Origin of the sequence: Brachybacterium vulturis, from assembly GCF_002407185.1 — a bacterium.
Lineage (GTDB): Bacteria > Actinomycetota > Actinomycetes > Actinomycetales > Dermabacteraceae > Brachybacterium > Brachybacterium vulturis.
This window is the reverse complement of the sequence record NZ_CP023563.1, coordinates 1079634-1536485: the sequence shown is the minus strand read 5'-3', so window position 1 is coordinate 1536485 and position 456852 is coordinate 1079634. Positions and strand designations below refer to the sequence as shown.

Here is a 456852-nt window from a genome sequence, read left to right as displayed (position 1 = left end):
CCCGTACCGGTGCGGGGCCCGGCGACCAGTGGCGCCGAGCAGGTCTCGCAGCCGCCCACGCCCTACGACCCTGCCGTACGCAGCGGTGGTCAGCAGTTCGGGGCAGCGCCCCCGCCCCTCGGCGCGCCGTCGCCGACGGCTCCCGCGTCCGGGCGCCCGAGTTACGGACAGCCCGCGCAGAGCAGCCCCTCGCAGAGCGAGACACCCACCGCCCGCAGTCCTCGCCCGAACTACGGCAGGCCGGCGGGGCAGTCCGAGGATCCCTCGACGACTCCCCCGAGCGAGGATCCGCGCACCTCGGGACCCGATGGGCGTCCCGGAGGCGGCCCCGAGCACTGAGCCGCCCCTGCCGTCGACGCTCTGTGCCGTGCGCGACCGGCCGCCCGGAATGCGAGAAGGCCCCGCACCGATCATCTCGGTGCGGGGCCTTCTTCTGCGGTTCAGCTCTCGCGGAGCGAGCGCCTCACGGCTGCGGGGTCTCCCCCGCGGCGATCACTTGGTGATCTTGGTGACGCGGCCGGAGCCCACGGTGCGGCCACCCTCACGGATGGCGAAGCCGAGGCCCTCCTCCATGGCGATCGGCTGGATCAGCTCGACCGTCATCTCGGTGTTGTCGCCGGGCATGACCATCTCGGTGCCCTCGGGCAGCTCGATGACGCCGGTGACGTCGGTGGTCCGGAAGTAGAACTGCGGACGGTAGTTCGAGTAGAACGGGTTGTGACGGCCGCCCTCGTCCTTGGACAGGATGTAGACCTGCGCCTCGAAGTTGGTGTGCGGGGTGATGGTGCCGGGCTTGGCCACGACCTGGCCGCGCTCGACGTCCTCACGCTTGGTGCCACGCAGCAGCAGGCCGCAGTTCTCGCCGGCCCACGCCTCGTCCATCTGCTTGTGGAACATCTCGATGCCGGTGACGATCGTCTTCTGCGGCTTGCGGATGCCGAGGATCTCGACCTCCGAGTTGATCGACAGCTTGCCGCGGTCGACCTTGCCGGTGACGACGGTGCCACGACCCTGGATCGTGAAGACGTCCTCGATCGGCATCAGGAAGGCCTGGTCGAGATCGCGGACCGGGTCCGGGATGGACTCGTCCACGGCGTCCATGAGGTCCTCGACGGACTTGACCCACTTGGGATCGCCCTCGAGAGCCTTCAGCGCGGACACCTGGATGACCGGCGCCTCCTCGTCGAAGCCCTGAGCGGCCAGCATCTCGCGGACCTCCATCTCGACGAGCTCGAGGATCTCCTCGTCGTCGACCATGTCGGACTTGTTGAGCGCGGCGAGCAGGTAGGGGACGCCGACCTGCTTGGCCAGCAGCACGTGCTCGCGGGTCTGCGCCATCGGGCCGTCGGTGGCGGCGACCACGAGGATCGCACCGTCCATCTGAGCGGCGCCGGTGATCATGTTCTTCACGTAGTCGGCGTGACCGGGAGCGTCGACGTGCGCATAGTGGCGCTTGTCGGTCTCGTACTCGATGTGCGAGACGTTGATCGTGATGCCGCGCTGCTTCTCCTCGGGCGCGTTGTCGATCGTGTCGAAGTCACGGGCCTGGTTCAGGTCCGGGAACTTGTCGTACAGGACCTTCGAGATCGCAGCGCTCAGCGTGGTCTTGCCGTGGTCGACGTGACCGATGGTGCCGATGTTGACGTGCGGCTTGGTCCGCTCGAACTTGGCCTTCGCCATGATGGTGTCCTCCTAGGACTTCTAATCGTGGTACTTCTGGATCGGGATCGGATCCCGCCTCGGTGAGGCGGAGGCCGATGGGAACGGCGGGGGGAGCAGGAGAAGGAGCCTACCTGCTGCCCCCGACGCCTCACTCGCCCCGGGTCTTCGCGACGATCTCCTCAGCGATGCTGGAGGGGACCTCCGAGTAGCTGTCGAACTGCATCGTGTACATCGCGCGACCCTGGGTCTTGGACCGCAGGTCGCCGACGTACCCGAACATCTCGGACAGCGGGACGAGAGCACGGACGATCTTGACCCCGCTCGCGTCCTCCATCGACTGGACCTGACCTCGCCGGGAGTTCAGGTCGCCGATGACATCTCCCATGTACTCCTCCGGAGTACGGACCTCGACGTCCATGAGGGGCTCGAGGAGCACCGGCTGCGCCTTGCGCAGGGCCTCCTTGGCCGCCATGGAGCCGGCGATCTTGAAGGCCATCTCCGAGGAGTCGACGTCGTGGTAGGCGCCGTCCAGGAGGGCGACCTTGACGTTCACGACCGGGTAGCCGGCCATGATGCCGGACTCCAGGGCGCTCTGGATGCCCGCGTCCACGCTCGGGATGTACTCGCGCGGGATGCGACCGCCGGTGACCTTGTTCTCGAACTCGTAGAACACGCCCTCCTCGGCATCGGTCAGCGGGCCGAAGGTCAGCTGGACCTTCGCGAACTGGCCGGAGCCGCCGGTCTGCTTCTTGTGGGTGAAGTCGAACTTCTCCACCGTCCGCTTGATCGTCTCGCGGTAGGCCACCTGCGGCTTGCCGATGTTCGCCTCGACGTTGAACTCGCGACGCATGCGGTCCACGAGGATGTCGAGGTGCAGCTCGCCCATGCCCTTGATGACGGTCTGGCCGGACTCCTCGTCGAGCTCCACCTGGAAGGTCGGATCCTCCTTGGCGAGCTTCTGGATGGCCACACCCAGCTTCTCCTGGTCACCCTTGGTCTTCGGCTCGATGGCCACCGAGATGACCGGATCGGGGAAGCTCATGGACTCCAGCTGGATCGGGTTCGCCGAATCCGTCAGGGTGTCACCGGTGGTGGTGTCCTTCAGACCGATGAAGGCGTAGATGTGACCCGCGAAGGCCTCCTCCACCGGGTTCTCCTTGTTGGAGTGCATCTGGAACAGCTTGCCCACGCGCTCCTTCTTGCCGGTGGTGGCGTTCAGGATCTGATCGCCCTGCTTCACCTGGCCGGAGTAGACGCGCACGTAGGTCAGCGACCCGAAGAACGGGTGCGCGGCGACCTTGAAGGCGAGGCCCGAGAAGGGCTCGTCCCAGTCCGGCTTGCGGGTCAGGACCGTGTCCTCGTCGCCCGGCTTGTGGCCCTCCATCGGGGGCACGTCGAGCGGGGAGGGCAGGTAGTCGATGACGCCGTTCAGGACGGGCTGGACGCCCTTGTTCTTGAACGCGGTCCCGCAGAAGACCGGGTAGGCCTCGGAGGCGATGGTCATCGCGCGGATGCCGGTCTTGAGCTGCTCGACGGTGAGGTCGCCCTCCTCGAGGTAGGCCTCCATGAGCTCCTCGGAGCTCTCGGCGACGTCCTCGACGAGCTTGCTGCGGTACTCCTCGACGGTGTCCGCCAGCTCCTCGGGGATCGGGATCTCGCGCTGCCACTGGCCGAGCGAGGGATCACCCTTCTTGGAGTTGATCGCGGGCATGTCCTCCTCGAGCGTGTCCGGCCAGTCGTAGGCCTTCATCTCGACCAGGTCGACGATGCCGCGGAAGTCGTTCTCCGCGCCGATCGGGACCTGCATGACCAGCGGCTTCGCGCCGAGTCGATCGGTGATGGTGCCGACCGTGAAGAAGAAGTCGGCGCCCAGCTTGTCCATCTTGTTGACGAAGCAGATGCGCGGGACCTCGTACTTGTCGGCCTGGCGCCAGACGGTCTCCGACTGGGGCTCCACGCCCTCCTTGCCGTCGAACACCGCGACGGCACCGTCGAGCACGCGCAGCGAGCGCTCCACCTCGACGGTGAAGTCGACGTGGCCGGGGGTGTCGATGATGTTGATCTGGCTGTCGTGCCAGTAGCAGGTCGTCGCGGCGGACGTGATGGTGATGCCGCGCTCCTTCTCCTGCTCCATCCAGTCCATCGTGCCGGCGCCGTCGTGGGTCTCGCCCATCTTGTAGTTCACGCCGGTGTAGAAGAGGATGCGCTCGGTCGTGGTGGTCTTGCCGGCATCGATGTGCGCCATGATGCCGATGTTGCGGACCTTGTTCAGGTCGCTGAGCACTTCAAGTGCCACGGGCTTGTGCCTTTCTGGAGAACGGATGCTGGTGGAGCTGCCGAAGGACAGTCGGTGGAGTCCGCCCGGACGGGCGGACCCCACCATGGACTCACCAGCGGTAGTGAGCGAAGGCCCGGTTGGACTCGGCCATCTTGTGGGTGTCCTCGCGACGCTTGACAGCGGCACCGAGGCCGTTGGAGGCGTCCAGGATCTCGTTCATCAGACGCTCGGTCATGGTGTTCTCGCGGCGGGCGCGGGAGTAGCTGACCAGCCAGCGCAGCGCCAGCGTGGTGGAGCGGCCGGGCTTGACCTCGATCGGCACCTGGTAGGTCGCACCGCCGACGCGGCGGGAGCGGACCTCGAGCGACGGCCGGATGTTGTCCAGCGCCTTCTTCAGGGTGACGACCGGGTCCTGGCCGTTCTTCTCACGGGCGCCCTCGAGCGCGCCGTAGACGATGCCCTCGGCGACGGTCTTCTTGCCGTCCAGGAGGATCTTGTTGATGAGCTGCGTGACGATCGGCGATCCGAAGACCGGGTCGACGACGAGGTGGCGCTTGGGAGCGGGGCCCTTACGAGGCATTACTTCTTCTCCTTCTTCGCGCCGTAGAGGGAGCGCGCCTGCTGGCGGCCCTTGACGGACTGGGTGTCCAGGGCGCCGCGCACGATCTTGTAGCGCACGCCGGGCAGGTCCTTCACACGACCACCGCGGACGAGCACGATCGAGTGCTCCTGGAGGTTGTGGCCCTCTCCGGGGATGTAGGCGGTGACCTCGACGCCGGTCGAGAGCTTCACACGCGCGATCTTGCGCAGCGCGGAGTTCGGCTTCTTGGGGGTCTGGGTGTACACGCGCGTGCAGACACCGCGGCGCTGGGGCGAACCCTGGAGCGCGGGCGTCTTCGAGGAGGACGACCGGGCGTCCCTCCCCTTGCGCACCAACTGCTGAATAGTGGGCACTGCTTCTCTTCCTGTTCGGCCACCGGCGCTGTTCGCACCGGCAGATCGACAACTTCGACCGTTCTCACGGTCGGCGACCCGACGCGCCGCTCCCATGGCCCGGGAACTTCTGCGGATCGACCCGCCCGTCAGGTGATGGCACCTGCCGGGCGTCCTGGAGGACCGTGATCGGTGCCTGCGGGAGGAAGGCCGGGCATGGCCTCCGACCCGTATTCGGGCACGCCGCGAGGATCCGCTCCTCGCGGGGGACGTCCCCCGCGGCCCCGAAGGGTCCATGGGTCAGTCCCGGGTCACGACCAGAGGGCACTCCGGACGCGCCTGCAGTCTACTGAGCGGCGCACGATGCGGTCAAAGCTTCCCGACGGTTCAGACGCAGATCACATGACGCCACGTGACCGGCGAGTTGCGTCGCCGGCCCGACGGGCGTACCGACGCGACGAGCGCGCCGCGCAGTGCGCGACGCGCTCGAGCGCGATGGGGTGACCGTCAAGCCGGGAGAGCCCTGCTCAGCGGATCCCCAGCTGCGAGGTGCAGGACGGCCAGGCGCCCCAGCCCTGCCGGGCCTGGACGTTCTTGGCGATCTCGATCTGCGCGGAGCGGCTGGCATGGTGGGCGTTGTTCGCGTACTTGCCGCCGCCGAAGGCGATCCAGGTCGAGTGGGTGAACTGCAGGCCGCCGTAGAAGCCGTTGCCGGTGCTGATCGACCAGTTGCCGCCCGACTCGCACTGGGCCAGGCGATCCCAGACCCCGCCGGACGGCGCGGCCGGGGCGCTCGCCGAGCTGGAGCTGCTGGAGCTCGAGCTGCGGGAGTCGCGGTCGGAGCTGCGCGAGGACTTGCTGGAGGTGGAGCGCGGCTCGGGCTTGGGCTCGGGCGCGGGCTTCTCCTTGGTGCCTTCGGCGACGACCTCGGTGACCGGCTCGGTGAGGACGTCCTCAGAGACCAGCTCGGACTCGGTGACCTCGCCGTCGACGGTGGTCTCGGCGAAGACCTTCTCGACCGTGCCGGCCTTGCCCTCGGTGGTGGTCTTGGAGGTGCCCTCGTACAGGGAGTCGTCCTCGACGGTCTTCGTCTCGAACGGGATCTTCTCGGTCTCGGTGCGCTCGGTCTCGCGGACGCGCTGGACCGTGTAGGTGGCGCCGTCCTCGAGCAGGGTGTCGCGGGGGACGTCGGCGGTGTCGGTGTCCTCGATGTGTCCGAGGACCTTCTCCATCGCGTCCCCGACCGTCAGTGCGGTGACCTCGAAGGTGTCCTGGCCGTACTGGCCCACGAAGGTGACCATCTTGCGGGTGACGATCTCGACCTCGCCCTCGGTCTCGCCGAGGCTGGTCTCGGGGGCGGGGGTGATCGCCGCGCCCTCGGCCTCGTACTCGGCGTCCTCGAGGACATCGGCGACGGTGTCACCGGTGGTGAGCAGCTCCTGGGCGACGCCGTCCACGGTCACCGTGATCGGGGTGCGCTGGATGACCTGGATCTCCATGCCGTCGCTGACGACCGTCTCGAGGCCAGGCACCACCAGGTCGGTGTCCTTGACCTCGATGCCCTGCTCCGAGAGCAGGTTCGCGACGGTGGGCTGGGCGAAGGTGCGCACCGAGGACTGCTCGCCGTACACATTGATCTGGGCCTCGTTCGACATGGCGAAGGCGGTGCCGCCACCGCCGATGGCGACGACGCAGACGGTCGCCGCGCCGATGATCCACGGGGTCTTCTTCACTGGTCCACCTGTATCCTGCCGCGAGCCTGCGGCGTAGCGTGTCGTTCCCTGAGCCTCGGACCCCGCGGGGCGGGGCCTGCAGCTCCGGCACGCGCGCGCCACCTGTCAGGGGCGCAGCAGGAAAGCTTGCGTGGGAACTGCCAGGTGCCATGGTTTCGCGACTCGGGCGGTTCCGTAAGGGCCAGGGCGAGACCTTGAGGAAGGGCCCACGAGGGCTTTACCCTCCCGTGAACATCTGCGTCTGCCAGGTCACGTCCGAGACCCTTTTCGAGGCTCCGGGCGCGACCTGGCGCACAGCGGAACCGCTCCGAGCGTCAGCGGTCCCGGCCTCGGCACGGCCCCTCCCCCACGCAGAACGCCGCGGGGCGGCCCCACCGAAGTGGGACCGCCCCGCGGCGTGTGGTCGCTGCCTGCGCCTCAGGGCGGTGCAGCTCCCGCGCTCAGCGCGAGATCAGCGGAAGTCCGTGCGGAACGGGTCGGCGTAGTCGATGTCGTCGAGGTTGACGGCACCGGTCTGGCCGAAGCCGGAGAAGTCCAGCTCGTCGTAGCCGGGCACCTGGTACATCTGCGCCTTGGCCTCCTCGGTGGGCTCGACCGCGATGTGGCGGAACCGCGACAGGCCGGTGCCCGCCGGGATGAGCTTGCCGATGATGACGTTCTCCTTGAGCCCCATGAGCTGATCGCTCTTGCGGTTCAGGGCGGCCTCGGTGAGCACCCGGGTGGTCTCCTGGAAGGAGGCCGCCGAGAGCCACGACTCGGTCGCCAGCGACGCCTTGGTGATGCCCATCAGCTCGGGACGACCCGAGGCCGGCTGGCCGCCTTCGGAGAGGACCCGACGGTTCTCCCGCTCGAAGGTGACCCGCTCGGCGAAGTCGCCGGGCAGCAGACCGGTGTCGCCGGACTCGATGACCGTCACGCGACGCAGCATCTGGCGCACGATGACCTCGATGTGCTTGGCGTGGATGTCCACACCCTGGCTGATGTAGACCTTCTGCACCTCGTCCACCAGGTGCTGCTGCACCTTCCGCGGGCCGAGGATGCGCAGCACCTGCTTGGGGTCGACCGAGCCCTGCGTGAGCTGCTGGCCGACGTCGATGTGGTCGCCGTCGGCGATCCGCAGGGTCACGCGCTTGGAGACGGTGTAGGAGACCGGCTCCGAGCCGTCGTCCGGGGTGACCGTGATCCGACGCTGCTTGTCGTTCTCCTCGATCTCCGCGCGGCCGGCGAACTCCGAGATCGGCGCGAAGCCGGCCGGGGTGCGGGCCTCGAAGAGCTCCTGGATGCGGGGCAGGCCGTGCGTGATGTCGCCGTCGGCGCTGGCCACACCACCGGAGTGGAAGGTGCGCATGGTCAGCTGGGTGCCGGGCTCGCCGATCGACTGGGCCGCGACGATGCCGACGGCCTCGCCGATGTCGACCAGCTGGCCGGTCGCGAGCGACTTGCCGTAGCACTGGGCGCACGTGCCCACGGCCGAGTCGCAGGTCAGCACGGAGCGGATCTTCGCCTCGCGCACCCCGGCCTCGACCAGCTGCTCGATGAGCACGTCGCCGAGCTCGGTGCCGGCCGGCGCCGCCTCGGAGCCGTCGGCCCCGATGGCCGCGGTGGCCAGGACGCGCCCGTACACCGTGGACTCCGCGTGCTCGTGGGGGCGCAGCACGCCGCCCTCCTCGACCGCGATCGGCAGCACCAGCCCCTTGGTGGTCCCGCAGTCGTCCTCGCGGACGATGACGTCCTGCGAGACGTCGACCAGACGACGGGTCAGGTAGCCCGACTGAGCGGTCTTCAGTGCGGTGTCCGCCAGGCCCTTGCGGGAGCCGTGCGAGGCGATGAAGTACTCCAGGACCGAGAGCCCCTCCTTGTAGTTGGAGAGGATCGGGCGGGGGATGATCTCACCCTTGGGGTTGTTCACCAGACCACGCATACCGGCGATCTGACGGACCTGCATCCAGTTGCCTCGGGCACCCGAGTCCACCATCCGGTAGATGGTGTTGGTCTGGTCGAAGTTCTCCCGCATCGCCTGGTCGACCTCGTTGGTCGCCTCGGTCCAGATGTCGATGAGCTCCATGTTGCGCTCGTGCTCGGAGATCAGGCCCAGGTCACGGTTCTCCTGGATCTGGGCGTTCTTCTCCTCGTACTTCGCGATGATCTCCGGCTTGTTCGGCGGGGTCACCACGTCGGACAGCGCGAAGGACGCCCCCGAGCGGGTCGACCACGAGAAGCCGTAGGTCTTCAGCGCATCCAGCGACGCGGCGACCTGACCCTTGTCGTAGCGCTCGGCGAGAGCGTTGACGATGCCGCCCAGTCGCTTCTTGCCGACCTGGCCCTGCACGAACGGGAAGTCCACGGGCAGCGTCTCGTTGAAGTAGACGGTGCCGAGGGTGGTGCCCAGGATGATGGGATCGCCCTCGGTCCAGCCCTCGGGGGCCTCCCAGTCGCTCGGCGGGGTGATGTCCGTGAAACGGATCGACACCGGAGCGTTCAGGTGCAGCTCCCCGCGGTCGAAGGCCATGATGGCCTCGGCCTCGGAGGCGAACCGACGCCCTGCGCCCTCGCCGTCCTCGCGCACCGTGGTGAGGTGGTACAGACCGATGATCATGTCCTGTGCGGGCATGGTCACCGGCCGACCGTCGGACGGCTTGAGGATGTTGTTGCTGGACAGCATCAGGATGCGGGCCTCGGCCTGCGCCTCTGCGGACAGCGGCAGGTGCACGGCCATCTGGTCGCCGTCGAAGTCCGCGTTGAACGCGGCGCAGACCAGCGGGTGCAGATGGATGGCCTTGCCCTCCACCAGCTGCGGCTCGAACGCCTGGATGCCCAGACGGTGCAGGGTGGGCGCACGGTTCAGCAGCACCGGGTGCTCGGTGATGACCTCTTCGAGGACGTCCCACACCTCGGGGCGCGCACGCTCGACCATCCGCTTGGCGGCCTTGACGTTCTGGGCGTGGCTGAGCTCGACCAGACGCTTCATGACGAAGGGCTTGAACAGCTCCAGCGCCATGCCCTTGGGCAGACCGCACTGGTGCAGGTTCAGCTGCGGGCCGTTGACGATGACGGAGCGGGCGGAGTAGTCCACGCGCTTGCCCAGCAGGTTCTGACGGAAACGTCCCTGCTTGCCCTTGAGCATGTCCGAGAGCGACTTCAGCGGGCGGTTGCCCGGTCCGGTGACCGGGCGGCCGCGGCGGCCGTTGTCGAACAGCGAGTCGACCGACTCCTGCAGCATGCGCTTCTCGTTGTTCACGATGATCTCGGGCGCACCGAGATCCAGCAGCCGCTTGAGGCGGTTGTTGCGGTTGATCACGCGACGGTACAGGTCGTTGAGGTCGGAGGTCGCGAAGCGGCCACCGTCCAGCTGCACCATCGGACGCAGGTCCGGCGGGATCACCGGGACGGCCTCCAGCACCATGCCGACGGGCGAGTTGGTGGTGGTGAGGAACGCGGAGACGACCTTGAGGCGCTTGAGCGCGCGGGCCTTCTTCTGTCCCTTGCCGGTGGCGATGATCTCGCGCAGCAGCACGGACTCGGCCTCGAGGTCGAAGTCCAGGAGCCGGCGCTGGAGCGCCTCGGCGCCCATGCCGCCCTCGAAGTAGGTGCCGTAGCGCAGCTTCATCGCGCGGTAGAGCTGCTCGTCGCCCTCGAGGTCAGCGACCTTGAGGGTCTTGAAGCGCTCCCAGATGCGGGTGATGCGGTCGATCTCCGCGTCGTACTTCTTGCGGATCTGGGCCTGCTCGCGCTCGCCGGAGTCGCGGACCTTGCGCTTCGCGTCGGCCTTGGCGCCCTCCTCCTCGAGCTGGGTGAGGTCCTTCTCCGCAGAGAGCGCACGATCGTTGATCGCGGCGTCGCGCTCGTTCTCGAGCTCCTTGACCTCGAGGTCGAAGCGCGCCTGCAGATCGGGCATGTCATCGTGGCGGGCCTGCTCGTCCACGGCGGTGATCATGTACGCGGCGAAGTAGATGATCTTCTCGAGATCCTTCGGCGCGAGGTCCAGCAGGTAGCCGAGACGGCTCGGCACGCCCTTGAAGTACCAGATGTGGGTGACGGGAGCGGCGAGCTCCACGTGCCCCATGCGCTCACGGCGCACGGAGGACTTGGTGACCTCCACGCCGCAGCGCTCGCAGATGATGCCCTTGAAGCGCACGCGCTTGTACTTGCCGCAGTAGCACTCCCAGTCCCGGGTGGGGCCGAAGATGCGCTCGCAGAACAGGCCGTCCATCTCGGGCTTCAGGGTGCGGTAGTTGATGGTCTCCGGCTTCTTGACCTCGCCGTGGGACCAGCCGCGGATGTCATCGGCAGTGGCGAGGCCGATGCGCAGCTCGTCGAAGGTGTTGACGTCGATCACAGGTGTCCTTCTCTCGATCGGAAGAGTGGTGTCTGAGGGAACGGGGGTCGAGGGAGGGGCTCAGGGGCGGGAGCGGCGCGAGGCCGCTCCCGGCGGGCCCGAGCCCGCGTCCCTCAGACCTCTTCGATGGAGCCGACGCCCTCGTGGGGCCGGCGGGACAGGTCGATGCCGAGCTCCTCCGCGGCGCGGAAGACCTCCTCATCGCTCTCCTTGACGTCCTGGGCGGTGCCGTCGCTGGAGAGCACCTCGACGTTCAGGCACAGCGACTGCATCTCCTTGAGCAGCACGCGGAAGGACTCCGGGATGCCGGGCTCGGGGATGTTCTCGCCCTTGACGATGGCCTCGTAGACCTTCACGCGACCGGCGATGTCGTCGGACTTGATGGTCAACAGCTCCTGCAGGGCGTAGGCGGCGCCGTAGGCCTCGAGGGCCCACACCTCCATCTCGCCGAAGCGCTGGCCGCCGAACTGGGCCTTACCGCCCAGCGGCTGCTGCGTGATCATCGAGTACGGGCCCGTGGAGCGCGCGTGCAGCTTGTCGTCCACCAGGTGGTGGAGCTTCAGCATGTACATGTAGCCCACGGAGACCGGCTCCGGGAAGGGCTCGCCGGAGCGGCCGTCGAACAGACGCGCCTTGCCGTTCTCCTTGACCATCCGCTCGCCGTCCCGATTGGGGCGGTGGCGGGCGATCAGGCCGGTGACCTCGTCCGCGGTGAGACCGTCGAAGACGGGGACCGCGACCGGGGTGTCGGGCTCGCCGTGCAGCGCCGCGGCGGGCAGGTCCGCGGCCGCCGGATCGGACTCGTCCAGGTCCCAGCCGGCCTTGGCGACCCAGCCCAGGTGGGTCTCCATGACCTGGCCGATGTTCATCCGGCCGGGCACGCCCATCGGGTTGAGGATGATGTCGATCGGGGTGCCGTCCTCCAGGAACGGCATGTCCTCGACCGGCAGGATCTTCGCGATGACGCCCTTGTTGCCGTGACGGCCGGCGAGCTTGTCACCGTCGGTGATCTTGCGCTTCTGCGCCACGTAGATGCGGACCATCTCGTTGACGCCGGTGGGCAGGATGTCCCCGTCCTCGTCGTCGTTGAAGACCTGCACGCCGATGACGGTGCCGGTCTCGCCGTGCGGGACGCGCAGCGAGGTGTCGCGCACCTCGCGGGCCTTCTCGCCGAAGATGGCGCGCAGCAGGCGCTCCTCCGGGGTCAGCTCGGTCTCGCCCTTGGGGGTGACCTTGCCGACCAGGATGTCGCCCGGCTCGACCTCGGCGCCGATGCGGATGATGCCGCGCTCGTCGAGATCGGCCAGCACGTCGTCGCCGACGTTCGGGATGTCCCGGGTGATCTCCTCCTTGCCGAGCTTGGTGTCACGGGCGTCGACCTCGTGCTCCTCGATGTGGATCGAGGTGAGGACGTCGTCCTGGACCATCCGCGAGGACAGGATGATGCCGTCCTCGTAGTTGTGGCCCTCCCACGACATGAAGGCGACCAGCAGGTTCTTGCCGATGGACAGCTCACCCTGGTCGGTGGAGGGACCATCGGCCAGGATCGAGCCGGTCTCGACGCGGTCGCCCTCGTCGAAGAGCACGCGCTGGTTGTAGGAGTTGCCGGCGTTGGAGCGCTGGAACTTCCCGATCGGGTAGGTCTGACGAGTTCCGTCGTCGGCCATCACCACGATGAGGTCGGCGGAGAGCTCCTCGATGACACCGGCCTTCTGCGCGGTGATGACGTCACCGGCGTCGACCGCGGCACGACGCTCCATGCCGGTGCCGACCAGCGGCATCTCGGAACGGAGCAGCGGCACGGCCTGGCGCTGCATGTTCGAGCCCATCAGCGCGCGGTTCGCGTCGTCGTGCTCGAGGAAGGGGATCATCGCGGTGGCGACGGAGACCATCTGACGCGCGGAGACGTCCATGTAGTCCACGTCCGAGACGACGACCAGGTCGGGCTCGCCGCCGGGGAGGCGCACCAGGACCTCCTCGTCGAGGAAGCGTCCCTGCTCATCGATCTTCGCGTTCGCCTGGGCGATGATGTGACGATCCTCGTCATCGGCGGTGAGGTAGACGACCTCGTCCGTGACGTGGCCGCCCTCGACCTTGCGGTACGGGCTCTCGATGAAGCCGAAGGGGTTGATGCGGGCGAAGGTCGCCAGCGAGCCGATCAGACCGATGTTCGGACCCTCAGGGGTCTCGATCGGGCACATGCGGCCGTAGTGCGACGGATGAACGTCACGGACCTCCATGCCGGCGCGATCGCGGGAGAGGCCGCCCGGGCCCAGCGCCGAGAGGCGACGCTTGTGGGTCAGGCCCGACAGCGGGTTGTTCTGGTCCATGAACTGCGACAGCTGCGACGTCCCGAAGAACTCCTTGATCGCGGCCGTGACCGGACGGATGTTGATCAGCGTCAGCGGCGTGATCGCCTCGACGTCCTGCGTGGTCATGCGCTCGCGGACGACGCGCTCCATGCGGGACAGGCCGGTGCGGACCTGGTTCTGGATCAGCTCGCCCACCGCGCGGATGCGACGGTTGCCGAAGTGGTCGATGTCGTCCGTCTCGACGCGGACGTCCCGGCCGTCGGTGCTGGTGTACTCCGAGACGCCGTCGTGCAGCGCCACGATGTACTTGATCGCGGCGACGACGTCCTGCAGGCGCAGGGTCGACTCCGACAGGCTGCCCTCGAGACCGAGCTTCTTGCCGATCTTGTAGCGGCCGACCTTCGCGAGGTCGTAGCGCTTGGAGTTGAAGTAGAGGTTGTTCAGCATCGCCTCGCCCGCATCGCGCGTGGGCGGCTCGCCCGGACGCTGCTTGCGGTAGATGTCGATGAGCGCCTCGTCCTGGGACGCGATGCGGTCCTTCTCGAGCGTGGAGCGCATCGACTCGAACTCGCCGAACTCCTCGAGGATGTCGCTGTGCGACATGCCGAGCGCCTGCAGCAGGGTGGTGACGGACTGCTTGCGCTTGCGGTCGATGCGCACACCGACCTGATCGCGCTTGTCGACCTCGAACTCGAGCCACGCACCGCGGGAAGGGATGACCTTCGCGGAGAAGATGTGCTTGTCGGAGGTCTTGTCGATGGACTCCTCGAAGTACACGCCCGGGGAGCGGACCAGCTGCGAGACGACGACACGCTCGGTGCCGTTGATGATGAACGTGCCCTTGTCGGTCATGAGCGGGAACTCGCCCATGAAGACCGTCTGGGTCTTGATCTCACCGGTCTCGTTGTTCATGAACTCCGCGATGACGTACAGCGGAGCCGCGTAGGTGAGGTCCTTCTCCTTGCACTCGTCGACCGTGTACTTCGGGTCGTCGAAGGTGTGATCGCGGAACGACAGCGACATATTGCCGGCGAAGTCCTCGATCGGGGAGATCTCCTCGAGGATGTCCGCGAGACCGGAGGTCTGCGGGACGTCCTCGCGACCGGCGGCGGAGGCCTCGACGGCACGCTCCTGCCAGCGCTCGTTGCCGAGCAGCCAGTCGAATGAGGTGGTCTGCAGACTCAGCAGATCCGGAACCTCGATGGGGTCGCCGAGCTTCGCGAAGGTGACGCGAGGCGAGGCGGTACGAAGTGCGATGTCAGTGGTGCGATCGGTGCTCGAGGCAGCCAAGGGGGGTCCTTCCACAGGCCGATGACGGAATCCCAGGCGCGGTGAACGACCCATCAGGGCCAAGGAGCATGCACGATCAAGAACAGAGCGGCAGATCCGACGGGAGGCACACGGCGCAAGGAACGAGCATACACGACTACGCGGATGGACACAAGGCTCGCGACGGCGGCCAGTCCATCCGCGTCGGCCGCTATATGCCTGGCGCGGGTGTTCTCCCGGTGCTCTCCTGCCTGTCTGACTCGAGCGGCCCGGCGGGGACATCACATCGGGCACGTGCGGCAGGAACAGCTCCGTATGGGAAAAATGATGAAGGGAAATCCTCCAGGAGTCAAGCAGGCAGGCCCTCCCCCGGAGTGTCGCACCACGTCAGAGCCCGTCAGCTGCGTGCGCCGCGCTGCCTGGATCCCGGTCTGCGGGCATGCAGAAGGGCCGTCCCGCAGAGGCGGGACGGCCCTTCGTCAGCAGTGCGACCGCCGTCGGATCAGGCGCGCGCATCAGGCGCGCCGGAGATCACTTGACGGAAGCGGTCGCGCCGGCCTCCTCGAGCTTCACCTTGGCAGCCTCGGCGTCGTCCTTCTTGACGCCCTCGAGGACAGCCTTGGGAGCCTCGTCGACGAGCGCCTTGGCCTCCTTCAGACCGAGGGAGGTGAGGGCGCGCACCTCCTTGATGACGGCGATCTTCGCGGAACCGGCGGAGTCGAGGATGACGTCGAACTCGGTCTGCTCCTCCTCGGCCTCGGCCTCGCCACCGGCGGCGGCGCCACCGGCAGCGGCGACGGCCACGGGGGCGGCAGCGGTGACGTCGAAGACGTCCTCGAACTGCTTCACGAACTCGGAGAGCTCGATGAGGGACATTTCCTTGAAAGCTTCGATGAGCTCGTCGTTGCTGAGCTTAGCCATGGTGGCGTTCCTTCCTATGGGCGGGACCGGGGTCCCTGCGGTGTGAGACGGCGCATGCGCGCCAGGTCGTGCGGATCGCGCTTCCGGTGAAGGAGGCACGGGGGACAGCGCTGAGGCTGTGGGGGCGGAGAGCTGAGAGGCTCGGGCCCCTCAGGCCTCCTGCTTGGCCCGCAGCGCGTCCACGGTGCGTGCTGCCTTCGACAGCGGCGCCGCAAACGTGGCGGCGGCCTTGGACATCGACGCCTTCATGGCGCCGGCGGCCTTGGCCAGCAGGACCTCGCGGGACTCGAGGTCCGCGAGCTTCTGGACGTCCTCCTTCGAGAGCGCGGCGCCCTCGAAGAAACCGGACTTGATCACGAGCTGCTCGTGGGTCTTGGCGAAGTCACGCAGGGCCTTGGCGGGCCCCACCGGCTCCCCCTTGATGAACGCGATGGCGGTCGGACCGCTGAGCGTGCCATCCAGGGCGGTGATGCCGGCCTCGCGGGCGGCGATCTCCGTGAGCGTGTTCTTCACCACGGCGTAAGTGGTCTCGGAACCCAACGAGCGGCGAAGCTCCTTGAGATCCCCCACGCTGAGCCCGCGATACTCGGTGATGACAGCGGCATCGGACTCGCGGAACAGCTCCGCGATCTCCGAGACGGCATCCACCTTTTCGGGGTTAGCCATGGCCCTCCTTCCAGAGGTCTCTGGCCACCGGGTGAAGGCGTCCCAGGAACGGAAAAGGCCTCGACACGCAAGTGTCGAGGCCCCGATCGCACGAGTTCCCCCGCCCCGGAGGGCTCCGGCCGGGGCCGGACTGGGGCGACCGTGCGACGATCGCTTCTTCACCTGCGCAGGCCATCCCGGAGGGATTTCTTCGATCATCCTCGAGGTCGAGGACGACGACCGGCGGTCTTCGGTGCACCCAGACTAGACCACGCACGGGCGCCGACGCCACGCCGAGAGCGGCGTTCTGCGTCACATCCGGGCGGTGGACCGCCGCGCACGACGACGCCCCGCCCACCGTGGGGTGAGCGGGGCGCCATGGGTGCACCGTCGGGGTGACCGGAAGGCCGGGGATCAGGCCTCGTCGGTCTCCTCGAGGAGGTTGCGGGTGCGGTTCACGTCGACCGGGATGCCGGGGCCCATGGTGGTGGACACCGTGATCTTCTCGATGTAGCGACCCTTGGAGGCGGACGGCTTCAGACGCAGGATCTCGTCGAGCGCGGCGACGTAGTTCTCGGCCAGCTGCTGGTCGGAGAAGGAGACCTTCCCGACGATGTAGTGCAGGTTGGCCGCACGGTCGGTGCGGAACTCGATCTTGCCGCCCTTGATGTCGGACACGGCCTTGGTCACGTCCATGGTGACGGTGCCGGTCTTGGGGTTCGGCATGAGGCCGCGGGGGCCGAGCACGCGGCCCAGCTTGCCGACCTTGCCCATCAGGTTCGGCGTGGCCACGGCCGCATCGAAGTCGGTCCAGCCGCCGGCGACCTTCTCGATCAGATCGTCGTCGCCGACCTCGTCGGCGCCGGCCGCGAGCGCGGCCTCGGCCTGCGCACCGGTCGCGAAGACGATGACGCGGGCGGTCTTGCCGGTGCCGTTGGGCAGGTTGACGGTGCCGCGCACCATCTGGTCCGCCTTGCGGGGATCCACACCCAGGCGCATCGAGACCTCGACCGAGGCATCGAACTTGGCCGGGGAGGACTTCTGCGCCAGACGCAGCGCGTCCAGCGGGGTGTATGCGCGGCCCTCTTCGATCAGGGCTGCACCGTTCTTGTATGCCTTGCTACGGAAACCCATGTCCTCAGCCCTCCACCGTGATGCCCATGGAACGAGCGGTGCCCTCGACGATCTTCGCCGCGGCCTCCATGTCGTTCGCGTTCAGATCAGGCATCTTGGTCTCCGCGATCTCGCGGACCTGTGCCTGGGTGATCGTGCCGACCTTGTCGGTGTGCGGGACGGCGGAGCCCTTCTGGAGGCCGGCGGCCTTCTTGATGAGCTCTGCGGCCGGCGGGGTCTTCGTGATGAAGGTGAACGAGCGGTCCTCGTAGACCGTGATCTCGACCGGGATGATGTTGCCACGCTGATCGGCGGTGCGATCGTTGTAGGCCTTCACGAACTCCATCATGTTCACGCCGGCAGCGCCGAGCGCGGGACCCACGGGCGGCGCAGGTGTGGCCTGGCCGGCCTGGATCTGGAGCTTGATGACGCTCGCGATCTTCTTCTTGGGAGCCATTGCTCTTCCTTACTGTGGTGTGGTCCGGGCGGAGCTCATCACGCGCTCCTCCCACTGCAGGGCCCGTTCCCGCACGCGGCGGGGACAGGTCCGGGATGCGACGCTACCTGCACGTCGCGGCGGCGTCGACCGGGATCGGGGGTGATCCTGGTCGTACTCGCGCGGCCGGGCGGCCGCGCGCCGCTCAGATCTTGGCGACTCAGATCTTGGCGACCTGGTCGAACGCCAGCTCGACCGGGGTCTCGCGTCCGAAGATGGACACCAGGACCTGGAGCTTCTGGGACTCCGAGTGGATCTCGGAGATGGTGGCCGGCATGGTCTCGAAGGGACCGTCCATGACGGTGACGGACTCGCCGACCTGGAAATCGGGGACCTTCTGCGCGGCGGCGGCCTTGCCCGCACCGGCGCCCGAGGCCCGCTTCTTCTCCGGCAGGCCGACGGACGGCTCGAGCATGGAGAAGATCTCGTCGAAGCTCAGCGGCGTCGGGTCGGTCGCGTTGCCCACGAATCCGGTCACGCCGGGGGTGTCGCGCACGACTCGCCAGGACTCGGTGGTCAGATCCATGCGGACCAGCACGTACCCGGGCACGCGGACGCGGCGGACGATCTTCTTCTGGCCGTTCTTGACCTCGGTCGCATCCTCCATCGGGACCTGGGACTCGAAGATGTACTCCTCCATGTCCTGGGTCTCGGTGCGCGTGGCCAGCTGGGTCTTCACGCGGTTCTCGTGACCGGAGTAGGAGTGGATGACGTACCACTCGCCGGGGGCGGAGCGCAGGTGGCGCTTCAGCTGCACCAGCGGGTCCTCCTCCGCGGGCTCCTCGGCGGCGTCAGCGTCCTCACCCTCGGCGAACTCGCCCTCGGCGGCATCCTCGACCGCCTCCGCCTCGTCGGCGGTGCCCGCCTCGGAGTCCTCGGCGGCCGCGTCCTCCACGGCGGGCGCGGCCTCGTCGACCGGTGCGGCGGCGACCGCGGGCTCCTCGTCGTTCGTGGCGTCGTTCGTGCCCGCGGGCGCGTCGGCGCTCTGCGGCGCGGGGTCCACGGCGGAGGAGGAGAACGAGAGGGAGTCGTCGAGGTGCTCGTAGGACTCGTCGGGGGTAGAGGTCTGATCGCTCATCGGCGGGAACCTGCCTTCCTGGCGGCGTGGAACTGATCGGTCACGGTGCGGTGTGCGGGGCGGCGGGACGGCCCGCGGCTCACAGGTCGGGGACCGTGAAGGCGATCCTGGACAGCCAGCTGAACACGGCGTCGAGGCCGAAGATCAGCAGGATCATGAAGACGACGAACATCAGGACCGTGATCGAGTACAGGATCAGTTCCCGCCGCGTCGGGACGACGACCTTCCTCAGCTCCGCGATGACCTGGCGGATGAACAGACCGATCGCCAGGAACGGGTTCTTCGACCCGGAGCCCTGGGCGTCGGCACCGGTGGGCGTCGACGGGGCGTTCTGGCTGGAGTTCACTCTGGGCTGTCCGATCTCGTCGAGGTCATCCGCATCCGATCGGATGATCCCGACCGGACCGGCAGGGCAGACAGGGCTCGAACCTGCAACCTGCGGTTTTGGAGACCGCTGCGCTACCAATTGCGCCACTGCCCTTCATGAGGACCAGACCTCATGAGGTCATCTCCGCGCACCCTCGGGAGGACTCGCGATTCTGACCAGCGACCAGCATACAAGCCGCGGGGACCTCATGCGAATCGATCTGCGCCAGATCACAGGACGAGGAGACGCAGGCCACTCCCCCGCCGCTCTCCTCCCCCGTGGCCGGCGGGCGCCTCCGAGGTCCGTCCACCAGCGCGTCGGTCTGGCGGCGCGCGGCGGGCTCTGCCACGATAGTGGGGTGACCACCGACGATGCCAGCATCCCCGCGAACAGCCCGCAGTCCTCTCAGCACTCCTCCCCGCATGCCCGCATCTCGCAGCGGGTGGGGATGATCCAGCCCTCCGCGACGCTCGCGGTGGACGCCACGGCCAAGGCGCTCAAGGCCGCCGGCCGCCCCGTGATCGGCTTCGGCGCCGGCGAGCCCGACTTCCCCACCCCGGCGCACATCGTCGAGGCGGCGGTGGAGGCCGCGCAGGATCCGCGCAACCACCGCTACTCGGCCACCGGCGGCCTCCCGGAGCTCAAGCAGGCCCTGGCCGGGTCGTTCTCCGGCTCCACCGGCCTGGAGATCGATCCCGCGCAGGTTCTCGTGACCAACGGCGGCAAGCAGGCCGTCTTCCAGACCTTCGCGACCCTCCTGGACCCGGGTGACGAGGTCATCCTCCCCGCGCCCTACTGGACCACCTATCCCGAGGCGATCCGGCAGACCGGCGCCACCGAGGTGCCGGTGCTGGCCGGGGTCGAGCAGAACTACGTGCCCACCGTGGAGCAGCTCGAGGCGGCCCGCACCGATCGCACCCGCGCGCTGGTGCTGTGCTCCCCCTCGAACCCCACCGGCGTGGTGCTCACGCCCGAGCAGGTCGCCGAGATCGGTCGCTGGGCGCTCGAGCACGGGATCTGGGTGGTCACCGACGAGATCTACCAGTCGCTCACCTACGAGGGGATGCCGTTCACCTCGGTGCTGAAGGCGGTGCCGGAGCTGGCGGAGACCACGGTGCTGCTGGGCGGGGTGGCGAAGTCCTTCGCGATGACCGGCTGGCGCGTGGGCTGGATGGTGGGCCCGGTCGATGTCATCAAGGCGGCGACCAACCTGCAGTCCCACCTCACCTCGCATGTCAACAACATCGCGCAGCGGGCGGCGCTGGCCGCGCTGACCGGTCCGAAGGAGCCCGTCGAGGAGATGCGGGTGGCGTTCGACCGCCGGCGTCGGCTGATCGTCGAGAAGCTCTCCCAGGTGCCGGGCTTCACGGTCCCCACCCCCACCGGCGCGTTCTACGCCTTCCCGGACGTCTCCCAGGTGCTGGGCCGGACCCTCCGCGGCCGGGAGATCACCACCTCCACCGAGCTGGCCACCGTGATCCTCGAGGAGGCGGAGGTCGCCGCGGTGCCCGGTGAGGCCTTCGGCGCCCCGGGCCACCTGCGCTTCTCCTACGCCCTGGCCGACGACGACATCACCGACGGCATCGACCGGGTGATCGCGCTGCTGTCCGAGTGATGCTCCGCGCATGAGTGCGGTCGACGGCGCCCGCCGTGATCTCGCCTCGCTGCCGAAGGCGCACCTGCACCTGCACTTCACCGGGTCGATGCGCCCCGCCACGCTGTGGGAGCTGGCGGCGCAGCGGGGCATCCGGCTGCCGCGCTCCCTCACCGACGACGTCTCGCTGCAGGTCGAGCCGACGCGTCGCGGCTGGTTCCGCTTCCAGCGCCAGTACGACGCGGCGCGCGCCGTCGTCGATTCCGAGCAGGCGATGCGCCAGATCCTCCACGAGGCGGCGCTGGATGATGCGGCCGAGGGCTCGGGACGGCTCGAGCTGCAGGTGGATCCCACCAGCTATGCCCCGTTCGTGGGCGGGCTGACCCCGGCGATCGAGATCGTGCTGGACCAGGCCGCCCGCTCCGAGCAGGAGACCGGGGTGAGCATCGGGATGGTCATCGCCGCCTCCCGCACCCGCCATCCCCTGGACGCCCGCACGCTCGCCCGCCTGGCAGTGCGGCATGCGGGGCCGGTGGTCGGCTTCGGGCTCTCCAACGACGAGCGCCGCGGCACCACGGCCGAGTTCGCTCCGGCCTTCCGCATCGCGCGCGAGGCCGGGCTCCTGGCGGTCCCGCACGGCGGAGAGCTGCTGGGTCCCACCCATGTGCGGGACGTGGTGGAGCATCTGGGGCCGCACCGGCTGGGCCACGGGGTGCGGGCGGCCGAGGACCCGGCGCTGCTGGAGAGCGTGGTCTCCGCAGGGATCGGCCTCGAGGTGTGCCCGGCCTCCAACGCCTCGCTGGGGGTGGTGGAGCAGGCGGCCGACGTGCCGCTGCGGCGCCTCGTCGAGGCGGGCGCCCAGATCGCGCTGGGCGCCGATGACCCGCTGCTGTTCGGCGCGCGCCTGCTGGACCAGTACGAGACCGCGCGGGCGAGCGGCTTCGACGATGCCGAGCTGGCCGAGCTCGCCGCCTCCTCGATCAGGATCTCGGCCGCGCCCGACGCGGTGAAGGAGCGCCTGCTGGGCGGGGTGCGCCGCTGGCTCGCCGCCCCGGCTCCCGCCGACGGCGGTGCCAGCGCGCCGACGGCGGGACCTCAGCGGTCCTGACCGGCGCCCTCCGAGGGCAGGGCGAGGAAGAACTCCGGGGTCTCGAAGCCCTGGGCGGTGAAGTCCGCCGCGATCTCGGCGGCCACGGTCTGCGCCTGCGCGGCCTCGACCAGGGCGATGGTCGAGCCACCGAAGCCGCCGCCGGTCATCCGGGCGCCATGGGCGCCGGCCCGCCGGGCAGCCTCGACGGCGAGGTCGAGCGGGGGGACGGTCACCTCGTAGTCCTCGCGCAGGGAGTCGTGCGAGGCGTTCAGCAGCGCGCCGAGCTCCGCGACGTGCTCGCGCACGGTGCCGTCCGCGAGCAGTGAGTCGAACTCCCGGACCCGCTGGATCTCGGTGATCACGTGGCGCGCACGACGCCGCACCACCTCGTCGTCGATCCGGGCGAGCAGCTGGTCGAGCTGGGCGGGGTCGGCGTCGCGCAGGGTCGGCACGCCCAGAGCCGCGGCGGCGCGCTCGCTGTCGGCGCGGCGCGCGGTGTACTCGCCGTCGACGTGCGAGTGCTCGGCGCGGGTGTCCGTGATCAGCAGCGCGAGCCCCTGGGAGGCGAGGTCCCACGGCACCGGGCGGGTGGAGAAGTCGCGGCAGTCGAGGAAGAGCGCATGACCCTCCCGCGAGAGCACCGAGGCGGACTGGTCCAGGCCGCCCGTGGAGGCTCCCGCGAAGTCGGTCTCGGCGGTGATCGCGGCCCGCACCCGGTCCAGGGGCCCGGTGCCGAGGCTCAGCAGGTCCTCGATGGCCTCGGCGGCGGCGCACTCGAGCGCGGCGGAGCTGGAGAGCCCGGCGCCCAGCGGCACCTGACCGTCGATCATGATGTCCATGCCGCGGGTGGTCACGCCCGAGATGCGCGAGCTCAGCGCCCACAGCACCCCGGCCACGTAGGCGGGCCAGCCGGTGACGGTCTCCGGGGAGAGGGTTCGGGCGTCGATGTCCAGGACCGTCTCATCCTGGGCGGAGCGCAGGCGCAGACGATTGGTGGGCGTGCGCGCCGCCGCCGCGAAGCAGCGGTGGGAGATCGCCATCGGCAGGCACAGCCCGTCCTGGTAGTCGACGTGCTCACCGATGATGTTCACCCGGCCGGGCGCCGACCAGACCCCGTCGGGCGCATACCCGTAGGACTCCTCGAACAGCTGCGCGGCACGGTCCGCGGCCGCCGAGCGCTCGGGAGCTGCGGAGAGCTCCACCGAGGCCCGGTCGGTGCCGGGGGCGGCGCCCGCGGCAGCGACAGGGGCGGGGCGGGAAACGGGGCGGGTCATGGAGTTCCTTCCGGAGCGGTCTGTGGCCGGGACGCGACGGAAGCAGCCCCCGCCGGGCACGGCGTCCGAGAGTCTAACCGTCGTCTCGACAAGAGCACAGCACCGGCTCCCAGGGTCGACCGCTCCGGCGCTCCGTGTCAGGGCCGTACGGCGAGGCACGCCACCGAGGGGGCGGGGATCGGCTCCGCGGCGACGGTGAGCTCCTCTCCACGGCGCCGCAGCACATCGATGCGGTCCCCCTCCTGGGCGGCGACCAGCACCAGGTCGCCCAGCTGGGTGAAGTGGCGCGGGTGCGCACCCACCGCGACCTCGGTCACCAGCAGCGGACGCATCGCCGAGAGCGAGAGCAGCGAGACGGTGTCGGGCCCGCGATTGGCCACCACCAGTGCGGACTCGTCCGCGGTCAGCTCGAGGTGGGACGGGGCGTTGGCGCCGTCCCGACCGCTGGCGGGGATCATCGAGCGCACGCTCCACCGGTGCGCCGGGCCCTCCATCGCGGAGGGCAGCCCGCGCTGCGGGACGGTCCGGCTCCGGGCCGCCGTCGCGATCATGCCCGAGAGCTCGCAGGAGATGTGGAGCTGATCGGATTCGTGGTCCGCCACCAGGTGGCGGGGGCCGCTGCCGCGACTGAGCGGGATCTCCCCCGCGAGGTCGATCATCCCGGCGACGTCCTGGCGGTACAGCAGCACCCGGTCCAGTCCGAGGTCCGGGACGGCGAGCAGCGGGGTGCCCGGCAGCGCGACCACCTGGTGCGGGTGCGGGCCCCCCAGGCCGTGCTCCGTGCTGTTCTCGCCGCTGTCGCGGAGGTCCCGGTGGTCGTCCAGATCGATCTGCTCGATCGGGATCCCGGCCTCGTCCAGCCGCACGGTGGCCACCGTGCCCGCGCCGTACTGCGCGATGATCAGGGTGGAGGGCTCGGTGCCGCGGCTGAGGTGGCAGCCCCCGGTGCCGTCGACGGCGAGATCCCCGATGACCTCGGCCTCCCGACCGTCGGCCGAGACCCGCACGGCGACCACCAGGGTGGGATCACCCTCGAGCACCGCATGCAGCAGCGTCCCGTCCCGGCTCCAGAGCACGAAGGAGGGGTCGGGCAGGTCCACCTCCGCCAGACGCTCCACGGCCGGTGCGCCGGTGGCCGCGTCGATGGTCAGGCCCAGCAGCTCGATACCGGGCCCGCGACCGGTGCCGCTGCGGGAGTATCCGCCGGCGGCGATCAGTGCGGTGGTGGTCATGGTCACTCCTCGCGGTCGGGGCGCCGCCCGGTGCCGTCCTCGAGGTCCGAGGGCGGCTCGAGATCCTCGAGGAACGAGAGGTCGTCGAACATCGTGGAGGACAGCGCTGTCATCTCACCGGTCATCGTAGACGGCTCGATCACCGCCGCGCGGCGACGTCGCCGGATCCGGCCCGATCCCAGCGAGATCCGCCGCCGCCGCAGGGTGGTGAACGGTGAGGAGATCTCCGGGGTGTACGCGATCCCGCTGCGTCGGAAGTACGGCATCAGGCGCGAGGCCAGCAGCTGTCCCAGCACCACCCCGGCGGCGATCGCGACCGCGATCTCGGCCGCGCCCAGCATCTCCGCGACGCCGGCGCCGAGGTCGTCACCGACCCCCAGGAGCCCGCTGTAGATGCGGCTGCCCGGGACCAGCGGGATCACCCCGGCCATGACGAACGCGAGGGCGGGCGCCCGCAGCCGGTCCCCGAGGACGGTCGCCACCATCCCGGTGGCGAAGGCGGCGATGGCGGCGGCCACGGGGCGATCCAGCGACGCGCTGCTGAGCAGGTGGGCGATGATTCCGGAGCCGGAGGCCACCAGCGCGCCGAACAGCAGCAGCCGGGAGGGGACCTGGGTGCCGACGCCGTACCCGAGGCCCATGCCCAGGCCGGAGATCACCACCACGACCGCAGTGGTGAAGGTCAGCGGCATCGCGGCGCTGACGGAGACGTCGGCCCCGATCACGTCGGCCAGCAGCAGTCCCCCGCGCACCCCGGCGACCAGGCCCACGGTGAGCATCAGCGTCTCGAGCATGCGGCCCGCCGCGGTGACGTACCAGCCGGTGACGGCATCCTGGACCGCACTGATCGAGGAGAGGCCGGCCAGCTGCACGATGATGCAGGAGACGACGACGATCGAGGGACTGACGCTGTGGTCGATCAGGGCGACCAGCACGGCACCGCCCACCGCGACGAAGCCGCCCAGCACCTGGCTGTAGAACGGCGGGATGTTCCAGCGCGCCAGCAGCTCGCCGATCGCGATGAGCAGGCCTGCGGAGATCGTCGCGGCGATCACCACCAGACTGCCCGCACCGAAGAACAGCGCGGCGGCACCGCCCATCACGGCGAAGCCGGAGACCACCAGGGGGATCCGGTACCGCGGCTGGCGCTGCGGGATCGCAGCGGCCTGCCGACGCGCCTCGTCCAGCGGCAGCTCCCCGGAGAGATAGCCGTGGGAGACGTCCTCGAAGGCCGCCAGCCGGGCGAAGTCCTGCACCCGGTCGCTCGCGGAGCGCACCCTGGTGAAGGGGGTCGCGGACTCGTCCGCGAGATAGGAGATCGTCACCTCGTTGAACGTCACCTGGACGGAGACGTTGCGCAGACCGGAGGAGCTGGTCACCCGCAGCACGGTCGCTGTCACCTCGGAGGCGGCGGCACCGTTGGTGAGCAGTCCCTCGCCGATCCTCATGGCGAGGTCGAACACGGCATGGAGCCGGGTGGAATCGGTGGGCACGGATCGATCGTGCCACACCGGCCGGGGCCCGGAACACTCAGCGCGCCACCGCAGAGCGCACAGCGCGCGGCGCGGCGGCCGGGCGCGCGCTCAGAGGTTCGGCGAGGTGGAGAGCACGCCGAGGGAGATCGCGAGCACCAGCAGCACGGCGACGTCGAGGCCCCGGGAACGGACGGCCAGGGCGCCGACCGCTCTGACGGGCAGGACCGCCCGCAGCACGGCCAGGGTGCCCAGCAGCACGGCCAGCAGCAGCCCGGCCAGTGCGGCGGAGAACAGCACCCCGACCACGATGATCACGCCGAGCGCGCACAGGGCCAGGGTCAGCACCCCCTGGCGTCGCAGGGCCGCGGAGACGGTGAAGGGAGAACGTCGCTGCGGCACGCCGTCCATAGTACGGGCACCGCGGGGGCCTCCCCCAGCCGGTTCCCCGGTTAGGCTTGCCGTGGTCGGCAGCGCCGTCGACCTCAGAGCGACCTGGAGGACTCCTTCCCATGACCAGCCCCGGTTCGACGCCCGACCTCGCCACTCGCACGGAGCATGATCTGCTCGGCGACCGTGAGGTCCCCGCCGATGCCTATTACGGTGTGCAGACCCTGCGAGCGCAGGAGAACTTCCACATCACCGATGTCCCGGTGAGCCACTTCCCCCGCCTGATCGAGGCGCTCGCCCAGGTCAAGCGGGCCACGGCTCGGGCCAACCACGGTCTGGGGGCGCTCGACGACGAGCGCGCCGCCGCCATCGAGCAGGCCTGCGCGGAGATCGTCGACGGTGAGCTCCATGAGAACTTCGTGGTGGACGTGATCCAGGGCGGTGCCGGGACCAGCACCAACATGAACGCCAACGAGGTGATCGCCAACCGCGCGCTGGAGATCCTCGGCCATGAGAAGGGCGACTACCAGCACCTCCACCCCAACAATCACGTCAATCTGGCGCAGTCCACGAACGACGTGTATCCGACGTCGCTGCGGCTGGGGATCCTGCTGACCTTCCCGGCACTGGTGGAGTCGATGGATCACCTGATCACCACCCTGCGCGCCAAGGGCGCGGAGTACTCCCAGGTGCTGAAGATGGGCCGCACGCAGATGCAGGACGCGGTCCCGATGACGGTGGGTCAGGAGTTCAACGCCTGGGCCACCACCATCGAGGAGGACGTCGTGCGGCTCACCCGCACCGCCTCGGCGTTCCAGGAGATCAACCTCGGCGCGACCGCGATCGGCACCGGCATCACCACCGATCCCCGCTACGCGCAGCTCGCCACCAAGGAGCTCTCGGACCTGACCGGGATCGATTTCGTGGTCTCCGTCGATCTGGTCGAGGCCACCAGCGACACCGGTGCCTTCGTGACCTTCTCCGGGATCCTGCGCCGCATCGCGGTGAAGATCTCGAAGATCTGCAACGATCTGCGACTGCTGTCCTCGGGCCCCCGGGCCGGCTTCCACGAGATCAACCTCCCCGCGGTGCAGCCGGGCAGCTCGATCATGCCGGGCAAGGTGAACCCGGTGATCCCGGAGGTCGTCAACCAGGTCGCCTTCGAGGTGATCGGCAACGATCTCACCGTGGCCTTCGCGGCCGAGGGCGGGCAGCTGCAGCTGAACGCCTTCGAGCCGGTGATCGGTTTCAACATCCTCGAGTCCACGCGCATCATGACCCGCGCGATGAACACCCTCGCCGATCGCTGCATCGCCGGGATCACGCTCAACGAGGACGTCCTCGAGGACAACCTGCGCCGCTCGATCGGCGTGGTCACCGCGCTGGTGCCGGTGATCGGCTACGGCCCCGCGACGGATGTCGCGGCGACCGCCCTGGAGACCGGGCGTCCGGTCGCCGATCTCGTGCTGGAGCGGGGGCTGCTGGACCAGGCCCGGTTGACGTCGCTGCTGTCCCCGGCCTCGATGACCGCCCCGTATCGCGCCACCCCGACCGGCACCATGCCCGCTCTCTCCGAGGAGCAGATGGACTCCGGGGAGATCACGCGCCTGCCCGAGGATCCTGCGCAGAACCTCTGACCGCTCAGCACGACGCCGCGCTCCGTCCGGGACGGGGTGCGGCGTCGTGCTGTCCGCGGGGCGGGCACGGAGCCCGGCCCGAGGAGAGGCTCAGCTCACTCGTCGGCCTCCTCCATCTTGCCGCGCATCACCAGCTTGGGATCCGGCACGCCGACCACCTCGTGGTCCTTGTCGTCGTACTCGAACTGGGAGAGGAAGTAGCGCATGGCGTTCAGCCGGGCGCGCTTCTTGTCGTTGGAGCGGATGATCGTCCACGGTGCGTACTTCTTGTCCGTGCGGCGGAACATCTCCTCCTTGGCCTGCGTGTACGCCTCCCAGCGATCCAGGGACTCGAGGTCCATCGGGGACAGCTTCCAGCGCCGCACCGGATCCAGCTGACGGATCGCGAAGCGGGTGCGCTGCTCCTTCTGGGAGACGGAGAACCAGAACTTCGTCACGAAGATGCCGGAGTCCACGAGCATGCGCTCGAAGAAGGGCACCTGATTCATGAAGGTCTCGTACTCCTCGGGGGTCGCGAAGCCCATCACCCGCTCGACACCGGCCCGGTTGTACCAGGAGCGGTCGAACAGCACCATCTCGCCCTCGGTGGGCAGGTGCCGGATGTAGCGCTGGAAGTACCACTGCCCGCGCTCGCGGTCGCTGGGCTTGTTCAGCGCGACCACGCGGGCGGTGCGCGGGTTCAGGTGCTCGGTGAAGCGTTTGATGGTGCCGCCCTTGCCGGCCGCGTCCCGCCCCTCGAAGATGATGATCGACTTCTGGTCGTTGTCCTCGAGCCAGTACTGGTACTTCAGCAGTTCCACCTGCAGCTTGTACTTCTCCCGCTCGTACTCGTCCCGGTCCATGCGGGTGGAGTACGGATAGCCCTGCTGCCAGGTGTAGACCGGGTTGCCCTGCGGGTCGATGAGGTCCGGGTCCGGCGTATGACCGTCCTGGACCGAGTACCCCTCGTCGCGCAGATGCTCGATGTATTCGCGCAGGCTCTGGTTGTCAGGGATCTTCACGGTCGCTCCTTCGCACGCGGGGATGGACCAACTCTAGAGGTCCTGGATGACGGGACGGTGGACACCGGGGACTCCGGTGCCGGACCCGCGGTGCGCCCCGCCCCGTCAGCGGCGGGATCGGGGCGCACCGACCGACGGGTCGGGAGGCCGCGGCTCAGTGCGCGAAGTGCCGTGTCCCGGTGAGGTACATGGTCACGCCCGCGGCGCGGCAGGCCTCCAGCACCTCGTCGTCACGGATCGAACCGCCGGGCTGCACGATCGCGCGCACGCCCGCGTCCAGGAGGATCTGGGCTCCGTCGGCGAACGGGAAGAACGCATCCGAGGCGGCCACCGCGCCGCGAGCCCGTTCCGGGGCCTCCTCGGCCTCGCCGGGAGCGCCCAGGGTGTTGGCCCGCGTGACCGCCAGGCGGCACGAGTCCAGGCGGTTGACCTGGCCCATCCCGATGCCGACGGCCGCGGAGTCGTCCGCCAGCAGGATCGCGTTGGACTTCACCGCACGCACCGAGCGCCAGGCGAAGGCGAGGTCCGCCAGGGTCGCCTCATCGGCGGCCTCGCCCGCGGCGAGGGTCCACTGCGCGGGATCGTCGCCGTCGTCGGAGATCGTGTCGGGGTCCTGGATCAGCATCCCGCCCCAGATCTCGCGCAGCTCGGCGCCGCGGGAGTAGCGCCCGGGGAGGCGCAGGATCCGCAGGTTCTTCTTGGTGCGCAGCAGCTCGAGGGCCTCGTCCTCGAAGTCGGGCGCCAGGATGACTTCGGTGAACACGGGTTTGACCTGCTGGGCCATGGCGAGGGTGACCGTGCGGTTGGCGGCGATGACGCCGCCGTAGGCGGAGACCGGGTCGGTGCCGTGGGCGCGGGCGTGGGCGAGGGCGATGTCCTCGTCCTCACGGGCCACGGCGATGCCGCAGGGGTTGTTGTGCTTGACCACGGCGACGGCGGGGAGGGTGTGGTCGTGGGCGGCGCGCACGGCGGCATCGGCGTCGACGTAGTTGTTGTAGCTCATCTCCTTCCCGCCGAGCTGCTCGGCCCCGGCGAGGCCGGGGGCGGTCTCGTCGGTGACGGCCAGGCGCGCCCGCTGGTGCGGGTTCTCGCCGTAGCGGAGGGTGGCGGTGATGCCGAGCTCGGCGGCGTCGGCGTCGGAGAGGTCCAGGATGCTGACCTCCTGGTCGTCCTCGAGCTCGTCGTCCTCGAGCTCGTCCTCGGGTCCCGCGGCCTCCGCCTCGGCGGGACCGTCGAGCTGCTCGAGCATCCAGTCGCTGATCGCGTCGTCGTACTCCGCCGTGCGGGTGAACGCGATCGTCGCGAGCTGCTGGCGCTCGGCGAGGGTGAAGCCACCGGCCGCGGCGGCCTCGGCAGCGATCGCGTAGCCCTCCGGGTCGACGACCACGGCGAGGGAGGCGAAGTTCTTCGCCGCCGCGCGCACCATGGTGGGGCCGCCCACGTCGATCTTCTCGATGATCTCCTCGAAGCTGCCGCCTGCGGCGACGGTCTCGCTGAAGGGGTAGAGGTTCACGACCACCAGGTCGAAGGGGGCGATCTGGTGGGCCTTCAGCTGCTCCTGGTGGGCGGCCAGGCGCTGGTCGGCGAGGATCCCGCCGTGGATGCGCGGGTGGAGGGTCTTGACCCGGCCGTCGAGCATCTCGGGGAAGCCGGTGACGGTCTCCACGTCCGTGACCGCGATGCCGGCGTCACGGATCGTGCTGCCGGTGGAACCGGTGGAGACGATCTCGACCCCGTTCTCGGCGAGGGTGCGGGCCAGGTCGACGATGCCGGTCTTGTCGAAGACGGAGAGGAGGGCTCGGGTCAGGGGACGACGCTCTGCGGTGCTCACGTGGGGTGCTCCTGTTCGGATCTGCGTGCGGTGGGCACCCAGGCGGTCGATGCTCACTCGTGTCACTCCCCGGTGGTCCCCCACCTTCGCCAGTCGTGTGCAACCAGCATATCCGGGACCTGGCGGCGAGACCTCCTCAGGAGGCGGCGGCGAGACGCCGCACCACGTCCACCAGCAGCGGCTGCTCGACGGCCTTGATCCGTGCGTGGAGGGTCGCCTCGGTGTCCTCCTCGCGGACCTCGACCGCGGCCTGGGCGAGGATCCGCCCGGTGTCCACACCGGCATCGACCTCGATGACGCTGCAGCCGGTGATCCTCACCCCGTGGGCGAGGGCGTCCCGGACGCCGTGGGCGCCGGGGAAGGAGGGCAGCAGGGCAGGATGCGTGTTGACGATGCGACCGCCGAAGGCCTCCAGCAGCGCAGGGCCGACGAGCTTCATGAACCCGGCCAGCACCACCAGCTGCGGGCGATGGGCCGCGACCGCCTCGGCGAGGGCCGCGTCCCAGGCGGCCCGGTCGGCATGATCGGCCAGGGGCACCACCTCGGTGGGGAGGCCTGCGGCGCGGGCATGCTCGAGGCCGCTGGCGTCGCGATCGGCGAGCACCGCCACCACGGCATAGGGGCAGTCCTCGGCGCGCTCAGCGGCGAGGAGGGCGGCGAGGTTCGAGCCGGTGCCGGAGATGAGGACGACGACGGGGAAACGGGTCACCGCTCCAGCGTAGTCGGGCACAATGGACCCGATGAACAGCGACTCCCCCTCCGGCCCGTCCACGGACCGGGCAGCCCTCCGGTCACGACGACTGACCAGCGCCCTGACCCTGGCGATGCTGGCCTCCTGGCTGCTGATGCTCTCGCCGCTGCCCTACTCGCTGCTGTCCGGACTCGCCGGGCTGGTCGCCCTGGTCCTGCTGATCCTGCTGATCGTGCGGGCGTTCCGGGAGCGACGCTTCACGATGGCGGCGTTCGGCATCCTGCTCGGGGTGCCGGCCATGCTCCTGATCATCGGCGGGGCGGCGCTCGATCTCGCGTTCTACGGCCCGATGGCCGAGCTCGAGCAGTGCCGCTCCACCGCCATCACCGAGCAGGCCCGGACCGGGTGCACCTCGGCGGCGGAGGGCTCGATGGCCGACTGGGTCAGCGGTCTGTTCGGCGGCTGAGCCGGTTCCTCCGCCGCGCGGGGTCCGCGGGGGGTGCCTGCTCCTCGGCCGGGGCGTCCTCGGCCCGGTCCCGGTCCGGCTCGGCCGTCGGCAGCGCCCAGGCATCGACGTCGGGGTCCTCGTCCTCGGGGTCCTCGGGCTCGACGACGGACTGCACCGGGGCGTGACGCCGGGCGAAGCGCGCCAGCAGCGCGCTGCGTGCGGCTTCCGGGTCGTGCTCGTCGGCCCCGTCGTGCGCGCTGGGCGTCCCCCCGTCGTCATGCTCGCTGCGCTCGGCCGCCTCGACCCGTGCCCGTACGGAGCCGAGCGTGCTGCGGGTCCAGGGGATCAGCGGGGTCACCAGCACCCCGAGCACGAGCGCGGTGCTCGCCACGACGATGACGATCAGCGGCAGCGCCAGCGTGCTCATCTGCGGCCCCAGGTGCACCAGGCGGCCGTCCCCGATCCCGCCGGTGGACAGGCCGGCCAGCAGCAGGCACACGACGATCACGGAGAGCGGGTAGGCCGCCCAGGCGGTGATCTGCTCGCGCCGCTCGAGGTGGGCGACGTCCTGCACCAGCCGCACCGCGCCCAGCGCGACCGGGATCGCGGGCAGGATCATCAGCAGCCAGAGCGCGGCCGGGAAGTCCCCGGGGTCGGGGAGGGCGCCCAGCATCGGCAGCGCCGGGAGCACTCCGGTCTCGGCGCCGTCCAGCGAGATGCCGGTGGAGGTCCCCACCCCGACGGTGCCGCCGAGCAGCACCGTGAGCGCCCACACCGCCACCAGCGGGAGCAGGGCCAGCTGGATCAGGGTGAGCACGGTCCCGCCGACGATGCCGGGGGCGAGCCCCTCGAACAGCGCCGCCTGGGCGGGGACGGACAGCAGCAGCAGCACCACCACCAGCGCCATGCCGAGCCCGCACAATCCGGTCACCGCCAGCAGCACTGCCCGGGCGACGTCCCCATAGGGAGCGGGCAGCAGCTCGAGCACCCGCACCCCGGGCACGGTATCCGTCGGCTCCCGCCGCAGCGACCACAGCATGCCCAGGAGCCCGCCGGCCACCGCGACCATCAGCCCGGAGACCACCGCCGAGGTGAGCATGGGCGAGGTGTCCACGCTGCGGCCGATGCCGGCCAGCACGGCCAGCCCGACCGCGTACACCAGCGCATACATGCCCAGTGCGGAGCCGGCGTCGCGCAGCGCGCCGGTGCGCAGCACACCGTCGTCCCGCACGGGCCGCAGCGCTCGGCCCACTCGACGCATCGACAGCGCCGAGAGCAGCAGCAGCAGGATCAGCAGGCCGAAGGGGGTCATGGTCACGGGTCCGTCGATCACCCCGGTGTCCACCATGACGCCGCCGCCGTGGCCGAGCACGAGGATGCTCAGGCCGATCAGGATCGCGTCCAGCGCGGTCGCGCTCGAGGCGGTGCCGGCGACCTGGGCGGCGAGCGCGGGCACGACCACCACGGCCAGCGCGATGCCGAGCGAGGACAGAGCCCCGAGCACGCCCCGGACCAGGGGCGTCGCGATGCTGTCGACTGTGCTGCTCACGCGCGTGCTCCTAGGGGAAGAGTCTCGATGGGACGCGGAACCGGGGCGGCGCGTCCCGAGGGGCCGGGTCGCCGGTCCATGGTCGCACCTTCGCACCGCTCTCCTGCGCATCTGCGGCCGGGACACGGGTCACGCCCACGCGCCTCCAGGTGCCGCATAATGGCACGGATGTCTGCCTCCATCCTGCCCTCCGACGCCGCCGACGAGCCCCCGGTGGTCCTGCACGTCCGCACCCAGCGCATCGAGGAGGCGGTGGACCTGCTCGGGCACGTGCCCGCCGCGGTCAGCGGTGCGTGGCTGCGCCACGGGCAGGGGATGGTGGCGCTCGGGGAGGCATGGTCGGTGCGGGCCGACGGGCCGCACCGCTTCGCGGCCACCGGCGCCGCCTTCCGCGCCCTGGCCGCCCGCGCCCGCGTCGACGACGAGGTGCGGGTGCGCACCAGCGGTCTGATCGCGCTGGGCAGCTTCTCCTATGCCGACTCCTCGCCGCGCCCCTCGACGCTGATGGTGCCGCGGGCCCTGCTGGGCGTGCACGACGGCGAATCCTTCCTCACCGTGGTCGGGGTCGACGAGGAGCCGCTCCTGCCCACCAGCTGGCGGGACCTGTTCCCCTCCTCCCCGCTGCCCGCCGATGCCGTGGAGCCGCTCGAGGTCGAGGCCGATCACACGCCGGACGAGTACCAGGCCCTGGTGCAGGAGGCGGTCGCGCAGATCCGGGACGGTCACGCCGAGAAGGTCGTCCTCTCCGAGCGCACCGCGGTGCGCACCCCCGACCCGCTCTCCCCCGCCGTGATGCTCACCCGGCTGGCCCGTGCCTACCCCAGCACCTGGGTGTATCACCTGGAGGACGTGGTCGGTGCGAGCCCGGAGATGCTCGCCCAGACCGAGGACGGTCGGGTCTTCTCCCGGGTGCTGGCGGGCTCGCGCCCGGTGGCCGACGACGGGGAGCTGGACGAGGTGGATCGGCGCGCCTTCCGCAGCGACTCCAAGGAGCTGTCCGAGCATGCCTTCGCCGTGGACTCGGTGGTCGAGCGGCTGGCGGGCCTGGCCGCAGAGCTCGAGGTCTCCCCCGAGCCGTTCGTGCTGCGCCTGCCGGGTCTGGAGCATCTGGCCTCGGATGTCTCGGCGCGTCTGCGCAGCGGCACCACCAGCCTCGACGTCGCCTCGCGACTGCATCCCTCGGCCGCCGTCTCGGGCACGCCGCGGGAGCGGGCCGACGAGATCATCGCGCGTCTGGAGCCGCACGATCGCGGCGGCTACGCCTCACCGGTGGGATGGATGGATGCCGACGGGGACGGGCAGTGGGCGATCGCGCTGCGGATGGCGCACCTGGTCGCTGAGCGGACGGTCGTGCTGCAGGCCGGGGGCGGTCTGGTGGCCGCCTCGGATCCGGTCTCGGAGCATGCCGAGGCCCTCGCGAAGTGCCGGCCGATGCTGCGGGCGCTGCGCGGGGAGCACGGCGCCTGAGTCCTCACGGCGCCCTGCTCGACCGGGCCGGCGGCGCTCCAGCCTCAGGAGGAGCGCACGCCGAGAGTGATCTCGACGCTCTGCAGGGCACCGTCGCGCACCACCTCGAACTGGTGGGTGGAGCCGATCTCCAGTCCGCGCACCACCCCGGTCAGTGCCGCCGCCCCGCCGACGGGAGTGTCGTCGACGCCGATGATGAGATCACCCTTCTTCAGCGATGAGTCGGCGGCCGGGCTGTCCGGCTCGATGCTGATCACCTCGGCGCCGCTGTAGGTGGCCGCGCCGTCCGAGGCGGTGCCGTTGGTGCTGGTCACTCCCACGAAGGCATGCTCGGCGGTGCCGTCCTCCTGGAGCTGCTCGGCGATCATCGTGGCGGTGCTCGCCGGGATCGCGAAGCCGAGGCCGATGCTTCCGGCCTGGCCGGAGGCATTGGGGATGCTGGCGATCGCGGTGTTGATGCCGATCACCTGACCGGCCGCGTCCACCAACGGGCCGCCGGAGTTGCCGGGATTGATGGCGGCGTCGGTCTGCAGCGCCGAGGTGTAGGTGGCCTCCGCACCGTCGCCCTGCTCGCCGGAGGCGGTGACCGGCCGGTCCACGGCGGAGATGATGCCGGTGGTGACGGTGTTCTCGAGTCCCAGCGGGGTGCCGAGCGCCATCACCGGCTGGCCCACCTCGACCGTCGAGGAGTCCGCGAAGGTGGCGGGCTGCAGACCCTCCGGCGGCGATTCCATACGGATCACCGCGAGGTCCGTGGTGGGGTCGGTGCCGACGACGGAGGCCGGATAGCTGAGGCCGTCGCTGGTGCTGACCTGGATCTCCTGGGCGCCCTCGACGACGTGGTTGTTGGTGAGGATGGCGCCGTTGTCATCGAGGATCACCCCGGTGCCCTGGGCGGTGCCCGCCGAGGTGGCGACCTTGATCGCGACGGTGCTCGGGGAGACCTGATCGGCGACCGCGGCCCAGTTCGGGGCCTCCCCGGTGATCGCCGCCGCCGGCTGCGCCGCGGAGGTGGAGCCGGTCCCGGGCTGCGTCGAGACCTCCGGGTCCGGGTCCAGGAACTGGTCGTAGACGACGACGCCGCCGAGGGTCGCGCCGCTGGAGAGCATCATGCCGAGGACCACCAGGGCGCCGACCCCGCCCCAGCCGGGGCCGCGGCGGGGCGCGGCGGGGGGCGCGGTCGCCGGTGCGGGGGAGGTCCCGGCCGCGGGGGTCTGTGCGGCCGGGAACGGGGGCGGCGGGGTCGCAGCACCGTGGGCCGCGGTCGGTGTCGGTCCCGGGTGGTCGTGCCTCCGGGCGTCGCCGCTCGGGGTGTCATACCCCCAGGCGCCATCCCGGGGGGCGTCGTGGTCCGGCGCGTCGTGCCCGGGGGCGCTGCGGTCGGAGCTGCCGTACGGGTTCTCCTGCGGGCTGTGTGCGTCCTTCATGGGATCCATACCAGCACTCCTGTTCAAGAGTTCGTCGAATCTTCGCTGGACGTCGGCTGGACGACCAGCACGCGGAGACGGTCGGCAGGCACCGCGAGAGCCTCGGGGAGCAGTGCGGTCGTGACGCGGTGGGCCTCGGCCCCGAGGGCGGCCGCGGCCGCAGCGATGTCGGCACCGTGCGGAGTGGTGAAGAAGCGTCGCAGCAGGCCAGGGGGTGCGGCGGCATGCTCGAGCCCGGAGAAGATGCGACCGCCGCCATCGTCGACCACGACCACGTCCAGCACGGGGCGCTGCTCCTCCGGGCCGATCAGCAGGCCGGTGAGGTCGTGCAGGGCGGTGAGATCACCCACCAGCAGCCGGGCCCGGCCGGGCGCACCGTCCGCGCCGTCGGCGACCGCCGCCTCGCGCGCCAGGGCGATCCCGCCGGCCATCGCGGTGGTGCCGTCGATCCCGGCCAGGCCCCGGTTCGCGATGACCCGGGCGGCGGTGGGGCCGGCGTGCTGCTCGAGGTCGCGCACCAGGCTGGAGGAGCCGAGCACCAGCACATCGCCCGCGCCGGAGGACTCCCAGACGGCGAGCGCGGCACGCTGCTGCCAGCTGCTGGGCAGGGCCTCCGCGGCGGTCGCGGCTGCAGCGCGCCAGGCGGTGAGGTGCGTCCGCCGCTCCTGCGCGGGAACGGGCGTCTGCTCCTGGCCGACGGCGGTGGGGACCACGAGGCTCGCGCGGCGAGCGACATCGGCCCAGTCCAGCTGCCGATCGACCACGATCACCTCGACGTCCTCGGCACCCAGCAGGGCACCGACGACGGGACGGGAGAGGGTGGGGCGGCCGAGCACGATCGCCCGCTGCGGGCGCAGCGGATGGCCCGGCTCCGCCATCACCTCGCGCAACAGGGCGGGGTATCCGGGGATCAGGGTCTCGCCGTGGCGGGCACCGGAGCTGGGCTCGGCCAGCAGCGGCAGTCCGTGGTGGGCGGCGAGCTCGGCGGCGGCGGGTCCCGCGCCGTCCCCGGCGACCACCACGGTGCGCCCGTCCACCGGCACCGGCTGCGGCGGTGGGGGCGGTGAGCCGACCCGCCGGGTGAGCACGATCCGCTGCCGGGAGGTGCTCACGGGCTCCGCAGCGGTCTCCGTCGTCGGGCGCGGCACCAGCGGGTCGCGGAAGGAGAGGTTCAGGTGGACCGGGCCGGGATGCTCCCCGGTGGTCGCGGCCAGCGCCCGCGCCGCGGTGGAGACCGCGGTGCGCAGCTCGAGCGGGGTGGCTGCTCGGGCGGTGGGGGCGGGCAGGTCCACGGCCAGGCGCGCCAGGGACCGGAACATGCCGGCCTGGCGGGTGGTCTGGTTCGCGCCCACCTCGCGCAGCTCCGCAGGCCGATCCGCGGTGAGGACCAGCAGCGGGATCCGCGAGTGGTGGGCCTCCATCACCGCGGCGTGCAGGTGCGCGGTGGCGGTGCCGGAGGTGGTGACGACGGCGGCGGGACGGGCGGGATCGTGACGGCTCAGCCCCAGCGCGGTGAAGGCCGCGGCCCGCTCGTCGATGCGCACATGGGCGCGGATCCGCTCCCCCACCTCCTCGGCGGCCAGGGCGTACACCAGCGGCGCGGAGCGGGAGCCGGGTGCGAGGACCGCGTCCCGCAGCCCGAGCGCGGCCAGGGCGCTCCACAGCGCGACGGACTGGTCGACCGCGCCGGAGCCCGTGGGGCGGGGGGCCTGGATCCAGGCCGGCGGGATGATCGGGGCGGTTCGCTCATGCACCCTGCCAGCGTAGTGCGCCGGGGGGGGGCGGGCGGCTCAGAGCCGGTCGGTGCAGGCGGTGAGCCGTTCCTGCCAGCGGGCGGTGAGCTCGGGCCCCGCCGCGTGCCGCTCCAGCAGCTCCGGGGCCGGGTCCCGGCGGCCGACGGGCAGCATCCCGCCGCCGGCGTGCAGAGGCGGCGCGACGAGGTCGCCGGTGAGCAGGGGCGCGGTGCCGAGCCCGCACGCGTACGGCAGCTCGGCCAGGGCGGCGGCGAGCGCGATCCCGGCGCTGAGGCCCACGCTGGATTCGAGCGCGGAGGAGACCACCACCGGCAGCCCGGCCTGCTCGACCAGCTCCAGGCATCGCTGCACCCCGCCGAGCGGCTGCACCTTGATCACCAGCAGGTCGGCGGCCTCCGCCCGCACCACCCGCAGCGGGTCCTCGGCGCGGCGCACCGATTCGTCGGCGGCGATCGGGATGTCCAGCGCGCGTCGCACCGCCGCGAGGTCCTCGAGGGCGGCGCAGGGCTGCTCGGCGTATTCGAGGCCTCCGGCCGCCCGGTCCAGGACGGGCAGTGCCGTCAGCGCCTCCTCGCGGGTCCAGGCGGCGTTCGCATCGATGCGCAGGCGGGCGGCCGGGCCCATCGCGTCGCGCACCGCCTCCAGCCGGGAGGCGTCCTCGGCGATGCTCACGCCGGGGTCGGCGACCTTGACCTTCGCCGTCGTGGCACCGCCGACCCGTGCGAGGCGGTGGGCGAGCATCGGCGGCACCACCGGGATGGTGACGTTGACCGGGACCTCCGCGCGCAGCGGAGCGGGACGCTCGGTGGTGGCGTCGGCGAGGGCGGCGCGCAGCCAGGTCGCCGACTCCGCCGCGTCGTAGTCCCAGAAGGGCGAGAACTCGGCCCAGCCGGCGGGCCCGTGCAGCAGCAGCCCGTCACGCTCGGTGATCCGGCGGAACCGGGTGGTCATGGGGATCGACCAGGCACGTGCCTCGTCGATGCCCAGGTCGCGCAGGACGGAAGGGATCTGCATGCTCCCCAGGATAATGAGATGACGGGCCGGAGGCGAAGCGGACAGGATGTGCGCGTGACCTCAACGCACCGCCCCGCCACGCTGTCCGTCCCGAGCCTGCGCCCCGTGCGCGCCGGTGACGCCCCGGCCGTCCTGGACGCCCACCGCTCCGCCGCCGACATGGCCCGCCAGGGCACGGTGACCACGCTGGCGCAGGCCCGCGAGCAGGTGGCGTGGCTGCTGGCCGCAGACCGTCGGTCGACCGCGATCGTCGACGGTGCGGACACGCTCCTCGGCCTGGTGGCGCTCAGCATCGACGCCGAGAACCGCCTCGGCTGGTTCTTCTACTGGCTCCACGCCGCCCACCGCAGACGGGGCCTGGCCGCGCGGGCCGCTGCCGCGGTCGCCGCTCGGGCGCTGACCCCGTCGGCCGCCGGGGGCTGGGGTCTGGAGCGGCTCGAGCTCGGGCACCGGGTGAACAATCCGGCCTCCGGCGCTGTGGCCCGGGCCGCCGGCTTCGTGCACGAGGGCACCGAGCGCGGGAAGTTCCTCGTCGACGGCGACCGCGTGGACGTGCTCACCTTCGGACGGCTCGTCACGGATCCGTCGCCGGACACCGCCGGACTACCCTGGCAGTCATGACGACCGCACCCGTTCCGCTGCCCCGTCGGGTCTCCGACACCTTCGACCCGCACCGCTGGCGGGAGGTGCCCGCGGCCGAGCACGGCGGGCCCGCGCTGAGCGACATCACCTACCACCGGGCGGTGGAGCGGATCGAGTCCGCCGACGGCGAGCGCACGGAGCGGGACCTGCCCACGGTGCGGATCGCCTTCGACCGGCCCGAGGTGCGCAACGCCTTCCGGCCCCACACGGTCGACGAGCTCTACCGGGCGCTGGACCATGCCCGGCTGGACACCGGGGTGGGCGTCATCCTGCTCACCGGCAACGGCCCCTCCCCCAAGGACGGCGGCCATTCCTACTGCTCCGGCGGCGATCAGCGGATCCGGGGCCGGGCCGGCTACGAGTACTCCGCGGAGGAGGCGTACGGGGAGACCGCGCAGGTGCGCACCGGCTCCTCCGGACGGCTGCACGTCCTCGAGGTGCAGCGCCTGATGCGCACCATGGGCAAGGTGGTGATCTCCCTGGTCAACGGCTGGGCCGCCGGGGGCGGGCACTCCCTGCATGTGGTCAGCGACCTCTCGATCGCCTCCCGGGAGCACGCCCGCTTCATGCAGACCGACGCGAACGTCGGCTCCTTCGACGGCGGCTTCGGCTCCGCCTACCTCGCCAAGCAGGTGGGCCAGAAGCGGGCCCGGGAGATCTTCTTCCTCGCCGAGGAGTACTCCGCCCAGGACGCCTACGACTGGGGCGCCGTGAACCGGGTCGTCGACCACGCCCGGCTCGAGGACGTGGCGCTGGAGATGGCGGCCCGGATCGCCACCAAGTCCCCGCAGGCGATCCGGATGCTGAAGTTCGCCTTCAACCTGGCCGATGACGGGCTGATGGGCCAGCAGGTGTTCGCCGGGGAGGCCACGCGCCTGGCGTACATGACCGACGAGGCCGCCGAGGGCCGCGACGCCTTCCTCGAGAAGCGCGATCCCGACTGGTCCGCCTTCCCGCACCCGCAGGGCTGAGATGAGCGCCGATGCCTCACCCACCCCAGACCTGCCCTGGCTGGTCCCGCCGGTCTACGACGCCTCCGCCGCCTCGCTGACCGCCCACGCCGCGGCGATCGGCGAGATGATGGCCGGCCGCGCCCGGCTGTGGCTGGGCCCGTTCGACCCTCCCGCGCAGCTGCCCGCCGGCTTCGAGGACACGGCGCTGGTCGTCCCCACCTCCGGCTCGACCGGCACCGCCAAGGCGGTGGCCCTGTCCCGGCCGGCGCTGCTCGCCTCGCAGGACGCGACCGCACAGCTCCTCGCGGCCGACGGCACCGCACCGGAGACCGGCGGCCACGGCTTCTGGCTGCCACTGCTGCCCCCCACCCACATCGCCGGGGTGCAGGTGCTCGCCCGCGCCCACCGCACCGCCCAGGTGCTGGGCCTTGCCGCCCCCGCACTCCCGGACCCGCTGCCGGACCTGCGCGGCCACTTCGATTCCGATGCCTTCACCGAGCTCGCCGGTCCGGTCCTGGAGCAGGCCACCGGTGCCGGTCTGCCGGCGCTCACCTCGCTGGTGCCCACCCAGCTCACCCGCATCGTCACCGGGGCCACCGGGGCCGACGCCCGCGCCCGCGGGATGCTGAAGCGCTTCGCCGCCGTGCTGGTGGGTGGCGCCGCGACCAGCCCCGATGTGCTCGCCCGGGCCCGTGCCCAGAAGATCGCGGTGCGCACCACCTACGGCTCCTCGGAGACCGCGGGCGGCTGCGTCTACGACCGCGTCCCGCTGCCGGGGGTGGAGCTGGGCCTTGTCGACCCCGATGCCGCCGGCGCCGGACGGCTCCGGATCGCCTCCCCCACCCTGTCGCTGGGCTACCTCACGGCCGACGGTGGCACCGACGCCTCCCCGTTCGTCGGGGAGCCGCCCCGCAGCTTCCTCACCTCCGACCTCGCCGAGCTCGATGCCGGCGGGACGCTGACGGTGCTGGGCCGGGCCGATGACGTCATCAACACCGGCGGCCGCAAGGTCCTGCCCCAGGACGTGGAGCGGGCCATCGACCGCTCGCTGATGCTGCGCGGCATGATCCGGGCGAGCGTGGTGGTGGGGGTCGCGGATCCCGAGTGGGGCCAGCGTGTCGAGGCGCTGGTGACCCTCGAGGACGGGGTCCACCCGGACGAGGCGACCGCCCTCGTGCGTGCGGCCCTGCGCACCTCCGAGGTGCCCGCGCACATGGTTCCCAAGCGAGTGCACGTCCTCGAGCGGCTCCCGCTGCTGGGCATCGGGAAGGTGGATCGCGCCGCCGCCCGGCGCCTCGCCGCGGAGACCAGGATGTGATTCCTTGCCGGGCCCGGTTCCGGACTCTGACCGCGGCGTATCCTCGTCACGGCCGCTGAGCGGCGGCCGCGGTTCGCCCGCCGGATCCTCGAGGAGCACGATGGCCAGCCTGTCGCAGTGGGTGCAGGGCGCCCGACCCCGCACCCTCCCCGCCGCCCTGGCCCCCGTCGCCGCCGGCACGGGTGCTGCTGCGTGGCAGCTGGAGGCGCTCCACGGGGAGGTGGACTGGGCGCTGGTGGTCCCCCGGGCCCTGCTGGCCCTCGCGGTCTCCTTCTGCCTGCAGATCGGCGTGAACTACGCCAACGACTACTCCGACGGGATCCGCGGCACCGACGACGACCGGGTGGGGCCTTTCCGCCTCACCGGCTCCGGCGCGGCGCGGCCGGCGACCGTCAAGCGCGCGGCGATCGCCTCCCTCGCTATCGGCGGTCTGTGCGGGCTGGTGCTGATCGCGCTGGCCCAGATCTGGTGGACACTCGTGATCGGCGCCGCCGCGATCGCGGCCGCGTGGTTCTACACCGGCGGGAAGAAGCCCTACGGCTATCTGGGGCTCGGCGAGCTGTTCGTGTTCGTGTTCTTCGGCCTGGTGGCCGTGAACGGCACCGCCTTTGCGATCACGGGCGCACCCACCTGGGTGGCGCTGCTCGCCTCGGTGGCGATCGGCCTGCTGGCCGTCGCCCTGATGCTCACCAACAATCTGCGGGACATCCCCACCGATGCGCTCTCCGGCAAGCGGACCCTCGCCGTACGGCTGGGCGAGCGCGGCACCCGCGCCCTGTACTCGGCCGTGGTGCTGGCGCCCTTCGCGCTGATGGTGCCGGTGATGGTGGTGCAGTGGCCGGTCGCCCTGGTGGTGCTGGCGCTGCCGCTGGCGCTCTTCCCGGTGCGGACCGTGCTGCACGGCGCCGCGGGGCGCGAGCTGATCCCGGTGCTCGGGGCGACCGGGCGGCTGGAGCTGGTCTTCTCCCTGCTGCTGCTCAGCGGTCTTCTTCTCTGACCTCGTCCCGGTCACCGAGGTCCGGCAGGCCCGCCGGGTCCAGGCTCTCCGCGTCTCCGGCGGTCACGTCGCCCGTCGCGTCGGGACCGCCGGTCGGGTGGTTCCGGTCCTCGGTCGCGGTCTCGGCGTCGGCCTCGTCGAGCACCGCGTCCTCGTACTCGGCGTCCTCGTCGACATCGTCGGCGCGGCGCGCCGCCCGACGCTCGTCGGCCGCCTTCCAGCGCAGCGCCGCAGCATTCCGCAGCCGGTCCAGGAAGAGGATCGAGATCAGCATCGCGATCAGGGCTGCGAGCACACCGGCCAGCACCAGGCCGAGACCGACCAGGGTCAGCAGCCACCACAGCAGGACCCAGAGACCCAGACGGACGACGGCGTAGAGCAGGAACGGGCGCATGGGTCCAGGGTAGTTCTCCCGGCTGTGCCCTCTCGCCACGGTCGCTGCGCCGCAGCGGCAGCGGCGCAGCCTGCTCGGCACAGCGCCCACCCACCCGGCGATCAGCTGCGTTGCCTACACTTCGGCCATGGCCCGCGGCATCATCGCAGTTCTCTCCATCGCCCTGACCGTCTTCGCGCTCGCCGACTGCGTGCAGACCGAGGACGAGAAGATCAAAGGGTTGCCCAAATGGGCCTGGATCGTGCTGATCGTGCTGCTCCCGTGGGTGGGCCCGATCACCTGGCTGTTCGTCGGCAGGGCACGCACCCTCGGCGGCGAGCAGCCGCGCCGCAGTGGCCCGGTGGCTCCCGACGAGGACCCCGACTTCCTGCGCCGGCTCGACGAGGACATCCGTCGCGAGCGGCGGGAGCGCCGCGAGCAGGAACCCGGCGAGGGCGACGGAGCCTAGTCCTCCTCGCCGTCGCGCTCGTCGTCGCGGTCCTCGTCGTCGCGCTCGTCGTCCTCTTCCCGATCGTCGTCGTCGCGCTCGTCGTCCTCTTCCCGATCGTCCTCTTCCCGATCGTCGTCATCGTCGTCATGCTCACCGCCGCCTCGCACGAGTGTGAACTCGACACTGGCACCATGCTGGCCGGTGATCGTCACCACCGTATCTCCGCCGACCCTGTTCACGGCTGGTTGGTCGCCATCCTCGGAGTTCTCCAGGCGCCAGCGGCCGCGGAGAACCACCTCGGTCTCCGTCGAAATGCTCTCGTTATGCTGCCACCACCGGGTATACGGGCTCTCGTCGCCGACGTAGGTGTCTCCGTCGTACTGTTCCTCGTCCCTGCCCCGGTACAGGTGCAGGTCCGGGTCCGTCACGGAGAATGCGGTCGCCCTGCCCTTCGCGACAATACGGCTGAGCACCAGGGCCTGGCGACTGGTCGAACGCACGATCGAGCCCTTCACCAGCTCGGTATCGGGCTCGAAGATGGTGTGCGCCGTGACCCGAGATTCGGTATCGGTCACCACATGGGCAACCCGATTCCGCTGGTCGATCACAATGGGTCCGTGGTGGCCCTGCACCTGCTGCGCCAGCTCGGCGGTGCGCTGCTCGCCCCCGTGGACCAACAGCACGTACGCGTAGCCTGAGTCGTGCGGTGCAGTGCCGTGGTCGAGGTATCCCAGCGCGAAGACGCCGCTGCCTTCCCCACGACCGTCTTGGTTCGGTGTGGTCTGCTCGCCGGTGCCGTACGTCAACTCCGGACCCGCCATCACGACGTAACCGTTGCCCGCTGGGTCGGTGACCCAACCGGAACCGGATCGCACATCCTGAGGCTCCGCCATGACCTCCGGGGAGGCTTGGAACAACGTGGTGCGGGTGGGATTCTCGTGGTCGGTGTTGCGAACCCCCGAGCCGAGAGCGATCACCCGGTCGCCCACCATGAATGCGGAGATGCGTGCAGTATGCGTGGGGTCGTAGTCGGGGTGCTCCTTCACCTCCATGCCGAAGAGGCTCGCGTGGCCTGCCATCACACCCGCGCCGCCGAAGCGGGATTCGGTCAGCACCATGCTCTGGATCTCGCCGGTCAGATCCACCTCGAGTCGGTCGAAGGGGAGCGTCTTCGTGGTCGTACCCGGGATGAAGTTCCAGTCATACCCCGACGGCGTGATGCCGTTGTCGCCCTGGATATCGGACCAGGCGTCGTCGTCGGTATCCGTCAGTGCCGTGATCTGGCCATACGTCTGATAGCGCCCATAACGGTTGGCCAGCGGATAGATCTCTGCTGACCAGATGTAGCGGTTGTGCCCCCGCACGGAAACCTGCCACTCGTCCTGGCGGCTCAGTCCGAGTGCGCCGTAGGGCGAAGCCCAGTAGCCGTTCGGCGCAGCCGCCTCCTCGATGCCCTCGGCAGCGAACTGTTCGTCCATCTTCAGCATCCACGACGACGGGTTGTCCGCAGGAACGAGGCGGCGGAACATCGAAGCGTGGTATTCATCGATGCCCTCGCTGCCGTCCAGTGGGTTACGACCCAGTAGGGCGTGCAGATTCACCAGGCCGCGGACATTCATCCTGGTGTTCTGGTGACGGCCGGACAGGCTCAGCGGATAGTCCAGGGTGTTGGTCAGCAGCATCTGATGCCGCAATGCCGTCGTCAGCACCTCCTGCCCCGCCGCGCTCAGCGCGAAAGTGGTTCCAGCCACGTCGAGGAGCACAGGGATGCTGCCCGTGAGCCCGTCACGCCCGTAGAGGGTGTAGGGGCCGTTGTGGTGGTAGATGGAGCCGTCCACCTTGTATCCCCCGTCCAGGCCGGGACTGTAGGAGTGCGCGTGATCGATCCAACTATGGAAGGAGCGCAGCCGGCCCACCTTCTCCTCCCAGCTGTCCGCGGTGAAGCAGGTGGTCAGCAGCCCCTCCAGGAGTGTGTTGAGCACGTCAACCAGCCCGCTGCGGTGCCACTGTTCGTCGAAGTCGTAGGTGAGCCTGCCGGTGCCGACATACCATTCCAGGGCTGCGGAACAGCGCGGCCACAGGCCACGCTCGCGCAGCAGCGGCTCCATCAGCAGCAGCGCATCCACCCACGAGCGGATCCCGTAGCCCAGGTGGTGGATGGTTCCCTGCCCGGATCCGGCGGCCCACCCCTGGTCGAGCAGGTGCACCATCATCCGCAGCACCAGCTGTCCCGAGCGCCGTGCAGCAGCGTCGTCACCGTCGCGATGGGCGGTCTGCCAGGTCTGCGCGGTGCGCAGGCCCAGGTCGTCCCACAATGTCCGAAGTTTTGTGCCGTCGGAGATCTCGATGACGGCGGCACGGTAGTCGGGTGGGATCACCTCCAGTTGCTTGTCGTAGACGAAGGAGCCCACCGAGCCCGGGCGCAGCGCATCCCCGTCCGCATTCGGATCGGCCAGTTCGGGGATGCCGAACTTCTCGAACTTCTGCTCCAAGGCTTCCAGCGCTGCCGCCGAGTAATCGCGTTCATGCTGATGCCGCTGCAACAGCCGGTCGTAGACCTTCTGAGCGTCGTCGATCTCCTGAGAGCTGACATTGCCAGTGTCGAAGCCGGGTTCGGCCTGGAGCTGCCAGTAGGTGTGCAGTCCCAGCCAGTGGAAGTTCGGTTCGTTCCGCAGATCGGGGGCAACATCGGGGACCTGCAGGTCCGGCGTCACTCGATCCGGTCGAACCGACACATTGGGCGCGAGCTGATCGATCCAGATCGTGCCGGATTCATTCGGGGCCACGAGCCAGATGCGGTTCATGTCTTGGTGCGGATCACCTTCGAGGTCCCGGTCGTACCGCAGCCATACGGTGCGCCATCCGCTGAAGTCGAGGTGGACGTCCTTCCACGCATCGACTCGACTATCGCGCCCGAACTGCAGGCGCAACCGGCCATCGACGGCCGTCTCGTTGTAGAGCCACACGGCGAAGTGGTCGACCTCTGTGGGTTCCGCTGTACCGAGGTGAAGACGGTTCTGCACGCTCAGTCGTGCACCTGGCCGGTAGTCCCAGCGCAGCGAGTGTCGTCCCACTTTGGCATGCGCACCCGAAATCTCCATTGCACCGGCGGAGACGCTGAACGTGCTCGGCACCGTCGTCTCGAGCAAATAGATGGGCTTGTCCAGCCCGAGCAATTGCGTCTCGAGGACGGCCGCACTCACCGGTTCGGCCGGAGCCGCGCCGGCGATGGTCGTCGTGTACGGCGCGATCGCGGCCGTTCCCGCGAGGACTGCGGCTCCACGCAGTACACCTCGGCGCGAGAGCGCCATGCCCATCGCTTGCTTCTCGGCAGGGTGTGCGTGCGTGGTCGCGCCGCAACCGGACGAATCGGCTGCACGCCGGTTCGCAATTGGAAAATCAGTCATGGGGCAATAACTCCTTTGTTGTTGACTCAACCAGGACTTTAGAGAGTCACGAAGAGAGAATTAAAGACTCATTCCCACCGAACTGTTCGTCTGCCCCGCGCTCAACAGCAGGTCACCACCTGGAGCGCACCACAGGGCGCACTGTGGAAACGCAAGAATCTGCGCGATGAGCCAGCTGATCACGCGCTGAGGCGCTCCCGCGGCGGGCTCTCGACAAAGCTCATCAGCTCGTCGACGGCCATGATCTGCCGCTGGCGATCCTCTGCGGACCTGGGTAGGGGGAGACTCGCCGGTGCTGGGCACGCTGCCGGATGGCCTGTCCGTCGCCCGCAAAGGCCCCGGCCGGCCGCGGACGAGACCCGACATGCTGCGCGGCGACAAGGAGAGCTCATCTCGCGCGATCCGGCGGGGTCTGCGGCGTCGAGCCCTCAGGGCAGTGATCCCCGAGCCTCGTGAACAGCAGCAGCACCATCGAGATCGCGGCTCATCCGGTGGCCGCTCCGTCGCCTTCGACACCGAGGGGTATCGCGGCCGCAATGTGATCGACCGCGGCTGCAGCGACGTGGAGCAATGGAGCGGTCCGGCAACCCGCGACGACGACCTCGGCCTGACCGTGCGCGTCGGAGCCGGCCTCCGAGCCATCATCCGGTGGCTCCACCTGCTCTGGAGACAAGCCCTAGGGGTCTCCCGGGGCTCAGAGCCCCGAGTAGGAGTGCAGTCCGTTGATCACCGTGTTGACGATGGTGTAGTTGAAGACCACGGCCACGAAGCCGGCCAGGGCGAGCCCGGCGGCACGACTGCCGCGGAATCCGCCGGTCGCCCGGGCGTGGAGGTAGGCCGCGTAGATCACCCAGATGATGAAGGTCCACACCTCCTTGGGATCCCAGCCCCAGAAGCGGCCCCAGGCCTCACGGGCCCAGATCGCGCCGAAGATCAGGGTGAAGGTCCAGCACACGAACGCCACCGAGTGGATGCGGAAGCTCAGCGCCTCCAGCACCGTCGAGGACGGCAGGCGGTCCAGCACATGGCCGAAACGACCCCAGTGCTCGGGATGCTCCTGCCCCGCGGACGTCAGCTCCCCCAGGGCACGTTCGTGGCGAGCCTGCAGCAGCTGCATGCCGGCGACCACGGCGCCCAGGATCGACAGGGAGGTGGCGATGATGGCCACCCCGATGTGGATGTAGATCCAGTGCGAGTTCTGCAGGCTGGGGGTGAGGTTCGCGGCCGGCACGATCCAGAAGGTCTGCGCGAGCAGCAGCACCAGCAGCACGGGGCCGACCACGAAGGTGCCCAGCGCCCGCAGCTCCGCACGCTTGATGCTGAAGACGAGGAACGCGAGCATCACCACGGCGGTGCTGGTGGTCGCGAACTCGTACATGTTCGCCCACGGCACCCGCTGGGTGGCCAGGGCACGGGTCAGCACCCCCACCACGTGCAGCACGGTCGCGGCCCCGGTCAGGAGGAAGGCGAAGCGCTGTGCGCTCATGGTGCCCCTCCGGTGCCCGGGACCCTCGGAGGGAGGCAGGCTCCGGCCGTCAGCCCCGGCGGCCATGGCCCCGCCCTCTGCGCCTGCTCCCCCGCCGGCGGCGACCGTCGCGGTCTGGAGCGTGCGCGCGCCGGGCTGCCGCTCACGGGCGGCCAGGCGCGCATCGCTGCGGCGCTGCGAGGAGGACGCGAGATCGGCGCCGAAGCCGATCAGGGCGAGCACATAGAGGACGATCGTCACCACGAGGGCGAGGTTCGACACCTCCGCCAGCTGCTCATTGATCACTGTGCACTTCCTTCGGAGGGATGTTCCGCGGCCCGTCCGGGCCGTGCTTGGTGGGGGTCGTGCGGACCGTCCGAGGTCCCATCCTGCGCCTCCGTGAGCGAGGAGGCCAGGGCTCGGACGTCGTCCTCGAGCGCCGGGTCGTCGCTGCGGGCGAGCCCGGCCACCTCGAGCACGGTGCCGTCGACGCTCTCGCGCACCCGCACCCAGACGCGCCTTCGGGGCACGAAGAGGGAGAGGATCAGCCCGCCGACGGCGACCAGCGCGCTGAGCAGGATCCAGCGCTCGAAGGGGTTGTGGGCGATGTCGAAGGCGGCGTAGCGGCGCAGACCGTCGAAGCTGACGGTGGTCCCGTCCGGGAGCTCGAACTCCTGACCGGGGTAGAGGCGGATCAGCACCGGGGCACCGTCCTGGCCGACCACCGGGGTCAGGGTGGTGAGGTCGACCTCGTAGGCGTTCTGCGGGATGCCGGAGTCCAGTCCCAGATCGCCCTGGTGGACGGTCAGCGCGAGCTGGGGATCCAGCGCATCGGGGAACAGCGAGTGCGGGCCCTGCTCGTCGATGGTGCCGGTGGGCAGGAAGAAGCCGACCACCGCGGTCTGCTCGGGCCGGGCGTCGGGGGCCTTGATGACCACCTGCGAGGTGTAGCCCACATCCCCCATCGGCACCGTGATCACGGGCCCCTCGGCGACGACGTCCCCCTCGGGATCGGTCACCGTGATCGCGGGGGCGTACCCGTTGCCGAGCAGGTACATCGACGCGCCCTTGACGTGCAGCGGCTTGTTGACCTGCACGGTCCTGGAGATCTCCTGGCCGGGAGTGGTCACCTGGACGTCGGCCTCGAAGGAGCGCGGCTCCCCCACGCTCCCGCCCTCCCCGGGCTGGACGTAGGTGGCGCGGAAGTCCTCGAGGGTGAAGCGGAAGTCCGGCATCTCGGTCTCATCGAACCAGGCCCCGGACTCGAAGGAGTCGTACTGGGTCAGCGAGTTCGCGAAGCCCTCGCCCTCGATGACGGTGATCTGCCCGCGGTAGCTGGTCAGCTGGCCGCCGGCGATGCAGATCAGCACGCCCACCAGCGCGATGTGGAAGGCGAGGTTGCCGGACTCGCGCAGCAGTCCGCGCTCGGCGCTGACGGAGCGGGCGCCCGCCTCCTCACGGACCTCGGTGCGATAGCGCGAGCGGCGCAGGGAGCGGCGGGCGCGCTCGATGAGCGCATCGGCGTCGCCGTCGGCGCCGGCCAGCTCGACCCGGGTGTACCCGGTGAAGCGAGTCAGCCGGGAGGGGGTGCGCGGCGGTCTCGCCCGCAGCTGCTTCAGGTGCACGCCGACGCGCGGCACGATGCAGCCGATCAGCGAGATGAACAGCAGCAGGTAGATCGCGGAGAACCAGGGCGAGGAGAAGACGTCGAAGAACCCCAGGGCGTCCAGGATCTCGCCCCAGCGGCCGTTCTCCTCGAGGAACTGCTCGGTCAGCGCCGGATTCACGCTGCGCTGCGGGTACAGGGAACCGGGCACGGCCGCGATCGCGAGCAGCATCAGCAGGACCAGGGCGGTCTGCATGCTGGTCAGCTGCCGCCAGAGGAACAGCAGGGTGCCGCGCAGGCCGAGGGAAGGGGCGCTGGGCGGGCGCTTGCGATCGATCTCCGGTTTGCTGCTCCAGGCGCTGCTCTCCGCCGCCTCGCCCGCGTCCGCAGGAGTGCTCGTACGCTTCTCGGTCATCACACCACCGGCTCGAAGGTCGCGACCATGCCCTGCAGGTGACTCATCCAGGTCGCCCACACCCCGGTCATCAGCAGCACGCCGATCGCGATCAGCAGCGCCCCGGAGAGCAGGCCGATGGTGCGGCGGTGGGCGGAGAGCTTCTTGCTCAGGCCCAGCGCGCGCTCGAACAGCAGCGCGAACAGCACGAAGGGGATGCCCAGGCCCAGCGAGTACGCCAGCGAGAGGACCCCGCCGCGCAGCACCCCGCCGTCACCGCCGTCCAATGACAGCGCGAGGATCGCCGCGTAGGTGGGGCCGATGCAGGGGGTCCAGCTCAGGCCGAAGATCAGCCCCATCAGCGGGGCGCCGAGCAGGCCCGCGTCGGGCTTCTTCGAGGAGACCGGGCGGGTGACCGACACGCGGGGGAAGACCCCCATGAACACCAGGCCCATGAGGATCACCACGGCGCCGGCGATGCGGTTGATCCACAGCGCGTGCTCCTGGAGCAGATAGCCCAGCATCCCGGCGAAGCCGCCGAGGATCATGAACACGACGGCGAATCCGGCCACGAACAGCGCGCTGCCGGCCAGCATGCGCCCGGTGGCGGGCCGGGAGCGCTTCGCTCCCGGGGCGGTGGCGCTCTGGCCGGCGAGGCCGGAGACATACCCGAGGTACCCGGGCACCACGGGCAGCACGCAGGGCGAGAGGAAGGCCACCAGGCCGGCGGCCGCGGCGACGGCGAGCGCGGGCAGCAGGGAGCCGGACAGCGCCGTGGCCTGGAAGGCCGCTCCGAGGTCACCGGGGGTCATTCGGCGACCACCGCATCGATCATCGCGCGCAGCACGGAGGGATCGGCGGCGCCGGAGATCCGGGCCGCGACCCGGCCCTGCCGGTCGATGACCAGGGTGGAGGGCACCGCATTGGGGGCGACCTGTCCGCGCAGGGAGTACATGATCTCGGCGTCGGGGTCCGGCATCGAGGGGTAGGTGATCCCGTAGGTCTCCTCGAAGGCGGCCGCGGGCCCGGCGGAGTCGCGCACGTTGACCCCGATGAAGAACACGCCCTGGTCCTGGTACTCCTCATGGATGGCCTGCAGGTGCGGGGCCTCCTCGCGGCAGGGCGGGCAGGAGGCGTACCAGACGTTGAGCACGAGCACCTCGCCGCGATGCTCGAGGGAGGAGAACTCCTCCCCGTCGTAGGTGGTGCCGACGACCTCGAGCGGCTCGCCGCGATCTGCGGGCGGGATCTCGGTGGCCACGCCGTTGCCCGAGACGTACCCGGAGTCCCCGGAGCTGTAGCGGTCGCTGGTGTCGGTCCCGCAGGCGGCCAGCAGGAGGGCGGCGGAGAGTCCGCCGACGCCGCCGAGCAGCGCCCGACGGGTGGGTCGACCGGGCAGGGAACGGGCGCTCACGTCAGCGTGCCCCCGGTGGCGTCGACCGCCCCGGCGTAGAGCGCGGCGGCCGGCTCGGCGTAGTCCACGCCCGCCAGGTGGGGGCCGACGAACCGCAGGCTGGTGACCGAGCACAGTCCGCACTGCCGGCGGCGGGGATCGTGGAACAGGGGCTTGCCCTCGGCGCTGAGCCGGGTGACCCAGATCGGCAGCTGGTGCAGCACCAGCACCGCTTCCCGGCCCTCGGCCGCGGCGCGCGCGTCGTGGACGGCGGAGACCACGCGGGCGACCTGCTCGCGGTAGGGCTCACCCCAGGAGGGGCGGAACGGATTGGTGAACCAGCGCCAGTTGCGCGGGTCGCTGAGCTTCGCCTCGCCGTGGCCCATCCGCTGGCCCTCGAAGTGGTTGCCCGATTCGACCAGCCGCTGGTCGGTGACGATCTCGAGCCCGTGCGGGCCCGCGATCGGGGCGGCGGTCTGCTGGGCGCGCAGCAGCGGGGAGGAGCGCACCAGGGCGACGTCGGAGTCGGCGAGGTGGTCGCCGACCAGCGCGGCCATCTGCTCACCACGGTCGCTGAGTCGGTACCCGGGCAGGCGTCCGTACAGGATGCGCTCGGGGTTGTGCACCTCGCCGTGACGGACGAGGTGGACCGTGGTGGTGGTCATGGGGCGGTTCTCTCTCCTGCTCTGGCACTGCGGGCTCGGACACGAGCCGCCTCACGGTACCAATCCAACCTCCGCGTCAGCGGGGAGCGGCGACCTCCTGGTGAGCATCCGGACATGAGACGGCGACGGGGGCGTCCACGGCGAGGGTCTTGCCCAGGATCCGGCCCAGCTCGAGCAGATCGTCGTGGCCGATGACGTCCAGCAGCCGCTCACGCACGGAGCGCACGTGCGTGGGAGCGGCGCGCACCAGCATCGCCTCCCCGGCCTCGGTCAGCTGCGCCTGCCGACCGCGACCGTCGTCCGTGCAGCGCACCCGCTCCACCAGCCCGCGCCTCTCCATCCGGCCGATGGTGTGGGTGAGGCGGGAGCGGGAGTGGACGACCTGGTCGGCGAGCTCCGACATGCGCAGGAACCCGTTCTCCGCCTCGGACAGGCGCACCAGGATCTCGTACTCACCGAGGGTCAGGTCGATCTCCGGATCGGACTGCAGCGCCTCCCCGAAACGATCGGCGAGCAGGGTGGTGGCGTACAGGAAGGTGCGCCATGCCTCCTGCTCCGTGCTCGTCAGCCAGAGGTCCTCCGGCGTCGACGCCCTGTCCTCAGCACTTGACACTGTGTCATCCATCACGCTCTCCTCTGTCCTGGGGCTGATGCTTGCCATCATCGCCCAGTGTAGTTTACGTTTCAAGCATAAGCCCGGTGGTCGCCCCGCGTGCCACCCCGCCCCGATCATCTCAAGGAGACCTCTGATGAACGACCTCACCCCCGGCACCTGGACCCTCGACCCCGCCCACACCTCCGCGGCGTTCACCGTGCGCCACGCCGGCATCTCCAAGGCCCGCGGCCAGTTCCAGGACATCAGCGGAGTCCTCGAGGTCGGCGAGGCCGGAAAGAACCTCTCCTTCACCACCACCCTGAGGACCGAGTCGATCAACACCGCCCAGCCGGACCGCGACGACCATCTGCGCAGCAGCGACTTCTTCGACGCGGAGAACTTCCCGGAGATCCGCTTCGTCTCCACCGCGGTCGAGGGGGACGCCCTCACCGGTGACCTCACCATCCGCGACATCACCAGGTCGGTCGAGCTGGACTTCACCTACGAGGGTGCGGCCACCGATCCCTTCGGCGTCTACCGCGCGGGCTTCACCGGCGAGACCTCGATCTCCCGCAAGGAGTTCGGCCTCACCTGGAACGCGGCCCTCGAGGCCGGCGGCGTGATGGTCGGCGACGACGTCAAGATCCTCATCGAGGCCGAGTTCACCGCTCCCGTCTCCGCCTGAGCTCCGCTCCCCAGCGGTCGGCGCCGCACGATGGCCTCGCCACCGCCGATAGGGTTCGCCCCATGACCGCTCCGCGCATCCCCTCCCCCCGTGACCCGGACGCCCGCGTCCTCTACCTCACGCGCGAGGGCTGCCATCTGTGCGAGGAGGCCCTGCCGGTGGTGCGGGCCGAGGCCGACCGCGTCGGCTCCACCGTGGAGGTGCGGGACATCGACGAGGACGAGCGACTGCGCGCCGACTGGGACTACGACGTGCCGGTGATCATCGTGGACGGAGCGGTCCATGCGAAGTACCGCGTCGAGGCCCAGCAGCTGCGGACGGCGCTCGCGCGTCGGCCCTGGTGGCGCCGCCTGACCGGCCGCGCCTGACGCCCGGGACGGCCCTCGAGCGGCCCACGGGCGGCGCCCCCCGCGCCAGCGGACAGCCCCGTGACATGCATCGGCCCCCGCCAGTTGGCGGGGGCCGATGTGCGTCACGCAGCGATCACTTCTTGTTGCGACGCTGGTGGCGGGTCTTGCGAAGCAGCTTGCGGTGCTTCTTCTTGGACATGCGCTTGCGTCGCTTCTTGACGACAGAACCCATAGGTTGCCTCTGTTCTGCAGGCTCACGCCTGCGGGATGGTGCAGCGGATCAGGTATGCGCGGCCCGCGGAGACTGCACGGAACTCGTGCGGGCCCGACGCCACGGTCGACCAGCCATTCTACACTGCCATGCCGAACGCTCAGCCGTGCGCGAGTGCGAGATCTCTCGCAGCATTCCGGGCGAGGGCGAGCTCCTCGGACACCGCGGAGACCACGTGGTCCTCGGCCACCGCACGCACCCGGGCGGTCAGCACCCGGCGGGCCCGGGAGCGGTGCCAGGCCCCGATCAGTGCCGCGATCACCCCTCCGGCCAGGCCTATCAGCAGCCCGGCGGCGATCCCCAGCACCACCAGCACCGTGGGCAGCGGGATCGGGATCCACAGCTCCTGGACCATCGGCATCGGCGGCGGCGGCACACCGAGGAAGGCCAGCAGGGCGTTCAGCGCCAGCCAACCCAGCCCCACCACCCAGGTCAGCAGCGCCAGCCACTGCAGCACGTCCAGCACCGGCCACCACCAGGAGGTGGTCCTCGCGCGCAGATCGGCGCCGGCGACCGCCTGGTCGAGCGCATCCGGCAGCTGGTCCTGCCCGGACCGGGCGGCGGTGCGCACGGCGGCCCGCCAGGGATCGCTGCCCCCCTCGGAGGCGGCGTCGGCGAAACGGCGCACCCCGCCCGAGGCGCGGGCACGGGCGGCGGCATCCGGCTCCGGCAGCGAGGTGCGCTCCAGCCCCTCCCCGTCGCGGCCCCGACCGATGCCGAGGCGGCCCAGCGGGTCCGGGCGGACGCGGCGGACCCAGCGCAGCGGCGGCCAGCCCACCTTCCCGGCGGCGCGGAAGCGGTAGGAGGCGCCGACGGCGCGGGCCACCGGCTCCACCCGGGCGGCGGTGGCGAGGTCCTCGACCAGGGCATCGATGTCCGCGGGCGCGGGCTGCTCGGCCATGCCCGTCGGATCCGCCGCCTCCTGCAGGGACTCTGCGGCCCCGCGCACGTCGGCACGGTGCCGGGAGGCGATCGCCTCCCGACTGCGGGCGATCTGGAGCAGGTGCTCGCGCAGCTCCACGACCCCGTCGCCGGTGCTCGCGGAGGTGGCGAGCACGGGGGCCTGGTCGAGGCCGTCGGCATGGGCGAGGGCGGTCAGGGAGGCGAGCACCGGCTCCTGCTCGTCCTCGCGGATCAGGTCGATCTGATTGAGCACCAGCACGGTGACCGCGTCGTGCCCGGCGAAGGGGCGCACGAACTCCTGATGGATCACGGCATCGGCGTACTTCTGCGGATCGGTGACCCACACGATCACGTCGACCAGTCCGGTCATCCGTTCGGCGACGGTGCGATTGGCGCTCTCGACCGAGTCGAGGTCCGGCAGATCCAGCAGCACGATGCCCGGGGTGCCCGTGCCGGGACCGGCCTGGGCCGCCTCCCGGCGGGCGCGCCGGCCGGCCGGCGGCCGGGAGGCGGCCTCGATCAGCGCGGTGTCGGTGCCCTCGAGGTGGTGGCGCTGCTCGACCTCGAGCCAGTCCAGCAGGGCGTCGCTGCCCCGCTCCCCGACCACGGCGGCGACGGGCGCGGAGGTCGTGGGGCGGCGCACCGCGGCCCGGGTGATCTCGGCCCCGACCAGAGCATTGACCAGAGAGGACTTGCCGGAACCGGTGGCGCCGAACAGGCCGATGACGGTGTGCTCGGCCGAGAGCGCGCGGCGGCCGTCGATGCGGTCCAGCACGTCCCGCGAGGCCACGACGGCCCCGCCGGGGGCGACCCCCTCGAGCAGGGTGGTGGCGCGCTCGAGCGCCTCGATCCGTGCGGCCAGTGGGGCCGACCCCGTCGCGGAACGGCTCAGCAGCTCTCTCATACGTCCTCCCGGATGTCGCGGGCGAGCTGGGCGAGGGCCGCGGCGTCGGCGTGCAGCTGCGCCGCGGAGCCCTCCGCGGCGAGGGCGTCCAGCCGGTCGAGGAAGAGCTCGCAGCGTCCTGCGACCAGCGCATCGAGCCGGTCGGTGAGCCGCTTGCGGGCCAGGGCCGCCATGCGGCGCACGGCCTCGTCGCCGAAGATCGTCTCCAGCAGCTTCTGTCCGACGACGGCGGTCGCGGCACCGGCCCCGACCTCGAGACCGGTGGGCACGAAGGCGGTGGAGGCGAACACCACCACCATCAGGGCCACGCCCACCGCGTTGACGCCCAGCGAGAGCAGGCGGGCCTTCGTACGACGATCGGCGCCCTCGGCGCGGACCAGCTCCAGCACATCCCCCTGCCAGGCGCGGATCTCGGCGTTGACCTCCTCGCCATAGCCGTCGGGGAGGCGGGAGAGGTCCTGGCCCTCGGCGAGCTGTCGGCCGGCGGGGGCGGCCCGCCAGGCGGCGTCGGCCCGCTCTGCGCCACGGGCCGTCTCGTCGATGACCACGTGCACCAGGCCGGTGCCCAGCGCCTGCTCGGCGGCGATCGCCGGGGCGGGCTTCCCGCCGACCAGCTGGCCGAGGCGGTCACGGGCGCGGGTCACCAGGGACTCGACCCCGCGGAAGAATTCCCCGGTGCCCACCACGTCCTGCCAGCGGGCCAGCACCTCACCGCGCAGCAGCGAGCCGTCCCCGAGGGCGTCGTCGATCCGCTCCCGGGCCCCGGAGAAGGCGGTGACCGCCTGCTCGCGAAGGCGCTGTCGCTCGGCGTCCTGCAGGGCGGCGTGCTCGGCGATCCGGGTCGCGGAGCCGGCCAGGCCGTCGATCGCTCCGGCCAGGGTGCGGCGCGCGATCCGGCCGCGCCCCTCCCCGTCGGCGGCGAGGCGGGCGAAGTGCTGCTGCAGCTCGGTGACCACCGCGGGGGGCAGCATCCCCGCGGCGTCGAGCTCCGTCTCGGGGACCAGGAACAGCCGATCCACCTCCACCCCCTGTCGCTCGAGCATGCCGCGCAGATCGTCGGCGAGCTCCTCGGCGACGCCCTCGCGAGCGGGGATGCGGTTCATCACCACGTCCACGGTCACGTCGCGCTCGGCGGCGGTGCGCAGCACCTCCCAGGGCACGGCGTCCGCGTAGCGGTTGGCGGTGGTGACGAACAGCCACAGGTCCGCGGCCCGCAGCAGCTGCCGGGCCAGCTCCCGGTTCCCCACGGCGACGGAGTCGATGTCCGGGGCGTCCAGCAGCGCGAGGCCCTGCGGGATCCGCTCCTCGCCGTGCAGCTCGAGGGAGGTCGCCGGGTCGAGGTCGCCGGTGGTGTCCCCGCTGTGGGGCGCCTCGGGATCCCGCCGCTGGCCGGCATGGACGCGGGCGAGGCCGGGCAGGATCCGGGTGCCGGTGAACCAGGCCTCGTCGAGGGGATGGTGCAGCAGCACCGGGCGCCGCGTGGTGGGGCGGATCGCCCCGGAACGGCTCACGGGGTGGCCGACCATCGCGTTGACCAGGGTGGATTTGCCGGCGCCGGTGGAGCCGCCGATCACCACCAGCAGGGGGGCGTCCAGCGAGTCCAGGCGCGGGACCACGTGGTCGCCGAGCTGGGAGAGCGCCGCACCGGTCTCCTCCCGGGCCTGTTCGGCGCCCTCGACGGGCAGCGGCAGTTCGAGGGCGCGCAGATGCGCGGCGAACGCCTCGAGGACGGCGGTGGTCCCAGTCGTCATGTCTGCCCCTCGATCGATGCGCACGTGTCTCGTGCGTCATTGTGGCAGGAGGAGACGCAGGGGCCGGCGTGAACGGCCTCCGGGAGGATCAGTCCAGGTACGGATCCAGACCCCAGTCGGGGAAGACGGCCCGGCGCACCGCCTGGACCGCCCGATCCAGGGGGTCCCCCGGATCGAAGCCCCGCGACCAGTCCCCCGCCGCCACGGGATGCCCGTCGCCGAAGGTGAGGATCCCCGGTTCCGGGGAGAGACCGTGCTCCGCGCGGGCGGCCTCGGCCGCCGCGAGGAAGGCCTCCGGCAGCGGCGCCGTGGCCTCGATCGGCGCACCGGTGACGATCGCGACCAGATGCGCCCAGGAGCGCGGCACCACGTCGATCACCGCGTACCCGCCGCCGCCGAGAGCGAGCCAGCGGCCCCCGCAGACCTCGTCGGCCAGCTCCCGCATCAGCAGCATCACCTCGCGCTGCGCCTCGAGCGAGACCGAGAGGTCCGCCAGCGGGTCCAGGCGGTGGCTGTCCGCGCCGTGCTGGGTGACCAGCAGCGTGGGCCGCACCGCCCGCACCAGCGCGGGGACGGTGGCGCGGATCGCGCGCACCCACCCGTCGGCCGTGGTGCGCGAGGGCAGGGGCACGTTGATCGCGGTGCCCGGGGCGCCGGGACCCCCGGAGTCCTGGACGAAGCCGGTGCCGGGGAACAGCCGCTCCCCGGTCTCGTGGACGGAGAGCGTGATCGCGCGGGGCTCGTCCCACAGCATCCGCTCCACGCCGTCGCCGTGGTGCACGTCGACGTCGACGTACATCACCCGCTCCTCCCCCGCGTCCAGGGCGTGGCGGATCGCGACGGCCGCATCGTTGTAGACGCAGAAGCCGGAGGCCGACGACGACTTCGCGTGGTGCAGCCCGCCGGCGAAGTGCACCGCCCGCCGCACCCGGCCGGAGCGGATCGCCTCGAGGGCGCTCAGGGAGCCGCCGACGATCCTGGCCGAGGCGGTGTGCATCCCGGGGAACACCGGGACGTCATCACCGCCCAGACCGAAGCGGATCAGCTCGTCGAGCTCCTCCGCGCTCATCTCCTCGAGCGGCCGCGAGGCCCGGCGGACGGCGTCGATGTACGCGGGATCGTGCACCTGCGCGAGCTGCGCGTCGCTGGCGACGGGTGCCGACAGGATCTCCACGCCCGGCCGCTCCAGCAGGCCGGCGCTGCGGGCGAGCTCCCGGGTGAGGGCGAGGCGGATCGGAGCCATCGGATGGTAGGGCCCGAAGTCGTACTCGCACAGCGCGTCGTCCCACACGATCCCGGTGGGCACCGTCGGGGCGGCCCCGTCGACCGGACCGAGGGGGGCCGGGCCGGCGGGGGGCGAGGGCTGCGCAGCATCGGGCATGGTCGAAAGGGTACCCAGGCTTCCCGCGCTCCGCCCTCCGCGATCTCCGCCGTGTCCGTGAGCCGCGCGGGCACGGCCGACGAACCGCCGTAGACTGCCGCGCACCATGACCGCCGGTCACGGTCCACCGCACGAGGAGCAGCATGAGCACACCCGGCAGACGCGCCACCCGGCGGCGCACCCGGTCGTTCGGCGCCCCGAAGCAGCCGACCGCGGGGCGCCAGGTGCTGCATGCGCTCACCCGAGCCACCCCGGCGCGGATCGCGCTGGCCGTGTTCACGGGGATGATCGGGGCGTTCACCGCTCTGCTGTCGCTGCCCGCCGCGACCGCCGACGGGGTGCGCACCGACCTCACCGACGCCCTGTTCACCGCCGTCTCCGCGATCTGCGTGACCGGTCTGGTCACGGTCGAGACCGGCGTCCACTGGTCCGGCTTCGGCCTCACCGTGATCATGATCGCGATCAAGCTCGGCGGGCTCGGCCTGATGACCGTCGCCTCGCTGCTGAGCCTGTCGGTGATGCACCGCCTGGGGCTCGCCCAGCGCGTGATCACCGCCCAGGAGACCCGGGCCGAGCGGCTCGCCGAGGTCGGCGGGGTGCTGAGGATCATCCTCATCTCCTCGACCGTCTTCGAGCTCGCGACCTTCGTGGCGCTGACCCCCTACATGGTGATCACCGAGCACGGGATCGGGGCGTCGCTGTTCCTGGGCCTGTTCTACGCGATCAGCGCCTTCAACAACGCGGGCTTCGTGCCCGAGGCGGCCGGGACCGCGCAGTACGTCGGCGACCCCTTCTTCACCATCCCGATCGCGCTGGCCGTGTTCGTGGGGTCGCTGGGGTTCCCGGTGATCCTGGTGGTGGTGCGCAAGCTGCGCACGCCCCGGAGGTGGAGCGTGCATGCGAAGCTCACGCTGACCACCACCGTGCTGCTCTTCCTCATCGCCTTCTTCGGCTTCCTGGGCCTGGAGTGGTCGAATCCCGCGACGCTCGGCGACCGTTCGCTGGGCACGAAGCTGATCGGCGCCGGGTTCGCGGCGGTGATGCCCCGCTCGGGAGGCTTCTCCACGATCGACGTGGGCCAGATGACCGCCGAGTCCCGGGTGCTCACCGATCTGCTGATGTTCATCGGCGGCGGCTCCGGCTCCACCGCGGGTGGTATCCGCGTGACCACCTTCGCCCTACTGATGCTCGCGATCTGGGCGGAGATCCGCGGCAACCCGGATGTGGAGGTCTTCCACCGGCGCATCCCGGTCGAGACGATCCGCCAGGCCATCGGTGTGCTGGTCATGAGCGCCTCCGTGGTGTTCCTGGCGACCTTCCTGCTGCTGCGGATGACTCCGTACACGCTGGATCAGACCCTGTTCGAGACGCTGTCCGCCTTCGGCACCGTGGGGCTGTCCACCGGGATCACCACCTCCCTGCCGGACGAGGCGAAGTGGGTGCTGATCGTGTGCATGTACGTCGGGCGTCTGGGGCCGATGACCTTGGGCGCGGCGCTCGCCGTCCGCTCCCGGGTGCGGATGATCCAGCTCCCGTACGAGCGCCCGATCGTCGGCTGAGTACCGGCATCGCAGCATCGGGTCCGGCGAGCGAGGCTCTAGACTGTGCCCGCCCGGCTCGCGGAGCCCCGCGGGCCCGTTCCTGAGGAGCAGACATGCCACGCAGCGCGCGCGATGAGGGGGTGCTGGTGATCGGCCTGGGCCGCTTCGGCGCCTCGATCGCCCTCACGCTCGAGAAGCTGGGCACCCAGGTGCTCGCGATCGACCCCGATGAGGAGCTGGTCCAGAAGTACTCCGGCCAGCTCACGCATGTGGTGCGGGCCGACGCCTCCCAGCCCGAGGTGCTGGACCAGGTGGGCGCCGCCAACTTCTCGATCGCCGTGGTCGGGGTGGGCACCACCATCGAGGCGAGCGTGCTGATCGCGGCGAACCTCGTGGACCTGGGCAAGCCGGTGATCTGGGCGAAGGCGATCTCCGCCGCGCACGGCAGGATCCTGCAGCGCATCGGCTGCCACCACGTGGTCTACCCCGAGGCCGATGCCGGCAAGCGGGTCGCGCACCTGGTCAACGGGCGCCTGATGGACTTCATCGAGTTCGACGACGACTTCGCGATCGTGAAGATGCGCCCGCCGCACGAGGTGCACGGCAAGACGCTCGCGCAGTCCGACATCCGCCAGCAGTTCGGTGTGACCGTGGTGGGCGTGAAGTCGCCGGGCAAGGACTTCACCTATGCGGTGCCCGAGACGATGGTGGCCGCGCATGACCTGCTGATCGTCTCCGGGCGCACCGAGCTGATCGAGAAGTTCTCGCATCGCGCGTAGCCCCTCCCCGAGCGCATAGCCGCCTCCCCGCGGCGCCGCGGTGAGGGCGGTGGTCAGGTACGGGCGTGAGAGCGAGGACTGCGGCGCATATGGCATAGCCATCGCCCCCACACCCGTACTCGACCAGCCCGACCCAGCACCAGCCCGACCCGGCACCGGCCCGACCCAGCACCAGCCCGGCCCGGCACCGGCCCGGCACCGGCCGAGCGCTGGTCGCGGCGCGGACCGCTCAGCTCTGCGAGAGCTCCCGTGACCGCTCGGCGGCGGCGGACATCGTCGCGGCGAGGCCCGCGCGCACCCCCGCCCGCTCGAAGGCCGCGTAGCCCTCCGCCGTGGTCCCGCCGGGGCTGCACACCCCGGCCTTGGCGAGGGCCGGATGCGTGCCGGACTCCAGGAGCATCGTGGCCGCACCGCGGATCGTCTGCTGGACGAGGGAGTCGGCGAGATCGCGCTTCAGTCCCTGCCGCACCGCCTCCTCGGTCATCGCCTCGATGATCGCGAACACGAATCCGGCCAGCGAGCCGGCAGCGGCGATGAAGGCGTGCACCTGGTCCTCGGTGATGTCGACGACGACTCCCGCGCGGGAGAACAGGGCGTGGACCAGCGCATGCTGCGCGTCGGTGACGGCCGCGCCGCGCATGAGGCCGACCGCGCCCTCCCCCACCGAGATCGGGGTGTTGGGCATGGCCCGGAGAACGGCGCTCTGCGCGGGCAGGGCCTGCTGGAGCTGGGCGAGGGTGATGCCGGCGGCCAGGGAGATCACCAGGGCGTCGGAGGGCAGCTCCTCCCGGATCTCGGCGAGCAGGTCGAGGACCTGGTACGGCTTGACGCCGAGCACCACGACATCGGCGGCGGCGACGGCCGCCTCGCGCGTCCGGGCGGCGGTCGCGCCGAGCTCCTCGGCCGCGCGCTCGCTGCTGGCCGTGCTCGAGTTCGCGATCCGCAGGTCCTCGGCCCGCACCCCGGCCGCGAGCAGGGTGCGGACGACAGGACCGCCCATGTTCCCGGCTCCGATGACGGCCACCCGCACCCCGGCGAGGTCCGGTCCCGAGCCCGGCTCGGTGCCCGGTCCGGACGCCGGTGGGGTGGTCGCATCGGGGTTCTGCGCAGTGGTGTCAGCCATGCTCACCAGGGTACGGGAGCTGCGCTCAGCGGTGTGCGTCGTCGGTGCCGTCGGCCGCCGCCTGGTCGGGCGCCCGCCGTGCCTCCAGCAGCACCAGCAGCTGCACCGCGAGCACGCCGATCACCGCGACGGCCAGCAGCGAAAGCCACTGCGCTCCCGGCCCCTGCAGGCCTCCGGACGCGTCCTGCCAGGGCCACAGGCTGCGCAGCGCACCGATCATCACGCCGGCCAGCACCACCATCGTCCCGCGGTGGTGGCGCACCAGCAGGTGCCGCATCAGACGCACCATCACCACCAGGCCCACGAGCGCCCAGAGCCCGAACCAGGCGATGTACCCCAGGTCGCGCTCGTCGACGGCCTGCAGCGTGGGCTGGTAGAGCCCGAAGCTGAGCAGGAGGAACGAACCGGAGACACCCGGCAGCACGAGCGCGCACACCGCGATCGCGGCGGCGGGGGCGACGATCCACGGGCTCGGCTCGAGCGCGGTCACCGGCAGCGAGCTGAGCAGCAGTCCCCCGAGCGCACCGGCCCCGAAGCGGAGGAGCTCCGCCCGCCGCCACGCGCCGCCGGACAGCCGTACAGGCACCAGCACCGACCCCGCCACGAGGCCGAAGAACAGCGCGCGCATCGTCTGCGGATGCGTCTCGACCAGGCGCCCGATGGGCCCGGCGACGGTGAGCACCGCCGCGACCATCCCGATCAGCAGCGGGATCACCAGGCGCCAGGGGACGGCGACCAGCTCCTTCCGGGCGCCGGCGAGCCGGTCCGGGCCGGTGAGCAGGACCCGGGCCGCCGCTGCGGCGTGATGGCCGGCGCCGATCAGATCGTCGTAGATCCCGGTGACCAGTGCGACCGTGCCTCCGCTGACACCGGGCACGGTCTCCACGATGCCGATCAGCGCACCGCGCAGCAGAATGCCCAGCGGGTTGCGGCGCGGGAGCACCGGGGCACGGGAGGAGGTGGCAGCAGCGTCGGTCATGGCCCCAATCTACGGAGCACTCCCTGGAAGCCCGCTCGGCTCCCGTCCCGTGCGGGTCCGGCATGCGCGGTTCAGCCGCCGCGGCCCCAGTGCGGGGGCACGTCACCGGCGATGCGGGCGTCGTTGGACTCGTCGGTCCCGGGCTCCGGAGCGTCCTCCGCGACGCGATCGGGGAGGATCGGCCGACGGTCCTGCGCGGCGGTCCCGCCCCGCGGCGGGTCCTCGGACTCGTCCCAGGGGATCGGCTCACCGGTGATCGAGGAGATCACCACGCGGCGCCGCGGTCGGGAGGGGCCGGCGGTGCTCACTGCCGCTCCTGGTAGCGGCGGATGGCGCTGGAGACGGAGACGTCCAGCAGCACCGAGCGCTGCTCGAAGCCGAGGAAGCTGCGCACCTCGGTGGCCAGGTGCTCCTCGAGGCGGGCCCGGCCGTCGGAGCAGATGTACTCCACCACCGCGTCGAAGTCGTCGCTGGAGTAGAAGGACAGCGGGTGGCCGGCCGGGATCTGCGGTCTCGGCAGGCGGTGGCGGATGGTGCCCACGCCGGTCGGGGAGTCCGAGCTCTCCTCGGCCTGGACCAGGCGCAGCGCCCGGTCCACGGCGCGACGGATCCGCTCGGCCTCGCCATCGGGGTCGATGAACAGCGCCCACGACCACACCCGCTCCGTGGCCCAGCCCGCGGCCTCCAGACGCTCGGCCCGCAGCCGGTCGCGCTCGCGCTGGCTGGGGGTGTCGACGTAGTGCGACCCATCGGTGTCGACCGCCAGCAGCAGGCGGCCGGGCATGTCCGGATGGCCGAGCGCCAGCTCGATGCGGTCGCCGGACAGCCCGAAATCGCGCTCGACCAGCAGCCCGAGACGGAAGAGACGGTCGGCGAGGTCCTGCACCAGGGCGTCGGTCTCCAGGACGCGCGGCTCCCTGGGCTCCGGGGCGGCATCGACATCGGGGTCGTCGGCATCGGTGTCGTCGGCCGCGGTGCCGTCGGCCGGGGTGTCAGCGGCCACGGCCTGCTCGTCAACGGCCTGCTTGTCGGCGGCCGGTGCCTCGCCGTCCGGTGCCTCCTCGGCCGGTGCCTCCGCGCCGGCCGGGTCGGCGCTCTCCGGGGAACCGGCGGACCGCCGGGCCATCGCGGCCTCGATCGCGGCGTCCAGGTCCTCGTCGGACATCTCCGGATCGCCCCCGGTCTGCGGCTCCGCCTCGGTGGGCGCTGCCGGCGCTGCCGGCGCGGCCGGCTCCTGCGGGATCGCGGCGGCCGGCGAGAGACGCGCGTCCTGGAGCTCGGGCGGGGCGATCTCGTCCTCGCTGCCCGTGAGCGCGGCGACGTGCGGCACCACCGGGACGTCGGGACCCCCCTGGAGCACCCAGAGCATGGCGCGCAGGTCACGGGCGCCGTCGGAGCGCAGCCGGGCGTGGTCGAGGTCCTGCACCCCGATCGCGGAGACCACGGTGGTACGGCCGCGAGCGCGGGTGATCACGGTGGCCAGCGCCTTGCGCCCGCCGGCCTCGGAGAGCGGGCCGAAGCGGTGCAGCAGCCGCCCGTGCGGGGTCTTGCCGAAGCCGATCGAGACGATGATGTCATCACGCAGGACGGCGGTGGCCTGGTCCGCCGGCAGGACGGTGAAGACCTCCTTCGCCCCGGGATCGAAGTACTCGCGCAGCGCAGGGATCACCGAGACGGTGTTCATGATCCGCTCCATCAGACGGCGCGCATGGTCCTCGGTGAAGGTCAGCACCGCCAACGAGCGCTCCGGGCGGGTGCGGGCGTGCTCGATGACCAGATCGGTCACCCGGCGCAGCTCGGCCTCCGTGCTCTCGACGTACTCCATGCCCTCGGTGACCAGGCCCCGCCCGTTCTCGACCACGACCAGCCGGTCCTGCTCGGGCGCGACGGGGCTGGGGACGGCGATGACCTCGCCCGCCAGGGCGCGGCGCTGGGCGAATCCGCGCAGCCCTTCGGCGGCGGGGTGCGGATCCCGCAGGATCTCGGCGTGCGGAGCGATCTGCAGCATGTCGTCCAGCAGGCTCGGCGCGGAGTCCCCGCCGTACTCGAGCGGGTCACCGACCACGACGGTCTGCTCGCCGCGGACGATCGAGGGCAGGGCGGCGGCGGTGGGCAGGCGCCCGCCGTCAGCGACGATCACCACGTCGAAGTGCCGACCGCGCGGGATCACCTGCGGCACCAGGTAGGGGGAGGCGAGCCACGCCGGGCGGGCCGCGAACAGGATGTCCTCGTACTTCGCGGCGAGGTCCCGGATGGAGACCGTCGAGGACCGGGCGAGCTCCGCGATCGCGGAACGGGAGGTGTCCGGATAGGCCTTCATGGTCTCGACCCTGGTGCCATCGGCGGCAGCGTGCACCCGGGCGGAAGCGCGGGCGATGTGCTCCGCGTCCAGCCGCCGGAACCGCTCGGCGACCTGCGACAGCGAGGTCCCGTCGTACTGCGAGATGGTCGGCTCGGCACCCGCGATCAGCTCGAGGACGCTGCCCCACCAGGCCAGCTCGAGCTCGGCGCCGACCAGCTCCAGGTCGACGCGGCGGGCGCGGAGGTCCTCGACCAGCTCGCCGAGCCCGTCGAAGCTGAGCCGGCGCAGCAGCTCGGTGCGGCGCGGGAGGGTCTCCAGATCGCCGCGATCGGTGTGCAGGGCCTCGATGCGGTGGCCGAGCTCGCTCAGCTCGGTGCGGGTCAGGTCCGCGCCCGACGTCGTGCCGTCCAGCAGCACGGCGAGCTCGTCGAGCACCTTCTCCGAGCGGGCCGCAGCGCGATGGACGGCGTCGAGGTCGTCCGGCAGCGCGGGGCGCGACAGGGTCGGCGCCTCCTCGCGGGCACCCTGCTCCGGCTCCTCGCCGAGCGTCTCCCGCCGCCAGTCGTCGGCGACCCGCCGGGCCTCGGCGAGGTCCTGGTGCAGGTCCGGGGAGAGCGCTGCCGGGCGCTGCAGGGCGGCGGCGTCCTTGCGCAGGCGTCGACGCATGCCGAAGCCCATGGTCACACCGCGCTCCTCGCGCCAGCGCTTGTCCGCGGTGGCGGCGACGAGATCCGCCAGCGGGGCGGAGAACACCGCGGGCTGGAACGTGGTCAGCAGGCTGCGGACCCGGTCGAGCAGGGCGAGGCGGTCCTGCAGCTGGTGCAGGCTGGTGGGCTCGGTGAGGCCGAGCGCCCCACCGCTGCGGGCGCAGGCCCGGTGCAGCTGCGGCAGCACCACCTCGCGCAGCTCGGCGACGAGCTCCTGGGCGCGGGCGGCCTGGGTGTCGCTGCTGATGGGTGCGCCGTACCAGGCCGTCACCTCCGGCCCGCTGCTGAGCACCCCGACCTCGGCCGCTTCGCGCAGCGCCGCGGCGAAGCGGTCCCGATCGGTGCCGATCATCTGCGCGGCGACGTCGGCCCGCAGGCGCACCCGGGTGCACGGCGCCGGGTGCAGGCGCGTCAGTGCCGCCAGGGCCGAGATCGCATCGTGCGCGGAGGCGTCCCAGGGGTGCTGGAGGCGGTGCATCGCCTCGACGTGCCCCACCAGGATGTCGCGGCTCTCGCCGAGCTCCTCGGGGGCGGTGTCGTCGGGGCCCAGACCGTGGGAGCCGGCGCGGCGCAGGCTGCGCAGCAGGGCCGCGGAGGCGTTGCGCTGCAGGGACGGATCCGGTGAGAGGTCGAAGACGAGCTCGTCGAGGTCACGACGATTCGCGATCTCGACCAGCTGGGCCAGATTGCGCCGACGCTGGGAGACGATCAGGACGGAGCGGCCGCGGGCGTTGAGCTCCTCGGCGAGGTCGATCACGAGATCGAGGCTGGTGGTGCCCGGCGGGGTGGCGACGGCGAGGTCCTGACCGGCGAGCACCCGGGCCAGCACGGCGCGGTGGCCGGGGTCCACCGCGGAGACCAGCTCCTGCTCGGGGACCTCGGGCACCGCCTGCTCGGAGTCCTGACCGCGGACCACGGCCCGGGCGGTCTCGTCCCCGGCGAGCGCGGCCACCAGCGGGGAGGCCGACCAGTCGCCGCGATCGGCGTCCAGGTCCTCGGCGACGGAGCCGGCGGCGTCCATCAGGTTCCCGACCACCAGGGCGTGGAGCACGCGGAAGCCGGGCAGGGGCTGGCCGAGGGAGCGGAAGGCATCGAGCACCGGGTTGGGGTCGAAGCCGTGGGAGCCGTCGGTGGTGGCCAGCAGTGCCCGGGCGTCGACCGCGACCCCGGCCTCCCGCAGGGCGCGCAGCAGCACCGGGTTGAGGTCGGCGGTGGCGTCGACCTCGAGGTCGACGTCCTCGCGGGCGTTCCCGCGCAGACGCAGGGTGATCGGCCGGACCAGGACGGGGGCGTGGACCGGTGCGGAGCCGTCCTCGGGGTACCAGACGGCCTCGCCGATGCCGAGATGGCAGGTGGTCAGGCCCACCTCCTCCGCGTGACGCTCGGCGATCTCCCGGATCGAGCGGGCGTGGGCGCGGGCGTCGGCCAGCGCACCGACCTCGCGCACCAGCGAGGAGAGACGGGTGGGGCCGCGGCCGGCGAGCAGCTGGGCCAGGCCCGAGGGATGGGAGTGGGTCAGGTCCAGCACCACTCCTCCGGCCCGGATCTGGGTGAGGAAGGAGGGGGCGTGGACCCCGCCGGTGATCTGCTGGGACCAGCGGTCCAGCGCGTCGGCGACGCGGTCCTCCCGGCTCAGCGGGCGATGCTCGTGCGGCGTGGCCGGCAGATCGTCCTCGTCCTGACCGGGGGCGATCCCGGCACCGATCTCCTCGGCGTGCGGATCCAGGACCACCTCGTAGCCACCGGGCGCCCGTGCCGTCTCGGAGCCGGCGCGGGAGGCCCGGAGGGCGGTGTCGTCGTCGCGGCCCCCGGTGTCCTCGGCGGCGGTGCGCTGATCCGCGGTTGCTCGTGCGGCCCCGGCCCGGTCCTCACGGCGCTCGCTCGCCAGTCTCGACAGGGCGTCGTGACGAGGGGCCGCGTCCTCACCCGGACGCTCCGACCGCTTCTTCCCACGCAGGAAACTCCACATGGGCACCCACGCTACCGGCGCGCGGACCCCGGTCCGTGCAGGCGTGCCGCACGTCCCTGCCCGGCCTGCTCACATCTGCCGGGCACTGCGCCCGGCGCGGGAGCTCAGACCTCGTGCAGCCTCACCGAGGTCTCCTCGAGATGGGCGCGCAGCGCGTCCGGGACGGGACCGGCCATCACCAGGTCGGTGAGCACCGAGACCGGGCAGATGCCGGCGAGCGCGCGGTGGCCGATCTTGTCGGCGGTGGCGAGCCCCACCACCCGGCGGGAGTGGCCGATCATGATCCGGGTGACCCCGGCCTCAGCATCCGAGTTGCAGGTCAGCCCCGCATGGACATCGAGACCCACGGTGCCGACGAACATGGTGTCCAACCAGAGGTCGCGCATGGTGGCGGTGGCGAGCGGTCCGGTCAGCTCGAAGGAGTACGGCTCGGCGACACCGCCGAGGACGACGGTGCGCACGGACGGGCGCAGCACGGCTTCGGTGGCGATGTTCAGGGCCGCGCAGACGACGGTCAGCCCGGGAACGCCGTCCCGGACATCGAGATCCGGGCGGGCGACCGTGCGGCGTGCGGTCGCGGTGGTGCTGCGGCCACCGTTGAAGCCGATGATCTGCCCGGGCTCGACCATCGTGGCGGCCCGTTCGGCGACGCGCTCACGCTGCGCGGAGTCCTCGTCGGCACGGCGGGGAACGGTCGCCAGGGAATAGGCGACGTCGACCGCGACGATCCCGCCGTGGGTGCGCCGGGCGAGCTGGGCGCGCTCCATCTCCATGAAGTCGCGCCGCACGGTGGACTCGCTGACCTCCAGCTCTCGTGCGACATCGGCGACGCTGAGGCGCTTGGTCGAGGCGAGCAGGGTGAGCACGTGATCCCACCGAGCACTGCGATCCTTGGGCGCGGTGCGGACCCCGGGGACCACCGCCCCCTTTTCGTCAGTTCTTGGATTACGCAGATTCACGCAGTCAGTATTGCGCACTCTGTCATGAATCGGGGCGATTCCGCGCAAGAACCGTCAATATTCCGATTGTGCGGGGATCACAATTGAGACACGAGGCCACCTCGTCATACGTTGACCCCGTCGCTCCGGACACGGGGCGGTTCCGCGAACGGAAGGACATCCGCCATGGGTTTCGATGACGCGCTGAACAAGGCCAAGAACCTCGCCTCCGAGAACCCCGAGCAGGCCGAGCAGATGCTCGACGCCGCCGGTGAGCAGATCAAGGAGCGCACCCCGGACAATGTCGACGGTCAGGTCGACTCCGGCCTGGACGCCGCCCGCGACAAGTTCGGCCTCGACGGCGGCGAGGGCGAGGAGAACCAGGGCAGCTGAGCCCCGGTCCTCGCGACTGAGCAGGCAGGAGGCCCCCGACGCGATCGTCGGGGGCCTCCTGCCTGTCCCGGGCCCCGATACCGAGTCGGATCGGATCAGCCCCGGAGCGGTCAGTCGCGGCGGCGCATTATCACGAAGCCCACGACCACGACGGCGAGGACGATCACCGCGAGGCCGCCGAGCAGCACCGGCATCGACAGGCCGCCCTCCTGCTGGGACGACTCCGCCGCCTCCGCCGTGGGCTCGGACTCGCCCTGCGCTTCCACAGGACCGGTGGCGGTGGGAAGCTCCTGCGGGGATTCCTCCGCATCCTCCGCGCTCTCGCCGTCGCTCGGCGCCGCGGGAGCGTCCTCCTCCGGGGCCGGGCCCTGCTCGACGGTGAGGGTCAGGGTGCCCTCGATGGGGTGGCCGTCGCCCGAGACGACGCGCCACTGGATGTCGTAGGTGCCGGCCGCCAGCGGCTCGGGCAGGGTCGCGGTGGCAGTGGGGCCCTCGACGGTCGGGGTGATCTCGGCGACCTGCTCCCCGGACTCGTCGGAGACCCGCACCAGCGGGCTGACGTCGAGGATGTCGGAGGAGAAGGTGAAGACGACCGCCTCGGGGGACGTCTCCAGCGTGGAGCCGTCGGCCGGATCGGTGCTGAGCAGGGTGTCATGCGCCTGCGCGGGCGCCGGCAGCGCGAGCATCACGGCGCACAGCAGGGCGACGCACACGGCGAGCGCGGAGGTGGAACGGGCTGCGGGACGACTGATCACTGAGGTCACCCCAGCAGGCTACGCCAGCTCTCCGGGCACGGATCCGTGCCTCCGCTCACAGCCGGGGCAGCTCCACATGGTGGCGCAGCACCGGCAGCGCGGCACGCGCGGCCTCGACCTCCTCGAGGTCGAGGTCCACCAGCAGCAGCCCGGGCTCCCGGCCGAGTTCCTGGCGGATCCGGCCCAGCGGGCCGACGACGGCGCTGCGGCCGATCCCCCGGGCGGCTCCGCCGGAGTAGCCCGGAGGCGGCGACTGGTCCGTGGCGAGGACGACGGTGGTGGAGTCCAGGGCGCGGGCGCGCAGCAGCAGCTGGAGCTGTTCGCGCTTGCCGGGTCCGTCCTTCCAGGCCAGCGGGAGCAGGATCGCCTGGGCGCCGTGCCGGGCGAGCGCCGTGAACTGCTCCGGGAAGCGCACGTCGTAGCAGGTCGCCACCCCGAACCGGGTGCCGGCCAGATCGAAGGTGATCAGCTCATCGCCCGGCGCGACGGTGCGGGACTCATCCGCACCGAAGGCGTCGAAGAGGTGGATCTTGCGGTAGTCGAGGTGGGGGTCCCAGTTCGGGCCGCGCACGATCACGGTGTTGTGGACCCGGCCGTCGTCGGTGGGGGTGAAGGAACCGGCGACCACCACCACCCCATGGTCCTCGGCGAGCTCCTGGACCAGCTGGGCGAAGTCCTCATGGTGCGCGACGGCGGCCGCGCGCAGGTCCGTGCCGAAGGGGGTGAGGGTCGCCTCCGGCAGCAGCACCAGGTGGGCACCCTCCTCGGCCGCCTCGGCCACCGCCGTGCGCACCGTGTCGAGGGTGGCTGCCAGCTCCTCGGAGACCTCGATCTGGGCCAGCGCAATGCGCGGGCCGGCCACCCGCCGCACCTGCGCGAGGGCATCCGGGGTGTCGATGTCCGCGCCTTCCGCGCCGGTGGCCGGCAGCGTCACCAGCTCGTGATCGGCCAGCTGCGCGTACAGCCGGCGCAGGCTGAGATCGGCCCAGCCGCCGCCCGGGTGCTCGACCGCAGCCAGTGCCGCGCGCAGCCGCCCCAGCGGCCAGGCGGCGCCGAGGAACTGGAGGTGGCCGTCCTCGGCCTCCAGGGCGGTGACGCGCGAGCTCTCGGCGCTGGCGGCGGCGAGCGCCGCGAGGGTCTCGGGGCGCAGCATCGGCATGTCCCCGCCGAGCACCAGCACGGTCGCCTCGTCGGGCCCCTCGGAGAACTCGGCGACCCCCCGCTCGAGCGCGGCCAGCGGACCCGACCGCGGCGGGTCCTCGAGCACGAAGCGGGCGCCGTGGCGTGCGGCGAGCACGTCGCCGTCCTCGCCGCTGGGTCCCACCACGATGCGGCGGCCGACGGGCGCGGCGCGCAGCACCCGCTCCAGCGCGCTCGCGCCGGCGATCGGCAGACGGGTCTTGTCGGTGCCGCCGAGGCGCGAGGACGCACCCCCGGCCAGGATGATCGCGGCGACGGTGGCGGAGGTCTCGTGCAGCTGGCTGGACATACTGAGATCCTGCCACGGCGCGCTACCATGTTCGAGGCCCTTCGTCGCGGCATCGCGCGTCCGGGCCGCATCGCCCCCGTAGCTCAGGGGATAGAGCACCGCTCTCCTAAAGCGGGTGTCGCGCGTTCGAATCGCGCCGGGGGCACGAACTCGACCTGCACGTCCACGCATCCCTGCGCCGGCCGGCCCGGGTCCGCAGCGTCACCATCGGCCGCGGCCTGGCGACCCGCACCATCTCGATCTCACCCGGCCCGACGCCCGAACGTCACCGCGTGGGCGGCAGTCAGCTGGATCCAGCCCAGGTCTGTGAAGTCATGCCGCCTCAGCAGGTCGTCGTACGCGGTCCGGGGCAGCAGCTGGTCGTCGATCTGGGCCTCGAAGAACTGCACCCCCGACATCAGCCGACCCGGCACTGATCGCAGCCCCTCATCGGAGACCGGGAACGGGAAGTCCGAGATGACGAACCATCCGCCCGGCCGCAGGGCCGCGACGACGCGCTCGGCGATCCGGTCGTCCAGTCCCGCGTCGGCCACCGCGACCCGCGCCTGCTGGGTCCAGTGCGCACCCCCGTCGATGCCGACGACGCACGCGGAGGGGTAGGTGGTCGCCAGTCGGATCGCGCCCGCACCAGTACCGCATGCGGAGTCGAGGATGCGTCCGCCGGACTGCAGCGTCTCCTCCAGTCAGGGCACCTGCGGGAGCCCGGAGGCTATCAGGCGCGTGGGGAAGGGACGCCCCGTGCCCTCCACGGCCGTGATCCAGCGAGCCCGTCCGCAGTGGCACCGGGTGAGGTTCTGATGCCGCGCAGCAGACCCGACTCCATGCCGATCTGGATCACCCGGGTGGCCATGTATCCGGCCAGGTAGTTCAGCACGACGCCGCCCTGCTCGGGGACAGTGGGGCCGCAGTACCCTGCGTGGGGAGCCTGGTTCGAGGGGCTTGTTCTCGCGGTGGTCATGACCTTTCCTCGTATTCCTCATGCGTCGAGAACATCGCCCGCACGTGCTGGTAGAACTGGCGCATCTCCTCGACGGGGCCGACCTCGATGAACTCGGCCGGTTCCTCGGTCGTGGCCGTGTGACCCGGGGGCCAGTAGTAGACGCTCCCAGCGGTGGCCGTCTCGGTGCTGCCGTCCCCGTGCACCACGTTCAGCGCACCCGTGAGGACGATCCCCCAGTGGGGGCTCGGACAGCGGTCGTCGGGCAGGCCCTTCAGGAGCGGAGCCATATCGGCCCCCGCCGGGACGCGCACGTACCGGATGGACATCCCGCCCAGCTCCAGATAGCGGGTCTGCAAGTCGCCTTGGTCGATCTCCACGGGCATGTCGTCGAGGTGGATGGACATGATGCGCCTCCTTGGGTGCTGGTCCCCTCAGAATCCGCCCTGACCCGCGCCGTCCGATAGTTCGCGGTGTGTACCGGCCTGGTACAGGATGTGTACCTGGCGGGGTCCGGAGCGTGCGGGTAGTGTCGATCCCATCGGAGGAGGCGGGTCCCATGACGGGATATGGCCAGTTCTGTCCCATCGCGAAGACGATGGAGGTGCTCGACGAGCGGTGGACCGTGCTCGTCGTGCGAGAGCTGCTGTGCGGGAGCCACCACTTCAACGAGTTGCGCCGCGGTGTGCCCAAGATGTCGCCCGCGCTGCTCTCCAAACGACTTCGCAGCCTGGCCAAGGCGGGAATCGTGCTGCGCCTGGACGACGGCAACCGCACCCGCTACGAGCTGACTCCGGGCGGCAGAGCGCTGGCTCCGGTGATCAGTGCCCTGGGCGAGTGGGGAGTGCAATGGCGCAGCCAGCTCGGCGAGGAGGACTACGACCCCTCGCTGCTGATGTGGGACATGCACCGCAACCTCGACCATGACGCGATGCCCGACGGGCGGGTGGTGCTGGCCTTCCGGTTCCCCGACGTCGAACCCGCGCACCGGGAGTGGTGGATCATCGCCGAGAGCAGTGACCTGGTGGACGTGTGCGACGCCGATCCCGGCTTCCCGGTCACCGTCACAGTGGTCAGCGCTCTGCCGACCATGGTGCACGTGTGGCGCGGCGACCTTCGCTGGGCGACGGCCCTGCGCGACGGCGATCTGTGGCTGGAGGGGTCGGCCGAGGCTCAGCGGGTGCTCCCGCAGTGGCTCAGGCTCTCGCCCTTCGCAGCAGTGGCCAGGCAGGGCGACGTGGCCGTCATCGGCGACGGCTCCCGGTCGCCCCATACCTAGATCGACGTCGATCCGCTCCGGAAGGCGTTGACGAACAGCCGGTGGTCGGCGAGGGCGAACTTCGCGGGGTCCGCGGCGCCGGCTGCGGCCCCACCCCTCAGCTCGCGTGCGGGACGCCCCCGAGCCGGCTCGTGGTGGCCGCCGCCGCGTCGGCGCAGGCCGTGCGGAGCTCGGCACGCCGGGTGGCGTCCACCCGATAGCGGGGCGCGGCGATCATCATCGCTCCCACCAGGAGGCCACGATGGTCGCGGACGGCCGCGGCGACGCCCACCTCGTCGGGCACTGTGAGGCCGTCATTGACGGTGGTGCGCTCGTCGTCTTCGCGCGAGAGCTCCGCCAGTGCCTCCTCGCTCGTGTTCAGACGCTCCAGCAGCGCGGCACGGTCGCCGGCGGCGAGTTCCCTCACCAGGATCCGCACCGAGCTGGAGGCAAGGGTCTGGTACCGGGTTCCCAGCTCGACAGCGTGCTTGACAGCCCGCTTCGAGGGCACCTGCTCCACAGTCACCGCCGCCTCACCGTCCCACAGCAGCAGCGAACTGGTCTCCCCTGTCGCCTCGGTGACCTCGGCGAGAACCGGCGCGGCGGCGCGGCGGATGTCCAGATCGGACAGCAGCGATCCCGCGATGTGCAGCAGGCCGAGACTGAGACGGTACTTCTGGGAGTAGGGGTCGCGCTCGACCAGGCCCTCCGCCTCGAGGGTGGGCAGCATCCGAGAGACCGAGGACTTGTGCAGCCCGACCTGCTCGGCGATGTCGACCACGCCGAGAACCGGGTGCTGGGCCGTGAAGCAGCGCAGGATCGCCATCGCGGTCGCGACGGGGGACCCGCTGCGCACGGGGCTCTCGTTCCCGGTGGTGCTGACCATCGCCTCTGCTCTCCGTGTGACCTGCTGGATGTCCGTGGATCCTACGCGTCCGCCGCGCGACGGGCCTCGAGCGCCCGCCGAAAGGAGCCGAAGCCGCTCTGGTCGAAGGTCCCCGGAGGCCCCCAGATCACCACCACCCGCAGCGGTCCCTCGCCGGGGTTCGCGAGGTCGTGCGGGGTTCCCGCCGGGCTGCGGAGACTGTCGCCGGGGCCCAGCTCGAAGCTCTCGCCGTCCTGACGGATCCGGGCCCGGCCCTCCATGACCAGGTAGAGCTCCTCGAGGGGCGGGTCGTCGTGGGCGTGCATGCCCTCGCAGGCACCGGGCCCGAGCGTCCAGGTCTGGACGGCGGCCATGAGCTGCGAGTCACCCGCGAAGTGGTGCTCGACGCTCAGCGGCCCCCGCCCCTCGTGCATCGCGAACTCGACGGCGTACCGGCCTCGACGGTCGACGGGATCCATGGACTGCCTCCTGAGGTATCGCTGCCTCCGGGGACGACGGCGGGCCCGGCAGCTCGACCGGACTCCGCCGTCGTCCCTGCCCGGTCAGGCCGGGATGATGTTGTGCTCGGGGCCGAAGGGGAACTTCGTGATGTTCTCGACGCCGTCCTCGCCGACCACGAGGATGTCGTGCTCGCGGTAGCCGCCGGCACCGGGCTGCCCCTCGGGCACGGTGATCATCGGCTCCATCGAGACCACCATGCCGGGCTCGAGCACGGTGTCGATGTCCTCGCGCAGCTCGAGGCCCGCCTCACGGCCGTAGTAGTGGGACAGGACGCCGAAGGAGTGGCCGTAGCCGAAGGTGCGGTTGGGCAGCAGGCCGTAGCCGATGTAGATCTCGTTGAGCGCCGCGGCGATGTCCTTGCACACCGCTCCGGGCCTGATCAGCTCGAGGCCGGCGCGGTGCACCTCGACGTTGACGTTCCACATCCGCAGGGACTCCGCATCGGGCTCGCCGAAGAAGAGCGTGCGCTCCAGGGCCGTGTAGTAGCCGGTGGGCATCGGGAAGGCGTTCAGGGACAGGATGTCGTGCTCCTGGACCTCCCGGGTGGTGGCCCAGTTGTGGGCGCCGTCGGTGTTGATGCCGGACTGGAACCAGACCCAGGTGTCCCGGATCTCGCGGTGCGGGAAGGCCCGGGCGATCTCGTGGGTCATCGCCTGGGTGCCGGCCAGCGCCACCTCGAACTCCTTGACCCCGGCGTGGATCGCGTCCTTGATGGCCTGGCCGCCGATGTCGCCGATCCGGGCGCTCTCGCGGATCACGGCGATCTCCTCGTCGGACTTGAGCATCCGCTGGCGCATGGCGGCCTGGGAGACGTCCACCAGCGCCGCGCCGGGGAAGGTGTCCTGGAGCTGCTGGCGAGTGAGCTGCGGGACGGTGTCGTCCTCGATGCCCAGTCGCCCGGGGTTCCTCACGCCGCGCTGGGCGAGGGCCTGCTGGAGCGCGTAGTAGAAGTTGTCGCGCTGCCAGTCGGTGTAGACGAGGTTCTCGCCGTAGCTGGTGCGCCAGGGCATCCCGGCGTCGATGTTGGCGCTGATGGTGCAGGTGTCGTCGGCGGTGACGACCATGCCGTAGTTGCGACCGAAGTAGGTGAACAGGAAGTCCGAGTAGTACTTGATGCCCTGGTAGCTGGTGAGGATCACGGCGTCGAGGTCCTTCTCGGCCATGATCCGGCGCAGCCCGCCCAGCCGGCGCTCGAACTCGGCGTCGGAGAACGTCAGCTGCTGCTTCTCGCCGATGTGCAGGGTCTTCAGGCGCTCCAGCTCGGAGACGGAGCTCGCGGTGGCGGGGGTGGTGGTCATGGGGTGCTCCTATCGGGGTGCCGCCGGTGGGCGGCCATCGGGTGCGGTGGCGTCTTTGCCTCACAGCTCCTGAATTGCATTCAGCGCAACCGTGTTGCACTCATTGTGTGCCGTGCGGCGGGTCACGTCAAGAGGTGCCGAGCTCCCGGCGCAGATCCGTCGCGAGATCCTCGGTGACCTGCTCGAACAGGAGCTCCCCCTTGCGGGCATCGGAGCCGTCGGGGGCGGAGAGGCACCCGGTCTCCGGGGTGCGCTCGGCGACGACCGGCAGCCGATCGAAGCGCGGCAGGCTCGCCGCCGGATGGCTCACGGCGCGCTCCATGTCCACCAGCTCGGGGCGCAGGTGCAGCATCAGCGAGGTCTCCAGGACGCCGCCGTGCTCGATGTCCCAGCCGGGGAATCCGCCGGGGTACACCTCTGCCAGGGTCTCCTCGGAGACGAAGTCCCAGTAGGACAGCAGCAGCACCGACGGCGCCGCCCCTCCCCCGCCCCCGGCCGCCCGGACGTCGCCGAGCGCGAGATCCGCCGCCTCGTAGAGGAACTGGTAGTTCTCGAAGTGCCCGTTGAGCACGACCAGGTTCTCCACGCCCTGGGACAGGAAGCCCGCGAGCACGCAGCGCGCCTGCGCGATGAGGGCGGCGGCGTCCAGGCTGATGGTGCCGGGGAGGTGGTCGCCTCCGCCGGACTTCTGCTGGGACTTGTAGCCGTAGGCGAAGGGCTCGGCGACCTTCGCCCCGGTCCTGCCCGCCACCGCCTCGGCGATCGTCGTGGAGAGCAGGGCGTCGGTCCCCATCGGCAGATGGGGGCCGTGCTGCTCGAAGGCCCCGGCCGGCACGATCACGGTCGCCCCGCCCCGGGCCACCCAGTCGCGATAGCGGTGGGCATCCAGATGGGCCAGTCGGACCGGCTGCTGCGCTGCGGTGTCAGACACGCTCTTGCATCCTCTCGTCAGGGTTTTCTCGCATAGGGGCTCTGGGGCTCGGTGAGGGTGCCCGCTCCGACGCCGCGACGCGGGTCGGGGCGGGGGATCCCGTCGGAGTCGATGGTCTCGTCCTCCGCGCGATGGCCCGGATCGTTGATGTCCTTCTCCAGCTGGCGCACGGACTTGTTGCGGGAGCGCAGGCGGCGGACGAGGTTGATGATCATCAGCAGGATCACGAAGGAGAAGGGGAAGGCGCCGATGATGGTGCCGGTCTGGACGGTGTCGACGACGTTCACGCCGCCGAGCGCGAGCAGCAGGACCGCGACGGTGCCGATGCTGGCGACCAGGACCACCCGGAACAGGGGACCGGACTTCTTCGGGGCCGAGACGAACTCGGCGAGGGCGTAGGTGCCCGAGTCGAGGCTGGTGACGTAGTAGGTGGCCACCAGGATCGTCGCGATCACCAGCAGCGGGCCGCCGACCACGGGGATCATCTCGATCATCGAGAAGAGACCGGCGGAGGTGTTCTCGGCGACGTCGGCGGAGACGCTGCCGCCGGAGCGGTCGTCGTAGTAGATGCCGGCCGAGCCGATCACGGCCACCCAGACCATCACGATCAGGGTGGGGATGATCGTCACGCCCAGCACGAACTCGCGGATCGTCCGGCCGCGGGAGATGCGGGCGATGAATCCGGCCACGAAGGGCGAGAACGCGATCACCCAGCACCAGATGAAGACCGTCCAGATCCCGTTCCAGCTCTCCGACCAGTCCCCGAGCGGCGCGGCGGCGCCCTCCGCGCCGGTCCAGAAGCTCATCGGGATGAAGCTGGTGAAGAAGGACCCGAAGGTCTGGGAGAGGTTCGACAGGATGTACACGGTGGGGCCGAAGACGAACACCCCGATGACCAGCACGATGCTCAGCACCGAGTTCAGCTCGCTGATGCGCTTCATCCCCTTGTTCACGCCCAGGAACGCAGAGAGGGCGGTGAGCCCGCCGAGGACCACGATGACGACGAACCAGACGGTGGGGCCGGAGAGGATCCCGGTGAAGGAGGTGAGGCCGGAGCTGAACTGCATGGCGGCGAAGCCGAAGGAGGTCGCCAGGCCCAGCACGGTGGCGATGATCGCCAGCAGCTCGATCACGACACCGGCGGGCCGCTGGACGCGGACCGGGAGCAGGTCCACGGTCGCCTCACGGAAGGTGAGGGTCTTGCCGAGGTTGTGATGGGAGTAGGCCAGGCAGATGGCGACCACGCAGTACATGGCCCAGGCCGTCAGCCCCCAGTGGAAGTACGTCCACACGATGCCGGCCTGGCCGGGGTTGCCGGCCTCCTCGACCACCGGGGCGCCCTCGCGCAGCAGGATCGGCTCGGCGATCGACCAGAAGATCAGGCCGATCCCCTGGCCGCAGGCGAAGAGCATGGAGTACCAGGCGAACTTGCCGTGCTCGGGCCGGGCCTTGGGACCGCCCAGCCGGATCGAGCCCATCCGGCTGAGGCACAGCCAGGTGCACACGCCGAAGGCGAGCAGCGAATAGGCGACGAACCACCAGGTGAAGCCGCCGGTGACGAAGGTGCGCAGGCGGCCGATGACCGCGGCGGCGCCGTCCGGGTCCACGATCACCGCGATCACCGCGGCGAGGATCAGCAGCGGTGGCAGCACCATGATGATCCCGCGGTCCAGCGGCGGGATCAGCCGGCCCCGGAAGCGCGGGAGGACGACGGTGCTGCCGCGCTCGGCCTCGGAACCCTCCTCGGTGGCCGTGGCGGCGGGCCCGGTCTCGACCGACTCCCGGTCGCCGTCGGGCGGAGAGCTCTCGTGGTCTGTGGAATCGGATGTAGACATCTGGACGTCCTCCAACGGCGCTGTTGTGGGCTGGCGCCTCGGAGGGGACGGGACGCAGCTCTTTCCGACGAACTGTTGCATCATGGGCAACTTGGTTGCGGCACATCCTCGCAGTGACCGGCCTCACGGTCAACCCGTCGCCGGCCCCCCTGCACGATCGTCGACGACTCGGCCCCGGCCGAGGGGAGAGCGCCCGTCGGGATCCGGGCGCCCCGGCGCTCACTCGACCCGGCGCCTCTCCTCGATGCGTCGCGCGACAGCCATCTCGACCGCGGTGACCAGCACGTAGGTGACCGACGCCGCGAACGGGGCGAGCAGCCACGAGGCGGTCTCCGGGAGCAGGACGGCGAGTCCGGCCGCCACGCCCACGCCTCCCGCGATCGAGAACAGGTTCAACGAGGCCCCGAGAGCGATGACCGCGGTGTCCTCGTCCTCCAGGGAGCGCGTGAACGCGCGGGTCGCGACGGCTTCGATCAGGGCGAAGCTCGCGACGGCGCCCAGCAGGAAGAGCACGATGTGGGTGGGTCGCGGGCTGCCCTCGATGCTGCTGAGCATCGCCATGGTGCTGGTGATCATGACCGAGTAGCCGAAGGCGCCGGAGTTGTTCCGCAGCGACCTGCGCAGCTCGCGGACGTAGAGACCCGCCTGCGCGGTCGTGCCGGTCGTTCGTCTCGGCATCGCCGCATCTCCTCCGCTCCACGACCGCTCGCGCGCCCGGATGCCGTCCACGGCGTCACTGCAGATGACCCTGCCGCAGAACGGGGCGGCTGTCCAGCGGCGCCTCCGCCGGGGCGGCCGCGGCGCTCACATGGGCTCCTTGACCCCTCGTCGGATCAGCCACGCATTGACCGGGTAGCTGCACAGGAAGCCGATCACCATCGCGATCTGCATGAAGAACCAGTAGGCGGGGGTCGACGGCGGCGCATGCCCGCCGAGCCATAGCGGCAGCACGGCGAGCTGGACGATCGCCATGAACCCGATCATCCCGACCTGCCAGGCGGCGATCGATGCCGCGTCCGCCTTCAGCGCCGCGAGGAGCCCCTGGGCGAGACCCAGCTGGCGCATGGGGGCGATCGCGAAGTACTGCAGGACCACCCCGAAGGCGAAGGCCAGGACCGTGCCGACGATCCAGCCCCCGTAGACCTCGTGATGCAGCAGCGCGACCGGTACGAGCGCGGGGAACAGCGCCATCAGGACATCGGCGGCCAGGTCGCCCAGCGTGCAGCCCGCACCGCAGTGGTTGGTCCCGGTCGCGGTGGAGACGATCCGCGCGGCGCGGCCCCGCCCCTGCCCCTCGTGCTCCTGCTCCGAGGCCCGCGGGGACGAGCCCTCCCGCGCGAACCGGAGATAGAACGCCAGCCAGGCGACGCTGCCGAACAGCATCACCACCGGCCACACGACGTTCATCACGCCCATCTGCTGGGGTCTGCGCACGACGTCGACGGCGACCCAGCCGGCGCACATGATCGCGAGCGCGAGGGACACGATCGCGATGCCCGTGACCCAGGTCGGGATGTCGGCGTTCGTGAGCGGCGTGCTCATCTGCGCCTCCCCGGATCGGATCCTCTGGTTCCCCCGATCCTCTCGAGAACCGCCGCGCGATGGAAGCCCTCAGGGGACGCGGCGGGCCGCACCAGCGGGGATCAGGCGGCCTGACGCCGCAGGTCGTGGTGGGCGGTCTCGCGCGCGATGAGCACCGCGATCAGGGAGACCGCGGCCGCGGCCATGAGATACCACGCGGGGGCGATCGTGCTGCCGGTCATCCCGATCAGCAGCGTGGCGACGAACGGAGCCGTGCCGCCGAAGATCGCATTGGACAGGTTGAAGCTGACGGCGAAGCCGGAATACCGGACCTCGGTGGGGAACAGCTCGGCGAGGAAGCTGGGCAGCGTGCCGTCGTTGAGGGTGAGCATCGCGCCCAGCAGCACCTGCACCAGCAGGATCACCAGGAAGGAATCGGTCTCCAGCAGGAAGAACGCCGGCACGGTGAGCACGATGAAGCTCACCGAGGCGCTGATCAGCACCTTCCGCCGCCCGAAGCGGTCCGAGAGCAGGCCGGTGAGGAAGATGAAACCGATATAGGTGAACAGCGCGACCGTGGTGGCGATGTAGGCGCGGGTATCGCTCAGGCCGAGCTCGGTCGACATGTACACCGGCATGTAGCTGAGGATCATGTAGAAGCCGACGGCGTTGAGCAGGACCGCGCCGGAGGCGAGCAGCCCGGTGCGCCAGTAGGTGACCAGCAGCTGCTTGGTCGGCGCCTTCACGACGTCGTCGCCCTTCGCCAGGGCCTGGAACTCGGGGGTGTCCTCGAGCTTGTTCCGGATGTACCGGCCGATCAGGCCCATCGGCGCTGCGAGCAGGAACGGCAGGCGCCATCCCCACGACTCCATCTGGGGATCGGTCAGCGTCACGCTCAGCAGCGAGGCGATCAGCGAGCCGAGGAGGAGGCCCGAGGCGGTGGACGCCGGGACCACCGCGGCATACATGCCCCGTCGGCGCGGCGGTGCGTACTCCACGAGGAAGGCGGAGCTGCCGGCGTACTCACCGGCGGCGGAGAAGCCCTGCACGAGGCGCAGCACGAGCAGGAGCAGCGGGGCGAAGAACCCCACGGCCTGATACGAGGGCAGCAGGGCGATGAGGAAGGTCGCGCCGGACATGATCAGGATCGACCAGGCGAGCGCCGTCCGCCGACCGACCCGGTCCCCCAGGTTGCCCCAGAAGAAGCCGCCGATGGGACGGATGAGGAAGGAGATCGCGAACAGCGCGTAGGTGGACAGCAGGGCGACGCGCGGGTCGCTCTCCGGGAAGAAGACGACAGCGATCGTGGTGGCGAGATAGCCGTAGACGGCGTAGTCGAACCATTCGACGAAGTTGCCGATGAAGCTGGCGACGACCACCTTGCGTCGCGTCTGCGGGGTGACGCCGGTGCCGTCGTTGGCCCGCGAGCGCCCGCTCATGCTCTGGGATTCCGCGTCGGGGGAACCGTCGGCCGGGGTGGCTGCGTCCTGGGAAGCAGTGGACATCGTCGTCCGCCTCTCTATCGGTTGCCTTGTGTGCAACTGGGTTGCATAGAACCTAGGTGCGTACGGGACCGACGTCAAGGGATCGGCGGGACGAGTTCTCCGCGCCCACCGCCCGCCCACCGGGCCCAGCGGACCCGAGGACGCGGCGAATCCTCAGATGACCTGGCGGACCATCGCGTCGAAGTGGTGGATGTGAGCGAGGGTCAGCTCCTCGGCCCGGTCGGCATCGCCGGCGAGGATCGCCTCCAGCAGCGCGAGGTGCTCCCGGACGTGCGCGGACACGTCCGGGAGCCGGTCGACCATGACGCTCCAGATGCGGGTGGCGAGGTTGTCGAGCCGGATCAGGGAGTCCTCGAGGTGAGGATTGCCCGCGGCGCGGTAGATCAGGCGGTGCACGGCCAGATCCGCGGCCATCGCCTCGCGCCAGGGGGAGCCGTCCACCAGGCTCTCGACCCCCTCGTGCGCCTCGCGCAGCGCGTCCCGCACCTCGGGGTCGGCACGCAGGGCCGCCTTGCGCGCGGCGAGGGGCTCCAGCAGCTCACGCACCTCGGACACCGTCGCCAACTCGGTGATGTCCACCCCGGTCGCAAAGGTTCCGCGGCGCGGGTAGGAGACCACGAGCCGATCCACCTCGAGCCGCTTGATCGCCTCCCGCAGCGGAGTGCGGCCGACGTCGAGCTCCACGGCGAGGCGACTCTCCTGCAGGGGATCGCCCGGAGCGATGTCGAGCACGACCAGGCGATCCCGCAGCGTGCGGTACGCCCGCTCGGCGAGCGAGAGCGCGGGATCGGCATGCACGGGCAAGGAGGTCATCGCAGTCCTTCCTCAGGAGCGGACAATCGGGGACGAGAGGACGCCGCAGGGGTTGACGTCGCGCGAACCCCATCATACGGTGTGCTCGTAACTGATATATCAGTTGTTCATGACAGGTACTTCAGGAGTTGCAATGACGCAGACCACTGCCCCCACCGGGACCGTACCGGCCGAGCTGACCCGCACGCTCGCCGAGCTCGACCCCGAGATCGCCGGCCACATCGACGCCGAGCTGGCCCGCCAGCGCGGCGGCCTGGAGATGATCGCCTCCGAGAACCACACCGCCGCGGCCGTGATGCAGGCACAGGGCTCGGTGCTGACCAACAAGTACGCCGAGGGCTACCCCGGCAAGCGGTACTACGGCGGCTGCGAGCACGTCGACGCCATCGAGACGCTCGCGATCGAGCGGGCGAAGGCCCTGTTCGGTGCCGCGTTCGCGAACGTCCAGCCCCACTCCGGGGCCCAGGCCAACGCCTCGGTGATGCATGCGCTGATCCGGCCCGGGGACAAGGTCCTGGGCCTGGAGCTGGCGCACGGCGGCCACCTGACCCACGGCATGCGGATCAACTTCTCCGGGCGCCTCTACGACATCGCGGCCTACGGGGTGGACGAGACCACGCACCGCGTGGACATGGACGAGGTCGCACGCCTGGCGCGCGAGCACCGCCCCAAGCTGATCATCGCCGGCTGGTCCGCCTACCCGCGGCAGCTCGACTTCGCCCGATTCCGGGAGATCGCCGATGAGGTGGGCGCCTACCTGATGGTGGACATGGCGCACTTCGCCGGCCTGGTCGCCACCGGGCTGCACCCCTCCCCGGTCCCCCATGCGCACGTGGTCACCTCCACCACCCACAAGACCCTCGCCGGCCCCCGCGGCGGACTCATCCTCACCAACGAACCGGAGATCGCCAAGAAGGTGCGCTCGGCCGTCTTCCCCGGCCAGCAGGGCGGTCCGCTCGAGCACGTGATCGCCGGCAAGGCGGTGGCCTTCAAGATCGCCGCGACCGACGACTTCCGTGATCGCCAGCAGCGCACCCTCACCGGTGCCGCCCTCCTCGCCGAACGCCTCACCCGACCGGACGTCGCCGAGCACGGGATCACGGTGCTCACCGGCGGCACCGACGTGCACCTGGTGCTCGTGGACCTGCGCGACTCGCCGCTGAACGGGCAGCAGGGAGAGGATCTGCTGGCCGCCGTCGACATCACCGTCAACCGCAACGCGGTGCCCTTCGACCCGCGTCCGCCGATGGTCACCTCGGGGCTCCGCATCGGGACCCCCGCCCTCGCCAGCCGCGGATTCGACGACGACGACTTCCGTGAGGTCGCCGACCTCATCGCCGAGACCCTGATCGCCGGCGCCCGCGCCGCAGCCGATGAGGAGGCCTCCGTGGACGACGCGGTGCTGTCCGGCCTGCGCGACCGTGCCCGCGGCCTGGCCGCCGCCCACCCCCTGTACCCCGACCTCACCGAGATGGGAGCCTGACATGGCCGAGCTGCTTCCCGAGCACCCCGAGTTCCTGTGGCGCAACCCCGAGCCCGCCGCCGGCTACGACGTCGTCATCGTCGGCGGCGGCGGCCATGGCCTCGCCACCGCCTACTACCTGGCCAGCGTCCACGGGATCACCAATGTGGCGATCCTCGAGAAGGGCTGGCTGGCCGGCGGGAACATGGCCCGCAACACCACGATCATCCGCTCGAACTACCTCTGGGACGAGTCCGCCGGGATCTACGAGAAGGCCCTGAAGCTGTGGGAGGGATGGCCCGAGGAGCTCGAGTACGACTTCCTGTTCTCCCAGCGCGGCGTCATGAACCTCGCCCACACGCTGCAGGACGTGCGCGACTCCGAGCGGCGCGTGTACGCCAACCGGCTCAACGGGATCGACTCGCAGTGGCTGAGCCCGCAGGAGGCGCAGGAGGTCTGCCCGATCCTCAACGTCGCCGACGACATCCGCTACCCCGTCCTCGGTGGCACCTATCAGCCCCGCGCAGGCATCGCCAAGCACGATCATGTCGCCTGGGCGCTGGCCCGCAAGTGCGATGAGATGGGCGTGGACATCATCCAGAACTGCGAGGTCACCGGGTTCGTCAAGGACGGCGACCGGGTCGTCGGCGTGGAGACCAGCCGTGGGCGCATCAACGCGGGCAAGGTCGGGCTCGCCGCCGCCGGCAGCTCCTCCCTGCTGGCCGACATGGCGGGGTTCCGCCTGCCGATCCAGTCCCATCCGCTGCAGGCGCTGGTCTCGGAGCTGTTCGAGCCGGTCCACCCCACCGTGGTGATGTCCAACCACGTGCACGTGTACGTCTCCCAGGCGCACAAGGGCGAGCTGGTCATGGGGGCCGGGGTCGACACCTACAACGGGTACGGCCAGCGCGGCTCCTTCCACGTCATCGAGGAGCAGATGGCCGCCGCGGTCGAGCTGTTCCCGATCTTCGCCCGCGCGCACGTGCTGCGCACCTGGGGCGGGATCGTCGACACCACCCTGGACGCCTCCCCCATCATCTCCACCACGCCGATCGACGATCTCTTCGTCAACTGCGGCTGGGGCACCGGCGGGTTCAAGGCCACTCCGGCGGCGGGCATGACCTTCGCCCACACCATCGCCACCGGCTCGCCCCACCCCCTGAACGAGGCGTTCACGCTCGAGCGCTTCGAGACCGGCCATCTGATCGACGAGCACGGCGCCGCCGCCGTCGCCCACTGAGGAAGGAGCACCCGTGCTGCTCATCGACTGCCCCCACTGCGGACCCCGCAACGAGGTCGAGTACGCCTACGGCGGCCAGGCCCATGTGGCCCGGCCGGAGGACCCCTACGCGCTGGACGACCGCGAGTGGGCCGAGTACCTCTTCTACCGTGACAACCCCCGTGGCGACTACGCCGAGCGCTGGCACCACACCGGCGGCTGCCGGAAGTGGTTCAACGCCATCCGCGACACCGCCACCTACGAGTTCCGTGCCACCTATCCGGCCGGCTCCGCACGCCCCGCCACCGGGCCGGGCCCCACCTCGCACGAAGGAGTGCAGCCGTGACCACCACCCGCCTGGATCCCACCCGTGCCCCGGGGCACGGCATCGACCGTGACCGCGAGGTCACCTTCCGCGTCGACGGCACCGAGCTCACGGGCTATGAGGGCGACACCGTCGCCAGCGCCCTGCTCGCCGCCGGACGCCCGGGCTGCGGCCCCTCCCTCTACCTGAAGCGTCCGCGCGGCGTGCTCACCGCCGGTCTCGAGGAGCCCAATGCCCTGCTGCGGGTGCGTGGCACCCGTGCCGGGGAGGTCGACGAGTCGATGCTCCCGGCCACCACCGTCGGCGTCCGCGAGGGACTCGAGGCCGAGCACCTCCAGGGCATGGGCGTGCTCGACCCCCGCACCGACGAGGCGCTGTACGACCATCGGTACGTGCACACCGACGTGCTGGTCGTCGGTGCCGGACCGGCCGGTCTGGCCGCCGCCCGGGCGGCCGCCGCGAGCGGTGCCCGCACACTCCTGGTCGACGACCAGGCCCGCGCCGGGGGCTCCCTGCTCGGTGCCCGCTCCGCCACCATCGACGGCGGCGACGCGCTCACCTGGGTGGAGCAGACCATGCAGCGGCTGGCCGCCGCCGAGGAGTTCACCTACCTGCCGCGCACCATCGCCGTCGGCAGCTATGACAGCAACTTCGTGGTCGCGGTGCAGCATCGCACCGACCACCTGCCCGCCGCGGACCGCCCCGGCGTCTCCCGGCAGCGGGTCCACCACATCCGCGCCGCTCGGGTGGTGCTGGCCACCGGCACCCACGAGCGTCCGCTGGTGTTCGCCGACAACGACCGCCCCGGCATCATGCTCGCGGGCGCGGTGCGCACCTACCTCAACCGCTATGCGACCGCCTGCGGCTCCCGCACCGTCGTCGCGACCACGAACGACAGCGCCTACACCCTGGTCGAGGATCTGGTGCTGGCCGGTCTCGAGGTCGCCGCCGTGATCGACTCCCGACCCGAGCTCTCCGCGTCCGCGCAGGCCGTGCTCGATGCGACCGGGGTGCGGTCCATCCCCGGCGCCGCCGTGGTCGGGACCGCGGGCGACGGATCCGACGGCCACCTCAGCGCGGTCGACGTCCGCTCCCTCGACGCGGACGGCGCACCCCAGGGCGCGAGCGAGCGGATCGACGCCGATCTGCTGGCCGTCTCCGGCGGGTTCTCCCCGGTGGTGCACCTGCACAGCCAGCGCCAGGGCCGGCTCGACTGGGACGAGGGCCTCGCGGCCTGGCTGCCGGTGGACACCGTCCGCGGTCAGCAGATGGCCGGCGCGGCCACCGGTGCCTGGACCCTCGCCTCCACCCTGGCCGACGGCACCGCGGCGGGCATCCGGGCGGCGGAGGCCACCGGCTTCTCCTCCTCGCTTCCGGCCCCGGACGCTCCTCCCGCAGAGGTGGGCAGCGTCCGCCCGCTGTGGATGGTGGCGGGGCCCGAGGGCGGGCCGGAGGCCTGGACCACCCACTTCGTGGATCTGCAGCGCGATCAGACCGTCGCCGACGTGGCCCGCGCGATCGGCGCGGGGATGCACTCCGTCGAGCACGTCAAGCGCTATACCTCGATCTCCACCGCGAACGACCAGGGCAAGACCAGCGGCGTCAACGCCTCCGCCGTGATCGCGGCGCTGCTGGGGCACGAGGGCCCGGCCGAGGTGGGCAGCTCCGGGTTCCGCCCGCCATACGCCCCGGTCGGCTTCGCGGCGCTGGCGGGCAGGCGCCGCGGCGCGCTCTACGATGCGGCCCGGCTCACCGCCGTCCACCCCTGGCACGTCGCCCACGGCGCCGTGTTCGAGGACGTCGGCCAGTGGAAGCGCCCCTGGTTCTTCCCCCGACCCGGCGAGGACATGGACGCCGCCGTGCTGCGCGAATGCGCCGCGGTGCGCACGTCGGTCGGCTTCCTGGACGGCACCACGCTGGGGAAGATCGAGATCCGCGGGGCCGACGCCGCCGACTTCCTGGGCCGCGTCTACACCAACGGCTTCAAGAAGCTGGCCGTCGGCAAGGGCCGCTACGGGCTGATGTGCACCGAGGACGGCATGCTGTTCGACGACGGGGTGACGATGCGCCTGGCCGAGGACCACTTCTTCATGACCACCACCACCGGTGGCGCGGCGAAGGTGCTCGACTGGCTCGAGCAGTGGCACCAGACGGAGTGGCCCGAGCTCGACGTCACCTTCACCTCGGTCACCGAGCAGTGGACCACCATCGCGGTGGTCGGTCCGCGCTCCCGCGACGTGATCGCGAAGCTCGCTCCCGGACTGGATGTCAGCAATGACGCCTTCGGCTTCATGGAGTTCAAGGAGTCGACCCTGGCCTCCGGGATCCCGGCGCGGATCTGCCGCATCTCCTTCTCCGGGGAGCTCGCCTTCGAGATCAACGTCGAGGCGTTCTTTGGGCTCGCCGTGTGGGAGGCCGTCGCCGAGGCGGGGGCGGAGTTCGACATCACCCCCTACGGCACCGAGACGATGCACGTGCTGCGGGCCGAGAAGGGTCTGGTCATCGTCGGCCAGGACACCGACGGCACCGTCACCCCGCAGGACGCGGGCATGGCCTGGGCGGTCTCGAAGTTCAAGGACTTCCTGGGCAAGCGCTCCTTCCAGCGCCAGGACACCGCCCGCAGCGACCGCAAGCAGCTGGTGGGCCTGCTGCCGGTGGACCGCACCTCGAAGCTGCCGGAGGGGGTCCAGATCATCGAGGCCGACACCCCGGTCACCCCCGACCGCGGACCGGTGCCGATGATCGGCCAGGTCACCTCCTCGTACCGCTCCGCGGTGCTGGATCGGACCTTCGCCCTCGCCCTGATCGAGGACGGCCACCAGCGCATCGGCGACATCGTCCGCGCCCCGCTCGGCGACCAGTTGGTGGACGCCGAGATCACCTCCCATATCCTCTTTGACCCCGAAGGGAAGCGCCGTGATGGCTGATCGCACCCTGTCCCCGTACACCGCCGCACAGGCCGACCCGGTGCTGAGCACCGGCGAGGCCACCGCACTGCTGGCATCCCGCCCCGCGGACGAGCTGCGCCGCTCCCCCGTCGCCCACCTCGCCGAGGCGATGGCCGCCGCCGAGGTCACCGGCGAGCGCTCCGTCGCCCTGCGCGAGCTCCCGTTCACCGTCCAGATCGGGCTGCGCGCCGAGATCGGCTCCCCCTCGGCCCGGGCGCTGGAGAGCGAGCTGGGGCTCGAGCTCCCCCCGCACCACGGCAGCACCACCGGCGATGCCGACGGCCTCCACGTGCTCTGGCTCGCGCCGGACGACTTCCTCGCCGTCGACGTCTCCCGGGCCCAGCGCACCGGCGACGAGCAGCGGTGCGCCGCGGCGCTCGAGGGGAAGCCGGGGCTCGCCGTCGACCTCTCGGGCAACCGCACCGTCCTGGAGCTGAGCGGGCACAGCGCCCGTGAGGTGCTGGAGAAGAGCTGCCACGCGGACCTGCACCCGCGGGAGTTCACCATCGGCACCGCGATCGTCACCGCGCTCGGCACCGTCCCGGTGATCCTCCACCGCAGCGCCGAGGAGACCTTCCGGATCCTCCCGCGGGCCTCCTTCGCGGACTTCCTGGTGCGCTGGCTGCTGGACGGCATGGAGGAGTTCGGGAGCGAGGCGATCCCATGAGCCTGAGCGTGCTGGACCTGTTCTCCATCGGGCTGGGCCCGTCCTCGTCCCACACGGTCGGCCCCATGCGGGCCGCCCGCCGGTTCGCCCGCGAGCTGGGTGCACTGGACGAGGGCGGGACCCTGACCGGCACCGCGGGCGTGCGGGCCGAGTTCTACGGCTCGCTCGCGGCGACCGGGATCGGGCACGGCTCCGACACCGCGGTGGTGCTGGGCCTGGCGGGCCGGGACCCCGAGACGGTCGGTGCCCTGGAGGCACCGGAGGTGGTCCGCGAGGTCGAGGAGTCCGGGCGCCTCCCCCTGGACGGCAGCCACGACATCGACTTCGTGCGGGAGCGCGATGTGCTGCTGCACCAGGGCAGCTCGCTGCCCGGCCACCCCAACGGGATGCGCCTGAGCGCACTGGACGCCGAGGGGGAGGTGCTGGTCTCCCAGGAGTACTACTCCGTCGGCGGCGGGTTCGTGGTCACCGCCGACGAGCTGGACAATCCCGTGCCGGATGCTCCCCAGACCCCGGAGCCCTTCCCCTTCGCGGACGGCGCCGAGCTGCTGGAGCACTGTGCGACCACGGGCCTCTCGATCGCCGAGGTGATGCAGGCGAACGAGCGCACCCGGCACTCGGACGAGGAGGTCCGCACGGCGCTGCTGGACGTCTGGGACGTGATGCAGGAATGCGTGGAGAACGGCTGCACCCGCGGCGAGGAGTCACTGCCCGGACCGCTGCAGACGAAGCGACGGGCCCCGGCGCTGCGGCGCCGGCTGCGGGAGGCGGAGGCCGCGGGGCCGGGGCTCGGCGAGCACGGCACGCTCGCGGAGCTCGAGTGGGTGAACCTCTACGCTCTGGCCGTGAACGAGGAGAACGCCTCGGGCGGCCGCGTGGTCACCGCCCCGACCAACGGGGCGGCCGGGATCATCCCCGCGGTGCTCCACTACGCGATCCGCTTCCTGCACGGCGCCTCGGATCCCGCCGCCGTCCAGGAGCAGGTGCTCGAGTTCCTGCTCACCGCGGGCGCGGTGGGCATGCTGTTCAAGCGCAACGCCTCGATCTCCGGCGCGGATGTCGGCTGTCAGGGCGAGGTGGGCTCGGCCTGCTCGATGGCGGCGGCCGGGCTGTGCGCCGTTCTCGGCGGCACCCCGGCCCAGGTGGAGAACGCGGCCGAGATCGGTCTCGAGCACAACCTGGGGCTGACCTGCGACCCGATCGCCGGACTGGTGCAGATCCCCTGCATCGAGCGCAACGCCATCGCCTCGGTGAAGGCGATCAACGCGGCACGGCTCGCGCTGGCCGGGGACGGCAGCCACCGGGTCTCCCTCGACGACGCGATCCGCACGATGCGGGACACCGGGCGGGACATGATGGCGAAGTACAAGGAGACCTCGCTGGGCGGCCTGGCCGTGAACGTGGCGGTGAACGTCCCCGAGTGCTGACCGCCCCGGGTCACCCCGCCGCGTCCCGCAGCGCCTCGAGCCGAGCCGTCTCCTTCAGCGCGGTCCAGCGCCGACCCGAGTCGATCAGGCCCTGCTTCTTCCACCGGCTCATCACCCGCGAGACCGATTCCGGGGTGGAGCGGGCGAGCCCCGCAAGGTCCGCGCGGGACAGCGGCACCTCGAGCATTATCCCCTGGCTGCCGCGGTCCTCGCCGAGCTTGTCCGCCAGGCGCAGCAGGGTGCTCGCGACCCGCTGCTCGACGGTCGCGGAGCCGTGGGAGCCGACGTCGGCCTCCGCCCGCGTGAGGCGGGCCGCGACGTCGTCGAGGACCCGCAGGGCGATGCGCGGCTGCTCGGCCAGGACCGCACGGAACTCGTCCTGGCCGATGCGCAGCACACAGGTACCCACCAGCGCCGATGCGGTCTGGTGGTGGATGCTCTCGCCGAGCGTGCTCATGGCCCCGAACAGCTCACCGGGGACCAGCAGATCGGTGACGGTCCCGGTCCCACCGGCGGTGACCTGGGACAGCTTCACCCGGCCCTCGGCGACCACGTAGAGCGAATCCGCCTCCTCCCCCGCACGGAAGATCGGGGCCTCGGGGGCGTAGGACCGGGTGCTCATCCGCGCATCGATGCGGTCCAGCTCCTCCTCATCCAGTCCGCGGAAATAGGGCGCCCTGGACAGCACGTACCGCCGCACCGGCCGCGGGCACTCGTGCGGCAGCGTGATCTCCGTGAGCGGGATCGTGCGCCGGCCCTGCGACCCGGTCCCGGCGGGCGGCTGCGAGATGGTCATGGCTCGACTCTATCCCGCCTCATCACTCCTGTTCAGAGGTGATGAGCAGGCGATTGATCCCCGTCATGCCACCGCGACGCGGACCCTTCTAGGTTGAGAGCACATCGAGGGAGGGCCCCTCGAGGACCACACACCGGAAGGACGGCTCACCATGACCGCCACCCCCGCCACCATCACCCATTCCCTCTTCCGTACCAAGGGCTTCAGCTGCCCCTCCTGCGTCGCCAAGATCGAGAAGCGGGTGGGCCGGCTGGAGGGCGTCAGCAGCGTCAGCGTGAAGTTCGCCTCCGGCCGCGTCGAGGTCGACCACGACACCGCCGTGACCAGCACCGACGACATCGTCGATGCGATCGGCACGGCAGGCTACGAATCTGCGCTGTCGGCCCTGTGACCCCGGGTGGCCGGGCCCCGCGGGCCGGCCGCCTTCCCCGGATCCTGCTCCGCGTCCTGCGCCGCACCGACTTGAAAGGCACCACATCATGTCCGCTACGACCCGTTGGCTGCGCGGTCCGTGGGGTACCCCGATCATCTCGGGTCTGCTCATCGTCATCGCCGCGATCCTCTCTCTGTCCATCGGGGTGAACCCCTTCGGCGCCGGTCACCAGCACGGCCTCGGCCTCTCGCTGGACGGGCCTACCGCTCTGGTCGCCTCCGACCTGCTCATGGTCGCCGCGGCTCTGGTCGCCGGCATCCCGATCATCCTCAAGGCCGTGCGCGCACTGCTGGTCAAGGTCATCGCCATCGATCTGCTGGTCGCCATCGCCGCAGTGGGTGCGCTGATCATCGGCCAGTACTGGGAAGCAGCTGCAGTCACGTTCCTGTTCGCGATCGGCCACGCCCTCGAGGCCGGCACCATGAACCGCACCCGCTCCGCGCTCGCCGAGCTCGTGGCAGTCGCCCCCGACGTCGCCGTGGTGATACGGGAGGGCGAGCAGGTGGAGATCTCCGCCGCCCAGGTCCAGCCCGATGAGACGGTGCTGGTCAAGAACGGTGCGAAGGTCCCCGTGGACGGCATCGTCATCGGCGGCACCGGGGCCCTGGACGAGGCCTCCATCACCGGCGAGTCCATCCCCGTCGAGAAGTCCGCGGGCGACCAGGTCTTCGCCGGCACCATCTCCGGCGGCGGCTTCCTCCAGGTGCGCGCCACCGGCATCGGCGCGGACACCACCCTGGCCCGCATCATCCACCGCGTCGAGGAGGCCCAGGACGCCAAGGCCCGCACCCAGAGCTTCATGGAGAAGTTCTCCACCTGGTACACCCCCGGCATCATCCTGCTCGCACTGGTGGCCGGACTGGTCACCGGTGACGTCGTGCTGGCCCTGACCCTGCTGGTGATCGGCTGCCCCGGGGCGCTGGTCATCTCCATCCCCGTCGCGATCGTGGCCGGCATCGGACGCGGCGCCAGGGACGGCATCCTCATCAAGGGTGGCGAGTACCTCGAGACCAGCGCGAAGATCACCGCGGTGGCCCTGGACAAGACCGGCACCCTCACCGAGGGCCGGCCCACCCTCACCGACGTCACCGTCCTGGATCCTGCGATGGACCGTGCCGACGTGCTCGGCTGGGCTGCACGCGCCGAGGCCGGCTCCGAGCACCCGCTGGCACGTCCCCTCATCGACGCCGCCGCAGCCGAGGGTCTGCCCACCGGCGGTCTGCCCGAGCACACCCAGCCGGTCCCCGGCAAGGGCATCGTCGCCACCCTCGAGGGCCGGCGGGTCGCCGTCGGCAACCTGCCGCTGCTGGCGGCCGAGGACATCGTCGAGGACCGCGGCGCGGCCGCCGAGGTCGACCGGCTCGCCGGCCTCGGACGCACCCCGATGGTCGTCACCCTCGACGGCCGCGTGATCGGCGTGGTCGCAGTCGCCGACCGGCTCCACACCGATGCGAAGGAGATGATCTCCCGGCTCCATGCGACCGGGGTCAAGAAGGTCATCATGCTCACCGGTGACAACCATCGGGTGGCCGAGGCGGTCGCCGCCGAGGTCGGGGTGGACGAGGTCCGCGCCCAGCTGCTGCCCGAGGACAAGCTCGCCGTGGTCACGCAGCTGCAGAGCGAGGGCTTCACCGTGGCGATGGTCGGCGACGGCGTCAACGACGCCCCGGCGCTCGCCACCGCCGACATCGGCGTGGCGATGGGCGCGGCTGGTACCGGGGTCGCGATCGAGACGGCCGACATCGCCCTGATGAAGGACGATCTGCTGAAGCTCCCCGAGGCCATCGGCCTGGCCCGCAGCACCGTGGCCGTGATGCGCCAGAACATCGCGATCGCTCTGATCACGGTGGTGGCGCTGCTGGTCGGCGTGTTCGCGGGCGGCGTCACGATGGCGATCGGCATGCTGGTCCACGAAGGCTCCGTGCTGCTGGTGATCATCAACGCGATGCGGCTGCTGCGCCACCGTCGGCCTGCGGGCGGGGGCGGTGCCGCCGCAGGGCCCGCCGTCCGGGCACCACGGACAGCGCCGGAGGAGCAGACTGTCTGAACGGCACCCCCGCCCGCACGACACCGTCATCCGCGCCTCGACCGGAGGAGTCACCATGTCCACAGTCTTCGTCGTCACCGCCTACGGCGGCCCCGAGGGGCAGCAGCTCTCCGAGCGTGAGGCTCCTGCCCCGCGGGCCGGGGAGATCGCCATCGAGGTCCGGGCCGCCGGGGTGAATCCCGCCGACGGGAAGCGTCGCGAGGGCGCGTTCGGGACCGGCGGCCGGCTACCGCTGGCGATGGGGCTCGAGGCCTCCGGCGTCGTCACCGCCGTGGGCGAGGGCACCGAGGGCTTCGCGGTCGGGGACGCGGTGCTCGGCGCCCCCGCCCGCGGTCTCGGCGCCTTCGCCGAGCACACCGTGCTGACCGCCTCCCGATCCGTGGTGAAGCCCGCGGAGATCTCCTTCGCGGACGCCGCGACGCTCCCGGTCGCCGGCACCACCGCCTACGACCTCATCCACCAGCTCGGGCTCACGGCGGGGCAGGCGGTGCTGGTGCTCGGCGCGGGCGGCGGCGTGGGCCACCTGGCGCTGCAGGTGGCCGCAGCCCACGGGCTCACCGTGATCGGTGTGGCCTCGGAGTCCAAGCGTGTGCTGGTCGAGGCGACCGGCGCCGCCTTCGTGCCCTCCGGGGCCGGGGTCGCCGGTCGCGTCCGCGAGGCGGCGCCCGAGGGAGTCGACCTGCTGGCCGACCTCGTGGGCGGGGAGCCGCTGCGCGAGCTCGCCCCCGCGGCAACGAGCCCGGCGGCGATCGTTTCCGCGGCCGATGCCGAGACTGCCGCCGCCCTCGGCGGCGCCGGCCGGGAGCAGTCGGCGGGAGCGCTGGCGGCGGTCACCTCCCTCGTCCGGGACGGGCTCGTGGACCCGCACGTCACGGAGTCCGTCCCGCTGGTGCGGGCCGCCGAGGCGCTCGCCGCGGTGGAGGCCGGCCACTCCCGAGGGAAGACCGTGATCATCCCCTGACCTGCGCTCTGCGCCGCCCGCGCCTCCGGTAACGTGACGTGGATGACCTCCTCCGCAGCTGCACCGTTCACCGACTCCCCGGAGTTCACCACCTTCTCCGACTTCACCGACGTCGACGCCTTCCTGCGCATCCCGCGCCTGACCTCCGTGACCGCGAGCGAGGACGGACGGGTGGTCGCCGCGATCCAGCAGGCCGACGAGCCCGGCGCGAAGCTCGTCTCCTCGCTCTGGGAGCTGGATCCGGCCGGCCGGGAGCCCGCGCGCCGGCTGACCTTCTCCGCGAAGGGCGAGAGCTCCCCCCGCTTCGCCCCCGACGGCACGCTGCTGTTCAGCTCCGCCCGCCCGGATCCGGAGGGCGGTGCCGACGAGGAGGTCGCCGCGATCTGGCGCCTGCCCCGCACCGGCGAGGCGCAGGTGGTCGCCTCCGCCGCGGCGGGACTGTCCCTGCTCTCCGTCGCCGCGGACGGCACCATGCTCGCCGCCACCAGTGTGCTGCCCGGCAGCAGCCTCGAGGAGGATGCCGAGCGCCGGAAGACCCGCAAGGACGCGAAGCAGACCACCATCTGGCACACCGGGATGCCGATCCGGCAGTGGGACCACGAGATCGGCGACGAGAGCCGACGACTGGTGCTGGTCACCCCGGACGGGGACCTCACCGATCTGACCCCGGACGTCGGCACCGTGACCCTCCATGCCGCCTCCGCGGATCTCTCCCCGGACGGCTCGACGGTCGCGACCTCGTGGACGCAGCGGGTGCGCGGCGGCGAGACCCGCAGCTCGATCACTCTGATCGACACCGCGACCCTGCGCCGCAGCGTGCTGTGCGCGGCGGACGAGACCGCACAGTTCGGCTCCCCGCTGTTCTCCCGCGATGGCCGGCACCTGGCCGTGATCCGCTCGACCGCCTCCTCCCCCACCGACACCAGCTACAGCCGCCTGGAGATCCATCCGGTCGGCGGCGGCGACCCGGTCACCGCGCAGCTGGGCGATCTGAGCCTCACCGACCTCGAGTGGGCTCCGGACGGCACCCTGTTGGTCACCGGTGACCTGCACTCCTCCGGCGCGGTGCTGCGCGTCGACCCGGCGACCGGCGAGGCGACCGGGGTGGCGGCAGGGGGTGTGTTCTCCGCGCCGGCGCCGACCCCAGGAGGCGAGCTGTTCGCCTTGCGGTCCGATATCGCCGGCCCGCCCCGGCCGGTGCGGATCGAGGACGGCGCGGCGCTCCGTGAGCTGCCCGCCCCGGGCGCGGTCGATGCCCTGCCCGGCACCCTGGAATGGGTCGAGACGGACGTCGACGGGCTCACCGTGGGCGGCTGGCTGTGCCTTCCCACGGGGGCGTCGGCCGAGGAGCCGGCCCCGGTCATGCTGTGGATCCACGGCGGGCCGCACGGCTCCTACAACGCCTGGAGCTGGCGCTGGTGCCCGTGGCTCGCGGTCGAGCGCGGCTATGCGGTGCTGATGCCGGATCCCGCGATGTCCACCGGGTACGGGGACGCGGGGCTGAACCGGGGCTGGCCGCGCCGGCCGGACGTGGTCTTCCACGAGTGCGAGACCCTCCTGGACTCGGTGCTTCAGCGGGCCGAGCTCGACGCCTCGCGCACCGCGATGCTCGGCGCCTCCTTCGGCGGGTTCATGGCCAACTGGATCGCCGGGCACACCGAGCGCTTCGACGCGATCGTCACCCATGCGGGGCTGTGGGCGCTGGACCAGCAGCACCGCACCACCGACGCCGCCGCCTCGAAGATGCGGGTGCACCGCCACGAGGACGAGGACCCGGACTGGTACCGGGCCTTCTCCCCGCACCACGAGATCGATGCGATCACCACCCCGATGCTGGTCACCCACGGCAACCGGGACTTCCGGGTGCCGATCAGCGAGGCGCTGCGGCTGTGGTGGGACCTCGTGTCCACCTGGGACGGCGAGCCGCAGGACATGCCGCACCGCTTCCTGCAGCTGACCAGCGAGAACCACTGGGTGCTCACCCCGTCCAACGCCCTGGCCTGGAACCAGGCGGTGCTGGCCTTCTGCGACCAGCACGTCCTGGGCGCGGACCCGGTCCCGGAGGTCCTGCCCTGGTGAGCGCGGGTGTCCCCCACCCACCCCGGTCCGGCCCGGCCACCAGAATTCCGCCTCATGTGACGGTGGAACGGCGTACAGACGTTCCACCGTCATATGAGGCAGGAAACCGGTGGCTCAGGCCGGCGCTAGGCTGGTGGGGCCCACCCCTCGGCCCGCTCGCGGGCGCCCGATCGGACAGGATCCATGACTCCACGCACCCGTCGCCGCTTCGATGCCACCTGGCTGCCCTTCGGCATGATGATCGGCTTCACCGTGGGGATCGGGCTGGGTCTCGCGGTGATCAGCAACCTCTTCATCGGCGCACTGATCGGCTTCGCCGTCGGGACCGCCCTCGGCGTCGCCCTCGGGTTCCGTGACCCTCGGCGCTCTGGCGGCGCGGCGAACTCGGAGGATGAGGCCGATGACCGCTATCGCCGTGAGCACGGGGACCCGGGCCCGCAGCACCGCGACCGCGAATCGGGGCAGGATCACTGAGCTCGTGACGGGTGCGCGCATCTCCTGCACTTCTCATGACGACGATTTGACCCCCTCTTGACCCTTTGGCACGGTGTGGTGAGGACCGCATCGTGACCGGGTCCGCCGGGGAGGCACCGCCGTGCGCGGTGGGAGGGAAGGATCCATCATGAGGACCGCGAGCATCGCACGACGCACCCGTTCCGCCATGGCGCTCGTCGCCGGCGCCGCACTGCTGGGACTCACCGCCTGCGGGGCGGACACCGAGGAGACGCCGTCCGCCCCCGCCGCGAGCTCTGACGGCGGCGGGACGCAGGAGGCGGAGCCGGACCCCGTCAGCGAGGCGACATCGGACGGCACCGAGGACGCAGGCGGCGATGACCAGGACGCTCAGGGAGACCAGAGCGACGGCACGGACGCCGCTGAGGGTGCGGGCGAGCGCACGCGGATCATGCTGAGCACCGATCTGGGACTCGATGACACCAGCGGTGAGGGCGCCCTCGTGCTCGGCAGCGACGCCCTGGCGGCACTGCTCGCCGATCCCTTCGGCGGCACCGCCGACTGCGAGGCCGAGCTGGTGCTCGCACCGGGTGCCGCCCCCGTCCACTGCCTCGGCCCCGCGAGCATCGAGAGCACCGAGCCCACCCAGGAGTGGGTCGCCCACGTGGTCATGGTCCCCGCGGACTCCGGCTTCCAGGACGGCTCGAGCGTCGCGGTGCTCTTCTCCACCGGCACCGCACTGCCGGAGGAGGCGGAGGACCTGCTGGACGAGGACGTCACCCTGACCGGCCTGGGCTTCGGCTCCGTCTACGGGATGGACCCGCTCAGCGCTGAGGACGTCGCAGCGGGCACGCTGCAGACGCTGACCTCGGACAACTCCTATGTGCCGGTCGACAAGATGGCCGACTGGGAGGACGTCACCTGCGAGGACGGGCTCGACTTCGCGCAGTTCGAGACCGTGGACTGCGCAGCGACCACCGCCGACGGCACCACCTGGGACCTGGTGGTCGCGCCCGGCACCTACGTGGACAACGACCAGGGTCTGCTGGTCGGGATCGACCGCACCAGCGACGACTGATCCCTGACCAGATCGCCGGGCGCCGGGCACGGTCAGGTCCCTCACCAGCAGCGGCACGAGCACGCCGAGCACGGCTATCGTGTCAGGTGCGTCGGGCGGTCCCCGCCGACACCCCGGCCGGGACGACCCGGACGGCGGATCCTCCGGAGGACGGCCTCGCAGAAGGACCCTCCCGCCATGTCATCCCACTCCGCCGCACCCACCCCGAGCGACCGTGGCCCGGTCGCCGCGATCCTCACCCGCGGGGCGATCGTCCGCCTGCTCCTGGGCTGGGCCTCCGTGGGTGCGATCACCCTCGCCGCCCCGCTGCTGGCCGTCCCGCTCTCCTCCGCCGCGCTCGTCCTGGTGCTCGCCGCGATCGTGGCGGTGATCGTCGTGGCCGCCGGCGGCGTGGTCCAGCAGGCCGAGGCGCTCGCGCGCCGCCTCGGCGACCCCTACGGCACGCTCGTGCTCACCCTGTCGATCGTGGTGATCGAAGTGGTGCTGATCGCGGCGGTGATGCAGGGGCCCGGGGACCACGCGACCATCGCCCGGGACTCGGTGATGGCGGTCTCGATGATCATCATGAACCTGGTGCTCGGGCTGTGCCTGCTGGTGGGCGGGCTGCGCCACGGCTCGCTGGCTGCGCATCGCGTGGGCACCTCCGCCTACCTGGTGATGCTGGTGGCGCTCTCGGCCCTCGCCTTCGCGCTGCCGGCGACGCTCGGCGCGGGCGGCAGCTACGCCCCGGCGCAGGCGCTCGTGATCGCCGGCCTGACGGTGGCGCTGTACGCGGTCTTCCTCTGGCGGCAGACGGGCGCCCAGGCCGCTGAGTTCCAGGAGGTCACGGTCCCGGCGGCTGGGGCTCCCGGCGGCCGCGCGCCCGTGCCCGACGACGGCACCGCGCCCCCGCCCCTGCGCCAGCTCCTGGCCGTGCACCGCGCGGAGCTGCTGGCCCGCTCCGCACTGCTGATCGCGACGGTGCTGCCGATCGTGCTGCTCTCCCATCACATGGCTGACCTGCTCGACGACGCGTCGGCTCGGCTCGGCGCCCCGGCCGCGCTCGGCGGGGTGCTGATCGCCCTGATCGTGTTCACCCCGGAGTCGATCACGGCGGTGCGGGCAGCGCTGGCCGGCGAGGTCCAGCGGGTGGTGAACCTGTGCCACGGCGCGCTGGTCTCGACCCTCGCCCTGACCATCCCGACGGTGCTGGTGATCGGTCTGCTCACCGGCGCCCCGGTGGTGCTCGCGGCATCGCCGCCGAACCTGCTGCTGCTGGCCGCGACCCTCGCTGTCGCCGCCATCTCGGCGGCCGCACCGCGGATGACCGCGCTCCACGGGGCCGTGCATCTGCTGCTGTTCGGCGTCTACGCCCTCATGCTCTTTCGCTGACCGGCCCGTCCCGCGGCCGTCGCCGACTCGATCGCGGTATGGTCGCGGCGTGAGTGCGACGACGCTTCCCATCCCGACCGACGCCGGCGACCTGCCGGGGCTGCTCTGGCTGCCCGAGGACCTCGAGGAGCCGGTGCCCGGCCTGGTGGTGCTGCAGGAGATCTTCGGCCTGTCCGAGTACATGCAGCAGCGCTGCGCGGATCTCGCCGCGCTCGGCTATGCGGTGCTGGCGCCGCAACTGTTCGCCCGTCTGGACCCGCCGCTGGTGGGGATGGACGACTGGGACGACCTCGAGTCCTGGCTCGACGAGGGCGTGGCCCTGACCGGACAGCTGCCCTGGGAGCGCGCCGAGGCCGACGCCCTGGCGGCCCTGAACGCACTGCGCGCGCACGGCGCCGTGGACTCCGAGAAGGTGGGCCTGGTCGGCTTCTGCTACGGAGGCGGTCTCGCCGTCGCCGCGACCGCCGCCGCCGCTGCGGAGGAGCGCCCGCCCTCGGTGCTGGTCAGCTACTACGGATCCGCGCTGCCCACGCTCCTGGACCGGGCCGCGCGGGTCGAGGTGCCGAGCCTGCACCACTTCGGCACGGCCGACGCCTTCATCCCGCTGGAGCAGGTCATGGAGATCCATGCCGCCGTCACCGCCGACGGCACCCGCGAGCAGGTGCACTTCTGCCTGCACGAGGGCGCCGGTCACGCCTTCGACAACCCCCATCCCGGCCTCCACCACAACGAGGCCGCCGAGGCCGCCTGGCAGCAGACGGTCGGCTTCCTCGCGGAGATGCTGCCCACGCGCGGCTGAGCGGCGCCGGCGTCCGAGCGGCTCAGCCGGCCGAGCGAACACACCGGTTCAGCACCCAGGAGAGCCCTCCGTCACGTCCACAACCGCACGTGACCGAATAGTTATGTCCAGATTTTCGGACAGTCCGCGCCGCGGAGCTCTTCCCCCGTCGGCCGCTCGTCAGCCCAGCGCACAGCGTTTTCCCGCCTCACAGCCGCCATGACCTGCCCTCGCTGAGAGTCATAAGCCGAGGTCAGAATCGACACTTCCGGTGAGGGCGAGGTTTGCTGCCCACGAGCAGGAGGACGAAGATAGAACATCGGGTCGGTGCGACCCCGAGGAATCGGAACGCAGGGCCGAACCGATCCGCGCCCACCCGACGCCTACGGATGAAGGAGCCCCCGTGCCACCAGTCATCACCGCCGACGGCCTGTACAAGGTCTTCGGTCGACGACCCGCCCGAGGGGTCGAAGCCCTCCGGCAGGGAAAGACGCGCGTCGAGCTGCGCGACGAGGGGCTCACGGCCGCGGTGATCGACGCCAGCTTCAGTGTCGAGCCCGGCGAGAACTTCGTCGTCATGGGCCTGTCCGGCTCCGGGAAGTCCACGCTGATCCGCATGGTCAACGGACTGCTCCCCGCGAGCGCCGGCGAGCTGCGGATCGGTGACGACGTGCTCTCCAGCATGTCCCCGGCCAAGGTGCGCCAGGTGCGCCGCAAGCGCGTCTCCATGGTCTTCCAGCACTTCGCGCTGCTGCCCCATCGCACCGTCGGCGAGAACGCCGCCTATGGGCTCGAGATCAGCGGCCTGAACCGTTCGGAGCGGGAGAAGCGGGCCACCGAAGCGCTCGAGATGGTCGGTCTGAAGGGGTGGGGCGGTTACCGTCCCGACAGCCTCTCCGGTGGCATGAAACAGCGCGTGGGGCTGGCTCGCGCCCTGGCTGCAGGGACCGACATCATGCTCATGGACGAGGCGTTCTCCGCGCTGGACCCGCTGATCCGTCGCGACATGCAGGATCAGCTGATCGAGCTCCAGCAGAAGCTGGACAAGACTGTCCTGTTCATCACCCACGACCTCAACGAGGCCATGCGCATCGGTGACCGGATCGCCATGATGCGCGACGGCCGGATCGAGCAGATCGGCACCTCCGACGAGATCCTCAACGAGCCGGCCAACGATTACGTCGCCCGCTTCATCCAGGACGTCGACCGCTCCCGCGTCATGACGGCGGAGAACATCCTCGAGCGCCCCTCCGAGACCCTCGGCGAGGACCACGGCCCGCGCACCGCGCACCGCATGCTGCGCGAGACCCAGAACCCGTGGCTGGTCGCCCTGCACCGGGACCGCACGCCGCTCGGCGTCCTCTGGGAGGAGGACGTCGCCGAGGCTGTCCGCGCGGGTCGGGACGACCTGCCCTGGGTGCCCGGCCGCGAGATGCCGGTGGTCTCCTTTGACACGCCGATCGCCGACCTGTTCGCACCGTCCGCCCAGCACGTCAACCCGTTGATCGTGGTCGATGAGGACGGCAAGTTCCTCGGTGTGATCCCCCGGGTGACGCTGCTGACCGCCGCCGGGACGGGGCACGGCGAGAACGGCGAGACCGTGACGACCGTCAATTCACCCGACGCCGCCGGAGGCGATGCCCTGCCGGGCACGACCCACGACACCCTCGGAGGTGACCGATGAACCCCGAAGACGGCCTCGTGCCCCGCATCCCGATCGGCGACTGGGCGGAGAGCGGCATCGATTGGCTGAAGGCCAACCTCTCCTGGCTGTTCGACGCCTTCACTTGGCTGATGGAGTTCCTGGTCGGGAACCTCACCGAGGGGCTGCTGTTCCTGCCGGCGCTGGTGCTGATCCCGCTGCTCGCACTGCTCGCCTGGGTGGCGCGCTCCTGGCGCATGGGCATCGGCACCCTGGTGATGATGCTCGCGGTCCTGGCCATGGACCAGTGGACACCGATGCTCCAGACCATGGCGCTGGTGATCGTCGCGACCCTGTTCGCGGTGGTCATCGCCGTGCCGCTGGGCATCCTGGCCGCCATGAGCTCCTCAGTGAGCGCCATCGTGAAACCGATCATGGACTTCATGCAGACGATGCCCGCCTTCGTCTACCTGATCCCGGCGGTCACCTTCTTCTCGATCGGGCTGGTGCCCGGCATGTTCTCGACCATCATCTTCGCCCTGCCACCCGGGGTCCGGATGACGGAGCTCGGCATCCGGCAGGTCGACTCCGAGACCGTCGAGGCCGGAGAGTCCTTCGGCGCCACCCGCGGGCAGATCCTGCGCGGCATCCAGCTGCCCCTGGCCATCCCCACCATCATGGCGGGCGTCAACCAGGTGATCATGCTGGCCCTGTCGATGGCCGTGATCGCCGGCATGGCCGGGACCGAGGGCTCCGGCAAGCTGGTGGTCCAGGCGATCGCGACCCTGGACCTTCCGCTCGGCGTCGAGGCCGGTCTCGGCGTCGTCATCCTGGCGGTCTTCCTGGACCGCGTCACGGCGGCCCTGGGCAACCCCGGCGATTACAAGACCTCGCTGGTCGCCGTGCTGAAACGACGTCGCACGGCCACCACTTCCTGACCGCACCCGACACCAACGAACACCTCTGGAAAGGATGATCGATCATGACCAAGCGCAACTCGCTCTGGACCCCGAACTCCGTCTCCCGCCGCTCCGCCCTGGTGGGCGGCGCCGGCCTGCTGGGCCTCGGCCTGGCCGCCTGCGGCAGCGACGGCGGTGACGGCGGCGGAAGCGGCGGTGACAGCAACGGCGGTGGCGGGCCCGAGGGCAAGACCATCACCCTCGGCTACATCGCCTCCTGGACCGATGGCCTGTCCACCGCCTACCTGCTGGACAACCGCCTGACCGCAATGGGCTACACGGTCAAGCACCAGACCATCGCCGAGGCCGCCCTGCTCTACGCGGGTCTCGCCCAGGGGGACGTGAACATGTACCCCTCGGCCTGGCCCGAGGTCACCCACGCCGACTACATGGAGGAGTACGGCGACAACATCGAGGACCTGGTCGCCTACTACGAGGGGGCGAAGCTGAACTTCTCCGTCCCCGAGTACGTGGAGGACATCCAGTCGATCGCGGACCTGCAGGGCCAGGCCGACCGCTTCGACGGCAAGATCTATGGCATCGAGCCCGGTGCCGGCATCACCGGCGCCACCCAGGACAGCGTGATCCCCGGCTACGGCCTGGATGACTTCGAGCTGGTCACGTCCTCCACCCCGGCGATGCTCACCGAGCTGCAGAACAAGATCGATGCCGAGGAGGACATCGTCGTGACCCTGTGGTCCCCGTTCTGGGCCATGACCGCCTTCCCGGTCCGGGCGCTCGAGGATCCGGAGGGTCACTTCGGCGAGCCGGAGGCGCTGCACCACCTGGGCCACAAGGGCTTCTCCGAGGAGTTCCCCGAGGCCGCGGAGTGGATCTCGAAGATGAAGCTGTCCGACGAGGAGTTCGGCTCGCTCGAGGACATGGTCGTCAACCAGTTCGAGGACGGCCAGGAGGCCGAAGCGGTCGAGAAGTGGCTCGAGGAGAACCCCGACGTCCTGGCCCCGCTGCCGGGCGAGTGACCTCGGCGCGGACCCCCGCGCTCCGGCCGGCGGGCTGATGCCCGCCTCCGCCGTACAGGACGGGCCGACCACGATCATGTCGTGGTCGGCCCGTCCTTCGTGCGAGGCTCAGTGCGCGACGGAGACCTCGGTCCCGGCCTTCGCCGAGGCGTAGCAGGCGTCGAGGACCCGGGCGCGGCGCAGGGCGAGAGAACCGTCATGCGCCGCCGCGTCCCCGGAGGCGACGTGCTGCAGGAAGCTCGCGACCGCGGCGGCGTGATGGCCGTCCTCCCCGACCACGGGCTGCAGCTCCGCGGGCATGCCGGCGACCTCGGTCCACACGGTGATCTCCTGATGCGGGTGCGCAGGGTCGCCACCCCATTCGATGGTGGCTCCGCCATCGGCCCCGTAGAGGGTGACATAGCAGAGGTCGTGCGGGATCCACTGGGCCCAGCTGGACTCCAGCAGGAGGGTGCCTCCCCCGTCCAGGCGCAGGAAGGCGGTGGCGAGGTCCTCGACCTCGAAGGGGGCGCCCTCCTCGACCTGCGAGACGCCGAAGCCGGAGCCGCCGCGGCCCAGCGGCCCGAACTCCGCATGGGTGGAGGCGGAGGCGGCGGTCACCGCGGGCTCGCCCAGCAGGTGCAGGGCCATGTCGAGCATGTGGATGCCGATATCCATCAGCGCGCCGCCGCCGGAGCTCTCCGCCTTGGTGAACCACGTGCCGAGCCCCGGGATCCCCTGCCGACGGATCCATCCGGTCTTGGCGTAGTAGAGCTTCCCCAGCACGCCGGAGTCCACCACGTCCTTCAGCGCCGTGACGTCCCCGCGCTGGCGGTGGTTGAAGGACACATCCAGCACGCGGCCCGCCTGCTGCGCGGCGGCGACCATGCGAGCGGCGGCCTCGCCGGTCTGGGCCATGGGCTTCTCGGTGAGCACGTGCACACCGGCGCCGAGGGCATGGATCGCCATCGGCTCGTGCAGGAAGGTGGGGGTGGCGATCGAGACGACGTCGAGCTCGGCCTCGGCGATCATCTGCGTCCAGTCCCGGTAGCGGCCGGGCACGTCGTGCTCGGTGCCGAACCGCTCCAGCAGGTGCTCCTCCATCGCCGAGAGCGCGACGAGGTCGACGGCGGGGTCGGCGGCGTAGGCGGCCACATGCTGCTGGCCTGCCCAGCCCAGGCCGATCACTCCGGCGCGCAGTCGTCGCTGCCCGCCCTCCGGTGCTGCTGCGTTCATGATGCGTGGTCCCTTCCGATCGGAATGCTGTGCGGGATGGCTGATCGTGCGGTGGATTGTCGGGGTCGGGGGCCCAGAGGTGGCGGGATGACGGGGAGGCGTGGGGCCTCAGCCATCCGGCGCCAGCAATTCCAGCGGGTCCTCGCGCAGGCGGGCGAGGGCGAGCTCAATCGCCCCACGCACCACCACGTCCCGGCCCAGGGTGCTGGCGACCAGCTGCGGCAGGGGCGCGGCGGCGATTCCGGCCAGCTCGAGACGAGAGCGCTCCAGGACGGGCTCGATCGCCTCGGCGATCGCCCCGGCCACGACCACCCTCTCGACCCCGAGCAGGCTCGAGAGGATCGCGACGATGCGGGCCAGGCGCGCGGCGATCCGGTCCAGCACCTCCTGGGCGAGGGGATCGCCGTCGCGGGCGGCGGCGAAGACGTCGACGGCGCTGAGTGCCTCGACCGGGAGTGCCGCGAGAGCGGGAGAGGGCTGGCCGGCGGCGAGCGCTTCGAGCGTCCAGCGGCGGGCGAGCGCGGCGACACCATCGGCTCCACGGGAGTCGCCGAGCACGTCGTCCAGGAAGCGCATCTCGCCGGCGCCGCCGGCGGTTCCGCGCAGCAGTCGGCCGTCGACGATGAGCCCGGCGCCGAAGCGCTCCCCCATCAGCAGCGCCGCCACATGCTCGGTCCTGGCATGCGGTGCAGTGAGCGCATGCTCGGCGAGCACGGCGAGGTTCGCATCGTTCTCGACCTGCACCGCGCCGTCGAGGGCGCCGACGAGATCGGGGTTCATGGCGGGCCAGAAGGCTGAGTCGACCGACGGCGAACGACCGACGGAGTCCACCGGGGCGGGCACCCCGACCACCGTCAGCAGTCGTCGCCTCGTGCCGACTCCCGCCTGCTCGAGGACCAGGTCGACGAGGTCGCGCACGGCCTGGACACGGGACTCCGCCGCCGCAGCGCACTGGTCCTCGTCGCGCCCGTCGAGCTCGCCGTCGATCGCGCGCCGCGCAGCGGCGAGCTCCATCCCGCGCAGATCCACGGCCCGCGCCATGACTGTGTGCTGGCCCGCATCGACTCCGACGATGACGGCAGCCTCCGCGCGCAGAGCGTAGTGACGTGCGGGGCGGCCACGCTGCACGGCCCCCTCCACGCGCTCACCAGAGACCTCGTGCAGCCAGCCGGCCTGCTCGAGCTCGCCGCAGACGCCGAGCACGGTGGCGCGGGTCAGGCCGGTCGCCGCCATCGCGTCGGATGCGGTGAACTGGCGCGTCCCCAGAGCGTGCTGAAGCAGCGCCTGGCGGTTCGCCCGGCGCAGGAGCTGCGGGGAGCTTGCGCCGCGGTCCGGGACAGTTGACATGGCAGCCACCCACCTCCATACTTTCGATAGGCCGTAAATATAAGGCTTGATGTATCTATGGTCGCATCTATCCCGAGAGTCTGCACACTCTTCCGCGAAGGAGACGATGGTGTCATCCTCAACCGGCTTGTCCGGCCCCCTCACCCGACGAACGCTGCTGGCAGGCGTGGGCGGTGCCCTGGCGGCGACCGCCCTGACGTCCTGCGGTGACAGCGGCCCGTCCGAGCTGACGCTCTACCAGTCCAAGCCCGAGGCGATCTCGTACTTCAGCCGGCTCGCCGCGGAGTTCTCCAGGTCCCAGGACCGCTTCACGGTCCAGCACGACATCGCCACGAACCTCTCGGCGAGCTTCGTGCGCAACAACCCGCCGGACCTCGGCTGCCAGAACTACAACCTCGAGATGGGCCGCTTCATGGAGCGCGGCGCCCTCTCGGACCTCTCCGACCTCCCCGAGGCCGCGACCATCCGCGAGGACGTCGCCGAGCTCGCCGACTGGTACCCCACCTATGAGGGTCGCACGAGCGTGCTGCCCTATTCGGTCACCGCCGCCGCAGTCATCTACAACCGGCAGATCTTCGAGGAGCACGGGCTCGAGGTCCCCACCACCTGGGAGGAGCTCCTGAGCGTCTGCGAGACGCTGCAGGCCGCGGATGTCACCCCCATCTACGGGACCTTCCTCGATCCGTGGACGATCGCCCAGGGTCTGTTCGACTACACCGTCGGCGGGATGGTCGACGTGCGCAGCTTCTACGATCAGATGGACGAGATCGGCGAGGACGTCGGCCCTGGCTCCGAGGTCTCCTTTCAGAACACGCTGCTGGAGCCCGTCGAACGCATGTTGGAGCTGATCCCGTACCACAACGTCGATGCCCCCAGCCGGGCCTATGGCGACGGCAACACGGCGATGGCCCAGGGGAAGGCCGCGATGTACTTCCAGGGGCCTTGGGCCCTGGGGGAGATCGAGAAGGCCGGCACCGAGGTGGATCTCGGCACCTTCCCGCTGCCGGCGACCGCTGATCCGGCCGATCTGAGGGTCCGCGTGAACATCGACCTGTCGCTGTGGATCCCGGAGGCCGCGAACGAGCAGGAGGGGGCGCGGGAGCTGTTGCAGTTCCTCATGCAGCCCGACATCCAGAACTCGTACAACGACGCCTTCCTCGCCTTCGGCAGCACGAAGAATGCCCCTCCGGTCACCGACGACCGGATCGCCGAGATGCAGCAGTACTACGACGAGGGACGCTTCTACATGGGTGCCTCGCAGTTCATCCCCAACTCGATCCCGGCCCAGAACTACCTCCAGTCGATCGTCGGCGGCGCCGACGCCGAGCAGACCCTGGCGCGCATGGATGCCGACTGGGCCCGCCTGGCCTTCCGGGAGTGATCACAGATGACGTCTCAGCAAGGAGCCCCGATGTCGACGATGACACCATCGCCCGCTGTTCCCAGGAACGCCGAGAGCCGAACCCGCTCCCCGCTCGTCCACCACAAGCGGCGGATCGATCCCCTCTACTACCTGTTCCTGTTCCCCTCCCTAGCGCTGTTCAGCCTCGCGGTCACGCTGCCGGCGCTGCTGGGCTTCGGATACAGCTTCACGAACTCCATCGGCTTCGGTGACTGGGAGTTCATCGGCCTGCGCAACTATGTCGCGATGTTCCGCGACCAGGGGATCCTGGGGTCGTACACCTTCACGCTCGGCTTCTCGCTGATCACCGTGATCGTGGTGAACATCCTCGCCTTCGCGCTGGCCCTGGGCCTGACCTCGAAGATCCGCTTCACCTCCGCACTGCGCACGATCTTCGTGATCCCGATGGTCATCTCCGGCATCGTGATCGCCTTCGTGTTCCAGTACCTGTTCGCCAACACCGTGCCCGGCATCGGCCAGGCGATCGGCTCGGACGCGCTGTCCACCACGATCCTCGCCGATCCCGACTGGGCCTGGCTGTCGATCGTGATCGTCACCGCCTGGCAGTCGATCCCCGGCACGATGCTGATCTACATCGCCGGGCTGGTGACCATTCCCGCCGAGGTCTATGAGGCCGGTTCGATCGATGGTGCCACCGGCTGGCAGAGCATCCGGCACATCACCCTGCCGCTGGTCTCCGGGTTCATCGTCATCAACACGATCCTCGGCTTCAAGAACTACCTCAACGCCTACGACATCATCGTGGGCCTGACCGACGGCGGCCCGGGCGTGGCCACCCGATCCGTGGCGATGTCGATCTTCCGCGGGTTCGACGGCGGCGACTACGCCTACCAGATGGCGAACGCAATGGTCTTCTTCCTCATCTCGATCGCGCTCGCGCTCCTCCAGCTCCGCATCACTCGAGGAAGGACGGCATTCTGATGAGCACTGCGACTCCCGCCGTATCTGCGGCCCCTGCCGGCTCCCCCACCCTGGCGCCAACAGCTCGGCGTCGCCGCGGCCGGGTGGGACGCGAACGCATCAGCTGGACCACCACCATGCTGCTCATGGTGGGATCACTGGCCGTGCTCGTGCCGCTGTACATCACCGTGAACATGGCGCTGAAGACCACCGAGCAGGCGGTCGGCGGAAATGCCTTCGCTCTCCCGAACCCGTTCACGTTCTCGAGCTTCGTCGAGGCCTGGAACCTCACGAACTTCCCGCGCGGCTTCGCGATCTCGATCTTCATCACGGTGGTCGCCGTGGTCGGTGAGATCGTGATCTCGGCGCTCGCCGCCTACGCGATCGTACGCAACTGGGACCGACGAGCCTTCCGCTGGTCGTTCTTCTACCTGCTGGCGGCGATGTTCATCCCGTTCCCGGTGGTCGCGCTGCCGCAGATCCAGCTGACGGGCATGCTCGGACTGGACAATCCGCTGGGTGTCGCGATCCTGCACATCGCCTTCTCCCTGGCGTTCAACACGCTGCTGCTGACCGCATTCCTGCGCACCATCCCGCTCGAGCTCGAGGAGTCGATGCGGATGGACGGCGCCGGCACCTGGAAGGTGTTCTGGAAACTGATCCTGCCGCTGCTGGCGCCGATGTGCGCGACCGTGGGCATCTTCGCGTTCATCGCGTCGTGGAACGACTTCATGATGCCCTCGCTGATCATCTCGGACCCGACGCTGCAGACCATCCCGGTGCTGCAAAACATGTTCCAGACCCAGTTCAGCAACAGCTACAACGTCGCCTTCGCCTCCTACCTGATGGCGATGGCTCCGGCGATCATCGTCTACCTGTTCGCTCAGCGGTGGGTGATGTCCGGCCTTACCCAGGGCGCGATCAAGTAGTGCCCCGCGCGGTGCGGCCAGCGCTGTCGGCCGCCCTGCGTGCCTGCTGCCCGCATCGTCTCCACCCTCCGCACCCGCTCATGATCCTGCCCCTGAACCCGCACCAGCATGCGCACCCGCTCTCACGCCCACACCCGACAGAACCTGGAGGTTCCTCGACGTGACCACCGCTCCCCTGACCGCTCCCCCCGCCACGCGATCCGACGCCGACTGGTGGCGCCAGGCGGCCGTCTACCAGATCTATCCGCGCTCCTTCGCGGATGGCAACGGCGACGGCATCGGTGACCTGCGCGGCATCATCTCCCGCATCCCGTACCTCGCCGAACTCGGCGTGGACGCAGTGTGGCTGAGTCCCTTCTACCCCTCGGCGCTCGCCGACGGGGGCTACGACGTGGACCACTATCGCGACGTGGATCCGACGATCGGCACCCTCGAGGAGTTCGACGAGATGGTCACCGCCCTGCACGGGGTCGGGATCAAGCTCATCGTCGATGTGGTCCCCAACCACTCGTCGGACCGCCATGAGTGGTTCCGGGAGGCGCTGTCCGCCCCGAAGGGCTCCCCCGCCCGCGAGCGCTACATCTTCCGCGACGGCCGCGGCGAGCATGGCGAGGAGCCGCCTGCGGACTGGACCTCGATCTTCAGCGGCCCGGCCTGGACCCGGGTCCCCGACGGCCAGTGGTACCTGCACTCCTTCGCCACCGAGCAGCCGGACTTCAACTGGAAGCATCCTGAGGTGCACGAGGATTTCCTGCGCACTCTCAGGTTCTGGTCGGACCGGGGAGTGGACGGCTTCCGGATCGACGTGGCCCATGGGCTGTCGAAGGATCTCGGCGAGGTGCTCCCCAGCTCGGCGGAGCTGAAGGCGATGCCGAAGGACGGCACGCATCCGCTGTGGGACCGCGACGACGTGCATGAGATCTATGCCGAGTGGCGCGAGCTGTTCGACCAGTACGAGCCGCCGCGGATCGCGGTCGCGGAGGCCTGGGTGGAGACCCCGGAGCGCCGCGCGAAGTACGCGAGCCCCGAAGGGCTCGGCCAGGCGTTCAACTTCGACCTGATGGAGGCCGATTTCGATGCCGGGCACTTCCGCGACATCGTCGCCGACAATCTCGCCCAGTCCGCGGTGACCGGCTCCTCGACCACCTGGGTGTTCTCGAACCACGACGGGGTGCGTCATGCCACCCGGTACGGCCTGCCGCCGCGTGCCGGTCGCCCCGTGAAGCAGGGCGCCCAGTGGGTGGCCGCCGGCGGCCCGGAGGACGGCATCGACCGCGAGCTAGGGCTCCGCCGCGCCCGGGCGGCGACGATGCTCGAGCTGGCACTCCCCGGCAGCGCCTATCTGTACCAGGGCGAGGAGCTGGGCCTGCACGAGGTCGCCGAGATCCCGGATGAGCAGCGCCAGGATCCGGCGTTCTGGCGTACCACCGCCGGGGACCGTGGCTTCGACGGCCTGGGCCGTGACGGCTGCCGAGTCCCGCTGCCGTGGACCCGCTCGGGCTCCTCCTTCGGCTTCGGCGAGGGTGGGGCGCATCTGCCGCAGCCTGCCTGGTTCGCGGACTTCTCCGTCGAGGCGGAGGACGGCGCCGCCGGTTCGACGCTCGAGATGTACCGCGAGGCGCTGCGTCTGCGCGGAGAGCTGCAGGGCGAGGAGTCGCTCGAGTGGGACGAGGCGCTCAGCGGCGGTGACGTGCTCGCCTTCGAGCGTCCCGGCGGTTGGCTGAGCGTCACGAATTTCGGAGCGCAGCCGGTGGCGCTGCCCGTCGGCGAGGTGCTGTTGGCGAGCGGTGAACTCGAGGCTGCGGCCGACGGCACGTCGCAGCTGCCCGGTGCGACCACGGTGTGGCTGCGCCGGTCGGAGGCCTGAGCATAGCCCGCCTCCCACCGGTCGCGAGCGCCTCGGGGACCACCCTGCGGGATGCGCTTTCGGGGCGCTCTCGCCGTCCGACGGTTCGCACCGGTGCCTGTGCCCGAACCGATCTCCTCACCCCCCGTGCCTTCACCGGCTGCGGATCGGCGCCGGTGCGAGCTCCGGCTGGTGCGGCGGGGGTGACCGGCCCGTGCTGTGCGTCGAGCGGGATGCGGACGGTGAGCGAGGAGCTCGTCGCATCGCACGGTGCGGAGTCGCTGACACCCGTGATGACGTCGGCGGCGGCAGCGGTCTCCGCCGGGCCGGCGGGATCGGTCGCGGCCGCGGTGCCCGCTGCGGGGCCCGTCGGGCCCAGCGGGGACGGGGAGGTGACGCGGGTGATGCCGGAGGAGCCTGTCCATTCGACCAGGTGGCGCGAGGCCTCCGGGAGACGCCGGACGCCGGCGGTGTCGCTCTCCTTCGAGAGGTTGCAGTGCGCGCAGAGGCCCTGACCGTTGTCGATGCTCGTGGCGCCGCCCGCGGAGGCGGGGACGATGTGGTCGTGCTGGCGCACAGCGGCGTCGCAGAACGGTGCGCGGCAGATGAGGTCCCGCCAGTCGAGGAAGCGTGCCAGCGCGGGCGGGAAGGCCCTTGCTCGGGATTCGACGGCCACCAGCTCCCCTGAGGTGGGATGGGTGAACAGGCGGCGCATCACGGGACGGAGCGGTGGCCCATCCGGTCCGCAGCGGTCACCCTCGGCGGGGTCCGGCTCGGCGAGGGCGAGGCGAAGCTGTTCGCGCACCATCCCCACCGGGACCGAGCCATACCCCTCGATATGCGCGACGTCGCCGTGGTCCGGGGAGAGCAGGGAACGCTCGGTCATGATCAGTCCGATCTCCAGGAGCACCGGATCCATGCCTCCCCCACGACCGATCAGCGTGTCGACGAAGGCATCCGCCATCAGTGCGCCATGGCCCTGGCGTGCTCCCTCGGCACGGAGCCGCTCCGCTTCGAGGGAGAGGCGCTTGTGGACGAGCTTGGCCTCGAGCGCCGGGAGCTGGGCGCTCACTGTCGCCATGCCGTGCTGACCGGGAGTGAAGGTGACGTGGCGGCCTCGGCGGGCCCGGTGGTGGCGGGCGGCGGCTCCCTGTGGGTCGAGCTGCCCGATCGCGGACGCGACCTCGTCCCGCCACCGCTGGACACCGGCCCCGTCCAGACGGGGCATCTGCTCATGCAGGGTCTCGTCGAGCTGTCGACGCTGGAGGTCATCGAGAGGTTCCATCGCGGACGCCGCCGCGTAGGCCACCTGCGCCGTCACCTTGCCGGTGCCGAGCGCGCAGAGCATGCGCGGCATGGAGCGGACCATGCGCCGGGCGGACGCCAAGGAGCGCTCGGCGGCAGAGGGCGACCGCCGGGTCGTCAGGGAGTAGTCACGGCGGGTCCGACCGTCGGCCAGACGGTTGAGCCGGTCGTGCGAGGGGAGGAACTCGTCCTCGTGCGCGGCGTCGTCCCGCGCGGCGCGGATCTGATCGCGCCGGGTCGCCTCGGCCAGTGCCACCACGGCACGTGCCTCGAGCGCATCGAGCGAGCTGCGGGAGTCGTGGACCGTCTCGAGCAGCCGGTTGTACTCGTCCCGCGGCCTCTCCCCCGCCTCGAACATCTCCTCCGGGGCGGTGGCGATCGCGGTCAGCAGGAAGTCGACGTCGCCGAGCAGCTCCGCGAGCGCGCCCGGCCCGGCCGCATGGAGCGCAGCGAGGGTCTCCTCCGGAGTGGCGGAACGCCGCTCCGAGGAACCCTTCAGCTTCTGCATGAACATGCTGGCATCCTCTCTCGTCGCACCGACATTCGAAAGCCCGTAGCGCGAATGTGGAAAACCTTCTCGGGATTCTCGACACCGTGTCCTCGTCGGCACACGCGGCTCCGTGAACTGCACTCAGGCCCGACCTGCACAGTGCGCATAACTTCATCCATCCGGCCCTGAGTAGCGCCACACGAATGTGGATAAGAATGTGGATGGATGGGCACGGTGGAGGAACGGTCGCGCGTTTCCGACGTATTCCGGATCCTGCTCCACCTCCGCTCGGAGCGCGTCGGAGGTGCCCTCTCTTCGGCCCTCGCCCTTGCTCCTGCTGCCCCGCCGGTATCTGATGGTGGTACCTGCACACCCACCTCAGGAGGCTCCGATGGAGAAGCTCGACCGCAATGCCACGACCCGCGGCCCGGACTCGTCGTTCACCGGCGAGGTGCTCATGGAGGGGATCCGTGGCCCGCGGGACGGTTCCCGCGCCGCGATGAACCACGTGCACTTCGCGCCGGGCGCGCGCACGCATTGGCACTGGCACCCCGTCGGCCAGACCCTCTACGGCACCGGCGGCGTGGGGCTGGTCGTCACCCGCTCGGGCGAGGTCCTCACCCTCGAGCCCGGACGCACGGTGTGGATCCCGCCGCGCGAGGAGCACTGGCACGGCGCGCTCGACACCTCGCTGATGTCCCACCTCGCGGTGCAGGAGGCCGACGACGACGACGACGAGACCGTGATCTGGCTCGAACCGGTCAGCGACGAGGAGTTCTCCCGCGCGAACGAGGTGGCGCGCACGGCCTGACCCGCGGCGGGTGCGCGATGGATGCCGGCGCACACGGACTGCTCGCCAGCACCCGCCGTCACCTCAGCGCCTGCACCTCGGCGACCGCGGTGTAGAGGGCGCGGTGGGCGGGCCGCAGCGCCCGGTGCGCGGCGGCGGCCGCGGGGTCCGGTGCGATGCTCCGGCCGTCCGCTCGCGCGGCGAGCGGCATGATCCGATGCTCGAGGCCCAGCTCGTCGGCCGCAGCGAGCGCACAGCCGAGCAGTGCGGCATCGGCCCCGTCGACCGTGTGCACGGGGCGTCCGGTGACGTCGGCGATGATCCGCAACCAGGGCTGCGAGGCGGTTCCGCCGCCGGTGACGGCCAGGGGACGCGAGGTCGCGCCGTCGTCACCATGGGCGAGGGCGTGAGCGACCCCTTCGAGCATCGCCGCGTACAGGTCGATCGCGCGGGTCTGCGGGCCGATGCCGATCATGGCGCCGCGGAGGTCGGCGTCCCGCACGGGGTAGCGCTCGCCGAGGATCGAGGGCAGTGCGAGGAGACCCGTGGGTCCGCGGCCGTGCCGGTGCTCGCGCCCCTCGAGCAGGGCGTCGGCCGCACCGGGCGTCGCCCCGCCCAGCAGGGCCTCGCGCCCCCAGTCGGCCACGGCGCCCGCGGCGAGCAGGGCGGAGATCCGCAGCGTCGGCCCCGCGCCGTGGTCGCTCGCACCGTGGTCGCTACCACCGAGTGCGAGGTGGTGCGAGGTGCCCACCTGTGATGGCGGGGCAGCCGGCTGCACGACGGCGCGCCAGCCGCTGGTGCCCAGGTAGGCGTAGTCATCGCCCGGGGTGAGCCCGACGATCCCGAGGGTGGTCGCCCCGGCGTCGCCCGGCGCGAGGACCACGGGGAGCCCGGCCGGCAGACCCAGCAGTGCGGGGGCCGATGCCCCGGTGCGCCCGAGGATCTGGCCCGCCCGGTGGGTGAGCGCCGGCAGCAGGGGAGCCGCGAGGCCTGCGGCGCGCGCGACCGGGGCGGACCAGGTGCGCGTGCGGTGATCGAGCAGCCCGGTGGCGGCAGCCGTCGTCAGATCGCACCAGGCGCCGAGGCCCAGTCGGTGCACGAGATGGCCGGCCGGACCGAACACCACCTGCCGGACACGCCGCGCGAGCCCGGGATCCACGCGGTCCAGGCGCCGGAACATCGCCGCACAGCTGCTCGCGTCCTGCTGGTTGGCGGTGAGCGCGTCCCACGCGATGCCCTCGGCCGCGAGCTGGGCGCGCAGCTCCTCGGCCTCCGCTCCGGCGCGGGTGTCGCTGTACAGGATGGCGGGAGGCTCGCTCTCGCCCTCGGTCTCGAGCACCAGGTCCTGCATCTGCCCGGTCAGGCTCAGCGCCAGCAGGTCATCGCCGGCCGCTGGGGACGGGAGGATCTGGGCGATCGCGGTGCGGGCGGCACGTACCCAGTCGCCGGGGTCCTGCTCCGCTCCCCCGTCGGCCGTACGGCGCGTCGGATACTCGCTGCTCGCCTGCTCCCTGCTGTTGCCGTCCAGATCGATCAGCGCCGCCTTCGCAGCGGAGGTCCCGAGGTCCAGGCACAGCAGAGAGGGCATGGGGTGAGGATAGGCGGACACGCCCTGTCCTCGCCGCCTGGCATCCTCGACGCCATGAGCGCCACCCTGCAGATCACCATCGATGCCCATGACCCGCGCACTCTCTCGCTGTTCTGGAAGGAGGTGCTCGGATACGTGCACCCGGGCCCTCCCGGCACGGACCTCGCCCCGGGTGCTGATCCGCTCGCGGCGTGGGACGAGTTCCTCGAGGACCACGACGTGCCCGAGGAGCAGCGCAACAGCGCCTCCGCCCTCGAGGACCCCGACGGGAGGGGGCCGCGGCTCTACTTCCAGCGCGTCCCGGAGGACAAGGTCGTCAAGAACCGCGTCCATCTCGATGTGCGCACCGCATCCGAGCTGCGCGGCGAGGAGCGGATGACGGCGCTGGAGGCGGAGTGCGAGCGACTGGTCGCGCTCGGCGGCTCGCGTCTGGAGCTTCATGAGCCCGAGGCGCCGACCAGCATCGGGTTCCTCGTGATGGCCGATCCCGAGGGCAACGAGTTCTGCCTGGACTGATATGTAGGTGTTTCTGTCAAGGGGGCGGAGTGAAGCGGGGGCATCCACTGGCCGGTGGGTGCCCCCGCTTCGGCGTTCGCGGGGTGCTTCTCGGGTGCCGCGTGTCTGGTCGACGCGTGGTCAGTCTGATATGCGCGGGTCGGGTGCCGCATGACGCTGTTTTCGGTGGGAGGGGCGGAGCTTGTCTGAGCTCGAGCGTGGCCCTGTTGCCGGGGCTGCTCACAGTCCAAGCGCTGGTCTCCTCCTCACGCTGCGTCCCGAGAGGCTCTGGATCGCCCGTGAACGCGGTCTATAGGGTTATTCCTCCATGGTGGCCAGGGACCAGCACCAGCCGGCCAGTTCGCGGGCGATCGCGGTATTCGCGATGGCGTGGCGTTTGCGGCGCGCTTCCAGCACCATCCAGCGGTGATGGAGACGTCGGTTCCCGCGGTCGGCGCGTTCGGCGATCACGGCCGGGACCTTCGCCCAGTCCTGTCGCAGGGTCTTGCCGGGGTAGTAGCCGGGTTTGTGGTGCCAGGCCGACTCGATCAGGAACCGGCGGGCGTGGGAGTTGCCGGTCTTGGTGATCCCGCCCAGAGACCTCGTCTGTCCAGAGGAGTGCTCGGAGGGGACCAGTCCGAGGTAGGCCGCGATCGTCGAGCCGGTGAACCGGTCCCAGTCCCCGATCTCCACCGCCAGACCGAACGCGGTCAGAGTGGAGATCCCTCGCAGGCAGGCCAGGCGGTGGGTGATCTCGGTGAATTCGCTGTCCTCGGCCAGGTTCAAGATCGTTACATCAAGGCGATCGCGGCGGGCGAGAGTGTGGGTGACGGCGTCGTAGGCGTCATCGAACGCGGCCACGGTCCCGGAACCATATTCGGCCAAGTGGTCACGGCGGATGGCCCGCAGCCAGGCGTCATGCTCCCGGCCCCAGGTCGTCTTGCCGGGGAAGACGTGACCGCGGCGCAGCACCAGCTTCCCGAGCCGGTGCCGGGCACTCATCAAGTCGCGGCGGGCATCGTCCCGGGAACGGACCAGATCTCGGGCGGACTCCTCCGCGAGCGTGGGGACCCGCACCGCGACGATGTCATCGTTGCGCGCCAGACGGGCCAGCAGCATCGCATCGCGCCGATCGGTCTTGACTCGCTCACCCGTTGGTCGCAACAGCTTCGACGGGGCCGCGACCTGGACGGAATGTCCAGCATCGAGCAGGAACCGGGCAAGCGTGAAGCCGGTGGGGCCGGCCTCGTAGGTGATCCGCAAGGGACCGTGGCCACGGGCGAGGTCCTCGACGAACTCGCTGATAGCGACCAGATCATTCGGCAGGGACTTCTCGATCACCTCGCCGGTGGAGCAGTCGATCGCAGCGGCATTGACGCTACGGGCATGGACATCCAATCCCAGGCTTGTAGTCTCGGTGAACACCAGGGCCTCCTATGAATGTGTGCACCCCGGCCGCCCATCGACCAGGGTGATCCACGAGTCTTCATAGCGAGGCCCTGGGCCACAAGACCCAGCCGGTAACCCCGCCACCCTCATAGCGTCTGACGCATTCCGGACCGACGTCCTGACGCTGCCACCCGTCGATCCGGCGCGCTTCCTGGTGACGCTGGTGTGCCTGGTGTGCACCGTCCGCTCCTGGCGGCGGAAGATCAGCCTGGTGTGAGACGGCGGGGCGCATCCCCCTCGCCTACCCTGGGCCCCTGACGCCCCGCACCTCGAGGAGTACGACGATGTACCACGGAACATCCCTGCTCGACGCCCGCGTGCTCATCACCGGCGGCGCACGAGGACTCGGGCGGCAGCTGGCTCTGGAGGCAGCGCGGCGCGGGGCTGACGTGACGATCTGGGACCTCGACCTGTCGCGCGCCGAGGCCGTCGTGGCGGAGATCCGGGCCGTCGGCGCCACCGCCGTCACCGCGCGGGTGGACGTCACCGATCGGGAGCAGATCACCGCCGCCGCGCACCAGGCCGGGCCGCAGGACGTGGTGATCAACAACGCCGGGATCATCACCGGCAAGCGGCTCCTGGAGGCGAGCGACGAGGAGATCCGCCGCACCTTCGAGCTGAACACGCTCGCCCTGTTCTGGGTGACCCGGGCCTTCCTGCCGGGGATGCTCGAGCGCGACCGAGGCACGGTCGCCACCATCGCGAGCGCCGCGGGGCTGGCCGGCGTCGCCCGGCAGACGGATTACTCCGCGAGCAAGTGGGCCGCGATCGGCTTCACCGAGTCGCTCCGGGCCGAGCTGCGCGGGGACTCCTCGGGCGCAGGCACCTTCGTGATGTGCCCCTTCTTTATCGACACCGGAATGTTCGACGGGGTGACCACGAAGTTCCCCCGTCTGCTGCCGATCCTCAAGGAGCAGGAGGTGGCGCGCCAGGCCCTCTCCGCGATCGAGAGCGGGAAGGAGCAGATCATCACGCCCTGGCTCGCCCGGCTGCTCCCGGCGGCGCGCATCCTGCCGGTGCGGCTGTTCGACCGCGGACTGGACCTGCTGGGCATCAACCACACGATGGACGAGTTCGTGGGCCGTCACGACCCCGAGGCGCCGCAGCGTTGACCGACGGGCGCTCCCTCGAGCTGCTCGAGGAGAAGCTGGGGCGCACGCTGCAGCGCGCCGGTCTGCCGGGCTAGGCACCGGCCGAGGCGCGGCGCGCCCGCGCCGACCGTCGGAACCAGTTCACCAGCACCCCGGGCACGAATCGGTCCACGAACGGCGCACCGAACCGGGCGAGCACCTCCACCAGCAGTCCGATGAAGAACGCGACCAGCGGCAGCCACGGGGCGAGGCCGACGTTGACCGCGATGTCGCCTCCCATCCCCAGGTCTGCGCGCAGGCTGGTCCAGACCAGTGCGAGCAGGACGATCGAGCCTGCGAAGTAGGCGAACGGAAGCGCCACCCAGGACGCGGCCAGCGCAAGGATGTTCCCGGTCTCGATCTCGCGGTCCCGCTGCCACAGCAGGGAGACCACCGCCGGCATCAGCAGGGCGATCAGCACCAGGGGGATCCACGCGTACCAGGGCAGGTCGAAGAACCACAGGAACTCGTCGGTGCGCTCCATCCCGAAGTCCTCGACGCCGCCCTGCAGGTTCAGGTGCAGCGGCACGGCGAGCATCCCCAGCCCGGGCAGCAGCGCGAGGCCGTTCAGCCCCCACAGCGGGAGCGCGAGGAGCAGACCGAGCACGGAGCGCCCCTCCCCCTCGGCGATCATCGTGATCGCCCCGCCCACGGCCAGCAGGATCCAGACCGGGACAGCGAAGGCCAGGGCGTGGACGAGCACGAGCCGGGGCGCGGCGGCGAGATCCGCCACCAGCGACCACCAGGTGGGCTTCTCCATCCCTGCGATATGCCCCAGGAACAGCGGAAGCGCGATGAGCACCCAGGTGCCGAAGAACATGTCCACCCCGGCGGAGTGCATCGAGATCGACATGCCGAAGGATTCCTCCTCGACCGCGAACGCGGTGACGCGCGTGGCGATCACGGCGACGATCGCCACCGCGAGCCCGGAGATCCCGGACCAGAGCAGTGCACCGAGCACTCCGTTCGAGCCCCCGCGCCCGGTGCCCCAGCGGCGCTGGAGGAGGCGAGCGGCGAGGAAGGCGGTCGCCACCATCGCGACGGTGATCAGCAGCGGCATTCCCCGCCAGCTCATCGTGGCATTGCCCATGAAGCCCAGGTTCAGCTCGACCTCGTAGGAGCCGAAGGAGGCGAGGGAGACCAGCTGGAACGGAATGCCCACCAGTCCCACGATCCCTCGCCACCCGCCGGCCCCCGACGGGGAGGTCGGGTCGCCGCCCGGCGCCACGCCGCCCCCGGTCAGCTCCCCGGTGTCCAGGGTGAGCGCGGCGAGGACGGCCGAGACGATCACCAGCAGTGCGGCACCGAGAGCCACGAGGTAGGCCAGGGCACCCACCGCGAAGGTGGGGACGGGGTTGCCGATCCCGAACCGCCGCAGTGCGACGCCGACCTGGGAGGCGGACAGTGCCTGCACCCCCTGCGAGCCCGACGGCGCCCCCGATGCCGAGGGGGCGGACGTCGCCCAGGGCCCCGGCGCCGCTGGGTCGGGCGACGTGGGCGGCGCCGCTGGATCGCGGGGCGGGCCGGACGCCGGGCCCGAGTGGACGGAGCCATGAGATCCCGCGGAGGGCGCGGGCGGGAACGCGCTCGGCCCGTACGGCCCGGAATCGTGGCCCGGATATCCACTGTCGGGGTAGCTCTGGCTTCCCCTGTCACCGTAGGGATGGTTCGTCTCCGACATGTAGAACTCTGTGCCCTTCTCGCGTGGCCGGCCGTCGTGGGCGCGGTCGTGCACCCCGGCCCCGAGCCTAGCTGGCAGGGCGTTCACCGGGTCTCGGCAGGTTGCGCCGCTGTGCCCGGGTCCGGGAGGATCTCGTCGGCGGCGGTGGAGCCGCCCCCACGCCGACCCACCGGGAAGAGGACCGCATCGCCATGGACCTGAGCTTTCGACGGGCTGCGCCCGAGGACGTCCCGGCGGCGCAGGCGGCCTACCGGCAGATCATCGATCACCTCGCCCGGACGGCGGACTTCCCGCACTGGCACACCGAGGACCACCCGAGGCCCGCACAGGTCGCCGCCTGGATCGCGGCCGGAGAGCTCTACCTGGCGCACACGCCCGACGACACCGGCTCCGCCTCGCCGGCGGAGATCGCGGGCGTGGTCGTCCTGAACCACGCGACGGCGGGCGGCTACGACGACGCTGACTGGGCGATCGACGCCGCTCCCGAGGAGGTGCTGGTGGTCCATGTCCTCGGTGTCACCCCCGACCATCTCGGGCAGGGCGTCGCCCGATTCCTCATCGACTCGTCCCTGCAGGCCGCGCGGGAGCAGGGCTGCCGCACCCTCCGCCTGGACGCCTACGTCGAGAACCTGCCCGCCCGGACCCTGTACGCCCGCCACGGGTTCACCGACCTCGGTGTCCACACCTTGGACTACGACGGCACCGATCTGGAGCAGTTCCACCTGTTCGAACAGGTTCTCTGACCCGTCGGTCACCCTCTGCCGCCAGGGCTATCCGAAGTAGAGCGGGTGGTGCGCTGCGCATCCCGGGTTGAAGGCGGCGCCGCACTGCGGACACTGCGAGGCGCCGACGTAGTCGTCGATGCGCAGCTGGGTCCAGCACACGCCGCAGAGCACGGCGAGCTGCTGCCCTGATCCCGGCGGCCAGGGGCGCGAGGGATGATCGGCGGTCTCCTCATGGCACAGGTGGCAGGGGTAGTACCGCCGGCAGCAGGCGAAGCGGATCGCGATCACGTCCCGCGCCGTGCGGTAGTGGACGCAGCGGGTCTGCTCATCCACCGTCGGCCCGTGGACGACGGGCCTCATCGCACACCGCGTGCGGTCAGCGCGTCGCCGAGGGCGTCGGCATGCTTGAGGGCGACCACGAGGAACGGCATGGCGAAGTGCCGCAGGCTCTGCCGGCCGCCACGGGCGCGCTGCGCCTCGCGGACCTCGCGGGCGAGTGAGGCGAGGACGGGCAGCGTGTTCAGGGTGATCGCGAGCACGAGAGCCGCCCGCTGCGGGTCCAGACCCACCCGTTCCAGCGGTGCCAGTGCGCGCTCCAGGGCATCCAGCAGCTCGCTGACCGGGGTGGTCAGTGCCAGCAGACCGCTGATCACCACGGCGGCGGTGACTCGGGTCGTGTTCGTGAGCGCCTCCTCGGGCCCCAGGAAGATCAGCTGCCCGGCGGCGGTCACCAGGATGATCCACCGCACGGCCACGAGCTGCCGGCCGAGCACCCGCATCCCCGCTCCCGGCACTGCGTACACGGCGAGGCAGAGCGCCGCCATGATCAGGGCGCTGACCCAGCTCACCGGCAGGAAGCAGATCCCCAGCACGATGCTCATCAGCGCCAGGATCTTCGGCCCGGCGGGCAGGCGGTGCCAGGGGCCGTTCCCGGGCCGGTACAGGGTCAGCATCGCAGCTCCTGCTCGTAGGCGGCGATGATCTCCGCCGGTGCGCCCGTCCGCGCGACCGTGCCGTCCTGGACGAGGATCGCGGTCTCGCAGCGCCGGGCCAGGTCGAGGTCGTGCGTGACCAGCACCAGGCGGTGGGCGCCGTCGGCGAAGAGATGGTCGGCGACGCGCCGGGCGTTGCGGGCATCGAGGTAGGCGGTGGGTTCATCCGCGATCACCAGCTCAGGACTGCGCACGAAGGCGCCGCACAGGGCGAGCAGCTGCTTCTGCCCGCCGGAGAGATCATGCGCCGAGCGGTCCGCGAGCTCGCTCAGGCCGAAGCGCTCCAGGGCCTCCTGGACGCGGCGGGTCCTCTCCCCGCGGGGCAGTCTCGCCGAGCGCAGGGAGAAGGCGACGTCCTCGGCGACCGTCGGCATGATGATCTGGGCGTCCGGGTTGGCGAAGATGACGGCCACGCGACGTCGCAGCTGCGCCGCCGCCCGCGCCGGGTCCAGGCCGAGGACGCGGATGGTCCCGCTGGTGGCGGTGGCGAGGCCGCCGAGGAGCCGGGCGAGGGTCGATTTGCCGGAGCCGTTCTCGCCGATGACGGCGATGGTGCGTTCGTCGTGGGTGGCGGTGATGGAGTGCAGGACGTCCGTGTCGCCGAGGCGGACGTGCACGTCTGCGAGCTCGAGGGCGCTCATCGGATCACCTCCACGACGGCGGCGACACCCATCCCGCCGCCGATGGAGGCGGCCGTGATCCCGGTGGTCCCGGTCGGGGCGCCGGCCCGGATCAGCCGGCTGAACAGGCGGACCATGCTGATGGCGCCGCTGGCGCCCCAGGGGTGGCCGAGCGCGAGCGCGCCCCCGTCGGCGCAGACCCGCGCATCGTCCGCCGCCACGCCGAGCCGGTCGAGCACGGCGAGGGACTGCGCGGCGAAGGCCTCGACGATCTCGATCGCGGCGACGTCCTGGAGCCGCAGCTGCGCGCGGTCCAGCGCCGCGAGGATCGCCGGCGCGGCGCCGATCCCCGGCAGCGCCGGGTCGCAGCCGGTCACCGCATGAGCGCGGATCAGGAGCCCGGGCGCCGGACCGCGCACCGAACACGGGGCGAGGACCAGGGCGGCGGCACCGTCGCTGATCCGGGTCGCGGTGCCCGCGGTGACCGTGCCCTCCGGGAACAGGGCGGGCAGGCGTGCCAGCAGCGGCGCGGACACCCCGATCGCGTCATCGGCGCCGGCGGCGGCGAGGGGGACGAGCTCGGCCCCGAACCGCCCGGCGTCGCGGGCCGCCGCCGCCCGCCGGTGGCTGCGGGCGGCGTGCGCGTCCTGCCGCTGCCGGGAGATCGCGGCGGCCGCGGCGAGGGCGTCGGCGGCGCGCACCATGTCAGGATCGGGCCAGCCGTCCGGGGTGAACGGGGCCCGGTCGTACGCCGCGCCGCCGACGGAGCGGGTGGGGGCGGTCGAGGCGCTCTCGACACCGCCGGCGATCCGCGGGCGCCGGTCCCCGGCCTCGATCGCCTGCGCGGCGGCGATCACGGCGGCGAGGCCGCTGCCGCACTGCCGGTCCACGCTCATGCCGGGCACCTGGACGCCGAGTCCGGCGGCGAGGGCCGCCACCCGGGCCGGGTTGCCGCCCGGCCCCATGCAGTTGCCCAGCACCACATCGGCCACCTCGACGCCGGCGCCGGTGGCGGCTTCCGCATCCTCCAGGGCGGCGCGGATCACGGGCGCGGCGAGGTGCTCGAGCCTGAATCCGGCGAGGCCGCGGCTGCGGGTGCCGATCGGGGTGCGGCGGGCGGCGAGGACGACGGCTGTCTCAGACACGTCGCACCCCCTCCCCCGCCAGGGCACGGCGCAGCGCCTCGGCGCGGGCCGGCTTGCCGGAGGCGGTGCGGGGCAGGGTCCCGGTGAACCAGACGCGGGGCCGATGCGCGGTGGCGAAGCGGGCGCCGGCCATCGTGCGCAGCTCGCCCGCGCTCGGGCTCGGGGCGCCGGGGTCGAGCTCGACCAGTGCGGCGACGAGCGCGCCGATGCCCTCGGTCGGGATTCCGAAGACGGCACCGTCGGCGATCCCCGGCAGGTCACGGAGGCCGGCCTCGACCTCCTCGGGGATGACGGTGGCCGAGGCGGTGAGGATCGCGTCGTCTGCGCGGCCGCGGACGGTGAGCACCCCGGCGTCGAGCCGGCCGAGGTCGCCGACGCTCGCCCAGGCGCCGGCCGTGCGCAGCGGGCCCGCCTCGCCGAGGTAGCCGAGCGCCGTGAACGGCGAGCGGACCCAGATCGCCCCCTCGCGCACGTCGAGTTCCGTGCCGGGGAAGGCGCGCAGCCCCTCGCCCTCGTCCAGCGCGACGAAGGAGAGCTCGGCCGCGCCGTAGTAGGTGACCACCCGGATGCCGCGGGCGACCGCCTCCGCGCGCACCCGCTGATCGAGGTGGGAGCCGCCGACGAGCGCGACCCGCAGGCGCGGGTGGGTTCTCGCGTCCAGGAGCGAGCGCAGGGCCTGCGGGGTCCCGTGGAAGGCGGTGGCGTTCGCAGCCTCCGCATTGCCGGGCAGCACCGGCTGCGGCCCGCCCGCGTTCGCATGCGCGAGCGAGAACAGCGTCAGCGAGGAGGCCGGGGGCGCCGGCAGCAGGATCCGCTGCTCGGCGGCGTCTCCGCCCGGTGCGAGGATCGCGGAGACGGCGGCGAAGGACTCCGCCCAGGAGGCCGCCGTGCGCAGCACGATCCGCGGGGCACCGCTGCTCCCGGAGGTCAGCGTTGCCCAGGCCGCCTCCGCCGGCACCGGCCCGGCCGCCGCGAGCGCCCGCACCTGCGACCACTGGGCCGCGGGCCAGCGCTCGTCCCCGACCAGCGGGACGTCCCCGGCTGCGCGCACGGCGCTCAGGCGGTCCAGCAGGCCGTCCGGGGAGCCGTCGAGCAGGATGATCCGCCTGGTCATCGCATCGCTGCGGGGCGGGCAGTCGCTTCCTGCTCGGCGGGGGACGGGGCGGCCGGTGCGGTGGGGAGCCAAGTGCGGCGGAACGCGCGCGGGTAGGCCCGCAGGAGGGTGGTGACGACCGCGGTCGCGAGCACCGCCTTCAGCAGGTCGCCGGGGAGGAAGACCAGGCTGGCGAGCACGGTCTCCCCCACCGGCAGGCGGGTGACGAGGCTCTGCACCGGGATGCCGACGGCGTAGATCATGAGGATGCCGCCCACGATCATCGCCAGCGCCGTGCGCCAGAGGGCCGGCTTGCGGGCGGCGGAGTGCACGATCAGGCCGGTGAGGAAGGCTCCGGCGATCCAGCCGATCATGTACCCGGCCGAGGGGCCGACGAACACGCCGATGCCGCCGCGCCCTCCGGCCAGCAGCGGCAGCCCGGCCGCGACCAGGACCAGGAACACGGTCATCGACACGGCGCCCAGGCGCGGGCCGAGCACCGCTCCGGCCAGCATCACTCCGAAGGTCTGCGCGGTGATCGGCACACCGCCGAACACGCTGACGCTGCCCGGCAGGCCGAGCGCGGCGACGATCGCCGCGAACACCGCGACGCGGGCGATATCGGTCGCATCCAGCGACCACCGTCGTGCTGCAGGAGTGTGTGCCATTCCTCTACCCTTCACCTGAACGCTGTTCACCTGAACAACGTACACCTGAACAGTGTTCAGCACTACGGTGGGGTGATGGCCCTCCCAGAATCTCCGCGCCGGCGGAGCCGCGACGACGTCGCCGAGATGGCCCTGCACCTCCTGGACGAGTTCGGCCTGCCGGACCTCACGATGCGCCGCTTGGCGACCGCCCTCGGCGTCCAGCCCAGCGCCCTGTACTGGCATTTCCCGAACAAGCAGGCTCTCCTGGCTGCGGTCAGCGAGCGGATCCTCGCGCCGATGGCCGACATCCACCTCGAGGAGCTCCCGCTGCCCCGGGCGGCGTGCGTGCTGGGTGCGCGCATGCGCGAATGCCTGCTCGCCCACCGGGACGCCGCCGAGCTGGTGTCCAGCTCCCTCGCGCTCGGCCTCGTCGAACCGCCGGTGCGGCCGGCACTGCTGGAGGCCGCACGTCGCCACGGCGTCACCGATCAGCTGCCCGAGGTGGCCGCCGAGGTGGTCGTGCACTTCGTGCTCGGATTCGTCTTCCACGAGCAGCAGCGCCTGACCGCCGATTCCCTCGGCCTGCTCGAGCGATCATCCGCCTCGAACACCGACGGCGCCGGCTTCACGGGGGCGATGACGCTGATCGCCGACGGCCTGGACGTCTCGATGGCGCGGCAGGCGTAGAGCCGCGAGAGTGCAGGGTGGGCCCGGAGGGGATCGAACCCTCGACCCGCGGATTAAGAGTCCGTCAGGGCACGGGTAGCCAGCCAGGTTCTACCTGGTCAGAGCGCGCACACAGCCGAAGTGAGACCGTCAGACGCGATCGCGTTGCTGTCAGGGTTGCTGTCAGCTCGACCTCCGGTGTGGACTCCATCCCCCATCTGATCAACGCGCCACGACAGTTCAGCTCCGAGGTACCATCAAGCATGGGATCAGAGAAATTTGAGGGGCTTGAAGAGCAACTTAGCAAGGAACGCGAGAAGGTAGACGTATCTGCCGTAAGCTTTTCAGTTCGAGAACTTGTCCGGATGTACGAGAGTTCAGAACTGACGATCGCGCCGTCATACCAACGCAAGTATCGATGGACCCAGCCCGTCGCATCCCGATTCATCGAATCGGTTTTCATGGGATTGCCAATCCCGCCAATCTTCGTTGCCACAAACGACGATTTTCAATGGGAAGTTGTCGACGGACTGCAGCGCATCTCGACGCTAATTTTGTACCTCAGCAATGACCCCGACTCCCGCAACCGCGTGAGAGACAGTGGACCATTCAAGCTATCCGAACTTGAGACCCTATCTCAATTGAACTCATTCGGATACTCCGATCTCCCGCCCTCCATTCAGCGGTATTTCGCTCGTCAGCCGCTCCAGGTGGTCGCACTCACCGACAAGGCCGACAAATCGGTCCGCTTTGACCTTTTCGAGCGATTGAACTCAGGGGCCATTTCTCTCACACCACAAGAGGTTCGAACGGCCGTATATCGCGGCGAGTTCATCGAGTTTCTCGAGCAGCTTGCGGATGACAAGAACCTTAAGAGTCTACTCAAGCTCCAGCAGGCAAACCAGAACGACGGAACGGCGTCGGAGCAGGTGCTCAAATTCTTTGCATACAAGAATAATCAAGTAAACTTCAAAGGCAACGTCACCAACTTCTTGAATGACTACATGGAATCTGGTCAAAAGTCATTCAATTACACACAAGAGCGGCGCACCTTTGCCGCTGCAATGGAGTTCCTTTCCAGTACGCTCGACGGCCAGGCCTTCCTGCGAACGAACACAAGCATCACGCCGCTCGTTCAGTTTGAGGCCTGCGCAATTGCAGCGGGCAGGATCATTGATGGCGGCGGCAAGCCGATTGCCCCAGAGGTCGACTGGCTCAACGACGCGGAGCTCGTGAGCGCTAGCACCGGGGGCACTAACACGCGCTCCATGCTGAGGCGACGACTCAATCGAGCCGCAGTCCTCTTCGGGGCCGAGGAAACTAGTGATGGCGAGTGACGCTCTTGACCGAGCCGAAAGTGCCGCGCGAAGAATCGACGAATGGAAGACCCAACTTGCAAAATTGAGTACAAGCTCGCTGGCCGGGATCGAAGAGACTGACTTCCTCGGGCGCGAGTTACGTGCGGCCGCGGTCGTAGCAGCGATGGCGGAACTCGAATCGCTACTGCGAGCAATGCTAACCTCGGTATTTCATGGTGGTGTGGTCCCGACCGGCGGACGGCATAGAGAAAGGTGCTCCTGACCTGGAATGATACGGGGTGTTGAAGCTCGTATCGATCTGGCGGAAGGAGCACCTTTCAGGTGTCCCACCCTACCTTGTTCTTCTACCCCCGACCGCGAGTGGACATCGCCGAGGTCCCGGCGGTGTCGCATGCCGGCGCGGTGCTACTGACCGACACGATCGGTGCCACCGGCCTCGCCCGCTCGCTGCGCGAAGCACTGGATCCGTGGACGAAACCGCTGGCAGAGCACCACGCGGCGAAGGTCTTGCTGGACCTGGCGATGACTCTCGCGGTGGGCGGGGAGGTCGCCTCGGATACCGATCTGCTGCGGTGCGAGCCGGGAGTGTTCGGTGACGTCGCCTCGGCTCCGACGATCTCCCGCATACTCACCGCGCTCGCCCAGGACGCTCCTGCCGTGATCGAAGCGATCTCCCAGGCCCGCCGGGTTGCGCGAGAGCGGGCATGGGTCCTGGCCGGCGACCATTCCCCGGCTGCGGCGGCCAGCGCAAAGAAGCCGCTGGTCATCGACCTCGACGCCACCTTGATCACCGCCCACAGCGAGAAGGAGCAGGCCGCACCCAACTTCAAACGTGGCTACGGCTTTCACCCCCTGTGCGCGTTCCTGGACCACGGCAGCGACGGGACCGGGGAGCCGTTGGCGATCCAGCTCCGTCCCGGCAACGCCGGGTCCAACACGGCTGCCGATCACATCACCGTCACCCGTCAGGCTCTCGCTCAGCTGCCTGCGGGCCCGCTTGTCCGGGGTGGGCAGGGATCGAAGAAGGTCCTGATCCGCACCGATGGAGCCGGCGGCACCAAGGACTTCCTCCAGTGGCTGACCAGACGGCGGCTGGCTTACTCCGTCGGGTTCACCCTCCCCGCAAACACGCCTGACCTGCTGAAACGCATCGACGAGGCCGCGGCGTGGACCCCCGCCTATGACAGTGACGACGATGGCGTCCGCGATGGGGCATTCGTGGCGGAGCTGACCGGACTGCTGGACCTGACCGGCTGGCCTGCGGGGATGCGGGTGATCGTGCGGAAGGAGCGCCCCCACCCCGGAGCGCAGCTGCGGATCACCGACCACGAAGGAATGCGGATCACCGCGTTCGCGACCAACACCCCGCGCGGCCAGCTGCCGACCCTGGAGCTGAGACACCGTCGCCGAGCGCGCTGCGAAGATCGGATCCGTAACGCCAAGGACATGGGCCTTGAGAAGTTCCCGCTGCAGGGATTCGCGCAGAACCAGATCTGGTGCCAGATCATCCAGCTCGCCTCCGAGCTGGTCGCCTGGATGCAGACCATCGCGCTGACCAGTACTGATGCGAGGAAGTGGGAGCCCAAACGACTTCGCGCGCGGCTGTTCGAGGTCCCCGCGATCCTCGTGCGCCGTGCCCGGCGCAAGATCCTCCACCTCGCCCAGCACGCTCCCGAAGCCATTAAGGTCCTGACCGGCGTCAACCGGCTCCGCACCGCCGTCGCGCAGACCTGACCAGGCGGCTCCACCTGTCCCTACGGCCCCCAGCACCTTCTCGGGAGTGGAACCCGACCGCCCGCAACGGACACTGCGACAATCTGTCACACCCAGATGCCAGAATCAGCAGCTGAGCATCGGCAACGACGCCGACCGCCCCCGCTCACCAACCCGATGAAACATCGAGGCTAATAGCGATAGGTGCGCACATAAATGATTCGGGAACCGCAATATCGTCCCTAGTTCCATCGCTTCGCCCGCTAGCCGCAAATGACATCTTTGAGCGACTTCTATCGACCAGCAAGAAGAGTAAGTCCTGGGAATCCCGGCTTTCCATTACGCAGCTCGATGCTAGCAATGAATCGACGCGCTTCCCTGGGTCCGTAAGTAATGGTCCGCAGCCTCCCCTTGATGGCTCCACCATCCAGCCACGCCATCTTGCGCTAATCTGGAACGTCTTGGGGGTAAACTCAATTACGCACTCGGCCAGAGTGATTGCATCCTTAAAAAAATGCACGCAAATTCGAAATGACGTCGCGCATAGGAATGTCTCGATCTATGAGGTTTTTCAGGCTCCTGGAGTTACGGCGATGGATGTCGCAGGATACTTGTCTGACCTTTCTGTGCTGGCCCAAGATATCGGCCTCACGTGGGACAGCTACATTACCTCGCGCGCCTACATCAAGAATTGAAAGACAGAACTAGGATGCGGATTCGCCCTAGATAGGAAATTGACCGCGGCAGTTGAACTGGATGGGTGCGCGGCGCGGTGCTGCGGCCCGCAGCGCAGCGAGGACCGACAGCGCGACGCGCGCGTCACACAGCCCGGCAGCGGCGTAGCCGCTGCCTTGAAGGAGTATAGAAAGTTCTCACAGCACGCTGATCAGCTGGCCTGCGGGAGTGTAGGCAGAGCTTCGACGATCTCGATGGTCCGCACCGAGATGGTGACGACCTTCTCAAGGAGGTCAAGGATGTAGCGAGGATTGCCGTGCTCGATGGACCACTGGTTCGGGTCGTTGACGATGCCAGACGCCTTGTCGGTAGTGACTTCGTGCTGCCGCTTGATCCACTCGATCGCGCTGAGAGAGCCGAGCTGGTAGCGATAGGCGGTCTCCGGGATACCTTTCACTGTAATGCGGCCATTCAAAATGAGTGAATCCGGGGCGTCAGCAGCAGTATTCCCTGAAGGGAAACGCATCTTCTGCACCCGGTAGTAGTCTTCCTCGTCGCCAATGGGGGGTTGCTCCCCGCCCACAACTTCCAACGGGTAGGGCTCAGCATCTTCGTAATCCGCGTGGAGATTGAACAATTTGCGTCCGGCTTCGGCGAATGCCTGGAACGCTTCGCTGGGGACTTCGGGGATTCGCGGAAGCATTTGCTTAAGTTCGCCAGCGTAGCGCTCTCGATAGTCGATCGAATGGAGCAGTCCGTACACGAAGAAGTACACATCATCCTTGGAGACCAACTCTCCATGGCGCTCACGCACCATCGAGAGGACCTGGTCGGTGACGTTGTCAACGCGTCGGTAACCGTCCACTACATCACTATCAAGTCCCAGATCAAGCTCGTCGTCCGCGAGCGGCTCCCATGTAAAACGAGGGAAGAACTGACCGCTAGAGGAACCCCAAAGCGCCAGATCAGGAATTACTCTCGTGGCGAGCACAGAGAACTCCTTATTGGAGCCGGTTCCCGTCACATAGAACCCGTAATTGCAGTGATGCGAAGTGGGAAATATTTTTTTCATGCGATATGTGCGCTCAATAAGTCTCGCGTCGAACATGAGATTACGCTTCTGGAATGGCCGATATAGCGCCTCCACCATCATGTTATCGTGCCGAGAGAGTGCCTGATGGTTCGCGAGCTGCCTACGCAGGCCGTCTGACCAGGCGATCTTGGTGGAGTCAAAGGTCGGCCCGGCGCAGGCGGTCCGATCCGACTCGTACTGTTCGATGAGTGCCGAAACTTTGCTCAGAACGGCCCCAAATGAAGATCCGTAAAGCCAGTTATCCCGTGACGTTGAAACGCCGCGAGAGTGCTCTTCGAAAACCTTCGGGGTCGGATAAAGCCCTCGCTTGTCGCCAAGAATTGGGTAGCTTAAGTAATTCTCATCGCGCAGGTTGATCCAGTCGCCGTGTTTGTTGGGTTTGATCTGGTGCCAACGGACGGAGTCGAGGGTGTCGTTGTCGACGATGCCGAGCTTCTCTTCTTTGGTCAGATAGTCACCGATGTCGCGGTAATGAATGGTCACCGGCCCCGCTTGGCCCTTGGCACGTACGAGGAGGAAGATCGCGACGGTGTTACGGCTCCCGGAGCCGAAGACCTTGCCCCCTTCCTTGCGGCTGGTCTCACCTGTGGTGCGCTGGTTGCCGCGGAGGTTGAATACATAGATCGAAGTGAACTCGTCAGCGATGGCCTTGCGGACGCCAGCCGCGGTGTTGCCGTCAATCCAGCCACCGTTGGTGACGAAGCCGATGACCCCTTCATCACCGATGCGGTCGCTGGCCCAGCGGATGGCGCGCATGTAGGAGTCATAGAGGCTGTTCTTATTCGTCGCATCAGTTCGTGCCGCGAAGGTGTCGCGGATGCGCGAATCGAGGGTGGGGTACTTGACGTTGGCGTTGTCGTCATTGCCGGAGTTCTGCCCCACTGAGTAGGGCGGGTTGCCGACGATGACGCGGATATCGAGCGCCTTCTGGGCCTCCGCACGGGTGTTGTTCGTGGGGAACACGGTCTCGTCGGTGAGGTCGCCGTCCTCGGTGAGCTGGAATGTGTCCGTCAGGACGATCCCGTCGAACGGCTCGTAGGCCTCCACCTCTAGCTCTACACCGTCGGACGCTGCCTGGAGGTCGTGGAAGGTGGTTTCGATATTGATCGCAGCGATGTAGTAAGCGAGCAGCAGGATCTCGTTGGCGTGCAGCTCGCTCGCGTACTTCCGAGCGAGGTCCTCGGGCTTGATGAGACCTGACTGCAGTAGTCTGACGATGAAGGTGCCGGTACCCGTGAAGGGGTCCAGGACATGCACGTTCTCGTCGCTGATGGAGTGACCGAACTCCTGCTTCAGGACGTCGTCAACTGAGCGGAGGATGAAGTCGACGATCTCGATCGGTGTGTAGACCACGCCCATGGCGTCAGCGGTGCTGGGGAAGGCGTTCTTGAAGAAGGACTCGTAAAGCTCCGTGATGATCTTCTGTTTGCCCTCGGCGTTGTCGATCCCTGCAGCGCGTAAGCGGACGGATTCATAGAACGCCTCCAGAGAAGCAGCCTCAGCGTCGACATGCATCGCGGTCAGGGAGGCGACCATGCGATCCATGACCTGCGAGACCGGGTTCCGAGCGGTGAACGCGTACCCCTCGAAGAGCGCGTCGAACACGGGCTTGGTGATCATGTGCTGGGCCAGCATCTCGATCGCACTGTCCCGGCTGATCGACTCGTTAAGGTTCCTTCGCAGTGCATCGAGGAACACCTCGAACTGACGGGAAGCTGCCGTGCCGGGGTCGTCCACGAGGGCCGTGATGCGGGAGATGTGCGCGCTGGCGATAGCAGCGATGTCTTTGGCCCACTGGTCCCAGTAGGTGCGAGAGCCGACCTTCTTGACCATGCGCGCATAAATCGCGTTGCGCAGCTCGTCCATCTGCGAGAGCTTCAGGTCCAGGCTGCCCTGTGAGGGCTTCGTGCTGGACTCTGTACCGCTCTCGTCATTCTCGTCGCCAGGGAAGCCGACTCCGATGACGTCGACCTTGGAGTCTCGGGTCTTGTTGAGCTCGACCTTGTTGACCATGGCGTCGAACCGCTCGTCGTGAGCGCGCAGGGCCTGGAGCACGTCCCAGACGACCTGGAAGTTCTTGTTGTCATCCAACGCCTTCTCGGGCTCCACCCCGGCCGGGACCACTACCGGCAGGATGATGTAGCCGTACTTCTTGCCCTGCGCCAGGCGCATCACGCGGCCCACGGACTGCACGACATCCACGACAGACCGGCGTGGGTTCAGGAACATCACCGCGTCCAGCGAGGGCACGTCCACGCCCTCGGAGAGGCAACGGGCGTTGGAGAGCACTCGGCAGGAGTCCTCCTCGGTATCCTGCTTGAGCCAGTCCAGCATCTCGGTCCGCTCCATCGAGTTCATCGACCCGTCAACGTGCTTGGCCTCCACGCTGAGGACGTCCCCGGGGTCCTCGGCTTCATGGTTCTCGACGTAGGCGCTGACCACCTCAGTGAATTGCGAGGCGACACGCTTGGACGACTTGATATCTCTCGCGAAGGCGACCGCACGGCGCATCGGCTGGGCGTCCAGTCCGAAGGTGTGCTCGGCGTCGCCTCTCTTGGCGAGACCGTTCCAGCAGCCGATCAGCCTGGTCGCATCATCGAGGGTGAGCTCGCCGTCCTGGGCGAAGGCGTCCTGCATCGCCTCGTTCACGGTCTCCTGATTCACCGTGAGGATGAGGACCTTGTAGTCCGTCAGCATCCCCATCCCGACGGCGTCCCCGAAGCCGAGCCGGTAGAACTCCGGGCCGTAAACGTCTTCGTCATCCATCGACGCGAGCACGGCCTGGGCCTTGCCGGCCTTCGACTTGGAGGCATCGTCGTAGATCCGCGGAGTCGCGGTCATGTAGAGCCGCTTGTCAGCCTTGAGGTACTCCTCGTCGTGCACGCGCACGAAGGCTGACTCCTCGGTGCCGGCGAGCGTGGCGCCGGTGGTTCGGTGGGCTTCGTCGCACACCACCAGATCGAACGGCTCCAGTCCGGCGAGCTTCTGAGCCTGGGAGACCACATCGATAGACTGATAGGTCGCGAACACGACTCGCACCCCGTCGCCGTCCACGCGGGCTTCCTTCATCCGTTGCGCGAGTCGCTGGGGGTCCGTGGTCGCGGGGAGCGCGAGGTCGACGACAGAGATCTCCGCGGAGTCCTCCGTGGCCTTCTTGCCCCGCGATGCCTTCGCATCGGAGCAGACCGCCATTGCCGTGATGCCCAGCTCGGTGTTGTTGGACCACTCCCGCAACGCCTGAGACAGCAACGCGATCGAGGGAACGAGGAACAGCACACTGCCGCCCGCGCCGACGTACTCCTCGGTGAGTCGCAGTGAGGTGAACGTCTTACCCGTGCCGCAAGCCATGATCAGCCGGCCACGGTCAGAAATCTCGAAGCCCTCGACGACGTCGTCGATTGCCGTGCGCTGATATGGCCGTAGATCCGACGAGCCGGACAAGGACAGGACGGTCGGCGTCTCGGGGTTGAAGGTGGCCCAATCGACCCGGGACTGCTCGAAATCCTCGAGTCCCAGTCGACGCACCGGCACCGACTGCTCGCGGATCGTCTCCTCCGCGGTCGCGCCCCAGTGTGTCGTCGTGGACACCACCAGACGCTCCGTGAACCCGCCCCGCCCCGACGCCGCAAGGAATTTGTCCAGGTCCCCTTTGGAGACTCGGTGCGAGGGCGCGTAGAACTTGCACTGGATGGCCGTCAGCCCGCCATCGCGCCGCTCCGCCACCAGGTCGATCCCGGAGTCATGTCCCCACTTCTCGGGCCACTGATCCCACATCCATACCTTCGCGAACTGTGCTGACCACAGCGGATCGGTCTGCAGGAACGATGAGGTGAAGCGTTCGAACTGTGTGCCCTGGTCTGCGGTCGACGTTGCCCGGTTGTACAGATCGTCCAGGAGCTTCATCGGGGAGAGCGTGGCAGTCATGCTCCAAGTATCGGGCATATGCAGGCCGTTTAGTCGCGACTCGAGGCAGACAGCAAGAGGTCGTCAGTCTCTTCGGGCCTCGCACCGCTCGCGACTCCATCGGTCTAACCGGCGCGGAGAGATCGCATCCTGGCCGCGTTGCCCTGCACGTACGCGAGCACACAGCTCGTCCGCGATCTGAAGGCGGCTACGTGCTAGTCGCGGAGATTCGCAAAGGGCCGACGTCCGAAGTCAGCGGTGAACTCGAGGATCATCGCCCTCTCGACGAGCGCCGGTTCGACGTCAGTGTCCTTCCAGCACACCAGCAGCGAGTCGCTCTCCTCGAGCTGCCAGATGAGCCGCCCACCCCAGTGACCGATCGGGTCGCCCACTCCGAAGCGGCGGAACTCGTCGAGGCGTTTGCGCAATCCGCGCCGCCCGCTCGCGCCACCAGATGCTTTGCCGATGTAGACAACCTCTGCCCCTGCGACCCACTCGGCATCAAGTCGCTCACGGGGGACGCTCGGGTCCTTCCCCTTGAACCGTCCGGCCGGATTGATCGGCAAGAACCCGGGCTCATGGTCGAACTGTCGGACGATGACATACACCCCCGACGCTGTGGGTACCTGAGAAAATTGCAGGTCAGCGAACCGCACGAAGCCGCTGAATCCTTCGGCTTCGAGGCCACCCCTAGTCCATTCCATCGATTGGCCTCCTGTGATCAGCGCTCGACAGCGGCGACGACGTAACGCAGCTGGTTGCCCTTCGACCGCGCTTCTTCGTACACGCTGAGGTCCGAGTAGTCCTTCCACGCCATCACGAAGTGCCCGGTGAGCGTGTGCGCGTTCTCCGGGTACAGGTTCTTAGCCCACCGAAGCTCGCCGAACAGCGTCACGCCTTCATGGATACGGAACGCAGCGTCGTTCGTGGGGAGCCGTCCGTTCGGAGCAGACCAGTACGCATCGTCGTTTGTCAGCAAGATGGCGAAAGCTGTCCCGCCGGCGTCTTGAGACCAGCGCTCGAGCCGCTCGATGTCATGAACGAAGTCCCGGCGTCCGAGGTCTGTGGCGGAGTGGTCGAGTAGCCGGAACTTTTCGCCCGGGACGTTGCCGTGCCACTCCCTCGTTCGGTACTTGAACTCGATGGCGGTCACCCCTTCCCCGGCCGGCTCGCGGCAGTACAGATCGACCACGGTCCGAAGATTCGGCGCTGGGGACCCGATGGCTCGATAGGGCATCTCCAGCCGAACATCAAGGCCCGTGAACTTCTCCGCGAGAAGCTGCGCGAAGGCATGTTGGAAGTCTGCCTCGGAGTGAAACACCGGCCGCTTGTTCGACAGCTCGGACATCACTGCATGCACCTGGTCGAGAGTGAGCGCACCGGGTGCGGTGGGCACTGTTTCCATCGGAATGGCTCCTCTTACCGAGACCGACTGCTCGATCGACAAGCGCGGACCACGTTGCTGTTCGCGCGCCTCGCGCTCCGCCCGCACAGCCGCATTGCCGTCAACGCTGCTGTCAACACCGGATCCTAGACCTTCTCATAGGTCAAGCAATCCCAGTCCGACCAGCAGTGGGCCCGGAGGGGATCGAACCCTCGACCCGCGGATTCCAAGGTCACGCTATCGCCACCTGCGCCACTGCTCCGCTCCGTGCCTGGGCAGGGCTGGCACAGTCACCGGACGATACCGCCCACTCCTCCGTGAACCTGACCAAAAAGCGGAGTTGAAACGGAGTTGCGACGGAGCACCACGGCACAGTGAAGGCCCCGCCTGGCGATCTGCCGGGCGGGGCCTTGTCCTGCGTTGCGAGGAGCTGGTGCCGGATCTGCTGCGCGGCCTACGCCGCCGCGGCCGGGGCCTGGAGCCGGTGGGAGAACAGCTCGCCCCACCCCACGGGATCGACCATCGTCTGTCCGGTCGCCGGATCATCGCCGTCCTGCTCGATCATCCACGTGGACAGGACGGCCCACGCGGCCGTGGCGAGCTTGCGCGGGAGCGGGTGGCCCCGATGCCCGAGGAGTCGCACGGTGCCGTCAGGAGTGATGCGGGCTCGGGCGTCCACGACGCCGAGGGGGATCACGATGGTGTGGGTGAAGGTGTTCTCTGTAGCCATGTGAGCATCGTTGCTGCGGGCATATGCGCAGGTCAACCCCCAAATAACACATGCCGAGGTGGTCTTGTGTCGCCCCACTGCGGGCGTCTGCACCTCGGCTTGCGGTCGCCGCTGGGAGTAGTGCCAGGCCCGAGGCCAGCGGGGCGCTGGGAGTCCCCACCTGCGCATGTGTCACGCCGAGGAAGGGGCCGTTATCGTTTCGCAACATCGCGGATGGCCTACGCGGCGAAGTCATCGCGACACGCCGGGCGCGGGTGTCGATAACCGAAGCGGACGCCAGTACCGGCTGTGGACGATTCGAGCTCTTTTCCTCGGCGCGACCTGCGGTAACACCGCACAAGGTTGCGGGAGGGTGCGGAGCTTAGCGGTATGCGGGAGTGGCGCATTTCGAGGGTGCTCCGTAGGCTTGTATTGGATCGCAAGACGGGGCCGAGCCCCCGGAGCGCCCCGCCGAGGGGCCGATCCCACCGCACCACCGTGAGGCCACCCGAGCAGGGCGACCGGACGCTATGACGTTCCGAGAGTCCCCCTACGCCGACAGACTGCCCGAAGTTGCGGACGACGAGTAATCGCTGTCATCTCCTGGGAGAACTATGTCTGTCACCTTTTCGTCTTCGTCGGGCGTCACGCCTGAGCGCCTGCTCGCCCCGCCCGAGGCCGCAGACCTGCTCGGCATCGCACCGCAGACCTGCGCCAACTGGCGGAGCATGGGCAAGGGGCCGCGCTTCGTGCGCGTCGGCTCGCGTTCAGTCCGCTATCGCCTGTCAGACCTGCTCGCGTACGTCGAGGGCCTGGAGACCGTCGAGGCGGTGGCCGCATGAGCGCCGCCCTCACCCGCGCCGAGCGCGAGACCGTGGCCGTCTGGACCGAGGTGGACGAGCACGTGCGCATCCACTCCAGCTCCCCGGCGCAGATCGCCAAGCTGCGCGCCGATGACCGGTTCCGAGAGGTGCCGGGCCTGTACGCCGACGGGCTCACGGCAGAGTTCCTGATCCCCGTCGGAGACTTCGTGCTCACTCAAGGGGCCAAGCGGCGCATGTCGCCGGAGGAGCGGGCGAAGCGGGGCACGTCCCTGTTCCAGCCGAGCACCTGACCCCGCGCCCGATTCACGGCCAAGTTCCACCGTCAACGGCGGTTCCCCTGGGCCGCGTGAGCGCATGGGGGCACTGGGAGGCCACCGCGCCGTGAGCCGGGCCTAGAGCGCCGTCAACGGCGGCGGAACAGCACGACGTAAACCACACACCGAACTAGCCGGGCGCGAGCATGCCCGGATTCAAGGAGTCCGCTTGGACATCACGACACACATCACCGCCTGGCGCGAGCAGGAGCCGAGGCCCTACAGGGCGCACCTGCTGCACGTCCTCGTCATCGCCCACGCCGACGAGGCCGGTGTCTGGGAGCCGTCCACGAAGGTCGGTCTACGGCGAGCGCTGGCGCACCGCGACCAGCCGGACGGGGAGGCCCGTCACGCAGAGGTCGAGACGGCACTCACCCACTGCATCGCACAGGGAGTCCTGCGAGAGGACTCCACCACTGACCGGCTGATCCTGGCCGGTTCCGTCTACACCGAGGAGAACAACCGATGAGCCGATCCACGAAGAGCAAGACGCCCGCCGCAACCGTCAGGGAGCGCCTGGCCGAGCGCGAGGGCGTGGTCACCGCCCGTGAGCGAGAGCTGATCGAGGTCCGCAAGCGCAACGCCGAGCACGAGGCTAAGCAGGGAGCCGGGGCGTTGGACTATGACGCCCTCGGACACATCGACGACGAGCACAAGGAACAGGCCCTCGTGCGGTTCCTGGAGGCTCAGCGCCCGCATGTCGAGGTCGAGCGCCAGGCCGTCGAGTCCTACACGCTGGCGGACGCCCTGAGTGACCACGACGTTCAACGCGAGGCCCTGGGGGTCAAGCGTGCCGCCACGGTCGAGGGCATCCGCAACCTGCTCACCGAGTACACCGAGGCAGTCACCGCCTACAACGGCGAGCTCACCGAGCGCATCGGAGCTGCACGCCGTGCCGGACTCATCGAGGGCGACGCAGACCCCACGCTGCCCGTCCTCATGGGAGGCGGCGAGTACGGCCACCCGCGCCGCCTCGTCGTCAACGGCGAGCACTTCGTCACCCTGACCACAGACACCGACGCCATCATCCGGGAGGCCCGCCGATGAGCACCACCACCACGAAGATCACCGCACCGTCCCTGCTGACCGAGGACACTCTGCACGAGGTCTCCGAGGCCCTGCTGCGCCACGCCACGCGGAACTACGCGGGCGCTGTCCTCGTCGAGGATCAGGGCATCGTGCCGCCCATCGCACCGGAGCACGTCACGTACCGTCTCGGCACCCTCGAGGTGGAGGAGCTGGGCTGGTCCGCTGGAGGGGCGAAGGTCTCCCAGCGCATCGACCTGTGGGTGCCTGAGGCCCCTGCGGCCGGGAGCTCGAAGACCCCGGCGGCCGGCGCCGCACACGCCACGCTGGGCGCGGTCGAGAGCGTGGACCGACAGGCGCGCCTCAGCGATGGAACCACCGTCATCACGGGCACCTACTCCGTCGAGGTCTTCCCCCACGTGCCGCTGATCGAGGAGCGCTCCGAGCAGGTGGCACGCCTGGCCCTGAGCGATCGTCACCGACAGCGCGAGGTGGGGAAGGTGGGGCCCGTCGAGGGCACGCCCGAGCGCCGGAGTCAGCGCGTGGAGATGGGCGTACTCGTCCTCAACAGCGCCCACCACGTCATGGACGAGCTGCGGGGATCGAACACCAGCGCCGGGCATGTCTCCGACGTGGAGGTCATCGGGGCACGCATGGATCACGTGGGCTCCGGTTCCTTCGCAACGGCCACGCCGAGCTATGACCGCAAGGCCGTACAGCTCGCCGTCAGCCTCACCTGGCGGGAGAAGTGAGCCAGAGCCTGGAGGTGTTCCACGAGCTGGGAACACGTCAGCTCAACGTGCTCTGCGCGCTCCACTTCCTGGCAGGAGGTGAGGGCACGGTGACCGTCTCGCACTCCGCTCTCGCCGGGGCGCTGGGCTGGCGTCGATCGAGCGGCGTACGCCAGTCCGTCATCGACCTGGAGCGGCATGGACTGGTCACGGTGACCAACAACAGCATGCTGGGGGCGAACCGACCGAACACGTTCACGGTGCTCCCCCTGGGGCACGTGGTGGCAGAGAACTACGAAGCGATGGAGGCGGCATGATCGAGAACCGGAACAGGCTACTGCGCGCATCGTTCGATCCGAGGGACGCCTACGGACGGCAGACACGGGGCTGGAGCTATCAGGCCGTGGTCGCGTTCAGCGGCGAGGGGGACGCACTGGTGCTGGACGCCGAGGCCGGGAAGCTGGTCCCCGCGAATGGCCGCGAGGCGTTCCGTGGGCTGGTCGAGGACACCGGCGAGACGTGGGCCGAGGCGGGCGTATGACGGCGGCGACGATCGAGACCGGGGGGAGCTATGCCACGGGCTGGCTCCAGGGCGTGGACCTGGACGCCCTGGAGCGGTTCCGCGTCTCCGTCGGTGGCGGCTGCCTGGCGGACCTCGCCGAGATGGGCGACGAGATGGCGGCGGCCGCATGACAGCAGTGCTGGAGCGCCCCGTCACGGTCGCCGAGGTCGAGTCCCCCGCATGGCTGGTGGCCGTGGCAGACCTGGAGGAGTACTGGGCCAAGCCTCGGCGCGAGGAGCAGAACACCAGCGTCGAGACCATGGCGCTGCTCGCCGGGGATGGGCCGCTGATGCGGGACGGGGAGGCGGTGCGCGTCACCGTCGCCCCGTCCCCCTCGGGCACGTCGGTCTCGGAGCGAACATGGGTGAAGCTCACGGTCGCCCATGCCGAGAAGTCCTCGCACACCGAGGAGCTGCCGAAGCTGATGCGCCTATGGTTCGCCGCCGTCGAGCGGTGCGACTCGGACGGACGAGCGGACTTCGACACTGGAGAGCTGGCCGAGATCCTGGGGTGCGCCGAGCGAACGATGCGAGACACCATCGCCCAGGGGAAGCGGTGCGGACAGCTCCGGGAGAAGTCCGACGCCCGGCACGTCTACCTGATCGGCGTCACGAATGACCGCCCGAGCGCAGTGCGACTGACCAAGAAACGGCGTGCCGAGGACGTGGCGAAGCGCCCGCGTAGGTGACCGAGAAGGGTTCTGACACGCGCTCCCAAATGTGTCAGCAACAGGGGGCGGAAATTCCGCCGCTTGTGGCAGAGAAACCGCAGGTCACTACATAAGGTCACGTCTCTAGACAGCATACGCTTTTCATGACGCCACACCTTAGGTCCGCGATCCGCGACTTGACGGCCACCGGGGCGGAGCCCGGAGGTGGCCGGTCGGCTGCGGGAAGCGCGCTATGCGTCAAGGGCGGAGACCAGTAGATGGACGGGGACCGGAGCAGAGAAGGATCTGTTTCGGTCCGCGTCTTTTCTTCGTCCAAGCGAAGACCCGATCAGAAGAGAAGTCTTCTCCCTCTCCTCTGGGACGAGGACGAGCTACGCCCTAAGGGGCTCCGCTCGCCTCTCCCTGGTCCCTACTCTAGGGCTCAAGGCCCTAGGACATGCCGCCCGCGTAGCAGGTGCTACGGGCCGGAGGCCCGATGCACCGCTGATCGGGATGCATCGCTAGCGCTATGGCTCAAGCGCTACGCCCCTGCGCTTGCGCTGGTCGCTGCCCTTGGACTGGTCGCCGCCTTCACCCGAGACCAGCGCCGAGAGCTGGTGTCCGAGCTGTCCGGTGAGGGCATGTCTACGCGGGCTATCGCGTCCATCGTGGGGGCGAGCCACGAGACCGTGTCGAAGGATCTGCAATCACCTGTCAGGAACCTGACAGCTGACGCCGAGCCGCGACAGATCACCGGACGCGACGGCAAGACGTACAGCGCGCCGAGCACGAGCGAGCCGCCGAGGCGCAAGCGTCGGCCCGTCGTGGACATCGTCCGTGACGCTGGATCAACGCCCGAGACTCATTGTCATGTTGTTAAAAAGATTGTGAAGGTTTCCGTCCTCACCCTCCCCCAGCTCCCCTCCCTGCACGTTCGCTCCGAGGGCTTGAAATCTGACGGACTCCCCAACCCGTACAGAATCCGGCTTGCTGGGGCTCTCCGGGCGGGCGATCGTGCGCGTGGGGGTCCCTCCCCCTGGGTCCTGCTGGGCGTAGCGCCACGTGCTCCAGTCCTCACGCCCTCGGAACAGTGCGCCCACTCGCCACAGGAGCGACGTGCAGGGTCAAGGTGGAGCCAAGGTCCACTCAGTGATCCCGACGCCGCTACGGCCCGGCAGGGCCACTGTCCACGCCCTACTGCGCCTCGAGCTGCGCTCGCCGTGGGCTCGAGTCTGCCTCGAGGCCGGCGGCCTAGGAACCCTTTTATCCCGACCTCCCCATAGGCTCGTAGTCACTCTGTTCTGCCTGCGGACACGCTGGTCTTGCTACTCCGTTTTTTCCATGCTACGTTCCTCCCATCAGATCGACTACGGAGGACAGGGACATGGCACGAGCAAGGCTCCAGCGGGGCGAGGCGAGCGGGATCACCTATCGCGGGATGATCGACGGCAAGTGGACGATGGCGAGCAAGATCCCCGGCGACCGCAAGCCGAGCAAGTGGCGGGCCACGGTGCGCTATCAGGACGGCTCCTCCCCTAGGCCGAAGGAGATCACCGCCGAGGACTCCAGCAAGGCGCGGGCGGAGACCAGGGTCAAGGCTCGCCTTGCCGACGCTCGCAAGTCCGGGCGCTCCTCCACCGATGCCAGCACCACTGTTCGCCAGGCGGTCACTCAGTACCTCACCGACCTGGAGGAGGGCACGATCGATAAGGCACCCGCCACCCTGCGCACCTATCGGTCCGTGATCAATCACGACGTGCTCCGGAAAGGCTCGGCCGTTGCCGACATGCGACTCACAGATGTCACGGTCGCTGACCTCAAGCGCGAGCTGATCAAGATCCAACAGGGCGGCGGACAGTCCCACCTCTCGCACGTGAGAGCGATCTGGGGTCACGTGTTCAGCGATGCCGTGGACGCCGAGGTGATCGACGCCGATCCCACGCGCTCACTAAAGCTGCCCGAGCGGCGCAAGAAGGACCAGCGCACCTATGGCAACGGGGCCACGCACAACACCGAGCGGCACCTCGCCGCCGACGAGCGGGCCGAACTCTGGTCCAAGGTCTCGCAGGACGAGCACGCACGGAAGCTGGGCCTCGATGACCTCGTGCTCCTCGGGCTCACGCAGGGACTCCGTATCGCCGAGGCCGTCTCGATCCGCTGGGATGACCTGGACCTCGACGCCGAGGTGCCCATGATGTCCGTCAAGGGCAAGCTGGTGCGGATCAACGGCAAGGGCTTGGCCTGGGATGAGGTCACCAAGTCCACGAGAGGTCGACGGACCATTCCGTTCCTCTCGACCGAGACAGTGCTCATGCTTCGCCGTCGCCGTTCCGAGCGGGACCAGATGGAGCGGCACCACGAGCCCGCTGTTCAGCACGCGCGCGACACTCACGTGTTCCTCTCAGAGACGGGCCGCTACATGGATCAGGACAACGTGAACAAGCATCTGCGGAAGCTGTTCGACCGTGCAGGCTATCCGTGGGTCACGTTCCACACCCTGCGCCGCACCGTCCGTTCCACGCTGGCGCGTGCCCATGTCAGCGATCAGGACATTGCCCTGTTCATGGGTCACAGCGAGCGCGTGAGCAAGTCCAGCTACTCCGACGGTTACGGAGTCCCCGTCGGAGCCCTCCAGGCGTCGCCCCAGATGTCGCTCACGACGGGCTGAGAACGGCTCCAGGACCAACGTAAAACGGAATAGAAACGGAAAGACCCTCTAGACGGGATGGGGCCAGAAGCTCCACACCAGGTCAGAGGGTCTTTCCGTGGGCCCGGAGGGGATCGAACCCTCGACCCGCGGATTAAAAGTCCGATGCTCTACCACTGAGCTACAGGCCCGTGCCCGCCTGGCGGCGAGCCCGACCATCCTAACGGCGTCGGAGCAGGCAGCAGGACGGGCCGTGCCCGTGCCGGTTGTCGGCTCGCGCACGGCCCGTGGGCCCCAGCAGCGCCGCAGGCCTGTGCCGGCAGCGCTGCGGGCAGGCTCAGACGGTGGCCGCCTCCGCCTCGCGGGCGTCCTGGTAGTCGCAGACGTCCTCGCCGACCCAGACCTCGACGTTCTTGATCTCGGGGAGGTCGGAGGCCAGGAAGATCGGGTCCAGGCCCTGGGCCCGCTGGGCGTTGTAGTGCCGCAGCAGCTTCACCGCGGTGGGGGCCAGCAGGGCGATCACCACGAGGTTGATCAGGGCGATGAACACCATGGACACCCCGGCGATGGTCCAGGCGAGGTCGACGGCGATCATCGAGCCGACGAGCACCAGGCCGGTCACGGCGATGCCGAAGGCGATGTGCCAGCCGCGCTTGCTGGTGATGAAGTGCATGTTCGCCTCGCCGTAGGAGAAGTTGCCCAGCACCGAGGTGAAGGCGAGCAGGAACATGATCGCGGCGAGCAGGATCGCGGACCAGCCGCCGAGGTTGGTCGCCAGCGACTCCTGCACCATCGTCAGGCCCTCGCCGCCGGCGCTGACGTCCGGGAAGGAGACCAGCACGATGAAGGCGGTGATCGTGCAGATCAGCAGGGTGTCGAAGTAGACGCCGAGGGTCTGCACCAGGCCCTGCTTGACGGGGTGGCTGACCGAGGCGGTCGCGGCGACGTTCGGGACCGAGCCCATGCCCGCCTCGTTCGAGAGCATGCCGCGCTGGACGCCGTTGACGATGACCGCGCCGAAGCCGCCGCCGATGGCGGCCTGCGGGCTGAACGCCTCGGTGACGATCTGGGTGATCACGCGGGGCAGCTCGCCGAGGTTCATCCCCACGATGACGATGCCGATCAGCAGGTAGATCGCGGCCATGATCGGGACCATGTTCTGGGCGACCGAGGCCACGCGGCGCATGCCGCCGAAGACGATGACGCCGGTGAGCACGGCGAGCAGCACGCCGAGCACGACCGGCAGCCAGCCCAGCTGGGCCGGATCGACGTACACGGCGGCGGCACCGGTGACGGCGTCGACGATGGTGTTGGCCTGCAGCGAGGTGAAGGCGAAGGCGAAGCAGAAGATGAACAGCACCGCGAAGAACAGCCCGAACTTCCGGCTGCCCAGCCCGCGGGCGATGTAGAAGGCGGGGCCACCCTTGTAGGTGTCGTCCGCGCGGGTCTTCCACAGCTGTGCGAGGGTGGATTCGATGAAGCTCGCCGCCCCGGTGAGCAGGCACATCACCCACATCCACAGCACCGCTCCCGGCCCGCCCAGGAAGATCGCCCCGGCCACGCCGGAGATGTTGCCGGTGCCCACGCGGGCGGCGGCGGAGACGGAGAACGCCTGGAAGGCGCTGAGCGACTTGGTGCGCTCGGCACGATCACGGCCCGAACCCACCTCCTCCCGCTGCGCCTTCTGGGTGATGGCGCCGAACATCGCCGGGATCATCCGGAACTGCACGGCGCCGGTGCGGATGGTGAAGTACAGGCCGAGCAGGATGACCACGGGCATCCCTGCCCAGGTCCAGAGCCAGCCCTCGGCGTTTCCGAGGAACTCGTTCAATGATTCGAGGGGATTCATGAGCACGACGGTAGCGGGAGCGACCCGCCCACCGACCGCAGGGCCACGTCGGGACGGCTCTCCCGCGACCTTGACTTCTCGCGCGCGCGAGAATGTGTCCCGCATCGCGATCATGTGGCGCACACCACATCGGACGCGCATCGGCCCCGCCGGATGCCCTCGACGAGGAGGCATCACTGCAGGTCGACATGAATGATCCACGGTTGTCCGACAATCCGATCCGCGGACGCCGGACCATCACAGTTGCGTCACGACACTCCGAGGGCACCCCCCTCCGGCGACCCCGGGGGCTCCACATTCGTCGCCACTCTCGGTACCGTGGAGGGCGATATGGGCCAGTTGATAGCGCACAGCGCAGACCACCCGTCCGCTACTGACCAGACCACCGGAGACGCCTCCGACCTGGATTTCCGTCCTCCCACCATGGAGGAGGGGGCCGCCATGTGGCGGATCGCCCGCGACAGCGGCACGCTCGACCTGAACACGTCGTACGCCTACCTGATCATGGCTCGCGACTTCGCCGCCTCCTCGCGGGTGGCGATCGCCGCGGGTGAGCCGGTCGGCTTCGTGCTCGGCTATCAGCGCCCCACGGCGCCGGAGCGGCTGTTCGTCTGGCAGATCGCGGTGGACGAGTCCCAGCGCGGCCGGCGCATCGCCGCCCGCCTGCTGGACGCCCTGCTGGCAGACCTTCCGCAGGTCACCACGCTGGAGACCACCATCACGGCGGACAATGCCGCCTCCCAGCGCCTGTTCGCCTCCTTCGCGGAGCGGCACGGGGCGAGCCATTCCGTCGGCCCGCTGCTGACGGAGGCCCACTTCCCGGATCCCGGCCACGGTGCCGAGCTGCTCCACGAGATCAGCGAGCTGCGCCGCGGCACCTGACCCCGCGCACCTCCGGCGACCCCGTCGGCCCCGAGATCCATCGGCGCAGGCGCCCCAGCGCGCCCCCGCGCCCTCCACAGACCACCGATTCACCACCCAGGGAGATGTCATGACCATGACCGCAGCGACCGAGTCCACCGAGAAGCCCGAGCTGACCGACGAGGTCAGCGCCCCCACCGTCGACCCGATCGAGCTGGAGTCCGGTGTCCGCAGCTACTCGCGTGGCTGGCCCACCGTGTTCACCCACGCCAAGGGCTCCGTGCTGACCGCCGAGGACGGCCGCGAGTACATCGACTTCTTCGCCGGCGCCGGCACCCTGAACTACGGGCACAACCACCCCGAGCTCAAGAAGGTCGTCATCGACCACTACCTCGAGGACCGGGTCGTGCACGGCCTGGACATGTTCACCGACGTGCGCCGCGAGTTCCTGCAGACGTTCAACGAGAAGATCCTGACGCCCCGCGGCCTCGACTACAAGGTCGCCTTCCCCGGCCCCGGCGGCACCAACGCCGTCGAGGCGGCGCTGAAGCTGGCGCGCAAGGTCACCGGGCGCGAGTCCGTCGTGAACTTCACCAACGGCTTCCACGGCATGACCCTGGGCGCCCTGTCGGTCACCGGCAACTCGATGAAGCGCGGCGGCGCCGGGATCCCCCTGGTGCACTCCACCCCGATGCCCTTCGACGACTACTTCGGCCAGGTCGTGCCGGACTTCATGTACTTCGAGCGCCTGCTCACCGACGACGGCAGCGGCCTGAACAAGCCCGCGGCCGTGATCGTCGAGGCCGTCCAGGGCGAGGGCGGCATCAACGCCGCCCGCGCCGAGTGGCTGCGCGGCCTCGCGGCCCTCTGCAAGAAGCACGAGATCCTGCTGATCGTGGACGACATCCAGATGGGATGCGGCCGCACCGGCGAGTTCTTCAGCTTCGAGCAGGCCGGCATCGTGCCGGACATGGTGACCCTCTCGAAGTCGATCAGCGGCTACGGCCACCCGCTCGCGCTGACCCTCATCAAGCCCGAGCTCGACATCTGGGAGCCGGGCGAGCACAACGGCACCTTCCGCGGCTTCGGTCCGGCCTTCGCCACCGCCACCAAGGCCATCGACCTGTTCTGGAGCGATGACGAGTTCGAGAAGGCGACCATCGCCAAGGGCGCCTACGTGGAGAGCCGCTTCAACCGCATCGCGGCGAAGTACCCCGAGCACGAGCTGATCGTCAAGGGTCGCGGCCTGGCCCGTGGCCTGCAGATGCCCACCGGTGAGATCGCCGGGAAGATCGCGGCGCGCTCCTTCGAGGAGGGCCTGCTGGTGGAGACCTCCGGCCCCTCCGACGAGGTCGTCAAGCTGCTCCCGGCGCTGACCATCCCCGATGAACTGCTGGCCAAGGGCCTGGACATCATCGAGGCCGCCGTCGACGAGGCGCTCGCCGCCTGAGACCACTCCCCCGTCGGCCCGCCCGCACCATGGGGCGGGCCGACGGTCTGCGCGGAGGCGCAGAACGCCTGCGCTCCGCCCCTGAACCTGGATCACCCACCGGAAGGACACCCCATGCTCGTTCGCTCGCTCGCCGACGTCGAAGACACCGAAGACGACATCCAGTCGGAGAACTGGCGCTCCAAGCGCGTCATCCTGGCCAAGGAGGGTGTGGGCTTCTCCGTCCACGAGACCACCCTGTACGAGGGCACCGAGAGCTACTTCTGGTACGCCAACCACATCGAGGCCGTCTTCATCACCCACGGTGAGGGCGAGATCGAGGACCTCGCCACCGGTGAGGTGCACCAGCTCGCCCCGGGCACCCTGTACCTGCTCAACGACCACGACAAGCACAAGGTGCGGGTCCGCAAGGAGATCCGCTGCGTGTGCGTGTTCAACCCGCCGGTCACCGGCCGCGAGGTGCACGACGAGAACGGCGTGTACCCGCTGATCACCGAGGACGCCTGAGACCAGCCCCGAGCCCCAGGGCTCGCACGACGGAGCCCGGCAGGACCGATGTCCTGCCGGGCTCCGTCATGTTCTGCGGGCCGCTCAGCGGGCGGGCGCTCCCGCGGCTCCTGCACCGCTCATGCCGAGCGCTTGCGCACGATCAGCAGGATCACGCCGATCACCAGCAGCAGGAACCCGAGAGCTCCACCACCGATGGCCAGGAGGATGCCGCCAAGACCGGTGAAGATGCCGCCGATGGACACCGGCGGGCCGACCGCGATCGGAGTGTCGCCGCAGGTGACGGTGTACTCGCCCGCCTCGTCCGCGGTGAACGAATCCACCGACACCCAGGAGTTCTCGCCGTCGTTCATGGAGCTGGACTGGATGGTGCCCGCGCCCACCGCGGGGCCGTCGATCGTGCAGCTCGGGACCGGGGCACCCTCCTGGACGTAGACCTGCAGCGACTCACCGGCCTCGGCGGTGATGCTGCCGCTGCCGGACTCGAACACCTCGAGCTCCTCCAGATCGCTGACGGTGCCGCCGAAGCCGATGACCGCGAGCACCACGCCGATGATGACACTGAGCGCGAGCACCACCACGCCCAATATGATGAGGATCTTCGGCGCCTTCGACGGCTTCTTCGCCGGCGCCGGGGCGAAGCCCTGGGGCGAGGGGGCGCCCGGTGCGGGCGCCCCTCCCTGCCCGTAGGCCCCGTACTGCGGGGAGAGCGGCCCGGAGGAGGACTGGGGAGGCTGGGTCACGAGAAACTCCTGAGGTGGTGACGGGGTCGTGCCCAGGCTAGCGCCCCCGCCGCCGCCCGACCACGCTGCCGGGCCGGGTTCCGCCTAGACTTCTGGACATGTCCGATCCCCTGGTCCTCGCCGCCGACGTCGAGACCGAGCTGATCGAGAAGAAGTCCCGTTTCCTCACCCGGCTGCATCGGGTCCAGGACGTGGCGCAGGCCGATGCCCTGCTGCGCAGCGCCCGCACCCAGCATCCCGACGCCCGTCACCACTGCACCGCGCTGGTGCTCGCCGAGACCGCCGGACGCGCGGAGATGCACCGCTCCAACGATGACGGCGAACCGTCCGGGACGGCGGGGATGCCGATGCTGCAGTCCCTGCTGCAGGCCCGCCTCGTGGACACCTTCGCGATCGTGATCCGCTACTTCGGTGGGGTGAAGCTCGGCGCCGGCGGGCTGGTGCGCGCCTACACCGCCGGGGTGGAGCAGGCGGTGGCGGTGGCCTCCCTGCGTCGGCGCACCGAGCTCGTGGTCGCGCAGGTCGAGGTGCCGCCGGCGGAGGTGGGGATCGCGGAGAACGCGGTGCGGCTCTGGGCCGCCACCCACGGCGCGAGGGTCGAGCCGACGCAGTACTCCTCGCGCAGCGCAGTGCTGTCGGTGCTGGTGGCACCGACGGACCTCGCTGCGCTGCGTGCCGACACGGCACGGTGGTCCTCGGGCCGGCACCCGGTCCAGGAAGTGGGGCGGCGCAGGGCCGACGTCCCGCTCTGAGCAGTCATGCTCCCGCGACCAGCGGGGGCGGCATCCACGGGCGCGGCGTTCAGATGTCGTCGTCGGCGGCGGGGCCGCCCTCGTTCTCCCAGTTCTCGAGCCGCTTCACGGTGCGCGGGTTGAACTTCCGACGGGCGCCGTGGCCGATACCGGCCTCCTCATCGGCGGGGAGCACCTCGACGCCGAACTCCTCGAAGGCGTGGTGGAGACGCTCCTCCTGCGCTGCCGTGAGGGAGCGCAGGCCCCGTTCCACACCGCGCAGATGCTCGGCGTCGAGGTCGGTGTGCTCGGCGAGGTCGAACAGGGAGACCTGGGCGAGCGCTCGGGCAGCTCGCGCCAGATCCGCGGTGATCAGGGGAACATAGGTGGCCATACCCCAGTCTCGCCCATCGCCGCGGAAGAGGCCAGGGACCCGTGGGCACGGGGCCGGCAGCGCGGCGTCCAGGGCCGAGCCGACGGCGGCGCCGCCCGGAGGTCCGGACGGCGCCGCCGTCATGCGGGGCTCGGGAGCCCGGGGTCTGCCTCAGACCCGGCTCTTGGTCACCAGACCGTAGATGAACATGACGATGAGAGCACCGACCACGGCGAGCAGGATGGTGCCGATGCTCCACGGATTGTCGAGGATGCCGCTGACGCCATTGCCTCCCAGGAGGCCGCCGATGAATCCGCCGACGATGGCGCCGATGACACCGAGGATGATCGTCATCCCGAGGCCCATGGCCTGCTTGCCCGGCATGAGCGCGCGGGCGATGAGACCGATGATCGCACCGATGATGATCCAGGAGATGATCGCCCAGAGAAGACCCATGGTGGAGCTCCGTTCTGTCAGGGAAGGGACGGATACTGCCTCTCCATTATGACGACGAATTCCCATAGAACCGGGGGTATTCGGCGACACCGCAGGTCACGGCGTCGACCACCTGGTCCGCGGATTCCTGATCCGCGTATTGTCCCGCACTGCGGAACCCGGGATCTCAGCGCCCCCTGTGCACGATCGGGGGAATGCGGGACGGGCCGGGCGTGATCGCCCGGCCCGTCCTGTCGTCAGGGGATCTGGAGGTCCTGACTCCCGGGGCTCAGAAGTCCCAGTCGTCGTCCTCGGTCTCCACGGCCTTGCCCATCACGTAGCTGGAGCCGGAGCCGGAGAAGAAGTCGTGGTTCTCGTCGGCGTTCGGGGACAGCGCGGCCAGGATCGCCGGGTTCACCTCGACGGACTCCTGCGGGAACAGCGACTCGTAGCCGAGGTTCATCAGCGCCTTGTTGGCGTTGTAGCGCAGGAAGGTCTTGACCTCCTCCGTCCAGCCCACCGGGTCGTAGAGATCCTCGGTGTACTCCTCCTCGTTCTCGTACAGCTCCATGAGCAGCGAGAAGGTGTATTCCTTGAGCTCCGCCTGGCGGGCCGGGGTGGCCTTCTCCACGGCCTTCTGGAACTTGTAGCCGATGTAGTAGCCGTGCACGGCCTCGTCACGGATGATCAGCCGGATGATGTCCGCGGTGTTGGTGAGCTCTCCGCGGCTGGAGTAGTGCATCGGCAGGTAGAAGCCGGAGTAGAACAGGAACGACTCGAGCAGCGTCGAGGCGACCTTGCGCTTCTCCGGGTCATCGCCCTGGTAGTAGCTCATGACGATGTTCGCCTTCTTCTGCAGCGGCTCGTTGAACTCGCTCCAGCGGAAGGCCTCGTCGATCTGCTTGGTGTTGGCCAGCGTCGAGAAGATCTGGGAGTAGGACTTCGCGTGCACCGACTCCATGAACGCGATGTTGGTGTACACCGCCTCCTCGTGCTGGGTGACCGCATCCGGGATCAGGGAGACCGCACCCACGGTGCCCTGCACCGTGTCCAGCAGGGTCAGGCCCGTGAACACGCGCATCACCAGCTGCTGCTCGTGCTCGCTGAGGCGGTTCCAGGACTGGACGTCATTGGACAGCGGGACCTTCTCGGGCAGCCAGAAATTGCCGGTCAGACGGTCCCACACCTCCTGGTCCTTCGGGTCCGGGATCCGGTTCCAGTTGATCGCCTGGACCGTCGTCTTCAGGTGGTCGTTCACCGCAGCCTCACTGTCTATCGGGTGGATCGAGTCATCGCCTCCGGCCGGGGTCGAGCCTGCGCCCGGCACGGCGCGGACTCTCCAGTCTAGGCCGGAACCGGCCCGTTCCCCAGCGCCGGCGATGCCGCGTCCGCCACTCCGTCCAGGGCTCGGACGGACCGCCTCCGCGGCCCGCCCGCCCGGCTCACACCCCGAGGCCGCCGGCGACGGCGTACAGGATCAGCGCCAGCACGAACCCGATCACGCCCATCGCTCCCTGGAGCACGGTCCAGGTGCCCAGGGTCTGCTTCATGTCCATCCCGAAGAACCGGCTGACCAGCCAGAACCCGGAATCGTTGACGTGGGAGAAGCCGACGGACCCGGCACTCATCGCCATCACCAGGGCGACCACCTGGAACGGGGTGAAGTCCCCGGCGGCGACGATCCCCGCCATCAGCGAGGCCGCCGTGGTCAGCGCGACCGTCGCGGAGCCCTGGGCCAGCCGGACGATCTGGGCGATGAGGTAGGCGGCGACGATGACGGGCATGCCGATGTCCTGGAGGGACTGGGCGACGGCGTCGCCGATGCCGGTGGCCCGCAGGACACCGCCGAACATGCCGCCGGCGCCGGTGACCAGCACCACCGAGGCGATCGGCCCCAGTGCCGAGTCCTGGACCTTCTCGATCAGGGTGCCCGTCTTCCCGGCACCCCAGCCCAGCACGAACATCGAGACGAACAGGGTGATCAGCAGGGCGACCGGGGTCTCTCCGATCATCCGCAGGACCGCGATCACGGGGCCGGCGTTGAAGGCCTCGGGGTCCGGACGGGTGGCACCCACGGTGTTCAGCGCGGTGTTCAGCAGGATCAGCACCAGCGGCAGCAGCAGGATCATCACGATGGTGCGGACCTTCGGAGCGGACTCCAGGTCGCTGTGCTCACGGGAGTCGCCGAGGATGTTCGGGATCGCGACGTCCAGACGGCGGCCCAGCACCGGAGCGAGGCCCACACCGGCGATCAGCCAGATGATCACCGCGAAGACGATGCCGACCAGCAGCACCTGCCCGACGTCCGCGCCGAGGATCGCCGAGGCGGCGACCGGGCCCGGGTGGGGCGGGGAGAAGATGTGCATCGCGCTGAAGGCGATGGCGCTGGGCAGCGCGATCGACAGGAACGAGCCGCCGACGCGGCGAGCGACCGCATAGATGATCGGCAGCATGACGACCAGACCCGCATCGAAGAAGATCGGGAAGCCCATCAGCAGGCTCGCCAGGGAGAGCGCGAACCCGGCGCGCTTCTCGCCGAAGATCCCGATCAGGGAGTCCGCGAGCGCCTGCGCACCGCCGGACGCCTCGACCATCCGGCCCAGCATGGCTCCGAGCGCGACCAGCAGCATGACGCTGCCCAGGGTCGGGTTGAACCCGAAGCCCAGTGCCTCCACGAGTCGGTCCGGGGGGATGCCGGCGACCAGCGCCGTGCCGATGCTGGTGAGCATCAGTGCGAGGAACGCGTGCACCTTGAAGACCATGATCAGCACCAGCAGCACCGCGATGGCGCCGACCGCGAGGATCAGCAGCCCGGCGGTGCCGAGGTCCCAGTTCATGACGAGGTCGTCCATGACTCTCCTTGGGGGACTCGGAGGGGGAAGGGTGCGGCGGGGACGGGCCGCTGACCGTCCCGTCCGCACGAGTTCGAGCGGACGGCAGGCCGGCGCGTCATCACACCGTCGTATGACCGATGGAAGCGCAGTAATGAGCGGGCGTCAACACCGCACGCACGAGGGACGGCCCGTTCCGAGCCGAAGCTCGCAGCGGGCCGTCCCTGGTCAGGCGGGGGCTGGGGGTCTCACAGCATGCAGCTGACGCAGCCCTCGACCTCGGTGCCCTCGATGGCCATCTGCCGCAGGCGGATGTAGTAGAGGGTCTTGATGCCCTTGCGCCAGGCGTAGATCTGCGCCTTGTTGATGTCGCGCGTGGTGGCGCTGTCCTTGAAGAACAGCGTCAGCGACAGGCCCTGATCCACGTGCTGGGTGGCCTCGGCGTAGGTGTCGACGATCTTCTCGAACCCGATCTCGTACGCATCCTGGTAGTACTCGAGGTTGTCGTTGGTGAGGTAGGGGGCCGGGTAGTAGACGCGGCCGATCTTCCCCTCCTTGCGGATCTCGATCTTGGAGGCGATCGGGTGGATCGAGCTCGTGGAGTTGTTGATGTACGAGATCGAGCCGGTCGGCGGCACCGCCTGCAGGTAGGCGTTGTACATGCCGTGCTTCGCGACGTCCTCGCGCAGCTGCTTCCAGTCCTCCTGGGTGGGCAGGTGCGCCGAGGACTCGGCGAACAGGCCGCGGACCTTCTCGGTGCGGGGCTCCCACACCTGGTCGATGTACTTGTCGAAGTACTCGCCGGTGCCGTACGTGGAGTTCTCGAAGTCGAAGAACCGCTCACCACGCTGCTTCGCGATCTCCATCGACGCCTTGATGGCGTGGTAGGTGACCGAGTAGAAGTACATGTTGGTGAAGTCCAGGCCCTCCTCGGAGCCGTAGAAGATCCGCTCGCGCGCCAGGTAGCCGTGCAGGTTCATCTGCCCCAGGCCGATCGCGTGGGACTTGCGGTTGCCCTCGGCGATCGTCGGCACGGACTCGATGTCCGAGGTGTCCGAGACGGCGGTCAGGCCCCGGATCGCGGTGGCGATCGTCTGTGCGAAGTCCGGGGAGTCCATCGCCTTGGCGATGTTCATCGATCCCAGGTTGCAGGAGATGTCCCGGCCCAGCTCGTCGTAGGTGAGGTCGACGTTCATGGTCGAGGGGGTCGAGACCTGCAGGATCTCCGAGCACAGGTTCGAGTGCGTGACCTTGCCGGCGATCGGGTTCGCCCGGTTCACGGTGTCCTCGAACATGATGTACGGGTAGCCGGACTCGAACTGGATCTCGGCGAGGACCTGGAAGAAGTCGCGCGCCTTGATCTTCTTCTTGGAGATCCGGGGGTTGTCGACCATCTCGTGGTAGACCTCGGAGACGTTCACCTCGGCGAACGGCTTGCCGTACTCGCGCTCCACGTCGTACGGGGAGAACAGGTACATCGGCTCGTTCTTCTTGGCGAGCTCGAAGGTGATGTCGGGGATGACCACGCCGAGGGAGAGGGTCTTGATCCGGATCTTCTCGTCGGCGTTCTCGCGCTTGGTGTCCAGGAACCGCAGGATGTCCGGGTGGTGGGCGTTGAGGTACACCGCACCGGCACCCTGGCGGGCCCCGAGCTGATTGGCGTAGGAGAAGGAGTCCTCGAGCAGCTTCATCACGGGGATGACGCCGCTGGACTGGTTCTCGATGTGCTTGATCGGCGCACCGTACTCACGCAGGTTGCTCAGCAGCAGGGCGACGCCGCCGCCGCGCTTGGACAGCTGCAGCGCGGAGTTGATCGAGCGGCCGATCGACTCCATGTTGTCCTCGATGCGCAGCAGGAAGCAGCTCACGAGCTCTCCGCGCTGGGCCTTGCCGGCATTGAGGAAGGTGGGGGTGGCCGGCTGGAAGCGGCCGTCGAGGATCTCGTCGACCAGGTCGCGGGCCAGCTGCTCGTCACCGCGGGCGAGACCGAGCGCGACCATGACCACGCGGTCCTCGAAGCGCTCCAGGTACCGCTTGCCGTCGAAGGTCTTCAGCGTGTACGAGGTGTAGTACTTGAAGGCACCCAGGAAGGTGGGGAAGCGGAACTTCTTGGCGTAGGCCTGCTCCGAGAGCGACTCGATGAAGGAGAAGTCGTACTGGTCGAGAACGGCCTGCTCGTAGTAGTTGTTCTCGACCAGGTAGTCCATCTTCTCGCGCAGCGAGTGGAAGAAGACGGTGTTGGGGTTCACGTGCTGCAGGAAGTACTCCCGCGCGGCCTCGCGGTCCTTCTCGAACTGGATGTTCCCGTCGGGACCGTACAGATTCAGCATCGCGTTGAGCGCGTGGTAGTCGAGCTGCCTGTTGTGCTCGACCGGGGGCATCTCGGTCAGTGTCGCCAAAACTCTTCCAATCCATCATGGACCCGCATCACGTCACGCGGAGTACCGAACAGTTCGAACTTGTACATGTGGGGGACCTGGCACTTGGTGGAGATGATGTCCCCCGCCAAGCAGTAGGCCTCCCCGAAGTTGGTGTTCCCCGCGCCGATCACGCCCCGGATCAGGGACCGGTTGCGTTCATCGTTGAGGAACTTGATGACCTGCTTGGGGACGGCGCCGCGGCCGTTGCCCCCGCCATAGGTCGGGACCACCAGGACGAACTCCTCGTCGACGACGAGGGGATCATCCTTCGGATAGAGCGGGACCCGCTCCGCAGTCATGCCGAGCTTCTCGACGAAGCGCTTGGTGTTGCCGGAGACCGAGGAGAAGTAGACGAGCCTGGTCACTTCGACGCTCCTCCGCGGCCTGTCAGATCGCAGAGACGGCGCGCTGCTGCGCACCGACGCCCGCGAGCGCCTTGATCTTGTCCGGGCGGAAACCGGACCAGTGGTCCTCGGAGGTGATGACGACCGGGGCCTGGACGTAGCCGAGGGACTTGACCGTCGCCAGGGCGTCCGCGTCCTCGGTGATGTCGACGACGTCGTAGGCGACGCCCGCCTTGTTCAGGGCGCGCTTGGTCGCATCGCACTGCACGCAGAGGGGCTTCGAGTACACGGTGATGTCCAAGGGGAGGGCCTTTCACGAGCGCTGCGCCGAGGCGCGGGAACGGGGTGTCAGAGATTGTCGGTGGGGGCCCGAGGGGCCCTGTCGCCGCTGTCCGGGACTGCGAAGCTCCGGATCGGTGCGACTGCGTCAACACTACACCTAGTGGTGCCTCGGCGCGACCACCACTAGATGTACTGAACTACAACACTGTCATCCACATCGGGTTGTTGATGGACTGTGGACGAGCCGGGCCGGATGGGGACGGAGCGGCAGTGCCACGCACGAATGCAGAGGATGCGTGCACAGTCGAGTGTGGATGACGGGTCCGACAGCCGTCCCCGGCGGTGGATGACGCCTCCTCCCCACGACACGGGAATGGCCCGGAACGGACCGGAGCGACCCGTTTCTCCGGCGTGTCCCGGGCGTGTCCCCGGCGTGTCCGCGAGAGCGGCGCGCCGGTGCGACTGGTCCGCATCCCGGCGTGTCCCCCGGCGGCGGGAGACGGCACCGGGCGCGCACAGCACGACCCCCGCCGGCGGGCAGCGGGGGTCGTCGGTGGAGCGGGCGGCACCGCGTCGCTCAGGAGCGGGGTTCGTCCCCCACCGGCGAGTCGGTGGCGGGTGCGTCTTCTGCGGGGAGGTCCGCAGCGGGCGCGTCGGTCCCGCTCGCGTCCGCTGCGGGACCGTCGGCCGCGGCGAGGTCCGGTCCCCAGGCGTCGGTGACCTCCGCGCCGGCTCCGGGAGCGGCTGCGGGGGCAGGTTCCACGGGCTCCCCGATCTCAGCGTGCTGCACGGGCTGCTCGAGCGTCTCGGGCGCGGGCTCGGCGGCGCTCGCGGCGGGTTCGTCCGGCTGCGGGGCGTCGCCGGTGGCCGCGTCATCGGTCGCCGTGTCGACGGCGGCCGCCCCGGCGGTCGTCTCCTCACCGGCGCTCACGGCGTCCGCGTCCTCCTCGCCCTCGTCGCTCTCCTCCGCCTCGAGGCTGCGGCCGTCGGCGACGACGATGCTCGAGAGCACCTCGCGCAGCAGCACCACCTGCTCGCGGGCCTCCGCGGCTCCCGAGACGGGCTGCTTCCCCTTCTCCACGAAGGCGTGGAAGGCCTCCCACATCAGCTCCGCGGCACCCTTGGGCGCCGTCGTCGAGGTCTCCTGGACCACGCCGCTCTTCTTCTCCCGCAAGGAGACGCTCGAGCGTCGGTCGCCGTGCGAGGGAGCCGGCAGCTCCACGCACATCCGTCGCCGGGCGGAGAGCACCTGCAGCGACTCGGAGTACTCGGGGGCGAAGGGGAGGTAGTGCCACACCAGACGCACCTGCGCCCCGCCCTCGAGCTCGCCGAGCAGCTCGAGCGAGCCGGGGATCACGCCCTTGGGCCAGTGCCGCACCGCGGACAGGCGCACGAGCGGGCCGTAGGACGCCTCGATCACCGCCATCTGATGCGCCACGCCCGTCAGCAGGCCCTTGACGTAGAGATCGCGGTCGCGCTGGGTGGCGCCGTCCCCGGTCCCCGCCTCGACCGCGGCCTGCAGCGCCTTGCGCCGCTGCGAGCGGACCTCGCTGGGCAGGTCGTAGGAGGAGGTGGTCACGTGGGCCCCGCCGAACATCGGCTGGCTCGCCGGCATCAGCACCTCGTGGTCCACCATCCGCAGATCCTTGACGGCGATGTGCTCGGCCATCCGGGTCACGGAGTCGTCGTACTGCTGGGGGTAGGCCATCATCACCAGGCGACGGCCGGTCATCCGCTCGAAGTCGGCGACCTTCGCGACCTCCTCGGCGGAGAAGCCCAGCGGCGGCTCCACCAGCACCGGGATGCCCCGGCGCATGAGAGCGAGCAGATCCTCGACGTGCAGTCCGTCGGTGGAGAGCACGGCCCCGTCCAGCGTCAGCGTCTTGGCGCGCACCGCCGCGATCAGATCAGCGACTGATTCGTAGCGCCTGTCCTCCTCGAGGCCCCACACGTCCGAGGCCTCCCGTCGGCGGCGCGGGGAATGCTCCACCAGTGCGGCGATCGTGAATCGGTCCCAGCGCCGCCGCAGCACCGGCAGGTGCACGGCCTGAGCCATGGTTCCGGCGCCGATCACGGCGATGTTCAGGGTCTTGGGCATCGGGAGGCTCCTCGGGCTCGGCGGGTCCGGCGGCAGCTCCGCAGGCTCTGGGCAGGCGCCGTGCCGTCTCCGGCATCGCGCCCCGGGGTCACCGCGGGGCGCACGCCCGTTTCTACCACACCGACCCGCTCCGGGGCGGGGCCGCTCCCCCGCTCCACCTGCACCGCGAGGGACGCGGCTCACGTGGGCCCACGGCGGGCGCTCCCCCGCGGAACGGCGCTGCGGGATTATCGTGGAGCGCGGACCAGCACGTCTCAGGAGGACCCCCGTGGCCAGACGCTTCTACTTCGGCGCCCGCAATGTCTCGCGCCCCTTCGTCAAGCTCCTGTGGAACCCACGGGTCACCGGGCTCGAGAACATCCCTCGCGAGGGAGGCTTCGTGATCGCCTCGAACCACCTCGCCAACATCGACAGCTTCCTGCTGCCGGTGGTGCTGCCACGGCAGATCCGCTTCGTCGCCAAGGACACCCTGTGGACGCAGAAGGGGCTGCGCGGCCGGATCCTGCACTGGTTCTTCGAGGCGGTCGAGGCGGTGCCGGTGGACCGGGAGGCTCTCTCCTCCGGCAAAGGAGCGCTGCAGGCCGGACTGTCCATCCTCCGCGACGGCGACGGCTTCGCGATCTATCCCGAGGGCACCCGGTCCAAGGACGGCCTGCTCCATCCCGGCAAGCAGGGCGCGGCATGGCTCGCCGTCGAATCCGGCTGCCCGGTGATCCCCGTCGGCCTCACGGGGACCCAGCACATGTTCTCGCGGCTGATCCCCCGACGCGGCGCGATCACCGTCCGCGTCGGCGCCCCGGTCGAGCTCGACGACATCGACCCCGCCACCTCCAAGGGCGTGCGGCGTCGACTGCTGAACGTACAGATCATGGACGAGATCCAGAAGCTCTCCGGCCAGCGCCGCGCGTAGGCGCCGCTCTGCTCACGGCCGACGGGGCCCGGTCATCGCCGGTCCCCCGCGAGCCGCGTGCAGGCAAGTAGGATCTGGCCAGGCCGCGCCGACCGGGCGGCGGCCGCCGCCCGGACCGCACCCCAGGAGACCAGATGGCCGTCGTCGTCGGATTCATCCCCACCGAAGTGGGTTTCAAGGCGCTGTCCGCCGCCCGCGATGAGGCGGAGCAGCGCGGTGGCCCGCTGATCATCGTCAACGTGCAGCGCGAGGGCATCTCCGTGGATCCGCGGCATGCGAACGAGCAGCACCGCGAGATCGCCCGCGACCTGCTGCGCGGCACCTCCGTGCGGGTGGAGTTCCGCCAGGAGACCACCGAGTACGACATCGCCGACGTCCTGCTCGATGTGACCGAGGCCGAGGAGGCGGAACTGCTGGTCCTGGGCGTGCGTCGCCAGCAGGACCTCGCCCGCCACCTGCTGGGGCTGACCGTCCAGAAGCTCCTGCTCTCCTCCAACAGCGAGGTGCTCGTCGTCTGAGCGACGTGCTGTGAGCCTGCGGCGCGACACCGGGATGACGAGACGCGGCCCGCCCCGTGGAGGGGCGGGCCGCGTTCGTGGTGCGGGCCCGGTGCCGTGATCGGCACCGTGGCCGCGGATCAGGCGTTCAGCGGATCGCCACCGGGCTGCTCGTCGCCCTTGGAGGCACCGACCGCGAGCTCGATGCGCTCGCCGATGGTGGCATCGACGTTCTTCCAGTACTGCAGCGCCTTGCCCAGGACCGGCTCCTCGACCGTGCTCAGCGAGCCGGCGACGGTCTCGACGAACTCGTCGCGCTGGGCATCGCTGAAGACCTCACGCACCATGATGCCGGGCTGGACGAAGTCGCCGTCCTCGGCGTGCAGGGTGTAGGCGGCGCGCACCATCTCGCCGTCGGCCTCCCAGCCGTTGTCCACCGGTCCCTGCTCGTCCTGGTAGCCGCGACCGTAGGAGTTCGGCGCGTACACCGGTGCGTCACCGCTGTGCAGGAACTGCATGTGCCCCTCCTTGTCGTAGGAGTTCGTGGGCACGATCGGCTGGTTCACCGGCAGCTGGTTGAAGTTGGTGCCGATGCGGTGGCGCTGCGCGTCGGGGTAGGAGAAGACGCGGCCCAGCAGCATCTTGTCCGGGGAGATGCCCGTGCCCGGCACGGTGTTCGAGGGGCTGAAGGCGGCCTGCTCGATCTGCGCGAAGTGGTTCTTCGGGTTCTTGTTCAGCGTGAAGCGGCCGACCTTGATCAGCGGGTAGTCCGCGTGCGGGACCGTCTTGGTCAGGTCGAAGATGTTGAAGCGGTAGGACTTCGCATCCTCATAGGGGATGACCTGCACGGACATCGTCCAGCTGGGGTTCTCGCCGCGCGCGATCGCGTCGAAGAGATCCCGGCGGTGGTGATCGCTGTCCGAACCGGCGATCTTCTCGGCCTCCTCGTTGCTGAGGAACTCCACGCCCTGGTCGGTGTGGAAGTGGTACTTGATCCAGAACTTCTCACCGGACTCGTTGACCCACATGTAGGTGTGCGAGCCGTAGCCGTTCATGTGGCGCCACGACTTGGGCAGGCCGCGCTGACCCATCACGTAGGTCACCTGGTGGGCGGTCTCCGGCGAGTTCGACCAGAAGTCCCACTGCATGTGGTTGGAGCGCAGGCTCGAGTCCGGGGTGCGCTTCTGGCTGTGGATGAAGTCGGGGAACTTCATCGGGTCGCGCAGGAAGAAGACCGGGGTGTTGTTGCCGACGATGTCGAAGTTGCCCTGCTGGGTGTAGAACTTCAGCGCGAAACCGCGCACGTCGCGCCAGGTGTCGGGCGAGCCGAGCTCACCGGCGACGGTGGAGAAGCGGGCCAGCATCGGGGTCTTGCGACCCTTCTGGAACAGGTCCGCCTTGGTGTACTGCGAGACGTCCTCGGTGATCTCGAGCTCGCCGAAGGCGCCGGAGCCCTTCGCATGGGGGCTGCGCTCCGGGACCCGCTCGCGGTCGAAGCGGGCGAGCTTCTCGACCAGGGCGACGTCGTGCAGCATCAGCGGGCCGTCGGCGCCGAGGCTCAGCGAATGCGCGTCGGACTCGCGGGGCGCACCGGACTCTGTGGTGCTCGGGATCGTGGGATCGAAGTCGGTCATCTGCATCTCCTGTGTGGTGAGGGATTCTGACAAGGCGTAAGGAAAAGTCTCGATAGTGGTGCCGGAGGCGGGGCTCCGCAGCCTCCGGCAGGGGTCAGGGGGTGCCGGGCGCCGGGCGCCCCGCCGTGCGGACGGCCTTCGCCGCTCGGCAGTCCGAGCAGACGCCGCGGTAGACGACGTCCGCGATCTCGACGTCGAAGCCCAGATCGTCGTGCGGGACCAGGCAGGGCGCCTCGCCCACCGCACAGGCGACATCCTCGAGCCGACCGCACTCGCGACAGACCAGATGGTGATGGTTGTCGTGACGGTGGAGCTCGTACTGCATGCTGCGCCCGCCCACCGCGACCCGGCGCAGCAGCTCCGCGTCGGAGAGGGCGTTGAGGACGTCGTAGACCGCCTGGCGGGACACGGTCCCCAGGCGCTCGCGGACGTCATGGGCGATGGTCTCCGCATCAGCATGCGGATGCGCCTCGACCGCCGACAGCGTCGCGAGCCGCGGAGCGGTCACGCGCAGCCCCGCGCCCCGGAGGGCGGAGGTGTGGTCGATGGTCGTCATGGGCTCAGCGTACCCCGCTTTCTGGACAGACTCAAAAAAACGTCATGGCCCAGACGAGAAGGGGGTCGTCCCGCGGCGGTCACCGCCGGTCGCGCTCAGCCCCGAGCCGCCGCCCCCGGGTCCTGGGTGGCGAACTTCCCACCGCTGACGTCCAGCAGCGCGCCCGTGATGTAGCCGGAGAGATCCCCGGCCAGGAACAGGCAGAGGTTCGCCACATCCTCGGGCAGCCCCCACCGCCGGATGCTCAGCTGATCGAGCTTCGCGGACGCCGCCGCGTCCTCGAGCGCCGAGAAGCCGTTCATCGCCGTGGGGATCATGCCGGGGGCGTAGGCGTTGACCGTGATCCCCCAGGGGCCGAGCTCGCTCGCCAGCACCCGGGTCATCTGCACCACCGCGGCCTTCGAGGCGCCGTAGGCGGCGGCGTCCACGCTGGGGATGATCGCCGCGAACGACGCCGCGTTGATGATCCGTCCCCCGCGCTGCCTCTTCATCAGCGGGATCACGGCCTGGCAGGTGTTCAGCACCCCGCGCACGTTGACCGCGAAGACCTGGTCCCACAGCGCGGGATCGAAGCTCTCCAGCGGACCCTCGGCGTTGATCCCGGCATTGTTGATCAGCACGTCGAGCCGCCCGAACTGCTCATCGACCCTCGCGATCGCCTCCCGCACCTGGACGGGATCGGTGATGTCGCACTCCAGCACCAGGTCGGCGAGGGACTCCTCGCGCAGTGCGGCGAGCGCACCGGCATCACGGTCGAGTGCGACCACCCGGGCGCCCTCGCGGTGGAAGGTCTGCGCGATGGTGCGGCCGATGCCCCGGCCGGCACCGGTGACGAGCACGACGCGCCCGGACAGATCGATCTGCATGGTTCTCCTTCGATCAGGGCGCGGCAGCACGGGTGCGCTCTACGCTGGACAGGACCCGGCAACGGGGCCAGGGACACCTGCCCTCAGCCTCGCTCCCGCGCGGGACGGGGTCAAGGCAGCAGAAGGAGGCAGCGATGGAGACACGCACCGTGTGGGTGACCGGCGCGGGATCGGGCATGGGCAGGGCCTCGGCGCTGGCCGCGGCTCAGGACGGCCGGCCGATCGCACTCTCCGGCCGGCGGTCACCGCAGCTCGAGCAGGTGGCCGCGGAGATCCGGGCCGCCGGCGGCACCGCACTCGTGGTGCCGCTGGATGTCACGGACCGGGCCGCGGTGCGCACGGCAGCCACCAGGATCGAGCAGGAGCTCGGCGGGATCGAGGCGCTGGTGCTGTCCGCGGGCCTGAACGCACCCCGCCGCTCCTGGCGGGACCAGGAGCTCGAGGAGTTCACCGCGATCACCGAGACCAACCTGCTAGGGCCGGTCTCCGTCATCGATGCCGTCCTGCCCGGCATGCGCGAGCGCGGTGCCGGCACGATCGTGCTCATCTCCTCGTACGCGGCCTGGCGCTTCTCGCCGGATGCCGGCACGGCCTACAGCGCCTCGAAGACGGCGCTCGGCCCGCTGGCGGCGACGCTGAACGCGCAGGAGAACCGGCACGGCATCCGGGCCTGTCACCTCTGCCCCGGGGACGTGGACAGCGACTTCCTGGATCAGCGGCCCCGAGTGCCGGGTGCCGCGGATCGGGCGGTCATGCTCACCGCCGAGGACATCGGCCGGGCAGTGTCGTTCGTGCTGACCAGCCCACCGCACGTCGTCATCGACGAGCTGGTGATCAGCCCCGCGAAGCCCGCCACCTGAGCAGCGGGGCCTGCACAGCACGAGGGCCCCGCTCCTGTGTCTCACAGGTGCGGGGCCCTACGTCGCGCACGGAGCCGCCTATCGGAATCGAACCGATGACCTATTCATTACGAGTGAATCGCTCTACCGACTGAGCTAAGGCGGCATGTCCACCGGTCACGCGGCGGACCGGATCACTCTACGGGGCACACGCGGCCGAGCGCAAAAGCGTACGGCGCGATCCCTGTCACGCCCCGTCCCGGGGAGCGCTCGGACGACCACAGACCCTCGTCGAGGCATGTAAAACCTTTGACACTCACTCTTCGAGATGAGAGGCTCCTCACACTTCTGGTCAGAAGTCGTCCAGATCAGGAGACCTCTCGTGTCGAGGTCGACGCGAGGCTGACCCGCACACCACGAGGTGATCCTGCATGCCCCTACCCCCTCTCCCCTCCCGACGAACCCTCCTCACCGGTGCCGGACTCTCCGGCGTCGGAGCCCTCGGCGCCATGACCACCTCCGCCGCCGGTGCCGCCCCATTGCCTGCGAAGAAGCCCGCCGACGCACCCCTGCGCGGCGAGGCCTCGATGATCGGGACCCCCTACGACCAGCGCGACACCGTGCGCATCGGTCTGATCGGGCTCGGTGCCCGCGGCAGCACCATGGCCGCGGGCTGGGCCGCCGTGCCGGGCACCTCGGTGGACGCGGTGTGCGACATCCGCGCCGACCGTGCCACCCGCACCGCCGACTCCCTGGAGGAGATCGGGCATCCCCGCCCGCTCGAGTTCGGCGGCGCCGACACCTCCTTCCAGGAGATGCTCGATACCGTCGAGCTGGACCTCGTGTACGTCGCGACGCCCTGGGAGTTCCACTACGCCCACGGCAAGGCCTCCCTCGAGGCCGGGGCCAACGCCGTGGTCGAGCTCCCGGTGGCCTGCGAGATCGATGAGCTCTGGGACCTGGTGGCCACCAGCGAGAAGACCGGCAAGCACCTCTCCCTCTCCGAGAACACCTGCTACGGCCGCAACGAGCTCGCGATGATGCGCGCCGCCCACGCCGGACTGTTCGGCGACTTGACGAACGGGCACGGCGGCTACCTGCACGACCTGCGTGCGCTGATGTTCAACGAGGACTACTACACCGATCACTGGCGGCGCACCTGGCACACCACCCACAACCGGTCCTTCTACGCGATGCACGGCCTCGGTCCGGTCGCCAATGCCATGGACATCAACCGCGGCGATCGCATCACCACCATCCGGGCGACCGCCACCGCATCCCGGGCGCTCGCCGACTACCGCGAGCGGTTCATGCCCGCGGACCATCCCTCCTGGGAGGACACCTACATCAAGGGCGACCTGATCACCTGCCTGCACGACACCGAGCGGGGCCGCGTGATCCGCACCGAGCACGACGTCTCCTCGCCCCGCCCGTACAGCAGGATCAACTCGATCGCCGGCACCCGCGGCATGTTCGAGGACTATGTGCCGGTCGGGACGTCCGGGGCCCGGATCTACACCGAGCCCGAGCACGGTGACCACGCCTGGCGGTCCTTCGACAGCTATCGCGAGGAGTTCGACCACTGGCTGTGGCGCAACGTCGGTGACGATGCCGAGCAGAACGGCGGCCACGGCGGCATCGACTACCTGCTGCAGTGGCGCTTCGTGCAGTGCATCCGCCTCGGCCTCGTCCCGGACATCGACGTGTACGACTCCGCGACCTGGTGCGCCCCGGTGCCGCTCAGCGAGGACTCGATCAACCAGGGCGGCGCCGTGCTCGAGATGCCCGATTTCACCCGCGGACGCTGGTCCGAGGTCCGTCAGGGAATGGATTCCCGCGAGAAGGAGATGCCGTGAACCCCACTGCCGCACCGCACCGCACGAGCTCGGAGAGCCCGCTCGCCGTCCCGGATCTCGAGGCCGCGCCACGACACCCACCGGTGGCCGCCCGTGCCCTGGTGGGGATCGTGCTCGCCCTGCTGGTCTCCCTCGCCGCCGCCGGGAACGCCCTGGCCGCGACGACCGCCCCGCAGACCACCGTGCAGATCTCCTCGGTCGACCTCACGCAGCAGGACACCATCCAGACGGTCACCGTCACCGTCACCAACTCGTCCCGGCGGCCGATGCTCCGCACGAACGTCTCGCTGCGGGGACCGGCCGGGTGGACCGTCGGCCCGGAGTCGATCGACGTCCGACGGATCGGTGCCGACGAGAGCGCCCGTGCGGTCTTCGACGTGCGCGTCCCCACCCTCCGCGAGGGGTTCCGCATGTACCCCTTCACCGCCACCATCGCCTATCACGGCGGTGATCGCCTCGACACGGCGTCCCAGGAGCTCATGCTGACCTCCGGCCAGCCCGTCGGCTCGATCGCCGAGGCCCGCAACAACGTCGGCGTCACCACCCTGGAGACCCGTGCCGACGGCGACTTCGACGGATACGGCAACTCGTTCTCCGCCGAGGCCCTCGAAGCCGTCGGGGTGACCCCCGGCGCCGTCCTCGAGGGTGCGGGGGCCGAGTTCACCTGGCCCGACGTCGCCGCCGACCAGGTCGACAACGTCGCCGCCTCCGGGCAGGCCATCGACGTCGGGACTGCAGGGAGCCGGATCGCCTTCCTCACCTCGGGCTCGGGGTTGAACGCGACCGGCACCGTGAGAGTCTTCTACACCGACGGCACGAGCTCCGAGGGCACCCTCGGAGTGCCGAACTGGACCGGGACCGGCGCGAACCCCGACGCCGAAGTCGTCGCCGCGTCCAAGGGCCGCAACCGGCCCGACGGCTACGGGAACGAGAACGGCACCTACAGCGTCTTCGCGACGGCGATCGAGGTGGATCCCGCCAGGACGATCGACTTCGTGGTGCTGCCGGCGAACTCCTCGATCCACGTATTCGACATGGTCGTCAGCTGAGGCTCCCCGCGAGCATCCCGGACGCGCCGACGGGGCGCGGAGGTCTCCCTCCGCGCCCCGTCGGCGCATGCCGGGGGAGCAGTCCTGCTGCTCAGCAGGTCAGCCCGTCCTCCGGCACCGTGCCCTCGAGCAGGTACGCATCGACCGGTTCCTCGATGCAGCCGCCGGAGCGGCCGTAGGCGGTGTGGCCGTTGCCCTCGAAGGTGAGCAGCACCGCCTCGTCCAGCTGCGCGGAGAGGTTCTCGGCCCAGGCGTAGGGAGTGGCCGGATCACCGGTGGTGCCGATGACCACGATCGGGCCGGCCCCCTCGGCGGAGATCGGGGCGGGCTCCCGCAGCGGCGGCACCGGCCAGTGCGTGCAGCCGCCCCCTCCCAGCATCGCACCGAAGGTCGGGAACTCCTCCGCCAGCCGCTCCGCCTCCTTCTGCACCCAGGCGTCGTCGGCCACCCCGGGGTGGTCCAGGCAGTTCACGGCCGTGATCGCGAACATGGCGTTGGTGCGGTAGGTGCCGTCGGGCTCACGCTCCGAGGAGAGGTCGGCGATGTTCAGCAGCTGGGCGCCGTCGCCCTGCAGCGCATCGGTCAGGGCCTCGCGTCCGAACTGCCACAGCCCGTCCTCGTACAGCAGGGTGATCACCGCCGAGCGGGCCATCGCACCGGTGAGGGGACGCTCGGGATCGCCGGTGTCCAGCGGGGACTCGTCGAGGGAGGAGAAGAAGGCGGTCAGCTGCTGCTTCGCCTCCGCCTCGGTGCCGGTGAACGGACAGGCCGCGTCCCGTTCGAGGCAGTCGGCGAGGAACGCCTCGATCGCGTGCTCGAAGCCCTCCGCCTGCCCGGCGGCGATCTCGTTCATGGAGAGCGAGGGGTCCATCGCACCGTCGAGCACGAAACGGCCCACCCGGTCCGGATAGAGCTCGGCATAGCTGGCCCCGAGGTAGGTGCCGTAGGAGTAGCCGAGGTAGTCCAGCTGCTCGGAGCCGAGCGCGGCCCGGAGCACATCCATGTCGCGGGCGGCGGAGTAGGTGTCCAGGTAGGGCAGCACCTCCCCGGCGTGCGCCTCGCAGGCCTCGGCGATCCGGGCGCCCCACTCCTCGGAGAGCTGCGCGGCCTCGGCGGAGCCGGGTTCGGCGGTGGCGGCGAGGTACTCGTCGGTCTCCTCATCGCTCAGGCACTCGATCCCGGCGGAGCGGTTGACGCCCCGCGGATCGAAGCCGACCACGTCATAGGCGGCGCGGACGTCGGCCGAGATCATGAACGGTGCGCTCTCGAGGAAGTTCACCCCGGAACCGCCCGGGCCGCCGGGGTTGGTGACCAGGGAGCCGATCCGTTCTCCGGCGGCGGGCAGGCGCCCCACGGCGATCTCGATGTCACCGGCCGCGGGATCGTTCCAGACCAGCGGGACGGTCACGGTGCCGCACTCGAGCTCTTCCCCCTCCACCCCGTCGCAGGCGCCCCAGTCGATCTCCTGCCCAAAGTACTCCGCGTAGGCGGGGTCTGCGGCGGGGTCGGTGTCCAGGCCCATCGCGGCGGAGGTGCCGGTCTCCTCGAGCACGGGCCCCTCGGGGGAGGGCGCGGCGGTGGCGGAGGCATCGGGGCCCGCCGGCTCGCCGCCCTCCGGGGCGGGGTCGGCGCCGGTGCATCCGGCCAGGAGCAGGACCGCCGTGGCGGCGCCGGCGGCGAGACGGGACAGCGGGCGGCGGGCGCGGGCGGCATGGGCCATGCGGAGATCCTTGTCAGGGCGTTCGGGGCCGTGACCGGGGGGCGGAGCACGGGCCCGGCCATCTTAGGCCCCCGCCCCGCCCCCGGTCCCGGGATGGTCAGCCGACTTCGCGCAGCGACCAGCGACGGATCCCCCAGGCGGCGGGGAGGAGCACCAGCAGGGCCAGCGGCAGCAGTTCGAAGGCCCCCGCGGTCCCGGTCCCCAGCGCGGTGGCCGCCGCGGTCAGGTCCACCGCCCGCACGATGTCGCTGATCAGCTCGGACCCGAAGGTCATGGTGAGCACGCCGGCGGTGCTGATCACGAAGGGCAGACCGATCGCGATGACCAGAGAGATCACCGTGGACTGCAGGAGGAGGCCCATGGCCAGGGAGAACAGCAGCGTCGCAGCCAGCACCGGCAGCTGGGTGGCCAGCAGGCTCTCGAAGGAGGAGAACACGGCCCCCTCCCCCATCAGCTCGCCGCCGATCCAGGTGGCGGCGGCGGCCAGGCCGATCGCCACCCCCACCAGCACCGCCACCACCACGGTCGCGGCGAGCACCTTGGAGGCCAGCACCGCCAGCCGTCCGGGGCGCTGCAGGAAGGTGTTCTGGATGGAGCGGTCGGACCACTCCCCCGCGGTCATCATCACCGCGATCACGGGGATGATCAGGCTCAGCGGCAGGCCCAGCACCACGAAGGTGAACTCCACGTCGGCGGTGCCCTGCGGCATCACGGCGGGCTGGATGAGCCCGCCGAGCGCGGCGAAGGCGAGCAGTGCCAGCACGGAGAGGGTCAGCAGGATCCTGGCACCGCGGGTGTCGAGGTAACTGCGCAGGTCGATATCGGGTCGCATGATGGAGGTCCTCCAGCGGGTCGGTTCGGGAAGGTCAGCGGCTCGTGGCCGGGGCGGGCTCGGCGGCCCGGGTCCCGTCGACGGCGGCTCCGGCGGACGGCACCTCCGGGGCGGGGTTCGCGGGGGTCTCGGCCTGGCCGGTGAGGGAGAAGAACACGTCCTCGAGACCGCCGCCCGCGGTGGCGCCGAGGGAGGTGAGCACCAGCTGCTCGCGCAGAGCGAGCCGCCCCATGTCCTCGGGCGCGAGGCTCACCTCGAGCTCCTCCTCGGCACGGCGCTCGTAGGCGATGCCGTGACGATCCAGCGCCGCGCTCAGCGCCTCGACATCGAGCGCGCTGACCCGCGTGCCCGAGCCCGCTGTCAGCTGCTCGAGGGTTCCTTCGCTGACCAGACGTCCCTGCGCGATCACCACCAGACGATCCACGGTGGCCTCGACCTCGCGGAGCTGATGGCTGGACAGCAGCACGGTGCCCCCGGCATCGGCGAAGGAGCGCAGCAGGCGACGCATCCAGCGGATCCCCTCGGGGTCCAGGCCGTTGGCCGGCTCGTCCAGCACCAGCACCCGGGGGTCGCCGATCAGTGCGACACCGATGCCGAGCCGCTGGCGCATGCCATAGGAGTAGCCGCCGACGCGCTTGCCCCCGGCGTCCTGCAGGCCGACCATCTCCAGCACCTCGTCGGCCCGCGCGGACGGCATGCCGACGGTGCGGGCCGTCAGCCGCAGGGTCTCCAGGCCGGTGCGTCCGTTGTGCAGGGCCCGGGCATCGAGCATCACCCCGATGGTGCGGGCCGGCTGGGAGAGGCTGCGGAAGCTCTCCCCGCCCACGAGCGCCTGTCCCTCATCCGCCCGGGCGAGGCCGGTGAGGATGCGCAGGGTGGTGGACTTGCCGGCACCGTTGGGGCCGAGGAAGCCGGTGACGGTCCCGGGGGCGCAGACGAAACTGAGATCGTCGACCGCGGCGCGGGTCCCGTACGTCTTGCGGAGGCCGCGCACCTCGAGGCTGATGCCCGTGGCTGCGGAAGGTGTCGTGGAGGTCATGGTTCGAGATTGCCCCGTCGGCCGGCGACGGACCAGCGACTCCGGGCGCGGCGGTGGACGACGAAGGTCGCCGCACGGATGCTCCGCGCGGGGGACCCCCTCGACCTCCGTCGGTGCCGGGGGCGACCGGGGGCGATCCTCCCGCTCCTGGGACCCATAGGTGCCCTGGTGGGAGCGGGCCGCGCCAGTAGAGTGAGGACGTGGACGAATTGGGAGCGCCGAGGCGGCATCGCTGGCAGGAGATCCTGCTGCTCGTCGTGGTGACGGCCGAGGCGGCGGCCCAGGTGGTGTTCGCGGCCTCCTCCCTCGACGTGTGGCGGGCCGGGCTGACGGTGGCGCTGGGACTCCTGCTGCTGCTGCGGCATCGTCACTGGCGCTGGCTGCTGCCGGTGCTGCTCGCGGTCAACGCGCTCTCGCTGTCGCTCGCGGTGCTGATCATCGTCACCTACGGCTATGCCACGCGCAGCCACCATCGCCTGCTCACCCTCCTGGTCGCGCTGCTGGCGGTGGTGACCGGCGCGGTGCCCTCGCTGCTCGAGCTGGGGCTGGGGCCGCGCATAGGACTGACCGGGCTGCTGGTGATCATCCTGGTGGTGGCCGCCTCGGCCGCGACCGGGATGTACACCTCGACCCGCCGGGCACTGCTGGCGCAGCTGCAGCAGCGCGCGGAGCAGGCGGAATCCGGCCGGGCGGCGGCGGAGGAGCAGGCTCGCCGCGCAGAGCGCACCCGCATCGCCCGCGAGATGCACGACATCGTCGCCCACAAGATCTCGCTGGTGGCCATGCACGCCGGGGCGCTCGAGGTGAACCCGACGCTCGAACGCGCCCAGGTGCAGCAGTCCGCCGGCCTGATCCGGCAGACCGCCACGACAGCGCTCTCGGAGCTGCGGGAGGTGCTGGGCGTGCTGCGCGGCGACGGCGAGGAGGCCCCGCTCGCACCGCAGCCGACCTGGGAGGATGTGCGCCGCCTGGTGACCACCTCGCAGGAGGCCGGGATCGCCATCGACCTCTTCGACTTCATCGACGACGACGTGCCGGACCCCCTGGCGCGCACCGCCTACCGGGTGGTGCAGGAGGGGCTGACCAACATCCACAAGCACGCCCTGCACACCAGGGCGCGGGTGGCGCTGATCGGCGAGCCCGGCACGGAGCTGGTGATCGAGGTCAGTAATGTGCTCCCCAAGGGGTTCACGACCGATCTTCCCGGGGCACGGATGGGGCTCTCGGGCATCGAGACACGGGTGACCCACGCGGGCGGGACCATCACGTCGGGACCCACCGACGACGGACGATTCGAAGTGAGGGCGGTGATCCCGTGGCCGAGGGCGACGTGACGCGCGTAGGACTGATCGACGACGACTCCCTGGTGCGCGCCGGGCTGGCGATGATCCTCGGAGCAGATCCCGGCATCGAGGTGGTCGCGCAGGGCGGCGACGGCGCGGAGGCGGTGACGCTGGTGCAGAAGCACCGCCCGGACGTGCTGCTGATGGACGTGCGGATGCCGAAGCTCGACGGCATCACGGCGACCCAGGCCGTCTGCGAACTGCCCAGCCCGCCCAAGATCATCATGCTCACCACCTTCGACATGGACGAGTACGTGTTCCGGGCGCTCGAGGCGGGGGCCAGCGGCTTCCTGCTCAAGGACACCCCGCCGCAGGAGCTGGCCCGGGCCGTCCACGTGGTCGCCGCCGGTGAGGCGATGCTCTCCCCCACCATCACCCGGCGGATGCTCTCCCACTTCTCGGAAGCGAATCCGGGCTCGCACCAGGACCGCCATCCGGGCCTCGAGCAGCTCACCGAGCGGGAGACCGAGGTGCTCAGCGCCGTGGGAGCGGGGCTGTCCAATGCCCAGATCGGCATGCGGCTGTTCATGAGCGAGGCGACCGTGAAGGCGCACGTCTCGAAGATCTTCGCGAAGCTCGACTGCACCAATCGGGTGCAGATCGCGATCATCGCCCACGAGGCCGGGCTCACCGACCTCGATTCCGACGCGGTCTGACCCGCTCCGACCCGACGGACCAGCGCCCCGCCGCTCAGCCGCTCAGCCCCAGCCCAGCTCGTGGAGGCGGGCGTCGCTGATGCCGAACAGGTGACCGATCTCGTGCAGCACGGTCACCGCGATCTCCTCGACCAGGTGCTCGCGGGAGGAGGCGTGGCGCTGCAGCGGGCCGCGGAAGATGAAGATCCGGTCCGGCTGGGCATACCCCTGGAAGACGCTGCGCTGGTCCAGCGGGATCCCCTCGTACAGGCCCAGCAGCTCGCTGCCGCCGGACTGCTCGGGCGTCGGCTCCTCCTGGATCAGGATCGCCACGTTCGACTCGGCGATGGTGCGGGCGACCTCCTCGGGCAGCGAGTCCAGGGCATCGTCGACCGCTTCCTCGAACTCCTCGCGACTGATCCGGATCATGGCCCCATCGAACCATGTGGGGCTGAGCGGCAGGGCGGCCCTTCTACGCGCCCGGGGCATGGTCGAGAACTGGCGCGGTGGCGACAGGTATGCCGATATCTCCGCAGAGGTCGGCCTGAGGCCAGTACCCGACCACCCTGCCCGGGTACCGGTCGGGTCAGCGCAGCCCAGGGCGCAAGGAGCGCCCTCGGTGTCGGATACGCCGCATCGAGGCAGAACCCGGAGGCGACGGATCCCTGAGATGGGTATGCTTTTCGTCGGGCAGTTCTCTGCCCCGGGCCCCCATCGTCTAGAGGCCCAGGACACCGGCCTTTCACGCCGGCGACACGGGTTCGAATCCCGTTGGGGGTACGCTTCTGACCTGCACTGACGCTCGATTGTCGGACCTCCGGACTACAGTCCGGACTACATTCGAGTCTCAGGGAGTAGAGATAGCGTCGGTATCAGCACGTCCAAGGGCGGGCGGTACGGTGGCGTACAGGGTGCAGTTCAGGCTCACGAAGGGCGGCGCGCCCACGACGGAGACCTTCGAGACCGCTCACGAGGCCGGGGCTTTCGCGCAGCTGGTAGATCGGATCGGCGGCGCCGCGGCGCGGGCCAAGCGGATCGCGCTCGAGCGCTCGGGCCCGACGGCGCCCACACTCTCCGAGGTGCTCGAGGACTACATCACCGCGGCGCCGGACCTCACGCCGGGATCGGCCGGGGAGTACCGCCGGATCCTGCGCCGCTCCCTGCTCGAGGAGCGCCTGGGCGCGTTCCCCGTCTCGATGATCGATCGCGTCGACGTGGAGCAGTGGGTGCAGGCCCGCATGCTCACCCCCTCGGCGAAGACGAAGAAGGCCGTTTCCCCGAAGACCATCCGCAACGAGCACGGCCTCCTGTCCTCGCTGATGAAGCACTCGGTCGACCGCAGCTGGGCGACCTCGAACCCGTGCGAGAAGGTGCGGCTGCCGGAGTCCGAGGAGCACGAGCTCACGCTCCTCACCACCCAGCAGCTGGGCCGGATCCTGGACGCGACGAGCAAGCGGTACCGGCCGCTCGTGCTGCTGCTCGCCGCGACGGGTATGCGATGGGGCGAAGCGACGGCACTCACCTGGCGCGACATCGACTCCGCCGGCGCTCGGATCACGGTCCGCCAGGCCTGGAAGCACGACGAGGACGCCGGCCGGGTCCTAGGCCGCCCGAAGACCCGCCGCAGCTACCGCGTCATCGAGACGACGCCGAAGATCATCGCCTCCCTCGGCACCCCTGGGAAGGTCGAGCAGCTGGTGTTCCGCAACCGCGACGGCCGGAACGTCCAGCACCACACCTTCCACGAGTACCACTGGTCCCGCGCGGTCACGGCCGCGAAGCTCGACCCGCGCCCGCGGGTGCACGACCTCCGCTACTACGCGGCCTCACACATGATCGCCTCCGGCGCCGACCTCTTCGAGGTCTCCCGCGCCCTCGGCCACAAGTCCTTGAAGACGACGACCGACGTCTACGGCCACCTCGTGCCGACGCGCACGCGCCCGACCATCACCCACGCGAAGGAGCTCGAGACCCTCATGCAGTCGCCAGGAGCCACGAAGGCCGCCTGACTGACTACAGCCCAGCGCCCCCAGACCCGCTCCGCGCGGTTCTGGGGGCGCTCTCGTTCGTCTGGGACGCTCATGCGGCGCAGCGCGGCCGCACGCTCATGCTCCCCACGCTCCGGTGTCCTGGTTCCCCTCGGTCTCCTGCTCGAGGCCGAGCTCTAGCTGCTCGGCATGCTGGTCGTTCATGGGTGCTCCTCGGGAGACATGACCTGATGTGCGTCGTGGACGGCGCGCGCGATCTCGAGCAGGTCGTCGGCGTGCAGCGCGCCGGTGCGGGCACGGAGCATCGGGACAGTCACCCACAGCTCGTCGGCGAGCTCCTGCTCTCCCCTGGCCCAGCGGATGGCGCCGTGTAGCCGCTCCCACGGGATCAGCCGGCGGGGGCCCTGAGTGACACCTCGGCCTCGACTTCAGGCGTGCAGGTGCCTCCGTCGCCGTGCTCGAGGTGGACGAGCTCATGCGCGAGCGCGCAGCGCCGATCGACCTGCAGCAGCCGGTGCCGCATCCGGATCTCGTCGACGCCGTTGGTGTCCGCGAGCTTCCCATCGGGGATGTCGTCGGTGTGCTTGAGCTCGACGTGCGGCCAGTCTGTGCGGAGGATCCGCCACGGATTGTAGAGGAGGACCGGCGCCGTGTCTTCGCCCATGGCAGCGGACCGTACCCGCGGGCCCAGACAGGTCAGTCGAGGTCTATGCCGGTCTCGTCAGCCGCACTCGAGTTCGACCTCCTGCGCGCCCCAAATGCCCGCCCCAGGCTTTCAGCGAGCACGGCAACGCCTCCGATGACTGCTGCAATAAGGCCACCTTCCATGCCAAGGCTGGCCAGGACTATGCCCGTAACTAGCGTGGCTATCGGCAATCCGACGTAGCCGATCGCGAATATCTTGAGTGCCAGTGACTCAGCCCGAGAGCCCCGGTCGATGGCAGTCGCCTCAGCGATGGAGTTTCGCTCAGTGGCGTCTGCGGTGACCTCGGCATTGCGTGCGTACACCCTGAGGATCATTTCCGCAGCACCAGGCGACACTTGGTCGTAGCCGGCAAGCTCGCCAGGATCTGGAAGTGGAGCTACTCGAGCTACTTGGAACGAAGCGTGCTGGAACCCTGGGATTTCTTGCTGGTACCCCGGCCCGACTCCCGAATCGCCGACTCCATCTGACCCGCCGTCATCTCCCACGCGCGCGAGGTCAGATCCGGAGTCGATGGGGGCCTCGTGAGACGGACCTGGTTGACCGGCGTCGTGGCCATCCGCCACGCCCGAGTCATCCCCTTGCGGTAACCCGCAGTCGCTGTGCTCATGCTGCTCACCATAGCCCGATCGATCCTCCCCGTCATTCAGGTTGCTCACTGCCAGTCCTCCGAGTCCTGTGATCCTTCGCCGCGCGGAGCAGTGCCGGCGGGGGCTCCGTCGGTGCCGGTCACCTAGCGGCCCCGACGGCGGGCTCGAGGTCATCGTCTCCGAACCCGTCCGAGAAGGCGCTGCTGTCGGGATGGTCCGACTCGGTGCGTCCCTGGTCGGCGAGCAACTGACTCTCGCGGAACTGGTCAGCCTCGGGCGCTTCGCGGAACTCGATGAGGTCGCCAGCGACCGCTGCGAGCTCTTCGCGTACCTCGGCCGGAGTGGCGTAGAAGAACTCGCGGCGCAGGTTCACCCGGTTCACACGCCGTGCCGCAAAGCGGCGATGGAGCTCGGCTTCGACCCCGACGGCGTCGTCCGCGAAGAACAGCGCGTGGACGTCGAAGCCGAAGGGCACCGAGGCGTCACCGAGCTCGCGGACACGGTCCATGGGATCAAGGCGGCGGGTGAGCCCGATCTTGACCATGCGCTCGCCGAAGGCGCCGAGATTCGAGATGACGTAGACGTAACCTGCGCGGATGTTCGCCGCTCGCTGGTCGACGTCTTCGATTCCGTGCTGGATCTCCGCGAGCTTGGCTTCCATTCGGGCGATACCCTCGTCGTCGCCCTTGTCTTGCATGGCCCGGCGGATGTTCTCGTAGTGCGAGAGCTCCTTGCGGAGACGATCCCGCTCGGCCTCGAGTTCGCGCTCAGCCTTCGCCTGCTCGCGAAGCTCAGCGCGTCGTTCCTTCTCGAGTTCCCGCTCGAACGCCTTCGCCTTCGCATGCCGTACGGCGAGCCGCAGCTCCCGCACCTTCAGCTCGACATAGCTCGTGGAGATCTCGCCATCGAACGCGTCCAGCAGCTTTCCGATCGCGTCCGCGGAGCGGGCGATCTTCTGCGCGCTCGCGTCCTCGTTGTTGGCCGTGGCCGACGCTATGGCGGCGTCTGCTTCAGCATTGAACGCTCGGACAGCGAGCGTTGCCATCCTCGTAGCCGCACGCCGCCTCTTGGCTGGAGTGAGGTTCCGCGTGTCCGCTTCACCGGCGATGGTGACCGCGTCTCCTTCCTTGACCGCGGCCTTGATCTCAGTGCGGAGGTCGCGCAGCTCACCGCTGAGGGCGATCGTGTCCTGCGCCGGATGAGCTCGGTCAAAGTCGCCCGCACTGTCGATCTTGATATCGACGTGGAACTGAACAAGTTCGTCGCGCGCAACGTCGACTTCTTTACGGGCGTTGGTGACAGCGCGACGGGCGTTGGCCAGGTCTTGGCGCGACTTCGCGAGGGCTTCTTCGTTCTCGACTATCTCGGGCCCGCCGTGGGCCTTGACCCAGCTGTCCATCGCCGCATAAGCACGGCTTCCTGCGTCGATCCTCTTCTCGAGGAGATTGATCTGGTTCTCCTGCCAACCGAGGAGCGCCTTCGCCTTCCCGGTCAGGAAGAACGAGTCGATGCCGCCAAGTTCGGGGCGGGGCTCGGGCTGGGATGCGATCGTCATGCGGGATCCTCTCCATCGTGGTCCTGTGATTCTTCGCCGCGGGCGGCGGCTTCGCGGTCGAGTCGGTCGAGATCTGATGTGCCGGTCATGACGGCGCGTTGGTAGTCCTGGCGCCGAGGCTCCTCCGAGCCGGGCGGGTGGTCCTCGTTCACGGGCTGCTCGCTAATCGAAGACCCATGTAGGAGTTGTGCAAACTCGCCTGCGCCGGACACGCCTCGGCTTGTGTCTGACGCACCGGCGTCCGGCTGCCGTCGTAATCCCATCTGGCCGAGCCGGATACGCCACAGCGCGGCCGCCGGCGGGCGCCGTTCGTTGCTCGGCCGGCGCGCTGCGCTCGCCGTCGTGGTCTTCGTCCGATCGCTCACTCTGCATCTCCCGTACGACCGCGAGAAGGATCTTGCGGTCACGTTCGGAGAGATCGGAGTCCCGCGCAATCGCGACGGCGGCCCCGGTCTCAGCGGTTCCGATGTCGTGAACGTCCATGGACTCGAGGACAGCCTTGGCGACTACAGGCCCCGACAGATCAAGGCCGACCGAGAGCGCATGGATCGTTTCGTACGTGATCGAGCGGATCGGTTTCCTCTTCAGTCGCGCGACACAGGCGTGCGACATGGTCCGACCGGACCGCTCGACGCGACGTGCGATCTCGCGCAATGTCCAGCCCTTCGAGTCCTCGACGGACTGGATGAGCTGGGACAGCGAGTGCGGTACGTTCACAGGGGATCCTCTGCAAATTGGTGCGAGAGCGCGAATGCCTAGTTACCGAAACGCGGCAATCGATTGGGCACTAGCAGTTTCACAGATACACCGATCCGCGCGCTGCCCAACCTCAGGCATCGTCTTCCAGGATCTCGACTTCCGTATCGTCTTCTATCGTCACCGAAATTCCGAATCGCGGCACGACCCCCTCGACCTCCAGCGCAATGCCGTAGGGCCGGAATGCAACGGCCATGACTCGGCCTTCGATAGCCGTGGCTCCGACGAGGCGGATTCGCTTCCCGATGATCTGCTTGGTGAGGTTCTTGCCCAGTTCCATGTCGCTCCTCGATCGCTGGCGCACCCCCGTAGGTGCACTCTCAGCATCTTCGCACGGTAAGCACCCGCTGTCGGAGCCGACTTCAGCACCGATATTGCTCGAGAGGGACCGCGCCGGTGGCGCCGCTGCACCCGACTGCCGTGCGCTGACCGCAGGTCCGGCACGACCAGGTGCGGTGCCCGCCCTCGGTCGGCCCGCAAACCGCACTGGCTGGAGGCCCGACTGGTGACGTGGCGGTCGTCCTCGCAACCGCAAGACGGCGGAGCGGGCTCGACCCAGCCCTGGGGCGTGGGAGTCAGCCAAGAGAAAGTGGTGTTCATGGGCGCAGATCCTGCCGGCAGGGTGTGACGCTCGGCGCGGAAGAGGGGCCTCCCTTCCCGAGCCTGCGTGGAGCCGCCATAGTCGCGGCTTCAAATGGGTGCCATCGGCACTGGTCAGCAACTCGCACCTGCTGGCGGGCATCCAATCGAGTGTCTGCGCAGGTGGGAACGGCATCTACCCACGATTCTGGGCCGGGTTCGAATCCCGTTGGGGGTACTCGCTCCGGCCGCACCATTCGCGTCGCGACCAGGCGATACGGAAGTGCGAGACGGCTCACAACGAAAGTGGTGCAGAGCCGCGAGAACGTCCGGTAGAGTTGTTCAGGTCGAAGCGAGCAGGTGACGCGCTCCGGCACGCTAGGCCCTGTAGCTCAGTTGGTTAGAGCGCCGCCCTGTCACGGCGGAGGTCGCCGGTTCAAGTCCGGTCAGGGTCGCCCTCGCGAGAAGGCCCCGGAACCTGGTTCCGGGGCCTTCTGCTTTCCCGGATCCCGCCATGGCCGGCCGGGTCGGATCCCCGCCGGGGTTCGTCTCACAGCGTGAAGCCGACGCCCCCGACCCGATCACCTCTACGCTCGAGGGATGAGCACCACCCTGCGCAACCACCGCATCCGCCTGGCCGCCCGCCCGCACGGCGAGCCCGTTCCCGATGACTTCCAGCACGACGTCGTCGAGGTCCCCTCCCCGGCGCCCGGTCAGGTGCTGCTGCGCACCCGCTACGTGTCCCTGGATCCGTACGTGCGCGGCCGCATGAGCGATGCGAAGTCCTACGCCGCGCCGATGGAGGTCGGCGACGTGATCGTGGGCGGCACGGTCTCCGAGGTCGTCGAGTCCGCGGCCGACGGCTTCGCCCCCGGTGACACCGTCCTCTCCTACGGCGGCTGGCAGGAGTACAGCCTCGAGCCCGCGGACCGGCTGCGCCGGCTGGACCCGTCGGCCGCACCGGTCACCACCGCCCTGGGCGTGCTCGGGATGCCCGGCTTCACCGCCTATGCCGGGCTGCTCGCCATCGGGAAGCCGCAGCCCGGGGAGACCGTCGCGGTCGCCGCGGCCACCGGCCCGGTCGGCTCCGCCGTGGGTCAGATCGCCAGGCTCCACGGCGCCCGTGCCCTCGGCATCGCCGGCGGCGAGCGGAAGGTCGCCCACCTGCGCGAGCTGGGCTTCGACGCCGCGCTCGACCACCGCGCCCCGGACCTGGCCGGACGCCTCGCCGACGCCGCCCCGGACGGTATCGACGTGTACTTCGAGAACGTGGGCGGCGCCGTCTGGGAGGCCGTGCTGCCGCTGCTGAACGAGTTCGCACGAGTGCCGGTGTGCGGCCTGGCCGCGCACTACAACGCGACCTCGTTGCCGGAGGGCCCCGACCGCAGCCCACAGCTGATGCAGTCCGTGCTCTCCAAGAGCCTCACCCTGCGCGGCTTCATCCAGCGCGAGTTCGTCCCCACCCTGTTCGAGGACTTCCTGCGGGACATGACCGGCTGGGTCGCCTCCGGGCAGGTGCAGTACACCGAGGACCTCACCGAGGGCCTGGATCGGGCCCCGGAGGCATTCGTCGGCATGCTGCACGGGCGCAACTTCGGCAAGACGCTCGTCCAGGTCTCCTGATCCAGGGCCACGGCCCGCCGGAGGCACGGGCCGTGGCATGCCTCTCACCCGGGGCGCGGGGTTGGGAGCAGCCCGCGAGGGCTGTTAACCTTGACTCCGGTCGCTCTCGGCGACCACGGCTCTGTAGCTCAGTTGGTAGAGCGTTCGACTGAAAATCGAAAGGTCACCGGATCGACGCCGGTCGGAGCCACCACCATGAAGCCCCCTGGTCCGCCAGGGGGCTTCGTCGTTGCCGGAACCTGGTCCGGGGTCCGCGGATCCCGCTCCTCACCGCTCCCGTCCCCGTAGGCTGTCGATCGGACCTGTCCGGGCCGGTGCCCGGGCACTGACACCCCTGGAGGACGATGATGTCTGCCGAGAACCCGGACCTCGAGATCGCCCAGGCGGCGACCCTGCGGCCCATCACCGAGATCGCCGAGAGAGCCGGCGTGCCCGGGGAGGCCCTGGTCCCCTACGGTGCATACAAGGCCAAGATCGATGTGCGCAGGATGACGCCGACGGGGAGGACGGGCCGGCTGGTGCTGGTCTCGGCGATGTCGCCGACCCCGGCCGGTGAGGGCAAGTCGACCACCACCGTCGGCCTGGCCGATGCGTTCACCCTGCAGGGCCATCGCACGATGGTGGCGCTGCGCGAACCCGCGCTGGGCCCGATCATGGGCATCAAGGGCGGTGCGACCGGCGGCGGCCACGCCCAGGTGGTGCCGATGGAGGACATCAACCTCCACTTCACCGGCGACTTCCACGCCATCCAGATCGCGAACAACACCCTGGCCGCCCTGGTCGACAACCACCTCCACCAGGGCAACGCGCTGCGCATCGACCCGCGACGGATCCAGTGGAAGCGGGTCCTGGACGTCAACGACCGGGCCCTGCGCAAGGTCACCATCGGCCTCGGCGGCCCCACCCAGGGCGTGCCCCGCGAGGACGGCTTCGACATCGTCGTCGCCTCCGAGATCATGGCGGTGCTGTGCCTGGCCTCCGACCTGCAGGACCTGCAGGCTCGTGTCGATCGCATCGTGGTGGGCTTCACCTACGACCGCGAGCCCGTCAGCGTCGCCGACCTCGGGGTGGGCGGCGCCGTGACCATGCTGCTCAAGGATGCGCTGCTGCCGAACCTGGTCCAGACCCTCGGCGGGACCCCCGCGCTCGTGCACGGCGGTCCCTTCGCGAACATCGCCCACGGCTGCAACTCGCTGTCCGCGACCCAGCTGGCGCTGTCGCTGGCGGATATCACCGTCACCGAGGCCGGCTTCGGCTCCGACCTCGGGGCGGAGAAGTTCCTGGACATCAAATGTCGCCTGGGCGGCCTCTCCCCCGACGCCGGCGTGGTGGTCGCGACCGTGCGCGCGCTGAAGATGCACGGCGGCGTCGCCAAGAGCGACCTCGCCACCGAGGACGTCGACGCCGCCGTCGCCGGCACGGCGAACCTCGCCCGGCACGTGGAGAACCTGCGCAAGTTCGGGATCGAGCCGGTGATCGCGCTGAACCGCTTCCCCACCGACACCGAGGCGGAGCTCGAGGCGGTGCTGGGCTGGGCGCGGGAGCAGGGATTCCGAGCGGCGCTCTCGGAGGTGTGGGCCAACGGCGGCGAGGGCGGTCTGGAGGTCGCCGAGCAGGTGCTCGCCGCGATCGAGCAGGACGAGCCCGACTTCCACCACCTCTACGACCCGGCCGCCGGCATCGAGGAGACGCTGCGCACCCTGGCCCGCGAGATCTACGGCGCGGATGACGTCGTCTTCGAGGACCGTGCCCCGGCCCAGCTGCGGATGCTGAAGCGCAACGGCTGGGACACCCTGCCCGTCTGCGTGGCCAAGACCCAGTACTCCTTCTCCGACGATCCGGCGGCGCTGGGCGCCCCCACCGGGCACGTGCTGCACGTGCGGGACCTGGTGCCGAAGATCGGGGCCGGCTTCGTGGTCGCGCTCACCGGCGCGCTGATGACGATGCCCGGCCTGCCGAAGGAGCCGGCGGCGCTGCGCATGGGCGTCACCGAGGGCGGGGAGGCCATCGGGCTGTTCTGAGCGGGTCGGCGGCAGGGATCGTCAGGTTCCGCACCACCTCCATGCAGATCGGGGCAAGCGGATCCTGACAATCCCCGACCGGCCGCCGGACCGGTCCCCCGACCGGCCCCCGGACCGGGCCGCGCCGCCGGATTCGCGGCTCAGTGCCGGGTGCGACGCTCGGCGACCTGCTCGGCCTCGCGCTCGGTCTCGTCCTCGAGGTCGATGTCGATGATGTCCTCGTCCTCGATCTCGGCGGCGCCGCCCTCGGGCTCCTCCCAGTTCGGATCGGTCAGCGGCTCCATCCGCACGGTGACCACGTTCTCCGGGAAGCGGTCCTGGCGGCCGTCGGCCATGCCCAGGTGGTCATCACCCTCCTCGTCGAGGAAGCCGTCCTCGTCATCGTCGTCGTCCCCGGTGCCCGCCAGGCGTGGGCTGAGCTCGTCGATGGCGTAGTCGCCGCCGCGCACGAAGCCGCGACGGAAGGCGGCGCGCCCCACCATCACGCTGGCGACCGGGACCGTGAGCATCTGCGCGAGCAGGACCACCAGCAGGAAGGCCGCCAGCGACCAGGACCTCGCCGCCAGCGAGGCCCCGGCGAAGACCAGGATCAGGCCCAGCACCTGCGGCTTGGACGCGGCGTGCAGGCGCATCAGCACACCGTCGAAGCGGTTCAGGCCGATGGCGGCGACCACTCCCAGCAGCAGCCCACCGCCGATCAGCACGGCGGAGATGATCTCGATGATCGTCATCGTTCCCCCTCCGTCGGTTCCTCGGGCCACCGGTGCCGTCCCTCGGCCCCGAAGCCGCCCGGGTCCGGCTCCCCGGGACGCTCAGGATCCTCGGGCGGATCCGTCCGGCCCCAGAGGTCCTCCTCCGGGGACGGCGCGGAGCGGACATCGGGCCCGTCCTCGGGGATCGGACCCGTGGTCGGATCGGGGTGGATCGCCTCATGCGGTGCGGTCTCGGTGACCGGTTCGGCGGCATAGCGGCTCTGGATCCCCTGCCGGGAGTCCTCACGCGCGACGAAGCGCGCGAAGGTGACGGTGCCGATGAAGGCCAGGCCCGTCAGCCCCAGCATCGCCGGGCCGGCCCAGCCCGTGCCGGACTGTGCGGCGTACAGCGCCATCCCCATCACCACCAGGGTCACCAGGGAGTCGCTCGCGAGCGCCCGGTCCAGGATGGTGGGGCCGACGATCATCCGGTAGACGACGCCCAGCGCCGCCGCGGCCAGGACGACGGCGAAGACCACCAGCACGAGCTCGAAGGTGCTCATCGCAGACCCGCCTCCTCCAGGACCTCGCGCCGTCCGACGGCCCACAGCAGCCGCTCCTCCTGTGCGCGCACGCTCGCGCGCGCCCTCTCCACGGCCTCGGGCGTGCCGGCGTTGAAGGTGTGCAGGAACAGCGTGCCGGTGGCGCGCTGGGCCTCGACCACCACGGAGCCGGGGATCAGGGTGCACAGCACCCCGGTGAAGGTCAGGAAGAAGTCGGAGCGCGAGGCCATGGTCACCGCGATCACGGAGCTGGGCGGCTGCGGGCCGGGACGCAGGGCGAAGTACCCGACCTGGACGGCGGAGACCGTGCAGTCGGCGAGGAAGCGCAGCGCGAACCGGGTGAAGCGCAGCGGCCGCAGGGTCAGCTCGTGACCGGTGGGCGGCATCGGGAACAGGACGAACACCGCCAGGGCGACGGCCAGCCCGCCGAGCAGGTTCTTGAGGTCGATCCCGCCCCACAGCAGGCACCACAGCGCCACCGAGAGCATCATCCACAGCCAGGAGCGGCGCAGGTCCCTGAGTCGTCGCACGATCATTCCTCGACCTCCCGTCCCTCGCCGTCGAGGCGCTGGCCCGCGTCGTCGATCCGGTACTCCAGCTCCTCGGCGGCCTCGTCGCCCAGCACCGCGCTGACGTACGGGACCCGCTCGAGGACCGAGCTCGCCGCGGAGTCCGCATAGGTCATCAGCGGACCGGCCAGCACGGTCAGGGCCAGGGAGAACACGATCATCGCGGCGGTCGCCCCGCCCATCATCCTCGGCAGCGGGACGTCCCGGGCGATGATCTCCTCGCTGGGTTCCTGCCAGAAGGCGCGGTTCCAGATCTTGGCGATCGCGTACAGGGTGAGCAGGCTGGTCAGGACGCTGATGCCGATGAGGAGCCAGCCGGAGGTGCGGTCGTAGGCGATGCCGGCCTCGATCAGGCCCACCTTGCCGATGAAGCCGGAGAACGGGGGGATCCCGGCGAGGTTCATGGCCGGGATGAAGAACAGCACCGCGATCATGGGCGCGAGCTTCTGCAGGCCGCCGAGCTTGATCAGGTTGGTGGTGCCGCCGCGATGCTCGATCAGCCCGGCGGCCAGGAACAGCGTGGACTGCACGGTGATGTGGTGGACGACGTAGTAGATCGTCGCGGCCATGCCCATCTGGGTGGTCATCCCGATGCCGAACAGCATGTAGCCCATGTGGGACACCAGGGTGAAGGACAGCACGCGCTTGAGGTCCGTCTGCGCCACCGCGCCGAAGATGCCGATGACCAGGCTCAGCGCCGCCGCCACCAGCAGCAGGTTGGAGGTCTGGGAGGCGGGGAACAGGAGGGTCTCCAGGCGCAGGATCGCGTAGATCCCGACCTTGGTGAGCAGGCCCGCGAACACGGCGGTCACCGGGGCCGGTGCCGTGGGATAGGAGTCCGGCAGCCAGGCGCTCAGCGGGAAGATCGCCGCCTTGATGGCGAAGGCCACCAGCAGCATCAGCTCCAGGATCATCCGGGTGCCGGGATCCAGCCCGTCCAGCCGCACGGCCATCTCCGCCAGGTTGACGGTGCCGACGGCGGAGTACACCGCGGCCACGGCGGCCAGGAAGATCACCGAGCTCAGCAGGGAGACGATGACGTACGTGGTGGCGGCACGGACCCGGCTGGCGGAGCCGCCGAGGGTGAGCAGCACGTAGCTGGCCGCCAGCAGCACCTCGAAGCCGACGTAGAGGTTGAACAGGTCCCCGGCGAGGAAGGCCATCGACACCCCGGCCACCAGCGCGAGGTAGGTGGGGTGGTAGATCGCCACCGGGGTCCGCTCGATGTTCTCGCTGACCGTCTGCGCGCTCGAGTAGACCAGGACGGAGAGGGTGACGACGCTGGAGACCAGCAGCATCAGCGCCGTCAGCCGGTCCGCGACCAGCACGATGCCCAGCTGCGGGGTCCAGTTGCCGATCTGGAGGACCAGCACCCCGTCCTGGATCACGTGGTAGCCCAGCACGAGGGCGACGGTGACGATCGCGAGCAGGGTGAGGATCGCGATCCAGAGCTGGATCCTGGCGTAGTGGCGCAGCAGCAGCGTGAAGGCCGCACCGCCCAGCGGGAGCATCACCGGCAGGGCGAGCAGGAGCTCGATGCTCATCCCTCACCTCGCCCTTCGGGGTGCTCTTGAGCGGTCCCGGCGCGGCGCCGCCCGCCGCGCGGTGGCAGCGGCTCGTAGCCCTCGTCGGCCTCCGTGGCATCCTGCGGGACGTCCTCGGCGCTGGTGAGGTCCGAGCCCAGCGGGTCCTCGTCCTCCGGCCGGAACATCCCCTGGGACTGGGCCAGCGCACCGCGTCGCGACTCCTCGGAGAGCGCCTGCGACCAGGGCAGGTGCTCGGCGTCCTCGGTCCGTCGGCGGCGCCGCCGCAGCACCCGCCGGTCCTCGACGTCATCGGGGACCTCGTCATGGCCGAACAGCTGCCAGGCCCGGTAGGCCAGGGCCATGCCGAAGGCGGTGATGCCCAGCGAGATCACGATCGCGGTGAGCACCATCGCGAAGGGCAGCGGGTCGGTCATCTGCTCGGGATCGGCGCTGCCCTCGAAGGGAGGCAGCCCGGGCTCGCCGGCCGCGATGATGAACAGCAGGTTCACCCCGTTTCCGAGCAGCACGAATCCCAGCACGATCCGGGACAGGGTGCGTTCGAGCACGAGGTAGACGCCGCAGGCGACCAGCACCCCGGCGGTCAGCAGCAGGGCGAGGCTAACGGGCATCCGTCTCCGCCTCCTGCTGCTGATCGATCTGGGAGCCGAGGGAGCGCAGGAAGTCGAGCATCACGCCGAGCACGACGAGATAGACGCCGATGTCGAAGAGGAGGGCGCTGGGGAAGTGCAGCTCGCCCAGCAGCGGCACCTGCACGACCGGGGTGATGGTGGAGAAGACGCTGCCGCCGAACAGCAGCGGCAGCACGCCGGACAGCACCGCGATCGCCATGCCGGCGCCGAGGATGAAGCCGGCCTGCACGGGCGCCGCCTCGCTCAGCTCGTAGCGACCGCCGGCGATATAGCGCAGCGCCAGCGCGAGGCCGGCCACCAGGCCCCCGGCGAAACCGCCTCCGGGCAGGTTGTGCCCGGCCATCAGCAGGTAGATCGAGAACATCATCATCATCGGGAAGGCGATGCGGGTGATGACCTCGAGCACCACCATGCGCCGCTCCGGCGCGAGGGTCAGCCCGGCCGACAGCCAGGTGCGCCAGCGGTTGCCACCGGCGACCTCATCGGGGCGGGCGTCGAAGTCCAGCGCGTTCTGCGGCAGCTGCGAGCCGACGCGTCGACGCCAGATGGAGGTCTTGGACTCCAGGTCGCGCACCCGGGCGATCGGACGCTCGCGACGGGTGACGAAGACCAGCGAGGCCACTCCCGTGGCCACCACCAGGAGCACGGCGATCTCGCCCATGGTGTCCCAGACGCGGGCATCGACCAGCGTCACGTTGACGACGTTGTGGCCGCCGCCGATGGTGAAGGCCTTCTCGATGAGACCTGGCCCGAGCGCCGCCCGGTAGCGGGCATCGGCCGCGTACAGCGTCCCGCCGCACAGCACCACCGCGGTCGCGATCGCGATCCCCCATCGTGCCCAGGCCCCGATCCGCAGCGGCCGACGGGAGAAGTGGAGCGGCAGGCGCCGCATCACCAGCACCAGCACCACCGTCATCGCGGTCTCCACCAGCACCTGGGTGATCGCGACGTCCGGCGCACCGGCGACCAGGAACAGCAGCGCCACGCAGTAGCCGGTGACGGTGATGAGGAAGACCGCGCGCAGCCGCCGACGGGACCGAGCGGCGCCGAGCGCGGCCAGCGCCGCCACCGGCAGCACGATCAGCTCGATCGGGTGCTGGAAGAGCACCAGGTTCTCCGGCGGCGCGGTCTGGGACAGCGCCACCGGGGTGACCAGAGCGATCAGCACCACCAGCATCGTGCCCAGGGTGTACGGCAGGGAGCCTCGCTGGAACAGCGTGGTCACCACGATCGACAGGGCATCGGTCAGGCGCAGGATCCGACGGAAGCCGCGCTCGGCGTCGAAGGCTTCGAGCAGGGCGCCGTCCGCCCAGGACTGCGGGGAGAGCGTCTTCTGCCACACCGCGACCGGGCGGGCGAGCATGCTCGTCACGATGCCGAGCCCCAGCGTGACCACGGAGGCCAGCAGCGGGATCCCGAGATGCGGGACCACGGCGAGATGCACCTCGGCGCCGGTCCCCGGCAGCATCGAGGAATAGGCGCGCAGGGTCTGCTCCAGCGGGCCGGCCACCAGGACCAGGCCGACCGAGAACAGGGCCACCACCGCTGGTGGCAGCCAGTAGAGCACCGCGATCCGCGGCGGCACCACCTGCGGAGCGCCCGGGGCGCGGCCGAAGGCGCCGTGGACGAACCGCCAGGAATAGGCGACGGTGAGGATCGAGCCCGCGATCAGGGCGACCAGCAGCAGTCGCTGCCAGCCGCCGGCAGTCCACAGCGCGGTGAAGATCGCCTCCTTGGCGACAAAGCCGTACAGCGGCGGCAGCGCCGCCATCGAGGCCGCCGAGAGGGTGCCGATCACGGCGACGATCGGCGCGGCCCGCCCCACTCCGGACAGCATCCGCAGGTCACGGGTGCCGAATTTCTTGTCGATGATGCCGACGACCATGAACAGGGGCGCCTTGAACACCGCGTGCGCGATCAGCATCGCCAGGGCCACCATCACCGCGTCGTGCGTGGCCACCCCGGCCACGGCGGTGACGAAGCCCAGCTGGGAGACGGTGCCGTAGGCCAGCAGCAGCTTGATGTCCGTCTGTCGCAGGGCGCGCCAGCCGCCCACCAGCATGGTCGTCGCGCCGACGGCCGCCAGGACGATCGTCACCACCTCGAGGTGGGTCAGCGCAGGAGCGAGGCGCAGGATCAGATAGACGCCGGCCTTCACCATCGCCGCGGCGTGCAGGTAGGCGGAGACGGGGGTGGGTGCCGCCATCGCCCCGGGGAGCCAGAAATGGGTCGGCACCAGGGCGGACTTGCTCGTCGCCCCGACCAGGATCAGCGCCATCGCCGTGATCAGGGACGGCCCCGCCTGCTCCCACATCGGATCCGCGACGATCACCGAGAGCCGCATCGACCCCGCCGGCACGGCGACCATCAGCAGACCCACCAGCATCGCCAGGCCGCCGGCGGTGGTGGAGATCAGGGCGTTCAGTGCGGCACGGCGCGAGGCCTGCCGGTCCTGGTAGTGACCCACCAGGAGGTAGGAGAAGATCGTGGTGAGCTCCCAGAACGTGTAGAGCATCATCACGTCGTCGGCCAGCACCAGGCCCACCATCGTCCCGGCGAAGGCCGTCAGCAGCCCCGCGAAGCGGCCCAGCCCGGGCTCGGTGTCCTTGAAGTACCGCGCGCAGTACAGCAGCACGATCGCCCCGATGCCGGTGGCGATCAGTGCCAGCACCCAGCTCAGCGTGTCCAGACGGAACCCCAGGTCGATGCCGAGAGCAGGGATCCAGGTGACGGAGATCTCGCGCGGCGAACCGGCGAGGGCGACGGGGTCCAAGGATGCCAGCCAGAGGGCCGAGGCACCGGGGATCAGGGCCAGCGGGTAGAACGCGTTGCGGCCGAGCCGCCGCACCAGCAGGGGTGCCACGAGCGCTGCCACCACATGGGCGAGCAGCATCGTGAGCACAGAGGTCTCCGTCCGGGCGGGAGGGAAGGGGCCGATGTCATCGTACGGGAGGCGGGCTCGGCGATCCTGGATGGGGGCGCGGGGATCTCGGCGGATCCCGGACTCGACCACCCCTGGCCCCCAGGCTCCGTAGAGTGTGCTCATGCCCAGCATCTCGGAGCCGGCTGCGCGCACCTCCGCCGCCCGTCGCACGCGTCCGCCCATCGTCCCCTTCGCCCTCTGGGACGGGGGGATGTCGGCTTTCAGCTCGGTGATCCTCACCTTCGTGTTCGCGGCCTATGTCGCCAGCGCCGTGGCCTCCGAGGGCGCGGTCGGGGATGAGGCGATCAAGGCCGCGCAGGACCACGGCTCGCGGGTGCTCACCACCTGGCAGGCGATCGGCGCGGTGGCGATCGCACTGCTGGCCCCGCTGCTGGGCAACCTCGCCGACCGCGGCGGTGCCCGCAACGCCTTGCTGCGGATCACCACCCTCGCCACGGTGGTCACCATCGCGCTGATGCCGCTGGTGGCGCTGGACTCCGACTATCTGGTGCTCGGGGCGGCGCTGATCGCGCTGGCCGTGGTGTTCAGCGAGCTGGCCGGGGTGTTCGTGAACTCAGTGCTGCCGGAGATCTCCACCCCCGCCAACCGCGGCCGCATCTCCGGCACCGCGTGGGCGGTCGGCTACTGGGGCTCGATCGTCTGCCTGGCCATGGTGCTGGTGCTGTTCGTGATGCCCGGCACCGGGCTGCTCGGCATCACCGCCCAGAGCGGCTGGAACTTTCGGGCGATCCCGCTGTTCGTGGCGCTGTGGATCCTGGTGGGCACGCTGCCGCTGATGCTGAAGGCGCCGAAGCACGCCGCCACCGCACCCGGTGAGCGGTGGAACCCCTGGCAGGGCTATGCGCACATCGTGCGCCGCGTGATCCGGGCCTTCCGCGAGGAACCCCTCATGCTGCAGTACCTGGTGGCCTCGGCGATCTACCGCGACGGGCTGGGGGCGGTCTTCTCCATCGCCGGGGTGCTGGCCGCCAACGCGTACGGCTTCTCCACCGTCCAGATCATCATCTTCGGCATCGCCGCGAACCTGATCGCCGGGGTCGGGGTGTTCCTCGGCGGCAAGGTCGACGACCGCTTCGGCCCCCGCCTGGTGATCATCATCGGCTGCGCCGGGATCATCGTGCTCGGTCTGGTGGTGCTGCTGCTCGCCTCGGCGCTGGTGTTCTGGATCGCGGGCCTCGCGATCTGCCTGTTCGTCGGCCCCGTGCAGTCCGCCTCGCGGAACCTGCTCACCCGGCTCTCGCAGCCGGGTCGGGAGACCGAGAACTTCGGCCTCTACGCCACCACCGGGCGAGCGCTGGGCTTCCTGGGCACCGCGGCCTTCGCCGCGACCGTCGCGATCTCGGGGGATACCCGCACCGGGATCCTCGGGATCGTGCTGGTGATCGCCGTCGGGCTGATCGCCTTCCTGCCGATCCGCCTCGGCGCCGCCGGGCGGGCGTCGAACGGTGACGCAGGGCGCCCGAGCAGTTCCTGAGAGCTGATCAGCGGCGCGAGGGTCGGCAGCGGCCGACCGGTCGGGGCACCCCTGCAGTGCCCGTCCTGCCGTGCCTTTCCGTGCTCGGATCCTGCTCAGACGAGGTCGGCCGGATCGACCAGGAAGCCCTCGAGATCCACGACGAAGCCGCCGACGGACTCCGTGAGCAGCCCGGCGATCATCCCGATCCGCCGGTAGACGGTCTGCCAGCGCTCGCTGGTCCCCGACTCCGGGGATTCGATCGCGTCCTCCTCGGGATCGGCGGGCAGGTGCACCAGCTCGTAGTCGACCGCATCCTCCAGCCAGCCCAGCGCCTGCAGCGCCATGGGGCGGGAGCTGCGACCCACCCGCAGGGAGATCTCCTCCCCCGCCGGGAGCGGGATCGTGACGCTGTACCCGACGCGGGGCGCGTCCTCGGGGACCTGGTCGAGCTCGGCCTCCGGCTCGAGCGGGCCCAGCAGCTCGGCGAGCGACTCCGGGGCCAGCGCGTACGGGCTGACCACCGTCAGGTCCCGGATGTGGAAGGGGTGCGGCTCCAGGCGCACACCGTCGTCGGTGACCACGGCCCCGTAGAGCCGACGCCCCAGGGACCAGGCGAGGTCCAGTCCCTGCCGTTCGGTGCCGAAGGGCACCCCGTCGGGGAAGGCGCGCCCGTAGCCGTGGGAGTCCCCCATCCCCTCCGGCTGCGGATCCTCCCGCACCCGCGGGGTGTCCAGGGTCCAGCGCCCCGCGCCGCGCGGCGAGCCGTCCGGCACCAGTCGCAGCCCGTCCCCGAGCTGGATCGCGCCCTCCGCGTCCGTGCTCGCCTCCGGATGCAGGTTGCGCACCATCGTCAGCACGGCAGCGGGATCGGTGTCCCGCGGCAGCTGGAGACGGTGGCTGGTGCGGGCCTGCTCGACGGTCGAGGGACTGACCGTTGCGGTCACTGCTGCTCCTCCACAGGGATGCGGGTGCGATGGAAGTTCTGGGCCGAGCGCGAGGGGGTCGGTCCGCGCTGGCCGAGGTAGCGGTTGAGGTTGCCGGCGCTGCCGTAGGGCCGATCGGACGCGCTCGAGAGCCGGAAGAAGCACAGCTGCCCGATCTTCATGCCGGGCCAGAGCGCCACCGGCAGGGTCGCCATGTTCGACAGCTCCAGGGTGATGTGGCCCTGGAAGCCGGGATCGATGAACCCGGCGGTGGAATGGGTCAGCAGTCCCAGGCGGCCCAGCGAGCTCTTGCCCTCCAGCCGCGCGGCCACGTCCTCGGGCAGGGTGATCTGCTCATAGGTGGAGGCGAGCACGAACTCCCCCGGATGGAGCATGTAGGCCTCGTCCGGATCCACCGCCACCTCACGGGTGAGGTCGGCCTGCTCGAGCGCGGGATCGATCATCGCGTGCTTGTGGTTGTCGAAGAGGCGGAAGAAGCGATCGATCCGCACATCGACGGAGGCGGGTTGGATCATCGTCTCGTCGAAGGGGTCCAGGCGGACCCGCCCGGCATCGATCTCGGCTCGGATGTCACGATCGCTCAGCAGCACGGCGCCCAGACTAGTCGCCCGACGCGGCGGCGGTCATCCCGTCCCATCACCGTGCCGCACCGCGGCGCCGAGGCGGGCGGGCACCGCCGCCGCTGGAGGCGGTTCGCACAGCACCGCCCTCTCGGGGTATGCTGTTCCGCGTTGCTCGAGCGACGGCGATCCCCCGGGATCGCAAAGCGGATCGGGCAGCGCTTCGCGGGTGTAGTTCAATGGTAGAACTTCAGCTTCCCAAGCTGATAGCGCGGGTTCGATTCCCGTCACCCGCTCTTTCGGACGCCGGCCCTCAGGGGCCGGCGTTCTTCGTTCCCGGACGCTGCGCGGATCGGGAACCGGCGCGCGACCCCAGGGTTATGTCGATCTGCACGGAAGTGTAAGAATGCGGCATGCCCAAGATCATCGGAGGCTCCCTCGAGGAGCATCGCCAGCGCACTCGGGAGAAGATCTTCGCCGCGCTCGCCGCTCTGCTCGAGACCCAGGAGTTCGAGTCGGTGACGTTCTCGCGGATCGCCACGGCGGCCGGCGTGGGTCGCACCGCGATGTACAACCACTTCCCGGACCGTGAGAGCCTGCTGGTGGAGTACGCGATCCACGAGACCACGGACTACATCGCCCAGCTGCGGGCCGGGGTCAGCGATTCCGCCACCCCGCGTGATGCGGCGATCGCGTACGTGCACACCCAGCTCGACCTCAACGTCTCCTTCCACGTCCCACAGACCTCGGGCGGCGCGACCCTCACCCCGGAGACGGCCGCCCGCATGCGCGATCACGTGGTGCTGATCGAGGACGTGCTGCGCACCATCGTCGCCGACGGCGTCGCCAGCGGTGACTTCGCCGCGGACCTGGACGTGGATTCCACGGTGCGGATCATCAACGGCCTGCTGGTGGGCTCCTCCGCCAAGCGGTACTCCCGCCCCGCTCTCGAGGACTTCGTGCTGCGGGGCCTCGGCGCCGAGAGCTGACGTCCGCGGCGGCGGTCAGTCCTCGTCCGCGCCCCGCTGCGTCCGCTTCCGGCGCTTCGCAGGCTTCTCAGCCTTCGAGGGCTTCGCAGCCTTCGAGGTCCTCGAGGCCGTCGTCGTCAGCGGCACCTGTTCGACGTGCTCGTCGTCGGACTCCCAGTCCATCGCCTCGAGCTCGTCGGCGGACTCGTCCGCGGCGCGGCTGAAGAGCGGCTTGGCGATCTCTCCCTCCCCGTCCTCCAGGTCGACCTCGGGGGCCGTCGCGGCGATCACCCAGCAGGCCACCATGATGACCAGGGCGATCACGGCGATGCCCCAGCGCAGGAAGGGGCTGGTGTCATCGGTGTTCATGCCGACCACGGCGCTGACGGACAGTGCCGTGAGCAGGCTGGAGGTCAGCAGCAGCGGCAGCGCGACCGAGCCGATCGTCGAGCGCAGCACGCCGGTCAGCACGGTGCCGCCGAGCGCCCCGGAGTGGCCCCAGGAGCCGCGCCCGCCGTAGCGGCCGGAGCCGATCACGGCCGCCGCGTTCTCGAGGGTCGAGCCTGCGCCGAGGGTCCACAGACCGAGGCCCGCAGCGGTCAGCACCACGCCCAGCAGCAGCCCGGGCAGGGCGCCCGGTCCCAGTCCGAATCCGGCCACGACCGGCATCAGCACGGCCACCACCACCGGGGGGACGGCGGCGCGGCGCACCATCTCGGTCAGCTCCAGCAGCTCGGCGCGGGCACGGCCCTCGAGCAGGGAGGCGCGTGTCTCCACGACCGCGCTCGCCCCCAGACGGCGGGCGCCGTCCAGGAGTGCGGAGCTCACCAGCAGCACGGTGAGCACGCCGAGGCCGATCCCGCCGAGCAGGGTGAGGGAGCTGGGGGCGAGGGCGTGCAGGGCACGGTCCTCCCAGACGCTCCCCGCCCGGGGCGCCGATCGCAGGGCGCTGATCACCGGTCCCAGGGCGCCCAGTGCCGTGAGCGCCCCGGCCATCAGCAGCGCGGCCCGGGGGCCGGTGGCGGCACCGGCGGCGGCCACCTGCAGCGCGGGCTCGGTGTCCGGTCGGTCGGCGAAGGTGCTCGCCAGCAGGGAGCCGGCATGCGCCGCCACCACGATCAGGGCACCGAGCGCGGCATGGACCAGGAGCGCGAGCGCGAGTCCCGGCACACCCGCCGAGAGCACGGAGATCACGGTGGTGATCAGCACCAGCAGCGCCACGGCCCCCGCAGCGGTCAGTGCGGTCGACCCCAGGCCCGCGGTGATGCCGAGCGCCCCGCCGGTGCGGCTGGTGCGGGCGGCGCGCAGCACGGTGCCTCCGAGGCGGTGCCCGGTGCCGCCCAGCAGCACCACGGTGGCCAGGGCGGTCAGGGCACCCAGCCCCAGAGCGACCGCGACCACCACGTTCGGGGTGATCGAGTAGAGGCCCATCATGTCCAGGAAGGCGCTGGCGTGCTGGGACTCGTCGGTCGCGGAGATCCACTGCCCCATATCGGTCAGCGCCTGCTCGATCTGCGGCTCGAGCTGCTCGCGCGGTGTGGGGGTGCCGCCGGTGATGGCGGGATCGGTGAAGTTCTCCAGGCCCACGTCCTCGAAGCGCAGGTCCTTGTAGCGGGAGGGGATCCACAGCGCGGCGGCGGCGACCGCCCCGGCGCCGCCCAGCACCGCGGGGATCAGCCCGCCCAGGCGCAGCGCGCCGCGTTCGTGGCCGGGGGTGCCCAGGTGCGGCATCACCGCGACCACGGCTGCGGCGAGCATCGCCGCACCGAGGCCCAGGAGCACCACGATGAAGCCCTCGGCGGCCAGGACCGGAACGCCCAGCAGCACCCCGACGCCGGCGACCGCGGTCGCGACGGCGACCAGGTCCGCGCTCAGCGCGCCGCCGCGGGACGCCATGCGGGCGCTGCGCAGGTGCGGGCCGCCCAGGTTCGCAGGATCCTCGGCCTCCAGCTCGTGCTCGTCGGTGCCGACGAGGAGCGCCGAGGCGGAGGCCGCGGCGTCCACCGGTGCGGCGCAGATCCGGATCGCGAGCGCCGAGATCGCCGCCCCGCCGGCGAGGGCGATCAGGGCCGGCCCGGCGGTGGTCTGCAGGAACCAGATGATGATGACCGTGGGCAGCAGGGCCAGCGCCAGCGCGCCGGTGACGGTGAGCGCCCCCAGGCGGGAGATCATCGCCGGGCGCCGCTCGGCGTCCAGTCCCAGGGCCGCGAGCTGCACCGCGATCCCGCGCCAGGCGGCGAGCGGGCCGAGGGCGAGGCCCACCAGCAGCAGGCCGGAGCGCAGCAGGCGGTCGTCGGTCGTGCCCGGCGCGAGATACAGCAGCACCGCCAGCGGCAGTCCCACCCACAGCATGATCGAGCCGGCGGAGAGCAGCTGCCCGCCGAGCCGACGGCCCAGATCCTCGTCGAGCTCCTCGCTGTCCTCGTCGCGCCGCATCCGGCTGGGGACGACGGCTCCGGCGACCAGCGCCGCGATGGCGAGGACGCCGAGCGCCAGGAGGGTCCAGGCGAGATCGTCGCCCAGGGGGAATTGCGTGATCAGATCCACGTGAGAGCTTCCGACGACGGGGCTCGGCGGGCCGAGCGGGAGGACACACCGGAGCAGGGCTCCGGCGGCCGAGGATAACCGAGCAGGATGAGTGCTGCGAGCACCGGCTCAGGCGAGCAGCGAGAGATCGAGACGGGTGGGGGCTCCCTCGACGATCCGGATCGGCACGCCCCAGTCCTGCTGGTGCATGTGGCAGGCGGGGAACTCGATGGTGGGATCCGCGTCGCAGGAGGCGGCACGGGCGCTGACGTGCAGCACGCCCTCGGTGTAGGCGGGGTCCGGCTCGAGCGTGCGCTCCAGCGCGGTGTCCACCCCGGCGCCGGCGGTCAGCATCGAGGTGGGGGTGGTCGAGATCGTCACCTGGGTCGCGGGGCCCAGCGAGTCGTCGAGCTTGTGACCGGTCGGCGGGGTGAACAGCACCCGCACGGTGAGCGGGCCGGGGCCCACCTCGGTGACCGGGCGCTCGGAGCGCTGCGCGCCCGTGTCGATCATGCGCTCGGCGGCCTTGGCGACCGGGACCCAGGTGATGCGGTGCAGGCCGGACTCGACGACGATGAGCTGGCCGATGCCGTCGATCGGCGGGCCGACGATCGCGTCCGAGGGCTCCTTGAGGTCGGTGGCGACGGTGACCACGTGGGCCTCGCCCGGTGCCGGCGCCGCCTCGCCCGCGGTCCCGCCGCTGCCCGCGCCCGGCTGCTCCGCCACCCCGACCATGCCGCTGAGCGCGGTGATGCCGCCGGTGGTGGCGCTCGCCCCGTCGGTCGCCGCCTCCTCGATCAGCCGGATCGCGCCGTTGTAGGTGTCGCTGACGGCGATGCGGCCGTCGGGCAGCGCGGTGACGGCCAGGGGGTGCTGCAGGCGGGCGGTGCCGGCGGGCCCGTCCACGTGCCCGAAGTCGAACAGTCCCTGCCCCACCAGGGTGCTGACCTGCATGCTCCGCGGGTCCAGCACGCGCACGGCGGAGGTCTCGGAGTCGGCGATCGCGATCCGGCCGTCGGGCAGCTCGTCCAGGCCGGAGGGCTGCGCCCACCAGGAGGTGACGGCGGGGCCGTCGACCAGACCCTCCTGGGTGGTGCCCGCGAGCACCATGATCGCCCCGGTGACCGGGTCGAAGGTCCACAGCTGGTGGATGCCGGCCATCGCGATCACCGCGCGGCCCAGCACGTGCGACCAGGTCAGGTCCCACGGGGTGGACAGGGCGAAGGTGCGGGCGTCGCCCTCGCCGCGGGGCAGCGGCTCGCCCTGCATCCATTGGGCGCCCGAGCCGGCGACGGTGGTCACCTCGGTCGCGGTGCGGGAGCGCAGCAGCCGGTCCTGGCCCACCTTGACCCCGCGCAGGCGGTGGCCCGCGGTGTCGGCGACCAGCAGGTCGTAGCCGACCTCGTCGGCGATCTCGGACGGCAGCGCGAGCACCCCGTTCGGCTCGGCGAACTGTGCGGTCTCCGCATCGCCGTCACGGTGGCCCCGCTCCCCCGTGCCGATGACCGCGTCGACGGTCGCGCCGTCGTTCTCGAAGACGACCAGCCGGTGCTGGCCGGCATCAGAGACGACCAGGCGGCCGTCCGGCATCAGCGCGAGCTTCGAGGGGAAGCGGAGGGTCTGCGGGGTGCGCTCGGCGAGCACGGTGGGCGCGGGTCCGCGTCGCAGGGAGCCGTCGGCCTCCCCCTCGGCGACGAGCTGGGTGACCAGCTGGTCGAGGTTCGCGGCGTGCCCCTCGCCGGAGAGGTTGCCGGCGATGCGGCCGTGGGTGTCCAGCACCATCAGGGTGGGCCAGGCGCGGGCGCCGTACTCGCTCCAGGTCTCCAGCTCGGGATCGTCGATCACCGGATGGGTGACCTCGTACCGCTCGATGTTCGCGGCCAGCGCCTCGGGGTCCTTCTCGAACTCGAACTTCGGGGAATGGACGCCGATGACCACCAGCTCATCGGCCCACTTCTCCTTCAGAGGGCGCAGCTCGTCGAGGACGTGCAGGCAGTTCACGCAGCAGAAGGTCCAGAAGTCGAGCAGCACGATCTTCCCGCGCAGCGTCTCGAGGTCGAGCTCTTCGCCCCCTGTGTTCAGCCAGCCGCGGCCGCGCAGGGCGGAGCCATGGGCGCGGGCTGTCAGAGGCGTGGACGGGTCCGGCGGTGTGCTCATGGGGTCCAGTGAACACCGGATCGACGCCGCGGGGCCAGCTTCCGGTCCCCTGTGGGCATCATGTGAGCGAGCCGACCCGCGTCCTGGGCACCGGAGTCGGTGCGGTCACGTCCGCGGCGGCCGAGGGCACCCGGGGGCTCCCCGGGCGGGGCAGTCTCACCAGCTCGCGATCCAGGCCGCGAGGTCCGGGTCGGTGAGCGCGGTGAGCGCGAGATCCGCCGGGGGTGCCGGATGTCCACCGGTGGGGACCGCGATCAGCCGCAGCCCGGCGTCCCGGGCGGCCTGCGCCCCGGTGCCGGAGTCCTCGAAGGCGAGCACCCGGGAGGGCTCGGCGCCGAGAGCTCGGGCGGCCGCGGCGTACATGTCCGGGGCGGGTTTGGGATGCTCGACGGTGTCGGAGGCCTCCAGCACCGTGAAATGCTCCCGGAGCCCGCCGAGGCGCAGCTTCCCCTCGAGCGCCTCGAGCCACGAGTTCGACGCGCAGCCCAACGGCACCTTCGCCCCGGCCAGGCCCAGGATCTCGGCGGCACCGGGCAGGGTGCGGATGCCGGCGGCGAGCTCGCCATCGAACTCTCGGACCAGATCCGCGCGGACCACCTGCTCGTCCTGGCCGCAGCGGCGGGCGATGAGCTCCGCGGCGGCCTCGAGGGTCGAGCCGTGCAGCAGCGCCGCATCGGTCACCTCGAGCACGGCCCCGTGGGCGGCGACCACCCGGTCCTCGGCGAGCTGCCAGACGGACTCCGTGTCCAGCAGCAGCCCGTCGCAGTCGAAGACGATCGCCTGCGGCGTCCAGTCGCCGAAGGCCTCGGCGAAGCGCGGGGGAATCCCAGCCGCCGCCACCGGCGGGGTGCCGGCGCTCATCGGCGCGGCTCCCAGGCGGAGATCCACCGGGCCAGCACGGGATCGGCGAGGGAGGCGAGGCGGCGCGGCGCCCGGGGCTCCTGACCGGGGATCGAGGGCACGGCGATCAGCTGCAGCCCGGCCGCGCGGGCGGCGTCCGCGCCGGTCTCGGAGTCCTCGAAGCCGAGGCAGTCGGCCGGGTCCGCGCCGAGCGCCAGCGCCGCGGCGAGATACATGTCGGGGGCGGGCTTGGGCTCGGTCACGTCCTCGATGGCGATCGAGACGTCGACCAGCTCGGTGAGGCCGAGCCTGTCGAGCTTGGTGTCCAGCATGTCCCGCGGGGAGTTGGAGGCGACCGCGATCGGCCGCACCGCGGCGATGGACCGCAGGGTCTCCAGCGCACCGGGCAGCGGGGTGAGGCCCTCGCCGATGTGCTCGCGATGCTCGGCCAGCAGCTCCGCCCCGACCTGGTGGGGATCCTTGCCGACGGCCTCGGCGAGCGTGAGCACCACCAGGTCCGCGGCTCGGCCGGTGATCATGCGCCGGGTCTGCCGGTCCAGCGCGGCGCCGTGGCGGGCGAGGTACTCCTCCTGCAGCGCGACCCATTGGCCCTCGGTGTCCACCAGCAGCCCGTCGCAGTCGAAGATCACCGCAGTCGGGGCCCAGCGCGGGGGCCACTGATCCAGCGGGGAGGTGACGGGGGCGAGCGGATCGGAGGTCATGAGGTCCAGGCTATCGGCCGTCCCCTGCGCGCCCGCTGGTCCCGGCGGGCGCGTCCGGCTCAGGCGGTGGCCGCGACCAGGCCCTGCTCGATGTCCGTGAGGATGTCGTCGATGTGCTCGATGCCCACCGAGAGCCGCACGAAGCCCGGTTCGATGCCGGCGGCGCGCTGCTCCTCCTCGCTGAGCTGGGAGTGGGTGGTCGAGGCGGGGTGGATCACCAGGGAGCGCACGTCGCCGATGTTCGCGACGTGGGAGTGGAGGGTGAGCGCGTCCACGAAGCGCTTGCCGGCCTCGAGTCCGCCGGGCAGGACGAAGCCGAGCACGCTGCCCGCCCCCTGGGGGAGGTAGCGGTCAGCAGTGGCCTTGTACGGCGAGGAGTCCAGGGACGCCCAGGTCACGGCGCCCACGCGGTCGTCGGCTTCGAGGACGGCGGCGACCCGGTGGGTGTTCTCCAGATGGCGCTCCATGCGCAGCGGCAGCGTCTCCAGCCCCTGCCCGATGAGGAAGGCGTTGAACGGGGAGACGGCCGGGCCCAGGTCGCGCAGCAGGTTGGTGCGGGCACGGGTCGCGAAGGCTGCGGGCAGGCCCGCGAAGACGAGGCCGTTGTAGGACTCGTCGGGCTCGTTGAACTGCGGGTACTTCTCGGCGTGGGCGGCGAAGTCGAAGCTGTCGCCATCGACGATCACACCGGCGATCGAGGTGCCGTGGCCGCCGAGGAACTTGGTCGCCGAGTGCACGACGATGTCCGCGCCGTGCTCGAGCGGGCGCAGCAGGAAGGGGGTGGCGACGGTGTTGTCCACGATCAGCGGGACACCGATCTCGTGGGCGACGTCGGCGATCGCCCGGATATCGGGGATGTCCTGCTTGGGGTTCGGGATCGACTCGACGAAGAAGGCACGGGTGGTCTCGTCGGTCGCGGCGCGCCAGGACTCCGGATCGGTGGGATCGGCCACCCACTGCGCGGTGATGCCCAGGCGGCTCAGCGTGTGCTTGAACAGGTTGAAGGAGCCGCCGTACAGGCTCGGGGAGACGGCGACGGAGTCCCCGGCACCGGCGAGGTTCAGGATCGACAGCGTGATCGCGCTCTGCCCGGAGGCGAGCAGCAGCCCGGCGGCGCCGCCCTCGAGCGCCGCGATCCGGTCCTCGACCACGGCCTGCGTGGGATTGGTGATGCGGGTGTAGATCGGGGCGGCCTCGGCGAGCGCGAAGCGGTCCGCAGCGGACTGCGCCGAGGGGAACACGAAGCTCGTGGTCTGGTGGATCGGCAGCGCACGCGAACCGGCATCCGTGTCGGGCGCCTGGCCGGCGTGGATGGTCAGGGTCTCGAACTTCTGCAACTGCTCGGTCATGTCGGGGCTCCTCCTGGGACGGTGAGGGACCCAGCCTGGCCTGCGTCGGGGCGCTGCGCCGAGGATCGTGAACGTGGATGAACCCGCCGCGCTCGAGGCCCGAGGCTCAGTCGCCGGCCGGACCGCCGGGCAGCTCGAGCACCGCGTCCTGCCAGCGGCGGCGCAGCCAGCGGTCGTGGGAAGCGATCAGCACGGTGCCCTCCCAGCCTTCCAGAGCCGCCTCGAGCCGGGTGGCGGTGAGCAGCGCGAGATGGTTGGTGGGTTCGTCCAGCACCAGCAGCTCGGGCGGGTCCAGCAGCACGGCGGCGAGCATCACCCGTCGCAGCTGGCCGCGGGAGAGCAGGGTCAGCGGGCGGTCCAGATCGCGTGGGGAGATCAGGCCGAACAGCTCCGGGGTGCCCTCCTCTTCCGCTCCGGCGGTGCGGGACGCCGCCTGCAGGTGCTGGCGGACGGTGCGGCCCGGGACGGCGGCGTCGTCCTGGCCCAGATACCCGATCCGCAGGCTCCGCGGTCGCGCCACGGTGCCGGAGCTGGGGGCGAGGGCGCCGGCGATCACGTCGAGCAGAGTGGTCTTCCCGCTGCCGTTCGGGCCGGTGACCAGCAGACGCTGCCCTGCCGAGAGGCTGACGGAGGTCGGTGCCAGGCGCCCCGCCACCGCCACCTCGCTCGCCGCGAGCTGCACCGCCCCGGCGGCGGTGCGGGAGGCCGCCGCGGGCAGGTGGGTGAGGGTCAGCTCGGCGGGCGGCCTGCGCACCTGGTGCTGCTCGAGCTGGGCGAGGCGGGCCCGGGACTCGCGCAGTCGGCGGGAGACGACGGCGGCGTTGCGGTCGGCGTAGAACTTCTTCGAGGCACGGGCCTCGGTGCGCGGGGCGGCGCCCTCATGGCCGACGGCTGCGGAGTCCTTCACCGCCTGTCGCAGCACGGTCAGCTCCTCCTGCTCGGTGCGATAGCGGTGCTCCCAGCGGTCGCGCGCCTCGAAGCGGGCCAGCAGGTAGTCGCTGAAACCGCCGGTGTACGCGGTGAGCCCGCCGGATTCGGTCGCGGCCGGGGACTCCGCGGGGTCGAGGTCGAGCTGGGCGTGGGTGGCCTCGTCGAGGAAGGCCCGGTCGTGGCTGGCGATCAGCACCGGTCCCGGGTGGGCGGTGATCGTGGCGGCGAGGAAGGCGGCGCCGGCATCGTCGAGATGGTTGGTGGGCTCGTCGAGCAGCCAGCTGGTGGGGCGAGAGATCAGCAGGTGGGCCAGGGCCAGGCGCTCGAGCTGGCCTCCGCTGATCCTGCCCAGCGCGGTGGCGGGGGCGAGCACGTCCAGACTCAGCCCGGCCAGGACCTCCTCGGCGCGGCGGTCCGCGTTCCAGACGTCGGCGAGGGTCGCCTCGGCGAGCAGCATGTCGAAGCGGTGCGACGCCCGGGCGGTGGGTCCGTCGTCCCCGGTCGCGAGCTCCTCCCCGGCGGCGATCAGGGCCCGTTCGAGGCGGCGGGAGCGTTCGAGGGCATCGGCGAGCACTGCGGTGAGGGTGGTGTCGGGCCCGAAGGGCAGTTCCTGGGCCAGCACGCCGACGGGTCCGGGCGCATCACAGCTCCCGGTGTCCGCCGCGAGCTGCCCGGCGAGGATCCGCAGCAGGGTGGATTTTCCGCTGCCGTTCTCACCGAGCAGGCCGGTGGGGCGCCCGGCGGGGACCACCAGGGACACGTCGGTGAGGACCCGGCGGTCCGGGTACGAGAAGGAGATCCCGTCGGCCCGCAGATGCAGGGACGGGTCGGCCGCGAAGGCGGCGGGGGCAGGGTGCGCGGGCATGGATCGGCTCCTGGCCGGAGGGACGGCGGTCGACGGGGCGGATCACAGGCGCATGCCGACACCGTAGGAGCCCCGCTCCCCGGGGTCCACCGAATATCCCGTCGCCGGGCCCGCCGACCGGGCGGCCGGCCTCAGCTGCGGGCGTCGAGGGCGGCCACTGCGGAGCGGATCCCGGCCGGGTCGCCGACGCGCCGGGCATCGCGGGGGAACTGCTCGAGCACCGCGGCGGCGGCCTCGACCTCGGCGCCGGCCAGCAGCGCGACCAGCGCGACGCGCACCTCGCCGCCCGCGGCCTCGAGCACCGCGGCGGCGCGCTGCGGGCTCTGACCGCTCGCCTGGACCAGCATCCGCACGGTGCGGGCGACGAGCTTCGCGTTGGTGGGGCGCACATCGATCATCAGGTTCCCGAAGGTGGTGCCCAGCCGCACCATCATCGCGGTGGACAGGGCGTTCAGGGTGAGCTTCTGCGCCGTGCCGGCCTTCATCCGGGTGGAGCCGGTGACCACCTCGGGCCCGACGGCCAGCAGGATCGGGTGGTCGGCGAGGGGGGCCAGCTCGGCCTGCGGGTTCGCGGAGATCAGCGCGGTGGGCATCCCGGCGGCGCGGGCCGCCTCCAGCGCTCCGCCGACGAAAGGGGTGCGACCGCTCGCGGCCAGTCCGATCACGACGTCGCCGGGGCGGCACTGCTCGCGCACCAGCTCGGCCCCGGCCGCGGTCGAGTCCTCGGCGCCCTCGACCGCGGTGAGGAAGGCCCCGTGGCCGCCGGCCAGGTGCGCGGTGACCATCGATGCGTCGGCATCGAAGGTGGGGGCGAGCTCGACGGCGTCCAGCACCGCGAGGCGCCCGGAGGTGCCGGCACCGAGGTAGTGGACGGTGCCGCCGGCGGAGATCGCCTGCACGCACACCTCGACCAGCGCGGCGATCTCCCCGGCCCGGGCCTGGACCGCCCCGGCGACCGTCGCGTCCTCTCCGAGGATCACATCGACCATCCCGCGGGCGTCGAGGGCATCGAGCTCGGTGCTGGCCGGATTGCGCTCCTCGGTCGGCGAGGCGAGGTCGACGAGGCTGGCGTCGAGGGTCGTGCGGTCCCGCGGCGGGTGGCTCACGTCGGACTCCTGGGATCGGGGGCGGGGCGGCGTGCGTTCCGCGCGGGGCCCGAAGGCCGGCGGGGCGTGCCGACGGAGTCCCAGCGTATCGGGATCCGTCCCCGGGCTCGGCCTACCATGTGGACATCAGCCACACGAGGAGATCCACATGGTCGAGGCAGCCGCCCCAGGGCCGGCGGGCAGGGGGCCGGCGCGCAGGGGGCCGGCGGACGACGAGTCCCCGCCGCTCCTGGTGATCGCCGGAGACATCGGTGGGACCAGCTCCCGCCTGGTGCTCGCGCTGCTGGACGGGGCGGTGATCGCCGAGGCCGAGGGCCCGGGTGCGAATCTGCGCTCCTCCGGCGCGGAGGCGTTCGACCACGTGGCCGAGGCGACCCGCGAGGTGCTCGAGCGCGGGCGCCTCGCGCTGGGCGGGCCCGGCGAGGTCGCCGCCGTGGCCCTGGGGATCTCGGGCGCCGGTCCGGCGCGCGCCGCCGAGGTGCAGCATGCGGTCGGCGCGCGGCTGCGCGAGCTCGGCATCGAGGCCGCGCGGATCCTCATCACCGATGACCTGCACACCGCCTTCCTCGCCGGGGGCGTGGGCGATGACGGGCTGCTGGTGCTGGCCGGCACCGGGGCGGTCGCCGTGCGGTTCCACGACCGGCAGGCCGTCGCCCGCCGGGACGGGATGGGGTGGCTGCTGGGGGACATCGGCTCCGCGGTCTGGCTGGGACGACGCACCCTCGAGGCGGTCGCCGCCGATCTCGACGGCCGCGGGCCGCGCACCCGGCTCACCGAGGAGATCGGCGGAGTGCTCGGCCTGGACCTGCGCGCGGGCCGGCTGCCGCCCTCGCGCACCGGGGACCCGCGCCAGGACCTCATCCGTGCTCTCGACGAGCAGCTCCCCGCCGGTGCCCCGGCAGCGCTGGGCCGTTTCGCGCCGGTGCCCGGGAGGATTCCCGAGGACCCGGTGGCCCGCCGGATCCTCGACACCGTGATCACGCACGTGCTCGACACCGTGGAAGCCCTGGACCCGCAGGCGGAGCTGCCGGTGGTGCTGGCCGGATCCGTGCTGACCGGGCCCGGACCGATCCACGACGAGGTCGCCGCCGGGCTGCGGGCCGCACGGCGCTCCCTCTCCGTCGCTCCCACCGGGCTGCCCGGCGCCCTGCTCCTGGCTCGTGAGCAGGCGGGCGGGGCTCTGCGCTGAGCCCGCGCCCGCTCGGCCACGCCCGACACCGTCAGGCCCGTCGCGAAGCGGCGACCCGGCCCGCGCACGACGATTAGGATGGCCAGCGACCGCCCGCCGCTGAGCCGGGGGCCCGGGACCGTGCCGGGCACCGCGCGCCGCACGACACGGAAGAAGGCTCCCCTCGATGCCCGATCTCCACGACCCGATCCCCACCCGCGAGAAGGTGCTGATCATCGGTGCCGGCCCTGCCGGCCTCGCCGCCGCCGCGGCGCTGAAGGCGCTGGAGGTCCCCTTCGACCTGGTGGACCGGGCTCCGCACGTCGGCGGGATCTGGAATCCGGAGCGCGAGGACTCCCCGGTGTGGCCCACGATGGAGATGATCTCCTCCCGCGAGTTCACCGAGTACGAGGACCTGCTCCAGCCCGTCTCCTTCCCGGAGTACCTCTCCCCCGCGCAGATGGCGAAGTATCTGCGCGCCTACGCGGCCCGGCACGACCTCACCGAGCACTTCCGCCCCGGCACCGCGGTGCGCAGCGCTCGCCCGTTCGGTGACGGGGTCTGGGAGGTGGAGCTCTCCACCGGGGAGATCGGGATCTACCGAGCGGTGATCTCCGCCCACGGCATCTCCGAGCACCCCCACCGCCCCCGGTGGGCGGCCGAGGTCCCCTCCACGGTGCGGGTCATCGACGCCAAGGACTGGACCGGGGCCGACGGGCTCGAGGGGCAGCGGGTGCTGGTGGTCGGCTCGGGGCAGTCCGCCGCCGACATCTCGGTCGACGCCGCCCGTCGCGCCCTCGAGGTGCGCTGGTCCATGCGGACGGGCCACTGGGTCGTGCCGCGCCGCATCGCCGGTGTCCCGGGCGATGTCGCCGCCTCCCACGAGCCCTCCGTGCTCGGCGGGCTGAACGCGAAGATCGCCGAGACCGTGATCCGCCGCACGGTGGGCCACCCCGCCGATGCGGGCCTGCCCGCACCGGCGGCGCCCCTGCTCGAGGACGCGGTGATCATCTCCGACGATGTGCTCGACCGGGTGCGCGAGGGTCGGATCACGCCGGCCGGCGACGTGACCGGCGTGGACGCAGACGGCACGATCACGCATCTGGGCACCGGCTCCCACGCCGGGCATCTGAGCTACGCCCCGGACCTGATCGTGCTGGCCACCGGCTACGAGTCCCGGGCGACCCACTTCCCCCCGGACGTGGTGCCGCGCACCGCCTCCGGAGCACCGGACCTGTTCCTCGGTGCCTTCGCCCGTGGCCGCGACGACCTGGTGATCCTCGGTCAGCAGCGGGTCTCCGGCGGGGTGCTGCCGATCCTCGTCGAGCAGGCGGACATCGCCGCCTTTATGCTGGCCGCCACTCTGAAGGGCTCCTCCCCCGCGCTCGAGCAGTTCCGTCGGGTGCGGGCAGGGGCCGAGGGCGCCGTGCCCGCGAAGCCCGCCGCCGCCCCCGCCGGGGTGCGCGGTCGGGTCGAGGGTCTGCTCGGCGCCCAGAAGGTCACCGCCCGCCGCGCCGCGGCCTCCGCCCACGAGGCGGAGGATCAGCTGGTGCCGCAGGTCGACCGCGACACGCTGCTGGCGCGGCTGCGCTCCGTGCGCGAGCTCTTCGCCTGACCCCGGAAGCGCCGAGGCGCCGAGCTGCGGAGCGGCCGAGCCTCCCCGGGGGGCCGAGCTGCGGAGCCGCGGAGGCGCCACCAGAAATCCGACCTCTATGGCGGTTGAACGCCCCTGAGCCGTTCAACGCTCGTATGCGTCAGATTTTCGGTGGCATGCACGAGGCACAGCCGTCAGATTCTCGGTGGCATGGACGAGGCACCGCCGTCAGTCCTTCGGTGGCACACTCCTCCGCGCCGCGGTGAGGGCCACGGCAGCGGTGAGCGCCACCACCACGAGCACGGCGATGCCCGCCCGGTGCTGATCAGCCAGAGCATCCGCCCACCAGGTGCGGCCGGTAGCGCCGAACCAGCTCGCCGCGATCAGCAGATCCGTGGTCATCAGCACCACCCCGGCCCCGAGGCACAGCAGCAGCGGCGCCCCGAGCACCGCAGTGCGCTGCCAGCGTCGGATCGGCTCCGGCAGCGCCCGCGCCGCGAGCGCGGTGAGCACCCCTGCGGCCAGGGCCAGCAGCTGCAGGGCCAGGTGCGCGGCGTGGCCGTCGAGAGCGGGGCGCAGCAGGGGGCCGGCGTAGACCGCGATCAGCAGCACCGGGCCGAGGGCGGCGAGCAGCATCGCGACCCACCAGCGTCCGCCGACGGCGGCGCGCAGCCCCCTCGGCACCAGGCAGACGCTGCCCAGCAGCACCCCGGCCGGCGCCATCAGCAGCAGGTGCTGCAGCACGTGGGCGGAGACCAGCACCTTGCCGTAGACGTTCAGCGGCCCGCTGGTCAGCAGGACCAGCGCCACAGCGCCGAGGACCAGGCGCAGGCTCTGCGCACGCGGGCGGGGCGGGGCGCCCGGTCGCCACCAGAGCAGCACCAGCACGCAGGCCAGGGCCATGCCGAAGGGTGCTGGTCGCCAGGCGCCCAGCACGGTGAGCAGGTCCGGTGCCGGCGGCAGCGCATACCCGGTGAGCACTCCGGCCGGACCCTCCGGCGGGGTGCCGGCCTCCGCAGGGGGCGGGGAGGAGCTCATCGCGGCGGCGAGCGCGACCGCGAGCCCCATCAGGGCGAGCTCGAGCAGCGCCAGCCGGCGATAGGTGCTCCGGGCGTGCCGCCCGGTGCCGGGGGTCTCGAATCCGGAGGCGATCTGTCGGCGCTGCAGGACCCCCAGCGCTCCCAGCATGAGCAGCAGCACGGCCTTGGCGAGGCCGATCTGGACGTAGGCGCTGGTGAGGATCTCCCCAGGGGAGTTCATGCGCACGGCGAGCGCCCAGACCCCGCTCAGCGCGAGCGCGACCCAGCAGATCAGGGCGAGATGGGAGTAGCGGCGCACCACCTGTGCGTCGTCCCGGCCGCGGGCCGGCAGCAGCTGCAGCACCGCCAGGCCGCCCAGCCAGATCCCGACCGCCAGCAGGTGGATGAGCATCGTCGACGTGCCCACCTCGTGGGTCTCGTCGCCGGCGGCATGCCCGGTCATCGCCGCGGCGAAGGCGACCAGGGAGGCCAGCGCCGCGACCGAGCGGGCGATGCCCACCGAGGCGCCGAGCACGGCGACCGTCGTCGCCGCCGCCGCGAGGAGGACCCCGGACAGCAGCCAGTTCCCCAGGTCCGTCCCGAGGAAGACCGGCAGGTCCGAGCCGAAGCGGGGGGAGCTGACGGGCTGACCGGTGGCGACCGCATAGGAGAGGCCCAGCGCAGTGCCGCGCAGCAGGGTGGTCGCCCCGGCCGTCACCGCCACCACCAGCAGGGCGCGGGCACGGTCCGCGGGCTCCGGCAGCAGCCAGCCGGCGACGACGGCGCCGCCGAGGGTGAGCGCCCCGGCGAGATCGGCGAGCATCGCGACCACGGGAGCGCCGTGGCGGGCGACGGGGCCGGCATCCATGAGCACGAGGTTGTCGCCGCCGGCCGCGGCGGCAGCGAGCACCGACAGGACCGCGAGCACCGCGAGAGCGCCGAGCAGCAGCAGGACCGCCGCGGGCCGGGGCCGCGGCAGGAGGGGAGCTGTCATGAGGCGAGCACCAGGCCCAGCCACAGCGCCGCCATCCCGCTGCCGGCACTCAGCAGCAGGTAGGCCAGGGCGAGGGAGAAGGTCCGCCGCCGCACCAGCTCGACGACATCGAGCGCAGCGGTGGACAGCGTGGACAGACCGCCGCAGAACCCGGCGGCCAGCATCAGGTAGACGAACTCGACGGTTCCGCCGGCGGATCCGATCCGGGCGACCGCGATCCCCAGCAGGAAGCACGCGAGGATGTTCGCCGCGACGGTGGTGCCGGGCCGCACGTCCTCGCTCAGCTGCTCCCTGCCCTGCGCCGCCAGCAGACGGAGTGCGAGCACGCGCACGCCCCAGCGCGTGACGGAGCCGAGTCCGCCGCCGACGCCCACCAGCAGCGCCGCGGCCAGGAAGCCGCCCGCGCTCATGCCGTCCGCTCCGCGCCCGCGGCGCGGCGCGCCTGCTGCCACCGGGCCAGCCGTCGGCCGCCGATCAGCCCCAGCACGATCCCGCTCAGGCACACCACGACCGTCACGATCGTGTACGCCATGGCGAGGACCGGGAAGTCCGCCCCGATCATCGCCGAGCCCTCCAGCACCACCGAGGAGAAGGTCGTGAATCCTCCGCACAGCCCGGTCCCGAGCAGCGGCTGCACCCAGGGGCGCTGGGCACGCACCTCGAGCACCCCGTTGAGCAGGCCGAGCCCGAGGCAGCCCAGCAGGTTGACCCAGAGGGTGGCCCAGGGCAGCTCGACCAGGGTGGGGGTGGTGACCGTGGGCGCGAGCACCGTCAGGGAGAAGCGGAGCATCGCCCCGGCGGCTCCTCCCGCCGCGACCAGCAGCGCCGTCCGCCACGGCATCGATTCCTCATGGACCGGCCCCGAATCCAGGGTCTCCGACTCGGTGATCTCCACGTAGCGCAGCGCGGCCATCTCGACCGTCTGCATCCGCGGGTCATCGCGGCGCGGCGGGCGCGGTACGGGTGAGCGGCTCGAGGTCACCGCCACAGCGTACCGACGCTTGCCCTGCCGAGACCTTTCAGGAGGAGGAGTCCGCTCAACCCCACACGAGTCCCAGCGACGGGTCCTCGAGCACGGCGGAGACATCGCGCAGCAGCTCCGCGCCCAGCGCGCCGTCGATGAGCCGGTGGTCGAAGCTCAGGGAGAGCCCCGCGACCTGCCGCGGGACGACCTGGCCGTCGACCACCCAGGGCTTCTCCTTGATCGCGCCGACGCCGAGGATCGCCGACTCCCCGGGGTTCAGGATCGGGGTGCCGGAGTCGATGTCGAAGACGCCGTAGTTGGTGATCGTGATGGTGCCGTCGCGGGTGTCGCGCAGGGAGGTGCGGCCCGCGCGGGCCGTGCGCGCGAGCTCACCGATGCCCTCGGCGAGCTCCCGCAGCGTCATCAGGTGCGCGTCCTTGAGATTCGGGACGATGAGGCCGCGCGGGGTGGCTGCGGCGATCCCGAGATTCACGTAATGCTTGTAGACGATCTCCTGCGCGGCCTCGTCCCAGGAGCCGTTGACCTCCGGATTGCGGCGGATCGCCACCAGCAGCGCCTTCGCGATCACGGCCAGGGGGCTGACCTTGACGTCCGCCCATTCCCGGGAGGCGCGCAGCTGGGAGATGATCTGCAGCGACCGGGTCATGTCGATCTCGTTGAACACGGTCACGTGCGGGGCAGTGAAGGCCGAGGCCACCATCGCCTCCGCGGTGCGCTTGCGCACCGAGCGGATCGGCACCCGTGTGGTGCGCTCATCACTGGTCACTCCCGAGAACGCCTGGTCGCGGGTGGTCTTCATGGCACCGCCCAGACCCTCCGGGGCCTGCGGGGACTCCTCGGGGAAGTAGGCGCCGTCGCTCTCGCCGCCGAAGGCGCGCTGCTGCGCGGCCAGCACGTCCTGCCGGGTCACGGTGCCCTCGGGGCCGGTGGCCAGCACATCGTGCAGCGCGACGCCGAGGTCCCGGGCCAGCTTGCGCACCGGCGGCTTGGCCAGGATCCGGTCGATCGGGACCTGTCCGCCCTCCTCCGACTGGGCCGGCACGGCACGGCGCCGACGCCGGTGCGCCGGGGCGGAGCGGGTTCCGTAGCCGACGAGGTTCTTCGGCTCCTCGGTCCCCGCGGCATCCGCCGGGTCCTCCGCGGGTGCGGCCACCTGCTCGGCGACCTCTTCGGCCGACGGGTCCGCCTCCGGGCCGTCGGCCGGCGCGGCACCGGTGGCGGTGGGGCTCGAGCCGCCGGTGGCGGCGGCCGGGGCGCCGGAGGTGTCGACCTGGATCAGTCCGGTGCCGACGGGCACCTCATCGCCGACCGCCACCAGGATCGCGACGACGGTGCCCGCCACATGGGTGGACAGCTCGACGGCGCTCTTGGCGGTCTCGACCTCGACCACCGGGGCGTTGATCTCGACCCGGTCGCCGACGGCGACCTTGATCTCGAGGATCTCGGCCTCGGTGAGGCCCTCCCCCGGATCGTTGAGCGGAACGGTGACGATGCTCGAGGCGGACGAGCCGGCGGGACCCGCAGAGGCTGCATTCATGGTCGTGATCCTTTCACGCGTGGTGCGCGTCCGTCAGTGCTCGAGCAGGCGGTCCACGCCGTCGAGCACCCGGTCGAGGTCGGGGAGGTAGGCGTGCTCCATGCGCGCCGGCGGGTACGGGAGGTGGTAGCCGCCCACCCGGAGCACCGGCGCCTCCAGGTGGTAGAAGCACTGTTCGGAGATCCGGGCGGCGATCTCTCCGCCGAGGCCGCCGAGCACCGGTGCCTCGTGGACGATCAGCAGCCGCCCGGTGCGGCGCACCGACGCGGCGATCGTCGGGAAGTCCACCGGCGACAGCGAACGGGCGTCGATGACCTCCAGGTCGATGCCGTCCTCGGCCGCGACCTGCGCGCTCTCGAGCGCGAGCGGCATGCTCGGCCCCCAGGCCAGCAGGGTCGCATCGGTGCCCGGGCGCACCACCTGGGCCTGCCAGGGGGAGAGCTCGGGGCGGTGGTCGGGGTCGACATCGCCCTTGACCCAGTAGCGGCGCTTGGGCTCGAGCATGATCACCGGGTCCTCGGACTCGATGGCCTGACGGGTCATCCAGTACGCGTCCTGCGCGTTGGAGGGGGCGAGGATCCGCAGCCCGGCGGTGGGCGCGAACAGCGCCTCGGGGCTCTCGGAATGGTGCTCGACCGCGCCGATCCCCCCGCCGTGGGGGATGCGGATGACGATCGGCAGGTTCACCGCCCCGGAGGTGCGGTTGTGCATCTTCGCGACCTGGGTGGTGATCTGGTTGTAGGCGGGGTAGACGAAGCCGTCGAACTGGATCTCCACCACCGGGCGGTAGCCGCGCACGGCCAGGCCCACTGCGGTCCCGACGATCCCGGCCTCGGCCAGCGGCGTGTCCACCACCCGCAGGGAGCCGAACTCGGCGTGCAGGCCGTCGGTGACGCGGAAGACGCCGCCGAGGGGGCCGATGTCCTCGCCCATCAGCAGGACCTTGTCGTCCGCGGTCATGGCGTCGCGCAGGCCGGCGGTGATCGCCTTGGCGATCGGGAGCGTGGTGGAGGTGGAGCTCATGCCTGGTCCTCCTCGTCCTCGAACTGGGAGATGTACTCGAGGTACTCCGCGCGCTCGGCGTCCACGATCGGGTGGGGCTCGGCGTAGGGGTGGTCGAACATGCGCACCGGGTCGGGATCCTCCATGCCGTGGATGTGGTGGTGCAGCTGCATCGCGAGGTCGTGGGCCTCCTCGTCGCAGCGGCTCACGTACTGCTGGTCGATCTCGCCGAGCTGTTCGAGGTGGCGGCGCAGGCGGAGGATCGGATCCTTCGCCGCCCATTCCTCCTCCTCGGCGGCCGGGCGGTAGCGGGAGGCGTCGTCGCTGGTGGTGTGTGCGGCCATCCGGTAGGTGAGGGCCTCGACGAACACCGGGCCGTTCCCGGCGCGGGCCGAGTCCAGGGCGCTGCGGACCGCGCCGAGCACGGCGAGCACATCGTTGCCGTCCACCCGCACCGAGGGGATGCCCCAGCCGCGGGAGCGCTGGGCGAGCGGGACCCGGGACTGCACGGAGGTGGGCACCGAGATCGCCCACTGGTTGTTCTGGGTGAAGAAGACCACCGGCGCCTGGAAGGAGGCGGCGAAGGTGAAGGACTCCGCGACCTCGCCCTCGCTGGAGGCGCCGTCGCCGAACAGGGCCAGCACGGAGGTGTCCGTGGAGGGGTCCCCGGTGCCGACGACCCCGTCGCGCTGCAGCCCCATGGCATAGCCCACCGCATGCGGGGCCTGCGAGCCGAGCACGATCATGTAGGGGTGGGTGCGCAGCGCGTTCGGGTCCCAGCCGCCGTGGCTGATGCCGCGGAACAGCTCCAGCAGGCGCCAGGGCTCGATGCCGCGCGCCCAGGCCACCCCGTGCTCGCGGTAGGTGGGCACAAGATAGTCCTGAGTCCTGGCCGCATGCCCCGCGCCGATCTGCGCGGCCTCCTGGCCGAGCGCGCTCGCCCACAGGCCCAGCTGGCCCTGGCGCTGCAGGCTGGTGGCCTCGAGGTCCGCGGCGCGGATCATCACCATGTCGCGGTAGTAGCCGCGCAGGCGCTCGGGCGTGGCCAGGCCGCTGTGGCCGTCATGGCCGTCCAGCACGGCGTCGAATTCCGGGTGCGGGCTGCGGGTGCCGTCGGCCGCGAGGAGCTGGACCATCGGCTCATCGGCCGCGACATCGGGGATCGTGGAACGGAAGACACTCACGACGGTAGCGTAACTTACGGGACCGTAGGGTCAAGGCGGGTATGCATGGTGACACCGTAGACGCCCGCAGCCGCCGCGCCCAGCAGGTCGCGCAGATCGGCAGGGCGCGGCGGGCCGTGCGGCGGATCCTGGCAGCCGGCGCCGACCGTTCAGCGCCGCCTGCCCTCGAGCGCGGCCCGGGTGCGGGCGAGCGCCTCGGCGCCGGCATCGGGCAGCGTGGCCGAGATCGCGACCAGCAGGCAGTCCGCGATGGTCAGCTGGGCGATGCGGGAGGAGGTCGCCCCGGCCCGGAAGGAGGGCTCGCGCGAGGCCGTCAGCAGCACGAACTCGCAGCTCCGGGCGAGCGGACCGACCGGGGAACCGGTGATCGCGACCGTCCGGGCCCCGGAGGGGACCGCGATCTCCACCGCGTCGAGCACATCGGTGGTGCGGCCGGAGTCCGAGATCGCCAGCAGGCAATCCTGGTCACCGAGCGCGGTCACCGCGGGCAGGGCATCATGGACGCTGGTCAGTGCCTGCGCCGAGAATCCCAGCCGGGTCAGCTTGTACTGCAGGTCCGTGGCGGCCAGGCCCGAGGCGCCCACCCCCACCAGGAGGATCCGGCGCGAGGAGCTCAGCACCCGGGCGCTCTCCTCGAGCACGGCGAGATCCAGCAGGCGCACGGTGTCGCGCACGGCGCGCGCGTCGGCCGCCGCGATCCGGGCGACGCTGGTCGCCAGCGGGTCGGTGGGGTCGATGTCGGCGGGGAAGGCGAACTCACCCCCGCGGGCGGCGGCCCGCACCGCCTCCTCGGTGAGCTCGGCGCGGAACTCGCGGTAGCCGGTGAAGCCCAGCTCCCGGGCGAAGTTGACCACCGAGGACTGCGCGCAGCCGGCGGCGGCGGCGAGCTGGTCGATGGTGAGTCGACCGGCGGCCACCGGGTCGGCGAGGATCACCTCGGCGATCCTTCGCTGCACGGGCTGGAGGTCGTCGCTGCGGCTGTGGAGGTGGGCCAGGACGGGCGTGGCCATCAGCGCTCCGGCCCGGGGTCGGTCACGATCTGCAGGCGCCGGGGGGCACAGCTGTCGGCCGCGGCCGCGGGCAGCAGGCGCAGCGCGTGGGGCGGAGTGAGCGAGCCGAGCACGACGGGGGCGCGGGCGCCGGTGTGGGCGGTGCCGTCGGCGCGGGCGAGCGTGCCGGGCAGGCCGTGGGCGCCGAGGTATCCGAGCAGGGCGATCAGCAGGGCCTCCTTGCCGTCGGCAGGGATGCCGAGGTCATCGGCGCCCAGGAGCGGCACGGGTGCCAGCAGGGCGGCCAGCCGCCGGCGCAGCAGCGGATTGCGCATGCCTCCGCCGGAGGCGACCACCCGGCTCGCCCCCAGCGGAGCGATCGCGTCGGCGATGGTGACCGCGGTGAGCTCGGTGAGGGTGGCCAGCAGATCCGGCAGGGCGAGGGCGGCGAGCGCGTCCTGGCCCAGCAGGCGCTGCACGTACCGGGAGTCGAAGTGCTCCCGTCCGGTCGACCGGGGCAGCGGGAGCGCGTAGAACGGGTCGCCGAGCAGGGTCGCGAGGGCCTCCGGGTCGACGGAGCCGGTGCGGGCGATCTCGGCATCGACGTCGGCCGGCCGACCCGTGGCGATGTGGATCGCGGCATCGAGCAGGGCATTGCCCGGGCCGAGGTCGCCGGCGATCACCTCGCCCTCGGCGCTGCTCCCCTCGTCAGCCGCCGCCCCTCCGCCGTCGGTCCTGCCGCCGACGAGGCTCAGGTTGGAGATCCCCCCGATGTTCAGCACGGCGGTGCGTCGGTGCTCGTCGGCCCCCAGCAGCAGCTGGTCCAGCAGCGGGGCCAATGGGGCTCCCTGGCCGCCGGCCGCGACGTCGGCGCTGCGCAGGTCGTGGAGGACGGGGGCGCCGGTGGCCTCGGCGAGGCGGCTCGGATCCCCGATCTGGAGGGTGCTGAGCACATGGCCGTCCTGCACCTCGTGGTAGAGGGTCTGACCGTGGGTGGCGATCAGATCGGCGCCGCCGTGCGCTGCGAGGACGCGGGAGGCCGCGCGCGCGAAGGCCTCCCCCACCGCGCCGTGCAGACGGCTCCAGGCGGCGACGTCGGCGGGGGCCGGGGGCAGCACCGCCCGCAGTGCGTCCCGGGTGGCGTCGGGCCAGGGCTCCTCGCCCACGTGGAGCAGGCGGGCTCGCAGCGTGGTGGGGTCTCGCGGATCCCGGGTGAATTCCACCAGGGCCACGTCGATCGCGTCCAGGCTGGTCCCGGACATCATCCCCAGCACCCTCATCGGCGCTCCGCTGCCAGCAGGAGGTCCACGGCCGCGCGCATCATGGTGCGGCCGGCGCCGTGGGCGAGCACCAGGCGGCGGTGATCGGGCGCGGCGCCGGGCACGCCGGTGTGGACCACGATCGTGTCGGGCCTGCGCCCGAGCAGCTCCGCGAGGCGCCGCCCCTCCTCCGGGTCGCTGCGGGGCAGGCGGGTGAGGGCCAGCAGCTGGCCGGCCGCATCGACCTGGTCCGGGTAGTCGGGCTCCCCGGCCTGCAGCCCGCGCTCGCGCAGGACGTGGACGAGCTGCTGGGTGCGGGAGCCGGCGGCGTGCTCGGCCCGTGCCCGCAGGTCGACGACGACGGCGGGGCCGAGCTCGAGTCGCGACTGCCGGACGCGGACCGCGCGCGCGGCGGCCACCGCACCGAGCTGCTCGGCGTGCTCCAGGGCGTCCTCGAGGGCGGGAGCGGGGACGAAGCGGCGTCGGGTGCGCAGGGAGCGCAGGCGGTCGCGGGTGCGTTGTGCGCGATCGCGCAGCCTCTGGCGCGGGAGCCGGCCGGAGTCGACGGCGTCGAGCAGCGCGTCGTGGGCTTCGCGGAGCATCTGCTGGTCATCGCGGCGCAGTGAGGTCCCCAGGCACAGCAGGTCCGCACCGGCCTCGATCGCCCGCACCACGGATTCGCCGTAGCCGGGGTCGACGGCGACCGCGGCCATGTCCAGCGCGTCGGTGATCACCAGGCCCTGGTAGCTGCTGCCGACGACCCGATCCAGCAGCGGCCGCGACCAGGGGGAGATCGAGGCGGGCCCCTCGCCGTGGGCGGGGACCAGCACGTGCGCGGTCATCACGCTGTCCAGCCACGGCGCGATCCGCCAGGGGGCCAGGTGCTCCCGGGCGAACTCCCTCTCCCCCAGGTCGATCAGCGGCAATGCGGTGTGGGAGTCGGTGGCGGTCGCCCCGTGGCCCGGGAAGTGCTTGGCGCAGGTCCCCAGCCCCGCCTCCATCAGCCCGGTGGCGAAGGCCTTGGCATGGTGGGCGACCCGGTCGGGGTCATCGCCGAAGGCACGGGTGCCGATGACCGGGTTCGCCGGGTCGGTGGAGACGTCGAGCACCGGGGCGAGATCGAGGTCCAGGTCGCAGGCGGCGAGCAGATCGCCGAGGGCCCTGCCGACCGCGCGGGTCAGCTCGATGTCGTCGGCCGCTCCCAGCGCCCAGGCGGTGGGCAGCGAGGAGCCGGTCGCCGCCTGCAGCCGGGTGACGTCCCCGCCCTCCTCGTCGATCGCGACCACGCAGTGCTCGGCGCGGGAGTGGATCTCATGGGCCAGGCGGGCGGCGGTCTGCGGATCGGGGGTGTTGTGGCCGAAGAGGATCACCGAGGCCAGGCCGGCCTCGAGCGCGCCCCCCATCCAGACCGGCAGCTCGGTGCCGGTGAAGGGGGCCATCAGCACCCCGAGCGCATCGGGGTCCCAGGGGGTAGGTGTCATGCCTCAGCCTTTCACGGCGCCGGCGGTCATGCCCTGGGCGAGGTGGCGCTGGACCAGCACGAAGAAGATCACCACGGGCAGGGTGATGATCGTCGAGGCGGCCATCACCGATCCCCAGTCCGCGGTGTTCTGGGTGAAGAAGGTGCGCAGTCCCACGCCGACGGTGTACTTCGAGCTGTCCTGCATGAAGGTCAACGCGAAGATGAACTCGTTCCACGCGGTGATGAAGGAGAACACCGAGGTGGCGACCGGGCCCGGGGCCACCAGCGGCAGCAGGATCGAGCGGAACATCCGCCCCCAGGTGGCGCCGTCCATGTAGGCGGCCTCCTCGAGTTCGCGCGGGACCGCCGCGACGAATCCGCGCAGGTTCCAGATCGCGAACGCCAGCGAGAAGCCCAGGTAGACGATGATCAGGCCCAGCAGGGAGTTGAGCATGTGGAGGTTCCTCGCCTGCAGGAACAGCGGGATGACCAGCGCCTCGAGCGGGACCATCTGCACCATCAGCACCATGATCAGCACCTGGGTGCGCAGGCGGAAGCGGAAGCGCGCGACCGCCACGGCGGCCAGCAGGGCCACGATCGCGGAGAGCACCAAGGTGCCCACGGCGACGATCACCGAGACCCGCACATAGCGCAGGAAGCCCGCATCGACCAGCACGTACCGGAAGTGCTCGAGCGTGAACCCGCTGGGCAGCAGGCTCCCGCCGCGGGAGAGCGGGCTGGTGTCCACCGCGGTGGAGAGCATCCAGTAGAAGGGGAACAGGCTCAGCGAGATCAGCACCACCACGCCGGTCGCCCTGGCGACGGTGGAGGCCGGGGTCCGACGGTTCACAGCTCCTCCTCCTTCATCAGCGTGCGGATGTAGATCACGGAGATCACCAGCAGCAGCGCCGTCAGCAGCACGGCGATGGTCGACCCCATGCCGTACTCGCCCTGGGCGAAGGACTGGGTGTAGGACCACACCCCGAGGTTCATCACCTCAGGGTTGGCACCGTCACCGCCGGGCATCAGGTAGATCTGCACGAACACCTTGAAGTCCCAGATCGTCGAGAGGATCACGCACACAGCGATGATGGGGCGCAGGGTGGGGACGGTGACGTTCCAGAAGCGTCCCCAGGCGGTGGCGCCGGCAAACATGACGTACAGAGAGTGCAGGCTGCTGTCTGCAATTCGCTTGTCACGTCAGCTCAACCGGCGACGATCACGCTCACTGTCTGAAGCGCAACCGGCACCACTGGTCCCAAGCGATCTCGAGAAGCTGCGCAGGGATTGACCAAGCCGCCACCAGCTGTTCTTCGTGCGATCGATCTTCATGCCCTGTGTCCCATGTGAACGACCGCCCGTGGGCTGTTGCCGACCCCAGTCGCCACATCATCTCGATCTGGCGGCGTGCCTCCGACCTTCTCCCCGGGTCGAAGTGCTCAGCAGCGTCGGAGAGCAGGTCTGTGTCAGTCTTCTTAGAGCCTCGCTTCATACCTGCTTCTTCGAGCAAGTCGCCGACCTCATCACGGTAGGCCTCAGCCTCCTCTGCGAGGGCTTCTGCGCCTTCATCACCGCGCTTGACCATGTCGACCGTGTGTGAGATCAGCCCTGCTGCTTCGTCGTTCATCAGCTGAAGGGCTCGCACACGGCGTTCGGCGCGTGTGCTTCCCGCCAAGACGTACACCGCACGTGCAGCGCAAATCGCTGCAGTACGCCCCAGCGTCGTCGACGGCTTGAGCCAGATTCCGCCGTCGGTGGCCACCATCCACTTGTGATGAGCTGCCATGTGGGACCCGCCATCGGCGATGAGCCGCCACACGAGTTGCCCGATCGGCGCATCCCCTGGAAGTAGTTCAGGATCATCGAGCGGAGAACCTGGATCGACCGGCGTCGCGGCATCGTCGTGGACGCGATCCCACCACGCTTCTCCGGACCAATAAATAAAGCGGACAACGTCGTCCATTGCCACGTGCGTGCCTCCTCATCGCATCGTGTGCAGCGACACCCGCGCGCATCGACGCGGATCCCATCGCGGCCCTCCGGTCATCGCCTGCAGCCGGCAAGCACGCGGACCGGCAGGGCGTCATCCGAAAGGGCGTCAGCGCCCAGGGCACGCCAGTCCTCCCCGAGCACGCCGTGCATGCCGAACAGGCAGACGATCGAGGCCCACCGCTTGATCGAGTCCGCAACAGTCGAACGAAGCCTGTGTTCGAAAGGCCCAAATGGCTCCCCCGCTTGTGTCCGCCGATGATGATCAGCAAGGGACTCGTCGGAGCCGATCGCGGCAAGTTCTACGTCATTCCACATCTCCCCGGAAGATCTGGTCGACCCCGTTCGACCGGCAACTTGCTCTAGGTGGTGGTAGCGCCCCTTGTCGGCATAGTTCCGCAAAGTGCTGACGGTCTCCGCCCAGACAGGGTCGTTGTCGAGGGTGCAGCTCCATGACTCGAGTAGCGGTTGATGTTCCCAACCGCCAGGAGCGAGAGAATTCCGGAACTCGCCGCGCAGTCGCTCGTCCATTTCATCGAGGGCATGCCCCCAACCCATCTTGGTGTTCCAAATCTTCGGCCACTGCTCCCCGCGCGAGACCGCGGCAGTGCCGAGCGCAAGCTTCATCAAGCGCTCAACACCGATCGAGTATGTTGCGAGCACAGCATCGATGTCACGACCCAAGGGCCCGTCGTGCCGGAGAAGCCGGTCAGCGGATCCCAGAACACTTCGAGCCGAATTAACCTCTGGGAGGAGGCCCTCGAGCCATTGCGCGCTGGTGAACTTTGAACCCTCTCTCATGGAAGCGAGACTACCCGCGAGGTCTCAGCGCAGGCCGGGCATCGTGTCACCCCGGTACGGCAAGGTCCACGTCGACGATTGCCGCGCCGAGGTGAGACAACGGAAGTCGCCTGTCAGGGGCAGATGCCAAGCTGAGCGGGTGATCGAGAACTTCCTGATCGGCCTATTGGCTTCCACCATCGTGAGCATCGCACTGTGGCTCCTCCTGCCCCGCGGTGTAGTCATCACACGGAGCAAGCCTGCGAAGGATGACTTCGGCGAACCGATCCCCGACTCATGGGTGTTGCGAAACCAGTCGCCTCTCCCGGTAAAGATCCTCCGCGTACGCTACATGGGGTTCAGCACCATCGTGAATGAGACACCGATGTGGAATCCGCTCACCCCATCTGAGCTCAATGACGAGCCTTTCTACGCCGTGCTGGACTCCGACGTCGGCGGGGGCGAGGTCATCTCAGCCAACGAGTCGTGGCGCGGCTTCCAGATCACCCCCGGCGATGGCCTGGTGCTGCGAATGCCGAACAACCACACTCTCGAAGTTCGATACCGACGAGCCGGGTGGGCCGGCATCCTTGAGCGGCGCGCCCTCAGGATCCACGGGTTCGCCTGATCTTGGGGTATATCTCTGGCAACGATGTCAGGTGAAGCCCTACTCACGAGCACTACGGAATGGATGCAACCATGCGCGAAGCAACTGTCGGCGAGATCCTGCTGGAGACGCTGCAGACCTCGCAGCCGACGCACACCGAGACCGCTTACGACGAGGTCCTCCGTGAGGTCTCGGCCCGCGTGGGCGACCAGGGCTCCATCGGGAAAGCGGATATTGGAGCGCTGGTGGTGTGGAAGCGTTCCACCGCCACCGCTCCGTGGTCGAAGAAGCTGATGAACACCCCGGACGCAAAGGTCCGCGAGATCACCGCACGCGCATTCAACCTCGTCAACGATTCGTCGAAGTCGATCCCGAATGCCGGTGATGAAGCGCGCCAGCTGCTGCGAGGGATCCCCGGTCTTGGAGGTGGCGGTGCGATCGCCTCCGCCGTCTTGCTGGCGATGAGCCCGACCCGGATGGCTGTGTGGGACCGCAGGGTTAACAAGTCGCTGAAGGCTCTCGGCAGGACGCCGAAGGGTCGTCGACACCACTACAGGAACTACCTCGAGATCGTGGTCGACCTCGTCGAAGAGATGCAGGATGCCATAGTCGAAGGCCAAACGGTCGTCCCGCGGCAGGTCGACCTGGCGCTCTACCACGCTGCGGGGAAGCCAGAGGTCCTTGATCAGCTCAGGGCGTCGGTGCGATCCGCCGAACAGGCACGTGACTGATTGGCGTGACTCGCTGTTGCCCCGCCCTCTTGGTGCAGCTGATGGAGACCGTTCGCACGCCGCACCGCCGGCGGCTCGGACCTCGCGGCCTCAGGTGTCGCCCACCAAGGCAAGCGCGGCATCCCGCAGCCGTTCGTCGTCGCCGGACAGACCGTTGATCACTTCACCGAGGCCCACGTCGGTCTGCACCATCTTCGTCGGGCCCTGTCCGTCCACACCGGCAAGAGACATGAACACCCGAGAGAAGTCTGGCTCAACGAGCTGCTGCGGCACTTGAGCGTTCTCCGCCAATGCCGTCGGCCCGAAGACGATGAAGATCGTGGGCCTCCCCTCTCCGCGGTGCAGCTCGACGCACCACTCCCACTTGCCGACGAACCGGGTCAGGACCCGCTCCACCGGTCCGTTCTCCAGAGCATCGTTCAACTGTTGCATCAACGTCGCTCGGGCGAATGCCCGCAGACCGGCCTTCACTGCGGCAAGTGTCTTCCGGCCGTCCTCGAACTGTTGCCGAGCATGCTCAGCGACGAGGTCGGCGAACTCCTGAACGGCGCGCTCTTGGGGCCTGAACCCGTACCGCTCAGCCTCCCCCGTCTCGCACATCGTCTTCACAAAAGAGATCTGGTCTTCAAGGTTCACCGCAGCCGGTCCCTCCACGAAATAATGAATCATATGCTGGACGAAGAAGTTCTGTTCCGGGTGGAGACTGCCCCACGAGGAGTCACGCGCTATATGGGCCTGCAGATCCTCTAGCACCTCGGAATAGGTCACGACGATGGCCTGCTCCCAGCCATCCCTCTGGAGATGCGTCTCGCGGCGATGACATAGGAGCACGACAGCGCCCACTCTCGCGGTCGCCACCGCGTGCGAGAGATAGCGGTGGTAATCGTGACCGTGCCCATCGGAGGTGCCGTAGTTCTCGATCGCGACCGCCGCGTCTGACCGCGCCAGGACGATGTCGGCGATGTCCATGCCGACATCGCCACCGGCGATCTCTTCGCCTCCCCTGGTGTCGACCTCCTGGATGACGCGATAGCCCGTGGTTGGCAGCTGCGCGTCGCCGGGCAGCTCCGCATTGACCCTTCTGAGGAAGATCTGCTGGAAGACATCGCCGAGCTCATGAGTCCCATCGGTGGCCAAGAGCCACGAGAAGACGTTGGAGAGCTGCTTCTCGTGGGTGCCGTGATGCATCACGCGGAAGACGTTGAACTGTTCCGCCAGGCTCCGTGACAGCGCAGGCATCAGCGCCGTGACGAGATCGCTCATGTCCGTGGGTGATCGGGTCATACCTCATGCTAGGCGTCTGGTCAGCACCGGCTGCGCCCCGACTGTCATACCCCCCGCCGCACCATCAGCTCATGAACATGAAGGACTGGCTCAGGGATCTGGAGCAGGAGATCAGCCGACGCGTCGATGCGTCCATCCAGCGGGGCTCGCTCACCAGCGCCGATGAACTGATGGAGTGCCGCACCGCACCGAACGGAGAACGGATCCATTTCTCGATCCGCGGCATGCTCGAGGACGGCGACGGGTCCCAGGACCCCGACTGGATGGAGCCGGCGTGAACGAATGGCTGATCCGCACGGCGCGGGGATGGGTGGAACCTATGCCGCCGACGTGCGCCTGCGGCTCCGCGAGGTTCACGATCGGCTGGACGGCCTGCGGCTGTGCACCCGCCGAGGGCGGGCACCGTACCTGGGAGTGTCGAGATTGCGCGCACCGGGAACTCCTTGGTTGCACCGGTCGCATAGGTGCCGGGCCGATGGAAGAGTACGGCTGCTGACGGTGAGTACGATCGAGCGCAGAACGCCAAGGGAGGCAGCTCATGTGCGGAAGGTACGTTCTCGAGATCGACGGCGCAGGGCTAATGCGGGCCTACGCCGCGCAACCGGCGAAGGAGTTCGACTGGGAGCCGGTGTTCAGCGTCGCCCCGCGCACCAAGGCACCCGTCGTCCGCGAGCATGTTGATGATGACGGCGAGCTGCAGCGCACGCTCGAGTTCGCACGGTGGGGCTTCAAGCCGGCATGGGCCAAGGAGAAGGGCCCGCGGCCGATCAACGCCCGCTTCGAGACGGCACACACGAACGGCATGTTCAGAGCCGGCTTCGCGAGCTCGCGCGCCGTGGTGCCGATGACCGGCTACTACGAGTGGGTCGAGATGGACGACGGGAAGCAGCCGTACTTCGTTCATGCCGCCGGCGGCGAGCTGCTGCACGCCGCAGGGCTGACCACGGCCGAGCAGAACAGCGACGGCGAGTGGGACGTGTCCTTCACAATCATCACCCGCGAAGCAAAAGACGCTGCGGGTGATGTCCACGACCGGATGCCGGCGTTCCTGGACGAGGAGCTGGTGAACGAGTGGCTCGCGCCGGGCAAGCTCGAGAAGGACGAGCGCGAGAACCTGCACGGCGTGCTCGGCGATGTGTCCGAGGCGGTCGCTGCGTCGCTGGTGACGCATCCCGTCGATCGGGCCGTGAACAACGTCCGGACACTCGACCGCAGCGACTCAGGCCTGATTGCACCGATCGAGTTCCGCTAAGCGTCGAACAGACTGCTCTCATGCCCAGCCGGCCGACTAGATATGCGACCCGCAGAACTGTCGATATTTCACCCCGACACCTTCCTAGGACCGGAGCGTCATCAATCTCGATCCTCTCGACTGCGACGATGCAGCCCCGAGACGCCAGGCGCAAAACGAACGCAAGGGAGCCTACTTCTTTCCCTCCTCTGCTTTCGCCCTCCTCTCATTCTCGGCCTTTGCTGCATTGGAGAGCAGGCTACTCAGCCACTCAGGGATATTCTCATCGGTGCGCGGGAAATCTTCGAGGTCGATGCCATACAGTCCCGGATGAATATCATCATCCCAATTGGGCTCGTCGTCATAATTGAAAAAGACTTTCGCATCAAGGCTGCCGTCAGAATTCTTTGTCACCACCCACGTCGCTGAGAACCAAGTCCCCGACTCTGGCTGGTACATCAGCTTGCGCAACTCTTTCGCGAGACCATTGGTCCCTCGTGCCGGAAGAGCAGTCCCCGTCGATCCATCAACAAACACCACAGAGACAAATTCTTCCGCATACATGGACAATCGACGATCCGTGAACTCCAACTCCAACCATTCCCCTTCAACCCGATCAGGGAGGCCAGCAGAAATCTGGTTGATAATATCTCGCTGCCGGATCACTGCCGGCACTTGGACGGAACTCTCATCTGACATTTTCAAAAATCCTTGTCTTCCAGATTCCCTCGATCGAGTACTCCGCCTCGATCGACACGGGTGTCTTGCCGTCGCCGTACTGGACATACAGATCCAGGCTGACATCCTTCCCGCCCTTCACCGCAGTGCGAAGCTCAGCTTCCATCCGGTAATAAGGGTTCGCGGCTGTTCCATATTCCTTGGATCCCGGTCTATTGAGCTCCTCCAGCATACCAACGATGTTTATGCGCTCGCGACCTCCGCCCAGTGCATTCTGAATGAGGTGCCCGCCGTCATGTCCCGGACCGGCGGCCCTGCCGACCTCGCCCTGAATGTGACCAGAGCGCCGAGCGGCGGCCTGCTCCATATCCGGAACGTGAACCTCGACAGTGCGTGACTTCCCATCGGTGACGAACACGTGGCGGTCATCGACCACATAGGTCGTGTTCGGCGCGGGAGGGTTCAGATCCGGGTTGGGGTACTTCGTCGGGCTGTACCCGGTCTCCACGTGCGTGACTGCCCCGGTCCCGTCCGTGTAATAGGTTCCTCGGCCAGGCACCTCGTACGACGTGTTCGCCTCCAGCACGGCGTTCTCGGGCGGGAACGTCTGCTTCGGTCCGATCCGGTCCTGCCAGGTGACGTGCTGCTCCGCCTCGGGCGCACGCCACGTCTCCGAAGCCCGCTTCGACGTGCCACCCGCACCGCGGGCCTCGTCTGCCACCTCGAGTGCAGGGTCGGATCCACCGTCCGCGGCATCCTTCCGGCCCTGCCCAGCCATCGATGACTCACGAACGTCCGCGCCCACAACCGCTCGAGCCGCAAGCGCATCCGGGTCTCCAGCACGGACACCCGTGCTCCCGGGGTCGGACATGCAGTAGGTCGCAAGGGACCCTTTTTCCCTGTCCCCCTGGCCCATAGGGGATCTTGAGCGGGACCCACGGCGAGCGGGCCCGGAAGGCAAGTCGCCACTGCGGGATGAGCGATGGCCGGCGCTGCGCGCGCGAGCTAGTCCTCGGAGGAGATGGGAGGAGGACTCGGCCGTCGTCCAGGCTCTGGCTCGTCTTGAATCCGGCTGACCATGGTCAACTCCAGGCCCGGACGACAGACGGCTCGCCAGCCAGATGAACGTCCTCCGGATGGGACGACATGAACGAGCGCCAATCTCACGCCTTCGGCTCAAGCCCGCCCGGCATGTGGAACATAAGGCTCTTCCTCAGAAAGCTCCCGTCCAGTAGCCGTATCCACGATCCGGATTCCCAGTTCGTCGCGCACCAGCTGCAAGTCCGAACCGTAGGTGTTGCGCGGGTCATCACGGCAACCATTCGTGCACAATCTCCCGCTTCCGGCATCAAGTGGGAAGTCACGCTGACGTACTGGAGAATGATACAAGCCATTCGTCCGCCACGCTGGCGACAGGGATCTTCATTCTCCCAAACAGGTGCATCTTTTTTGAAACATAAAATCGGTCGACCCATTTCACATCATAACGACCTACTTGGCGTCCCTCTGCGCTTCCGCCACCTTCTGCTCGAGCCAATTCGGAGTGTTCTCCTCGTCTCGTGGAAAATCTTCCAGCTCGATAGCATACGAGGATGGTGAGATTGGCCTACCCCAACTTGGCTCATCGTCATAATTGAATTCAACGTCTACCGAAACGCCACCAGAGGCCTCCCGAACTAGTGTCCACTCTGCGGTGAACCAGGCACCTACACCCGGTCGGTACATAACACTCCGTAGCTCCTTCACTAACTTCCCCATCGCAAGCGGAGCGAGCGCGGTATCGACAGATCCGTCAGGTCGATGCACGTAGAGCATTTCTCGCGCATACATCGAGACCGCTCGGTGGGTATAGATGAGCTTTTCCCACTCGCCCTCTACATCTTGTGGAATTTGCGCAGCAATTTCGTCAGCTAGCTGACCTTGCCGAATCATCGCCGGAACGCTCGCATTCTCAGCCTCGGACATTGGTGAACACCTCTCGCTCCACTATCCCGTCAATCGCATATTGTGCTGTCAGCTCGGTGGGAACATTTGAATCGCCGTACTCAATATAGAGATCAATATCGACCTTACTGCCGCCATTCACCGCGGCACGAATCTCCGCTTCCATGTCATAGTAGTTCGCGGCAATCTTTCGGTACCTCGGCGAACCAGAGCGATTGAGCTCCTCCAGCATGCCGACAATATTGATCCGCTCGCGACCGCCGCCCCCGCGCGTTCTGGATGAGATGCCCACCACCGTAGCCTGGCCCAGCAGAGCGTCCAACGCTCTGCTGGATACTTCCCGAACGAGGCGCTTCCGCCCGCTCGAGGTGCGGTGCGTGCACCTCCACAGTTCGCGACTTCGCATCCGTCACGAACACGTGCCTGTCGTTCACGACGTAGGTGGTGTTGGGTGCCGGATGGTTGAGGTCTGGGTTCGGTGTTCGCGACGGGCCGTAGTCGGTAACAACGTGCGTGACCTTCCCGGTTGCGTCGGTGTAGTAGGTGCCACGTCCGGCGACCTCGTATGCCGTGTTGGCCTCCAGCTCCACGCCTTTCGGAGGGAACTGCGTTCGGCTGCCGATCTTTCCGTCGAAGTCAACGCGACGCTCAACGGCCGGCGGAGCCCATTGCTTCGATGCGGCGTTTCCAGCTGGATTGGCACCCTGCTCGCCCGGGTCGGTAGTGCGCTCCGCCGCATCGACGCTACCCTCCGGACTGCGGGCCTCGTCTGCCACCTCGAGTGCAGGATCGGATCCACCGTCCGCGGCATCCTTCCGGCCCTGCCCAGCCATCGATGACTCACGAACGTCCGCATCCACACCCGCTCGAGCCGCAAGCGCATCCGGGTCTCCAGCACGGGTACCCGTGCTCCCGGAGTCCGCGACCTTCGACTCCGCGCCTGGACGGGACCCGGCGGTGGAACCGTTCCCGGCTGGCTCGTTCGCCTCCGTGCGCGGGGCCCCGCTCGGAGTTGCCCCGGATGTCTCGGAACCGCCCCCGTGGGACCGGGCCATGGAGCTCTGAGTGGTATTGCTGTCCCCGCGCCCGGCACCGGTGCCTGCCCCCTGCGCTCCGGGTGTCGGATCGGAGCCAGTTCGACGTCCCCGACGGCATCGGTGCGTCCCTGGGACACCTTCGAGCCACCCGCGAAGACCGTGGAGTTCTCACCGGAAAGACTCTTGCCGCCCGGGATCACGACGTCAGTACCACCCGGGGCTGTCCTGAGGTGCTTGCCACCGCGACCGCCCCGGACTGCTCGAGCAGCGCCTGTCGCGAGCTTGCCACCACCCGCCGCCAGCCCAGCACCGGGGATGAAGAACGAGCCGATGTTCAGCGCGGTTTCCGTCGCCGCGGCGACCGGGTCGTCCTTCCAGGTATGCCAGCCGTCTCCGCCAACGGCCGCCTCGCCCTCGTCCCAGCCGGCCATCGACCCCGCACCGACCGCGGCCGTGTGGTGCCGGTCCTGGATGAACTGCGCCGCCTGCGCCTCCGACACCCCCGGGACATACGCGAGATACGAGACCGGGCTCAACGTCACAGCCATCGAGCCGACGAAGTCACCCGCCCCGATCCACGACTGCTTCGCCGTCTGGCCCCGAGCAGTCGTGGGGTCGAAATCGACCCCGACCATCGAGGTCACCCCGATGATCCCGTTCTTGGCGAAGTTCCCGATACCGTGCCAGAACGACTCCTCGCAGTTGCGATTTTCTGCTACCGGGCTGCCCCACGGCATCGGCTCCGGGGAGTTCATGATCTGCTCGGCCGTCACCGCCGTGTATCCGGTCTCCACCGCCCCCATCTGCAGCACGTTGATACCGTTCGCACAGTTCGTAGCCGCCGTCGAGACCCGCTCGATCAGCCCCGCATACCGCCCCAGCAACTCCTCATTTCGCGCCGTCGCCGGCCCGTGCTCGCGCCAGGACACATGCTCGGTCTCGTACGAGATCGGACTGTTCCCCGAGTGCCGGCGTCGACGGCTCACCGCATGGCCGCTGCGTCGGCCTCGAGCTCCTCTCGCGGGTCGTCCTCCGTGAGGTGCTCGTCCCCGGCGACGCCGATCATGTCATTCAGATCGTCCATCCGGGCGCGACGCGTCGAGCTGTTGAGGATCTCCACGGCCCGGACGCCGTCGTCGGGACCGTGGTCGACGCTCCACCAGACCCCGTCCTCCCACCACAGCAAGTATCCCCACCAGTGCAGCGGGGAACCGTCCTCCTCGCGGGGAATGAACGGCAGCACCCACTCCGGGATCCCGGGATGCTGGTCCAGGCGCGGCTCCCCTCCCACCGTCTCCGAGTAATCACGGTCCACGCCGGTCACGACGGCGCGGTCCCCGTCCAGCAGGAGCAGATGCAGCCAGCTGCCTCCGCCGTCCTCGTGGTAGGCGCCGTGCGGCTCGACCCGGTCCCGCCTCGACACTCCGAACAGGACGGTCGAGGTGATCAGGAACCACCGGGCGGTGAGCATCACGTCGTCGAGCGGGGCGAGCTGCCGGATCACGATGTTCGTCACGCTCTCACGCTACCGACGAGGGGCGACGCGCGGGCGGCCGCGGCCGCAGCTGATGCGACGCGAGGCCGCCCGGTGCCCGACCGCCGGTTCAGGCTGCGGAGCGGGAGGCCTCCTGCGCGGCGTACAGCGCCTCGAGGTCGATCGGCTCCTGGTCGGCGTCGAGATCGACCACCGGCAGCGGGCAGTCGCCGAGGTCGCGGATCTCCAGCCGCTCGCCGCCCTGGTTCATCGACTGGTGGGCGATGACGCCGGGCAGGGTGCACCGGGCGGCCTGCCAGGCGTTGACCACGGGCTGGTGGCCGTCGGCCACGGCGCGGGCGAAGTCGTCGACCAGGAAGTGGTGGGCGCCCTCGTGGCCGTTGGGCAGGCCCTGGAACTCCCTCGGCAGGCGCGCCTGGTGATGCACCTGTGCGGCACCGGCGACGAAGGCCTCGCGCAGGGCCGGGGAGACATCGGCCAGGCGCGGATCGTCCAGGCTCATGGTCGAGCCGGTGGCGATCAGCGCGGTCACGTCCAGCACCCGCCGCTTGTCGTGCCAGTAGGTGGTCTCGATGGTCTCCTCGAAGCTGGATTCCTCGCCGAAGAAGCGGAACCGGGATTCGCGCTTGTGGCTGGGGTAGCCCACGCGGCGCAGTTCGTTGGTGCGGAAGGCGCCGCCGTTGTCCATCCCGAACAGGGCGAAGGCGTTGGAGACGTCGTTGTCGAACATCGAGACGTCCTTGTCGAACACGCCGTCGCCGCGGGTGTCGGGCCGGCCCAGTGCGGAGACCGAGGTGGCGTGCCGCTCCGCGATCACACCGAGGATGCCGCCGATGGAGTGGGTGGGGTACAGCAGCGGCGGGTAGGAGGCGGTGGCCCTCCAGTTCTCGCCGCCGGAGAATCTGTAGGCGTCGTAGAAGCCGAGGTCCATGTCGTGGACGTAGTCGCCTTCGGCGTAGAACACCTCGCCGAAGGCGCCGGTGCGGTGGATGCGGCGGGCCAGCACCACGGCGGCGTTGTACTGGCTGGTCTCGCCCATCATGTAGACCAGGCCCGTGCGCTGCACCTCCTCGGTGATCGCGCGGATCTCCTCCTCCTCGATGGCCATCGGCACGGCGGAGTAGACGTGCTTGCCGGCGCGCAGGGCGGCCAGGGCGTGCTCGCCGTGGGTCCAGCGCTGGGTGAAGATCGCGACCGCGTCGACATCGGAGTCCAGCAGCTCCTCGAGGGTGTCGAAGCGCTTGTCGAAGCGCACTCCACGTGCCTCGACCGCGTCGATCCGCTCGGGCACGGAGTCCACGGCGTAGAGCGCCTCGACCTCGGGATGGGCGGCGAAGAGCTCTGCGAAATGGGATCCGAACTGACCGATCCCGACGATGCCCAGCGTGAACGACATATTTCCTCCCTGAAATTAACTGTGGGGAGGAACGCTACGCCAGGTCTCGTCGGGGCGGCAAGCCCTCACCGGCAGCAGTTCCTCGCTAGAGGCGGCGCCAGCGCCCGGAGCGCCAGACATCGCGCCAGGGCGGGACCTCGCTGCCCTGCGCCGCCATCCTCCGTCGCAGATTCCGGCGCGTGATCAGCATGCCTGCCACCCCGATCGCGAGCAGCGGCAGCTGCACCGCGAAGGCCAGGCGGAATGCCTCCAGGTCGTAGTTCCCCTCGGGTCGCAGCAGGTCCAGCACCACCCCGATCAGCAGGATCGCGGTGAGCCCGCCGACGAAGCCGCCCATGATCACCACGCCGGTGGCGGTGCCGAGCCGGTGCCGGGCGAGGTCGGTGCGTGGGAAGTCGAAGCCGATGCTGCTGGCCGGGCCACCGATCGAGAAGCCGGAGACCAGCACGACCAGCAGCCAGATCGGGGCGGGCCCGGGCCACAGCACCAGGGCGAGCAGCGGCACCACGATGGTGGCCACGATCAGCAGCACCAGGGTGGAGCGGCGCAGCGGATGGCGCTGGGTGAGCGCGCCGATCAGCGGTCCGGCGACGACCGCGACCACCACCAGCACGGTCATGATCGCCGAGGCCGCGGGGCGGCTGAGCCCCTCCCCCGCGGTGAGGTACGGGTAGCCCCACATCATCGAGAAGGCGATGCCGGTGAACCCGGCGGTGAAGTGCGTGAAGAAGCCCAGCTGTGTGGAGGGATGGCGGAGGATCCGCGCGAGCACCAGCGGGATCCGGGTGAGGTCCTGCTTCACCCGGGGCCGCGGCGTCCCGGGCGGGCTCGCGCGCACCACCAGCAGGGCCAGCAGTGCCGCGACCGCGCTCACGGAGGCGGCCGAGGAGAAGGCCGCGCCCCAGCCGGCCACGGTCAGCACCGCGACGAAGGGCACGGCGGAGGCGATCTGACCGACCTGGCCGAGGATCCCGGTGAGCTGGGTGAGGATCGGCACTCGCGAGGCCGGGAACCATGCCGGGACCAGGCGCACCGCGCTGGAGAAGGTCAGCGCATCACCCGCGCCGAGGACGATGCGCGCCACCATCGCCACCCCCACCGTCTCGGTCTGGGCCATCAGCAGCTGCCCGGCGCCCATCAGCAGGGCCCCGGCGACCAGGGTGACCCGGGAGCCGTAGCGGTCCAGCAGCAGTCCGGCCGGGATCTGGCAGATCGCGTAGACGGCCAGCTGCAGCACCACGAAGCTGGAGACGATGGTCGCGGAGGCGCCGAACCGTTCGGTGGCCTCGAGCCCGGCGACCCCCATCGTGGTGCGCTGCAGCACCGCGATCGCATAGGCCGTCACCGCGGCGATCCACACCACGTACGCGCGGGTCCCGCCGAGGGCAGGAGGGCGTGCGGCGGGGGAGGTCATGGCGGTCCTCGGGGATGTCGGGGCGAGCAGGAGGCAGTCGGAGCGGACGCCTCGGGCGCCCTCCCCACGGCGGCAGGGCCCCGACCTGCCTCGAGACTATCGGCGACCAGCGCTTCCGGGTAGTGATGTCCCGTTCGTCACCAGATCGGCGGCGCAGCGCGCGATGGTCCGCGGGCAGCGGTGGCAGTCTCGGGGAGTCACGGCAGCGAGCGCTCGGACCGGCCCTGCGCTGTGCGTGCGGAGTCGAGTCGCACATGCCGGGGAGGACGGGCACGGTGCCGATCCGGGCTCGCCGTGAGGAGGCGATCGAGAAGCGGAAACCGTCTGCACCAGGTCAGCGACCGAGCGACAGGCGGTGTCCCCACGGCGGTGAGCACGGTGACCGCCAGGGCGGCCAGCAGCACCCCGGCCAGGACGTCATGGAAGTAGTGCACACCCACCGCGACCCGGCTGAATCCGATGAGTCCCGCGAGGGGCAGGGCGAGGAGACCGAGGCGCGGGGCCATGGACAGGACGGCGAGGGCGATGGCTGCGGAGATCGTGGCGTGGTTGCTCGGCCAGGACCAATCGGCGGCCTCGGGACACGCAGCGATCGTGGCGACGGTGAAGTGGTGACAGGGCCTCAGTTCGCTGAACAGGACCTTGAGGATCTCGCTGGACACGTAGGCCGCTATGACCCCGAACCCTGCGGCGATGCCTCGCGCCAGGTGCGTCAGCCCTCTGCGGCGCGCCCTCAGAGCCGCGACGGCGAAGAGGGCCAGCAGGCCCAGGATCCCGTACTCGGAGACCGCCGAGAAGAAGCTCTGCACCGGTCCCGGCAGGTGAGTGGACCACGCGACGGTGCCGCGGTAGGTCATTCCGCGCACGAGGAGCAGCACCAGTACGGCAAGTGAGCCTGCAGCAGCCACCCCGGCGATGAGGAGGGGTGGTGACAGGCGAGCGGCACGAGAGATCATGACAGCAATTCAGCCAGGACAGGGACGGGGGCGCATCCACCCCCGGGGGGACTCGAGATGCGCAGTATAGAACTCCGGGCGGACCGGTGGAGACTGCCGTCGATGATGGATGGCCCGGCCGGGCGCGGAGTGGTTCGGTGGGACCATGCACCCGCTCGCGCGCCGCCGCTGCCTCGCCCATCTCCTCGACTGCGCCGGATATCTCGGCATCGCCGCCGCCACGATCCCCGTCGGCGTCCTCCTGGCCACCACCACGGACCTGGGGTCCAGCCGGCTGTACGGTCATCTGGCCAGCGCGGTGCCGCCCGCGATCGCGACCGTGATCGCCGCCCGGGCGGAGTCCGGCCCGCACCGGGCCACCTGGGGCAAGCGCCGCCAGGGCCTGACCGTGCAGGCGGCCGACGGGACGGCGCTGGGCACGGGTCCGGCGCTGGCACGCAACCTCGCGAAGATCTTCCTCCCCTGGCAGCTGGGGCACGTCTGCGCCGTCGGCGCGGCCTGGGGCGGGTTCGAGGACGGGGACGCGCTCACCATCGGTGCGTCGATCGCGGTCTACCCGGTGATCGGGATATACGTGTGGACGGGTCTGCACGGCTCCGGGCGCGGACCGCACGACGTGCTGGCCGGCAGCAGCGTGGTCCCCCGCACCCCGGCGCCGGCGGCCGGCAGCGTCACCTCAGCACCATAGGCCGGTGCCGCGGGACGGATCGGCGCGGGATCAGCGCGGGATCAGCGCTCGCGCCACGCGGCACCGACGGAGATGATCAGGTCGTTCGCCTCCCGCTCGGCGATGGTGGCCCGCACGCCCTCGACGCCGTAGGCGCGCAGCACCAGGCCGCGGGCATCGGCGAACTTCGCGAACTCCGCGGTCCGCTCCCCCGTCGGGAAGTACACGAAGTTGCCCTGGCTGACCGGCAGCTCCCAGCCCTGGGCGGTCAGCGCCTGCAGCACCCGGGAGCGCTCCGAGCGGACCCACTCGGCGCGTCGCTCCAGCTCCTCCTGCACCTCGGGGTCCAGGCTCGCCAGCGCCGCCGCCTGGGCGGGGCGGCTGGCCGCGAAGGGGATCCCCACCTGACCCAGCGCCGTGGCCAGGCGCGGGTGGGCGACCGCGTAGCCGATGCGCAGACCCGCCAGTCCCTGCAGCTTGGAGAAGGTGCGCAGCAGCACCACGTTGCCGTGGCGGCGGAAGATCCCGGCGGTGCCCAGCACCGTGGCCGGGTCGTGGAACTCGCGGTAGGCCTCGTCGATCCCCACCACCACGTGGTCCGGGATGGTCGCGAGGAAGTCCTCGACCTGCTCGGTGGACAGGGAGGGGCCGGTGGGGTTGTTCGGGGTGCACAGCAGCACCAACCGGGTGCGGTCGGTGATCGCGGCGGCCATCGCCTCGAGGTCGTGCTCGCCGCTCGCCGTCAGCGGCACCTGCACCGGGGTCCCGCCGTGGCCGCCCACCAGCAGCGGATAGGCCTCGAAGGAGCGCCAGGCGTAGACCACCTCGTCGCCCTCGCCCACCAGCGCCCGCACCAGATCGGCGGTGACCGTCACGGACCCGTTGGACAGCGCGATCTGGGACGGCTCCACGCCGTGGCTCGCCCCCAGCGCCTCGCGCAGCGCGGTGCCGGCCGCATCGGGGTAGAGGTACATCTGATCCAGAGAGGCGATCACGGCCTCGCGCACCGCCGGGACCGGTGGGAAGGAGGACTCGTTGGAGGAGATCTTGAACCGGCGCATGCCGTCATCGGCCGCGGGCTTGCCGGGCACGTACACCGGCAGGTCCTCCAGGACGGGGCGCAGGCGGATGTTCTCGGAGGGTTCGGTCGACATGGCTCCCAGGGTACGGCTCAGCACCGCAGTGCGAGGCTCTCCTCAGCGACCGGCTCGGGCTCGGTGACGGGGACCATGTGCCCCGACCGGTGACATCGTAGGGATAACCCTGATGCGCTCCCCAGGGTCGGTGAGGACAATGGGGCCATGCGATTTCTCGGACACATCATCGTCACCGGCCTCGCGCTGTGGGTCACCGCCCTGATCCTGCCCGGCATGCACCTGGGCGAGAACAGCGCGACCGCGCTCACCCAGGTCCTCACCATCGGGGCGATCGCTCTGATCCTGGCGCTGATCAACACGATCATCAAGCCGATCCTGGAGTTCCTCACCTTCCCCATCACCTGCGTGACCCTGGGCCTGTTCCAGCTGGTCATCAACACGCTGATGCTGCTGCTGGCGAGCTGGGTCTCGGGTCTGTTCGACCTGACGCTCGAATTCGACAGCTTCTGGTGGGCGCTCGGGGCCGGCGTGATCATCGGGATCCTCTCGGCGATCGTCGAGGGCATCACCGGTCTCGGGGACGAGCGTCGCAGCCGCAGCCGCTCGATCGGTGAGTGAGATCGGCCGGTGACCTCCGCGGTCCGCGACGGGGACCTCCCGTCCTGGACCGCCCCGAATCTGGGAGAATGCGGCCATGGCTCATTCCTTCGCGGACATCACCCCGCAGATCGCCCTGACCCCGCTCGACGGCCGCTACCGCGCACAGGTCGCGCCGCTTATCGACCACCTCTCCGAGGCGGCGCTGAACCGCTCCCGCCTGGTGGTGGAGACCGAGTGGATGATCCACCTGCTCGACCAGCAGGTCATCCCGGGCCTGCGCACCCTCACCGAGGACGAGCGGGCCCTGCTGCGCGCCATCCCCGAGGACTTCGGCGCCGAGGGCATCGCCGAGCACGCCGAGATCGAACGGGAGACCGTCCACGACGTCAAGGCGATCGAGTACTTCATCAAGCGCCGCCTGGCCGGCACCTCGCTGGAGCCGCTGGCCGAGGTGGTGCACATCTACTGCACCAGCGAGGACGTCAACAACCTCTCCTACGCCCTGATGGTCAAGGGCGCGGTGGAGCAGGTGTGGCTGCCGGCGCTGCGCGAGGTGATCGCGGATCTCACCGCGCTCGCGAAGGACGCGGCCGAGGTGCCGATGCTCTCGCGCACCCACGGCCAGCCCGCCACCCCCACCACCCTCGGCAAGGAGATCGCGGTCTTCGCCTACCGGCTGGGCCGGCAGGAGCGCCGGATCGCCGCGGACGAGATCCTCGGCAAGATCAACGGCGCGACCGGCACGTATGCAGCGCACGCGGCGTCCGTCCCGACGGCCGACTGGGAGCAGCTCTCCCGCTCCTTCGTGGAGCATCTGGGGCTGACCTGGAACCCGCTGACCACGCAGATCGAGTCCCACGACTGGCAGGCCGAGATCTACGCCGACGTGGCCCGCGCCGGCCGGATCCTGCACAACCTCGCCACCGACGTGTGGACCTACATCTCGCTGGGCTACTTCCGCCAGCGGCTCTCGGCCCAGGGCGGCACCGGCTCCTCGACGATGCCGCACAAGGTGAACCCGATCCGCTTCGAGAACGCCGAGGCGAACCTCGAGATCTCCGCCGCGTTGCTGGACTCGCTCTCACAGACCCTGGTCACCACCCGGCTGCAGCGGGACCTCACCGACTCCACCACCCAGCGCAACATCGGCCCCGCGTTCGGGCACTCGCTGCTGGCGATCGCGAACCTGCGCAAGGGCCTGGCCGGCCTGGACGTGGACGCGGAAGCGATGGCCGCGGACCTCGAGGGCAACTGGGAGGTGCTCGGCGAGGCGGTGCAGTCGGTGATGCGCACCCTCGGCGTGCAGGGCGTGCCGGGGCTGGACAACCCCTACGAGCGGCTGAAGGACCTCACCCGCGGCCACCGCGTGGACGGTGAGGGGATGCGCGAGTTCGTGCGCTCGCTGGGTCTGCCCGCGGCGGAGCAGGAGCGGCTGCTGGCGCTGAGCCCGCACACCTACGTCGGCTATGCCGCGCAGCTCGTGGAGCACCTGGACGACAGCAGCGTCTGAGCCGTTCCGGCGGCCCCGCCCCGTCAGCCGATGGCGCGGGGGCGGAGGTCGATGGTCGCGATGACCGCCTCGGCCGGGGCGCGCAGCGCGAAGCCGATCGCCGCGGCGACGGTGGCGGGGCGCAGGTACTTCTCCGTCTCGTAGGCGCCGCTCTCTGCGGCGCGCAGCTCCTGCTGCATGTCGGTGTCCACCCGGCCCGGGTGCACCGAGCTGACCCGCACCCCATGAGCGGTCTCCTCCTGGCGCAGTGCATCGGTCCAGGCGCGCAGCGCGAACTTCGAGGCGGAGTAGGCGCCCCGCTCGCCCTTGGCGTTATAGCCGGAACCGGAGTTCACGGCGACGACCGTGCCGCGGGCCTCCCGCAGCGCGGGCAGCAGCAGCCGGGTCAGCTCCGAGACGGCGGTGACGTTGACCGCGAAGTTCCGCTCCCAGTCCGCGGCGCTGAGCTCCTCGACGGTGCCGTTGACCAGAATGCCTGCGCAGTGGACGAGTCCTGCGAGCCCGCCGGGCAGGTCCAGGGCGGCCACTGCGGCGGCCGTCGCCGCGTGGTCGGTGAGTTCCGCGACGACGGGCTGGGCCGAGGGCAGCTGCGCGGCCAGCGCGGCCAGCGCCTGCTCGTCGCGGCCGGCGAGGAGCAGATGATGGTCGGCGGCGAGCGCCTCGGCCGTGGCGCGGCCGATCCCGCGGTTCGCGCCGGTGATCAGGACGGCGGGGCGGGCGGAACGGGAAGCGGGCTGCTCGGTCGTCATGGCCCCGAGTCTGTCACGGCGAGGCGACCGCCACGGCGCAGGTGAGACCATGACGGGGTGGAGACGATGACACCGAGCCGGGCCTGGCTGCGCGCCGAGGTGCTGATCATCCTCGCGCTCTCGCTGGGGCGCAGCGCCGTGTACTCGCTGCTCTCCCTCGCCCAGGCCCTGGCGGCCGGGCCGCTGTCCGGGCAGTCCACCGCCCTGAACTCCTCGCTGCGGGAGAATCCCTGGCTGGACCTGCTCTATCAGCTGCTGTCGATCGTCTTCACCCTCGCCCCGGTGGCGCTGGTGGTGCTGCTGCTGGCGCTGACCGCCGGTTCCCTCCGTCAGGCACTGGGGGACCTGGGACTGGATCTCGGCCGGCCCCTGCGGGACCTGCTGCACGGCGTGCTGCTGGCGGCCGGGATCGGCGTGCCGGGCCTGGCGGTCTACTACCTGGGCCGTCTGGTGGGGGCCACGGTCGAGGTGATCCCGGCGGCGCTGGACACCCACTGGTGGACGCTGCCGGTGCTGGTGCTGCACGCGGTGAAGAACGCCGTGCTGGAGGAGGTGATCGTGGTGGGCTACCTGTTCCAGCGGCTCGAGCGGCTCGGCTGGTCACCGCGGCGGATCATCGTGGTCTCCGCCCTGCTGCGCGGGGCGTACCACACCTATCAGGGGGTGGGCCCGGGTCTCGCGAACCTGGTGATGGGGCTGGTGTTCGGGTACTGGTACCGCCGTACCCGGCGCACCCTGCCGCTGGTCATCGCCCACACCCTGCTCGATGTGTGCGCCTTCGTGGGCTATGCGCTGCTGCAGGATGCCCTCGGGCTGTGAGCCACCGGGAATGCGGTGCGGACCGCAGTCGCAGGCCGCGACCGCACGAACTATGAACTGGTCGGGTACTGGCGGCACAGCGATCAGTACGGTCATAGCGGCATACGCATCGCTCCTGCGCCAGGACCCGACCAGGTCATTGTGCGCGGAGCGGGCCGACGGCACGCACGACCCCCGCGCCGCCAGCTCCGCGGCCTCAGCCCCGCGCCGCCAGCTGCGTGACGCCAGCTCCGCGCCGTCGTTTCCGCACCGTCAGAGGATGTACGCCTCGCCCTCGCCGTCGGAGGTGATCGGCAGGCCCGACTCGAACCACTGATCCATGCCGCCGGCGACGTTGATCGCCTCGAAGCCGTTCGCGTTCAACCACTGGCTGACCTGGAAGCTGCGGCCGCCGCTGCGGCAGACGATGTACATCGGCTCATCGGTCTCGGGCAGCTGGTCGAGGTTCTCCATCAGCGTGCTCGCCGGGAGGTGCTGCGCATGCCCGGCATGGCCGGCGTCCCATTCGTTCTGCTCGCGCACGTCGATCAGGTGCGCGCCCTCGGGGATGGCGTTCGGAGCGACGTTCTCAAGAGTCATGGAGCCAGCCTAACGGCCCGCCCGTGCATACCGCCGCACCAGCGGCGAGGCCACCAGCACCGCGGCGATCACCAGCGCATAGGCGCCGAGCACGCCGGCCAGGTACTGCACGGCCATCCTCGGATCGCTGGGGGTGCCGCCGAGGACCGTGGTGAGCACCAGCAGGGCGGTGCCGGTCGCGACGAGCGAGCTCAGCGCCACCGGCACCGCGATCTCCGCGAGCCGGGCACGGTGCAGCTGGCCCACCTCGGCGCCGGCGATGTGCTGGGCGCGCAGCCGGGGGGCCTGGTCGATCACCCGGGCGGTCTGCGTGACGCCGGTGCCGACCGCGGCGAGCACCGCGGCGATCCCCAGGGTGAGCAGGCCGCCGGTGGTCATGGCGGTGAACATCATCGCCTCCTCGGGGTTGGTGGCCGTGCCGAGCGTGGCGATCATCGTCAGGAACCCGGCGATGACCAGGGCGAAGGTGATGCCCGAGACGGCACGCCAGCCGGCCCGCGGATCGGCCGCCAGCCGTCGCGCCCCCACCATCAGCGAGGGGACGGGGGCGAGCCGGGCGAGCACCAGCGCGGTGGCCCACACCAGGAACGGACCGACCACGTTGATCCCCGCCACGATCGCCGCGATGAACAGCACCATGATCGCGATCGCCGCCCCGGCGCCGTCCTCGCCCAGCAGCATCCCGCCGACGTTCATGAACACCACGAAGCCCACGATCAGCGCTGCCCACAGCACCACGCGCAGCACCGACATCCGCACCACCCGGGAATCGCGGGCCACTCCCAGCGGGCTGAGGACCACCCCGGTGAGGGAGACCGCGGCGGAGCCGGCGGCGATCAGTACCAGCGCGAGGACCAGCACGGGATAGGCCCAGCCGGGCAGCAGCAGGTCGGCGACCGTGAAGGGGGTGATCCCGAAGTCGAGGCGGGTCAGCGCCGGGGTCGCCGCCAGATGAGCTCCGAGACCGAGGAGCGCGCCGAGCAGCGACTGGGCGGCGACGTCGAGCACCGCCACCGAGCCGACCTGACCGCCGGTGCCGCCCACCAGGCGCATGGTGGCCAGGTCCCGCTCGCGCCGGGCCAGGGACAGCCGCGCGGCCGAGCCGCCGAGGCCGACGGCGCTGGGCACCAGCAGCACGGAGGCGATGAGTGCGCAGATCGCGAGGAACGGCATGATCGAGGCCTCGCCCGTCAGGGGGACCTCTCCCGCGGGGCTGCGGCCGACGAAGGCTGCGGCGCCGCCCAGCACGGTCGCGGTGAGGGCGGTGGCGGCGGCGAAGGCGATCACCGGCAGCACGTCGGCGAGCGCCCCGCGGCGCCGCAGCAGCAGGGGCGCGGAGGCGAGCAGGGCGCTCATCGCTCCGCTCCGGTGGAGCCGGTCTCGGCGACGGGGCGCACGAACTCCTGGGCGATCCGTCCGTCCTGCATGGTCACGGTGCGGCGACAGGCCGCGGCGACCGTGCCGTCATGCGTGACCATCACCAGAGCGGCACCGGTGTCCCGGCAGGAGTCCACCAGGATCTGCAGCACGGCCTGGCCGGTGGCCTGGTCGAGCGCTCCGGTGGGCTCGTCGGCGAAGACCACCGAGGGCCGTCCGGCCAGGGCTCGGGCGATCGCCACCCGCTGCGCCTGCCCGCCCGAGAGCTGGGTGGGGCGGCGGTCGTGCATGCCGGACAGCCCCAGGCGGTCCAGCCAGGAGGCCGCCTCGGCGGTGGCGGCGCGGCGGGAGGTGCCGCCGAGCATGCGCGGCAGGATCACGTTCTCCAGCGCGGTGAGCTCGGGCAGCAGCTGGCCGTCCTGGAAGACGAAGCCGAAGTCGCTGCGGCGCAGGCGGGTGCGGCGCCGGTCCCCCAGGCGCGCCAGATCGGTGCCCTCGTGCAGGACGGTGCCGGTGGTCGGGGTGAGGATGCCGGCGAGGATGTGCAGCAGGGTGGTCTTGCCGCAGCCGGAGGGGCCCATCACGGCGAGCGAGTCGGCGCGGTCGAGATCGAGGTCCACGCCGTCCAGGGCACGGGTGGTGGTGCCCCCGGTGCCGTAGGTCATGAGCAGGCCGCGGGCCGACAGCACCGGGGACGGGGTGACCGTCCCGGGCTGGGCGGGTTGCGGGGACGTGCCGGGAGGCGAGGACGCGAGCGGGCTGATGTTCATGCCACCCAGCCTCCGTGGCGGGGCCCCCGCCCCGCGTCCACCCCCGGAGCGGTTCTGTCCGCCATGGGTCAGACCATGGTCTGACCCGGGCATCCACCCGGCCGTGGCGCCCGCTGGTCACGGCCGCAGCACGCCGCTCAGCCGAAGCGGCCGGAGATGTAGTCCTCGGTCTGCGAGTTCGTGGGGTTGGTGAAGAGGGTGTCGGTGTCGTCGATCTCGATGAGGCGGCCGGGCCGGCCGGTGCCGGCGATGTTGAAGAAGCCGGTGCGGTCCGAGACGCGGGAGGCCTGCTGCATGTTGTGGGTCACGATCACGATCGTGTACTCCTGCTTCAGCTCATGGATCAGGTCCTCGATCGCGAGCGTCGAGATCGGATCCAGCGCCGAGCAGGGCTCGTCCATCAGCACCACCTCGGGCCGGACCGCGATCGTCCGTGCGATGCACAGCCGCTGCTGCTGACCGCCGGACAATCCCATGCCGGGCTTGTCCAGGCGATCCTTGACCTCGTTCCAGAGGTTCGCGCCTCGCAGCGCCTGCTCCATCAGCTCCTCGGAGGCCGAGCGGGACATGCGGCGATGGTTGAGCTTCACACCGGCCAGGACGTTGTCCCGGATCGACATGGTCGGGAAGGGGTTCGCCTTCTGGAACACCATGCCCACGCGGCGGCGCACGGTGACCGGGTCGACCCTGGGGTCGTAGATGTCCTCCCCGTTGATCTCGACCCTGCCCGTCGCGTAGGCGCCGGGGATCACCTCGTGCATGCGGTTCAGGGTGCGCAGGAAGGTCGACTTGCCGCAGCCGGAGGGGCCGATGAGCGCGGTCACCGAGCGGGGGCGGAGCTGGACGTCGACGCCCTGCACGGCGAGGAAGTCCCCGTAGAAGATGTCGAGGTCCTCGACGTTGATGGGCTGTGGGGCGGCCATCGGGAGTCCTTTCGGGTGGGGCGAGGGCTCAGCGGCTGAGCTTCGGGGAGAAGTAGTGGCTGATCAGCCGCGCGACGAGGTTGAGCACCATCACGATCACGATCAGGGTGAAGGCTGCGGCCCAGGCACGATCGATGTTGGTGGCGATCGAGCAGGCGTACACCTCCTGGGTGATCGGGTTCGTGACCGTCTCGCTCATGCAGTTCGCGCTGCCGGCGCGGTACTGCTGATTGATGAACGTGGGCAGCGTCGCCATGCGTCCGTCGAACATGTTCCAGTTCACCGAGGTCACCATGCCCACCGTGAGCAGCAGCGGTGCCGTCTCGCCGATCACGCGGGCGATGGCGAGGGTGATGCCGGTGGTCAGGCCTGCGATCGCGGTGCGCAGCACCACCTTGACGATGGTGAGCCACTTGGGCACGCCCAGCGCATAGGCGGCCTCGCGCAGGTCCATCGGGACCAGCCGGAGCATCTCCTCGCTGTTGCGCACCACGGTGGGGATCATCAGCAGCGACAGCGCGACCGCGCCCATGATGCCCATGCGCACGCTGTCGTCCGGCATCAGGGCGATGAACAGCGCCAGGCCGAACAGGCCGGCGACGATCGAGGGGATGCCGGTCATGACGTCCACCAGGAAGGTGACGCCGGTGCCGAGGGTCCGCTTCCATCCCTGGTCCGCGTACTCCACCAGGAAGATCGCGCTGAACAGGCCGATGGGGATCGAGATGAGCGACGCCCACAGGGTGATCAGCAGGGTGCCCACCGCCGCGTGGAACACGCCGCCCGCGTCGGCGCCGCCGATGATCCCGGACATCGAGGACGTCCAGAAGTCGAAGGGGTCGGGCCTGGCCGCGATCGCGCGGGTCAGTCCTCGGCTGACGACCTCCCAGAGCAGGGAGACCAGCGGGAACATCGCCACGGTGAAGGCACCGATCACCAGCAGGGTCATCAGGCGGTCCTTCGCCCAGCGGGGGCCTTCGCGCAGCAGCGAGTACGCCCAGCCCAGCAGCAGGTGCAGGACGAAGCCGACCATGATCGCGCCGGCGATCGAGAAGGCATCGAGGAGGGACAGGCCGGCGATCGCGACCAGCAGGCCGACGAGGCCGGTGAGGACCAGGTGGTACCAGGGCAGCCGACGCTCGTCGTGGGGACGACGCATCGGGGTCTGGTGCTGCACGGCGGTGGGGGTGCTCATAGGGGCCTCTCAGCTCGTCGGGCCGCTGCGGGCGACGATCCACCGGGCGATGGCGTTGATGAGGAACGTCAGCACGAACAGCACCAGACCGGTGAAGATCAGCAGGGACATCTCGACGCCGGAGGCCTCCGCCGACTTCGAGGCGATGTTCGCGGCGATCGAGTTGTGCCGACCCACCTCGAGGATGTGGAGGGAGAAGGTGGCGCCGGGGGCGAGGATCATCAGCACCGCCATGGTCTCGCCGAGCGCACGGCCCAGGCCGAGCATGGAGGCGGCGACGATGCCGCCGCGCCCGAAGGGGAGCACGACGGTCCTGATCGTCTCCCAGCGGGTGGCGCCGAGGGCGAGGGCCGCTTCCTCCTGCAGGCGCGGGGTCTGCAGGAACACCTCACGGGCGACGGCGGTGATGATCGGCAGCACCATCACGGCGAGCACCACCGAGGCGGAGGCGAGGTTGCGCATCGGGGCGGTGGGCTCACCGGCGAACAGCGGGATCCAGCCGAGGTAGGTGTTCAGGAAGAGGTACAGCGGCTCGAGCTCGGGGACCAGCCAGATCCCGCCCCACAGGCCGTAGACGACCGACGGCACCGCGGCGAGCAGGTCGATCAGGTAGCCCAGCGTCGCGGCCAGTCGGCGCGGCGCGTAGTGGGAGATGAACAGGGCGATGCCGATCGAGATCGGGATCGCGATCACCAGCGCGATCGCGGAGGCGAGCACCGTGCCGAAGACGAGCGGGAGTGCGTACTCGATCAGGGAGAACTCCGCGGTGCCGGAGAACTCCTGGCTCGCGAGGATCGCCGGCAGCGACTCCGTGGTGAGGAAGACCGCCACCGCGGCCAGGGTGAGGAAGATCAGCAGCCCCGAGCCGATGCTCAGGGACGAGAAGACCGAGTCGCCGAGGCGGCGTCCGCTGGTCGCCATCGAGGCGGGCGGAGCCTCACGCGGCTCCGACTCGATGTCAGCTGTGCTCATGGGGACCTTCCTCCGAGCTCACGGGACGGGGTGGGGCGCGGTGCCGGGCCCCGGCGACGCCGCCGAGCCGCTGGGGCCCGGCGGCACGCCGTCGTGCGGGAGCGGATCAGCCGACGGTGATGCCGTCGATCGCCGCCTGCGCCTCGGTGCGCAGCTCCTCGGAGATCGGGGCGGAGCCGGCGTTCTGCGCGGCGACCTGCTGCCCCTGCTCGGAGATCATGAAGGAGGCGTAGGCCTTGACCGCGTCACCGGTGGCGGCGTCCTCGTACGCGCCGCACAGCGCCAGGTAGGAGATCAGCACGATCGGGTACGTGCCGGCCTCGGTGGTGGTGCGGTCCAGCTCCATGACGATGTCGTTCTCCGCCCGGCCCTCCTCGCGCGGCGAGACGTCGACGGCCTTCGCCGCGGCATCGGCGCTGTAGTCCACGAACACCTCGCCCACCTGGATGGAGGCGGTCCCGAGGTTCCCGGCCTGCGAGGCGTCGGCGTAGCCGATGGTGCCGTTGCCGGCCTCCACCGTGGAGATCAGGCCGGAGGTGCCGTCACCGGACTGGCCGCCCGGGATCGGCCAGGTCTCGATCGGGCCGTGGGTCCAGACGTCGGGGGCGTTGTCCGAGAGGTACTCGGTGAAGTTCTCGGTGGTGCCCGAGTCGTCCGAGCGGTGGACCGGGACGATGGCTGTCCCGGGCAGCTCGACATCGGGATTGAGCTCGGCGATCGCCGGATCGTTCCAGGTGGTGATGGACTCGGCGAAGATCCCGGCGATGACCTCGGGCGAGAGGTTCAGGTTCTCGACGCCCTCGAGATGGAACACGACCGCGATCGGGGAGATGTAGACGGGCAGATCGAAGGCCTGCTCCCCGTGGCACACCTCGGTGGAGGCGGCGAGCTCCTCCTCGTCCAGGGCGGCGTCGGTGCCGGCGAACTTCACCTGGCCGGAGAGGAACTGCTCGCGACCGGTGCCGGAGCCGGTGGGGTCGTAGGTGACGGTGAGGTCGCCGCCCTCGGCCTGCACGAGGCCGCGGAACGTCTCGGTCCACGCGGTCTGCGCATTGCCCATGGAGGAGGCACCGGCACCGGCGAGGTTGCCGCTCAGCTCGGCGTAGCCGCCCCCCGAGGCTCCCCCGCCCTCCGGGGCCGCCGAGCCACCGCTGCTGCCTTCGGCGCTGCCGCCGCAAGCCGTCAGGGCGATGCCCGCGGCGAATCCGAGTGCGGCGAGCGAGACGAGCTTGTTCGTGCGAACGTTCACTGCGAGTCCTTTCGGGGCCGTGGGCCCGGAAGCTGTCCATCGAGGAGGTGTGGCAGCTCGGACGCTAAGGAGGGCAGATGACGGCCCGCCCGCTCACGCGTGAACGGCAGGTGAACTCCCCGAGGGGGGCACAGAACTCGCAGGTCAGGTGCTTGACACGAACAGGTCACGACTCGAGCCGCCGCCTCTGCGCGAGGTGACCTCCGCCACCGTCGGCCATGCCGTCGGCGAGGGGTGCGCCGGTGTCAGGCGGTGGCGGCCATGACCAGCCCGACGATCATCATCACGCCGTAGAGCAGCAGGAAGCACAGGGGGATCAGGCCCACCAACGACGTCACCAGGCCTGCGATGGCGAGGCCGCGGCCGCCCCTCGGGGCTGTCGCCGTGGGCGCGGTCTCCTTCATGCCCCTGGCCGAGAACCAGATCCCGATGGGTGAGGTGAGGCCGCCGCACATGGCCAGGCCCAGCAGCCCCAGCACGAATCCGGTGATCGCTGCGTTCGAGCTCGGCAGCGGGGCGGGGAAGGCCCCGAACTGCGGCGGCCCGACGGGGACCGGGCCCGCGGGGTGCGGGCCCGTCGCGTACGGGCCCGACGCATACGGGTCCGCCGCGTGCGGGTCCGACGCGTAGGGATCGGTCACGCCGTATCCCACCCCGGACGGGTCGTCGTGGTGCCCGCGCCGCTGTCCGTACGGGTCATACCCTCCGGAATGGTCCGGGAGTCCGTCGTCGTGCTCTGCGTTCATCTGGTGCGCATCCTTCCCCATGCCCTGTGCCTGTCCTGCCTGTGACGACGTCAGCCGATGTTCGGCAGATGCCGTTCGATCGCGACCACCCTGCCGTCGGCCGTGGTGTGCAGCAGCAGCGCCTCCCCGGCCGCCAGGTACGGATCCTCGTGCGGCAGTTCGAGGGCGACGCCCGGCTCGGCCACCGTCCGCACCGCGTCGATCACGGTGGTCAGCACCGGTCGATGCGTGCACACCACCGTCGGCCGCGCCTGCGCGAGCACGCGGTCGATCACGGCGGCGGTCCGTGCCGGGTGCTCGGCATGGCCCGTCTCGGTCAGCGCGTCCTTGGTGCGGATCTTCAGGCCCTCGACGGTCGCCAGCGGTTCGATCGTGGCGCGGCACCGCTCCCACGGACTGCTCAGCACGCTCGCCGGGTCGAAGGCGTCCAGCAGCGGCGGCAGTGCCCGCGCCTGCTTCTTCCCCTTCTTGTTCAGGGGTCGCGACGCCTCCCCCTTGCGCCACTTCGAGCGGGACAGCGCCGCGCCGTGCCGCTGGATGATGATCGGGGCGGTCTCCAGCTCGCCGGCCATGAGGTGGCGCCGCAGCGCCGCCACCGGCACCTGGTCGCTCTGCCGGGTCACCAGCTCCATGGCCTCCTCGAGGGGGACCCACCGGACCTCGTCGACCTCGCGGCGGCTCTTCGGCCCGGGCGCGATCTTCGCGCGGACGGTCGCTGCCCAGTAGTGCACCACCTTGCTGCGCCCGTCCGGCATCAGGTACGTGGTGGTCGGCAGGGGTCGCTGCAGGCGCACCCGGTAGCCGGTCTCCTCGGCGACCTCACGCACCGCCGCGGTGGGGGACGCCTCCCCCTGGTCCAGCTTGCCCTTGGGGATCGACCAGTCGTCGTAGCGCGGCCGATGGATCAGCAGCACCTGCACGCCCTCGCCCTTCTCGCGCCAGACGAGGGCACCGGCGGCGAGGACGGGAGGCGAGGAGCGGGGGGCGGCACCCACCGATCAGCCCCGTCCCGTCGCGCGCATCTGCACGTCGCGGCCCGCGACCGTGAAGCCCCAGGCCTCGTAGAGGCGCAGGGCCGGGGCGTTGTCCGCCTCGACGTAGAGCTCCACCCCGGGGACGCCGTCGGCCCGGAGGCGGTCCAGGGAGGTGGCCAGCAGCAGCCCCGCCACCCCGTGCCCCTGCACGGAGGGGTCGGTCGCGACCACATAGATCTCGGCATCCTGGTCGGTGGCGCCGGGGTGCTCGCGCTTGACCCAGACGAAACCGACGAGCTCCTCGTCCCGCAGCGCGACCAGCATGTCCTCGGCGTCGAACCATGGCTGGGCCAGCCGCTGCGCCAGATCCTCGCCGGTCATCGCCCCCTGCTCGGGGTGATCGGCGAAGGCGCGCGCGTTGACGCTCACCCAGCGCTCGGCATCGCGCTCCGCCGCGAAGGTGCCCAGGCGCAGGCCCTCGAGCGTCGAGGTGGGGATCGCCGGCAGCGGCGTCGCAGGCGCGAGCTCGCGATGCAGCGTGAGCAGGTACCGGCTCTCGGCGAGACCGGCGGCGCTCAGAAAAGCGAGGGACCCCTCGAGGGCACCATGCGCCCAGACTCCCGCGTCCGGTCGCAGCGCGAGCGCCTCGTGCAGCAGGGCGGTGCCGTGTCCGCGCCTGCGGTGCGCGGGATCGACCATGCCCTGGACCGTGCCGTCGGCCAGCACGCTCGCGTACCCCAGCAGGTCACCGGCCTCCTCGACCAGCAGGTGCTGAGCGCTCTCGCCGTCCAGGGCGAGCAGGGCGGCCTCGTCCAGCGGCGAGGCCCCGTCATGCTCGGTGACCGTCGTGAGCAGTGCGCGGATCATCGTCCGACGGGTGGGCGGCAGCGCGGCCGTCGTGATCATGAGATCCTTCCGGGACTCGAGGAGGAGACGGACCCGTGCACAGCATGTGGCCGTGCCCCGGGGGTCGAGTATGCCGTCACCAGCGGGCACTCGTAGACTGCCACTGTAGCGCCCGCCGAACACCTCTCGTCGGTGCGGCCAGAGACCGGATTCGACGACTCGCGAGGAGCGCCTGTGACAGTCCCCGAGCGCGCTCCCCTCGGCGCTGCCCTCGCGCTCCTGCTGGCCGTGGTCTCGCTCACGGGAGCCCTGTCCCCGGTGCTGATGGCCGCCTCGCTGGCGCTGCTCGCCCTGCTCATCGGCATCGCCTGGCCGGGACTGCTCGAACTGCCCTCCCCCGGCGGCACCCGCGCGGTGGTGGCCGGCACGGGCATCGTCGCCACCCTGGTCACGGTGCTGTCCCCGGAGCGCATCACTCCGATCTCCGGGGTGGTGATGGTGTGCGCGAGCGGGGTGCTCGCCGCATTCGTGCACCAGATGGTCCGCGCGGAGCGCCGCGATCTCACCGCCTCGCTCACCGGCACCGTCGCCGGGGTCTTCGTGGCGGGGATCTCCGCCTGCTGGATCATCGCCCAGAGCGCCGCCGTGGAGGCCGGGACGACCACCATGATCACCGCCATCGCCGCGGGGCTCGCGGCGACGCTGCTGGTGAACTCCACCCCCCTTCCCCAGATGCCGCGATTCCTGCTGTCCGCCCTGACCGGCGTGGGGGTGACCATGGTGCTCGCGGTCTCGCTGGCCGGGCTGGGGGCCGCGCTCGCGGCGGCCATCGGACTGGTGACCGCGATCGGTGCGAGCTGCGCGCACCTGCTGACGGGCTCCTCGCTGGTCGCCAAGGAGCCGGTCCCCTCGCTGGCCGTGGCCGCGGTCCCGGTGGCGACGGTCGGGGTGGTCGCCCACCTGGTGGTCGTGCTGCTGCCCTGAGCCCGGGCACGGGGGACGACAGGACCGACCGCACCCGCCCCTCACGCCCGGACCGGTGGTCCCGGGTGACCTCGAGCGTGCCGCCCCTGCACCCGTGGTGGGAGCGATAGACTCTGCGGCATGTCCGCCATGTCTCTGTTCTTCCTCATCCTCGTCATCCTGGTGGGGCTCGGCACGCTCGCCTTCGCCGTCCTGGTGATCTCGCGCCTGTTCGATCGCTGAGCGTTCCGCAGCACCGATGCCCATCACGCTCGACACCTCGCTCCCGCCGTCCCTGTACCCGCTGGCCTGGCTGCTCGGCAGCTGGCAGGGCACCGGCGCGCTGACCACGGCGGATCCCGACGCCCCCGACGTCCGGATCGAGCAGCAGCTGGTCTGCAGCGCTCGTGAGGACGGCACCATGGAGTGGCGCTCCACGATCCACCGGATCGACGCCCCCGCCCCGCTGCCGCCCACCAGCGCCTTCGCGCGGGACGAACCCGAGACCCCCGCGGGAACCGGTTCCGGCGAGCGCACGCTGCTGCACCGCGAGGACGGCGTCTGGACCGTCGGCGAGCTCCTGCCCGGCCAGGACCGGGCGGCCGCCGAGGCGGCACCGCCGGGCAGCCCGGGCAGCTTCCTGTCCCACCGCCTCGAGGCGCACCTGACCCGTCGGGACGCACCGGCCGAGCAGTGGGCCGGCGAGGTGCGCGGACCACGGGTGCAGCTCGCACTCGGCTCCCCCGACGGCGAGATCGCCGCGACCCGCATGTTCGGCTATGTCAGCGGCCGCCTGATGTGGCTGTGGGAGCACCGCCTGCCCGTCCCCGACGGGGCCCCCGACGAGACGGCCCTGACCCCCTACCTGTCCCTGGAGATGCACCGTGTCTGATCCTGTCCGTGATGTCCGTCCCCTGCTGCGCGAGGGCGCGGTGCTCGGCGACGGTCCCGATGCGGCGGTCCCCGCCCACTACGGCGCGCCGCTGCGCGAGCAGCGGCATCTGCTCGACGGCACCGCGGTCGTGGACCTGGGCCACTTCGAGGTGCTCGAGGTGCGCGGAGCGGACGCCCGCAGCTGGCTGACCACCGTCACCACCCAGGACCTCGCAGGCACCCCCGTCGGCGCCTCCGCCTCACTGGCCGTGCTGTCGCCGCAGGGCCGGGTCGAGCACCTGGCCTCCGCCGTGGTGGTGGACGAGGACGCGCTGCTGCTGGTGCTGGACGCCGGCCACCGCGCCGGGCTGCGCCGCTACCTGGAGATGATGCGCTTCGCGGCGCGGGTCGAGCTGACCGACCGGGACGACCTGCGCGTCCTCGGGGCCCTCTCCCCCGCCGCCGAGGTGCTGCCGCAGCTGGGACTGCCGGACCCGGCCGCCGTCTGGTCCGAGCCCTGGCCCGAGGTCGCCCCCGGCGGCGTCGCCTACGGCCCGGACCCCGAGGACCCGGTGGGCGCGGTGCTCACCCTCCTCGACGCCGCGGCCCTGACGCAGCTGCCCTGGCGCGGTGAGCACCTGGCCGGGATGAGCTCCTGGGAGGCGCTGCGGATCGCGGACCATCGAGCCCGCGCCGCTCGCGAGGTCGACGAGCGCAGCATCCCCCACGAGCTGGACCTGCTGCGCACCACCGTGCACACCACCAAGGGCTGCTACCGCGGGCAGGAGACGGTCGCCAAGGTCCTGAACCTCGGCCAGCCGCCGCGGCGCCTGGTCATGCTCCATCTCGACGGCTCCCAGGACGTGCCGGCCGCCGCCGGGGGCGAGGTGCGCCTGGGCGGGTCCGACGGCAAGGTCGTCGGCACCGTCACCTCTGCCGCGCTGCACGCGGACCAGGGTCCGATCGCGCTGGCCGTGGTGCGCCGCGCCGTGCCGGTGGACGCGTCGCTGTCGGTGCAGGTGCTGCTCGCACAGGCCGACGGCGAGGGCACCTCGATGTGGCTCGACGCCTCGCAGGAGCCGATCGTGCTGCCCCGCGAGCACGGCGCCCGGCCGGCCACCGCCAAGCTCTGACCCGCCGGACCGGCGCCGGTCTCCACGGCTCCCTCACGGAGCCTGCACCGCATGCCGTCGCGGTCTGCGCTGTGCGGTCACCGGCGACCTGGAAGAATGGCGAGCATGAGAGCTGAGGGCGACCAGGAGGACTGGACCCGACATCGTCGGGAGGTGTTCGAGACCAAGGAGCGGGCCCTGCGTGCCGCGCGCGAGGCCGAGCACGAGAAGGCCACCGCGATGATCCGCGAGGGCGTCTCCCGGTTCGAGCACGCCGGCATCCCGCCGGTGCCGCTGCGCGCCCGCCCGTACCGCGGAGGGGGCACCATCCGCACCTCCCTGATCGGCTGGTACCTCAAGCAGGACCGCTCCCTGGCCGTGGACCGCGAGGGCCGCTACTACGTGATGCGCGTCGACGGCGGGCTGCGGTCCCGGCTGCAGGGTGCGACCCCTGCCCCGGGCCCTGCACCGCTGATCGTGGGGCGCGGCGCCCGCGACGGGGACACCTTCCGGCTCGAGGAGCTGCTGGAGATGCGCCTGCAGGATCCGGTGCCGGCATGAGACCGACCCCGCCGCCGACCCCGCAGTCGGGTCCGCCCCTGATGCCGACCACGTCGATCCCGGTCGTCGAGCGGGCGCGCGACGCCGTGCGCGACTGGTTCGTCCAGGGCGTCTCCCGCGGGCGCGGCGACGCGCTCACGGTGGGCCGCGCCGCCCTCGCCGCCAGCCTGGCGTACCTGGTCAGTTCACTCCTGTGGGGTCACGAGTACCCGTTCTTCTCCGCGATCGTCGCCTTCGTCATCATCGGCTTCGGCATCGAGAAGAAGATGCGCAAGATCGTCGAGATGTCCTGCGGCGTGCTGCTCGGGCTGGCGCTGGGCGAGCTCGCCCGCGGCCTGCTCGGCTCGGGGACCTGGCAGATCCTGGTGGTGGTGTTCGTGGCCGGGATGCTCGCCCGCCTCATCGACTCCAGCAAACTCTTCGGGTTCCAGGTGGCGATCCAGTCGCTGCTGGTGATGATCATGCCGATCACCCCCGCGATGTCGCCGGGCGGGCGAGCGCTGGACGCCGTCACCGGGGTCAGCGTCGCCATCGTCATCCACCTGCTGCTGTCCGGGGATCCGCGCCGTCTGCAGAGCCGCGCCGCCGCCGCCTTCTACCGTGAGCTCGAGGGCACCCTGGTCAACCTCGCCCTCTCGGCACGCAGCGGTGACCGCAGCATCGCGCAGGCCGCTCTGCGGAAGGTCCGCGAGGTCTCCCAGAAGTACACCGACGAGTGGAAGCTCGCCAACGACGTCGCCGACGAGATCTCCACGTTCGCCCCGTCCGGTCTGCGCCACGCCGACGACGTGAGCCGCCTCCAGCACCTGCTGGTGGGCTCCGACCGCGCGATGCGGAACATGCGGGTGATCGCCCGGCGTCAGGTGCAGTTCCTCGACGCGGTGAACGGGGACGCGCACTCCACGCTCGCCGACGCGCTGCTGGCCGCCCGCGATGCGATCCTCGAGCTCAGCACGGCGGTCTCCCACGAGGACGTGGACTTCACCATGGCCCGGCGGAAGCTGCGCCTGTTCGGCTCCTATCTCTCCCCCGAGATGCTGCTGCGCAACGACGAGGGGAAGCGCCCGGGCCGGGCCGGGCACTTCGAGGGCGTCACCCTGACGGTCCAGCTGCGCTCGCTCGCGATCGACCTGCTGCAGGCGACCGGTCTCAGCGCTGCGGAGGCGAAGCAGTTCCTGCCCAGCCTGGTGGTCGCCGCGGACGGTGACGCGATCGGCCCCCGCCCGATGACCATGGAGATGCGGGCGCTGGAGCCGCAGGCCACCACCGAGGCGCTCGAGCTGCTGATCACCGACCGCTCCGATCCGGACCGCCGCTGAGCCGGTGACACCCGGCTTCCGGGATCCGGGATCCGTCCAGCCACTGCCCGTATCCTGGTCCGATGATCGCCCTCATCCAGATGTGGATCTTCCTCGTGCTCGCCGTGGCCCTGCTGGCCGTGGAGATCTGGGCACTGGTGAACGCCCTGCGCTTCCGCCCCGACGCCTACACCGCGGCCGGGAAGCGCAGCAAGACCTTCTGGGGCATCCTGACGGGCGTCGCCGTGCTGCTGGGCTTCCTCTCGCTCCCCTACCCGGTGGGTCGGGGCAGCTCGATGCTGTTCATGATCGCCGCCGTGGTGATCGCCGGCATCTTCCTGGCCGACGTGCTGCCCGCGCTGAAGCGGGTCATGGGCCGCGCCCAGGGCAACCGCTGGTGAGACCCGGCTGGTGAATCCCACCCGTCCGTGAGCGGCCGCGCCCGGCCGGCGCAGCCACGAACAAGGCCCACCGGATCACCACGTGCCGCGCCGCCGCCCAGGTGTCGATGCCGGGGCACTGGTGTCGAGGCATCAGTGCCCAGGCGTCGGTGCTCAGCGTGACCCGAGCTTCGACCGCGTCATGGACGACATCGGACCCCGGAGCCGAAGCCCCGGGGTCCCGTCATATTGCCGCTCGCACGCTCGCAGTGCGTCGATCAGGCCCTGCCCACTCGCCTGATCTTCTGCCGCTCGCACGCTCGCAGTGCGTCGATCAGGCCCTGCCCACTCGCCTGATCTTCTGCCGCTCGCACGCTCGCAGTGCGTCGATCAGGCCTGGTGCGTGCCGGCCGAGCGGAGGTTCTCGCAGGCCTCGACGACGCGAGCGGCCATGCCGGCCTCGGCCTTCTTGCCCCAGGCGCGGGGATCGTAGGCCTTCTTGTTGCCGACCTCGCCGTCGACCTTCATGACGCCGTCGTAGTTCTCGAACATGTGCGAGACCGCGGGGCGGGTGAAGGCGTACTGGGTGTCGGTGTCGATGTTCATCTTGATGGTGCCGTAGTCCAGCGCCTCGGAGATCTCCTCCTCGGTGGAGCCGGAGCCGCCGTGCATGACCAGGTCGAACGGACGCTCCTGGCCGTACTTCTCGCCGACGGCCTTCTGGATCTCGTCCAGGACCTTCGGGCGCAGCTTGACGTTGCCCGGCTTGTACACGCCGTGGACGTTGCCGAAGGTGAGGGCGGTCAGGTAGCGGCCGCGCTCGCCCAGGCCGAGCTTGGCAGCGGTCTTCAGGCCGTCCTCGGGCGTGGAGAAGAGCTTGTCGTTGGAGACGTTGGCGACCACGCCGTCCTCTTCGCCGCCGACGACGCCGACCTCGATCTCGAGGATCTTCTTGGCCTCGACGGACTTCTCGAGCAGGCGCTCGGCGATCTCGAGGTTCTCGTCCACCGGCACCGCCGAGCCGTCCCACATGTGGGACTGGAACAGCGGGTTCAGGCCCTTCTTCACGCGGTTCTCGAGGTCCCACTCGATCAGCGGCTCGACCCAGGTGGGCAGAACCTCCTTGGCGCAGTGGTCGGTGTGCAGCGCGACGTTGATCGGGTAGTTCTTGGCCACCGCGTGCACGTACTCGGCGAGCGCGATGGAACCGGCGACCCGGTCCTTGATGGTGGAGCCGGAGAGGTACTCGGCGCCGCCGAAGGACACCTGGATGATGCCGTCGGAGCCCGCCTCGGCGAAGCCCTGGAGGGCGGCGGTGGCGGTCTGCGAGCTCGAGACGTTGACGGCGGGGTAGGCGAACTTTCCGGCCTTGGCCCGGTCGATCATCTCGTTGTACTGGTCCGGGGTGACGACTGCCATGGGGCATTCTCCTTCGCTGAAGCAGTGGGCGACGGCCGGCGGTGAGGAGCACCGCGCAGGGCCGTCCGATCGGACCCAGTGTCCCACAGCGATCCTGGTCCTTCCCGCTCGGAGGTCCCCCGTGGACGCCCGGCTCAGCGCAGCGGGCCCGCGGGCACCTCGGCGTGCTGCAGGATCCAGCTGTGCATCGCGATCGCGGCCGCCGCGGCGACGTTGATCGAGCGGGTGGAGCCGAACTGGGTGATGCCGACGACGGTGTCCGCAGCGGCGAGGATCTCGGCGCTCACGCCGGGACCCTCCTGCCCCACCACCAGCACGGCATTGCGCGGCAGCGGGGTGCGCTCGATCGGCTGGGCCCCCTCGACCAGGTCGATGGCGATCAGCGGGCGGCCCTGCGCGCGGGCCCAGGCGATGAGATGCGCGGCATCGGGGTGGTGGATCTCGTGCTGGTAGCGGTCGGTGACCATGGCGCCGCGGCGGTTCCAGCGCCGTCGGCCGACGATGTGGAAAGCGGCGACGGCGAAGGCGTTGGCGGTGCGCACCACCGAGCCGATGTTCGCGTCGTGCTCGAGGTTCTCGATCGCGACGTGCAGGTCGTGGCGGTGCTCGTCGAGCTCGGCGATGATCGCTTCTCGCCGCCAGTACCGGAAGCGGTCCTCGACATTGCGACGATCGCCGGCGGCGAGCAGCGCCGGATCCAGGCGCGGGTCCTCGGGCCACGGCTCGGGATGGGGACCGACGCCGACCTCGCGGGCCCCGTCAGCGGCGGCGCTGCGGATCTCGTCGTCACCGGCGGGCGAGGTCACCGGTCCTCGCTGTGCTCTGCCGGGCTCTCCGTATCGTCGGCATCCTCCGCCGCGAGCTCGTCGAGATACTGCTGGTCCGGGTCCGGCAGGCCGAGCGCACGGCGCTTGCGCTCGCGCAGGATCAGCCTGACCACGAACACCACGATCACCAGCGCCACGATCGCGTAGGCGACGTTGGAGAAGACGTCGGTGTACGGCTCGATGACCGTCCAGTTGCTGCCCATGTAGTACCCGATGGTCAGGAAGATCGAGTTCCAGATCGCGCTGCCTGCACCGGTGAGCAGGGTGAACATCCCGATCGGCATCGCATACAGGCCGGCCGGGATCGAGATCAGCGATCGGATCCCCGGGACGAAGCGGCCGAAGAAGATGGCCTTAAAGCCGTGGCGGTCCATGAAGTCGACGGACTTGTCGTAATCCCCCACGTGCACCAACGGCAGCCGGATGACGATCTTCCGCAGTCTCACCGGGCCCAGCAGCCGGCCCAGGCCGTACAGCATCCAGGCACCGATGAGGGAGCCCGCCACGGAGGCCAGCAGCATCACCGGGTACGTGTTGTTCGGGCCGGCGGCCGCCACCCCGGCCAGCGGCAGGATCACCTCGGAGGGGATCGGGGGGAAGACGTTCTCGAGGAAGATCAGCAGGAAGACGCCCAGGGCCCCGAGGCTGTCCATGGTCTCGACCGCCCAGTCGACGATGTTCATTCAGGCTCCTGCCGAGATGCGATCAGAGGGGACTGCATGCTGGTGGGCGACGCATGCCACGGAGGCCGTGCAGGCCGGTGCGGCGGACCGTCGGGGTGCCGTGCGTCCGCGCCCATCGTAGGCGGCGCAGGCCTGCAGCACCGTCGCGGCTGCTCAGGGGTGAGCCCCTCGGGCGCTGGCCGGAGTCCGGTTCAGATCTCCAGTTCGGAGATGTCGAATGCGGAGAGGTAACGGTGCCCGGCGGCCTCGACGGCCTCCCGGGAGGCCTCGGAGCGGTGGACGATCACGGCCACGGCGGCGATGTCGGCGCCGGCCTCGGCCAGAGCCTCGCAGGCGGTCAGGACGCTGCCGCCGGTGGTGGAGGTGTCCTCGACAGCGACCACCCGACGACCGGTCACCTCCGGACCCTCGATGCGTCGCTGCAGGCCGTGGGCCTTGTTCGCCTTGCGCACCACGAAGGCGTCCAGATTCTCGAGAGTCTCGTCGGCCGCCGAGGCGTGCAGGATCGAGGTCGCCACCGGGTCGGCACCCAGGGTCAGCCCGCCCACGGCCTCGACGCCGGGGACCAGACCCTCGCGGCGCAGCAGGTCGAGCATCACGCGGCCCACCAGCGGGGCGGCCTCGTGGTGGAGGGTGATGCGGCGCAGATCGACGTAGTGGTCCGCCTCGGCACCCGAGGACAGCACGACGTGGCCACGGACCACGGCGAGATCCCGGATCAGCTCGCGCAGACGCTCACGAGCGTCCTCGAGGGACAGGGACTGGGCAGGAGCGGTGCGGGAATCGGCCATGCGGTCAGAATAATGGACGGGGCCGAGGCTCTCCGCCACGCCCGACGAGCGGCCCCGTCGGGGATCGGCCGGGCCGAGCGGAGGGGTCATGCCTCGTCGTCCTGCTGCCAGGGCGCGCGCAGGTTCCGTCGCGAGGCGCTGCGACGGGAGCGCTGCACGGACCGGGCTCTCAGGCGCCGGTACCAGTCGGGGGAGGTGAGCGCGCGCACCAGGGGTCGCGGGGCGATGCGGCCGACCCCGCCGGCGGTGCGGTACTTCACCGACGGGATCGACAGCACGACGCCCCTGGCCGTGTCCTTGAGCGCCTGCTCGACGACGTAGGGGGCCTTCAGCCAGGTGATCCGCGGCAGGCCGTCCATCGCCATCCCCGCGCGCTCGTGGAACTCGGTCTGCACGAAGCCGGGCAGCAGCGCGGTCGCGGTGACCCCGGTGCCCTCGAGCTCCATCGCCAGGGACTCGGTGAACACCGTGACCCAGCTCTTCGAGGCCGCGTAGGGGCCGGCGGTGGTGTAGCCGGCGAGCGAGCTGACGTTGAGGATCGCGCCGCGACGGCGCTGGACCATCGTGCGGGCCGCGGCGTGGGAGAGTACCAGCACCGCTCGCATCAGGGTGTCCAGCTGCTTCTCGTGGTCCTCGATGCCGACCTCGAGGAATCCGCCGCGCAGACCGTATCCGGCGTTGTTGACCAGCAGCTCGACCCGGTCCACGGGGTCGGTCAGTCGGCTCGCGACCCGCTCGAGCTGCTCGCGCTCGGAGAGGTCCGCGGGGAGCACCTCGACCTCGACCTTGTGGACGTCGCGGATCTGCTCGGCGACGGCGCGCAGCCGATCCTCGTCGCGGGAGACCAGCACGAGATCATGCCCTGTCCCGGCCAGCTGCCAGGCGAATTCGAGGCCCAGTCCGGAGGTGGAACCGGTGACGAGTGCGCGCGCCATGTCGTGAGTTTACGACGGTCCGAGGATTTCGGCGTGCACCCGTGGTCCCCCGTAGGATCGGAGCATGCGCATCGCGACCTGGAACATCAATTCTCTGCGTGCCCGGATGGATCGGGTGCTCGACCTCCTCCAGCGGCACGAGGTGGACGTGCTGGCCCTGCAGGAGACCAAGGCCAAGCCCGAACAGCTGGACCTCTCGGCCTTCGAGGCGGCCGGGTACGAGGTCGCCGCGCACGGACTGAACCAGTGGAACGGCGTGGCGCTGTTCTCCCGTGTGGGCCTCACCGATGTGCGCACCGAGCTGCCGGCCGTGCCCTCCTTCCCCGAGGACGGGACCGGGGTGGTCGAGGCGCGGGCGCTCGGCGGCGTGGTGGGCGAGGGCCTGCGGATCTGGTCGCTGTACGTCCCCAACGGCCGCGAGATCGACCATCCGCACTACGCCTACAAGCTGCGCTGGTTGGAGGCGCTGCGCGCCGAGGGGACCCGGGAGCTGGCGGCCGACGCGGACGCGCGCGTCGCCTTCGTCGGCGACTTCAATGTGGCGCCGCTGGACGAGGACGTGTGGGACATGGAGGCCTTCGAGGGGAAGACCCACGTCACCGAGCCCGAGCGCGCCGCCTTCCGCTCCGTCGTGGACGCGGGCTTCGCCGACGTGGTGCGCGGGGACCATCCCGGCCCCGGCGTCTTCACCTACTGGGACTACCAGAAGCTGCGCTTCCCCAAGCGGGAGGGGATGCGCATCGACTTCGTGCTCGGCTCCCCCGCAGTGCAGTCGGCGGTGACCGGATCGTTCATCGACCGCGAGGAGCGCAAGGGCAAGGGCGCCTCGGATCATGCCCCCGTGGTGGTGGATCTGACCTTCTGAGCCGGTCCCCGAGGAGCCGTTCCCGGGCGCCTGCAGGGCGTGCCCGGGACAGCGCCGGGCGGGCGCACACAAAAATGGAGCGGCGTCGCGATCTCTCGCGGCGCCGCTCCGGACGAGCCGTCTGCATCGGGATCAGGCGTACACGCGATATAGCTGCGGTGGCGCTTTCGACGCCTCACAGCCGGTCCGTTGCGGGGACCAGTCGTACGTGGGTTCCGATGCCGGTATTCGTCATTGTGCAGATCACACTACGCGCTTCATGAGGGGTGCGCAAGGACCCTGGCGCCGCTGACCGTTCCTCCCCAGCAGCGGGTTGTCCACCGCTCGTGCATGCCTCTGTTCCGCCACCCCCGGCGCGGCCACGATGGCTGCATGACCAGGACGATCATTCCCTCGACCGCCGCTCAGTCCGGCGTGCCCGGGCTCTCGGACACCACCGTCCCCACCGAGCCCTCGCACAGCCCAGGCGCCACGCAGCGTCGCCGGCGCTCCTCCTTCCCCGCTCCGGGACGGGCCGGCGCCGCCCCCGCGGCCGGGGGCCGTCCGGCGGCCTGCTGGGCGGGCGCCGACGGGATGCTGAGAGAGCTGGTCCTGGACCACGCCACGGCCGTCGGCCTCGACCTGCTCGACGAGCCGGGTGAGGCGGCCACGGTCTGCACGGTGATCGATGCTGCCGAGCTCGCCGCGGGGCGCCGCTCGTTCGGCCGTGGCGGCACCCCGCTCCTGGTGGTGACCGACTCCCCCGACGTCCCCACCGCACTCTGGTCGGCCTCGCTCACCGCCGGCGCCCGGGCGGTGCTCCCGCTGCCCGCCGCGTCGGAGGAGCTCCTGTCCCGGCTCGCCGAGCTGGCCCGGCCGCGCTCGACCGCGCTCCTGCTGGGAGTGGTCGGCGGCTGCGGCGGGGCGGGCGCCTCCAGCTTCGCGGCCCGTCTGGCGGCGGCGGCGCGCGCTCAGGGACCGAGCACCCTGGTCGATGCCGATCCCCTGGGCGGCGGTGCGGACCTGCTGGTCGAGGCTCCGGCGCTGGAGGGGATCAGGTGGCGGGAGGCCGCGGATCTGGGGCCCGACGACGGGGAGGCGCTGCATGCGGGCCTGCCCCAGGTGGACGAGGTGCGGCTGCTGGTCGCCGGTGAGGACCCCGGCCCCACGGAGCAGACGCTGCCACCGGTGCTCTCGGCGCTGTCCGTGCTGGGCGGGACGGTGGTGGTGGATCTCGGCCCGGCGCTGGTCCCGGCGGCGGCGGAGCATCTCGACCAGCTGCTGGTGGTCGTCCCCGCCACCGATCATGCGGTGCGCGCGACGGCGCGCAGACTGCGCACTTGGCAGCTGCCCAGCGGGCTCGCGCACGCCGTGGTGCGGCGCAGCGGCCCGCTCGGTGCCGGTGAGGTCTGCGAGGACCTCGGCCTCCCCCTGGCCACCTCCTTCCGCGACTGCCCGCGCGGCGCCGTGCCGCTGCTGGACGTGCGCAGGCGCGGCGCCGACCGCGCTGCCCGCGCGCTGATGGCGCGGCTCGATGGCGAGGTGCGGGCATGAGCAGCGCCGGGGACCCGGCCCCGCAGGAGGATCTCGCCGGGCTGCTCGAGCTGGTGCGGGAGGACCTGGTGCGCTCCCCCGGCACGGTGGACGTTCCCCGGATCGTGCGGGTGCTGCGACGCCAGGGCCGGGTCCTGGGCGCGGCGGCGACGCTCGAGCTGACCACCCGTATCCGCGATCACGTGGACGGGCTCGGCCCCCTGCAGGAGCTCGTCGCCCCCGGCGTCACCGACCTGCTGGTCAACGACGACGGCACGGTGTGGGTGGACGACGCCGACGGCCTGCACCGCACCGCGCACCGGATCGGGCCCGCCCAGGCACGGGACCTGGCCGTCCGGCTCGCCATCGTCGGCGGCCGCCGCCTGGACGACGCGATGCCATGGGCGGATGCGCACCTGCCCTCCGGCATCCGCTTCCATGCCGTGCTCCCGCCGCTGTCCCCCGGCGGTGCGATCCTCTCCCTGCGCCTGCCGGCGGCCCGGCACCTCGGCCTGGAGGACCTCGAACAGCTCGGCGCCCTGGGCCGTGACGCCCGCGCGGCACTGCTGGCGATCATCACCGCGCGGGTGCCGTTCCTGGTCACCGGGGGCACCGGCACCGGGAAGTCGACCCTGCTGGCGGCGATGCTCGGGCAGGCCCCTTCCACCGAGCGGATCGTCGTGGTCGAGGACGTGCTGGAGCTGTCCGTGGACCACCCGCACGTCGTCCACCTGCAGTCACGACACCCGAACAGCGAGGGCGCCGGCGCCGTGGACCTCACCGCCCTGGTGCGCCAGAGCCTGCGGATGCGCCCGGACCGGATCGTCCTGGGCGAATGCCGCGGCGGCGAGCTGCGGGAGCTGCTGCAGGCGTTGAACACCGGCCACGAGGGGGGCTGCGGCACCGTCCATGCGAACACTGCGGGCGACGTCCCCGCTCGGCTCGAGGCCCTGGGAGCCCTCGGCGGCCTCGACCGGGCGGCGCTGGCCTCCCAGGTCGCGAGCGCACTCGAGGTGGTGGTCCATCTGGGTCGTCGCGGCGGGGTGCGGGCCCTCGAGGAGATCGCGCTGCTGCGGCGGGGCGAGGCCGGCCTGCTGGAGGCGGTGACGGCCCTGCGGGTGCGGGAGGGTCGCCTCGAGGAGGGGCCGGCGGCCGCGGCGCTCGCGGGCCGGCTCTCCGCCCGGTCCGCGCCCGTCACCGCAGGTCCCTCCGTCGTCGGCCGCTCCGGCGCACCACGCGCAGAACGCCGGAGAGCGGCATGATCACCATCGCGATCGCCGTGCTGCTGGTGGTGCTGTGGGTGCTCGCCCCTCCGCCCGTCCGCTCCCCCGCACCCGCACCGAGGCGCCGCGCCCGCCGCGAGGCCGCCGGACCGCTGGAGATGGCGCACCTGGTGGAGCAGCTGGCCACGGTGATCAGCTCCGGGGCCGGTCCGCGCCAGGCCTGGGCTGCGCTCGGCCGGTCGCTCCCTGCCGGCGAGCTGCAGGACCTCGCCCGAGCCGCCGCCGCGGGCGGGGACCTCCGCCGTGCGGCCGGTGAGCGTCTTCGCCGCACCGACATGGTCGCCTCGCTCAGCACCGCCCTGACGGTGTGCGAGCGGACGGGGGCACCGACCACCGTGATGCTGCAGCACCTGGCCGAGGCGCTGCGCGATCTGCACGATGCCGCGCAGGCGCGGCGCAGCGCCTTCGCCGGGCCCCGCTCCACCGCCCGGATCCTGCTGGTCCTGCCCCTGGCCGGGCTCGGACTGGGGATGCTGCTGGGCGGGGACCCGCTGCGGCTGCTGCTGACCTCCCCGACCGGGAACCTGCTCGGCATCGCGGGCCTCGCACTGACCGCAGGCGGCTGGTGGTGGATGCGTCGGCTCATCCACCGCGCCGATCCTCCCCGACACCACCGGGTGGATCCCTCGGTGCAGCTCGAGCTGATCGCCGGCGCCCTGGAGTCCGGACTCCCCCTGGCCCGGGCGGTCGCCGCCGTCGGGCAGGCCCTGCCCGACGGGGACGAGGCCAGGGCGCTGCAGCGGGTCGCCACCGCGCTCCAGGCCGGGGTGCCGGCCGCTCTCGCCGGCCGGGCGCTCCCCGCCGAGCTGGGTGCGCTGGACCGTTCCGTGGTGCTCGCCGAGGACACCGGTGCCGATCTGTCCCGCGTGCTGCGCTCCGCCGCCCGCGACGCCCGGCGTGGTCGGGCCCGGGCCGCCGAGGTGCTCGCCGCCCAGCTGGCGGTCCGCCTGGTGCTGCCCACCGGCCTCGCCCTGCTGCCCGCTTTCGTCGCCCTCGGGATCATCCCCACCGTGATGTCCCTGCTCGGCGGCACCCTCTCCCCCGGCACGGGGTGAGGCCCGGACCACCGGGCCCTGCCCGGCGCACCTGCCCTCCCGGGCGGGTGCACGGCGGCCCCGGCCGCCACCCGCGGCGGTGACCGCCGTCGCGGCCCGAGCGGCTCCGGCCGCGCCCCGGGCGGGGACCTCCCCGCCCACGATGAGAAGGAGGACCCCATGTCCCACACCCTGCACCGGATGCGCCGCTCCCTCGACCGCGTGATGCGGGACGAGACCGGCGCCTCGACCGCCGAGTACGCCATCACGGTGCTCGCCGCCTGCGGCTTCGCCGCCGTCCTGGTCGCTCTGCTGGCGTCCGGGGAGGTGCGCGACCTGCTGATGGCCATCATCACCTCGGCCCTGTCCAAGGGGCTCTGATGCCGCGGTCCGCCCGGTCGTCCCCGCTCGGGGACGACCGGGGGTCCGCCACCGCGGAGACGGCGATCGTGCTGCCCGTGGTGGTGGTGATGGTGGTCGTGGTGCTGCTGACCGGGGTGGGCCTCGGCACCCAGCTGCGGCTCGAGAGCGCGGCCCGCGGCGCCGCCCGGGAGCTCGCCCGCGGTGAGGACACCGCGGCGGCCGTCGCCGTCGCCCAGCAGATCGGCGGCGAGGGCACCGAGGTGACCACGTCGGTCGCCGGGCCGTGGGTGCGGGTCGAGGTGCACCGCACCCTGGAGGCGCCGGCGGGTCCGCTGCTCGGAGCCCGCTGGACGCTCAGCGCGGAGGCGGAGGCACGGCGTGAACCCCAGCTGCTCCCGGGCGGTGCGCCGTGAGCACCGGTGCCGCCTCGGTGCTGGCCTGGACCGGGGCGGCCACCACGATGGTGGCGGGCCTGTCCCTGCTGGGCACGGGGCTGATCGCCCAGTCCCGGGCCGCGACCGCCGCTGATCTGGCGTCGCTGGCCGCTGCCGATGCGGTGGCCGTGGCCCATCCCCACCCCTGCGACCGCGCCGCCGAGGTCGCCACCCGCAACGGCGCTCGGCTGCTGCTGTGCGAGCAGCGCGGCTGGGACGTGCTGGTCACCGTCGAGGTCGACGCCTCCCCGCTGCCGGCCGCCTCGGCACGCTCCCGGGCCGGACCGGGCCCGGCGGAGCTGCCCTGAGGACTCTCGTCGCGCGGAGGAGTCGCGCGGAGGAGTCACCGCTCAGGGCCGCAGCAGCTCCAACAGCCGCTCCGCCTGCGCCTTGGACAGCGGCTCGTTGCCGTTGCCGCACTTCGGGGAGACCACACAGGCGGGGCAGCCCGCCTCGCAGCCGCATTCGCCGATCATGTCGGCGGTGGCCCGCACCCAGGCCGCGGCGTCGTCGGCCCCGCGCTCGGCGAAGCCGGCCCCGCCCGGCGCCCCGTCGTAGACGAAGATCGTCGGCGCCCCGGTGTCCTCGTGCTGGGCGGCCGAGAGTCCGCCGATGTCCCAGCGGTCGCAGGTCGCCAGCAGCGGCAGCATCGAGATCGCGGCATGCTCGGCGGCGTGCAGCGCCCCGGGCAGCTCCTCCCCGGGGATCTCCGCACCATCGGCGGTCTCCTGCGGGATCACCCACCACACCGCCTTGGTGGTCAGGGTCCGCGGTGGCAGGTCCAGCGGATGCTGGGCCAGGACGGCCTGGGTGAACACGTCGCGTACCTGGTAGCCGGTGACCTGGTCGGTGACGTCCACGGTGCCGAAGCACAGCTGGACGCCGCCCTCCCAGTCCACCTCGCGGTCGATCTGCCGGATCCGCAGCGTCGAGGCGGTCTGCGGATGGGTGCTGTGCAGCGGGTCCTCCCGGTGCACGAAGGCGACCGCCTGGTCGACGTCGAGATGGTTCACTACATAGTTCGTGCCCTGGTGGAGGTAGACGGCGCCGTCATGGACCTGGGTGTGGGCGCTCGCGGCGTCCACGGTGCCCAGCAGCACGCCGCTGGGCTGCTCGACGATCCGCACCGGCTCCCCGCCGCTGCCGCGCAGGTCGGTGAGCTGGTGCGCGGAGTCGCTCAGCGTCCAGTACCAGCCACTGGCCCGCGACCGCAGCACGCCGCGGGCGGCCAGGGTCTCCAGCAGCTCCCGCGCGGTGGGCCCGAAGAGCTCCTCCTCGCCGTCCCGGATCGCCAGCTCGGAGGCGGCGGCGCACAGGTGCGGGGTCATCACGTACGGGTTCCCGGGGTCGAAGACGGACGCCTCGACCTCGGCGCCGAAGATCGTCTCGGGGTGGTGGACCACATAGGTGTCCAGCGGGTCCTCGCGGGCCACGAAGAGCGCGAGTGCTCCGCCGTCCGCGTCCTGCCGCCGCCCGGCCCGGCCGAACTGCTGCCACAGCGAGGCGCGGGTGCCGGGCCACCCGGCGACCACCACCGCATCCAACCCGGCGATGTCGATCCCGAGCTCCAGAGCGTTGGTCGAGGCCAGCGCCTGCAGCGCCCCGGAGCGCAGCGCATCCTCCAGCTGCCGCCGCTCCCGGGCCAGGTAGCCGCCGCGATAGGCGGCGATCCGGCTCGCCCGGTCGGCGAGCTGCGGGGAGACCGTCTGCTCAGCCTTCTGCTCCAGCAACCGGCGCGCCGCGCCGGAGACCAGCTCGGCGCCGCGCCGGGAGCGCGCGAAGACGAGGGTCTGCACGTCCCGTTCGACGAGATCGGCGAGCAGCGCCCCCGCCTCGCTGGTCGCGGAGCGGCGCAGCGGGTCCTCGGCGCGCTGCGGGGAGGCGCCCTCGCCGTCCTCCTCGTCCGCCTCGCCGTCGCCGTCGCCGTCGCCGTCGGCCCAGCGGGCAGGGTCCCCGCGACCGTCGACCCGGGTGCGGGTGCCCGGCTCCCACAGCCCGATGGTGAGCCCGGCGCGCGGGGAGCCGTCCTCGGTGACCGCCTCGACGTCCCGCCCGATCAGCCGCGAGGCCGAGAGCTCCGGGTTCGCGGTGGTGGCGGAGGCGAGGATGAAGGTGGGCTCGGCGCGGTAGTGCGCCGCGATCCGTCGCAGGCGACGGATCACCATCGAGACGTGGCTGCCGAACACGCCCCGGTAGCTGTGGCACTCGTCGATCACCACATAGCGCAGGGCGCGGAAGAAGTGGGCCCACTGCTCATGACCGGGCAGGATCCCGAAGTGGAGCATGTCGGGATTGGTGAGCACCACGGTGCCGTGGCGGCGCACCCAGCGACGCTGCTCCGTGGGGGTGTCCCCGTCATAGACCGCGATGCGGGCATCGCGGATCCCGGCGCCGTCGGCCATCGTGGTGATGTTGGTCAGCTGGTCCGCGGCCAGCGCCTTGGTCGGCGACAGGTACAGCGCGGTCGCCCGGCGCGCCTGGGGATCGTGCTCCCGCGCACCGATCGCGGTGAGCACGGGCAGCAGGTAGGCCAGGGACTTCCCGGAGGCGGTGGCCGTGGCGAGCACCACGTCCCGCCCTCCATGGGCGAGCTGCGCCGCCTGCTCCTGATGGATCCAGGGGGCGGTGATGCCCCGCTGCGCGAGATGCGTCACCAGGCGCGGATCCGTCCAGTCCGGGAAGCTGCCGCGACGGCCGGCCCGGGCGGGCCGCTGCTCGATATGGGTCAGGCAGGTGCGACGGGTCAGCGGTGCGGTGAGATCGGCGAGGAGCTCTGGTGCCCGGCCTGCTCGCATCCTCTCCCGCCTCCCTGCCCCGCCCACAGGGCCTGCGCATCTCCTCCACCTGGACACCGATATCGGCCCAGCCGGCTGGGGCACAATCGTAGCCATGTCCACCGACAGCCCGACCGGGCCCCCACGGATGCTGCCCGAGCAGATCGACGCTCTGCGCGCGGACCTCGCGGCGGCCTCCTATCTGTCCGCGACGATCGAGCAGCTGCTCGGACCGGTCGCCGCCGACGCGCTGCAGAGGGCGAACCCGGTGCCCGCCGATCGCGTGCTGGCGGCACGGGACGAGCCGGCGGCCCTGCTGCTGCGCCTGTTCACCCTCGGGGCGGTGGTGCCGCGCGCCCAGGTCGAGGCCGCTCTGCCCGCGCTCGGCCTCGACGGCGCGATGCGGCTGGGGCTGGTGGAGCTCGCCCCCACGACGGACGCCGACGGCGCGGTGCGGGCGCTGCTGGAGCTCGCGCCGTACTCGGCGAGCGACGACGCCGGGCAGATCGACTGGTGGATCGCCTCGGACCTCTCGGAGCTCGCGACCGGCAGGCCGCTGGGACCCGAGCACGTGCTCGGGGTGGGCGGCGCCTCCCTCACCCTGGCCCGGATCACCCCGCGCGCCCACGTCGCCAGGGTGCTGGACCTGGGCTGCGGCGGCGGGATCCAGGCGCTGCACGCCTCCCGCCACGCCGAGCACGTGGTCGCCACCGACCTCTCCGAGCGCGCCCTCGCCGTCGCCGCCTTCAACGCGGCGCTGAACGGCATCGAGATCGAGCTGCGGCAGGGCTCGCTGCTCGACCCGGTGGCCGGGGAGGACTTCGACCTGATCGTCTCCAATCCCCCGTTCGTCATCACCCCCCGCGACCCGGCCGCGGAGGCGACCACCTGGACCTACCGCGACGGCCGCCGCGCCGGCGACACGCTGCTGGCCGAGCTGGTCCGCGCTCTGCCCGCTCACCTCTCCCCCGGCGGCAGCGCGGTGATGCTCGGGAACTGGGAGATCACCGACCCCGCCGAGTGGGACGCCCACCCCCGCGCCTGGCTGCAGGACGCCGCGGCCGAGGGGGTGGATGCCTGGGTGCTGCAGCGCGAGCAGGAGGACCCGGCGCAGTACGCGGAGACCTGGGTGCGCGACGGCGGGATCACCACCCGCGATCCGGACTGGGCTCCCCTGGTCGGGGCCTGGCTCGACGACTTCGACCGCCGCGGGGTGGAGCAGCTCGGCTTCGGGTACCTGCTGCTGCGCCGGCCCGTCGCGGCGGCACCGCGCCCCGGGGTGCTGCGCACCGAGCAGGCGCCCGGCACCGGCAGCGGCACCCTCGCCGAGCATCTCGCCGCGTCCCTGCGCGCGATGGGGACGCTCGCGACCCTGGACGACGCCGCCCTGGCCGCGGCCCGCCCGGTGCGGGCCGCGGACGTGGTCGAGCGCCGCCATCTCACCCCCGGCCAGTGGGACCCGATGCTGATCGAGCTGGTCCAGGGTGCCGGCTTCGCACGGAGCGTGCGCGTCGATCAGCAGCTGGCGGCCACCGTCGGCGCACTGGACGGCACCCTCACCCTCGCCCAGGTGGTCGGCGCCGTGTGCGCCCTCACCGAGGCGGAGGAGGAGACCCTCGAGCGGGTCCTGGCGGCTGTGCGCGAGCTGATCCGCACCGGGATGGTGACGCTGTGAACGCCGCTCCCACCACCCGCAGCGGCGGGTTCGGCCGCCCGCTGCTGTCCCTGCTCGCCGCGGCGGTGAGCGTGCTCGCGGTCGTGGCCCTGGCCCGCACGGCCGTCGGCACCGCGAGCGGACAGCGCCTGGACCAGCTGGTCTCCTCCGGTGCGAAGGGCCATGACGGGCGGCTGTCCCACTACGCCGAGATCGCGGTGGGGACCGTGAGCCTCCCCGTGATCGGCGCGCTGCTCGTGCTCGCAGTGCTGCTGGTGCTGCTGCGTCGCCGCCCGGGACTGCTGCTGCCGATCGGGACGCTGGTGCTCGGCGCCAACCTCACCACCCAGCTGATCAAACGCGTGCTGCTCACCCGGGAGGTGCTGGGGCCGGGGATCGAGGTCACCCCCAACTCCTTCCCCTCCGGGCACACCACGCTCGCCGCGACCGCGATGATCGCGCTGGTGCTGGCCGGGGGCCGGGCCCGGGTGGTGCTCGCCCCGCTGGGGGTGGTGTGGACCACCGCCGCCGGCATCGGCACGCTGGTGGTCGGCTGGCACCGGCCCAGTGACGTGATCGGCGCGATCACGGTCGTCGCCGCCTGGACCTTCCTGACCCTCGCCCTGGACGGACTGGACACCAGGCGCCGGCGCGTCCGGGCCGCGGCCCATCCCGGTCGCGGACGTCGGCGGCGCGGCGCCCGGACGCCCGATCCGCTGTCCCCGCCCCGCTCCCACCCCGTCGAACGGGTGGTGGCCACCCTGCTCGGCCTCGTCGGCGTGGCCGGGCTCGCCTGGGGAGGGTTCGGGCTGCTGACCCTGCCACGCCCGCTGGACCTCCACGACCCCGCCCAGCAGCTGCCCGCCTTCCTCGTCACCGCCGCCCTGATCGGCGGGGGCACCGCCTCCTGGCTGGCGCTGACGCTCCTGCTGCGCGTGCCGACGTCACACCGGACACGCTCGGCGGACCGTGTACCGTGAACACTCGCCGAGCGCCCTGACGCGTCCGGTTCATCCCGGGCCACGGCATTCGGCCACGGCAGACGGGCCGCGAGACGACGCGGCGAGGAAGGACACAGCAACGTGACAGGCGGACGACATCTGGTGATCGTCGAGTCCCCGGCGAAGGCGCGGACCATCGGCCGGTATCTCGGGGACGAGTACGACGTCAAGGCGTCGGTGGGCCACATCCGCGACATCCCGGTGCCTCGTGACCTGCCTGCCGAGATGAAGAAGGGGCCGTACGGCAAGTTCGGCGTCGACGTCGAGAACGGCTTCGACCCCTACTACATCGTCAGTCCCGACAAGAAGAAGACCGTCGCGGAGCTGAAGAAGGCCCTCAAGGACGCCGACACCCTCTACCTCGCCACCGATGAGGACCGCGAGGGCGAGGCCATCGCCTGGCACCTGCTGGAGACCCTCAAGCCCAAGAAGTCCCTGCCGGTCAAGCGCATGGTGTTCCACGAGATCACCGAGGACGCGATCCGGGCGGCGCTGGAGAACACCCGCGACATCGACGCGAGCCTGGTCGATGCGCAGGAGACCCGCCGCATCCTGGACCGCCTGGTGGGCTTCGAGCTCTCCCCGGTGCTGTGGCGCAAGATCAAGCCCTCGCTGTCGGCCGGTCGCGTGCAGTCCGTCGCCACCCGCCTGGTGGTCGAGCGCGAACGCGAGCGGATGGCCTTCGTCGCCGCCGACTACTGGGACATCACCGGCAGCTTCGCCGCCGAGGGCGGGGCCGAGGCCACCGCCTTCACCGCCAAGATCGCCACGGTCGACGGCGCCCGGGTCGCGAGCGGCTCGGACTTCGCCGACGACGGCACCCTGAAGCCGCGCTCGAGCAGCGCCACCATCCTCACCGAGGAGTCCGCCCAGACCCTGGTGCAGGTGCTCGGCGAGGCCCCCGCGACGGTGACCTCGCTCGACTCCAAGCCGTACACCCGGCGTCCCGCGGCACCGTTCACCACCTCCTCGCTGCAGCAGGAGGCCTCGCGCAAGCTGCGCCTCGGCGCCCGCCAGGCGATGCGGGTGGCCCAGTCGCTGTACGAGAACGGCTTCATCACGTACATGCGCACCGACTCGGTCACGCTCTCCGGTGAGGCGATCCGTGCCTCCCGGGCCCAGGCCGCCGAGCTCTACGGCAGCCAGTACGTGCCGGACAAGCCCCGGTACTACCAGAACAAGTCACAGGCAGCGCAGGAGGCGCACGAGGCGATCCGCCCCGCGGGCGACCACTTCCGCACCCCCGCCGAGGTGGCCGGCCAGCTCGCGGGCGACGAGTTCCGCCTCTACGAGCTGATCTGGAAGCGCACCATCGCCTCCCAGATGGCCGACGCCAAGGGCACCACCTCCACCGTCGAGCTGCTGCTGGAGGCCGCCGGACGCGCCGCGACCTTCCGCGCCGCCGGCACCGTGATCACCTTCCGCGGCTTCCTCGCCGCGTACGAGGAGGGTCGGGACGCCGCCCGCTACAAGGACGACGACGACAAGGGCTCCGACAAGCGCCTGCCGCAGATGGAGGAGGGCCAGACGCTCGAGACCCGCGAGCTGGCCCCGGACGGCCACTCCACCACCCCGCCCCCGCGCTTCACGGAGGCCTCGCTGGTGCGGGCGCTGGAGGACCGCGGCATCGGCCGCCCCTCCACCTACGCCTCCACGGTCGCGACCGTGCAGGATCGCGGCTACGTGCTGCGACGCGGCACCGCGCTGGTGCCCAGCTGGACCGCCTTCGCGGTGGTGCGCCTGCTCGAGGAGCACTTCGGGCCGTTCATCGACTACGACTTCACGGCGCAGATGGAGCAGCAGCTGGACCGCATGGCCCAGGGCGATCTCTCGCGTGCGGAGTACCTGAAGAACTTCTACCTCTCCGACGGCACCGACGGCCCCATCGGGCTGAAGCCCATGGTCGACGACCTCGGCGAGATCGATGCCCGGGCGATCAACTCGATCGAGATCGGGGAGGGCATCACCCTGCGGGTGGGCCGCTACGGCGCCTACGTCGAGCTGGTCGCCCGCAACGAGGACGGCACCCCGGTCGAGGGCGCCGATCCGCGTCGCGCGAACGTCTCCGACGAGGTCGCGCCCGATGAGCTGACCGTCGAGAAGGCGAAGGAGATGCTCGAGCGGGCCAAGGACGACGGCCGGGTGCTGGGCACCGATCCCGACTCCGGGCACGAGATCGTCGCCAAGGACGGCCGCTACGGCCCCTACGTCACCGAGATCCTGCCCGCTCCCGAGGAGACCGGTGGCAAGAAGGTCCCCAAGTCGAAGCAGCCGAAGCCCCGCACGGGCTCGCTGCTGAAGTCGATGGACCTGGCCACCGTCTCCCTCGAGGACGCGCTGAAGCTGCTGAGCCTGCCGCGCGTGGTCGGCACCACCGAGGACGGCACCGAGATCACCGCCCAGAACGGCCGCTACGGTCCGTACCTGAAGAAGGGCACCGACTCGCGCTCCCTGGAGACCGAGGAGCAGATCTTCTCGATCACCATGGAGGAGGCGGAGAAGATCTACGCCCAGCCCAAGACCCGGGGCCGGGCCGCCGCCAAGCCGCCGCTGAAGGAGCTCGGCACGGATCCCACCAGCGAGAAGCCGATCGTGATCAAGGACGGCCGCTTCGGTCCGTACATCACCGACGGCACCACCAACGTCTCGCTGCGTGCGACGGAGAAGGTCGAGGAGATCTCCGAGACCATTGCGGTCGAGAAGCTCGCGGAGAAGCGCGCGAAGGGGCCGGCCACGAAGAAGGCCCCCGCCAAGCGCGCTCCCGGGAAGAAGAAGACGACGACCGCGAAGAAGACCACGACGGCGAAGAAATAGGTCGGTCGGGGCGAAGTGCCGCACGGCGAGGCTCGACGGAATTGGTAGGGTCGGAACACATCGACCCCGGGGGAGCCCGATGAAGATCTCGCATGGCCTGAAGCGCCCGATGGTCGCCGCTGCGGCCACCGCACTGCTGCTGTCCGGCTGCTCGGGATCGGACGGCGGGCCACCGGCCGAGGCCCCGTCCGAAGGTGTTCAGGAGAGCTCCGCCTCGGCCTCGGCCGACGCGTCCTCCGAGGCCGCTTCGGGGGGATCCGGCGAGGCAGCAGGACCCGACGGGGCGCTGGAGGCCGGGATCGACCCGGCCGACCCGCCCGAGCCGATCGTCTCGATGACGATCGACGATGGTGCCCTCAACGACGAGGTCAAGAGCCTGCAGGTCGACTTCCTCGGGTTCGAGGAGCGTGGCGAAGTGCTCATCGCGCGGTGGGCCATCACGCCGACGCTGTCCCGCCCGGACGCGACCGGACTGACCTTCTATGACATCAGGGCCTCGAGCCAATACTGGATGCCCTACATGATCGACCTGGACAACCTCGTCAGGTATGACGTCGTCTGGGGCGAGCCGGACCCCCTGACCTCCGACTACGCCGCCGTGCACCTGACGGACGGGGAGCCGTCCTACGTCTTCGCGGCGTTCCCCGCGCCGGACACGGCGACGAAGAGCGTCAACCTGTACTTCTCGAGCAACTCCCCCCGCTACGTCGAAGTGCCGGTGCCGTGAGGCGCACGATCCTGCCAGGCGCAGTCCTCCTCGGTCTCACGCTGATCACCGCCGCTCCCGTCGCGGGGGCGATGACCGTCGACGAGGCGATCGAGCAGGTGACGCCGGGCGAGGTCTCGGCGGCCGTGACGCGATTCGACGACTTCCCGGTGACCCGCTACCAGGTCAGTGGGCCCACGCCCCTGGAGACCGAGACGATGGAGGGTGACACGACTGTCATCAGCCTGAACACGGACATCCTGTTCGCCTTCGGCAGCGCCGAGCCGCCTCCGTCCGCGAAGGACAGGATCGCCGAGCTGTTGGAGGACGTGCCCGAGGGCATGACGGTGCAGGTCCACGGCCACACCGACAGCATCGGCAGCAGCGAAGCCAACCTGGCACTCTCCGAGGAGCGTGCCGACGCAGTGGCCGACCTCATCTCACAGGTACGGCCCGATCTCAGCCTGCAAGCAGAGGGATTCGGCGAATCGGATCCGGTCGAATCCAACGAGGTGGGCGGCGAGGACAACCCCGAGGGCCGAGCCGCGAACCGCCGGGTCGAGATCCGCTACGGCGGCTGACCTGCGGCGAGCGCCGTCGCACCGCTCGGCATGGCCGTGCCGCTCATCTGATCGTGCGCGATTCAGGGACGAACCCTACCGAAACGGTCATATCTGAGCACATTCGGTCACATCGCGGCATCGTCCGCACTCCGGCTCGCGGAATATCGCCATGGCCTGTGCCATCGGCCTACAGTGTGAGATGACGTACATCGTCGACTCACAAAGGAGTGATCATGGCTCGACGTCCCAGTCGGCGCATGGTCATGTCCGGGGCCGCGGCCACCGCGGCGCTGGGGATGACCGGATGCCTGCAGAATCCCGACCCGGCCGACAGCGCAGGCGGCGGCACGGTCGAGCGGTATACCCCCGGCGACACCCCGGGCACGGGCACGGTCACCATCCTGGGCGCCTTCGGCGGCCAGGAGATGGACGCCTTCCTGGCCTCCCTCGAGGACTTCCAGTCCGAATCCGGCATCACCATCCAGTACACCCCGGACTCGGACTTCACGAACACCATCCGGCAGCGGGCCGGCGCCGGCGACGCCCCCGACATCGCCCTGTTCCCGCAGCCCGGCGGCATGTTCGACCTCGCCGGGGAGGGTCTGATCACCCCGATCGACGTGTTCCTGGACTACGACCAGCTGAACTCGACGCTGATCCCCGGATTCCTGGACTCGGCGCGCCTGGAGGGGCGCGTCTTCGGCGCTCCGATGCGCATGGCCTGCAAGTCGCTGATCTGGTTCCCCAAGAAGGCGTACGAGGAGGGCGGATACGGTGACAAGCCCGCCACGATGCAGGAGCTCTACGAGATCACCGATCAGATCAAGGCCGACGGCATCGCGCCGTGGTCCGACGGCTGGGGCGCCGATCAGGCGACCGGCTGGGTGGGCACCGACTGGATCGAGGAGTTCATGCTCCGTGTCCACGGTCCCGTGCTCTACGACGACTGGGTCAAGCACCGCATCCCCTTCAACGCTCCCGAGGTCGTGGAGGTCTTCGATCTCGTCGGTGACCTGCTGAAGGGTGAGGGCAACGTGCTCGGCGGCACCGACGCGATCATCTCCACGCCCTTCTCCGAGGCGCCGCTGCCGCTGTTCGAGGACCCGCCGCGCGCGATGCTCGTGCGCCAGGGCAACTTCGTCACCGGCTTCTTCCCCGAGGACATCCAGGCGAACATGGACGCGGAGGTCGGGGTGTACGCCATGCCCACCTGGGAGGGCGGCTTCGACGGTCAGCCGATCCTGGGCGGCGGTGACCTCGCCACCCTGTTCACCCTCAACGACGACACGGTGAAGGTCATGGAGTTCCTGACCTCCGACCAGTTCGGCGGCGAGTGGGCGGAGGCGGGCGGCTGGCTCAGCCCCCACCGCACCTTCGACCAGTCGCTGTACTCCTCGGAGATCACCCGGCAGATCGCGGAGATCGCCTCGGAGGCGGCGGCCTTCCGCTACGACGGCTCCGACCTGATGCCGACCGCCGTCGGCGCCGGCTCCTTCTGGAAGGGCATGGTCGAGTGGCTGCAGGGCGCGAAGACCTCCCAGCAGGTCTGCGACGAGATCGAGAACGGGTGGCCGGCGTGACCACCGCGACACAGACCCGCCCGGGGCCGGAGGGCCCGGCCCCCACGGAGGTCGAAGACCGCAAGCACAGCTCCGCACGCCCCGTGCGCGTGATCATCGGGATCGTGGGCATGGCGGTCATCGCCTGGTTCATCTGCAACGCCTTCCTGGCCTTCGCGTACTACCCGCAGTGGTTCGCGGGCTCAGGACTGCTGATCGGGCTCCTGGGCCTGATCATCGGCATCGGCGGCTCGGTGGTGTTCTTCTACTTCCTGAACGTCTGCGTCGAAGGCTTCCCCGCGCGGTTCTCCCGCGGGCTCATCCCCTATGCCTTCCTGCTGCCGGGATTCAGCCTGATCTCGATCTTCCTGCTGTACCCGACGGTGCAGACGATCATCTACTCCTTCGCGAACGACGACTCCACCGCCTGGGTGGGGCTGGAGAACTATCGGGCGATCTTCTCCGACAGCCACTTCTGGTCCACCCTGCTGAACAACTTCCTGTGGATCCTCATCGTGCCCGTGCTGACCGTCGCCTTCGGTCTCGCGGTGGCCGTGCTGGCCGACAAGCTCTCCCCCGGCGGGGAGAACGTCGCGAAGTCGATGATCTTCCTGCCGATGGCGATCAGCTTCGTCGGTGCGGCGACCATCTGGGGGCTGGTCTACGCCTACAACTCCCCCGACACGGCCCAGACCGGCCTGCTCAACGCCGTCGTGGTGGCCCTGGGCGGCGAGCCGCAGCCCTGGTACCAGATCGAGACCGCGCGGCTGAACTCGATGGCCCTGATGGTGATCCTGATCTGGCTGCAGACGGGCTTCGCCATGGTGCTGATCAGCTCGGCGATCAAGGGCGTCCCCGAGGACACCGTCGAGGCCGGGCGCGTGGACGGTGCCAGCGAGCTGCGCATCTTCTGGCAGATCATCTTCCCGCAGGTGCGGGCCACGCTGCTCGCCGTGCTGATCACCGTGCTGATCCTGGTGCTGAAGGTCTTCGACCTCGTCTACGTCACCACCAACGGTCTGTACAACTCCGATGTGATCGCGAACCTCTTCTTCCGGAAGCTGTTCACCTCGCAGCAGGCCGGTCAGGCCTCGGCCATCGTGGTCGTGCTCCTGATCCTGGTGGTTCCGGTTCTGATCTACCAGGTCAAGAGCTTCAGGCAGCAGGAGGCGAACCGATGAACGGCATCATGAAGGACGGGCGCAAACGCTCGCCGCTGGCGATGATCACGATGCCGCTCCTGGTCATCCTGTGGACGATCCCCACGATCGGTCTGCTGGTCACCAGCCTGCGCACCCGCGAGGCGGCGGCCACCACCGGCTGGTGGACGGCGCTGTGGGAGGGCGGCTGGACCTGGGACAACTACGTCAGCGTGCTCACCGATCCCTCGGTGACCAGCTCGCTGATCAACTCGGTGGTGGTGGCGGTGCCGGCGACGGTGCTGCCGATCATGTTCGCGGCCTTCGCCGCGTACGCGTTCACGTTCATCAGCTTCCCCGGCAAGGATGCGCTGTTCATCATCATCGTCGCGCTGATGGTGGTCCCCATCCAGGTGGCGTTCCAGCCGATGCTGGACCTGCTGGGCCCGCGGGGGCTGGGGATCAACGGACAGTTCCTCGCGGTGTGGATGCTGCACACCGGCTTCGGCATGCCGCTGGCGGTGTACATCCTGCGCAACTACATGACCACCCTGCCGGGCTCGGTCGTGGAGAGCGCGAAGATCGACGGGGCCTCGCACTTCCAGACGTTCTGGCGCCTGGTCGCTCCGATGTCCTCCCCGGCGATCGCCGCCTTCGCCACCCTGCAGTTCCTGTGGGTGTGGAACGACCTGCTGATCGCCAAGCTGTTCCTGGGCGGCGGGGCGAACAAGACGATCATCGTGACCCTGCAGCAGATGCTGGGCACGCAGGGCCAGGGCGCCGAGCTCCTGACCGCCGGTGCCTTCATCTCGATGGTGATCCCGATGATCGTGTTCTTCAGCCTCCAGCGCTTCCTGGTGCGCGGTATGACCGCGGGCTCGGTCAAGGGCTGAGAGCATCGGTCGGCCGGTTCCCGCGCGGCGGGCGCCGACCGACGGGCCCTCCAGGATTCAGCCGAGGGCTGAGCCTCCTCCACAGCGCCTCCGATACCACCTCGGTGTCGGAGGCGCTGGGTAGATTGGACCCATGAGCGACACCGACGATCCCCGAGGCGGTGCCGAGCCCGCGCTCGCCCTCCCCACCTCCACCGTCCCCGACCCGTCGACCGCCCCCGGGCTGCGCTGGGGGGTGATCTCCCCCGGCCACATCGCTGGCCAGTTCACCGCGACCGCGCACCGGGCGACCGCCTCGCGCATCGTCTCCGTGGTCTCCCGCTCGGCGCGGCGCGCCGAGGAGTTCGCCGCGAGGCACGGCATCGAGCAGGCCGGTGACTCGGTGGAGCAGATGCTGGAGCAGGGCGGCCTCGACGCCGTCTACATCGCCTCCCCGCACGCACAGCACCATGCGCTGGCCCGGCCGGTCCTCGAGGCCGGGATCCCGGTGCTGGTGGAGAAGGCCTTCACGCTGAACTCCGCCCAGGCGCGCGAACTGCTGGAGCTGGCCCACGAGCGCGGCGTGTTCGCGATGGAGGCGATGTGGGCGCGCTTCCTGCCCCAGTACGACGTGCTGCGGCAGCTGCTCGGCGAGGGGATGCTCGGTGAGGTCGTGGAGGTCGCCGCCGATCACGGGCAGTCCTTCCCACCGGATCCGAGCCACCGCATGTTCGCCCCGGAGCTGGGCGGCGGAGCGCTGCTCGACCTCGGGGTCTATCCCGTCTCCTTCGCGCAGATGGTGCTCGGCAGCCTCGGGGAGCTCGCGGTGCGCGGAGACCTCACCGAGACCGGGGTCGACGCCTCGATGGGTCTGCTGGCGCGCGGCGAGCTGGGCGGCCGGGCGCGGCTGTCCACCACCCTGCGCGCCCGCACTCCCACCGAGGCCGTGGTCAGCGGGACCCTCGGCAGCGCCCGGCTGTCCGGGCCCTTCTTCGCCCCGGGCACCCTCACCGTGACGCTGCTGGACGGCCGCTCGGCGACCTTCGAGCACCCCGGTGATCGCGGGGACGGGATGGCCTACGAGATCGCCGAGGCCGCGCGGCGGATCACCGCCGGAGACCTGGAATCCCCCCTGATGAGCTGGAAGGACACCCTCGACGTGATGGGCACCATGGACGCGATGCGGGCCGAGCTCGGTGTGGTCTACCCCGGGGAGGAGTTCGCATGAGCATCCTGGACCCCGTGCGCGGACTGCGCATCCCTTCCCCGCATCCGCCCGCGCGCGGCGTGTTCATCTCCTTCGAGGGCGGCGACGGGGCCGGGAAGTCCACCCAGATGCAGCTGCTGCGGGACCACCTGGTCACCGACCGCTCGGTCGCCGAGGATCTCATCCTCACCACCCGCGAGCCCGGCGGGACCCCGCTGGGCCGGAGCATCCGCGGCCTGCTGCTGCACGGCGAGGACGTGGACCCGCGGGCGGAAGCGCTGCTCTACGCGGCGGACCGTGCCCACCACGTCGCCTCGGTGGTGCGTCCGCACCTCGCCCGCGGCGGCCTGGTGCTCGGCGACCGGTACCTCGACTCCTCGGTCGCCTACCAGGGGGCGGGGCGGGAGCTGGACGGCGAGGAGATCGCCTCCCTCTCGCTGTGGGCGGTGGACGGACTGCTCCCCCACCGCACGATCCTGCTGGACGTGCCGCCGCAGACGCTGGGCGAGCGCCGCGACTCCTCCGCCCGGGACCGTCTGGAGTCCGCAGGGCTCGGCTTCCATGAGGCGGTGCGCCAGGAGTTCCTCGACCTCGCCGCCGCCGAGCCGGAGCGCTACGCGGTGATCGACGGGACGCTCCTGCGCGAGGAGGTCCACGCGCAGGTGCTCGACGCCGTCGCCGAGGTCCTGAGCCTGTTCGACCCCACCTTCGAACCGGCACCGGCCACCCGGCACCGGGACGAGCAGTGACGGTGACCGAGGCCCGGAGCGGCAGCGGGGCGCCGGCCGGCGGTGTGTGGGCGGACGTGGTGGGCCAGGACGCAGCCGTCGCCCAGTTCCGCCGCGCCGCCTCCCCGGAGGGCTCGCTCGCCCAGGCCTGGCTGGTCACCGGCCCGCCCGGGTCCGGGCGCTCCACCGCCGCCCGGGCCTTCGCCGCCACCCTGCAGTGCGAGCAGGGGCTCGGATGCGGGCAGTGCCGGGCGTGCCGGACCACTCTCGCAGGCACCCACCCCGATGTCACCGTGGTCGCGACCGACAAGCTCTCGATCGCGAAGGAGGAGGTGCGCGCGCTGGTGATGACCGCGCAGCGCGCCCCGGCCACCGGCCACCGGCGGGTGCTGATCGTGGAGGATGCGGACCGCATGAGCGCCGGCACCTTCAACGTGCTGCTGAAGTCGATCGAGGAGCCCCCGCCGTCGACGGTGTGGATGCTGTGCGCGCCCTCCGCGGAGGATCTGGCGCCCACCATCCGTTCCCGCTGCCGCCTGGTGACGCTGGCGGTGCCCTCCTCCGCAGTGGTCGCCGACCTGCTGTGTCGCCGCGACGGGATCGACGAGCAGCTCGCGGTGCGCGCGGCCCGCGCCGCTCAGGGGCATATCGGCCTGGCGCTGCGCTACGCCACGCAGGACGGCGCGCTGGCGGCCCGCGAGGAGTCGGCCCGCACCCTGCTCTCGCTGCGTGGTGCCGGGGAGGCGGTGCTCGCCGCCCAGGGCCTGGTGGATCGCGCCACCGCCGAGGCGAAGGAGCACGCGGACGTGGTCGCGGCCGAGGAGAAGGAGCGCTTCCTGCGCTCGGCCGGGATCGACGACGGCAAGGTGCCGCCGTCCCTGCGCTCCCAGGTGCGCCAGCTCGAGGAGGATGCGAAGCGCCGCCAGACCCGGCTGGTCCGTGACGTGCTGGATCGGTATCTGCTCGATGCGCACTCCGTGCTCCGCGATGTGCTGAGCCGTCAGCTCGGTACGGAGGCGGAGCTGGTCAACGTCGAGGTGGCCCGCGAGATCGAGCAGACCGCCGGCCGGGGCTCGGGGACCATCACGCTGGGGCTGCTGGAGGCGGTGCAGGAGGCGAGGGACCGCATCAGCGGGAACGTGCCGCCGCTGCTGGCGATCGAGGCCCTGCTGGCCCGCATCGCCGTCTCCCTGCGCTGAGCAGGCGGCGCCGGGGCGCGACCTGTGTCCGTTCAAGGACGCGGGGCGCTCATGACTGCGCAGTCACCGTCAGGCGTCGGCGCCTGGCGCCTCGTCCTGCGGGGAGTCAGCCTCCGGGACCTCCGTGAGCGGAGTCGAGGCGCCCTCGACGGCGACGGCGGAGGTGCTTTCGGCGACGCCGGCGGAGGTGCCCTCGGCGACGTCGGCGGCCGGATCCTGCGGGGCGCGACCGTTCTGCGGCGCGGGAGCGTCGTCGGCAGGGGCCTTCTCGACCTCGACGTCGAGCTCGTCGACGATCACGCCGCTGCTGCGCGGGATCTCAGGATCGTCGCCCTGCTGACCGGTCTCGGAGTGGGCGCCGCAGCCGAAGTTCAGGTGCACCACGCGACCGTCGGCCGGGGACCACTCGTTGGTGCACACCCCGAACTCACGGCGCAGGGACCCGGAGAGCTGGGTGAAGAAGCCGCAGCTGGTGCAGTTCGCCGCGACGGTGCCGCGACGGCCGCGGCCGGAGGTCTGGCGCGGACCGAAATCGCCCTCGAGCCAGCGCTCGGCGGCTTCGCTGCGGCCCTCCGGGGAGAGCACCCGGGGGCGCCCCAGGCCCAGCTCCCACAGCGCGACCCGGTCGGCGTCCTCGTCGCCGGTCGCCTCGTAGCCCTGCTCGAGCCGTTCGTCCTGCTCACGGTAGGGCAGCAGATCGTCGGCGCCGACGTCCGAGGGCTTCAGCCGCTCGGACCAGGGCTCCCACTCGGGGGCGAGGATCGCGTCCTCGCCGGGCAGCAGCGCGGTCTCGGCGACCGTGGCGGCCTTGGCGCGCGAGGCCCGGGTGAGGACGACCACCCAGGACCAGCCGCGGTACCCGGGCATGGTGCAGTCGAAGACGTGGGTGGCCAGCCGCTCTCCGCTCGCTTCGACGCGGAGATGCTCACCGACCTGGCCCGGCTCGGTGACCTCGAGCAGCGCCTCGCGGGCGAGCTCGACGGCCGCGGCCGCGATCGCGTCGAGCTTGGGCCGCGCGGTGCGGGCGCGGCGGGGAGCGGTGGTCGGTGACGTCATGGCTTCAGGCCTCGAAATTGTCGGCGACGGCGCGGAGGACGGTGGCGATCTTCTGCGAGTGGCCGCGGTCGGGGTAGCGCCCCTGACGCAGGCCGTTGGAGGCGTCATCGAGCAGGCGGATCAGATCCTCGACCATCCCCGCCATCTCATCGGGCTTCTGCCGCCGGGCGCGGCTGACCGAGGGAGCGGGCTCCAGCAGCTGCAGCGACAGCACCTGGGGGCCGCGACGACCGTCGACCATGTCGAAGTCCACGCGCGCGCCCGGCCGGAGGGAGTCGACTCCCTCGGGCAGGTTCGAGGCGTGCACGTAGACGCTCTGTCCGTCCTCGTCATCGAGGATGAAGCCGAAGCCCTTCTCGGCGTCGTAGAACTTCACCTTGCCGCGTGGCACCTGGATCCCATTCCTTGTCTGCTGCTCATCGGTCTGCGAGTACTGGTTCCCGGGGCCCGGGCGGAGCGTCCGTGCCGGCCGCTCCGTGTGCGCCCCGAAGGGCTGCCGGAGACCGTCCGGCAACACTCGAGTCTACCGTGCCCGGGCCACCTCGGGCGAGCAGGAACTGCCGAGGTGACCACGGCCACCGCGGAGCGGATCAGCGGCGGCGCTCGGGCGGGATCTCGCGCACCGGTGCGGTGGACGGCACCGGTTCCAGACCCAGGCCGGTGAGCACCTTCTCCAGGATCATCGCGGTGAAGCCCCAGACGAAGGCGTCGCCCGGGAGGTCGAAGGCGGGACCCACGCCGAAGCCGCGGAGCATCCCGCGCTGCTGGTGGGCGGGATCGGTGAGGGAACCGGGCCCCGCCAGCGGCGCCCACACCACGCGCTCCACCTCGAACGGGTCCTGCACGCCCAGCGGCGGCCTCGCCGATGACCAGCTCAGCACCGGCGTCACCGCCTGGGACCGCCAGGGCATCGGGATCGGGGCGAAGGCGCCGAGCACCAGCACCTCGGCGGGATCCAGGCCGGTCTCCTCCGCGGCCTCCCGCAGAGCAGTGTGCACGTCGTCGCGGTCCCCCGGATCGCGGCCGCCGCCGGGGAGGGAGAACTGGCCGGGCTGGGAGCGCATGGAGTGACCGCGCTCCTCGAGCACCAGCTGCGCATCGTGCAGGCCGGTGCCGGCCAGATGGATGAGCACGGCGCTGCGTCGCACCACCCCGCCGCCCCCCTGGCGCGGATCCCGCGGGTCGATGTCGCGGCGCACCAGCACGTCCCCGCGCCGCGCCCGCTCGGCCAAGGGGGCGAGGAAGGCGGCCTCGGCCGGGAGGCCGGGCCCGTGGGCCGTCGCGGCGCTCACGCCACGCCCACCCGCGGGCAGATATCGGCCAGGACGCACTCCTCGCAGCGCGGCGCCCGCGCGGTGCACACCCGCCGTCCGTGGAGGATCAGCCGCAGCCCCAGCACGGTGAGCTCCTCGGCGTCGGCGCCGGTGCCGTCGGCCTCCACATGCGCGACCACGTCCTCCTCGACCGTGCGGGGGTCGGTCCGCGTGGTCCAGCCGAGGCGGCGGGTCACCCGGCCGACGTGCGTGTCCACCGCCAGCAGCGAGTGCCCGAACCAGGCGCCGCGCACCACGTGCGCGGTCTTGCGCCCCACGCCGGGCAGCGCCTCCAGGGCGGCCTGGTCGTCAGGGACCCGTCCGCCGTGGTCGGCGAGCAGCCCGCGGGCCAGCGCGATGATCCGACGCGCCCTGGTCGGCCCCATCCCCAGCGGTCGCACCACCTCGGCGACGTCGGTCTCCTCGGCCCCGGCGAGCGCTGCGGGATCCGGCCAGCGGGAGAACAGTTCGGGGGTGACCTGGTTGACGCGCACATCGGTGGTCTGCGCCGAGAGCACCGTCGCGACCAGGAGTTCGACGGCATCACGATGGTCGAGCTCGGTCCGCGCCCCGGGGTGGAGAGCCGCCAGCCGGGAGGCGACCGCGGCGGCGTCGGCCGGCCGCTGCGCGCGGGGCCCGGCCCCGGCCTCATGGGTCGACCTCGGGATCTGCACTGGTTCTCCTTCGGCGAGTGGCAGGACCGGACGGCGTCGGCACGGTAGTGTTTGACCATCATGTGACGGTGGCCACCGCAGTTCGTGGCCCACGACACATCGAGTCGCACAGCACGGTCCCGACACTCGGGGCCCCACACTCAGGAGGTTCCGTGGACGAGAACATCGTACGGTCATCACCACTGTTCGCTGCGCTCGACGAGGACGGCAAGCAGGCCGTGCTGGCGTCGATGAAGCAGGAGGACTACCACCGCAGCGCCATCATCTTCCGGGAGGGGGACCCGGGCGATCGGCTGTTCATCCTCGGCTCCGGCAAGGTGAAGGTCGGCCACGCCTCGGGCGACGGCCGCGAGAACCTGCTGGCCGTGCTCGGCCCCGGCGAGACCCTCGGTGAGCTGTCCCTGTTCGACCCCGCGCCGCGCAACGCGACCGCCACGGTGGTCGCCGAGTCGACGCTCTACTCGCTGTCCCAGCAGGATCTGTACCGGGTCCTGGCGCAGCGTCCCGAGGTGGGCCGGCACCTGCTCGCCTCGCTCGCCCGCCGTCTGCGCAAGACCAACGAGTCCCTCGCGGACCTGGTCTTCGCCGATGTGCCCGGGCGCGTCGCCAAGAACGTCCTCGACCTCGCGCAGCGCTTCGGCCGCCAGACCGACGACGGCGTGATGGTCGCCCACGGCCTCACCCAGGAGGAGCTCGCCCAGCTGGTCGGCGCCTCCCGCGAGACCGTCAACAAGGCGCTGGCGGACTTCGCCTCGCGCGGCTGGATCCGGCTCGAGGCCCGTGCGGTCCTGATCTCCGACGTCGAGCGGCTGCGCCGCCGCGCTCGCTGACAGCTGCCGGCCGCGGCCTCTGAGCCCCGGCACGCACGCCGGGACCACCGATCTCGCCCGCTGACGGGCGAGTTCGGTGGTCCCGGCGTGCCCGCGTGCTGCGGGTGCCCCCGTCCCGTCGGCGTGTCGCGGCCGGGCAGCGGCCCCCGCGGTCCGCTCCCTCAGCGCTCCTCGGCGAGATGATCGAGCGTGGCCCGGAGGTTCCAGCGTGCCGCGCCCTCCAGCTGCTCGGGAAGATCCGGTCCGTAGACCACTCGCAGCAGCCGGTCCATGGTCAGCACGCCGGCCGTCCGCGCCCGACGCACCTGCTCGATGCGTTCGCGGCGATGCGCGATGGCCTGCTCGATCGCCTCGAGGGCGTCCAGCGGCGTCTCGAGGACGGGACCGTGCCCGGGATGAATCGACCCGATGCGGCCATCCACCGTCATCGCCCGCAGGATCGCCAGCGACTGCAGGTAGTCGGCCAGCGAGCCGCCGTCGTCCGGCACGATCACGGTGGAGGAGCCGCCCAGCAGGGTGTCCCCGCTGAGCAGGCGCCCACCGTCGACCAGCACCGCGATCGAGTCGGAGGTGTGGCCGGGCAGGTGGATGAGGTGGCCGACGTTTCCGTGATCGCCCGCGAGCGTCGCCGGGAGCGGCCGTGAGCCGGGGACCGCGGACTGGTCCGCCGCCCACAGCGGCACCTCGTCCCCGCTGCGGGCGGCGAGCTGCCGCGCCAGGGTGGCGGCCCCGGCGGTGTGGTCGAGGTGCCGGTGGGTGACCAGCACCCCCTGGGGCCGGGACTCCGCCCCGCAGTGCAGCAGCAGCTCGGCGAGGTGCTCCGGGTCGCGGGGACCGGGGTCGACGACCCAGACCTGGTCCCCGTCGCGCAGCACATAGCTGTTGGTGCCGCTCAGCGTCATCGGGCCCGGGTTCTCGGCCCGGACCGCGATCAGCTCGACCGCGGGCCCACCGGGATCTCGCTGCGGGGCGTGCTCGTCCACCTCGCCGTCCTCAGCCGGTCGGGACGGCCGGGCCGTCGAGCTCCACCAGCAGGTCGAGCTCCACCGGGGCGTCCAGCGGGAGCACCGCGACGCCGACCGCGGCCCGGGCGTGCGAGCCGGCGTCGCCGAAGATCTCGCCGAGCAGCTCGCTGGCCCCGTTGATCACGGTGGGCTGCGCGGTGAAGGAGGGATCGGAGGCGACGTACCCGGTGAGCTTGACCACCCGGACGATGCGATCCAGATCCCCCACCAGCGCCTCGATGGCCGCCAGGGCGTTGAGGCAGCAGGCGGCGGCCAGCTCTGCGGCCTGCTCCGGGGTGACCTCCGCGCCGACCTTGCCGGTCAGGGGCAGGGCGCCGTCCACGAAGGGCAGCTGGCCGGAGGTGTGCACGTGGCGTCCGCTCGCGACGGCCGGCACATAGGCGGCCACGGGCGCGGCGACGGCCGGCAGGGCGAGCCCGCGCTCGGCGAGCCGGGCGCGGATGCGGGTGCTGCGCGGGGCGACGTCCACCGGCTCAGCCCTCGCCCAGGGGACGCTTGAGGTAGGCGACCAGGTTCTCCGGATTCGGCCCCGGCACCACCTGGACCAGCTCCCAGCCCTCCTCGCCGTAGTTGTCGAGGATCTGCTTGGTCGCATGGATCAGCAGCGGAACGGTCAGGTACTCCCAGCGGGTCACAGTGCTCATGGCCGGAGCCTACCTGGGATATCGGGGCCGCGCGGGGACCCTCAGCCGCCCATCGCTCCCTTCTCGGCGCGGCGCAGCACGGCCCACCAGTTGCTCACCTCGGGATGGCGGCGCAGCAGCCGCCGACGCTCCCGTTCGGTCATTCCGCCCCACACGCCGAAGTCGACGCGGTTGTCCAGGGCGTCGGCCAGACATTCCGTCTTCACCGGGCACGCCCCGCAGGCGAGCTTCACCGCATGCTGTTCAGCACCCTGCACGAAGAAGCCGTCGGGTTCCATGGTCACGCAGGCGCCTCGCGTCGCCCAGCTCGAGTCGGTGGTCGTGGGAGATTCCCCGATGGTCATTCGCAACCCCTTCCCAGGTGGCGGATCGACATTGATCCGTTCATGGCCCTCACTGTAAGGAGACTCACGCCACATGGCAAAAGATCCGGGTCCCTGCCGGCTGACCTACCGGTCCCTGCCAGCTGACCTGCGGACCGGGAGTGCAGGTGGCCGCCGAGCTCTCCGGTTCCGACGGCCGCCGGGCCGGACCGCCTGCGGAGCACGGCACGAAACAGTGAAGATTCGGCGCGGGTGGCATGCCGCATGGTCCGGAGTCCGCCACTGCCCGTAGTGTGTGACCATGGCCCGCACCACGTCCGCGCCCGCCTCCGGCCGCTCCCTCCCCGTCGCCCTGCTGCAGACCGTCTACCTGCTGCTGGGGATGCTCGCCGTCTCCGCACTCGCCGGTGTGCTGATGGCCGCGTTCTTCCTGCCGATGGTCTCGGCCGGCTCGGCCGTCGCCAAGGACGGCGTCGCGCTGTTCGACTCGTACCCGAGCGAGCTCGAGGTGGAGCCGCTGAACGAGGCGAGCCGGATCGAGGCCGCGGACGGCTCGCTGCTGGCGACCTTCTACTCGGAGAACCGCATCATGGTGCCGCTGGAGGAGATCTCCCCGCACATGCAGCACGCGGTGATCGCGGTCGAGGACCGCCGCTTCTACGAGCACGGCGGCGTGGATCCCAAGGGGATGCTCCGCGCCTTCGCCTCCAACGCCGCCGGCGGCGCCACCCAGGGCGGCTCGACGCTCACCCAGCAGTACGTGAAGAACGCCCTTTTGATGGACGCCGTCCAGCGCGGCGACCAGGAGGACCAGATCGCCGCCACCGCGCAGACCTACAGCCGCAAGCTGCGCGAGGCGAAGCTCGCCCTCTCCCTCGAGAAGAGGTGGACGAAGGACCAGATCCTCAACGCCTATCTGAACGTGGCCCAGTTCGGACCCTCCCAGTACGGCGTGGAGACCGGCTCCCGGCACTACTTCGACAAGAACGCCGCGGACCTGAACCCCGGTGAGGCGGCGCTGCTGGCGGGCATCACCAACGGCCCCAACGCGTACGACCCGGTCTCCCATCCCGAGGCGGGCGAGACGCGCCGCAACGAGGTCCTGCACGACATGCACCACGAGGGATACATCAGCGACGAGGAGTACGAGAAGTACACCTCGATCCCCGTCGAGGACATGCTGGACATCCAGAACGTGCGGGCCGGCTGCGCCTCGGCCGGGACCAGCGGCTTCTTCTGCGACTACGTCACGCGCTCCCTGCTGAACGACCCGGCCTTCGCCCCGACCTACGACGAGCGCCGCGAGCTGCTCTACGGCGGCGGCCTCACCATCCGCACCACCCTGGACCCGGAGACCCAGGCGGCGGCCATGGACATCCTGCAGCGCAAGCTCCCCGGCGACTCCGAGAGCGGCTTCGGCCACTCGATCGTCACCGTCGAGCCCGGCACCGGCAACATCCTCACGATGGCGCAGAACCGCACGTTCAACCCGTACGCGGAGGTCGGTCCGGGCGAGACGGCGATCAACTACAACGTGCCCAAGTCCCTCGGCGGCGGCAACGGCTTCCCCGTCGGCTCGACCTTCAAGCCCTTCGTGCTGCAGGACTGGCTCGAGCACGACCGGACGATCTACGACAAGGTCAGCACCGAGCGGCGCCCGATCTCCCGGTCGCCGGCCAAGTGCCTGCCCCGGGGCGCCTGGCGTTCCGCGACGGCCTGGAACCCGGACAACGCGGTCTCGGTGCGGATCAGCCCGATGGAGACGGTCCTGAACGCCACCAAGTTCTCCATCAACACCGCCTACACGGACATGGCGCGTCAGCTCGACCTCTGCGAGATCGCGAACACCGCGCGCAACATCGGTGTGGTCCCGGCGGGCTACGACCCCTACGACCAGTCCACCTGGGAGATGCCGATCGAGGACATGTACGGCGTCGAGCTGGCCCCGGCCGTCCTGGTGCTCGGCGAGGTGCGCATCTCGGCCCTGACCATGGCGGCCGCCTACGCCACCTGGGCCGCGGGCGGCACCTACTGCTCGCCGCAGGGCATCACCGAGGTGCTCGATCGCCACGGCGAGCCGATGGAGATCTCCGGCGCCGATTGCCACCAGGCCGTGGAGAAGGAGGTCGCCGACGTCATGGCGTGGACCCTCCAGCAGGACCTCGAGGACCCGCGGGCCACCGGCAAGGGCAAGATCATCGAGGGCCACCCCGCGGGCGGCAAGACCGGCACCTCGGGCTCCCAGTACCACACCTGGTACGTCGGCTTCACCCGGCAGATGTCCACCGCGGTGTGGTTCGGCCACCCGAACGCGAACATCCGTCCCGGCGGCTTCTCGGTCGACGGCAAGATGCTCCGCAGCGGGCACGTCTGGGGCAACACCATCTCCCTGCCCACCTGGCAGGAGTACATGATCCGCGCCCACGAGGGGCTGCCGAGCAAGGCGTTCCCGGCGGCGCCGGAGAAGCCCGTCGCACCCTCCTCCGACGTGGCCCGGAAGGGTGTGGTCCCCGACGTCTCGGGGATGGTGCTCAGCCAGGCGACGAGCGCGGTGGAGTCGGCCGGCTACCAGGTCGAGGTGCGCAACGAGTCCAGCAGCTCCGTGGGCAAGTGGTACGCGATCGGCACGAATCCGACCGCCGGCACCCGCCTGCCCGAGGGCGAGACCGTGGTCATCCGCCAGTCCTCCGGAGGGAGCTGAGGTGCGGCCGGCCCTCGCGGCCGCCGGGATCGTGGGCGGCCTCGGGCTGGGCGCCGCCGCCGCGACCCACGTCTGGGCGCGCCACATCGAGATCCACCGCTTCACGCTGCGGGAGGTCGAGCTGCGGATCCTGCCGCCGGGCACGCGCTCGGTCCGCGTGCTGCACCTCAGCGACATCCACCTGATGCCCGACCAGCAGCGCAAGCTCGACTTCCTCGAGCACCTCTCGCTGCTGCGGCCGCATCTCGTGATCGACACCGGCGACAACATCGCCTCCGCCGCCTCGATCCCGGTGCTGGCCGAGGTGCTGGCGCCGCTGCTGCAGCGCCCCGGCGCCTTCGTCCGAGGCTCCAACGACATGTTCGAGCCGATGCCGAAGAACCCCGCGCGCTACCTGCTGCCCGATTCACGGCCCGCCGGGCTGACCGATCCCGGGGAGCCCACGCTGCCGGTCGGCGAGCTCACCGACCGGCTCTCCGAGCACGGCTGGAGGGATCTGACCAACACGAGGTCGAGCATCGAGCTGGGTGGGCTCGAGGTGCGTCTGGTCGGCGTCGATGATCCGCACCTGGAGCTCGACGAGATGCCGGCGCCCCTGCCCCCGTCGACGCCGCTGCCCGCGCACGGGAACGTGCTCCGGCTCGGGGTGGCGCATGCGCCCTACCGTCGGGTGCTGGACTCCTTCGTCGCAGACGGCGCGGACCTCGTGCTGGCCGGACACACCCATGGCGGTCAGCTGCGCGTGCCGGGCGTCGGCGCGCTGGTGACCAACTGCGACATCCCCCGTCGGCAGGCCCGCGGCCTGTCCACCTGGCAGGGAGTGCCCCTGAACGTCAGCGCGGGCATGGGCGCGAGCCCCTACTCGAACTACCGCCTGTTCACGCCTCCGGAGGCGACCTTGCTCACCTTGCGCGCCCCGAAGCCCTCGCCGGTGCGGTGAGCACTCACCGAGCCTGCTAGAGTTTCTCCTCGGTGACCCGCTCCGGCGAGGCATCACCGGGGTGTGGCGCAGCTTGGTAGCGCGTGCCGTTCGGGACGGCAAGGTCGCAGGTTCAAATCCTGTCACCCCGACCATCGAGAAGGGCCGAGGATCGCATGACGATCCCCGGCCCTTCACTCATTCCCGAATGCTCCCGCCGGCGTTCCCCCGGCCCCGGACCCGTTCTCGCGCACCGCGTCCCGCTTACCGCTCCGAGGCATTCCGGAGGGCATTCCGAAATGGACATAATAGACAAATGAGACGGCTCTGACCTGCAGACCTCTTCGGGGATCATGGAGCGCGCCCGCTGTCCGCGCCCGAATGACAATGGTGTAACTACCATAATGCAATTCAATTTCCGAGGAGAACACGGACGAATTCCGCCCTTTTTGGCAAAATCTTCGCAAAGATATGTGGGGCGGAATGCAAACTCCCCTGTGGCCTCCCCGTCACCTGCACATACAGTGTCCAGCGGTGCCGACTCTGCTCAGGCGGCGCTCACCGGGCTGCCGCCTCCCCGTCACCGGCCCGGTTGCTTCCTCCTCTTCCCTGGGTGACGGGCGCTTCTCGCGTGCGCGTCGCCCTCGGCGCCGTGCACCGCGTGCGTGGCGACGGAGAAAGTGATCAACCACGATGTTCCCCACCGCTCCACGAGGCACGCACCGGGCATCCGGCCGTGCCGTGATCGACTATCGAGGGCTCACCGCCCCCGTGGGTCGAGGCGTCGGAGGCGCCGCCATGGTCGGCGCCGTCTCCGCGGCCGCCGTCCTCACCGGCGGCGCAGCAGCCACGGCCCAGGCGCCCGTCGCCTCGTCCGTCGGCACCGTCCGCGGCATCGCTCCGAGCGTCGCCCCGGCCACCCAGTCCCAGTTCACCTCGGTCACGCTCCGGCTGGGGGCACGCGGCGCCGCCGTCTCCCACCTCCAGCAGCAGCTGAACGCGCATGGTGCCTCGCTCACGGTCGACGGCGTCTTCGGCTCCGCGACCCTGCGGGCCGTCCGGAGCCAGCAGTCGGGGGCCGGTATCGGCGTCGACGGCGTGGTGGGCCCCAAGACCTGGGGCTCTCTGACCGGCGCGATCGCCACGAAGCCGGCCGCGAGCAGCTCGCAGCCCACGCTCCGCTTCGGGTCCCGCGGCTCTGCCGTCACCACCCTGCAGAAGCAGCTCAACGCCTCCGGCGCCTCGATCTCCGTCGACGGCGTGTTCGGACGCGGCACCGCGAGCGCCGTGCGCGCCCTGCAGTCCGCGGCCGGGATCGGCGTGGACGCCGTCGTCGGCCCCAAGACGTGGGCGGCGCTGAGCGGCGGCGTGGCCGTCGGCGGCGGGACCTCGGTGCCGTCGGCGCCGTCCGCCTCCGTCACCCAGCCGAAGCTCCGCCACGGCGACCGCGGAGCCGCGGTGACGACGCTGCAGAAGTCGCTCAACGCGAGCGGCGCCTCGATCTCCGTCGACGGCGTGTTCGGACGCGGCACCGCGAGCGCCGTGCGCGCCCTGCAGTCCGCGGCCGGGATCGGCGTGGACGGCATCGTCGGCCCCCGCACCTGGAACGCCCTCGGCAGCGACGTCCGCATCTCCGCGGACGCCGGCGGCCGGGACGAGGACCGGAAGCCGGTCAGCGGCGTCTCCGTGCGCGGGCAGGCGATCATCGACGCGGCCCGCTCGCAGCTCGGTGCCCGCTACCACTGGGGCGGCGAGTCGCCCTCGACCGGCTACGACTGCTCGGGACTGGTGCACTACGCGTACAACCAGGCGGGGGTGAACCTCTCGCGCAAGACGGCCAAGGGCTACGTCTTCGGCGGGCGCATCATCTCCCGGTCCGAGGCGAAGCCCGGCGACCTCGTCGCCTACACCGGCAACGACTACGGCCACATGGGCATCTATGTGGGCAACGGCAGGATCATCGACGCCTCCGGATCGCGCCAGCAGGTCGTCGAGCGCTCCATGTGGAACGCACCGCACGTGTTCGTCACCTACCGCTGAGAATCCCGGCGGTCCGCAGGAGACGGATATAAGGCCACGACGGCCTGCTCGACGCGAGAGCGTCAACGGGAAGGAGCAGGGCGGCGTGAGGGAGCCCGGTCGGCCATGCCGACCGGGCTCCCGTGCATCCGGCCCGCGGGCGCGGCCCCGGCAGTGCCCCGGCGGCGCGGCCGACCAGCTGCGAGCGACGGCAGGCGGCTCCGGGCACGGGGAGCCGCCTCCCCGTGGCAAACTGGAGCTGATCACGGTCGACGTCGTCCTACCAGGAGAAGCAATGCCCGATCCACTCGCCCTCGTCCCGCTGCCCCAGTCCGTCGTGTGGTCGGACGGCACATGGGAGACGAGCGCTCCGTGGGAGGGACTCTCCGTCGGCCTCAACGACGCCCTCCCGGCCACCGAGTACGCCCTGTCGATCTCGCCCACCGGTGCCGCCCTCAGCGCCGGCAGCGAGGCCGCGCTGGCCGACGGCCGCAACACCTTCGCCCAGATCGTCACCGGCACCAACGGCTCGATCCCGTGCGTGACGATCTCGGACCGGCCCAAGCACGCCTGGCGCGGCATGCACCTCGACGTCTCCCGTCACTTCCTCCCCCCGGCGGAGATCGAGACCCTCATCGACGCGATGGCGCTGCACCGGCTGAACGTCCTGCACCTCCACCTCACCGACGATCAGGGCTGGCGGATCGAGATCAAGGGGTACCCGCGGCTGACCGAGGTCGGGGCCTGGCGCGAGCAGTCCCTGGTCGGTCACATGGGCGAGGACGAGGAGTCCTGGACCTTCGACGGCGTCCCGCACGGCGGCTCCTACACCCAGGAGGAGCTGGCAGGGCTGGTCGAGTACGCCCGCCGCCGCGGCATCATGATCGTGCCCGAGGTGGACCTGCCCGGTCACATGCAGGCGGCGATCTCCGCCTACCCCGAGCTGGGGAACTTCCCCGAGCAGCAGCTCGGAGTGCGTGAGGTCTGGGGGATCTCCGACCACGTCCTGGGGGTCTCCGACACGGTCTTCGACTTCCTGCGCGACGTGCTCACCCAGGTCGCGGACCTCTTCCCCGCCCCCTACGTGCACATCGGAGGGGACGAGTGCCCGCGCGCGGAGTGGGAGCGCTCCCCCGCCGCCCGCAGCCGGATGAACGAATGGGGCCTGACCCGGGTCTCCGAGATCCAGGGGCGCTTCACCCAGTTCGCCGCCGACGTCCTCGCCGAGAAGGGCAAGCGGGTCATCGCCTGGGACGAGGTCCTCGAGAGCCACCTGCCCGATGACACCGTGATCATGAACTGGCGCCACGGGAACGGGGTGAAGGACTCGACCTCCCGCGGCTTCCGCACCATCATCGCGAACAACGAGCACACCTACTTCGACCACTATCAGGCGAGCCCGAAGGACGAGCCGCTCGCGATCGGCGGTCTCACCACCGTCAAGGACGTCTACACCGCGAAGTTCTCGCCCCACAAGCTCAGCGAGGACCAGCAGACGCTGATCATGGGCATCCAGGGCCAGCTGTGGACCGAGTACATGCCCACCGCTGAGCAGGTCCAGTACATGGCCTTCCCCCGTATGTGCGCCCTCGCTGAGCGGGCCTGGGGCTCCCCGGAGCAGAGCTGGGAGGAGTTCGAGGAGCGCCTGCGCGCCCACCTGCCGCGATTGGACGCATTCGGCATCCGCTACCGCCCCCTGGACTGAGATGAGCCGCTCCCACCACGACGCGCATCCGTACGGCCGCTCCTCGGACGACGTCCGCCGCCGGGACCAGCGGCTGCGTCGCACCCGGCGCCTCCGGGTCGCGCAGCTGACGATCTTCTCGATCCTCGCCGTCACCCTGATCGCGATCGGCGTCTACGCGGTGGGCGAGCTGCGCGAACCGGTGGCCGATCCCGGGGTGATCGAGCAGAAGTCCTTCGGCGACGAGCCCGTGGAGTTCTCCTGCCCGGGGCCCGAGGCCGTCCCGCTGCCGCCCGGCGAGGTCACGGTGACCGTGCTGAACGGCACCAGCCGCAGCGGCCTGGCCGGTGACGTCTCCGAGCAGCTCGCCGAGCGGGGCTACGGGGTCGAGAGTCCCGGCAACACCCGCGGGGCCACGGGCCCCGCCACCATCGTCCACGGTCCCCAGGGCTACCTGGCGGCGCAGTCCGTGAGGGTGCAGATCCAGGGAGCGCAGCTGAGCCTGGACGAGCAGCAGGAGGGGAACGCGGTGAAGGTGCTGATCGGTGACGGTTTCATCGGGCTCGAGGAGGAGTCGGCGGCCTCCGCCGCGCTCGAGAAGCCGGTGGACGCGCCCGAGGGCTGCTGAGCCTCAGTCCTGCGCCCGACCGACTGAGCTCCTACCGTCTCGTCCCTCGCCAGCACGTCGCTCAGTCCTCCCACGCGCGGCGGTCGGTCTCCATGCGCAGCCCGATCCACAGCGAGACCCCGCCGCCGAAGAGCAGCAGCAGCACCAGGGTGCCGAAGAGGACCGACGTGCCGGGCGTGCCGGGCATCAGCCCCACCAGCAGGCTGTTGATGCCGCTGACCTCGGCCACCGGCTCCTCTGCCGCGCTGAGGCTCGGGTCGACGTCGACCACCAGGGAGGCCCGGACCGGGACGCCCGCACTGTCGCGCACGTGGTAGCTGATCGGTGTGGTGCGGCCGGTGAAGCCCTCGACGGGCTCGAAGGTCACCGTGCCGTTGTCCCCCACCGAGTAGGTCCCCTCCCCCGGGATGAGCAGCCGGGTGCCGCGACCGTTCTCGAGCTCGGACAGGTTGGTCGCCGCGAGGGAGCTGATCCGGAGCGTCTCGGGTTTCAGCGGCTGGTCGCCGCTGCCGGCCGTGTCGTTGCTGAGCACGTCCACGGTGACCGGGTTCTGCGGGGCGGTGCGTCCCTCGTCGTCACGGGGCGTGGCGATGATCGGGGAGACGACCACCCTCACGGTGGCCTGGACGAGATTGTCGGCGTAGACGCCCCGGGCGATGACGCCCACCGGGGTGGAGGTGCCGGTGAACCCGTCCACCGGGGTCATCTCCACCGCGCCGGTCTCGTCGTCGATCCGCCAGGTGCCCTCCCCCGCGACGGTCAGCTCGGAGCCGTCCTCGGCCAGGCTCGCCTTCTCCGGCGCCGCCGCCGGATCGAAGCGCAGCGAGTCCGAGCTGACGTCCTGACTGCCGGTGCTCATGTCGATGCTGATCTCGGTGCCGGGCGCTGCGGCCGCCGTCCGCGACCGCAGGATCGGGTACGCCGTGCTGAGCTGCGCGGTCGAGGCGGTGTGGCCCTCCCCGTCGCCGCCGGTGATGCCCATCGGCGCGGTCTCGTGCACCTCTGCGCTCTCCGGGGAGAAGCGCACGGTGGCCGCCGCGCGGTCCAGCACCCAGGTGCCCTGACCCTCGACCACCACCTCGGTGCCGTCCTCGGAGGCCCGATGGGACTCCGGCGGTCCCAGCGGCTGCAGACGCAGGGTCTCGGGGTCGACGTACTGCTGTCCCTCGCCGACCACGAAGAGGATGTCCTGGCCATAGGGAGCGGACCAGTCCAGGTCCGAGATGATCGGGACCGAGAGCGTGACCCTGCCGGCTTGTGCCGCCGCGCCCTCGTCGTCCTCGATCACGAAGCGGACCGGGTCGAGCTGCCGGCCGAGCCCGGGCCCGACCGGGGTGTGGGTGAGGGAGCCGCCGTCGGCCGTGAGCTGCCAGGTGCCCTGATCGGGGACCGTGACCCGGCTGCCGTCGGTGAGCACCGTGGAACCGGACGGCAGGCCTCCCAGTTCCAGGCGGGTGGAGCCCTCAGCGGGCACGTCGCCGGGGAGTTCGATGCGCTTCGCCTCGCCGGCCGAGCCGCGCGCGGTGATCTCCTCGAGCTCCAGCAGCTCCGGGGTGAGCCGGACCGGCTGCGAGCGACCCTCGTGCAGCCCGCCGATGGTCAGCTCGATCGGTGCGCTCGGCCCCTCCACACCGAACAGCGGCGTGAAGACGAGCTGCTCACCGAGCAGCGTCCAGGTCCCCTCGCCCCGCACCTCGAGGCTGCGGAGATCCTCGTCCAGGCTCATCCGTGCCAGGGTGCTCTCCCCCGCCCCCGCGGGCAGGGCCAGCTGGGCCGACTCCAGATCGACCTCGTCCTCGAGATCGTCCTCGATCAGTGCGACGAGCGGGATGCGGGTGATCGAGCTGGGGACCATGTGCAGGGTCCGGGTCTCCGCCGGGAACTCGAAGGTGCCGTCCTCCCCCAGCGCCGCGGCAGGGAGCGCCGTGGACAGTGCCAGCAGACCAGCCGCACACAGCGCCGCCGCACGCGCGACCAGGCTCCCCGGACGTGCGCGCGAGGGGCGACGCGGCGACGGCTCGAGCATCCGGCCAGGGTAGCAACGCGGGCTATGGAGTCGTGGCACGGAGTCGACGCACGGACGCCGATGCACACGGCCCGGTCGGGGCTGCCGGCGGCGCGGGGGCGGATCAGCGCAGCAGGCGCGGTGGCGGGGTCAGCGGACTGAGTGCCGAGGCCGGGCTGGTGGTGGCCATCGGGGTCAGCGAGCCCGGCAGGAACGGGGCGCTGATCGCGCGCACCGCCACCCGGACGCCGAGGATCATCTCGAGCAGGTCGCCGGACGCATTCGTCCAGCTGGCGGCGATCACCCCCGCCCCGGTCCGCTCCGACCGGCGGTGCAGCCCCCAGGAGGCCGCGGTCTGGTGCACCGTCTCCAGCAGTCGTGCGGCGGCGCTCTCGGAGCTCGTGGGCCGGCCGGTGCTGGCCAGCAGCGCGCTGACGTGGCACAGGGTCTGCAGCCCGTGCCAGGAGTCACCGGAGGAGCGGTCCCGCTGGGGACGGTGATCATGGAAGTCGAGCAGCTCGGGCTGCTCCTCGAGCACCGCGGTGGTGACCGAGGTCAGCAGGTCGTGCATGCGCTGATGGGTCTCGTCCTGACCGGGGATCGCCGCGGGTGCGCCGGAGGGGAGAGCTGACATCGCCGTTCACCTTCCACCCTCGTGCCGCACCCGGGGGCGGCGGCGTCACGCTGCACCGCTCGGCCGACGCGGTGGTCGCCCAGAGTATCGGCTCCGGGGGCCGCTGCCGATGGGGAGAACTCCCCATCGACGCCGCGCCCTACTCCGCGGCAGCGGTCGCCACGAACTCCACCGGCGCGACCGAGGAGTAGCGGTCCTGCCGGATCGACACCACGCCCACGCCGCCGATGAACGGGGCCAGGGCCTGCGGGTTCTTGCCGGGGTTGGCGAGGATCACCTGGAAGCCGAAGTGGCGGAAGGACTCCATGGCGGCGGTGATGAACTTGCCCGCCCCCTTGGAGAACGCCTCGTCGATGATGATCGGCGCGTACCGGGGCACCTCCTGACCGGTGCCCGCCAGCTGGTAGCGCAGGGCCGCGGCGAGGCAGAAGGTGGCGAGCCTCTCGTTCTGGCCGCCGGAGAGCGGGCCGCCGGATTCGTGGGCGTGGACCACGGTCCCCTCGGCGTCGACCTCCTCGGCGTGGAAGTGCACGTGCCGGCGCACGTCCAGGATCACCCGGGAGACCTGGTCGTCGCGGGTGCGGGCCGCGCCGATCATGTCCATCAGGTGCCGCAGCGAGAGGAATCGCTCCTCGGCGAGGTCGCGGTCGCGGGAGATGTCGTTGAGCGCGGTGTCCGCCACCGCCTCCTCGAGCGCACGCTTGAACTCGTCCAGCGCCGCCAGGTGCACCGGGCGCATCGACAGCTGCAGGAACCGGCCGGAGTGGAACTCGACCTGTGCCAGGAGGGTGTTGATCCGCTGCAGGCGCTTGCGGATCTCCGCCGGTTCCCGGGCGATGGCGGTGGCCAGCGCCTGCACGTCACCGAGGGTGTTGCCGGTGAAGAACTCGAAGAAGCGGTCCTCGACCTCGGGCAGCTTCTCCTCCTCGATCCGCAGCAGGATGGCGAGGTAGTCGTCCACCCCCTCGAGCGTCGGCGCGGTGTCCCCCGCCTGGGCGGGCCAGCGCCGGGAGAACTCGCGCATGGCGGTGCGCATGTCCTCCTCGGCGCGGGAGGTGCGGCGGGTCAGGCCCATCAGCTCCGCGTCCAGGGTCGCGGAGGCGTCCTTGGTGACCTGGTCGATGGTGGACAGCACCAGGGCGGGGGCGATCGCGGCGAAGCGTTCGGCCAGCTCCTTCTCGACCTCGGGGTCGAGCGCCGACTCGGCGACGCGCTCACGGGCCTCGGCGAGGCGCTCCTCGGCGCGCTCGGCCTGCTCGGCGAGCTTGCCGGCGCTGCGCACCACCTCCAGCAGCTCCTCGTCGCTGCCGGCGATGGACTGCTCGACATCGTCGATCTGGCGGGCCAGCTCGGCCAGTGCGGCGGAGCCGTCCTCCGCGGCGCGCACCATGTCGCGCAGGTTCGCCACCCGTCGCGCGACCGAGGCGGCGTCGATCTCGTCCCAGGTGACAGCGCTGATCAGCTGCAGCGCATAGAGGCGTTCGCGGCGCCGCTCACGGTCGGTCTCGACGTCCTTGCGCCGGGCCTGGGCCTCGAACAGGGCCTGCTCGGCGCGGGTGCGCTCGGTCTCGAACACGGCACGCTTGGCCCGGTTGTCGAAGCCCAGCACCCACTGGGAGCGGTCGTTGATCTGCCGGTCGGCGTTCTTCTCGTGCCGGGCGGCGGAGTGCTTGATCTGCCCGGAGCGCAGCACGGCCCGGTGCAGCCGGGTGAACTCCTCGAGGCTCTCCGCGCAGGTGTAGTCCATGCGGGAGGCGATCTCGTGGGACAGCCAGACGTGGAACTCGCCGTCCTTGACCTCGAGCTTCGCGGCCAGGGAGCGTGCGTCGATGGTCTTCGCCGGGCGACGCAGATCGGTGTTGACCCGGTTGTAGGAGATCCGGCGGCGCAGCTTGGTGCGGTCGATGACGGCGGCGACCTCGCGGTAGATCCGGTCCGGGACCAGGATCGAGCGGGCCAGTCCCCGCAGCGCCTGCTCGGCGGCGGCGGTCCACTCCTCCTCGCCGGTGCGCACCTGCAGCAGCTCGGCGGCGAAGGGCAGCTCTGTGGGGGCGATGCCCACCTCGGCGGCGATGTGGTCCCGCAGGGCCACGTCCTCGGAGTGGAGGTTCGAGGCGCGGCTGGTGAGGGAGGTGAGCTCCTCCCGGGTGCGGGCGAGGGTCTGGCCCAGCTCCCGGACGGCCGCCTCGGCCTCCCAGCGGGCGGCGTCGGCCCCCTTCTCCTCATCCTCCAGGGACTCCCGCAGCCCCGTCACCTCGCGCTGCAGCGCGAGGAACATGTCCTCCCCCGCCGGGGTGCGCAGCTCGACCGTGGCCAGCTGGGCGGCGAACTCGGTGCCGCGCTCGCGGCGCCGCTCCCGCTCCACCTCGAGACCGGCGATCTGCTGCTTCCAGTCGTCGATCTCCCCGCCGCCGGCGCGCTTGCGCTGCTCCTTGAGCTGGGCGAGGTCGGAACGGGCCTCGGCCACGTCCTGGGTGAGCCGGCGCTGCTGGGCCTCGAGCCGGTCGCGCTCGAGCTGCAGCCGGCCGGTCTCGTCCCCCAGCAGCCGCACCAGGTGCTGGGCGGCGAAGACGTCGATGTCCGCTCGGCGGTCCACCAGCGCGCCGCCGCGCTCGCGCATGGCCGTCCAGTCCTCGTGCGAACCGCGCAGGGAGCGCAGCAGCTCCCGCTGCTCGCGGGCGGTCACCAGCGCCTCGTACACCTCGGAGAGGTTCTGGAAGTTCGCCAGCGCCTGGTCGGCGAGCTCGAAGGTGCGCGGGGCGTCGAGCATATAGTCGCGCAGCAGCGCGTTGACGTCGCCGAGCTCCTTGGCGGACTGGATCTTGTGCAGCAGCCCCAGCGCCTTCTCGTCCGGGATGCCCAGCAGCTGGCTGAACGCGGCGCGGTACTCCCGGAACTGGCGGAAGGTCTGGGTGCCCGGATGTGCGGCCTCGAGCGCCTTGCCCTCGATCTGGGTGGAGACGAACTGGCGCAGGTCCGTGACGTCCAGCGGCGTCCTGGCGATGACGTACAGGCTCTTGACGTCGGAGTCCGCGGAATGGCCGGCGTGCAGCAGCAGCAGCCGGGAGAGCTGGACGGTGCCGCCCCTGCCGTCGCTGTAGCGCAGGGTCAGCACCGACAGGGTGGTCTTCTCCCGCAGCACCTCCTGGCTGAACTCTCCGGTGGCCTGGTCGTAGGCCATCGCCCAGGCGCCGCGCACGTAGCTGGCCACGGTGCGGCGGTACTTCGAACGGTTCGGGCCGGCATCGGAGGCGGCGGCGTTGAACTGCAGGGTGCGCGGCGGGGTCAGCAGTGCGCTGATCGCATCCAACAGGGTGGACTTGCCGGTGCCGGGACCGCCGGTGAGGAAGTACCCCTTGGAGGAGATCGCCAGGTCGTGGGTGCCGTGGAAGGTCCCCCAGTTCGAGACCTGCACGGCAGTCAGTCGCCACTGTCCGGGATGGGGGTGGTCGGGGTCGCGCTCCGCCGGCTGGGCGGGCGCGTCGGTCTCGGCCATGCCGGGGAGGTCGAGGGTGTCGGCTGCGGATTCCACCCCTGCAGAGTACCGGGATCATCCGCCCCGGGCGGGCGCTGCGGCACGGCCACGACCCGATGTCTCGCACGGCCCGACGGCTCCTGGTCGGCATCCTCGCCGTGTTGCCGCCGACGATGCCCCGACGCGCGGCAGGAGGCGCTCGTTCACCTTTCGTCCACCTTGCTATAGTCGCGAGGTCACCGGGGCCACGACCCCGCAGCGGTCGGTCCCCGCTCGATCGCCCTTCCATCCAGCGATGCGCAGCGACCGGGTCCCGGACCCGCCAGACGTCGTCAGGAGAATGGATGCAGGACGTGCCGAGCGCTTCCGGCTCCTCGGATGAGCACCGTGCCGCCACGCCCGACGGTGCCCGCACCGACACGCCCTCGACGACGCTGCAGCGCATCGATCCGCTCTCCTCTCCCCCGCTCTGGGGGCAGGCGTTCCCCGCGGCGTCCTGGCGGAAGGTGATCGGCGAACGCTCCGTGACGGTCACGGTCGAGGGCGGCCCCGGTGCCCTGCTGGCCGCCCGCAACGGTCACATCCATCGCCTCGGTCCCCTCGTCCAGGGGCGACGGGAGATCTCTCTGGCCGAGCACGACGAGGACTGGTTCTGGGTCGACGGCGCCGTGCGCGAGGTGACCTGGAGCATCCCCGGACGCCTCGAGCTGCCGCCGCTGACCGTGGTCATGCCCACCTACCGTCGGGAGGCGGACGCGCTCGACCAGGTCCGCCGCTTCCTGCAGATGGACCCGGTCACCACCGTGGTGGTCGTGGACCAGGGCGCGACGCTGCAGCACCACCCGGAGTTCGCGCAGCTGCTCACCGCACACGAGAACCTCCACCTGGTGACCCAGCCGAACCTCGGAGGCTCCGGCGGCTACGCCCGCGGGATGCTCGAGGCCTCCCAGGACCCCTCGGCCGCGGTGCTCTTCTCCGACGACGACGCCCTCCTCTCCGAGGAGTCCCTCCGCCGGATGCTGACGCATCAGGCACTGGCCCCCCGGCCCACGATCGTCGGCACCCCGCTGTTCTCGGCGGCTCGGCCCACCCAGCTGATCACGCACGCCGAGAAGGTGGGGACCCGAGCGTTCCAATGGACATCCGCCGACCATGTCCACGGCGCGATCGACCTGGCGGGCACCACGCCCGAGGAGTGGAGCTTCGTCGCCGCCCACGACGAGGTGAACTACACCGGCTGGTGGGGCACGCTCTTCCCCCCGGGCACAGCCGCTGAGCTCGGTCTCCCGGTCCCCTTGTTCCTGAAGTGGGACGATGCCGAGTACGGGCTGCGGGCCACCGCCCACGGCTACGACCACGCAGTGCTGCCGGGCACCGCGGTGCACCACCCCCCGTGGACCGCGTACCGCACCCAGATGACGTGGACCGCGCGGGTCCTGCACCGCAACCGGCTGGCGATCGCTGCGGCCTACGGTGCCGGGCGCGGCGTGATCGTCTCCTCCCTGCTGCACCAGACCAAGCACGTGCTGGCCGGCCATCTGCTGACCGCCGAGCTCTGGGAGGAGGGCATCGACGCGGTCCGCTCCGGTCCCGAGGCCTGGCTGGGCGGGGACCTGGGCCGCGCCCGCGCCGAGGGCGCGCGGATCGTGGACAGCTGGCACCACGAGAACGACCTCCACGAGGATCTGCACCCCACCCATCCTTCCCCGGTGCCGCTGCCCAGGGCGCTGCTGCGTTCTGTGGGCCGGATGCTGCGGCCCGACGGTCCGCCGCGGGTGGTGCTCGAGGTGCCCGCCGACCGCATGCACTGGCGCACCACCCTCGGGGGCGACGCCCTGCTGATCACCGATGCCGACGGCGGGACCGAGGTGGTCTTCACGGTGCACGGGTCGGCCATGCGCCACGCCCTCATGCGCTCCCTGAGGTCGCATCTCGACCTGGCACGGCGCTGGGCCGAGCTGCGGGCGAGCTACGGCCGCGCCCTGCCCCAGCACACGACGGGGAGCTCCTGGGCCGCGCTGATCGCTGCCGCGGATCCCGGCACCAGCGGGAACAGTGGGATCAGCACCACCGACGACTCCCCCGGAAGGACCTGAACATGCCGGCTCGCGGCAACGCGCTCACACGCCGGATTCGCAGCTCGGGCGGGAAGCTCCTGCGTCGCTTCGGGCTGCTGCCCGGCGGGATGCCCGACGGGATCGGGGACGATGCCGCCCTGGCGGACGCGACCCTGGACGGCGACGTGGTGGTGTACTTCCCCGACACCCAGGACAGCCTCTACCAGCTGCGCACCTGGTACGGCCCGCTGCGCGAGCTGCACCGAGCCCAGGGCGTGACCATCGTGTGCATGGATTCCCGCACCGCGGGGTCCCTGCGCGCGGAGATGGACCTGCCCGTGGTGACCATCGCGCTGGACGCCACGCTCGACTCGATCATCCTGCGCAGCGACACGAAGCTGGTCCTGTACGTGAACTACAACCCGCTGAACACCGCGGCCCTGCGATCCCGCTCTGCCATCCACGTCTCCCTGCTGCACGGGGACTCGGACAAGGTGGTCTCGGTCTCCAACCAGATCAAGGCCTACGACTACTCCTTCGTCGCCGGGCAGGCGGCGATCGACCGGCTCGAGCGGTATACGACCCTGTTCGACGCCCCCGCCCGCTGCATCCCGGTGGGCAGGCCGTCGCTGGATACCGATCGGGTCGAGGCGACGAGCCGTGCGGATGACCGCCCCACCGTGCTGTACGCCCCGACCTGGGAGGGCGGGCAGTCCTCCGCGGCCTACAGCTCGCTGAACAGCCACGGCCCCGCCGCCGTGCGCTCCCTGCTCGCCGCGGGCCTCGGCGTGATCTACCGGCCCCATCCCCTGACCGGGGTGCGGGTCCCGGAGTACGGGGAGACGGACCGGGAGCTGCGCGAGCTGGTCGAGTCCGCGGGCGGCAGGGTCAGCACCGACCGTCCCCTGCAGCACGACTTCGCCGACGCGGATCTCATCCTCTGCGACGTCTCCGCCGTGATGGGCGACTGGCTGCCCACGGCCAAGCCGCTGCTCATCACGCGCTCCGCGGATCCGCAGGCGCGGGACGCCGCGACGGCGCTGCTGGGCATGTCCCCGCGCCTGGCGGCCCCGGACGCCTCGAGGGCCGGCAGCCTCGCCCGGGAGCTCATCGACCATGATCTGCTTCGCGAGGAGCGGGTCGAGCTGATCGAGTACTACCTCGGGAACACTGCCCCCGGCGCCTCCCTCGCCCGCTTCCTGGAGGCCTGCGAGCGCCTGTCCGCCCGTCGCGATGAGCTGTGGGCCCGGATCCGGGAGCAGGAACACCCTGCTGCCGACGACTCGGCGTGAGCGCGGCCCTGCCTCCGGGGAACCGCCTGCGCTTCCTCCCGTCGGACGTTCTGCCTTCCCAGGCAGTCGCGCTCCGGAACTCCTCCGCCCCTCCCCGCGTGCCGCCCGGATCAGGTCGGCGCGACTTGTACAGTGAACGGCACGGAACGTCCCGGTGACGTGCCGATCAATTCGACGGATACGGATCTCGCTCGTGGCTCACCACGCTCGACCCGCCGACCCGCACGAAGGGCATTTCCTATGTACTCACTGATCCTCCTCAACGGAGGGATCGGCAGCCGCACCGGCGCAGACTCGCCCAAGCAGCTGCTCAAGCTCCGCGGCATCCCGATCATGGTCTACACCCTGGTCACCGCCGACCGGGTGGAGCAGATCTCCCAGATCGTCCTGAACTACCCGCCGCAGTGGCGGGAGGACATCGAGGCGGTCCTCAAGGCCTACGCGATCTCGACCCCGGTCACGCTCGTCGAGGCCGGGGCCTCCCGCCACGCCTCGGTCGCGGCGATGGTCTCGCACTGCACCAACGATGACGTGATCATCCACGAGACGGCGCGCCCGCTGGTGCGCACCAGCGACTTCCAGCGCCTGATCGACTCCGAGCACCGCAACGTCGCGCTGATGTCGGAGATCTCGTTCACCGTGGCGCCGGTCGATCCGGGGACCTCTGCGGTGACGGGGTCGCTGGACCGTTCGCGTCTGCGCAACGTGCAGCTGCCGCAGAAGTTCGTGAAGTCGGATCTGCTGGATGCACACACGAATGCCCGCGAGCAGGGGATCGAGTTCACCGAGGACGCGACCCTGGTCGCGGAGTTCGGCCACCCGGTCCATTTCATCGAGGGCACCGATGAGAACCTCAAGGTGACCACCAAGACCGATCTGAAGATGGCCGGGTTCCTCCTGCGCCCTGAGGAGGACGACGATGAGTAAGACCGCGCTCGTCACCGGAGCATCCCGCGGGATCGGCCTCGAGACCACCCGACGCTTCATCCGGAGCAACGACGACATCACCACCGTGGTGATGTTCGCCCGCGCCTCCGAGGACTTCGACGCCAACGTCGCAGCCCTCGAGAAGGAGCTGCCGATCGGGCGCAAGCTCGTGCCCGTCACGGTCGACGTCGGAGACCGCGACGCCCTCAAGCAGGCCGTCACCGAGGCCTACGAGCAGGTCGGCGGCATCGACATCCTGGTCAACAATGCCGGGTACACCAACCCGGTCCCGCTCCAGCAGGTCGATATGGCCGACTTCGAGAAGACGATCAACGTGAACCTCTATGGTCCGTTCACCATCGTCCAGACCCTGTTGAACCTGGGCAACCGCTTCGATCTCATCGTCAACATCGCCTCCACGGCCGGCATCACCGGTCGCTCGGGCTGGCTCACCTACTCCGCCTCCAAGGCGGCGGTGATCAACATGAGCCAGGTGATGCGCGAGGAGCTGTCGATCTACGGCACCCGCGTGGTCTGCCTCTCCCCCGGCCGCACCGCCACTGCGCTGCGCAAGACCCTCGCGCCGGACGAGGATCCCAGCACGATCATGCAGCCCGGGCACGTCGCGCAGGTCATCAACACGATGTCCTCGCCGGTCGGGCGGTTCATCGACTCGGAGAACATCGTCGTGCGGCAATGAGTTCCGAGCGTCGCTGAGTCGGCGCACGACGACCACGGCGGTCCCGAACCGCTGACAGTCGAAGGGCCCGCGGATATCCGCGGGCCCTTCGATGTGGTGGTCAGCTATTTCTTCGCCGGCGCGGACTTCTTCTTGGGGTTGCGTGAGCTGGTGTACTTCTTGTACGCCCCGCAGACCTCTGCGGGACTGCCGTCCATCACCAGCTGCCCGTCGTGGACCCACAGCACCCGCGTGCACATGGACTGGATCGTGGCCAGGGAATGGCTGACCAGGAACACGGTGCCGGCCGCCTCACGCACCTCGTCCATCTTCGCCTTGCTCTTCGCGCGGAACGACGCATCCCCCGTGGCCAGGGCCTCGTCGATCATGAGGATGTCCGGGATGGCCGAGGCCGAGATCGAGAACCGCAGCCGTGCCCCCATCCCCGAGGAGTAGGCCTTCATCGGCAGGTTGACGAAGTCACCGATCTCGGCGAAATCGACGATCTCCTGGAACTTCTCCTTGACCTCCTTCTTCGACAGGCCCAGCGCGAGTGCACCGATCATGATGTTGCGCTCTCCGGTGAGGTCTTTCATCAGCACGGCGTTGACGCCCAGCAGTGCGGGGTTGCCGGCGACGTGGACAGTGCCGGCGACCGGCGGGATCAGCCCGGCGATGGCGCGCAGCAGGGTCGATTTGCCCGAGCCGTTGATCCCGATGATGCCGATCGCCTCACCGTGCCGGGCGGCGAAGCTGATCCCGCGCACGGCCTTCACCTCACGCACCGGGGGCTGCTTCGCGCCGCGGCGCACCAGGCGGCCGAGCACGCCCCAATCCTGCCCGGGACCGTGCCCGACCTTCTTGGCGCCGAAGACCCGATAGGAGACATGCAGGTCGTTCACCAGGAGGGAGAGACGGTCGTCAGGGACCTCGATCACCGGAGTGTTGTCGAGCTCGTCCTTGTCGACCTCGAAGTCGATCTCGTCGGCATCAGTCACGCCCGTACTTCTCCTCTCCGCTCCAGAAGATCAGGAAGCCGACGACACCGAACAGCACCGCCCAGACCACACCGATCAGCCACATGGTGGCATCCGGCGGGTACGCGGGCTCGTCCAGGATCGAGGACCGCACCAGGTACAGGTACACGGCCACGGGCTGGTACTCCAGCAGCCATCCCCAGCTGTACTCGCCGAGGTACTTCTCCACCGAGAAGATCACGCCGGACGCGTACATCAGGATCCTCAGGAAGTGTGGCAGCAGGTTGTCCAGATCCGGGGTCATGGCCACCCAGCGCGCGACCATGAAGGCGCACCCGGTGGAGAACAGCCACAGCAGGACGATCGCGGGCACCAGCAGCAGCCAGTACGCGTCGAGCGTGACCCTGCCGGACATCGGCAAGAACCCGGAGGCGTACGAGATCACGCACATGACCACGATGGCCGGCCCGAGCATCATCAGCTCGGCGAGCACACCCGCAGCCGGAAGCACGGCCCGGGGGAAGTTCACGGACCTCACCAGATTCATGTTCTTGTTCAGAGAATGCGCGCCGGCCATGACCGAGCGCTCGAAGAAGCGGAACATGAACACGCCGACCACGATGAAGGCGATGGTGTTCTCGATGCCGGCCCGCCCCACACTCAGCAGGAATCCGAAGATCAGCACGTACACCGAGGCATTGATGGTCGGTGAGACCAGCGCCCAGACCTGACCGAGGTAGGTGTTCTGGTTCTCGGCCTCCGCCTTCGACGAGGCGAGCACCTGGACGAAGGCGCGCCGCTGCCACAGCTCTTCGACGTACGGGATCAGCGGCGGACGGACACCGATCTGCTCGAGGTCGTTCTCCTGGACGGCGGCCGCTACCGATGCCTCGTCGAAGACGCGTCCCAAGGGCGGTGGCACCAGAGGTGCCTCCGCCTGTTCTGCCTCGCCTGCGCTCACAACGACTGCTCCAATCTTGCCGGGACCCTGCGACCTCACGGGTCTCGGGACGGTGTCCTGGTGACGAGGGCGTCGTGGTCCCCGTCGCCGGCCAATCCGCGTGACGGTCCACTCTACGACGGCACACCCCCGTGCCCCAGCACCGGTGACCCAGCTCGCTGGAGCGCGGTGACGGCGCGTCTCATGATCACGGCCTCACGAGGGCGCGACCGGTCCGGGATGCTCCGTGGCGGGGAGCGCGGGAACATCCTCGCCCAACCCGAGCTCATCCCGCGCCACCTCCACGAACCGCTGCGCATACGTCTCACGAGGGAAGTCGCCGAGGTAGTAGGCCGCCCATCGATGGCGCTCCTCGCGGCGAGCATCGGTGCGAAGCAGCTCGTCGAGCACGGTGCCAAGAGCGCGCGGAACGGCGCCGTCAGCTTCGAGCACATAGGCGGCGCGCGCCATCGGGAACTGCTCGGTGAACTCCTGCGCTGCGATGCGCGGCGAGACCATGGCGAAGGGCTTGCCCGAATGGAGGAAGTCGCCCACCACCGCGGAGACGTCGGAGATCAGCGCGTCGGCGGCATTGAAGCAGTCGACCACGCTCATCTTCCGTTCCGAGTGGGCGCCGTACAGATGCTCGCGGCCGGTCTGCGCCGCGTCCGCCTCGAGCAGCGTCCAGATCTCCTCACAGGCGGCTCGCAGCTCCGGGGAGCGAGAGCTGTACGGATGCGGACGGAAGACGACCCGGCAGCCTCGTCCCAGCAAGCCCTGGACAATTGCTGGTCCGGCACGGAGGGATGAGTAGTTGCTCTCGGTCTGGTTGCCGAGCCAGGTAGGGGCGTAGAGCACCGAGACATCCGTGAGGTTGCGGATCAGGCCCCTCTCCGGCTCGACATCCTCCACCTGGGGGCGGCCCACGATGCGGAAGATCTCGGGGGGCATCGCGACGCCGAACTTCTCGAAGCGGTCGATCGCCGCCTGCCCGGCCACGAAATCGCGGTCGTACATCCGGATGATCGGGGTGGCGCTCGAGGCCTTGTCGGACTCTCCATGCAGAAGTTGGATATGCAGCAGCTGCGAGTAACGCACCATGTGGTTGTTGCGCATCGCGTTGTTGACGTAGAACACGCCCCGCACGGACGGCACGATCAGGTCATCGAGGTCGGTCAGAGAGCGGCGCAGGATCACCGGATGCGCCGTCGCGCCCTGAAGCTGGCGGAAGGTGCCGGCGGTGCGGACCACGATCGCGAACGGGACACCGAGACGTTCCAGGTGAGGCAGCCACATGGTCACCTGGAACGTGGAGCGCGGCGGAGCATGCCAATAGACGTAGAAGACCGGAGCCATCCGCTCCAGGGCTTGAGGGAGATTCGCCTGGTCATGCCGGCGCTCCTGGATGCCGCGCACGACGTCGAGCAGCGCCGCGACGAACACCACGACGGTCACGGCGGTGAGCAGCAGCGCGGCGAGCAGCAGCGGCATCGGGGCAAGGCTCGCCACGGTGATCACCAGCAGCGAAAGCATGCTGAACGGGAAGGCGATGCCATAGCGGAAGGCCGGTCCGGTGCGCGACTCGCTTCCGGGCATATGGGCCGCACAGGGGACGGCGTACTTGCTCAGCGCCCGGAGCACCGGCTCCAGGGCGCAGGCCAGAGCGAGCAGAAGGCAGGCACCGAGCGCGGTGCCACCGAGCTGCCCGATGTCATGCAGCTGCACCATGGCCGTGGCGAGCAGAAGATACCGAGCGGTGAGAAAACGACTGACACCTCCGACCCGCCCGCGTGCCGTGACGAGGGCACGCCGTTTCCGCCACCCGATGATCAGCAGCGGGAGCAGTGCTGCGAGCACCGTCAGGAGCGCGTCATCCAGCGCGAGCGCGACCACCATCGCCATGAGTGCAAGGGTGTTGACGATCACGGGCCAGACGGACAGCATCCTCGCGATCTTGGCGATGCCGATCGATGTCACTGGACCTACCTCGTGCTGCGATGGGGACGCCAGGCGGAGGCGGCGTCGGGAGCTTTCGATCTTGCCATATCGCCCCGCCATCGCCCCGGGCCCGTGGCACGTTTCCGCCAGCGGTGTGGACAGGAGCCGGGTGCTCGACGTGAGGCAGCGCACTCGCGCCGCAGAAGCCGCCCGCAGGAGGCCTGCCGGGGTCCGCCCGGAGACGGACTCGGCGACCCTGCAGGGCAGCCCCGACGACATCGTGGGCGCATATGTCCCGATAGGGCGGCAGCGCTCAGTAGAGTAGCCCCGCAGCAGGCGAGCCGCGTCCACCTCAGGGCCTCCCCGAGTCCCGTGCCCAGCACTCCTCGGATCACCCCGTTCGGCATCGCCCCACCAGTGAAGGAGCAGAGAGCAGATGAGTCAGACTGCGAGTCCGGCGACCGGATCAGGCCACCGCATGTCCGTGCCCTGGGCACGGATGAGGAGCCTGCGCCGTCGACTGACGCAGACCATCTTCGCGTTCCTGCCGCTGGTGCTGCTGGCTGCGGGTCTTCCCCCGTTCCTCGCGGTGCTCCCGGCGATCTATCCGCTGTTCGTCCTGCTCCGGCGCGGGGTCCGTCGCCTCCGCCAGCACGTGACCCGCACGGGTCTGGCCGGTGAGCACGGAATCCGCCTCCTGCTGGGGCTGCTTCCGCTCGGCGTCGCCTGGGCTCAGGGTGCTGCGGGCCCCGTGGGGTGGATCGCTGTCGCCCTGTTCTCTCTGCTCCCGCTCGCCGAACTGGTCGTCACCCGCGTCGCACCCGGCCGCAAGCTGCGGGTGAGCAACCTGCCGGGCATCCAGGACACTCGTGGGCCGAAGTATCCGGTGAACCTCCTGCTGGTCGTCGATCTCTCGGTCACCGCGCTGGCGACCATCCTGCTGCTGGCGCGTGTGCCCGCCTGGGCGCTGATCATCCTGCCCGTGCTCGCTCTGCTCCTGGCCGGCGCTTCCGCACTGGACTCCTTCCGGCGCATCCGTGACTCGGTGGACTCGGACAACGGGCTGTACGAGGCCGTGGAAGCCTACGATCCGCGGTTCATCCTCTATTACGGGGTGCCCGCCGGATCCGCGTACCAGATCGGCATGTGGATCACACATCTCGAGCAGATCGGGGAGAGGTTCATCGTCGTGCTGCGTCGCACCTCGGCGTTCCGGGAGATCTCGGCGCTCACCGACGCCCCCGTCGTGGTCCGCACCAACATCTGGCAGCTGGACGACGTCGTGACGCCGCAGATGACCACCGCGTTCTACGTGAACAACTCCGCACCCAATGTCCACCTGGTGCGCTATCCCCACCTGACCCATGTGCAGCTGCTGCACGGAGACAGCGACAAGGCCTCGAGCTTCAATCCTGTGACCGCGCTCTACGACCGGATCTTCGTCGCCGGACAGGCCGCCATCGACCGCTACGAGAACAACGGCGTCCACATCCCGTCGGAGAAGTTCACGATCGTCGGACGGCCCCAGGTCGAGACGGTCCAGCAGCAGGGACCGCAGAACGTCCCGATCAGCACGGTGCTCTACGCTCCCACCTGGGAGGGGCACTACGCCGATACCAACTACGGGTCCCTCCCCGTGGGCCCGGATATCGTGCAGGCGCTGCTCGCACGCGGGAGGACGGTCGTGTTCCGGCCCCATCCCTTCAGCTACCGCAACTCGGAGGCGAAGGCGAACATCCGCGAGATCCACCGACTTCTCGAAGAGGATGCGCAGGCCAGCGGTCGGAACCATCTGTACAGGGCCCCGGCGGAGAAGGAACTGGACGCCTTCGGCTGCTTCAACATCGCTGATGCGATGATCTCCGACGTCTCCTCGGTGGTCCCCGACTTCCTGTACTCGGGGAAGCCGTACGGCCTGGTCACGATGACCTCGACCGTCGCCGAGTTCGAGCAGGCGTTCCCGCTGGCACGCTCGGCGTACGTCATCACCCGGGACCTGGAGAACCTCGACGCAGCGCTCGACGAGCTGCTGATCTCCGATTCCAAGGCCGACCAGCGCATGTCCACCCGCGAGTACTACCTCGGTCCGTTCGCACCGGAGAACTACGCGGACGCCTTCCTCGATGCCGCACGGCATGTGGTCAGGATCGAGCGCAAGCCTGTCACCGCTCTGGGCGCGCAGATCGACGAGGAAGCGAACGGGGGCGCAGGACGCTCCGCTGACGAGAGTGCGGACTCGGGTGCTGCGGGAGGCGCGGAGGACGGAGAGGCCGCCTTCGAGCTCGACGAGCAGAACGGCGATCACTGAGGTCGTCACCGCTGAGATCGTCGGAGACCTGACGTCGCAGCGGTCGAGCGGCCTCACCGCATTCAGGCCCCCGCTGCGCTCCCGTCAGCCCCGGGACCGCCTCAGTGCTCGGCGCGCCCCTGCCGCCAGTACCCCATGAACGAGACCTGCTTGCGGTCCAGCCCCAGCTCGCTGACCAGGTGCCGGCGCAGGCTCTTGATCGCTCCGGCCTCTCCGGCGAGCCAGGCGTAGAACGCGCCGTGGCCGGTGGTGGTCTCCCACAGGATGGTCTCGTCGATGTCGACGTCCTCCAGCTCCTCGTGCGTCGCCGCGCGGCCATCGTCCGCGGGGCCGTCGGCCGCGGCGTCGCGGAACGCCTGGGCGTTGTTCTCGCTCATCAGGCGCCGCACGGCGGCGTCGAGCAGCTCCCCGTGCGGCCGTCCCTCGCGCGGCAGCCAGGTCACCTGCACCCCGGAGCGGCTCAGCAGCTGCTGGGCGTCACCGGCCTCGGGCACCTCCAGCAGAGCATGGCCGCTGATCGAGGCGGGCAGCGCCTCGAGGATCGAGCCGACGGCGGGCACCGCGGTCTCGTCGCCCACCAGCAGCACGGTGCGGGCGGTGCCGGGGCGGAACTCGATCCCGCCGTAGTCGGGGCCCACCAGGTGGCGGTTGGGGCCGAGCAGGGAGACGGTGTCCCCCACCTGCGCGTCACGGGCCCAGCGCGCCGCGACCCCCTGGCCGGGCTGCTCGACCGGGTCCAGGTGCAGCACCACGTCGATGTCGATCTCCGGCTGCGCGGAGAGGTTGCCGGGATGCCCGGCGGCGCGGTGCTCGCGCACGGTGTAGGTGCGCATCCAGCCGCGGTCGGCGGGATCGATCTGCAGCCAGTCGCGGTACCACTGGGCATGGGTGGCGGGGTCCAGGTGGCCCTCGGGGCGCACCGGGGCGAAGTGGTCGGCGCTCGCCTGCGGCCCGGGGATGATCAGCTTCACCCGCAGGTCCAGTGGGTGGGAGTTGGTCCCGAAGTGCTCGAGGTCGGCGCTGGTGAAGGTGAAGCGCACCAGGGACGGGCCGAGCGGGCGGCGGGCGGCGACGGTGAGCTCGAAGGCGAGCGTGCTGGAGTGCTCGAGGGCGGGCACGAGCGCGGCGGTGTCGGTGGTGGTGGACACGGGGTCCTCCTCGTGGTGGTGGGGTGAGGGTGTGCGGTCCCGTCTGCGGGGCAGCACCATCGGGCTGCCGGTGACGGGGTCGGGGGCGATGTGGGCGTCCAGGGCGAAGACCTCGTGGGCCATCTGCGCGGTGATGACCTCGGCCGGGGTGCCCTGGGAGTGGATCTCGCCGGCGCGGACGGCGACCAGGTGATCGGCGTAGCGGGCGGCGAGGTTGAGGTCGTGCAGCACGATGCCGACGGTGGTGCCGCGCTCACGATTCAGGTCGCGGACCACGTCGAGCACCTCGAGCTGGTGGGTGACGTCGAGGAAAGTGGTGGGCTCGTCCAGCAGCAGCACCTCGGTCTGCTGGGCGAGCGCCATCGCGATCCACACCCGTTGCCGCTGCCCGCCGGAGAGCTCCTCCAGCAGCCGCTCCTGCAGGGCGTCGGTGCGGGTGGCGGCGAGCGCCTCGGCCACCGCCCGCTCGTCCTGCTCGGTCCACTGGGGGATCAGCCCTTGATGGGGGAAGCGGCCGCGCGAGACCAGCTCGCGCACGGTCACCCCGTCGGGCGCGAGCGGGGACTGCGGCAGCAGCCCGAGCCGCCGGGCGAGCTCCTTCCCGCGCAGGGAGTGGAGGTCGCGGCCGTCCAGCAGGACCCCGCCGCTCTTGGGGGTGAGCAGGCGGGACATGCCGCGCAGCAGGGTCGACTTGCCGCTGCCGTTGGCGCCCACGATGATCGTGATCCGCCCCTCGGGCAGCGCCAGGCTGAGGTCGCGGACGATCTCCCGACGGTCGTACGCCAGGTGCAGGTGCTGGGCTTCGATCAGTGCCATGGTCGTGAGGTCACCTTCCGGATCCGGAGGTCGGGGTACGGATGAGCATCCACATCAGGAACGGGGCGCCGAGCGCGCCGGTGACCACCCCGGCGGGCAGCTCGGTGCCGCCGAAGAGGTTCTGCCCAGCGATGTCGGCCAGCAGCACGATCACGGCGCCGACCGCGGCGGCGAGCGGGAAGCTGGGGCGGCCCGCGAGCCGCTGCGCGATCGGTCCGGCGAGGAACGCCACGAAGGAGAGCGGTCCGGTGACGGCGACGGTGAGGGCGCTCAGCGTCACCGCCACCAGGATCAGCGCGACCCGGGTGCGGGGCACGGGCAGTCCCAGGCTGGTGGCGGTGTCGTCACCCAGCTGCAGGATCCGCAGGCGCGTCACCAGCAGGGCGAGGACCGGGATCAGCACCACCAGGGCACCGGCCAGCACCGCCGCCCGGTCCCAGGTGGAGGAGGAGAGGGAGCCGATCATCCAGTGGAGGGCATCACCCGCCGACTGCAGCGACAGCCGGGTCAGCAGGTAGGAGATGAGTGCGCCGAGGGCGGCGGCGACCCCGATCCCGACCAGCACGAAGCGGTTGTCCGCACCACCGGAGGACCCCGGTCCGCCCATCCCGGCCACGGCCAGCAGGAGCGCGGCGGTGGCCAGGCCGCCCAGCAGCGCGCACCAGAACAGGGTGCGGCCGTCGGCCTGGAAGAACGCCATCGCGATCACCGCTCCGGCCGAGGAGCCGAGGGTCACGCCGATCACGTCGGGGCTGGCCAGCGGGTTGCGCAGCAGGGTCTGGAAGACCGTGCCGGAGAGCCCGAAGGCGACGCCCGCCAGCAGCGCGACCACCGCGGTGGGCAGGCGGAGGTCCATCACGATGAAGGAGTACCCGGGGATGTCCTCGCCGCTGAGCGCCCGGACGGCGAGATCCAGCGGGACCATCGGGGTGCCCACCAGCACCCGCACGGCGATGAGCGCAAGCAGCAGCGGACCGGCGGCCGTCGCCACCAGGAGGGCGCGGCGGCTGCGCGGCGTGCGAGCTCGCGACGCGGGAGCAGCGGCGGCGCTCACAGTCCCACCTGCCGTCGGCTGCGGATGAGGACGATGAACACGGGCACGCCCACCAGGGCCGTCATCACGCCCACCTGCACCTCGGCGGGCGGGGCGATCACTCGGCCCGCGGTATCGGCGAGCAGGAGCAGCACCGGGCCGCCCAGCAGGCACAGCGGCACGATCCGGCGGTAGTCGCCGCCGAGCAGCAGCCGAGCGGCGTGCGGGACCACCAGGCCCAGGAAGCCGATGGGGCCGGCGAGCGCGACGGCCGCACCGCACAGCAGGATGACCGCCGTGCCCAGCAGTGCCCGGGCCCGGCCCACCTTCACCCCGAGACCCACCGCGGCGTCGTCCCCCAGCGCCAGGGCGTTGAGCACCCCGGTGGTCAGCAGGATCACCACGGCGCCGACCGCCATCAGCGCCGCCACCCCGGAGATGTCCGCGAGGCTGCGGGCGCCGAGGGTGCCGACCTGCCAGAAGCGCAGCCGGTCCAGAGAGGAGTCATCGATCATCACCAGGGCGTTGACCACCGAGCCGAGGCCCGCGGTGAGGGCGGCCCCGGTCAGGGCCAGCTTGACGGGGGTGGCACCCTCGCGGCCGAGGGAGGCGACGGCGTAGACCGCGACGGTGCCCAGCGCGGCACCGAGCAGGGCGAGTCCCATGAGCTCGACGACCCGGGAGGCGTCGGCGAGGTACACCCCGAGCACCACGGCGGTGGTGGCCCCGGCATTGATCCCGAGGATCCCGGGATCGGCGAGCGGATTGCGGGTCATCCCCTGCATCGCGGCGCCCGCCACGGCCAGTGCCCCGCCGACGGCGATCCCGGCGAGAGTGCGCAGCAGCCGCGAGTGGACCACCACGTGGTCGGTGAGGGAGTCGTCATAGGCGCGCAGCGCCTCCACCACGGTGCTCGGGGAGACGGTGCGGGCGCCGACCATCAGGGAGAGCAGGCAGGTGAGTCCGAGGACCAGGAGGGCCCCGGTGAGCACGAGCGGGGTGGAACGGCGCACCGTGGCCGGTCAGCCGCGGACGCTCTGCGCGACCTCGACGACCGTGGGCACGAAGTGCTCCAGCGCCCAGGGCAGGCTGAGGGCGTTGGCCGCCGAGATCGACAGGGTGAGGTGGTCGTCGTCGGTGAGCACGACGCCGCCGTCGGCGACCGCCGGGATCTGCGCGAACAGCTCGTTGTCCTGGAAGTCCTCGACGGTGGTGCCGGGCGCCGCCCAGGAGTAGAAGAGGTCCGAGACCAGTTCGTCGGCCCGCTCCGCGGACCACTCGAGGTAGAAGGTCTCGGAGTCGGGGGTGTTCTCGGTGACCACGTCGGCCAGCGTCATCCCCAGCGAGGTGAAGAAGCGCGAACGGGTGTCCCCGCCGAGGTACAGGGCGATGGAGTCGTCGGCCAGGCCCAGGGTGCCGGCGATGAAGGTGGCGCCGGCGATCGCGGGGTTCTCCTCCCCGACGGCGGCCAGGTCCCCGGTGATCTGCTCGGCCAGGGTCGCCGCCTGCTCGGAGAGACCGGTCGCGGTGCCGACCGCGGCCAGCACGTCCTCCCAGGAGGCGGTGTAGTTCGGGGCCAGCGGACCGATCGTGGGGGCGATCTTGCTCAGCTGGTCGTACTCCTCCTCGGTGAGGCCGGAGTAGGCGGCGATGATGAGGTCCGGCACCAGCGCCGCCATCTCGTCGAAGTTGATGCCGTCGGTCTCGTCGTAGGTCACGGGCGCCGTGTCGGTGTCCCAGCCGGCCCCGAGCTCCTCGAGCTTCGCGTCGATCCAGTCGGTCGAGCCGTTCTCGTTGCCGCCCCAGGTCACGGTGGGCATGCCGGCCGGCACCAGGTCGAGTGCGAGGACCGTGTCCGCGTTGACCCAGGAGACGGTCGCGATCCTCGTCGGCTTCGCCTCGAGCACGGTCTCCCCGTACAGGTGCGGGATCGTAGCCTGGAACCCGCCCTCCGCATCCACGTCACGAGCGGCATCCGCGTCACCGCCGGAACAGGAAGCGAGGGCGGGCACGGCGAGCACGGACAGGGCGACGAGCGCACGGCGGGAGAGCGTCACAACGGTTCCTCCAGGGGTCGGGGCCGCCGAAACTCGACGGTTAGGCGAGCCTGACCTTATTCCGTCACGCCGATGGTGCGCAATTGCCGACCATGCAGGAAACTCGGACCCGGGCACCCCTCAGGCACGGGACAGGCACCGGACAGCGCGCAGGAAGCGACCCAGATCACGTGCGGGCCGAGCTCACCTCAGTCCCCCGCGGGGCCCTGCGGCTCGACGGACTCGTCCTCGTCCTCGACCGGCCGGTCATCGCTCGGGTCCTCGAGCCCGCTCACCCCGGCGTCGCGGTACAGCGCGATGAACTCGCGCGCCGTGTCCGGGCCGATCATCAGGCGCAGCACGGGCGAGACCTCGAAGTCGTCGCCCTGCTCGTCGAGCAGACCGGCGCGCTGCACCTTCGTGATCGAGGCCCGCACCTCCTTGGCGAAGCCCGCCTCGTCGGTCGAGGTGGTGCGGCGGTAGGCGGCCAGGGCCTGCTGCAGCTCCGCCTCGGAGACCACTGTGCGCTGGCCGCGCGAGGACTGGGTGAGCAGCATCTGTCGCAGGACCAGCATCAGCACCGAGTCCAGACGATTCATGCCGGTCAGTCGGCGCAGCAGCTTGGGGGCGTCGAGGTCCTCCTCGCTCTGCCGCACGAAGGCGACCTGGGCGTCGTCGTCGACGATCAGCTCGAGGAAGAGATCCGCCAGGCGCGCCTCGATCGCAGCGCGGTCCCGCAACAGCTGGGCGTACCGGGCGCCGTCCCGACGCCCGTCGAGGAAGGGCCCCTGCAGGAGATGGACGAGCACCCGTCGGGACTCGTCCACCAGAGCAGTACCGGTGACGGACGGCGCACCGTCCTCCCGCTGCGCAGGATCGTCGACATCGGTGCGGGGCGCAGAGCTGATCACGAGGCCCCACCTTACCGGCGCACGTCACGCCGGACGAGCCCATCGGAACTGAGCGGTTGGTCGAAATGCGGGCGGTCCGGTGATCCATCTGGTGCAATGGGCCCCACACGCAGGAAGACCCCCGTGCGCACCGTGCGGAGGAATCGACCGCTAGGAGCCGACCATGGAACTGTCCACACCCGTCATCATCGGGATCGTCGCGGGAGTGCTCATCGTCCTCATCATCCTGATCGTCGTGGGAGTGATGGCCTCGAGGCGCAGGCAGGCCCGGCAGCAGGAGGCCGACCGTCAGCGCGCCGTCGAGCTGCGCGAGGAGGCGAAGGCACAGGAGGAGACCGTCCAGGAACGCGACCTGCAGGCGCGAGAGACGGAGCTGGAGGCCGACCGCGCCCGCCTCGACGCCGAGCGGAAGGCCAAGACGGCCGAGCAGGAGCAGATCGCGGCCGAGCGCCGGCACGCCGACGCGGAGACGCAGCGCGCCGCGGTCGAGCAGGAGCGCGGCACCATGGAGGAGCGGCTCGCCGAGGCCGATCGGCTCGACCCCAGGACCGACACCCCTGCCGAGCCCCCTCGCCGTGCGCAGGACGATGCCGTCCGGGACTCCCACCACGGACGGCATGACGGTCCGGGGCACGACCGTCCAGGGCACGACGGGCGGGAGCACCACGGCTCCGGAGCCACCACGGCCGGTGTCGCCGGGGCCGGTGTCGCCGGGACCGGGCACGACGGGGTCGGCCCCGATCGCACCGCTGACGAGGATGCCGTCACCGACGACCCCGCCACCCGGCGCACGGGCCACGGCCGTCGCGCCGCCCGCCCCGCGGACGAGGAACCGCTGACCGGTGAGGCGCCGGATCGCACCCCGGCCGCCGAGGGGCACGACGATCAGCATCGCGCCGACGAGGGCGACCAGCTCGCCGAGCACGACCGCGCCGACGAGCGGGATCCTCTCTCCCCGCAGCAGCTGCGGGACCGCAACGGTGATCTGCCCCCCGAGGCGCCGGAGTTCCGCGATCCGCAGGACGGCTCGCACCGGGGCTGAGCCCTCGGCGAGCCGCACCGACGGCGGCCCGGGGACCTCGAGCAGAGGTCTCCGGGCCGCCGTCGTCGCGTCGGCCGCCAGTGCCCGGGCCTGCACGCCCGTGCCAGACTGACGGCCATGCCCGCCGGACCCTCACGCACCCGCATGGACGACCTCACCGTCGAGCGGGTGCTGCGGGTGGTCGAGGCGATCCCTCCCGGACAGGTCGCGGCCTACGGCGAGATCGGCGCGATCGTCGGCGTCGGCCCCCGCCTGGTGGGCCGCATCCTGCGCACCTGGGGGTCCGGGGTGCCGTGGTGGCGGGTCACCAGCGCCTCGGGCGACCATCCGCTGCTGGCCCGTGCGCTCCCCCACTGGGAGACGGAGGGCATCGAGGTGGCCACGCACGGTCGAGGGTGCCGGATGGCGCACTTCGGCGCGGACCTCGAGGAGCTCCGGGAACGCGCCCGGCCCGCCCTCGCGGAGCTCGACGAGGCCTGAACGCTCCACCGCCGCACCCGGGTCACTCGACCGGGACGTCCTCCAGGAAGTAGAACGCGGGCACCTTCGCCGCATAGTCCTTGCCGTCCAGCTCGCGCCAGCTGACGACCTCCGTGGACCCCTCGCGCTCCCGCGCATGGTGGGTCGCCAGGAACATCAGGCCGATCACGCTGGCGAGCCCCTGCGCGGCGGGCCGCTCGCGCAGCACGTCCCCGAGGGAGGCCTGCCCGCTGCGGCCGCGCACGTCGTTGATGTCCGCGGTCAGGCCCACGATGTCGATGTCGTGGGTGCGCACCAGATCCTGCAGCACCTCGACGCTGAGGGCGGTGGCATCGTGCACCTCGGCCTCGGCGGGGGCACCGGGATCGGTGGGGTCCTTCAGCCGGTGCTGGGACACGGAGCTCAGCAGCACCCGGGAGAGGTCCAGCTCGAGCGGGAAGGGCGCACGGGTGGCCACCTCGTCCTTCTGCGCGAGCGCGAGGCCCTGCGCCTCCTGCAGCGTCTCCAGCAGCACGCGGTGCTGCCGGAAGTCCTGGGAGCGCACGAAGCGGGCCAGCGACCGGTACAGCTCCGTCTTGACGTCCAGCACCTCCTGCGCCGGTTCGTAGAGGTCGCTGAACACGCCCGCGAGCTTCTCGCGCTCGTCCCGGCCGAGCGAGCGGGAGAAGTCCCGCTCGAGCAGGCGGTCCACCAGGTCCTGGGTGGTGCGGGTCCGGGCGGGGTCGTTGAGCATCCGGAAGAAGGCGGTGAAGGTCCGGCCCACGCTGGACTGTCCCAGCAGATCGTCGCCGGCCAGCAGCTGCTCGAGGATCTCGCCGCGCGAGCCCTCCGGCGAGAGGATCTGCTCGCGCAGGTGCAGGTCCACGGCGCGCAGGTCCTCCCGGTACTGGAGGAAGTCACCGGAGAGCTCGGTCGCGATCTGCAGGATGTCCCGCAGCTTGTCCGTGGAGGCCTCGGGGCTGGGCAGCATCAGCTCCCCCTCGGCGAGGTCCCGGATCTCCGCCTCGATCCGCTCACGGCGGCGCTGCAGGTCCGCCAGGCGCACGTCACGATCGGTCTCGGTCTCCTGGGCGAGGCGCTCGAACTGCTGGACCACCAGCTGCAGCCGGGACTGGGTCGTGGTGGGCCGGTGCTCCTCGAGCGAGGCGATGAACTGGATCGCGTCGATCGTCGCCGGGGACGGCTCGAAGGTGGTCTCGGTGTGCTGCGGGTCGTCGCGGCGGGTCAGGTAGCCCTCGCGCACCCAGCCGTCCACGTACTCCCCGGCGCTGCGGCCGCCGCGCCCCTCCCCGGTGAGATCGGGGTCCTCGGGCGCGTCGTCGTCCTGGTCGTCATGCAGCAGCGGCAGGTGCGCACCGACCCGGGCGACCAGTTCGCTGCGCGGGAGCCGGCGGTCGCCGGCGGGGAAGGTCGCCTGCAGGATGGCGAGCACCGCCGGCGCCTTCGTCGCGGCCAGGAGGCGCCAGGTGCTGGCCCGGCGCAACTGCTCGTAGGTCTCCTTGCGCGCAGACACGGCATCGCTGCGGCGGTCGGTCCACCGGTTCGGCTCGGTCGTGGTCACGAGGGGAGAGTCTAGCCTCCCGCCCCTCGGCGGTGACGGCCGCCCGCCGACCCCCGGAGCTCGCCGATTTCGTTGCCGAGCTGTGTCCGATATGCCCCGCGATCCGCAGTCCGCCTGGGGTACGTTCACGATGCAGCGAAACTCTGCTCGCCGCTGGCGGTGCGCGGAATCCGCCACGTCATCGTCATCTTCGAAGGAGAACCCCATGCAGCGCAGGAATTTCCTCTTCCTCTCCGGTGCCGGCCTGGCCGCGGCGGGTCTCACCGCCTGTGGCGGCTCCGGCGGCAGCGGCGGCGGCGAGAGCAGCAGCTCGGAGGTCGAGGTCTTCACCTGGTGGGCGCAGGGATCGGAGAAGGCCGGACTGGATGCACTCGTGGCCCAGTTCGAGAAGGACTACCCGGACCTCACCTTCGTCAACGCCTCGGTCGCCGGCGGCGCCGGCAGTGCGGCCAAGGACATGCTGCAGTCCCGCCTCCAGGCCGGTGACCCGCCGGACACCTTCCAGGCGCACGCCGGTCTCGAGCTCACCGACTACATCGACGCCGGTCAGCTCGAGGACGTCTCGGGGCTGTACGAGGAGTACGGGCTCACCGACGCCTTCCCCGAGGATCTGGTGACCCTGCTGACCGTGGACGACAAGATCTACTCCATCCCCTCGAACATCCATCGTTCGAACGTGGTCTGGACCAACGTGGCGGTGCTCGAGGCCGCCGGCATCGACCCCACCGCCGTCCCCGCCGATGTCGAGGCCTTCATCGCCGACGTCGAGAAGGCCGCGGCCTCCGGTGTCACCGGCCTGTCGGTCGGCACCACCTGGACCCAGGTCAACCTGCTCGAGGCGATCCTGATGGCGGATCTGGGCAGCACCTCCTACAACGGCCTGTGGACCGGGGAGACCGACTGGTCCGGCGGCGAGGTCACCACGGCGCTGGAGCACTTCGAGGCGCTGATCGCACTGACCAACACCGACCGTGACGGTCTGGACTGGACCGACGCCACCCAGATGCTGATCGACGGCAAGGCCGCCTACAACATCATGGGCGACTGGGCGGTGGCCTCCTTCCAGCAGGCGGATCTGACCGACGGCGAGGACTTCGGCTACTTCCCGCTCAGCGGCGGCGAGGAGATCTTCGGCTTCCTGGCCGACTCCTTCACCCTGCCCGTCGGCGCCCCGAACCCCGATGGCGCCAAGGCCTGGCTGGACACCATCAGCTCCCAGGACGGCCAGGTCGCCTTCTCCCTCGCCAAGGGCTCGATCCCGGCGCGCACCGACGTGGACACCGCGGAGTTCCCCGCCTATCAGCAGACGGCGATCGACTCGTACGCGCAGGACGCGATCTGCCCGTCCCTCGCCCACGGCGCCGCCACCCCGGTGGCCTGGCTGAACGAGGTCTCGGACGCGACCAGCAAGTTCACCACCGGCGCGAGCGACGTGGCCGGGTACCAGGAGGAGCTCGCCACGATCGCCGAGTCCAACGCCTCGGCCTGAGCCGTTCGAGACGACGGGAACGGCTCCGGGGCGCTCGCCCCGGAGCCGCTCCCTCCCTGAACCCCGGCGCGGCCGGGAGCGAGGACCCTCTATGAAGAAGTTCGCCGGGCACTACGGTGCCCCGCTGCTGATGATCCTGCCGTCGATCGTGCTGATCGGCATCTTCGTCTACGGCCTGCTGGGCGTGAACTTCTGGACGTCGATGACGGACAACCACACCGCCGCGCAGGCCGCCGGCCGGGAACCCATCGCCTTCGTGGGGCTGACGAACTACATCGAGCTGCTGCTGACCGAGGACTTCCGCCACTCGCTGGCGAACCTGGTGCTGTTCACCGCCACCTTCCTGGTGGGGGCGATGGCGATGGGCTTCCTCTGGGCGTGGCTGCTGGAGCGGCCGCTGCGAGGCGGGCGCCTGTTCCAGACCATCTACCTGTTCCCGATGGCCGTCAGCTTCGTCGCCTCCGGTGTGGTGTGGCGCTGGCTGCTGAACTCCAACCAGGGCGAGAACGCGAGCGGCCTGAACCGGCTGTTCCAGATGATCGGCCTGGACGTGCTGCAGAACCCGTGGTGGAACAACATCACCTTCGGCATCATGGCGATCGCGCTGCCCGCGATCTGGCAGCTGTCCGGCTACGTGATGGCACTGTTCCTGGCCGGTTTCCGCGGGGTCCCCGACGAACTGCGCGAAGCGGCCCGCATGGATGGCGCCAGCGAATGGCAGGTCTACCGCATGGTGATCTTCCCGCAGCTCACGCCGGTGCTGATGAGCGCGATCGTGATCATCGCCCATATGTCGCTGAAGTCCTTCGACCTGATCCTGTCGATCTCCTCGGCCGCCGCCTACCAGACCAAGGTGCCCGCGGTGGACATGTTCCTGTTCAAGTCGAGCTTCGACTATGCGAACTCCGCCGCGGTCGGTGCGTTCCTGTTGATCATCATCGCCTTCCTGATCGTCCCCTATCTCGTCCAGCAGCATCGGAGCCGTACCCGATGAGCACCTCCGTCACCGCCCCGGCGCCCGCTCCCGCCGCACCTCCGCCCCCTCGCGGGGGTCTCCCCTGGGCGCATCTGCTGCGCCTGCTCGCCATCCTCTTCGGCGTGGTCGTCGTCCTGATCCCCGTGTACGTCCTGCTGATCACCAGCTTCAAGGGCCCCGGGGACGCGAGCTCCGCACGCGCCTGGGCGCTCCCGCAGGACTGGACGTTCACGAACTGGTCCGTCGCCTGGGAGGCGCTGGCACCGTCGATCTGGCGCAGCGTGCAGATCGTGGTCCCCGCGACGATCATCTCCGCGATGCTCGGCTGCATGAACGGCTTCGTCCTCTCGCGCTGGCGCTTCCCGGGCGCGGACCTCGTCTTCACCCTGATCCTGTTCGGGATGTTCCTGCCGTACCAGGCGGTGATGATCCCGCTGATGCAGATGCTGCTGGCCGTGAACGTCCCCAGCGGCGTCCCCTCGCTGGTCCTGCTGCACGTGGTGTTCGGCATCCCGATCACCACGCTCATCTTCCGCAACTACTTCGAGTCCGTGCCGCACGAGCTGATCGAGTCCTCGAAGATGGACGGCGCGGGCATGCTCCGCACCTTCTGGCACATCGCGCTGCCGCTGGCCATCCCGGGCTTCGTGGTGGTGCTGATCTGGCAGTTCACCAATGCCTGGAACGACTTCCTGTTCGCGGTGTTCTTCTCCTCCCCGGCCAACGGGCCGGTGACCCTGGCGCTGAACAACCTGGCCAACGGTGCGCTGCTGGCCAACTACGGGGTCTCGATGGCGGGCGCGGTGCTGGCCTCGCTGCCCACGCTGCTGGTGTACATCCTGCTGAGCAAGTACTTCCTGGCGGGACTGATGCAGGGGTCCGTCAAGGGCTGACGTCGCGCGGCCGGAGCTCAGTCGCCGGGCGCGGAGGCCAGGAGCCCCTCACGCTCCGCAGCCTCGGCGAGCTCTCGGTCGTAGGTGACCAGGACCTCCGCCTCGACGGCGAGCGCGGTCGCGAGGTGGATCGCGTCGGCACTGCGCAACCGGTGCGGGCCCTCCGCCGCGGCGAGCAGGAAGGCGCGGTCGATGTCGATCAGGCCGATGCCTCCGAGCACCATGTCGATCACGTCCGCAGCGACGATATCCCGCCGGCGTGCGGCGCAGTGCATCTCCGTGTGCAGGAGGAAGGAGGAGACCAGGTCATCGCCATTGAGCTGCCATCCCGTGAAGGCCGCGCGCATGGCCCGACCGCCCGGCTCGTCGATCAGGATCTTCAGGACCGCCGAGGTGTCGAGATAGACGATCACCTCTCGCCCCGGAGATCGTCGAGGATCTCGCGGCTGCTGACGCCGCTCGCGGTGGGCAGCGAGTCCAGATCGACCGGGCGGGCGGTGGTGACCCGTCCGGCATCCCGCAGGACATCCAGAGCAGAGGCAGAGTCCACATAGGGGATCAGACGGGCGACCGGCCGCCCGTGGTTGGTGATCGCGAACGTCTCGCCGGCCTCGACCCGACGGAGTATCTCGGTGCTGTGGTTGCGGAGCTCCCGGTGCGGGATCGTCGACATGGCCGCTCCTTCGCTGTGGCCGGCGACGGAGATCCCGCCGTGTAGCACAGTGTAGCAATCGGCGTTCGGGAGCCACCAGGCGCGGCGACGCCCGGAAGCTTCCACGAGGTCGACGCGCCGCTCAGCGTTCCTCGACGCGCCGGAACCTCTCCCACGCCGATTGGCGGGCCACACCGAGACCGTCACCGATCGACCCCCACGACATCCCGCGCGAGCGCATGTAGTCGACCAGATCCCGCTGGAAGCGTTCGAGCTGCGGTCGCTGCCGCGTGACACCCCGGAGCATCCTCACCAGCTCCTGCTCGGTGTGCGCCTCGAAGGCGGTCACGGCCGCTTCGGTGCCCTCATCGAAGGAGCGCACCGCCTCGTGGGCACAGAGCTGGCAGATCATCACGCCGAGCCCACCGAGGAGCGGGCGGTCATCGGCACCCGGGTGACCGCAGAACCCGCAGTGCATCTGGGAGATCCCCTTCGGTCCGCGCATGCAGCAAGTCTAGAGGCGGCCCCACGCTCGACACAGCCGCCGCGTCAGACTACCCTGACGTCACCTCTCGTCAGGGCGCCCTGACGCCTTCGAGGGCAGTCCCTCGAGGACGGCCCGCCCTCCGTCGAAAGCACTGGTGACCATGCGCAGAATCCTCCTCGCCACACTCGGCGAGTCCACGGGCGATGACGCCGTGCGCACCCTGCTGCCCCTGATCGCGGTCGCCTCTCTCGGGGTCGGCGGCAGTCTCCTGGGCGTGCTGAACGCCCTTCCCTTCCTCTGGTACCTCTGTGCTCACCGCCAGATCGGCGCCGCGGTCGACGCGCTCGGGCACCGGCGTGCGGTCCTGCTCGGCAACGGCCTGCGCGTGCTCACGGTGACGACCCTGATCCTGCTGCTGGTCACCGGTCACCTCTCGGTGCTCGCACTGCTGGTGCTGGCGGCGACGATCGGACTGGGTGACGCACTGTTCACCACCGGCCACAGCTCCATGGTCCCCGCCGTCGTCGGCAGGGAGCGCACCGCCGACTGCTACCAGCGCATCGAAGGGATCAGCGCGGTGGCCCGGGTCTCGAGCCCGGCAGCGGTCTCCGCCCTCCTCCGCCTGGCATCCCCTGCCCTCGCCCTGGGCCTCGGGGGCGCGGCCTATCTGTTCAGCCTGATCACCCTCGCGACCATGCCGCACCGAAGGAGTCCGGACGCGAACTCGCCGGAGAGTGCCGAAGCGTCGAGGAGCCGCGCAGGGCAGAGGCCGTCCCCGACCTCGAGGCCGGGATGGACCGTGCGACGAGTGCTGTCCACCCGGGGGCTGTCTCACCTCACCCTGTCCACCATGCTCCTGAACTCCGCGGCGATGGTCTCGGGCACGGCCCTGGTGCTCTTCGCACTGACGACCCTGGGCCTGCCCACCTCGACTGTCGCCCTGTTCACTGCGGCGGGAGCGCTGGGCGCCCTGCTCGGTGCCACCTTCTCCACGCCGCTGCGCACCCGCCTGCCCACAGGCGGGGCGAAGCTGTGTGCCACGGCGGGCGTCGCCCTGAGCAGCCTGGTGATCCCGGCGGCCTTCCTGCTGCCGGCTGCACAGGCCGTGACGATCGCGGTCGGCGAACTCCTGGTCGCCGCGTGCGCGACGGCGTCGACGATCGTCGGCTCCGATGTGCCGGCGCGCCTGGTCCCCCAGCAGCAGCTGGGCCGGGCGTCCGCGGCGATCCGTCTGCTGACGATCGGGGTGATGCCGGTGACGAGCGTGCTCGGCGGCCTGCTGATCGCGGCCAGCTCGCCGGTGGCGGCATTGCTCGGGGCCGCCGGCCTCGCCGCCACCGCCTGCCTGCCCCTGCTCCGGATCCGCCGCTGGTCCCCACCTCCACCGCCCGAGGAGCCCGCCTGAGCTCGACAGGCCCAGCCGCCGCCCCCGTGCCGCCCTGGCCTGCCCCGGGCCCGGCTCGTCTCACCGAACGGCCCGCTCCCGGGTACACTCTCTCGTGAACGTTCACGACGACGGTCGTGAGCACTCTCGAGTCCAGGAGACGCCTCACCGATGAGCACCCCGCTGCCGCCCGCCGATCACTCCGACCGCTGGTGGGAGGAGCTCCCCGCCGGCCGGAACCGCCTGCGCGGTCGCGCCCACCTGCACTCCGATGCGCCGGAGCTGAGCCTCGACGGGGACTGGGGGTTCCGCTACGGCACCCGCGCCGACGGCACCGACCTCGGCGAGGCCGCGACCATCGCGGTGCCCGGGATGTGGCAGCTGCAGGGCTACGGTTCCCCGCAGTACACCAACGTCGTCTACCCGATCCCGCGCGAGGTCCCGCACGTGCCGGACGAGAACCCCACCGGCCACTACTCGCGCACCGTGACCGTCCCCGCCGAGTGGGCCGAGCAGCTCGCCGCCGGGGCACGCGTGCTGCTGCGCTTCCAGGGCGTGGACTCCGCGGCGAAGGTGTGGATCGACGGGGCCGAGATCGGCGTGACCGCCGGGTCCCGCCTCACCCAGGAGTTCGACGTCACCGAGGCGCTCTCCCCCACCGGTGAGCACCTGCTCGAGGTCCGCGTGGTGCAGTGGTCGGTGAACACCTACGTCGAGGACCAGGACATGTGGTGGGCCTCGGGCATCTTCCGCAGCGTGGACCTGCTGCTGCGCCCGACCGGCGGGATCCATGACCTGGTGACCGTCGCCGACTTCGATCCGGCCACCGGTCACGGCACCCTGAGCGCGACCGCCTTCGACGCGGACGGCGCCGAGGTCGTGGCGAAGGTCGAGATCCCCGCGCTCGGCCACTTCGCTGCGACCGGCGTGGACCCCCTCGACCTGGGCGAGGTGCGGCCCTGGTCCGCCGAGGACCCGCACCTGTACGAGGCCGTCGTGCGCACCGGGACCGAGACCGTCACCCTGTACGTGGGCTTCCGCCGCGTCGAGGTGGACGGGGACATCTTCCGCGTCAACGGAGAGCGCATCGTGTTCCGCGGTGTGAACCGCCACGAGGCGGACCCCGTCCTCGGTCGCACCCAGCACGAGGGCAACCAGGACCTCGACGTGGCGCTGATGAAGCAGCACAACCTCAACGCCGTGCGCACCTCCCACTACCCGCCCCACCAGCGCTTCCTCGAGGTGTGCGACGAGGCCGGGCTGTACGTGATCTGCGAGGGCGACTTCGAGACCCACGGCTTCCACACCGACTCCACCTGGGGCGAGGACGGCACCGGCGCGACCGAGGGCCCGGCGCGGAACCCGCTGTTCGAGGAGTCGCTGGTGGAGCGCTCCGAGCGCTTCGTGCGCCGCGACCGCAACCATGCCTCGATCGTCATGTGGTCGATCGGCAACGAGGCCGCCTCCGGCCCGGTCACCGAGGCGATGGTGGCCGCGGTGCGCGAGACCGACCCGACCAGGCCGGTGATCTACGAGCAGGACTACGCCGCGGAGTACGTGGACGTCTTCTCGCTGATGTACTCCACGATCGAGGAGTCCACCCAGATCGGGCGGCGCGAGCTGAGCCAGGAGTACCAGGACAAGCTCACCCGCATGCTGGCCAGCTTCGCACTGGACGTGCCCGAAGGGCATTTCGCGAATCCGCCGGCGATGACCAAGCCGTTCCTGTGGATCGAGTACGCCCACGCGATGGGCAACGGCGCCGGCTCGCTGAAGGAGTACATGGCGCTGACCGAGCAGTACCCGGCGCTGCACGGCGGCTTCATCTGGGAGTGGATCGACCACGGCCTGGAGACCACCGACGCCGAGGGCCACCGCATCTACGGCTACGGCGGCGACTTCGGCGAGCGCCTGCACGACGGCAACTTCGTGGCCGACGGCCTGGTGCTGCCCGACCGCACCCCGTCCCCGGCTCTGCTGGACGCCAAGCACCACTACTCCCCCGTCGGCCTCGAGGTCTCCCCCGGCGGTGCGCGGCTCACCAACCGCTACGCCTTCAGCGACCTGAGCCACCTGCGCGCCGAGGTCTCGCTGGATGCCCAGGCCAGCTGGCAGGAGCTCGAGCTGCCGCGGGTCGCCCCCGGTGAGAGCGTCGAGGTGGCGCTGCCGGTGCACGAGGGCGCGACCACCACGGTGCGTCTGACCACCCGCGCGGCGCAGGGCCCGGTCCCGGCCGGTCACCTAATCGTGACCGCCGACCATGTGGAGGCCGAGCGGCTGCGCGCCGCACACGCTCCGTCGGCCGCCGCCCGCCTCGCCCCGACCCGCGGTGAGGACGGCTGCTGGAGCCTGGGCCCGGCCCGCTTCGACGACCTGGGCCGCCTGGTGGGCCTGGGCGCGCTGGAGATCGAGCAGGCCGGGGTGGATCTGTACCGCGCCCCGGTGGACAACGAGCGCGCCCGCACCCGCGCTCCGCTCGAGGCGCGGTGGAAGCGGATCGGTCTGGACCACGCCCGTCGCCGTCTGGTCGAGATCACCGCGGACCCTGCCGACGGGGACGTCCTCGTGGTCCGCAGCCGGATCGGCCTGGACGGCTCGGCGCTGGGCGCCGACGTCACCGAGCGTTTCAGCGGTGATGCGGACGGCGTCGACGTGGAGGTGACGGTGACGCCCTCGGCGTTCTGGCCCACCGACCTGCCGCTGCCACGGATCGGCTGGACCTTCGCCCTCCCCTCGGCCCCGGACCAGGTGGAGTACGACGGATTCGGCCCGCATGAGTCCTATCCGGACACCGGCGGCGGCACCACCTTCGGCCGCTGGTCCTCCTCCCTCGCGGAGCTCCAGGTGCCGTACGTGTTCCCACAGGAGAACGGCAATCGTGCGGGGACGGTGCGCGCCGAGCTGCGCGGCGACCACGGCCCGGCCCTCGCGATGCGGGCACCGGAGGGTCTGGGGCTCGCGGTGCGCCCCTGGTCCACGGCGGAGCTCGACGCCCGAGCGCACGACGGGTCGCTGCGCCCCGACGGCCGCACCTGGGTGACCCTCTCCTCCGCGCTGCACGGCGTGGGCTCGGCGGCCTGCGGTCCGGAGCCGCTGCCGCAGTACGTGCTCTCCGCCCGCGAGGAGAGCTTCCGCTTCCGTCTGGCCCCTGCTGTGGACTGAGATCGCGATCCTCGTATCCCCTCCGCGCACGGCGGCGCCCGATACCCTGGAACGGGCGTCGCCGTGACGCCATGACACGGCAGCACCGAGGGGGAAGCATGACTCAGGGGTACGGACCGGACCACGGACAGCAGGGCCAGTGGGGACAGGACCCGCCCGAGGGAGCGCCCGCCCCCAGCGCTGACGCGACGGCTCCCGTCGGCCTGATCAGATGGCTGTTCGTCATCGGCATCGCCGTGGTGACCGTCCGCGCACTCCTCGTGCTCGTCTCCATCCTCCTGTCGGTCTACTTCTACGGACTCGCCTCGACCGCGACCGATACGGATGACGTCATGATCTCGTTCGGCGTCGGATCGATCGTCATCTCAGCGGGCCAGCTCGTCACGGTCGTCCTGTCCGTCGCGCTCCTCACTCTGGCGATCATCGTCGCGGTGAAGGCGAGAGAACGCGGTCGCACCGGGGCGATCATCGTCGGTGGAGCAGTGGTGCTCTCCTTCGTCATCTTCGTCCTCGTCTTCTTCATCGGCCGGTTCCTCTTCATCAACGCCCCGGGCGTCGCCGGGGACGGCGTCGATGGGATCTTCAGGATCGCGATCATCGACCACGTCGTTCAGGCGGTGCACTGGCTGGTGTTCTCGGCTGCGGTGCTCATCGGCGCCGTGAGGGCCCGTCGCTGGGCGCGGCAGATCACCTGATCCCGCAGGCTCTCCGCCGCTCATCCGGCAGACGCCTCGACCCCCGACCTGGTGGTCCCCACCGGCTGCGGCCCGCACGGCTCGTGCCCGGCCCCCCGCGGCGGCACCACCTGCGGCGCCGACCGGGCGTGAGAACGACATCTCCGCGGTACCCCGGTCATGGCGGCGCCCGATACGCTGGGACGGGCGTCGCCGTGACGCCATGACATGGCAGCACCGAGGGAGAAGCATGACTCAGGGGTACGGACCGGACCACGGGCAGCAGGGGCAGTGGGGACAGGGCGGGCAGAATCCGTCGCCCCCGACACCGCAGTGGGGCCAGCCCGAGCAGCAGGCTCCCGCCCCGCAGCCGCAGTGGGGCCAGCCCGAGCAACAGGCTCCCGCCCCACAGCCGCAGTGGGGCCAGCCCTCCCCGATGGCCTCTCCCTCCGCGCCGCAGTGGGGCCAGGTCCCTCCCGCCGCCCCGGCCGGGTATCCGGGTGCCGCCGGCCAGTACGGCATGGGCGCCGGCCCGCAGCTCGATGCAGGTGACGGGGTCAAGTGGAAGCGGGTGAAGCTCATCGGCCTCATCCTGCTGATCGGCACGGCCGTGCTGCTCCTGGCGCGCCTCGGCATCAACCTCGCTTCGTTCATCGCGGCGGACGACCTGGCCGCCTCCGACACCGGGGGCGAGATCGGCGCCGTCGGGATCGGGTCGAGCCTGGCGTCCGTCCTGCTGTACGGCCTGAACTTCCTGGTGAACATCATCGTGTTCGGTCTCGGGATCGCCGCCGCGGTGATGGGTCGCGGCCGGGCGCGGGTGGGCGGAATCATCGCCGCCGTCGCCATCCCCGTCTCCGCCGTCCTCTTCTGGATCCTCCTCTTCGTCATGGTGGCCATCCTGATGGCCACCGGTGTGGCCGACGAGCAGACCGGTGCCATCACGGCCGCCGGCTATCGCATCACGGCGGGGACCAATGCCCTGCACGCCCTCGTCATGGTCGCGATCATCGGGCTCGGCGCGTTCTTCGTCCACAGCACCGCGTCGAAGAAGCTCTCCGCCTGAGACCAGCTCGTCACCGACAGGACGCCCCGGACCTCGCAGAGGGCCGGGGCGCCCTGTCGTCGCCGCCGTTCACGGTCCCAGCAGCAGGGTCTGCCCGTCCACGGTGACCAGGGCCCTGCCGCCGCCCACGGCGCGGAGAGCGTCGATCTCCTCGGCGACGTGCGCCTCGACCGTGACCTCGCCGGTCACCACGTCGATCACCCGCAGCCGCCGGCTGCTGCGCGGCTGCAGTGGCCGTTCCCTCTCCACGCCGTCCACCACCACGGCGGTGCCGGCCTCGAGGGTGCCGTGCACCTCCGTGTCCGGGGAGGAGAGCGGGAGCGTCCAGGTGTTGGCGCCGCCGGCGAGCTCGTAGGCGAGCAGCTGTCCGCTCGCGTTGGTCACGACCATCGCTGTGCCGTCGATGCCGATCCTCGCGCTGAAGGCAGCGACCTGTTCCACCCCCTCACCGCCCGGAATCGTCCAGTCCGCCCGCTGCTCGCTGGCGACGATCTCGCCCGGGGTATCGCTGCCCGCCTCGGTGCCGGTGGCGAGCACCCGTCCCCGGTCCAGCCGCACCGACCAGTCCCCCGCCGGTGAGGGGGCGGACTCCCACAGCACCGCCCCGTCGCGGAAAGCGGTGGCGGTCAGCGCACCGTCCTCGGCGGAGCAGACGGCCAGCACCAGGGGCGCGGGGTGCAGCGGGTCCGGGGCGGTGACCGCCTCACCGGTGACCGCGATCCGGCACTCCTCCTCGGGCCCGACCAGGATGCGGCCGACGGGGAATCCGGTCGCCGGGTCCCGCTGGATCCAGCCCTGGCCGGGATCGAAGCTCAGCGGGATGGCCGGCAGCACCCCCGTCGTGCGGAGCGCGTCGAGCAGACCGGGGGGCTGCTCGGGGCGGGCGGGCACCTCGACCCCTGCCGGGTCCGGTCCCCTCGTCTCGGCAGGGGCGCCGACCACCCAGAGCGACTCCTCCGGGGCGGTGAGGTCAAAGCCGGAGAGCCGGCAGAACCCCTCGGTGCAGCTGCGCAGCACGATCCGGTCACCGGCGAGCGCGAGCGGAGTGCCCTCGAAGGTCCGGGACGGGAACCCGCCCTCGGGGACGGAGGCCGCGGGGTCCAGCAGGAGCACCTCGGTCGAGGCGCCGGTGGCGCGCACCAGCCGCCGCCCGTCGGCGGAGAGCGCGAGCACGTCGTGCGCGGAGGCCGGGACGCGGTGGACGACTCCGTCGAGCAGCACCTGGCCGGAGCCGTCGGCGCGGCGCACCAGCACGGGGCTGCCGGACGAGGGCAGGGAGTGGACGGCGTCCCCCTCGGCGAGGGGCTCGAGCGCGAGCGTGGCCCCGTCCGCGAGCGGGTCGACGCGGGTGGCGACCACGGCCGGGATGGTGAGCACCAGGGCGGTGGCCAGCGCCGTACCGGCGGCCACCAGGAGCCGCGGCCGCGGCGCGAGGCGGACTCTCCTGCCGGCCAGCACGGCGCACAGCGCCGCCCCGAGTCCCAGGGCGGCGAGGACCCCGGCGGCCAGGCGCAGGGCGCCGAGCACGAGATGGCTCCCGAGCAGCGCGCAGATGCCGGCCAGGGCCAGCAGCACCACCGCGGCCCCGAACGCCGTGGTCCGGTCGAGCCGGCTCTCCGGGGCAGGCGCCGTCCTCTGGTGGGTCACCGCCGGCTCACCGCGGGGCGCCGTAGTAGGCGCCGGTGGTCTCCTCCCGCAGGGCATCGAAGTCGCCGCTGCGCAGGGAGTCGCGGATCCGGTCCACCAGACGCACCACGAAGCGCTCGTTGTGGATCGTGCACAGGGTCGAGGAGAGCATCTCCTTGGCCCGGAACAGGTGGTGCACGTAGGCGGCGGTGAAATGGGTGCAGGTGTAGCAGTCGCAGTCCTCGTCGATCGGGGCGAACCGGCGGCGGTACCTCGCCCCGGTGAGGTTCACCCGACCGGTCCGGGTGTAGACGGCGCTGTTGCGGGCCACGCGGGAGGGGGAGACGCAGTCGAAGGTATCGGCCCCGGCGGCGATCGCGACGAACAGGTCGTCGACCTCGCTGATGCCGAGCAGGTGGCGGGGGCGCTCCTGGGGCAGCTCATCGGTGACCCAGCCGACGATGGTGCCCAGGTTCTCCTTCTCCAGCGCCCCGCCGATGCCGAAGCCGTCGAAGGCCTGCCCGCCGACGTCCATCGCGCCGAGCTCGCGGGCGGCCCGGCGGCGCAGATCCTCGTGCTGAGCGCCCTGGATCACGCCCCACAGCTGCTGGTAGGGCCGGTGGCTGCGCTCGGCGGTGAGCCGGGAGTGCTCGGCCAGGCAGCGCAGCGCCCACAGCCGGGTGCGCTCGAGCGCCTGCTCCTGGTAGCCGCGGGAGTTCATCAGGGTGGTCAGCTCGTCGAAGGCGAACATGATGTCCGCTCCCAGCCCGTGCTGGATCTGCATCGAGATCTCGGGGGTGAAGCGGTGCACGTCGCCGTTGATGAAGGAGCGGAAGGTGACGCCGTCGTCGTCGACGTGGGCCAGGCGCTCCTTGCCCTCGGCGACGTCGTCGTCCTCGCCGGAGGAGGTGCGGGCCTTCTCGCCGCCGGAGAACTCGCTGGAGAGCACCTTCTTGAAGCCGGCTCCCAGGCTCATCACCTGGAAGCCGCCGGAGTCGGTGAAGGTGGGACCGGGCCAGTTCATGAAGGCCCCGAGCCCACCGGCCTCGTCGATCAGGTCGTGGCCGGGCTGGAGGTAGAGGTGGTAGGCGTTGGCCAGCAGCGCCTGCGCCCCGAGGTCGCTCATCGATTCCGGCAGCACTGCTTTGACCGTCGCCTTGGTGCCGACGGGGACGAAAGCGGGGGTGGCGATCTGCCCGTGCGGGGTGGTGATCACGCCGGCGCGCGCCTTCTCGCCGTGGCGGGCGAGGACCTCGAACCCGGTCCCCGTCGCGGGCGGCGCGAGGGCGGAGGGCGGGGCGACGACGGGGTCCGGGCTCAGGGGAGTCACCGCACCATGGTCCCACGTCGGTCGGTGTTCCCCAGGAACCGCCCGCCCGCACGGCACCGCCGCCGTAGTATCGGCTCGCTCCCTCTCCCGCTCCGTGCTCAGGACGCTCCCATGACTCCTCCCGCCCCGTCCTCTCCTCCGCTGCGGAGGGCCGCTGTCGCCGTCGCCGCCCTCGCAGCGCTCTCGGTCCTCGTCTCGGTCGTGATCATGGTGGTGGCCGCCCTCCCCCGATCCGAGGTGGCCGGCGCCGTCCTGCAGGTGTCCTACCTGGCGGCCGGCGTGCTCTCCGTGCTGCTGTCCGCGGCCGTGGTGCTGCTCGTGCAGCACGCGAGCGGGTCCGCGGACGCCGTGCGGCGCTCCGCGCTGCTCGTGCTGGGACTGCTCGCAGTGACGCTCCTGGTCGATCCGGTGCAGTCGGTGGTGATGAACGTGCTGGTCCTGGGCGACGTCCTGCCCTCCGGGCCCGACGCCGCTACGGCAGTGGTCACGCTCACGGTGCGTGGCCCGGCGAGCCTCGTGCTGCTGGTGATGGGTCTGCTCGCGCTCCTGATCGCCGCCCGCGCGGCACGGGAGCCCCGCACGCTCCGGATCCCGGGGACGCCGACGGTCCTCGCCGTCGTGCTCGCCGTGCTGGCGCTGTCGGCGCTCGCGTCCGTCGCGGCGAGCTGGCTGGTGAGCGGGATGCGGCCCGGCGGCGGAGGGGTCGCCGTGCTGCTCACCTCGGCGCCCTCCCTGATCGGCGGCCTCTCCCACGCGCTCCTGGTCCCCGCCGGAGCCCTCGTGATCGCCCGCACCGCAGGAGCATCGCGCCGACTGGCCTGGTTCGCGCTCGGCGCGGAATGGCTGAGCGTGGTCGCAGTCACTCTCCTCTACCGGATGCTGATCCTCCAGCTCTCGCTCACCGGCACGGCCTCCTTCGTGCTGTGGAACGGGCTGGCAGCCGGGGCGCAGGTGCTCGCCATGGGCACGGTCCTGGTGCTCGCACTGGTGGTGGCGGTGCTGGTGCGAGGATCCGGGTCCCGCCCGTCACCGGCCCCCGCGACCCCGTGAGCATCCCCTCTCCGATCCACTAGGATCCACGCAGCGCCGGGACGCGGGAGCAGGCCGCCCACGGCAGACGTCGCCACCTGCCGCGCGGAAGGGGATCGCGATCAGTTCGCCCAGTGATCCTCGGACCCCTCCTCCTCGCGGCCACGGTCCGCGACCGCTCGAGGACCCGGAGCGCACCGAGGCGCGGGAGCAGCCGGTCCCTCCCCCGCTCGCCGATGCCCTCGAGGACTGGACCCAGGAGTCGCAGGAGGAGCTCGCGGCGCCGCGTGCCCGCGAGCGCGCGGGCTCCGACCTCTCCACCTGGCTCACCGGCCCCCTGCCCTCGCAGACCTCGTCCCTGGGAGACTGGCTGCAGGGCCCGATCGAGCTGCATGCCGAGCGCGAGGCGGAGGATGCCTGGTCCACCTCCGGCTCCGTCTCCGGCACCTGGCGGCTGCGCGGTGAGGACGTCCGCTCCCGCAGCCCGGAGCTCTCCGCCGTGGGCACCGCTGCGACTGCGTCGGCGGCCGCGCCGCAGCGCTCCCGCCCCGCCTTCCGTCGCGAGCTGCACGGCCTGCGGGCGGTGGCGCTGGGCCTGGTCGCCGTCTACCACATCTGGCTCGGACGGGTCTCCGGCGGTGTGGACGTCTTCCTGTTCCTCTCCGCCTTCTTCCTCACCGGCACCTTCGTGCGCCGTCTCGAGAACGGGCGACCGCTGGGGATCCCGCGCTACTGGCTGCACACCTTCAAGCGCCTGATGCCCCCTGCCGCGGTGACGATCCTGCTGGTCCTGGCCGGGACCGCCGCCTTCCTGCCCTCCTCGATGTGGCAGGTGATCATGCAGGAGGCGGTGGCCTCCGCCCTCTACCTGGAGAACCTGCTGCTGGTGCTGCTGCAGGTCGACTACCACGCCCGCGATGCGAGCGGCTCCTCCCCGCTGCAGCACTTCTGGTCCCTGAGCGTGCAGGGGCAGGCCTTCGTGGTGTGGCCGCTGCTGTTCCTGCTGGTGGCGCGCCGGGCCCGGGCCGGGAAGTCGGTGCGACGGCCCCTGATCGCGCTGGTCTCCCTGCTCGGCGCGGCGTCCCTGACCTGGTCGATCATCTCCACCCAGTCCCAGCAGCAGATCGCCTACTTCGACACCGCGGCCCGTATGTGGGAGTTCGCCGCCGGGTCCCTGCTGGCCCTGGCCCTGCCGCTGCTGGACCGGCTCACCGGGGCCCGTCGCCCCGAGGACGGTGCCGCCCCTCGCCTGCGCACCCTGCGCGCCCTCACCGGCTGGCTGGGCATCGCCGCCCTGCTGGCCTGCGGGATCCTGGTGGACGTCTCGGCGCTCTTCCCCGGCTGGATCGCGCTCTGGCCGCTCGCCGCCGCGGGCGCGGTGGTGGTCGCCGGACATTCCGGCACCCGCTGGGGGGTGGACTCGGTGCTGTCCACGCGCCCCGCCGCGTTCATCGGCGACATCTCCTACGCCCTGTACCTGGTGCACTGGCCGCTCCTGGTGATCTGGCTGCACCACAGCGGGCAGGCGCGCGCCGGACTGCTGGACGGACTGGTGGTGCTGGCCGGATCGGTGCTGCTGGCCTGGCTGGTGACCCGGGCGGTGGACTCCCCGGTGCGTCGCTCACGCTGGTTGGAGGCGCGTCCCTGGCGGGCGCTGACCGCGATCGCGCTGAGCTTCGCCCTGGTGGCGGGCGCGGCGGGCGGCTGGTGGGCGGTCTTGCACCGCACCGCGGCGCAGCCGCCGGAGGCTGCGGGGCCGAGCCTGGCCACCGACGAGGTCGCCACCATCGCCCCGCCCGACATCCGCCCCTACGGCTGGCAGCTGGGGTCCCAGTGGCCAGACCTGCCCGAGCGCTGCGGAGGCCCCTGGGAGCCCGAGCGGAGCTTCCGCCACGTGAACTGCCAGCAGCTGCTGCCCGCGGACGCGGACGTCTCCGCGACCGTCGTGGTGGTGGGCAGCTCCCACTCCCGCCAGTTCATCCCTGCGCTCATCCCCTGGGCGGAGGAGAACGACCTGCAGATCGTGAACCTCTCGATGGATGGATGCGGCTACCTCGCCGGCACCGAGCGGGGCCCGTACTGCGCGGGCTACGACGACTACGTCCTGGAGTACCTGGAGGCGGTCCAGCCCTCGACCGTGCTGACCACGGTGACCCGCGCCGACGCCGACAGCCCCGCGGAGACTCTCCCCGAGGGCACCCAGGAGGCGGTCCAGATGCTGCTGGACCGCGGCATCGACGTGCTCGCCGTCCGCGACACCCCCCGCTGGGAGGTGGACCAGTACCAGTGCGCGGAGGCGGTGATCGATGACGGCGGCACCCCGGCCGAGGCGGACGATGCCTGCGGGGCCGATGTCGAGGACAAGCTCGCCCCCGAGAACCCGGCCGCTCCGCTCGCCGCGCTCGACGGTCCGGACGCCGCAGTGACCCTGCTCGATCTCACACCACAGGTCTGTCCCGCCGGACGCTGCTCCCCGGTGCTCGGCGACGTCTACGTGTACATGGACGACAATCACCTGACCAGGCTCTTCGTCGAGCAGGTTCTCACAGACCCTGTCACACGAGCACTCGAGGAGCAGGTCGCTGCCGCTTCTTCGTGAGAGCATTCTGGATCATGTGGGCCGACGTGATCCCCGGGATCCTCATCGCCGCCGCCGTCCTGCTCGTGCCCGGGACCGCGGTGCTGTCGAGCTGCCGTGTCCATCCCGTGACGGCCGTGGTAGCGGCGCCCGCCGCCTCCCTCGCCGTGGTCGCCCTGTCCACCATGTCCGCCTGGGCGCTGGGCGCCACGTGGGATGTGCGTTGGGTGGTGGCGTGCACGCTCGTGTGCGTCCTGCCGTGCGCGCTGCTGTCCTGGGGGACCCCCTGGGGTCGCCGGCAGCCTCGGCACTCCCTCCTCTCCGCTGCCGCGGCCGGTCAGTATGTCGTGGGACAGGTCATCGGCGTGGCCCTCATGGCGCCCTTGTACCTGCAGGCGTTCATCAGCCCTGACACCATCGCCCAGCGCTACGACAACGTCTTCCACCTCAACGCGATCGAAGCGATCGTCCGCACCGGGCAGGCGACGCCGATGGCGACGGCAGACCTGGTCGACGGCTCGCTGTACCCCAACGGCTGGCACACCATCGGAGCGCTGGTGCACGAGCTGTCCGGGCTGGATATCGCACCTTCGGTGCACGCTCTCACGCTCGCCACAGTGCTCGGGGTCTGGCCGCTGAGCATGTGGCTCCTCATCGAGGCACTGGTGCGTCCGTCCGCCGTCGTCCGCCTGATCTGCGGGCCGCTGATCCTCGCTTTCCCCGGCTTTCCGCTGGTCCTGCTCGACTGGGGCCTGATCTACCCGACGATCCTCGGCCTCGCCACCGCCCCGGCCCTCGCCGCTGCACTGGTGCATATGATCCGTCACCGAAGCGTGGTGACCGCTCCGCTGCGCACAGTCCTCGTGATCGGATTCCTCGGCGTCGGCGCCGGTATCGCCCATCCAGGTGCAGCGCTGATTCCATTGATCATGGTGTTGCCGCTGGCCGTCCTCGCCCTCGTACGGTCCGTGCACGGCATCATCGTGCAGCGCGAGCCCCGTGCGATCGGCGTCAACGCCCGCCATGTCGAGACCCACCGCGACGGTCGCCTCCCGTCCCGTGGCGAGGTGGTCTGGCCAGCAGCACTGGCGGCGATCGTCCTGGCGATCGTGCTGCTATGGATCACCGTGGCGCCGTCGACGAGCACAGCCCCCTGGAAGCGCTTCGAGACCGCGCCGCAGGCCGTCGGCGAAATCGTCATGGGCGGCGTGATGGGGCGACCAATGGTGCCCGTGATCGCCGTCATCACAGTTTTCGGTGTCGTCGGCTCCATCGCGGGCTGGACCCGGGACCGCTGGGCGATGCTGGCGATGATCGGACCGGCCGCTGTGTACTTCAGCTCTGCTGCCCTCGAGAACGGACCGATCCGGGATCTGCTCTCCGGCTTCTTCTACCGCGACAGCTTCCGTACCGGCGCCGCATTGACCCTGGGGACAGTGCCGGTCGCCGTTGCCGCGCTCGACCTGCTGTCGCGCCATGCCGCAACGGTCCTCGACTGCCTCACCCGCCGGCTCCGGTTCCGCGGGCGAGCACGACGATATGCGGCAGCAGCGGTCGTGACGGCCGTGGGGCTCGGAGCATCGACCTCTCTCGGACACCACGTCTCCTCGCACCCCCAGACTGAAGCGCAGTTCGAGAACGTCTCTGCGGCCTATCGGACCTGGGAATATGCGGATCTGGCCTCCGCGGACGAGATCGCGATGTTCGAGGTGCTTCCCGAATATGTACCGGAGAACGGTTATGTCATCGCAGACCCTTGGGAGGGCGGTGGTCTCATCTACGCCCTCGGCGAGCGTGAGGTCAATCAGATCTACATGCTGCTGCCCCGTTCCGAGGAGGAGCGCTACTTCGACCGCAACTTCCGCCGCATCGCCCACGACCAGGTGATGTGCGAGGTGCTGCCCGAGGATCGGCCGCTGTTCTATCTCGACCTCGACGAGCACCGACTGGGTGGCAACCAGGTCGAGTGGGAGGGATACCAGGGCTACCAGGGGATCTCGGAGCACACCCCGGGCTTCACGCCGATTCACGAGATCGGCACGGTGACGCTGTATCGCCTCACCGCGTGCTGAGGGCTCCGGCGAGGTGACATCCCGCCCCTGCCGCGGCACCGATGGTTCAATGAACCCGTGACTCGCCACTCCGCCGCCGCACCGTCCTCCCTCGCCCGGGCCACCACTCTCGATCTGGGCGAGTTCGTCTCCGCCTCCCCCTCCTCCTTCCACGCGGTCCAGGAGGCCGCCCGCCGGCTGCGCGCAGCAGGCTTCTCCCCGCTGCCGGAATCCGCGCACTGGGCGGCCCCGGATGTCGCCGGCTCGCGCTACGTGATCCGCGACGGCTCGCTGATCGCCTGGGTCGCCCCGGAGCCGGCCGATGCCACCACACCATGGCGGATCGTCGGCTCCCACACGGACTCCCCCGCCCTGAAGCTGAAGCCGAACCCCGAACTGGGCCGCGAGAACCTCTCCCAGGTGGGGGTCGAGGTCTACGGCGGGCCGCTGCTGAACTCCTGGCTGGACCGGGAGCTGCGCCTGGCGGGGCTGCTCACGCTGCGCGACGGCCGCCGCGCCCTGGTGTCCACGCCGCCGGTGCTGCGGGTGCCGCAGCTCGCGGTCCACCTGGACCGGGCGGTGAACAAGGAGGGCCTCCAGCTCGATCCGCAGCGGCACATGCAGCCGATCCTGGGCATCGGGGACGTGGACGTGCGGGAGCTGCTGGCCGCGCATGCCGCGCCGCTGGATCCCACCGGACACCTGCTCGCCGAGGGGGTCCTGACGGACCCGGTCGATCCCGACGACATCGTCGGCTTCGACGTGCTCACGGTCGACGCCCAGGCGCCGGCGCTGTTCGGTGCGCACGAGGAGTTCCTGGCCTCCGCGAGGCTGGACAACCTCAGCTCCGTGCACGCCGAGGTCCAGGCGCTGATCACGATCGCCGACGGCGGCGGTGACGCACGGCCCGCCGCCGAGGGGCCCGCCCCGATCGCGCTGCTGGTCGCCAACGACCACGAGGAGGTGGGCTCGGCCACCCGCTCCGGTGCCGCCGGTCCGTTCCTCGAGGACGTGCTGGTGCGGATGCACGCCGCGCTCGGCGGGGACGAGGCCTCGCGCCGCCGCGCCTTCGCCTCCTCCCTGGTGCTCTCGGCCGATGCCGGCCACGCCGCCCACCCGAACTACCCCGAGCGCCACGACCCGGTGACCCGGCCGCAGCTGGGCGGCGGTCCGATGCTGAAGATCAACGCGCAGCAGCGGTATGCGACCGATGCGGTGGGGATCGCCGCCTTCGCCGCGGCCTGCGAGCGCGCCGGGGTGCCGCATCAGCACTTCGTCTCGCACAACGCGATGCCGTGCGGCTCGACGATCGGGCCGCTCACCGCGACCCGGCTGGGGATGACCACGATCGATGTGGGCCTCACGCTGCTGTCGATGCATTCGGCGCGCGAGATGTGCGCGACCGCGGATCCGCTGCTGCTGCAGCAGGCCTGCGCCGCGTTCCTGCGCGGCTGATCCGCTCAGCGCTCCGCCGCCGCCGGCGCCCGATGTCCTCACCCTCCACCCCCTCCGCGGCGGCGCCGGCCGGCCACCGCCCCGAGCTGCACGGACTGCGCGGCCTCGCGATCGCGCTGGTGGTGCTCTACCACGTGTTCTTCGACCGGGTCTCCGGCGGGGTGGACGTGTTCCTGTTCATCTCGGCCTTCTTCCTCACCGGCAGCTTCGTGCGGCGGATGGAGGACGGCCGCCCGATGGCACCGTTGGCGTACTGGGCGCGGACCTTCAAGCGTCTGCTGCCGCCCGCCGTGCTGATCATCCTGGCCACCCTCGCCGGGGTCCGCCTGCTGCTGCCCCCGAGCACCTGGATGCCGGCAATCGACGACGCCGTCGCGTCCCTGCTGCAGGTGGAGAACTGGCTGCTGATCGACCGGGGCACCGACTACGAGGCGGCGGCGACGAGCTCCACCTCGCCGCTGCAGCACTTCTGGTCGCTGTCCATCCAGGGCCAGGTGTTCCTGCTGTGGCCGCTGCTGTTCGCGCTGTGCGCCGTGCTGGTGCGGCGCTTCGGCCTGTCCCCGCGTCGGCTGGCTGCCGGGCTCTTCGCGCTGATCGCCGTGGCGTCCTTCCTCTGGTCGGTGATCGCCACCGCCACCCAGCAGGAGGTCGCGTACTTCGACACCACCACCCGGATCTGGGAGTTCGCCGCCGGATCGCTGCTGGCGCTCTGGCCGGCCGCGAACCCCAGCACCACCGCCGCCCCCACGGGACGGTCCCGACAGCTGCGCATCGCGCTGGGCTGGGCCGGGCTGGCCGCGCTGATCTCCACCGGCGCGCTGATCGACGGCCGCTCGATGTTCCCGGGCTGGATCGCGGCCGTGCCGCTGCTCGGCGCCACCGGGGTGTTCCTCGCCGGGACCACCGGGGCGCGCCTCGGCGCGGACCGTCTGCTCTCCTCGCGGCCCTTCTCCTTCCTCGGGGACGTGAGCTACGGGCTCTACCTCATCCACTGGCCGCTGCTCACCCTCACCGTGCTGGCCACCGGGCGCGAGTCCGCCGGGCTGCTGCGCGGCACGCTCATCATCGCCGTGAGCCTGGTGCTGGCCTGGCTGCTGACCCGTCTGGTGGACGCCCCGATCCGGCGCTGGCGCTGGGCGAACGCACGGCCGCTGCGGGCGGCGACCGTGGTGACGGCGGTGCTGGCCATCGGGCTCGCCCCGAGCCTCGGCGCGCAGGCCCTGCTGCAGCGGGCGGCCGACGAGGCCGAGCACCGGGCCTTCGCGGACAATCCCGGGGCCCGGGTCCTGGACCCGGAGTACGTCCCGCATCCGGAGGCCGACCCGGACGCCGCGCCCCTGCCGACGGCCGCGACCGTGCGCGCGGACTGGGGTCTGCTCGAAGGGCCCTGCGAGGGCGAGATCGAGCCCGAGGTGCCCTCGGTCGCCGAGGGCTGCCAGAGCACGGATGCCCCCGAGGGTGCACCGGTGGTCGTCGCCGTCGGCAACTCGCGCCTGCGGCAGTCCGCGATGTCCCTGCTCGCGCCGGCCCAGGAGCACGGCTGGAGGCTGGTGCTGATCCACAAGAACAGTTGCCAGTACCTGCCCGGCGAGATGACGTACAGCGGGCAGGAGTGCTACGACCACAACCTCGCCGTCGCGGACTACCTCCGCGAGCTCGCACCGGATGCCGTCGCGATGAACACGACGGTCTACCGCGGGATGGGCCCGGAGACCATCAGCGCGGTGCTGGACGAGGAGGTCCCCGAGCTGCTCGCGCTCGAGATCCCGGTCATCGCCCTGCGCACCCCACCGCGCGCCGTGGAGAACCCTCTGGACTGCCTGGACGCCGGTGGCAGCCCCGAGGAGTGCACGACTCCGCTGGACCCTCGGCACATGCCGACCCAGCGCACGGACTCCGCCCGTCTCGACGAGCTGCAGGGTCCGGTGCATCCGGTCGATCTCCTGCCGGTGCTCTGCCCCGAGCACGAGTGCCGCCCGCTGATCGGGAACATCTACGTGTTCCAGGACGAGCACCACATCACCGCGACCTACATGCAGAGCACGGGCGGTGAGGTGCAGCGGCAGCTGGCGGGGTCAGGCTTTCAGTGGTGAGCTCCTGCGGCGCCGTGGTGCGTCAGTCCGCCGTGTCGGCGGCTCGCATCCCGATCTCCCGCACGGCCTCGACCGCCGCGACCGCTCGGGCCACCGCCGGGTGGTCGGGCCCGTGCTCGCGCCGGGCATCCTTGAGCAGCTCCTCGACCTGGTAGTACGAGTCGTCCAGATGTCCGGCCTCCGCCGTGGCCTCGGCCAGCTCGCAGCGCAGCTCGATCGCCTCCGGGGAGAGCGACTCGCCGTGCTCGAGCAGGTCCAGCAGACGGCGGGTGGCGTCATGGACTCGCTGCGGAGGGGTGCTCATCGGGGTCTCCTGGGAACGTGCGGCGGGAGGGTGGCGGCGGCAGTGCCGCTGGGGAGTCCGATCCTACGCCGGAACCGGCGGCCGGCGCGTCGCCGGACGCCGCCCGGCGCAGTACTCTGAGCAGGTCATGGAGATCAATCCCCTCGAGTCGCGTCTGCGCATGCTGCAGCAGATCGACGGGGTCCAGATGCAGCGCGAGGCGACTCCCGACGAGGAGACCGCCGGTTGTCCCGGCTGCCCGTACTTCTGGACCTGTCCGGTGCCGCATCGTGGCGAGGAGGTCCGGGCCCCGGCCGAGATCGAGCTCGAGGACGTCCGGGAGGCGCTGGGCCCGCGTCGCGCGTTCTCCCCGCGCGACGAGTCCGACGTGGGCTGGACCGACGTCTGGGTGGACGAGGAGGGGCTCCCGATCGATCCGGAGGAGCTGCCCGTCCGGCAGGAGCGGCACCCGGTCGAGGGCCCGTCCCCGGACAGCGCCGAGGAGGCTCCGGAGCCGGACGCCGAGGGGGACTCCCCCGCGCCTGCGCGGCGCCGCGCCCGGCGCGGTCTGTTCCGTCGCCGCTGAGCTCGCGCCCAGGGCGCTGTCCGGGCGCCGCCGGGGATCAGCCCGCGGGGCCGTCCGTCTCCGGGCCGAAGCCCTCGGGGCACTGCCCACCGCGCAGCGCCACCCGGGCGATGTCCGAGGCGGAGAGGCGGCCGACGGGCTCGAGCTCGGGGGCCGACGCCGGCTGCTCCCGCAGGGCGTCGCTCCGCGGCGGCACCGTGCGGTCCACCCGCATCCAGCCGGCGGGGACCGGTGCGCTGCTGTCCTCGACCGCCTCCTGGACACCCGCCGTGAACTGCTGGCCGGCGGAGATGTCGATCCCGAAGATGGTGTGGAAGGCCTCCACGTAGGCGTCGGCGTACCCGGTCTCCGCGAGGTGCCGGGCGCGTTCGGCGGGCTGATGCATGACCCGGGCCAGGATGCGGCGCACAGAGCGCTCGAGCTGGTCGGCGGTCTCCCCGGCGACGTCGCGGCGCAGCCGGTCGATCTCGCCGTCGGCCGCGTCGAAGACCTCGCGGCGCAGGGCGGCCATCGCCGGGTCGATCCGGCGCACCTCCTGCTGCAGGCGGAAGGCCTCGACGTTCTCGGCGACGATCCCGCGGGCGGTGAGCAGCGCCGGATCGGCCTGTGCGTCGGTGCCGAGCTTGAGGTCCTCGAGCCCGAGCACGGTGACGCCCTTGAGGTGCCGCACCAGCGGGTGCAGGTCCGAGTGCAGCGCCAGATCGAGCACCACGGTCCGCCCGGCGCTGAGGAACTGCTCGGGGAACAGCGAGGTGCCGCGCCCGGAGCAGGCGAGCACCAGATCGGCCGCGTGCAGGGAGCGCTCGAGGTCCGCCGGTGCGACGACCTGGACGCCATGGCGCTCCGCGAAGCCGGCGGCGCGCCCCGAGGGGGAGAACACCCGCACGTCCTGCACCCCGCGGCGCCCCAGCTCCGCGAGCCCCAGACGGGCATAGGCGCCGGTGCCGACGATCAGCACGCTGCGGCCGGTGAAGCCGCCCAGTTCGACCTCGGCCCGGTCCACCGCGACGGTGGCGCCGCTGCGCCCGGCCGCGCCGACCGGTGCCTGGGTGGCGACGGACTTCGCGCAGCGGAAGCCGTGCTGGAAGAGGTCGTGGAGCATCGAGGTGGTGCGGCCCTCGCGGCGCGCGGTCTCGTAGGACTGCCGCACCTGCCCGGCGATCTCGGCCTCGCCGAGCACCAGGGAGCGCAGCCCGGAGGTGACCTCGTAGAGGTGCTGGGGGACGGGATCGTCCATCGCCGCGTCGAAGCAGAGGGAGACCACCTCGCGGTCCAGCCCGCTGGCGCGCGCGACCGCGTCGACGACCAGATCCACCCCCTCGTGGAAGCGGTCGGTGTCGAGGTAGATCTCGAGCCGGTTGCAGGTGCTCACCACGACCTCGCCGGCGACGACGGGATCGGCGCCGGTGGCGGCGCGCTCGATCTGCAGCTGGTCGATGACGGCCGGGAGGGTGTCCGCGCCCCGGGTCAGGGCGTCGAGCACCTCGAGGTCGAGGTGCTCGTGGGAGGCGCGGAGGGCAGCGAGCATGAGCGCCAGTCTAGGGCGGCCCGCGACCGCTCCGACCGGCTGTCGGAACACTCTCGGAGTTCGTGTGCACAATGGAGCGTCATGACACAGAACCCCACGTCAGAGCCCACTTTTGCCGACAAGGCGTCAGATCGATCGCGACACCTGTCAGCTCCCGGGAACGCCGCAGGCCCCGGGCTCGCCACCACTGCCGCACCCCCCGTCGACCCGACTGCGGAGCTGCCCTCCGAGCACCCGGCACAGCGCCCGAGCGCCGCAGGCGGTGTGTCCGACGCCTCGGTGCTGCAGGAGCTGCGCGGAGTGAGGAGCGCCACCCCCAGCGTGTGGTTCATGCGACAGGCCGGCCGCTCCCTGCCGGAGTACCGCGCCCTGCGCGAGGGCACCACGATGCTCGATTCCTGCGTGCGCCCGGACCTCGCTGCGGAGATCACCGTGCAGCCGGTGCGGCGCCACCGCGTGGACGCCGGCATCTTCTTCTCCGACATCGTGGTCCCCGCCCGGCAGGCGGGTCTCGGGGTCGAGATCCAGCCGGGCGTCGGCCCCGTCTTCGACCATCCCGTGCGCACCGTCGCCGACATCGACGCCCTGCCCGTGCTCGGCGACGACTACGAGGCGGCGCTGGAGCCGATCCGCGAGGCGGTGCGCCTGACCGTCGCCGAGCTCGGCACCACGCCCCTGATCGGCTTCGCCGGCGCCCCCTTCACCGTGGCCAGCTACATGGTCGAGGGCGGCCCCAGCCGCGACCATCTGCGCACCCGGGCGCTGATGCGCTCGGAGCCGGAGGCATGGGCGCGGCTGGCCGCCTGGGTGGCGGAGCTGTCGGGCCGCTTCCTGCGCGCCCAGGTGCTCGCGGGCGCCTCCGCCGTGCAGCTGTTCGACTCCTGGGTGGGCGCCCTCAGCACCGAGCAGTACCTCACCCATGTCCAGCCGCACTCCGCCGCGGCCCTCGCCCGCGTCGCCGACCTGCCGGTGCCGCGGATCCACTTCGGGGTCGGCGCCGCCCACCTGCTGCCGCAGATGCACGCCGCCGGGGCCACCGCGATGGGCGTGGACCACCGGCTGCGACTGGACCGCGCGCTGGAGATGCTGCCGACCGGCACCCCCGTCCAGGGCAACATCGACCCGGCCGTGCTGTTCACCTCCGAACAGGCGCGCTTCGCGGAGGCTCGCGCGGTGCTGCGGGCCGGGGCCGGTGCGAGCGGCCATGTGGTCAACCTCGGCCACGGCGTCCCGCCGTCCACCGATCCGCAGGTCCTCACCGATCTGGTGAGCTTTCTCCATGACGTGGATGACGTGGCGGGCGCGGAGCAGGACGTCCGCCCGGCATGAGCACCCGTGTCCTCGTGATCGGCGGCGGCCTGGCCGGGCTGCTCGCCGCACGCCGCCATCAGCGCGGCGGGCACCACGTGGTGCTGCTGGAGGCGTCCGGGACGCTCGGCGGCGCGATCGCCGACGCCGCTCTTCCCGACGCCGGCGGATTCACGCTGAACACCGGCGCCGAGGCGTATGCGATCGCCTCCGGGGCGGTCGAGGCGCTGATCGCCGAGCTGGGCCTGGAGCAGCGGATCGTCGCCCCGCGCGAGGGCCTGGGCAGCCGGGTGGTCTCCGCCGCGGGAGTGCATCGGGCACCCGGGGCGAGCGTGCTCGGCATTCCCGGGCACCCTCTCGCCGCCGACGTGCGCGCGGTGCTGGGCACCGCCGGAGCGCTGCGCGCGAGCCTCGAGCGCTTCCTGCCCGCCTGGTACGGCGCCGGTGACGGGGCCACGGTCGCCGAGGCGGTGCGTCGCCGCCTGGGCCGGAAGGTGCTCGAGCGGCTGGTCGCGCCGGTGGTCGGCGGCGTGCACTCCGCCGACCCCGCGACCCTCGAGTTCGCGACCGCGTCCCCGCCGCTGAGCCGGGGACTGGCCGAGCAGGGCTCCCTCACCGCAGCGGTGAAGCGGCTGCGCGGGCGCGGCGCGGGCAGCGCGGGCACTCGCGTCCGCTCCCTGTCCCCCACGATGGCCGCGCTTCCCGAGGCCCTGCAGGCGCAGATCCTGGCTGCCGGCGGGATCCTGCGCACCGGCGTCGACGTGATCGGCGTCGAGCGGAGCGGGGACCGGTGGCAGGTCCTCACCGGTCGCGACGAGCGCCTGGAGGCGGACCACCTGGTCCTCGCCTGCCCCCCGGACACCGCCCGTGACCTGCTGAACGAGGCGGCTCCGGCGATCGCGCGCGCGATCCCGCAGGCCCCGTCGGCCGCCGTGCGCCTGGTGGCGCTGGTGCTCGAGGCGCCCGCACTGGATGCCCACCCCGCCGGCACCGGGGCGCTGGTCGCCCCCGGCACCGCGGGGATCCGGGCGAAGGCATTGACCCATGCCAGCGCCAAGTGGGAGCACGTGCAGCAGGCGCTGGCCGAGGCCCTGCCCACGGCCCGGAGCCCGCACCTGCTGCGACTGTCCTACGGGCGTCCGGGCGAGCAGCTCCCCGCCCGCGAGGAGATCGTCGACCTCGCCCTCGCCGACGCCTCGGCCATCCTGGGCACCCCGCTGTCCCGGACGCAGCTGCGGGCCGCGGAGGTGATCGACTGGGACCGTGCCATGCGCCAGGCCCTGCCCGGTCACCGCGCCGGGCTCGACGCCCTCACCGGCCTGCTCGCCCTGCAGCCGTCCCTCGAACTCGTCGGCTCCTGGAGGGCCGGCACCGGCATCGACGCGATCGTCCGCGCCGACGACACCTACTCGGAAGGAACCCCGTCATGACCGACACCCCCGCCCCGGCAGCACCGTCCGTCGAGGACATCGCGCAGAGAACCCGCTTTACGAGCTACACCGTGTTCCGTCGCCTCTCCGGCCTCACCGAGGACGGCGAGCTCACCACCGCGCAGATCCGGCAGTCCCTGGACGAGGTCACCCAGCTCATCGAGTCCGACACCGAGGGCGGCGTGGAGATCCTGGGCTTCTACGACGTCTCCGGCTTCCGCGCCGAGGCGGATCTGATGCTGTGGCTGGCCGCGGACGAGCCCGCCGCCCTGCAGACCGCGCTGCGCGAGTTCGAGCGCTCCGCAGCCGGGACCTGGCTGCACCGCCAGTGGGCGGGCGTGGGCGTGCACCGCATGGCCGAGTTCGCCAAGGGCCACGCCCCCTCGTTCATGATGCCGGGATTCGAGCGCAAGCAGTGGATCACCGTCTACCCCTTCGTGCGCAGCTACGACTGGTACCTGCTGGCCGACGACGAGCGCAACCGGATGCTGCGCGAGCACGGGATGCTGGGCCGCGAGTACCCGCAGGTCAACGCCAACACCGTCGCCGCCTTCGCGCTCGGCGACTACGAGTGGCTGCTCTCCTTCGAGGCGGATGACCTCCACGACCTGGTCGACATGATGCGTCACCTGCGCTACTCCGATGCCCGTCTGCACGTGCGCGACGAGCTGCCCTTCCACACCGGTCGACGTCTCGAGGACCTCGACGCCGTCGCCGACCTGCTCGCCTGAGCCCGGACCCCACCACCGAGGACCCACCATGACTGACTCCACCGTGTCGATGCCCAGCCTGTCGATGCCCAGCCTGTCGATGCCCAGCCTGTCGATGCCCAGCCCGCAGAGCGTCGATCCCGCCTCCGCCACCCATACCCGGCGCGGCGAGCCGAAGCCCTTCGACGCGATCCTGTTCGCGTCCTTCGGCGGCCCCGACGGCCAGGAGGACGTGATCCCGTTCCTCCGCAATGTCACGCGGGGGCGCGGGATCCCCGACGAGCGTCTCGAGGAGGTCGCCGGCCACTACCGCGCCCTCGGCGGCCGCAGCCCCATCACCGCGCAGAACGAGGCGATGATCGCCGCCCTCGCGCAGGAGCTCGCCGGCCGGGACATCGAGCTGCCGATCTACTTCGGCAATCGCAACTGGGCGCCGTACCACGCCGAGGCGGTGCGCGCCCTGCACGCGGACGGCCACCGCCACGCACTGGGACTCGTGACCAGCGCGTACTCCTCCTACTCCTCATGCCGGCAGTACCGCGAGGACTTCGGGATGGTGCTCGAGGAGACCGGCCTGGCCGGTGAGGTCAGCATCGACAAGGTCCGCGTCTACTTCAACCACCCCGGCTTCCTCGAACCGGTGGTCGACGGGGTGGCCGGCGCCCTGGCGAGCCTCGCCGCCGAGGGGCATGACGCGGAGCGGGTCGCGGTGCTGTTCTCCACCCACTCGGTGCCGCACTCGATGGCCGAGGCCTCCGGCCCCGAGGAGACCCGGGTCGAGGGCTCCGGCGGCTGGTACGTGGCGCAGCACCTCGCGGCCTGCCGCTGGGTGATGGAGCAGCTGCACGACGATGCACCCGAGCTGCCCGACTGGCAGCTGGTCTTCCAGTCCCGCTCCGGGTCGCCGCACACCCCGTGGCTCGAGCCGGACGTGAACGACGTGATCGCCCAGCTCGCCGCCGAGCACAGCGCCGACGCGGTGGTCGTGGTCCCGATCGGCTTCGTCACCGATCACGTCGAGGTGGTCTGGGACCTGGACACCGAGGCCAAGGAGACCGCCGAGGAGAAGGGGCTCGCCTTCCGCCGGGTCGCGACCTCCGGCGAGGATCCCCGCTTCATCGCGGCGCTGGCCGATCTGGTCCAGGAGCGGCTGGATGCGCAGTTCCCGCGCCGCGTGGTCACCGACTTCGGCGGCACCCCGGACGTGTGCGGGGCGAACTGCTGCGTGGGACGCCAGTGCCGTCCCACCACCAGCGCCGTCGACTCGGCGCAGGACGTGGAGCAGGCGCGCGCGGACGCGGCGGGCTCCACGGCGGCGGCAGGGGCGCCGGCATGACGCCCGCCGACGTCACCTCCACCGGGACCGCCGTCTTCGTCGGCTCCCCCCTGCGGATCGGCACCCGTGCCTCCGACCTCGCGCTGACCCAGTCGGGGCAGGTGGGCGAGGCGCTGGTGGCCGGGACGGACCATCCCGTGGAGCTGGTGCACGTGAGCACCCACGGCGACCGCGACCGCACGAGCCCGCTCGCCCAGATCGGCGGCACCGGCGTGTTCGTCACCGCCGTGCGCCAGGCGCTGCTGGACGGGACGGTCGACGTGGTCGTCCACTCCTGCAAGGATCTCCCCACCGCACCGCTCACGGAGATCACCCTGGCCTGCTACCCGGTCCGGGAGGATCCGCGCGACGCGCTCTGCGCCCGCGACGGTCTCACCCTCGACCAGCTGCCGGCCGGGGCGAAGGTGGGCACCGGCTCGCCGCGCCGCGCCGCCCAGCTGCTGCGGGCCCGGCCGGACCTCGAGGTGCTCGGGATCCGCGGCAACGTCGAGACCCGCCTGAACCGGGCGCTGGGCACGGAGGCGGATCTCGACGCCGTCGTGCTCGCCGCCTCCGGGCTGCGCCGGGTGGGACGCGAGGCGGCCATCAGCGAGCTGCTGGACCCCTCGGTGATGCTGCCCGCCCCGGCCCAGGGCGCCCTCGCGGTGGAGGCGACCACCGCCGCGCTCGCGGAGCGGCCCTGGTTCGCCCGGCGCCTGGACGCGGTCGACGACCCCGCCACCCGCGCCGCGATCGCCGCCGAGCGAGCGCTGCTGGCCACCCTCGAGGCAGGCTGCTCGGCGCCGGTGGCGGCCTTCGCCGAGCTCGAGGCCGATGAGGAGGGGGCCGCCGGCGTGCTGCGGCTGCGCGCGCTCGCGATCCGCACCGATGGCAGCCATGCCGTGGAGGGCGAGGCCCGTGTGGCGCTCGATCTCGACGCGGACCAGCTCTCCGGTCCCGGCTCGGTGCCGGCCGAGCTCGGCGAGGAGCTCGCCGCGGATCTGCTCTCCCGGGGCGCCGGCGAGATCCTCGCGGAGGCCCGGGCCTGATGCGTGCGGCGGCCGCTCCGCGTCCCGTCCTGGTCACCCGACCGGCCGGGCGCGGAGCGACGCTGCTGGACCTGCTGCGGGCAGCGGGGATCGAGGCGGAGCACCACCCCCTGCTCGAGCTCGTCCCCGCTGCCGACGAGGAGCTCGCCGCGGCCCGGGCGCTGCTCACCGGCGGCGGCTGCACGCATCTGGTGGTCACCTCCCGCACCGTCGCCGAGCTGCTGGCCCCGGTGGAGGTGGCGCCGGAGATCGCGGTCGTCGCCGTCGGGGAGGGCACCGCCGAGGCGCTCCGCGCCATCGGGATCCGCCCCGACCTGGTCGCGGCCGGCTCCGGTGCGGATCTCGTCGCGCAGATGCCTGCCGCTCCTGCCGGCGCGTCGGTGCTGTTCCCCGCCTCCTCCGCCGCGGCTCGCACCGTGCCCGAGGGGCTGCGGGCGAAGGGCTATGCGGTCCGCGAGGTCACGGCGTACCGGCCCGCACCGCTGGATCCGCCGCCCGAGGTCCGGGCGGGCCTCGCCGCCGGAGGCTACGGCGCCCTGGTCCTGACCAGCTCGATGATCGCGCGCCGCGCCGCCGCGCTGGGGGTCCATCCCGGGATCCCGATCGTCAGCATCGGCCGGCCCACCTCGCGGGCCGCGGACGCCGCGGGGCTGAGCGTCGCCCAGCAGGCGGCCGAGACGACCGATGCGGCCCTCGTCGCCGCGGTGCAGGAGGTGCTGGCTCGGGATCCTGCCGGCCGCTGACCGGACCGGCCCCACCGCTTCCGCACCCCGCCCCTTCCGCACCTCGCCCCTTCTGCACCCTGTGTCCCTCCCCCACTCCCGCAAGGAGACCCGATGACCCTCCCGACGATGCCCGGCCCGAGCTCTCCGGGCCCGCTGGACCGGCCCCGCCGCCTGCGCACCAGCAGCGCGGTGCGCTCCCTGGTGCGTGAGCACTCGCTGCGGCCCGCCGACCTGGTGCTGCCGATGTTCGTGCGCGAGGGCGCCCGCGAGAACCGCCCCATCGGCTCGATGCCCGGCGTCGAGCAGCACACGATGGACTCCCTGGTGCGTGCCGCGACCGAGGCCGTGGAGCGGGGCGTGGGCGGGGTGATGCTGTTCGGGGTCCCCGAGCACAAGGACGCCGCCGGCTCCGGCGCGAGCGATCCCGACGGCATCCTGAACCAGGCGCTGGGCCGGCTGCGGCGCGAGCTGGGCGATGCGACCGTGATCATGGCCGATCTGTGCCTGGACGAGTTCACCGACCACGGCCACTGCGGCGTGCTCGACGCCGCGGGCCGGGTCGACAACGACGCCACCCTCGAGCGCTACCGCGAGATGGCCCTCGCCCAGGCCGAGGCGGGCGCCCACCTGCTGGGCCCCTCGGGGATGATGGACGGCCAGATCGCCGCGGTCCGCGGGGCGCTGGACAGCGCCGGGCACCTCGACACCGGGATCTTCGCCTACACCGCGAAGTACGCCTCCGCCTTCTTCGGTCCGTTCCGCGAGGCGGTCGACTCCTCGCTGCAGGGCGACCGTCGCAGCTACCAGCAGGATCCGGCGAACGGCCGAGAGGCCCTGCGCGAGCTGGCGCTGGACGTCGCCGAGGGCGCGGACCTGGTGATGGTCAAGCCCGGACTGCCCTACCTCGACGTGCTGCGCGAGGTCGCCGAGGCCTCCCCGGTCCCTGTCGGCGCCTACCAGGTCTCCGGCGAGTACGCGATGATCGAGGCGGCGGCGCAGAACGGCTGGCTCGACCGCGACCGCACCGTGCTGGAGTCCCTGCTGGCCTTCCGCCGCGCCGGTGCCGGCACGGTGCTGACCTACTACGCGAGCGAGGTCGCCGGCTGGTACCGCGACGGCCTGCCGCCCCACCTGCACGAATTCCTCTGAACCCGCGTGATTCCGACGACCCCCAGGAGACTCCTTCGATGACCGGCACGACCTCCTCCACCGACCTCTTCTCCCGCGCCCGGCAGGTGATCCCCTCCGGCGTGAACTCGCCGGTGCGGGCCTTCGGCTCGGTGGGCGGCACCCCGCCCTTCCTCACCTCCGCGAAGGGCGCCCTGCTGCACGACGCCGACGGCACCGAGTACGTGGACCTGGTCGGCTCCTGGGGCCCGATGATCCTCGGCCATGCGGACGAGCAGGTGGTCGAGGCGGTGCGCGAGGCGGCCGGTCGCGGCCTGTCCTTCGGTGCCCCGCAGCCGGGCGAGGTGACGCTCGCCGAGGAGGTCGTGCGCCGCATCCGCCCCGTCGAGCAGCTGCGCCTGGTCAACTCCGGCACCGAGGCGACCATGAGCGCGCTGCGGGTGGCCCGTGCCGCGACCGGCCGGGACGTGATCGTGAAGTTCGCCGGCTGCTACCACGGGCATGTGGATGCGCTGCTGGCCGAGGCCGGCAGCGGGGTCGCGACCTTCGCGATGCCGGGCTCGGCGGGTGTGACCGCCGCGACCGCGCGCGACACCGTGGTGCTGCCCTATGGGGACCGGGCGGCGGTGCAGGCGCTGTTCGCCGAGCGCGGCTCCGAGATCGCCGCGATCATCACCGAGGCCGCGCCCGCGAACATGGGCGTGGTGCCCCCGCGCGAGGAGGACGGGATCGGCTTCAACCGCTTCCTGTCCGAGACCGCGCACGCCGCGGGCGCCCTGCTGATCAGCGACGAGGTGCTCACCGGGTTCCGGGCGAGCGCTGAGGGATACTACGGGATCGACGGGCCGCAGGGCGGGGCCGACGCCTGGGCACCGGACCTGATGACCTTCGGCAAGGTGATCGGCGGCGGTCTGCCGGTGGGCGCCTTCGGCGGCCGCGCGGACCTGATGGGCCTGCTCGCCCCGGCGGGCCCCGTCTACCAGGCGGGCACCCTGTCGGGGAACCCGCTGGCGACGGCGGCGGGCCTGGCCACCCTGGCGGGCCTGGACCAGGCGGCCTACCGGACTCTCGGCAGCGCCTCCCGCACCCTGCAGCAGCTGGTGGCCGACGCGCTCACCACGGCCGGGGTGCCGCATACGATCCAGCGAGCCGGCACCCTGTTCTCGGTGTTCTTCCGCGAGGCGCCCGTGCGCAGCTACGAGGACGCGAAGGCGCAGGACACCGCCGCGTTCACCCGCTTCTTCCACGCGATGCTCGCGGGCGGGGTCTACCTGCCGCCGTCGGCCTTCGAGGCCTGGTTCGTCTCCACGGCGCACACCCCCGCGGTGCTCGATCGGATCGCCGCTGTGCTGCCCGCGGCGGCCGCGGCGGCCGCCGGAGGGCGCTGACCCCGCCGTCCCGCACCGCACCGTCCGCAGCGCACACCGTGTCCCGTCCCGAGAGGTTCTGAGTTCCATGCCGGCTGCTCATCCCGATTCCGCCGCGCGGAAGGCCTTCGCCGCTCTCCACCGGCCGGGTGACCCCTTCCTGCTCCCGAACGCCTGGGATGTCGCCTCGGCGCTCGCGCTGCACCGAGCGGGATTCCCGGCAGTGGGCACCACCAGTCTCGGCATCGCTGCGGCCGCCGGTCTGCATGACGGGCACGGCCTCACCCTCGAGCACACCCGACTCGCGCTGGCCCGGATCGCGGTCGCCGTGCCCGAGGTCCTGCTCACCGGTGACCTGGAGAACGGCTACCGCGATGATCCGCAGCAGGTCGCCGAGCTGCTCGACGACCTCCCGGTGGTGGGCGTCAACCTCGAGGACTCCGCCGGCGGGTCGCTCACCGACGCCGTCGCGCACGCCGCGAAGATCACCGCGGTCTCGGCCCGTCACCCCGAGGTGTTCCTCAACGCGCGGGTGGACACCTTCTGGACGGGGCGGCCCGACCTCGCGGAGACCTTCGCCCGCATCTCCCGCTACGCGGACGCGGGGGCCGAGGGGATCTTCGTGCCCGGTGATCTGCCGCTGGTCACGATCGCGGAGATCACGCGGTTCTCGCCGCTGCCGGTCAATGTGCTGGCCAGCAGCCGCTGGACCCGCGCCGACGCCGCCGAGGCCGGAGTGGCCCGAATCAGCACCGGATCGCTCCCCTACCGCGCAGCGCTCACGGCCGCCGTGCGCACGGCCGAGGCGCTCCGGGACGGCACGGACCTGCCCGTGAGCGACCCCCTCGGCTACGCCGCGACGGAAGCCCTGCTGCCACCGCACGGGTGAACGAGGGCCTGCGGGGCGGCCTGACAGGCGGGGCATCAGGCGGGGGCCTCGGGTGCTCGCGACGAGGGCGGTCGGCGCCGTCTCCGGCGCGCGGATCTCCTGCGGGGTGAGCGAGCGGCAGGCTCTGCTCGAGGCGACCCTTCACGCGTGCTGAGGGCTCGCGGACGGGTCGTGCGACGGGTGCCGGACCGGCTGATCCACTCCACGACGTGACCGTCCACGGCGGGATCGCCCACGCGGTGCACGCTGCGGGTCTGCTGCTCCTTGGCGTTGCAGAAGGCGCAGAGCCCCTGCCCGTTGTCCAGGCAGGTGTCACCGCCGGACGCATGGGGACGGATGTGGTCCGTCTGCCGGATCGGAGCATCGCAGTAGGGGGCGCGACACACCAGGTCCCGCCAGCGGATGAACTTCGCCAGCGCCGCCGGGAAGGCTCGCGCACGGGACTCCACCGCCACCAGCTCGCCGGTGAGCGGATGGGTGTACAGGCGCCTCATCACGGCGCGCAGCGCAGGCCCGTCGGGCCCCATCGCGCGGTCCGTCCCCTTCGTGAGCGCCGCGCCGAGGGGCCCGCGCAGCTCGTCGCGCAGCACCTCGGCCGGGGCGGTGCCGTGCCCCTCGATCTGGGCCAGATCCCCGGCACCCGGGTGGAAGAGGGCCCGGTCGGTGATGATGATGCCGATGTCGAGGGTGGTCGGCACCATGGCGTCCTCCTGACCGAGCAGGGTGTCCACGAAGGAGTCGGCCTGGATCGCCTGGTGGCCCCGCCGGTCACCGGCGGCGCGCAGGCGCTCGGCTTCGAGGGAGAGGCGCTTGCGGATCTTCGCGCCGTCGAGGGCCGGGACGCGTGCGGAGACGGTGGCCATGCCGTGCTCGGCACGCCGGACGGTGACGTGCCGTTCCTGCTTCGCTCGCTGGTGGCGACGTTCCTGCCCGGCCGGATCTGCGGCCGCGATCGCAGCGACTGTGGCATCGTCCCAGGTCTCCGCACCCGCGCCGTCGAGATCGGGCAGGCGCTCGCCCAGCAGCCGGTCCATCTCGTGGCGCTGGGCCGGTGACAGCGGGGCGGCGGCGCGAGAGGTGTTGTGGGCGGAGGTGCTGGTGACCTGCGCGCTCGCGAGAGCGGTGAGCATCTCGGGCATGTCCGCGACCAGGCGGCGCTGGGATGCCAGGGAGTGGGCGGCGGATGCCGGGGACTTCCCGATCAGCATCGAGACCTCCCGCGTCGCCTCGTTCGTGGCCTCCCGCAGGAGCTTCCTGGTGGGCGGGGCCTGATCCGCCTCCTGCGCCGTGCGCGCCCGCGCCTCGGCCTGCTTCTGCAGTGTCAGCGACTCGGCCAGGGCCACGACGGTGCGCGCCTCGAGAGCGTCCATCGCGCTGCGCAGCTCGTGGATCATGCCCACGACGTTCGTGTACGCGGCGCCGAGCGCCTCATCGGGGACGAACAGCTCTCCGGGTCGCAGGGCGAGTTCCCGCAGCACGAATCCCTGGTCCCCGAGCGCCGCGGCGAGCACCGGGGCACCGCCGGCGTGCACGGCATCGACGAGCGCCTGGTGGGGATCACCAGGGGCTGAATCGATCTCACTCGCGCTTTCGAACATGCCTCCATGATTCCCCTCACCCCTGACGGATGAAAGCCTCCACGCGAAATGTGGAAAACGTCGACCGGGGAGGAACGGTCGACACCACAGAGCCTTCCCCTCTCCTCAACGGCGCAGGCCACAGGCACTCCAACGCCACCAGGCCTGATACCGGAAATATTCCAGGAGAACAGTGCTCAGTTCATTGTGGATAACCTTGCGGAATTTGTGGATGAATGCTCACTGTGGAGGAACCGTGCACGATGTTCCGTGGTGACCCGCGCCCACCACAGCACCTCCGCCGCTCGCTCCGAGATGACCCCCGGCGGCCCTTCACGACGCTCTGAGTCGGTCGATGACGGACGGCTCGACAGCGCGGACCGCCCTGCCCCAGGCTGGTCTTCGTCGGCCCCGCCGGCACATCGCTCCGTAGCTCAGCCCGGAAGAGCGGCTCCCCCATACGGAGCGCGTCGCAGGTTCGAATCCCGCCGGAGCGTCGCTCGCCGCCGACGGCCGTCAGCCTCGCCCAGTACCCTCGGACGGGCCGCCCGCCACCGCGGATCGGATCCGCCCACGAACCCCGAGGTGTCCCCATCGCACGCAGGTCCGCCACCGCCAAGAAGCCCGTGCTGAGCCGTCTGGTCCTGCCCGGTCTCGAGCCCTCCGACGTCGAACAGCTCCAGCCGCAGGACAGCTACGAGGGGCTCAGCATCGAGGGCGGCGACCTCTCCGGGCGCGACCTCAGCGGCATCACGCTCTCGGAATGCGAGCTGGTGGGTGTCACCGCGCACACGACCCTGCTCCAGCACGCCCGGCTGGTCGAGACCCGGATCGAGCGGCTGAATGCCCCTGTCCTGGACGCGACCCGTTCCACGTGGCGAGACATGGAGCTGAGCGGTTCCCGGATCGGGGCGCTGGACATCTATGACGCGGCGATCCGCTCCACCCGCCTCACCGGCAGCAAGTTCGACTGGATCAACCTGCGCTCCTCGACGCTCGAGGACGTCCTGTTCGAGGACTGCACGATCGAGGAGCTGGACCTGGCCGGTGTGACCGCCACCCGGGTCTCGTTCGTGAACTGCCGCGCCGGCAGCGTCTCCCTCGCCCACGCCCGGCTGAAGGATGTGGACCTGCGCGGGCTCGAGATGGGCTCGGTCGGCAACCTGGAGGGGATGGCCGGCGCGACGCTCGACGCCCAGCAGGTCACCGCCCTGGCACCGGCCTTCGCGAGCCACCTCGGGATCCGTGTGGAGGGCTAGATGAAGCTCCGCGAGGCGATGTCGCCGGAGATGATGACGCGCACCTGGCGGTCCTCGTCGAGGACCTTCACGAAGCCGCTCTCGACCTCCAGCACGTACCCCTGCACGACCTCGCCCGAGCTGAGCACGATGCTCTCTCGTTCGATCCAGGGTGTGCTCGAGAACGCCGCGACGAACAGCTCGAGGACGATGCAGGCCACGATGGCCCGGGACACGACGGCGTTGCCGACCCGCCGGACCTTCGGCGGCGCACCGGGGTGCAGCATCGCGATCCCCGCGGCGACCACCGCGAGGGCGACGACGATCATCCACCAGGAGCGGAAGGTGATCAGCAGCGAGGCTCCCGCGGCGATCAGCAGCGCAATCAGGATGAGGGGCCCGAAGGAGACCCGCCGATGCCGGCGGAAGTCACGGATCGTGAACATCACGATCAGCGGTCCGGCCGCGGCGACGATGATCGAGGTGACCAGGGGCTCGGTGTAGATCGTGCTGACGATGACCGAGGGGATGTCGCTGAGGTCGATCGTGGCGAGGATGGTGCCCGCGACCTCCCAGTCCCACTGGGCCAGGGAGAAGATGCGCAGGATGATCAGCAGGGTGATCGTGACCGTCGTGATGCCCAGCCCGTTGGCTCGTGACGAGGACCGCCTGCCGTGCTCGGCGCTCGCGGCACCGTCCTGGGAAGCGCTGTCGACGGCGCCGTCGAGGGCCGCGTCCTGCTCCTGATCCGGCGACCCCATCGCGCGCTCCGTCCTGCGCGATCACTGCGTCCGCGCCCGCTCTGCCACTGCCCGACGATCCGTCGTCCGCGCCATCCTATGGTCCACCACGACGCGGCGACGCACGGCCTCAGCAGTGCAGAACGCGGGCCGGGGCGATCCCCGAACACGAGATTCGCGGGAAGGTCGATCATCCCGCGCGGAGCTCGCCCTCCAGGATGCTCAGCACATCCGCCTGACGGAAGCCCAGTGACCGGTTCAGCGCGAGCATCGGAGTGTTGTCGAGCGCGGTGTAGGTCTGGATCCAACGAGCGGACTCCGCCTCCGGGACGCCGGCGAGGTTCTCCAGGTTCGCCAGCTTGAGGGCGCGGCCGATGCCGCGGCCGCGGTGGGCGCGATCCACCAGGGTGTCGTCCTGAGTGAGGATCTCCGGGTCGTGGCGATTGACGAAGATCTCGGTGTAGCCGACGGCCGTCCCGGGGTCGTAGGCGAGGCCGCGCACCAGGGTCCAGCCCTGCGCGTCCATCCGTTGTTCGCTACGGCGGATCTCCGTCACCTCGCTGCGCGGGGCCGGACGCGTGAGGTCGCCCATCGGCACGTCAGCTTCCATCTGGGTGCTGAGCCGGGCCCAGTCCTGGATCAGGTCTTCGGGGCAGGCGCCCCGCCAGGTGCGCACCTCTATCCCGGGCGCGGCGCGGACGGCATCGGAGGAGCCGAGGAGCGCGGCGCGGTCGACGGGCAGGTCGAGCAGCAGGCGGTGCTCCTGGTTGCCGATCCGCATGCCGTGCGCGAGCGCGAAGGAGATCCCCGCTTCGCTGTAGGTCTCGGCCTGGACCACCTCGGCGTGGCCGGCGAGCGTCTCGCGCAGGGCGGCGGCGAGCGCGGTGCCGATGCCTCGGCGCCGATGCGTCGGGAGCACGGAGATCTCGACCTCGGCGGGGTCGCCGGGGTCGACGTCCGCCCCCGCCGCTCCGACCATCTCGCCGTCGAGGCTCGCCACCAGCAGGACGGAGAGGCGCTCGGGCTTCGGATCCCCGAAGCGCGCGAGGATGGTCTGTTCGCTCGCCCACCAGGCTGCCTCGCGCCCGGCGTTGAACCCCTCCCCGAGCACCGCGTTCCAGGCGAGCAGAGACTCACGGTCGGCGGGGTCGACGGGGATGATCCGCGCGGGGGTGCTCTGGCCGTGATTCATTGCGCCATCCCACCACACCGAGGAAGGCGCGTCCCAGCGAATATCGCAACGCGGCGCGACTCAGAGGCCCAGCCGGTGCTCCAGCGACGCCTTCACGCCGCTCCACTCATCGGCCAGGATCGAAGAGACGACCGTATGGCGCAGGGTGCCGTCGGGCATGATCAGGTGCGCGCGCAGGATGCCGTCCTGCTGGGCACCGAGGGACATGGGCAGGACGACGGTCATCCGTGCTGCGCGATCGCCATCTCGTAGTACCGCAGCAGATCGTCCGAGGCGCTGGCCCAGGAGAACTTCTCGGCCTCGGCCCGGGCGGCCTCCCGGATGCGCCCCCGCAGCTCCGCATCGCCCAGCCGGGTCAGCGCCGCATCCAGGCTCGCCTCATCCCCGGACTCGAAGATCAGCCCGTTCACCCCGTCGGTGACCTGCTCCATCGTCGGCCCCGACCGGGCGGCGACCACCGGCAGCCCGGAGGCCATCCCCTCGAGGATCACCAGCCCCAGGGTCTCGGTGACCGAGGGGAACACGAAGGCGTCGGCGCTGGCGAAGGCGCCGGCGAGCTCCTCACCCTCCATGAAGCCGGGGAACAGCGTGGAGGTCCCCTCGAAGATCTGCTCGAGCTCGCGCCGGTAGGGACCGTCGCCCACGATCGCCAGCGCCACGTCATCACGGCGCTCCATCATCGGCCGCAGCCGATGGATCTCCTTCTCCGCCGCCAGCCGACCCACGAAGACCAGCAGCTTCTTGCCCGGATGCCCCTCGGTGAGGCGCTCGCGCATGGTGTCGGAGGCGAAGCGGGGGTGGAAGGTCTGCGTGTCCACCCCGCGCTGGACCACGTGGAGGTTCTGGACGCCCTGCCCCGCGAGCTCCGCCTTCATCGTCTCGGAGGTGGCGATGTTGATGTCGGCCAGGGCGTGGTTGCGCCGGATCTGCCACCACACAGGGCGCTTGCCCCAGCGGTAGGCCCGGTAGAGGTCCAGGTAGCGGGGGATGTGCGTGTGATAGCTCGCCACCAGCGGGATCCGCTGCCGATGTGCGGCGAACGCCCCCGAGGAGGCCAGCAGCAGCGGCTGGGCGGCATGGACCACATCCGGGTGGAAGCCGCGGATGATGCCGTCCACGGTGGGATTGGGCAGGGTGAAGCGCCGATGCTTGTAGAACGGCAGGGTCACCGGCTTGATGCCCACCACCCGGGCACCGTGATATTCGGTGACACCGAGCTCCGGGGCGATGACCATGACCTCGTGCCCGAGCTCGGTGAACCGGTCGACGGCGTGACGCAGGCGGGTCACCACGCCGTCGACCGACGGCAGGAAGGTCTCCGTGACGATCGCGATCTTCACGGGGTGCGGCTCACTTCCAGGTGACGGTGGGCAGGACCAGCTCGCGGTCGACGCGATCGGTGTTGTTCATCGCGACCTTGATGACCTCGGTGAGGTGCTCGTCGGTCAGCAGGTGGGGCTGCAGGCCCAGGTCCAGCAGGTTGGTGTTGACCGCGTTGTAGTAGTGGTCGTACTTCTCCACGCGCGGGTTCTCGGTGGTCGCGAGCTCGACGTCGTTGCCCAGGTCGCGGGCGACCTTCTGCACCTTCTCGGCCAGCTCCTTGACGGAGAACTGCTCGGTGAACTGGTTGTAGACGCGGAACTCACCGACGTCGGCAGGGTTCTCGCAGGCGATCTCGATGCAGCGCACGGTGTCCTGGATGTCCAGGTAGCCGCGGGTCTGGGAGCCGTTGCCGTAGACGGTGAGGTCGTGGCCGATGGCCGCCTGCACGATGAAGCGGTTCAGCGCGGTGCCGAACACGGCGTCGTAGTCGAAGCGGTTGACCAGACGCGGATCACGGCGGGTCTCGTCGGTCTCCAGGCCGTAGACCACGCCCTGGTTCAGATCGGTGGCGCGGATGCCCCAGATCTTGCAGGCGAACATGATGTTGTCGCTGTCGTGCACCTTGGTGAGGTGGTAGAAGGAGCCGGGCTGCTTGGGGTAGGGCAGGCGGTCCTTGCGGCCCTTGTGCTCGACCTCGAGCCAGCCCTCCTCGATGTCGATGTTCGGCTGCCCGTACTCGCCCATGGTGCCGAGCTTGACCAGGTGGCAGTCGGGCGCGAAGTCCTTGATCGCCCATAGCACGTTCAGGGTGCCCTCGACGTTGTTGCGATGGTTCTCGATCGCGTGCTCGCGGTCGATCATCGAGTACGGCGCGGAGCGGTGCTCGGCGAAGTGCACGAAGGACTCCGGCCGGATCTCCTGGAAGATCGCGGAGACCGCGTCATAGTCGGTGAGGTCGGCGATCTTCACGGCGATGTCCTTGCCGGAGACCTCCTTCCACACCGCGACCCGCTCCTCGAGCTCGAGGATCGGGGTCACCGAGTTGGAGCCCAGCTCCACATCGATCTCACGGCGCACCAGGTTGTCCACGATCGTGACGTCGTGGCCCTTCTGCGAGAGATACAGGGCAGTGGGCCAGCCGCAGAATCCATCTCCACCGGCGACGACGATCTTCATCTCGTGAGTCCTCCATAAGGTCCTGTACCGACGTGCGAGGTGCGCCGCAGCCGGATTGTGCAAGTCCGTGTCCGCTCATAACGTAGTGCAGGTCGGACGCGCCTCAAAGCAGGGCGGACCCCGGCCTGAACAGCGGAGGAACGGATCGTGAACATGGTGTACGACGAGCGCGAGACAGATCGCACGCCCTGCTCGGATTCCACTGTATCCCGCGCTCCCGAGCCTGCGCTGGATGCTCCCCCGCCCCCGTCGCCGAGCATCCTCCGCACCCCCCGCCCGCTGCCGGACAGCTCCGGTCGGGTGCTGGTGATGGCGATCGTCAACCGCACCCGCGACTCCTTCTTCGACGAGGGCCGCACCTGGGGCCTGGAGGCCGCGGTCGCCGCCGGGCTCGCGGCCGCCCGCGACGGCGCGGACCTCATCGACGTGGGCGGGGTGAAGTTCGCCCCCGGAGAACCCGTGCCCGCCCCGGAGGAGAGCGACCGGGTGGTGCCGGTCGTGGCCGCGCTGCGTGCGCAGCTGCCGAGCCGCGTGCTGCTCTCGGTCGACACCTTCCACGCCTCGGTGGCCCGGGCCGCCGTCGCCGCCGGTGCGGACCTGATCAACGACACCACCGGGCTCTCGGACCCGCAGATGGCAGCCGCGGTCGCCGAGTCCGGTGCCTCGCTGATCCTCACCCACTCGGCGGCGCCGCCCCGCAGGCCGCTCCCCCACCCGCACTACGAGGACGTGGTCTCCGAGGTGCGGGAGTTCCTCATCGCCCGTCTCGAGCTCGCCCTCGCCGCCGGGGTGCCTCGGGAGCGGATCGTGCTGGATCCGGGACCGGACCTGAACAAGTCCACCGTGCAGACCCTCGAGGTGATGCGGGGCCTGGGCGAGTTCGCTGACCTCGGACTGCCGCTGCTGGCGGCGCTGAGCCGCAAGGACTTCGTGGGCGAGTCCCTGGGCCTGGCCAAGGAGGAGCGGCTGGAGGGGTCGCTCGCGGCCGCGGCCTGGGCGGTGCAGCACGGCGCGAGGATGCTGCGGGTGCACGACGTGCAGGCCACGGTGCGCCTGGTGCGGATGCTCGAGGTGCTCGCCGGCCGGCGCGACCCCGTCGGCCCGCTGGTCCACAACGTGTGAGGTCGACAGCTGCCGGGTTCAGGCGTGCTCGGCCAGCACCGCGTCGGCCAGGCGGGGCATGACCTCGCGGTGGGCATCGCAGAAGTCGTGCGAGGTGCCGATCACCAGCGCGAGATCGGCGTCGGGGTCCACCCAGAAGGCGGTACCGCGCATGCCGAAGTGCCCCACGGTCGCCGGGCTGTTGCCCGCGCCGGTCCAGTGGGGTGACTTGGCGCCGCGCACCTCGAGGCCGAGCCCGAAGGGATTGGGGGTCTGCTTGCCGAAGCCGGGCATGATGCCCACCAGCTCCGGGAACTGCACCCGGGTCAGCTCCGCATACCAGCGCTCCGTCAGCAGGGTGGGGCGCAGCAGCTCGGCGGCGAAGAGCGAGAGGTCGGTGAGCGCGCCGTGGGCGCCGACCGACGGCGAGCCGCTCCACTCCAGCCCGGCCATGCCCAGCGGCTCCGCGAGCCGCTCCCGGATCCAGTCGCCGAAGTCCCGTCCGAGGCCCTGCGCCACGTGGCGGGCGGCCTCGTCGATGCCGAAGTTCGAGTAGTGCCGGCGCAGCCCCGGGGCCTGCAGCGTGTTCGCGGACTCGTAGAAGTATCCCGAGGCGTGGGAGAGCAGGTGGCGCAGCGTGGCCCCGGGCGGGCCGGCCGCATCCTCGAGGTCCACGCGCCCGTCCTGGAGGGCGAGGGCCGCACCGAATCCGGTGAGGGCCTTGGTGACGGAGCGCCAGGGTCGGATCAGCTCGACGTCCCCGCGCCGCGCCCGCTCCCCCTCGGGACCGAGCACGATCGCGGCGGCCTCGAACCCGAACTCCCCCAGCAGGTCCAGGGAGCTCATCCCGCGCCGCCGTCGCCCTCGCCGCCGAAGCGCTCCAGCAGCGCATCGGTGAGGCCGGGCCAGACGCGCACATGCTCGGGACCGAAGGGCTGCTCGCCGAGGAAGGCGGCGGTGAGCCCGGCCGCCGGGTCCACCCAGAGGAAGGAGCCGGACTGGCCGAAGTGCCCGAAGGTCTCCGGGGAGGAGTGCGCGCCGGTCCAGTGCGGCTGCTTCTCGCCGCGGATCTCGAACCCCAGCCCCCAGTCGTTGGGCTTCTGGCGCCCGTAGCCGGGCAGGATCCCGGCCAGGCCCGGGAACTGGACGGTCCTCGCCTCGCGCCAGAGCGGCTCCGGGATCAGGGTGGGGGCGAGCAGTTCGCGGCCGACGGCGAGCAGATCGCGGAGCGAGCCGCGATACCCGGCGGCCGGGGAGCCCGTCACCTCGACGTCGACGAGGTCCAGACCCGCGACGACGCTCTGCTCCATCCAGTCGTCGAAGTCGAAGCCCGTCGCGTCCTCGACATGGGCGGCGAGCACCTCGAAGCCGGTGTTGGAGTAGAGGCGGCGCGCGCCGACGCCCCCCACCGCCTCCTTCCCGTCGAAGGGGTAGCCGGCGGTGTGGGCCAGCAGGTGCCGCACGGTCGCGCCCTCGGGCCCGGCGGGCTCGTCGAGGTCGACCAGGCCGCGGTCCACAGCGATCAGCACCCCGAGCGCGGTGAGGGGTTTGGAGACGCTGGCGAGGTCCCAGACCCGGGCCGGGTCGCCCTGGGTGTGCAGGGTGTGCTCCGCATCGGACACCCCCAGTGCGTGCGCGAAGTCGACGTCGACGGGGATCTCGGGCGCTCTGACGGTCTCCACACCGTCAATATCGCATACGGATATCGCTTACGTTCATCGCATGCGGAGCCTCCGTGCCGCCGGCCGCGGGAGCCCCGCTCTTCACGAGGCCTGCACGAATCCCTCGCCGCCTCCCCGCTCGGCGGTCGCGGGATCCACCTGCTGTCACGATACGATCGGTGGGCGAGCAGCCTCGTCGATCGTCGTCCTGTCGAACACCACCTAGACGGCATCGACCGACGGCCCTCCAGCACCTGTCGGCCACTGCGAGAGCGAAGGACCATCGTGGGGATCTTGGATCGGATCGAGCGCGGCCTCGATCGCGGCGTGACGAGCGTCTTCTCGCCCGGTCGCGGGCAGCTGAAGCCGCTCGACCTGGCGCAGGGGCTCAAGCGCGAGTGCGACGACCAGATCCAGGTGCTCGATCGCACGCGGACCCTGGCCCCGAACATCTTCTGCATCTACCTGCACTCCCAGGACTTCGACCGCTTCAGCTCCTGGCAGGACACCCTGCTCGACGAGCTCCAGCGGGTGCTGATGGAGCACGCCGACAAGCAGCGGTACATGTTCGTCGGCGGCGTCGTGATCACCCTGGAGCGCGATGACGAGGTGCGGGCGGGCCGCTTCGAGACCGAGTCCCGCACCGAGCGCGGCAGCGTCGCGCCCGCGACGGATGCCGCACAGGCGGGCTCCGGAGGCAGCCCGATCGTCGAGATCGACGGTCAGCAGTACCTGCTGACCGGTCCGGTCACGGTGATCGGTCGCGGCGGCGACGCCGACATCATCCTCGAGGACACCGGGGTCTCCCGCCATCACCTCGAGCTGCGCACCGACGCCGATTCGACCCTGGTCGCCACCGATCTCGGCTCGACCAACGGCACCTTCGTCGACGGGGAGCGGATCCGCACCCCGGTGGCCCTCCAGGACCGTTCGCTGCTGAAGATCGGTCGCACCCGGCTGACCGTGCTGCTCCCCACCGCCGGCCCGGCCACCTGGTGAGCGCCCCATGAGCGAACTGACGCTGGTCGCACTGCGCCTGGGCTTTGTGCTGGCGCTGTGGATCTTCGTGATCATCGTGGTGCTGGTGATGCGCAACGACCTCTTCGGCACCACCGTGGTCACCCGCTCCAGCCGCGACCCGCGACGGGAGCAGCGCCCCGCCTCGGGTCCGCTCGGCGGCGCCTCCGACGTCGACCCGGCCCAGCTGCGCACGGACCCTGAGGTCACGCAGGCGGCGATGGTGGTCACCGCCGGGCCGCTGCGCGGCACCTCCCTGTCCCTGGGCTCCACCCCGATCCTCATCGGGCGCGCCCCGGAGTGCACCCTGGTGCTCGACGACGACTACGCCTCCAACCGCCACGCCCGTGTGTTCCAGCGCGAGGCCGAATGGATGGTGGAGGATCTGGGCTCGACCAACGGCACCCTGGTCTCGGGCAAGCGGATCGAGGGCGCCGTCCCCTTCCGCCCCGGCGCCCAGGTGCGGATCGGCCGCACCGAGATCGAACTGAGACGAGGTCCGCGATGAGCATCGCCCTGCGGTATGCCGCCCGCTCCGACGTCGGCCTCGTGCGGTCCAACAACCAGGACTCCGCCTACGCCGGCAGCCACCTGCTGGTGGTCGCCGACGGCATGGGCGGGCACGCCGGCGGCGACGTCGCCTCCTCCGTCGCGATCGGCCACCTGGCCCAGCTCGACTCCGAGACCCCGGCCTCCGACATCGTGGCCACCCTCGAGGAGAGCGTGCTCGAGGCCAACCAGGAGATCCTGCGCCGGGCCCGCGACGAGCCGCAGCTGCGCGGCCTGGGCACCACGATCACCGCCCTGCTGCGCGCCGAGGGCAAGTTCGCCCTCGCCCACATCGGCGACTCCCGCGCCTACCTGCTCCGCAAGGGCGAGACCGTCCAGGTCACCAAGGACCACACCTTCGTGCAGCGCCTGCTGGACGAGGGCCGGCTCACCGAGGAGGAGGCCGAGCGCCATCCCCAGCGGTCGGTGCTGATGCGCGTCCTCGGCGACGTCGACGCCGACCCCGAGCTGGACCTCTCCCTGCGCCCGGCCCACCCCGGCGACCGCTGGATGCTCTGCTCCGACGGCCTCTCGGGCCTGGTCTCCCTGGACACCATCGACGCGGCGCTGACGGACTTCACGGATCCCGGCGAATGCGCCGAGGAGCTGATCCAGCTGGCGCTCAAGGGCGGCGGCCCGGACAACATCACCTGCATCGTCGCCGACGTGGTGGATCTCGACCAGCTCCCCCGCGGCCAGGAGGCCCCCTCCACCAGCCCGCAGATCGTGGGATCCGCGGCCCGCAACCGCCATGCCCCCACCGCGGCCTCCGGCCCGGCCGCGAAAGCCGCCGCCCTCACGCGCGAGGAGCCCGAGGTCCCCTATGAGGACGAGGACTTCGCCACGGAGGAGCCGCCGCGCCGCAGTCCCTGGCCGGCGCTGGTCGCCCTGATGCTGCTGATCGCACTGCTCGGCGGTGTGCTGTGGGCCGGCTACGCCTGGTCCCAGCGACAGTTCTACGTCGGCACCGATGGCACCAGCGTGGTGCTCTTCCAGGGGCTGTCCCAGGATCTGGGACCGCTCTCCATGTCCGATCCGGTGGTGGTCACCGACATCGCCCTCGAGGACCTGCCCGAAGTGACGCGCCAGCAGGTCCAGAACACCATCACCGCCTCCGACCGCGAGAGCGCCGAGCAGATCATCGACCGGCTCGAGCAGGCCGCGATCTCCAACCGGCCCCCGCCCGCGATCGCCCCCGCGCCGTCCGACGGCGGTGGAGCCTCCGATGCCGGCGGCGCCGCCGATGCCCTCCAGGAGACCGCTGCGGAGGAGAGCGCCGCCGCGGAGGCGAGCCCGCTGCCCTCGAGCACCGACAGCACGGGGCCGAACTCCGCTGAGGGCGGCGCCACGTAATGGCCACGATCGTGTCCTACACCGCGCGGCCGCGCCGGCTCACGCAGGCGCTGCTGCTCTCGTTCGCGGTGCTGATCGGCGTGGGCTCCTACGCCCTGGTGGGGCTCGGCCGGTTCGACGAGCTGCCGGAGCACCTGCTGGAGTACGGGATCGGGGCCGCCGTGCTCGCGCTCGTCCTGCAGATCGTGGTGATGTGGCGCGCCCCGTACGCGGATCCGGTGCTCCTGCCGCTGGTGGTGCTGCTGAACCTGCTGGGCATCGCGATGATCGAGTCCGTCCACGCCGCGAACGAGATCTATGGGATCCGCACCTCGGCGAGCGCGGACCGGCAGATGCTCTGGGCGGCCCTCGGCGTGCTGCTCTGCGTGGCGGTGCTGGTGATGCTGCGGGACCATCGTCGGCTGCGTCGCTTCACCTGGATCAGCGCCGTCGCCGGGGGCGTGCTGCTGCTGCTCCCGCTCGCACCGGTGATCGGCTCGGCCCGCAACGGCTCGAGGATCTGGATCAACCTCGCCGGCTTCAGCTTCCAGCCCGCGGAGCTGGCGAAGATCGCCTTCGCGATCTTCTTCGCCGGTTACCTGGTCTCCCGCCGCGACACGCTCGCGCTCGCGGGCCCGAAGGTGCTCGGCATCCATCTGCCGCGCTGGTCCGACTTCGGACCGATCCTGGTGGCCTGGGGCTTCGCGATGGCGGTGCTGGTGTTCCAGACCGATCTGGGCACCTCACTGATGTTCTTCGGTCTGTTCGTCGCGATGCTGTACGTGGCCACGGACCGGCTGAGCTGGCTGGTGATCGGCGCGGTGATGTTCCTGCCCCCGGCGATCTTCGCCGCCACCCAGATGAGTCATGTGCGCACCCGCATCACCTGCTGGCTGGATCCGCTCTCGAGCGAGAACTACTCCCTCTGCGAGCAGATCAGCCAGGGCCTCTTCGGTCTCGCCAACGGCGGCATCACCGGCGCCGGCCTCGGCGAGGGGCGGCCCGACGTGGTCCCCCACGCCGAGTCCGACTTCATCTTCGCCTCCTTCGCGGAGGAGCTCGGCATGGTCGGGGCCTTCGCCCTGCTGCTGCTCTACCTGCTGCTGGTCCAGCGCGCGCTGCGTGCCGCCGTCGGCATCTCCGACGGCTTCGGCACCCTGCTCGCCGGCGGTCTCGGCTTCGTGATGGCACTGCAGGTCTTCGTCGTCGTCGGCGGCGTCACCCGGGTGATCCCGCTGACCGGGCTGACCCTCCCCTTCCTCGCCGCCGGCGGCAGCTCGCTGGTGTGCAACTGGATCATCGCCGGCATCCTGGTGCGCCTCTCGGACGCCGCGCGCCGCCCCGCCGCCCGGCAGGTCCCGGGCGCAGGGACGCCCGCCGGGCCGCGCCCCGTCCAGGAGGTGGGCCCATGAACCGGCCGCTGCGCCATGTCTGGCTCGTGATCAGCGTGCTGTTCCTGCTGCTGTTCACCTCGACCACCTATTTCCAGGTGATCGCCACGGACCGTCTCAACGCCAACGGGCACAACGCCCGCACCCTGTACAACGAGTACGGGCGCCATCGCGGCCCGATCGTGGTGGACGGGCACCCGGTGGCGATCTCCCGGTCCTCCGACGACACCTACGGCTACCTGCGCAGCTACGACCCCGGGGCGATGTACGCCCCGGTGACCGGGTACTACTCGGTGGTCTACGGCTTCACCGGCATCGAGCGGGCGCTGAACGACACCCTCTCCGGCGCGGCCGATGCGCTGTTCTACCACCGCATCTCCGACATCCTCTCCGGCCGGCAGGGACGCGGAGCGACCGTCGAGCTCACCCTCGATGCCGCGGCCCAGGAAGCCGCCTGGGACGCGCTGGACGGACGCCGCGGCGCCGCGGTCGCCCTGGATCCGGAGACCGGGGCCGTGCTGGCGATGGTCTCCGCCCCCAGCTACGACCCGAACCGGCTCGCCTCCCACGACCGGGAGTCGGTGCGCCAGGCGTGGCAGGAGCTCAACGAGGACCCGGATCGGCCGCTGTCCAACCGGGCGATCGGCGGGGACCTCTACCCGCCGGGCTCCGCCTTCAAGCTCGTGGTGGCCGCCTCCGCCCTCGAGTCGGGCCGGTACACCGCCGAGTCGGAGATCCCCGGACCGGGCACCTGGCAGCTGCCGAACTCGACCGCCGTGATGAACAATCACGCCGGCGGCGGCACCGAGCCCTGCGGGCCCGAGGACACCTCGACCCTGGCCGACGCGCTGCGCCAGTCCTGCAACACCTCCTTCGCGATGCTCGGGGTCGACCTCGGCGAGGAGCAGCTGCGCGAGACCGCCCAGGAGTTCGGCTTCGGGCAGCACCTGACGATCCCGCTGTCGGTGACCCCCTCGACGATCGGGCAGGACCTGGACGCCGCCCAGCTCGCGACCACCTCGATCGGCCAGTACGAGACCCGGGTGACGCCGCTGCAGATGGCGATGGTGGCCGGGACCTTCGCCAACGACGGCGTGGTCATGCAGCCGCAGCTGGTCCAGGCGGTGCGCACGAGCGACCTGACCACGGTCTCCGCGCTCACCCCGAAGGAGCTGGGACAGCCGCTGACCGCCGCGAACGCCGCTCAGATGCGCCAGATGATGGTGGGCGTGGTCGAGGACGGCACCGGCGGCGCCGCGGCGATCGACGGCGTCGAGGTGGGCGGCAAGACCGGTACCGCGGAGTGGGGCGAGGACCGCCGGGCCCACTCCTGGTTCGTGGGATATGCACAGCAGGAGGACCAGAAGATCGCCGTGGCGGTCGTGGTCGAGGAAGGCGGATACGGCTCGCGCACCGCGGCGCCGATCGCCCAGGACGTGATGGAAGCGGTGATCCAGCCTTGAGGACCGAACCCGGGCTCATGCTCGAAGGACGCTACGAACTGACGTCCCTGATCGCCACCGGCGGGATGGGCCAGGTCTGGAAGGGTCGCGACCAGGAGCTCGACCGCGAGGTCGCGATCAAGGTGCTGCGCGAGGAGTACGCCGGCGACGAGGGCTTCCTCAAGCGCTTCCGCGCCGAGGCCCGCCACACCGCCGCGCTCTCCCACGACGGGATCGCCGCGCTCTACGACTACGGCGAGCTCGACGGCCGCGCCTACATCGTCATGGAGCTGTGCCCGGGCCGACCGCTCTCGGAGCTCATCGAGGCGAACCCCGCAGGGCTGCCCGAGAAGCGTGTGGTCTCGCTGCTCATCGAGCTCGCCCGGGCGCTGGACGCCGCCCACTCCAAGGGGGTGGTCCACCGTGATGTGAAGCCCGAGAACGTGCTGGTCGACGAGAAGAACGACTGGTCGATGAAGATCACCGACTTCGGGATCGCCCGCAGCAAGGACCAGGCGCGCCTGACCAAGACCGGACTGGTGATGGGCACCGCCCAGTACCTCTCCCCCGAGCAGGCGATGGGCAAGCAGGCCACCTCGCTCTCGGACATCTACGCGCTGGGCATCGTGGCCTACGAGATGCTCAACGGCCGCCGGCCCTTCACCGGCTCGAGCCAGGTCGAGATCGCGATGGCGCAGGTCAAGCAGCAGCCGCCGGAGCTCTCCGAGGCGATCAATGCCGATCTGCGCCGCCTGGTGATGATGATGCTCGCCAAGGCCCCGGCGAACCGTCCCCGCTCGGCGGCCGCCGTGTCGCGGATCCTCGAGGCGGTCCAGCGCGGCGTCGAGCCGCGCTTCAGCACCGGCGCGATCCCGGTGACCAAGGTCGCCGATCACGACTGGACCGGCGAGAACCGGGTCCGACCGGAGTCGGCGCCCGGCAGCGGCGAGGACCCCTCGCCGTCGACCGCCCCGCCCGTCGGCCGTCGCCCCGGGGCCTCGCCCACCGGGACCCGCACCGCCGCGATGCCGCTGCCCCTGTCCGGCCGGGGCCGCGGGATCCGGCACCGCTCGGGGGCCTCCGGCCCCTCGGCCCTGTCGGCCGCCTCCGCCGGCTCCGCCCCGCGCCGCTCGGCGCGCCCGGCCCGTTCCGCGGCCTCGGCGCCGTCCGCGAACCCCGCACGGTCGGCGAGCTCCGGGCCGTCCGCGAGCTCTGCCCGCTCGGCGTCCTCCGCGTCACCGGCGCCACGGGGCGCCCGGGACGGCACGGGAGCCGAGGGGACCACCCGCAGCGGTGCTTTCGACGGCGTCGACACCGCCAACTCCTCGCGGACGGTGCACGGCACCTCCACGACCGGCCGGAAGTTCGGGGGCATGTCGCTGCCGGGGCTGGTCCTGCTGATCCTGGTGCTCATCGCGATCATCGCCGCGGTCGCGGGCGGGCTGGGCCTGCTCCCCCTGGGCGCGCTCGGGGCCCTCGATGCCCCGCACGGAGGCCAGATGGCTCACGTCGCCGCAGTCGACGCGGCGCCAGCAACTACCATGGACGGCGCGGTCGGTGTCGGCCACGGCACGAGGACAGGTGTGGAGTGAGCGAAGAGAACGTGGTCCTGGGCGGACGCTACCGCCTGGGGCGGATCCTCGGCACCGGCGGCATGGCAGACGTGTTCCTCGCCGAGGACACCCGGTTGCACCGCACCGTCGCCGTCAAGGTGCTGCGCTCCGATCTGGCCCGGGACTCCAGCTTCCAGGAGCGGTTCCGGCGTGAGGCGCACAGCGCCGCCTCGCTGAACCATCCCTCGATCGTCGCCGTGTACGACACCGGTGAGGAGCAGCAGACCACCATCACCGGGGCGGACGTCACCATCCCCTTCATCGTGATGGAGTACGTCCAGGGCGACACCCTGCGCGAGCACATCGATCCCGCCCGCCCGATGTCCGCCGCCCAGGCCGGCGAGATCATGGCGGCGCTGCTGAGCGCCCTGGAGTACTCCCACCGCGCCGGGATCGTGCACCGCGACATCAAGCCCGGCAACATCATGATCGACCAGGCCGGCGCGGTGAAGGTGATGGACTTCGGGATCGCCCGCGCGATCGCCGACGCCACCAGCGCGATGACCGCGACCCAGGCCGTGATGGGCACCGCCCAGTACCTCTCCCCCGAGCAGGCCCGCGGCCAGCTGGTCGATGCCCGCTCCGACATCTACTCCGCCGCCTGCGTGATGTTCGAGATGCTCACCGGGCGCCCGCCGTTCACCGGCGACACCCCGGTCTCGATCGCCTACCAGCACGTGCGCGAGGAGCCCCACCCGCCCTCGGCCTACAACCCGGCGGTCACCCCGGCCCTGGATGCCGTGATCCTCACGGGCCTGACCAAGGATCGCGAGCAGCGCTACCCGAGCGCGGTCGCCTTCTCCCGCGACATCGCCGCGGTGGTGTCCGGACGGGCTCCGGCCCTGGTGGGAGGCGCCGTCCCCACGGGCGAGGACGCCGGGGCCACCACCGTGCTGGCCCCGGTCGGCGATGCCACCGAGGCGCTGCCCGCCATGGGCGCGGTCGGTGCCGCGACCGCCGGTGGGCTGCGCGCCCAGAGCTGGAACGGCGGCTCCGTCCCGACGCCCAGCACCGGACCGCTCGCGCTGCACACGGTCGACGAGGTCGAGGCGGCCGAGGACGAGGAGGACCGCCGCAAGCCCTGGTGGCTGATCATCCTGGTCATCCTCGCGGTGCTGGGACTGGTCGCGGCGGCTCTCGCCGTGTTCCAGCCCTGGGACCAGAGCCCCGAGACGGTCGCGGTGCCGTCGATCGTCGGCGAGACCGAGGAGGACGCCAGCGCGCTCCTCCAGGACGCCGGGCTGGAGGGCGATTTCGTCCAGGCTGAGTCCCAGGAGGTCGAGGCGGGATCCGTCATCTCCTCCGATCCCGGGGAGGGCCAGCAGGTCGCCGTCGGCACGACCGTCGAGGTGACCGTCTCCGCCGGGCCGGAGTCGGTCGAGGTCCCCGACGTCTCCGGCAGGCCCCGGGAGGAGGCCGTGACGGTGCTCGAGGACGCCGGATTCGTCGCCGAGTACGTCGACAGCGACGACGAGAAGCAGACCGAGCGCGGGATCGTCATCCGCACGAAGCCGGCCGCCGGCACCACGGCGCAGCGCGGCGACACGGTCCAGATCTGGGACGCGACCGGCAGCTACCCGGTGCCCGACCTGCTCCGGACCGACGTCGACAGCGCCACCGAGATCCTCAAGGAGATCGGGTTCGAGGTCGATGTCACGGAGCGACCGGACGGCGAGCACGCTCCGGGCACCGTGCTGGAGCAGACGCCCCAGGGCGGGACGAGCGAGACCATCGGCGCCACGATCAGCCTCATCGTCGCGGCTCCCGAGGGCCCCGTCGCGGTCCCCAACGTCACCGGGCAGCCGCTCGCGGACGCCCAGGACACGCTCGCCGAGGCGGGCTTCGGCCACACCCCCGAGCAGGAGCACTCGGACAGTGTCGAGAAGGGCCGCGTGATCCGCACCGAGCCCGGTGCGAACGAGCAGGTCGACAGCGGCTCCACGATCACCATCGTGGTCTCCTCCGGGCCCGAGCCGGAGCCGACCCCCACCGAGACGCCCTCGCCGACGGAGACGGAGTCGGAGTCACCGAGCGGGACCACCGAGCCGACCTCCGATCCGCCCAGCGATGAGCCGGGCAACGGCGAGGGCAACGCGCAGGGCGACGGCGGACGGGGGCAGGGCCGTGGGAACAACTGAGAGCGCCCTGCCCGGGGGGCCCTCCGCGGCCCCACCGGCTCCGCGGATCCTGGTGATCGACAACTACGACAGCTTCGTCTTCACGATCGTGGGCTACCTGCAGCAGATGGGCGCCGAGACCGTCGTGGCCCGCAACGACGAGGTGCCGGCCACCGCGGCGGGCGAGGTGGACCTCTCCGGGTTCGCCGGCGTGCTGATCTCCCCCGGACCGGGCAACCCCACCACCGCCGGTCGTTCGCTCGAGGTCATCGGGGCCTGCGCCGCCGGTGCGCTGCCGATGCTGGGGGTGTGCCTGGGCCATCAGGCGCTGGGCCAGTACTTCGGCGCCACGGTCGACCACGCCCCGCAGCTGATGCACGGCCGGACCAGCGAGCTCACCCATGAGGGTGCGAGCGTGTTCGCCGGGGCGCCGTCCCCGATGATCGCCACTCGCTATCACTCGCTGACGGTGGTGCCCGAGACCATCCCCGCCGAGCTCGAGATCACCGCGCGCACGGCCGACGGCATGGTGATGGGCCTGGCGCATCACGAGCTGCCCCTGCACGGGGTCCAGTTCCATCCCGAGTCGGTGCTCACCGAGAACGGGCACCTGATGCTGGCGCGCTTCCTCCAGCTGTGCGACGGCCGCGACGCCGCCGAGCGCGCCGCCGGGCTCAAGCCCCTGATGACGACCGGCTGAGCGCGGCGCCGACCAGACTGTCGTCCACGGGCACATGGGGCGCGATCGCCGGGAAGACCCAGGCGAACAGCGCCACGATGAGCATCGCGACCAGCAGCACGGTGAGCAGGATCCGCGCCCACAGCGGTCCGGGCAGGCGCCGGAACAGCCATCCGTACATCAGCTCTCCTCCTCGGTGGCGGGGGGTGCGCCGCCCTCGGCCTCCGCGGCATCGTCCGCGAGCGCCTCGGGGACCCCGTCGGCCCGCTTCGTCCAGTACGCGAACTCCGCGTGGACGATGAACCGCTCGCGGGCGGAGTACATCGGGTGGCAGGCGGTGAGGGTGAGCATCTGCTCCGTGGGCTCGACGCCGGGCTGTCCGGGCGTCGGCGCGATCACCTCGACGTCCTCGGGCTGGACGATGAGCGTCTCGGTCACCTCGTACACGTAGAAGGCGTCGGCCGTCTCCACCACGATCGGATCCCCGGCGCCGAGCCGGGCGATGTCCTCGAAGACCCGGCCGAAGGTGTTGCGGTGCCCGGCGATCGCGACGTTCCCGAGCTCCCCGGGCAGCGCGGTGCCCGGATAGTGCCCGGCTCCCTTGACGTCGAGCACCTGCTCGAGGCTCACGCCCTCCGCGAGCGGGAACTCCGGACGGTCGAAGGCGGGCACGTGCATGGTGCCCCAGACCTTCGTGTCCGCCGGGGTCGCCGGCACCGGCGGCGGGCCCTCCTGGCGCGGGGCGACGATCCGGGCATCGACCTCGCCCCATTCCTGCTCCAGGCCCGCCAGGATGCCGGCCTGCTCGCGGTCGGCGACCACATCGGTCCACCACAGCTGCCAGATCAGGAACAGCAGCAGCAGCGCACCGCAGGTCAGCAGCAGCTCCCCGAGGATCCCGATGACTCCGCTCCCACGGCGACGACCGCGATGGGAGGGGCTCATCCGGCCACCTCCGCATCGATGGTGAGGGAGCCGACGAAGCCGGGGAGCGTGGTGGTCTCCAGGGTCTCGACCTTCTCGCCGAGGCCCACGTGGTCCACCCATTCGCGATACACCCGGACCCCCGGCGAGGACTCCAGCGAGGCGGTCATCTCCTCGACCGGTCCGATCACGGTGACCACGAACGGCGGGGAGTAGACCCGGCCCTCGAGCAGGAGGGTGTTGCCGGCGCAGCGGAAGGCGCTGCCGTTGATGACCCGCTGGTCCTGCAGCATCATCGCCTCGGCGCCGCCCGCCCACAGCGCGTTGATGTACGACTCGAGATCCTGCTGATGGACCACGAGATCATCCGGCTCCGCACCGGGGACCGCGCCCAGCGCGCTGCCGGGGGCGTCGGTGAGGGTGATCCGCAGGGCGGGCCCGCTGACCTCGCTGAGGCCCACGGCGTCCGCGACCTGCGCGGTGCGGGCGGCGGCGGGCGCGCCCTCGTCCGTGCCCCGCAGACGTTGGATCTCGGCGCGCTTGGCCGCGTTCTCCGCCGTGAGGTCCTCGATGACGCGCCCGCGCTCCTCGAGCACGCCGGCGACGTCGCTGCTCTCGTCGCGGATGGAGCTGCCGTCGGAGAGACCGGCGGTGGTGGCGAACAGGATCCCGCACAGCACCATCACCAGCGCCACCCCGATCCGGCCGCGGAGACGCGCGGTGCGAGCGGGGCGGCGGCCGACGCCCTCTGCATCCATGGCAACTCCTGACTTCGCACCGTCGGTCGACGACCATTACCCTAGGCCACAGTCCGCGCCCGCGGGCTCGCGCGGCGCACCGTGCGATCAGACCCGTCGAGGGAGCACCGTTTCATGGCCAGGAGCAGGAAGAAGTCGCCCCGGCGGTCGACGTCGAACGCGAAGGCCACGGCCGCGGCGACACCGGCGGAGGACTCCCCGGAGGAGGCGGTCGCGGGATCCTCGAAGGATCCGGTCGCGACCTCCGCCAGGAGCACCGGCAAGGATCCGGTCAAGCGCTCCGCCACCGGCAAGGACCCCGTCAGGTCGCAGCGCCCGGTGAAGCCCGCCGGCGGGGAGGTCGCCGAGAAGGCGAAGGACTCCACCCGCTCCACCTCGGTGAAGAAGGCCGCCGCGGCGGAGAGCAGCCGCAGCACCCGCCGCCGGGTCGCCGCCACGACGCAGAACCCCGCCTGGCTCGCCCCCACCGCCGTGGTGCTGCTGATCGTGGGTCTGGCCTACCTGGTCACCTACTACATCTCCGCCGGCCAGCTCCCGCTGCCGATCGGCGACTGGAACCTCGCCGCGGGCTTCGGTGTGCTGATGGTCGGCGGCGGCATGCTCATGTTCTGGAAGTAGGCCGTCGCCACCGGGCCTGCGCGCGCCGGCGCGATGGGGAGTTCTCCCCACCGCGCCGGTGCGCCCTCGCCGGTACGCTCAGGGGGACGCGCGCTCGGTCGAGCGCTGTCCACCGAACTCAGCGCACTATCCGACGGGGGCCCCATGAACAGCATCTCGACAGGGCGGAGACTCATCGCCGTTCTCCTGCTTCCCTTCCTCATGGTGCTCGCGGGGTGCGGGAAGCTCCATGCGGATCTCGAGATCCAGGACGTCGACACGATCAACCTGTCCTACGACCTCGCCATCGACAAGGACTTCGCGACGGGGGTCTACGACGACGCCAACACCATGTGCTCCGAGATGACCGAGGAGCTGTCCGTCGGCGGCGAGCTCGCCCCCGAGGTCGAGCCCTACGAGAAGGACGGCCAGCTCGGCTGCCTCGTCTCCGGCGTCATGACCCGCGACAACTTCGGCTCCGACCTCTCCCTCACCGAGGAGGACGGCGAGTACCACCTGGTCCTCACCGGCGATGACGCCGCGCAGTTCGAGGACCCGGCGATGGCTGAGCTGGACTTCGACTTCCGGATGACCTTCACCTTCCCCGGTGAGGTCATCGAGTCCAACGGCGGTGAGATCGACGGCAACTCCGTGACCTATACCGATCTCCAGCAGGTGACGCAGGGCGTCGACATCCGGGCGGACGCCGGCGACTTCCCCTGGGTCATCGTGATCGTGGTCGTGCTGGTGCTCGGGTTCCTCTTCCTGCTCCTGCTCGCGGCGATCGCCTTCTTCGTGATCCGCGCCCGCCGGAACAAGGGCGGCGGCTCCACCCCCGCGGGCATTCCCGGCGGCTACGGCGCCGCAGCAGCCGCCGGCACCGCCACCCCGCAGGGCCAGCAGTGGGGCCAGGCCTCGCCCCCGCCGGCACCGCAGCCACCGCAGGCTCCGCAGGACGAGCAGCCCTGGTCCCGGCCGCCGCAGGACGGGCAGCAGTGGGGCCAGCCGGGTCAGGACCGGCCGGGTCAGGGTCAGCAGCCCCCGCAGAATCCGGGCTGGTGACGCCGACTCGGTGAACCGTCCAGGGGCCATGTGAGCAGGGTCATGGCTCCCGGATTGGCGCCGGCCGGACACGACCGCTAGAGTTGATCAGGTCAGTTCAGCTGGCGAGCGCCCGTAGCTTAACGGATAGAGCATCTGACTACGGATCAGAAGGTTGGGGGTTCGAATCCCTCCGGGCGCACTTTCTGGATGAAGCCCCTCACCGCACCGACCAGTGCAGCGAGGGGCTTCGTCATGCTCTCGAGGTCGTGCCCGCGACGGCCACCGATCAGCAGCTGTCAGTAGCTGTGCGGGTCGTCCTCCGTCGCCGCCCCGGTGACGTGCTCGGCATGGGAGAGGGTCTCGGCGAGCAGCCGGCGCACATGGGAGTCCGAGGCGCGGTAGAAGGCGTAGGTGCCCTCCTTCCGGCTCTCCACGAGGCCCGCGAGCCGCAGCTTCGCCAGATGCTGGCTGACCGCGGCCGGAGTCGCCCCGACCGCCTCGGCGAGCACGTTCACGCTGGCCTCCTCGATGAAGAGCGCCCAGAGGATCTTCACCCGGGTGGCATCCGAGAGCATGCGGAAGGTGCTCGCGGCGATCCGGGCGTGCTCGTCATCGGGGACCGGATCCACGGGCGAGGGATGCATGGGGCCATGCTACGCAGATCTTGCTATCTGCATGTCTACGCAGATACATTGACAGCGTGAACGACTCCCCTGCCCGACCGGCCCCCGCCCACAGCCACCACGACCACGACCACGACCACGACCACGACCACGACCACGGGAGCTCCCCGTGGTCGCGGCTCCGCCATGCGCTGACCCCGCACAGCCATGACCACGGGGAGGCGATCCGCACGGCGGAGGAGTCCAGCGCGATCGGCATCCGGGCGGCGTGGGTGAGTCTGGCGGGCATGGGCGCCACCGCGCTGCTGCAGATCGTCATCGTGGCGCTCAGCGGTTCGGTCGCCCTGCTCGCCGACACCCTGCACAACCTCGGCCATCTCGCGACCACGATCCCGCTGATCATCGCCTTCCGCCTGGGCCGGCGCACCCCCACCCGCCGCTTCAGCTACGGGTTCCGGCGCGCGGAGGATCTCGTGGGGCTGCTGATCGGCGCGGTGATCGCGCTGTCCGCCGGGCTCATCGTGTGGGAGTCGGTGCGGGCGCTCACCACGTCGCGGGACATGACCCATCTGGGCTGGGTGCTCGCCGCGGCCGTCATCGGCGCCGCCGGGAACGAGCTGGTCGCGCGGTACCGGATCCGCGCCGGTCGGAAGATCGGCTCCGCCGCGCTGATCGCCGAGGGCCAGCACGCCCGCACCGACGCGCTGACCTCCCTGGCCGTGATCATCGGCGTGCTCGGCGCCTGGCTGGGCCTGCCCTGGATCGACCCGGTGATCGGCCTCGGGATCGCCGCAATGGTGATCCTGGTGCTGATCAGCTCGATGCGCACCGTGATCCACCGCCTGATGGACGGGGTCGAGGCCGGCACCCTGGACACGGTGGAGGCGGCGGCGACGGTGCCCGGCGTCCTCGCCGTGCGCGAGGCCCGTGCCCGCTGGATCGGTCACCGGCTGGAGGCCGAGGTGTCCGTGGACGTCGACCCTGCGCTCAGCGTGGGCCGCTGCGATCAGCTCGCCCGCACGATCGAGGAGGAGATGCGCCGCTCCCTGCCCCACCTGGACCGAGTGGGGGCACGTTTCACCGCGGCGACCGCGGTGGCGCAGGGGCCGGACCCGTCGCCCCCGGCCATGCCGACGGCGCGATGACCCGTTCCAGGGCCCTCAGAGGACCCGGGTGACCTCCTCGCCGCGGTACCAGTCGCGCGGCGCATGGGCGATCTTCACGGGAGCGGCCTCCCGCTCCTCGGGACGGGCCCACACCACGGCGTTGGCCAGCACCCGCTGGATCTCGGCCTGATGGTAGACGGGGTACTCCTGGTCGCCGGGGCTGAAGTAGAAGACCTTGCCCTTGCCGCGGCGGAACACGGCACCGGAGCGGAACACCTCTCCCCCTGCGAAGGACGAGAGGAAGACCAGTTCGTCGGGGGCGGGGATGTCGAACATCTCGCCGTACATCTCCTGCTGCGGGATGAGGATCGGGTGCGGGATGCCGCGGGCGATCGGGTGGGAGCCGTTCACCGTCCAGACCCGCTCCTCCTCGCCGTCGTTCCGCCACAGCAGGTTGCAGGTGGTGCCCATCAGCGCCCTGAAGGGCTTGGAGTAGTGGGCCGAGTGCAGCGGGATCAGGCCCATGCCCTCGTGCACGCGGCGCACCACGCGCTCGGCGACCTCGTCGGGCACGTCCGCGTGCGCCATGTGACCCCACCAGGTGAGCACGTCGGTCTCGGCGAGCGCTTCCTCGGAAAGGGTCTCCTCGATGTCGTCGAGCAGGGCGATGCGCACCTCCGCGTCGACGCCGTCGGCCGCGAGCAGGGAGCGCAGCGCATCCGCGATGACGGTGTGCATCCCCGCGGGATAGATCTTCTGCACCGACTCGTCGAGCTTCTCGTGCCGGTTCTCGCCGAAGACGGCGATGCGCAAAGTCATGGTGTCCTTCATCCTGTCGCTGAGGGGCCCCTGCATCACCCGCAGGGACGGTCGGTCCATCGTAGATCGGGGCCGACGACCGAACCGTGACCGGGATGTGATCCGATTCTCACTCGAGCCGGGCTATGGTCGTTCCCAGGCTCCTTCAATGGCGAGGGAGCCCCCTCTTCCTCGGGCCGCTCATCCGGCCCCGAGCTGCCGCTCGAGCGCGGCGGCCACCTCCCGGTGCCTGCGCGCCGCCCGGGCACGGCCCACCGCCCCGCCGAGGGCCCTCCCCGCTCCCGAGCCCCATCGGTGGTGCACCTCGACGGCGCCCGGGACCTCCCGCAGCTCGAGCGCCGCGGTGAGGTGGAACCTCGAGCCGGCGAAGGCGCCCAGGAGCACCGTGCGTCGCAGGCTGCCGGTCTCGACCTCCAGCCGTCCCGGTCCGCGCTCATGCACCGTCCAGCCGCGGTCGGTGAAGAACTCCGCGACCAGAGCGCGGACGGCGGGCAGGTCCCCGGCGACGGTGAGGTTGCGGCCTTCGGGAGGAGCAGCCCTCATGCCGCCCGGCCGTCACCGATCCGGCGCAGCTCTGCATTGCCCAGGTGCGGGACCTCGCGATGCTCGTGCGGATCCCTCCCGGACCCGACCGCGAGCGCGATCTGCAGCACGTCGCCGTGGGCAACCAGCACCACCGGTGCCTCCCGTGCCAGCTCGTCGGCTGCGGACAGCGCCGCGGAGACCCGGGCCGCGACGGCCGCGACCTGCTCGACCCCGCCCTGGTGGGTGCCGCGGTCGCGGTCCACCTGCCAGATCTGCTGGTAGGCGCTGGCAGGGCCCTCGTCGTGCCGCCCGAACCTGCGCTCCCGCAGGCGCTCGTCCACGCGGGGCGGGGCGGCACCGAGCCCGGCGGCGAACTCCTGGGCCGTCTGCAGGGCGCGGGCGAAGTCGCTCGAGACGACGATGGTCCCCGGCCCCAGTCCCTGGGCGAGGCCCTCACGGGCGGCCGCGCGGGCCTGTGCGCGACCGCGCTCGGTGAGCCCCACCTCGACCAGCGCCCGCGGTCCAGGGACGGACACGATCAGGCCCTCGACGTTCGCCGTGGACTCGCCGTGGCGGAGCACCCAGACCTGCCCCCTCCCCGCGCTCAGGGGGAGACGACCTTGCCGGGGTTCAGGTTCCGGCCCGGGTCGTTGTCCGCGAACAGGCCCTTGACCATGCGCGTGCCGACCTCGCCGATGTCCTCGGTGATCCACGGCTGGTGCTCGGTGCCCACCGCATGGTGATGGCTGACCGTCGCGCCGAGGTCCACGAAGGTCTGCTGCACCGCGCCCTTGGCGGCGTAGTACTGCTGAAGCGCCTGCTGCTTGGAGGAGTAGGGGAAGGCGAAGGTGAAGTAGAGGCAGGCCCCGGCGTGGTAGCTGTGCGACATGTGGCAGAACATGAAGCCGGGCAGGCCCTGCTCCTCCTGGGTCGCGTAGAACGCCTGGTAGGCCCTGGCATGGAGCTCGTTGAGCCGCGACCAGGTCGCCCCGGTGTCGCAGACGTCGCCGAAGACCTGATAGTCCATCAGGAAGTCACGCAGGTAGGGGGTGTCGAACTTCTTCTGGTCGTAGATCGCGCCCGGACCCGCCCCCAGGGTGATGCCGCCGTTGCTCTTGACGATCTTCTTCACCAGCGCCTTCTGCTGCTCGACCGCCTCCTTGGAGCCCTCGAAGCACACGTAGGAGATCGACATCTCGTTCGTGGTGTCCCACCCCTTCGAGCGCAGGTAGGCGAACAGCCCGTCCTGCACCTTCGCGGCGACGCGGCCCTTGGTGGAGCTGGGCTCCTTGACCATGGAGAGGCTGAACTCGGTCTCCGGCCCGTCGGAGAGGCGGGTGAAGGTGGGGGTGACGTCGGTGGAGCGGGCGATCGCGTGCATGCCGCGGATGCCGTGCTCCCAGTCCGGGTACATGTACGCGATCACCTGGCGCACCGGGGCGAGGCGATGGACCTGCACGGTGGCCTCGGTGATCACGCCGAGCCGGCCCTCGCTGCCCAGGATCATCTCGTGCACGCTGGGGCCGGAGTCCCGGCCCGGGATCGGCTTGGTGACCGCGACGCCGTCGGGGTGGACCAGGCGCAGCCCGCGCACGATGTCCTCGATGTCCCCGTACTTGTCCGACTGCATGCCGGAGGAGCGGGTCGCGGCCCAGCCGCCGAGGGTCGAGTAGGTGAAGGAGTCCGGGAAGTGGCCGACGGTCCACCCCTCGGCGTTGAGCTGCTCCTCGAGATCGGGGCCGTAGACGCCGGCCTCGACCCGGGCCAGGCCCGCGGTGTCGTCGATCTCGACCACCTCGCGCATCCGGCCCAGGTTCAGGGAGATCACGGGGCGCTGCTCGGCAACGTCCGGCGTGACCGAGCCGGAGATGCTGGAGCCGCCGCCGTAGGGGATCAGCACCAGGTCCTGCTCGAGCACGAGCCGCAGCACCGCGGCGACCTCCTCCTCGGAGGCGGGATAGACGACGACGTCGACCAGCCGGGCGAAGTCTCCGGCCCGGACGCGGAACAGGTCCGGCAGGGAGCGGCCGAAGGAGTGGATGACGCGGTACTCGTCGTCCTCGATCACGTTCTCCGCGCCGACCGCCGCGGTCAGCCCGGAGCGCACCTCCTGCGGCAGGCGGCCCGCGGGGATCTCGAAGACCGACAGGTCGGGCACGACCGGCTGCTGGGAGTCCAGGTCCACGCCGACCTTGTTCTTCGCCAGCACCGGGAATGCGGGCTTGTTATCGTACCGGAAGGTGACGTCGTCCAGTCCCCAGCCCCACCACTTGTGCCGCTTGACCTCGCGCGCGCTCAGCCGATCGCTCATGCGGAATCCTCCTCGCCCCGGGCGGCCACGCCCAGGACCTCGTCGTGATGCTCGTCGTACAGGTCTTTCACCCGCGTGTGGATCCGCCTCGAGTACTCGACGGCGGATTCGTCCGGGTCGGAGATCATCGGCTCGCCGAAGACGACGCGGACCGGCGGACGGCCCGGCAGGGGCCAGTAGCGGCCCTTGGGCATCGCCTCGTAGCCGCCGATGATCGCCGCGGGCACGACGGGCACGCCGACCCCGATCGCGAGCGCCGCGGCACCGGGCTTGAAGTCCGACATCCTCCCCGTCGTCTGCCGGGTCCCCTCGGGGAACACCAGGATCGGGACCCCGGAGCGCAGCAGCCGGCGTGAGGTGCCGGCGTGCCTGCGGCTGCCGCCGCGGTCGATCGGGAAGGCGTTGAGCATGGTGCGCACGAAGATCCGGCGGTACCAGTGGTCGAACCAGTAGTCCGCGGCGGCCCCGGTGCACAGGAACCTGCCCTGGGCCCAGGGCAGGCTCATCGCCAGCAGCGGGCCGTCCACATGGCTGGTGTGATTCGCGACCAGCACGAACGGTCCGCGGATGCTCTTGACCCGGCGGTGCGTCTGCACCTGCGGGGAGACGACGGAGTTCACGAAGCCGCGGAAGAGCACGCGCTGCAGCACGAAGCGGGCCGCGGCCCGCCAGCCCGAGCGGTACTTGGCCAGCTCCCCCGTGGGCTTCTCCCAGCCCTCGCCGCGGGAGCGCGCGGACAGGGAGTGCGCGGACAGCGAGTCCAGCAGCCGCCGCGAGCGGTCCTTCAGGTCATCGGTCGCCCTCGCGGTCGCGTCGGCCGCCCGTGACCGGGCGGTCGGCGCGGGGGGCGACGGGTCCGCGGCGGGATCGGGATCCTCGGCGTCGGGGTCGGTGCTGGGCGGGATGTCCTGCGGGGTCACACGATCACTTCTCCCGGGTGCGGCGGTGGCTGAGCAGGGAACTGAGCCTAGCGACCAGGCCGCGCGGCATGGCGCGCAGCACCGCTGCGATCAGCTTCCAGCGGGTCGAGGGGATCGAGACCGGCCTGCCCCGGGCGACATCGCGCAGGCAGTCCTCGACCAGACGCTCGGGATCCAGCCAGAGCGGTCCGGGGATCGAGGAGCCCGTGATCCCGGCACGGGAATGGAACTCGGTGCGCACCCAGCCCGGCATCAGCGCCGTGACCTGCACCCCGGTGCCGTGCAGCTGCACGCCCAGGGATTCGGAGTAGTTGCCCGTCCACGCCTTGATGGCGGAGTAGTTGTTCTGGGTGACCAGCGCCGAGACGGAGCCGACGTTGATGATCCAGCCCTCGCCGCGCGCGCTCATCGCTCGCCCCGCGGCGCCACCGAGCTTCAGGACGGCCCGGATCATCACCTCGAAGCCGCGGTCATGCGCGGAGAGGTCCTCCTCCAGCAGGCTCGCCTTCACCGAGAAGCCGGCATTGTTGACCAGGACGTCGACGGGCTCGGCGGTGAGTTCGAGGCGGTCGGCGACGCGCTGCTGGGCGTCACGGTCGGAGAGGTCGGCGACGAGCGTCTCGACCTCGACACCGAACTCTCTGCGCAGCTGCGCGGCGACCTCGGTGAGGCGATCGGCGTCCCGCGCGACCAGCACGAGCGCTGTCCCACGACCCGCGAATGCTCTGGCGAACGCGGCCCCGATGCCTGCGGTGCCGCCGGTGATCAGGGCCCTATGCATGGCGGCTACGATACACTAGCGCCGCCCTGACCAGCGCGGAGAAGCCCCCTGGTGGGAGCCCCGCCGGGCACCCCGCGGGTGTCGCCGCAGCCGCGCCCCGCGCCCCGCCGTACCCGTCCACAGAGGATCCCATGTCGCACAGCACCTCCCCCGCCGCTCAGCCCGCCGCCGGCGGCTCGACCAGCGGGGCCCGTCGGATCCTGCTGACCGGCGTGACCGGATTCCTGGGCCAGGCCGTGCTGCGGTCGCTGCTGGAGACCACCGAGAACGTCCACGTCACCGCCGTTGTGCGCCCCAAGGGCTCGGTCACCGGCCGCAAGCGGCTCGAACAGCTGCTGCGCAAGCCCGTCTTCTCCTCCTGGGCAGAGCTGCTCGGCGCGCAGGGCGAGGACGGCACCGCGGTCGATGGCAGGGCCCGCCTGAAGGAGATCTTCGATGCCCGCGTGAGCGTGCTCGAGGGTGACCTCACCGACATGCCCGCGATCACCGAACCCCTCGACGTGGTCATCCACTCCGCCTCCTCGGTCTCCTTCGACCCCCCGATCGACGAGGCCTTCCGCACCAACGTCGGCGGCGCGCAGAACCTGTACGAGGCGCTGCTCGCCTCCGGGCAGGACCCGCACGTCATCCACGTCTCCACCGCCTACGTCGGCGGCATCTCGAAGGGTCTGCGCCAGGAGGGCTCGCTCCAGGCCGACGTCGACTGGCGCGCCGAGTACGAGGCCGCCCTCGCCGCCCGCGCCCGGGTCGAGGCCGAGTCCCGCAAGCCGGAGACCCTGCGCTCCCAGATCCGCGCCGCGAAGCTGCGCGTGGGCCGGATGGGCCCCAAGACCGTCGCCGCCGCCTCCGAGGACGCCCGCCGCGAATGGGTCGACGAGCGCCTGGTCGACTTCGGCCGCACCCGCGCCCAGTCCGTCGGCTGGACCGACATCTACACCTTCACCAAGGCGATGGCCGAGCAGGTCGCCGAGGAGCTGTGGGCCGCGGGCGGCCACCGCGTCTCCTTCGTGCGCCCCTCGATCATCGAGTCCGCGATGACGAAGCCCTACCCGGGCTGGATCGACGGCTACAAGGTCGCCGACCCGCTGATCATGGCCTACGGCCGTGGCGTGCTGCCCGAGTTCCCGGGCCTGGCGGACTCCATCCTCGACGTGATCCCGGTGGACCACGTGGTCAACGTGATCGTCGCCCTCGCCACCCAGGAGGTCTCGCGCCGCGGCGATGACGCCTACTACCAGGTGGTCTCCGGCAACTCGAACCCGCTGCCCTTCCACGAGATGGTCACCGCGGTGCGCGAGTACTTCGTGCAGTACCCGCTGGAGGATGACAAGGGCCGACCGATCCAGGTGCCCGAGTGGTCCTTCCCGGCCGTGGAGATGGTCGAGCAGCGGTTCCGCGCCAAGGAGCTCTCGGCGAAGCTCGGCGCCGCCGCGGTCGCCTATCTCCCCGCCACCCGGCGCACGCGGGAGTGGACCTCCAGCCTGCACACGGCCACCTCGGGCCTGACCATGCTGCGCAAGTACATCGAGCTGTACCGCCACTACACGAAGACCGAGATGGTCTTCGACGACGCCAACACCCGGGCGCTGCGGGACGAGCTCCCGGCGGAGTTCCTCGAGACCCATGACTTCGACATCACCGGACTCGTCTGGAAGGACTACTTCCAGACGCAGCACCTGCCGGCGGTCACCGACCTGACCAAGGCGTACTCCCGGGCGAAGTCGGCGCAGACGAAGCGGGCCTCGCGTCCCACCCCCGCGCTGAAGGAGTCCACCGACTCCCTGGCCGTGTTCGACCTCGACGGCACCGTGCTGGCCACCAACATCGTCCAGCAGTACTTCGCCGTGGTCCGCGCCACGCGACCGCGCCGCACCTGGCCGGCGGAGATCGGTGGCCTGCTCGCCGCGGTGCCCGGCTACCTGCGCGCCGACAAGCGCGACCGCTCGGAGCTGATCCGCCTGGTCAACCGCCGCTACAAGGGCTACCGCAGCGCCGACCTGCGCACCCTGATGCAGGGCGAGGCCGGGCGCCGGATCCGCGCCTCCGTCCGCCCGGAGGCGCTGGAGACGATCGAGCGCCACCGCGCCGCCGGCCACCGCACGGTGCTGGTCTCCGGTGCGCTGGACGTGCTGGTCGAGCCGCTCGCGGACCTCTTCGACGAGGTCGTCGCCACCCACATGGACGAGGACGAGGGCGGCGTGATGACCGGCTACCTGGCCACGCCTCCGCTGGTCGACGAGGCCCGCGCGAACTGGCTGCGCAAGTACGCCGCCGAGCACGGCGCGGACCTGGCCACCTCCTACGGCTACGGCGACTCCCATGCCGACGCTGCCTGGCTCGACCTGGTGGGCACCCCCGCCGCGGTCGCCCCGGACCTGGGCCTGTACGCGGTGGCGAAGAAGAAGCGCTGGCAGATCCTGGAGTGGTGAGCGGGTAGGGGCGCCTGTCGCGGCGCCGGCCCAGCCCCGGCAACCCCGCTCGGCGGCGCCGGCCCGGATCCCGACAGATTCGCTCGGCGGTGTCACCAGATATCTGCCCCATATGAGGTGTGAACGCGTATGCGCCGTTCACACTTCATATGCGTCATTCTTCCGGTGGCCGACCGTCCCTCCCCACATCCCCGCTGTCCACATTGCTCCGGTCCACCGCCCCTTACGCACCGTTCGCGCCCAGACTCGGAGCATGTTCGGTCCCAGCCGCTTGACTCTGCCGGCGAGCGCCTGGCGCCCCTCGCAACCTGCACGTCGGCTGCAGGGAACCCTCCACCTGGGCGCAGAGCAGCTCGGTGTCGCCCGACGCAGTCAGCTTCCGGCCCTCGACCTCACGCAATGGACGATGCGAGCCGCTCTCGAGCGGGGCGAGCTGCGGCGCATCGCGTCCGGCTGGTACGCCGTGCCCACCGCCGTCCCCGACGTGAGCCGAGCCCTGGCCGCCGGATTTCGACTGACCTGTGTGGACGCCTTGAGGATGCACGGCCTGTGGATCCCTGCGAGACCCACCGCAGAGAGGAAACACCTGCACGTCTACCGGGCCGGCAGCAGAGCCCCCCTGCTGTCGACGATGATCGCGCATTCCCCACGCAGCCGCTCGTGGCCGGAGCCGGATGCAGTCGCCTCGCTCCGCCTCGCCCTCACCCATGCACTGCGCTGCTGCAGCGGCGAGACCTCCGCGATCCTGCTCGAGTCCGCGATGGAGCGCGGCCTCCTCTCCCCCGCTGAGGTCCAGCAGATCCTCGACGACGCGCCAGATGCCGTCCGCTCCCGGATCGGCATGCTCTCCTCGGCGAGCGATTCCGGCTCGGAGACGAGGGTCGTGCGGTGGTTGCGACGCGGCGGGTTCCAGGTCGAGCAGCAGGTGTACGTGGAGGGGGTGGGATATCTGGATGCCTACGTCGGCGGGGTCTTCCTGGAGATCGACGGGCGCGCGTTCCATTCCGACGAGGACGCCTTCGGTCGGGACCGCCGTCGGGATCTGCGCGCCATCCGGCACGGGCTGCAGGTGCTGCGCGTGAGCTATGACCAGGTTTGGCACCACTGGCCCGCGACTCAGCAGGACATCCTGCGGGTCATCGCGGAGGTTGGAGGATTCGGCCGACGCAAGGTGGCACAGCTGACCGCCGCCTGAATGCTGTGCCGGGGGCAGCTCTGCACGGGGAGTACTGCACGGGTACCTCTGCATGGGGAGCACTCCCCATCGCGCACGTCTCTCACCTGCGGATATGTTGGCCGCTCCACGACACGAGGAGGACGCCATGTCCCGAACGATCTTCACCCGCGGCACAGTCCTGGCAGCCGCCACCATGCTCGCCCTGAGCGCCTGCGGGGGTGCCGACGAGGCCCCCGCCGAGGGGGAGCGCAATGCGGGCAGCACCACGTCGACTGAGGACGACGCCCCTCAGGCCGACGCGGACGAGGACACCGACACCGACACCGACACCGACACCGACACCGACGCCACCGAATCCGAGGACAGCTCGGACGACGCGACGGAGGACTCCGAGGAGGGCGGCGACGAGTCAGGCTCTGAGGAGGGCGGTGACACCTCGGCCGCCGAGGCGGCGGCGGTGGAGATCGGGACGGAGTTCACCGATGAGGAGACCGGTGACGTGATCACCGTCGTCTCCGCGACGCGCCACAACCCCACCGAGTACGACATGGCCACCGACAACCCCGAGGGCGAGATGATCTACCTCGAGGTCGCGGTGACGCCCGGAGATATCTACGGCGGCGTCGTCAGCCAGCGGGACTTCTACCTGGACGACGGCGGCGAGCTGGTCAACTACGCGGCCAGCGCCGATGACGAGCTGATAGACGCTGGCTACGAATACTTCGACGGCCCCTCACGCCGCGACGGGGAGGCCACCGGGTACATCCCGATCTACCTCGAGAGCACCGGGGACACGATCAAGGGCGCGTACGTGCGACCGGAGATGAAGATCTTGGGCGAGGACGCCACCGTCCCGGAGTTCCGCGCCGAGTTCGAGATCCCCGCGGCCTGAGCTGTCTGGTTCTCGCCGACGACAGCGTCGCCACGCCACCAGGCCACCACCAGAACTATGACGCTGGTGAGGTCCGAACGCTCCACAGCCGTTCAAACCTCATATGGGTCAGAAATCTGGTGGCCGGGACCAGCTGCGGGCGCGGCGAGCAGCGGGGTGGGGCCGGGCCAGCGGGGTGGGGCCGGGCCAGCGGAGCGGGGCCGGGCCAGCGGAGCGGGGCCGGGCAGGACGAGCCGCACCCTGCCTGGGCAGGGCGGAGCCGGGCGCGCCGCAGCCCGGCTCACAGCACCGAGGCGAGGAAGCTCTGCAGGCGCTCGGACTGCGGGTGGTCGACGACCTGCTCGGGGGTGCCGCGCTCGAGGATGCGGCCCTCGTCCATGAACACCACCTGGTCGGCCACCTCGCGGGCGAAGCCCATCTCGTGGGTCACCACCACCATGGTCATGCCGTCGGCCGCGAGGTCCTTGAGCACGGCGAGCACCTCGGAGACCAGCTCCGGGTCCAGGGCGCTGGTGGGCTCGTCGAAGAGCATCAGCTCGGGGTCCATCGCGAGCGCCCGGGCGATCGCGACCCGCTGCTGCTGCCCACCTGAGAGCTCTGCGGGGTAGTGCTCGGCGCGGTCGGCCAGTCCCACGCGCTCCAGCAGGGCGCGGGCCTTCTTCTCGGCGGCGGCCCTGGGCAGCCCGCGCACCTGCACCGGTGCCTCCATCACGTTCGTCAGCGCCGTGAGGTGCGGGAACAGATGGAAGCGCTGGAAGACCATGCCGATGCGGGAGCGCTGGGCGGCGATCTGGGCGGCGGTGAGCTGCTGCCAGCGGCCGTCGGGCAGCGGGTCGGGCTGAAAGCCCTGCACCTCGCCGTCGATGAGGACCCGTCCCGCGGTGGGCTCCTCGAGCTGGTTGATGCAGCGCAGCAGGGTGGACTTGCCGGAGCCGGACGGGCCCACCAGCACCGCCACCTCGCCGGCGTGCACCGTGAGGTCGCAGGCCTTGAGCACGTGCAGGTCGCCGAAGGTCTTGTGGACCGCCTCGACCTCGATGACGGGACGGGGCGGGGCGGCGGGCGTCCAGTCGGCGCCGGGCGCGGGGTTCTCGGGGGTCCGGCTCATCACAGCTCCACCTCCGGGAGCGGGTCCTGCGGGGTGGTGCCGGCGCGGTTCACCGCGGCCTGACGGGAGCGTCCGCCGCGACCGGCGGGCGGGGTGCGGTCGTCGAAACCGCGCCCGAAGTACTTCTCGAGGTAGTGCTGGCCCACCATCAGCACACTGGTGATCGCCAGGTACCACAGCGCCGCGACGATCAGCAGCGGGATCGGGGTGAACAGCTTGTTGGCGATGCCGTTGGTGGCGAAGGTGAGGTCGAGGGTGAAGGGCACCGCGAGCACCAGGGAGGTGGTCTTCAGCATGCCGATGGTCTCGTTGCCCAGCGGCGGGACGATCACCCGCATGGCCTGCGGCACGATGATCCGGCGCAGGATCGTCCCGTTGCTCATGCCCAGCGCCTTCGAGGCCTCGGACTGCCCTCTGTCCACGGAGTTCAGGCCGGAACGGATGATCTCGGCGAGGTAGGCGCCCTCGTTCAGCCCCAGGCCGATCACGGCGGCCCAGAACGCGGTGAGCAGCTCGCGGGTGGAGAAGCTCAGCAGCTCGGGGCCGAAGGGCACTCCCACCACGATCTTGGGGACGATCACGGTGAACAGGCCCCAGAACACCAGCTGGGTGTACACCGGGATGCCGCGGAAGACGAAGATGTACGCCCAGCTCACGCCGCGCAGCACCGGGTTCTCGCTGCGGCGCATGATCGCGGCGGTGAGCGCCACGGCGGTGCCCAGCACCATCGATGCCGCGGTCAGCAGCAGCGTCCAGCCGACGCCCTGGATCACCTTGACGTCCAGCAGATAGGTGGCCACGGTGCCCCAGGCGAGCACCGGGTTGGTCACCAGGAACCAGAGCAGGCCGAGGGCCAGCACGGCCACGACCACGGCGGAGATCCAGGTGCCGGGACGGGAGGCGGCCCGGGCGCGGATCGGCGTGAAGCCCGGCGCAGCGGGGGCGGAGGTCTGGGTGGTGCTCACGGCTGGGGGTTCACTTCCGCGGTCGGGATCATGCCGGCGTCATTGCCCCATGCAGCGAGGATGCGCTCCATGTGGCCGGAGTCGATGAGGTGCTGGAGTGCGGCGCGCAGCGCTTCGGCCAGCTCGGGCTGGTCCTTGGCGACGACGATGCCGTTCAGCGCGGACTCCTCGATCTCGCCGATCGCCTCGAGGGTGCCGCGGGAGCGGGCGACGGCGTAGGCGGCGACCGGGGAGTCGGCCATCAGGATGTCGCCCTTGCCGCCGGCGACGTTGGTCGCCGCATCGGAGTTCGAGGTGTAGGCGAGGATGTCGTAGGGAGGCTCCCCGGCGTCGCGGCACTCCTGCGAGCGCTCGATCGAGAGCTCCTCCTGGTAGGTGCCGACCTGCAGGGCGACCCGCTTGCCGCAGAGATCCTCGGGGTGGATGTCGTAGGGGTTGCCGGCCTTGACGGCGTAGGCGATCCCGGCCTGGAAGTAGGAGACCATCGTGACCGCCTCGAGCCGCTCGGCGTTGACGGTGAAGCTCGAGATGCCGAGGTCGTAGGTGGCGCCGACGGCGGGGATGATCTGCGCGAACACCGCAGCCTCGGTGCGGGTGGTCAGCCCCAGCACCGCGCCGATCGCGGCGAGGATGTCGATGTCGTAGCCGATGGCCTCGCCGCTGCTGCCGACGAACTCGCCGGGGGCGTAGTTCAGGGCGGCGCCGTTGATCAGCTCGCCGCGCTCACGGATCTCTGCGGGCACGAGGTCTGCGATCTCGGGGACCTCCTCGATGCCGGAGAGGTCCACCTCGGGCACGGCGTTCGATTCCGCGTCCAGGCGCTCGGAGGCGTGGGTGCAGGAGGCCAGCGCCGGGGTGAGGGCACAGGTGGCGAGCAGCAGGGGTGCGGCGCGCAGCAGGGTGCGCCGACGGGGCCGGGAGAACGTCACCGATGAATAGTATTCACGTCTCTGCATGGAAACAAGTTGCTGTCGCGTGCTTCACCGTCGGCCGCCCTCACCCCTCCAGCGCGATCCCGCCGGTGGTCGTCGCGACCTCCTCCTCGGCGTCGATGTCCACCGCGGCACCCTCAAACTGCGAGCGGTACAGCCGGGCGTAGGCCCCGCCGAGGGCGAGCAGCTCGTCGTGGCTGCCCTGCTCGACGATGTCCCCGGCCTCCATCACCAGGATCAGGTCCGCATCGCGGATGGTGGAGAGCCGATGGGCGATCACGAAGCTGGTGCGGCCCTGGCGCAGGGCGTTCATGGCCTGCTGCACCAGCACCTCGGTGCGGGTGTCCACGCTCGAGGTGGCCTCGTCCAGGATCAGCAGGTTCGGTCGGGCCAGGAACGCGCGGGCGATGGTGACCAGCTGCTTCTCGCCGGCCGAGAGGGTGGATTCGTCGTCATCCACGATCGTGTCGTAGCCGCCCGGCAGCTGGCGCGCGAAGTCGTCGACGTGGGTGGCGCGGGCCGCCTCGATCACCTCCTCGTCGGTCGCCTCCAGCCGGCCGTAGCGGATGTTCTCGAGCAGCGAGCCCTTGAACAGCCAGGTGTCCTGGAGGACCATCCCGGTGCGTGCGCGCAGCTGGGCGCGGGTGAGGTCGCGGATGTCGATGCCGTCGATCGTGATCCGGCCGCCGCCGACCTCGTAGAAGCGCATCACCAGGTTCACCAGGGTGGTCTTGCCGGCCCCCGTCGGCCCCACGATCGCGACCGTGTGCCCGGGGTCCGCGACCAGCGAGAGGTCGGTGATCAGTTCCCGGTCGGGGCTGTAGGAGAAGGCGACGTGCTCGAACTCGACCCGGCCCTCGCGGATGCCCGCGGCGGCGGTGTCGGTCGTGGTCTCGGGCTCCTGCTCGCCGGCGTCCAGCAGCTCGAAGACCCGCTCGGCGCTGGCCACCCCGGACTGCAGCATGGTCGCCATCGAGGCGACCTGGGACAGCGGCTGGGTGAACTGGCGGGAGTACTGGATGAAGGCCTGGACGTCCCCGAGGGTGAGCTGGCCGGAGACGATCCGCAGCCCGCCCACGATCGCGACAGCGACATAGGACAGGTTCCCCACGAACATCATCAGCGGCATGATCAGGGAGGAGACGAACTGGGCGCCGAAGGTGGCGCGGAACAGGGTCTCGTTGCGCTCCTCGAAGCGGGCGGCGACCTCGTCCCGGCGGCCGAAGACGGTCACCAGGGAGTGCCCGGTGTACGCCTCCTCCACCTCGGAGTTCACCACGCCGGTGGCGTCCCACTGCTGGGCGAACAGCTTCTGCGCGCGCTTGCCGACGATGCTCGTGACCACCAGCGCCACCGGGATCACCGCGAGCGCGATCAGGGACAGCCGCCAGGAGATGGTCAGCATCATGACCAGCACGCCGAGCACCATCAGGATCGAGTTCACCAGTCCCGTGACGGTGTTCATCAGGGTGTTCTGGATGTTGTCGATGTCGTTGGTGACGCGGGAGAGGATCTCGCCGCGCTTCATCCGGTCGAAGTAGGCCAGCGGCAGCCGGTGCAGCTTCTCCTCCACCTCGCGGCGCAGCCGCGAGACCATGCGGTAGATGATGCGGTTCAGCGCGAGGCCCTGGAACCACATCAGCAGCGCGGAGACGGCGAAGAGGCCGACGGCCAGCGCCAGGGTCTGGTGCAGCGCGGTGAAGTCGATGCCCTGGCCGGGGGTGAGGGTCATCCCCGAGAGCATGTCCGCGAACTGGTCCTGGCCCTGGGCGCGCAGACCGGCGACCACCTCGGCCGGGGAGGCGTCCGCGGGGAGGTCCTTCGAGATCAGACCGGTGAAGATGATGTCCGTGGCGTGGCCGAGGATGCGCGGACCCACCACGCTGAACGCCACCGAGACGAGCCCCACGGCGATCGCGAGGAACAGGAAGGCGCGCTCGGGGCCCATCTCGGCCACCAGGCGCTTGGTGGAGGGCCAGAAGCTGCGGGCGCTCTGGCCGGGGCGGAGCCCGCGGGCGGCGTCCTTCTCCGCGGCGATCTCGGCGGCCGTGGCCGCCTCGTCCCCGGCGGGGGTCGCGGGCGCCTGGGAGCCGACGGGAGTCGCGGGCTCCTGCGGGGCTCGGGGCGTTCTCTTCCGTGCTCTCATCAGGCCACCTCCTCCTCGACGCCCTGGGAGCGGACGATCTCCTGGTAGGTCTCCGAGTGCTCGAGCAGCTCGGTATGGGTGCCCTGGGCGACGACGCGGCCGTTGTCTAGCACCAGGATCAGGTCCGCGCCGGTGATGGTCGAGACCCGCTGGGCGACGATCAGCAGCAGCGCATCGCGGGTCTCCGGGACCAGCGCCGCGCGCAGCCGTGCGTCGGTGGTGAGATCCAGCGCGCTGAAGGAGTCGTCGAACAGGTACAGCGAGGGCTTCGCGGCCAGGGCGCGGGCGATGCACAGCCGCTGCCGCTGCCCGCCGGAGACGTTGGTGCCGCCCTGGGCGATCGGGGACTCCAGCTCGGTGGGCATCGCGGCGACGAAGTCACGGCCCTGGGCGACGGTCAGCGCGTGCCACAGCTCCTGCTCGTCGGCCGCGGGGTTGCCGAACCGCAGGTTCGAGCCGACGGTGCCGGAGAACAGGTAGGGCCGCTGCGGGACCAGGCCCACCCGGTCCCAGAGCACGCGGGCGTCCAGATCGCGCACATCGTGCCCGTTCAGCAGCACCCTGCCCTCGCTCGCGTCCATCAGCCGCGGCACCAGGTTGAGCAGGGTGGTCTTGCCGGCGCCGGTGCCGCCGATGATCGCGACGCTCTGCCCGGCGCGGGCGGAGAAGGAGATGTTCTCCAGCACCGGGCGCTCGGCGCCCGGGTAGGTGAAGGAGACGTCCTCGAAGGTCAGCTCGATCGGACCCTCGAGCTCGCGGATGCCGTCGGTGCGCTGGTGGACGCTGGTCTCGGTCTCCAGCACCTCGGTGATGCGCTCGGCGGAGACCATCGCGCGCGGGATCATCATCGTCATGAAGGTCGCCATCATCACCGCGATGAGGATCTGCATCAGGTAGGCGATGAAGGCGGTGATCGAGCCGACCTCCATCTGGCCCGTCTCGATGCGGGGCGCGGCCACCAGCAGCACCGCCACGCTGGAGAGGTTCAGGATGAACATGATGATCGGGTTGATGAGGATCATCAGCAGGCCGATGCGGCGGTTCAGATCCGTGAGCCGGTCGTTGACCACGGCGTAGCGCTCGCGCTCGCGGTCCTCCCGCACGAAGGCGCGCAGCACGCGGATGCCGGTGATCTGCTCGCGCAGCACGGAGTTGATGTCGTCGATCGCGCCCTGCATCTGCTTGAACAGCGGCGCGGCCCTGACGATCAGGAGGCCGACGGCCACCAGCATCACCGGCACCATCACCGCGATCAGCCAGGCCATCCCCGGCTCCACCCGCAGCGCCAGGATCACGCCGCCGATGCCCGTCACCGGGGCCTGGACCAGCATGTTCAGCGAGAAGAAGACCAGCATCTGCACCTGCTGGACATCGTTCGTGGAGCGGGTGATCAGCGAGGGGGTGCCGAACTCGGCGAGCTCGCGCGGGGAGAAGGAGCTGACCTGACCGAACACCCGCGAGCGCAGGTCCTTGCCGACCCGCATCGCGGAGCGGGCGGCGAAGAAGTTCGCCACCACCAGCGCGATGATGTTGCCGAAGGAGATCACCAGCATCAGCCGGCCCAGCTGCCAGATCACCGGGATGTCGGCCTGGGCGACGCCGTCGTCGATGATGTCGGCGTTCAGGGTGGGCAGGTAGAGCGCGGCCAGCACGCCGACGATCTGGAAGAGCACCACCAGGAGCACCCAGATCCGGTACGGCTTGAGGGCCTCGAGCACCAGGCGCAGCAGGGTCACGAGCTTCCTTCCGAGAGGCCGCCGACCGGGGCTCGGTCGTGCGACCCGGGAAGCATAGGCTCTCCGGCCCCGGTCCGGCATCCGACGTCGGTATGATCCGCGCACGGCAGAACCCGGCGGCAGTGCGTGGCGGCAGCGCGTGGCGGTGACCACGTCCGCCGGGGCTCCTCAGGGCTCGTCGTCTACCGTGGGCCGGGTGAATCGTCCCGTCCAACGCGTCGTCATCATCGTGCTCGCGCTCCTGCTGGTGGTCCCCCTCGGAGTGATCGGGCTCGGCGGGCTGCTGGGTCCCGACGGCGAGGACCGGGCCGGGCAGGACTCGGCCTCCGAGAACCCGGAGGACCGGCCGACGGCGGACCCGGCCGAGCAGCCGCCCCGCCCCGAGCTGCCCCGGCCCCAGGAGCCCGCCGGCCTCACCGAGCAGAGCGCCGAGGGCGCGCAGGCCACGCTGACGTACCTGCTGGAGTCCTACGACTATATGATGAGCAGCGGCGACACCTCCGTGTGGGAGGACTCCGTGGACCCGAACTGCCGGGTCTGCATGCGCTTTTTGGACAACGCCCAGGTGCTCGCCGAGCAGGGCGGCTACCTGATCGGCGGCGCCTTCGAGGTGCACTCCACGACCTTCACCGGCACCGGCGAGCCGCCGGCGACCGGCACCGTGGTCGCCCAGTTCACCCAGGAGGAGTCGATCCTGGTGGATGATCCGTCTCTGCAGGCCACCCGGCTGAGCTCGGTGACCGGCCAGCTGATCGCCACCGTCGCCTGGGACGGCGAGCGCTGGCGCGTCACCGATATGACCATCGCCCCGCCCGAGGGCGCGGCACCGTCCGACGGCGGCGGCTCCTGACGTCCTGCCCCGCTCGACGACACCCTCCCCTGGCCCGCGTTCACGCGGCGTGAGGGAGACCCGGCTCCGCGGAGTCAGGGCAGGCCGGGCAGGTGGCGGGAGGCGTCGGCGGGATCGCCGCTGAGCTCGCGGACCTCGGCGGCGGCGGTCGCACGGGCCAGGTCCGCGGCGCCGGCCGCCTCGGCAGCACCAGCGATCTGCGCGGTGACCTGCTGCGGCGCGGTCGAGCCGACCCCCGCGAACCAGACCCAGCGGCCGTCGATCGAGCGCGGGGGCGGATCCTGCAGGGCGGCCAGAACGGACTTCTTCCGCCGGGCCTCGGACGCCGACGGCCCCACGAAGTGCACGCCGCGCCGCGTCCACAGCGATCGGCGCACCGTGGACTGCGGCATGCCGCCGGTGCCCGTCTCCCGGCTGTAGCGCTGCGCGCCGGTGACCGGGGCGATGCTGCCGGGGACGATCTGGTCGTAGCGCACCACGGAGGGGCGCATCCACAGGGCGACCGACCCGACCAGCAGCCCTCGCTCGCACACCACCAGGCGCTCACCGCTGATGGCCACCAGCAGCACGATGCCCAGCACCGCGAAGAGGACGCTGGGGGCCAGCGCGAGCACCGGCGTCTCCCCCGGCGCGATCAGGGTGAGGGCGGAGAAGATCGCCCAGACCAGCACGACGGCCCCGATCACCACCGGCCCGGGACGGTCGTGGTGGACGGCGAGCACGGCACCGAGCTCGTCCTGGTGCCGTCGCGCGGCGGAGCGCGCGCTCATCGCCCGGGCTCCCCGCCGCTCTCCGGGGCGGTGGCGGCGACGAGCTCGTCGAGGAGCTCGGTCAGGGTGCGGCGCGAGACGGCGCCGACGTGCTGGACGGCCTCGCTCCCCTCCCCGTCGGTCTCCATCAGCTCGACCGCCTCGGGCGTGGTCAGCAGCGTGAAGCCCGTCGGCGCATCCAGCGCCCGATCGAGCACGAGGACGCTGGTGACGGCGCGGGCGGAGGCGAGCCGGGCGGCGGTCGCGCTCTCGCCGAACCGGGCGGCGGGAACCTCCTCGACCTGGCCGTCGGCCTCGCCGATGGCGTCGATCGGATCGAGGAAGGCGATCAGCTGCTGGGCCAGCACGTCCCCGTCGAGCAGGAAGAAGAGGTGGAAGCCGGTGGCGTCGAACGCCTCCCACAGCACCCGCACCGAGTCCTCGAGGTGGAAGACGTAGAAGTAGCCGTAGGCGATCCCGCGCTCGGTGCGGCGCTCGGCGATCAGCACCGCGTCGGAGGTGCGGCGCAGCACGGCCACGCCCTGCAGCTCGGGGACGGCGACCATGCGGGCGCTGTCCTGGCTGCCTTCCTCGTAGCGCCGCGGATCCAGCACGGCGGTGGAGGCGATGATGCCGCGCGCCATCATCGAGCGCATCGCGGCGCTGGTGGCGAGGGCGCGATCCGCCTGGTCCGGCGCGGTCTCGTCGAGCCATGGCGTCGGGGTCAGCGCCTCGTGCTGCAGCCCGTCCAGCGCGGTGAGCTCCTCCTCGGTGAGGGTGACGATCTCCTGGACCGGTTCGGTCAACGGCCGGGTGAGCAGGTCGGTCGCGATCCGGAGGTCCTCGGCGGAGAAGCTCGGCGCGCTCGAGCCCTGCTGCGGTGCGGAAGTCATGGGGGAAGCCTACGGGGTGGGGTCGGCAGGCCCGCTCCGGTCCCGGTCAGAAGATCCCGCCGACGAAGTCGCCGACCGCCCCGGCGGCGTCACCGATCGCATCGCCCACGGCGTCGGCCGCCTCCCCGACCACGTCCCCGGCGTCGCCGACGAAGTCGCCGACCGCCCCGCCGACGTCCCCGAAGAATCCGGTGATGGAGTCCCAGTTGTCGTAGATCGCGTTGCCGGCGGCCCACAGTCCGGCGCCGATGCCGGCGGCGGCGACCACCCCGAGGCCGACGGGCCCGAGCATGGCTCCGGCGCCGAGCGCGACGGCGAGGCCGCCGGCACCGCCGATCACGCTGAGCCCGCCCGCGACGCGGTCACCGACGCCGCGCCAGCCGTCGTGCGGCGGGTCGATCATGTCGTGGATGCCGGTGCCGATGGCCAGCACGCCGCCGGCCGCGCCGAGGAAGCGTCCGGCGGTGCCGAGCTTGCCCAGGAATCCGGCGGCGTCGTCGATCATCCCGCCGCGGATGAAGGCCTGCGCCGAGCGTGCGGCATCGCCGGCGGTGTCGATGGCCGTGCTGAGGTTGCGCAGGTTGCGCCACTGCTTGAAGCCCTTCCACAGGGCCCCGCCGGCCGAGACCACGGCGCCCCCGGCGCCGAGCGCGCCGGTGAGGGGGTTGGCCAGGAAGTCGGAGAGGGCGTCCCCGAAGGAGCGGTCCCCACCGCCGCCGGCGCTCCCGCTCCCGCCGACGGAGCCGCCGCTGCCGCTGGCCTCGTCCTGCTCCTCGGCCTGCTGCACCAGATCGCCGCTGCGCGCCTCGAGCTCGGCCGTGGCACGGGTGAACAACCCGGCGATGCGGCCGGTGAAGTCGTCCCGGAAGGCGTCGGCGTCGGGTCCCGCCCACTCGACGGAGGAGACCTGCGCGGCGAGCTGCGAGCGGAGGTCCGCGAGGCGCCCCGAACCGGCACGCACGCGCTCGGCATGATCGCGCAGCGCTGCCGTGTCCGCCCCGAAGAAGTCGCTCATCCCTGCCCCTGTCCGCCCGTGCCCGCACCCGCGGTCGCCCTGATCGTTCCCGAGCGTAGTGCGCGGCGCGGCGCACCGCGATGGGGAGGACTCCCCATCGCGTGCCCGGCGGGACCGGTCGGGGCGCAGCCGGCGGCGGTCAGCCGCGCACCGCCCGGTACATGAACCAATCGGTGCGATACGGGACGGCGATGGTGCTGCCCGGTGCATGACCCAGGTGCTCGTGCAGGTACCAGTCGAGGTTCGCGAACACCCTCGCGCGCCGCTCCGCAGGGGCGGTGATGACGTAGCTGCGGGTGCGGGCGAGGTCGATGACGTCCTGGGTGGGCATCGGGTCCTCCCACTGCTGCACGCCCCGCCCCCGCAGCTCCAGCTCGGGGCCGACGGTGGGCCGGAAGTCCTCGCGGTGCACGTCCCCGGCGTGCATGATCCGCGAGAGGCGGTGCACCCACGGGATGGTCACGTCCAGCCTGTTCCACACCAGCGCCAGCACCCCGCCCGCCGTCAGCAGGCGCGCGACCTCGGCCGATGCGGCGCGCGCGTCGAACCAGTGCCAGGCCTGGGCGACCGTGACCAGCTCGGCGGATCCGGTGGGCAGCCCGGTCGCCTCGGCGGTCGCGACGCGGGTGGTGAGGGTCCCGGCCGACGGACCGGGCGCGCGGGCGGCGGCAGACGGGAGGGCGGCGTTCGTCGCGGTCGACGGGTCGCGCCGGCGCGCGGTCTCGAGCATGGCGACGCTGGGGTCGACGGCGGTGACCTCGAGGCCCCGGTCCACCAGCGCCCAGGAGAGCTTGCCGGTGCCCGCGCCGAGGTCGACCGCCCGCGGCCCGCACGCCATCCCGTCGGCCTCGCGGACCGGAACCCGGGCGAGGATCGCCTCGAGCACGGCGTCCGGGTAGCCGGGACGCAGCCGGTCGTAGTGCTCGCCCTGCTCCTGGAAGGCGCCCGCCAGCGCCTGCTTGCGCGCGAGGTCCCGGAACCGCGGCTCGTCCCGCGCAGAGAGCGGGGGGATCGGCGGGTCCTGCGGCGTCTGGGGTTCCGGCACGGGCAGGAGCGTACCGGAGCAGGCGCCGCCGTCGGCCTAGACTCTCAGCCCTCACCCCTCACCCTCGGAGGCCCGCATGGACCGGAGATCCCCGACCCCGTGGCTGGTCGCCATGCTGGTCATCCTGCTGGCCGGGGGCGGGTTCGCGGTCCTGGCCGAAGCCCGCGCCGATGACACCGCCGGGACGCGGATCACGGCGCAGCGGGAGTGGGCGGCGCTGGAGTCCGCGATGGCGGCGCAGATGACGCGGGCGACCCATGGCCGCGCCCCTTTCGACGGCGAGGACCCGACGCGCCTGGAACCGCAGCTGCGGGAGCGTCAGCAGGCGCTCGCGGAGCTCGCCCCGCACGCCGAGGCGGAGGTCGAGACCTTCGTTTCGCTGCTGCTCGCTCTGGCGACGCCCGAGGACGCCGCGCGCGAGGGCGCGATCTCCCGCACCATCATCGACACCCGGGGCGCCGTGCTGGGGCCGCTGCAGGAGCGCGCGGAGGCCTGGGAGAGTGCGGCGACCTGGTCGCTGTGGCTCACCCTCGGTCTCGCCGCCGTCGGCGCCGCGGGCGGGCTGCGGCGCGCGCTGACCCCCTAGGGCCCCGGCCCCTCACCGCTGGCTGCGGTGGGCGACCCAGGAGCGGTGCAGCCCGGCGTAGATGCCGCCGGCGAGGTCGACCAGCTCGTCATGGGTGCCGTGCTCGACCAGGTCGCCGCCGTCCAGCACCATGATCCGGTCGGCCCGCTCGGCGGTGGAGAGCCGGTGGGCGATGGTGATCGTGGTGCGCCCGCGGGCGAGGCCGTCGATGGCCTGCTGCAGGCGCACGTCCGCGGCGGGGTCCACCGCGCTGGTGGCCTCGTCGAGCACGATGATGTCCGGATCGGCGAGGTAGGCCCGGGCCAGCGCCACCAGCTGCCGCTCCCCGGCGCTGAGGGACTCGCCGCGCTGGCCGACGGGCGTGTCCAGGCCCTCGGGCAGCTCCTGGACCCAGGTGCCCAGGCCCAGCTCGTCGAGGGCCTGTCGCATCTCCGCCTCGCTCGCGCCGGGCCTGCCGTAGTCCAGGTTCCCGCCCACGGTGGTGTCGAAGAGGAAGCCCTCCTGCGGCACCATGATCACCCGCGAGCGCAGGGAGTCGTAGGGGATCAGGTGCAGTGGGATGCCGCCGATGAGGACCTGGCCGGAGGCGGGGTCCATCATGCGGGTCAGCAGCTTGGCGAAGGTGGTCTTGCCGCTGCCGGTCTCGCCCACGATCGCGATGCGGGAGCGGGCGGGCAGGTCCACGCTGAGGCCGTGCAGCACCTCGGGGCCGGTCGGGTAGGAATAGCGCAGCTCACGGATCTCGATGTCCAGCAGGCCCTCGGGCAGGGCCGTCGCGCCGGGGACCGGCGCGTCCCGTCGACCGGTGTGGGGGTCCATGGCGCCGGCGGGGTCGGCGACGTCGGCCGGGGTGTCGAGCACGCCGAGCACGCGCCGCCAGCCGGCCACCGCGTTCTGGGCCTGCATCAGCATCTCGATGCCCATCCGCACCGGCTGGCTGAACAGGGAGACGAGGAAGACGAAGGCGATCACGCCGCCGGCGGTGAGGTCGCTGCCGGGCAGGTCGATGCCCAGCGCCCCGGTGCCCAGCACGATGCCGACCACGACCACGACCGCGGTGGCGAGCCCGTCGGCCGTCTCCGAGAGGAAGAAGGAGGCGGACTGCGGCTTCAGCACGGAGAACTGGGCGTCGCGCACGTCGCGGACGCGGGAGGTCTGGGTGCCCCGGGTGCGGGCCTCGATGCCGTAGGCGCGCACGGTCGCGGAGCCGACGAGGGCTTCGGAGACGGCGCCGAGCATGCGGCCCACCTCGGTGCGCACCAGCTGGAACCGGGCCCGGATCCGACGCTGCAGCGTCCCCATGACCAGCAGGATCGGGATGTAGCAGAGCCACACCACGATCGCCAGCGGCCAGGAGTAGAAGAGCATCACGGCGGTGGCGAGGACGAGCTGCATGCTCATCACCACCAGCATGATGCCGCCGAAGCTCATGAACTGGCTGACGGTGTCGACATCGCTGGTCACGCGGGAGACGAGGGCGCCCCGCTGCTCGGTGCCCTGGGTGAGCAGGGACAGGTCATGGATGTGGCGGAAGGCGCGCTTGCGCAGGGTGGCCAGGGAGGTCTCGGCCAGGCGGAACAGGCGCCGGTTCATGACGATGTTGGCCACCGCGGTGCTCAGCAGCACGGCCGCGGCGATCCCCGCGGCGCCGGCGACGAAGGCGATATCGGGGGTCTCGGGCTGGATGATGCCGCGGTCGAGGATGGCCTGGACCGCGATCGGCACCACCACCTTGCCGGCGGTGGCGATGACGGCGAGCAGGACTGTGATCCACAGGCCCTGCAGGGCGTTCGGGGTGAGCGCGAGGCCGCGGCGCACGGTGTGCAGCGCGGATTCCTCGGTGGTGGCCTCGGCGCCGAGGGCGGAGGATTCCGTCGTGCGCGCGGCGGGAGCGGCGGTCATCGGTCCTCCTCCTCGGTCTCGACGGCGGGCAGGGCACCGGTCCGGGTGGGCATCTCGCACTCATCCTCGCCGTCGATCCTTGATTCCTCGTGGCGGTGGCGATGGGTGCCGTGGTGCTCGACGGCGTCCGCCACGGTGCGGGCCCGCGCGGCGGGCACGGCGACCGAGGGGTCGGGGCCGTCGCTGGGCTGCGGCCCGGAGGACTCCAGCAGGTTGTGGCTGATCGCGGCCTCGTCGTAGGCATCGACCAGTGCGCGGTAGCCCTCGCTGCGCCCGCGCAGCTCCTCGTGGGTGCCGGCGGCCTCGACGCGGCCATGGTCGAGGAAGACGACCTGGTCGGCGAGCGAGATGGTGGACTTGCGGTAGGCGATCAGCAGCAGGGTGGAGGCGGTCATCTCGCGGCGGATCCCGTCGAGGATCGCCAGCTCCACGCTGGGGTCGCAGGCGCTGGTGGCGTCGTCGAGGATCAGCAGCCGCGGCCGCCGGGCGAGCGCCCGGGCGAGCGCGATGCGCTGGCGCTGGCCGCCGGAGAGCGAGCCGCCCCGCTCCCCCAGCTCGGTGTCCAGGCCGTCCGGCAGGGCGTCGACGAACTCCTCGGCCTGGGCCACGCGCAGCGCCCAGCGGACGGTGGCCTCGTCGAGGTCGTCGCCGAGGGTGACGTTCCAGCGCACCGTCTCGTCGAACACGAAGGCCTGCTGCAGGACCAGGGCGACGTCGGCGGTGAGGGCGTCGGCCGTGAGGGAGCGCAGGTCCGCGCCGTCCAGGCGCACCGCGCCGGAGCTGGGATGGACCAGGCCCGCGGCGACCAGGGCGAGGGTGGACTTGCCGGAGCCGGTGGCCCCGACGACGGCGAGCACCCGGGTGCCGGCGCGCGGGTCGGCCCGCAGGCTGACGCCGTGCAGGGCGTGCCCCTCCCGGACCTGCAGGTCCGTGCTGCGGGCATCGCGGCCGAGGATCACCTGGGCGGGGTCGTCGAGATAGACGAAGGTGACCTCGTCCAGGGTGAGCACCCCGGGTCCCGCGGGCAGCGGATCGGGGCCGTAGGTGCGCTCCTCGCCGACGTCGAGGATCTGCTGGACCCGGCCGCCGCCGACCACGGTGCGGGAGAGGTCGCCGAGCACCCAGCCGAAGGAGCGGATCGGCAGGGACATCAGCGTGAACAGGTAGGCGACCTCGACCAGCTGGCCGGTGGTGAGGTGGCCGTCGCCGATGCGCCAGGCGCCGAGCACGGCGACGGCGAGGATGCCGAGGTTGGGCAGGGCGTCGATCAGCGGGTCGAACCAGCCGCGCACGTAGCCGAAGCGGATGCCGGCCTCGCGAAGATCATCTGCCGCGCGGTCGAAGCGCTCCTCCTCGACGTCCTCACGGCCCAGGGACTTGACCACGTTGGCGCCGTCGAAGGATTCGTGGGCGATCTCGGCGACCTCGGCGCGCAGCTGCTGGGAGCGCATGGCGATCGGGGTCGCGAAGCGCTGCAGCAGCACGTTGAGGATGATCAGCAGCATGATCAGCGCGAGCATGACCAGCAGGATCACCGGGTCGATGCGGGCCACGACCACGGTCGCGTAGACCAGCATCACGATGGTGGACAGCGCGAAGGGGAAGGGCGCCATCGCGAAGAACGTCGCCTCGACGTCCGCGTAGACGGAGCTCAGCAGGGTGCCGGTGGCCTGGCGGCGGTGCCACAGCAGCGGCACCTTCGCGTAGATCGCGGCGATCCGTTCGCGGTAGAGGCCGAACAGCTCGAACTGGGTGGCGGCGGCGAACACGCGGCGGGCCATCACGGTGACGGCGCGGGCCACGGCGATGCCGAGGATCGCCAGGCCGCCGCCGAGCAGCAGCGCCGGGGTCGCCTCGCCGCGCTGGAAGGACGGCACGATCACCTGCTCGGTGACGCGGCCGATGACGGCGGAGGTCGCGATCTGCAGCAGCGCGAAGGCGGTGGCCCCGAGCACGGCGAGGACGAACCAGCGGCGCTGCTCCCAGGAGCCCTTCAGCAGGCGCTTCAGGCCCGGCACCAGCACGGCGGGGTGCTGGCGGGCGGTCAGGGCCGGGGCGGGCGCGGCGGCGCTCGCGGCCGCGGTGCGGGGACGGGAGGCGGTGTCGGTGCCGGTCATGCCGTCACGAAGTGGACGACGACCGCGATCGCGAAGGCGATCGTGGAGAGCATGGCGAGGGAGAACTCGATGAGGATGCCCAGGCCCAGGGCCTTCATCGCGACCCAGGCGGAGGTGAGGCCCCGCCTGAAGTCCTTCTGCCGCACCGCTTCGGCGATGTACAGGCCCAGCAGGAATCCGAGCGGCAGGCCCAGGAAGGGGATCACGAAGATGCCGACGATGCCGGAGGCGATCGCGACGTAGATCGGCCACATCGGCACCTCGGCCGCGTGCAGCCGCCGGCCGGTGAGCACGTAGCTGGTGGTCATGCCGATCGCGCCGAGGACCAGCGCGATCGCGAAGGTCACCCAGCCGGCCCAGCCGCCGATCACGATCGCCCACACGAAGGCGGCGATGACGATGGTGATGGTGCCGGGCAGCACCGGGACCACGATCCCGGTCAGGCCCACCACGTAGGCGATGCCGACCAGGACGGTCACGATGATCTGGACGGTGAGTGAGTCCACGGGTCCTCCGGGAGGCGCGGGGCGGGTGGTGGCCGGCGCGCCTCCGCAGGCGACGTGAGCGTTCACGGCGAGGGTGCGGGGCGGCGATGGAGCCGGCGACGGGGCAGGGCGTCGACCCCGGGTCGGGGCCGGGTCCATCCTATCGGGCCCTCTGGGGCGGGTGGCGGCGCGGTCAGGACAGGTTGACAAGCACCACGAAGGTGGCGGTGCCCAGGCCCACGCTGAGCACGGTGCGCCGCCCGCCCAGCAGGTGCACCGCGATCGTCACGGCGGTGGCGATGGCGGCGGGCACGAGCCGGTCCAGTCCCCCGTCGAGCGCACTGCGCAGCGTGGAGACGGTGAGGATCGCGAGGATCCCCACGGGCATCCACAGCGCCATCGTGGCGACGACGCGCGAGTCCCGCAGCGGCTGCAGGATGACGAAGGGCGCGGCCCGCAGGGCGAAGGTGATGACGAAGCCGATGCCCATGACGGCCAGGAGGTACCCGGTCTCAGGCATGACGGCGCTCCCGGTGGCGCTGGAGCTGGTAGCGGCCCAGCAGCAGCGCCACGAACACCAGCAGGCCCGCGAACAGCGCCGAGGCCGGGGCCACCACGGCACCGAGCGCGTAGGCGAGCCCGGCCAGCAGCAGCGAGGGGATCTGGCCCCGGGAGCGGCAGGCGTCCAGGGTGAGGGTGACGAACAGTGCGCACAGCGCGTACTCGAGCCCCTCGATCCGGCCGGGCAGGAAGGAGGCGATCGCGACGCCGACGATCCCGCCGCCCACCCAGTAGCTGTGGAAGGAGGCCTGCATCGCCAGCAGGCGGAAGCGGTTCCAGGTGCCCGGGCTCGCGGCCGTGACCGCGTAGGCCTCGTCGATCAGGGCGTAGAGGGAGTAGAAGCGGGCCAGCGGATGGCGCACCACCCGCAGCGGGAACGAGAAGGCGTAGAAGACGTGGCGGAAGTTCACCAGCAGGATCGTCAGCGCGATCGTGGCCAGCGGCGTCCCCACCACCATCAGTCCCACCAGCAGCAGCTCGACGGAGCCGGCGAACAGGGCGATCGACAGGCCCGGAGCGACCCACCAGGGCAGGCCCGTCTGCACGACCAGCACGCCGAAGGCGACACCGAGCGGGAACATGCCCAGACCCGCTGCGAAGGACAGCCGCACCCCGGTGGCGATCTCGGCGCGGGGCGTCGAGCCGGTGGGAAGGGCGGGACGGCCTCCGACCGGCGGGGCCGGCACGGGCATCGCGGCGGCATCCGTCGCGGCAGCACTCCTCAGATCAGTCACGACCGCAATCATTCCAGGTGCTGGGCGGTCTGCGATTGCGCAGTTCCGCACCGTGAGCATCTACGATGCAATGTATGGATCTCGATGACATCGATCGCGCAATCATCGATCACCTCCGCGCGGACGGGCGGCTCTCGAACGTCGCTCTGGCCGAGAAGGTGCACCTCACGCCCGGTCCCTGCCTGCGTCGCGTCCAGCGCCTCGAGGCCGACGGGGTGATCCTGGGATACGCCGCACAGGTGGCTCCCGCTGCCCTCGAGCAGGGTTTCGAGGTGTTCCTCGATGTGGAGCTGACCGCCTACGACCGTGCCACCGTCGAAGGGTTCGAGACCACGATGCGGGGCTTCGACGAGGTGGTCGAGCTGTACCGGCTGTTCGGTGCCCCGGACTACTTCGTGCGCGTCGCCGTCGCGGATCTCGAGGCGTACGAGCACTTCCTCACCGAGCAGGTGATCACCATCCCCGGCGTCTCGCGCATCTCCTCGCGCTTCGCGATGAAGGTGCTCAAGAGCCGGGGCCCGGCCCCGGTCACCGCGCGGAGCCGGTGACTGGCGGGATCACTGCTCGCATCCAGCCCGGAATCGTACGGTGACGATGTGGAACGGTGCCGAGATGAGTGAGCTGCTGCGGCTGGCCCTGGTGGGCATCGCGGGCGGGCTCGGCCTGTTCGTCGTGATCCTGCTGCCCGCGAGGTGGCTGCAGCGTCGCCGCTTCGGCCGGGTGCGACTGTCGCGGCTGGCAGGGGTGCTCGTGATCTGCGTGTACACGATGTCGCTGGCGGGGCTGACGATCGCTCCGGCCTATGACGTGGCCCTGACCTGCCGCAGCCGTGCGGGCGGGGTGGCGCGCCTGGATCCGTTCCACTCGGTGGCCGAGGTGCTGGGGATGCAGCGCGGCGGGGCGGGGCTGCTGGAGCTGGCCACCAGCTTCCCGGTGCTGCAGATCCTCATGAACATGGCGCTGTTCCTGCCGCTGGGGCTGATCCTGCGGGGCGTGTTCCGGCAGGACGCCACCACCTCGCTGGCACTGTCGGTGCTGCTGTCGGCGCTGATCGAGATCACGCAGTTCACCGGCGCGTTCGGGCTCTATCCGTGCGGGGTGCGGATCGCCGATATCGAGGATCTGCTGGCCAACTCCTTCGGCGCCTGGATGGGGGCGCTGCTCGCGCCGTTGCTGACCCGGTGGCGGGTGCCGCTGTTCGCCCGGGAGGAGCGGCGGTGGGAGGCCGACAGTCGGCCCGCCGGGACGGATGAGGTCGAGCATCTGCTTCGGCGGTGGTTCTGAGGCTGAGCCACCGGATCCGTCACCGGCAACAAGGCTCGGTGACCTCGGCGCACGATTCCGCTCTCGACCGACCCCCGGAAAGTAAGCCTTGATTACTTCCGTCGGCGCCTGTTCTTGTGGCGAGGTTCACCAAATAAGGAGAATCAGTCAATGACGACACCATCCATCGGCCGCCGTGGTTTCCTCGCCGGCGGAACCCTCGTCGCCGCAGCCGGCACCCTGCCCTTCACCGTGCCCGGCGCGATGCCCACAGCCATGGCCGCACCCCAGGACGGTCTCGAGGAGGAGCTCGCTTCCCTCGACAAGCCCATCTACCTGCTCGAGACCTTCGTGCCGGACTCCTTCAGCACCGATGCGGGCAGCAGTCTGGAGATCTCAGGCGCCCACGGCAAGGTCGGCTCCCACTCGCTGCAGTGGGACCACGGTCCCGGGGCTCGGCTGCGCATCGAGGGCGACATCGGATACATCCCGCGCAGCGGCGGCAACATGGACCACTTCTCGGCGTGGGTGTACAACGAGACTCCGACCGATGATCACCTGCGGTTCGAGTTCGGCCGCGGCGCAGAGGTCGATGCTCACCTCGACTTCCAGCTGGACTTCACCGGCTGGCGCACCTTCTGGCTCCGGTACGACAAGGACGTGCAGGGCGAGGCGCAGGCGGGCCTGGACCGGATCTCGCTCCTGGCACCGGCGTCCGCCGGAACGCTCTGGATCGACCAGGTGGTCACGAACATGACCATGCGCGGCGATCTGGGCCACTCGGATATGCAGGTCCCGGAGACCTACCCCGAGCTCGAGTCCAGCAGCAACTTCCACTGGATGGGGGTGCTGGAGTTCTGGCAGCAGCGCACGGATCCGGGCTTCGACAGCAGCGACGTCAGCGAGGCCGAGATCGAGGACGCCAAGCTGGTGTACGACCGGCTGCTGGAGCGACAGCGCGAGGACCGTGACTACGACACGGCCGCCCTGGACGCCTACGAGGGGAGGCTGGACGGGTACGACATCCCCGAGCTCGCCGACCCCGATGCCAAGGGCGCCGCTCTGCAGCCGGCGCGACCCGGGGCCTTCATCCTGGACAAGCAGCTGGAGATCATCCCCGGCGCGTACCGGGGCGCGGTCCACGAGTTCGCGAACGCGGTCAAGCTGCGAAAAGTCTGGGACGAGACCGGTCAGCCGCTGGTCCAGGCCTACGACACCGCACGGCGTGCGGGGGATGACGGTGCCGCCGAGCGCGCCGGCGGCCTGATCCTGCGCATCCTGGCGCACCTCGATGATCAGGGCTGGGCCACCGGGTCCGGGCAGGGATCGCTGCACCACGTCGGCTACGAGTTCCGTTCGTGGGTGAAGTCGCTGCTGATGATGGAGCCGCTGCTGCGCGAGCGCGAGCTCTGGGGACAGGTCGGCTCGACGCTGGAGTGGATCGCCGGCACCGGCCGACTGCTGAACGACTTCACGCGGAAGCGGGACCGGTCCGGCATGGCCGATGTCATGAACACGTACACGGAGGGCCTGCTCTCGACCTGCTTCGCCCCCGGCTCCTGGGAGGAGCGGGTGGGCCGGCTGCGGGCGTTCAAGAGCTGGAACGACCATGTCTTCAGCTACGCCCACGGCACCAACGGCGGGTTCAAGCCCGACGGTTCGCTGTACCACCACGTCGGCCCCTATCCGCTGTACGGCCGGGACGGCCTGGCCGGCACCACGCCGGTCGCCACGGATGTCGCGGGCACCGCCTTCGGGCTCGATCCCTCCAGCCAGGAGGTGCTCACGCAGGGCTTGCACCACCAGCTGATCCTGGCGAACGTGCGGGACTATCCGTTGAGCCAGACCGGGCGCCAGCAGACGGGCACCCACGGCATCGCCGGGCTGATCGATCCCTTCGCACGGACCGGGCTCACCCGGCTCGACGGTGCTCCCGGGTACGACGAGGAGCAGGCGGCGCTGTTCCTGTACCTGCTGCCACCGGACCCCGCGGACTGGTCGGCCTTCCAGGCCGAGGCCCGTCAGCTGTTCCTGGATGCGGGGATCGAGGAGGCCTCGCCTCCGAACGGGTACTGGGCGCTGCCCTATGCCTCCACGGGCCTGCGGCGCGAGGGCAGCTGGTCGGTCACCATGCGTACCCACAACCGGTACATCTGGGCGACGGAGATCTACTGGAACAACAACTCCTTCGGCCGCTACCAGACCTACGGCCAGATCACCGTCTTCGCGGACACCGATGACGAGGACGACGTCACGATGCTCGAGAACGGGGTGACCCAGCCGGGGTACGACTGGCGTTTCATCCCCGGCGCCACCACCAAGACCATCCCGTTCGAACAGCTGAAGCAGCCGTTGTCGGGCAGGACGACGAGCCTGGCATTGACCGACTCACGATTCGGTGGCTCCGGTGCGCTGCAGGACACGGCGGTCGTGGTCGGGATGGAGCTGCGCGAGCACCCGTACTACGACTACTCGCACACCGCCCGGATCTCGGCGCTGATGGTGGGTGACCGGGTGATCGCGCTCGGCTCGGGGATCAACAACGACGATGGTGACAACCCGACCCGGACCACGCTGTACCAGGCCTCGCCGGAGCTCATGAGCAACCCCCAGGAGGTGCGGTCCGGGAAGAACTGGGTCACCGATCCGACGGGCAACGGATACGTCCTGCTCGAGGGGCCGGACATCACGCACACCCTGGCCGAGCAGACCACCCCGGACCAGACCAGCACGAAGGAGGGCACGCTGCTGATGGCCCTGGGGTACCTGGACCACGGCACCTCCCCGGACGATGCGGGGTATGCCTACACCATGCTGGTCCAGGGTGGTGCTGAGGCGACCGGAGCGCTCGCGCAGGCGATGAGCGGCGACGACGCCCCGGTCTCGATCCTGCAGCGGGATCGCATCGCACATGTGGTGACCGACGCCGCCTCGCAGGTCACCGCCCACGTGGTGTTCGAGCCGGAGACCGCTCTGGCCGACGGCTCGGTGGTGCGTTCCATCGACCGCCAGGCCATGGTGCTGACCCATCCCTCGGGCGACGGCCGGTCCACCGAGTTCTCCGTGACCGACCCCGACCTGCACCTGTACGAGGGGCGGGACGAGACGGCGTACGACGAGGACGGCACCTACCTGGGCAACCAGAACCCCTACGAGATGCCGTGGAGGTACCAGGAGAGCCTGAAGACCGAGACCACGGTGGTGCTCGAGGGCCGCTGGCGGGTCCGCCACCCCCGCGAGGCGCGGGAGCTGGGGCTGACGCTGAAGCGCCTCTCCTCCGGCGACACCGCAGTGACTCTCAGCACCCAGCACGGAAAGAGCGTGGAGTTCTCGCTCATCCAGACGGCCAACCCGCCGGGCAACGACGGGTAGAGCGATGTCAGCCAGGCTCTGCGAGCCACGGCGGGGGCGCAGGACGATCAGTCCGGCGCCCCCGCCGTTCAGGCGGTGACGGTGAGGGTGGAGCGGGCGTCGGCGCCGCGGCGCACGTGGATCTGCTCGGCGATCTGGGCCTTCATGTCACCCACATGGCTGACGATCCCGATCACGCGGCCGCTCTCGGCGAGCCGCCCGATCTCGCGGACCACGGTCTCGAGGGTCTCGGGGTCGAGGCTGCCGAAGCCCTCGTCGATGAAGAGGGTCTCCATCTGCACTCCCCCGGCCTCACCCATGACGATGTCCGCCAGGCCCAGGGCGAGGGCGAGGGAGACGAAGAAGGTCTCGCCGCCGGAGAGGGTCTCGGGCACGCGCACCTGGTCGGTGCGACGGTCCAGGACCAGCAGGTCCAGGCCGGTCTTCCTCGCGCCCCGGGCACCCGTGTCGCGCAGCAGCTCGAGGTCGGAGCCGGAGAACAGGGCCAGGCGCACGTTCGCGGCCTCGATGACCGCATCGAGCCGCCACATCAGCACGTAGGTGGACAGCTGCACCCGCTCCCCGTCGCTCGAGCGGCCGGTGGCGAGGTCGGCGACGCGCACGGTGATGCCCGCGTCCTCGCTGACGGTGCGCACCTGGTCCGACGCCGTCCCCAGCGCGGTCCGAGCGGCGGCGGCGCGCTCGGCGATGCCCCGGAGCCGGGCGGCGATGCCGGCGGCCTCCTGCGACGCGGCATGGGCGGCGGTGAGCTTCTCCCCGGTCGCGACCACCAAGGCCTGCGCCTGCTCCCGAGCCTCCTCGCTCGCCTCGGCCTCCGCGATGCCCTCCTCGGCCAGGCCGTCGGAGAGCCGGGACTCGTCGACGGCGCGGGCCTGCACGAGCTTCTGCAGTCGCTGCCGCTCCTCGACGGCGAGCACTGCGGCATGGACCGCTTCGGCGGTGGCGAGCCCGCTGGCGGCACGGGACGTCTCCGCCTCCTCGGCGAGCTCGGCGGCACGCTGCTCGGCCTCGACCCGGGCACGCAGCGCCTCCCGCAGGGCCGTCGCGGCCCGGGCGCGGTCGAGGTGGCCGCGGCGGCGGGCGGCGATGGAGTCGTCCTCGCCGCGGGCCTCGGCGACCTTGCTGCGGTCGGCCTGGAGGGCATCGGACGCCGCGGCGATCTCGGTGCGCTCGCGTTCGACGCCGAGGGCATCGGTCTCCTTGCCCCGGGTCAGGCGCTCGGTCTCCTCGTCGAAGGCGGTGAGCGCCCTCTCGAGCTCCGCGGCCTTCTGCTCGGCCGCGCGGGCGGTCTGGACCTCAGCCTTCGCGGCCTGGACAGCGGTGGTCGCGGTCTCGGGGGTGAGGTCTCCGGCGGCGGTGCGGAGCCGGGCGAGCTCCTGGCCCGCCAGGGCGCGCTTCTGCTCGGCGCGGGAGTGCGCGGCCTCGGCGGCCCGGCGCTGCTCCTCCGCGGCCTCGACCTGCTCAGGGCCGACGGCATCCTCGGCGGCGCCCGCCGGATGGGGGTGCTCGAGCGCGCCGCAGACGGGGCAGGCATCGCCGACCTCGAGGTCGACGGCGAGCTCGGCGGCGATCCCGGCGAAGCGGCGGCGGCGCAGCTCATTCTCCGTCGTCGCCCGCTCCTGGGCGGTGCGCAGGGTGGCTGCAGCCTCCTTCCGGGCGGTCTCGACCTGCTGCTGCTGGGCCGCGGCAGCAGTGGTGGCCTGGTGTCGCTCCTCGGCGGTGTGCAGGGCGAGGCGGGCGTCCGCCAGGGCGGCGGCGTCCTTGCGGGCGGCATCGCGGGCGGTGACCTGCGTGGTGCGTCGGGCCGGTCGTGCCTCGAGCTGCTCGGTGAGCGCGGCCAGGGCTGTCGTCGCCGCGGTGAGCTGCTCCCGCCGCTCAGCGAGCTTCTGCTCGCGCGCGGGCAGCGCGGCCTCGAGGTCGACGAAGTCCTGGAGCGCGCCGGCTGCGGCGGTGGCGTCCTCGGCTGCGGCCACCAGGCGCGCCGCAGCATCCTCCCCGTCCAGCAGGTCCACGACCGCACTCTGCTGCGGCCGCGTGCCACTCGCGAGCTGCGCGAGCGCCTCGACCGCGGAGGCGGCCTGCGCGGAGGCGGCATCACGACGGCGCAGCACCTCGAGGACGGGGCGGGCGGACTCATCCCGTTGCAGGGCGGTGCGAGCCGTCTCGAGCGCGGGCTTCTCCGTCGAGAGCCGGTGGGCGAGCGCGTCGAGCTCCCGGCGGCGATCGATGCGCTTCCGGGCGGTGGTGGCGGTCTCGGCCGCGGTGCGGGCGGCCTGCTCGGCGGTCCCGGCCTGCTCCGCCGCGTCCCGAGCCTCGTCGGCCCGGGCGGTCACCGCCGCGAGGTGCTCCGCGGCGAGCGCTGCCAGCGGCTCCAGGCGCAGCGCCGCGGCATGCTCCTCGAGCACGCCGACCGGCTCCTCCTGCAGGGCTGCGGCCTCGGTGAAGCGGGCCAGCGCAGTGCCGAGGGTCTGCTGGGCGGCGTCGACCTCGCGCTTGGCCTGCTTGCGCATCTCCTCGAGCTGCTTCTCCACGCGAGCGTAGGTCTCGGTGCCGAAGACGCGCTGCAGCACCGCCTGGCGCTCCCCGGTGCCGGCGCGCAGGAAGCGGGCGAACTCGTTCTGGGGCAGCAGGACGGTCTGGGTGAACTGCTCACGGGTGAGCCCCACGGCGCGCTGGATCTCGCGGCCCACCTCGTCGAGGCGGCTCGCGATCGCCTCGGTGCCGCTGCCCCCGCCCGCGGTGTCGGCGATGACGTCCTCGATCAGCTGCGGGGAGCCGATCCGCCAGAGCACGGCCCTGGCCTGTTCCTTGGTGGTGCCGGTGCCGCGCAGCTTGGGGCGGTGGAACTCGGGCTGGCGGCGCACCCGGAAGATCCCGGAGGCGGTCTCGAACACCAGGTCCACCACGCTCGCCTCGGTGGGCGGGGCGAACTGCGAACGGATCCGGTCGCCGCTGCTGACGCTGCCGGCGACCTGCCCGTACAGGGCGAAGACGATGGCGTCGAGGATCGTGGACTTGCCGGAGCCGGTGGGCCCCTCGAGCAGGAACATGCCGCTCGCGCCGAGGGCGGCGAGGTCGATCTGCACGGTGCCCGCGAAGGGGCCGATCCCGGTCAGGCGCAGGTGGTGGAGCTTCATGAGGCCTCCTGCTGGCGGCGCACCGCGGTATAGGCGCGGTCCAGGACCTCGTGCTCGGCGGAGGTGGGGGCCGCGCCGGTGACGTGGGCGAGGAAGTCGTCCATCACGTCCAGCGGGTTCTGCTCCCGCCGCACCACCGGGGTGCCCGCTCTCGCCTCCCGGCCCTCGGGCGCGTACTCGGTCAGCAGCAGGTGGGGGTAGGCCTCGCGCAGCTGCTCCTGCAGGTGGGCGGGGCGGGCCGGGTCGGTGACGACGGCCTTGACCCAGTCGCCGCCGTGCTCGTCGGCCCGGGCGAGGATCTCCTCGAGGCTGCCGCGCAGCTCGGTGAGCGGACGCGGGACGGGGGTCCGGATCCGCCTGATCTCCGCTGCGGTCCCGGGGGCGCCGAGCTCCACCAGCAGCACGGACTTGCGATGGTTCTTCTCGGAGAAGGAGAACGCCAGCGGCGAGCCGGAATACCAGGCGGGGGCGCCGACGAGGCGGGTGAGGTCCTGGCAGCCGTGCAGATGGCCCAGCGCCAGGTAGTCGAGGCCTCCCAGCACACCGGCGGGCACCGAGTCGACGCCGCCGACGGAGAGGTCCCGCTCGGAGTCGCTGGCATCGCCGCCGGTGACGAAGGTGTGGGCAAGGACGACGGTGCGCGCTCCCGGATGCGCGGCGGCGCGCTCGTGCACGCGGTCCAGCGCGGCACGGGTGACGGCCTCGTGGCTGCGGGCCAGCGGCGCCTCCCCCTCCCCCACCAGCTCGGTGCGGGCCCGGTCGGGTTCGAGGTAGGGCAGGCCGAAGAAGAGCACCTCGCCGTGCTCGTCGGCCACGGAGACGGGATGCTCGATGCCGGGCACGTCGGTGAGCAGGTGGATGCCGGGGCGCATCAGCGAGCGACCGAAGCCGAGCCGCTCCGGGGAGTCATGGTTCCCGGAGGTCAGCACCACGGTGGCGCCGGTGTCGGCCAGGCGCGCCAGGGCGCTGTCCAGCAGAGTCACGCTGGACACGGCGGGCACGGCGCGGTCATAGACGTCCCCGGGGATGACGACCACGTCCACCCGCTCGCCCCGGACCAGGTCGACCAGCCAGTCGAGGAAGGCGGCCTGGTGGGCGTGCAGATCGACCTTGTGCAGGGTGCGGCCCAGGTGCCAGTCCGAGGTGTGCAGGATCTTCATGCCCTGAGCCTACGAGCGGGGGCCGACAGCCGGTGACGTCTCGCCGCGGCGGACGGCGGGTGCCCGCCGCGAGCTCGTGCTCTAGGGTGGTCGGCGGACACGGGGTGCGCATGACGCGCTGAGATGACACCCGTGGAACCTGATCTAGTTCGTACTAGCGAAGGGATGTCCGCATGAGTCCGGATCCTTGCACCCAGTCCCCGTCCGCCCTCCTCCCCGCACGGCCGACGGTGCCGCGCGTGGTCTCGATCGCGGGGACGGACCCCACCGGCGGCGCCGGCACCGCCGCGGATCTCAAGTCGATCACCGCCGCGGGCGGCTACGGCATGGCCGTGGTCACCGCGGTGGTCGCGCAGAACACCCACGGCGTGTGCGACATCCATGTGCCGCCCGCCGAGTTCCTCGCCGCCCAGCTGACCGCGGTCAGCGACGACGTCACGCTCGAGGCCGTCAAGACCGGCATGCTCGGCACCGTCGAGGTCATCGAGGCGGTGGCGGCCTGGATCGACGCGCATCCGCCGCGGGTGCTCGTGGTGGATCCGGTGATGGTCGCCACCAGCGGCCATCGCCTCCTGGAGCCCGCGGCCGAGCGGGCGATGCTCCGGTTCTGCCGCCGTGCGAGCGTGGTCACCCCGAACATCGACGAGCTCGCGGTGCTCACCGGTGCGCCGCGCGCCCGGACCGAGGACGAGGCGCTCGCGCAGGCCGGCCGCTGGGCGGCGGAGACCGGAGTCGCCGTCCTCGTCAAGACGGGCCATCTCGAGGACCGCGAGGTGACCAACACCTGGGTGGAGCCGGACGGCTCGCAGCACCGGGCGAGCTCGGCCCGGGTGGAGACCACCTCCACGCACGGCACCGGCTGCTCCCTCGCCTCCGCGCTCGCCACCCGCCTGGGTGCGGGCCACCGCCCCGCCGCGGCCCTGGCCTGGGCGACCCAGTGGCTGCACGAGGCGATCGTGCACGGGGCTGCCCTGCAGGTCGGGACGGGGCACGGTCCCGTGGACCACGCCCACCAGGGTCGACGGCTGGCGGCGGCCGGTTCCGCTGCGCCCTGGCTGCGGGTGGGCGAGGTCCCCGCCCGGCTCGAGGCACCCGAGGACCTGATCGACGCCTGCTCAGGGGATGCCGGCACGGAGACCGGTATCGCCCCGGTGCTCCCGGTCGTCGCCCCTGCCGGCCCGTGGACCGCCGCGCTCTGGGCCGCCGGGTCCTCCCTGGCTGCGCAGGTGGCGGACTCCGGGTTCGTCCGTGCACTGGTGGACGGCAGCCTGCCCGGCCCGGCGTTCGACGTCTACCTCGCCCAGGATGCGCTCTACCTCGCTCGCTACTCCCGCGCCCTGGCCGCCCTCGCGGAGGCGTCCACCACCGCCTCCGGTCGCACGTTCTGGGCGGAGTCCTCACGGAGCTGCTTGACGGTCGAGGCGGAGCTGCATCGTTCGTGGCTGTCCGCGGAGCCCGCCGAGGACGACACCGCCCTCAGCCCGGTGACCAGCGCGTACACCGACTTCCTGCTCCGCCATGCGCTCGGCTCCCCCACCCCGGTGGTGGCCGCCGCGGTGCTGCCGTGCTTCTGGCTCTACGCGCAGGTGGGTGGTGAGCTGGCCGAGATCGCGCCGGGCCATCCCTACGCCGCCTGGCTGGAGACCTATCGCGATCCCGGGTTCGTCGAGGGCGTGCAGGGGGCGCTGGGCGAGGTCGAGCGGGAGCTCGCCGCGGCCAGCCCCGTCCGGCGGGCTGCGGCGGCGCGGGCGTTCCTCCTGGCATGCCGCCACGAGCTGGAGTTCTTCGAGCAGGCCCGTCGGCTCGCGCCGCACGATGCCCCTGCGGAGGCCGCTCTCAGCGGGGCGGTCCGATGACCGCCGCCGCCTCGACGCTCGCCGGACCCCGTCAGCTGCCCCCGACGGGACGATCCGCCCTGCGGGCCGGGGTGGTCGGCAACTTCATCGACAACATCCATGTGTTCCTGCCCGTGACGGCGCTCGCCCCCGCGATGCTGGTGCTGGCCGGGCCCGGTGCGACCGCCTCCACCGGGGCGCTGATCATCATCGCGATGCTCATGGGTCGTCCGGTCGGCGGGGTCGTGTTCGGCAGGATCGCGGATCGCCTGGGCCGCACCCGCACCACGCGGATCGCCATCGGCGGCACGGCCGCGTGCGCGCTCGCCATCGCGCTGGTCCCCACCCATCAGCTGCTGGGCGTCGGGACGGTGGCGCTGATCCTGCTGCTGCGGTTCCTCTGCGGCATCTTCGTGGCCGGTGAGTACTCGGCCGCGATCCCGCTGGCGATGGAATGGTCGGCGCCGCGTCGGCGCGGGCTGATGAGCGGGCTGATCCTGTCGATGGCCCCCTGGGCGCAGGCGGCGGTGGCCTTCGCCGTCGCGGTGCTGCTGACGCTGCTGGGGCCGCAGCAGTACGCGGCCTGGGGGTGGCGGGTGCTGTTCGCGGCCGGAGCCCTGCTCTCGGTGGGCATGCTCCTCTACTACCGCCGGCGGGTGAGCGACGCCCCGCTGTTCACGCAGCAGCAGGAGCGGACGCTCCGCGACGGCGCGGGCGCCGCGTCGGCCCCGACCCTGCGCACCCTGCTGGCCGGTTCCTGGTCGCGCGCGTTCTGGCAGGTGTTCGCGATGATGACGGGGCTGTGGCTGCTGACCTACACCACCGTGCTGCTGCTCACCGAGCGTCTGGGCACCGATGCGCCGCTGGAGCCGATCGCGGTGCCGATCGTCATGGGGCTGGCCTCGGTGGCGCAGGCGGTCGCGATGGCGGCGGCCGTGCACCTGTCCACCCTGGTGGGGCGGCGCCGGCTGCTGATGGTCTGGGGTGCGGCCGCGACGGTGGCGGGACCGCTGCTGTGGTGGCTCGCGGTCACCTCCCCCACTCTGGCGATGGCCGCCGCCTGCGCCGCGCTGCTGCAGGTCGCCACCGTCGCCGCCTACGGGCCGATCGCCGCCTACCTCTCCGAGCGCTTCCCCACCTCGATCCGCTCCACCGGGTACGGCGCCGGATACAGCCTGTCCCTGGTGCTGCCGGCGCTCTACCCCTTCTATGTGCCCGCCCTGGAGCCGGTGCTGGGCCGTCACGGCACCGTCCTGGTCCTGATCGTCCTCGGCGGTCTGCTGCTGGTGGTCGGCGCCGCGCGGGGACCGCATCTGCGACCGCGTGAGCTGGGCGCGGACCTCGACACGGTGGCCGCCGGGAGCCTGCGATGACCGCCCAGCCCGGCCCCATATCCCCGCCCCCGCGCACGGACCCGGATCTGGGCCCGGTCGCTCCGGTCCTGGCCGCGGTGCGCGAGCGGGCGCCGCTGGTGCACTGCCTCACCGCGACCGTCTCGATGTCGCTGGTGGCCGATGGCCTGCTGGCCGCCGGCGCCCGGCCGATGATGACCGAGACCGCGGCCGAGGCCCCGGTGGTGACCACGCTCGCCGACGCCCTGTCGATCAACCTCGGCACGCTCAGCACCGACGCCATGGACGGGATCCCGGCCACGGTCGCGGTGGCGGTGCGGGAGGGGCGCCCCTGGGTGCTCGACCCCACCGCGATCGGGATCGCCCCGGTCCGCACCCCGCTGGCCCGGCAGCTGCTGGACTCCCGACCCGCCGTGGTGCGCGGCAACACCTCCGAGGTGCTGGCCGTGACCGGGGTGGGGCGGGGCGGCCGCGGACCGGACGCCTCCGCCGCGAGCGACCGCGCCGGCGATGCTGTCGAGGACGCCGCCCGGGAGGTGGCGGCGCGGACCGGCGGAGCAGTCTCGGTCTCCGGGGAGACGGACCTCGTGCTGGACGCCGCGCGCAGCCTGCGGGTGGCGCGCGGCACCGCGCTGCTGACCCGGGTCACAGGGACCGGGTGCCTGCTGGGGGCGCTGACGGCGGCCTGCACCGCCGTGCATCCCGATCCGTTCGAGGCCGCGGTGGCCGCCACCGTCTGGCTCGACCTGGCCGGGGAGCTCGCCGCCGAGCGGGCCGCCGGCCCGGGCAGCTTCCGCATGCACCTGTTGGACGCACTCGATGAGGTAGGACGATGACCATTCAGCCCACACAGCCCACCCCGCCCACGCAGTCCGCCGGCGCTCGGGGCGGCCCTCGCCCCGACCTCGATCTGCGCTGCTATCTCGTCACCTCGGGGACCGGGCGCAGGACCGTCGAGGTCGCGGCCGCGGCGGCCTCCGCCGGGGCCGGGGTGGTGCAGGTGCGGGCCAAGGAGGCCACTGCGGCGGAGCTGCTGGAGCTGGTCCTCGCCGTGGCCGAGGCGGTGCGGGCTGCTCGCCCCAGCACCCGGGTGCTGGTCGATGACCGGGCGGACGTCGCGGCCGTCGCACGTCTGCGCGGAGCGGCGGTGCACGGCGTGCATCTGGGCCAGGACGACCTGCCGGTGACCGATGCGCGGGAGCTGCTGGGGCCGGAGGCGATCATCGGGCTGACCACGGGGACGCTCGAGCTGGTCCGCGCCGCGGAGGGAGTGCGTGACCAGGTCGACTACCTCGGTGCCGGCCCCTTCCGGCGCACCCCCACGAAGGACTCCGGCCGGCCGCCGCTCGGGGTCGAGGGGTACCTCCCGCTGGTCGCCGCCTCGTCCCTGCCGATCGTGGCGATCGGTGACGTCACCCCTGCCGATGCCGCCGCTCTCGCGCGCACCGGGGTGGCGGGTGTGGCCGTGGTCCGCGCGGTCATGGGTGCCCCGGATCCGCAGGCCGTGGTGGCCGAGGTCCTCGCCGGCCTCGCGGTGAGCTGAGGCCCTTGCGGCCCTGCCGGTCGCAGGAGCGGTCGCAGGCAGGCCGATGCCCCGGAGCACACGACGGTGCGCCGGGCCCGGCACGGAGCGTGGGCCGTTCGGTCAGAAGGGTGGTGGGCCCAGGTCTCCCCAGGGTTCCGGGGGCTTCTCGGGCTCCTGCGGTGGCGGGTGGTGTCCGCCTCGCAGCAAGGGTGGTTCCCAGGCGAAGTACTCGGGACGCGGATCCTCCGCGATCTCCGTCGGTTGCTCGGGAGGGAGCACCTGACCTGGACTGCTGGATCCCGGGAGTTCGGGGCCAGCCGATCCGGGTTCTGTCGGCACCGAAACGGTGACCGGCTCCCCGGCATGGGTGCCGCGCAGGAAGCAGGTCCAGGCGCGTGCGAGGTCCTGGGCGATCTGGAGGCTCGCGGTGTCGAGATCATCGATCACGGTCACGACATCGCCGTCGCGACCGACGACCCAGCGGGTGCGTCCGGGCTCGGTGACGGCGGTGGGCAGCCGGGTGGGGTCCAGCAGGCCGGCCGTCTTGTCGAGGTGGTGCTGCCAGCACAGCAGGTGGAGGTTCTCGATCTCGGTGAGGGCTCCCGCGTCAGGCGTGCCGCGCCGGCATTCTTCGATGTGATCGCATTCGGAGGCCCAGGAGGTGGGCCGGGTGCATCCCGGCACCGCACACAGGCTGTTGCGCATCCGAAGATGCTCGAGCATCGCCGTCGAGGGCAGGTACCTCGTCGCCGCCAGCGGCAGGAAAGCACCACTGGTGGGATCGGTCAGCACGCGGTACCAGGCACCGGTGCTGCCGGCGAGGGAACGGGCCATCGACGGCGGCAACGGGATGGTGCCCTCCAGACTGCCCGGCTCATCCGAAGCACCCAGCAGCGTGAGCGCAGGAACGGTGATGTTCAGCCGGAACCGCTCGGTGGGGATCTGGACTCCGTCGACGTCCAGCGTCGCCGAGCTCATCAGCGCGAAGCGCAGCTGGGTCAGGGGCGTGGCCTTCCCGAGGCCAGGACGAGACCGTCCGGGTCATGCGGAATGGGGGTGCCCTCCCGCAGGGCGGTGCGCTGGGCGGTCTGGACCGCGCGAGCGGACTCGTCCAACTGCTTCCACTGCGCGAGGATGTCGGGGATCGGACCGCTGATCTGCACGGTCCCCATCCCCGGCTCGTTGCTGGGCAGGAGCTCGACACTGCGAGTGAGACCGTCGAGAGGATCAGGCCGCTCCTCGCGCTGCTCGAGCAGGGCGATGAGCTTCTTCAGCAGGGTGAAGAAACGTTCCGGACTGATATCCGGGGACCAGGACGCGACAGCGACATCCAGATTCCTGCGAGAATCATCCGTCAAAGAGCGTGAGGATTTCAGCATCTTCTGGAACCAGGTCGACGGCAGAACCCCGGACTCCAAAGCTGCGAGGCAGCGCGGGAACAGGTGCACCGCCTGATAAGCATCGCGGAGATACCAGCCAGCAGCACCGGTGGTCACTCGCAGAGCGAGGGCGGCACGCGTGGCGTCCACGGAATCGACCTCGGTGACCTCCTCGTACTCCCCGTCGTGCTCGTAGAGCTCGGCCAGGGCCCGATGCTTCTCCGCCAGGCAGCGGGCCTCCTGCTTCTCCGCATCCCAGACGCGCTGGGTCGCGGCGCTGAGCTGGGGATCATCCATGCTGCGGCCGCGCAGGGGAAGGTCCTCGCGGGTGAGCTCCTGACGCGCATCGACGTTCCGCAGCCGCGGCGGCAGGGACGCCAGGAACGCCGCTTCAGCAGCCTCATCGCGGCCGTCCGCGTCGAACGGCGACGGCGGTCCCTCGATCGCGCTCATGCCCCATCACCCCCTCGACTACCTCGCGTCGGCCCGCTGTCCGAGCGAACCACGAGCGACGGGCTCCGATGCCCATCCGACACCCCGATTCTATCGAGACACCCCGACACTCGACAGGGATCGCGCCGATTGTGGATAACGGGAATCGCATTGATTGTGGACAACTACCTGACGCCATTCGGAGACGCCCTCAGTGGAGCCTCGAAAAAGATCTTTCCTCCCCACAGGATGGTTATCCATAATGCACAGGTCGCGGCGGGGAGACGAGAGGGAGCGGCGCGGCGAACCGCACGCTGGAGAGACGAGGTCGCGAGGCGCGGCGACCCGCGCGGCGGGGAGACGAGAGGGCGCGACGCGGCGACCCGCGTGGTGGGGAGACAAGAGGGCGCGACGCGGCGGCCCGCAGGGCAGCTACAGGTACTGCTCCGCCCAGGCGCTGATGATCCGGGCGGCACGCTCGGCCTGGCCGTCCGCGGTGAGGAGGTGATCGGAGCCCTCGAGGGCGATGAAGCTGCGGGGATGCACGGCGGCGCGGAAGATCTCGCTCGCGTTGTCGATGCTGACCGTGGCGTCGGTCGGGGAGTGCATGACCAGCAGCGGCCGATCCAGCGTGTGCACCCGGGCGATCAGCTCGGCACCGCGCACGTCCTGGACGAAGTCCCGTTTCAGGGTCATCTCCCGCCCGCCGACCAGCCAGGGCGCGGTCCCCTCCGCCATCACCCGGTCCACCACGGAGTCGTAGTGGCGCTCGACCTCGGCCGGCTCCGCAGGAGCGCCGATCGTCACCACGGCCTTGACGCTCGGGATCCGCTGAGCGGCGACGATGGCCGCGGCTCCGCCCCAGGAATGGCCGATGAGGAGGGTCGGAGGGGTGCCGCGCTCGGCGAGGAACTCCGCGGCGCGCACCGTGTCATCCACCTTCACCGTGAAGGAGCCGTCGCCCCATTCCCCCTCGGACTCGCCGAGCCCGAGGCAGTCGAAGCGGAGCATCCCGATGCCCTGGGCCGCCAGCCCGCGGGCGATCCGGAACGCTGCCGGGGAGTCCTTGCCCAGGGTGAATCCGTGCACCAGCACTCCCCAGCCGCGGGCACTCTCCTCGGGCACGTCCAGCACGCCCGCGAGGTCGGGGCCCAGCGAGCTCGGGAATCGGACCTCATCACTCATCGCACAGCACCTCTTCTGCGTCCCGCTGCCCTCGCAGCGCCGGGCGGGCCCGGGAAGGTCCGGGAGGGTCCGGAGAGTCCGGAAGGGAAAGGGAGCTCCCGCACCTCAGCATCGCCTCAGTATGACGCCCGTCCGGATTCGTCGTGCTCCGTCGGCCCCCACTGGGCCGCGAGTGCCTCCGAGCCGCGCGCGAGCAGCGAGACATCGGCTCCGACCAGCAGGAAGTCGACGCCGTCCTCGACGTAGCCGCGGGCGACGGCGGGGTCGAAGGCGTTGACGCCCGCGGGGACCCCCGCGGCTCCGGCCGCCGCGATGCAGCGGCGCACGGCGGCGACCACGTCGGGATGGGACTGCTGGCCGAGCAGTCCCATCGAGGCGGAGAGGTCGGAGGGGCCCACGAAGATCCCGTCGATCCCGTCGACCGCGAGGATCTCCTCGATGTTCTCCACCGCCTCGGCGGACTCGATCTGCACGAACAGCGCCACATGCTGGGCGGCATCGCCCAGATAGCCCTCCACCCGGTTCCAGCGGGCCGAGCGCGACAGCGCCGAGCCCACCCCGCGGCGCCCCCGCGGCGGGTAGTGCACGGCCTCGACCATCGCCCGGGCCTGCTCGGCGGTGGAGACCATCGGCACCAGCAGGTTCTGGGCACCGAGGTCGAGCACCTGCTTGATGATGACCGTGTCCCCGACGGGGATCCGCACCATCGGGGTGATCGGGTAGGCGGCGATCGCCTGCAGCTGGGCGAGCAGCGAGCTCAGGGTGACCGGGGAGTGCTCCATGTCCAGCAGCAGCCAGTCCAGGCCGGAGCCGGCGGCGATCTCGGCGGCCACCGGGCTGCCGCTGCACAGCCACATCCCGGCCAGCGGGCGGGACTGCGCAGCCCCGCGCTGCTCCCTCGTCCCGCGCTGCTGTGCGAGGTCCTCGCGGAAGGTCTTCCTCAGGTGAAGCGGCATGAGATGCTCCCCAGTTCTCCGTAGTCGGCCAGGACGGTGTCCCCGCGCTCGATCCATACCGGGCGGGTGAAGGAGCCGGAGAGGATGATCTCCCCGGCCTCGAGCCGCTCGCCGTGCTGGGCGAGCTTGTTCGCCAGCCAGGCGACGCCGCGGCCCGGGTGGCCGAGCACCCCGGCGGCGACCCCGGTCTCCTCGATGGTCTCGTTGCGGTGCAGCAGCGCGGAGGCCCAGCGCAGGTCCCTGTCGTGCGGTCGCACCGGGTTCCCGCCCAGCACCATCGCCCCGTAGGCGGCGTTGTCGGCGATGGTGTCCACGATGGTGCGACCCTCGAGTTCGACGTGCGCGTCGAGCACCTCGAGGGCGGGGGTGACGTACTCCGTCGCCCGCAGCACGTCGAAGAGCGTGCATCCCGGTCCCTCCAGCGGCGCTGAGAGCACGAAGGCGAGCTCGACCTCGATGCGCACGTTGGTGAAGCGGTCGAACTCGAGCACCGACCCCGTGTCCACCACGGTGTCGTCGAACATGACCCCGTAGTCCGGTTCGGTGATGCCGGTCGCGGCCTGCATCGCCTTCGAGGTCAGGCCGATCTTGCGGCCCACGAGACGTCGCCCGCGGGCGAGCTCGCGGTCCCGCCAGCGGCCCTGGATCGCGTAGGAGTCCTCGATCGTGGCCTCGGGGTGGCGCGCCGTGATCCGCGGGATCAGGGTGCGGGTGCGTCCGGCCTCGGCGAGCTCGTCCGCCAGGGCGTCCAGGGTGGTCTCCGGGAGCGTCATATCCTCAGCCTCTCAGAGCTGGTGGCCCAGCTTGTACTCGCCCTGCTTCCATTCGGGCAGCTCCTCCGCCGCATCACCCTCGCGGGTGAAGGAGAAGCCGTCGGCGCCGATGGTCTGGGCCATCTCCGAGGCGTCGGTGCGCTCCAGGACGGGCTGGGGGTTGCCGTCGAGGTCCAGGACCAGTGAGGCGTCGGTGTACCAGGAGGGGACCACCGGGGTGCCCCACCAGTCGCGACGCTGGTTGTCGTGGACGTCCCAGGTCACCACGGGGTTGTCGGGGTCGCCGGTGTAGTAGTCCTGGGTGTAGATCTCCACCCGGTGGCCGTCGGGGTCACGCAGGTAGAGGTAGAAGGCGTTGGAGACGCCGTGACGGCCGGGGCCGCGCTCGATGGCATCGCTCCGGCGCAGCGCACCGAGCTTGTCGCAGATGGCGAGGATGTTGTGCTTCTCGTGGGTGGCGAAGGCGACGTGGTGCATCCGCGGGCCGTCGCCGCCGGTCATGGCGGTGTCGTGCACGGTGGGCTTGCGCCGCATCCAGGCGGCGTAGGTGGTGCCGGCCTGGTCCTGGATGTCCTCGGTGACCCGGAAGCCGAGGTCCTCCATGTACGCGACCGCCTTCGGCACGTCGGGGGTGACCTGGTTGAAGTGGTCCAGGCGCACCAGCGCCCCGGGGCCCTGCAGGTCATAGCGCCAGGCCAGGCGCTCCACGTGCTCGACGTCGAAGAAGAACTCGTAGGGGAAGCCCAGCGGGTCCTGGACCCGCACCGAGTCGCCGATGCCCTTGGTGAAGCCCTCCGGGCGGCGTTCGACGCGGCAGCCCAGCTCCTCGTAGAAGGCGACGGCGACGTCCAGCTCCTCGGGAGAGCGGACCCGGTAGGAGAAGGCGGCGACGGCGGCCACGTCCCCCTGGCGCAGCACCAGGTTGTGGTGGATGAACTCCTCGAAGCTGCGCAGGTGGACGGTGGAGTCGTCCTCCTCGGTGACCACCAGGCCCAGCACGTCCACGTAGAAGTCACGGGAGACGGCCAGGTCGGTGACCACGAGCTCCATGTAGGCGCAGCGCAGGATGTCCGGCGGCGGGGACTTCGGGGTGGGGATCCGGTCGGTGGCGGTGGGGGTCGACGGGGTGGTCATGGTGGCGTCCTTGCCTCTCAGAAGCGGGTGGGTCGGTGCGAGGTCAGTCGGCCTTGCCGAAGACGGGGTTGTGGACCTCGCCGAGGTTGATGTGCACGGCCTGCTGGTCGGTGTAGAAGTCGATCGAGCGGTAGCCGCCCTCGTGACCCAGACCGGAGGCCTTCACCCCGCCGAAGGGGGTGCGCAGGTCGCGCACGTTGTTGGAGTTCAGCCAGACCATGCCGGCCTCGACGTTCTGCGCGAAGTTGTGCGACCGCTTGAGGTCGTTGGTCCAGATGTAGGCGGCGAGCCCGTACTTGGTATTGTTCGCCAGCTCGAGCGCCTCCTCGTCGGTGTCGAAGGGGGTGATCGCCACCACCGGGCCGAAGATCTCCTCCTGGAAGATCCGGGCGTCCGGGGCGACGTCGGCGAAGACGGTGGGCCGCACGAAGTTGCCCTCGGGGAACTCCTCGGGGCGGCCACCGCCGGCGGTCAGGCGGGCCTCCTGCTTCCCGAGCTCCACGTAGCTCATGACCTTCTCGTAGTGCTCGGGGTGCACGATCGCGCCCACCTCGGTGGCCGGGTCCTCGGGCAGGCCCACCTTCACGCGGTCGGCCTGGGCGGAGTAGCGCTCGACGAACTCGTCGTAGATGCTGCGCTCCACCAGGATCCGCGAGCCGGCGGTGCAGCGCTCCCCGTTCAGGGAGAAGACCCCGAAGACGGTCGCGTCGATGGCGGCGTCGAGGTCCGCATCGGCGAAGACGATGGCCGGGGACTTGCCGCCGAGCTCCATCGAGAGGCCCTTCAGCCAGGGCGCGGCGTTGGCGAAGATGAGCTTGCCGGTGCCGGACTCGCCGGTGAAGGAGATCAGCGGGACGTCGGGATGCTTGACCAGCGAGTCGCCGGCGTATCCCTCCTCGCCGAAGCCGTGGACGATGTTGACCACGCCCGCCGGGACCCCGGCCTCCTCGAAGATGCCGGGCCACAGCGAGGCCGACAGCGGCGTGAACTCGGCGGGCTTGAGCACCAGGGTGTTGCCGGTGGCGAGCGCGGGCGCGAGCTTCCAGGACTCCAGCATGAACGGGGTGTTCCACGGCGTGATCAGGCCCGCGACGCCGATCGGCTTGCGGTTGACGTAGTTGGCCTGCCGGCCGGGCACCTTGAAGGCGTCGTCGTGCTGGGCCACGATCAGGTCCGCGAAGAAGCGGAAGTTCTCGGCGGCGCGGCGCGCCTGGCCGAGGGCCTGGGTGATCGGCAGTCCGGTGTCGAAGCACTCCATCGCGGCGAGCTCCTCGCCGCGGGACTCGACGACGTCGGCGATCCGGTTCAGGATCCGCGAGCGCTCGCGGGGCAGCATCTGCGGCCAGGGGCCGGTCTCGAAGGCGTCCTTCGCGGCGGTGACGGCGGCGTCGATGTCGGCGACCTTGCCGGAGGCCGCCTGCAGGTAGGGCTGGTTGGAGACCGGGTCGAGCACGTCGAAGGTGTCGCCGTCGAGGGAGTCGACGTGCGCGCCGCCGATGAAGTGCTGGATCTTCGAGGGCAGGTTCGCGGGCTTGGTGGCGGCGGGGATGGCCATGATGCTCCTTGCTCGGTGGGTGGTGTCGGGGTCGGGTGCGGGGGCCGACGGGGTCACGGCGTCGACGGCGAGGTCGGGGCGCCGGGCTCCCCCAGGTCGAGGTAGGCGGACAGGGTGCGGCCCCGGTGCATGCGGCAGGCGTGCTCGACGCCGTCCGGTGCGGCCCCGGCTTCGATGAGGCCGAGGATGTGCTCGTGCTCGCGGACGGACTCCGGGGCACGGCCCGGGATGAAGGTGAAGGTGGAGTCCCGCAGGTGGCCCAGCCGGGACCATTCGGCCTCGGTGAGGTCCACCAGGTGCTGGTTGGGGCAGGCCCGGTAGAGCAGGGCGTGGAACTGCTGGTTCAGCGCCGTGAACATGTGCGCGTCGAAGTGCTCCAGGCTGCCCCGCATCACCTCGTTGAGCTCGCGGGCCCGGCGCAGGGTCGCGGCGTCGAGGTGGGCGGCGGCGCGGCTGATCGCGGCGGATTCGAGCACGGCCAGGGCGTCCATCGCCTCCTCGTAGCCGGTGCGGTCGATCATGCCGACGCGGGCGCCGATGTTGCGCTCGAACACCACCAGGCCCTCGGCCTCGAGCCGGCGCACCGCCTCGCGGACCGGGACCACGCTCATGCCGAGCTCCTTCCCGATCGCGGAGAGCACCAGGCGGTAGCCCGGGGTGAACTCCTGGCGCAGGATCCGCTCCCGCAGCCAGTCGTAGGCCTGCTGAGACTTGCTCACCGTCGGGGCGGTGGCCCGCTCGCTCAGCGCTCGCGTCGCCATGCCGCGTACCGCGCCTTCCAGGCCTCGTTCATCGGGAACAGCCCCTCGATCGCCTCGCCCTCGGCGATGCGCGCGGCGATCCACTCATCGCGCTCCTCGTTCTCGAGGGTCGCCTCGACGATCTCGTCGAGCACGGCCGGGGGGATGACGACCAGTCCGTCGGAGTCGCCGACGATCACGTCTCCCGGCAGCACGGTCGCGCCGCCGCAGGCGACGGCCACGTCACGGTCCCAGGGGACGTGCCTGCGGCCCAGCACGGAGGGGTGGGCCCCGGCGGAGAAGGCGGTCAGGCCGATCTCGGCGACCGCCTCGTAGTCGCGGATGGCGCCATCGGTGACGACCCCGGCGGCGCCGCGGTGCAGGGCGCGCAGCGCGAGGATGTCGCCGAGGGTGCCGGCGCCGGCGTCGCCGCGGGCCTCGATGACGATGACCTCGCCCTCGCCGACGCTGTCGAAGACCTGCTTCTGGGTGTTGAACCCGCCGCCGTGGGCGGTGAACAGGTCCTCGCGGGCGGGGACGAAGCGGAGGGTCGTCGCGGTGCCGATGAGCTTGCGCTCGGGATGCATCGGGCGGAGCCCGTCCAGGAGGCAGTGGTGCAGGCCGCGCTTGCGCAGGGCGGCGCTGAGCCCGGCGACCGGGGCCGCCTCCAGCTTCTCCCGCTGGGCGGGGCTGAGCACGAAGCGCTCGCGGCCGCCGGCGGCGGCGGCATCGGCCTCCCCCACGACCGGGGGCAGACCGGCGGCCTCGCGGGAGCCCCAGGCCTCCTCCCGCTGGGTGTCGTCGACCGCGGGCAGCGAGCCGAGCGCGGGATCGAAGGGCACGTGGCTCTGCGCGATGGTGGTGCGCAGGCGGCCCGAGGTGGGGGCGCCGGGAGCGGTGGGGGCGTCGACCTCCACCTCCACCATGGTGCCGGGGCCGACGACGGAGGAGCCGGCCGGGGTGCCGGTGAGGATCACGTCGCCGCGCTCGAGGGTGAGGTGCTGGGAGAGGTCCGCGACGAACTGGGCCAGCGGGAAGAGCAGGGTATCGGTGGTGTCCTCCTGCGCGAGCTCGCCGTCGACCCAGGTGCGCACGCGCAGGGCGGCGGGGTCGAGGGTGCGGGCATCCAGCAGCTCCGGCCCGAGCGGGGTGAAGCCGTCCACGCCCTTGTTGCGCAGGTTCGAGCCCTTGTCGTTGCTGCGCAGGTCGTAGACCCCGAAGTCGTTGGCGGCGGTCACCCAGCCCACGTGGTCCCAGGCCTGCGCGAGGCTCACGTGGCGGGCGGGGGTGCCGATCACGAGAGCGATCTCGCCCTCGAAGGCGAGCAGCTCGGTGCCGGCGGGGCGCTCCAGGGTGCCCCCGGTGCCGGCCACGGAGCTGCCGGGCTTGAGGAAGTAGGAGGGGGCGGCGGGGCGGCGGCCGCGCTGATCGGCGCGCGAGGCGTAGGCCAGGTGCACCGCGATGATCTTCCCGGGGTGCACCGGCAGGGCGGCGAACCGGCGGTCGGCGGGGTCGAGAGGGTGGGTCATCATGCTCCTCGCTGGCGACGTTGCTCTTGCGGAATATTTGAAAGCGTATACGATGTTCCCCATCGCGGCAAGGGCCCGGGGGTCAGCCCCCCCCCTTCCCACCGGAGCTCCCGCCGCTCCGCACCGCACGAGACATCGTCGTCTGAGGTTCCTGGAGACCAGCAATGCAGAGCACCGACCCCCGTCCCCCCGGCACCCCCTCCTCCGGCCACGGCAGTGCGTCACCGGCCGAGCGCACCACCACCGCCGCCGAGCGGCGCCGCGTCACCATGGCGACCGTCATCGGCACCACGGTCGAGTGGTACGACTACTTCATCTACGCCTCCGCCGTGGGCATCGTCTTCGGCGAGCTCTTCTTCTCCGGGCTCGGCGAGAACTCGGTGATCCTCGGCTTCGCCACCGTGGGCGTGAGCTTCCTGTTCCGCCCGCTGGGCGCCTTCCTCGCCGGCCACTACGGCGACAGGATCGGGCGCAAGGCGATCCTGATGATCACGCTGATCCTGATGGGCGCGGGCACCGCGCTGATCGGCCTGCTGCCCACCTACGACTCGATCGGCATCGCGGCCCCCATCATCCTGGTGGTCCTCCGCTGCATCCAGGGCATCTCCGCCGGTGGCGAATGGGGCGGAGCCGCCCTGCTCTCCGTCGAGCACGCCCCCGTCACCAAGCGCGGGATCATGGGCTCCGCACCGCAGATCGGGGTGCCGCTGGGGCTGCTGGCCGCCTCCGGCGTGATGGCCCTGATGACCCAGATCGCCCCGGGAGAGGCCTTCCTGGCCTGGGGCTGGCGGGTGCCGTTCCTGCTCTCGGTGGTGCTGATCGCGGTGGGCTACTACGTGCGCCGCAACGTCGAGGAGAGCCCGGTCTTCGCCGAGATCGCCGAGCGCAAGCAGGAGACGAAGACCCCGATCGTCGTGCTGTTCCAGAAGTACGGCCTGGTGGTGCTCGTCGCCGCCCTGGTGTTCGCCGGCAACAATGCGGTGGGCTACATGACCACCGGCGGCTTCATCCAGCGCTACACCACCGACCCCGAGGGGCCGATCGGACTGGAGGCCGGCCCGGTGCTGTGGATCGTCACCGCCTCGGCCGTGTTCTGGCTGTTCTCGACCCTCGCCGCCGGGGCGATCTGCGACCGGCTGGGCCGCCGCACCACGTACATCCTGGGCTGGGTGCTGCTCGGCATCGGGGTGCTGGCCCTGTTCCCGCTGGTGAACCAGGCCTCCCTGGGCGGCCTCTTCGTGGCCCTGGCCTTCCTGAGCATCGGGCTGGGCTTCACCTACGGCCCGCAGGCGGCGCTGTACACCGAGCTGTTCCCGGCCTCGGTGCGCTTCTCCGGGGTCTCGATCTCCTACGCCCTGGGCTCGATCGTCGGCGGCGCCTTCGCCCCCACCATCGCGGCCGCGCTGGTCTCCGCGACCGGCTCGACCGAGTCCGTGACCCTCTACCTGCTGGGTATGGTGATCATCGGCCTGGTGGCCACCCTGGTGCTGCGGGATCGCAGCGGGATCCCGCTGGGCCCCGAGCACGAGGCCGAGCAGCGGGTCAATCCGCTCCGCGGCTCCTCCACCGCGGTGCCGGTGCTGGACTGACCCTCCCCGGCGACGGCGCCGGCGAGACCGTCAGCGCCGCCCGCCGGCACCGCCTTGACCATCCGATGTCGTATACGACCCGTGCGGGACGTGTCGGCCCCACTCCCCCTCCACGTCACTCTCCAGCTCCAGGAAGGGCAGAACGATGCAGTTCCACCACCACGGGTACCTCTCGACCGAGCCGCGGGTCGCCGCGGCCGCCGGCACCGGGACGGACCGCCCCGATGAGCTCCCCGACACCATGGACGTGCTGATCGTCGGCTCCGGACCGGCCGGCGTGATCGCCGCCGCACAGCTCTCCCAGTACCCGGACGTCCACACCCGCCTCATCGAGCGCCGCCCGGGCCGGCTCGAGCTCGGCCAGGCCGACGGCATCCAGGCCCGCAGCGTGGAGACCTTCCAGGCCTTCGGCTTCGCCGAGCGGATCACCGCCGAGGCCTACCGGATCACCGAGATGAACTTCTGGGCCCCGGATCCGGAGCACCCGCAGAACATCATCCGCACCTCCCGCACCGATGACGACGTCCGCGGTGTCAGCGAGTTCCCGCATCTGATCGTCAATCAGGCACGGGTGCTGGACTACTACCTCGAGGCCGCCCAGCGCGGCCCGGCCCGCATCGAACCCGACTACGGCTGGGAGTTCACCGGCGAGCTCACCGTCACCGAGGGCGCGGAGCACCCGGTCGCGGTGACCCTGCGCCGCACGGCGGGGCCGGACGAGGGCGCCGAACGGACCGTGCGCGCGAAGTACGTCTACGGCTGCGACGGCGCCCACTCACGGGTGCGCAAGGCGCTGGGCTGCACCATGGACGGCGACAAGGCGCTGCACGCCTGGGGAGTCATGGACGTCCTGTACGACACGGACTTCCCCGACATCCGCACCAAGTGCGCGATCCAGTCCCACGACGGCGGCAGCATCCTGCTGATCCCCCGCGAGGGCGGCTATCTGATCCGGCTGTACGTGGATCTCGGCACGGTCGCGGAGGACGACGGCGGCCAGGTGCGCCGGACACCGATGGAGACCGTGGTCGCGAAGGCCAACGAGATCCTCCACCCGTACACGATCGAGGTGCGGGACGTGGCCTGGAGCAGCATCTACGAGGTGGGCCACCGCCTCACGGACCGCTTCGACGACGTGCTGCCGAGGGACCGCGGCACCCGCACCCCGCGGGTGTTCATCGCGGGCGACGCCTGCCACACCCACTCCGCCAAGGCCGGGCAGGGCATGAACGTGTCCATGCAGGACGGCTTCAACCTGGCCTGGAAGCTGGGGCAGGTGCTCACCGGGCGCAGCCCCGCCTCGCTGCTGGACACCTACTCCGCCGAGCGCCAGGTGGTCGCGAAGGACCTCATCGACTTCGACCGCGAGTGGTCCTCGCTGATGGCGAAGAAGCCCGAGGAGCTCGGCTCCCCGGACGAGGTCGCGGAGTACTACGTGCGCACCAGCGAGTTCCCGGCCGGCTTCATGACCGAGTACGCCGACTCGATGATCACCCGCGAGGGGACCGGCCAGGAGCTCGCCACCGGGTACCCGATCGGCAAGCGGTTCAAGTCCGAACGCGTGGTGCGCGTCAGCGACGCCAACCCCGTCCACCTCGGGCACCATGCGCGGGCCGACGGCCGCTGGCGCCTGTACGCCTTCGCCGACCCCGCCGCCCCGTCGGCGGCCGACTCCCCGCTGCGCCGCTGGGCGCAGTGGATGCTGGAGGCCCCCGACTCCCCCGTCGCCGTGCACACGCCGGCGGGGGCCGACCTCGATGCGCTGTTCGACATCAAGGTGATCTTTCAGCAGGGGCACCACGAGTTCGAGGTCACCGACGCCCCGGAGATCTTCCGCTCGCGCAGCGGGCCGTTCCAGCTCACCGACTACGAGCGGGTCTATGCCACCGACCGTCGGGACCCCGAGCTCTTCGACCCGGTGGACATCTTCACCACCCGCGGCATCTCGCGCGAGGGCGCCGTGGTGGTGGTGCGCCCCGACCAGTACGTCGCCGGGATCTTCCCCTTGACCGACACCGCAGGACTGGCAGAGTTCTTCCAGGGGCACCTGCTGCCGGCCGACGACACCGCTGCGGCGTCCTGACCACCCCCATCCGACACCGCCGACGATCTCGCGAGGAGAGCCATGACTGAGAACCACGAGCAGGAGCTGCTGGCCGCCGTCCCCCAGGAGCTGTTCATCGACGGGCGCTGGCGCGCCGCGGAGGGCGGGGAGACCCTGGAGGTCCGCGATCCCGCCACCGGCGAGGTGATCCGCACCATCGCCTCCGCCTCCAGCGCCGACGCGCAGGCCGCGATGGACGCGGCGGCGGAGGCCTTCCCCGCCTGGGCCCGGACCCCGGCCCGGGAGCGGGGCGAGCTGCTGCGGCGGGCCTTCGACCTGCTCACCGAGCGCGCCGAGGAGTTCGCGCTGCTGATGACGCTGGAGATGGGCAAGCCACTGGCAGAGTCCCGCGGCGAGGTGACGTACGGCGCCGAGTTCCTGCGCTGGTTCAGCGAGGAGGCGGTGCGGGTCCAGGGCCGCTACGGCGCGGTCCCCGAGGGCACCGGGCGGGCGATCGTCACCCAGCACCCGGTGGGGCCCTGCTTCCTGATCACCCCGTGGAACTTCCCGCTGGCGATGGCGACCCGCAAGATCGCCCCGGCGCTCGCGGCCGGCTGCACGGTGATCATCAAACCGGCGCAGCTGACCCCGCTGACCACCCTCGCGTTCGTGAAGCTGCTGGAGGAGGCGGGGCTGCCGGCAGGCGTGGTCAACGTGGTCACCTCCCGCTCCTCCCGCGCCGTCTCCGAGCCGATCCTCGCCGATCCGCGGCTGCGCAAGCTCTCCTTCACCGGCTCCACCGAGGTGGGGCAGAAGCTGCTGTCCCAGGCGGCACCGGGCGTGCTGCGCACCTCGATGGAGCTGGGCGGCAACGCCCCGTTCGTGATCTTCGAGGACGCGGATCTGGACGCCGCGGTCGAGGGCGCGATGCTCGCGAAGTTCCGCAACATCGGCCAGGCCTGCACCGCCGCGAACCGCTTCATCGTCCACCGCTCGCTGGCCGACGAGTTCGCCCGCCGGGTCACCGAGCGGGTCGAGGACTTCGGCATGGGCCGCGGCACCGAGGAGGGCGTGACCATCGGCCCGCTGATCGACGAGGACGCGGTCCAGAAGGCCGGCACGCTGGTCTCCGACGCGGTCGATCGCGGCGCGACCCTCACCACCGGCGGGAAGAGGGTCGAGGGCGAGGGCACCTTCTTCGAGGCCACGGTGCTCACGGACGTGCCCGAGGGCAGCGAGCTGCTGCGGGAGGAGATCTTCGGGCCGGTGCTCGCGATCGTCCCCTTCGACACCGAGGAGGAAGCCGTGCGCCTGGCGAACGGCACCGAGTTCGGGCTGGTCTCCTACGTCTATACGCAGGACCTCGCCCGGGGGCAGCGGATGATCGAGCTGCTGGAGGCCGGGATGCTGGGCCTGAACATGGGCGTGGTCTCCAACGCCGCGGCGCCGTTCGGCGGCTGGAAGATGTCGGGCCTGGGCCGCGAGGGCGGCGCGGAGGGCATCCACGAGTACCTGCAGTCGAAGTACACGCTGACGCCTAATCCTTTCTGAGCCAGGGCACGGCGGCGCCGCCACCCCAGGCACCGCGGCGCCGCCCTACCCCCGGCACGGCGGCGCCGCCACCAGAAACCTGCCGTATACGAGCTCCGAACGCCTCTGCAGCGTTCTGACCTCACTGACAGCGGATTTCTGGTGGCGTAGCGTGCGGATATGGCCACCGATGCGCAGTCCCCGTCCACCGACTCCGTTCCCGCTGATCTCACCGCCGACGTCGTCGTGCTCGGCGGCGGCCCCGTCGGCGAGAACGTCGCCCAGTACGCGATCGAGGGCACCGACCTCACCGCGGTGATCGTCGAGTCCGAGCTGCTGGGCGGCGAATGCTCCTACTTCGCGTGCATACCGTCCAAGGCGCTGCTGCGGCCGCTCGCCGTCGCGGACACCGCCGCCCACCTGCCGGGGATCACCACCCCGGAGGTCGACCGCGAGGCGCTGCTGGCCCGGCGCGACAGCTGGGTCTCCCACTACGACGATGCCGGCCAGGTGCAGTGGGCCGAGGGCGCGGGCATGCAGGTGGTGCGCGGGCACGGCCGGATCGTCGGCGAGCGGGAGGTGCTGGTGGAGCCGGCCGACGCACCGGGCGGCCCCAGCCCCGCCGACCTCGCCGACGGCACCTCCGCAGGACCCCCGGCCTCGTCGATGCCGAGCACCCCCGCGGCCCCCACCCGGATCCGTGCCCGCCGCGCGGTGGTGATCGCCTCCGGCTCCGAGGCCGTGGTGCCCGGACCGCTGCAGGAGCTGGCGCCATGGACCTCCCGGGATGCGACCGGGGTGCGCGAGGTGCCGGAGGAGCTGGTGATCGTCGGCGGCGGCGTGGTCGCGGTCGAGGCCGCGACCTGGATGGCGGGGCTCGGCTCCCGGGTGCGGCTGCTGGTGCGCGGCACCTCCCTGCTGACCGGCTTCGAGCCCTTCGCCGGCACACAGGTGCGGGATGCGCTGCGCGCTCTCGGGGTGGACGTCCAGTTCGGAGCCTCGGTCCTCAGCGGCGAACGCGAAGGTGCACGGAGGACCGGGCTCGGCCGGCTCCACGGCGGCCGGGTCACGCTGCAGGTCGAGGACGCCGGCGGGCGCCGGGAGGTGAGCGCCGACGAGGTGCTCGCCGCGACCGGTCGTCGGCCCCGGCTGGCGGAGGTGGGCCTGGAGGCGGTCGGACTCACTGCCCAGGACGTCACCGGCGCCGAGACCACCACCTCCGATGATGCCACCGGGGCCCCGCTGCCCCAGTGGCTGCAGGTGGTGGGCGATGCCAGCGGGGACGTGCCGCTGACCCACTGGGGCAAGTACCGCTCTCGTGTGATCGGGCAGGCGATCCGTGCCGGCGCGACCGGTGAGGCGCTCGAACCGGTGCCCGAGCGGGTGCCGGTCCCCCAGGTGGTGTTCACCGATCCGCAGGTCACCAGTGTCGGGCTCACCGAGGCGGCGGCCCGCGCGGCGGGCCATGACGTGGTCACGGCGCAGGTGCCCTTCGGCGAGGCGGCCGGCTCGGCGCTGTTGCGGGCCGATGTCACCGGCACTGCTCAGCTGGTGGTCGACCGGGCGGCACGGACGCTGCTCGGTGCCACCTTCGTGGGTCCCGACGCCTCCGAGATGCTCCATGCCGCGACCATCGCGATCGTCGGCCAGGTGCCGGTGTCCGCGCTGCGGCACGCGGTGCCGAGCTTCCCCGCCGCCTCCGAGCTGTGGCTGCGGCTGCTGGAGGAGCTGCCGCGGGAGCTGCGGGGCGCCTGAGCCCGGGCGGAGACCGGGCCTCCTCCCTTCGGAGGAGATGACAGCTGGCACTGGTCGCGGCGGCGGAGGATCGGCTGGAATGGGGTGGTGCCGCGATCCTGCGGTCTCGCCTCGTCCCCTCTCAGGAGATCCATGTTCACGCGACTGCAGCGTTCCCGTCGGCTCCGCCGGGCGAAGCCCGGGGACGGCAGCGCGCTGAAGGATCTGCGCTGGTGGCAGCTGCTCACCCGCACCCAGTTCTTCCTGGATCCGGCCGAGCAGGAGGGGCGCACCTCGCAGTACTGCATCGACGTGCGCTACCTCGCCGCCGACCTCGAGGGCGGCACGCTCGCCGAGGGCTCCCGGCACGCGCCGGTCGCGCTGTACCGCGACGGCACCCAGCTGCACATCGCGAACCCGCCGGTGGCCTTCACCGTGCCGGGCGGGGCGATCGAGGTCGCGACCAGCATGTACGGTCTGACCCGCATGCATCATGTGCCCGACGGCGGGCAGCCGCGGGCGCTGCGCCCTCACCCGCGCTCCCTGGAGGGCCGACGGGCCCGCGTCGGCAGGCACCACCCGCGCGCGAGCAGGGCGATCGGCGTGGCCGCGGTCCTCGTGCTGCTGGCGGGCCTGGTGGTGATGCTCCCGCAGCTCGCCGAGATGATCACCACCGTGGAGGTCGTCGCGGAGCGGGTCGGGACGTTCACCTCCCCGATCCAGCTGCCCGTCGGGGCCAATACCGCGCTGCTGATCGCGGGGGTGCTGGCGGCGACCGAGCGTGCGCTGACCCTGCGCAACCACTGGCTGATCGACGCCGACACCACCTGGACGAGCTTCGTCTGAGCTGCGGGCCGCAGCCACGAAAACCGCTGGTCGGCAGCGGTGCGGCCGACGTACGCTCGCGGCCATGCCGGCTGACCGGGCTCCCTCCGAGGCCGAGCTGTCCGTGCTCGGTGAGCCTGCGACGACCTCTCCTGCCCAGTCCCTCGGCTGGACCGGCCCGGGCGCGAGTTCGTGGTGATCGCCCGGGCGGTCTGAGCGAGTCCCTGCGGTGTGGTGGAGCGGCCGGTGGCGCTCTGCCAGCACGCACCTGCCCGTATGGGCGCCGTGTGCTGGCTGGGCGCCAGTGGATGCAGCTGCCCGACTCGCCGGACCGCGGCGCTGAGGTGCTGAGACGCTGAGGTGCCGGCCCGGGCGCTGGGCAGGCGGGGGCTCAGCCTTCCTGGCCGGTGCCGGTATAGAAGCCGTAGGTGGCGTCGGCCCGCTGCTGGGCGATCTCGGCATCCTCGCCGGAGGCGGTGTGGGCCACGGCCCAGCCGTCGGCCGCGCCGCGGTAGAAGGAGCGGCCCTCCTCGGTGCCGGCCCAGGCCTCGGCCTCGGACGGGGCCAACGAGCCCGCGGTCGCACCCAGGTGCAGACCCAGGCCCAGCAGGCCGCCGTCCCAGCCCACACCGGTGGCGCCGGGGCCGAAGGTCTCCCACATCTCGGCAGGGATGTCCGCGGTGCGGGAGGTGTGCTCGAGCTCGAAGCGGGTGGCCTGGTCGCCGTCCGCGGCCAGGCGGATGGTCAGCCAGGACACGCCGCCCATCATCTCCCAGGTCACGGAGTACTCGGCGGCCCCATCGGACGGCGGCTCGCAGGCGAGGATCTCTCCACCGGCGTTGCCCTCGAACTGGTAGCGGCCGCCCAGCTCCAGGTCGCCGCTGATCGGCAGGAACCAGCGCTGGATGCGCTCGGCGGTGGTGACCGCGTCCCACACCTCGGCCAGCGCAGCGGGGTAGGTCTGCTCGAGCGACTGGACGTGCGCGGGCTCGCCCTCTCGCTCCTCGAGGCGGTAAGTGCGGGTGACGGACTGCAGCTGGGTGGGGACGTCGACCATGTCAGGTCTCCTTCGGGGTCGGGGTCGGGGTCGGGGCGGGCGGGGTGCCCGGCGCGGAGTTCGAGGGGGCGCGGGCGGTCTCGGCGGCAGCAGGCGGGCCGGCGCCGGAGGCGACCGACCGGACTGTGCCGGGTACGGCCGGCGATGCCGGGTCAGCAACGGCCGGCGAGGCGGCGTCCACGGCGCGGCGGCGCTGGAGCTTCCCGCGCGCGAGTTCGGTGCCCAGGGCGTCGAGCTTCGGCAGCCAGAAGCGCTCGAAGGGGGTGAGCCATTCCTGTGCCTCCTGCGGGCCGCGGGAATCGACCGCGTAGAAGCGGCGGCGCCCTTCGGCCCGGACGGTGGCGAAGCCGTGCTCGCGCAGGACCCGCAGGTGCTGGGAGACGGCCGGCTGACTGATCCCGAACTCCGGCTGCACGATCTCGCCGATCTCGCCGGCGCCGAGCTCGGGCGCACCGAGCTCCCCGTGGTCGGCGAGGAGCTCGAGGATCCGACGCCGCACCGGGTCGCCGAGGACATCGAGCGCGTGCATGCCCCGATCGTCCTTCGACCGGTCATATAAGTCAACACTTATTCGATGGCGTCCGTCCGCGTGGCGCACACGACCCGGATGACCCGCACGACCCGCACGACCCGCACGACCCGCACGACCCGCACGACCCGGACGACCCGGACGACCCGGACGACCCGGACGACCCGGACGACCCGGACGACCCGGACAGATTGTCAGATCCTGACAATCCCGGGCGGGCAGCGGACAGAGGGCACGGGGCACGGGGCACGGCGCGGACCGTCGGCGCTCTCAGCGGCGGGCGGCGAGGACGATGCCGCGATAGGCGAGCCCCAGCAGCACCAGGACCGCTCCGACCGCGATCGTGCTGCCGGGCAGGGCCACGACCAGCAGCACGCAGCCGCACAGTCCCAGCACCTGCATGGCCTTGGGGAACAGCCTCCACTCCCCCACCTGGGTGAGCGCGGCGAGGTTCGCGATCGCGTAGTAGAGCAGCACCCCGAAGGCGGAGGCGGCGATCGCGACCAGCACGTCCCCCGCCAGCAGCACCAGTGCCAGCACGGCGAGGCCCGCGACGATCTCTGCCCGCTGCGGCACCGCGAACCGGGGGCTGACGTGGGCGAGCACCGGCGGCAGATCCCGCTGACGGGCCATGGCGAGCGCGGTGCGGGAGATCCCTGCGACCAGGGCGAGCAGCGCCCCGCCGGCGGCGGCGACCGCGCCCACGGTGATGACCACGCTCCACGCCCCGCCGGCGCCCACGGACCGGAGCGCGGTGAGGAACGGGGCCGGACCCCAGCCCTGGTCGCCCGGAGCGGGACCGACGAGGACCAGCAGCACGGAGAGGGTCAGGTACAGCACGGCCACGATGCCCAGGGCGATGAGGACCGCGCGGGGGATCGTGCGGCGGGGCTCGGTGACCTCCTCGCCGAGGGTCGCCACCCGTGCGTAGCCGGCGAAGGCGAAGAACATCAGCGCCGCGGCCTGGGCCACGGCGAGCACGATCCCGACCGCTCCGCCGCTGCCGGCACTGAGCACGGCGGCGAGCCCACCGTCCCAGAGACCTGCCGCGGAGCCGGCCAGGGGGCCGGGGGTCGCGTCGGCGAGGCCGGCGATCATCCCGTCGGCGGTGCGGACCCCGTCGGCAGCGCCCGCGGTCGCATCCCCGGCAGCGTCTCCGCCGGTTCCGGTCGCACCGGTGGCGAGGCCGATCGCGAGCCGCACCCCGGTGAGCACCAGCGCGGTGAGCGCGATGGTGACCAGCACGCGGGCGAGCGCCGCGGTGCGGGTGACGCCCACCAGGTTCACGGCGGTGAGCACCACGACCACGAGCGCGGCGACGATCCGCTGCGCCGGCTCGGGCACCAGGTAGGCGGCGATGACCAGGGCCATCGCGGCGCAGGAGGCGATCTTGCCGATCACGAAACACCAGCCGGCGAGGAAGCCCCACCAGGGACCCAGCTGCTGCCTGCCGAAGTGGTAGGTGCCGCCCGCGGCGGGATGCTGGGCCGCCAGCTGCGCGGTGGAGGTGGCGTTGCACAGCGCGACCCCGGCGGCCAGCAGCACGGCCAGCGGGGCCAGCGCCCCGGCGAGGTCCTGGGCGGCCCCGAGGGAGACGAAGGCGCCGGCCCCGATCATCGCGGCCAGGCCGATCACGACCGCGTCCCGCAGGCCGAGCCGACGGGCGAGCGAGCCTGGGGTGGAGATCACGGGGTTCCGTTCGACGAGATCGGACATGGCTGGGGGCGTCAGCGGCTCGTACCGCTGACGCTCCCCAGGACGCCATGCTCCCCGGCCCGCGCCGTCGGTGCCAGCCCTGCTCGAGGAGCGGGGTCTCAGTCCTGTTCGGACAGGTAGCTGATCTCGTTCTCGGCGCTCATCCGGTAGAGGAAGGCCGCGGTCGCATCACGGTTGGTCGGGGCCAGCGGACGGTAGGTGCCGTCCGGCCAGCCGGTGGTGATCTCCTCGGACCTCATCCACGCGATCTCCGTGGCGAACTGGTTCGAGGCGGAGACGTCGTCGAACACCGCAGAGGTGGGGTCCTCGACGTCCGGCGAGCCGGCGTAGCGGTACACGAAGGCCGCCATCGCATCGCGAGCGATCGGCGTGGTCGGCCGGAAGGTGCCGTCATCCCAGCCCTCAGTGATGCCCTGCTGGTAGGCCCACATGATCGCCGCGTAGTGCTCGTCGCCCTTCTCCACGTCCGTGAACGGCTCGCTGCGGGGCAGATCCACCTCGGGAGAGCCCGCCAGGCGGTACAGGAACGCGGCCATCGCATCACGGTTGACCGGCTCCAGGGGACGGAAGGTGCCGTCCTCCCAGCCCGTGGAGTAGCCGTTGTCCGCCATCCACATGATCTCGTCGTAGAACATGGTGCCCGGCGGGACGTCGACGAAGTCCTCCGCCTCCGCGAACTCCGCGTCCAGTCCCACGATCACCGGGTCATGGTCCGAGGAGGCGAAGGGACCGGCCCCGTAGAGGTCGGTGGTGTTGTTGAGGTAGCGGGAGTACTGGAGCATCACCGACTCGGGGCCGTTGATCTGCCAGGCGGTCGCTCCCGAGATGCGCTCGGCGGCGGAGGCGTTGGCGACCACATGGTCCAGCGCGCCGACCATGCCGCCGTAGCTGTAGGTCCAGCTCTCGGGGTCATGGGTCTCGCGCAGGTTCTCGAAGCCGGCGTCGTAGAAGAGCTGCAGCGGCTCCTCCTCGGTGTAGGCGTTGAAGTCGCCGCCGTGGAAGACGTCCTCGACGCCCCGCTCGGCGGCCGTGGCCTCGCCCCAGGTCAGCAGCGCCTCGGCCTGCTGCAGGCGGGAGGTGCGGGCGTTGCCCTGGACCGGGTCCTCGGGCAGGTCCGCGTCCTCGTCGTCCTTGGAGCCCTTGGACTTGAAGTGGTTGACGGTGAAGAGGAACGGCTCGCCCTCGACCTGCTCCGCGCCGCTGCCGGAGACCGGGGCGAACACCTGTCCGATCGGCTCGCGGGCGTTCTCGAACGCCTCGTCCTCGGCGAGGATCTCCGCGCTGCCGACGGGGGTGACCTCAGCGGGCTTGAAGATGATCGCGTTGGTGATCACGTCCTGACCGCCGTCCAGGCCCAGGGCGGAGTAGGCCTCGCCGGTGCGGACGTAGTCCCAGGTGCCCTCGCCGGCCTGCGCGTTCAGCGCGGCGACCAGGGTGGCGGTGGCCTCGTCGGCCTCCTCGCCCAGGCGGGCGGAGTTCTCGATCTCCATCAGGCCCACCACGTCGGCCCCGGTGCCCACGATCGCGTCGACGATCTTGGACTCCTGGCGCTCGAGGTCGTCGGCGCCCCAGGCGCCGCGCAGCAGGCAGCCGCCGGCCACGCTGGTGCCCTCCCCCTCGATGTTGGTGTACGGCTCGCAGCCGGGCGTGTCCTCGCCGAGGGTGGTGAAGTAGTTCAGCACGTTGAAGGTGGCCAGCTGCAGGTCGCCGCCCACCGCGTCGGGCGCGTCCTGGCGGGTGGCCTCGAAGTCCACACCGTCGGTGTCCGCGGAGGTCCACGGGGTGGTGGGGTTCAGCCGCCACTGGTCGAAGGAATAGGCGACCACCACCGGGTCGGTGAAGCCGGCCGCCGCGCCCACGCGCACCGGCTCCTCGGTGCTCAGCCAGCTCAGCGGCTGCTGGGCATTGTCCGAGAAGTTCGTGGTCTTCCCGTCATCCAGCAGCACCGTGAGCTCATCGCGGCTGGTGAAGTACTCGGTGGCCTCCGCGCCCGGGGCCATCAGCTCGCCGGCCTGCCACAGGGGCTCGTCGCCGATGGCGAGGGTGACCTCGCCGAAGCGGTTGGTGGGGTACACGTCGGTGACGGTGAAGTCGCCCTCGCCGGGCAGGTACAGCATGTGCTCGAGGCTCTCGCGCTGCGCCTCCTCGACGGGGAAGGTGCCCGCGAGGGTCGCGGGCTCGACGGGCTCGAGGTCCTGCTCGAGCAGCTGCAGGCCCTCGGCGCCGACGGTGATCTGGGTGGAGCCGTGGTACTCGGAGACCTCGCCGGTCACGCGCACCGAGTCGCCGACGGCGACCTGGTCCATGGTGCCGACGGAGTAGACGAACACGGCGGTGGAGCCGGTGTGGGTGGAGAGGTCCAGCGCCCCGCCGCTGCCGGCGGTCTGGATGACATAGCCGTTCAGGCCGCCGGTGGCGTACACCGCGGTGACCACACCCTCGGTGACCACATGCTGACCGGCCAGCGGGCTCTGCGCGCCGGTGCCCTGGATGTCGGCGATCGACGCCTCGACGGTCTCACCCGGCGGCTGCTCATCGCCCCCGCCGTCGTCCCCGCCGTCGCCGGGGGCGGCGTCACCGGGCGTCGGGGTGCCCGCGGCGAAGTCGGTGGAGTTCTCGCCGGTCGCAGCGATGCGGGAGACGGAGGTCGCGTTGTCCGTCCCGGGAGCGGGGGCCTCGCCGGAGAAGGTCGCGGCCGGGCCCCAGCCCACCAGGTCCACCACGGCGGGGTCCTCGGCGCAGGTCGTGCCCTCGCAGGCGAGTGCGCCCTCGGCGTCGGAGAGCGCGAAGGTGCCGCCGCTGCCGGAGGCGTTGATGCCGCCGGTCAGATCCGACTCCGGGAGCGGATCGCCGGCGCCGTTGCCGGGGGCGAGCCGGATGAGGAAGGTGCTGCCGGCGGGCACGGTCCCGGACAGCGCCACGGAGTTGTTGAACGTGCCGGACTTCGAGGCGTACTGCAGCGACCAGCCGTCGACGGAGATGTCCTCATCGCCGGTGTTGACCAGCTCCACGAAATCGTGCTGGAAGGCGGCGCCGGAGTTGCCGCCGCCGCCGTAGATCTCGTTCAGCTGCAGGTCGCCAGGGGTGACGACGGCGGCCTGCGCGGTCGCCGAGAGGCCGGGGACCAGGCTCACGCCGAGCGCGAGCGCCGCAGCGGCGGCGCCGACGCGCGCCATGCGGCTGCGCAGGGCCACGCCGTGGGTGGGGGTGCTCATGGGGAACTCCTGGGTTCGTGGTGGGGAGAGTCTCGCGGGCGGGTCCGACAGTCGGGGCCGACGGTGGGGACGACGGCGGGAGACGGCGCGGGCCGGGACATGACGCCCCGGCCCGCGCCGCTCGGATCAGTCCTGTTCGGACATGAACGTGATCTCGTTCTCGTCGGTCATCCGGAACAGGAAGGCCGCGGTCGCATCACGGTTGGTCGGGGCCAGCGGACGATAGGTGCCGTCCGGCCAGCCGGTGGTGATCTCCTCGGACCTCATCCACGCGATCTCCGTGGCGAACTGGTTCGAGGCGGAGACGTCGTCGAACACCGCAGAGGTGGGGTCCTCGACGTCCGGCGAGCCGGCGTAGCGGTACACGAAGGCCGCCATCGCATCGCGAGCGATCGGCGTGGTCGGCCGGAAGGTGCCGTCATCCCAGCCCTCAGTGATGCCCTGCTGGTAGGCCCACATCATCGCCGCGTAGTGCTCGTCGCCCTTCTCCACGTCCGTGAACGGCTCGCTGCGGGGCAGATCCACCTCGGGAGAGCCCGCCAGGCGGTACAGGAACGCGGCCATCGCGTCACGGTTGACCGGCTGAAGCGGGCGGAACTCGGAGGTGTCGGTCTCCTCGTCGTACCAGCCGTAGGAGTAGCCGTTCTCGGCCATCCACATGATCTCGTCGACGAAGAGGTTGCCGTCGATGTCGGTGAAGGAGACGTCCTGGCCGGTCAGCTCGAAGGTGACCGAGGTGCCGGCGGACGGGGTGGTGGTGATCGTCAGCGCGGCGGTCTCCTCGGCGCTGAGACGGTTCTCGGCGCCGAGCGCGATATCGGCGTAGTAGGTGCCGCTGGCCTCGTCGTACTCGTAGGGCGTCTCGAAGGTGCCGAGCTCGCCGGCATCGACGTGCACCGTCTCGATCTCGGGCGCACCGAGGCTCTGGGATGCCGCCTTGCTCACGCGCAGCACCTGGCCGTCGGGTGCGGCGGCGCCGCGCAGCTCGACGTCCAGCTGGCGCTGCGAGTAGTCGGGATCGAGGCCCTCGTGCGCCTCGAGGTAGCCGATGAAGGCGTCGCGGTCCAGCACGCCGGAGTCGCGCACGTTCTCCGCCTCGGCGAGGGCGTGCATGTTGTCGCCGCCCTCGAAGAGGAAGCTCGCGGCCACGATGGTGTACATCGCGTCGAGATCGATCGGCTCGCCGTCGATGCGGATGTCGATGATCCGGTCATCGCGCTCGGCGCTGGAGTCGAAGGCGTACTCGACGTTCTCGGAGACGCCGAAGGCGAGGAAGGACTCGTCCCCGGGGTCGACCGCTCCGCCGGCGGCGTTGCGCTGCCACTGCTCCTCGAGCATCTGGTCGAACTGCGCACCGGTGACCTCACCGGAGTTCAGGGTGTTGCCGAAGGGGACCATGGAGTTGGCCTCGGCGTAGGTGACCACGCCCTCCCCTTCGTCGGCCGCGGACTCCTCGTACCAGAGCTCCGCGCGGATGCCGCCGGGGTTCATGAAGCCGATGACCTCGTGCTCGCCGCCGAGGCCGGCGTCCTCGAGGTACCACCTCATGGAGTCGGCGAGCATGTTGCCGGCCGCGGAGTGGCGCGTGCGGTTGTCGCCCTTGGTGGTCGCCTGGTTCCCGACCGGCTCGTCCGCGGTGCGGATGCCGTCGACATAGGAGGCCTTGGAGTCGTCCCAGGAGGTGGTGACGTCCCCGTCGACGGAGCCGACGGGCTCGGCGCCGACCACGGCCGCCTGGTCGATGGCGTCCTGGGCGATCTGGGTGACGTCCTCGACCACCGGGGTCGTGATCGCGCAGGTCTCACCCTCGGGCAGGGGGGTGGCGATCAGCTCGGGCATGCCCAGCACGTCCCAGTCCCCGTCCTCGCCCAGCTCCAGGTTCACCACGCCGAGGTTCGCGGCGCTGGAGCCGGTCTGCACGATGGCACGCTCCTCGCCGTCCTGGCCGGGGACCGGAGCGTTGAAGTTGTAGACCCGGTGCGAGTCGCCGTTGAAGATCGCGTCGACCTCGGCCGAGGTCTCGGTGACGATCTTGTCGAAGATCGGGTCCGTGTTGTCCGGGGCGACGCCCGGCTCGGCGTTCGCGCTCGCGCCCTCGTGATAGGAGGCGATGAGGATGTCGTACTCGACCCCGTCGCTCGCCATCTCCGCGACGACGTCGTTGACCGCGTCGACCGGGTCGCCGAACTCGAGGCCCTCGATGGCGGCGGGGCTGACCTTGCCCACGGTCTTCGTGGTGACCGCGCCGATCACGGCGATCTTCACACCGTCGCGGTCGATGACGGTGTACGCGTCGTGGATCCGATCGCCGGTGGCCTCGTCATAGACGTTCGCGGCGAGGTCCGGGAACGCGGTGCGGGGCTCGATGCGCTCCAGCAGGTCCTCGACGCCCTGGTCGTACTCGTGGTTGCCGATCGCCGTGGCGTCGACGCCCATGGCGTTGAGCACGTCGATCGTGGGCTCATCGTTCTGCACAGCGGAGGCGAAGGCGGAACCGCCCACATTGTCACCGGCGGAGAGCAGCACCGAGGTATCGCTCTCGGCGCGCACCGTCTCGACGGCGCAGACGAGGCCGGCGGCACCACCGATGGCGCCGTGGAAGTCGTTGAAGGTCATCAGGGTGACCTGGTCACCGGGATCGGCGGCGGCGGCGCCGAGCGGCACGACGGCCGACGCGACGGCGACCGCGGCGGCACCGAGCCCGGCGGCCACGCCGCGCCCGAGGCGGCGAGCGGGGATGTCCATCATGGAAAGCTCCTGGGGGCAGGGAAAGATGCGGGATGAGCCGTTCCATCACACCCCAGAAACGTCGCGCCCGCTGGTGTTTTCACCAAGCCGGTATCGACCTGTCATCGGCAGTTCACCTCCGCCGTGGTCAGGCCGCTTTCCGACGCCGCCACCAGGAATATCGTGACCTTCCCGTGATCCGAGGAGTGCCGTCCGCGCCGCACGATCCTGCGGGGCGAGCAGGGTTGCGGAACCGGCCGGTGGCGCCGCGGCGGCCGGGGCGACCCCGGCCGCGCGGTCGACATGCATCGGGCGAACGCTTTCCATGTGTGACCTCGTCCCCTCGGCCGGTCCGCTCGTGGCCCCACCGGGACCCAGTGGGTACCATCGACGGGGACTTCGGATGGTCCACCCGACCCCGCCCACGGCCTCTCCTCGATGATCTCGGCACCGGCCCGGGTCGGATCCGGCATCGTCCCCAGCCCGCTCGCTCCGACGCCCCCTCCCTCTTCCAGACGCGGACCACGACCCGATCGGCCACCAGCCCCGGCCGGGCCGCCCCAGCGCCGCTCAAGGAGTCCTCCCCATGGTCATACCGTTGCCCTTCGTCACCCGTCGCCCCACCGTCCCCGCGAAGGACGGCGCGAGCTGGCCGCACGTCGTCATCCTGGGCGGCGGCTTCGCCGGTGCGCACGCCGTGGGCGCCCTGCGTGACGCTCGGGTGCGCGTGACCCTCATCGACCGCAACGTCTACAAGACCTTCCAGCCGCTGCTCTACCAGGTCGCCACCGCCGGCCTGAACCCGGGCGACGTCACCATGTTCCTGCGCGGACTGTCCCTGAAGGTGCCGAACATGCGCTACCGCCAGGGAGAGGTCGAGGGCGTGGATCCCCAGCGGAAGGTGGTGCGCCTGGACGAGGGCCAGAAGGGCCAGCACGAGATCGCCTACGACTACCTGATCGTCGCCAACGGCGCGACCACCACCTACTTCGGCACCCCCGGCGCCGAGGAGCACGCGATGCCGATGTACACCCGCAGCCAGGCGCTGGCGATCCGCGACCGCGTCTTCTCCGAGCTGGAGCGCTCGAGCCGCGAGGTGGGCCAGACCCATGACAAGTTGCACGTGTGCATCGTGGGCGGCGGGCCGACGGGCGTGGAGATCGCCGGTGCCCTGGCTGACTTCCGCATGCAGGAGCTGGACATCCTCTACCCGGAGATGGATCCGGGAACGCTCCAGGTCACCGTGCTGCAGCGCGGCGACGAGCTGCTCAAGGAGTTCTCCACCAAGTACCGCCAGTACGCGGCCGACGAGCTGCGGGACCGCGGCGTGACCCTGCAGCTGGGACGCGGGGTGAAGGAGGTCGGCTACGACCACGTGGTGCTCGACGACGACGCGATCCTCGAATCCGACATCACGATCTGGGCCGCCGGCGTCGCGATCCCCCGGTCCGTCGCCGAGTGGGGTTTCCCCCAGGACAAGCGCGGCCGCCTCGCGGTCGACGACTACCTGCAGGTCAAGGGCTTCCCCGGGGTCTACGCCGCCGGTGACATCGCCGGTCAGGACGAGGCCCTCCCCCAGCTCGCGCAGCCCGCGATCCAGACCGGTGAGGCCGCGGCCCGCGCGATCGCCGCCGAGGTCGCCGGCACGCCGCGCAAGAAATTCACGTACACCGACCTGGGCACGATGGCCACCATCGGCCGCCATGCCGCGATCGCGGAGATCCCGGTCCTGGGCGGGCTCTCGGGCTCGCTCGGCTGGGCCGCCTGGCTGGGCGTGCACATCACCAAGATGCTCGGCCACCGCAACCAGCGCGCGGTCGCGATGAACCTGATCTCGCTGTACGGCGGCTCCCGTGCCACCCACCAGCCGAACCCGGTGGTGGGCGAGGTGGACTCGCTGCGATCGGCGAAGGTCTTCGAGGCGCAGGCCCCGCGCCGCATGTTCGGCAAGAACGCCGGGGCGACCTGCCCTCCCGACGAGCACATCGAGTCAGACACGGGTTCGCAAGGTCGTGCGGGGGCGAAGCAGGCATAGGTCACCGGAATCCCTCACACCGCGCCCCTCGGGATTTCCATCCGGCGCCCCGCCACGTCGGGATTGCCCTGCACCGCGTCGAGGTCACACCACGACCACGAATGTCCCTATGCCGCCACTCCCGACCAGCCCATCTGTTGTGCCACTTCGGCAGGCCCATAGCGGCACAGCAGATGGGCTACCGCGCAGTAGGTAGGGGGCCACGCATAGCTCTGCGGTGAACCCTGGGATGGCGCACTGCGGTGAACCCTGGGACGCTCCCGGAGCCTTGGCCGGCGGCGAGCCCCGGGTCCAGCGCGCCGGGCGCGGCTGATCCCCGCGGCCTCACGATGAGCTGACAATCGTGTGCACCCTGAACCCAGTGAAGGATGCAGGGCGCACATGACTACCGAGTGGCCGTCAGCGAGGCGTATAGGTGATGCCCAGCTCCACATTCATGCGGTAGAGGAATGCGGCCGTGGCGTCACGATTCGTCGGCTCCAACGGGCGGAACGTCCCGTCCGGCCACCCCGTGGTGATCCGCTGCGCCTTCATCCAGGCGACCTCCGCAGCGAACATGTTGCTGGCCGGGACATCCGAGAACACCGCCGAGCTCGGTTCCTCGACATCGGGCGAGCCCGCATACCGGAACACGAACGCCGCCATCGCATCGCGCGCGATCGGCGTGGTCGGCCGGAATGTGCCGTCCTCCCACCCCGTGGTGATCCCCTGCTGGTAGGCCCACATGATCGCCGCGTAATGCTCGTCACCCTTCTGGACATCGGTGAACGGTTCACTGCTCGGTAGGTCCACCTCGGGTGAGCCGGCCATCCGGTACAGGAACGCCGCCATCGCATCCCGGTTCACCGGCTGCAGCGGACGGAAGGTGTTGTCGCCCTCCCAGCCAGTGGTGTAGCCCTCGCCTCGCATCCACATGATCTCCTCGTAGAACATGGTGCTCGGAGGCACGTCCGAGAAGTCCTCCGGTCCGGACGGCTCGGCAGGCTCGGTCGGGGTGTCATCGGAGCCGCAGTCTTCGCCGCCGACCCCCGTGATCTCGTGAGTGATAGCGGTCCCGGTGTCCGGGGTCGCAGTGAACTCGAGGATCGCACGCTCACCCTCGGGGACGCAGAAGTCCGCACCGAGATCTACCTCGGCGACCAGGCGCCCCGTCTCTTCATCCCTGACCACCGGGGCGGTGAAGGTGCCGAACTCGCCGGCGTCCACGGCCACCTCGGTGATCAACGGGGCGCCGAGGCTCTGCGACTCCATGCCCAGAACGCGCAGCGTCGGGGCCGCGCCGTCGAGGACCTGCACCTCGAGTTGGCGTTGCGAGAAATCGGGAGCGAGATTCGGATGATCCTCCAAGTAGTTGATGATCACGTCCCGATACAACACACCGGCATCGCGCACGTCGGTCGCCTCGGCGAGGGTCCACATGTTGTTGTTGACCCGATTCCATTGGGGAGGGAGGTTACCTCCGTCATTGAACAAGTAACCCATGGTGATGATCGTGTACGTGGCGTCAGAGTCGATCGGCTCCCCGTCGATGCGGATCTCGACGATCCGGTCGTCGCGTTCACGGGTAGAGTCGAACACGTACTCGACGTTCTCGGAGACGCCGAAAGCGAGGAACGGCGGGACGACCGGGCCACCGTCGGCCGCTCGCTGCCACTGCTCCTCGAGGATCTGCTCGAACTGCGCTCCGGTGACCTCGCCCTTCATCAAGGGCCAGGTGTAGAACTGGCTGTTCATGGATACGGCCTCGCCGTACATGACCACACCGTCGCCCTCGTCGTGGGTCGACTGCTCATACCAGAATGCGCCGCGACTGTTATCACGGTTCACGAAGCCGATGACCTCGTGCGCGCCATCCAGCCCGCCGTCCTCGAGGTACCACTTCATAGAATCTGCGATCATGCCGCCCATAGCGGAATGACGTTGAGGGTTGTCCACGGTGAAGTTGGAGTTCACCTGACCCTCGACCGGATCATTCGCAGTGCGGACGCCACCGACGTAGGAGGCCATTGTGTCACGCCACGACGGGGTGATGTCGCCGGCGATGGAGCCGACGGGCTCGATTCCCAGTGACTCGGTCGCAACCACACCATCCAGTACGATTTTCCGCGCAGTCTCGTAGGTGGGATCACCGGCACAGTCAGGCAGGTCCTCGGATTGGGTGTCGATCAGCTTTGGGTTGCCGTCGACGGGGTCCCAGTCACCGTCCGCCCCTAGCTCCAAGCTGACGAGTCCCAGGTACGAGGCATGGTCACGGGCCTGGACGACTGGTCGAACCTCTCCGTCCTCACCGGGCACCGGCGCATTAAAGGCATATGCCTGATGCGTGTCTCCCGTGAGAATCGCATCGACCTCGGTGGAGGTCTCGTTCACGATCCTTTCGAAGATCGGACTCGTGATGGCGGGCGGCACACCGGGGTCATATTCGCGTCCATCCGAGAGGGAGAACTTGCTCCCTGCACCCTCGTGGTAAGAGGCGACGAGTACGTCGTACTCCTCACCCGAAGCGTCCAACTCAGCGATAGCCTGATTGACCGAGTCGACCGGATCGCGGAACTCGAGGCCGTCGATCAGGGCGGGTGCGACTCTGTCAACGGTTTTGGTGGTGACGGCACCGACGACGGCCACCTTCACCTCACCGGCATCGACGATCGCGTAAGGCTGATGGAGTCGCTTGCCGGTGGCCGTCACGAAGACGTTCGCAGCGAGGTCCGGGAAGCTGGTGCGCGGCTCGATGCGCCCGGTGAGATCGTCGCGACCCTGGTCGTACTCGTGATCGCCGATCGCGCTGGCGTCGACGCCCAGGGCATTCAGGTAGTCAATTATGAACTCGTCATTGGTCATGGCCGACGCAGTGGTGCTGGCGCCCACATTGTCGCCGACTGAGAGCAGGGCGTGATTCGGATTCAGCGCCCTCGCGCGCACGACGCTACATGCGAAGTCGATGGAGATCTGGCCATGGAGATCGTTAAAGGCCAGCACACTGACCTGATCACCAGGCTCGACGGCGGCGGCCGCATCGAGGGGGACGATGGCGGACGCAAAGGCGATGGCGGCAGCACTGAGACCCACTGTCGCGCCGCGTGCAATCCGACGGGCTGGGGATTCTAACATTGCGATCTCCTGAGGGCGAGACTGGAGCACATTGGGCGTGATGTCCATTTTGCACTACATGTCTCATATTTGACAGGCTTTCTCCTCTCTCGCCAGCACTGTCGAGCCGCCCGCAGAGCCGCCCGCACGATGAGCACCGTCGATGCCGCCACCGATCCCGAAAACCTGAACCCCGCAACTCCGTGGCGGCCATGCGGGGGATTGACCCGCCCCTCAGTTAGACCCGCCCCCACCGACCCGAGGTGACCACCGCTCCCGACCCAAGCGTGGGACGGTCCTCGAGCGCCGCGAATCAGTGTCAGCGGGCGGTGCGGATCAGCTCGATGAGCAGATCGGAATCGTGGCGCAGCGGGTGTTGGGAACGTTCGGCCTGCCCCTCGCCCTCGCCGTGCACCTTCCCCTCGCTCAAGCGTGAAGAAGCTGGGGCTATCGGGCGGTCATTCGCCCCGCCTCGCAACGCTTCTGCGGCATGGCTGGGAGTTCGCGGTGCCTCATCCACCTCGCCCGTCGCGTTGTCGCCCGCCGGCACCGGCGCCGCGTAGCGGGCAGCGGTGTAGGCCTCGGCGATGCGGGCCGCGGCGGCGCGGTGCTCGGGGGTGACGTCGCGGTCGGCGGCGGCGATCCGGTCGAGCAGGTCCTCGAGGGCGCGGTGCGGCGGCAGCGCGGCGTCCAGGCCGAGCCGGGTGGGGGCGCGGCCCCAGGCCCCGGTGATCCGGAGCCAGCGGATCGCGGTCGCGCGCACCGAGAGCTCCCGGGTGATCTCGGCCCAGGCCAGCTCCCCCGCGCCGCGCCGCGTCCGCTCCGCGGCGAGCGCGGTCTCGGGTTCGTCGCCAGCACCCTCACCATCAGCACTCATCAGCGCGGCCCAGCGCTCATCACGGGCGCGGAGCCGGCGGCGGCGGATGCCGAGCACGGCCGCCGCGGCACCGGCGGCGAGCAGCCCGCCCAGCGCCATCACGAGCACCACGCCCCACTGGACGCGCTGCACGGTGGCCGGGGAGGGCCCGCCGCCGTCGGAGGCCTGGGCGGCCGCGGGGTCCTCGGTGGTCTCCTCGGAGGTGCCCTGCTCGGTGGACGTCTCCTCGGTGGGCTGGTCCGGCGGCGTCGGGCCCTCGGGGGCGGGGGCGGGCGCCTCGGCCTGCCCGTCCGGGTCGGTCCGCTCCGGCGTGCTCACCCCGTTGGCGGCCGCGGCCGGCGTGGGTTCGAAGCGCACCCAGCCGTGCTCGGGGCCGAACCACACCTCGGGCCAGGCGTGCGCGTTCGTGGTGCTGACGGACCATTCGTCCCCGTCCTGCTCGCCGGGGGTGAAGCCGATGACCACCCGGGTCGGGTATCCCTGCGAGGTCATCATCAGCGCGAACGCCGCGGCGAACTGCTCGCAGTAGCCCACGCGGTCCTCGAGGAAGGATTCCAGCGGGTCCTCGCCCGGCGGGGAGTTCACCGTGAGCGAGTAGGCGAAGGAGTTGCGGAAGTAGTCCTGGAAGGCGACCGCGGTGTCGTAGGCGGTGTCCGCCTCCAGGTTCCCGGCGAGCTCGTCGGCGAGCGCGGCCGCGGCCTCGGGCACATCGTCACGGGAGGTGTATCCGGCCTCGAAGGGCTGGGCGAACTCGGCCGGGTCCACGCCGCGCAGCTGCTCGGCGGTGGAGGTGCGCGGTTCGGACTCGATGCTGTAGCGCTGCCCGAGCAGTCCGGAGCGGAGGTAGGACAGCGCCACCTCGCCGTCGGTGGGCAGCAGCGTCATCGCCCGGTTCAGCGTGCGGTCCGCGCCCTGGACGGAGCGCACGTTGGCCGGCACGGGGAGGCGGTCCCCGGCGAAGTTGATGATCTCGACATCGGTCTCGATGAAGTCCTCGTCGCTGCCGCTGGCGGCCACACCGTCGTCCCGCGCGTCGCTGAAGGAGTCCCGCACCCTCCCCGGCTCCTCCCCCGTCGCATCGCCGCGGAAGGTCTCGCCGTCGAAGGTGTTCAGGGTGCGCAGGCGCAGGTAGGAGGGGTCCTCCGCGGTGGTGGAGTAGCGCAGGACCTCGGTGTCCTCCCGTTGCAGGAGGGAGCGGCGCACGGAGACGTCGTCGTCGATCATCACCGGCCCGAGCGCGGGGGCGTCGGGATCCTGCCAGCGCTCGAGCAGGTCGACGTTCAGGGCGAGCCGGGCCGGGGCCAGCTGCGGCAGGGCAGGGCCCAGCAGCGGGGACAGCGCCGCGACCAGGGCCGCGCAGACCGTGACTGCGGCGAGGGTGCGGCCGTGGTGGGTGGCAGGCCCCGCCTGCGGCCGACGGTCGCCGCGGAGGTAGCGCGGATCGGCGTGGACGGTGCGGGTCGCGAAGATC

Annotated in this window: 395 protein-coding genes, 11 tRNA genes, 2 pseudogenes and 2 riboswitches (2 of these 410 running past the window's edge); of the genes and pseudogenes, 179 read left to right on the top strand and 229 right to left on the bottom strand. The window is 70.9% G+C overall.

The features are described 5' to 3' along the window. Positions 1–339, top strand: partial view of a YflT domain-containing protein gene (locus CFK38_RS06840; RefSeq protein WP_177371005.1) — the final stretch only. 498 nt of this gene lie to the left of the window's left edge; the window shows 339 of its 837 coding nt (coding positions 499–837); its start codon lies off the left edge, out of view; it ends in the stop codon at positions 337–339. A 153-nt stretch (positions 340–492) separates the two neighbouring features. On the opposite strand, the gene tuf is transcribed toward CFK38_RS06840, so the two are convergent. From tuf to CFK38_RS06770, 14 genes are all read right to left on the bottom strand, one after another. Next, the gene (tuf, locus tag CFK38_RS06835) at positions 493–1680 is read right to left on the bottom strand and encodes an elongation factor Tu (RefSeq protein ID WP_096802407.1); all 1188 of its coding nucleotides are present in this window, start codon (positions 1678–1680) and stop codon (positions 493–495) included. Between the two features lie 130 nt (positions 1681–1810). After that, a complete protein-coding gene (gene fusA / locus CFK38_RS06830; RefSeq protein WP_096802406.1) occupies positions 1811–3958 on the bottom strand; it encodes an elongation factor G in 2148 nt (715 codons plus the stop codon). A gap of 91 nt (positions 3959–4049) precedes the next feature. Next, positions 4050–4520 (bottom strand): 30S ribosomal protein S7, encoded by a 471-nt coding sequence (rpsG, locus tag CFK38_RS06825; protein WP_096802405.1) that lies wholly within the window; start codon positions 4518–4520, stop codon positions 4050–4052. Beyond that, the gene (gene rpsL / locus CFK38_RS06820) at positions 4520–4894 is read right to left on the bottom strand and encodes a 30S ribosomal protein S12 (protein WP_096802404.1); all 375 of its coding nucleotides are present in this window, start codon (positions 4892–4894) and stop codon (positions 4520–4522) included. Before rpsL ends, rpsG begins: the two co-directional genes overlap by 1 nt. A 506-nt stretch (positions 4895–5400) precedes the next feature. Beyond that, positions 5401–6606: a resuscitation-promoting factor gene (locus tag CFK38_RS17750; protein WP_096802403.1), complete on the bottom strand. Its 1206-nt coding sequence runs from the start codon at positions 6604–6606 to the stop codon at positions 5401–5403. 451 nt (positions 6607–7057) lie between these two features. After that, positions 7058–10942 carry a DNA-directed RNA polymerase subunit beta' gene (locus CFK38_RS06810; RefSeq protein WP_096802402.1) on the bottom strand — a complete coding sequence of 1295 codons (3885 nt, stop codon included), beginning with the start codon at positions 10940–10942 and terminating at the stop codon, positions 7058–7060. A 113-nt stretch (positions 10943–11055) separates the two neighbouring features. Further along, on the bottom strand, positions 11056–14544 hold the full coding sequence (gene rpoB / locus CFK38_RS06805) for a DNA-directed RNA polymerase subunit beta (RefSeq protein ID WP_096802401.1): 3489 nt from the start codon (positions 14542–14544) through the stop codon (positions 11056–11058). Between the two features lie 510 nt (positions 14545–15054). Beyond that, positions 15055–15444 carry a 50S ribosomal protein L7/L12 gene (gene rplL / locus CFK38_RS06800; RefSeq protein ID WP_096802400.1) on the bottom strand — a complete coding sequence of 130 codons (390 nt, stop codon included), beginning with the start codon at positions 15442–15444 and terminating at the stop codon, positions 15055–15057. Positions 15445–15594: 150 nt separating this feature from the next. Beyond that, positions 15595–16110 carry a 50S ribosomal protein L10 gene (rplJ, locus tag CFK38_RS06795; RefSeq protein WP_096802399.1) on the bottom strand — a complete coding sequence of 172 codons (516 nt, stop codon included), beginning with the start codon at positions 16108–16110 and terminating at the stop codon, positions 15595–15597. A gap of 393 nt (positions 16111–16503) precedes the next feature. After that, entirely contained in the window at positions 16504–17223 is a 720-nt protein-coding gene (rplA, locus tag CFK38_RS06790) for a 50S ribosomal protein L1 (RefSeq protein ID WP_096802398.1), read from the bottom strand. A 4-nt stretch (positions 17224–17227) separates the two neighbouring features. Continuing rightward, positions 17228–17659, bottom strand: coding sequence for a 50S ribosomal protein L11 (gene rplK / locus CFK38_RS06785; protein ID WP_096802397.1), 432 nt, complete (start codon positions 17657–17659; stop codon positions 17228–17230). 199 nt (positions 17660–17858) lie between these two features. Continuing rightward, positions 17859–18776, bottom strand: a complete 918-nt coding sequence (gene nusG, locus CFK38_RS06780; RefSeq protein ID WP_096802396.1) for a transcription termination/antitermination protein NusG — start codon at positions 18774–18776, stop codon at positions 17859–17861. A gap of 79 nt (positions 18777–18855) precedes the next feature. After that, entirely contained in the window at positions 18856–19122 is a 267-nt protein-coding gene (secE, locus tag CFK38_RS06775) for a preprotein translocase subunit SecE (RefSeq protein WP_096802395.1), read from the bottom strand. A gap of 62 nt (positions 19123–19184) precedes the next feature. Then, a tRNA-Trp gene (locus CFK38_RS06770) sits at positions 19185–19257 on the bottom strand. A gap of 244 nt (positions 19258–19501) precedes the next feature. Here CFK38_RS06770 and CFK38_RS06765 point away from each other — a divergent pair. Further along, a complete protein-coding gene (locus CFK38_RS06765) occupies positions 19502–20758 on the top strand; it encodes a pyridoxal phosphate-dependent aminotransferase (RefSeq protein WP_096802394.1) in 1257 nt (418 codons plus the stop codon). A 10-nt stretch (positions 20759–20768) separates the two neighbouring features. After that, on the top strand, positions 20769–21845 hold the full coding sequence (locus CFK38_RS06760) for an adenosine deaminase (RefSeq protein WP_096802393.1): 1077 nt from the start codon (positions 20769–20771) through the stop codon (positions 21843–21845). Here the strand turns inward: CFK38_RS06760 and galK are convergent. From galK to CFK38_RS06740, 4 genes are all read right to left on the bottom strand, one after another. Beyond that, the gene (galK, locus tag CFK38_RS06755) at positions 21833–23101 is read right to left on the bottom strand and encodes a galactokinase (protein WP_096802392.1); all 1269 of its coding nucleotides are present in this window, start codon (positions 23099–23101) and stop codon (positions 21833–21835) included. The two genes, CFK38_RS06760 and galK, sit on opposite strands and share 13 nt — an antisense overlap. 137 nt (positions 23102–23238) lie before the next feature. Next, positions 23239–24333: a lactonase family protein gene (locus CFK38_RS06750; protein ID WP_096802391.1), complete on the bottom strand. Its 1095-nt coding sequence runs from the start codon at positions 24331–24333 to the stop codon at positions 23239–23241. A 2-nt stretch (positions 24334–24335) separates the two neighbouring features. Then, positions 24336–25826 (bottom strand): threonine/serine exporter family protein, encoded by a 1491-nt coding sequence (locus CFK38_RS06745; protein WP_096802390.1) that lies wholly within the window; start codon positions 25824–25826, stop codon positions 24336–24338. Positions 25827–25916: 90 nt separating this feature from the next. Next, complete coding sequence (locus CFK38_RS06740; protein WP_096804251.1) at positions 25917–26207, bottom strand: DUF3017 domain-containing protein; 291 nt, start codon at positions 26205–26207, stop codon at positions 25917–25919. A gap of 110 nt (positions 26208–26317) precedes the next feature. On the opposite strand from CFK38_RS06740, the gene CFK38_RS06735 reads away from it, so the two are divergent. After that, the gene (locus CFK38_RS06735) at positions 26318–27832 is read left to right on the top strand and encodes an aspartate ammonia-lyase (protein WP_096802389.1); all 1515 of its coding nucleotides are present in this window, start codon (positions 26318–26320) and stop codon (positions 27830–27832) included. A 95-nt stretch (positions 27833–27927) separates the two neighbouring features. Here CFK38_RS06735 and ppk2 read toward each other — a convergent pair whose 3' ends face one another. The 3 genes from ppk2 to purN all read right to left on the bottom strand — a co-directional run bounded on the left by ppk2 (position 27928) and on the right by purN (position 31373). Then, positions 27928–28833 carry a polyphosphate kinase 2 gene (gene ppk2, locus CFK38_RS06730; protein ID WP_096802388.1) on the bottom strand — a complete coding sequence of 302 codons (906 nt, stop codon included), beginning with the start codon at positions 28831–28833 and terminating at the stop codon, positions 27928–27930. A gap of 154 nt (positions 28834–28987) precedes the next feature. Continuing rightward, positions 28988–30664 carry a bifunctional phosphoribosylaminoimidazolecarboxamide formyltransferase/IMP cyclohydrolase gene (gene purH, locus CFK38_RS06725; RefSeq protein ID WP_096802387.1) on the bottom strand — a complete coding sequence of 559 codons (1677 nt, stop codon included), beginning with the start codon at positions 30662–30664 and terminating at the stop codon, positions 28988–28990. 29 nt (positions 30665–30693) lie between these two features. Then, positions 30694–30771, bottom strand: a riboswitch (ZMP/ZTP riboswitch). Between the two features lie 29 nt (positions 30772–30800). Beyond that, the gene (purN, locus tag CFK38_RS06720; RefSeq protein ID WP_157773395.1) at positions 30801–31373 is read right to left on the bottom strand and encodes a phosphoribosylglycinamide formyltransferase; all 573 of its coding nucleotides are present in this window, start codon (positions 31371–31373) and stop codon (positions 30801–30803) included. Between the two features lie 31 nt (positions 31374–31404). On the opposite strand from purN, the gene CFK38_RS06715 reads away from it, so the two are divergent. After that, a complete protein-coding gene (locus tag CFK38_RS06715; protein ID WP_245851251.1) occupies positions 31405–31821 on the top strand; it encodes a hypothetical protein in 417 nt (138 codons plus the stop codon). Here CFK38_RS06715 and CFK38_RS06710 read toward each other — a convergent pair. After that, positions 31799–33352: a cell division protein PerM gene (locus CFK38_RS06710; RefSeq protein WP_157773394.1), complete on the bottom strand. Its 1554-nt coding sequence runs from the start codon at positions 33350–33352 to the stop codon at positions 31799–31801. The two genes, CFK38_RS06715 and CFK38_RS06710, sit on opposite strands and share 23 nt — an antisense overlap. Before the next feature lie 168 nt (positions 33353–33520). Between CFK38_RS06710 and CFK38_RS06705 the strand changes: the two genes are divergently transcribed. After that, positions 33521–34819: an isochorismate synthase gene (locus CFK38_RS06705; RefSeq protein ID WP_245851250.1), complete on the top strand. Its 1299-nt coding sequence runs from the start codon at positions 33521–33523 to the stop codon at positions 34817–34819. Between the two features lie 44 nt (positions 34820–34863). Here the strand turns inward: CFK38_RS06705 and CFK38_RS06700 are convergent, their stop codons facing one another. From CFK38_RS06700 to CFK38_RS06690, 3 genes are read right to left on the bottom strand one after another with little or no spacing between them, the layout of a single operon-like run. Further along, positions 34864–36255 carry a S1C family serine protease gene (locus tag CFK38_RS06700; protein ID WP_096802384.1) on the bottom strand — a complete coding sequence of 464 codons (1392 nt, stop codon included), beginning with the start codon at positions 36253–36255 and terminating at the stop codon, positions 34864–34866. Positions 36256–36269: 14 nt separating this feature from the next. After that, positions 36270–38000, bottom strand: coding sequence for a 2-succinyl-5-enolpyruvyl-6-hydroxy-3-cyclohexene-1-carboxylic-acid synthase (gene menD, locus CFK38_RS06695; protein ID WP_096802383.1), 1731 nt, complete (start codon positions 37998–38000; stop codon positions 36270–36272). A 36-nt stretch (positions 38001–38036) separates the two neighbouring features. Next, the gene (locus tag CFK38_RS06690; protein WP_096802382.1) at positions 38037–39014 is read right to left on the bottom strand and encodes an o-succinylbenzoate synthase; all 978 of its coding nucleotides are present in this window, start codon (positions 39012–39014) and stop codon (positions 38037–38039) included. 54 nt (positions 39015–39068) lie between these two features. On the opposite strand from CFK38_RS06690, the gene CFK38_RS06685 reads away from it, so the two are divergent. The 4 genes from CFK38_RS06685 (at position 39069) to CFK38_RS06670 (ending at position 42924) form a co-directional block, all read left to right on the top strand. Next, the gene (locus tag CFK38_RS06685; protein WP_245851249.1) at positions 39069–39635 is read left to right on the top strand and encodes a GNAT family N-acetyltransferase; all 567 of its coding nucleotides are present in this window, start codon (positions 39069–39071) and stop codon (positions 39633–39635) included. Continuing rightward, positions 39632–40627: a 1,4-dihydroxy-2-naphthoyl-CoA synthase gene (locus CFK38_RS06680; protein ID WP_096802380.1), complete on the top strand. Its 996-nt coding sequence runs from the start codon at positions 39632–39634 to the stop codon at positions 40625–40627. Before CFK38_RS06685 ends, CFK38_RS06680 begins: the two co-directional genes overlap by 4 nt. A gap of 1 nt (position 40628) precedes the next feature. Beyond that, on the top strand, positions 40629–41927 hold the full coding sequence (locus tag CFK38_RS06675; RefSeq protein WP_096802379.1) for an AMP-binding protein: 1299 nt from the start codon (positions 40629–40631) through the stop codon (positions 41925–41927). A 100-nt stretch (positions 41928–42027) separates the two neighbouring features. Further along, entirely contained in the window at positions 42028–42924 is an 897-nt protein-coding gene (locus tag CFK38_RS06670) for a 1,4-dihydroxy-2-naphthoate polyprenyltransferase (RefSeq protein ID WP_096802378.1), read from the top strand. On the opposite strand, the gene CFK38_RS06665 is transcribed toward CFK38_RS06670, so the two are convergent. Next, the gene (locus tag CFK38_RS06665; protein WP_096802377.1) at positions 42905–43318 is read right to left on the bottom strand and encodes a DUF4229 domain-containing protein; all 414 of its coding nucleotides are present in this window, start codon (positions 43316–43318) and stop codon (positions 42905–42907) included. The genes CFK38_RS06670 and CFK38_RS06665 overlap by 20 nt on opposite strands. A gap of 127 nt (positions 43319–43445) precedes the next feature. On the opposite strand from CFK38_RS06665, the gene CFK38_RS06660 reads away from it, so the two are divergent. Beyond that, positions 43446–43766: a PLD nuclease N-terminal domain-containing protein gene (locus CFK38_RS06660; RefSeq protein WP_096802376.1), complete on the top strand. Its 321-nt coding sequence runs from the start codon at positions 43446–43448 to the stop codon at positions 43764–43766. Here the strand turns inward: CFK38_RS06660 and CFK38_RS06655 are convergent. The 7 genes from CFK38_RS06655 to CFK38_RS06625 form a co-directional block, all read right to left on the bottom strand. Further along, positions 43763–47155, bottom strand: a complete 3393-nt coding sequence (locus CFK38_RS06655; protein ID WP_096802375.1) for a chondroitinase family polysaccharide lyase — start codon at positions 47153–47155, stop codon at positions 43763–43765. The genes CFK38_RS06660 and CFK38_RS06655 overlap by 4 nt on opposite strands. 694 nt (positions 47156–47849) lie before the next feature. Beyond that, entirely contained in the window at positions 47850–48926 is a 1077-nt protein-coding gene (gene ccsB / locus CFK38_RS06650; protein WP_096802374.1) for a c-type cytochrome biogenesis protein CcsB, read from the bottom strand. Further along, positions 48923–50641, bottom strand: coding sequence for a cytochrome c biogenesis protein ResB (gene resB / locus CFK38_RS06645; protein WP_096802373.1), 1719 nt, complete (start codon positions 50639–50641; stop codon positions 48923–48925). The genes ccsB and resB overlap by 4 nt, the downstream gene beginning before the upstream one ends. After that, positions 50641–51432: a cytochrome c biogenesis CcdA family protein gene (locus CFK38_RS06640; RefSeq protein WP_096802372.1), complete on the bottom strand. Its 792-nt coding sequence runs from the start codon at positions 51430–51432 to the stop codon at positions 50641–50643. Before CFK38_RS06640 ends, resB begins: the two co-directional genes overlap by 1 nt. Further along, positions 51429–52034 (bottom strand): TlpA family protein disulfide reductase, encoded by a 606-nt coding sequence (locus CFK38_RS06635; RefSeq protein WP_245851248.1) that lies wholly within the window; start codon positions 52032–52034, stop codon positions 51429–51431. Before CFK38_RS06635 ends, CFK38_RS06640 begins: the two co-directional genes overlap by 4 nt. Further along, positions 52031–52678 carry a histidine phosphatase family protein gene (locus CFK38_RS06630; RefSeq protein ID WP_096802371.1) on the bottom strand — a complete coding sequence of 216 codons (648 nt, stop codon included), beginning with the start codon at positions 52676–52678 and terminating at the stop codon, positions 52031–52033. Before CFK38_RS06630 ends, CFK38_RS06635 begins: the two co-directional genes overlap by 4 nt. A gap of 76 nt (positions 52679–52754) precedes the next feature. Beyond that, complete coding sequence (locus CFK38_RS06625) at positions 52755–53303, bottom strand: MarR family winged helix-turn-helix transcriptional regulator (RefSeq protein WP_157773393.1); 549 nt, start codon at positions 53301–53303, stop codon at positions 52755–52757. Positions 53304–53427: 124 nt separating this feature from the next. Here CFK38_RS06625 and CFK38_RS06620 point away from each other — a divergent pair, with 124 nt between their 5' ends. Together CFK38_RS06620 and CFK38_RS06615 are read left to right on the top strand one after the other, a co-directional pair. Next, positions 53428–53958, top strand: coding sequence for a YceI family protein (locus CFK38_RS06620; protein ID WP_096802369.1), 531 nt, complete (start codon positions 53428–53430; stop codon positions 53956–53958). A gap of 62 nt (positions 53959–54020) precedes the next feature. Further along, on the top strand, positions 54021–54326 hold the full coding sequence (locus CFK38_RS06615; protein ID WP_096802368.1) for a glutaredoxin family protein: 306 nt from the start codon (positions 54021–54023) through the stop codon (positions 54324–54326). Positions 54327–54441: 115 nt separating this feature from the next. On the opposite strand, the gene CFK38_RS06610 is transcribed toward CFK38_RS06615, so the two are convergent. The 4 genes from CFK38_RS06610 to CFK38_RS06595 all read right to left on the bottom strand — a co-directional run bounded on the left by CFK38_RS06610 (position 54442) and on the right by CFK38_RS06595 (position 59518). Next, entirely contained in the window at positions 54442–54540 is a 99-nt protein-coding gene (locus CFK38_RS06610) for a 30S ribosomal protein bS22 (protein WP_019174583.1), read from the bottom strand. Between the two features lie 139 nt (positions 54541–54679). After that, entirely contained in the window at positions 54680–56386 is a 1707-nt protein-coding gene (locus tag CFK38_RS06605) for a dynamin family protein (RefSeq protein ID WP_096802367.1), read from the bottom strand. Beyond that, positions 56383–58137 (bottom strand): dynamin family protein, encoded by a 1755-nt coding sequence (locus tag CFK38_RS06600; RefSeq protein WP_096802366.1) that lies wholly within the window; start codon positions 58135–58137, stop codon positions 56383–56385. Before CFK38_RS06600 ends, CFK38_RS06605 begins: the two co-directional genes overlap by 4 nt. An 88-nt stretch (positions 58138–58225) precedes the next feature. Further along, the gene (locus tag CFK38_RS06595; protein ID WP_096802365.1) at positions 58226–59518 is read right to left on the bottom strand and encodes an acetoin utilization protein AcuC; all 1293 of its coding nucleotides are present in this window, start codon (positions 59516–59518) and stop codon (positions 58226–58228) included. Positions 59519–59661: 143 nt separating this feature from the next. On the opposite strand from CFK38_RS06595, the gene CFK38_RS06590 reads away from it, so the two are divergent. Next, entirely contained in the window at positions 59662–61077 is a 1416-nt protein-coding gene (locus CFK38_RS06590) for a TrkH family potassium uptake protein (protein ID WP_096802364.1), read from the top strand. A gap of 95 nt (positions 61078–61172) precedes the next feature. After that, entirely contained in the window at positions 61173–61838 is a 666-nt protein-coding gene (locus CFK38_RS06585) for a potassium channel family protein (protein WP_096802363.1), read from the top strand. 229 nt (positions 61839–62067) lie between these two features. Here CFK38_RS06585 and proC read toward each other — a convergent pair whose 3' ends face one another. The 5 genes from proC to CFK38_RS06565 form a co-directional block, all read right to left on the bottom strand. Beyond that, positions 62068–62961, bottom strand: a complete 894-nt coding sequence (proC, locus tag CFK38_RS06580) for a pyrroline-5-carboxylate reductase (RefSeq protein WP_096802362.1) — start codon at positions 62959–62961, stop codon at positions 62068–62070. A 25-nt stretch (positions 62962–62986) separates the two neighbouring features. Continuing rightward, complete coding sequence (locus CFK38_RS06575; protein ID WP_096802361.1) at positions 62987–63940, bottom strand: DUF368 domain-containing protein; 954 nt, start codon at positions 63938–63940, stop codon at positions 62987–62989. 71 nt (positions 63941–64011) lie between these two features. Next, entirely contained in the window at positions 64012–64248 is a 237-nt protein-coding gene (locus tag CFK38_RS17115) for a hypothetical protein (protein WP_157773392.1), read from the bottom strand. Next, positions 64245–68918 carry a DUF4011 domain-containing protein gene (locus CFK38_RS06570; protein ID WP_157773391.1) on the bottom strand — a complete coding sequence of 1558 codons (4674 nt, stop codon included), beginning with the start codon at positions 68916–68918 and terminating at the stop codon, positions 64245–64247. Before CFK38_RS06570 ends, CFK38_RS17115 begins: the two co-directional genes overlap by 4 nt. Positions 68919–69022: 104 nt before the next feature. Continuing rightward, positions 69023–69877, bottom strand: coding sequence for a DeoR/GlpR family DNA-binding transcription regulator (locus tag CFK38_RS06565; protein WP_096802360.1), 855 nt, complete (start codon positions 69875–69877; stop codon positions 69023–69025). A gap of 165 nt (positions 69878–70042) precedes the next feature. On the opposite strand from CFK38_RS06565, the gene CFK38_RS06560 reads away from it, so the two are divergent. Next, complete coding sequence (locus tag CFK38_RS06560; RefSeq protein WP_096802359.1) at positions 70043–70249, top strand: antitoxin; 207 nt, start codon at positions 70043–70045, stop codon at positions 70247–70249. Positions 70250–70359: 110 nt separating this feature from the next. Here CFK38_RS06560 and CFK38_RS06555 read toward each other — a convergent pair whose 3' ends face one another. Both CFK38_RS06555 and CFK38_RS06550 read right to left on the bottom strand, forming a co-directional pair. Next, on the bottom strand, positions 70360–71013 hold the full coding sequence (locus CFK38_RS06555; protein ID WP_245851247.1) for a copper resistance CopC family protein: 654 nt from the start codon (positions 71011–71013) through the stop codon (positions 70360–70362). A 46-nt stretch (positions 71014–71059) separates the two neighbouring features. Continuing rightward, on the bottom strand, positions 71060–72493 hold the full coding sequence (locus CFK38_RS06550; RefSeq protein WP_096802358.1) for a nitrilase-related carbon-nitrogen hydrolase: 1434 nt from the start codon (positions 72491–72493) through the stop codon (positions 71060–71062). A 72-nt stretch (positions 72494–72565) separates the two neighbouring features. On the opposite strand from CFK38_RS06550, the gene CFK38_RS06545 reads away from it, so the two are divergent. Beyond that, positions 72566–72638, top strand: a tRNA-Arg gene (locus CFK38_RS06545). Positions 72639–72735: 97 nt separating this feature from the next. On the opposite strand, the gene CFK38_RS06540 is transcribed toward CFK38_RS06545, so the two are convergent. From CFK38_RS06540 to CFK38_RS06535, 3 genes are all read right to left on the bottom strand, one after another. After that, positions 72736–73026: a hypothetical protein gene (locus tag CFK38_RS06540; protein ID WP_096802357.1), complete on the bottom strand. Its 291-nt coding sequence runs from the start codon at positions 73024–73026 to the stop codon at positions 72736–72738. Between the two features lie 179 nt (positions 73027–73205). Then, positions 73206–73451, bottom strand: coding sequence for a hypothetical protein (locus CFK38_RS17110; protein WP_157773390.1), 246 nt, complete (start codon positions 73449–73451; stop codon positions 73206–73208). Further along, positions 73448–73837, bottom strand: coding sequence for a cupin domain-containing protein (locus tag CFK38_RS06535; protein ID WP_096802356.1), 390 nt, complete (start codon positions 73835–73837; stop codon positions 73448–73450). Before CFK38_RS06535 ends, CFK38_RS17110 begins: the two co-directional genes overlap by 4 nt. A gap of 152 nt (positions 73838–73989) precedes the next feature. On the opposite strand from CFK38_RS06535, the gene CFK38_RS06530 reads away from it, so the two are divergent. Further along, positions 73990–74709: a winged helix-turn-helix transcriptional regulator gene (locus CFK38_RS06530; protein WP_096802355.1), complete on the top strand. Its 720-nt coding sequence runs from the start codon at positions 73990–73992 to the stop codon at positions 74707–74709. Between the two features lie 97 nt (positions 74710–74806). Here the strand turns inward: CFK38_RS06530 and CFK38_RS06525 are convergent, their stop codons facing one another. The 9 genes from CFK38_RS06525 to CFK38_RS06485 all read right to left on the bottom strand — a co-directional run bounded on the left by CFK38_RS06525 (position 74807) and on the right by CFK38_RS06485 (position 83978). After that, complete coding sequence (locus CFK38_RS06525) at positions 74807–75574, bottom strand: IclR family transcriptional regulator (RefSeq protein ID WP_096802354.1); 768 nt, start codon at positions 75572–75574, stop codon at positions 74807–74809. A gap of 41 nt (positions 75575–75615) precedes the next feature. Continuing rightward, entirely contained in the window at positions 75616–76032 is a 417-nt protein-coding gene (locus CFK38_RS06520) for a cupin domain-containing protein (protein ID WP_096802353.1), read from the bottom strand. 84 nt (positions 76033–76116) lie between these two features. Beyond that, the gene (locus CFK38_RS06515; RefSeq protein ID WP_096802352.1) at positions 76117–77373 is read right to left on the bottom strand and encodes an aminopeptidase P family protein; all 1257 of its coding nucleotides are present in this window, start codon (positions 77371–77373) and stop codon (positions 76117–76119) included. A 127-nt stretch (positions 77374–77500) separates the two neighbouring features. Beyond that, positions 77501–78304 carry a creatininase gene (locus tag CFK38_RS06510; RefSeq protein ID WP_096802351.1) on the bottom strand — a complete coding sequence of 268 codons (804 nt, stop codon included), beginning with the start codon at positions 78302–78304 and terminating at the stop codon, positions 77501–77503. Between the two features lie 17 nt (positions 78305–78321). Beyond that, on the bottom strand, positions 78322–80139 hold the full coding sequence (locus tag CFK38_RS06505) for a BCCT family transporter (protein WP_218192349.1): 1818 nt from the start codon (positions 80137–80139) through the stop codon (positions 78322–78324). Between the two features lie 219 nt (positions 80140–80358). Further along, on the bottom strand, positions 80359–80817 hold the full coding sequence (locus CFK38_RS06500; protein WP_096802350.1) for a hypothetical protein: 459 nt from the start codon (positions 80815–80817) through the stop codon (positions 80359–80361). Positions 80818–80943: 126 nt separating this feature from the next. Further along, positions 80944–81681, bottom strand: a complete 738-nt coding sequence (locus CFK38_RS06495) for a DUF4396 domain-containing protein (protein WP_096802349.1) — start codon at positions 81679–81681, stop codon at positions 80944–80946. A 101-nt stretch (positions 81682–81782) separates the two neighbouring features. After that, the gene (locus tag CFK38_RS06490) at positions 81783–83165 is read right to left on the bottom strand and encodes an MFS transporter (RefSeq protein ID WP_096802348.1); all 1383 of its coding nucleotides are present in this window, start codon (positions 83163–83165) and stop codon (positions 81783–81785) included. 153 nt (positions 83166–83318) lie between these two features. Beyond that, the gene (locus CFK38_RS06485; RefSeq protein WP_096802347.1) at positions 83319–83978 is read right to left on the bottom strand and encodes a GntR family transcriptional regulator; all 660 of its coding nucleotides are present in this window, start codon (positions 83976–83978) and stop codon (positions 83319–83321) included. A 133-nt stretch (positions 83979–84111) separates the two neighbouring features. On the opposite strand from CFK38_RS06485, the gene glyA reads away from it, so the two are divergent. Genes glyA through CFK38_RS06455 form a run of 6 tightly spaced genes read left to right on the top strand, consistent with a single transcriptional unit; the run spans position 84112 to position 92026 of the window. Next, a complete protein-coding gene (gene glyA / locus CFK38_RS06480; RefSeq protein ID WP_096802346.1) occupies positions 84112–85461 on the top strand; it encodes a serine hydroxymethyltransferase in 1350 nt (449 codons plus the stop codon). A gap of 1 nt (position 85462) precedes the next feature. Next, entirely contained in the window at positions 85463–86680 is a 1218-nt protein-coding gene (locus CFK38_RS06475; RefSeq protein ID WP_096802345.1) for a sarcosine oxidase subunit beta family protein, read from the top strand. Positions 86681–86693: 13 nt separating this feature from the next. Continuing rightward, positions 86694–87005, top strand: a complete 312-nt coding sequence (locus CFK38_RS06470) for a sarcosine oxidase subunit delta (RefSeq protein ID WP_096802344.1) — start codon at positions 86694–86696, stop codon at positions 87003–87005. Continuing rightward, the gene (locus CFK38_RS06465) at positions 87002–89911 is read left to right on the top strand and encodes a 2Fe-2S iron-sulfur cluster-binding protein (protein ID WP_096802343.1); all 2910 of its coding nucleotides are present in this window, start codon (positions 87002–87004) and stop codon (positions 89909–89911) included. Before CFK38_RS06470 ends, CFK38_RS06465 begins: the two co-directional genes overlap by 4 nt. Continuing rightward, a complete protein-coding gene (locus CFK38_RS06460) occupies positions 89904–90599 on the top strand; it encodes a sarcosine oxidase subunit gamma (RefSeq protein ID WP_096802342.1) in 696 nt (231 codons plus the stop codon). Before CFK38_RS06465 ends, CFK38_RS06460 begins: the two co-directional genes overlap by 8 nt. Continuing rightward, positions 90596–92026, top strand: coding sequence for an L-serine ammonia-lyase (locus tag CFK38_RS06455; protein ID WP_096802341.1), 1431 nt, complete (start codon positions 90596–90598; stop codon positions 92024–92026). The genes CFK38_RS06460 and CFK38_RS06455 overlap by 4 nt, the downstream gene beginning before the upstream one ends. Positions 92027–92036: 10 nt before the next feature. Here the strand turns inward: CFK38_RS06455 and CFK38_RS06450 are convergent, their stop codons facing one another. Further along, on the bottom strand, positions 92037–92822 hold the full coding sequence (locus CFK38_RS06450) for a Crp/Fnr family transcriptional regulator (protein ID WP_096802340.1): 786 nt from the start codon (positions 92820–92822) through the stop codon (positions 92037–92039). Positions 92823–92973: 151 nt separating this feature from the next. On the opposite strand from CFK38_RS06450, the gene CFK38_RS06445 reads away from it, so the two are divergent. The 11 genes from CFK38_RS06445 (at position 92974) to CFK38_RS06395 (ending at position 105603) form a co-directional block, all read left to right on the top strand. After that, a complete protein-coding gene (locus CFK38_RS06445; RefSeq protein WP_096802339.1) occupies positions 92974–93213 on the top strand; it encodes a heavy-metal-associated domain-containing protein in 240 nt (79 codons plus the stop codon). Between the two features lie 88 nt (positions 93214–93301). Then, positions 93302–95302: a heavy metal translocating P-type ATPase gene (locus tag CFK38_RS06440; protein WP_096802338.1), complete on the top strand. Its 2001-nt coding sequence runs from the start codon at positions 93302–93304 to the stop codon at positions 95300–95302. Between the two features lie 55 nt (positions 95303–95357). Beyond that, the gene (locus CFK38_RS06435; RefSeq protein ID WP_096802337.1) at positions 95358–96263 is read left to right on the top strand and encodes an NADP-dependent oxidoreductase; all 906 of its coding nucleotides are present in this window, start codon (positions 95358–95360) and stop codon (positions 96261–96263) included. A gap of 42 nt (positions 96264–96305) precedes the next feature. After that, positions 96306–98342, top strand: a complete 2037-nt coding sequence (locus CFK38_RS06430; protein WP_096802336.1) for a S9 family peptidase — start codon at positions 96306–96308, stop codon at positions 98340–98342. A 183-nt stretch (positions 98343–98525) separates the two neighbouring features. Then, positions 98526–98816, top strand: a complete 291-nt coding sequence (locus tag CFK38_RS06425) for a hypothetical protein (protein WP_096802335.1) — start codon at positions 98526–98528, stop codon at positions 98814–98816. Between the two features lie 148 nt (positions 98817–98964). After that, positions 98965–99873 carry a hypothetical protein gene (locus CFK38_RS06420; RefSeq protein ID WP_096802334.1) on the top strand — a complete coding sequence of 303 codons (909 nt, stop codon included), beginning with the start codon at positions 98965–98967 and terminating at the stop codon, positions 99871–99873. Between the two features lie 177 nt (positions 99874–100050). Then, positions 100051–101244, top strand: a complete 1194-nt coding sequence (locus CFK38_RS06415) for a calcium:cation antiporter (protein ID WP_096802333.1) — start codon at positions 100051–100053, stop codon at positions 101242–101244. Positions 101245–101293: 49 nt separating this feature from the next. Next, a complete protein-coding gene (locus CFK38_RS06410; RefSeq protein ID WP_096802332.1) occupies positions 101294–102043 on the top strand; it encodes a dienelactone hydrolase family protein in 750 nt (249 codons plus the stop codon). Between the two features lie 382 nt (positions 102044–102425). After that, on the top strand, positions 102426–103706 hold the full coding sequence (locus tag CFK38_RS06405) for a quaternary amine ABC transporter ATP-binding protein (protein ID WP_096802331.1): 1281 nt from the start codon (positions 102426–102428) through the stop codon (positions 103704–103706). After that, positions 103703–104602 (top strand): ABC transporter permease, encoded by a 900-nt coding sequence (locus CFK38_RS06400; protein ID WP_096802330.1) that lies wholly within the window; start codon positions 103703–103705, stop codon positions 104600–104602. Before CFK38_RS06405 ends, CFK38_RS06400 begins: the two co-directional genes overlap by 4 nt. 44 nt (positions 104603–104646) lie before the next feature. Next, positions 104647–105603 carry a glycine betaine ABC transporter substrate-binding protein gene (locus CFK38_RS06395; protein ID WP_096802329.1) on the top strand — a complete coding sequence of 319 codons (957 nt, stop codon included), beginning with the start codon at positions 104647–104649 and terminating at the stop codon, positions 105601–105603. A gap of 108 nt (positions 105604–105711) precedes the next feature. On the opposite strand, the gene CFK38_RS06390 is transcribed toward CFK38_RS06395, so the two are convergent. Continuing rightward, positions 105712–106818 carry a Gfo/Idh/MocA family protein gene (locus tag CFK38_RS06390; protein ID WP_096802328.1) on the bottom strand — a complete coding sequence of 369 codons (1107 nt, stop codon included), beginning with the start codon at positions 106816–106818 and terminating at the stop codon, positions 105712–105714. A gap of 108 nt (positions 106819–106926) precedes the next feature. Beyond that, positions 106927–108165 (bottom strand): ROK family protein, encoded by a 1239-nt coding sequence (locus CFK38_RS06385; RefSeq protein ID WP_172895770.1) that lies wholly within the window; start codon positions 108163–108165, stop codon positions 106927–106929. Between the two features lie 106 nt (positions 108166–108271). Here CFK38_RS06385 and CFK38_RS06380 point away from each other — a divergent pair, with 106 nt between their 5' ends. The 4 genes from CFK38_RS06380 (at position 108272) to CFK38_RS06365 (ending at position 113284) form a co-directional block, all read left to right on the top strand. Continuing rightward, positions 108272–109546, top strand: coding sequence for an ABC transporter substrate-binding protein (locus CFK38_RS06380; protein ID WP_157773389.1), 1275 nt, complete (start codon positions 108272–108274; stop codon positions 109544–109546). Between the two features lie 30 nt (positions 109547–109576). After that, a complete protein-coding gene (locus tag CFK38_RS06375) occupies positions 109577–110509 on the top strand; it encodes a carbohydrate ABC transporter permease (protein WP_157773388.1) in 933 nt (310 codons plus the stop codon). After that, positions 110509–111417, top strand: a complete 909-nt coding sequence (locus tag CFK38_RS06370; RefSeq protein WP_096802327.1) for a carbohydrate ABC transporter permease — start codon at positions 110509–110511, stop codon at positions 111415–111417. The genes CFK38_RS06375 and CFK38_RS06370 overlap by 1 nt, the downstream gene beginning before the upstream one ends. A gap of 160 nt (positions 111418–111577) precedes the next feature. After that, positions 111578–113284 carry a glycoside hydrolase family 13 protein gene (locus tag CFK38_RS06365; RefSeq protein WP_096802326.1) on the top strand — a complete coding sequence of 569 codons (1707 nt, stop codon included), beginning with the start codon at positions 111578–111580 and terminating at the stop codon, positions 113282–113284. Between the two features lie 466 nt (positions 113285–113750). On the opposite strand, the pseudogene CFK38_RS17545 reads toward CFK38_RS06365, so the two are convergent. Then, a pseudogene (locus tag CFK38_RS17545) lies at positions 113751–113978 on the bottom strand (HNH endonuclease); the annotation flags it as partial. A 1471-nt stretch (positions 113979–115449) separates the two neighbouring features. Here CFK38_RS17545 and CFK38_RS06355 point away from each other — a divergent pair. After that, entirely contained in the window at positions 115450–115869 is a 420-nt protein-coding gene (locus CFK38_RS06355; RefSeq protein ID WP_096802324.1) for a (R)-mandelonitrile lyase, read from the top strand. A 58-nt stretch (positions 115870–115927) separates the two neighbouring features. On the opposite strand, the gene CFK38_RS06350 is transcribed toward CFK38_RS06355, so the two are convergent. Then, positions 115928–117436 carry an FGGY family carbohydrate kinase gene (locus tag CFK38_RS06350; RefSeq protein ID WP_096802323.1) on the bottom strand — a complete coding sequence of 503 codons (1509 nt, stop codon included), beginning with the start codon at positions 117434–117436 and terminating at the stop codon, positions 115928–115930. A 54-nt stretch (positions 117437–117490) separates the two neighbouring features. Here CFK38_RS06350 and CFK38_RS06345 point away from each other — a divergent pair, with 54 nt between their 5' ends. Further along, entirely contained in the window at positions 117491–117952 is a 462-nt protein-coding gene (locus tag CFK38_RS06345) for a VOC family protein (RefSeq protein ID WP_096802322.1), read from the top strand. Positions 117953–118249: 297 nt separating this feature from the next. On the opposite strand, the gene CFK38_RS06340 is transcribed toward CFK38_RS06345, so the two are convergent. After that, entirely contained in the window at positions 118250–119356 is a 1107-nt protein-coding gene (locus tag CFK38_RS06340; RefSeq protein WP_096802321.1) for an IS110 family RNA-guided transposase, read from the bottom strand. Positions 119357–119664: 308 nt separating this feature from the next. On the opposite strand from CFK38_RS06340, the gene CFK38_RS06335 reads away from it, so the two are divergent. Next, positions 119665–120492: an SDR family oxidoreductase gene (locus CFK38_RS06335; RefSeq protein ID WP_096802320.1), complete on the top strand. Its 828-nt coding sequence runs from the start codon at positions 119665–119667 to the stop codon at positions 120490–120492. A 70-nt stretch (positions 120493–120562) separates the two neighbouring features. Here the strand turns inward: CFK38_RS06335 and CFK38_RS06330 are convergent, their stop codons facing one another. Continuing rightward, entirely contained in the window at positions 120563–121924 is a 1362-nt protein-coding gene (locus CFK38_RS06330) for a hypothetical protein (RefSeq protein WP_157773387.1), read from the bottom strand. A 458-nt stretch (positions 121925–122382) separates the two neighbouring features. Between CFK38_RS06330 and CFK38_RS06325 the strand changes: the two genes are divergently transcribed. Continuing rightward, positions 122383–122934 (top strand): GNAT family N-acetyltransferase, encoded by a 552-nt coding sequence (locus tag CFK38_RS06325; RefSeq protein ID WP_096802319.1) that lies wholly within the window; start codon positions 122383–122385, stop codon positions 122932–122934. A gap of 27 nt (positions 122935–122961) precedes the next feature. On the opposite strand, the gene CFK38_RS06320 is transcribed toward CFK38_RS06325, so the two are convergent. The 6 genes from CFK38_RS06320 to CFK38_RS06300 are packed head-to-tail and all read right to left on the bottom strand — an operon-like array spanning position 122962 to position 127434. Beyond that, positions 122962–123276: a CHY zinc finger protein gene (locus tag CFK38_RS06320; protein WP_096802318.1), complete on the bottom strand. Its 315-nt coding sequence runs from the start codon at positions 123274–123276 to the stop codon at positions 122962–122964. After that, positions 123273–123869, bottom strand: coding sequence for an energy-coupling factor transporter transmembrane component T family protein (locus tag CFK38_RS06315; protein WP_096802317.1), 597 nt, complete (start codon positions 123867–123869; stop codon positions 123273–123275). Before CFK38_RS06315 ends, CFK38_RS06320 begins: the two co-directional genes overlap by 4 nt. After that, a complete protein-coding gene (locus tag CFK38_RS06310) occupies positions 123863–124549 on the bottom strand; it encodes an energy-coupling factor ABC transporter ATP-binding protein (RefSeq protein WP_096802316.1) in 687 nt (228 codons plus the stop codon). Before CFK38_RS06310 ends, CFK38_RS06315 begins: the two co-directional genes overlap by 7 nt. Beyond that, positions 124546–125673 carry a thiolase family protein gene (locus tag CFK38_RS17540; protein WP_245851246.1) on the bottom strand — a complete coding sequence of 376 codons (1128 nt, stop codon included), beginning with the start codon at positions 125671–125673 and terminating at the stop codon, positions 124546–124548. The genes CFK38_RS06310 and CFK38_RS17540 overlap by 4 nt, the downstream gene beginning before the upstream one ends. Beyond that, a complete protein-coding gene (locus CFK38_RS17535) occupies positions 125666–126787 on the bottom strand; it encodes a class I adenylate-forming enzyme family protein (RefSeq protein WP_245851245.1) in 1122 nt (373 codons plus the stop codon). Before CFK38_RS17535 ends, CFK38_RS17540 begins: the two co-directional genes overlap by 8 nt. Continuing rightward, the gene (locus CFK38_RS06300) at positions 126784–127434 is read right to left on the bottom strand and encodes a biotin transporter BioY (RefSeq protein WP_096802315.1); all 651 of its coding nucleotides are present in this window, start codon (positions 127432–127434) and stop codon (positions 126784–126786) included. Before CFK38_RS06300 ends, CFK38_RS17535 begins: the two co-directional genes overlap by 4 nt. A 75-nt stretch (positions 127435–127509) precedes the next feature. Here CFK38_RS06300 and CFK38_RS06295 point away from each other — a divergent pair, with 75 nt between their 5' ends. The 3 genes from CFK38_RS06295 to CFK38_RS06285 all read left to right on the top strand — a co-directional run bounded on the left by CFK38_RS06295 (position 127510) and on the right by CFK38_RS06285 (position 131135). Further along, positions 127510–128103 (top strand): TetR family transcriptional regulator, encoded by a 594-nt coding sequence (locus tag CFK38_RS06295; protein WP_096802314.1) that lies wholly within the window; start codon positions 127510–127512, stop codon positions 128101–128103. A 242-nt stretch (positions 128104–128345) separates the two neighbouring features. Continuing rightward, positions 128346–129419, top strand: a complete 1074-nt coding sequence (locus tag CFK38_RS06290; RefSeq protein WP_096802313.1) for a DUF262 domain-containing protein — start codon at positions 128346–128348, stop codon at positions 129417–129419. A gap of 303 nt (positions 129420–129722) precedes the next feature. Beyond that, positions 129723–131135, top strand: coding sequence for an IS1380 family transposase (locus CFK38_RS06285; RefSeq protein WP_096801454.1), 1413 nt, complete (start codon positions 129723–129725; stop codon positions 131133–131135). A gap of 865 nt (positions 131136–132000) precedes the next feature. Here the strand turns inward: CFK38_RS06285 and CFK38_RS06280 are convergent. The 4 genes from CFK38_RS06280 to CFK38_RS06265 form a co-directional block, all read right to left on the bottom strand. Further along, positions 132001–136806: a DEAD/DEAH box helicase gene (locus tag CFK38_RS06280; protein ID WP_096804242.1), complete on the bottom strand. Its 4806-nt coding sequence runs from the start codon at positions 136804–136806 to the stop codon at positions 132001–132003. A 194-nt stretch (positions 136807–137000) separates the two neighbouring features. Continuing rightward, entirely contained in the window at positions 137001–137489 is a 489-nt protein-coding gene (locus CFK38_RS06275; protein ID WP_096802312.1) for a hypothetical protein, read from the bottom strand. Between the two features lie 17 nt (positions 137490–137506). After that, a complete protein-coding gene (locus CFK38_RS06270) occupies positions 137507–138190 on the bottom strand; it encodes a hypothetical protein (protein WP_096802311.1) in 684 nt (227 codons plus the stop codon). A 433-nt stretch (positions 138191–138623) separates the two neighbouring features. Beyond that, a complete protein-coding gene (locus CFK38_RS06265) occupies positions 138624–138899 on the bottom strand; it encodes a hypothetical protein (RefSeq protein ID WP_096802310.1) in 276 nt (91 codons plus the stop codon). 593 nt (positions 138900–139492) lie between these two features. On the opposite strand from CFK38_RS06265, the gene CFK38_RS06260 reads away from it, so the two are divergent. The 10 genes from CFK38_RS06260 to CFK38_RS06220 all read left to right on the top strand — a co-directional run bounded on the left by CFK38_RS06260 (position 139493) and on the right by CFK38_RS06220 (position 145652). After that, a complete protein-coding gene (locus CFK38_RS06260) occupies positions 139493–139720 on the top strand; it encodes a helix-turn-helix transcriptional regulator (protein WP_096802309.1) in 228 nt (75 codons plus the stop codon). Then, positions 139717–139992 carry a hypothetical protein gene (locus CFK38_RS06255; RefSeq protein ID WP_096802308.1) on the top strand — a complete coding sequence of 92 codons (276 nt, stop codon included), beginning with the start codon at positions 139717–139719 and terminating at the stop codon, positions 139990–139992. Before CFK38_RS06260 ends, CFK38_RS06255 begins: the two co-directional genes overlap by 4 nt. 193 nt (positions 139993–140185) lie before the next feature. Continuing rightward, positions 140186–140485, top strand: coding sequence for a hypothetical protein (locus tag CFK38_RS06250; protein WP_096802307.1), 300 nt, complete (start codon positions 140186–140188; stop codon positions 140483–140485). After that, positions 140482–141063: a hypothetical protein gene (locus tag CFK38_RS06245; protein ID WP_096802306.1), complete on the top strand. Its 582-nt coding sequence runs from the start codon at positions 140482–140484 to the stop codon at positions 141061–141063. The genes CFK38_RS06250 and CFK38_RS06245 overlap by 4 nt, the downstream gene beginning before the upstream one ends. After that, positions 141060–141794, top strand: coding sequence for a hypothetical protein (locus CFK38_RS06240; protein WP_096802305.1), 735 nt, complete (start codon positions 141060–141062; stop codon positions 141792–141794). The genes CFK38_RS06245 and CFK38_RS06240 overlap by 4 nt, the downstream gene beginning before the upstream one ends. Beyond that, the gene (locus CFK38_RS06235; RefSeq protein WP_096802304.1) at positions 141791–142090 is read left to right on the top strand and encodes a hypothetical protein; all 300 of its coding nucleotides are present in this window, start codon (positions 141791–141793) and stop codon (positions 142088–142090) included. The genes CFK38_RS06240 and CFK38_RS06235 overlap by 4 nt, the downstream gene beginning before the upstream one ends. Beyond that, a complete protein-coding gene (locus CFK38_RS06230) occupies positions 142087–142314 on the top strand; it encodes a hypothetical protein (RefSeq protein WP_096802303.1) in 228 nt (75 codons plus the stop codon). The genes CFK38_RS06235 and CFK38_RS06230 overlap by 4 nt, the downstream gene beginning before the upstream one ends. Continuing rightward, entirely contained in the window at positions 142311–142466 is a 156-nt protein-coding gene (locus tag CFK38_RS17105) for a hypothetical protein (protein WP_157773386.1), read from the top strand. Before CFK38_RS06230 ends, CFK38_RS17105 begins: the two co-directional genes overlap by 4 nt. Next, on the top strand, positions 142463–143023 hold the full coding sequence (locus tag CFK38_RS06225; protein ID WP_157773385.1) for a hypothetical protein: 561 nt from the start codon (positions 142463–142465) through the stop codon (positions 143021–143023). The genes CFK38_RS17105 and CFK38_RS06225 overlap by 4 nt, the downstream gene beginning before the upstream one ends. Positions 143024–144368: 1345 nt before the next feature. Continuing rightward, positions 144369–145652 (top strand): site-specific integrase, encoded by a 1284-nt coding sequence (locus tag CFK38_RS06220; protein ID WP_096802301.1) that lies wholly within the window; start codon positions 144369–144371, stop codon positions 145650–145652. 98 nt (positions 145653–145750) lie between these two features. Here CFK38_RS06220 and CFK38_RS06215 read toward each other — a convergent pair. Continuing rightward, positions 145751–145822: transfer RNA gene (locus tag CFK38_RS06215), tRNA-Lys, on the bottom strand. A gap of 146 nt (positions 145823–145968) precedes the next feature. Next, positions 145969–147480 (bottom strand): alanine/glycine:cation symporter family protein, encoded by a 1512-nt coding sequence (locus tag CFK38_RS06210; protein WP_096802300.1) that lies wholly within the window; start codon positions 147478–147480, stop codon positions 145969–145971. A 441-nt stretch (positions 147481–147921) separates the two neighbouring features. On the opposite strand from CFK38_RS06210, the gene ectA reads away from it, so the two are divergent. The 3 genes from ectA (at position 147922) to CFK38_RS06195 (ending at position 150298) form a co-directional block, all read left to right on the top strand. After that, the gene (ectA, locus tag CFK38_RS06205; protein WP_245851244.1) at positions 147922–148362 is read left to right on the top strand and encodes a diaminobutyrate acetyltransferase; all 441 of its coding nucleotides are present in this window, start codon (positions 147922–147924) and stop codon (positions 148360–148362) included. Positions 148363–148471: 109 nt separating this feature from the next. Continuing rightward, positions 148472–149791 carry a diaminobutyrate--2-oxoglutarate transaminase gene (gene ectB, locus CFK38_RS06200; RefSeq protein WP_096802299.1) on the top strand — a complete coding sequence of 440 codons (1320 nt, stop codon included), beginning with the start codon at positions 148472–148474 and terminating at the stop codon, positions 149789–149791. Positions 149792–149905: 114 nt separating this feature from the next. Continuing rightward, on the top strand, positions 149906–150298 hold the full coding sequence (locus CFK38_RS06195; protein ID WP_096802298.1) for an ectoine synthase: 393 nt from the start codon (positions 149906–149908) through the stop codon (positions 150296–150298). A 119-nt stretch (positions 150299–150417) separates the two neighbouring features. Here CFK38_RS06195 and CFK38_RS06190 read toward each other — a convergent pair whose 3' ends face one another. Next, on the bottom strand, positions 150418–151041 hold the full coding sequence (locus CFK38_RS06190; protein ID WP_096802297.1) for a hypothetical protein: 624 nt from the start codon (positions 151039–151041) through the stop codon (positions 150418–150420). A 98-nt stretch (positions 151042–151139) separates the two neighbouring features. Here CFK38_RS06190 and CFK38_RS06185 point away from each other — a divergent pair, with 98 nt between their 5' ends. Then, on the top strand, positions 151140–151793 hold the full coding sequence (locus CFK38_RS06185; RefSeq protein ID WP_096802296.1) for an IMPACT family protein: 654 nt from the start codon (positions 151140–151142) through the stop codon (positions 151791–151793). A 49-nt stretch (positions 151794–151842) separates the two neighbouring features. Here the strand turns inward: CFK38_RS06185 and CFK38_RS06180 are convergent, their stop codons facing one another. The 8 genes from CFK38_RS06180 to CFK38_RS06145 all read right to left on the bottom strand — a co-directional run bounded on the left by CFK38_RS06180 (position 151843) and on the right by CFK38_RS06145 (position 160555). Beyond that, entirely contained in the window at positions 151843–152166 is a 324-nt protein-coding gene (locus tag CFK38_RS06180) for a hypothetical protein (RefSeq protein WP_096802295.1), read from the bottom strand. Positions 152167–152316: 150 nt separating this feature from the next. After that, the gene (locus tag CFK38_RS06175) at positions 152317–152601 is read right to left on the bottom strand and encodes a GlsB/YeaQ/YmgE family stress response membrane protein (protein WP_096802294.1); all 285 of its coding nucleotides are present in this window, start codon (positions 152599–152601) and stop codon (positions 152317–152319) included. 268 nt (positions 152602–152869) lie between these two features. After that, positions 152870–153838: a class 1b ribonucleoside-diphosphate reductase subunit beta gene (nrdF, locus tag CFK38_RS06170; RefSeq protein ID WP_096802293.1), complete on the bottom strand. Its 969-nt coding sequence runs from the start codon at positions 153836–153838 to the stop codon at positions 152870–152872. Positions 153839–154022: 184 nt separating this feature from the next. Continuing rightward, positions 154023–155432: a GntP family permease gene (locus tag CFK38_RS06165; protein ID WP_096802292.1), complete on the bottom strand. Its 1410-nt coding sequence runs from the start codon at positions 155430–155432 to the stop codon at positions 154023–154025. A gap of 227 nt (positions 155433–155659) precedes the next feature. Continuing rightward, the gene (nrdE, locus tag CFK38_RS06160; protein WP_096802291.1) at positions 155660–157792 is read right to left on the bottom strand and encodes a class 1b ribonucleoside-diphosphate reductase subunit alpha; all 2133 of its coding nucleotides are present in this window, start codon (positions 157790–157792) and stop codon (positions 155660–155662) included. 5 nt (positions 157793–157797) lie between these two features. After that, entirely contained in the window at positions 157798–158196 is a 399-nt protein-coding gene (nrdI, locus tag CFK38_RS06155; protein WP_096802290.1) for a class Ib ribonucleoside-diphosphate reductase assembly flavoprotein NrdI, read from the bottom strand. A gap of 22 nt (positions 158197–158218) precedes the next feature. After that, positions 158219–158476, bottom strand: a complete 258-nt coding sequence (gene nrdH, locus CFK38_RS06150; RefSeq protein ID WP_157773383.1) for a glutaredoxin-like protein NrdH — start codon at positions 158474–158476, stop codon at positions 158219–158221. 558 nt (positions 158477–159034) lie between these two features. Further along, positions 159035–160555: a Gfo/Idh/MocA family protein gene (locus CFK38_RS06145; protein ID WP_096802289.1), complete on the bottom strand. Its 1521-nt coding sequence runs from the start codon at positions 160553–160555 to the stop codon at positions 159035–159037. Between the two features lie 268 nt (positions 160556–160823). Between CFK38_RS06145 and CFK38_RS06140 the strand changes: the two genes are divergently transcribed. Beyond that, positions 160824–161465 (top strand): lysophospholipid acyltransferase family protein, encoded by a 642-nt coding sequence (locus CFK38_RS06140; RefSeq protein WP_096802288.1) that lies wholly within the window; start codon positions 160824–160826, stop codon positions 161463–161465. Between the two features lie 134 nt (positions 161466–161599). Beyond that, positions 161600–161983: a universal stress protein gene (locus tag CFK38_RS06135; protein ID WP_096802287.1), complete on the top strand. Its 384-nt coding sequence runs from the start codon at positions 161600–161602 to the stop codon at positions 161981–161983. A 119-nt stretch (positions 161984–162102) separates the two neighbouring features. Here the strand turns inward: CFK38_RS06135 and CFK38_RS06130 are convergent, their stop codons facing one another. From CFK38_RS06130 to CFK38_RS06120, 3 genes are all read right to left on the bottom strand, one after another. After that, the gene (locus tag CFK38_RS06130) at positions 162103–163596 is read right to left on the bottom strand and encodes a catalase (RefSeq protein WP_096802286.1); all 1494 of its coding nucleotides are present in this window, start codon (positions 163594–163596) and stop codon (positions 162103–162105) included. Positions 163597–163690: 94 nt separating this feature from the next. Then, positions 163691–164152: a Fur family transcriptional regulator gene (locus CFK38_RS06125; RefSeq protein WP_096802285.1), complete on the bottom strand. Its 462-nt coding sequence runs from the start codon at positions 164150–164152 to the stop codon at positions 163691–163693. A gap of 95 nt (positions 164153–164247) precedes the next feature. After that, positions 164248–165018 (bottom strand): SDR family NAD(P)-dependent oxidoreductase, encoded by a 771-nt coding sequence (locus tag CFK38_RS06120; protein ID WP_096802284.1) that lies wholly within the window; start codon positions 165016–165018, stop codon positions 164248–164250. Between the two features lie 134 nt (positions 165019–165152). On the opposite strand from CFK38_RS06120, the gene CFK38_RS06115 reads away from it, so the two are divergent. After that, entirely contained in the window at positions 165153–165878 is a 726-nt protein-coding gene (locus tag CFK38_RS06115; RefSeq protein WP_096802283.1) for an SDR family oxidoreductase, read from the top strand. Positions 165879–165950: 72 nt separating this feature from the next. On the opposite strand, the gene CFK38_RS06110 is transcribed toward CFK38_RS06115, so the two are convergent. Beyond that, positions 165951–166023, bottom strand: a tRNA-Thr gene (locus CFK38_RS06110). A 265-nt stretch (positions 166024–166288) separates the two neighbouring features. Between CFK38_RS06110 and CFK38_RS06105 the strand changes: the two genes are divergently transcribed. Both CFK38_RS06105 and CFK38_RS06100 read left to right on the top strand, forming a co-directional pair. Continuing rightward, positions 166289–167713, top strand: a complete 1425-nt coding sequence (locus CFK38_RS06105; protein WP_096802282.1) for a Gfo/Idh/MocA family protein — start codon at positions 166289–166291, stop codon at positions 167711–167713. After that, on the top strand, positions 167710–168762 hold the full coding sequence (locus CFK38_RS06100; protein WP_218192348.1) for an NEW3 domain-containing protein: 1053 nt from the start codon (positions 167710–167712) through the stop codon (positions 168760–168762). Before CFK38_RS06105 ends, CFK38_RS06100 begins: the two co-directional genes overlap by 4 nt. 91 nt (positions 168763–168853) lie before the next feature. Here CFK38_RS06100 and CFK38_RS06095 read toward each other — a convergent pair whose 3' ends face one another. The 3 genes from CFK38_RS06095 to CFK38_RS06085 form a co-directional block, all read right to left on the bottom strand. Further along, the gene (locus CFK38_RS06095) at positions 168854–170482 is read right to left on the bottom strand and encodes an alpha/beta hydrolase (protein ID WP_096802281.1); all 1629 of its coding nucleotides are present in this window, start codon (positions 170480–170482) and stop codon (positions 168854–168856) included. 97 nt (positions 170483–170579) lie between these two features. Continuing rightward, positions 170580–171314, bottom strand: coding sequence for an ABC transporter permease (locus CFK38_RS06090; protein ID WP_096802280.1), 735 nt, complete (start codon positions 171312–171314; stop codon positions 170580–170582). Positions 171315–171348: 34 nt separating this feature from the next. Beyond that, complete coding sequence (locus CFK38_RS06085; RefSeq protein ID WP_245851243.1) at positions 171349–172353, bottom strand: ABC transporter ATP-binding protein; 1005 nt, start codon at positions 172351–172353, stop codon at positions 171349–171351. 200 nt (positions 172354–172553) lie between these two features. On the opposite strand from CFK38_RS06085, the gene CFK38_RS06080 reads away from it, so the two are divergent. Then, positions 172554–173687, top strand: coding sequence for a sensor histidine kinase (locus CFK38_RS06080; RefSeq protein ID WP_245851242.1), 1134 nt, complete (start codon positions 172554–172556; stop codon positions 173685–173687). Next, on the top strand, positions 173669–174352 hold the full coding sequence (locus CFK38_RS06075; RefSeq protein WP_218192347.1) for a response regulator: 684 nt from the start codon (positions 173669–173671) through the stop codon (positions 174350–174352). The genes CFK38_RS06080 and CFK38_RS06075 overlap by 19 nt, the downstream gene beginning before the upstream one ends. Before the next feature lie 42 nt (positions 174353–174394). Here the strand turns inward: CFK38_RS06075 and CFK38_RS06070 are convergent, their stop codons facing one another. Beyond that, positions 174395–174760: a metallopeptidase family protein gene (locus CFK38_RS06070; RefSeq protein WP_096802279.1), complete on the bottom strand. Its 366-nt coding sequence runs from the start codon at positions 174758–174760 to the stop codon at positions 174395–174397. A 278-nt stretch (positions 174761–175038) separates the two neighbouring features. Here CFK38_RS06070 and CFK38_RS06065 point away from each other — a divergent pair. Continuing rightward, a tRNA-Glu gene (locus tag CFK38_RS06065) sits at positions 175039–175111 on the top strand. A 131-nt stretch (positions 175112–175242) separates the two neighbouring features. Beyond that, positions 175243–176340, top strand: coding sequence for a tyrosine-type recombinase/integrase (locus CFK38_RS06060; protein ID WP_096802278.1), 1098 nt, complete (start codon positions 175243–175245; stop codon positions 176338–176340). A gap of 367 nt (positions 176341–176707) precedes the next feature. Here the strand turns inward: CFK38_RS06060 and CFK38_RS06055 are convergent, their stop codons facing one another. The 5 genes from CFK38_RS06055 to CFK38_RS06030 all read right to left on the bottom strand — a co-directional run bounded on the left by CFK38_RS06055 (position 176708) and on the right by CFK38_RS06030 (position 180203). Beyond that, positions 176708–176983 carry a hypothetical protein gene (locus CFK38_RS06055; RefSeq protein WP_096802277.1) on the bottom strand — a complete coding sequence of 92 codons (276 nt, stop codon included), beginning with the start codon at positions 176981–176983 and terminating at the stop codon, positions 176708–176710. A 32-nt stretch (positions 176984–177015) separates the two neighbouring features. Further along, positions 177016–177681 (bottom strand): hypothetical protein, encoded by a 666-nt coding sequence (locus tag CFK38_RS17100; protein ID WP_157773381.1) that lies wholly within the window; start codon positions 177679–177681, stop codon positions 177016–177018. A gap of 70 nt (positions 177682–177751) precedes the next feature. Continuing rightward, on the bottom strand, positions 177752–179167 hold the full coding sequence (locus tag CFK38_RS06040; RefSeq protein WP_096802274.1) for a GIY-YIG nuclease family protein: 1416 nt from the start codon (positions 179165–179167) through the stop codon (positions 177752–177754). Between the two features lie 162 nt (positions 179168–179329). Then, positions 179330–179884: a hypothetical protein gene (locus tag CFK38_RS06035; protein ID WP_096802273.1), complete on the bottom strand. Its 555-nt coding sequence runs from the start codon at positions 179882–179884 to the stop codon at positions 179330–179332. Positions 179885–179996: 112 nt separating this feature from the next. Further along, positions 179997–180203 (bottom strand): hypothetical protein, encoded by a 207-nt coding sequence (locus CFK38_RS06030; RefSeq protein WP_096802272.1) that lies wholly within the window; start codon positions 180201–180203, stop codon positions 179997–179999. Positions 180204–180883: 680 nt separating this feature from the next. Here CFK38_RS06030 and CFK38_RS06025 point away from each other — a divergent pair. The 4 genes from CFK38_RS06025 (at position 180884) to CFK38_RS06010 (ending at position 184146) form a co-directional block, all read left to right on the top strand. Then, positions 180884–180957 (top strand) — tRNA-Asp (locus CFK38_RS06025). A 145-nt stretch (positions 180958–181102) separates the two neighbouring features. Next, a complete protein-coding gene (locus CFK38_RS06020; protein WP_096802271.1) occupies positions 181103–182125 on the top strand; it encodes an NADP-dependent oxidoreductase in 1023 nt (340 codons plus the stop codon). Positions 182126–182242: 117 nt separating this feature from the next. After that, positions 182243–182318: transfer RNA gene (locus CFK38_RS06015), tRNA-Phe, on the top strand. A gap of 154 nt (positions 182319–182472) precedes the next feature. Then, entirely contained in the window at positions 182473–184146 is a 1674-nt protein-coding gene (locus CFK38_RS06010) for a formate--tetrahydrofolate ligase (RefSeq protein ID WP_096802270.1), read from the top strand. A 140-nt stretch (positions 184147–184286) separates the two neighbouring features. On the opposite strand, the gene CFK38_RS06005 is transcribed toward CFK38_RS06010, so the two are convergent. From CFK38_RS06005 to CFK38_RS05980, 6 genes are read right to left on the bottom strand one after another with little or no spacing between them, the layout of a single operon-like run. Beyond that, positions 184287–184877 (bottom strand): cation:proton antiporter, encoded by a 591-nt coding sequence (locus tag CFK38_RS06005; protein ID WP_096802269.1) that lies wholly within the window; start codon positions 184875–184877, stop codon positions 184287–184289. Then, positions 184874–185401 (bottom strand): MrpF/PhaF family protein, encoded by a 528-nt coding sequence (locus CFK38_RS06000; protein WP_157773379.1) that lies wholly within the window; start codon positions 185399–185401, stop codon positions 184874–184876. Before CFK38_RS06000 ends, CFK38_RS06005 begins: the two co-directional genes overlap by 4 nt. Continuing rightward, a complete protein-coding gene (locus tag CFK38_RS05995; protein WP_096802268.1) occupies positions 185398–185937 on the bottom strand; it encodes a Na+/H+ antiporter subunit E in 540 nt (179 codons plus the stop codon). Before CFK38_RS05995 ends, CFK38_RS06000 begins: the two co-directional genes overlap by 4 nt. Beyond that, positions 185934–187514, bottom strand: a complete 1581-nt coding sequence (locus tag CFK38_RS05990) for a Na+/H+ antiporter subunit D (RefSeq protein ID WP_096802267.1) — start codon at positions 187512–187514, stop codon at positions 185934–185936. Before CFK38_RS05990 ends, CFK38_RS05995 begins: the two co-directional genes overlap by 4 nt. Next, on the bottom strand, positions 187511–188125 hold the full coding sequence (locus CFK38_RS05985; RefSeq protein WP_245851241.1) for a Na(+)/H(+) antiporter subunit C: 615 nt from the start codon (positions 188123–188125) through the stop codon (positions 187511–187513). Before CFK38_RS05985 ends, CFK38_RS05990 begins: the two co-directional genes overlap by 4 nt. Next, complete coding sequence (locus tag CFK38_RS05980) at positions 188115–191192, bottom strand: Na+/H+ antiporter subunit A (RefSeq protein ID WP_338025022.1); 3078 nt, start codon at positions 191190–191192, stop codon at positions 188115–188117. The genes CFK38_RS05985 and CFK38_RS05980 overlap by 11 nt, the downstream gene beginning before the upstream one ends. On the opposite strand from CFK38_RS05980, the gene CFK38_RS05975 reads away from it, so the two are divergent. Continuing rightward, on the top strand, positions 191191–192564 hold the full coding sequence (locus CFK38_RS05975; protein WP_096804235.1) for an MFS transporter: 1374 nt from the start codon (positions 191191–191193) through the stop codon (positions 192562–192564). The genes CFK38_RS05980 and CFK38_RS05975 overlap by 2 nt on opposite strands. Before the next feature lie 95 nt (positions 192565–192659). On the opposite strand, the gene CFK38_RS05970 is transcribed toward CFK38_RS05975, so the two are convergent. Together CFK38_RS05970 and dcd are read right to left on the bottom strand one after the other, a co-directional pair. After that, the gene (locus CFK38_RS05970) at positions 192660–193490 is read right to left on the bottom strand and encodes a hypothetical protein (protein WP_096802266.1); all 831 of its coding nucleotides are present in this window, start codon (positions 193488–193490) and stop codon (positions 192660–192662) included. Beyond that, the gene (dcd, locus tag CFK38_RS05965) at positions 193487–194080 is read right to left on the bottom strand and encodes a dCTP deaminase (RefSeq protein ID WP_096802265.1); all 594 of its coding nucleotides are present in this window, start codon (positions 194078–194080) and stop codon (positions 193487–193489) included. Before dcd ends, CFK38_RS05970 begins: the two co-directional genes overlap by 4 nt. Positions 194081–194275: 195 nt before the next feature. On the opposite strand from dcd, the gene CFK38_RS05960 reads away from it, so the two are divergent. Together CFK38_RS05960 and CFK38_RS05955 are read left to right on the top strand one after the other, a co-directional pair. Beyond that, positions 194276–194346: transfer RNA gene (locus tag CFK38_RS05960), tRNA-Gly, on the top strand. A 117-nt stretch (positions 194347–194463) separates the two neighbouring features. Next, complete coding sequence (locus CFK38_RS05955; protein ID WP_096802264.1) at positions 194464–195039, top strand: TetR/AcrR family transcriptional regulator; 576 nt, start codon at positions 194464–194466, stop codon at positions 195037–195039. A 15-nt stretch (positions 195040–195054) separates the two neighbouring features. Here the strand turns inward: CFK38_RS05955 and CFK38_RS05950 are convergent, their stop codons facing one another. From CFK38_RS05950 to CFK38_RS05920, 7 genes are all read right to left on the bottom strand, one after another. Next, positions 195055–197565 carry a sodium/proton-translocating pyrophosphatase gene (locus tag CFK38_RS05950; protein ID WP_157773378.1) on the bottom strand — a complete coding sequence of 837 codons (2511 nt, stop codon included), beginning with the start codon at positions 197563–197565 and terminating at the stop codon, positions 195055–195057. A 108-nt stretch (positions 197566–197673) separates the two neighbouring features. Further along, entirely contained in the window at positions 197674–199701 is a 2028-nt protein-coding gene (locus CFK38_RS05945; RefSeq protein WP_096802263.1) for a thioredoxin-like domain-containing protein, read from the bottom strand. Positions 199702–199857: 156 nt separating this feature from the next. Then, on the bottom strand, positions 199858–200562 hold the full coding sequence (locus tag CFK38_RS05940) for an HAD family hydrolase (protein WP_096802262.1): 705 nt from the start codon (positions 200560–200562) through the stop codon (positions 199858–199860). Further along, entirely contained in the window at positions 200559–201263 is a 705-nt protein-coding gene (locus CFK38_RS05935) for an HAD family hydrolase (RefSeq protein ID WP_096802261.1), read from the bottom strand. The genes CFK38_RS05940 and CFK38_RS05935 overlap by 4 nt, the downstream gene beginning before the upstream one ends. Positions 201264–201322: 59 nt before the next feature. After that, positions 201323–202612 carry an O-acetylhomoserine aminocarboxypropyltransferase/cysteine synthase family protein gene (locus CFK38_RS05930; RefSeq protein WP_096802260.1) on the bottom strand — a complete coding sequence of 430 codons (1290 nt, stop codon included), beginning with the start codon at positions 202610–202612 and terminating at the stop codon, positions 201323–201325. Between the two features lie 106 nt (positions 202613–202718). Next, positions 202719–204407, bottom strand: a complete 1689-nt coding sequence (locus tag CFK38_RS05925) for an ABC-F family ATP-binding cassette domain-containing protein (protein ID WP_096802259.1) — start codon at positions 204405–204407, stop codon at positions 202719–202721. A gap of 131 nt (positions 204408–204538) precedes the next feature. Further along, positions 204539–205513 (bottom strand): N-acetylmuramic acid 6-phosphate etherase, encoded by a 975-nt coding sequence (locus CFK38_RS05920; protein ID WP_096802258.1) that lies wholly within the window; start codon positions 205511–205513, stop codon positions 204539–204541. A gap of 148 nt (positions 205514–205661) precedes the next feature. Here CFK38_RS05920 and CFK38_RS05915 point away from each other — a divergent pair, with 148 nt between their 5' ends. Both CFK38_RS05915 and CFK38_RS05910 read left to right on the top strand, forming a co-directional pair. Next, positions 205662–206702 (top strand): N-acetylglucosamine kinase, encoded by a 1041-nt coding sequence (locus CFK38_RS05915; protein ID WP_096802257.1) that lies wholly within the window; start codon positions 205662–205664, stop codon positions 206700–206702. Between the two features lie 166 nt (positions 206703–206868). After that, positions 206869–208296 carry a flavin-containing monooxygenase gene (locus CFK38_RS05910; protein WP_096802256.1) on the top strand — a complete coding sequence of 476 codons (1428 nt, stop codon included), beginning with the start codon at positions 206869–206871 and terminating at the stop codon, positions 208294–208296. Between the two features lie 207 nt (positions 208297–208503). On the opposite strand, the gene CFK38_RS05905 is transcribed toward CFK38_RS05910, so the two are convergent. The 13 genes and pseudogenes from CFK38_RS05905 to CFK38_RS05850 all read right to left on the bottom strand — a co-directional run bounded on the left by CFK38_RS05905 (position 208504) and on the right by CFK38_RS05850 (position 221322). Continuing rightward, the gene (locus tag CFK38_RS05905; protein ID WP_096802255.1) at positions 208504–210288 is read right to left on the bottom strand and encodes a CopD family protein; all 1785 of its coding nucleotides are present in this window, start codon (positions 210286–210288) and stop codon (positions 208504–208506) included. Beyond that, complete coding sequence (locus CFK38_RS05900) at positions 210285–210698, bottom strand: fluoride efflux transporter FluC (RefSeq protein WP_096802254.1); 414 nt, start codon at positions 210696–210698, stop codon at positions 210285–210287. The genes CFK38_RS05905 and CFK38_RS05900 overlap by 4 nt, the downstream gene beginning before the upstream one ends. Further along, on the bottom strand, positions 210695–211270 hold the full coding sequence (locus CFK38_RS05895) for a CrcB family protein (protein WP_245851240.1): 576 nt from the start codon (positions 211268–211270) through the stop codon (positions 210695–210697). Before CFK38_RS05895 ends, CFK38_RS05900 begins: the two co-directional genes overlap by 4 nt. Before the next feature lie 55 nt (positions 211271–211325). Further along, a complete protein-coding gene (locus tag CFK38_RS05890) occupies positions 211326–212810 on the bottom strand; it encodes a dihydrolipoamide acetyltransferase family protein (protein WP_096802253.1) in 1485 nt (494 codons plus the stop codon). A 33-nt stretch (positions 212811–212843) separates the two neighbouring features. After that, complete coding sequence (locus CFK38_RS05885; protein WP_096802252.1) at positions 212844–213833, bottom strand: alpha-ketoacid dehydrogenase subunit beta; 990 nt, start codon at positions 213831–213833, stop codon at positions 212844–212846. Then, positions 213830–214948, bottom strand: coding sequence for a thiamine pyrophosphate-dependent enzyme (locus CFK38_RS05880; protein ID WP_096802251.1), 1119 nt, complete (start codon positions 214946–214948; stop codon positions 213830–213832). The genes CFK38_RS05885 and CFK38_RS05880 overlap by 4 nt, the downstream gene beginning before the upstream one ends. Positions 214949–215145: 197 nt before the next feature. After that, positions 215146–216006 carry a MurR/RpiR family transcriptional regulator gene (locus CFK38_RS05875; protein ID WP_096802250.1) on the bottom strand — a complete coding sequence of 287 codons (861 nt, stop codon included), beginning with the start codon at positions 216004–216006 and terminating at the stop codon, positions 215146–215148. Next, positions 216006–217250: an anhydro-N-acetylmuramic acid kinase gene (locus CFK38_RS05870; protein WP_245851239.1), complete on the bottom strand. Its 1245-nt coding sequence runs from the start codon at positions 217248–217250 to the stop codon at positions 216006–216008. The genes CFK38_RS05875 and CFK38_RS05870 overlap by 1 nt, the downstream gene beginning before the upstream one ends. An 11-nt stretch (positions 217251–217261) precedes the next feature. After that, the gene (locus CFK38_RS05865; RefSeq protein WP_096802248.1) at positions 217262–218725 is read right to left on the bottom strand and encodes a glycoside hydrolase family 3 N-terminal domain-containing protein; all 1464 of its coding nucleotides are present in this window, start codon (positions 218723–218725) and stop codon (positions 217262–217264) included. Between the two features lie 3 nt (positions 218726–218728). Then, complete coding sequence (locus tag CFK38_RS05860; protein WP_096802247.1) at positions 218729–219556, bottom strand: carbohydrate ABC transporter permease; 828 nt, start codon at positions 219554–219556, stop codon at positions 218729–218731. Then, a pseudogene (locus tag CFK38_RS05855) lies at positions 219553–219852 on the bottom strand (carbohydrate ABC transporter permease); the annotation flags it as partial. The pseudogene CFK38_RS05855 and the gene CFK38_RS05860, both read right to left, overlap by 4 nt. Positions 219853–219931: 79 nt before the next feature. After that, on the bottom strand, positions 219932–220675 hold the full coding sequence (locus CFK38_RS17095; protein ID WP_157773377.1) for a hypothetical protein: 744 nt from the start codon (positions 220673–220675) through the stop codon (positions 219932–219934). 74 nt (positions 220676–220749) lie between these two features. After that, complete coding sequence (locus CFK38_RS05850) at positions 220750–221322, bottom strand: hypothetical protein (RefSeq protein WP_096802246.1); 573 nt, start codon at positions 221320–221322, stop codon at positions 220750–220752. 313 nt (positions 221323–221635) lie between these two features. Here CFK38_RS05850 and CFK38_RS05845 point away from each other — a divergent pair, with 313 nt between their 5' ends. Both CFK38_RS05845 and CFK38_RS17355 read left to right on the top strand, forming a co-directional pair. Continuing rightward, a complete protein-coding gene (locus CFK38_RS05845) occupies positions 221636–222103 on the top strand; it encodes a hypothetical protein (protein WP_096802245.1) in 468 nt (155 codons plus the stop codon). A 59-nt stretch (positions 222104–222162) separates the two neighbouring features. After that, positions 222163–222813, top strand: a complete 651-nt coding sequence (locus tag CFK38_RS17355; RefSeq protein ID WP_177371003.1) for a hypothetical protein — start codon at positions 222163–222165, stop codon at positions 222811–222813. A 90-nt stretch (positions 222814–222903) separates the two neighbouring features. On the opposite strand, the gene CFK38_RS05835 is transcribed toward CFK38_RS17355, so the two are convergent. Further along, on the bottom strand, positions 222904–224076 hold the full coding sequence (locus CFK38_RS05835; RefSeq protein ID WP_245851238.1) for a PDDEXK-like family protein: 1173 nt from the start codon (positions 224074–224076) through the stop codon (positions 222904–222906). A gap of 92 nt (positions 224077–224168) precedes the next feature. Here CFK38_RS05835 and CFK38_RS05830 point away from each other — a divergent pair, with 92 nt between their 5' ends. Both CFK38_RS05830 and CFK38_RS05825 read left to right on the top strand, forming a co-directional pair. Continuing rightward, positions 224169–224375: a hypothetical protein gene (locus CFK38_RS05830; protein WP_157773376.1), complete on the top strand. Its 207-nt coding sequence runs from the start codon at positions 224169–224171 to the stop codon at positions 224373–224375. A 260-nt stretch (positions 224376–224635) separates the two neighbouring features. Then, on the top strand, positions 224636–225349 hold the full coding sequence (locus tag CFK38_RS05825) for an SOS response-associated peptidase (RefSeq protein WP_096802242.1): 714 nt from the start codon (positions 224636–224638) through the stop codon (positions 225347–225349). Positions 225350–225520: 171 nt separating this feature from the next. On the opposite strand, the gene CFK38_RS17090 is transcribed toward CFK38_RS05825, so the two are convergent. The 8 genes from CFK38_RS17090 to CFK38_RS05795 all read right to left on the bottom strand — a co-directional run bounded on the left by CFK38_RS17090 (position 225521) and on the right by CFK38_RS05795 (position 234200). Further along, positions 225521–226027, bottom strand: coding sequence for an agglutinin cell wall attachment protein (locus tag CFK38_RS17090; protein ID WP_157773375.1), 507 nt, complete (start codon positions 226025–226027; stop codon positions 225521–225523). Next, entirely contained in the window at positions 226017–226727 is a 711-nt protein-coding gene (locus CFK38_RS05820; RefSeq protein WP_157773374.1) for a DNA/RNA non-specific endonuclease, read from the bottom strand. The genes CFK38_RS17090 and CFK38_RS05820 overlap by 11 nt, the downstream gene beginning before the upstream one ends. 770 nt (positions 226728–227497) lie before the next feature. Beyond that, a complete protein-coding gene (locus CFK38_RS17085; protein ID WP_157773373.1) occupies positions 227498–227971 on the bottom strand; it encodes an agglutinin cell wall attachment protein in 474 nt (157 codons plus the stop codon). After that, positions 227958–228242 carry a DNA/RNA non-specific endonuclease gene (locus CFK38_RS17080; protein ID WP_157773372.1) on the bottom strand — a complete coding sequence of 95 codons (285 nt, stop codon included), beginning with the start codon at positions 228240–228242 and terminating at the stop codon, positions 227958–227960. The genes CFK38_RS17085 and CFK38_RS17080 overlap by 14 nt, the downstream gene beginning before the upstream one ends. Before the next feature lie 1727 nt (positions 228243–229969). Next, positions 229970–230503, bottom strand: coding sequence for a hypothetical protein (locus CFK38_RS05810; protein WP_096802239.1), 534 nt, complete (start codon positions 230501–230503; stop codon positions 229970–229972). Between the two features lie 88 nt (positions 230504–230591). Next, positions 230592–231878 (bottom strand): Gfo/Idh/MocA family protein, encoded by a 1287-nt coding sequence (locus CFK38_RS05805; RefSeq protein ID WP_096802238.1) that lies wholly within the window; start codon positions 231876–231878, stop codon positions 230592–230594. Positions 231879–231963: 85 nt separating this feature from the next. Then, positions 231964–233292 carry an MFS transporter gene (locus CFK38_RS05800; RefSeq protein WP_096802237.1) on the bottom strand — a complete coding sequence of 443 codons (1329 nt, stop codon included), beginning with the start codon at positions 233290–233292 and terminating at the stop codon, positions 231964–231966. Between the two features lie 197 nt (positions 233293–233489). Continuing rightward, a complete protein-coding gene (locus tag CFK38_RS05795) occupies positions 233490–234200 on the bottom strand; it encodes a phosphatase PAP2 family protein (protein WP_157773371.1) in 711 nt (236 codons plus the stop codon). A gap of 193 nt (positions 234201–234393) precedes the next feature. Between CFK38_RS05795 and CFK38_RS05790 the strand changes: the two genes are divergently transcribed. Further along, positions 234394–234936: an RDD family protein gene (locus CFK38_RS05790; protein WP_096804233.1), complete on the top strand. Its 543-nt coding sequence runs from the start codon at positions 234394–234396 to the stop codon at positions 234934–234936. Positions 234937–234977: 41 nt separating this feature from the next. On the opposite strand, the gene CFK38_RS05785 is transcribed toward CFK38_RS05790, so the two are convergent. Next, positions 234978–236069, bottom strand: coding sequence for a histidinol-phosphate transaminase (locus CFK38_RS05785; RefSeq protein ID WP_096804232.1), 1092 nt, complete (start codon positions 236067–236069; stop codon positions 234978–234980). 147 nt (positions 236070–236216) lie between these two features. On the opposite strand from CFK38_RS05785, the gene CFK38_RS05780 reads away from it, so the two are divergent. Continuing rightward, entirely contained in the window at positions 236217–236630 is a 414-nt protein-coding gene (locus tag CFK38_RS05780; RefSeq protein ID WP_096802235.1) for a phage holin family protein, read from the top strand. Between the two features lie 76 nt (positions 236631–236706). Then, positions 236707–238122, top strand: coding sequence for an adenylosuccinate lyase (gene purB, locus CFK38_RS05775; RefSeq protein ID WP_096802234.1), 1416 nt, complete (start codon positions 236707–236709; stop codon positions 238120–238122). A gap of 23 nt (positions 238123–238145) precedes the next feature. Here purB and CFK38_RS05770 read toward each other — a convergent pair whose 3' ends face one another. Beyond that, positions 238146–238871, bottom strand: a complete 726-nt coding sequence (locus CFK38_RS05770; protein WP_096802233.1) for an SDR family oxidoreductase — start codon at positions 238869–238871, stop codon at positions 238146–238148. Positions 238872–238937: 66 nt separating this feature from the next. On the opposite strand from CFK38_RS05770, the gene CFK38_RS05765 reads away from it, so the two are divergent. Beyond that, positions 238938–239690 (top strand): CPBP family intramembrane glutamic endopeptidase, encoded by a 753-nt coding sequence (locus tag CFK38_RS05765; protein ID WP_157773552.1) that lies wholly within the window; start codon positions 238938–238940, stop codon positions 239688–239690. A gap of 252 nt (positions 239691–239942) precedes the next feature. On the opposite strand, the gene CFK38_RS05760 is transcribed toward CFK38_RS05765, so the two are convergent. The 10 genes from CFK38_RS05760 to mshD all read right to left on the bottom strand — a co-directional run bounded on the left by CFK38_RS05760 (position 239943) and on the right by mshD (position 249381). Beyond that, on the bottom strand, positions 239943–240269 hold the full coding sequence (locus tag CFK38_RS05760; RefSeq protein WP_096802231.1) for a rhodanese-like domain-containing protein: 327 nt from the start codon (positions 240267–240269) through the stop codon (positions 239943–239945). A 9-nt stretch (positions 240270–240278) separates the two neighbouring features. Further along, positions 240279–241625: an FtsX-like permease family protein gene (locus CFK38_RS05755; protein ID WP_096802230.1), complete on the bottom strand. Its 1347-nt coding sequence runs from the start codon at positions 241623–241625 to the stop codon at positions 240279–240281. Then, positions 241622–242416 carry an ABC transporter ATP-binding protein gene (locus CFK38_RS05750; protein WP_096802229.1) on the bottom strand — a complete coding sequence of 265 codons (795 nt, stop codon included), beginning with the start codon at positions 242414–242416 and terminating at the stop codon, positions 241622–241624. The genes CFK38_RS05755 and CFK38_RS05750 overlap by 4 nt, the downstream gene beginning before the upstream one ends. 137 nt (positions 242417–242553) lie before the next feature. After that, the gene (gene pstB / locus CFK38_RS05745; RefSeq protein WP_096802228.1) at positions 242554–243339 is read right to left on the bottom strand and encodes a phosphate ABC transporter ATP-binding protein PstB; all 786 of its coding nucleotides are present in this window, start codon (positions 243337–243339) and stop codon (positions 242554–242556) included. 28 nt (positions 243340–243367) lie between these two features. Continuing rightward, on the bottom strand, positions 243368–244534 hold the full coding sequence (gene pstA, locus CFK38_RS05740) for a phosphate ABC transporter permease PstA (RefSeq protein ID WP_096802227.1): 1167 nt from the start codon (positions 244532–244534) through the stop codon (positions 243368–243370). Between the two features lie 9 nt (positions 244535–244543). Further along, positions 244544–245506 carry a phosphate ABC transporter permease subunit PstC gene (gene pstC / locus CFK38_RS05735; protein WP_096802226.1) on the bottom strand — a complete coding sequence of 321 codons (963 nt, stop codon included), beginning with the start codon at positions 245504–245506 and terminating at the stop codon, positions 244544–244546. Positions 245507–245612: 106 nt separating this feature from the next. After that, positions 245613–246755 (bottom strand): phosphate ABC transporter substrate-binding protein PstS, encoded by a 1143-nt coding sequence (pstS, locus tag CFK38_RS05730; protein ID WP_096802225.1) that lies wholly within the window; start codon positions 246753–246755, stop codon positions 245613–245615. A gap of 245 nt (positions 246756–247000) precedes the next feature. Further along, positions 247001–247501 (bottom strand): DUF4190 domain-containing protein, encoded by a 501-nt coding sequence (locus CFK38_RS05725; RefSeq protein ID WP_157773370.1) that lies wholly within the window; start codon positions 247499–247501, stop codon positions 247001–247003. A 50-nt stretch (positions 247502–247551) separates the two neighbouring features. Further along, positions 247552–248496: an NUDIX hydrolase gene (locus CFK38_RS05720; protein ID WP_096802223.1), complete on the bottom strand. Its 945-nt coding sequence runs from the start codon at positions 248494–248496 to the stop codon at positions 247552–247554. 3 nt (positions 248497–248499) lie between these two features. After that, a complete protein-coding gene (gene mshD, locus CFK38_RS05715; protein WP_096802222.1) occupies positions 248500–249381 on the bottom strand; it encodes a mycothiol synthase in 882 nt (293 codons plus the stop codon). Between the two features lie 174 nt (positions 249382–249555). On the opposite strand from mshD, the gene CFK38_RS05710 reads away from it, so the two are divergent. From CFK38_RS05710 to CFK38_RS05680, 6 genes are all read left to right on the top strand, one after another. Continuing rightward, the gene (locus CFK38_RS05710; protein WP_096802221.1) at positions 249556–250305 is read left to right on the top strand and encodes a hypothetical protein; all 750 of its coding nucleotides are present in this window, start codon (positions 249556–249558) and stop codon (positions 250303–250305) included. 238 nt (positions 250306–250543) lie between these two features. Continuing rightward, positions 250544–251176, top strand: coding sequence for a heme-binding beta-barrel domain-containing protein (locus tag CFK38_RS05700; protein ID WP_096802219.1), 633 nt, complete (start codon positions 250544–250546; stop codon positions 251174–251176). Further along, the gene (gene ygfZ / locus CFK38_RS05695) at positions 251169–252290 is read left to right on the top strand and encodes a CAF17-like 4Fe-4S cluster assembly/insertion protein YgfZ (RefSeq protein WP_096802218.1); all 1122 of its coding nucleotides are present in this window, start codon (positions 251169–251171) and stop codon (positions 252288–252290) included. The genes CFK38_RS05700 and ygfZ overlap by 8 nt, the downstream gene beginning before the upstream one ends. 105 nt (positions 252291–252395) lie before the next feature. Then, positions 252396–252830: a hypothetical protein gene (locus tag CFK38_RS05690; protein ID WP_096804231.1), complete on the top strand. Its 435-nt coding sequence runs from the start codon at positions 252396–252398 to the stop codon at positions 252828–252830. Continuing rightward, entirely contained in the window at positions 252827–254149 is a 1323-nt protein-coding gene (locus CFK38_RS05685; RefSeq protein ID WP_096802217.1) for an FUSC family protein, read from the top strand. Before CFK38_RS05690 ends, CFK38_RS05685 begins: the two co-directional genes overlap by 4 nt. Before the next feature lie 62 nt (positions 254150–254211). Continuing rightward, positions 254212–254529 carry a DUF2516 family protein gene (locus CFK38_RS05680; protein WP_096802216.1) on the top strand — a complete coding sequence of 106 codons (318 nt, stop codon included), beginning with the start codon at positions 254212–254214 and terminating at the stop codon, positions 254527–254529. Positions 254530–254898: 369 nt separating this feature from the next. Here the strand turns inward: CFK38_RS05680 and fbaA are convergent, their stop codons facing one another. The 5 genes from fbaA to CFK38_RS05655 form a co-directional block, all read right to left on the bottom strand. Next, on the bottom strand, positions 254899–255927 hold the full coding sequence (gene fbaA, locus CFK38_RS05675; protein ID WP_096802215.1) for a class II fructose-bisphosphate aldolase: 1029 nt from the start codon (positions 255925–255927) through the stop codon (positions 254899–254901). A 134-nt stretch (positions 255928–256061) separates the two neighbouring features. Further along, complete coding sequence (locus tag CFK38_RS05670; protein WP_245851237.1) at positions 256062–256733, bottom strand: TrmH family RNA methyltransferase; 672 nt, start codon at positions 256731–256733, stop codon at positions 256062–256064. Continuing rightward, complete coding sequence (locus CFK38_RS05665; RefSeq protein ID WP_096802214.1) at positions 256730–257437, bottom strand: DedA family protein; 708 nt, start codon at positions 257435–257437, stop codon at positions 256730–256732. The genes CFK38_RS05670 and CFK38_RS05665 overlap by 4 nt, the downstream gene beginning before the upstream one ends. A 191-nt stretch (positions 257438–257628) precedes the next feature. After that, positions 257629–258228: an orotate phosphoribosyltransferase gene (gene pyrE / locus CFK38_RS05660; protein WP_096802213.1), complete on the bottom strand. Its 600-nt coding sequence runs from the start codon at positions 258226–258228 to the stop codon at positions 257629–257631. Between the two features lie 86 nt (positions 258229–258314). Further along, a complete protein-coding gene (locus CFK38_RS05655; RefSeq protein ID WP_096802212.1) occupies positions 258315–259163 on the bottom strand; it encodes an SDR family NAD(P)-dependent oxidoreductase in 849 nt (282 codons plus the stop codon). Positions 259164–259227: 64 nt separating this feature from the next. Here CFK38_RS05655 and CFK38_RS05650 point away from each other — a divergent pair, with 64 nt between their 5' ends. The 7 genes from CFK38_RS05650 to CFK38_RS05620 all read left to right on the top strand — a co-directional run bounded on the left by CFK38_RS05650 (position 259228) and on the right by CFK38_RS05620 (position 264962). After that, the gene (locus CFK38_RS05650) at positions 259228–260028 is read left to right on the top strand and encodes an exodeoxyribonuclease III (protein ID WP_096802211.1); all 801 of its coding nucleotides are present in this window, start codon (positions 259228–259230) and stop codon (positions 260026–260028) included. 372 nt (positions 260029–260400) lie between these two features. Continuing rightward, positions 260401–261561, top strand: a complete 1161-nt coding sequence (locus CFK38_RS05645; protein WP_096802210.1) for a CpaE-like family protein — start codon at positions 260401–260403, stop codon at positions 261559–261561. Next, positions 261558–262802, top strand: coding sequence for a TadA family conjugal transfer-associated ATPase (locus tag CFK38_RS05640; protein WP_096802209.1), 1245 nt, complete (start codon positions 261558–261560; stop codon positions 262800–262802). Before CFK38_RS05645 ends, CFK38_RS05640 begins: the two co-directional genes overlap by 4 nt. Further along, complete coding sequence (locus CFK38_RS05635) at positions 262799–263878, top strand: type II secretion system F family protein (RefSeq protein ID WP_096802208.1); 1080 nt, start codon at positions 262799–262801, stop codon at positions 263876–263878. The genes CFK38_RS05640 and CFK38_RS05635 overlap by 4 nt, the downstream gene beginning before the upstream one ends. A gap of 159 nt (positions 263879–264037) precedes the next feature. Beyond that, positions 264038–264238 (top strand): DUF4244 domain-containing protein, encoded by a 201-nt coding sequence (locus CFK38_RS05630; RefSeq protein ID WP_096802207.1) that lies wholly within the window; start codon positions 264038–264040, stop codon positions 264236–264238. Beyond that, the gene (locus tag CFK38_RS05625) at positions 264238–264633 is read left to right on the top strand and encodes a TadE family type IV pilus minor pilin (protein ID WP_096802206.1); all 396 of its coding nucleotides are present in this window, start codon (positions 264238–264240) and stop codon (positions 264631–264633) included. The genes CFK38_RS05630 and CFK38_RS05625 overlap by 1 nt, the downstream gene beginning before the upstream one ends. Then, entirely contained in the window at positions 264630–264962 is a 333-nt protein-coding gene (locus CFK38_RS05620; RefSeq protein WP_096802205.1) for an Rv3654c family TadE-like protein, read from the top strand. The genes CFK38_RS05625 and CFK38_RS05620 overlap by 4 nt, the downstream gene beginning before the upstream one ends. A gap of 42 nt (positions 264963–265004) precedes the next feature. On the opposite strand, the gene CFK38_RS05615 is transcribed toward CFK38_RS05620, so the two are convergent. Further along, complete coding sequence (locus CFK38_RS05615) at positions 265005–267449, bottom strand: DEAD/DEAH box helicase (RefSeq protein WP_096802204.1); 2445 nt, start codon at positions 267447–267449, stop codon at positions 265005–265007. 94 nt (positions 267450–267543) lie between these two features. On the opposite strand from CFK38_RS05615, the gene CFK38_RS05610 reads away from it, so the two are divergent. The 11 genes from CFK38_RS05610 to CFK38_RS05560 all read left to right on the top strand — a co-directional run bounded on the left by CFK38_RS05610 (position 267544) and on the right by CFK38_RS05560 (position 280870). Next, entirely contained in the window at positions 267544–269103 is a 1560-nt protein-coding gene (locus CFK38_RS05610) for a DUF7059 domain-containing protein (RefSeq protein WP_096802203.1), read from the top strand. Further along, the gene (locus tag CFK38_RS05605; RefSeq protein WP_096802202.1) at positions 269100–270062 is read left to right on the top strand and encodes a phosphatase PAP2 family protein; all 963 of its coding nucleotides are present in this window, start codon (positions 269100–269102) and stop codon (positions 270060–270062) included. Before CFK38_RS05610 ends, CFK38_RS05605 begins: the two co-directional genes overlap by 4 nt. Positions 270063–270164: 102 nt before the next feature. Beyond that, positions 270165–272897 (top strand): type I DNA topoisomerase, encoded by a 2733-nt coding sequence (gene topA, locus CFK38_RS05600; RefSeq protein ID WP_096802201.1) that lies wholly within the window; start codon positions 270165–270167, stop codon positions 272895–272897. A 79-nt stretch (positions 272898–272976) separates the two neighbouring features. Beyond that, complete coding sequence (locus CFK38_RS05595) at positions 272977–273624, top strand: hypothetical protein (protein WP_096802200.1); 648 nt, start codon at positions 272977–272979, stop codon at positions 273622–273624. Beyond that, positions 273621–274184, top strand: a complete 564-nt coding sequence (locus CFK38_RS05590; protein ID WP_096802199.1) for an OmpA family protein — start codon at positions 273621–273623, stop codon at positions 274182–274184. The genes CFK38_RS05595 and CFK38_RS05590 overlap by 4 nt, the downstream gene beginning before the upstream one ends. Positions 274185–274399: 215 nt before the next feature. After that, on the top strand, positions 274400–275746 hold the full coding sequence (locus tag CFK38_RS05585; RefSeq protein WP_096802198.1) for an ABC transporter substrate-binding protein: 1347 nt from the start codon (positions 274400–274402) through the stop codon (positions 275744–275746). After that, positions 275743–276906 (top strand): carbohydrate ABC transporter permease, encoded by a 1164-nt coding sequence (locus CFK38_RS05580; protein ID WP_096804229.1) that lies wholly within the window; start codon positions 275743–275745, stop codon positions 276904–276906. The genes CFK38_RS05585 and CFK38_RS05580 overlap by 4 nt, the downstream gene beginning before the upstream one ends. Beyond that, positions 276903–277757: a carbohydrate ABC transporter permease gene (locus CFK38_RS05575; protein ID WP_096802197.1), complete on the top strand. Its 855-nt coding sequence runs from the start codon at positions 276903–276905 to the stop codon at positions 277755–277757. The genes CFK38_RS05580 and CFK38_RS05575 overlap by 4 nt, the downstream gene beginning before the upstream one ends. Before the next feature lie 133 nt (positions 277758–277890). Further along, on the top strand, positions 277891–278964 hold the full coding sequence (locus tag CFK38_RS05570) for a Gfo/Idh/MocA family protein (protein ID WP_096802196.1): 1074 nt from the start codon (positions 277891–277893) through the stop codon (positions 278962–278964). Beyond that, complete coding sequence (tmk, locus tag CFK38_RS05565; protein ID WP_096802195.1) at positions 278961–279692, top strand: dTMP kinase; 732 nt, start codon at positions 278961–278963, stop codon at positions 279690–279692. The genes CFK38_RS05570 and tmk overlap by 4 nt, the downstream gene beginning before the upstream one ends. 2 nt (positions 279693–279694) lie before the next feature. Then, complete coding sequence (locus CFK38_RS05560; RefSeq protein WP_157773369.1) at positions 279695–280870, top strand: DNA polymerase III subunit delta'; 1176 nt, start codon at positions 279695–279697, stop codon at positions 280868–280870. Between the two features lie 69 nt (positions 280871–280939). Here the strand turns inward: CFK38_RS05560 and CFK38_RS05555 are convergent, their stop codons facing one another. From CFK38_RS05555 to CFK38_RS05540, 4 genes are all read right to left on the bottom strand, one after another. Then, complete coding sequence (locus tag CFK38_RS05555) at positions 280940–281926, bottom strand: DUF3027 domain-containing protein (RefSeq protein WP_096802193.1); 987 nt, start codon at positions 281924–281926, stop codon at positions 280940–280942. Positions 281927–281930: 4 nt separating this feature from the next. Next, positions 281931–282317 carry a cold-shock protein gene (locus tag CFK38_RS05550; protein WP_096802192.1) on the bottom strand — a complete coding sequence of 129 codons (387 nt, stop codon included), beginning with the start codon at positions 282315–282317 and terminating at the stop codon, positions 281931–281933. Positions 282318–282516: 199 nt separating this feature from the next. Beyond that, a complete protein-coding gene (locus tag CFK38_RS05545; RefSeq protein ID WP_096802191.1) occupies positions 282517–283218 on the bottom strand; it encodes an NUDIX hydrolase in 702 nt (233 codons plus the stop codon). Continuing rightward, positions 283215–283913, bottom strand: a complete 699-nt coding sequence (locus tag CFK38_RS05540) for an endonuclease III domain-containing protein (RefSeq protein ID WP_338025021.1) — start codon at positions 283911–283913, stop codon at positions 283215–283217. The genes CFK38_RS05545 and CFK38_RS05540 overlap by 4 nt, the downstream gene beginning before the upstream one ends. 152 nt (positions 283914–284065) lie before the next feature. On the opposite strand from CFK38_RS05540, the gene CFK38_RS05535 reads away from it, so the two are divergent. Further along, the gene (locus CFK38_RS05535; protein ID WP_096802190.1) at positions 284066–284743 is read left to right on the top strand and encodes a Crp/Fnr family transcriptional regulator; all 678 of its coding nucleotides are present in this window, start codon (positions 284066–284068) and stop codon (positions 284741–284743) included. Positions 284744–284904: 161 nt separating this feature from the next. Here the strand turns inward: CFK38_RS05535 and CFK38_RS05530 are convergent, their stop codons facing one another. Genes CFK38_RS05530 through CFK38_RS05515 form a run of 4 tightly spaced genes read right to left on the bottom strand, consistent with a single transcriptional unit; the run spans position 284905 to position 286756 of the window. Further along, positions 284905–285726: an MBL fold metallo-hydrolase gene (locus tag CFK38_RS05530; RefSeq protein WP_096802189.1), complete on the bottom strand. Its 822-nt coding sequence runs from the start codon at positions 285724–285726 to the stop codon at positions 284905–284907. A gap of 10 nt (positions 285727–285736) precedes the next feature. Continuing rightward, entirely contained in the window at positions 285737–286237 is a 501-nt protein-coding gene (locus tag CFK38_RS05525; RefSeq protein WP_096802188.1) for a RidA family protein, read from the bottom strand. A gap of 4 nt (positions 286238–286241) precedes the next feature. Continuing rightward, positions 286242–286412, bottom strand: a complete 171-nt coding sequence (locus CFK38_RS17350; RefSeq protein WP_096798403.1) for a Sp36 family protein — start codon at positions 286410–286412, stop codon at positions 286242–286244. Between the two features lie 41 nt (positions 286413–286453). Next, complete coding sequence (locus CFK38_RS05515; RefSeq protein ID WP_096802187.1) at positions 286454–286756, bottom strand: WhiB family transcriptional regulator; 303 nt, start codon at positions 286754–286756, stop codon at positions 286454–286456. Between the two features lie 280 nt (positions 286757–287036). On the opposite strand from CFK38_RS05515, the gene CFK38_RS05510 reads away from it, so the two are divergent. The 6 genes from CFK38_RS05510 to CFK38_RS05485 all read left to right on the top strand — a co-directional run bounded on the left by CFK38_RS05510 (position 287037) and on the right by CFK38_RS05485 (position 294686). Beyond that, the gene (locus CFK38_RS05510; protein ID WP_096802186.1) at positions 287037–289436 is read left to right on the top strand and encodes a transglycosylase domain-containing protein; all 2400 of its coding nucleotides are present in this window, start codon (positions 287037–287039) and stop codon (positions 289434–289436) included. A gap of 1 nt (position 289437) precedes the next feature. Beyond that, positions 289438–290376, top strand: coding sequence for a metallophosphoesterase (locus CFK38_RS05505; RefSeq protein WP_096802185.1), 939 nt, complete (start codon positions 289438–289440; stop codon positions 290374–290376). 57 nt (positions 290377–290433) lie between these two features. Next, positions 290434–290510, top strand: a tRNA-Pro gene (locus tag CFK38_RS05500). A 586-nt stretch (positions 290511–291096) separates the two neighbouring features. Beyond that, positions 291097–292395, top strand: a complete 1299-nt coding sequence (locus tag CFK38_RS05495) for a C40 family peptidase (protein WP_245851236.1) — start codon at positions 291097–291099, stop codon at positions 292393–292395. A 274-nt stretch (positions 292396–292669) separates the two neighbouring features. Next, positions 292670–294079 (top strand): beta-N-acetylhexosaminidase, encoded by a 1410-nt coding sequence (locus CFK38_RS05490; RefSeq protein ID WP_096802183.1) that lies wholly within the window; start codon positions 292670–292672, stop codon positions 294077–294079. Position 294080: 1 nt separating this feature from the next. Continuing rightward, a complete protein-coding gene (locus CFK38_RS05485; RefSeq protein ID WP_096802182.1) occupies positions 294081–294686 on the top strand; it encodes a LytR C-terminal domain-containing protein in 606 nt (201 codons plus the stop codon). Positions 294687–294747: 61 nt separating this feature from the next. Here CFK38_RS05485 and CFK38_RS05480 read toward each other — a convergent pair whose 3' ends face one another. The 3 genes from CFK38_RS05480 to CFK38_RS17745 all read right to left on the bottom strand — a co-directional run bounded on the left by CFK38_RS05480 (position 294748) and on the right by CFK38_RS17745 (position 300857). Next, positions 294748–296712 carry an Ig-like domain-containing protein gene (locus CFK38_RS05480; RefSeq protein ID WP_096802181.1) on the bottom strand — a complete coding sequence of 655 codons (1965 nt, stop codon included), beginning with the start codon at positions 296710–296712 and terminating at the stop codon, positions 294748–294750. A gap of 103 nt (positions 296713–296815) precedes the next feature. Further along, positions 296816–297325, bottom strand: a complete 510-nt coding sequence (locus tag CFK38_RS05475; protein ID WP_096802180.1) for a hypothetical protein — start codon at positions 297323–297325, stop codon at positions 296816–296818. 139 nt (positions 297326–297464) lie between these two features. Beyond that, positions 297465–300857 carry an ATP-binding protein gene (locus tag CFK38_RS17745; protein WP_275542289.1) on the bottom strand — a complete coding sequence of 1131 codons (3393 nt, stop codon included), beginning with the start codon at positions 300855–300857 and terminating at the stop codon, positions 297465–297467. Positions 300858–301144: 287 nt separating this feature from the next. Here CFK38_RS17745 and CFK38_RS05465 point away from each other — a divergent pair, with 287 nt between their 5' ends. From CFK38_RS05465 to CFK38_RS05450, 4 genes are all read left to right on the top strand, one after another. Then, entirely contained in the window at positions 301145–302896 is a 1752-nt protein-coding gene (locus CFK38_RS05465; RefSeq protein WP_096802179.1) for a glycosyltransferase, read from the top strand. Positions 302897–302898: 2 nt separating this feature from the next. Continuing rightward, positions 302899–304149: a CDP-glycerol glycerophosphotransferase family protein gene (locus CFK38_RS05460; protein WP_096802178.1), complete on the top strand. Its 1251-nt coding sequence runs from the start codon at positions 302899–302901 to the stop codon at positions 304147–304149. 240 nt (positions 304150–304389) lie between these two features. Further along, positions 304390–305076: an IspD/TarI family cytidylyltransferase gene (locus CFK38_RS05455; protein ID WP_096802177.1), complete on the top strand. Its 687-nt coding sequence runs from the start codon at positions 304390–304392 to the stop codon at positions 305074–305076. After that, a complete protein-coding gene (locus tag CFK38_RS05450; protein WP_096802176.1) occupies positions 305069–305776 on the top strand; it encodes an SDR family NAD(P)-dependent oxidoreductase in 708 nt (235 codons plus the stop codon). The genes CFK38_RS05455 and CFK38_RS05450 overlap by 8 nt, the downstream gene beginning before the upstream one ends. Positions 305777–305880: 104 nt before the next feature. Here CFK38_RS05450 and CFK38_RS05445 read toward each other — a convergent pair whose 3' ends face one another. The 3 genes from CFK38_RS05445 to CFK38_RS05435 form a co-directional block, all read right to left on the bottom strand. Further along, the gene (locus CFK38_RS05445; protein WP_096802175.1) at positions 305881–306753 is read right to left on the bottom strand and encodes an ABC transporter ATP-binding protein; all 873 of its coding nucleotides are present in this window, start codon (positions 306751–306753) and stop codon (positions 305881–305883) included. Continuing rightward, positions 306746–307654: an ABC transporter permease gene (locus CFK38_RS05440; protein WP_096802174.1), complete on the bottom strand. Its 909-nt coding sequence runs from the start codon at positions 307652–307654 to the stop codon at positions 306746–306748. Before CFK38_RS05440 ends, CFK38_RS05445 begins: the two co-directional genes overlap by 8 nt. A 234-nt stretch (positions 307655–307888) precedes the next feature. Next, positions 307889–309649 carry a CDP-glycerol glycerophosphotransferase family protein gene (locus tag CFK38_RS05435; RefSeq protein WP_096802173.1) on the bottom strand — a complete coding sequence of 587 codons (1761 nt, stop codon included), beginning with the start codon at positions 309647–309649 and terminating at the stop codon, positions 307889–307891. A 397-nt stretch (positions 309650–310046) separates the two neighbouring features. On the opposite strand from CFK38_RS05435, the gene CFK38_RS05430 reads away from it, so the two are divergent. Then, a complete protein-coding gene (locus CFK38_RS05430; protein WP_157773366.1) occupies positions 310047–311918 on the top strand; it encodes a CDP-glycerol glycerophosphotransferase family protein in 1872 nt (623 codons plus the stop codon). 101 nt (positions 311919–312019) lie between these two features. On the opposite strand, the gene CFK38_RS05425 is transcribed toward CFK38_RS05430, so the two are convergent. The 5 genes from CFK38_RS05425 to CFK38_RS05405 all read right to left on the bottom strand — a co-directional run bounded on the left by CFK38_RS05425 (position 312020) and on the right by CFK38_RS05405 (position 317862). Next, positions 312020–313882 carry an SIP domain-containing protein gene (locus tag CFK38_RS05425; RefSeq protein WP_096802171.1) on the bottom strand — a complete coding sequence of 621 codons (1863 nt, stop codon included), beginning with the start codon at positions 313880–313882 and terminating at the stop codon, positions 312020–312022. A gap of 10 nt (positions 313883–313892) precedes the next feature. Beyond that, the gene (locus CFK38_RS05420; RefSeq protein WP_096802170.1) at positions 313893–314936 is read right to left on the bottom strand and encodes a FecCD family ABC transporter permease; all 1044 of its coding nucleotides are present in this window, start codon (positions 314934–314936) and stop codon (positions 313893–313895) included. Further along, a complete protein-coding gene (locus CFK38_RS05415) occupies positions 314933–315928 on the bottom strand; it encodes a FecCD family ABC transporter permease (protein ID WP_096802169.1) in 996 nt (331 codons plus the stop codon). The genes CFK38_RS05420 and CFK38_RS05415 overlap by 4 nt, the downstream gene beginning before the upstream one ends. A 9-nt stretch (positions 315929–315937) precedes the next feature. After that, entirely contained in the window at positions 315938–316972 is a 1035-nt protein-coding gene (locus tag CFK38_RS05410; RefSeq protein ID WP_096802168.1) for an ABC transporter substrate-binding protein, read from the bottom strand. Between the two features lie 188 nt (positions 316973–317160). Next, entirely contained in the window at positions 317161–317862 is a 702-nt protein-coding gene (locus CFK38_RS05405; protein ID WP_096802167.1) for a DUF4194 domain-containing protein, read from the bottom strand. Between the two features lie 163 nt (positions 317863–318025). Here CFK38_RS05405 and CFK38_RS05400 point away from each other — a divergent pair, with 163 nt between their 5' ends. Beyond that, a complete protein-coding gene (locus tag CFK38_RS05400) occupies positions 318026–318904 on the top strand; it encodes a hypothetical protein (RefSeq protein ID WP_096802166.1) in 879 nt (292 codons plus the stop codon). A 117-nt stretch (positions 318905–319021) separates the two neighbouring features. Next, on the top strand, positions 319022–319384 hold the full coding sequence (locus tag CFK38_RS05395; RefSeq protein ID WP_096802165.1) for an MGMT family protein: 363 nt from the start codon (positions 319022–319024) through the stop codon (positions 319382–319384). A gap of 22 nt (positions 319385–319406) precedes the next feature. Here CFK38_RS05395 and CFK38_RS05390 read toward each other — a convergent pair whose 3' ends face one another. Next, complete coding sequence (locus CFK38_RS05390; RefSeq protein ID WP_096802164.1) at positions 319407–320945, bottom strand: DUF3375 domain-containing protein; 1539 nt, start codon at positions 320943–320945, stop codon at positions 319407–319409. A gap of 205 nt (positions 320946–321150) precedes the next feature. Here CFK38_RS05390 and CFK38_RS05385 point away from each other — a divergent pair, with 205 nt between their 5' ends. The 3 genes from CFK38_RS05385 to CFK38_RS05375 all read left to right on the top strand — a co-directional run bounded on the left by CFK38_RS05385 (position 321151) and on the right by CFK38_RS05375 (position 324303). Next, positions 321151–322434, top strand: a complete 1284-nt coding sequence (locus tag CFK38_RS05385) for an ABC transporter substrate-binding protein (RefSeq protein WP_096802163.1) — start codon at positions 321151–321153, stop codon at positions 322432–322434. A gap of 91 nt (positions 322435–322525) precedes the next feature. Then, positions 322526–323428, top strand: a complete 903-nt coding sequence (locus CFK38_RS05380; RefSeq protein WP_096802162.1) for a carbohydrate ABC transporter permease — start codon at positions 322526–322528, stop codon at positions 323426–323428. Continuing rightward, positions 323425–324303, top strand: a complete 879-nt coding sequence (locus CFK38_RS05375) for a carbohydrate ABC transporter permease (RefSeq protein WP_096802161.1) — start codon at positions 323425–323427, stop codon at positions 324301–324303. The genes CFK38_RS05380 and CFK38_RS05375 overlap by 4 nt, the downstream gene beginning before the upstream one ends. A 17-nt stretch (positions 324304–324320) precedes the next feature. On the opposite strand, the gene CFK38_RS05370 is transcribed toward CFK38_RS05375, so the two are convergent. The 3 genes from CFK38_RS05370 to CFK38_RS05360 form a co-directional block, all read right to left on the bottom strand. After that, positions 324321–324716, bottom strand: coding sequence for a type II toxin-antitoxin system VapC family toxin (locus tag CFK38_RS05370; RefSeq protein WP_096802160.1), 396 nt, complete (start codon positions 324714–324716; stop codon positions 324321–324323). Then, positions 324713–324976 (bottom strand): type II toxin-antitoxin system Phd/YefM family antitoxin, encoded by a 264-nt coding sequence (locus CFK38_RS05365; RefSeq protein ID WP_096802159.1) that lies wholly within the window; start codon positions 324974–324976, stop codon positions 324713–324715. The genes CFK38_RS05370 and CFK38_RS05365 overlap by 4 nt, the downstream gene beginning before the upstream one ends. 121 nt (positions 324977–325097) lie before the next feature. Further along, on the bottom strand, positions 325098–325460 hold the full coding sequence (locus CFK38_RS05360; RefSeq protein ID WP_096802158.1) for a ClpX C4-type zinc finger protein: 363 nt from the start codon (positions 325458–325460) through the stop codon (positions 325098–325100). A gap of 142 nt (positions 325461–325602) precedes the next feature. Between CFK38_RS05360 and CFK38_RS05355 the strand changes: the two genes are divergently transcribed. The 4 genes from CFK38_RS05355 to CFK38_RS05340 all read left to right on the top strand — a co-directional run bounded on the left by CFK38_RS05355 (position 325603) and on the right by CFK38_RS05340 (position 331728). Next, positions 325603–326847 (top strand): MFS transporter, encoded by a 1245-nt coding sequence (locus CFK38_RS05355; protein ID WP_096802157.1) that lies wholly within the window; start codon positions 325603–325605, stop codon positions 326845–326847. A gap of 150 nt (positions 326848–326997) precedes the next feature. Continuing rightward, positions 326998–329988, top strand: a complete 2991-nt coding sequence (locus tag CFK38_RS05350) for a glycoside hydrolase family 2 TIM barrel-domain containing protein (protein WP_096802156.1) — start codon at positions 326998–327000, stop codon at positions 329986–329988. Positions 329989–330086: 98 nt separating this feature from the next. Further along, complete coding sequence (locus CFK38_RS05345) at positions 330087–330683, top strand: hypothetical protein (RefSeq protein ID WP_096802155.1); 597 nt, start codon at positions 330087–330089, stop codon at positions 330681–330683. Between the two features lie 229 nt (positions 330684–330912). Then, a complete protein-coding gene (locus CFK38_RS05340) occupies positions 330913–331728 on the top strand; it encodes a hypothetical protein (RefSeq protein WP_245851235.1) in 816 nt (271 codons plus the stop codon). Positions 331729–331797: 69 nt separating this feature from the next. Here the strand turns inward: CFK38_RS05340 and CFK38_RS05335 are convergent, their stop codons facing one another. Together CFK38_RS05335 and tgt are read right to left on the bottom strand one after the other, a co-directional pair. Next, a complete protein-coding gene (locus CFK38_RS05335; RefSeq protein WP_096802154.1) occupies positions 331798–333375 on the bottom strand; it encodes a hypothetical protein in 1578 nt (525 codons plus the stop codon). A gap of 7 nt (positions 333376–333382) precedes the next feature. Further along, a complete protein-coding gene (gene tgt, locus CFK38_RS05330) occupies positions 333383–334675 on the bottom strand; it encodes a tRNA guanosine(34) transglycosylase Tgt (RefSeq protein WP_096804225.1) in 1293 nt (430 codons plus the stop codon). Between the two features lie 120 nt (positions 334676–334795). On the opposite strand from tgt, the gene CFK38_RS05325 reads away from it, so the two are divergent. The 5 genes from CFK38_RS05325 (at position 334796) to CFK38_RS05305 (ending at position 343890) form a co-directional block, all read left to right on the top strand. Beyond that, entirely contained in the window at positions 334796–335734 is a 939-nt protein-coding gene (locus tag CFK38_RS05325; protein WP_096802153.1) for a hypothetical protein, read from the top strand. Between the two features lie 478 nt (positions 335735–336212). Further along, positions 336213–338312, top strand: a complete 2100-nt coding sequence (locus tag CFK38_RS05320; RefSeq protein WP_245851234.1) for an acyltransferase family protein — start codon at positions 336213–336215, stop codon at positions 338310–338312. 14 nt (positions 338313–338326) lie between these two features. Then, the gene (locus CFK38_RS05315) at positions 338327–340363 is read left to right on the top strand and encodes a DUF6541 family protein (protein ID WP_096802151.1); all 2037 of its coding nucleotides are present in this window, start codon (positions 338327–338329) and stop codon (positions 340361–340363) included. 57 nt (positions 340364–340420) lie between these two features. After that, positions 340421–341797: a M18 family aminopeptidase gene (locus CFK38_RS05310; protein WP_096802150.1), complete on the top strand. Its 1377-nt coding sequence runs from the start codon at positions 340421–340423 to the stop codon at positions 341795–341797. Between the two features lie 32 nt (positions 341798–341829). Next, positions 341830–343890, top strand: a complete 2061-nt coding sequence (locus CFK38_RS05305) for an acyltransferase family protein (RefSeq protein WP_096802149.1) — start codon at positions 341830–341832, stop codon at positions 343888–343890. Positions 343891–343912: 22 nt separating this feature from the next. On the opposite strand, the gene CFK38_RS05300 is transcribed toward CFK38_RS05305, so the two are convergent. Further along, the gene (locus CFK38_RS05300) at positions 343913–344194 is read right to left on the bottom strand and encodes a hypothetical protein (RefSeq protein ID WP_096802148.1); all 282 of its coding nucleotides are present in this window, start codon (positions 344192–344194) and stop codon (positions 343913–343915) included. A gap of 127 nt (positions 344195–344321) precedes the next feature. Here CFK38_RS05300 and CFK38_RS05295 point away from each other — a divergent pair, with 127 nt between their 5' ends. Then, positions 344322–344759, top strand: a complete 438-nt coding sequence (locus tag CFK38_RS05295) for a hypothetical protein (RefSeq protein WP_245851233.1) — start codon at positions 344322–344324, stop codon at positions 344757–344759. A gap of 37 nt (positions 344760–344796) precedes the next feature. Here CFK38_RS05295 and CFK38_RS05290 read toward each other — a convergent pair whose 3' ends face one another. Continuing rightward, positions 344797–346287: a glutamyl-tRNA reductase gene (locus tag CFK38_RS05290; protein WP_096802147.1), complete on the bottom strand. Its 1491-nt coding sequence runs from the start codon at positions 346285–346287 to the stop codon at positions 344797–344799. A 264-nt stretch (positions 346288–346551) separates the two neighbouring features. On the opposite strand from CFK38_RS05290, the gene hemE reads away from it, so the two are divergent. The 9 genes from hemE (at position 346552) to CFK38_RS05245 (ending at position 356208) form a co-directional block, all read left to right on the top strand. Further along, positions 346552–347616 carry a uroporphyrinogen decarboxylase gene (gene hemE, locus CFK38_RS05285; RefSeq protein WP_096802146.1) on the top strand — a complete coding sequence of 355 codons (1065 nt, stop codon included), beginning with the start codon at positions 346552–346554 and terminating at the stop codon, positions 347614–347616. Continuing rightward, complete coding sequence (locus CFK38_RS05280) at positions 347613–349025, top strand: protoporphyrinogen/coproporphyrinogen oxidase (protein ID WP_096802145.1); 1413 nt, start codon at positions 347613–347615, stop codon at positions 349023–349025. The genes hemE and CFK38_RS05280 overlap by 4 nt, the downstream gene beginning before the upstream one ends. Next, positions 349022–349756: a hydrogen peroxide-dependent heme synthase gene (gene hemQ, locus CFK38_RS05275; protein WP_096802144.1), complete on the top strand. Its 735-nt coding sequence runs from the start codon at positions 349022–349024 to the stop codon at positions 349754–349756. The genes CFK38_RS05280 and hemQ overlap by 4 nt, the downstream gene beginning before the upstream one ends. 94 nt (positions 349757–349850) lie before the next feature. Next, positions 349851–351071, top strand: coding sequence for a ferrochelatase (locus tag CFK38_RS05270; RefSeq protein WP_245851279.1), 1221 nt, complete (start codon positions 349851–349853; stop codon positions 351069–351071). Further along, positions 351068–352099, top strand: coding sequence for a hydroxymethylbilane synthase (gene hemC / locus CFK38_RS05265; protein ID WP_096802143.1), 1032 nt, complete (start codon positions 351068–351070; stop codon positions 352097–352099). The genes CFK38_RS05270 and hemC overlap by 4 nt, the downstream gene beginning before the upstream one ends. Beyond that, on the top strand, positions 352099–352842 hold the full coding sequence (locus CFK38_RS05260; protein WP_157773365.1) for a uroporphyrinogen-III synthase: 744 nt from the start codon (positions 352099–352101) through the stop codon (positions 352840–352842). Before hemC ends, CFK38_RS05260 begins: the two co-directional genes overlap by 1 nt. A 93-nt stretch (positions 352843–352935) precedes the next feature. Continuing rightward, on the top strand, positions 352936–353973 hold the full coding sequence (gene hemB, locus CFK38_RS05255) for a porphobilinogen synthase (RefSeq protein WP_096802142.1): 1038 nt from the start codon (positions 352936–352938) through the stop codon (positions 353971–353973). Positions 353974–354011: 38 nt separating this feature from the next. Next, the gene (hemL, locus tag CFK38_RS05250) at positions 354012–355340 is read left to right on the top strand and encodes a glutamate-1-semialdehyde 2,1-aminomutase (RefSeq protein WP_096802141.1); all 1329 of its coding nucleotides are present in this window, start codon (positions 354012–354014) and stop codon (positions 355338–355340) included. Between the two features lie 67 nt (positions 355341–355407). Next, complete coding sequence (locus CFK38_RS05245; RefSeq protein WP_096802140.1) at positions 355408–356208, top strand: isocitrate lyase/PEP mutase family protein; 801 nt, start codon at positions 355408–355410, stop codon at positions 356206–356208. 35 nt (positions 356209–356243) lie between these two features. Here CFK38_RS05245 and CFK38_RS05240 read toward each other — a convergent pair whose 3' ends face one another. Beyond that, positions 356244–357806, bottom strand: a complete 1563-nt coding sequence (locus tag CFK38_RS05240; RefSeq protein ID WP_172895768.1) for an HNH endonuclease signature motif containing protein — start codon at positions 357804–357806, stop codon at positions 356244–356246. Positions 357807–358208: 402 nt separating this feature from the next. On the opposite strand from CFK38_RS05240, the gene CFK38_RS05235 reads away from it, so the two are divergent. Together CFK38_RS05235 and CFK38_RS05230 are read left to right on the top strand one after the other, a co-directional pair. Continuing rightward, positions 358209–358282 (top strand) — tRNA-Met (locus tag CFK38_RS05235). A 129-nt stretch (positions 358283–358411) separates the two neighbouring features. Then, positions 358412–359044: a pentapeptide repeat-containing protein gene (locus tag CFK38_RS05230; RefSeq protein WP_245851232.1), complete on the top strand. Its 633-nt coding sequence runs from the start codon at positions 358412–358414 to the stop codon at positions 359042–359044. Here CFK38_RS05230 and CFK38_RS05225 read toward each other — a convergent pair. The 5 genes from CFK38_RS05225 to CFK38_RS05210 form a co-directional block, all read right to left on the bottom strand. After that, positions 359041–359784 carry a hypothetical protein gene (locus tag CFK38_RS05225; RefSeq protein WP_096802138.1) on the bottom strand — a complete coding sequence of 248 codons (744 nt, stop codon included), beginning with the start codon at positions 359782–359784 and terminating at the stop codon, positions 359041–359043. The two genes, CFK38_RS05230 and CFK38_RS05225, sit on opposite strands and share 4 nt — an antisense overlap. Before the next feature lie 169 nt (positions 359785–359953). Further along, positions 359954–360955: a GNAT family N-acetyltransferase gene (locus tag CFK38_RS05220; protein WP_096802137.1), complete on the bottom strand. Its 1002-nt coding sequence runs from the start codon at positions 360953–360955 to the stop codon at positions 359954–359956. 60 nt (positions 360956–361015) lie between these two features. After that, positions 361016–361180 carry a hypothetical protein gene (locus CFK38_RS17075; protein WP_157773364.1) on the bottom strand — a complete coding sequence of 55 codons (165 nt, stop codon included), beginning with the start codon at positions 361178–361180 and terminating at the stop codon, positions 361016–361018. Further along, the gene (locus CFK38_RS05215) at positions 361177–362295 is read right to left on the bottom strand and encodes a glycosyltransferase family 4 protein (RefSeq protein ID WP_096802136.1); all 1119 of its coding nucleotides are present in this window, start codon (positions 362293–362295) and stop codon (positions 361177–361179) included. Before CFK38_RS05215 ends, CFK38_RS17075 begins: the two co-directional genes overlap by 4 nt. 10 nt (positions 362296–362305) lie before the next feature. Beyond that, a complete protein-coding gene (locus CFK38_RS05210) occupies positions 362306–363454 on the bottom strand; it encodes an NAD-dependent epimerase/dehydratase family protein (RefSeq protein WP_096802135.1) in 1149 nt (382 codons plus the stop codon). Between the two features lie 309 nt (positions 363455–363763). Between CFK38_RS05210 and folP the strand changes: the two genes are divergently transcribed. Continuing rightward, on the top strand, positions 363764–364576 hold the full coding sequence (gene folP / locus CFK38_RS05205; protein WP_338025020.1) for a dihydropteroate synthase: 813 nt from the start codon (positions 363764–363766) through the stop codon (positions 364574–364576). Between the two features lie 18 nt (positions 364577–364594). Here the strand turns inward: folP and CFK38_RS05200 are convergent, their stop codons facing one another. Both CFK38_RS05200 and CFK38_RS05195 read right to left on the bottom strand, forming a co-directional pair. Beyond that, positions 364595–365401 carry a serine hydrolase domain-containing protein gene (locus CFK38_RS05200; protein WP_096802134.1) on the bottom strand — a complete coding sequence of 269 codons (807 nt, stop codon included), beginning with the start codon at positions 365399–365401 and terminating at the stop codon, positions 364595–364597. Further along, on the bottom strand, positions 365398–366237 hold the full coding sequence (locus CFK38_RS05195; protein ID WP_157773363.1) for a serine hydrolase domain-containing protein: 840 nt from the start codon (positions 366235–366237) through the stop codon (positions 365398–365400). The genes CFK38_RS05200 and CFK38_RS05195 overlap by 4 nt, the downstream gene beginning before the upstream one ends. Positions 366238–366501: 264 nt before the next feature. Between CFK38_RS05195 and CFK38_RS05190 the strand changes: the two genes are divergently transcribed. From CFK38_RS05190 to CFK38_RS05155, 8 genes are read left to right on the top strand one after another with little or no spacing between them, the layout of a single operon-like run. After that, on the top strand, positions 366502–367215 hold the full coding sequence (locus CFK38_RS05190) for an FhaA domain-containing protein (RefSeq protein WP_096802132.1): 714 nt from the start codon (positions 366502–366504) through the stop codon (positions 367213–367215). A 7-nt stretch (positions 367216–367222) separates the two neighbouring features. Further along, positions 367223–367741, top strand: coding sequence for an FHA domain-containing protein FhaB/FipA (locus CFK38_RS05185; RefSeq protein ID WP_096802131.1), 519 nt, complete (start codon positions 367223–367225; stop codon positions 367739–367741). Then, on the top strand, positions 367738–369135 hold the full coding sequence (locus CFK38_RS05180) for a PP2C family protein-serine/threonine phosphatase (RefSeq protein ID WP_096802130.1): 1398 nt from the start codon (positions 367738–367740) through the stop codon (positions 369133–369135). Before CFK38_RS05185 ends, CFK38_RS05180 begins: the two co-directional genes overlap by 4 nt. After that, positions 369135–370526 carry an FtsW/RodA/SpoVE family cell cycle protein gene (locus CFK38_RS05175; protein ID WP_096802129.1) on the top strand — a complete coding sequence of 464 codons (1392 nt, stop codon included), beginning with the start codon at positions 369135–369137 and terminating at the stop codon, positions 370524–370526. The genes CFK38_RS05180 and CFK38_RS05175 overlap by 1 nt, the downstream gene beginning before the upstream one ends. Continuing rightward, positions 370523–371968 (top strand): peptidoglycan D,D-transpeptidase FtsI family protein, encoded by a 1446-nt coding sequence (locus CFK38_RS05170; RefSeq protein ID WP_096802128.1) that lies wholly within the window; start codon positions 370523–370525, stop codon positions 371966–371968. The genes CFK38_RS05175 and CFK38_RS05170 overlap by 4 nt, the downstream gene beginning before the upstream one ends. Beyond that, positions 371965–373539, top strand: coding sequence for a serine/threonine-protein kinase (locus CFK38_RS05165; RefSeq protein ID WP_096802127.1), 1575 nt, complete (start codon positions 371965–371967; stop codon positions 373537–373539). Before CFK38_RS05170 ends, CFK38_RS05165 begins: the two co-directional genes overlap by 4 nt. Continuing rightward, a complete protein-coding gene (gene pknB, locus CFK38_RS05160; protein ID WP_096802126.1) occupies positions 373536–375698 on the top strand; it encodes a Stk1 family PASTA domain-containing Ser/Thr kinase in 2163 nt (720 codons plus the stop codon). The genes CFK38_RS05165 and pknB overlap by 4 nt, the downstream gene beginning before the upstream one ends. Beyond that, positions 375685–376377: an anthranilate synthase component II gene (locus CFK38_RS05155; RefSeq protein ID WP_245851230.1), complete on the top strand. Its 693-nt coding sequence runs from the start codon at positions 375685–375687 to the stop codon at positions 376375–376377. Before pknB ends, CFK38_RS05155 begins: the two co-directional genes overlap by 14 nt. Here the strand turns inward: CFK38_RS05155 and CFK38_RS05150 are convergent. From CFK38_RS05150 to CFK38_RS05140, 3 genes are read right to left on the bottom strand one after another with little or no spacing between them, the layout of a single operon-like run. Continuing rightward, a complete protein-coding gene (locus CFK38_RS05150) occupies positions 376352–376537 on the bottom strand; it encodes a hypothetical protein (RefSeq protein ID WP_096802124.1) in 186 nt (61 codons plus the stop codon). The genes CFK38_RS05155 and CFK38_RS05150 overlap by 26 nt on opposite strands. After that, entirely contained in the window at positions 376537–377301 is a 765-nt protein-coding gene (locus tag CFK38_RS05145) for a class E sortase (RefSeq protein ID WP_096802123.1), read from the bottom strand. Before CFK38_RS05145 ends, CFK38_RS05150 begins: the two co-directional genes overlap by 1 nt. Then, entirely contained in the window at positions 377298–378038 is a 741-nt protein-coding gene (locus tag CFK38_RS05140; protein WP_096802122.1) for a DUF881 domain-containing protein, read from the bottom strand. The genes CFK38_RS05145 and CFK38_RS05140 overlap by 4 nt, the downstream gene beginning before the upstream one ends. 114 nt (positions 378039–378152) lie before the next feature. On the opposite strand from CFK38_RS05140, the gene CFK38_RS17070 reads away from it, so the two are divergent. The 3 genes from CFK38_RS17070 to CFK38_RS05120 all read left to right on the top strand — a co-directional run bounded on the left by CFK38_RS17070 (position 378153) and on the right by CFK38_RS05120 (position 379878). Continuing rightward, positions 378153–378656 (top strand): cell division protein CrgA, encoded by a 504-nt coding sequence (locus tag CFK38_RS17070; protein ID WP_157773362.1) that lies wholly within the window; start codon positions 378153–378155, stop codon positions 378654–378656. Between the two features lie 144 nt (positions 378657–378800). Then, the gene (locus CFK38_RS05125) at positions 378801–379697 is read left to right on the top strand and encodes an LppM family (lipo)protein (RefSeq protein WP_096802119.1); all 897 of its coding nucleotides are present in this window, start codon (positions 378801–378803) and stop codon (positions 379695–379697) included. 108 nt (positions 379698–379805) lie between these two features. Further along, positions 379806–379878 (top strand) — tRNA-Arg (locus CFK38_RS05120). Between the two features lie 97 nt (positions 379879–379975). Here the strand turns inward: CFK38_RS05120 and CFK38_RS05115 are convergent. Then, positions 379976–380323 (bottom strand): ArsR/SmtB family transcription factor, encoded by a 348-nt coding sequence (locus CFK38_RS05115; protein ID WP_096802118.1) that lies wholly within the window; start codon positions 380321–380323, stop codon positions 379976–379978. 56 nt (positions 380324–380379) lie between these two features. On the opposite strand from CFK38_RS05115, the gene CFK38_RS05110 reads away from it, so the two are divergent. Then, positions 380380–381447, top strand: coding sequence for a cation diffusion facilitator family transporter (locus tag CFK38_RS05110; protein ID WP_245851229.1), 1068 nt, complete (start codon positions 380380–380382; stop codon positions 381445–381447). Positions 381448–381462: 15 nt separating this feature from the next. Here CFK38_RS05110 and CFK38_RS05105 read toward each other — a convergent pair whose 3' ends face one another. The 6 genes from CFK38_RS05105 to CFK38_RS05080 all read right to left on the bottom strand — a co-directional run bounded on the left by CFK38_RS05105 (position 381463) and on the right by CFK38_RS05080 (position 386764). Continuing rightward, on the bottom strand, positions 381463–382227 hold the full coding sequence (locus CFK38_RS05105; protein ID WP_096804220.1) for a ThuA domain-containing protein: 765 nt from the start codon (positions 382225–382227) through the stop codon (positions 381463–381465). Positions 382228–382407: 180 nt separating this feature from the next. Then, positions 382408–382770: a hypothetical protein gene (locus CFK38_RS05100; RefSeq protein ID WP_096802117.1), complete on the bottom strand. Its 363-nt coding sequence runs from the start codon at positions 382768–382770 to the stop codon at positions 382408–382410. Continuing rightward, entirely contained in the window at positions 382767–383333 is a 567-nt protein-coding gene (locus CFK38_RS05095; protein ID WP_096802116.1) for a histidine phosphatase family protein, read from the bottom strand. Before CFK38_RS05095 ends, CFK38_RS05100 begins: the two co-directional genes overlap by 4 nt. Positions 383334–383356: 23 nt before the next feature. Next, complete coding sequence (locus tag CFK38_RS05090) at positions 383357–385063, bottom strand: FAD-binding oxidoreductase (RefSeq protein WP_096802115.1); 1707 nt, start codon at positions 385061–385063, stop codon at positions 383357–383359. Further along, positions 385060–385983: a lysophospholipid acyltransferase family protein gene (locus CFK38_RS05085; protein ID WP_096802114.1), complete on the bottom strand. Its 924-nt coding sequence runs from the start codon at positions 385981–385983 to the stop codon at positions 385060–385062. The genes CFK38_RS05090 and CFK38_RS05085 overlap by 4 nt, the downstream gene beginning before the upstream one ends. Positions 385984–385987: 4 nt before the next feature. Further along, entirely contained in the window at positions 385988–386764 is a 777-nt protein-coding gene (locus CFK38_RS05080; RefSeq protein WP_096802113.1) for an SDR family NAD(P)-dependent oxidoreductase, read from the bottom strand. 131 nt (positions 386765–386895) lie between these two features. Between CFK38_RS05080 and CFK38_RS05075 the strand changes: the two genes are divergently transcribed. From CFK38_RS05075 to CFK38_RS17280, 3 genes are all read left to right on the top strand, one after another. Then, on the top strand, positions 386896–389193 hold the full coding sequence (locus tag CFK38_RS05075) for an HAD-IB family hydrolase (RefSeq protein WP_096802112.1): 2298 nt from the start codon (positions 386896–386898) through the stop codon (positions 389191–389193). A gap of 253 nt (positions 389194–389446) precedes the next feature. After that, on the top strand, positions 389447–390388 hold the full coding sequence (locus CFK38_RS05070; protein WP_096802111.1) for an endonuclease domain-containing protein: 942 nt from the start codon (positions 389447–389449) through the stop codon (positions 390386–390388). 127 nt (positions 390389–390515) lie between these two features. Further along, positions 390516–391262 carry a hypothetical protein gene (locus CFK38_RS17280; RefSeq protein WP_172895766.1) on the top strand — a complete coding sequence of 249 codons (747 nt, stop codon included), beginning with the start codon at positions 390516–390518 and terminating at the stop codon, positions 391260–391262. A 280-nt stretch (positions 391263–391542) separates the two neighbouring features. On the opposite strand, the gene CFK38_RS05055 is transcribed toward CFK38_RS17280, so the two are convergent. The 5 genes from CFK38_RS05055 to CFK38_RS05035 form a co-directional block, all read right to left on the bottom strand. Next, a complete protein-coding gene (locus CFK38_RS05055; RefSeq protein WP_096802109.1) occupies positions 391543–392370 on the bottom strand; it encodes an amino acid ABC transporter ATP-binding protein in 828 nt (275 codons plus the stop codon). Then, the gene (locus tag CFK38_RS05050; protein ID WP_096802108.1) at positions 392370–393335 is read right to left on the bottom strand and encodes an amino acid ABC transporter permease; all 966 of its coding nucleotides are present in this window, start codon (positions 393333–393335) and stop codon (positions 392370–392372) included. The genes CFK38_RS05055 and CFK38_RS05050 overlap by 1 nt, the downstream gene beginning before the upstream one ends. After that, positions 393332–394264, bottom strand: a complete 933-nt coding sequence (locus CFK38_RS05045) for an ABC transporter substrate-binding protein (protein WP_096802107.1) — start codon at positions 394262–394264, stop codon at positions 393332–393334. The genes CFK38_RS05050 and CFK38_RS05045 overlap by 4 nt, the downstream gene beginning before the upstream one ends. Before the next feature lie 67 nt (positions 394265–394331). Further along, positions 394332–396413 (bottom strand): ABC transporter ATP-binding protein, encoded by a 2082-nt coding sequence (locus CFK38_RS05040; RefSeq protein WP_096802106.1) that lies wholly within the window; start codon positions 396411–396413, stop codon positions 394332–394334. Continuing rightward, on the bottom strand, positions 396413–398149 hold the full coding sequence (locus CFK38_RS05035; protein WP_096802105.1) for an ABC transporter ATP-binding protein: 1737 nt from the start codon (positions 398147–398149) through the stop codon (positions 396413–396415). Before CFK38_RS05035 ends, CFK38_RS05040 begins: the two co-directional genes overlap by 1 nt. 196 nt (positions 398150–398345) lie before the next feature. Here CFK38_RS05035 and CFK38_RS05030 point away from each other — a divergent pair, with 196 nt between their 5' ends. Further along, entirely contained in the window at positions 398346–398999 is a 654-nt protein-coding gene (locus tag CFK38_RS05030; protein WP_172895764.1) for a DUF6318 family protein, read from the top strand. 74 nt (positions 399000–399073) lie between these two features. On the opposite strand, the gene CFK38_RS05025 is transcribed toward CFK38_RS05030, so the two are convergent. The 4 genes from CFK38_RS05025 to CFK38_RS05010 form a co-directional block, all read right to left on the bottom strand. Then, on the bottom strand, positions 399074–399769 hold the full coding sequence (locus CFK38_RS05025) for a hypothetical protein (RefSeq protein ID WP_096802103.1): 696 nt from the start codon (positions 399767–399769) through the stop codon (positions 399074–399076). After that, positions 399766–400641, bottom strand: a complete 876-nt coding sequence (locus CFK38_RS05020) for a hypothetical protein (RefSeq protein WP_096802102.1) — start codon at positions 400639–400641, stop codon at positions 399766–399768. Before CFK38_RS05020 ends, CFK38_RS05025 begins: the two co-directional genes overlap by 4 nt. 46 nt (positions 400642–400687) lie before the next feature. Next, the gene (locus tag CFK38_RS05015; protein WP_096802101.1) at positions 400688–401656 is read right to left on the bottom strand and encodes a hypothetical protein; all 969 of its coding nucleotides are present in this window, start codon (positions 401654–401656) and stop codon (positions 400688–400690) included. 139 nt (positions 401657–401795) lie between these two features. Then, complete coding sequence (locus tag CFK38_RS05010; RefSeq protein WP_096802100.1) at positions 401796–402701, bottom strand: class I SAM-dependent methyltransferase; 906 nt, start codon at positions 402699–402701, stop codon at positions 401796–401798. Positions 402702–402777: 76 nt separating this feature from the next. Here CFK38_RS05010 and CFK38_RS05005 point away from each other — a divergent pair, with 76 nt between their 5' ends. Beyond that, positions 402778–403287, top strand: coding sequence for a hypothetical protein (locus CFK38_RS05005; protein WP_096802099.1), 510 nt, complete (start codon positions 402778–402780; stop codon positions 403285–403287). Positions 403288–403299: 12 nt separating this feature from the next. Here CFK38_RS05005 and CFK38_RS05000 read toward each other — a convergent pair whose 3' ends face one another. The 5 genes from CFK38_RS05000 to CFK38_RS04980 form a co-directional block, all read right to left on the bottom strand. After that, the gene (locus CFK38_RS05000) at positions 403300–405189 is read right to left on the bottom strand and encodes an ABC transporter ATP-binding protein (RefSeq protein WP_096802098.1); all 1890 of its coding nucleotides are present in this window, start codon (positions 405187–405189) and stop codon (positions 403300–403302) included. Then, entirely contained in the window at positions 405186–407306 is a 2121-nt protein-coding gene (locus CFK38_RS04995) for an ABC transporter ATP-binding protein (protein ID WP_096802097.1), read from the bottom strand. The genes CFK38_RS05000 and CFK38_RS04995 overlap by 4 nt, the downstream gene beginning before the upstream one ends. Continuing rightward, positions 407303–407812 (bottom strand): DUF456 domain-containing protein, encoded by a 510-nt coding sequence (locus CFK38_RS04990; protein ID WP_245851228.1) that lies wholly within the window; start codon positions 407810–407812, stop codon positions 407303–407305. Before CFK38_RS04990 ends, CFK38_RS04995 begins: the two co-directional genes overlap by 4 nt. Before the next feature lie 172 nt (positions 407813–407984). After that, positions 407985–408311: a branched-chain amino acid transporter permease gene (locus tag CFK38_RS04985; RefSeq protein ID WP_096802095.1), complete on the bottom strand. Its 327-nt coding sequence runs from the start codon at positions 408309–408311 to the stop codon at positions 407985–407987. Next, positions 408304–409086, bottom strand: a complete 783-nt coding sequence (locus CFK38_RS04980) for an AzlC family ABC transporter permease (protein WP_275542288.1) — start codon at positions 409084–409086, stop codon at positions 408304–408306. Before CFK38_RS04980 ends, CFK38_RS04985 begins: the two co-directional genes overlap by 8 nt. A 74-nt stretch (positions 409087–409160) precedes the next feature. Here CFK38_RS04980 and CFK38_RS04975 point away from each other — a divergent pair, with 74 nt between their 5' ends. The 3 genes from CFK38_RS04975 (at position 409161) to CFK38_RS04965 (ending at position 413721) form a co-directional block, all read left to right on the top strand. Then, positions 409161–409634, top strand: a complete 474-nt coding sequence (locus CFK38_RS04975; protein ID WP_172895763.1) for an Lrp/AsnC family transcriptional regulator — start codon at positions 409161–409163, stop codon at positions 409632–409634. Positions 409635–409698: 64 nt separating this feature from the next. After that, positions 409699–410370, top strand: coding sequence for a VanZ family protein (locus CFK38_RS04970; RefSeq protein ID WP_096804219.1), 672 nt, complete (start codon positions 409699–409701; stop codon positions 410368–410370). A gap of 150 nt (positions 410371–410520) precedes the next feature. After that, positions 410521–413721 (top strand): chondroitinase family polysaccharide lyase, encoded by a 3201-nt coding sequence (locus CFK38_RS04965; protein WP_096802092.1) that lies wholly within the window; start codon positions 410521–410523, stop codon positions 413719–413721. 68 nt (positions 413722–413789) lie between these two features. Here the strand turns inward: CFK38_RS04965 and CFK38_RS04960 are convergent, their stop codons facing one another. Both CFK38_RS04960 and CFK38_RS04955 read right to left on the bottom strand, forming a co-directional pair. Then, positions 413790–416858, bottom strand: coding sequence for an AAA family ATPase (locus CFK38_RS04960; RefSeq protein WP_096802091.1), 3069 nt, complete (start codon positions 416856–416858; stop codon positions 413790–413792). Continuing rightward, positions 416855–418018, bottom strand: a complete 1164-nt coding sequence (locus CFK38_RS04955; protein ID WP_096802090.1) for an exonuclease SbcCD subunit D — start codon at positions 418016–418018, stop codon at positions 416855–416857. The genes CFK38_RS04960 and CFK38_RS04955 overlap by 4 nt, the downstream gene beginning before the upstream one ends. Positions 418019–418108: 90 nt before the next feature. Then, positions 418109–418201: riboswitch (TPP riboswitch) on the top strand. On the opposite strand from CFK38_RS04955, the gene CFK38_RS04950 reads away from it, so the two are divergent. The 4 genes from CFK38_RS04950 (at position 418192) to CFK38_RS04935 (ending at position 422748) form a co-directional block, all read left to right on the top strand. Further along, the gene (locus tag CFK38_RS04950) at positions 418192–419874 is read left to right on the top strand and encodes a bifunctional hydroxymethylpyrimidine kinase/phosphomethylpyrimidine kinase (protein WP_096802089.1); all 1683 of its coding nucleotides are present in this window, start codon (positions 418192–418194) and stop codon (positions 419872–419874) included. Its footprint overlaps the riboswitch before it by 10 nt. Beyond that, positions 419871–421226, top strand: coding sequence for an MFS transporter (locus CFK38_RS04945; protein WP_096802088.1), 1356 nt, complete (start codon positions 419871–419873; stop codon positions 421224–421226). The genes CFK38_RS04950 and CFK38_RS04945 overlap by 4 nt, the downstream gene beginning before the upstream one ends. After that, positions 421223–422041, top strand: coding sequence for a hydroxyethylthiazole kinase (gene thiM, locus CFK38_RS04940; RefSeq protein ID WP_096802087.1), 819 nt, complete (start codon positions 421223–421225; stop codon positions 422039–422041). The genes CFK38_RS04945 and thiM overlap by 4 nt, the downstream gene beginning before the upstream one ends. Then, complete coding sequence (locus CFK38_RS04935; RefSeq protein WP_096802086.1) at positions 422038–422748, top strand: thiamine phosphate synthase; 711 nt, start codon at positions 422038–422040, stop codon at positions 422746–422748. Before thiM ends, CFK38_RS04935 begins: the two co-directional genes overlap by 4 nt. 102 nt (positions 422749–422850) lie before the next feature. On the opposite strand, the gene CFK38_RS04930 is transcribed toward CFK38_RS04935, so the two are convergent. The 9 genes from CFK38_RS04930 to CFK38_RS04890 all read right to left on the bottom strand — a co-directional run bounded on the left by CFK38_RS04930 (position 422851) and on the right by CFK38_RS04890 (position 432416). Next, entirely contained in the window at positions 422851–423708 is an 858-nt protein-coding gene (locus tag CFK38_RS04930) for an HNH endonuclease signature motif containing protein (protein WP_096802085.1), read from the bottom strand. A 20-nt stretch (positions 423709–423728) separates the two neighbouring features. After that, positions 423729–424562 (bottom strand): DUF222 domain-containing protein, encoded by an 834-nt coding sequence (locus tag CFK38_RS04925; protein ID WP_096802084.1) that lies wholly within the window; start codon positions 424560–424562, stop codon positions 423729–423731. Between the two features lie 411 nt (positions 424563–424973). Continuing rightward, positions 424974–425726, bottom strand: a complete 753-nt coding sequence (locus CFK38_RS04920; RefSeq protein WP_096802083.1) for an alpha/beta hydrolase family protein — start codon at positions 425724–425726, stop codon at positions 424974–424976. A 116-nt stretch (positions 425727–425842) separates the two neighbouring features. Further along, entirely contained in the window at positions 425843–426682 is an 840-nt protein-coding gene (locus CFK38_RS04915) for an HpcH/HpaI aldolase family protein (RefSeq protein WP_096802082.1), read from the bottom strand. Further along, positions 426667–427455, bottom strand: a complete 789-nt coding sequence (gene hpaH / locus CFK38_RS04910) for a 2-oxo-hept-4-ene-1,7-dioate hydratase (protein WP_096802081.1) — start codon at positions 427453–427455, stop codon at positions 426667–426669. The genes CFK38_RS04915 and hpaH overlap by 16 nt, the downstream gene beginning before the upstream one ends. Positions 427456–427467: 12 nt before the next feature. Then, entirely contained in the window at positions 427468–428589 is a 1122-nt protein-coding gene (hpaD, locus tag CFK38_RS04905; RefSeq protein WP_096802080.1) for a 3,4-dihydroxyphenylacetate 2,3-dioxygenase, read from the bottom strand. A gap of 43 nt (positions 428590–428632) precedes the next feature. Beyond that, positions 428633–430144 (bottom strand): aldehyde dehydrogenase, encoded by a 1512-nt coding sequence (locus CFK38_RS04900; RefSeq protein WP_096802079.1) that lies wholly within the window; start codon positions 430142–430144, stop codon positions 428633–428635. Positions 430145–430197: 53 nt separating this feature from the next. Further along, positions 430198–430905 carry a GntR family transcriptional regulator gene (locus tag CFK38_RS04895; protein ID WP_096802078.1) on the bottom strand — a complete coding sequence of 236 codons (708 nt, stop codon included), beginning with the start codon at positions 430903–430905 and terminating at the stop codon, positions 430198–430200. After that, positions 430887–432416, bottom strand: a complete 1530-nt coding sequence (locus tag CFK38_RS04890; RefSeq protein ID WP_420835789.1) for a fumarylacetoacetate hydrolase family protein — start codon at positions 432414–432416, stop codon at positions 430887–430889. The genes CFK38_RS04895 and CFK38_RS04890 overlap by 19 nt, the downstream gene beginning before the upstream one ends. Positions 432417–432577: 161 nt before the next feature. On the opposite strand from CFK38_RS04890, the gene CFK38_RS04885 reads away from it, so the two are divergent. The 5 genes from CFK38_RS04885 (at position 432578) to CFK38_RS04865 (ending at position 440156) form a co-directional block, all read left to right on the top strand. Next, the gene (locus CFK38_RS04885) at positions 432578–434002 is read left to right on the top strand and encodes an MFS transporter (RefSeq protein ID WP_096802076.1); all 1425 of its coding nucleotides are present in this window, start codon (positions 432578–432580) and stop codon (positions 434000–434002) included. Between the two features lie 145 nt (positions 434003–434147). After that, the gene (locus CFK38_RS04880) at positions 434148–436085 is read left to right on the top strand and encodes an FAD-binding monooxygenase (RefSeq protein ID WP_096802075.1); all 1938 of its coding nucleotides are present in this window, start codon (positions 434148–434150) and stop codon (positions 436083–436085) included. A 42-nt stretch (positions 436086–436127) separates the two neighbouring features. Then, on the top strand, positions 436128–437597 hold the full coding sequence (locus tag CFK38_RS04875; protein ID WP_096802074.1) for an NAD-dependent succinate-semialdehyde dehydrogenase: 1470 nt from the start codon (positions 436128–436130) through the stop codon (positions 437595–437597). A gap of 159 nt (positions 437598–437756) precedes the next feature. Further along, a complete protein-coding gene (locus tag CFK38_RS04870) occupies positions 437757–439331 on the top strand; it encodes an FAD-dependent oxidoreductase (protein ID WP_096802073.1) in 1575 nt (524 codons plus the stop codon). A 132-nt stretch (positions 439332–439463) separates the two neighbouring features. Beyond that, a complete protein-coding gene (locus CFK38_RS04865) occupies positions 439464–440156 on the top strand; it encodes a hypothetical protein (protein ID WP_096802072.1) in 693 nt (230 codons plus the stop codon). Positions 440157–440526: 370 nt separating this feature from the next. Here the strand turns inward: CFK38_RS04865 and CFK38_RS04860 are convergent, their stop codons facing one another. The 5 genes from CFK38_RS04860 to CFK38_RS04840 all read right to left on the bottom strand — a co-directional run bounded on the left by CFK38_RS04860 (position 440527) and on the right by CFK38_RS04840 (position 449400). Beyond that, positions 440527–441192: an SRPBCC domain-containing protein gene (locus CFK38_RS04860; RefSeq protein ID WP_096802071.1), complete on the bottom strand. Its 666-nt coding sequence runs from the start codon at positions 441190–441192 to the stop codon at positions 440527–440529. A gap of 1 nt (position 441193) precedes the next feature. Beyond that, positions 441194–441721 carry an ArsR/SmtB family transcription factor gene (locus tag CFK38_RS04855; RefSeq protein WP_096802070.1) on the bottom strand — a complete coding sequence of 176 codons (528 nt, stop codon included), beginning with the start codon at positions 441719–441721 and terminating at the stop codon, positions 441194–441196. A gap of 270 nt (positions 441722–441991) precedes the next feature. Continuing rightward, positions 441992–443437 carry an APC family permease gene (locus tag CFK38_RS04850; RefSeq protein WP_096802069.1) on the bottom strand — a complete coding sequence of 482 codons (1446 nt, stop codon included), beginning with the start codon at positions 443435–443437 and terminating at the stop codon, positions 441992–441994. Positions 443438–443535: 98 nt separating this feature from the next. Continuing rightward, positions 443536–446652, bottom strand: coding sequence for an ExeM/NucH family extracellular endonuclease (locus tag CFK38_RS04845; protein WP_096802068.1), 3117 nt, complete (start codon positions 446650–446652; stop codon positions 443536–443538). Positions 446653–446778: 126 nt separating this feature from the next. Beyond that, on the bottom strand, positions 446779–449400 hold the full coding sequence (locus CFK38_RS04840; protein WP_096802067.1) for a 5'-nucleotidase C-terminal domain-containing protein: 2622 nt from the start codon (positions 449398–449400) through the stop codon (positions 446779–446781). Positions 449401–449965: 565 nt separating this feature from the next. Here CFK38_RS04840 and CFK38_RS04835 point away from each other — a divergent pair. Next, the gene (locus tag CFK38_RS04835; protein WP_245851227.1) at positions 449966–451414 is read left to right on the top strand and encodes an NAD(P)/FAD-dependent oxidoreductase; all 1449 of its coding nucleotides are present in this window, start codon (positions 449966–449968) and stop codon (positions 451412–451414) included. Between the two features lie 399 nt (positions 451415–451813). Here the strand turns inward: CFK38_RS04835 and CFK38_RS04830 are convergent, their stop codons facing one another. Together CFK38_RS04830 and CFK38_RS04825 are read right to left on the bottom strand one after the other, a co-directional pair. After that, a complete protein-coding gene (locus tag CFK38_RS04830; protein WP_096802066.1) occupies positions 451814–454573 on the bottom strand; it encodes an S-layer homology domain-containing protein in 2760 nt (919 codons plus the stop codon). Between the two features lie 250 nt (positions 454574–454823). Further along, a protein-coding gene (locus CFK38_RS04825; RefSeq protein ID WP_096802065.1) for a transglutaminase TgpA family protein crosses the window boundary here: on the bottom strand, positions 454824–456852 show its 3' portion. 569 nt of this gene lie beyond the right edge of the window; the window shows 2029 of its 2598 coding nt (coding positions 570–2598); its start codon lies beyond the right edge, outside the window; its stop codon occupies positions 454824–454826.

Bases quoted from the DNA above. Each gene is read 5' to 3' on its own strand.
- tuf (WP_096802407.1), bottom strand. From the start codon at position 1,680: ATGGCGAAGGCCAAGTTCGAGCGGACCAAGCCGCACGTCAACATCGGC.
- rpsG (WP_096802405.1), bottom strand. From the start codon at position 4,520: ATGCCTCGTAAGGGCCCCGCTCCCAAGCGCCACCTCGTCGTCGACCCG.
- rplL (WP_096802400.1), bottom strand. From the start codon at position 15,444: ATGGCTAAGCTCAGCAACGACGAGCTCATCGAAGCTTTCAAGGAAATG.
- rplJ (WP_096802399.1), bottom strand. From the start codon at position 16,110: ATGGCTAACCCCGAAAAGGTGGATGCCGTCTCGGAGATCGCGGAGCTG.
- rplA (WP_096802398.1), bottom strand. From the start codon at position 17,223: ATGGGTTTCCGTAGCAAGGCATACAAGAACGGTGCAGCCCTGATCGAA.
- rplK (WP_096802397.1), bottom strand. From the start codon at position 17,659: ATGGCTCCCAAGAAGAAGATCGCGAGCGTCATCAAGCTCCAGATCCAG.
- nusG (WP_096802396.1), bottom strand. From the start codon at position 18,776: ATGAGCGATCAGACCTCTACCCCCGACGAGTCCTACGAGCACCTCGAC.
- CFK38_RS06760 (WP_096802393.1), top strand. From the start codon at position 20,769: ATGAGTGCGGTCGACGGCGCCCGCCGTGATCTCGCCTCGCTGCCGAAG.
- galK (WP_096802392.1), bottom strand. From the start codon at position 23,101: ATGACCCGCCCCGTTTCCCGCCCCGCCCCTGTCGCTGCCGCGGGCGCC.
- CFK38_RS06750 (WP_096802391.1), bottom strand. From the start codon at position 24,333: ATGACCACCACCGCACTGATCGCCGCCGGCGGATACTCCCGCAGCGGC.
- CFK38_RS06735 (WP_096802389.1), top strand. From the start codon at position 26,318: ATGACCAGCCCCGGTTCGACGCCCGACCTCGCCACTCGCACGGAGCAT.
- CFK38_RS06715 (WP_245851251.1), top strand. From the start codon at position 31,405: ATGAACAGCGACTCCCCCTCCGGCCCGTCCACGGACCGGGCAGCCCTC.
- CFK38_RS06705 (WP_245851250.1), top strand. From the start codon at position 33,521: ATGTCTGCCTCCATCCTGCCCTCCGACGCCGCCGACGAGCCCCCGGTG.
- CFK38_RS06700 (WP_096802384.1), bottom strand. From the start codon at position 36,255: ATGGATCCCATGAAGGACGCACACAGCCCGCAGGAGAACCCGTACGGC.
- CFK38_RS06690 (WP_096802382.1), bottom strand. From the start codon at position 39,014: ATGCAGATCCCTTCCGTCCTGCGCGACCTGGGCATCGACGAGGCACGT.
- CFK38_RS06680 (WP_096802380.1), top strand. From the start codon at position 39,632: ATGACGACCGCACCCGTTCCGCTGCCCCGTCGGGTCTCCGACACCTTC.
- CFK38_RS06675 (WP_096802379.1), top strand. From the start codon at position 40,629: ATGAGCGCCGATGCCTCACCCACCCCAGACCTGCCCTGGCTGGTCCCG.
- CFK38_RS06670 (WP_096802378.1), top strand. From the start codon at position 42,028: ATGGCCAGCCTGTCGCAGTGGGTGCAGGGCGCCCGACCCCGCACCCTC.
- CFK38_RS06665 (WP_096802377.1), bottom strand. From the start codon at position 43,318: ATGCGCCCGTTCCTGCTCTACGCCGTCGTCCGTCTGGGTCTCTGGGTC.
- CFK38_RS06660 (WP_096802376.1), top strand. From the start codon at position 43,446: ATGGCCCGCGGCATCATCGCAGTTCTCTCCATCGCCCTGACCGTCTTC.
- CFK38_RS06655 (WP_096802375.1), bottom strand. From the start codon at position 47,155: ATGACTGATTTTCCAATTGCGAACCGGCGTGCAGCCGATTCGTCCGGT.
- resB (WP_096802373.1), bottom strand. From the start codon at position 50,641: ATGACCGAGAAGCGTACGAGCACTCCTGCGGACGCGGGCGAGGCGGCG.
- CFK38_RS06640 (WP_096802372.1), bottom strand. From the start codon at position 51,432: ATGACCCCCGGTGACCTCGGAGCGGCCTTCCAGGCCACGGCGCTGTCC.
- CFK38_RS06630 (WP_096802371.1), bottom strand. From the start codon at position 52,678: ATGACCACCACCACGGTCCACCTCGTCCGTCACGGCGAGGTGCACAAC.
- CFK38_RS06625 (WP_157773393.1), bottom strand. From the start codon at position 53,303: ATGGATGACACAGTGTCAAGTGCTGAGGACAGGGCGTCGACGCCGGAG.
- CFK38_RS06620 (WP_096802369.1), top strand. From the start codon at position 53,428: ATGAACGACCTCACCCCCGGCACCTGGACCCTCGACCCCGCCCACACC.
- CFK38_RS06615 (WP_096802368.1), top strand. From the start codon at position 54,021: ATGACCGCTCCGCGCATCCCCTCCCCCCGTGACCCGGACGCCCGCGTC.
- CFK38_RS06610 (WP_019174583.1), bottom strand. From the start codon at position 54,540: ATGGGTTCTGTCGTCAAGAAGCGACGCAAGCGCATGTCCAAGAAGAAG.
- CFK38_RS06605 (WP_096802367.1), bottom strand. From the start codon at position 56,386: ATGAGAGAGCTGCTGAGCCGTTCCGCGACGGGGTCGGCCCCACTGGCC.
- CFK38_RS06600 (WP_096802366.1), bottom strand. From the start codon at position 58,137: ATGACGACTGGGACCACCGCCGTCCTCGAGGCGTTCGCCGCGCATCTG.
- CFK38_RS06595 (WP_096802365.1), bottom strand. From the start codon at position 59,518: ATGCCCGATGCTGCGCAGCCCTCGCCCCCCGCCGGCCCGGCCCCCCTC.
- CFK38_RS06590 (WP_096802364.1), top strand. From the start codon at position 59,662: ATGAGCACACCCGGCAGACGCGCCACCCGGCGGCGCACCCGGTCGTTC.
- CFK38_RS06585 (WP_096802363.1), top strand. From the start codon at position 61,173: ATGCCACGCAGCGCGCGCGATGAGGGGGTGCTGGTGATCGGCCTGGGC.
- proC (WP_096802362.1), bottom strand. From the start codon at position 62,961: ATGGCTGACACCACTGCGCAGAACCCCGATGCGACCACCCCACCGGCG.
- CFK38_RS06575 (WP_096802361.1), bottom strand. From the start codon at position 63,940: ATGACCGACGCTGCTGCCACCTCCTCCCGTGCCCCGGTGCTCCCGCGC.
- CFK38_RS06570 (WP_157773391.1), bottom strand. From the start codon at position 68,918: ATGTGGAGTTTCCTGCGTGGGAAGAAGCGGTCGGAGCGTCCGGGTGAG.
- CFK38_RS06560 (WP_096802359.1), top strand. From the start codon at position 70,043: ATGGGTTTCGATGACGCGCTGAACAAGGCCAAGAACCTCGCCTCCGAG.
- CFK38_RS06550 (WP_096802358.1), bottom strand. From the start codon at position 72,493: ATGTCCAGCCAGCTGCACGAGACCTCCGCCACCGTCGCCGCGATCATC.
- CFK38_RS17110 (WP_157773390.1), bottom strand. From the start codon at position 73,451: ATGACCACCGCGAGAACAAGCCCCTCGAACCAGGCTCCCCACGCAGGG.
- CFK38_RS06535 (WP_096802356.1), bottom strand. From the start codon at position 73,837: ATGTCCATCCACCTCGACGACATGCCCGTGGAGATCGACCAAGGCGAC.
- CFK38_RS06530 (WP_096802355.1), top strand. From the start codon at position 73,990: ATGACGGGATATGGCCAGTTCTGTCCCATCGCGAAGACGATGGAGGTG.
- CFK38_RS06525 (WP_096802354.1), bottom strand. From the start codon at position 75,574: ATGGTCAGCACCACCGGGAACGAGAGCCCCGTGCGCAGCGGGTCCCCC.
- CFK38_RS06520 (WP_096802353.1), bottom strand. From the start codon at position 76,032: ATGGATCCCGTCGACCGTCGAGGCCGGTACGCCGTCGAGTTCGCGATG.
- CFK38_RS06515 (WP_096802352.1), bottom strand. From the start codon at position 77,373: ATGACCACCACCCCCGCCACCGCGAGCTCCGTCTCCGAGCTGGAGCGC.
- CFK38_RS06505 (WP_218192349.1), bottom strand. From the start codon at position 80,139: ATGTCTACATCCGATTCCACAGACCACGAGAGCTCTCCGCCCGACGGC.
- CFK38_RS06500 (WP_096802350.1), bottom strand. From the start codon at position 80,817: ATGCCGAGACGAACGACCGGCACGACCGCGCAGGCGGGTCTCTACGTC.
- CFK38_RS06495 (WP_096802349.1), bottom strand. From the start codon at position 81,681: ATGAGCACGCCGCTCACGAACGCCGACATCCCGACCTGGGTCACGGGC.
- CFK38_RS06490 (WP_096802348.1), bottom strand. From the start codon at position 83,165: ATGTCCACTGCTTCCCAGGACGCAGCCACCCCGGCCGACGGTTCCCCC.
- CFK38_RS06485 (WP_096802347.1), bottom strand. From the start codon at position 83,978: ATGACCTCCTTGCCCGTGCATGCCGATCCCGCGCTCTCGCTCGCCGAG.
- glyA (WP_096802346.1), top strand. From the start codon at position 84,112: ATGACGCAGACCACTGCCCCCACCGGGACCGTACCGGCCGAGCTGACC.
- CFK38_RS06475 (WP_096802345.1), top strand. From the start codon at position 85,463: ATGGCCGAGCTGCTTCCCGAGCACCCCGAGTTCCTGTGGCGCAACCCC.
- CFK38_RS06460 (WP_096802342.1), top strand. From the start codon at position 89,904: ATGGCTGATCGCACCCTGTCCCCGTACACCGCCGCACAGGCCGACCCG.
- CFK38_RS06455 (WP_096802341.1), top strand. From the start codon at position 90,596: ATGAGCCTGAGCGTGCTGGACCTGTTCTCCATCGGGCTGGGCCCGTCC.
- CFK38_RS06450 (WP_096802340.1), bottom strand. From the start codon at position 92,822: ATGACCATCTCGCAGCCGCCCGCCGGGACCGGGTCGCAGGGCCGGCGC.
- CFK38_RS06445 (WP_096802339.1), top strand. From the start codon at position 92,974: ATGACCGCCACCCCCGCCACCATCACCCATTCCCTCTTCCGTACCAAG.
- CFK38_RS06440 (WP_096802338.1), top strand. From the start codon at position 93,302: ATGTCCGCTACGACCCGTTGGCTGCGCGGTCCGTGGGGTACCCCGATC.
- CFK38_RS06435 (WP_096802337.1), top strand. From the start codon at position 95,358: ATGTCCACAGTCTTCGTCGTCACCGCCTACGGCGGCCCCGAGGGGCAG.
- CFK38_RS06430 (WP_096802336.1), top strand. From the start codon at position 96,306: ATGACCTCCTCCGCAGCTGCACCGTTCACCGACTCCCCGGAGTTCACC.
- CFK38_RS06425 (WP_096802335.1), top strand. From the start codon at position 98,526: ATGACTCCACGCACCCGTCGCCGCTTCGATGCCACCTGGCTGCCCTTC.
- CFK38_RS06420 (WP_096802334.1), top strand. From the start codon at position 98,965: ATGAGGACCGCGAGCATCGCACGACGCACCCGTTCCGCCATGGCGCTC.
- CFK38_RS06415 (WP_096802333.1), top strand. From the start codon at position 100,051: ATGTCATCCCACTCCGCCGCACCCACCCCGAGCGACCGTGGCCCGGTC.
- CFK38_RS06400 (WP_096802330.1), top strand. From the start codon at position 103,703: ATGAACCCCGAAGACGGCCTCGTGCCCCGCATCCCGATCGGCGACTGG.
- CFK38_RS06395 (WP_096802329.1), top strand. From the start codon at position 104,647: ATGACCAAGCGCAACTCGCTCTGGACCCCGAACTCCGTCTCCCGCCGC.
- CFK38_RS06390 (WP_096802328.1), bottom strand. From the start codon at position 106,818: ATGAACGCAGCAGCACCGGAGGGCGGGCAGCGACGACTGCGCGCCGGA.
- CFK38_RS06385 (WP_172895770.1), bottom strand. From the start codon at position 108,165: ATGTCAACTGTCCCGGACCGCGGCGCAAGCTCCCCGCAGCTCCTGCGC.
- CFK38_RS06380 (WP_157773389.1), top strand. From the start codon at position 108,272: ATGGTGTCATCCTCAACCGGCTTGTCCGGCCCCCTCACCCGACGAACG.
- CFK38_RS06375 (WP_157773388.1), top strand. From the start codon at position 109,577: ATGTCGACGATGACACCATCGCCCGCTGTTCCCAGGAACGCCGAGAGC.
- CFK38_RS06370 (WP_096802327.1), top strand. From the start codon at position 110,509: ATGAGCACTGCGACTCCCGCCGTATCTGCGGCCCCTGCCGGCTCCCCC.
- CFK38_RS06355 (WP_096802324.1), top strand. From the start codon at position 115,450: ATGGAGAAGCTCGACCGCAATGCCACGACCCGCGGCCCGGACTCGTCG.
- CFK38_RS06350 (WP_096802323.1), bottom strand. From the start codon at position 117,436: ATGCCCTCTCTGCTGTGCCTGGACCTCGGGACCTCCGCTGCGAAGGCG.
- CFK38_RS06345 (WP_096802322.1), top strand. From the start codon at position 117,491: ATGAGCGCCACCCTGCAGATCACCATCGATGCCCATGACCCGCGCACT.
- CFK38_RS06335 (WP_096802320.1), top strand. From the start codon at position 119,665: ATGTACCACGGAACATCCCTGCTCGACGCCCGCGTGCTCATCACCGGC.
- CFK38_RS06325 (WP_096802319.1), top strand. From the start codon at position 122,383: ATGGACCTGAGCTTTCGACGGGCTGCGCCCGAGGACGTCCCGGCGGCG.
- CFK38_RS06320 (WP_096802318.1), bottom strand. From the start codon at position 123,276: ATGAGGCCCGTCGTCCACGGGCCGACGGTGGATGAGCAGACCCGCTGC.
- CFK38_RS06315 (WP_096802317.1), bottom strand. From the start codon at position 123,869: ATGCTGACCCTGTACCGGCCCGGGAACGGCCCCTGGCACCGCCTGCCC.
- CFK38_RS06310 (WP_096802316.1), bottom strand. From the start codon at position 124,549: ATGAGCGCCCTCGAGCTCGCAGACGTGCACGTCCGCCTCGGCGACACG.
- CFK38_RS17535 (WP_245851245.1), bottom strand. From the start codon at position 126,787: ATGACCAGGCGGATCATCCTGCTCGACGGCTCCCCGGACGGCCTGCTG.
- CFK38_RS06300 (WP_096802315.1), bottom strand. From the start codon at position 127,434: ATGGCACACACTCCTGCAGCACGACGGTGGTCGCTGGATGCGACCGAT.
- CFK38_RS06295 (WP_096802314.1), top strand. From the start codon at position 127,510: ATGGCCCTCCCAGAATCTCCGCGCCGGCGGAGCCGCGACGACGTCGCC.
- CFK38_RS06290 (WP_096802313.1), top strand. From the start codon at position 128,346: ATGGGATCAGAGAAATTTGAGGGGCTTGAAGAGCAACTTAGCAAGGAA.
- CFK38_RS06280 (WP_096804242.1), bottom strand. From the start codon at position 136,806: ATGACTGCCACGCTCTCCCCGATGAAGCTCCTGGACGATCTGTACAAC.
- CFK38_RS06275 (WP_096802312.1), bottom strand. From the start codon at position 137,489: ATGGAATGGACTAGGGGTGGCCTCGAAGCCGAAGGATTCAGCGGCTTC.
- CFK38_RS06270 (WP_096802311.1), bottom strand. From the start codon at position 138,190: ATGGAAACAGTGCCCACCGCACCCGGTGCGCTCACTCTCGACCAGGTG.
- CFK38_RS06265 (WP_096802310.1), bottom strand. From the start codon at position 138,899: ATGGCTACAGAGAACACCTTCACCCACACCATCGTGATCCCCCTCGGC.
- CFK38_RS06260 (WP_096802309.1), top strand. From the start codon at position 139,493: ATGTCTGTCACCTTTTCGTCTTCGTCGGGCGTCACGCCTGAGCGCCTG.
- CFK38_RS06255 (WP_096802308.1), top strand. From the start codon at position 139,717: ATGAGCGCCGCCCTCACCCGCGCCGAGCGCGAGACCGTGGCCGTCTGG.
- CFK38_RS06245 (WP_096802306.1), top strand. From the start codon at position 140,482: ATGAGCCGATCCACGAAGAGCAAGACGCCCGCCGCAACCGTCAGGGAG.
- CFK38_RS06240 (WP_096802305.1), top strand. From the start codon at position 141,060: ATGAGCACCACCACCACGAAGATCACCGCACCGTCCCTGCTGACCGAG.
- CFK38_RS06230 (WP_096802303.1), top strand. From the start codon at position 142,087: ATGATCGAGAACCGGAACAGGCTACTGCGCGCATCGTTCGATCCGAGG.
- CFK38_RS17105 (WP_157773386.1), top strand. From the start codon at position 142,311: ATGACGGCGGCGACGATCGAGACCGGGGGGAGCTATGCCACGGGCTGG.
- CFK38_RS06225 (WP_157773385.1), top strand. From the start codon at position 142,463: ATGACAGCAGTGCTGGAGCGCCCCGTCACGGTCGCCGAGGTCGAGTCC.
- CFK38_RS06220 (WP_096802301.1), top strand. From the start codon at position 144,369: ATGGCACGAGCAAGGCTCCAGCGGGGCGAGGCGAGCGGGATCACCTAT.
- CFK38_RS06210 (WP_096802300.1), bottom strand. From the start codon at position 147,480: ATGAATCCCCTCGAATCATTGAACGAGTTCCTCGGAAACGCCGAGGGC.
- ectA (WP_245851244.1), top strand. From the start codon at position 147,922: ATGTGGCGGATCGCCCGCGACAGCGGCACGCTCGACCTGAACACGTCG.
- ectB (WP_096802299.1), top strand. From the start codon at position 148,472: ATGACCATGACCGCAGCGACCGAGTCCACCGAGAAGCCCGAGCTGACC.
- CFK38_RS06195 (WP_096802298.1), top strand. From the start codon at position 149,906: ATGCTCGTTCGCTCGCTCGCCGACGTCGAAGACACCGAAGACGACATC.
- CFK38_RS06185 (WP_096802296.1), top strand. From the start codon at position 151,140: ATGTCCGATCCCCTGGTCCTCGCCGCCGACGTCGAGACCGAGCTGATC.
- CFK38_RS06180 (WP_096802295.1), bottom strand. From the start codon at position 152,166: ATGGCCACCTATGTTCCCCTGATCACCGCGGATCTGGCGCGAGCTGCC.
- CFK38_RS06175 (WP_096802294.1), bottom strand. From the start codon at position 152,601: ATGGGTCTTCTCTGGGCGATCATCTCCTGGATCATCATCGGTGCGATC.
- CFK38_RS06165 (WP_096802292.1), bottom strand. From the start codon at position 155,432: ATGGACGACCTCGTCATGAACTGGGACCTCGGCACCGCCGGGCTGCTG.
- nrdE (WP_096802291.1), bottom strand. From the start codon at position 157,792: ATGCCCCCGGTCGAGCACAACAGGCAGCTCGACTACCACGCGCTCAAC.
- CFK38_RS06145 (WP_096802289.1), bottom strand. From the start codon at position 160,555: ATGCCCAAGACCCTGAACATCGCCGTGATCGGCGCCGGAACCATGGCT.
- CFK38_RS06135 (WP_096802287.1), top strand. From the start codon at position 161,600: ATGGCCGTCGTCGTCGGATTCATCCCCACCGAAGTGGGTTTCAAGGCG.
- CFK38_RS06130 (WP_096802286.1), bottom strand. From the start codon at position 163,596: ATGACCGACTTCGATCCCACGATCCCGAGCACCACAGAGTCCGGTGCG.
- CFK38_RS06125 (WP_096802285.1), bottom strand. From the start codon at position 164,152: ATGACGACCATCGACCACACCTCCGCCCTCCGGGGCGCGGGGCTGCGC.
- CFK38_RS06120 (WP_096802284.1), bottom strand. From the start codon at position 165,018: ATGCAGATCGATCTGTCCGGGCGCGTCGTGCTCGTCACCGGTGCCGGC.
- CFK38_RS06115 (WP_096802283.1), top strand. From the start codon at position 165,153: ATGGAGACACGCACCGTGTGGGTGACCGGCGCGGGATCGGGCATGGGC.
- CFK38_RS06105 (WP_096802282.1), top strand. From the start codon at position 166,289: ATGCCCCTACCCCCTCTCCCCTCCCGACGAACCCTCCTCACCGGTGCC.
- CFK38_RS06095 (WP_096802281.1), bottom strand. From the start codon at position 170,482: ATGGCCCATGCCGCCCGCGCCCGCCGCCCGCTGTCCCGTCTCGCCGCC.
- CFK38_RS06090 (WP_096802280.1), bottom strand. From the start codon at position 171,314: ATGCGACCCGATATCGACCTGCGCAGTTACCTCGACACCCGCGGTGCC.
- CFK38_RS06085 (WP_245851243.1), bottom strand. From the start codon at position 172,353: ATGACCTCCACGACACCTTCCGCAGCCACGGGCATCAGCCTCGAGGTG.
- CFK38_RS06070 (WP_096802279.1), bottom strand. From the start codon at position 174,760: ATGATCCGGATCAGTCGCGAGGAGTTCGAGGAAGCGGTCGACGATGCC.
- CFK38_RS06055 (WP_096802277.1), bottom strand. From the start codon at position 176,983: ATGGGCGAAGACACGGCGCCGGTCCTCCTCTACAATCCGTGGCGGATC.
- CFK38_RS06040 (WP_096802274.1), bottom strand. From the start codon at position 179,167: ATGACGATCGCATCCCAGCCCGAGCCCCGCCCCGAACTTGGCGGCATC.
- CFK38_RS06030 (WP_096802272.1), bottom strand. From the start codon at position 180,203: ATGGAACTGGGCAAGAACCTCACCAAGCAGATCATCGGGAAGCGAATC.
- CFK38_RS06020 (WP_096802271.1), top strand. From the start codon at position 181,103: ATGAGCACCACCCTGCGCAACCACCGCATCCGCCTGGCCGCCCGCCCG.
- CFK38_RS06010 (WP_096802270.1), top strand. From the start codon at position 182,473: ATGTCTGCCGAGAACCCGGACCTCGAGATCGCCCAGGCGGCGACCCTG.
- CFK38_RS06005 (WP_096802269.1), bottom strand. From the start codon at position 184,877: ATGACGATCATCGAGATCATCTCCGCCGTGCTGATCGGCGGTGGGCTG.
- CFK38_RS06000 (WP_157773379.1), bottom strand. From the start codon at position 185,401: ATGAGCACCTTCGAGCTCGTGCTGGTGGTCTTCGCCGTCGTCCTGGCC.
- CFK38_RS05995 (WP_096802268.1), bottom strand. From the start codon at position 185,937: ATGATCGTGCGACGACTCAGGGACCTGCGCCGCTCCTGGCTGTGGATG.
- CFK38_RS05990 (WP_096802267.1), bottom strand. From the start codon at position 187,514: ATGAGCATCGAGCTCCTGCTCGCCCTGCCGGTGATGCTCCCGCTGGGC.
- CFK38_RS05985 (WP_245851241.1), bottom strand. From the start codon at position 188,125: ATGCCCGTTAGCCTCGCCCTGCTGCTGACCGCCGGGGTGCTGGTCGCC.
- CFK38_RS05975 (WP_096804235.1), top strand. From the start codon at position 191,191: ATGCCCAGCATCTCGGAGCCGGCTGCGCGCACCTCCGCCGCCCGTCGC.
- CFK38_RS05980 (WP_338025022.1), bottom strand. From the start codon at position 191,192: ATGAGCACACTCTACGGAGCCTGGGGGCCAGGGGTGGTCGAGTCCGGG.
- CFK38_RS05955 (WP_096802264.1), top strand. From the start codon at position 194,464: ATGCCCAAGATCATCGGAGGCTCCCTCGAGGAGCATCGCCAGCGCACT.
- CFK38_RS05945 (WP_096802263.1), bottom strand. From the start codon at position 199,701: ATGAGCACACCGCCGGACCCGTCCACGCCTCTGACAGCCCGCGCCCAT.
- CFK38_RS05940 (WP_096802262.1), bottom strand. From the start codon at position 200,562: ATGAGCGCCGGCACCCCGCCGGTGGCGGCGGCTGGGATTCCCCCGCGC.
- CFK38_RS05935 (WP_096802261.1), bottom strand. From the start codon at position 201,263: ATGACCTCCGATCCGCTCGCCCCCGTCACCTCCCCGCTGGATCAGTGG.
- CFK38_RS05930 (WP_096802260.1), bottom strand. From the start codon at position 202,612: ATGACCGAGCAGTTGCAGAAGTTCGAGACCCTGACCATCCACGCCGGC.
- CFK38_RS05925 (WP_096802259.1), bottom strand. From the start codon at position 204,407: ATGCCCGCGCACCCTGCCCCCGCCGCCTTCGCGGCCGACCCGTCCCTG.
- CFK38_RS05915 (WP_096802257.1), top strand. From the start codon at position 205,662: ATGGTCGAGGCAGCCGCCCCAGGGCCGGCGGGCAGGGGGCCGGCGCGC.
- CFK38_RS05910 (WP_096802256.1), top strand. From the start codon at position 206,869: ATGCCCGATCTCCACGACCCGATCCCCACCCGCGAGAAGGTGCTGATC.
- CFK38_RS05905 (WP_096802255.1), bottom strand. From the start codon at position 210,288: ATGACAGCTCCCCTCCTGCCGCGGCCCCGGCCCGCGGCGGTCCTGCTG.
- CFK38_RS05900 (WP_096802254.1), bottom strand. From the start codon at position 210,698: ATGAGCGCGGGCGGCTTCCTGGCCGCGGCGCTGCTGGTGGGCGTCGGC.
- CFK38_RS05890 (WP_096802253.1), bottom strand. From the start codon at position 212,810: ATGAATGCAGCCTCTGCGGGTCCCGCCGGCTCGTCCGCCTCGAGCATC.
- CFK38_RS05885 (WP_096802252.1), bottom strand. From the start codon at position 213,833: ATGAGCTCCACCTCCACCACGCTCCCGATCGCCAAGGCGATCACCGCC.
- CFK38_RS05880 (WP_096802251.1), bottom strand. From the start codon at position 214,948: ATGGTCCAGCTCCTCGCGGCCGACGGCACCCGCAGCCCGCACCCGGAA.
- CFK38_RS05875 (WP_096802250.1), bottom strand. From the start codon at position 216,006: ATGGCCACGCCCGTCCTGGCCCACCTCCACAGCCGCAGCGACGACCTC.
- CFK38_RS05870 (WP_245851239.1), bottom strand. From the start codon at position 217,250: ATGATGTCCGGGACCAGCCTGGACGCGATCGACGTGGCCCTGGTGGAA.
- CFK38_RS05865 (WP_096802248.1), bottom strand. From the start codon at position 218,725: ATGACACCTACCCCCTGGGACCCCGATGCGCTCGGGGTGCTGATGGCC.
- CFK38_RS05850 (WP_096802246.1), bottom strand. From the start codon at position 221,322: ATGAAGCTTGCGCTCGGCACTGCCGCGGTCTCGCGCGGGGAGCAGTGG.
- CFK38_RS17355 (WP_177371003.1), top strand. From the start codon at position 222,163: ATGGATGCAACCATGCGCGAAGCAACTGTCGGCGAGATCCTGCTGGAG.
- CFK38_RS05835 (WP_245851238.1), bottom strand. From the start codon at position 224,076: ATGAGCGATCTCGTCACGGCGCTGATGCCTGCGCTGTCACGGAGCCTG.
- CFK38_RS05830 (WP_157773376.1), top strand. From the start codon at position 224,169: ATGAACATGAAGGACTGGCTCAGGGATCTGGAGCAGGAGATCAGCCGA.
- CFK38_RS05825 (WP_096802242.1), top strand. From the start codon at position 224,636: ATGTGCGGAAGGTACGTTCTCGAGATCGACGGCGCAGGGCTAATGCGG.
- CFK38_RS17090 (WP_157773375.1), bottom strand. From the start codon at position 226,027: ATGTCAGATGAGAGTTCCGTCCAAGTGCCGGCAGTGATCCGGCAGCGA.
- CFK38_RS17085 (WP_157773373.1), bottom strand. From the start codon at position 227,971: ATGTCCGAGGCTGAGAATGCGAGCGTTCCGGCGATGATTCGGCAAGGT.
- CFK38_RS05805 (WP_096802238.1), bottom strand. From the start codon at position 231,878: ATGTCGTTCACGCTGGGCATCGTCGGGATCGGTCAGTTCGGATCCCAT.
- CFK38_RS05800 (WP_096802237.1), bottom strand. From the start codon at position 233,292: ATGACCTCCCCCGCCGCACGCCCTCCTGCCCTCGGCGGGACCCGCGCG.
- CFK38_RS05790 (WP_096804233.1), top strand. From the start codon at position 234,394: ATGCACCCGCTCGCGCGCCGCCGCTGCCTCGCCCATCTCCTCGACTGC.
- CFK38_RS05785 (WP_096804232.1), bottom strand. From the start codon at position 236,069: ATGTCGACCGAACCCTCCGAGAACATCCGCCTGCGCCCCGTCCTGGAG.
- CFK38_RS05780 (WP_096802235.1), top strand. From the start codon at position 236,217: ATGCGATTTCTCGGACACATCATCGTCACCGGCCTCGCGCTGTGGGTC.
- purB (WP_096802234.1), top strand. From the start codon at position 236,707: ATGGCTCATTCCTTCGCGGACATCACCCCGCAGATCGCCCTGACCCCG.
- CFK38_RS05770 (WP_096802233.1), bottom strand. From the start codon at position 238,871: ATGACGACCGAGCAGCCCGCTTCCCGTTCCGCCCGCCCCGCCGTCCTG.
- CFK38_RS05765 (WP_157773552.1), top strand. From the start codon at position 238,938: ATGACACCGAGCCGGGCCTGGCTGCGCGCCGAGGTGCTGATCATCCTC.
- CFK38_RS05760 (WP_096802231.1), bottom strand. From the start codon at position 240,269: ATGACTCTTGAGAACGTCGCTCCGAACGCCATCCCCGAGGGCGCGCAC.
- CFK38_RS05755 (WP_096802230.1), bottom strand. From the start codon at position 241,625: ATGAGCGCCCTGCTCGCCTCCGCGCCCCTGCTGCTGCGGCGCCGCGGG.
- CFK38_RS05750 (WP_096802229.1), bottom strand. From the start codon at position 242,416: ATGAACATCAGCCCGCTCGCGTCCTCGCCTCCCGGCACGTCCCCGCAA.
- pstB (WP_096802228.1), bottom strand. From the start codon at position 243,339: ATGGCCGCCCCACAGCCCATCAACGTCGAGGACCTCGACATCTTCTAC.
- pstA (WP_096802227.1), bottom strand. From the start codon at position 244,534: ATGAGCACCCCCACCGCCGTGCAGCACCAGACCCCGATGCGTCGTCCC.
- pstC (WP_096802226.1), bottom strand. From the start codon at position 245,506: ATGAGCACAGCTGACATCGAGTCGGAGCCGCGTGAGGCTCCGCCCGCC.
- CFK38_RS05725 (WP_157773370.1), bottom strand. From the start codon at position 247,501: ATGAACGCAGAGCACGACGACGGACTCCCGGACCATTCCGGAGGGTAT.
- mshD (WP_096802222.1), bottom strand. From the start codon at position 249,381: ATGATCACGACGGCCGCGCTGCCGCCCACCCGTCGGACGATGATCCGC.
- CFK38_RS05700 (WP_096802219.1), top strand. From the start codon at position 250,544: ATGCCCATCACGCTCGACACCTCGCTCCCGCCGTCCCTGTACCCGCTG.
- CFK38_RS05690 (WP_096804231.1), top strand. From the start codon at position 252,396: ATGAGAGCTGAGGGCGACCAGGAGGACTGGACCCGACATCGTCGGGAG.
- CFK38_RS05685 (WP_096802217.1), top strand. From the start codon at position 252,827: ATGAGACCGACCCCGCCGCCGACCCCGCAGTCGGGTCCGCCCCTGATG.
- CFK38_RS05680 (WP_096802216.1), top strand. From the start codon at position 254,212: ATGATCGCCCTCATCCAGATGTGGATCTTCCTCGTGCTCGCCGTGGCC.
- fbaA (WP_096802215.1), bottom strand. From the start codon at position 255,927: ATGGCAGTCGTCACCCCGGACCAGTACAACGAGATGATCGACCGGGCC.
- CFK38_RS05665 (WP_096802214.1), bottom strand. From the start codon at position 257,437: ATGAACATCGTCGACTGGGCGGTCGAGACCATGGACAGCCTCGGGGCC.
- pyrE (WP_096802213.1), bottom strand. From the start codon at position 258,228: ATGGCCGATTCCCGCACCGCTCCTGCCCAGTCCCTGTCCCTCGAGGAC.
- CFK38_RS05655 (WP_096802212.1), bottom strand. From the start codon at position 259,163: ATGGCGCGCGCACTCGTCACCGGTTCCACCTCCGGACTGGGCCTCGAA.
- CFK38_RS05650 (WP_096802211.1), top strand. From the start codon at position 259,228: ATGCGCATCGCGACCTGGAACATCAATTCTCTGCGTGCCCGGATGGAT.
- CFK38_RS05645 (WP_096802210.1), top strand. From the start codon at position 260,401: ATGACCAGGACGATCATTCCCTCGACCGCCGCTCAGTCCGGCGTGCCC.
- CFK38_RS05640 (WP_096802209.1), top strand. From the start codon at position 261,558: ATGAGCAGCGCCGGGGACCCGGCCCCGCAGGAGGATCTCGCCGGGCTG.
- CFK38_RS05635 (WP_096802208.1), top strand. From the start codon at position 262,799: ATGATCACCATCGCGATCGCCGTGCTGCTGGTGGTGCTGTGGGTGCTC.
- CFK38_RS05630 (WP_096802207.1), top strand. From the start codon at position 264,038: ATGTCCCACACCCTGCACCGGATGCGCCGCTCCCTCGACCGCGTGATG.
- CFK38_RS05625 (WP_096802206.1), top strand. From the start codon at position 264,238: ATGCCGCGGTCCGCCCGGTCGTCCCCGCTCGGGGACGACCGGGGGTCC.
- CFK38_RS05615 (WP_096802204.1), bottom strand. From the start codon at position 267,449: ATGCGAGCAGGCCGGGCACCAGAGCTCCTCGCCGATCTCACCGCACCG.
- CFK38_RS05610 (WP_096802203.1), top strand. From the start codon at position 267,544: ATGTCCACCGACAGCCCGACCGGGCCCCCACGGATGCTGCCCGAGCAG.
- CFK38_RS05595 (WP_096802200.1), top strand. From the start codon at position 272,977: ATGAAGATCTCGCATGGCCTGAAGCGCCCGATGGTCGCCGCTGCGGCC.
- CFK38_RS05585 (WP_096802198.1), top strand. From the start codon at position 274,400: ATGGCTCGACGTCCCAGTCGGCGCATGGTCATGTCCGGGGCCGCGGCC.
- CFK38_RS05575 (WP_096802197.1), top strand. From the start codon at position 276,903: ATGAACGGCATCATGAAGGACGGGCGCAAACGCTCGCCGCTGGCGATG.
- CFK38_RS05570 (WP_096802196.1), top strand. From the start codon at position 277,891: ATGAGCGACACCGACGATCCCCGAGGCGGTGCCGAGCCCGCGCTCGCC.
- tmk (WP_096802195.1), top strand. From the start codon at position 278,961: ATGAGCATCCTGGACCCCGTGCGCGGACTGCGCATCCCTTCCCCGCAT.
- CFK38_RS05555 (WP_096802193.1), bottom strand. From the start codon at position 281,926: ATGACGTCACCGACCACCGCTCCCCGCCGCGCCCGCACCGCGCGGCCC.
- CFK38_RS17350 (WP_096798403.1), bottom strand. From the start codon at position 286,412: ATGAGCACTGTGACCCGCTGGGAGTACCTGACCGTTCCGCTGCTGATC.
- CFK38_RS05515 (WP_096802187.1), bottom strand. From the start codon at position 286,756: ATGACCATCGGGGAATCTCCCACGACCACCGACTCGAGCTGGGCGACG.
- CFK38_RS05510 (WP_096802186.1), top strand. From the start codon at position 287,037: ATGGCCCGCACCACGTCCGCGCCCGCCTCCGGCCGCTCCCTCCCCGTC.
- CFK38_RS05490 (WP_096802183.1), top strand. From the start codon at position 292,670: ATGCCCGATCCACTCGCCCTCGTCCCGCTGCCCCAGTCCGTCGTGTGG.
- CFK38_RS05485 (WP_096802182.1), top strand. From the start codon at position 294,081: ATGAGCCGCTCCCACCACGACGCGCATCCGTACGGCCGCTCCTCGGAC.
- CFK38_RS05480 (WP_096802181.1), bottom strand. From the start codon at position 296,712: ATGCTCGAGCCGTCGCCGCGTCGCCCCTCGCGCGCACGTCCGGGGAGC.
- CFK38_RS05475 (WP_096802180.1), bottom strand. From the start codon at position 297,325: ATGTCAGCTCTCCCCTCCGGCGCACCCGCGGCGATCCCCGGTCAGGAC.
- CFK38_RS05465 (WP_096802179.1), top strand. From the start codon at position 301,145: ATGCAGGACGTGCCGAGCGCTTCCGGCTCCTCGGATGAGCACCGTGCC.
- CFK38_RS05460 (WP_096802178.1), top strand. From the start codon at position 302,899: ATGCCGGCTCGCGGCAACGCGCTCACACGCCGGATTCGCAGCTCGGGC.
- CFK38_RS05455 (WP_096802177.1), top strand. From the start codon at position 304,390: ATGTACTCACTGATCCTCCTCAACGGAGGGATCGGCAGCCGCACCGGC.
- CFK38_RS05450 (WP_096802176.1), top strand. From the start codon at position 305,069: ATGAGTAAGACCGCGCTCGTCACCGGAGCATCCCGCGGGATCGGCCTC.
- CFK38_RS05430 (WP_157773366.1), top strand. From the start codon at position 310,047: ATGAGTCAGACTGCGAGTCCGGCGACCGGATCAGGCCACCGCATGTCC.
- CFK38_RS05425 (WP_096802171.1), bottom strand. From the start codon at position 313,882: ATGGCACTGATCGAAGCCCAGCACCTGCACCTGGCGTACGACCGTCGG.
- CFK38_RS05400 (WP_096802166.1), top strand. From the start codon at position 318,026: ATGGAACTGTCCACACCCGTCATCATCGGGATCGTCGCGGGAGTGCTC.
- CFK38_RS05395 (WP_096802165.1), top strand. From the start codon at position 319,022: ATGCCCGCCGGACCCTCACGCACCCGCATGGACGACCTCACCGTCGAG.
- CFK38_RS05385 (WP_096802163.1), top strand. From the start codon at position 321,151: ATGCAGCGCAGGAATTTCCTCTTCCTCTCCGGTGCCGGCCTGGCCGCG.
- CFK38_RS05380 (WP_096802162.1), top strand. From the start codon at position 322,526: ATGAAGAAGTTCGCCGGGCACTACGGTGCCCCGCTGCTGATGATCCTG.
- CFK38_RS05375 (WP_096802161.1), top strand. From the start codon at position 323,425: ATGAGCACCTCCGTCACCGCCCCGGCGCCCGCTCCCGCCGCACCTCCG.
- CFK38_RS05365 (WP_096802159.1), bottom strand. From the start codon at position 324,976: ATGTCGACGATCCCGCACCGGGAGCTCCGCAACCACAGCACCGAGATA.
- CFK38_RS05360 (WP_096802158.1), bottom strand. From the start codon at position 325,460: ATGCGCGGACCGAAGGGGATCTCCCAGATGCACTGCGGGTTCTGCGGT.
- CFK38_RS05355 (WP_096802157.1), top strand. From the start codon at position 325,603: ATGCGCAGAATCCTCCTCGCCACACTCGGCGAGTCCACGGGCGATGAC.
- CFK38_RS05350 (WP_096802156.1), top strand. From the start codon at position 326,998: ATGAGCACCCCGCTGCCGCCCGCCGATCACTCCGACCGCTGGTGGGAG.
- CFK38_RS05345 (WP_096802155.1), top strand. From the start codon at position 330,087: ATGACTCAGGGGTACGGACCGGACCACGGACAGCAGGGCCAGTGGGGA.
- CFK38_RS05340 (WP_245851235.1), top strand. From the start codon at position 330,913: ATGACTCAGGGGTACGGACCGGACCACGGGCAGCAGGGGCAGTGGGGA.
- CFK38_RS05325 (WP_096802153.1), top strand. From the start codon at position 334,796: ATGACTCCTCCCGCCCCGTCCTCTCCTCCGCTGCGGAGGGCCGCTGTC.
- CFK38_RS05315 (WP_096802151.1), top strand. From the start codon at position 338,327: ATGTGGGCCGACGTGATCCCCGGGATCCTCATCGCCGCCGCCGTCCTG.
- CFK38_RS05305 (WP_096802149.1), top strand. From the start codon at position 341,830: ATGTCCTCACCCTCCACCCCCTCCGCGGCGGCGCCGGCCGGCCACCGC.
- CFK38_RS05300 (WP_096802148.1), bottom strand. From the start codon at position 344,194: ATGAGCACCCCTCCGCAGCGAGTCCATGACGCCACCCGCCGTCTGCTG.
- CFK38_RS05295 (WP_245851233.1), top strand. From the start codon at position 344,322: ATGGAGATCAATCCCCTCGAGTCGCGTCTGCGCATGCTGCAGCAGATC.
- CFK38_RS05290 (WP_096802147.1), bottom strand. From the start codon at position 346,287: ATGCTCGCTGCCCTCCGCGCCTCCCACGAGCACCTCGACCTCGAGGTG.
- CFK38_RS05280 (WP_096802145.1), top strand. From the start codon at position 347,613: ATGAGCACCCGTGTCCTCGTGATCGGCGGCGGCCTGGCCGGGCTGCTC.
- hemQ (WP_096802144.1), top strand. From the start codon at position 349,022: ATGACCGACACCCCCGCCCCGGCAGCACCGTCCGTCGAGGACATCGCG.
- CFK38_RS05270 (WP_245851279.1), top strand. From the start codon at position 349,851: ATGCCCAGCCCGCAGAGCGTCGATCCCGCCTCCGCCACCCATACCCGG.
- hemC (WP_096802143.1), top strand. From the start codon at position 351,068: ATGACGCCCGCCGACGTCACCTCCACCGGGACCGCCGTCTTCGTCGGC.
- CFK38_RS05260 (WP_157773365.1), top strand. From the start codon at position 352,099: ATGCGTGCGGCGGCCGCTCCGCGTCCCGTCCTGGTCACCCGACCGGCC.
- hemB (WP_096802142.1), top strand. From the start codon at position 352,936: ATGACCCTCCCGACGATGCCCGGCCCGAGCTCTCCGGGCCCGCTGGAC.
- hemL (WP_096802141.1), top strand. From the start codon at position 354,012: ATGACCGGCACGACCTCCTCCACCGACCTCTTCTCCCGCGCCCGGCAG.
- CFK38_RS05245 (WP_096802140.1), top strand. From the start codon at position 355,408: ATGCCGGCTGCTCATCCCGATTCCGCCGCGCGGAAGGCCTTCGCCGCT.
- CFK38_RS05240 (WP_172895768.1), bottom strand. From the start codon at position 357,806: ATGTTCGAAAGCGCGAGTGAGATCGATTCAGCCCCTGGTGATCCCCAC.
- CFK38_RS05225 (WP_096802138.1), bottom strand. From the start codon at position 359,784: ATGGGGTCGCCGGATCAGGAGCAGGACGCGGCCCTCGACGGCGCCGTC.
- CFK38_RS05220 (WP_096802137.1), bottom strand. From the start codon at position 360,955: ATGAATCACGGCCAGAGCACCCCCGCGCGGATCATCCCCGTCGACCCC.
- CFK38_RS17075 (WP_157773364.1), bottom strand. From the start codon at position 361,180: ATGACCGTCGTCCTGCCCATGTCCCTCGGTGCCCAGCAGGACGGCATC.
- CFK38_RS05210 (WP_096802135.1), bottom strand. From the start codon at position 363,454: ATGAAGATCGTCGTCGCCGGTGGAGATGGATTCTGCGGCTGGCCCACT.
- folP (WP_338025020.1), top strand. From the start codon at position 363,764: ATGGCGATCGTCAACCGCACCCGCGACTCCTTCTTCGACGAGGGCCGC.
- CFK38_RS05200 (WP_096802134.1), bottom strand. From the start codon at position 365,401: ATGAGCTCCCTGGACCTGCTGGGGGAGTTCGGGTTCGAGGCCGCCGCG.
- CFK38_RS05185 (WP_096802131.1), top strand. From the start codon at position 367,223: ATGAGCGAACTGACGCTGGTCGCACTGCGCCTGGGCTTTGTGCTGGCG.
- CFK38_RS05180 (WP_096802130.1), top strand. From the start codon at position 367,738: ATGAGCATCGCCCTGCGGTATGCCGCCCGCTCCGACGTCGGCCTCGTG.
- CFK38_RS05175 (WP_096802129.1), top strand. From the start codon at position 369,135: ATGGCCACGATCGTGTCCTACACCGCGCGGCCGCGCCGGCTCACGCAG.
- CFK38_RS05170 (WP_096802128.1), top strand. From the start codon at position 370,523: ATGAACCGGCCGCTGCGCCATGTCTGGCTCGTGATCAGCGTGCTGTTC.
- CFK38_RS05150 (WP_096802124.1), bottom strand. From the start codon at position 376,537: ATGTACGGATGGCTGTTCCGGCGCCTGCCCGGACCGCTGTGGGCGCGG.
- CFK38_RS05145 (WP_096802123.1), bottom strand. From the start codon at position 377,301: ATGAGCCCCTCCCATCGCGGTCGTCGCCGTGGGAGCGGAGTCATCGGG.
- CFK38_RS05140 (WP_096802122.1), bottom strand. From the start codon at position 378,038: ATGGATGCAGAGGGCGTCGGCCGCCGCCCCGCTCGCACCGCGCGTCTC.
- CFK38_RS17070 (WP_157773362.1), top strand. From the start codon at position 378,153: ATGGCCAGGAGCAGGAAGAAGTCGCCCCGGCGGTCGACGTCGAACGCG.
- CFK38_RS05125 (WP_096802119.1), top strand. From the start codon at position 378,801: ATGAACAGCATCTCGACAGGGCGGAGACTCATCGCCGTTCTCCTGCTT.
- CFK38_RS05115 (WP_096802118.1), bottom strand. From the start codon at position 380,323: ATGCATCCCTCGCCCGTGGATCCGGTCCCCGATGACGAGCACGCCCGG.
- CFK38_RS05105 (WP_096804220.1), bottom strand. From the start codon at position 382,227: ATGACTTTGCGCATCGCCGTCTTCGGCGAGAACCGGCACGAGAAGCTC.
- CFK38_RS05100 (WP_096802117.1), bottom strand. From the start codon at position 382,770: ATGAGGGCTGCTCCTCCCGAAGGCCGCAACCTCACCGTCGCCGGGGAC.
- CFK38_RS05090 (WP_096802115.1), bottom strand. From the start codon at position 385,063: ATGAGCGATCGGCTGAGCGCGCGCGAGGTCAAGCGGCACAAGTGGTGG.
- CFK38_RS05080 (WP_096802113.1), bottom strand. From the start codon at position 386,764: ATGCATAGGGCCCTGATCACCGGCGGCACCGCAGGCATCGGGGCCGCG.
- CFK38_RS05075 (WP_096802112.1), top strand. From the start codon at position 386,896: ATGTCGCACAGCACCTCCCCCGCCGCTCAGCCCGCCGCCGGCGGCTCG.
- CFK38_RS05070 (WP_096802111.1), top strand. From the start codon at position 389,447: ATGTTCGGTCCCAGCCGCTTGACTCTGCCGGCGAGCGCCTGGCGCCCC.
- CFK38_RS17280 (WP_172895766.1), top strand. From the start codon at position 390,516: ATGTCCCGAACGATCTTCACCCGCGGCACAGTCCTGGCAGCCGCCACC.
- CFK38_RS05055 (WP_096802109.1), bottom strand. From the start codon at position 392,370: ATGAGCCGGACCCCCGAGAACCCCGCGCCCGGCGCCGACTGGACGCCC.
- CFK38_RS05040 (WP_096802106.1), bottom strand. From the start codon at position 396,413: ATGAGAGCACGGAAGAGAACGCCCCGAGCCCCGCAGGAGCCCGCGACT.
- CFK38_RS05025 (WP_096802103.1), bottom strand. From the start codon at position 399,769: ATGAGCGCGCGCTCCGCCGCGCGACGGCACCAGGACGAGCTCGGTGCC.
- CFK38_RS05020 (WP_096802102.1), bottom strand. From the start codon at position 400,641: ATGACTTCCGCACCGCAGCAGGGCTCGAGCGCGCCGAGCTTCTCCGCC.
- CFK38_RS05015 (WP_096802101.1), bottom strand. From the start codon at position 401,656: ATGAGCGACTTCTTCGGGGCGGACACGGCAGCGCTGCGCGATCATGCC.
- CFK38_RS05005 (WP_096802099.1), top strand. From the start codon at position 402,778: ATGGACCGGAGATCCCCGACCCCGTGGCTGGTCGCCATGCTGGTCATC.
- CFK38_RS05000 (WP_096802098.1), bottom strand. From the start codon at position 405,189: ATGACCGCCGCTCCCGCCGCGCGCACGACGGAATCCTCCGCCCTCGGC.
- CFK38_RS04995 (WP_096802097.1), bottom strand. From the start codon at position 407,306: ATGACCGGCACCGACACCGCCTCCCGTCCCCGCACCGCGGCCGCGAGC.
- CFK38_RS04985 (WP_096802095.1), bottom strand. From the start codon at position 408,311: ATGCCTGAGACCGGGTACCTCCTGGCCGTCATGGGCATCGGCTTCGTC.
- CFK38_RS04975 (WP_172895763.1), top strand. From the start codon at position 409,161: ATGGATCTCGATGACATCGATCGCGCAATCATCGATCACCTCCGCGCG.
- CFK38_RS04970 (WP_096804219.1), top strand. From the start codon at position 409,699: ATGAGTGAGCTGCTGCGGCTGGCCCTGGTGGGCATCGCGGGCGGGCTC.
- CFK38_RS04965 (WP_096802092.1), top strand. From the start codon at position 410,521: ATGACGACACCATCCATCGGCCGCCGTGGTTTCCTCGCCGGCGGAACC.
- CFK38_RS04960 (WP_096802091.1), bottom strand. From the start codon at position 416,858: ATGAAGCTCCACCACCTGCGCCTGACCGGGATCGGCCCCTTCGCGGGC.
- CFK38_RS04955 (WP_096802090.1), bottom strand. From the start codon at position 418,018: ATGAAGATCCTGCACACCTCGGACTGGCACCTGGGCCGCACCCTGCAC.
- CFK38_RS04950 (WP_096802089.1), top strand. From the start codon at position 418,192: ATGAGTCCGGATCCTTGCACCCAGTCCCCGTCCGCCCTCCTCCCCGCA.
- CFK38_RS04945 (WP_096802088.1), top strand. From the start codon at position 419,871: ATGACCGCCGCCGCCTCGACGCTCGCCGGACCCCGTCAGCTGCCCCCG.
- thiM (WP_096802087.1), top strand. From the start codon at position 421,223: ATGACCGCCCAGCCCGGCCCCATATCCCCGCCCCCGCGCACGGACCCG.
- CFK38_RS04935 (WP_096802086.1), top strand. From the start codon at position 422,038: ATGACCATTCAGCCCACACAGCCCACCCCGCCCACGCAGTCCGCCGGC.
- CFK38_RS04930 (WP_096802085.1), bottom strand. From the start codon at position 423,708: ATGAGCTCGGCGACGCTGGACGTCGACGGAGTCCAGATCCCCACCGAG.
- CFK38_RS04925 (WP_096802084.1), bottom strand. From the start codon at position 424,562: ATGAGCGCGATCGAGGGACCGCCGTCGCCGTTCGACGCGGACGGCCGC.
- CFK38_RS04920 (WP_096802083.1), bottom strand. From the start codon at position 425,726: ATGAGTGATGAGGTCCGATTCCCGAGCTCGCTGGGCCCCGACCTCGCG.
- CFK38_RS04915 (WP_096802082.1), bottom strand. From the start codon at position 426,682: ATGCCGCTTCACCTGAGGAAGACCTTCCGCGAGGACCTCGCACAGCAG.
- hpaH (WP_096802081.1), bottom strand. From the start codon at position 427,455: ATGACGCTCCCGGAGACCACCCTGGACGCCCTGGCGGACGAGCTCGCC.
- hpaD (WP_096802080.1), bottom strand. From the start codon at position 428,589: ATGACCACCCCGTCGACCCCCACCGCCACCGACCGGATCCCCACCCCG.
- CFK38_RS04900 (WP_096802079.1), bottom strand. From the start codon at position 430,144: ATGGCCATCCCCGCCGCCACCAAGCCCGCGAACCTGCCCTCGAAGATC.
- CFK38_RS04895 (WP_096802078.1), bottom strand. From the start codon at position 430,905: ATGGCGACGCGAGCGCTGAGCGAGCGGGCCACCGCCCCGACGGTGAGC.
- CFK38_RS04890 (WP_420835789.1), bottom strand. From the start codon at position 432,416: ATGATGACCCACCCTCTCGACCCCGCCGACCGCCGGTTCGCCGCCCTG.
- CFK38_RS04885 (WP_096802076.1), top strand. From the start codon at position 432,578: ATGCAGAGCACCGACCCCCGTCCCCCCGGCACCCCCTCCTCCGGCCAC.
- CFK38_RS04880 (WP_096802075.1), top strand. From the start codon at position 434,148: ATGCAGTTCCACCACCACGGGTACCTCTCGACCGAGCCGCGGGTCGCC.
- CFK38_RS04875 (WP_096802074.1), top strand. From the start codon at position 436,128: ATGACTGAGAACCACGAGCAGGAGCTGCTGGCCGCCGTCCCCCAGGAG.
- CFK38_RS04870 (WP_096802073.1), top strand. From the start codon at position 437,757: ATGGCCACCGATGCGCAGTCCCCGTCCACCGACTCCGTTCCCGCTGAT.
- CFK38_RS04865 (WP_096802072.1), top strand. From the start codon at position 439,464: ATGTTCACGCGACTGCAGCGTTCCCGTCGGCTCCGCCGGGCGAAGCCC.
- CFK38_RS04860 (WP_096802071.1), bottom strand. From the start codon at position 441,192: ATGGTCGACGTCCCCACCCAGCTGCAGTCCGTCACCCGCACTTACCGC.
- CFK38_RS04855 (WP_096802070.1), bottom strand. From the start codon at position 441,721: ATGCACGCGCTCGATGTCCTCGGCGACCCGGTGCGGCGTCGGATCCTC.
- CFK38_RS04850 (WP_096802069.1), bottom strand. From the start codon at position 443,437: ATGTCCGATCTCGTCGAACGGAACCCCGTGATCTCCACCCCAGGCTCG.
- CFK38_RS04845 (WP_096802068.1), bottom strand. From the start codon at position 446,652: ATGAGCACCCCCACCCACGGCGTGGCCCTGCGCAGCCGCATGGCGCGC.
- CFK38_RS04840 (WP_096802067.1), bottom strand. From the start codon at position 449,400: ATGATGGACATCCCCGCTCGCCGCCTCGGGCGCGGCGTGGCCGCCGGG.
- CFK38_RS04835 (WP_245851227.1), top strand. From the start codon at position 449,966: ATGGTCATACCGTTGCCCTTCGTCACCCGTCGCCCCACCGTCCCCGCG.
- CFK38_RS04830 (WP_096802066.1), bottom strand. From the start codon at position 454,573: ATGGACATCACGCCCAATGTGCTCCAGTCTCGCCCTCAGGAGATCGCA.